Raw genomic sequence first — 394,656 nt, 5'->3', positions numbered from 1 at the left:
ACACTGCCGGGGCGACTGGTCGTTCACCGACGAACACACTGTGCTCGAAGACCGCGATCCGGCAATGCCGCTGCCGCGGTTGCTGGAAGTCAACGCCGAGGCCGTCACCGGCGCCCTCGGCACCGTCCTGCGTGCGACCTTCAGCTGGCCGGGGACGGCGGCGGACGAGGCCGAGATCGCCGCCACCGCACAGCGCTGGATCGACCTGCTGACCCTGATCGCCACCGATGAGCATGTCGGCGGACACACCCCGGCGGACTTCCCGTTGGTGACGCTGCGCCCCGAGGATGTCCGGCAGCTGGAAGCCGGGTATCCGGGCCTGTCCGATGTGCTGCCGCTCACAGCCACCCAGCAGGGCATCTATTTCCACTCCACCTTCGATCGCCGCCACGACCCCTACCTGGTGCAGCAGATCGTCGACATCACCGGGCCGCTGGACATCGCGCGATTCCAGCGCGCCATCGAGGTGGTCGCCGCCCGGCACCAGGCGCTGTCGTGCGCATTCACCACGATCGCCGACGGCACCCCGGTCGCGGTACAGACCAGCGGCATCGCACCGGACTTCGACGTCGTCGAGGAACCGGCCGACGACCGGATGGTCAACCGGCTGGCCGAACGCGACCGGCGGCGCCAGTTGGATCTGGCGCAACCGCCGCTGACCCGCTACACGCTGGTCCGCCGTGGCGCCGACCGGTACACCATGATCCAGACGGTCCATCACATCGTCGCCGACGGCTGGTCGGTGCCGCTGGTCCTGCGCGACTTGTTGACCGCCTACGACGGCGTCGACTTCGGCGGCCCTGCACCACAATTCAGCGCCTTCACCGGCTGGCTGTCCGACCGCGACGATGCCGCCGACCGCAGCGCCTGGCAATCGGTGCTGGCCGGGATCGAGGCCGACGACGATCGCCGCGGCCGACGGGACCGACGTGCGGGGCGACGGCTTCGGTACCCGGCAGCTGGAGCTCGGTCCCCGCACCGAGCTGTCGGCGGCGGCCGCACGGGCCTCGGTCACGGTCGGCACCCTGCTGCACTCCGCATGGGGCATCGTCCTCGGCCGGCTCACCGCCCGCCCGGACGTCGTGTTCGGCACCGTCGTGTCCGGGCGTCACGGCGACCTGCCCGGTATCGAGGAGATGGTGGGTCTGCTGGTCAATACCGTCCCCGTGCGGGTGCGCTGGTCGCCCTCGGATACCGCGGCGCAGGTGGCCGGGCGGCTGGCCGAGCGGGAATCCACCGTGCTCGATCACCATCATCTGCCGCTGACCGAGGCCCACCAGATCAGCGGGCTGCCCGCGCTGTTCGACACCCTCGTGGTGATCGAGAACCTGGGCTCGGCCGCGCTCTCGGGTGCCGAACTGTCCTTCGGTGCGGTCACCGTGGTCGAAGCCCCGCACTATCCGCTGACGCTGATGATCGCCGTGCACGACACCGTGACTCTCACCGTGACCAACGATCGCGCCCACGTCTCGGACGCATTCGCCGATTCCGTCGCCGCGGCGGTGCGCGACCTGCTGGCCACGGTCGTCGCCGATCCCGGCGTGCCGTGTGGTGCCGTGCCGCTGGGCAGCCCGCTGAGTCGTCCGGCGACCGCGCCGGCCGGCACGGTCACGGCGCTGCTGGCCGATGCGATCAGCCGAAATCCCGACCGGACGGCCCTCGTCTGCGGCGACCGGCGGGTCAGCTACACCGAGATCGACCACCGCGCAGCGGCATTCGCCCACCGGCTCACCGAAGCCGGTGTCGGCCGCGGTGATGTGGTGGCGCTGTCGATGGTGCGGGACGCCGATCTGGTGGCCGCCCTGTGGGCGGTCATCGGGTTGGGCGCCGCTTATCTGCCGGTGGATCCGACCTATCCGCAGGCGCGGGTGAGCTTCATGCTCGGCCATGCCCGCCCGCGCGCGGTGCTGGTCGATCAGATCGGCGCCGCCGCGGTGGCCGGTGCCATACCGGAGGGCTGCACCGTGATCGGTAGCGACACCGTCGACGGTGGCGGCCCGTGGCGGCCGGTGCCCGTCGGACCGCTCGACGCGGTGTCGGTGCTCTACACCTCAGGGTCCACCGGTGAACCCAAGGCGGTGGTGGGCAGCCATGGCGCGCTGGCCCATCGGGTGCGCTGGGCGCTCGCCGACTGGCCCGCCCAGGTGCGGCTCGCCAAGTCGTCGCTGTCGTTCATCGACGGCACCACCGAGCTGCTGGCCGGCCTCGCCGCCGGGACATGCACGATCCTGGCCGACGACACCGCCGCCCGCGACGGCCGGTTGATGGCCGAGCTGATCGCCGCCCACGATGTGGCCCAACTGGTGGCGGTGCCGTCGCTGGCCCATGCACTGGCCGGCGAGCATCGTGGCGAGCTGGCCTCGGTGCGTCGCTGGATTCTCAGTGGAGAGCCGCTGGAGTCCGGACATATCGCGGCCCTGCGCGCCGCCTGCCCGGCAGCCGCCATCGTCAACTCCTACGGCAGCTCGGAGGTCACCGGCGACGTCCTGGCCGGCGAACAGCACGGCGAGGCTGTCACGCTGGGTCACGTGGTTCCCGGCACCACCGTGCGGATCCTCGACCACACGTTGTCCGATGTCCCGGCCGGCGCGATCGGCGAGATCTACGTCAGCGGAGAACAACTGGCACGCGGGTATCTGCACCGCCCGGCCCAGACCGCAACCCGGTTCGTGGCCACGCCGGGGGGGGCGGGCGGATGTACCGCACCGGGGACCTCGGCGCACTGCGCCCTGACGGCACCGTCATGTTCGCCGGCCGCGTCGACGAGCAGATCAAGGTCAATGGCTACCGGGTCGAGCCCGGCGAGATCGAGTCGGTGCTGTTGAGCCACAACGACGTTGTTGGCGCCGCCGTCATCGCGACTGGATCCGCGTTGGCCGCGTTCGCTGTTGGTGACGCGGTCGACACCGCCGAGCTGCGGGCTTGGCTGGACAGTCGACTCCCCCCGTCACCTGGCTCCCGGCACGATCACGCGGATCGATCGGATCCCGTTGCTGCCCAATGGGAAGCGTGATGCGGCCGCGTTGCGATCGCTGGCCCATGGGCAGCTCCCCGAGTCCGTGGGTACGGTGGGTCCGGCCGACCCGGTACAGCACGCGATCGTCGAGGTGATGGCCGACGTCCTGGGCCGCGCCGCCGTGAGTGCCGACGCCGATTTCTTCGCCCTCGGCGGTGACAGCATCGGCGCGATCCGGCTCACCAGCCGGCTGGCGCGCCGCGGCTACCTGCTGACCACCGAGGACGTCTTTCGCCACCGCAGCGCCATGCATCTCGCCAGTGCGGCAACCCGACGGCCGACCCGGCACCGGCGCCGGTTGAGCGCTTCGTTACGGTCGCGCTGTCGGCGGACGCGATCGAGCGGCTGGGGCCGGATGTCGAGGACGTCTGGGCGATGTCCCCGCTGCAGCAGGGCTTGTACTACCAAAGCACCCTCGATGGTGCCGGGTCGACCTACATCGTGCAGAACACCTTCGACTTCGACCGGCACCTCGACGCCAACCGGTGCCGACACGCACTGCACGCGCTGCTGGCTCGCCACCCACAGCTGCGGGTGGGTTTCGGCACGATCGAGGACGGCGAGCGCACCACTGCGGTGCAGGTGGTCGCCGCCGGACTCCACCCGACATCGCGGTGGTCGACCTGTCCACCAGCGTCGACCCCGCCGGCGAGTCGGGCAGCATCGCCGACTCCGACCGCACCACCGCCTTCGACGTCGCCGTCCCGCCACTGCTGCGGATCACGCTGATGCGGCTGCCCGACGGACGCGACCGGATGCTGTTCACCTATCACTTCCTGCTTTTCGACGGCTGGTCACGCGAATTGGTGCTACGAGAGTTCTTCGCGCTGTACGCATCCGACGGGCAGCGCGGAATGATCGAGCCACACGGGGACGTCGTGGTCCGATTCCTGCAGTGGCGTGCCGCTCTCGGCGACACCGACGCGACGCAGGCCTGGCGCGAGTTGCTCGCCGGGGTGGAGGAACCCACCCTCGCCACCGGCGCGGCACCGGAGCACCCCGACGCCGGTGCCGGTACCGAACCCGGCCGGATCGTGACGACCGTGCCCGCCGAGTTGACCAGGCGGCTCACCGACACCGCGACCGCACTGGGGGTCACCCTCAATTCGGTCGTGACGGCCGCGTTGGCCATGGTCACCGGCTATCACGCCGGCAGCACCGACGTCGTCCTCGGGACGACGGTGGCCGGGCGTCCCGGCGAGCTGATCGGGATCGATGACACCATCGGGCTCTTCCTCAACACCGTCCCGGTCCGAATCGATCTGTCCCCCAAGCGATCAGCCTCATCCTGCATCCGAGCGATCGACCAACAGCGGACGACGATGATGCGCCACGACCATCTCGGTCTGGGCCATATCCAGCGGGCGGCCGGCGATTCGGCCACCGCACTGTTCGATTCACTCCTGGTATTGCAGAACTTCCTCGACGACGACACCTTTACCGACCTGGAAGCCGGCCACGGCATCACCGGCGTGCACTACCACGACACCACGCACTTCCCGTTGACCTGGGTACTCACCCCGGGCCACCAGCTCACCGTCAAGCTGGAGTACCGGGTGATCGACGACGCCAGGGCCCGCGCCATGGTGGAGCAGTTGCTCAGCGTGCTGGATCAGATCTCCGAACGGCCCGGACACGCTGTCGGTGCCGTCGAACTGGTGGGTACCGCCGACCGTACTGCGCTCGAACACGTCTGGTCGCAAACCAGCCACCCCCTCGACGACCGCACCATCGCCGACCTGTTGGCCCGCCGCGCCGAACAGACTCCCGACCTGACCGCCCTGGTGTTCGGATCCCGGCGCCTGTCGTTCGGCGAGTTGGACCGCCGCGTCGATCAGCTCGCCCGATTCCTGCGCCACCGTGGCGCCCGGCCCGAAGCGTTTGTCGCCCTGGCGCTTCCGCGATCCATCGAGATGGTGGTGGCACTGTTCGCGGTGCTGCGGTCCGGCGCCGCCTACCTGCCTCTGGAGCTCGACCTGCCCACCGAACGGCTACGCACCATCGTCGAGGACGCCACGCCGGTGCTGCTGCTGACCGCAGCGACCGACAGCGAAGTCGCCCACTGCGCACGCGAAGCCGGCGCACAGGTCATCACGATCGACGATCCAGCGATCGGCGCCACCGCTGATCACCGCCTCACCGAGTCGGAACTGGCCGGGTTCACCGGCGCGGGACGGCTCGACCATCCGGCCTATCTGGTGTACACCTCGGGCACCACCGGGCGGCCCAAGGGCGTGTTGACCGGCTATGCGGGACTGTCGAACATGTTCTTCAACCACCGCGAGGCGATCTTCGCCCCGACGGTGGCCCGGGCCGCCGCCGGCGGTGAACAGCTGCAGATCGCCCACACCGTGTCGTTCTCCTTCGACATGTCCTGGGAGGAGCTGTTCTGGCTTGTCGAGGGGCACACCGTCCACATCTGCGACGAGGAGCTGCGCCGCGACGCACCGGCGCTGGCCGCCTATTGCCGCCGCCACCACATCGACGTCATCAACGTCACCCCCACCTATTCCCACCATCTGATCGAGGCGGGCCTGCTCGCCACCGACGGTCACGTCCCGGCCCTGGTGCTGCTGGGCGGTGAGGCCGTCAGTGAGCAAGTGTGGTCGACCCTGCGCAATCACCCGGGCACCGCGGGCTACAACCTGTACGGTCCGACCGAATACACCATCAACACCCTGGGTGCGGGGACTTCCGACAGTGCGACTCCCACGGTGGGAGAACCGATCTGGAACACCCGCGGCTACCTCCTCGACAGCGCACTGCGACCGGTTCCTGACGGGGTGCCCGGCGAACTCTACGTCGCCGGCGTCGGCCTGGCCCGCGGCTATCACCGCCGGGCCGGCCTGACCGCCGCGGCCATGATCGCCGACCCGTTCGTGGCCGGCGGCCGGATGTATCGCACCGGTGACCTGATGCGCCGACGCCCCGACGGCCAACTCGACTATCTGGGGCGGGTCGACGACCAGGTCAAGATCCGGGGCTATCGCGTCGAGCCGGGCGAGATCGAGTCGGTGCTGCGCCACGCTCCCGGCGTGGCCCGGGGTGCGGTGGTGGTGCGCAGCACGACCACAACGCCACCGGTCAAACAGCTTGTGGCCTATGCGATTCCCACCGATGACCCGCACGACGTGACGGCGTTCATCGCCACCCTGCGCGATCATCTGGCGGCCCGGCTGCCCGCCTACATGGTGCCGACCCGCTATGGCATCGTCGGTGAGCTCCCGCTGACCATCAACGGCAAGCTCGACATCCACGCACTGCCCGAACCGGTGGCCGCCACCGGCGGTTCGGGCGCACCGCGCACCGCGGCGGAATCGACGCTGCTGCGGATCGTGACGACCGTGCTGGGCCTCGAGCAGGAGGTCGGGGTCGACGACGACTTCTTCACCCTCGGCGGCGACAGCATCTCCTCGATCGCGGTGTGCGGCCGCGCCCGTAAAGCCGGTCTGGCGATCACACCCCGCGACGTCTTCCGGCGGCGCACGGTCGCCGCCATCGCCGCCGCAGCCGGATCCAGCCGTCCGATGCCGCATACCGACTCCGGGATCGGCGATATCCGCGCTACTCCGATGCTCGCCGAAACAGAGTATGCGGCAACACCATTGAGCAACTTCTACCAGTCGATGGTGCTGGTCACCCCGGCCGCGATGACACTGCCACAGCTGGAGGCCATCCTGGGAGCGATCCTGCACACGCATGACATGTTGCGCGCCACGCTGGTGGGACGTGCCGGCGGCTGGACGCTGCGCGTGCCCGAGCACGGTCCCACCGTCAGCACTGTCCTGGCTGTCGAGACCGGCCTGCTGAGTGCGGACACCGTCGCGCAGGCGGCAGCATCAGCGGCCGACGACCTCGATCCCGAGTCCGGGGTCATGATCCGCGCGGTATGGCACCACAATCCCGGCGAAACCGGCCAGCTGCTGCTGGTCATCCACCACCTGGTGGTCGACGGGGTGTCCTGGCGCATCCTGACCGAGGACTTGGCCCGGGCATGGGCCGACGTCGCTGCCGGGCGCCCGCTCACGCTGGACGTGGTACCCACTTCGTTCCGCACCTGGGCGCAAGCCCTGGGCGAGAACAGCTTCGAGCCGGAGACCGACTACTGGAACGCGCTGCTGTCGACACCGGATCCGGTGCTGGGCACCGGATCCCCCGACCCGGTACTCGATACCGCCGGGACCGTCATCAGCACCAGCGTGTCGCTGCCCACCGCGGTCGGTTCCGCGCTGCTGTCCCGTGTTCCGGCCGCGTTCCACGGCAACGCCAACGATGTGCTGCTCGCCGGGCTCGTACTGGCGTTGGCGCACTGGCGCCGCCGGCAGGGAGTCAGCGCCGGCAGCGCCACCGTGCTCAATCTCGAGGGCCACGGCCGGGAGGCCGATCTGGTGGCCGGGCATCTCGACCTCTCGCGCACCGTCGGCTGGTTCACCGCCATCCATCCGGTCCGCATCGACCCCGGGGAGCTGTCCTGGGACGAGGTTCTCGATGCCGGGCCACGGCTGGCGGGCGCGGTCAAGGCGGTCAGGAGCAGCTGCGCCAGGTGCCCAGCCGCGGGCTGGGATATGGAGTGCTTCGGCATCTGGCGGATCCGTCGCCCATCATCGGCCCGGCCCCACAGATCCTGTTCAACTATCTCGGCCGGTTCACCGGCGGCGACGAGCAGCTCTGGCGGCCGGTCGCCGGGGTCGGGGCACTGCGTGAAGGTGTCGACCCCACCAACCCGGCTGTGGCACTGGAGATCAACGCGCTGGCCGAGGACGGGCCCGACGGCACCCTCCTGCACGCCACCCTGTCGTGGCCCGCCCGGCTGGCCGACGAATCCACCATGGCCGAGCTGGCACGGCTGTGGGCACAGGCCCTGGCGGCCCTGACCCGCTGCGCCGACCTGAGCGGTCACACGCCCTCGGACTTCCCGTTGATCCCGGTGACCCAGGACGACATCGACGCGTGGGCCCGCTCCGGGGTGGTGGAGGACGTGCTGCCACTGCTGCCGCTGCAACAGGGGATGTACTTCCATCACATCGTCGACGACACCGCCAGCTATGTGGTGCAGCAGGTCGCCCAGCTCAGCGGCCCCGTCGAACCCGACGTCCTGGCCGCCGCCGCAGGCGGTGCTGCGGCGCCACCAGGGGCTGCGGGCCAGCTTCCACGAATTGCATGACGGGCGGATCGCCCAGGTGGTGTGGGCGGATGTCCCGGTCCCGTTCGAAGCCGTGACGGCTCCCGGTGATCAGTGGGAAAGCATTGCAGCACAGGAGCTCTCCCGGACGTTCGACCTGGCCGAGCCACCGCTGGTGCGCTACACGCTGGTGTCGCAGTCGGCCACCGAACACCGGCTGATCCAGACACTGCACCACATCGTGGCCGACGGCTGGTCCTATCCGCTGATCTTCGGTGACATCGTCGCGCACTACAACGCCGCTACCGGAGCAGGTCCGGCGCCCGACCCGACCGGGGTGACCTTGCGCGACCATGTCGAGGCTCTGGCCGCCGGTGACCCCGCAGTTGCGCGCGCGACCTGGGCGCCAGTTCTGGCCGGCAGCACACCCACCCTGCTGTTCGACGACGTCGCCGCGGTCGGTGAGCACCGCAGCGTCGTGCGGCGGCTCTCCGCGGAGCACACCACCGCGCTCGCCGACTACGCGCGCACCCGCGCGGTGACGGTCAGTACCGTGCTGCACGCGGCATGGGGTGTGGTGCTGGGCAGGTTGACCCAACGCACCGATGCCGTCTTCGGATCCACCGTGTCGGGTCGCGGCGGCGCTCTGGCCGACACCGATTCGATCGTCGGACTGCTGATCAACACCATCCCGGTGACGATGTCCTGGGACGAGCAGACCCCGCTCGGCGAGGTCATCGAGGCTGTGCACCGCCAGCAGACCGAGGTACTCGATGCCACTCACATCGGCCTTCCGGAGCTGGCTCGGATGGCCGGGGCACGCGAACTGTTCGACACCCTGGTGGTCGTCGAGAACTTCCCGCCACACCGGAATACACCGCCTCAGCCCCAACGGCATTGACCTATCGCGGTTTCACCGGGACCGACGCGCCGCACTATCCGGTCGCCCTCGTCGCGTATCTGGGTGCGGAGCTGACGGTGGAGATCAAGTACGACACCGCCGTCGTGTCGCACACGCAAGCACTGCGGTTCGCCGACCGGGTGCACACCGTGCTGGAGGCAGTCACGCTGCGACCCGACGGTCCGGTCGGCGCCCTCGATCTGCGGACCGATGACGAGAAAGCGTGCTCGGCAGGGGCAGTGCGGCCCGGGCCTGCTCGCACCCTCGGTGCCGCGTTCGCCGACGTCGTCGCCTCCCACCCGGACGCCATCGCGGTGGTCTGCGGTGAGATCCGGCTCAGCTACGCCGAACTCGACCGGCGGGCCGCCGCGGTGGCCGCGGCACTGGCCGACCTCGGGTGGGGTGGAATCTCCGGTGATCGTCGCCCTACCGCGCTCGGTGGATCTCGTCGTCGCGATCCTCGCCGTGGTCAAGGCCGGCGGCACCTACGTGCCCGTCGATATCGATTCCCCGACCGCCCGGCTCGCCCACATCCTCGACGACGCCGCCGCGGTGTGTGTGCTGACCGATCGCGCCGAACGCATCCCGACCAGCGCCGCGGTGCTGGTGGTGCCGGAGGTGGCCTCCCGACGGATCGATGGCCCGCTGCCGGCGGCCGTTGCGCACCCCGACCACGCCGCCTATGTCATCTACACCTCCGGGTCGACCGGCCTGCCCAAGGGGGTTGCCGTCACGCATCGCAACGTCGCGGCGCTCTTTCACGCCGCCTCGGAGGTGTTCGAGGTCGGCAGCAGCGATGTGTGGACCATGTTCCACTCGGCGGCCTTCGACTTCTCGGTGTGGGAGATGTGGGGAGCCTTGCTCCACGGCGGCCGGCTGCTGATCGTCGAGCAGGAGGTGGCCCGCGATCCGGATTCGTTTGTCCGGCTGCTGGCCGACGAAGGCGTGACGGTGCTCAACCAAACACCGTCGGCGTTCTATCCGCTGATCGAGGCCGATCGGCGGCTGCGGCGCGAGCTGTCGCTGCGGTATGTGATCTTCGGCGGCGAGGCACTGGACACCAGCCGGTTGGCGCCGTGGTACGCCCGCCACACCGAGGATGCTCCCCGGCTGGTCAACATGTACGGCATCACCGAGACCTGTGTGCACGTCTCGCTGCGGCCGCTGACCGCAGCCGATGCGGACAAGGCGGCGAGCGTGATCGGCACCGCACTGCCGGGGTTGCGAATTCACCTGCTGGACAATCAGCTTCGCCCGGTCCCCACCGGTGTGGTGGGTGAGATCTACGTCTCGGGTGGCCAGATAGCCCGCGAGTACCTGGGCCAGCGCGGCCGCACCGCGGGCCGGTTCGTGGCCAACCCCTTCGACGCGCCGGGCGATCGGCTCTACCGCAGCGGGGACACCGCGATGTGGACCGAGGGGGGCGAGCTGGTGTATCTCGGCCGCACCGATGAGCAGGTCAAGGTGCGCGGCTTCCGGATCGAACTCGGCGAGGTCGAGTCGGCGCTGGCCGCCCACCCTGATGTGCACAATGCGGCGGCGACGGTGTGGAGCGACGAGACCGGGCACCGTCGCCTGGTCGGTTACCTGGTCGGGGCGGGTGACCTAGACACCGCCGCAGTACGAGCCGTTGTGGCACAACGCGTTCCGGAGTACATGGTGCCGTCGGCATTCGTCGTGCTCGATGCGTTGCCGCTGACGGTGAACGGCAAGCTCGACCGCGCGGCGTTGCCGGCACCGGTCCCCACCGAGACTGCTGACGCGGGCGAACCGGAACCCGCCATCGGGACGGCCACGCTGCTGTCCCGGCTGTGCGGCGAAATCCTCGGCAGCCCAGTGGCTCTCGACGACGACTTCTTCGCGATCGGCGGAGACAGCATTCTGGCGATCCAACTGGTCAACCGGGCCCGGCGGGCCGGGGTACGGATCAGTCCGCAGCAGGTGTTCACCGCCAGGACCCCGGCGGGTCTGGCGGCGCTGACCGGGCCGGGCACACCGGCCACCGGTACCGAGGACTCCGGGCCCGATCTCGGCGAGGTGATGCTCACCCCGATCGTGCACCGGTTGGCCGAACTCGGCGGCTCGATATCCCGGCTCAATCAGTGCGAGCTGCTGTGCGTCCCGGCCGGCGCCTCCGAAAAACGGTTGCAGATTGCTCTGGATGCGCTCGGCACCCGCCATGACGCGCTGCGACTTCGGCTGCACCGGCCGACGCCGATGCTGTGGTCACTCGAGGTGACCGAACACTGCACCCTCACCTTGTCCCGGGTCGACGCCGCCGGTCTCGATGACGACGCTCTGCGGCAGGTGATCGGCGCCGAATCGGATGCGGCGGCAGACCGGCTCGATCCCGATGAGGGCGTGGTGGCTCAGGCGGTGTGGTTCGACCGTGGCAGCGGGCAGTCGGGGCGGCTGCTGCTGATGCTGCACCACCTGGCGGTCGACGGGGTCTCCTGGTCGGTGCTCGTCGATGATCTGCGGTCCGCGTACGAGCAATCTCCACTGGCTCCGGTCGCTACCTCGATTCGTGCGCACGCCCGCCTGGTCAACGAAAATGCCCAGGGCTCCGCCCGATTGGCGGAGTTCCCCCATTGGAGCGAGGTCCTGGCGCCCGGCGCAGATCTGGACCCGACCACGCCGACCGTCGGACTGACGGTGGGTGCCACCCGCGACCACGAGGTCCGGTTGACGGCACAGCAGACGGCAGCGCTGCTGACCGACGTACCCGCACTGGCCAACGCCGATATCACCGAAACCCTGCTCACCGCGCTGTATCTGGCGGTGCGCCGCTGGCGCGCAGCGCACGGTGGCGAACCGCACGCACCGTTGCTGGTCGATCTGGAACGGCACGGCCGCGACCACTGGCCCGCCGAGGTCGACCTGTCCCGCACCGTCGGCTGGTTCACCACCATCACCCCGGTCCGGCTGCACAGCGAACACGACGAACCGATCAGTGCGCTCAAACAGGTCAAGGAATCGGTACGCACCGCACCCGACGGCGGCCACGGCTACGGCCAGCTGCGGTACTGCAATGCCCGTACTGCAGCGGCCCTGGGCCGGTTCGCAGCCCCGCAGGTGTTGTTCAACTATCTGGGCCGCCAGGCCCCGCACCGGCACCACTGCCTGGCAGGTGGCGCCCGAAGCCGACGCACTGCGCGGTGCACCCGACTCTGACCTGGGCACCCCGTACCTGTTGGAGGTCAACGCCTTCTGCGAGGAGGGCGCCGACGGTCCACGACTGCGCGTGATCCTCACCTATCCCGACACCGAACCCGGTGCCGCCAGCGCCGAGGAGCTGGGCGGGTATCTCGCCGAGGTTCTCGTCGACCTGGGCCGCACGGCCGACACCGCCCCTGCCCGCCCGGCGCTGACGCCCTCGGACCTCGCGCTGGTGACGCTGCGCCAGAGCGAGATCGACACGCTGCTGGCTGCCGCACCGGGGCCGGTCGACACCATCTGGCCGCTGTCGCCGCTGCAAGAGGGGGTGTACTTCCAGGCCCGCTACTCTCCCGCGGCGGTCTACATCGTGCAGAACGTGTTCGACGTCGCCGAGCCGATCGACGTCGCCGCTCTGCGCACTGCCTATTCGACGGTGATGCGCCGGCATCCGGTGTTGCGGTCCGGATTCCACGCCGGCGACCTCGCGTCGCCGGTGGCGGTGATCGCCGCCGATCCGGTCTGCGAGCCGGAGGTGATCGAACTGGTGGAGCAGGACCGCTCTCGGCTCGACGAGATCACCGCAGCGGAGCGGCTGCAGACCTTCGACCTGGCCCGGCCGCCACTGGCCCGGTTCACCGTGGTGCGCTCACCGGAAGCGGATCGGCTGATCTTCAGCTACCACTTCCTATTGCTCGACGGCTGGTCACGCGAGCAGTTGTTGCGCGACCTGTTCGCCGAGTACGCCGCGGCGCGCACCGGCCACCTCGCCGACGTGCCCGTCCCGACCGCCGATTTCACCGATTACCTGCGCTGGTTGCAGGGCCAAGACCGGCAGGCCTCGGCCCAGCGGTGGAGCCGGGCCCTGTCCGGGCTGGCCGCACCCACGCTGCTGGTGCCGTCGGCGGTCGGCAGCGAGCCAGTGCTGGCGCTGCGACTCGAGGTCACCCTGACCGAGGAGCAGACGACAGCGCTGACCGACACCGCGCGACATTGCGGGGTCACGCTCAACGCGGTCATCGGCTGCGCCCTGGCTATGGTGCTGGGCTACGAAACCGGAAGCGATGATGTGGTGTTCGGGTCGACGGTGGCCGGCCGTCCCACCGACATCGACGGGATGGACGCGGTGATCGGGCTGTTCCTCAACACCGTGCCGACCCGAGTCCGGCTGGAACCGGGACGCTCGCTGACAGCAGCACTGCGGGCGATCCAGAACGAGCGGCTCGACCTGATGGATCACGAGTACCTCGGGCTCGGTGAGATCCAGCGCGCGGCGGGCCTTCCCGGCGCCTTGTTCGACAGCCTCTACGTGCTGCAGAACTTCCTCGGCGACGACACCTTCACCGACATGGAGGCCGAGCACGGCATCGTCGGCCATGACTCGGTGGACGCGTCCCACTATCCGTTGACCTGGGTGGCCTCCCCCGGCCGCCGGTTGTGGATCAAACTCGAATACCGGCCCGACGTCGTCGAGCGCGATCGCGCCCAGCGACTGCTCGACCGCCTGCAGCAGGTTCTGGTCGCCATGCCCGACCACCGCGACCAGGCACTCTCGCGCCTGCCGCTGAGGCTGCCCCACGAGGCAGATGGTGCTGCTGCGCAGCATGTTTCGACAGTTCATCCACTGCCGCCGAGCACGGTGACCGACCTGCTGGCCGAGCATCGACAGGCGACCGGCGCGGCTCTGGTGTGCGGCACCGATCGGATCGGCTACCCGGAGCTCGACGACCGGATCACCCGGCTGGCCTGGTTCCTGCACAACCAGGGCATCGGACCCGAATCGATCGTGGCGCTGGCGATCCCCCGGTCGATCGATGCCGTGGTGGCGCTGTTCGCCGTCCTACGCGCCGGTGCGGCCTACCTGCCACTGGAGCTGGACTACCCCGACGAACGGCTCACCGTCATGCTCGCCGATGCGTGCCCCGCGCTGGTGCTGACGACACCAGCCATCGCCGACCGCATCCGTGCCCTGTCGCCTGACCTCACCACAATTGTGCTGGGCGACACTGATCTTCCGGCGGCACCCCCAGCGTGGACCGGAGTGCCGGTGCGGCTCGACGATCCCGCTTATCTCATCTACACCTCGGGTTCGACCGGCACACCCAAGGGTGTGCTCACTGCTCACCGCGGTCTGACCAACATGCACCTCAATCACCGCGAGGCGATCTTCGGCCCGGCGATCGCCACGGCCGGCAGGCGCCGGATGCGGATCGCGCACACCGTGTCGTTCGCCTTCGACATGTCCTGGGAGGAGCTGCTGTGGCTGATCGAGGGTCACGAGGTGCACATCTGCGACGAACACTTGCGCCGGGACGCGACCGCCCTGGTGGCGTACTGCCACGAGAATGCGATCGACGTCGTCAATGTGACACCCACCTATGCGGGGCTGCTCTTCGAGGAGGGCCTGCTCGACCCGGCCGGGCACCCGCCGGTACTGGTGCTGCTGGGCGGTGAGGCGGTGTCACCGGCGGTGTGGAACCGGTTGCGCGACAGCGACACCAGCTACGGCTACAACCTCTACGGGCCGACCGAGTACACCATCAACACCTTGGGCGCGGGCACCGACGACAGCGCCACCCCGACAGTCGGCCGGCCGATCTGGAACACCGAGGCGCACGTTCTGGATGCGTGGCTGCGGCCGGTCCCCGACGGTACGCCCGGCGAGTTGTACATCGCCGGAGCCGGTCTGAGCCGCGGCTATGTCGGCCAGCCGGGGCTCAGCGCGGCCCGGTTCGTCGCCAACCCGTTCGGCGCTGGCCGGATGTATCGCACCGGTGACGTGATGGTGCGCCGGCAAGACGGCAACCTCGACTTCCTCGGCCGCACCGACGATCAGGTGAAGATCCGCGGCTACCGCGTCGAACCCGGTGACGTGCAGGCGGCGCTGGCCGCCCATCCGCGGGTGCGGCACGCCGCGGTGATCGCCCGGCCCGATCCCGGTCTGACGGGTTCTGATCAATTGATCGGCTACATCGTCGCCGCCGACGACGACCCTAACGTGGTGGCCGACGTTCGGTCCGCCCTGCGAACGAGCCTGCCCGCCTACATGGTGCCCGCGGTGATCTCGGTGATCGACGCGTTGCCGTTGACCGACAACGGCAAGCTCGATCTTCGCGCTCTGCCGGATGTTTCGGTCACCGGCGGCGTCGCGTCCCGGCCGCCCCGCACGCCGGCGGAGGCCGCCCTGTGCGCCGTGTTCGGCGACATCCTGGGCATCGACGAGGTCGGCGCCGACGATGACTTCTTCGCCCTAGGCGGCCACTCATTGCTGAGTATCCGGTTGATCAACCGGGTGCGAACCGAGTTCGGGGTGACGATCTCGTTGCGCGACGTCTTCGACGCACCGACCGTCGCCGGACTGGCAGCCCTGATCACCGGCACCGGCGGGCACGCCCACCGACCTGAGCTGGCCGCCGGTGAGCGTCCCCGCCGAGTCCCCGCCTCCGCCGCCCAACAGCGTCTGCTGGTCCTCGACCGGCTGGCCACCACCGGCACGGCCTACAACTATCCCCTGGTGTTCCGGCTGCATGGCCGGCTCGATGTGACGGCGTTGCACGCGGCCGCCGGTGACGTCGTGGATCGGCATGAAGTTCTGCGGACGGTGTTCGAGTCCACCGAAAGTGGTTTCTATCAAAGGATTCTGCCACCGGGAACCCCGCCGCCACTGCAGGTGATCGACTGCCGGCCGGACGAATTCACTGCGCGGATCGCCACCGCGGTCGACTACCGGTTCGACCTGAGCAATGAGATCCCGCTGCGGCTCAGCGTGTTACGGGCCGCTGACGACGAGTACATCGTCGTGGTCCTGCTGCACCACATCTGCACCGACGAATGGTCGGATGGCCCGTTCCTCGACGACCTGAACCGTGCCTACCGAGGCCGGGTGGCGGGTGATCGTTCCGGCCTGCCGCCACTGCCCGTGCAGTACGCCGACTTCACCCTGTGGCAGCAGCGCGTGCTCGACCAGGTCGGCGAGCGGCAGGCGGAGTTCTGGAGGCGCACCCTGGCCGGTGCTCCCGACGAGATGACGCTACCCACCGACCGGGCCCGACCGGCCCGGCCCAGCGGCCGGGGCGGCACCGTCGAGGTGGAGCTTGCGGCTGAACTCGTGGCGGCCTTGCGGCAGCTGGCCGGCGCACGGCGGGTGAGCATGCTGATGCTGGCGCACACCGCGGTCGCCGTGCTGCTGCACCGTCTGGGCGCGGGCGAGGACATCGTGCTCGGCACACCGGTGGCCGGTCGTGACGAGGCGGCGCTGAGCGACCTGATCGGATTCTTCGTCAACACCGTGGTGTTGCGCACCGACGTGTCCGGCAATCCGGACTTCGACGACCTGCTGGCGCGGGTGCGCGACACCGACCTGGCCGCCTTCGCGCACCAGGAGCTGCCGTTCGACCAGGTGGTGGAGAACCTCAATCCGCCCCGCGTGCTGGGTCGCAACCCGTTGTTCACCGTCTTCCTGGGCTACCACCTGCGAGATGGCGAACCCACCGGGATGTTCGGCCTTCCCACCACGTGGCAGGAATCCGCGACGACGGCGGCGATGTTCGATCTGGGCTTCACGCTCGTCGAATATCACAGTGGCACAGCAACTCTGGTCACCGAATACAGCGCCGACCTGTTCGACGAGTCCTCGGTGCGCACGCTGGCGGACCGGCTAGTGCGGGTGATGGACCAGATGGTGGCCGATCCACACCGCCGGATCGGTTCGATCAACCTGCTCGACGAGGCCGAGCGGCACACCGTGGTCGACGTGGTCAACGACACCGACCACCCGAGTGCCCCGGCGACCCTGGCCTCGCTGGTGACCGGGCAGGCCGGGCTCACGCCGACGGCGGTCGCGGTGCGCTCGCAGGACGCCGAGCTGACCTACCGCGAGCTGGATGACTGGTCAGACCGGCTGACTGCGGGACTGGTCGCACGCGGTGCCGGCCCCGGCACAGTGGTGGCGGTGTCGTTGCCGAGGTCGGTGGAGTTGGTCGTCGCGCTGCTGGCGGTCGCCAAGTCGGGGGCTGCGTTCCTGCCGCTGGACACCGACTACCCGGCCGACCGGCTGGCCTACATGATCGACGATGCCGTACCCGCCGTGATCCTCGACGACATGGCCGAGATCCGCAGGCACCGGACCACCGAGGCGGCTGCGGAGCCGATCCAGGTTCCCGCCGGCACATGGGCGTACGTGCTCTACACCTCCGGATCAACGGGACGGCCGAAGGGTGTCGCCGTGCCGCATGCCGGCATTGTCAACCGGATCAGGTGGCTGCAGCACGCTTACCCGCTGGGGCCGCAGGACCGGATGCTGGTGAAGACCCCGATCAGCTTCGACACTTCGGTATGGGAGGTGTTCTGGCCACTGAGCGTGGGCGCGACGCTGGTCATGGCCCGCCCGGGCGGTCACCGCGATCCGCGCTATCTCGCCGACATGATTGTCGCGCAATCGGTCACGGCCGTGGACTTCGTTCCGTCCATGCTCGAACTGTTCCTCGACGAACCGGCCGCGGCCAGGTGCACCGCGCTGACCCGGGTGACGGTGGGTGGTGAGGCGCTCGGTGCCGATCTGGCCGCCCGCTACACCGCGATGTTCAGCGCTCCCTTGCACAATCTCTACGGCCCCACCGAGGCATCGGTGGACGTGCTGGGGTGGACATGCGACGGTTCGGCCCCGGCACTCGGGGTGCCGGGCTGGAATGTGCGGGCTTACGTGCTGGACGACTATCTGCATCCGGTGCCCGCCGGTGCGGCCGGTGAGCTGTATCTGGCCGGTGTGCAGCTGGCCGACGGCTACCTCAACCGCCACGCCCTGACGTCGTGCCGCTTCGTGGCCAATCCGTTTGGCGGCGGGCAGCGGATGTACCGGACCGGGGACCTGGTGCGTCGGCGCACCGACGGCCAGCTGGAGTATCTGGGCCGCACCGACGATCAGATCAAGTTGCGCGGTGTGCGCATCGAGCCCGGCGAGATCGAAGCGGTGCTGGGCACCCATCCCGCGGTGAGCTCGGCCCGGGTGGTCGCGCGCGGAGACCGGTTGGTGGCCTACTGCCTGGCCACCGGTGAGTTGCCGGCCGCCGCGCTTCGGGAACACCTCACCGCGGCACTGCCGGCGCACATGGTGCCCTCGGCGTTCGTCGCGGTGGAGTCCTTCCCGCTGACCCCGAGCGGCAAGCTCGATCGGCGGGCGCTGCCGGAACCCGAGTTCACCACCGCTGCCGGACTCCCGCCCACCACCGCGACCCAGCGGCGGCTCTGCGAGCTGTTCACCGCACTGCTGGCGGTTCCGGTCACCACGATCGACGCCGATTTCTTCACCCTCGGCGGGCATTCGCTGCTCCTGGTCCGGCTGGCGGCCATGATCCGCGCTGAGTTCGGTGCCGGGATCGCGGTCACCGACCTGATGACCGCGGCGACCGTGGCCGAGATCGCTGTCCTGCTCGACGCCCCGGACACAGTGAGCGCCAATGGCCTGGGGCATGTGCTGCCGCTACGGGCCTCGGGGACACAGCCGCCGCTGTTCTGTCTGCATCCGGCCGGTGGCTTGGCGTGGCAGTTCGCCGGACTCAAGGCGCACCTGCCGGCGTCGGTGCCGCTCTACGGCCTGCAGTCGCCGCTGTTCTCCGGACAGCCGCTGCCCGAGACCATCGGGGAGCTGGCCAGCGGTTACGCCGACACCGTCGCCGGTCTCGCACCGCAGGGTCCGATTCGGCTGCTGGGCTGGTCCTTCGGCGGCTCGATGGCGCTACTAGTGGCCGCCGAGTTGCGCCGTCGCGGGCGCGAGATCGGATTCGTCGGCATGCTCGACGCCCGCACCGACGACGCCGTCGTGGCCGACTTCGAGCCGGAGCAGGTGTTGGCGGGCTTGCTGCGGGAGATGGGCTTCCCGGTTGCCGCGGGTACCAGCATGACGGTGGCGCAGGCCGTCGCGCTGGTGCGGGACAGCGGAGATGCCATCGCCGTGCTCAACGATCGCCAGATCGCCCTGGTGCTCGAGAACTACGTCGCCGCGGAACGCCTGACCGCGGGCGCGGATTACGGTCACTATGACGGGGACGTCTTGTTCGTCGACGCCAGTGTGCTGGAGATGGGGCTGACCGGGGTGGCGTCCGAAGGCTGGCGCCGGCACGTGGGTGGCCGGCTGCGGACGGTCGAATTGCCCTGCCGCCATTCCGAATTGCTGGACCCGACCGCTGTGGACCGGTGGGGGCCGGTTGTGGCCGATGAACTTGCCCACTGAACAGAGCAGGCCCGCCGGAACGTCCCGGCGGGCCTGCTGCCTCGGGCCCCTCAGGCGTTGGACAGATCCGCGACCGGTCGCCCGTTGAGGGCATTGGCCAGCTGCGGGGTCAGAATGTTGAGCGCGTACAGCATCGCGTCCGGACCGCTGTAGGTCAGTGCACCACTGAGATTGGAGTCGAAGCCGGTGAAGAGGGTTCGACCGTCGCGGACTACCGCCAGCCGCGCAAAAGCCGGCGAGGCCATCATCTGCTCTTTGGTGGCGCCATTGACGAACAACACATCGCGGTCGAGCACGTCGAGACGCTCCTCGCTGACGTCGCCAGTGACATCCTGGGTGGCGAAGCCCAGCGCGGTGAACAATGCCCGGCGGGGATCCTTCTCGGGAAGCAGGTAGTGCCCGCCGTTCTCCGGACCGAAGTCGACAACCAGTGTCTTGCCGGCGAATTCGGGGTTGGCGGCGCGGGCCTGGTCCAGGCTGGAGCGCACCTTGTCGACGAGTGCCTTGGCCTGGGACTCCTTGCCGAGGGCCTTGCCGGTGGTGAGCAGCTGGACATCCCAGGGAGTTTCCTCGTCCGGGTAGTCGGCCGACTGGATCACGGTGGGGGCGATCGCCGACAATCGCTCGTAGGTGGGTTTGTCGATCGATTCGTAGATGGCCAGGATCAGGTCCGGCTTCTGCGCCGCGATGGCTTCGTAATCGATGGAGTCCGACCCCCACGTGGGAAGCCCTTTGCCGCTGGTGGCGGCCTTGACCCACGGGTAGTCGTTGTAGTGGTCGAAGAACGCCCGGGCGCTGACCGGTACCACGCCGAGCGGCAGGACGAAGTCCTGGTCGGTCCAGCCGACGGTGACCACCCGCTGGGGGTTGGCGGGGACCTTGGTCTCGCCGAACTTGTGGGCGATCGTGACCGCGCCGGCGGCCGTGCTGGTCTGGGCTCCGGTTTGGGTGTTGGTGGTGCTCGATCCGCAGCCGCTGAGCAGGCTGACGGTCACGGCGATGACCGCTGCGGCAGCAAGTCCTCCCCGGCGCCGCCATCGGTGATTGCGCTTCAAGGCGTTCCCTTCGTTGGAAGCAATAACCGCGCCAGATTACTTTAGGCTTACCTAATTTAGGGTCCTACGTTTCGAGATGCCGCAGGCGGCCTGCAATGCCCGCGTGGGTGTGTGATCCGCTGGGTGACAGCATTTTTGACGCCTCCGATGGCCTGCCGCCGGGCCGGGAGCGTAGCCCTTGTAGAACCTGATTATTAGGTTAGCCTTTCCTGGTAATGGGCGCGCCGGCTTATCCGACGCGTCATCGACGCTGGGGCGGAAGGGTGTGCATGCTGCGAACAATGCTGGGCGGGAAGATCCACCGGGCAACCGTGACTCAAGCCGACCTGCACTATGTCGGGTCGGTCACGATCGACTCGGAGTTGATGTCGCACGCCGGCATCCTCGACGGTGAACAGGTCCACATCGTCGATGTCACCAGCGGGGCACGGCTGGTGACCTACGCGATCTCGGGGGCCGCCGGTTCCGGGGTGATCGGGATCAACGGCGCGGCGGCGCACCTCATTTCGCCGGGGAACATCGTGATCATCATGTCGTTCCTCGGGCTCGACACCGCTGAACAGGACGTGCACAAGAGCCGGGTCGTGCACGTCGACTCCGGCAACCGCATCGTCGCGGTGGGATCCGACCCGGCCGAGCCGGTGCCGGGCGCGATCGACCAGATGGCGGGTGCGTGATGCCGACCTTCACCACTGACGCGGACAACGACGTACTCGACTTCGTCGGCGTGGGGTTCGGGCCGTCGAATCTCGCCCTGGCGATCGCCGTCGAAGAGTTCAGCGCGCAGTGCCCGGCCGGGGTCGCGATCAATGCCGAGTTCATCGAGGCCAAGCCGGAATTCGGCTGGCACACCGGCATGCTGATCCCCGGGGCAACGATGCAGATCTCGTTCCTCAAAGACCTTGTCACCCAACGCAACCCGCAGAGCGAGTTCAGCTTCCTGAGCTACCTGACCGAGCGCGGCCGGCTCTCGGAGTTCATCAACTACAAAACGTTCTTTCCCACCCGCCTGGAGTTCCACGACTACCTGTCGTGGGCGGCCGAGAAGGTGACGGCCACGGTGCGTTACGGCTCGCGGGTGGTCTCGGTACGGCCCGTCGGCGATTTCTTCGAGGTCGACATCATCGGGGCCCACGCCGGCCGGCTGCGCGCCCACAACGTGGTGATCGCGGGCGGGCTGAGCCCACAGCTACCGTCCGGCGTCCGCCGGTCGGCCCGTCAGATCCACAACCACGATTTCCTCAACGACCTGGCGCGGCTCCCCTCTCGGATGCACGACCGGTTCGTCGTGGTCGGCGCCGGGCAGAGCGCCGCCGAAGTCACGGCCTACCTGCACGACACGTTTCCCTGTGCCGAGGTCCACGCCGTGTTCGCCAAGTACGGCTACAGCCCCGCCGACGACAGCCCGTTCGCCAACCGGGTCTTCGACCCCGGCGCCGTAGACGACTTCTACGCCGCCGAGCCGCCGGTGCGCCGTCGGCTGCTCGACTACCACCGCAGCACCAACTACTCGGCCGTCGACCTTCCGCTCATCGAGGATCTCTACGCGCGCGAGTACGCCGAACGGGTGGACGGACACCGACGGCTGTTCATGCGCGGCGCCTCCAGCGTGGACGGTACCGAGGAGAGCCGGGATGGCGTGCGCGTGTCCATCCGGCATCACCCCAGTGCCGTCATCGACGAGATCGACTGCGACGCCGTGATCTACGCAACCGGTTTCCTACCCACACCGCTGCGCGACATCCTCGGGGACCTCTACGGCAGCCTGGTCTTGGAAGGCGGCGAACCAGCGGTCTCCCGCGATTACCGGCTGATCACCGCGACCGAACTGACCGGTGGTCTCTACATCCAGGGCAATACCGAACACACCCATGGGCTGACGTCGTCGCTACTGTCCAACATCGCCATTCGAAGCGGGGAGATCCTGCAGTCGATCGTGCAGCAGCGCAGTGCTGTTGCGCTGCAACGGCTGTGACCGCAGCGGCGTAGGTCAGACCGTGGCGCGCCAGGTGGTGGTTTCGTTCACCGACCGGCGCTCGGTGGGCGGCTGCGGGTCAGCACCCTCGGGGGCGATCCCGACCCGGATCAGTGCCTGCGGATGCGCAGCACCGTCGAAAACCTCGCAGGCCAAAGCCAATCGGTTGCCGATGTCATTGAGTGGCTCGGTCAGCGGGCAACTCGCCACACCCATGGCGGTCGCCGTCAGGGTCAGATGGCTGATCGCCTCACCGGCGCGCAGTCGCATATCGTCGCCGTCGCTGGTGGTACCCACCACCAGCAGCACCGCATCGTCGGACGGATCGTCGACCGCATCGGAGGTGTAGTGCAGCACCACGGTGCCGTCGGCACGCCGGGTCCAGCGTGACCGCGGTACGACCGCGAGTTCCACACCCAGCCGGGCGGCCCGGACGTAGAGCGTCTCCAGTGTGCCGGCCGGCACCCGCTCGGCCCGGTACCGCCGGCGGTCGGCTCGGCGTCGGGGTATGGCAGCGGCCAGTTCGAGCTGACCGTCGCGCGCCGGTTGCTCGGCGACGTCGACGACCGCCAGGTGGCTGTGGTCACCGCGGTCCGGGAACCGCTGTACCCGCGGCTGCCAGCCGGCAGCGGCCAGGGCGACGGCGCAGTGATCCAGCACGGCTCCGCACCCGAGCAGCACATCGCGCCGGTCCGACGGGGCGTCACCAGCCTGCCGGCTCCAGTCGGCGAACAGGTGCACCGCGTCGGCGCCCACCCGCCAGTGCCACGGTTGGAGATTGCGCAGCGAGGGAGCACGGGCGGCAACATCGAGCACCGTCGCCAATGTCGCCCTGTCGGGCAGAGCTATGGCCAACCGTCTCACCTCCTCGTCGCCGCATTCGATTATCACCAGCGCTCGACGCTTGCCAAGGCAGCGTGCGGGCGGCACCGCGGCCCCGACGCCTTCCGATCCGCCCTGACCAGCCGATTCGAGCCGGAATCGAAGTTCTTACGAATTGATGTCGCCGTCTGTGCAGCTCACGAGCCCGCACGAGTCATTGTGCGAACTCACCGTCCATACCCATCATCGCCTGGAAGCGTTTCTGCCACACTTTGCCCGGGCGAGAGGATCCGGATGAAGTTCGCACGGTCGAGCAGGTTGTCCAACCTGTCTTACGACATGGCCGGACCGATCGCCGAACACGCGGCCCGGCTGGAAGCCGAGGGCCAGCACGTCCTGCGGCTGGACACCGGAGACCCGCATCCCTTCGGCTTCTCGCCGCCGGCGGCGTTGCTGCGGGAGATCTCGCGCACCCTGGCCGACTCGGCCGGTTACGTCGGCCCGAGAGGGCTGGCCTCCGCGCGTGCCGCGGTGGCCAATTACTACCGCTCGAACGGCGTTGCGGGCGTCGACGTCGAGGACGTGTTCCTGGGCAACGGCGCCTCGGAACTGATCGTGATGGCGATGACCGCCCTGCTGGAGTACCGCGACGAGGTGTTGATCCCGGCGCCGGACTTCCCGGTGTGGACCGCCGCGGTCCGCCTCAACGGGGGCCGCGCAGTGCACTACCGCTGTGACGAGTCCTCGGACTGGTATCCCGATGTCGCCGATATCGCCGCGAAGGTGACCTCCCGCACCCGCGCGATCGTGCTGATCAACCCGAACAACCCGACCGGGGCGGTGTATCCACCCGACGTGCTGACCGGCATCCTCGAGATCGCGCGGGCCAACAACCTGGTGGTGTGCTCCGACGAGATCTACGACCGGATCGTGTTCGACGGCCTGACGCACACCATGACGGCGTCACTGGCTCCCGACCTGCTGTGCCTGACGTTCAACGGATTGTCGAAGGCATACAGCAGCGCGGGTTTTCGTGCCGGCTGGCTGGCAGTGTCGGGGCCCACCGATCATGCCACCAGCTACCTCGACGGGTTGAGCATGCTGGCCGGCTTGCGCCGGTGCGCGAATGTTCCTGCCCAGCAGGCGGTCCGGGTTGCCCTCGACGGCGACGGCGGTGATCTGCGGTTGCCGATTGAGCGGCTGCAGCACCAACGCGACCGGGCCTTCAGCACGCTCAACGGCATTCCCGGAGTGTCGTGCGTCAAGCCCCGCGGCGCGCTGTACGCGTTTGCGAAGATCGACCTGCAGCGGTATCCGATCCGCGACGACGAACAGTTCGTCTTGGACCTGTTGCTGCAGGAGAAGATTCATGTGGTGCCGGGCTCCGCACTGAGCTGGCCGCACCCCGACCATGTGCGGATCGCGACGCTGCCGGCCGCCGACGATCTGGCGGCGGCGATCGAACGCATCGGCCGGTTCCTGGCGACCCACCGCTAACGCCGGGCGATCACGTCCAGCAGGATCTCGCGGCTGGGGCGGGTGGCGATCCCGCGCGGCACGCTGCGGGGCGCACGGCGACCACCCTCACCCGCCGGCTGCCGCAGGTCCACTGTCGCCAGCAGGGTTCCGATCGCCACGGCCAGCTCGGTCTGGGCGAACGCCGCACCGATGCAGCGGCGGAAGCCACCGCCGAACGGCGCGTACCGGAACGGTGACGGCTTGCCGTCCAGGAAACGCCGCGGGTCGAACGCCCCCGGATCCTGCCACAGCTGGGGGCTGAAATGCACAGCGGGAAGAGCGATTCCGACGATGTCACCGGTGCCGCACGGGTGGCCGGCCACGGTGAGCGGTCCGGCGAGCCGGCGCAGCACGATCGGTACGGCGGGGTGCATCCGCAGCGTCTCCTGGATGACCGCATTGAGGTATGGCAGTGCGGCCAGGTCTGCGGGCGTGGCCGCGCCGGCGAGTTCATCGACCAGGCGGCGGCGCACGTCGTCGTCGCGGTGGATGTGGTGCAGTGCCCACGCCAGCGTGGTGGACGTGGTCTCGTGGCCGGCGGCGAGCATGGTCCGCAGCTGCGAGTGCAGCGCGTCGTCGCTGCGCCCGTCCCCCTGCTCGTTGCCCTGCTCGTCGCTGGCGGCGAGGATGAGATCCAGTATGTCGCCGTTGTTTTCGCCGCCGGCGCGCCGTTCGGCGATCTCGTCGGCCAGCAGCCGGTCGAGTTCGTCGCGCGCGCTGACCAGTCGCGCCCACGGGCCGCGCCCGCCGATGTCGCGGCGCAGCCACGGCACCAGCATCAGCGGTGCGCTGCCGGAATCGAGCAGCCTGCTGGTCACGGCCGCGAAGCGGTCCCGGCGGGCCGAGTCGGTGACGCCGAAGACCACCCGGATCACCACATCGAGCGTGATGGCTTGTGCCACCCGGGCGGCCGGGAACCGATCGCCGGGCCGCACACCGGCGACGGCCTGGTGGGTGGATTGCGCGATGAGGTCGACGTAGCGGCGCATCAACTCGCCCCGAAAGGGCGGGGTGAGCAGGGCGCGGGTCTGCCGGTGTGGCTCACCGGAGAGCAGGATCAGCGAGCGCTCCCCCACCACCGGCTCGATCGGGTTGGGCAGCGGTGCGCGGCACAGCGTCGTCGGTGCGGTGAGGATGTCGCGGACGCCGTCCTCGGTGGTGAAGAAGCGCACCGTGCCCAGCCCGGGGAACCGCACGGTGAACGGTGCGGTGTCGCCGGCGTGGCGGCGGAACATCCCGTCCGGGTCGACACCAGCCCACAGCGCCCGCCCGAGCGCGGCACCGATCATCAGCCGGCGCCGTCGGCGCCAGCCACCGCCACGGCTTCGACCACGCTCAGGGGTGAGGCCGTCGGAACCACTCGCGTCATCCGGAACCCGGCCCGGCTCAACAGGTTCCGGTACTCCTCGGCAGAGCGCTCCCGGGATCCGAGGTTGAGCAGCATCTCAAGATCCACCCAGTTCTGTGGGCCGTCCTTGCCGTTGTCGTGGGTCACCATCTCAACCAGCAGTACCGCAGCGCCGGGGCGGGCGGCGGCGCGGACGTTGCGCAGAATCTGCAGCGCCTTACCGTCTGGCCAGTCGTGGATGATGTTCTTGAGCAGGTAGGCGTCACCGCCGGCGGGCACGCTGTCGAAGAAGGATCCGCCGTGCACGCCGATCCGCTCGGCGATCGCCCTGTCGCGCATCACTTTCGGTGCGTCAGCCACGACTTGCGGCAGATCGTAGAGGATGCCGTGGGAGCGGGGCGCCGATGCCAGGACCGCTGCCAGCAGCGCACCCTGACCGCCACCGACGTCGACGATGGTGCGGTAGGGGCTGAAGTCGTAGCTGCCCACGACCACGGCGTGCGTCATCTGGGCCAGGGCCGTCATCGTCTGGTTGAACAGCTCGGCATGCTGGGGGATGTCATCGAGGTAGTCGAAGCCGTCCTTACCCCGCAACGCCGGCACGATCGATTGACCCGTGCGCACCGAGTCGGCCAGCAGGGTCCACCGTTCCCGCTGTTCCTGGGAGCCCTGGAACAGCGCGGCGCCCTTCAGCGAGATCGGCGCGTCGGTTCGCAGCGTGGCGGCCAGGGAATTCAGTGCGTAGCGGCCGTCGCGGCGGCGCCGGAAGATGCCCCGGCCGATCAGGGCACGTAACAGCCTGCCCAGAGCGTCGGCGTCGACGTGGAGGCGTGCGGCCAATTCGTCGAGGTGCAGCGGTCCGTCGGCCAGTGCGTCGGCGATGCCGAGCTGGGCGGCGGTGGTGATGGCCTGGGCCGGCCACCCCGAGACGATGAGCTCCATCATCGACATCGGCGCGGGAACCAGCCGTTGGTGCAGGCGCAACAGGTAGTGGCGGATCCACTCGATCACGCGGGCCAGTGGTGCGGGCGGCACGGGCTTCGGCATCGCTGTCCTCACTGTCCGCCGGCGGCGCTCGGGACGGCTTCCCGGACGCCGATCCGATTGTGCAGGCGCACCAAGGGTGTAGGGGCCCACCAGTTCAGCCGGCCCATCAGGTGCATGAACGCCGGGACCAGCAGGGTCCGCACCAGGGTGGCATCGGCGAGGATGGCCAGCGTCAAGCCGACGCCCAGCATGCGCAGGAAGGACACCTGGGCACCGGACAGCGCGGCGAAAGTGATCGCCATGATGAGCGCGGCCGCGGTGATCACCCGGGCCGTGCCGGCCAGACCCAACGCCAGGCTGGTGTCGTTGTCGGCGTGGTCGCGTCCGCTGGCCAGCCAGTATTCGCGGATGCGGGACACCAGGAACACCTCATAGTCCATTGACAGCCCGAAGGCGATGCAGAACAGCAGCACCGGAATGCTGATGGCCAGCGTTCCGGTGGCCGTGGTGCCCAGTGCTGCGAGATTGCCGTCCTGGAAGATCCAGACCAGTGCGCCGAAGGCCGCCGTCAGCGACAACACGTTGAGCAGCAACGCTTTCAGCGGCACCACCACGCTACCGGTCATCAGGAACAGCAGCACGACGGTGATACCGGCGATGATGCCCAGCACCCAGCCGAGCCGGGCCGCGATGGCGGCCGCGGTGTCCCGGTTGACCTGAGCGGTGCCGCCGAACAGCACGGCGCGACCGTCGGGTGTGGGGACGGCGTGCAGCCGGTCGAGTTGGGTGTCGGAGGCCTGCGAGTACAGCGGGGCGCGGCTGCTGACGGTCAGGAACGCGCTGCCGTTCGCGATCGCAGCGGGTGCCGACGGCGGTCCTGCCGCTCGCCCGGCCACGAAGGTACCGCCCGGACCGGAGACCGCCGATACCTCGGGCACGGTGGAGAGATCCGCTGCATACCGGTCGATCTGGTCGGCGTTCGCGCCGCCGGGCATTACCACCGTCAGGTTGGTTGCCAGGTCGGCCGCGAAGCGGGTGCGCAACTGGTCACCCACCACGTGCGCGGAACTGGAGGTGGGCAGCACCCGGTCATCGGGCACCCCCCATTTCACGCCGGTGAACGGTGCACCGAGCGCGACCAGGAGTGCGACCACCGCCAGCCCGACGGGAACCGCGTTGCGCATGGCGAACATCGCCACCCGATACCAGCGGGACTGCTCGACCGGGCGCGGGGCCGCGGGGTTGCGCCGCAACGACAATGAGTTCAGCCGGTCGCCCAGCACGACGATGGCCGCCGGGGTGACGACGACGGCGGCCAGTGCTGCGAACACCACCACGGCCACCCCGGCGTAGGCGAAGGACTTCAGCGCGTAGATCGGGAACAGCACCATGGCCGCCATGGACAGCGCCACCGTCATCGCGGAGAACAGCACGGTGCGGCCCGCGGCGATCATGGTGCGCGTCAGGGCTTCCGCAGGCCCGGCACCGGCCGCGCACTCATCGCGGTAGCGGCTCAGCAGCAGCAGTGTGTAGTCGATGGCCAGGGCCAGGCCCATCGCGACGGCGAGGTTGAGCGAGAAGATCGAGACGTCGGTGGCCATGCTGATCAGTCGCAACACGGCCATGGCGCCGAAGATGGCGACGGCGCCCACGGCGACCGGCAGCGCCGCAGCGACCAGACCGCCGAACACCCAGACCAGGATCAGGAAGCTCAGCGGTAGCGCCACGCCCTCCATGAGGGTGAGGTCTTTCTGGCTCTGCTGGGTGATCTGCAGTTTGAGTACCGACTCGCCGCCGGCCCGCACGCTCACCCCGTCGCGGTCGTGGACCACCTGGTTGATCAGGGCGTCGGCGTTCTTCGGTGCCCCGTTCTCACCCCCGGTGATGCCGGCGACGATCACCCCGATGCTGCCGTCGGTGCTGATCAGCGGAGCCGCCGCGGCCCGCGGCGCGGTCCACGGCGAGGTCACCGTGGCCACCACTGGTGAATTATGCAGCGCCGCAACGATACTGGTGCCCACCGCCGCGGCGGCCGGGCTATTCACGCCGGCGGGCGCCGCCACGGTGATGAGCAGCGGCATGTCGCCCTGCCCGAAGGTGCCGGCCAGCATCCGGCTTGCCTGCGACGATTGCGCACCCGGGTCGGTGAGGCCACCGGCGGACAGCCGGGTCGCGACGGGGATTCCGAACGCGGCGGCGCCGACCATGACGAGCAGCGCCGCCACGACCAGCCGCCATGGGGCGCGCAGGGACAGGCGGGCGAGCGCGGCTAGCAGGGTGTCCTCCCGGGCAACTGAGCCGACGGGAGGGTGCCGGTCAGCCACTGGTCGCGGGCGGCCAGTCGGCGCATCTTGCCGCTGGACGTGCGGGGCAGCGCGCCGGGTTCGACGAGTTCGACATGGCTGACGGCGATACCCGTGCGGGCCAGGACGCGCGCGGCGATGTCGGCGGCCAGATCGTCGGTGGCCTCGGGGGTGACTTCGGCGAGGATGGCCAGCGCCTCGGCGCCGGCGTCCTGGTAGCCGACGGCCACCGCGCAGCCGGTGCGCACCCCGGCCAGCCCGTCGAGCGCGGTTTCGAAGTCTTGCGGGGCGTGGTTGGCGCCGCGGATGACGATGGTGTCCTTGCTGCGGCCGGTGACGAACAGCTCTCCGCCGTCGAGGAATCCGAGGTCACCGCAATCGAGCCAGCCGTCGGACAGCGCCTGGGCGGTGAGCTCGGGACGGCCGAAATAGCCCGGCATCACGCTGGGGGCGCGCACCACGATGCGGCCCACCTGCCCCGGCGGCAGCGGCCGGGAGTCGGCGTCGCGGATCTCGACCTGCACCCCGGCCAGGGGGCGGCCCACACTGAGCACCCCGCCGCAGGTGCGCACGGGTGCGTGCGGCGGCCGGAACGTAACGGCCAGCGAGGCCTCGGCCAAGCCGTAGACCGGGGTCATGGCCGTGCTCTGAAATCCCCAGGCGGCGAACCGTTGCGAGAACTGTTGGGCCACCTCGGCGTTGACCAGCTCGGCACCGTTGAGGCACAGCGCCCAGGAAGTCAGGTCGACACCGTCAAGTTCGTCGTCGCGGATGCGCTTGCGGCACAGCCCGAAGGCGAAGTTAGGGGCGGCGGTGACGTTGCCGCGGTGCCGGGAGATGGCCCGCAGCCATGCCGACGGGATCGCCAGGAACAGCTCCGGCGGCAGTAGCACCAGGGTGCAGCGAAGGTAGAACGCGGACAACAGGTTTCCGATCAACCCCATGTCGTGGTAGAGCGGCAGCCAGGTGACGCCGATGACCTCATTGATCCCAGCTCCGGCAAAGTAGTCGGCGATCGCGGCGAGGTTGTGCAGCAGGTTCGCGTGGGTGAGGGCCACCGGTTTGGGGTCGTGGGTGGTGCCGGAGGAGAATTGGATCAGGGCGATGTCACCCGCGGCTGCGGTGCTGGCGGGCGCGGCGTCACCGTGGATGTCGTCGGCCAGCACGCAGCCCAGCCGGGGCGCGGCATCGGTGACCGCAGCATCGAGGGCGGGGCGAATCCGGGCGTCGGTGATCACCAGGACGGCCTGCACCGCCAGCAGCATCGCCGCGGTGCGCTGCCGATATTCGTCGAGCTTGGCCAGCCGCACCGGCGGGTACAGCGGCACCGGGATTCCACCGGCCACCATCACCGCGAAGAACGACGCGACGAAGTCTGGACCGGTGGGCAGCACCAGGGCCACCCGGTCGCCCGGCGCCACTCCGCGGTCCCGCAGACCGCCGGCGATCTGGTAAGCGCGGCTGCGGATCTGGCGCAGTGCGACGGGGTGATCGGATTCGTCGCGGCCGACGAAGATCAGGTTCTTGTCGCTGTCCGCGGCGGCGTCGAGCATCTCGGTGAGGGTGCCGAATGCCGGCACCGCCGCGGCGCTCACGTGCGGTCCTCGATACGGCGCAACACCAGCGCGGCGAGGTCGCCGATGGTGGCCAGCTCGTCACCGTCCTGGGCGTCGAGGTCGATGTCGTAGCGCGCCTCGATGCGGAACACCAGCGACAGGATGTGCGCGGAATCCATTCCGGCGTCACGCAATCCGGACTCCGGACCGAGGTCGACGTCGCCGGCCTCGGCACGCACCAAGTCGACGATCTCCCGGGTGACGGCGGCCAGGGTGGCGGGCTCTCCGTTCGGCAGGGTCATGTCGGGCGTCCGCCCCAGCGCACGGCGGCAGCGCCGGCGAAGTCTCCGGCGTGGGCGAATCCGGCCATCATGACGATGTCGCCGGGCGTGACCTGGCCGTCGCGGACGGCGGCGTCGAAGTTCACCGGGATGCCGACGGCGAACAGGTTGCCGCAGTCGTGGAAGGTGTCGCGGTGGTGGTCGGGGTCGATGCCCAGGGCCTCGTTCCAGTTGCGCAGCAGCAGCCGGTTGGGCTGATTGGTGACCAGCATGTCCAGGTCGGCGGGCTTGACGCCGATGCGATCGCACACCGCACGCACCACCTGGGGCACCTGCCGGTTGCCGCGGGCCAGCACCTTGATGATCTTGCCCTCGTTGAACCCGACATAGCCCTCCCCGGGCCCGGCAGCCCACCACCGCCGCGGCGGGTCGGTGGCCAGCGTCATGTCGGTGGCGTTCTCGCCGTAGTAACGACATTCGATGTCGAGCACCGGTGCGGTGTCCGAGCGGGTGACCAGCCCGACGGCCGCGCCGTCACCGGGCACCGAGGCCTGGGCCTTGGCGCGCACCTGCTCTTGTTCGAAGATGGTGCCGCCGGCGTTCTGCGCGACGGCGATCAGCGCCGTGCGGCCGGCGCCGCCGTCGAGGAGTTGGCGAGCGAGCTTGAGCATCAACACAAATGCCGCGCAGCCACCGTTGTGCACGTCGATGATCCACTCCGGGTTGATCCCCAGCCGGTGGGCGACTTCGCCGCCGGCACCGAGGATCGGCAGGTCGGGCAGTTGGGAATGGGTGAGCAGCACGTCGACCTCGTCGAGCACCTGCGGCCCGTGGCGCTGCACGAGCACCGCGACGGCACGCTCGATCATGTCGACGTTGGATTCGTCGGCGGCGGCGTGGTGGCGGAAGTCGGGCGGGCGGAACATCGGGTTGTCGCGGAGATCGTCGTCGCCACTGAACTGGGTGAACCACGCTGCGGGCAGCCGCTTTTCGGGCAGATAGGTGGCGATGTCGATCAGGCTGACGGTCATCGGCCGCGCATCCAGTCGGGGGTGACGGGCAGGCCGTTGCGGTGCCGGTATTCGGCTATGGCCTTGAGGTTCTTCAGCTCCAGCAGATGCCCGGCGCCGAACATCTCCCAGAAGTCACCGACCCACACCGGGCGCTGCGGCGGCGCGGTGTCGGGATAGGGGTTCTTGTCGTAGAACGGATGGTGGCAGTTGGTCCACAACACCACCGAACCCGGTTTGTTGAACACCACTTGGGCGTCGATGACCCGCATCAGGTAGACCATCCACAGGTGCTTGCCCTGGTCCCAGGCGCAGTGGTAGTCGACGGTGCGGGCCTCGTGGTTGGCCACGGTGCGGGTGTAGATCTCGGTCTCGTTGCCCAGCCGGTCGTAGGCCACCCACAGGCCGGGTTCGCCGGTTTCGGTGAAGCCGCGCAGGCTGTAGGTCCACTCCTCCAAGGACCTGGTGTCCGACAGGTAGTCGAACAGTTCGTCGGGTGGGCAGTCGACGTAGTCGTTGACCGTGCAGTACTCGCCGAACACCTCGTCGTGCGGGTAGACGGCGTGGATCATCTCCATCAGGATCGGGGTGGCCTTCTCCCGGGGCGAGGTCTCGATCCGCATCAGTCCGGGGAGAGGTTCGTCGATGTCCTCGAGGGCGGGTAGGGTCATGGATTGTCCTTCGGGTTGGCTGCCAGAAAGGCTGTGAAGGGCGGTATTTCGTCGGCCGAGCACTGCACGGCGATCACGGAGGGGCCGTCGGTCAGCAGTGCGGCGGTGACGGCGGCGCCGAGTTCGCCGACATCGGTGACGTCGGTGGCCGGCAAGGTGGGGAACATGGCGGCCAGCCCGGCACCCAGCCGGCTGGGGCCGAACCGGTTGAAGCTGTACTGCCCACCGTAGAACATCTGCTCGCGGGTGACGCACATGGCGTGGGCCTGGTTGTCGAAGAGGATGAACGTCACCGGCAGCCGGTGCTCGATGGCGGTGTGGATCTCCATGCCGTGCATGTAGAACGAGCCGTCGCCGGCGATGACGACGGTGCGGCGCCGCCGGGCGCACGCCATCCCGATACCGGCGCCGAAGCTGTAGCCCATACCGCCCATGCCGAGGGCCACCAGGAATCGGCCGTCCGGCCGGGCGGGCAGCCAGTGGATGGCGGCGGCCCCGATATTGCCGGCGTCGACGGCGATGTCGGTGCCCGGCGGCAGGGCGGCGTCGAGTGCGGACATGGCATCCCGGTAGCGCACACCGGGGCCGCGGTGGTGGGGGGTCTGCAGTTCGGTGGCAGTGCGCGGTGGCCGCGGCCTGCCGGTGAGGGCCGCGGCCAGCTGGGGCAGCGCGGTCTTGAGGTCGTCGGTGTGGACGTGGGTGGCGGGCAGGTAGGGCGGGGCGGCGCCGAGCGAGGCGATCGGCGTGCCGGCCAGGGTGGCGTCCAGTCCGCGGCGCGCCATCAACGGAAGCCGGCTGCCGATCAGCAGGCAGGCGGCGCTGTCGGCGAGCGCCGCGGAGACCGATGGGTGGCCCATCACCCCGGCCACCCCGAGAGCCGTCGTGGCGGTGTCCTTGGCGTCGGGTTCGGTGACGATGTCGGCGTTCAGTGCCGCCTGGAGTTCCGCGAGTTCGACGCGGGCGTCGTCGCGGGCGACCTGGTCGCCGGCGACGATGATGACCGGCCCGTCGATGCCGCGCAGCAGTTCGATGACGGCGCAGAGGTCGACGGGGTGTGGTCGCGAGGCGGGGTCGTGTTCCTCGGCCGGTGCGTCGATGCGGGCCTGCTGGATGTCCTTGGGCAGCAACAGGACTGCGGGGCCGCGCAGTCGGGTTGCGGCCTCCAGTGCTGCGGGAAGCGCGGTGACGATGTCGTCGGGGGTGGTGATCCGCCGGCAGGAGACCGATACCGCGGCGAACAGGGCGGTGGCGTCCAGGGTGCCGTTGGCGCCGCTGGTGTCCTGGAAGGGGCCCTGGCCGTCGTCGGCCGCGGGGGCCTGCCCGATGAGGGCGAGCACCGGGACGCGGCTGGCCAGCGACTCCCCCAGGCCCGGCACGGTGTTCAGAGCGCCGCCACCGGAGGTGGCGGCCACGACACCGACGCTGGGTCCGGTGCGGCTGTAGGCGTCGGCCATGGCGGCGGCGGAGAACTCGTGCTTGGCGACGATGGCGGTCAGCTGCGGGTCAGCATGGGCGGCGTCGTAGAGATCCTCGATATTGGCGCCGTCGACGCCGAACACGTGGTGAATGCCGCGGCGCGCGAGGTGGGCGACGATGTAGTCGACGACACGCAGGCGTCGGGCCTCCGCGTCGCTCTGATCAGGCCCGACCGGCATGACGCTCGAGCGCAGACGCTCCCGATCCGTGTCCACCCACAGCGCTCGCCATTCCCGCCTGCCTCGTTCCACCGACTCCGAGGAAGGCTAGATCAGCGGGCTCGGGTTGCGCTGGGGTTTGGGGATCTCACAGGACAGTTGACCCCCGAGTGGATGGTCGGTGCTCTGCGGTGGACAACCGGCCCGACATCGGCGACACTCTAAAGGTCGAAGAACCAACCTTTAAAGAGACCCACGGTGGCTCTCCCCCTGCGAGCTGAGGAGTACGCCATCTACCGCCAACAGCTATCCGGGGTCACCTACACGTTCGACGGCCTGGTCGACGTCATGGCCAAAGCCACGCCGCTGCGATCGGGCGACCAGCTGGCCGGGTGCGCGGCCGAGTCCGATGCGCAGCGCGCCGCCGCCGCCTGGGTGTTGGCCGACCTGCCGCTGCAAACCTTCCTCAACGAGACCGTCGTGCCGTACGAGTCCGACGAGGTCACCCGGCTGATCATCGACACCCATGACCGGCAGGCGTTCGCCCCCATCTCGCACCTGACGGTCGGTGGATTCCGAGACTGGCTGCTGGACAACGCTTCCCGGCCCGACGCCGCATCACGGATGGCGGCCATCAGCCCCGGCGTCACCCCGGAGATGGCCGCAGCGGTCAGCAAGATCATGCGCAACCAGGACCTGATCGCCGTGGCCTCGGCCATCGAGGTCAGTGCGGCATTCCGCACGACGATCGGTCAACGGGGCACGCTGGCCACCCGACTACAGCCGAATCACCCGACCGACGATCCGCGCGGGGTGGCCGCCGCCGTGCTCGACGGGCTGCTGCTGGGCTGCGGGGACGCCGTCATCGGGATCAACCCGGCCACCGACTCCCCGCACGCCACCGCTGATCTGTTGCAGCTGCTCGACTCGATCCGGACCCGGTTCGACATCCCGACCCAGTCCTGCGTCCTATCGCACATCACCACCACCATCGGATTGATCGAGGACGGCGCACCGGTCGATCTGGTGTTCCAGTCGATCGCGGGAACCGAGGGTGCCAATCGCGCCTTCGGTGTCGATATCGCGGTGCTGCGGGAGGGCAATGAGGCAGCGCGCTCGCTGCACCGCGGCACCGTCGGCGACAACGTGATGTACCTGGAGACCGGACAGGGGTCGGCGCTGAGCTCGGGTGCGCATCTGGGCACCGGCGGTAAGCCGGTTGATCAGCAGACGCTGGAGGTTCGCGCGTACGCGGTGGCGCGGGATCTGCAGCCACTGCTGGTCAACACCGTCGTCGGATTCATCGGGCCGGAATACCTCTACGACGGCCGGCAGATCATCCGGGCCGGTCTGGAAGACCACTTCTGCGGCAAGCTGCTGGGACTGCCGATGGGCGTGGACGTCTGCTACACCAATCACGCCGAGGCCGACCAGAACGACATGGACAACCTGCTGACGTTGTTGGCGGCGGCCGGAGTGGCCTTCGTGATCACCGTTCCCGGTGCCGACGACATCATGCTCGGCTACCAGAGTCTGGCCTTCCACGATGTGCTGCTGACCCGCCAGACGCTGGGGCTACGGACGGCCCCGGAGTTCGAGGCGTGGCTGCGCAGCATCGGCATGATCGACGAGACCGGCCGGCTCATCCCGTTCGACGTGACGCACTCCCCGCTGCGGGAGCTGACCTCGGCGCGGATCGCATGAGTGCCGACGAGCTGGCCCGCCGGGAATTCTGGGCCGGGCTGCGGGAAGTGACGCAGGCGCGAATCGGCTTGGGGCGGGCGGGAAATGCGCTGCCGACACGCGATGTGCTCGAGTTGTCCGCCGCGCATGCGGCGGCCCGCGATGCGGTGCACGTGCCCCTGGATGTTCCGCGGCTGGCCGCTGACGTCGGCGCACTCGGGATCGGCGCGCCGGCCGTGGTCACCAGCCAGGCCTCGACGCGGGGCGAGTACCTGCGCCGGCCCGATCTCGGCCGGTTGCCCGCCGATCTGTCGGCGGTTCCGGGCGCGCCGGCCGACATCGGTGTGGTGCTGGCCGACGGGCTGTCACCGACAGCGCTGATGCATCACGGGGCGTTGCTGCTGGAGGCGTTGATCGCCGAGTTGGGTTCTGCGTACACGCTGGCGGCGCCGGTGATCGCGACGCAGGCGCGGGTGGCGCTGGGCGACCACATCGCGATGCGGGGGCAGTACACGACGCTGCTGGTGATCATCGGAGAGCGACCCGGTTTGAGCGTCGCCGACAGTCTGGGCATCTACCTCACGCACCGGCCGCGTCCGGGCTGCAGCGACGCCGACCGCAACTGCATCTCCAACATCCATCCGCCCGACGGGCTGGGATACCGGGATGCCGCCCGGATTGCGGCGAGCCTGGTGGCCGGAGCGCGGGCACTGGGCCGCTCGGGTGTCGATCTGAAGGACACCTCGCGTGGTGGCGCGCTCGAAGCCGGGGCGGGCCCGGCGCCGGAAATCCGTTAGGTCCGCGCTCCTTGTCGGATCCGCACGCCACACTGAGGGGGTGAGGACCGAATTGATGGAGGAGTTCAGCGACTGGCTCGCCGAGTCGGGGGCCGGTGCCGACGTCGGTCAGGTTGAGGCGTTCCTCACGTTCCTGGCGGGTGCGCCACTGGAGAGCATCGACCAGGAAGTCGTGCAGGCTTTCCTGCTCGAGTGGTGCCCGCGGCATCTGAACTTACCGGCGGACCGGTCGTGGGAGATGTGCGAGTCGGTGGCCGACTTCGTCTTGTTCCTGGGCTGGACCGGCCGCTTGCGGGGCGGCACCAATCGGGCGCGCAGTGTGGCGAGGCTGGCGGTGGGCCTCGCCGACAGCATGTCCGCGAAGATGGCTGATCCCGGCAACTTCGGCATGTCAAAGTCGCTGTTCGCCAGTATCGAGGGTGCCGAGTCGATGTCCGAGCAGGAGCTGCTTGCTGCCGTGCAACGCCGCGTCGAGGAGCACAACGCCCTGCCCTTGGAAGAGCGCAAAGCCGCCACCGATCGTTTCTTCGCCGCTCCGCCGGAGCCGTTCGAACTTCCCTTCCTGCATGTCCCGCCGTCTGAATCCGAGGTGGCTGCGGCGGTCGCCGAAGCGGCACTACCGGCGAAAGTGGAAGCGCTCCGCGGGTACCTGGGTGCTGACGGAATACCCCTCACCGCCAAGAGCAACCTGAAACTGACGGACGGCCGAGCCCTTGTCGACCTTCTCGACACCGGCGATGAAATGGACCCCGTCCACCGTGACAAGGTATTCCGAACACGGTCGACGGCATCGCTGCGCCAGTTGATGTATCTGATCGCCGTGGCGAAAGAAGCCGGCGCGGTCCGCCTTGTCAGGAATCGTCTTGTTCCGGTGAAAGCATGGGCCCGACATAGTCCGATTACGAAGGCTACCAAGCTATTCCGCACGGTCCTCGAGTACGGAGTGCTCTCGATGATGAGTAGGCAGATCTCGTTCTTCGGCGAGGTCAATGGCCTGCTGGATGGCGGCGTGGTGCACTGGTTAGCCGGGCTCATCGCGCCGGGAGCGCGGGCACCCTTCGATGCCATAGTCGATCTGAATCAGCACGTGGTGCTCGAAGAGTTCGGCAGCGCCGACGACCAATTGCTCAATGTCTATGTGTCGGGTGACATGCCCGCCTCTGACGTGAGCCGAATCCTGAAGGTGCTGGCGATGACGGGCGCCATCGAATGGTCGGATCGAGTGTCGACTCACGACGAATGGGGCCTGGAAGTCTGGCGAGGTGGGTCAATCACCATGACCGCATTCGGCCGCCACGTCCTACCGGATTATCTGCCCGCGGCCGGGATGGTCCTGCGCACCGCACCTGACTTGTCCGAGGCAGACCTCACCGATCTGATCGACATGATGGATGCTCAACCGCAGGAACAACACTCGACGATGCTGGCATCCTGGCAGCCCGCACTATCGGTGGCCGAGCGGGCAGGCCTGATATCCGCCTACGTCGCCGAGGCCGAGACCGGCCGTCAGCGCTTGGTCGGGCTACGCCTGTTGGGGATGTTCGACGCGGAGCTGGCCGAACCCCACATACGGCAACTGCTCGACACCGACGCGGCCGGGCATGCTGCCATCTGGTTGCTGCAACACGGGCTGGCTGACGGCAACACCGTTGGCAGCTTCATCACCCCCGCCATCCTGGTGGATATCCTCGGCCAGCTGACCGACGAGCCGACGGTCTTGTGTGAACAGTTCCTCCGCAGCGACGATCCCGAGCACATGCTGGAATTCTTCTGGCGCCACCCAGCGCCCGAAGTGTCCGGAATCCTCGATGTTCTCGGCAGTCACCTCCCCGATCGGGCGCTGGCCAAGCACGCCCGCAAAGCGGCCATGAGGCACCGCAGCTGGATGGCTAACGGAGGCTTCGCCTGATCACATCCGCGGCTGGTCAACGTCACCGCCGAGGAACGCCGCGGGCGAGCGTAGGTCGCCATGTTCCGACGACATGCTCGGTTATTCGCTCTGCCATTCGGGATGCCTCAGGTTGGACAACGGGCGGTAGTGATCGGACGGCGCGGTCCAATGCAGCGGGAAGTTCACGACGAAGTTCGTCCACCCAGCCGACTGCTTGGTCGCCGGGCATCCCGAGCCGGCGTCCCACCGTGCGCCAATCCGAGGCTGTGACGTCCAGCATCTTCCAGTGGTCGCCGATTTTCATCGACGATTGAAGACGCTCTTGCTGCTCATAGGGTGCGGCTGAGGCGATGTCGTAGAGGGGCGAGACTTGGGCACGCGACCCGATGAGAACGAGTGAGTAGTTCTTCGCGTGGGCATCGGTTCCGCCGATGAGAACGTTGTAGGCCAGAGCCTTGAAAAAGCGCTCTGCGTTGATGTTTCGGTCCTCGATCGGCAGTCGGCTCAGCAAGTCTGCGATGTCCCCCACCCCGGGCCCGCCGTCGGATTGGTACTTCAGCCTGGGATGCACCGATAGCGCCTGGCAGATATCCTCCTGATGCACACGGCGCCATTCCGCCTCGCGCTGGATGCGGTCGTAGCGAGTCGACACCAAAACCTGGGTCTCCCCGATCAGCATCACCTCTGACTCAGCGGCGAGCAGTCCGACCTCGTTCGCCGCCCGCAGGCACAAGGCCTCGTTGATGTGGTGCTGTGCGTAGCCGATGAGGGCGGGCTTGAGGATGACGGTCGTCGGTGTGGAGTCACGGGGAATGCCGAACCGCCCGGATGACGGATCACGGAACAACGCAATTTTGGGTTGTGCCCCCGCGAGACTCCAGCGCCCCTCGAACCGTCCTGGATCCCAATCCGTTTGGTGGGCTGCCACATCGTCGACGAGGTCTTCTATATCGGTTTCGTTGAGCCACTCGATGTCCCCGGTACGCGATCGTGCGTCGGCCGCGTTGGCATCCGGCGGAAGAAGCTGGACCGCACCAGCAGCGTCCCGGCCGACATGCGCAAGCAGGCCGAAGGGATTGTTCGGCGAGACGTGATACTGACGTCCCCACCGCTGTCGAGCGCCTTCACTGTCCGGGAGCAAGCCTTCGAGATAGGCCCGAATTGGTCTGTCGCGATGCCGTTTTATCGCGACAGGTAACGACAAGGACAACGGGGTTGGCTCTGTTGTGGCGCTGTAGGCGTCGTCGTAGATGAAGCTCAGAGCTCCCCCATTGGACTGGGCCACCGTCCCGACCGGGGTACCGTCGAGGTAGATCCTCAACTCCCGCCCTGCCATTAGCCGTCTGCCCTCCCGAAGAGGGCGGTGAACGGATCGATTGGCCGGGTGGAATCAGACCCTTCGGAGTGGCCTGTTGGCCGGCCCTGGGGAGCGGTTGCCTCCAGGCTCACACCTAGGACGCTCAATGCATCAAGGACTCGTTGCGCTTCGAGGCGAGGGTGCCCCTTCTCTAGCCTGACGACCCAGTCGCGGCCCACTCTCAGCTTCTTGGCGAGTTCGGCTTGTGTCATGCCACGAGCTGTTCGGGACGACCGAACGAGCGCGCCGATATCGCTCATGGTCCTGACCTTCATGCCCACACCCCTGTCGCCGTTCGGCAACATTGCCAATTGTCGTCGTTCGACAACTTCTTGCAGTGTAGCCGTTCGGCAACCTCTTGAAAAGGGGTAGTTCCACTACCCTCCGCAGCTCACGCAGCGGGACGGCGACACTCCAACCGTGACTCAGAGGTCGTGGCGAGTGCTCGTCAGAAGCGATCGAAGATCGAGTTGACGATGTCGTCGCCGATGCCGATACCGGCGCCGGTCACCATCGCCTGGCCGAACCGACCACTGAGGAACCGCTGCAGCGCGCCGCCGGTCGCGGGCTGCTGATACTGGGCGTACTGCGGCTGGTACTGCGGTTGGTATTGCGGCTGTTGATATTGCGGCGGGGCGGCATAGCCGGCGGGCGCAGAGTACGCGGGTTCGGCCGGAGCCGGTGGTGGCGCGGATGTGACGTGGTCGTCGACCAGGCCGTGAATGGCTTGCAGCAGTTCGGTTGTGGTGGCCTGCTCGTCTCTGATCGCCAGCGCGATCTCCTTGAGATCCAGCCCCCACTCCCGCGCGTTCGGCTCACCCGCGGCAGCGGCCGCCGACAGCTTGTCGACCAGTGCGTGGATCAGCGACGCGGTCTGGTCGGCTTGTGATTGCAGAGCGGTGAACTGGCGGTCCACGGTCTCGGTGTTCATCGGCGGTGTCCTTTCATCGACTCCCTCCGAATTACTCCCGTTCGCTGGGCAGCAGCTGAGAAATGGCTGACAGAAACCAGTTTGGGAGATGCGCCACAGTGGCACACGGTTTGACTTGCGGCAGCGGCACGGCCATGATGGTCCGCGGTCAGCACCTTGCTAGGTGAGGCTCCTACGTGAACACAGGCCACTGATCTGACGACGTCGAGAGACGCCCAAGATCAGGACAGGTCTTCCCGGATTAAGGGATGACCCAAAGTGGCTCCCCGCGAGCGCGGGGTACGTCGCGTAGTGCCGAAGCCCTGACGAGAGGGGTGCTCCGCCGCCCGATGGTGGCCTTCTCCCCTCCCGTTGCGCTGTGGTGCTGCGCCAGCAGACGGGTGCCCCGACGGCGAAGGAGGTGACGGACAGATCAATGAGTCCCAGTGACAGTGCTTTTCCCACTCTGACGTTGCTGTCGTGTCAGCCTTCGCTGCGCGGCTCTACCTGACACCCAAAGGAGCGCACCATGATCCACGCCACGGACGTGATTCTGCGCATTGCCGTCGGCCTCGGCCTGGGCGCCGCGATCGGTCTAGAGCGCCAGTGGCGCTCCCGCAACGCCGGGCTGCGCACCGCCGCCCTGGTGAGCCTGGGCGCCACCCTGTTCGTCCTGATGGGCGGCTACTCATTTGTCGGCAACCACGACGCCGACCCCACTCGGGTCGCCGCCCAGGTGGCCTCCGGCGTCGGCTTCCTCGGTGCCGGCGTCATCATGAAGCAGGGCCCCACCATCTCCGGGCTCAACACGGCCGCCACGCTGTGGGCGTCCGCCGCCGTCGGCGCCCTCGCCGGTGGCGGAATGTTCCTGCCCGCGGTAGTTGGCGCCGGTGCGGTGATGGCCGCCAACATCGTTCTGCGCCCGATGGGTCGCGTCTTGGACCGCCATCGCGCACCCGGGGCTGAAAAGTCCTCTGCCGAATACCGATTCGAGGTCGGCTGTGCCCGCAGCGCCGAAGTGCACATCCGCAGCCTGGTCTTCGATGCGATCTCGCACCCGAGCCTGACAGTGCGATCCATCACCGCGATCGACCTGCCCGACGATCAGGGTGTCCGGATCGCCGCGACGGTGATCGCCGACGAGCGCGACGACCACCGCATCGAGGCCGCACTCGCCGACGTGATCAAGGCGCCGGAGGTGACCTCGGTGCGCTGGAGCGCCGACGACATGAGCACAGCAGACTAGTTCCTGATCGTCAGGCCACGCTGTTGGTGACTTCTTGGCTGACGTGTCGTGCCCACTGCTCGAGGGTCCGAGGAGTCGTCGGGCTGCAGGCGCAGCACACCGAAGCAGTTGACTCGCTGGATGACACGATCGAGAAGTGCTTGACGAGGACTGGGGCGAGCACCGCCCAGGTGAAGAGGTCATCACCGGGTCCAACGTCATCGTGTGCGGTCATGAAGGCCTACCGCCCATGGTTGTTACCGCTTGTGGATGTCGTGTCGTGGGGCCGCTCGACCAGACGTGCGAGCAGAGTCATCACAAGGCTGAGGACGACGACGACTGCGCAGAGGCAGAACGTGCCCCATGCCACCAGGCTGCTCACGCGGGTACTCGCGGCCGGCGGTCAGACTTTCCGAATCGCACCGTAGTTCGCGTGGCGATCGCTGGATCACCTGTGGCTGTGGCGATCTGGGCGCAGGTGGCGGTGATCGCATCCAGCGTCGCGGGCAATACGGCTGGGTGGGCCAGCGTGACGGTGAGGTCGACGGTTCTGGTACCGCGGTCGGTGAGAGTTCTTGCCCGCGCGGAGTCGACTCCGGGCTGTTCTTCGAGCTCTGCTGCTGCGGCGGCGGCGATGCTGTCCAGATCTATTCGGATCGTCCCGCAGTCCAGCTCACCGGCAACCTGGATGAGGGGATTCCTGCGAGTCGGCAAGTGCGAGAGCAGCCAAAGGAATCCGAATATCAGGAGGAGTCCGCCTACTGCGGCCAAGGACCACGGCCACCATGGCGTTGATGCGGCGGTCAGGGCGGGTGTGGTGTCGATGTGATCAGGCAGCCGGACTATTCGGTGCGCCGCCCAGATGACCGAGGCCGCCCCAGCGGCGGCCAGCGTGACTCCGGCGAGGAGTGTGGCTGTGCGGTCGAACAATTCAGTGCTTCTCATGTCGATGACCTTGTGCAGACTCGAATCTTGACTTTTGGTGGCGGGGACAGGATCTGTATTGCGCGGTTGACCTCGGCGAGAACCGTCGCCTTCTGGTCGCTATCGGGGGCGTCACCCGCGAGCACGATGTAGAGCTTCAACGTGCGGCGGGTCGCCTGCGCACGCAGGATCTCCACGCCGGGGATCGACGCCGCTGCATCCGTCGCCAGTCGCGCGGCATCATCTGGCTGGATCCACACCCCCACGGGTGCGGTGACGGCAATGGCGGTCTTGCGCCGCGGCCACACCGACCACAGCATCAGCCACGCTCCGACAGTCACCGCGACGCCCCCCGCCGGGATCATCCACCAGTGCGGCTGCAGGCCGTTGACTGCCGCAATCGCCCGGTGAATCCATGGGGCGCCGGCGGCGTATCCGAGTGTCACGCTGGCATCACGTACTGCGACGACGCCCAGCCCGATGGCGATAAGAGCCAACGCCACCGCAGCGTGGCGCGACTTCGCGGCGGCGCGGGGCTCCCGTGCGGCGGCAGGCAGGGTCACGTGGTCGATGCTCATTGAACTCTCCTCTGACCCACGGATGGTGTAAACGATTGCTGAACAGAGACATCCACACCGTCCACGTGCAAACCAGCCATGGCGGTCAGGGCGGCTGCGACATTGCGCTGCACTGCACGAGCGACCTGCGCAGCCGGGGCCGGCCAGGCGACTGTGATCTTGAGGTCTGCCCGAACACGGTCTCCGGTGACGGTGACTCGAGCCTGGGGCAGGGTGCGCCCCGCGAACGCGGATCTTCCCCCCGAGGGCGACAGCACGTGCGGTGTGTCGACTGCAGCGCGGATCGCGAGCCGCTGCGCCGCCTTCTCGTTCACTCGCAGCGTTCCCCGGTTGCCGGCCTCGGATGCGGTATCGGTGGTGGAAACACGCTGCGGATCAGGCGCTTCCGCGTTCGGCGCGCTCACCGGCACAGCCCGAGGTCTAGGGAATTCCACCTCAGTCACGCTTGCGCCCACGCAGTAGTGCCGCGATATCGAGTTCGCCGTCACGATGCGCTCCGAGCGCATAGCCGACCGCGCCCAGCAGTAACGCGATCACGAATCCCCACAGGCCGCCGGCGGCGGCGGCAAGGCCGAGAAGCAGACCGACGATGAGGCCCAGCGTCGACGAGGTCATAGCTCACACCCTCCAAAGGATCAAACAAGCACTGGCAGAGACGAGTTCACGCACGATGAGGCGCAGTTGGGTCGGCGGACCGGCCGCCGGGCACGAGGTCTTCGATCGTCACGTCGACGGGCAGATCGATGAGTGCCGCCACGGCACGCTGGATTTCGGCCGCGGTGCGACGCACGGGCGCGTCGAGCTCGCAGCTGACATGGACGTCGACGCGGTCATCCGCGATACGGACGCCAGGAATTCGGCGGCCGGGTAGATAGGTCGCCACCTCACCGAACCTGCCGGGGTGCAGCGCCGCGACTCCCTCGACAGCTGTTACCGCTGCCGCGATGCGCTCGCTGTCGTCCTCGGGGTGCGCGTCACTGGACACGGGTTGACGTTTCGGGGTCGGGGCTATCGCCGTCGATATGGACATCATGGACGGTGATGTTGACCTCGGTCACTTCAAGGCCGGTCATTCGCTCGATCGCGGCGATGACGTTGCGTCGTACACCCGCTGCCAGATCGGAGATGGCAACCCCGTACTCGGCAATGATGTCGATGTCCACCGCGGCTTGCTTTTCACCGATCTCCACCGCAATGCCCTGGCTCTGGTTCACGCTGGCTCCCGGGATCCGCTCCCGCAGCGCACCGACCACCCGAGACGCTCCGGCCCCCAAGTCGTGCACCCCACTCACCTCGCGGGTAGCAATGCCTGCGATCTTGGAAACGACGGCCGCGGCAATTGTTGTCTTTCCCTGCGAGGTGAGTAGCGGCGATCCCTGGTACGGGCGGATGTCTTTGCTCAATCCTGCGGCCACATCGCTCGGCGAAGTCTCGGTCGTCATCGATCACTCCTGTTCATCTGGTCTGAGCGGCAGCTGATCCTGCCTGAATAGGTAGTCGTTCGGCGGTGGCTCAACCGAATGCCGGATTCGTGTGATGCTCACCACATGACCGCTCCCGTTAGCCCTCACCCGGCGCAGGCCCCAGCTGCAGGTTTGCTGATCGGGCGAGCGACGATTGCTGGGGCGCCGCAAATCTGGGGGTTGTACATCCACGTGGTTAAGATAAGTTCTTCCGATACCGCTGGTATCAGCAAACCGTCGCGGTACGCAGCATCGGGTCGGGAAGGGTCGCGCTGTGCAGGTAAGGAGAGCAAGGGTCGCACCGCTCGGCCGCCCCCGCCGCCGCGGCGGGAACCGGGCTAGCGACTCGCCATCGGCCAGCGGGCCCCGGTGATGACCACGTCCTTCGACAGCGGCTGTTCCGACGAGGCGTTGGGCATTGCAGCCGCCGTCGGCGATCGGGAAGCGTTCGACGCGATCGTCATTCGCTATGGGCCGGCGCTATATCGCTATGCCAGGCGTATGCTCGCCAACGAGGCCGATGTACCCGACGTCGTGCAAGACACCTTCGTCGCAGCGTGGCGACAGATCGACAGTTTTCGCGGTGCCGCCACCTTGCGATCCTGGCTCTTCGCGATCTGCTATCGCCGAATCGCCGACACCCATCGCCTCAAACGAGCCCGGCCAGTGGAAGACTGGGTGCTAGAACCGCTGTCCAGAGCAGACCCGAGCGCAGACCCGTTTGTCTCGGCGTCGAACACCGCATTCCTGAACGCTCTTGAGGAGGCACTCGGTGAGCTACCGGTGCGCCAACGTGCGGTGTGGATGATGCGGGAGATCGACTCGATGACGTTCCCCGAAATCGGTGACGTGCTGCAGATCAGCCCGGACTCAGCGCGGGGCCACCATCTCCGCGCCACCAAGGCGCTGCGGGTCTTGCTAACGAGGTGGCAATGACCGAGCACGATCCATTCCTCCAGCGCGTCGCCGCCTATCTGCGCCAGGCACCCGAGCCCGGCTGGGACGCCATCAGCAGCCGGGTGCTCGCAGCTGTGCACGCCGCGACCCGCGTTGGGTTACCCATTCGGGTGTCACGCGACACGACCAGCGGCGTGGTCTTCATCAGTGACGACGCACTGCGCGCCCTGCTTGCCCGCGAACTGCGCAGAAGATTTCTGTGCCAACCCACCCGCATCACGTTCACGGTCGAAGAATCCACGCTGCGGGCCGTCGACATCGACGTCACCGGCAGCTACGGCACCCAGTTACGCGACCTCGGCGATGCCATCCGCCGAACAGTTGTCGACATCATCAGCCAGATCATCGACAGACTCGACGACAGCGGCGGCACCGCCTCCGGGCCCATCGACGTCACGATCACCGATGTGGTCGAGGGCGACCCACTGCACTAGGCCTGAGACTCGAAGCGTCAGGTGGATGGTTGCTGAGCTCGTTGGATCTGACGGTGCTCGATAGCGCACCGTACACATCGTGTTTGACCGTCTTCACCACGGTATGCCGTGCTGAACTGATCACCGACCTTGACGCCCTGGCGCTGAAAAATTGACCGAAAGATGTCTATTAAACTGACGGAATCTCGTAGGGCGGCGCACCGACTCCGCAGATCATGATCTGCCCAGACGGCACCTTCTCCACCAGTCGCACTGGCGCAGTGTGGCTTCCGATGGTCAGCTGAGCTTGAGCACCCGCCACCACGCCGTCGGGCGCGCCGTAGGCCAGACCCTGCCAGTGGTATTGCCCGTCGATCGGATTGAGGTGACCGGCCAGGCGTACCCGTATGGCGCAGCGCCGGCCGTCAACATCCAGTTCGGCGGCACCGTCGAAGACGCCACTTCCATCGATAGCGGCGGTCACAGGAAGTTGCACCGCTTCCACATGCGCCGGCTGATCGGGTTCATCAGGCCGATATCCTCCAGGAACGCAGCCAAAGGTGCGAAGCCGGCCCGGGTGGCGTCGTGGAAGTTCGGGTTGGCGCGGGCCTGCCGTCGAGCTTGCCTTCCGTCGAGTCCGGCGCGGCGGTAGACCGCCCGGTTGGTGAACAGGTAGCGGTAGAAGGGACCACCGGCGCCGTGCACCGTGGCGAGCAGAAACCGGTTCCGCCGCTTCATGTTCGGCACCTCGCGGCGGGCGCCATCGCGGGCGAACTGGATATGGCGCGCCTCCTCGGTCACATGGATGCGCATGATGCGCCGCACGATGGGTTGCACGTCCGGGTCATCGAGGATCTGGCGCTGCATGGCATCGAAGATCTCCTCGCCCACCAGCGCGGCGATCCACAAGACCTGCTTCTGGAACATCAGGGGCAACGTGTTGATGATCATCCGCTGAAAGCGTTTGGGCTGAAACGGAATTCCGTCGACAGCATCGATGGTGCGGCCGAACATGACCATGTGGCGGGTCTCGTCGCCGAGCTCGGTCAAGGAGTAGTGGGCGGTGGCCGAGGTGACATCGGCATGCATCAGGCCACGCAGCAGGGCCTGATTCAGGATGTTCTCGAACCACACACCGGCCGACAGCAGGTTGACGAACTCCTGACGCGACAGCTCGATCTGCTGCTCACGGGTCATCTGCGCCCACAACGGGGTGCCGTACAGCGACACCATCCGCGGCGGCAGGAAGAACGTGTCCGGCACGACGGGCGTCTCCCAGTCGATGTCGACGACCGGCGCGTAGGACTTCCTGGCCGAACCCTTGAGCAGCCGTTCGGAGAAATCCTCCCGACTGGGTGTCGCCGTCTTGGTGCCCGAAGCCGTGGCCATGAGATGCCTCCCGATAGTCGCGCGCGCCTGAGCGCCGTGAACCGAAGATACATTCTTCGTCTGTTTGTATCAATGCCTCAATGGGGGCCTTAGACTGCACCGATGAAGTACAGCGGCCTGCTCGCCAAAGCGGTGCAGCGTTTCGGGTCGCCGACCGCGGAGGGCAATGCCCAGCGGATCCTCGATGCGGCGCTCAAGCAGTTCGAGCTGTTCGGCATCCGCCGCTCCACGGTCGAGGACATCACGCGGCGCTCCGGGCTGGCCCGCGTCACGCTGTACCGGACCTTCGCGAACAAGGACGCGATTGTCGAGGCGGTGCTGCTGCGCGAACTCGAGCATTTCCTGTCCGAGTTGGCCGCCGAAGCCGGCGGCTACCCCACAGCCGAGGACAAGCTGGTCGAGGGCTTCGTGTTCACGCTGACGACGATGCGCGAGCATGCGCTACTGCAGCGGCTGCTCGCCACCGAGCCGGAAACCGTGCTGCCCTTCCTGACCATCGAAGGCGACGGTGTCATCCAGACGGCGTCGTCGTTCCTGGCCCATCAGCTGGCCGTAGCATTGCCCGACGACAAGCGCACACAGCTCGAGCTGCTCGAGGTCGCCGAGGTGACGGTGCGGGTGATCGTCTCATTCGTGCTGACGCCGTCGCAGAATGTCGCGCTCGGTGACGACGACGCCGCACGGTCGTTTGCCCGCCGCTATCTGGTGCCGCCGCTGCTGGGGTTGACGGGGTAAGCGCTCGTCGTCCGGGCCTCGGCAAGCCATGAGCATCCATTGGCTTGCCTACCGTTCCATCTCACGGACTGCCCGCCGGAATGAGTCAGTGCTTGCTTGCGGGTAGCCGGCAACCAGTACCGCCGCTGAGGAGAGCAGCCTTCTGCGATCCGAAACGGAGGGTGGTGCCCGTTTCGCTGGAGAACTGCACATCATGGTTGTTGGGCGCGTCCTTGAAGACCGTCACTGCCGTCGCTCCGAGCGCATTGGCAGCCTTTGCGGCGATGTCGTAGGCCTGCTTCCACTGCTCATCCGGGATGGGAACATCGGAGACGTAGTTGGCAAGCAGGATTTCCTGGCCGCCCGACTGCTCATACGGTGGGGGGCAGCCGCTACTACGGCTTTCGTCGTCACGCCACGCCCACGCGACAGTTGGGGCAATGGCTGAAATTTGTTGTCCCACAGTCGCTATTGCTGCTGTCAGCTGATTCTTCGTGTCCTCCAAGCTCGGCAGAGACTGGAGGCTGGCGGCGGCCTGGCTGGCGTGGGTGGGATCGGTGGGTCGGTAGGGGTTACTCACATGACATCCTGTTGCTCCCAGCATGATTGCCGCAACGCAACCAACAGCAGCGAGTCGCCGCTTCATAGGGGGTCGTTGCAGTGTCATGGACGATGGACTCATTTCTGCGGTATCGGGGTTGTACCGGCAATGACGGAAGCGATGTTGTAGCCGGTGGTGTAGAGCTGATTATGGGCGCTGTCCCAGCGTGGGTAGTCGCTATGTCCGCTAGCCGCGGACAGCGCCCGACCGTCGGGGGCCGTGACAGCACCAGTCTCAAGGTGGGTGAAGTTCGGGTTGGTGGCCGGGTTGGGTCCGAAATCGCCTGCGCCAGTGAGATCGGCAGCGGCCAGTCCTGTTCCCGCCAGGCCATTGAAGGGCGGAGGCAGGAAGGGCGCCACCTGATGCGCGATCTTCGGCCCGTCATAGACCATCTGGATGGGGTCGTCGGGAGTCTCCATCGTAAAGACGTGGCCGGGTTGCAGTCCCAGCTGTTGTGGAGTGGTGGCCTCGATGCCGGGTGAGCCGTAGAACAGAGCGTTGTCGACGCCGTGGCTGCCCGGTTCCTGCAGCGCGAGGCCGGTGGTCAGGGAGCCGTAGGAGTGCCCAATGGCTGTGAGGTCGAGCGGTCCGTGGTGAACAGCGGTGATGCCGTCGTAAAACCGGGAGAGATCCACAGCCCCGGCCTTGGCAACCGCGTCGTGGCTGACTTCGTATCCACCTTGCAGTGAGCCCGGGAGATCAGTTCCGCCAGGGACTTGCGGCGGGTCATAGCCGATCCAGGCAATCGCAGCTACTCCCTCATCGCCACGACCGGCCAGCCGGAGCTGCTGGATAGCTTCAGCACGGACGTGCATTGCGTCGTCGCTCATACCTTCGATCGCGCCATGAACGGTGGTGTTGAGGCCTGGCGTTGTCACGGATACATGCTCGGCGTTGTCCGGGTCGCCGACCGCGATCGCCGCTCTGGCTTGGCGACCATTCTGGGTGTCCAGGAGCATGAGATTGCGTTCGGGGTGATCCTTGACCGCGTTGTTCACGGCACGAAGGTCCGACAGGTACTTCGAGCCGTTCTTCGCGTCGGTGAACTGGCGCTGCCAAGCGGCGTATTGCTGGGCATCGCCGATGTTGCGGGGCAGGTTCTTACCCTCGGCCCAGTCGGGATGCTCGGCGCGCAGTGCGTCGAGTTGTGATTGAGCCGCTTCGGCATGCTTCAGCTGGTCGGCCAGGTTGAGCCGGTTGTAGTAGTCGCTGCCCGGATGGTCGTCGTCGCCGACCGGCATGTTCGGATTGTTGCCAATGTTGTGGTCTTGGCTGTAGAGGTAGTCCTTCTGCTCCTTGGACAGGCTTCGCCAGTAGTCGGCGAATTGTTTCGGATCGCCAGGCGGTGGTCGGTCCGGGATCTCGGGGTGCGGTCCCAGCGACGGGATGGGTGTCTTGCCGCCAGCCATGTTGATGGCGTTCGCCAGTGCGATATCGACCATGTTCGCTTCGGCCACGATCTTGTCCAAGCGCGGCTGCAGCTGCATTTCTTTGAGTTCGGCCTCCACGGGGTTGCGCACCTTCGGACCGGGCAGCACCGTGCCTGCAATCGGATCGATCTCCATGCCCAGGGATTCCGCATCAGCTTTGAGAGCTGCTAGTTCGGACTTGATGCGCTCGATCTCATCGGCGGCACTGCGCGCTGCGTTGGCGACGGCGAGGGCTTCATTGCCTTGTGCGTCGAGGTCCTTGCGCGTTTGCCCGATGGCGTGCTTGGCCGCTTCGGCCGCTTCACCGCCCCACGTCTCGAAGGCCGGCAGAGTGGCCAGGCCGTCTGCGGCATCATGCGCGGCCTGCGCACGGCTGGTGGCCGCATGGAACACCTCGCGCACATCGCCGGGATTCCAGCGCTCGATGTCTTGGACGGTCAGGGTCATAGACGCTCAAGGGTTGGTGTGGCTGGCGATCGCGTTCGCCGCCTGTGCCGGCTGTTCCAGCAATTGGCTGTGCCGCTGTTCCATCTCGACGAAGCCCTGGGCGCTGTTGTGGAGTCCTTGGGCATGGTCGCTCAGACGGGTCAGCACCGCACTCGTCGAGGCCAGCCACTGTTGGGAGAGCGCGGTTATGGCAAGCGCCGACGCCCCCTGCCAGCCGGCCTGGGCGGCATCGATCCGGCTGGCTGCTGCCGCGTGCTTCATCGCGACGTTCTCGCCGTGACCGGCCACCGCCGTGCCAGACGCCGCCAGCGACTCAATGTTGACTCGAAGCGACATGCCATCTCCCTCCAGACCTGCTGACTTATGGATACCAGCAAAGCGCATGGAGTCGCTAGTGACCTGCACGGAGGATGGGATGACGCCCTGCAGAGAGGCGGGGCTTCATCAGCTGGCCGGGCATGAAAGCGGCCCCGGAGAAGTCTCCAAGGGCCGTTCCACTTAGTAGCGGGGACAGTGTGGTGTTTCAGGACATCGGAATGGGGTGTCTCAAGACATCGGAATAGGTGATCGGCCAGTTTCGGCTGGTGTCGAAGGCTCGGTTGGTCATCACCGCGGTACTCGTCGAGGGCCGCTCGCAGTCGCAGGTCGCCCGCGATTACGGGGTATCGCAGGGCTGGATCTCCCGGCTGATCGCCCGCTACGCCGTTGAAGGCGAGGCCGCGTTCGAGCCGCACTCACGGCGGCCCCACTCCAGCCCCACCCGGTTACCGCAGGCCACCATTGACCTGATCATCGAGCTGCGGGCCACCCTGGCCGGCAAAGGCCTCGACAACGGTCCGCACACCATCGCCTGGCACCTGCAACACCACCACCAGCTACGCGTATCGACCGCCTCGATCAGCCGCCACCTCCACGCCGCCGGCCTAGTCGAACACAGCCCACGCAAACGACCCAAAACCTCCTACATCCGCTTCGCCGCCGAACAGCCCAACGAACGCTGGCAAGCCGACTTCACCCACTGGTGGCTGGCCGATCGCACCCACACCGAGATCTTGTGCTGGATCGATGACCACTCCCGCTACGCCCTATCGGTGACCGCGCACCGCAGCGTCACCGGAAACGTCGTCCTCACAGAGTTCCGCAAAGCCGTTGACCACCATGGCATTCCCTACTCGACACTGACCGACAACGGCATGGTGTTCACCACCCGCCTCGCCGGCGGCAAAGGCGGACGCAATCAATTCGAGGCCGAACTGCGGCGCCTGAACGTCCGCCAGATCAACTCCACGCCCAACCACCCCACCACCTGCGGGAAAGTCGAACGCTTCCACCAAACGCTGAAAAAAGCCCTCACAGGGCAACCACCAGCAACCAGCATCGACCAGCTACAAACCCAGATCGACGCCTTCATCGACGAGTACAACCACCACCGCCCGCACCGATCCCTGCCCCACCGGGCCACCCCCGCCACCATCTACAACAGCCGACCCAAAGCCGACCCAGCAAGCCGCATCGACACCCACAACCGCGTCCGCACCGACCGCATCCACCCATCCGGAGTCATCACCCTGCGCGTCAACGGCCGCCTGCACCACATCGGCATCGGCCGCCACCACTACCGAACCCGCGTCCTGATCCTGGCCCAGGACCACCACATCACCATCATCAACGCCGCCACCGGAGAACTACTGCGCGACTTCACCCTCGACCCCACCAGGGACTACCAACCCACCGGAGCACCCAAAGGCCCCAAACGGAAAAAGCCGCGAACCTAATGCAGGTTCACGGCTATTCCGATGTCCTGAGACATCACATAGTAGCGGGGACAGGATTCGAACCTGCGACCTCTGGGTTATGAGCTGTCGTCTCAATAGTTTGCTAGGTCCGTTAAGTCTCATTTATGCAGGTAAATGGCTATTGACAATTCGGACCGTTCCGGGGCGGCTCATTCATTTCGACTTGTTTCGGAGGGTTTTGTTCCCAAATTCGTTCCCAAATCGGAAGTCTTTGCGTTTGCGTGTTAGCTGGCGAGGCGTAGCCTAGCGGTCTACCGCGGGCAAACACAGATCGATTTTTGCTATGAGACTCTGTCGCCCTCGCGGGCGTACTCGCGGCTATCCGATGCTTGTCACGGACTCGCTGACGGGATCCCGATGAGCGAAGGTTGATTCCCAGCCCGACTTGGTGCCGGCAAGAAACATCCGCCACCGGGTAGGCCGGCGCATATCGACTTCCTAGCTCCAGTCCTCTAAGGCCGCAAGGTCGTCGTAACCTAGATCGCCCAAGGCCGTTACGACCATTTGACCTGGTATCCCTCGGTAGAAAGGGTGATCAGCACGCCCAGCGTCCAGTACTTCATGCGCGACTATGCCGACAAGTCGGCCATCCTGCGCGACGATCGGGCCTCCGCTGTTACCGGGCCGAGAAATTGCCGAATAAAGGAAGTACTCAAATTCGACTCCGTTGCCGTCACCATCAGGCCAGTTCGGATGGTCTTCAGGAACTGCCACTCTTGACCAGCTCGAGATCGATGGGTTGACCACTTGTCCCCGCTGCACTGTCACGTGCGCTTGGGCGGCCTGCGCAATGGGTGGGTAACCGAAGACGTACGTCTCATCTCGCCATTCTGGTCGCCGAAACACGACACCGTCGAGCGGTAGCAGACCCGTGGTTCCGGGTTCCGGTTCGACCGTGATGACGGCAACGTCGAGATGGGCGTGGCATTCCCAATCGACGATAGTAACTGCGGACTGATTTGGGAGGCCGGGCATGGGTGGGGAAATCGCCGAGGGCTGCACTACTCGCTCTACCCTCATATCACTCACTACATGAGAGTTCGTCAAGATATGACGTTCGTCAAGCAGGACACCAGTTCCGATGTGCACATCGTTATTGTTGTCGAAGCCGACGATCGGTAAGGTAATGGATCCATAACTCGGAATGATTAATTCAGGCCCGATAACCTCGGCCAACCAGAGCCAACCCTTTGCCTGCGATCGCGTCGCTAGAGTATTTGTGAAGAATCGACGACCAAACACGTCATTCCACGCCTCCTGGCCGTAATCCGTCAGCATTTCACAGGCGACCATGCGGTCGATAACTCGTTGGATTCGCGATCCTTGCGACAGTGCATGCCGGAAGCCACGGGGCTGCAGATAGTGCAGAAAATCCGACGTGCTAAACGGGAACATGGAGTCAGGCGGCTCAGGCTTTCCAAATTCTGCCAGCAGCTCGGTATGGTCATCCCGCGAAAAGAATCTGGCTGCCTCAAAAATAAGGAGCGTAAGCCATTCGATTGAGGCCGGCATACGCGAGTTAAGCCCGGGATCGGTCACGTCCGAATCGTAACCGTGGGGCAGGAAAACTGCAGCGGTATGCGCGCCGCTCTCAAATCTCTCGGGAGGCGGCTGCACACAATCGGCTTGAGGAACCGAGAAGCTTGGCTCTTGCCATCTAACTAAAAGACACGATCTCGGGCATCGGATGCCCGCCGCGACCGCATGGGGCCGTCGGACGGTGAGACAAAACTTAGCTAATTCGCGCCGAGTGCACCTTACTCGTGCATGACCGCCGGCACCTGCGGCAGCAGTTCGTTGGGATTTATCCCAACGGCGTCGCACAGTCCTCGAAAGTGACCTTCGTCTAGCTGGTTCATGAACTCGAAGACCGCTCTTATTGCAGTGGAAACCTCATCCGGGTTCACTGTCTTGTCTGTCGAGGGATCTTCGTCGTGGGAGTAACTATTTGCATAACGAGTGAGCCGCAACCGCAAGGCGTTAGAGTCACCACGATAACCGGCAGCGTCTAGTAATGCGGTCGAATTGCGCATTGCGCTGTTGAAGTCTCCGACCCACTCAGGCCGCTTAAAGGCCAAGAATGTCTCAAGCATTCGCCGCACGACGTTTGGAAACAGCAACTGAGCGTCTAGCCTATTCTCAAGAGAGTCGTCATTCGCGAGGTTGCACAGAGCCTGAGCGACGCAAATAAACGCATGGTGGTATGAAGAGCGGATCTTCTTACGAGACGACTCAGACGGGGGCCACGACGCTAGGGTTGGACGCCGCCTCGTGTGGCCATTGAAAGTAGAGTGGCGCGAGCGGATCTCATAGAACTGAGCGGGGTAGAGCTCTGTGAATTTTTGCCCTGTCGCCGGGTCTCTCCCTCCTCGCTGATGAAGTCGATCAATCTGAATGTCCCACTGCCGAAACAGTTCGAAGTCATGGGTGAGCAGTATCAGTTGCGCGATGTGGTCCTTTACAATCATTTCGGTCCAGATATACGTCGACACGCCCATGAAGATGTCGCTGTCTAGGCTGGAGACCGGGTCATCGATCACCACGATGGGTTTGCCGTTCGTCGCGTCAAACCGGGCTACCGATTCAAGAAAATGAACAAGAGTGATGGCGGTCCGCTCACCTACGCTGAGGCCAATCGCTGGCTGTCCGAAGCGCAATACCTTATAACGACCATCGGCCGCCTCGAATCTCAGCTCATTACGCCCGAGCAGCCGTGCCACCTCCTCGGTAAGCACCTTCGCACTTGGCATCGGGTCGCCCTCAACACGCTCGAGCGCTGCGATCTCTGCATAACACTCCCCCATCTCTGCGTCGAAAGCCGCTACCTCCGCGTTCTTCGAGGCTGCTATCTGCTCTTTCGCCCTTACGGTCGCCTCGGCTTGCTTCAAGTAATGCCGCTCGATGTCTAAGGCCGCCTGCTTGACGAACGTCTCGTGGCTCTCGACACGAATGTTGTGCTGGCGAAGCAGCGAAGCGAGAGCACTGCCCACGACGACTGGAGGCGCATCGACCGCGGAGTCGACCTGGCTAATAACGTTGTCCGCCTTGGCTTTTACGCGATCCCTCATTACGTCGATCCACTGCTGAAGCGCGGACAGCTCAACGCGGAGGTCATCCACTGCGTCGTCGAAACGGGGTCGGAGGTCCTCAATAAACAAGCCCTTGCTGGGGATGGCAGATGCCAAACGATCGATCCCGCGCGCGGCTTCGTCCAGTTCGCGCGCGATGGATTGGAGATCTCTCTGTAGTTCCTCGACCTCATCAGAAAAATGTCGGTCGATCTGCGCCTTTCGTTCATCGGTCAGCTTCGAGCCGCAAAATATGCAATCAGGGGCTTCCTCGTGCAGGCGTCGGCCGGCATCGACCCAAGGCGTTGCCTCAGGATGTTCTGCAAGTGTGTCTAGGACAATAGTGCTCGGTGTAGCAGACAATGCCGGACTCAGCCGCTCGACAAGGTCACTCGGCACAGCGACCGGAAGGCTGGGTTCTGCCAGTGCCTCTAGTCTGTCGGAGTTGATTATTCCGACCTTCTCGCGCATCTCCCCTTCTGTTAGCTCCCTCCAATCGCAGTGTGATGCAGCGAATTCGGTCTTGACTACGCGAGCGCTGAAGTTGCTTTTTGAGTTCCAACGTCCTCCAGCGCGTCCTGCCGCATCTACGACGTTCTTTGAGACTTGGCGATAGGTTTCCTCGACTTGCTGCTTCGCGCTGAGTTCCGCCCCAGCGGCGGAATCGCGTTCCGCGGTCTTAGTTGCGACCAACTGTCGCAACACCTCTAGGCGCTGTTCCGCGTCGACAGGGCGATGACCAACGGTCAAAACGGCGTCCATATCAGCGGCCGCAGGTGTAAACCGATGACTGCGCGAAACGTACCGCTCGCTGAAGACATGGATCCGGTCGAAGGCGGGATCCTCGCTGAAACTAGTGACGCGAGTTCCTGATGCGTCCTCCAGTGCGAGGGAGACCCGACTGAAGCCCATGCCGTCCGCGGCATAGCGCAACCCATCGAGGGCGCCTGCCAGCGAGGTTTTTCCCGTGCCGTTGCGGCCGAAGATAACGGTAATCCTGGCAAGCTCGGGCAGTGCGAGGTCCCAGCGGAAATCCTCAAATATCCCGCAGGCTTTTATACGTTCGAGCCGACGCAACATCACAGTCTCCTGTTCACGGACACAAGGTCAGCCGTAGGACGCACAACCAACGATACGAAGGTACGCCGTAGGTTCGATAATCTCAAGCGTAGTTTGCGCGGGTGACCCACCACCGAGCTGACCTGCCACCCGAGGAGACACGGGCGCATCTACGTGGACCGCCGAAGTACCACGACTAGGCTTCGTAGGGCTACGCGTAGGAAGGTCGAGGCGTGGATACACCCGAACGCCCTAAAGAGGCGGAGCTCATCGAACGACGTCGGCTAGAACAATCGCCGAGATTGTCCGTGACGAGGGCGGCGAAACTAGCGGGAATCAGCGAAGGTCGGTGGCGACAGATCGCAAAGGGTTATCAGCAGGCGACAAAAGACACCCGCATCCCAGTCATTGCTCCGCCCGACACGCTCGCGCGCATGGCAGATGTAGTCGGCTCCTCTCCGCAGGAGTTACGCGAAGCCGGCCGCGACGACGCCGCTGACGATCTTGAGAGACTCCAGTCGGACGATGTTCCTCCAGCGGATACTCGCGGCGGAATGGCTGGTGTACGTGCTGTAATGCGCCGCAGCCAAATCATGAGGAAACCCGAGAAGGACCGTTCCGACGAAGAGGTCGAGTGGTTGTCGGTCTACGACGCCGCCCATCCTCGGCGGCTCGACCCGAACATCGTCTCGGCCGGAGAGATTCGTCCGTCGGACGCCATTTTTGATGACTGGTTGGCGGCCCGAAATCGAATGCTCAATTTGGTGCTGGAATATGCGGCGACGCGCAGAATATCGTTCCAACTGGCTGAAAATGAGCTGTCTCAGGTGCAACAGATGGCCACCGATGTTCAACTCGGCACAGGACGGCCCTGGACTCCCCCTTGGAATCCGGGCCCCGAATTCGAACCTGGTGATGAGCCGTGGAGGGCTGAATGGTGGTCCACTTGGAGACACGTTCCCTCGAGTGAAGCCTTTCCGGGGACGTTAGGCGTGATCTCCGAATCTGGGGCAGGCCAATACGACGTTTCAGCAGTGAAGGCTTTTCGACAAGCGGTGGCAGCCGGTGAAGCTCCGTGGAGGGTTGGTCCGGAAGCTGGCCTCAACACCGTTGACATTGAGGCCGTCTGGCGACCGGCGCAAGCAATGGTATACGAGGGCGACCTCGAATTAACGACGTGGCTTCGGAATCGCGGAGCGAGCAAGCAGCTCTCAAAGTATCAGGACGAGGTCGCCGCGATCGGCGAGGATATTGCTAGCAGAGAAGGTGTGAAGCGTTTCGCGAAGCTGGCTCTGGGAACTGCGTTAATAAACGATCGACTTCATGCTGTGCATGTCCAAATGGAGCGCAATGCGTCTGGCGAAGCCGCTGAAGTACTCATTGAGGCCGAAGTGGCATTAGATCTCGCCAACATCAGTACAGAAAAATTTGGTCCGGGTCGGTCCGGCGGTGACAAGCCGCCGCCTGTCGGGCCCCGCAATAACCTGACGGACGTTCGTCCCTGGCGGCCGCACGGACCGCAGCGGGCAGGTTGAGTGGACATTAGAGCACTAAGACGAGGGGAATTGACTTGCCGCGACGCACTATGACGGTCACTGAACTGTGGGCACATCCGAGGGGGAATCGGAAGGAGCGCCAAAACCTTAGCCAGCTGCCAGATGGTGATCTATTGCACCTCTTTCGAGCCTTCGCAGCCGAGGTGACCCCGGCGCAGCTGCACAACTCCGCTAACGAGAGCTATGCGGCAGTTGTCGGGGACGAGCCGCTCGGACGCTCCCTCACACTCGCAGTAGAAGTTGGGCGATACGGCGAAGAAGGCCGCTTCATCGATACCACAACCCTGATGGAGAGAGGCAAATTCGAGAAGACGGACGCGATCCAAGTGGTCACACACGGCGTGTTGATCCTGCCGAAGGACGCCACGTCGGCGCTGCTCTTTCTTGAAAGAGCCAATAACCAGTGCGGCGTGATACGGCTCCTCGAGCTATTCAAGAAGCGGTTCGTACTGGCGTATCCCGATCTCCTACTGGAGGCTGACGCCGTCATCGAAGGAGAGGCATGGCTGGAGAGCGCCCAGTTGGTCCGGGTCAGCGCATACAGGCGTCACAAGGAGTCCGACAAGGCCGACAACTTCGTTGGAGCTCAGGCGCCAAAGTTTGCTGGCGACCTCACACATAGCCTGGTTCCCGGCATCGGAATGAAGTCGTTGCCCAGGTCACTCTTCGACGGTCTGCGTGGCGGTTCGATCAAAGTGGGAGAGTTGCTGGGCTTCGAAGAGGGCGAAAACGAGTCGGAGGCTGAAGTTACCCTTGAAGGCAACGGAAAACGGAAGACCTTCATCATCGGCCGCGAGCGGCGACCATCAGTGAGCTACCCACTGAGCGGGCACAACGAGGATGCATGGCCTGCCGAAAAGATCAGGAATCTTGTGTTTCGTCGGGAGTACGCGCCGGACCTTTTTGACCGTATCGGCATAGAGTGGACAGACGGGAACACTGTTGGACAGTGGACTGAAGAGCAGCTGGGGGCGAAGATGGTGATTCGCGGTGGCGAGCAAAGCTAGCGTCCGGCCGGTAGTTCGTGCCCACTTCGACACGCTGCGGGACGACCGTTCCGGTGAAATCCGGATGCTCGACCTGGTTCTTTTTGCGGGGGTACCCGTCGTTGCCGGGCTCGCGCTGGGCATTTTTGAGTTTCGGATGAAGGACACCGCGGCGGTTCTAGCCGGCCTCGCAGTATTCACTGCGCTCCTGTTCGGACTGGTGATCTTCGTGTTTCAGCTGAGAGTCCAGATCAAGGACGACGGACGTGATCGGGACCGCCCTCGACTTGCATCGCTCATTGATGAAACGTTCGCCAACGTCACTTACTCGGTTGTCATCGGCATTGTCACAACCGTAGTCGGCGTCGTCGCCGCCGCCATGGCAGATAAGGACGCTGGCGCCCCCATCTGGATCAGCGCTGTCCTTGCAGCGTTGGGCCTGCACCTTGTGCTAACTATTCTGATGTGTCTGAAGCGCGTTCACTCGGCGTATCAACAGCTCCGAGCCTGATGCGAACATCGAGGCACCCCTGATTTTGCCTCGTGTGCCTAACCTTCCATCGCGCACCAGCAAGATGAATTCGAAGGAGACGTCTTGGTCGGATGCGCTCCTGCCACGCTACGATCGGCCGTGCTCGCGATGAGCTTCGTATGAAGGCTGGGGTATGTCGAGGAGAAAGAGTAGCGGTAGGCCGAGGCGGCAGGAGGTCTACTCGATACAACAGGGCTATCTGCCAAGCGATCCGGTTCAGCCCTATCTCCCTCCGGTTCGTCCGTACTCAAGACATCTCTTTCCAGACCGTGTCGAAGACACAACCACGGGACTTTTACTCCCCCCGTACGAGGGCTGGCGGGGTGAGCTCACCTACAGAGTTGCGCTCGACCGCGGGCGATACGTCGACTGGGCCCTTATGTTGGATGTGTCGCAACATGATGCCGTCGAACAACTGCTGCTAACCGGCACGCGCGTGCAGCGTCGGCACGTCGAGCGCATCGATTGCTGCGACTCCGAAATCCATAGGCATCTCTTTTCGATCAACAGCGACCCGAACGATCATGATGGCGAGCGTGAGTCTCTGCGTGAGCTAACTGCGGATGATGCAGCTATTGTTGACAGCGAATTCGATGTGCATCTCGCCATGATGCTGCAAGACTGGCAGGAGCGAGTTAGGAGGTGGCTCGATGACTGATCCCCACACGACAGCCACCTTTATCTTCGCCAAACTGCAGCGTGATGCAAAATTTCGGAAGAAATACCCATGGCTGCATAACACCGTGGTGTGCGTCGAATGGGACTACATGGCTGAAGTAGTCAACGATCGTATGGCTCAACATTTTCCGGACGGGGGCTCGATCGCCTGTTACTACCCACGCGAGCATAGGATGGCCTTCGTTCAGGCGGTTCCCAAAGACACCCTCCGAGCCCGCCCGAATCAGGCGGCTGACGATACCTTGGACCTCAAAGCCCCGCAGACCACCGTTGGAATGGTCATTGATTGGATGGCTTCGCAGGATGGATCGTCCGCCGTCGAGGTTGGCGATATTTCGACGAAAGAACTTGAAGAGCAATTCTCCCGACTTTAAGTCGCAGTTTGTCCTTTCGGTCCGAGCCGCTAGTACTGTGCTCTACGTGCCTTCGGCTAATCGAAATTTGGTCCTACGCATGCTGATTGGTAGTTGCTGGGGTGAAGGCCTCGCCGAATTGGCGTTCAGCCAGTTAGGCTATGATTGAGCGGCTCGCGTGCAGCACAGCAGGAATGTCGCGCGGCGAGACTAGGGCCCCTGAGGTCGCTAACGGACGAGCTGAGCCGCCACGGAAAGCCGCACTAGGACTTAACACCGCTTCCACATCATTGCATCAGTGTGGGAAACCGCTCTTAGCGATTGCCGCTTTCAAGGGCTTTAACTCGAGCGTCGAGGCGGCCAATCTCACGGTAGAGCGCCTCAATGGTGTGTCCCATCGTGAAGACCAACGGAATCAATGCTTTCGCGTCGCCAGTCTTGGCAACAACCTGCATCTGCGGGCCGTTCATGTCGATTTGACCTAGGAGGCTCTCGACCATGATGTCCAGTGACTTTTCTTCATTCTCATCCATACAACCAGTATGCGAGTGATGTCCCCGAGAACAAGTGTGAAGAACCATGTGCATCCTATAGGCCAACTTCGCGGATGCGCTCGCGATGTTCCGTACCGCCCACGTCCCGCTCAAGTTGCGTCGTAACTCGCCCCGACATGCATTCCCACTCTGAGTGATCCGCTCTTCGCTTAGCGATGCGGCGCAGTCGATGGCCCCACAGTGCCCAAACACGCTCGTTCCCAGCTGCATTGACGCCTACGCCTTCGACGATGTCATGCGCAGTACGAGCCTGCCTTTCGTCGTTGCCGACGATCGAGCGGGCGAGGTCCACGGCACACCTCAACCCGGCCGACGGTTCGGTCCCGAGGTCCCGTCCGCCATCATCACGCAGCCTCCGCTGAGCGAGATAGGCGGTGTTGGCCTGCCGTCCTCGGCTCATGGCGACGTAGAACATTGCACGAGGAGTGTTTTCGCTCAGCACCGCGTGCGTGGTGTCCGTGGTGGCACCTTGTGCGGAGTGGACAGTGACGGCGTAGCCATAGGTGATGTGGTCGCGCAGGTAGTCGCCGGCGAAGGAGGCGCGGGCGCCGTCGCTGAGGCGGCGGGCGGCGATGCGCTGACTGTCAGGGTCGATGGCGTAGACGCGCCAGCGGTTTCCGTTGCGCACCGGGTCTGCGTGCTGGATCCTTTCGGTGGGGTGTAAGACGGTGATGGACGGGTCGTTGTGGCGGCTGATGATCAGGTCGCCGTCGGCGATTCGATGTCCCCGTGCAGCGGTCACTGCTGGCGTGTCTGGGTCGATGGTCTCGTTGTGGATGCGTTGGTTCAGGGCGTCGGCCATCTCCTTGGCATCGCAAACGAGCAAGCTGTCCTTGCCCGCTGCGCTGTCACGCCGGTAGGCCACCAGAGCCTCTGTGGCCATAGCGATTTCGTCTCCAGCGTGCAGGCGATTGTTCTTGCGGTACCACTCGATCGCGCGACGCACCGGCGCCGGTCCCCCATCACGCAACGCAAGCGAAGCGCTGCGCTCCTCTGGGTTCCGCATCCGCCACACTTCGGACAACTTCTGCGTCCAGGGCAGGTCGGTGCAGAGTTGGGCGAACATGCCGCCGCGGGCCTTGACCGGCGCCAGCTGGTGTTGATCGCCGACCAGGACCGTTTTGGCTCCCGCTGTCGTGGTGGCAGTGAGGAGGCGGCGTAGATCGTCGGTGCCCACCATGCCCGCCTCATCGACGATCACTAGATCGGTGTGGCTGAGGTTCAGGCTGTGGTTGTCGATGTCGCGGAGTGCTTTGGCGATGGTGTAACCGGTATCGCCGGCGCCTTCGCGGACCGCGACATCCACCGCATTACCCGTCGGCGCCAACACGATGACTCGGCCATCACGGCGGCGACGCGCCATCGCCGCCAGCGCCCGCATGGAGGTGGTCTTGCCCGCTCCGGCAGGGGCGCTCAGTGGTTGCACCAACCACGGCGAGACAGCGATGTTTTCCACCGCGCGTTGTTGATCCGGCGACAAACCGTCGAGGTCGCTGGGCAGACCCCACAGGATTGACCGCGGATCGTGTGCGTCGACGAGATCGAGCACCGCGGCTTCTTCGGCCAGGATCAGCTCGAGGGTGAACCGCTCATGTCCCTCTCTTTGATGCGCTTCGCGTGGCGCGGTCAGCCGTACGGCGATGTCGTCGACGGCTTCCTCGACGAGCTCGCGCGGCGAGCGTGCGGTATCGATGGGAAGTTGGGCGCCGATGACCTCCACGAGGTCAGCGCGTGTAAACCCAGCCTTCTCGATCGTGGCAGCGGCGTCGGCGATCCGGTGCCGGTCGAACCGCGGCCCGCTCGCCGCGAGCCGGTCACGACGGGCACTGCGGTGCGCCGCCGAATCGATGCCGACACCGCGCTTGTCGGTGCGCCATCCGGCCCGCAGCTCTGTCCAGCCGAGTTGTTCGGGCTTGCCTGGGCGGGTGGCTTTTTGAGCTGCCGCAAGCTGCGCTGCGGACGGCTCACCGCCTTCGTTCATCGCAAGGTTTCCGGCTGCCCACTCGCGTAATTGGGAGGACCGTTGCGACCACGCGCTGATGCTGTTCGGGTCGATGCCGGCGACTTCGGCCATGCCCGTTGACGGGTCAACGGGTAGCCATTCGTAACCCAGGGATCGGTGTAGTTCGCGGCGCAGCGTCGCCTGATAGATGACGCCCGCGGCCTTTGCTTCGTGATACAGCGACGTGCCGTCGATCGACACCAATCGACCGTCGTCGCGGGCTTGGCGGTTGGGCACGATGACGTGAGTATGCAGGTGCGGATCACCCGCCCGGGAGGTCTCGTGCTGGTAGGCGACCGCCACTAAACCAGGTAGCCGCACGAGGTCCTTCTCCCGCGTCGCCGGGTTGTGCACGCGGGTGTATCCGGCGTGGGTCGCAAGGTATTCCACCGCTTCGGCGATCGCGGTCGCGTGGGCGTCCGCGATCGCTTTATCGGTGACGTCGTCGGCTCGGATTGCGCGGATCAGCGACACCGACTTCGGCGCACAGAACGTCAGATCGAAGCCATGCACACTGTCGCTTCGGAACCCGCGACCCGACGCGCCGTTGGGCGATTCTCCGCCGACCAACCACCGCTCGACGACATCGGTTTCTGCCTCGCCGCCTACCCGTTCGAGGTCCGATAATCCGACCAGTTCCGCGGCGCGGCGGGCGTCGCCGGCGCACAGCCACACGGGGGCGCGGGTGTCGTGTTCGGTGTAGTACTCCCCCAATCCGCCGCTGGCTTTCTGGGCATCGGCTGCGGCGCGGACGGTGTCGTTGTAGTAGTTGATCGACCAGGCCGACAGCTTGGCAATCGTGAGCATGTCGATCACCGCCTGGGCCCGAGATCGCCCGGGGCTCAAAGCCGCCAGGTGGCGAACGCAACGTTCGCTACCGCCAATCTCGCACATCCCTGTGCAAATGTGCCATAGGAAAATCAGGTGAGTTTCTATGAGTTGCTCTGTCAGACAATCTGTTTGGAGACACAGCGGTATCAGACGGAATGTGTTGAGATGCTTGAGACTACAGGGACGTAGTGAACGTGTGGGCGAAGGCAGTCGTAGGGTGTGCGTGAGGTGGTGCCGCGGCGTCGAACGTCAGCGCGCCCGGATGCGCTACTCGCGCCGAACGGGTTGCAGAGAATTGACGAAAGCCGGTACGAGACCGTCGAGTCGACTAAGCGTTCCGCCGAAGGACGGCCAAGGGGAGCATGTAGGCGGCGCACACCGCGCCAGAGGTGACAACCGGCGACGCATCAGAGTGCGGAACCACGTACACCTGGACCCCTGAGGTCACAGGAGCCGACGAGCGGCCCAGACAGCGGTCAGCGACTTCGCCATGCTGACCTACAGCCAGGGACCGCTCCAGCACTTCGGTGGCATGTCGATGCTGACGCAGAATGCGTCGGCATACGCGCACTCGAACATCTTCCGCATCCGTGGCAATTGGCGATCGAGCGGATCCGCTATCGGTTTCGCAGTCGGTGGCCTGACGCCGACCGAAAAAGAACGACGCGATTTGACCCGAGTCGATCGAAAACCTCTTACATAGAGTTCCGTTGCGTCTCAGGCTAAATTCCGGCAATTCGTGAGTTGCGAATCGATTTCATTTGACCGTCGCATAGCGGTGCCGAGCGCATTTAGCTGTCAGTTATGCCGGTGACTGCGAGGTCCACTTCACGCCACGGAACGTGGCGCTCCTCAACTCGGCAGGACCAGCCTCGCGACCGTCAGCCGCGGCCCGTCACCAACTCGCGGACCATCCACAGCTGCCAAGGTTCCTTCTCAATCGATCGACACAGTGAGAGGTGGTGAATTACATTGGAAGATAACGTGTTCAACGATCTACCCCTGCTCCTCGCTGTACCGCACGCGGCGAAGCTTCTGGGAATCAGCCGTGCCGCGGCCTACCGGCTCGTCCACTCTGGCGAGTTGCCGGTCCGTCGGCTCGGCGGACGCATCTACGTGGTAACCGCAGGCCTGCGCGACTTGGGAGAGTGATGAAGGGCTCGGTATATCGGCGAGGCGCGAAGTGGTACTACAAGTTTCGGGTGCCGCAGCGCGATCCCTCGACCGGCCAGTTCCCGTGGGTGACCAAGGGCGGCTACGACACCGAGCGTGATGCGTGGGAGGCCTGCCGCGAGGCGATGCGCGATGCCGACCGCAACCGGATCGTGCGGCCGTCGCAACAGACAGTCGGCGAGTTCGTCACCGATTGGCTTACGGCGGTCCAGCCGGCGCTTGACGCCTCCACGTGGCGCAGTTGGAGCGACTATGCCCGGTGGTACGTGATCCCCCACATCGGCGGGGAACGTCTCCAGGCGCTCAATGAGCCGGTGCTGCTGAGGTTTTACGCGATGCTGTTGGCGAAGGGCCGGGTGAAACCGAACAACGATGCGGTGATGTACACGCATTGGGCGAAGCTGATCGCCAGCGGCAAGCCGCCGCCGACACCTCGCGAGCTGTCCACGGCGTGCGGCACCTCGATCCACGCCTCGCGTGACGCCGTCCGGCGCTATAAGGCGGGCCTGACTCCCCGGACCCTCACGCAGGGGCTGGCCCCCAAGACTGTCCGCAACATTCATTCGTTCTTGCACCGGGCACTCGCCGATGCCGTCGCCTGGAAGTACATCTCCGAGAACCCGGCGAGCAACGTCAAGCCGCCCCGTAACCCACGAACCCGCCGGCACGTGTGGAAACCCGAGGAGATCCGGACCTTCCTGGCCTCAGCACGCGAGGACCGCTTCGCGGCGCTGTTCCTCCTGGAGTTGACCACCGGGATACGGCGAGGCCAGATCTGCGGACTCAAATGGTCGGCGGTCGATCTCGATGCCGGAAAGGTGACCGTGCACGACAACCGGGTGGTCGTCGGTGGCCAGGTCGTCGATAAGGCCGGGGGCAAGACCCGCAACGCCGACCAGACCATCTCCATCGACAAGACCACGGTCGGTGCCCTGCGGCGCTGGCGTGCCCAACAGGACACCGAGCGGGAGTTCTTCGGCGACGCCTACCACCCGGGTGACTTCGTGTTCACCTACCCCGACGGCCGTCCTCCCCATCCGGATTCGATCCGCCAGCGCTTCGAACGTCTGACGGCCAGGGCTGGGTTGTCCCGCATCACGTTTCACGATCTGCGCCACACGTATGCCACGGGCGCGCTGCGGGCCGGGGTGAGCCCGAAGATCGTCAGCGAGCGCATCGGTCACGCGAACATCGGCTTCTTCCTGGAGACCTATGCCCACGTCCTCGACACCGACGACAGCGAAGCGGCCGAGCAAGCCGCCTCGTTCTTGCTCGGTGACAGCTGGACCGGCGGCGACGATGCTCCGGCGAATCTCCCGCCGCACGATATAACGTAGAGGTTATACTGGTGTCGAAGCGTTGGGACGTGATCCTGCTCGACGAGGTCGAACAGTGGTTCTTCTCGCTCGACAGGGACGCGATCGCGGCGGTCACCGGCGCCCTCGACCTGTTGGAGCTGGAGGGGCCGACATTGGGCCGGCCGATCGTTGACAAGGTGAACGGCTCGAGGTTTCACAGCATGAAGGGAGCTGCGCCCGGCCGGGACCAGCGTCCGCGTCCTGTTCATCTTCGACCCGGCCCGGCAGGCGATCCTGCTGCTGGGCGGCGATAAGGCAGGCGACTGGAAGCGCTGGTACGACAGGAACATTCCGATCGCGGACGCGCGCTTCGAGAGCTGGCTGGCGACCGAGCACGGAGGGTGATGACGATTGCGCGCAACTGGCGAGACATCCGCGCGGACGCGATCGCGCAGGGTGCACTCGATGCCGAGCGAGCCAGCGCTGCGCGTGAGGAGATGCGTGAGGCCGTCCAGGCGCACCGTCTGGCCGAGATCCGTAAGGCGCTGGGGCACTCCCGCCAAGCCGACGTCGCGGCTCTCATGGGCGTCTCTCAGGCCCGCGTTTCGAAGCTGGAGAGCGGCGACTTGTCGCACACCGAGCTGGGCACGCTTCAGGCGTACGTCGCCGCGCTGGGTGGGCAGCTGCGCATCGTCGCCGAGTTCGGTGATGACACTGTCGAATTGACCGCCTGACCACGAGTCAGCGACTCGCCTCAACGACCCACGAGGCGCTCAGGGCGCACGGTTCATTGACGACCGTCAACAGTGCAGGCTACAGCCACAACCGACGGCCACGCGGCCGTGGATAAGCCCGGTAGGCCTTCAATTTCGGAGCCGCGTTGCAATTACCGGTCCTCCAAGCCGCACGCGAATCGGTCGGCACTCCCTGGGTGAACGACGATCGATGCCCGGGGATGGTCGCGCTACCGCAGCGATCGCTTCGTACAGCTGAAAGACGTATGTGTGCCGTACTCATGCCGTATGATTTACAGATGCAACCCATCCGTTGTACTGTTGCAATACATCAAACGCACATCTAACATATGGTTGCGACCACAAGAGGCCGCGGCTCTCCGACTATCAGCAACGGGACACGCACGACACCCGAGCCGGGTGCCTTAACCCAACGTCGTGCATAGGAAGCGAGTTCATGGCCACCGAACGCAAGAAGCTCACGGTGAATCTCTCACCGGCGCTAGTCGAGGTGCTCAAAGAGATGGCAGAAGAAGATGGCACCACGATGACCGAGTCGCTTAAGCGAGCGATCGAACAACGTAAGTACTTCCTCGACAAGGTCAAGGAAGGCAACGAAGTCGGCCTCATCCCCGAGGACCCGAAGGCTCCGGTCCGGCTAGTCGAAGTCGGCGGGCGAGCCAGAAGCTCGACCTGAACTCAAGACCGGATCCATGACTGACGACCCCAAGGATCACGAAATGCCGCGCACGCCCGCCCTCGAACCTAGGGGCGGGCGTGCTTGGTCTGATGCCATCAGGCAACGCATTGGCTCGGCACGAGACAAGATCCCCAAGTTGCGCGGCAGTATCGAGCAAGAGCGTGAAATCGTCCGCGGCGAACTGGCCCGCAAGTTGGTTCGAACCTTGAACGTCACGCTCGTCGCCGTCGCGTTGCTCCTAGCCACGTCACGCTGGACCGGCCTCAATCTGCAGACCGCCAAGGAGTTTTTCGATCCGATCCTGTCGGCGGTGATCGCCCTCGTTAGTTCGGCGCTTGGGTTCTACTTCGGCTCGTCCGAGCGCGGTCGCTCCGACGCTGGCAACTCGGGGCAAGAGGAAGAGAAGTGAATGCGCGAACACCCTTGGTCCCAAGACGCGCTGAGCGACCTCATCCGGTGGTCGTTCGTGCTGGACCTCGCCGACAGGCGCGAACCCTCGCTGCTCGATGAGCTCGAATCCGCGGAACTCGCCTTATGGACTCAGGCATATCCGCTCGCCGAGCAGGTTCTAGAACGTACCGAGGAATGCTGCGACCACCATCTCTTGCGCACGGTCACGACCTCAGAGTTCATAGCCACCATCGCGCTCACTAGTGCGGCGGTGATGCACCAGAACGCCTGCCGAAAGCCCAAGGACCCGCGGCACACAGCTCCCCCGAGATTCTGTATCGACGAGATATCGCTCGTGCAGCGGCTGGTGTGCGTGCTGTGCAAGGCCCTCGACATCATCGTGAAAGCCTCGCTCTTGGAGCGCATCGCCGAGATCATGACAGCGCGCCGGGCGAGTCTGGACCAGACAGTCGACGCTCTCTCTGGAGCGATCAGTCACAAGATCGCGCTGCCGGTACTTGCGGCGCGACCGAAGCCGGCTATCACTCGAGGAATCCCCAACGTCATCATCAACGTGCCGAGCAGCTTGCTGCAGCCGGATGAGGCGGCGAGCGGGCTGAGCCGGGCGAGGCAGCTTGCAGACGTCGCCGAGACGCACGGCATGCGTGCGCACGTCACCGCACAATGGCCGAAGCCGATCGGTGCGTCCGACGGCCAGCGCACGACTCAAGTCATGGTGCCGATGCACTACGCCAGCGCCATCGTTACCGTTACCGAGAAGGGGTCGCTCGGGACATTGCAGTCAATCGCCTTCGCGGAAGAACATTCCATCCCCAGCCTGATCATCGACACGCCAGGGCACGAGTCCGTCGAATACCGAAACCCGGGCGGATGGACGCACCGCCAACGAGCAGAGTCCAGTTCTGCGGAAGATGACAGCCGCGCCGTCTCAGAATTTATCGAGACATTCGGCACTCAGATCTTTGGCCGCAACCGGTCGCTGACCATGATCGGCGACTTCGTCGTCCCGCAGACACGTCCGGAAGATTGGCTGGACGGCAGCGTGGAACCGACGGTCTTTGCTACGTCATGGGTACCGTTCGCGCGTGTTCGTGCGATTTTGAGCGATGACCTCGTATGGCATCAGACACCTCCGGCGATCCTCCGCGAGATCGCCTTCAAGCTGGGTCGACTGACGGCGCCGCAACCACAGGGCGAGGACGTGGCCCGGACCGGCGCCGACGACCCACGCCACCGTGACTGGCTCGAATTCTTTGTCACCTTCCTGGGATTCGCCGAAACGCGGGAACTCGATTACGACGAGATGGGCCGTCTCATGACGGCGCACTTTCGAGCCGAGAATCAGTCCCCTATCTCCGCGCGCGACGACTTGCCGTTACACACGAAGGATTGGCAATCGCTACTCAATGAGCTTCCCGACCACGATGAGTAAGGCGAAACCACACGAACCGTACGCGCCTCCAGTGGACCCGTGGCGGCACAGCATTCAGGGCCTGATCTCCGAGATCGAGCCGACGTTTTGCTCCCCGGGCGTGGTGGACCTGAACGCCTTAGCCCGCCGCCTCGGCGCGCGCGACATCCGCTACGGAGCTCAAAACCTCCACGGGTATACGCAATGGACCGAACGCGGGCCCTTCATCCAGCTGAGACTCATTCGGTCTGACGGACGAAGACGCTTCACGCTGGCCCACGAGTGCGGGCATCTACTGTTCGACCCCGCGCTCGCCGCAGACCGCGTAATTGAGCAGTACGAGGAGCCCCCAGCGGCATTCGACGCCGTCGAGCGCCTACGCGCCTACCGCGACTACGCGGGCCTGTCGTACCCCGGCCTTGAGCAAATCTGCGACTACTTCGCCGCAGAATTGCTACTTCCACTGTCCTCGGCGGCCGCACTTCGACCATCGATCGACTCCATCCAAGCACTGGAAGCCAAGTCAAAGGAACTGCGAGTTTCGCTGTCGCTTATGGTCACTCGGCTTAACGCGGTCCGTTCGGGGCTTCTGTTGCTGCGACTTGAACGAAGTCGCTCCGGCAAGTGGGTCATCCAGCAAAAGCATGGCTTCAGCCAACGCTTTGCGGGGCACCTATCGCTCTGCAAGCAGTCGGGCCACCGCCTCGACGAGCTCGGCAGCGGCTACCACGAGGTCGAAATCGGCCTACAAACCCTTGATGGCACCAGTCGGTTGCGCGCATCGGTGAAGCGGACCACCACGAGCGTCATCGCACTGTCAAGGGGTGCTGGGCCGGCGGCAGCGTTTGCGCCGGCGAAGCCGCTATGACACCGCTGCGGCAGCGCAGGTAAGAGGCCTCCTCGAGTGTCTGGCTAGCTACAGAGTCTCATAACAAGCTCAAGACACCCACGAGTCGACGACGCTCGCGCCCGGCCGGTCGCGCCAAGCACAGCCGGCGCGGCCACGGTAACCGACTCGATGGCCCGCGAGCGCATCCCCGGGGCAACTCACTGCGGTGGAAGACACCGACCCCTGAGCTCGGCGGTATGACTGACTAACTCGCCGCCTGAGCAAACAATCCGACGTCGGCGTCACGATGCGGGTTCAACGCCCGTTGACCACCCTCTGGGCAGCTCCGGCACCATAGTTAGACAGCCTTATGTTCCCAAAAGTGTTCCCAAATGGCATGAAAACGGCCCTCGGAGGGGTCTCCGAGGGCCGTTTTACCTAGTAGCGGGGACAGGATTCGAACCTGCGACCTCTGGGTTATGAGCCCAGCGAGCTACCGAGCTGCTCCACCCCGCGTCGGGTGAACACCACGTTACCCAATGCCATCGAACGCAACCAAATCGTATGGTCAGAGGCCTGTGAACTGCATAGTTTGAAACCCGGAGCGATTCCAGACAGTCTCGATACAGACATGACCACGACGCCCCGAACCCGCAACCTTGCCGCTGTGACCCTCCTCGTCACCGCCCTGGCCGCCACCGCCTGCGATCACCAGGTCGGCGTCCCCAGCGCCTCCTCGAGCGCTCCGGCCGTCCTGGCCCCCCCGACACCACCGACCACCACCTCCAAGGCCTCCAGCACGCCCGCCAAGGCCCCGCAACAGCCACTGGACTACACCCGCCTGCTGCTGGAAGGCCGGGACATCTCCTCAGCCACCGACACCTACACCGCCCAGCCGGCCACGCCGAACCCCGGCACCAAGACCGGTGCGGAGGTGCTGCTGGTCAACTCCGACCAGACCAAAGCGGTGAACATCCTGCTGGCCGCACTCCCCGATCCGGCGGCCGCCCCGTCCGCGCTGCAGGAAGCGCAGGCCAATCTGGCGACCGCGGTCACCGGCGGCCAACCCCAGCCCTTCCCGGTCGGCAGCGGCGGCACGGTGGTGTCGGGCACCTCACCGGATGGCACCAAGTCGGTGACCGTACTGCTGTTCACCGAGGGCGCCGCCCTGGCCCGCATCGAATTTGACGGTGTTCCAGGCCAACCCGCCGTGCGCGACTTCGTCACCAACGTCGGGCAGAAGCAGGACATCGCATTGCGCGTCGGCCTGGGCACCACCAACGGACCGGCCTAGCGGGCCCTACGGCCGCCGCTTGGGCACCGCAACGCGCATCAGGTCCTCGGCCACCACGGTGTCCCCGGAGAACTCGCGCGCGGCCTCCTCACGGTAGCGCTGCGCGGCATCGGGATAGCGCTGCGAAAAATGTGTGAGCACCAGCCGGCGCACCCCACACTCACGGGCCACCCGCGCGGCCTGCCGGGCAGTCAAGTGGCCGTATTCGGTTGCCAGGGCGCTGTCTTCGTCGAGGAACGTCGCCTCGATCACCAGCATGTCCACCCCGTCGGCCAGGGCATAGACGTTCTCACACAGCCGGGTGTCCATCACGAAGGCGAAGCGTTGCCCGCGCCGGACCTGGCTCACCTCGTCGGCCGCCACCACCCGCTCCCCGATCCGCAGCGCACCGGTCCGGTCCAGCTCCCCCACATCCGGGCCGTCAATGCCCAAGGCGGCCAACGACTCCGGTAGGAAGCGTCGACCGTCGGGCTCAGTCAGCCGGTAGCCGTACACCTCGATCGAGTGGTCCAGCGGCATCGCCTCCAGCACACCGAACCGGCCCGCCGCCACCTGCCCCGGGCCGGCAACGGGCTCCTCGCGGACGTCGACGGCGTCGTGGAACACCGAGGCGTGCCGCAGCCGGTCGAAGTACACCCGCCCCGAGTGCGGGTAGTGCGCCACCACCGGACGCTCACTGCGGTCCAGCGACAGCCGCTGCAGCACACCCGGCACCCCCAGGCAGTGGTCGCCGTGAAAGTGCGTGAGGCACAACCGCGTCACACTGCTGGGCGGCACCCCGGCCAGCAGCATCTGGCGCTGGGTGCCCTCCCCCGGATCGAACAGGAAGCCCTCGCCGTCCCACCGCAACAGGTAGCCGTTGTGGTTGCGGTACCGGGTCGGCACCTGGCTGGCGGTCCCGAGGACGACGAGTTCGCGCACCTGCCGCTACTTAGCGGCGTCGTAGGCGTTCATCGCGTCGTTGAGCTTCTGCAGCGCCGACCCGTAGTCGGCGAAGTTGCCGCCCTGCTGGGCATCGCGCACCGCCGTCAGCGCCGACTCGATATCGCGCAGCGCAGCCGACTTGGCCGGTGACAGCGCCGTCGGCGCACCCGGCTGACCGGGCACCGCCGCGATCGGCGTCGGCACCTCCGGTGCGGCACCCGGCAGCGGTGTACCCGCAGGCGTCTCAACCGGTTTCGCGCCCGGCGGTGGTGCACCCGGACCGGTGGCCGGGGCCGGGCCGGTGGCCGTGGCTCCCGCGCCGGCACCGAAGATGCCGTCGAGCGCGGTACTGACCGTCGGGCCGTAGCCGACCTTGTCGTTGTACATCATCGCCACCCGGATCAGGCGCGGATACGATGACGCGGCGTCACTGGCACCCGGCGAGGCATACACCGGCGCCACATACAGCAGACCACCCTGGCCCACCGGCAACGTCAGCAGGTTGCCCCACCGGATCCGGTTCTGGTTGTCGCGGCCGATCACGCCGAGGTCCTGGCTGACCGCGGTGTCGGTACTGATCGCGTTGAACGCCAGCTTGGGACCGTTGACCTGACCGGGGATGGTCAGCACCGTGATCTTGCCGTAGGTATCGGGATCCGAGCTGGCGCTGATGTAGGCCGCCAGGAAGTCTCGGCGGAACCGGTTCATCGCACTGGTCAGCTGGAACGACGCCGAATTGTCATTGCGGGCAAGGTCTTTGGCCACGATGTAGTACGGCGGCTGGTAGCTGCTGGCCGTCGGGTTCGGATCCAGCGGCACGTCCCAGAAGTCCGAGGTGGAGAAGAACGTCACCGGATCGTCGACGTGGTACTTGGCCAGCAGCATGCGCTGCACCTTGAACAGGTCCTCCGGGTAGCGCAGATGCGCCGCCAGGTCCGGGCTGATCTCACTCTTGGGCTTGACCGTGCCCGGGAAGACGCTCATCCACGCCTTGAGCACCGGATCCTTCTCGTCCTGTGCGTACAGCGTCACCGTGCCGTCGTACGCGTCGACGGTGGCCTTGACCGAGTTACGGATGTAGGACACCTGCTTGTCGGGCACCAACCGGTTCAACGCCACCTCGTTGGAATCCGCGGTCGCCGAGGACAGCGACGTCAGCTCCGAGTACGGGTAGTTGTCCAGGGTGGTGTAGCCGTCGACGATCCACACCATCCGCTTGTTGACGATCGCCGGGTACACCGTGGAATCGGTGGTCAGCCACGGCGCCACCGCCTCGACCCGCTCGGCCGGGTCACGGTTGAACAGGATCCGGCTGTTGGAACCGATCACGTTGGAGAACAAGAAGTTTCGCTCGGCGAACTTCGCGGCGAACACACTGCGCGCCAGCCAGTTACCCACCGGCACACCACCGGTGCCGCTGTAGGTGTAGTTCTTGGCCTCGTTGTTGGTCTCGTAGTCGTACTCGCGGTCGGTGCCGTTCTTGCCGACGATCGCGTAGTCGGCGGCGGTGTTGGCGATCACCGGGCCGAAGTAGATGCGCGGCTGATCCAGCGGGGCCGGCCCGGGTGAGATGACACTGCCGTTGGGCCCGACCACGCTGGCCAAGAACTCCGGGTAGCCGCCATTCTGGTTGGGGTCGTTGGCAATTCCGCGCACCGTGTTGGCCGGCGAGGCGATGAAGCCGTTGCCGTGGGTGTACACGGTGTGCTTGTTGATCCAGTCGCGCTGGTTGTCGATCAGCCGGTCGGGGTTGAGCTCACGGGCGGCGACCACGAAGTCGCGCAGGTTGCCGTCCGGGCCCGCGTAGCGGTCGATCGAGAGCTGATCCGGGAAGTAGTAGAAGTTCTTGCCCTGCTGGAACTGGGTGAACGCCGGGCTGATGATCGTCGGATCCAGGACCCGGATGTTCGACGTCGTCGCCCGGTCGGCAGCCACCTGCTGGGCCGTCGTCGGCGCCGTGCCGCTGTAGTCGCGATACGTCACGTCCTGACTGGTCAGCCCGTAGGCCTGCCGGGTGGCCGTGATGCTGCGGCTGATGTATTCGCTTTCCTTCTGCGCCGCATTGGGTTTGACGCTGATCTGCTCGACCACCATCGGCCAGCCCGCGCCCACGATCAGCGAGCTCAGCAGCAGCAGCACCAGGCCGATCGCCGGGATCCGCAGATCACGCAGGAACAGCGCGGAGAACACCGCCGCCGCGCAGATCAGCGCGATGGCCATCAGGATCAGCTTGGCCGGCAGAACCGCGTTGATGTCGGTGTAACCCGCACCGGTGAACGGCTTTCCGACCCGGGTGTGGCTGAGCAGCTCATAACGGTCGAACCAGTAGGCCACGGCCTTGAGCAGCACCAGCACACCGACCAGCGCCACCAACTGGATGCGGGCCGGACGGCTGAGCGCGCCGGTGCGACCGGCCAGCCGGATACCGCCGAAGACGTAGTGGCTGACCAGATTCGCCAGGAACGCCAGGAACACCGCGGCGAACAGGAACGACAGCACCAGCCGGTAGAACGGCAGATCGAAGGCGTAGAACCCGAGGTCCTTACCGAACTGCGGGTCGGTGATCCCGAAGTCGCCGCCGTGCAGGAACAGCTGGATGCGCGGCCAGTAGCTCTGCGCGACAACGCCGGACAGCACACCGACCACCGCGGGCACCCCGATGCCGAACAACTTGAGCCGGGCCATCACCGCCGTGCGGTAACGCGCCACCGGATCGTTGGGACCCGCGGTCGGCACGAACACCGGCCGGGTGCGGTAGGCCAGCGCCAGACCGGCGAACACGATGGCGCCGACCACCAGTCCGGCCACTAGGAACACCACCAGGCGGGTCACCAGGACCGTGGTGAACACCGAGCGGTACCCCAGCTCGCCGAACCACAACCAGTCCACGTAGGTGTCGATCAGACGGGGACCCACCAACAGCAGGACCACCACCGCCAGCGCGACCCCGATGAGGATCCGGCTACGTCGGGTCAGCTTCGGCATCCTGGCAGCCGGCCGCATACTCACCTGTCAGGCTCCTGTTTCGTCTCGGGCAGCGGGTCATGCGCTGTCGGGAGAAGTACGGCCCCAACTCTACGCATCGCCGCCGCGTCACCGGTTGACAGCGATTGTCAGCAGCTGGGCGGGCGCCCGCCGGAGGTCAGCGTGTGCAGTGCGTCGACCGCGGTGTTCAGGGTGTCGACCTTCACCAGCTCCATCGAGTCGTCACGCATCGACTTGGCCTCGTCGCAGTTCTCGGCGGGCACCAGGAACACCGTCGCCCCGGCCTCCTGGGCCGCGGTCATCTTGTGCGTGATGCCGCCGATCGGACCGACCTTGCCGTCCTCGCTGATGGTCCCGGTGCCGGCGATGAACTTCGAACCGTTGAGGTCGCCGGTGGTCAGCTTGTCGATCACCGCCAGGCTGAACATCAGCCCGGCCGACGGGCCGCCGATGTTGGCCAGGTTGAAGTCGATGGTGAACGGCGCCCACGGCGCATCGAGGACGGCCACCCCGAGGTAGCCGTAATCGCGGTCCTTGTTGGTGCCCAGGGTGATCTTGGCGCTGCCGGCCGGGGCGTTCTTGCGGCGGTAGTCGATGGTGATCTCCTGACCGGGCTTGGTGGCCTTGAGCACCGTGGTGAACGCCGCGACGTTGGCCACCTTGGTGCCGTCGACGGCATCGATGGCATCGCCGACCTGCAGCTTGCCGGCCGACGGGCCGGGGTCGTTGACCTTCTCCACCCGCACCGCCTCCGGGTACTTCAGGTAGCCCAGGGCGGCGTACTCGGCGCTGAACTCGGACTGCTTGAAGTCGGCGTTCTGCGACTTCTCGACGTCCTCGCGGGACTTGTCCGGCGGGAACACCAGATCCCGCGGCACCAGCTGCTCGCGGCCGGACACCCACAGCGTCAGCGCCTGCCCCAGCGTCAGACCGTCGCGCTGGGCCACCGTCGTCATGTTCAGATGCCCGGAGGTGGGATGCGTCGTGGTGCCCTCGATGTCGACGACCTGTTTGCCGTCGACCTCGCCGAGGGTGTTGAACGTCGGGCCCGGGCCCAGCGACACGAACGGCACCGTCACCACCGCCAGCAGCACCCCGAAGACCACGATCGGCACCAGCGCCGCCATCAGGGTCAGAATCCGCCTGTTCACGCCGCCAAGAGTAGTTCCGGCGGGCAGGAGTGAAGCGACCCGGGGAATAGACCCCGCGGGCAGGAGCGCAGCGACCCGGGGAAACCAGCCGGGCCTTTCTCTGACAGCGTGATCGCCGGTTCGCCACCAAACCCGCCAGGTGAGTACGGTTGAGCCATGGCTGACCTGCCCTTCGGCTTCTCCACCGGCGACGACCCCAACCGGGACAAGCCGAAGAAGGACCGTGACTCCGCCGGCAACGACCCGTTCGGGTTCGGCGGCGGCGAGTTCAACCCCGCCGACCTCGGCCAGATCTTCACCCGGCTCGGCCAGATGTTCAGCGGTGCGGGCACCGCAATGGCCGGCGGATCGTCCGGACCCGTCAACTACGACCTGGCCCGCCAGCTGGCGTCCAGCTCGATCGGGTTCGTCGCCCCCATCCAGGAGAGCACCGCCTCGGCGATCGCCGACGCCGTCCACCTGGCCGACACCTGGCTCGACGGTGCCACCGCGCTGCCCGCCGGCGCCACCCGCACCGTGGCCTGGACCCCCAGCGACTGGGTGGACAACACCCTGGACACCTGGAAGCGGCTGTGCGATCCGATGGCCGAGCAGATCTCCTCGGTGTGGGTTTCGGCCCTGCCCGAAGAAGCCAAGGCCATCGCCGGACCGCTGATGGCGATGATGACCCAGATGGGCGGCATGGCGTTCGGCTCGCAGCTGGGCCAGGCGCTGGGCAAGCTTTCCCGCGAGGTGCTGACCTCCACCGACATCGGCCTGCCGCTCGGGCCCAAGGGCGTCGCCGCCCTGCTGCCGCAGGCCATCGAGGAGCTCTCCGAAGGCCTCGAGCAGCCGCGCAGCGAGGTGATGACGTTCCTGGCCGCCCGCGAGGCGGCCCACCACCGCCTCTTCAGCCACGTGCCGTGGCTGTCCAGCCAGCTGCTGGCCGCCGTCGAGTCCTACGCCAAGGGCATGAAGATCGACATGAGCGGCATCGAGGAGCTGGCACAGGGCTTCAACCCGGCGTCGCTGACCGACCCCGCCGCCATGGAACAGCTGCTCAGCCAGGGCATGTTCGAACCCAAGGCCACCCCCGAGCAGACCGCCGCCCTGGAGCGGCTCGAGACGCTGCTGGCCCTGGTCGAGGGCTGGGTGCAGACCGTCGTCAGCGACGCCCTGGGCGATCGGATCCCGGGCACCGCGGCGCTCTCGGAGACGCTGCAGCGCCGGCGGGCCACCGGCGGGCCAGCCGAGCAGACCTTCGCCACCCTCGTCGGCCTGGAACTGCGGCCCCGCAAGATGCGCGAGGCCGCGCAGCTGTGGCAGCGCCTGACCCAGGCCGCCGGGGTCGACGCCCGCGACGCCGTGTGGAACCACCCCGACCTGCTGCCGAACTCCGAGGATCTCGACGAGCCGGCCGGTTTCATCGACCGGGTGATCGGCGGGGACACCAGCGGCCTGGACATCGATGCGGCGATCGCGGAGTTCCAGAAGCTCGACGAGCAGGCCGGGGACGCCGACAAGAAAGACGGCGACGACAGGCCTGTGGATAGCTGATCGCCCCGCCGCCCGCGGAGTGCGATCCTCGCTGCGTGGGCCGGCTCTATGCGCTCGACCCGGCAATGCCGGTGCTGCTGCGACCCGACGGCGCCGTGCAAGTGGGCTGGGATCCCCGCCGCGCCGTCCTGGTCCGCCCACCCGACGGGGTGAGTTCGGCCGATCTGGCCGCACTGCTGCGCGGCCTACAGATACCGCTGGACCTCGACGCGGTGCAGCAGCTGGCCGGCAGCCACGGCCTGCACGACCCCGCCGCCCTCGATGACCTGCTCGACGACCTGGTGAGAGCCGGGGTGGTGCGGCACCGTACCCGGCGCAGCGCTGCCCGCGCCCTGTCGATCCGGGTGCACGGCTGCGGGCCGCTGTCGGACGTGCTGGTCGAGGCACTGCGCTGTTCCGGGGCAAGGGTGGCGCACACCAGCCACGCCAACGCCGTCGTGTCGGCGGCCGGCGTGGATCTGGTGGTGCTGGCCGACTACCTGGTCGCTGACCCGCGGGTGGTGCGTGACCTGCACGTAATCGGGGTGCCGCATCTGCTGGTGCGGGTGCGCGACGGCGCCGGTCTGGTGGGCCCGCTGGTGATCCCCGGCGTCACCAGCTGTCTGGCCTGCGCAGACCTGCACCGCGCTGACCGCGACGCCGCCTGGCCGGCGGTGGCCGCCCAGCTTCGCGATGTGACCGGGACCGCCGACCACCCCACTGTGCTGGCCACCGCGGCCGTCGCCCTCGGCCAGCTGCAGCGGATCATCACCGCCGTGCGCGGCGCCGAACCCGCCGGAGAGCCGCCGAGCACGCTGAACACCACGCTAGAAGTCGACGTCCGCACCAACACCATTTCCGCTCGTCGCTGGTCACGGCATCCGCGCTGCCAATGCTGACATGGGTGGTTGCCAGCACAGCCATGTCAGGGATGATGGTCTGGTGGCAGACATCACCCGCGGCCGCGCCGCCCGCAACGCCAAGCTGGCCAGCATCCCGGTCGGCTTTGCGGGCAGGGCCGCACTGGGCTTCGGAAAACGGCTGACCGGCAAGTCCAAAGACGAGGTCAACGCCGAGCTGATGGAGAAGGCGGCCAACCAACTGTTCACCGTCCTCGGTGAGCTCAAGGGCGGCGCGATGAAGGTCGGCCAGGCGCTGTCGGTGATGGAGGCAGCGGTCCCCGAACAGTTCGGTGAGCCCTACCGCGACGCCCTGACCAAACTGCAGAAGGATGCCCCGCCGCTGCCGGCAGCCAAGGTGCACCGGGTGCTCGACGGCCAGCTCGGCACCAGGTGGCGCGAGCGGTTCAGCTCGTTCGACGACAAGCCGGTGGCCTCGGCCAGCATCGGCCAGGTACACCGCGCGGTATGGCACGACGGCCGCGACGTCGCCGTGAAGATCCAGTACCCCGGCGCCGACGAGGCGCTGCGCGCCGACCTCAAGACCATGCAGCGCATGGTCAGCGTGTTCAAGCAGCTCTCCCCCGGCGCCGACGTGCAAGGCGTGGTCGACGAACTGATCGAACGTACCGAGATGGAGCTGGACTACCGGCTCGAAGCCGAGAACCAGCGGGCGTTCGCCAAGGCCTACCAGGGCGACCCGCACTTCATCATCCCGCATGTGGTGGCCAGCGCACCCAAGGTGATGATCACCGAATGGGTCGAGGGCGTGCCGATGGCACAGATCATCCGCTCGGGCACCGTCGAGCAGCGAGACCTTTGCGGCACAAGACTTTTGGAGCTCACACTCGGAGCGCCAGCCCGGGTCGGGATGATGCACGGCGACGCCCACCCGGGTAATTTCATGCTGCTCGACGACGGCCGGATGGCGGTCATCGACTTCGGTGCGGTGGCGCCGCTGCCGGACGGAATCCCTGCCGAACTCGGCGAGATCATCCGGTTGGCGCGGGACCGCAACTATGACGAGCTGCTGCCGACCATGGAGAAGGTCGGCTTCATCCAGAAGGGTGAGCAGGTTTCGGCCAAGGAGATCGACGACATGCTGCGCCAGTACGTCGAGCCCATGGAGGTCGAGGTCTTCCACTACACCCGCAAGTGGCTGCAGAAGATGGCGGCGGCCAACATGTCGGTGTCGGCCGAACAGCTCAAAACCGCACGGGCCATGGACCTTCCGGCCAAGCTGGCGATTCCGCTGCGGGTCATCGCCTCGGTCACGGCCATCTCAGCCCAGCTCGACGCGCACATCCCGACCAAGGCCCTGACCGAGCAGCTGGTGCCCGGGTTCTGACCCGAACCCGCCTGCGCGGCGGGTCCGGGCCAGTCAACCGGCGGGCTAGGCCGCGATGACGTCCTTGCGGGGGCGTCCGCGCGGGCGCTTGCGCGCCACGATGGCGCCGCGCTCGATGATCTCGCCACCCCAAACACCCCACGGCTCACCGCGATCCAACGCGGCGGCAAGGCACTGCCGTCGAATCGGGCAGTCCCCACAGAGCACCTTGGCGCGCTCCAGGTCCACGGGGCTCTCAGCGAACCACAGGTCGGGATCCCCGACGTGGCACGGCAACACCGGCAGTAGTTCCTTCCGGACTGTCAGTGTCGACATGTCCGTTCACCTGCTTCCTGGTCGTCTCTACGTATCTCTTCGGTGGACCCGGGCCAGGTGGTGGAGGAAAAACTAAGGCCACGGATCCTTTGACTTCGGGTCCGTGGCCAGTGGCTGTGTCTGGGAGCTTTCCTAGATGAAGCTCCTGTCCACGGACGCGATGGTCGGGGCGGCGTTGGCGCGACGCTTACGCTGAGCGGCGGCCGCAGCGGCGTGGGCAGCCGTGATGGCGTGGAAGGTCCACGTGCGATGCGCCATGCCGGCTACGCCATACGAAGCGGTGGAAACATTCACGGTCGGACCCTCCTCTCTCATCACGTCGTCTGCCGGGCCGTTGATCGGCACACGCAGAGTGCGGTTTCGAGGGTACGCCCTGAGACGATTTCGCCACAAGCGATTTTCTGAGCTGCGGTTTTGCGATCTGGTCACCCGAACACCCGCGCCCGGCATGCAGCTGACAAACTAATGCCCATGGCACAGATAACCCTGCGTGGAAACCCGATCAACACCGTTGGTGAGCTGCCCGCCGTTGGCGCCAGCGCTCCCGAGTTCACCCTGGCCGGAACCGACCTCGGGGCCGTCGAGAGCGGACAGTACAGCGGCAAGACCGTGGTGCTCAACATCTTCCCGTCCGTCGACACCCCGGTGTGCGCGACCAGCGTGCGGACCTTCAACGAGCGCGCCGCCGCCAGTGGCGTCGCGGTGGTCAACGTGTCCAAGGACCTGCCGTTCGCGCTGAAGCGGTTCTGCGGCGCCGAGGGCATCGAGAATGTCGTCTCGGCTTCGGCGTTCCGCAGCAGCTTCGGTGAGGACTACGGCATCACCATCACCGACGGCCCGATGGCCGGCCTGCTCGGCCGCGCCGTGGTGGTCGTCGGCGCCGACGGCACCGTCACCTACACCGAGCTGGTGCCGGAGATCGGCCAAGAGCCGAACTACGACGCCGCGCTGGGCGCGCTCTAACCGAGGATCGCGAAATACACCGCACCAGGATGCCGATCACGCATCCTGGTGCGGTGAAACCGCACGCCGTTCTCGCCTGCCTGCTGCTGATCGCCATGACCGCCGGGTGCTCCGGCACGAGCAAGACCCCGTCAGCGACCTCAGCGCCACCATCGTCGACCGAGGCAAAGGGCACCGTGACTGAAGAGCAGGCGCGCGCCATCGCCAAAGAGGCCTACATCTACGGCTTCCCGATGGTGGACAGCAACCGGGTGCAGTACTCCTACTTCGTCGACTCGCACAGCCCGGAGTACAAGGGCGACTGGAACGTGGTGCACAGCATCGCGCGCGTCTTCACCCCGGCCGACACCGCGATCCAGACACCGAACTCCGACACCCCGTACTCGATGCTCGGCGCCGACCTGCGCACCGAGCCGCTGGTGCTGACCATCCCCCCGATCGAACAGGACCGGTACTTCTCGGTGCAGTTCGTCGACGGCTACACCTACAACTTCGCCTACGTGGGCAGCCGCACCACCGGCAACAGCGGCGGCAAGTATCTGTTGGCCGGTCCCGGCTGGAAGGGCGACAAGCCCGAGGGCATCAACGAGGTGATCCGCGCCGACACCGACATCGTGCTGGCGATCTACCGCACCCAGCTGTTCAACCCCGAGGACCTCGACAACGTCAAGAACATCCAGGCCGGCTACACCGCCCAGCCGCTGTCAGCATTCCTCAACCAGCCCGCCCCGGCAGCCGCGCCACCGATCGACTTCCCCGCGCCGCTGAGCCCCGACGAGCAGAAGACGTCACCAAAGTTCTTCAATCTGTTGAACTTTGCGCTGCGCTTCGCCCCGGTGCTGCCCTCGGAGAAGGACCTGCGCGACAAGTTCGCCACCATCGGCATCGGACCGGACGGCACATTCAACTACGACTCGCTGAGTCCGGAGCTACAGAAGGCCGTCACCGACGGGATGGCCGACGCGTGGGCCGAGCTGAACACCTTCAAGAAGGACAAGCTCGACACCGGGCAGGTGACCTCCGGTGACCTGTTCGGCACCAAGGAACAGCTCAACGGCAATTACCTGTACCGGATGGCCGGCGCGGTGCTGGGCATCTTCGGCAACTCCAAGGCCGAGGCCATGTATCCGGTGTACGCCACCGACTCCGACGGGCAGCCGCTGAGCGGGGCCAACAACTACACGCTGACGTTCCCGGCCGGCCAACTGCCGCCGGTCAACGCGTTCTGGTCGCTGACGATGTACAAGCAGCCGGAAAGCCTGCTGGTGGAAAACCCGATCAACCGGTACCTGATCAACTCCCCCATGCTGCCCAACCTGATCAAGAATCCCGACGGCAGTCTGACGCTGTATCTGCAGAACCAGTCGCCGGGCCCGGAGAAGGAAGCCAACTGGCTGCCCGCCCCGCCCGGACCGTTCTCGGCGATCCTGCGGCTGTACTGGCCCAAGCCGGACGCCCTCAACGGCAGCTGGCAGGCACCGAAACTGGTGAAGGCCTGACCTACCGGCGGGCGCGCACGAGCTCGAGCACATCAGACCCGAACTGCTCGAGCTTGCGCGCGCCGATGCCGGGAATCGCCACCAACGCCGCGTCGTCGGTGGGCATCGCCTCCGCGATGGCGATCAGCGTGTTGTCGGTGAACACCACGTAGGCAGGCACCTTCAGGTCCTTGGCGGTGCGGAGGCGCCAATCCTTGAGCTGGCTCAGCAGTTCGTCGTCGATGTCCACCGAGCAGGTTTCGCAGCGGCGCAACATGATTGCCGGCGGGCTGCTCAGCACGGCGTTGCACACCCGGCACCGCGGCGTGGCACCGCGCTGCCGGCGCGGCTTGTTGGGGGTGGGCTCGGCCTGGGTCTGCGGGGCGATGCCGTTGAGGAACCGTGACGGACGGCGCCCCTGCCGCCCGCCCGGCGACCGGGCCAGCGCCCAACTAAGCTCCAAATGCACACGCGCCCTGGTGACTCCGACGTAGAGCAGCCGGCGTTCTTCCTCGACGGCCTCACTGTCGGGGCCGTGGGCCAGGGCGTGACTGATCGGCAGGGTGCCGTCGGCCAGGCCCACGAGGTACACCGCGTCCCACTCCAGGCCCTTGGCGGCGTGCAGCGAGGCCAGCGTGACGCCCTGCACCGTGGGTGGATGACGGGCATCGGCCCGCAGCCGCAACTCCGACATCAGCGCGGGCAGGTCCAGGTGCGGGCGGGTGGCGACCTCCTCGTCGACCAGTTCGGCCAACGCCGCCAACGCTTCCCAGCGCTCCCGGGCCTTGGTGCCGGATGGGGGTTCGGCCGTCAGGCCCAGTGGTTCGAGTACGGCGCGGACGACGTCGGTCAGCTCCACACCCTCGATCACGCCCCGGTCCGCAGCTTTGGACAACGCCACCAGCGCCTGGCGGATCTCTTGCCGGCTGAAAAAGCCCTCACCACCGCGCACCTGGAACGGGATGCCCGCCGCCGTCAGCGCCTCCTCGTACACCTCGGACTGGGCGTTGATGCGATAGAGCACCGCGATTTCGGCTGCGGCAGTACCGGATTCGATGAGCCGCTTGATGGAGCGGGCCACCGCGGTAGCCTCGGCAACCTCGTCGGGGTGTTCGTGGAACGTCGGTGACGGTCCGGGGTCGCGCTGACCGACCAGGTGCAGCTTGCTGCCGGCCATCCGGCCACGGGCGGCGGCGATGACCCGGTTGGCCAGTGACACCACCTGCGGGGTGGAGCGGTAGTCGCGTTCCAGGCGCACCACGGTGGCCTCCGGGAAGCGGCGGGAGAAATCCAGCAGATAGCGCGGCGAGGCCCCGGTGAACGAATAGATGGTCTGGTTGGCGTCGCCGACCACCGTCAGGTCGTCGCGGGTGCCCAGCCACGCCGACAGCACTCGCTGCTGCAACGGCGTGACGTCCTGATATTCGTCGACGACGAAGCAGCGGTAGCGGTCGCGGAACTCCTCGGCGACCGCGGGATCGTTCTCGATCGCACCCGCGGTGTGCAGGAGCAGGTCGTCGAAGTCCAGCAGGGCGATGCCGTCACGGTTGGCCTTCAACTTCTCGTAGGCGGCGTAGACGGTGGCCACCTTCTGGGCGTCCAGCGGGATGTCGCGCCCGTTCTTGGCCACCTCGGCCGGGTAGCCCTCGGGACTGATGAGAGAAGCCTTGGCCCATTCGATCTCACCGGCGAGGTCGCGGACGTCGTCGGTGCTGACCTGAAGTCGGGCGCGGTTGGCGGCCTGGGCGACCACCGCGAACTTGGAATCCAGCAATTGCCAGCCGGTGTCCCCGACCACGCGCGGCCAGAAGTACTGCAGCTGACGACGCGCCGCGGCGTGGAAGGTCAGCGCCTGCACCGCGCCCACCGAGGCGCCGGAACCGCCTCCGGCATCCATCGCGCGCAGCCGGGCGCGCATCTCACCGGCCGCCCGGGAGGTGAACGTCACCGCCAACACCTGCCCGGCCGCGACGTGGCCGTTGGCCACCAAGTGGCCGATCCGATGAGTGATGGTGCGGGTCTTGCCGGTGCCGGCGCCCGCCAGCACACACAGCGGCCCGCGAGCGGCCAGCACGGCTTCGCGCTGCTCGTCATCCAGGCCGGCCAGAAGGTCTGTGGTCACCGGCATGGCGTCCATCTTGTCAGGGGGCGGCGACATTTCTCTCTGAGCGCCGCGCCGGTTGCGGGCATGATCGGCGCCTCGGCTAGGTTGATGCACTTATGAGTGCCAGCGATTCCCAGCTCACGATGTACACCACGGTGTGGTGCGGGTACTGCCGCCGCCTGAAGACGGCGCTGAAATCGGCAGGGATCTCCTACACCGAGGTCGACATCGAGGAAGATCCCGCCGCCGCCCAGTTCGTGATGTCGGTCAACAACGGCAACCAGACCGTGCCGACGGTGAAGTTCGCCGACGGCTCAGCTCTGACCAACCCGAGCCTCAAGCAGGTCCAGGCCAAGCTGTCCTAGCGCGTCAGGCGTACGCCCAGGACTCGATGATCTCGCGGGCGATCGAGATCGACCCGGGCAGCAGCAGCTTGGACTGCGAATCACTGCTCCAGTCACCCTGATCCAGTGCCTCGCGCACCTCGGCGCGGGTGAACCAGGCCGCCTCGGCGATCTCGCCGTCGTGGAAGGCGAACTCCTGCTCGGGATCACCGATCGCGTGAAAACCCACCATCAGCGAGCGCGGGAACGGCCACGGCTGGCTTCCCAGATACTGCGGATCGCGCACGCTCAAGCCGATCTCCTCGGCGACCTCGCGCACCACACAGGTCTCGAAGGATTCACCGGCCTCCACGAACCCGGCGATCAGCGAGAACAACCGCGGCGGCCACATCGTCTGGCGGGCCAGCACCGCGCGGTCGTGACCGTCGTGCACCAGCACGATGATGGCCGGGTCGATGCGCGGGAACTCCTCGTGCCCGGTAAGCATGTTCACCCGCGACCAGCCGCCCTTGGCCAGCTTGGTCGGGGTGCCGTCCACCGCGCTGAACCGGGCCTGGTCGTGCCAGTTCAGCAGCGCGGTGGCCGAGGCCACCAACTGCGCGCTGACATCGTCGAACACCTGCCCGGCGCGGCGCAGGTCGAGCACCTCGACCGGCACGTCGTCGGGGGCGTGCAGCACCGACCGCACCGCCCACACGTGGCGGCCGTCGGCGATCCGGCCCAGGAACACCGCGTCGGCCGGTGGGGTGTCACCGACCTCGCTGGCGGCGCCGAGCACCACGCTGCCGTCGGCGATCAGCACCTGATTGCGGTTGTCGACCCGCAGCAGCAGGGCGTCAGCCCAGCCGGCGATCGCCGCGTCGATGTCGGTGCGCAGCGCATCGGCACGGTCGGCACCGACGCGCGACAGCAGCGGGACATTGCGCAGAGTGAACGTCACGGTGTCACTCTCCGGCGCTGCGGACGTAGAGCAGCCGGTCGGTGCTTTCCAGGGCGTCGGCGTTGGGGTCGTCGACCCGCAGCAGCTTTCCCTCCCGGACCACACCCAGCACGATGTCGGGCAGGTGCCGCGGTGACCCGCCGACCTCCTTGGGTTCGACCTCCCGCTCGGCGATCGCGAATCCGGCATCCGGGGTCAGCAAGTCCTCGATGACCTCCACCACGCTGGGCGCGCTGGTGGCGATCCCGAGCAGCCGGCCTGCGGTCTCCGAGGACACCACCACCGAATCCGCGCCGGACTGGCGCAGCAGGTGCTGGTTCTCGGCTTCCCGTACCGAGGCGATGATCTTGGCCTTGGGCGCGAGTTCACGGGCGGTCAGGGTGACCAGCACCGCGGTCGGGTCACTGTTGGTGGCCACGATGATGGAGTGGGCATGCTGGGCCCCGGCCAACCGCAGTACATCGGATTTGTTGGCGTCACCACGCACGGTCACCAGGCCGGCCGCACTCGCCCGGTCCAGTGACGCCTGGTCGGTGTCGACGACGACGATGTCGGCCGGCGCGGCGCCGTCACCGACCATCGCGGCCACTGCCGTTCTGCCCTTCGTGCCGTAGCCGATGACGACGGTGTGGTTACGCACGCTGTTCCTCCAACGCTGGATCTTGAGAGCCTGCCGCGACGCCGTGGTCAGCGTTTCCACGGTGGTACCGACCAACACGATCAGGAACGCCACCCGAAGTGGCGTGATGACCAGGACGTTGACCAGACGGGCCGTCTCGGTATAGGGCGTGATGTCGCCGTAGCCGGTGGTCGACAGTGACACCGTGGCGTAATAGAAGCAGTCCAGGAACGTCAGCGGGCCCTCGCGGACATCGCGGTAACCGTCGCGGTCGAGGTAGACGATGAGGACGGCGGCGAACAGGGCGCCCATCGCATAGAGCAGTCGGCGGGCGATACGGCGTCCGGGGCTGACGAACTTCTCCGGGATACGCAGATAATCGACCAGCGCGCTATCCGGTTTGGCGGCCAGATTCTCGTCGATCGCCTCGAGCCTGCGCCGCAATCTACCTTTGGCCACGCGACCCCATCATCTTGCGCCCGGCTGCTACCACATGAGCATTATGTACCCATGCCGACGACGACACCGGACCCCGCACGCACCACAAGCCAGCTGCCCGCCTACCGCGCGGCGGCGATGCTGATCGCGATCGGCCTCGGCCACTTCGCCGCACCCAAGCCGTTCGACGGCATCGTGCCCGCCGAGCTGCCCGGGGATCCGCGCTTCTACACCTATGCCTCCGGGGTTGCCGAGGTGGGAATCGGCGCGATGTTGGCGATCCCGCGAACCCGTCGGGCCGGTGCGCTGGCCGCGATCGCGCTGTACCTGGCGGTGTTCCCGGCCAACATCAACATGGTGCGGCTGTGGTGGGACAAGCCGTGGCCGATGAAGATCGCCGCGCTGGCCCGGTTGCCGCTGCAGATTCCGATGATCACTCAGGCGATCGCGATCCGGCGCAACGCTCCGAAGTACTAGCGGGCGGGCGCGGCCAGCGTCTCGTCGAGCCAGTCGAAGATGCGGGCGTTGGCCAAGCGTGCCGCACCGACCTGGCAGTGCGCACCGGCGCCCTCGGCGTCGGTGAACTTCACCAGCGCCTTCGGGCAGGTGAGGTGATCGAACAGCAGCTGCGGCTGTCCTTCGAAGAAGATGTCACTAGCGGCCTCGCACACCAGAGTCGGGCAGGTGATCTGCTCGGCGATGCCGCCGGCGAGCGTGTAGTCGAGGAACGCCGCGAACAGCGCCCGGGGACTCTCGACGCCCAGGGCGTACTGGCCATGCGTTGCCGCCCAACGGATATTGGGATTGGCCGCCATCAGTTGCTCGATCACCGCGTCGGCCTCCGGGGCGGCCTCGGCCCGCAACATGGCCTCGGTCTCGGTCCGGTCACCGGGGATCCACCCGAGCGCGGTGAGGCCCATGTCGTAGACACCGTCAAATGCGATGCACGCGGCAAGGCGATGCTCATATGCGGCCGCGCGCGGCGCCAGCACTCCACCCATGGAGGCGCCGAACAAGACGACCCGCTCGGAGTCGACATCGGGACGGTTCAAAACCCAGTCGAGCACCGGTGTGACGACGTGGTCCCAATCCGGCCGGAAGACCAGGCCGTCGAAGTGCAGTGCCGCGGGCTGACCCGGGCCGTCGAAGGTGACGACGTTGTAGCCGCGCTCTTGCGCGGCCGCCGCACCCATCCAGTGCATCTCTTCGCAGGTGCCGTCGAAGCCGCTGTGCATGATGATCGTCGGGATCGGCCCACTGTCGGTGCGACCGACCGCGGGATAGAAGTAGCCGCGCAACACGGTGTTGTCGTAGGGAATCTCGATGGGTTCGACGGGCGGATCGAGCAGGGCGGCGCCCGCGATGAACGTCTCGCGAGCCCGGATGTATGCGTGGGCGATGCGCGGATCGCTCGGGTTGGCGTGTAGGTAGAAGTCCGCCGAACGGTAATAGTTGCTTGCGCGCATCAGACCGTCTCGCGCACTCACGAAATGCCCTGCCGCTAGCGCCTTTTCAGCCTCAGCGGTCACCCAGTCCGCGGTGGCCAGCCACTGGTCGTACCAGCTGTCGTAGTCGCCTGCGGTGATGGCTTGCGCCGTGGTGAGCACCTCACCGATGTCGGCGCCACCGTACGCGGTTGCTCCGAGCACCCGCAGGGTCTCGAACCAGAACGAGGTGTCATCGGCGAACATGACGGGCTCCATGAGGTCTCCTTAAATCAATTCCAGTTGCTTTAAGCGACGATACGGTGATGGCGCTACAAAAGCAAGAGTTAATGCTTTAAGGTTGTCGCGTGGCTGAGAACGTGGAGGTGCGCCGTCGCCCCGGCGGGCGAAGCGCCCGAGTAGTGGCGGCAGTTCACGAAGCGGTAGATGAACTGCTGGTCGAGTCAGGTCCCGGCGGTTTCACCGTCGCCGATGTAGCGCGACGTGCCGGTATCAATCCGACGAGCATCTACCGGCGCTGGGGCAGCCTGGAGGCGGTCATCCTCGACGTCGAGGCGGCCAGGCTCGCAGAGACCGCACCTATGCCCGACACCGGATCATTGCGGGGCGATCTGCTGGCCTACGCCCGAACGGCCGCCGCCGAGATCGGCAGGCCGGGCCGATTGGCGTTCCTGCAGGCGTTGATTGGCGCCGCGGACATGACGGCTGAGCAACGGCAGTCGTTTCTGATCCACCGGGCGATGCAATTTCAGGCGATGCTCGATCGCAGCCGTGACCGCGGTGAACCCCCGATGGAGTACACGGTCATCGTCGACTGCATCCTCGCACCGATCTACTTGCGCCACCTGCTCGGCCTGGGCGTCAGCGACTCCGACCTCGAGTTGTTCGTCGAACGGGCATTCACCGCGAAATAGCGCTAGGGGCAGGGCGAGGGAAAGAACAAGCCCCAGCACCACCCCGCCGGAATCGGCGGTGGCGGAAGGAAGCCCTGTCCCGGAGGCGGTCCGGGCGGGTTCGGCCCATCCCAGATGTTCTGGGCGACATTGCCCTGGCCGTGGTAGACGATGAAATACGAGTGGCAGACATTGTTGTCCCAGATCACGGGGTTCGTCCGCTTGTTTCCGGTCTCCACCGGCGGGTCGCCGGGGCACCACGAATAGGGTCCGCTCGGGTCGACGCTTGCCTGGGCGGTTCCCGCGGTAAGTCCCATGCCGATGACCGCAACGCCGGCAGACGTCAGCGCCGCTGCGATGATCCGCTTGCGCCCATGGGTGGTCTTCATGCTGTGCTCTTTCCCGAATGCGCCGCACCCTGCGGCATCGATGCGGTAAGTGCACAAGACCGCCGAAGCTACCGATCCCAAATTACTGTGCGTTCTCGGTGACCTTGACCGGTTCTCTCGGTGCGGCAGCGCCTTCCAAGAGCGCCACCAATTCCTCTGGGCCGGCGAGGTTTTCCGGCCTCACGGTGACGCCGTGACGCACATAGTGGAATGCTGCTCGGACGTCTGACTCCGGGCAGTTCTTGATCGCCGCCCATGCCAGCCGGTAGACCGCGAGCTGGACGGCGGCGTGCTTCCTGGCCTCGTCGTCGGCCGGTGGCTCGCCGGTCTTCCAGTCGACGACGGTCATCCCGCCGTCGGGATCGGCGAACACGGCGTCGATCCGTCCGCGCACCACGGTCTCGCCGATGGCCATCTCGAACGGCACCTCGACGTCGAGCGGGGTACGCAGCGCCCATGGTGACGCGGTGAACGTCTGCTGCAGGGCGGCCAGTTCGACGGTCTGGGTGGGTGTGTCGTCCACCGCACCGGGCAGGTCGTCGAGGTCGAACAGCCGCTCGGCACCGTAGAACCGCTGCACCCATTCGTGGAAGGCGGTGCCCAGCATCGCATGTGGATCCGGCCGCGACGGCAGCCGGCGGGTCAGCCGCCGGGCCGCGCCCACCGGATCGCGGTCGAGTTCGACCAGCGCGCTGACCGACAACTGCCCGGGCAGATCGGGGGCCGGCGGTGCGGCATTGCGAGCGCGTTCGGCCAGCAGTGCGTCGACATCGGCGGCCCAGCCTTCGGGGTCGTTGTCGTCGCCCGCGGGGAGCGCACCCGATAGTGCGGCGCTCACCAGGGCCGCGCCGCGCTCGACAGCGCCGCGGCTGTGACCGAGCGGATCGGCGGGCCATACCGCCTCACGGGTGATGCGCTGCAACGGGTTCGGCTCGCCGTCGGCGGGTGCCGGCGCCCAGTGCTCGACCTCCCCGCACGGTCGGCCGGCTGCCGCGGCGGCGTCGATGATCTCCTTGATCTCGACCAGGAAGTCCGAGGGACCACGCGGCTTGGATTCGGTGGCGCCCCAGTGGTGGCCGGACAGCAACAGGGTGTCCTCGGCGCGGGTGATCGCCACGTACAGCAGCCGGCGCTCCTCGTCGATGCGACGCTGCCCCAACTGATCTCGGTGCGCGATGATGCTGTCCGACAAGCCTTTACGATCGCTGACTGACGAGCTGTCCAGCACCGGCACCCCGTGCAGCCCCTCGTGGGCACGATCCCCGCGCAGCAGCGGCGGCAGGTCGGACGGGTCGGACAGCCAGGTGCGTTTCGACGCGGTCGACGGGAACACCCGCGCAGCCAGGTGCGGGACGGCGACCACCTGCCATTCCAGTCCCTTGGCGGCGTGCACCGTGAGGATCTGGACCCGGTCGGAGGCGACGCTGACCTCCGCCGGCGCCAGCCCGTTCTCGATGGTCATCGCGGCGTCGAGATAGGCCAGCAGCGCCTCGGCACCGACGCCGGGCCGCTGGGTGTAGTCGGCGACGACAGCGGCGAACCGGTCCAGGTGTTCGGCACCGGTCCAGCCCGCGGCGACCGGCCTGGCCGCACGCGCCTCGACCTCGACGCCCAGGGTGCGACGCACCTCGGCGACCAGGTCGGTGACCGGGTGACTCAACAGTGTTCGCAGCCGGGCCAATTCGTCGGCAAGTTCGGTGATCCGCCGATACCCGTCCTCGGAGTAGGCGCCCGCGGGGCCCGGGTCGGCCAGCGCGTCGGCCAGGCTTGCGGCATCGGCGTCGGGGGCCGCACCGGCGATGATCTGCTCCAGGCTGCCGGCCGCGCCGCGTTGCCCGTCGAGGGTGAGCGCACGACGCCACAGCGCGGCGATGTCGTGGGCGCCCAGGCGCCAGCGCGGCCCGGTCAGCACCTGCATCGCGGCCGCGCCGGCGGCCGGGTCCACGACCAGACGCAGCATCGCCACCATGTCGGAGACCTCCGGGATGGACAGCAATCCGGCCAGTCCGACCACCTCGACCGGGACACCGCGGGCGGTCAGCGCCTCGGCCATCGGTCCGGCATCGGCGTTGCGCCGCACCAGAACCGCGGCCGTCGGTGGTGGGTTGCCCTGCTTGTCTGCCTGCGCGTACCGCTGCGCGATGCGGTCGGCCACCCATTCGCGTTCGGTGGCGACATCGGTGAGCAGAGCGCAGGTGACCGTGCCCGGATCGGCACCCGGACGGGCCTGCAGTGGCCGCACCGCCACCGACCGGCGGCGAGCCTCCGCGGAGACCTCGTTGGCGACGTGCAGGGTGGTCGGCGGGTTGCGCCAGCTGGTGCGCAGCTCCAGCGTAGGTGCCGGGCTGCCGTCGGACAGCGGGAAGTCGGTGGTGAAGCGTGGCAGATTGGTGGCCGAGGCACCGCGCCAGCCGTAGATGGACTGGATCGGATCACCGACCGCCGTCAGTGCCAGAGCGTCGTCGGCTCCCCCACCGAACAACGCGGACAACGCAATCCGCTGGGCATGGCCGGTGTCCTGGTATTCGTCGAGCAGCACCACCCGGTAGCGCTCGCGCAGCTGGGCGCCGACCTGCGGGCAGCCGGCCGCCAGCCGGGCCGCCGCCGACATCTGGGAGCCGAAGTCCATCACCTTCTCGGCGCGCATGCGGCGGTGCACGGCGTCGATGAGCGGAACCAGGGCAGCGCGTTCGGTCTGGGTGGCCAGCATGCCGAGCAGGAACTGGCTGGGGCCGCGGTCACGCTGGTAGCGGCCGGCGGGCAGGGTGTGTACGAGGCGTTCCAGTTCGACGTGGGTGTCGCGGAGTTGCTCAGTATCGACCAGGTGCTCGGCCAGTTCACCGGCCAGCCGCAGCACCATCGTCGTGACCTTGGCCGGGTCCTTGTCGGTGTCCAGCGGTCCGGGATGGGAACACACCACGTCGTAGGCCAGCTGCCACATCTCGGTCTCGCTGAGCAGCCGGGCATCGGGTTCGACCGGCAGCAGCAGGCCGTACTCGCGCAGCAGCGTGCCGGCGAACGCGTGGTAGGTGCTGACGGTGGGTGCGCCGACGGCGGCCGGCGCCCCCAGGTGGCCGGCCAGCCGGGCCAGCCGAGAACGCACCCGGCGCAGCAGCTGACCGGCCGCCTTGCGGGTGAACGTCAGGCCCAGCACCTGGCCGGGCTCGGCGAAGCCGTTGGCCACCAACCAGACCACCCGCGCCGCCATCGTCTCGGTCTTGCCGGCACCAGCACCGGCGATCACCACCACTGGGCCCGGCGGCGCCGCGATGACCGCGGCCTGCTCGTCGGTGGGAGTCGGAACACCAAGGGCAGCAGCGAGTTCCGCCGGGCTGTAGATCATGACGGCTCCGTCCGGGGTGCAAGGTGCGCGGGACAGGACGGCCGCATCGGGCAGTGCGAGCAGCCGTCGTTGACCCGGGCGGTGAAGTGCGGTCCCGCGGTGGCGGCCGCCGCGTCGCGAACCGTCTGCCGCCATTGGGCGTGGCTGTCGTCGGTGAGCGCGGACTGATCCCGCTCGGTCGCCCCGCCGGCGCTGGGCTTGCCGATGTAGACCAGCCGGCCGCCACCGGGCTGATCGTCGTCGCCGAGTGCGCCCTCGGCGACCGCGAGTTGGTAGAAGCCCAACTGGGCGTGGCGCTGCGCATCGTCCTTGGTGACCGGGCTCTTGCCGGTCTTGACGTCGACGATCACCAGCCTGCCCTCCGGGTCGCGCTCCAGGCGGTCCACCCGGCCGCGCACCCGCACGCCGGGGCCGTCCTCACCCGGCTCGGCGACGACTCCGTCGACGTCCACCTCGGTGCCGACCTCGGTCAGTTCGTGCCGGCTGGCCGCCCGCCAGGCGACGAACGCCTCCAGCATGGCGCGGTGCCGGTCCAGTTCGTTGTCGGCATACCAGGACGAGTCGAACGGCACAGCGGACCAATGCTTTTCGAGTGCCTCGACAAGCTGGTCGACATCCTTGCCGGATTCGGCGATCAACGCGTGCACCAGGGAGCCGAGGGTGGAGCGCAGCTCGCGGCGGTCACCACCGCCGTGCCGCTCAGCCAGCCAGCGCAGCGGGCAGTCGGTGAGCGTCTGCAAGGTGGACGGGCTCAGCGTCACGGTGTGCTGCTCACCCGACCACAGCGGCTGCTCGCTGCTCACCGCCGTCATGCCGTACCACTGCGCCGGGTCGGCGCCGGGCACTCCTTCGGCGGCCAGTCTGGCCAATTGCCGTGCCGCATTGATCCTTTGCTGCTCGTCGACCGTGCCGTCCGCAGCGCACACCACGGCCCGCAGCCGGCCCACCACCGCCGCGGGCGACAGCACGGGCGGCGCGGACACCGGCGCAACCGCCGGTACCGCACCCTCTTCGGTGGACCATTGGGCGATCTCGTCGACGAACGGTGAGGGTAGCGCCGCGTCGTCCCCTTCCTCACTGTCGACCGCGGTGACAAGCAGTGCACGCCTGGCCCGGCCCATCGCGGCGATCAGCAGGCGGCGTTCCTCGGCCAGCAGCGGTGCCCGCACCGAGACGTCGTCACCCAACCCGTCGAGAACATCGAGCAACCGCTGGGTGCCCAGCACGCCGCCGCGCGGAGTGGTGTTGGGCCACAAGCCATCCTGCATGCCGGCGATGACTACCAGTTCCCAATCCCGGTCGAGCGCGGCGTGTGGGCTGAGCACCGCGACCGTCTCGGTCCGGGTAACCGAGTCGGCGGCCACCGGCGGCAGCTGCAGGGCAGCGACATGGTCGAGCAGCCCGCGCAACGAGGCACCCGTGGTACGCGAGACGTAGTCGTCGGAAAGATCGAACAAGGCCGTCACGGCGGCCAGGTTGCGATCCGCAGCTGCCCCTTCGGTGCCGCCGTGTTCGGCGGACGACAGCCAACGGCGCTGCAGGCCGCTGCGTTCCCACGCCTGCCACAGCGTGTAGCGCGGATCGCTGGTGGCGCGGTGGGCCCGGGCGGCGGCGGCCAGGACAGCGCGGACCCGGTTGACCGGGCGGGCCAGCGTGGCCGGCAGGTCCGGCACCCCGGCGGTGAGCGCCGCGACGAGAAGGCCGCCGAAGTCGCGGGCCGGGTCACCGGCACTGCGCCGCAAGGCTCGTCGCAGCTGGCGCAGCGACACCGGGTCGACCCGGCCGATGGGGCCCGTCACCAGAGCCAGCGCCTGCTCACCATCCAGACCGTTGCAGGTGGCGGCGAGCACGGTAAGCAACGCGCGGGCGGCCGGCTGCTCACCGATGGGGCCGGCGACCGACGGTGAGGTGACCGGGACACCGGCACCGGCCAGCGCGCGGGTCAACGCCGCAGCAGCCGATGCCGAACGCACGATGACCGCGAGCTGCGACCACGGCACCCCCTCGACGAGGTGCGCGCGGCGCAGCCGGTCGGCGATCAGAGCAGATTCGGCGTGCACGGAGGCGGCGACCCGCACCGTGACCGAGCCACCCTCCCCCGCCGAATCCAGTGCCCGCCATGTGCCGCTGCCCGGCAGGCCCGCGGCGATACCGCTGATAGCACGAGCCACCGCGGGCGCGCAGCGGTGGGAGCGATCCAGCTCCAGAACCGCGTTGCCGGTGGCCGTCAACAATTCCGGATCCGCCCCGCGGAAGCCGAACACCGCCTGGTTCGGGTCACCGGCGAGCAGCGTCAGCTCGGCTCCGGCGGCCAGCACCCGCACCAGCCGGGCGGCCTGCGGGTCGAGATGTTGGGCATCGTCGACGAGCAGCAGCCGGACCCGCGCGCGCTCCGCAGCGAGCAGCTCGGCGTCAGCAGCCAGTGCCTCCAGGGCGGCGCCGACGAGTTCGGCCGCCCCCAGCGCGGGAACGGTGGCCTGCGGTGCGGCCGTACCGACCGCCGCACGCAACAGCATCACCTGCTCGTACTGCTGGGCGAACCGGCCTGCGGCAGCCCATTCGGCGCGGCCCGAGAGCCGGCCGAGCCGCTGCAACTGCAAGGGGTCGACGCCTCTTTCGGCACAGCGGGCGAGCAGGTCACGCAGCTCGGTGGCGAACCCGGCGGTGCCGAGCGCGGGCCGCAGCTGCACCGGCCAGCGCGACACCGACGCATCACCATCGATGAGGTCACCGGCCAGCAGCTCGCGGATGATGCCGTCCTGCTCGGCGCCGGTGACCAGACGCGGCGGTGGGTCGCCCGCGCGGGCCGCAGCCTGGCGCAGTACCGAGAACGCGTAGCTGTGCAGCGAGCGCACCAAGGGCTCACGCACCACCGCCCGGCAGGGCTCGGCCGAGCGGGCCTTGAGCAGCCGGGCCGTCAGCGCGCTGCGGGCGGCGGCGGCCAGCCGGCCCGAACCCGTCAGCAGCAGAACCGATTCCGGGTCCGTCCCGGCCGAGATATGCCCCGCGGCGGCCGCCACCAGCAGGCCGCTCTTGCCGGTGCCGGGCCCACCGACGATCCGCACGGTGCCACGCAGCCCCGGCGCCAGCAGCGCGTCCGGATCGGTGAGGGCGGCCAGTGAACCGGGGTCCACGCGGTCGGCGGTGGTCATGCCCGGAATGACACCACGGGGGTACGACAAGTTCGGGCGAAGCCGTCCAATGGCAGCATGAACCCGTGAGCAACGACCTGAACCTGTACCGGTACGGCCCGTCCGGACCCGCCGCGGTGCTGGCCATCCACGGCCTGACCGGACACGGCAAACGCTGGCAGACCTTGAGCGAGCGCTACCTGACCGACGTCGCGGTGGCCGCTCCCGATCTGCTCGGTCACGGCCGCTCGCCGTGGTCGGCGCCGTGGACCATCGACGCGAACGTGGCCGCGCTGGCGTCGGTGATCGAGGATCAGGCCGACGGTCCGGTGCTGGTGGTCGGGCACTCGTTTGGCGGGGCGATCGCACTGAACCTCGCGGCGGCCTGCCCCGACCTGGTCTCCGGTCTGGTGCTGTTGGATCCGGCCGTAGGCCTCGACGGCCGCTGGATGGCCGAGATCGCGGACTCGATGCTGGCCTCCCCCGACTACACCGACCGTGCCGAGGCCCGCAACGAAAAGATCAGCGGCTCATGGGCTGACGTGCCCGTCGAGGAACTCGACGCCGAACTCGACGAGCATCTGATCGCGCTGCCCAACGGCCGCTACGGCTGGCGGATCAGCGTGCCGGCGATGATGTCGTACTGGAGTGAACTGGCCCGCGACATCGTCGCGCCGCATCCGGGCACTCGCACTACCCTGGTGCGCGCCACCCGCACCGAACCGCCGTACGTCAGCGACGAACTCGTCGACGGGCTCGCCGAACGGCTCGGCGCCGACTTCACCCTGGTCGACCTGGACTGCCAGCACATGGTGGCGCAGGCCAAACCGGCCGAGACCGCGACCATCATCCGGGGCCTGCTCGGAGCGGGTTAGCCATGGCCCCGGTGACCGACGAGCAGGTGGAACTGGTCCGGCACCTGGTGGCCTCGATCCCGCCCGGGCGAGTCGCCACCTACGGTGACATCGCTTCAGCGGCAGCACTTTCCAGCCCTCGTATCGTCGGCTGGATCATGCGCACCGATTCCTCGGACCTGCCCTGGCACCGGGTGATCAGCGCCTCCGGGCGCCCGGCGGCCCACCTGGCCACCAGACAATTGGAGCTGTTGCGCACCGAAGGGGTGCTCGCGGACGGCGGGCGGATCGACCTCGCCGCCACCCGTCACCGCTTCGGCTAGAGGATCAGCCGGATCAGTGCCGCGGTGCGGGCCAGACCCGGGAACGCCTCCGCCGTCGAGCGCGGATGCAGCGCATGCACGGCGAGACGGAACATCAACGCCCGCAACAACATCTGCGGCCACTCCGGCAGCGCATCCCAGCGCTCGATGAGGCCGTCGTCGGCCTCTCCCCACGCCAGCGCGTCGACCACCGCCACACCGGCCGCCCACGAGGCCGGCCGCCAGTACGGCGTGATGTCGGTGATGCCGGGTGCGGCCGACCCGGCGAACAGCACCGTGCCATAGAGATCGCCGTGTACCAACTGACTGGGACTCTTGGTCGGCTTGCGCAGGACGGCCAGCTGGTTGAGTAACTCCACCGAACGTTCCCCGTCGGCCGAGCCGGGTGCGACCGTCGCCCCCGGCGGCAGCGACTGCAACGGCCGCTCGTCCCAGGCCGCCCGGTCGGCGGCGATGAACACGTCGACGTCGCTCCACGGGGCCACCGGCGCCTGCGTCAGGAAGCGGGGACGTTCGAGCTTCGCGGTGGCCTCATGCAGCCGGATACCCGCCGACACCACTTCGTCGTGGCGCGGTTCGGGGGTTCCGGCGACGAAGGTGTCGGCCCGCCACCCGGCCACCACATAGCGGCCGTCGGTGGAACGCACCGGTCTGGCCAGCCGGACGCCGTCGACGAACAACGTCTCGCGCACCTTGGCCGACCAGGCGGCGCGGGCGTGGTCGGCGATGGTCGACAACACGACCTCGCCGCAGCGCCAGCCGCCCTCCCAGCCGGGACCCAGTGGCTCGGGATCGACGTACTTGAGACCGAAAGCCGCCAGGACATGGTCGGGCGGGCGTTCGTCGGTCACCTGAGTCAGGTTAGAGGGTCGTGACGCCGAGATGCCGTCAGTACATCACCATGTCGGGTTCGAGTTGCCTCGCCCACGCCACGATGCCGCCCTGAAGGTGCAGCGCATCGGAGAACCCGGCCTTCTTCAGCGCCGCGAGCGCCTCGGCCGATCGAACCCCGGTCTTGCAGTACAGCACCGGGATGCGGTCCTGCGGGATCCTGGCCAGCCCTTCACCGGACTCCAACGCCGACTTCGGGATCAGCTCGGCACCCCCGATGCGGTTGATCTCCCACTCCACCGGCTCGCGGACGTCGATCAGGGCGACCTTCTTGTCCGAGTCGAGCAGGTCGCGAAGCTCCTGCGGGGTGAGCGTCGAGTCGCGTGCGGCATCGGCCGCAGCGTCCGACAACACACCGCAGAACGCCTCGTAGTCGATGAGCTCGGTGATCTTCGGCGTCGCGGGATCCTTACGGATCTTGATCGTCCGATACGTCATGTCCAGCGCGTCGTACACCATCAGCCGGCCCAGCAGCGGATCGCCAATGCCGGTGATCAGCTTGATGGCCTCGGTGCCCATCACCGAGGCGATCGACGCGCACAGGATGCCCAGCACGCCGCCCTCGGCGCAGGACGGCACCATTCCTGGTGGCGGCGGCTCCGGGTAGAGGTCTCGGTAATTCAGGCCCAGACCGTTGGGAGCGTCCTCCCAGAACACCGACACCTGACCTTCGAAGCGGTAGATCGAACCCCACACGTAGGGCTTGTGGGCCAGCACCGCGGCGTCGTTGACCAGGTAGCGGGTGGCGAAGTTGTCGGTGCCGTCGATGATCAGGTCGTACTGCTCGAACAGCTCGACGGCGTTGTCCGGCTCCAGCCGGAGTTCATGCAGCGCAACGTTGACCAGCGGGTTGATCTCCAGGATGGAGTCGCGGGCGCTCTCGGCCTTGGACCGGCCGATATCCGATTGACCGTGGATGATCTGGCGCTGCAGGTTGGATTCGTCGACCACATCGAACTCGACCACGCCGATGGTGCCCACGCCTGCGGCGGCCAGGTAGAGCAGCGTAGGCGAGCCCAGGCCGCCCGCGCCGATCACCAGCACCTTGGCGTTCTTCAGTCGCTTCTGCCCGACGACACCCAGGTCCGGGATGATCAGGTGGCGGCTGTAGCGCGCGACTTCCTGACGGGTGAGCTCGGCGGCTGGCTCGACCAGCGGCGGCAGCGGTGAGGACACTCTGTAACTCCTCGCGTTGGACGTTTCCCGCCCATCTCAGCAGGTAGTCCCATCAACGGCAAACAGGGCCCAAAGCTTCCCCACGCGGCGCGCGCATACCTGCCGACCGTGCGCGTCGGTCCGGCGACACGCCGGCCCCAGCGTGCAGGCCGCGCACGCTCGCGCATCGTCGTCAGGCGATGTCTGATTGCCTGACTCCTCCTCGGGCTCGTTCCTCGCCCGCATCGTCGTCAGGCGATGTCTGATTGCCTGACTCCTCCTCGGGCTCGTTCCTCGCCCGCATCGTCGTCAGGCGATCGGATACGGCCAGGGGTTGAACCGGCACGTCTTGCCGTCGGCCTTGACGTACTCCGGGTCGAACTTCGAGGCGTCGTTGTCCGAGGTGGAGAACGTCTGCTGCATCATCACCGGTGCCAGCCCGCCGTTCTCGTCGCACGGTTCGTGGTGCTGGTAGCCGATGGCGTGGCCGACCTCGTGGTTGATCAGGTACTGCCGGTAGGAGCCGATATCGCCCTGGAACGGCACCGCACCGCGCACCCAGCGCGCCTCGTTGAGGAACACCCGCCGCTCGGCGTCCGGGCCGTAGGCCGGGTTGTAGCAGGACGACTCCAGCGGGATCTCGTAGCCACACCCCTCCCGGACCGTCATCGGCGAAGTCAGCGACACCCGGAAATCCGGCTTCACCTCAGGGGTGCTGGCGTCGACGCGCTGGAACGCGAACTGCGGATTGTGGATCCAGCTCTTGGGGTTGCCCAGCGTCTCGGTGACCATCCGGGCGAAGCCGTCGTCACCGCCGAACGACGCGGTGTCCACGCCGTCCTCCACCTCGATGGTGTAGGTGAATGTCTTGGCCGTGCCCTGGCCCACCTTGGGGGTGGTGCCCGGGACGATGTGCCAGGTCTTGGCGCCGGCCTCGGTGAATGCACCCCCCTCGGGCAGGATGCCGGTCGGCAGGTTGGCGTCGAACGCCGTCAGACCGCGCGGCGGGGCACCGATGATCGCCGTGCCGCTGGACCCGATGGTCGGCGGCCCCTGCACGGCGCCGTGGGTCTCGACGGCCGGCGCGGCGGTACCGGTAATGGTCTGATACAGCACGATCCCGGTGACCGCGATCAGCACCGGCAGCGCGTACGCCCGCCAGCCGTAGGTGGAGATGAACCGGCCCAGCCAGCTCTGCTTGCGCCACTGGCGGCGTTGGTCACGGTTGGACCGGGTGCGGCCGGAATCGCCGGCGAGCGGGTCACGTTGGGCGCGCAACGGCTCACGCCACTCGCTGCGCAGCACCGGTACACCCCCCTCACCGCGGTGCCCCGGGTCGTAGGTCACCGACCCAGGATGGCACAACGCAGTCGTCCGCCGACTTCCGGCGCGCCAGTGTCGCCACCCGAAGACGGCTACGGGCCAGTAACGACGCGCGAGTAGTAGTGTCGGTGCGACGAGCCGGCGGCCTCGAACAGCGCACGTTCGGTCGAACCACCAGATTGAGGACCCATGAGCGATCTCGCCAACACCGCCGAGCGGAAGACCGCCCGACCGGCCAATGGCGACCGTCCCGCCGGCAGCCCCGCGCGCCGCGGAAACCGGCTGCCACGCGACGAACGACGCGGCCAGCTGCTGACCGCGGCCAGCGAAGTGTTCGTCGACCGCGGTTACCACGCGGCCGGCATGGACGAGATCGCCGACCGCGCCGGAGTGAGCAAACCGGTTCTCTACCAACACTTTTCAAGCAAGCTCGAACTGTATCTGGCGGTCCTGCAGCAGCACGTGGACAATCTGGTGTCCGGGGTGCGCCAAGCGCTGCGCACCACCACCGACAACCGGCAGCGGCTGCGCGCCGCCGTTCAGGCTTTCTTCGACTTCATCGAGCACGACGGCCAGGGTTACCGGCTGATCTTCGAGAACGACTACGTCACCGAGCCGCAGGTGGCGGCCCAGGTGAAGGTGGCCACCGAGGCGTGCACCGACGCGGTGTTCGACCTGATCAGCCGCGACTCCGGCCTGGATCCGCACCGCGCGCGGATGATCGCGGTGGGCCTGGTGGCCATCAGCGTGGACTGCGCCCGCTACTGGCTGGACTCCGACCGGCCGATCAGCAAGGAGGACGCGGTCGACGGCACCGTGTACTTCGCCTGGGGCGGCCTGTCACACGTGCCGCTCACCCGCGGCTAAGCGCCCGCGGGCCCCGCGGCGATTCCGAAGCCGACCCGGCGCACGTCGGCGACACCGATCTCGACATAGGTGATCTTCGAGGCGTGCACGAGGATCCGACGTCCCTTGTCGTCGGACAGGCTCAGCACGTCCGGGCCCTTGCCCGACAGCGACGCCGTCACCAGGTCTTCGACCTCCGCCGGCGTCTGCGTGCTGCTGAAGACGAGCTCACGCGGGCTGTCCGAGACACCGATCTTGACCTCCACGCTGGACCCTTCCGTTCGTGTACGCGTTACCCCAGAAGGCTAATGGACGCCGGGCACCTCGGTCGCGGGCAGGCGTTCGCGGACAGCGAATAGGGCATCAAGCTGGGGTAACAGCATGGCAACGGCTGCGCGCGGCGTGTCCGAGCAGACGGTGTGCGTCCCTAGCCTTTGCGGTGATGAACGACACCAGCCGCCGCGCGACCGTGCCCCTATGGCACCGGGTGAGCATGACCGCCATCGGTGTGGTGGTCGCTGCCGTGGCGACGACGTTCGTGGTCAAGACCGGCGACGCCGCCAGCATCAGCTCCGCAGGCAACGAGACGGCAGCCAAACGCACCGTCGTGGCCACCTCGGGTCCGCGGACGCCCACCCCCGCTCCGGCACCGGTCACCGTCACCGTCGACGGGCTGCCACCGGAAACACCCGTCCTGGTCCCGCCGAGCACCCCGGCGGCGGCCGCGTTGGCCGCACCGATGGTCGATCCGCGCCAGGTGGTCTATACCGTGTCGGGCAATCAGCGCCCCAACGACCCGGTCACCGTGACCTACGCCGACGAGACCGGGGCACTGCGCACTGTCGAGAACGTGGCGCTGCCCTGGCAACTCACGGTGGTGCCGGTGGTTCCGGTCAACTACGTCACCGCCAGCAGCGGGGGAAGTCAGCTCAACTGCTGGATCACCGACGCGACCGGTGCGACCGTCGCCGCCCAGACCGATAACGCGATCTCGGCGACCTGCAACCGTTAGTCAGGCCAGGCCGAGCTGACGCATCCGGTCGTCATGCGTCTGCTGCAGCCGGGAGAAGAAATCGGCGACCTGTCCGAGCCCACCGGGCCCGGACAGCACCAGCTCGACCAGCTCGTCGTGGTCGGCCAGCACATACTGCGCCTGGGTGATGGCCTCCCCCAGGAGCCGGCGCGACCACAGCGCCAGCCTGCTGCGCTGACGCCCGCTGGCGGCGACCGCTTCACGGACCTCGCTGACCACGAACTGTGAGTGCCCGGTCTCGGAGAGCACCGCCCGCACCACACCAGCGACCTCGTCGGGCAGCACATCGGCGATCTCGAGGTAGAAATCGGCCGCCATCGCGTCACCCACGTAGGTCTTGACCAGCGCTTCCAGCCAGGTGCTCGGGGTGGTCAGGCGGTGGTAGTTCTCCAGCGCCGGGGCGTAGCGGGTCATGGCCGCCACCACGTCCACGCCGCGCGCGGCCAGCGCGTCGCGCAGCACCTCGTAGTGGCCCATCTCCGCGGCGGCCATGCTCGCCATGTTGATCCGGCCACGCAGGTTCGGGGCCATCCGGGCTTCCTCGGTGAGCCGGTAGAACGCCGCGACCTCGCCATATGCGAGCAGCGCGAACAGTTCGTCGATGGCGGGATGATCTGCCTGGACACGAGGCTCCGAGACGGGCTGCGAGGCATTCATGGCCGTCACTGTAGTCCCGGCCGGGACGCTGACCCTGACCGAAGTCGCCGACCAGCTATGATGTGGGGTGGACGACGGTAACGGACCGTAGTTCAGGAAATGTGCGTGCACGCAGTGGGCCCGCCTCCCTCAGCGCAGGGCCCGGCGAATCGGCATCGTCAAGATCGCCGAATCCATTCCGAATGTCAGAACTCGTGCGCGCGTGACAGCACATACGAGGAACGACAACGGAAGGCACAACGCCACACTTATGACCGCACTTTCACATCACCAGATCACCTTCGCCGAGCTGGGAGTTCGGGACGAAATCGTCCGCGCTCTGGCTGAAGACGGCAAGGAATTCGCTTTCGCCATCCAGGAACTGACCCTGCCGATGGCACTGGCCGGCGACGACCTCATCGGTCAGGCCCGCACCGGCATGGGCAAGACGCTGGCATTCGGCGTCCCGCTGCTCAACCGGATCACCGCCGAAGCCGAGACCCGCCCCCTGAACGGCACGCCGCGCGCGCTGGTGGTGGTTCCCACCCGCGAGCTGTGCCTGCAGGTGTTCGACGACCTCAAGGGCGCCTCGAAGTACCTCGAAGCCGCTGACGGCCGCAAGTTCAGCGTCGTCTCCATCTACGGCGGACGTCCCTACGAGCCGCAGATCGAGTCGCTGCAGAAGGGCGCCGACGTCATCGTGGGCACCCCGGGCCGGTTGCTCGACCTCGCCCAGCAGGGCCACCTGCAGCTCGGCGGGCTGTCGGTCCTGGTGCTCGACGAGGCCGACGAGATGCTCGACCTGGGCTTCCTGCCCGATATCGAACGCATCCTGAAGCTGACCCCGGACAACCGGCAGTCGATGCTGTTCTCGGCCACCATGCCGGACCCGATCATCACGCTGGCCCGGACCTTCATGAACCAGCCGACCCACATCCGGGCCGAGTCGCCGCAGTCGTCGGCCACCCACGACACCACCGAGCAGTTCGTCTACCGTGCCCACGCGCTGGACAAGGTGGAGATGGTCGCGCGCATCCTGCAGGCCGAGGGCCGCGGCGCGACGATGATCTTCACCCGCACCAAGCGCACCGCCCAGAAGGTCGCCGACGAACTGGCCGAGCGGGGTTTCAAGGTCGGCGCCGTGCACGGTGACCTGGGCCAGATCGCCCGCGAGAAGGCGCTCAAGGCCTTCCGCACCGGTGAGGTCGACGTGCTGGTCGCCACTGACGTGGCGGCCCGCGGTATCGACATCGACGACATCACCCACGTCATCAACTACCAGATCCCCGAGGACGAGCAGGCCTACGTGCACCGCATCGGCCGCACCGGCCGGGCCGGCAAGACCGGTATCGCGATCACACTGGTGGACTGGGACGAGCTCGAGCGCTGGTCGATGATCGACAAGGCGCTCAACCTTGACTGCCCCGACCCGGCCGAGACCTACTCCAGCTCCCCGCACCTGTACGAGGAGCTGGGAATTCCCACCGACGCCACCGGCAATGTCGGCGCCGCCCGCAAGCGTCCGGACCCCAAGGGCTCCAGCCGCATCAGCTCCACCGACTCCGAGCGGGAGCGGCCCAGCCGCACCCGGTCGCGGCGCCGCACCCGCGGCGGATCCGCGGCCACCGGACACGTCGAGAGCCCGGCGGACGGCCCGGCCGACGGTGCCGCCGACGAGCCTGCCGCCGCCGCTGGTGACGGAGCCGCCCGCAAGCGCCGGCGCCGTCGTCGTCCGCGCAACGCCGCAGCAGAGTCAGCGGCCACGCCGACCGCCGGCTGACCCGCCGCTATCGTCGGCTAGATGGTCAGACCCGAACGCCGCACCAAGGGTGATCTCGTCGCAGCGGCGGCGATCGCCCTTGTCGTGGCCGTCGTCGCCGCCTTCTTCTGGTGGAACAGTTCGGCGCGGGCGACGGTCAGCAGGCCGGCCTCCGGCCCGGCACCCAACCAGGTGCCGGCGCGCGTGGTTCCCGACAGCCTGCGCCAGCTGTGGACGGCGACCAGCCAGCGCACGCTGAGCCCGATCGTCGTCGGTGGAACCGTCGTCACCGGCGAGGGCCGCACCGTCACGGGCCACGACCCCAAGACCGGCGCCACCCGCTGGACGTTCGCCCGCGACACCGATCTGTGCGGGGTGTCCTACGTATACGACCTGGCCGTCGCGGTCTACCCCGATGTCCGCGGCTGCGGTCAGGTCAGCAGTATCAACGGCGGTACCGGCCGGCGCGGGCCCACCCGAACGGCCTACGCCGACAAGCAGATCGTGCTCAGCGCCAGCGGCAGCACCATCCTGGCCGCCGGGCCCACCCGGCTGGAGATGTGGCGCTCGGATCTGGTGCGGATGCTGTCCTACGGCGAGATCGACGCCCGGGTCAAGCCCGTCAACCAGGGCGTCGGCACCGGTTGCACCCTGATGTCTGCGGCCGCCAGCGACGAGGCGGTGGGTGTCCTGGAGGCGTGCCGGGACCAGAAGGATCTGCGCCTGACCCTGCTCAAGCCGGCCAAGGAAGAAGACGAGCCGGACACCAAGAACATCCCGCTGCCCGGGGTGGCCACCGATTCGGAGGCCCGTGTGCTCGCCGTCTCGGAAACCACCACGGCGGTGTACCTGCCCTCACCCAAACCCGAGATCGCCGTCTACGACGACACCGGCACCAAGGTGTCCTCGACTCTGATGAAGAACGCCCCGGTGCTGGCCAACCCGGCGCAGGCGGTGACCAAGGCCGGCGACATGTACACCTGGTGGACCGGTGACGGCGTGGAGGTCTTTGACGGCCAGCTGCGCTACCGCTACACGATCAGCGCCGCCGGACCGGTCAGCCCCGTCGGCCCCGCCGCGATGATGGGGGGGCGGCTGCTGATCCCGCTGACCACCGGCATTGGCGTGTACGACCCGTCCACCGGCGTCAACCAGCGGGTGATCCCGGTGAGTCACCCGGCAGGCAACGGCCCGGTGGTGCCCACCGTCACCGGCTCAGAGGTGATCGAGCAGCGCGGCGCCGCATTGACGGCGTTCGGGCCGCCGGCCTAGACCTCCGGGGAGTACGTCGGCAGCGCTTTGCCGGACTTCCAGTGCTTCAGCAGCGCGGTAGCCAGCTCGCGATAAGCGTTGCCGCCCTTGTTCTTTCGGCCCGCCAGCACCGATGACCCCGATGCGCTGGCCTCGGCGAAGCGAACCGTGCGCGGGATCGGCGGGGCCAGCACCGGCAAGTTGTAGCGGTCGGCCACGTCGAGCAGCACGTCACGGCTGTGCGTGGTGCGCGCGTCGTAGAGCGTCGGCAGCGCCCCCAGCAAAGTGAGGTCCGGGTTGGTGATCTGCTGGACATCGGAGACGGTACGCAGGAACTGACCGACCCCGCGGTGCGCGAGCGTCTCGCACTGCAACGGGACGATCACCTCACCGGCCGCCGTCAGGCCATTGAGGGTGAGCACGCCCAGCGACGGCGGGCAATCGATGATCACCACGTCGAACTGGTCGTCCAGTTTGGCCAGCGCACGTTTGAGGGCGTACTCGCGCCCGGCCCGCATCAGCAGCATGGCCTCCGCGCCAGCCAGGTCGATGTTGGCGGGCAGCAGGGTCATGCCCTCTGCGGTGGTGACGAGCGCGGCACCGGGTTCGACATCACCGAGCAGCACTTCATGCACCGACACCGGGAGCTTGTCGGGATCGGTTCCCAGCGAGAACGTCAGACATCCCTGCGGGTCCAGATCGACGAGCAAGACCCGCTTGCCTGCGTCGACGAGAGCCGCCCCCAGTGACGCGACCGTGGTTGTCTTGGCCACCCCACCCTTTTGATTGGCCACCGCCAGTACTCGGGTCACCCCACCATCCTGACAGGTTCGGGGCCAACGCGTCCCGGCTCCGACGCCATGCCAGGTCATCGGGCAGAATCAGTGGGCGTGAGCGTTGGAACGCATCGGTTGGTCCTGTTGCGGCACGGTGAAACCGAGTGGTCCAAGAGCGGCCAGCACACCAGTACCACCGATCTGGATCTCACCGACCATGGTCGCGAGCAGGCCACCCTGGCCGCTCTCACCCTCGAACACCTGGGCTTGGACAACCCGTTGGTGGTCAGCAGCCCCCGCAAGCGAGCGCTGGCCACCGCCGAACTGGCCGGGCTGACCGTCGACGAGGTGTCCCCGCTGCTCGCGGAGTGGAACTACGGCGACTACGAGGGCCTGACCACACACCAGATCCGCACGGAGACCCCGGGCTGGCTGCTGTGGACCTACGGCTGCCCGGGTGGGGAGAGCGTCGATCAGGTCAGCATGCGTGCCGACCAGGCGGTGTCCTACGCGCTGGAGCACATGGTCGACCGCGACGTCGTGTTCGTCGGCCACGGCCACTTCTCCCGGTCGGTGGTGACCCGCTGGGTGGAGCAGCCCCTGCGGGAGGGCGCTCGCTACGGCTTCGGCGCGGCCTCGGTGGCCGTCTGCGGTTTCGAGTACGGCCTGCGGCAACTCTCGGGTCTGGGAATGACCACTCACCGAGAGCCGGTCACCGGCGCGTGACGGCACACCCCAGCTTCGTGTTCAGCGGACCCGCGGGCACGATCGTGGCCGACGGGATCGCGGCGGGCTATGACAGCGCCGAGGCGGCGTCGGCAGCGCTGGCCGACGGCTCGGCCGAACTGGTGGTGGGTGCGCTGCCGTTCGACGTGCGGGGCGCGGCGGCGTTGCTGACACCGCAGTCCGTGTCGTTCGGCAATGCCCTGCCATCCTGGCCGCTCACGCCGCTTCCTCCGGTTCAGGTGGGCGACACGCTGCCGCCTCCGGACGAGCACCGGGCCAGGATCCGGACTGCACTGAAGTACCTCAGGGACCCCGAGAGTGGTTTGCAGAAAGTCGTTTTGGCGCGGGCTCTGCGCCTGCTCGCCGACGGCACCCTCGACGAGCGAACGATCCTGCGCAGGCTGGCCGACGTCGATCCCGAGGCCACGGTCTATCTGGCCGACCTCTCCCCCGCCGGCGGGGATTACGCGGGCACCGCGCTGGTGGGCGCCAGCCCCGAACTGCTGGTGGCGCGCTCCGGCGATCAGGTGACCTGCCAACCGTTCGCCGGATCGGCGGCCCGGTCCGCCGATGCCGAGGCCGACGCCACCAATGGTGCGGCGCTGGCGGACTCGGGCAAGAACCGCCGCGAACACCAACTCGTCGTCGACACCATGCGTAGCGCGCTGACGCCGTTGTGCACCGAGCTGGACGTGGCGCCCGAACCTCAACTCAGCCGCACCGCCGCCTTGTGGCACCTGGCCACCCCGATCCGTGGATCGCTGCGTGATCCCGCAACGACCGCAATCGATTTGGCCTTGGCGCTGCACCCCACACCCGCAGTCGGCGGAGTGCCCACCGCGGCGGCCGTCGACCTCATCGGTGACCTCGAGGGCGACCGCGGGTTCTACGCGGGCGCGGTCGGTTGGTGCGACGCCCGCGGCGACGGCAGGTGGGTGGTGGCCATCCGCGGTGCACAGTTGTCGGCCGACCGGCGCCAGGCGCTGGCGCTGGCCGGCGGCGGTATCGTCGCCGAATCAGACCCCGACGACGAAGTCGCCGAGACCACAACGAAATTCAGGACCATCCTGTCGGCACTGGGAGTACCGCTATGACCACACACATCCGCCGGGCCCGCCCTGGCGACGAGGGCGAGATCGTCGCGATGATCCGCGAACTGGCCGAGTTCGAGCGCGCCTCCCACGAGTGCACCGTGGTCGAATCCCAGATCGCCACAGCGCTTTTCGGCGACGATCCAATCGGCTTCTGCAATATCGCCGAGGTCGACGGCGAGGCGGCGGCGATCGCCCTGTGTTTCCGCAACTTCTCCACCTGGGACGGAGTGGCCGGCATCTATTTGGAAGACTTGTTCGTCCGGGACAAGTTCCGCCGCCGGGGGCTGGCCCGCACCATGATCGCCACGCTGGCCCGCGAGTGCGTCGACAACGGCTACAGCCGGCTCAGCTGGGCGGTGCTGGACTGGAACGTCAACGCCATCGCGCTCTACGACGCGGTCGGCGGGAAGCAAATGTCGGAGTGGATCACCTATCGGGTCTCCGGCAGCGAGCTGTCGGCGCTGGCCACCGAAGCCTCACCGGTCGTCGACAGCTCCTAGCCACTGCAGCGTCGCGGGGCTGAACAGCAGCACCAAGGTGACCAGGGCGACCAGTGCGATCGGGACCGCGTAGAGCCACTGGTGCGAGCCCACGCCGATGTACCAGGTCACCGGCAGGAGCAGCAGCTGAGCGAACACGGCGATCCCGCGGCCCCAGCGCCGCCCCGTCCACAGCGCCCATGCCCCGGCCAGCACACCGGCGCCGACCAGGGCGAACCACGCGGCGTTGCCGAAGCCGCTGACCACGTGCTGGTCGGCACCGGCCAAGCCGCGCACCAGGAACACCACGGCGCCGATCACGGCGAGCGCGCCTTCGAGAGCCACCAGTACGGCGGCTTGCCGCACAGTTGCGGGGGCGGGAACGGTCACGGGCCAGAGCCTACGTCAGCGCCGGAACACCACCCAGCGCATCGCGCAGTACATGAAGAAGCCCTCGCAGGCGCCGGCGCCGATCCGGGCGATCCGGTAGTCCACCCCGAGGGCAAGAAGCGCGCTGGACACCCCGAGGATGAACGCCAGGTAGTTGATCACTACGACCACCACGTAGACCGCGACCTGCGGACCCACCGGCGCATGTGACCGGAAGTTGAATGTGCGATTGAGCACGTAGCTGGCGGCGAAGGCGCAGCCGTACGCCGTCGACACCGCGACCCCGAACGGCAGCCGCAGGTGACCGTGCAGGACGGTCAACAGCATCAGGTCGAGTGCGAAGGTCGCGGTGTTGATGACGACGAAGCCCAGAAATGTCGCGGGCACAACCCTTTTCAACCCGAACGGCAGATGATCGGCGACCATGACGCAGGCCGCGTGAAACCAGTCGACGAACTTCGGCAGCCGGGCAGCGGGATCGACGACCACGGATGCGAGCATCCCACCGGCAGCTGACCCGTTGATGATGTGTAGGCAAACTCTCGCCAACCGGAGCACCGTGCGCCGATAGGCTGGTGCCTCGTGCGCGCCGTGCTGATCGTGAACCCGAACGCCACCTCGACCACGGCCGCCGGCCGCGATCTGCTGGCGCACGCCCTGGAGAGCCGGGTGGATCTGACCGTGGTGCACACCGATCACCGCGGACACGCCATCGAGATCGCCGAGGCGGCCCGCCATGACGGCACCGACCTGATCATCGTGCACGGCGGTGACGGCACGGTGAACGAGATCGTCAACGGCCTACTGGGCAAGCCGGGACCGCTTGCGGTGCAGCAGGTGCCGGCGGTGGCCGTGGTGCCCGGCGGATCGGCCAACGTGTTCGCCCGCGCCCTGGGCATCAGCTCCGACCCGATCGAAGCGACCAACCAGCTCATCGACCTGATCAGCGCACATCGCAACGGCGCGCCGTGGCGGCGGATCGGGCTGATGGACTGCGGGGAACGCTGGGCGGTTTTCACCGCGGGAATGGGAGTCGACGGCGACGTGGTGGCCGCGGTGGAGGCCCAGCGCGCCAAGGGCCGCAAGGTCACCGCGGGACGCTACATCCGGGTGGCGGTGCGGGAAGTGCTGTCCAGCGTGCGTAAGGAGGCCCGCCTGACGCTGCACCTTCCCGGCCGAGAGCCGGTCACCGGCGTGCACTTCGCGTTCATCTCCAACTCCAGCCCGTGGACGTACGCCAACGCTCGGCCGGTGTGGACCAACCCGGACACGACATTCGAGACCGGCCTCGGCGTCTTCGCCACGACCAGCATGAACGTCTGGAGAAACCTGCTATTGGTGCGGCGGATGCTGTCCAAGCGGCCCGACATCAAAGCCAAGCACCTGGTGCGCGACGACGACCTCGCGTGGGTGCGCGTCACCGCCGATGAGCCGGTTGCCTGTCAGATCGACGGAGATTTCCTGGGGCGGCGCTCAGAAATGACGTTCCGTGCCGTCCCAGAGGCTCTCAGCGTGGTGGCTCCATCGGCTAAGTAAGCCGGTGACCAGCGCGAATACGATGCCGCGGGCTGATTTAGAGCGCAAGTGAGTTGAGTCTAGTACAAACGTATGAGGGCGATGGGAACCCACCCCCACCCAGAGCTTGTAGTGAGATTGCACACGTGTTAACTGAGTCCTATTGACATCCGCCACGGCTGTGAAACGATCGGATGCAACAACGCAGAAACATTTGTGTGCACGCGTTAACAGCCGAAGAAAATCAGAGTGCGCTTTATCACGCACGCAGCTAAGGAGTAGGGACTAATGGATTGGCGGCATAAGGCGGTCTGTCGTGACGAGGATCCGGAACTGTTCTTCCCGGTCGGGAACAGCGGTCCGGCACTCGCACAGATCGCTGACGCGAAGCTTGTCTGCAACCGTTGTCCGGTCACGGCCGAGTGCCTGACCTGGGCTTTGGATTCCGGCCAGGATGCCGGCGTCTGGGGTGGCATGAGCGAGGACGAGCGCCGTGCGCTCAAGCGCCGCAACGCTCGTACCCGGGCCCGCAGCGGAGTCTGACGCGCCGCTTCGCAATACCTATAAGTCGCGACCCCGGCAAATGCCGGGGTCGCGACTTTTTATTTGAGTGTATTGCGCATCACACTTTGCTATTGCGGCACGCGCGCAGTTGATCGACGTCCTATCGGCACTCGCAGCACCACATCAGTTCCGCCGCCGGGAACATCGTGCATTCCCAGCGATCCGTCGAGCTCCGCGGAGACCAGCGTCCGCACGATCTGCAGCCCGAGGCGGTCGGACTTCTCCAGCGAGAAACCCTCCGGCAGCCCGCGTCCGTCATCGTGCACCACGACGTCGAGCCACCGCGCCGAACGCTCCGCCCGGATGGTCACACTGCCCTTCTTCGACGACGGGTCGAAGGCGTGCTCGATGGCGTTCTGCACCAGTTCGGTGATCACCATGACCAGCGCGGTGGCCCGGTCGGCGTCCAGGACACCCAGCGCCCCGTCCCGGTTGATCCGGATGGGCGCGTCCACCCGGGCCACGTCGTTCATGATCGGCAGGATGCGGTCGATCACCTCGTCGAGGTTGACCTCCTCGTCCACCGACATCGACAGGGCCTCGTGGACCTGCGCGATCGAGGCCACCCGGCGCACCGACTCCATCAGGGCCTCGCGGCCCTCCTCGTTGTTGGTGCGGCGCGCCTGCAGCCGCAGCAGGGCCGCGACGGTCTGCAGGTTGTTCTTCACCCGGTGGTGGATCTCGCGGATCGTGGCGTCCTTGGACAGCAGGGCGCGATCGCGGCGCTTGACCTCGGTGACGTCCCGGATGAGCATCGCTGCGCCCGCAGCGGCGCCGTGAACCACCAGTGGCAGCGTCCGTAGCAGCACCGCCGCACCGCCGGCGTCGACCTCCATGCGCATGCTCGAGCCGCCCGACAGCGAATCGCGGACGTGCTCGGCCAGTTCCTGCGCCTCGAACGGGTCGGACATCAGCGGGCGGGTGATGGCCATCAGGTTGTGGCCCTCCAGCTCCGCGGTCAGACCCATGCGGTGGTAGGCCGACAGCGCGTTGGGGCTGGCGTAGGCCACTACCCCGTCGACGTCGAGGCGGATGAAGCCGTCGCCCACCCGCGGACTCGACCGTGACATCGCCAGGTCACCGACGTTGGGGAAGGTCCCTTCGGACAGCATGTGCAGCAGGTTGCCTGCGCAATCCAGGTAGGCCTTTTCCAGCGGGGACGACGTCCGCCGTTCGGCCAGCGCGGTCTGGTGGGTCAGCACCGCCACCACCTGATCGGTGCAGCGCACCGGAACCGCCTCGACATTCAGGCCGGCTTCACGCAGCGACGGGTCGGAGCCGCCGCTGCCGATGTCACCGGAGGTGAACGCCTCGATCACGAACGGCAGGTCGGCGTCGGCCACCACGGTGCCCACCGCGTCCTTCAGCAACACCGTGGGGGCGGTGTTGGGCCGGCACTGCGCCACACACACCAGCGCGCCGTCGTCGCGGCGCACCCACATCAGATAGTCGGCGAAGGACAGGTCCGCCAGCAGTTGCCACTCGCCGACCACCGCATGCAGGTGATCCACGGCGCTGCCCGGCAGCACCGTGTGCTCGGCGAGCAGGTCACCGAGGGTCGACACGAGGGCTAGTCGATGACGGCGATGAGGTCACCGGCCTGGATGACGTCTCCCACCGACACGCTGACCTCGGTCACGGTGCCTGCCACCTCGGCGAGCACCGGAATCTCCATCTTCATCGATTCCAGGAGCACCAGGGTGTCGCCCGCTCCGATCTGGTCACCCTTGCTGACCACGACCTCGAGCACGCTGGCCACGATCTCGGCGCGAACATCCTCGGCCATCTCCACCCTCACTCTGCAAGCCACTGTCGTTGAAACGCTGTCCTATCGAACCACACGACCGGGTGGTCAGCGCTGTGATGGCGCCGTGAGACACTAGAGCCAACGATCAACCACTGGAGGTACACCATGGCCAAGCGTGGCCGTAAGAAGCGGGACCGCAAGCACAGCAAAGCCAACCACGGCAAGCGGCCCAACAGCTGACAAAAGTGCCCGGCAATCTGCCGGGCACTTTTCGTTTCAGGACTCTTCGCGGGTGATGATCGTGGTTCGCCGGATCTCCAGGCGGACCCGCTCGAACAGGTGCCGCGGTGCCTTCTCGCCGCTGCACTTGGTGGCGATCAACTGCTTGATCCGCTCCTCCACGCCGTAGTGCCGCAGGCAGGTCGGGCATTCCTCGAGATGATGCTGCAGGCGGGCACGGGTCTCGGCGGTGCACTCACCGTCGAGCAGCGTCCATACTTCGGCGATCACCGCGGCGCATTCCGGATGGTCGGGGTCGACCGGCCCGATCGGCGGGCGCCATTCCTCGCTCATGACGACACCTCCTCGGCGGCATCCCCACGGACGAACCCGCGGTCCTTGGCGACATCGGCGAGCAGCGTGCGCAGCTGGCGCCTACCGCGGTGCAGACGGGACATCACCGTCCCGATCGGGGTATCCATGATCTCGGCGATCTCCTTGTACGGAAAGCCTTCGACGTCGGCGTAATACACCGCCATCCGGAATTCCTCCGGCAACGCCTGCAGTGCTTCCTTGATCTCGGAGTCCGGTAGTGACTCCAACGCTTCCACCTCTGCCGAACGCAGACCCGTCGAGGTGTGCTCGGCGTTGGCCGCCAGCTGCCAGTCGGTGATCTCGTCGGTCGGATACTCCGCAGGCTGCCGCTGCTTCTTGCGGTAGGTGTTGATGTAGGTGTTGGTCATGATCCGGTACAGCCAGGCCTTGAGGTTGGTGCCCTCGCGGAACGACCGGAACGCGTTGAACGCCTTGACCATGGTTTCCTGCACCAGGTCCTCGGCATCCGCCGGGTTGCGGGTCATCCGCAGCGCGCCGCCGTAGAGCTGGTCCATCAACGGGATCGCGTCACGCTCGAAGCGCGCCAACAACTCCTCGTCGGGTTCACGCACAGCGGTATCGGCGGAGCCGGAACCGTCGGTGCCGTCGATGTCAGTCATTGCGATTGACGTGGTCCCTTCTGCCGCGGCGCCCCGTCGGGGCTCCGGCAGCGGTATCGGACGGATGAGATACGACAGTGTGAGCTCGTCGCGCACCAGGGTCATGGCAGCCGACACCGGCGTCTCACCTTCCAATCCTAGAACCGTGGCCAACATTTTTTCTCCCGCGGCCCACTTCGCCGCGGTCGGTCACCTTCCACAACGGGATTGGCGGCCCCGGTAATTCCCCGCCTACGCTGACCGGCGTGGCACGTGCGGCAACCCCGGCAATCGCGGCGCTGATCGCCGCCGGCGTTGACCATGAGGTGCTGCGCTACCACCATGACCCGCGCTCGGAGTCGTTCGGCGACGAGGCGGTGGCGGCGCTGGCCGACGAAGGCCTGCTCCCGGAGCAGATCTTCAAGACGCTGGTCATCGCGGGTCCGACGGGTCTGGCGGTGGCGGTCCTGCCCGTTCCGTGGAAGCTGTCGTTGAAGGCCGCGGCGGCGGCCTTGAGCCTGCCGAAGGCCACGATGGCCGAGCGTGCCGCGGCCGAACGGTCCACCGGCTACGTGCTGGGCGGCATCTCCCCGCTGGGGCAGCGCAAACCACTGCCGACAGTGATCGACAGCTCCGCGCTGACCTTCGACCGGGTCGCCTGCAGCGCCGGGAAACGAGGCTGGGACGTAGCGCTGGCACCGGAGAATCTGGTTCTCCTCACCCATGCCGTCACCGCCGATATTCGCGCCTAGGGTGAAGCCCATGACCTTCGCCGGCAAGACCATGTTCATCTCCGGAGCCAGCCGCGGGATCGGCTTGGCGATCGCCAAACGCGTCGCCGCCGACGGCGCCAACGTGGCCCTGGTGGCCAAGACCACCGAGCCGCACCCCAAGCTGCCGGGCACCATCTACACCGCGGCCAAGGAGATCGAGGAGGTCGGCGGCCAGGCTCTGCCGATCGTCGGCGACGTGCGCGACGGCGACTCGGTGGAGGCCGCCGTGGCCAAGGCGGTCGAACAGTTCGGGGGGATCGACATCTGCGTCAACAACGCCTCGGCGATCAACCTCGGCTCCATCGAGGAGGTTCCGCTCAAGCGGTTCGACCTGATGAACGGCATCCAGATCCGCGGTACCTACGCGGTGTCGCAGGCGTGCATCCCGCACATGAAGGGCCGGGAGAACCCGCACATCCTGACGCTCTCGCCGCCGATCCGGCTGGAGTCGCAGTGGCTCAAGCCGACGGCATACATGATCGCGAAGTTCGGAATGACGTTGTGTGCGTTGGGAATTGCCGAGGAGATGCGCGCCGCGGGGATCGCCTCGAACACGCTGTGGCCGCGCACCCTGGTCGCCACCGCCGCCGTGCAGAACCTGCTCGGTGGTGACGAGGCGATGGCCCGCTCCCGCAAGCCCGAGGTCTACTCCGATGCCGCCTACGCGGTGCTGAGCAAGCCCGCCCGCGAATTCACCGGCCACTCCCTGCTGTGCGAGGACGTGCTGCTGGACTCCGGCGTCACCGACCTGTCGGTGTACGACTGCATCCCCGGCTCCGAGTTGGGGCTCGACCTGTGGGTCGACACCCCCAACCCGCCGGGCTACCCGGGCGCGTAGTCGCCCTAGTTCTTGGGCCGCAGCCCGACGCGCCGCACACCACGGCCGGCCATGGCCCGCATGGCTGCCAATGCCAGCTTGCCCTGACGCCTCGACGACGAGTACCACATCAACTCGGACTTCTGGGTGGGCAGCTTGGGCGCCGTGATGGCCTGCTGGCGGCAGAACTTGATCAGGCCGTTGGCGCCGCCGGAGCGGTAGCCGATGCCGGATTCTTTCCAGCCGCCCATCGGCAGCGGCGGGCAGAACACGTTGGTCAGTGCGTCGTTGATGTTGACCGCGCCGCACTCCAGACGGCGGGCCAGCCGCTCCCCGCGCTCGATATCGCCGGTCCAGACGCTGGCCGACAACCCGTACACCGAGTCATTGGCCAACCGGACGGCTTCGTTCTCGTCGGCGACCTTGACCACCGGCAGGGTGGGTCCGAACGTCTCCTCGGCGATGCAGCTCATGGTCGGGGTGACGTCGGCGAGCACCGTCGGCTGGAAGAAGGTGCCCACACCGGTGGGCTTGCCGCCGGCCAGCACCCGGGCCCCGTCGGCGACCGCTTCCCGGACGTGCCGGTCGACGATGTCGCGCTGGGCGGGGGTGGCCATCGCCCCGGTGTCGTACTTCAACCCGGTGGACTCCTGGCCCTGCCGGATCGAGCGGACGTTGTCGGTCAGCTTGGCTACGAACTCGTCGTAGACCGGTGCCTCCACGTAGACCCGCTCCACCGAGATGCACACCTGACCGGAGTTGAACATCCCGCCCCAGGCGATGCCGTTGGCGGCCCGCTCGATATCCGCGTCGGCCAGCACGATCGCCGGATCCTTGCCACCGAGCTCAAGGCTGAACGGCTTGAGCTGCTGGGCGCAGGCGACCGCGACCTTGCGGCCGGTGGCCGTCGAGCCGGTGAAGTGGACGTAGTCGGCGTTCTCGATGACGGCGGCGCCGGTGTCGCCATAGCCGGTGGCCAGGCCGAGGATCGGCGGTGCACCGACCTCGTTCCAGCCGCGGACGAACTCGACGGCCGACAGCGGCGTCACCTCAGAGGGTTTGAGCAAGACGGCGGCGCCGGCGGCCAGCGCAGGCACCACATCCAGGGCCAGCATCGCCAGCGGGAAGTTCCACGGCTCGATGATGCCGACCAGCGGATAGGGCCGGTAGACCGTGGTGAGCTTCTTGACCTTGAAGAGCAGGCTGTGCGGCTTGGGGTGGCGGTCGGAGAGGAACTCCTCGGCATTGCCCGCCCAGTATTTGATGGAGTCGGCCAGCGCCACCGGCTCGAGTGAGGCGTCGCTGCGGGACTTGCCGGTCTCCGACATCAGCACCTCGACCAGGTGCTCGGAGTTGTCCAGGATCCAGTCCTGCCACTTGTTCATCCAGACCTTGCGGCCTCGGGGCCCGATCTCCTCCCACTCCGGCTGGAACAACCGCAGCTCGCGGGCCTTGGCCGCGACGGCCTCGGCACCCTCGATCGGGACGGTGCCGGCGACCCGGCCGTCGGCCGGGTTGTGAACGGTGATGGTGGCCTGGTCGGACTTGGGCTGGACCGCGGTCATGGCCGCTCCTCTCGGTGGGCGGAAGGTGCCTGTGAGACTAGCCGCCCCCGCCCGCCTAGAACAGTCCAACCGGTTGGTTGTCTGGCTCGGTGGGCTCGATGAGTTCCGGACCGTTGTTGCGCACATTGTTGACCAGCGTCGACACCTCCCGCACCGCGATCCCGCCGATATCGGGCGGGGCCGCCAACAGGTCAACCGCGGCAGGTGTGTCGGGATTCAGCCAGCGATCCCAGTCTCGTTCGTCGAGGACCAGCGGCATCCGGTCATGGATCTCGGCAAGCTGGCCGACGGCGTCGGTGGTGATGATCGTGCACGTGAGCAGCGGACTGCCGTCCTTGTCCGGCCGCCACACCGACCACAACCCCGCCATGAACAACGGCTCGCCGTCGGCTCGGTACATGAAGTACGGCGTCTTACGAGCCTTCTTCCCGGCCGGGGTGTCCGGATTCGGCTTCCACTCGTAGTAGCCGTCCATGGGCACCAGACAGCGCTTGCTCTTGGCCGATGCCCGAAAGGCGGGTGAGGTGGTCACCTTCTCAGCGCGGGCGTTGATCAACATCGGGCCCTTGGCCTCCGGTGTGCCGTCGGCGGTGGCCTTCACCCACGGCGGCACCAAGCCCCAGCGCATCAGGCGCACCCGGCGCGTGGGAGTGTCCTCGGGCTCGTCATGCCGGCTCACCACCGTCGCGATGGTGGCCGTGGGCGCGACGTTGTAGTTGGCTCCCCGGCTCTCCCCTGCCGCCGTGGCTTCGTCGATGGCCTGAATCTTCGCGGCCAGCAGGGCCGGGTCGGTGGTCACCGCGAATCGTCCGCACATGGCTCCATGGTTACCCACCGGTGCGACAAGGCAGGATGTAGCCCGTGAGCACCGAACTGTGGACGGCACCGAGCACACCGGATCCCGTGCATGCCACCGTCACGGTGCCGGGCTCCAAGTCACAGACCAACCGCACCCTGATCCTGGCCGCGCTGGCCGCCGCCCAGGGTCAGGGCAGCTCCACCATCAGCGGGGCGCTGCGCAGCCGCGATACCGATCTGATGATCGCCGCGTTGCAGACGCTGGGCCTGTCGGTCGACGGCGACGGCACCGAGCTGACGGTGGGCGCAACCCTGGACCCCGGCGCGCACGCGCGCATCGACTGCGGCCTGGCCGGCACGGTGCTGCGGTTCGTGCCGCCGCTGGCGGCGCTGAGCTCGGCGGCGGTCGAATTCGACGGTGACGACCAGGCCAGGGCCAGGCCAATCGCTCCCCTGCTCGACGGTCTGCGCGGCCTCGGCGTGGACATCGAGGGCACCGGGCTGCCGTTCCTGGTGCGCGGCCACGGCGGGGTGCGCGGCGGCACCGTGCACATCGACGCCTCGGCTTCTTCGCAGTTCGTCTCCGGGCTGCTGCTGTCGGGCGCCTCGTTCCGGATCGGCCTGACGCTGGTGCACACCGGCCCCTCGTTGCCCTCAGCACCGCATATCGCGATGACGGTGGCCATGCTGCGCGAGGCCGGCGTCGAGGTGGACGACACCCAGGCCAACCAGTGGCAGATCGCGCCCGGTGCGGTGGCGGCGCGACACTGGGATGTCGAGCCGGACCTGTCGAATTCGGTACCGTTCCTGGCCGCCGCGGTGGCCACCGGCGGCACGGTGCGCATCACCGGTTGGCCCCGCGCCAGTGTGCAGCCCGCCGACACCATTGTCTCGATCCTGAAATTGATGGGATCGGCTGTGCAGCAGACAGATTCATACCTCGAGGTACGCGGGGCGGACGGCGGCTACCCCGGCTTCGACGTGGACCTGAACGATGTCGGTGAACTCGCCCCGTCCGTGGCGGCACTGGCCGCACTGGCGCAGCCGGGGTCGGTGTCGCGGCTGACCGGCATCGCGCACCTGCGCGGCCACGAGACCGACCGGCTGGCCGCGCTGAGCACCGAGATCAACGGCCTCGGCGGGGACTGCGCCGAGACCGAGGATGGTCTGGTGATCACCGCCCGCCCCCTGCACGGCGGCATCTGGCGGTCCTATGCCGACCATCGGATGGCGACGGCCGGTGCCATCGTGGGACTGCGTTCCCCCGGTGTCGAGGTCGAGGACATCGCGACCACTGGCAAGACGCTGCCCGACTTCCCGCGGATGTGGGCCGAGATGCTGGGGCGCGATTGAGACGACACGAGTACGACGAGTCCGACGTCAAGATCAGGTCGGGCCGTGGCTCGCGTCCCCGCACCAAGACCCGCCCGGAACACGCCGACGCGGTCTCGGCCATGGTGGTGACCGTCGACCGAGGCCGTTGGGGCTGTGTTCTCGACGGCGACCCGGACCGCCCGGTCACCGCGATGCGGGCTCGCGAACTGGGCCGCACCCCGATCGTGGTCGGTGATCGAGTCGACGTCGTCGGCGACCTGTCCGGACGTGCCGACACCCTGGCCCGCATCGTGCGTCGTGCCGAACGGGCAACGGTGTTGCGCCGCACCGCCGATGACACCGATCCCACCGAACGGGTCGTGGTGGCCAACGCCGACCAGTTGCTGATCGTGGTGGCGCTGTCGGATCCGCCGCCGCGCACGGGACTGGTGGACCGGGCGCTGATCGCCGCCTACGTCGGTGGACTGCGACCGATCCTGTGCCTGACCAAGAGCGACCTGGCTCCGGCCGAACCGTTCGCCGACCAGTTCGCCGACCTGGACCTCACCGTGATCACCGCCGGCCGGGACGACCCACTCGACCTGGTGCTGCCCCTGCTGGCCGGCCAGCTGACCGTCCTGCTGGGCCATTCCGGGGTCGGCAAGTCCACCTTGGTGAATCGCCTTGTCCCGCAGGCAGATCGGGCCACCGGCGAGGTGTCGGGAGTCGGGAAGGGCAAGCACACGTCGACCCAGTCGGTGGCCCTGCCACTCCCCGGCGGCGGCTGGGTGGTCGACACCCCCGGGATCCGGTCGTTCGGCCTGGCCCACGTCGAACCCGATGACGTCCTGGCGGCGTTTTCCGATCTGGCTGATGCGATCGGCGACTGCCCACGCGGCTGCGGCCATCTGGGGCCGCCCGCGGACCCGGAATGCGCGCTGGACGGGCTGACCGGTCCGCAGGCCCGACGGGTCGCGGCGGCCCGACGGCTGCTGAACGCCCTGAGCGAAGCGGCCGCGTACTGACTAGCGTTGTTTGATATCGGCGACAGAGAGGCACACCGCAGTCATGACCGTAAGCTCCCAGGTTCCTCAGCTCACCCTCAACGACGGCACGACGATCCCCCAGTTCGGGTTCGGGGTGTTCCAGATCCCGCCCGACCAGACCGCGGCAGCCGTCCGCACGGCACTGGAGATCGGCTACCGCCACATCGACACCGCCGAGATGTACCAGAACGAGAAGGGGGTCGGGCAGGGCGTCCGCGACGCCGGGATCGACCGCTCCGAGGTGTACATCACCAGCAAGCTCAACAACAGCTTCCACAAGCCCGATGACGCGCGGCGCGCCTTCGACGCGACGATCTCCGCACTCGGTTTCGACTACGTCGACCTGTTCCTCATCCACTGGCCGCTGCCGACGCTCTACGACGGTGACTTCGTCTCGACATGGAAGACGTTGGAGGAGTTCAAGAAAGACGGCCGCGCTCGCAGCATCGGGGTGTCCAACTTCCAGATCCCCCACCTCGAGCAGCTGGCCCGCGACACCGAGACCGTGCCCGCGGTGAACCAGATCGAGGTGCACCCGTACTTCACCAACGACGCGGTGCGCGCCTACGGCATCGAGCACACCATCCTCACCGAGGCGTGGTCACCCATCGCCCAGGGCGCTGTCCTGGACGACCCGATCGTCGGGCAGATCGCGCAGAAGATCGGCAAGTCCCCGGCGCAGGTGGTGCTGCGCTGGCACATCGAGCGCGGTGACATCGTGTTCCCCAAGTCGGTCAGCACCGAGCGCATCCGGGAGAACATCGACATCTTCGACTTCGAGCTGAGCGACGACCAGATCGACGAGCTGACCGCACTGGACAAGGGTGAGGCCGGCCGTCGCGGGCCCAACCCGGACACCTTCGACTGGATTCCCAAGTAACCGTCGGTTGGGTGTGCACCGAGGGCGGCAGCCGGACCTACAGCCCGACCAGTCCGAGCAGATCGCGGAAGTCGGTGATGCGGTGGTCCGGACGGCAGCCGTGGTGTTCCTTGGTCCCCTGATCGGAGTCGTACATGACGGTGCGCAGGCCGGCCTCTTGGGCGCCGAAGATGTCGCGATGCATGTCATTGCCCACATAGAGCGTCTTGTCGGCCGGCACGCCCATACCGTCGAGGGCGAACTGGAACAGCCGCCGGTCGGGCTTGCGGAACCCGTGGTCACCGGAGACCACGATGGGGTGGAAGAACTCGGTGAGCCCCACCTTGTGCAATTCACCCCGCGCGTAGCTGCTCTGGCCGTCACTGACGACCGCCAGCGGGAAATGCTCGCGCAGCACCCGCAGCGTGGAGCGCACATGCGGGTAGAGCTTGAGCTTGCGCCGGCTGACACCGCGATAGATCTCGGCCAGGGTGAGCGGCAGTTCTGCGAGGCGCTGCGGCGGGAGCCGGCGGGTGTAGTCGCTGGCGAAATCCTCGACGATCGAGCGCCAGATGCCGGGCCCGTCGAACTCCGGATGAGCCTCGGGGCTGTTGCGCTGCTGAGCCTTGAGCCGATCGAAGTACAGCTCACTCAGGTGGTGGCGGCGTAGGTCGATGCCCTGGTAGGTCAGGTAGTGGCCGACCGCCCGGAAGGCGTCCTGGGAGTGGTCGTCGGTGCGGATCTCGATCAACGTGCCATTGACATCGAACGCGATAGCGGCGAGATCCATACCGCTACGGTGCCTGCAGCAGCAGCTTGGCCTTGCGCACCAGCCGCGCGCCGTATTCCGGCGAGATGTAGTCGTTGCGCGCGATCCGCAGCAGGTTGAGCGCCATGTAGTACGGCAGCCGAGCCGTGATGGAGGCGAACGCGCTGCCGCGGTCCGGGAAGTGGCAGCTGTACTCCCACAGGAAGTGCCCGAGGAACGGCTCGGCCCGCTTGCGCGAACCCGTCGCGAGCATGAACGCATGCTGCAGTTCGCCGGCCACCCGTCCGACGTCGAACATCCGGTCTCCGCGCTTCATCCGCTCCAAGTCGATCGCGGCGACGTCCAGGCCATGGCCGAAGAGGAAATTCGCCGGGGTGGCGTCGCCGTGCAGCCACACCTGGCGGTCCTGCCACATCGCCGGACGTTCCCGCCAGAGTCCTTGCAGCCACAGTAGTTCGTCGACATCCCACCCTCCGATGCGATGGTGACGTGCCAACCGGTCGACGATCTGGCCGAAGTAGGCGCAGTCGACGTCAAAGTCCACCGACTTTCCGTTGGCGGTCCGATTGTGCAGTGTGGCAAGGAAATACGCGAGAGCCTTGAGCCGCCAGTAGAGGTGCGCATGGTCGTTGTCCCGGATCGAGCGCTCGATCGCCTGGCTGAACTGCTCACCGGAGTAGAACTCCAGCGCGATCACGCCGTTGATATCGGGGGCCACCGCAAGCGGACGGATCACGTGGTGCGGTGAGCCGACCAGGTCGTAACCGCGCAGCCGCTGCAGACTGTCATACTCGCGAAAAGCCATGCCCGCGGCCTTGTCCCGATCCCAGCCATACCGCGGTCCGTAGAACTTGCAGATCACCCGGGCCCGAGTGTGCTTCTCCTCGTACCCATACACCTCGTTGCTGCCGCGCAGCCGGAACGCCCGGAACGCCGGCGACGACGTGTGGACGCCAAGATGTTCGCGGACGATTCCGCTCAAGAACCCGTGCAGCCGGTCGTCACGCTTGACGTAGCCGACATATGACCCGATAACGTCGCCTCCCGATGCCAGACAGCGAGAGGCTGAGTTCGCCCGTCAGTCACCAACTGTTCATCAGCGTAGTGGCGAACGGTCATCTTCGCGCGGCGAGCGACACCCGCACTAGGCGGACCGGGACCGCCGCCACTCGCGCACCGCGCTGATCGCGGTCTTCAGGCCACGCTTACGGCCGGTCTGCGGATCGACTCCGGCATACCCGGGCTCCAGTTCAGCGAACATGCGCTCGCTGCGGGTCTCCGGTGCGTCATCGGCGGTGTCGCGCAGAAACCGGTCCGGCAGTGACAGTTTCGCGATGGTGCGCCAGGACTTGCCGTACTGGACCAGGAACGGCCCGCTGGTGTAGGGCAGGTCGTACTTCTCGCACAGTTGACGTACCCGCACCGAGATCTCGGCGAGCCGGTTGCTCGGCAGGTCCGGGTACAGGTGGTGCTCGATCTGGTAGGACAGGTTGCCGCTCATGAAGTCCATCACCGGGCCGCCGTCGATGTTGGCGCTACCCAGCATCTGGCGCAGGTACCACTGGCCCTTGCTCTCGCCCACCATGTCGGTCTTGGTGAATTTCTCTGCGCCGTCAGGAAAGTGGCCGCAGAAGATGATGGCGTTGGCCCACACGTTGCGAATAACGTTGGCGATCGCGTTGGCGGTCGCCGTCGAGCGGAAAGTGGCCCGCGGGGACAGCGACGTGATGGCCGGGAATGCCACGTAGTCCTTGAACAACTGGGCGGCGGCCTTGACGCCGAATTCCCGCATCCGCACCAGGGTGGCGTCACGGTTGTCGCGGCCCTTGAAGATCTTGCCGAGCTCCAGGTGCTGCAGCCCCACACCCCACTCGAAACCGATGGCCAGCAGGGTGTTGAACAGCAGGTTGCCGTACAAGTTGAACGGCTTCCACTTCTGGTCACGGGTGACCCGGATGACGCCGTAGCCGATGTCATCGTCCATGCCCAAGATGTTGGTGTACTTGTGGTGCATGAAGTTGTGGGTGAAGCGCCAATGCTTGGACACCCCGTTCATGTCCCACTCCCAGGTCGAGGAGTGGATCTCGGGATCGTTCATCCAGTCCCACTGGCCGTGCATGACGTTGTGGCCGATCTCCATGTTCTCGATGATCTTGGCCACGCCCAGCGTCACCGTCCCCGCCCACCAGGCCGAGCGCTTCGCGCTCGCGGCGAGCATGAGCCGTCCCGCGATCTCCAGACCACGCTGAGCCGCGATCGTGCGGCGGATGTAGCGCGCGTCGCGCTCACCGAGGGAATCCTCGATGTCCTGACGGATGGTGTCGAGTTCAACGGCGAGGCTCTCGATGTCGGCTTCGGTCAGATGCGCGAAGACATCGACGTCGGTGATTGCCATGGTGGTGCCTCCCTTCAGCTTCCTACGCTACCGTAACCTACGTACCCGTAGGTTACTAGTCAGTAAACCTTATACGTCGACTGCACAGTCGCCCGAGGGCGAGGACACACAGGTCTGAATCCGGGTCCCGGGCTCGTGCTCGACACCAGTCCGCAGGTCGCGGACGTGCCCGTCGACCAGGCTCACCACACACGACTGGCAGATCCCCATCCGGCAGCCGAACGGCATCCGGACACCGATCTGCTCGCCGGCTTCCATCAGCGATGTCGCGGCGTCGACGGTCGCGGTCTTGCCGCTGCGTTCGAAGGTCACCGTGCCGCCCTGGCCGTGGCCGGCCGCACGGGAAGCCGCGAACCTCTCCAGATGCAGCCGGTCGGCCAGCCCCACCCCCGCCCAGAGCGCATGGGCGTCGTCGAGCATGCCCTCCGGGCCACACGCCCAGGTCTGACGTTCGCGCCAGTCCGGCACAAACTCGTCGAGGCGCTGCAGATCAAGCCGGCCCTCGGTGCGGGTGGTGCGCACGGTCAGTCGGTAGGCATCGTGCTCGCGCGCCAACCGGTCGAGCTCGGATGCGAACATGACGTCGGATTGCGTTGGGGCCGAATGGATATGCACGATGTCGCCGATCTGACCCCGGCGGTCCAGGGTGCGCAGCATGGACATCACCGGCGTGATCCCCGAGCCGCCGGTCAGGAACAACACCTGGGCGGGTGCGGGGTTCGGGAGCACGAAATTGCCCTGCGGGGCGGCCAACCGCACGATCGTGCCGGGCTGCACGCCACCGACGAGATGGCTGGACAAGAAACCCTCGGGCATCGCCTTGACGGTGATCGAGATCGTCCGGCTGGGACCGGCGGCCACCGGACTCGACGTCAGCGAGTAGGACCGCCACCGCCACCGGCCCTCGACCAGCAGGCCGATTCCGATGTACTGGCCCGGTTCGTAGTCGAAGGCGAATCCCCAGCCGGGCTTGATCACCAGCGTCGCCGAATCCTCGGTCTCCCGCCGGACATCGACCACGCGGCCCCGCATCTCACGGGCCGACCACAGCGGGTTGGCCAGCTGTAGGTAGTCGTCGGGTAGCAGCGGTGTAGTGATGCGTCCGACCAGCGCACGGACCGCGTCGAGCGCCGGCCGTTTGCCCGCTCCCGCGATCTGCGGTCGCACCGTGTCGGCCACGTGGGCTTTGAGTTTGACGTCGTTCTTGGCCATATCTGCTCCTGCCGTGTCTAACCTACGGTACCGTAACTTACGGTTCCGTATCCACGACTTCACAGCAGCTCGAGCAGGAACGGCAGCTCTTGGGTGGCGTACCAGGCCAAGTCGTGGTCCTGGGCGTCCCCGACAGTCAACTCGGCGTCCTCGTCACCGAGGTCGGCATCGTCGATGACGGCGATCGCCGCCGCCACGGCACCCTCGGCAGCGACATTGTCGACGTAGGCGGCCACCACCCGGTCCAGACCGACCCGGCCGTCGATGCGGACGACGGCGTCGTCGAGATCGGGGCGCGCCGTCACCGCGGCGTCCGGCGCATCGGCCACCAGCACTGCACGGCGCAGCGGCAGCCCGGAGCCGGCGTCGGATTCAGACGCCAGCAACCGCAACGAGGCCAGCGCCGCCTCGCCGAGAGCAACCTCGGCGAGCTCCTCGTCGTCGCCTTCTGCATAGGACTCGCGCAGCGTCGGTGTCACGGCGAACGCCGTGCCGGACAGCGGCTGCATGGACCCGTCGACGACCAACCGTTGGAGCATGGCCAAGGTGGCCGGGATGTACACCCGCATTGACGCAGATTAGCTGCCGCTCTCCGGGTCTCCCATGAGGGTGGACACGTAGTCGGGCACGTACGTCGACAACTCGCGTGGTGGCCGGTAGTAGCTGCCGCTGATCACCGGGCGCTGCGGCAGGTCCACCTTGGGCAGCTCGACCTCGGTGTAGTCGATGGTGGACAGCAGGTGGGCCATCATGTTCAGCCGCGCGTGCTTCTTGATGTCGGACTCCACCACGAACCACGGGCTGTTGGGAGTATCGGTATGGACCATCATCTGATCCTTGGCCCGCGAGTAGTCCTCCCAGCGGTAGACCGACTCGAGGTCCATCGGGGAAAGTTTCCATTGCCGCACAGGGTCATTGCGCCGTGACTGGAACCGGCGTAGCTGCTCGTCGTCGGATACCGAGAACCAGTATTTGCGAAGGATGATCCCGTCGTCGATGAGCATCTGCTCGAAGATCGGCGTCTGCCGAAGGAACAGCGAATGTTCTTGCGGCGTACAGAATCCCATCACCTTCTCCACGCCGGCGCGGTTGTACCAGGACCGGTCGAACAGGACGATCTCGCCCTTGGCGGGCAGGTGCTGGATATAGCGTTGGTAGTACCACTGGCCGCGCTCCCGTTCGGTGGGGGCGGGCAAGGCCTCGATCCGCACGATCCGGGGGCTGAGGTACTCGGTGATCCGCTTGATGGTGCCGCCCTTGCCTGCGGCGTCGCGGCCCTCGAAGATCACCACGATGCGCGCGCCGGTGTGCCGCACCCACTCCTGCAGTTTCACGAACTCGGTTTGCAGCCTGAACAACTCGGCTTCATAGGCCTCATTGGGAAGCTTGCGAGCCTTCTTCTTCTGTTTGCCCTTCGGTGCCGAACCGTTGGTCTCGACGTCACCCATCGCCGCATCGTAGTACGTTCACAGGCGATCGCGCTGACCTCGCGGAATTACTGGGCGGCTTCGAGAAGTTCCTCGAGCGATTCGGCCAGCAGGGCCGGGAACACGCCGACGTCGCTCATCGCCTCGCGGTCGGCGTTGATGCCGAAGTAGAGCATGCCGCAGTAGGACGTCACGCCGATGGCCAGCACCTGGTTGTGCAGCAGCGGCGGGACGGCGTAGGTCTCCAGCAGCTTCGTGCCCGCCAGGTACATCTGCGACTGCGGCCCCGGCACATTGGTGATCAGCAGGTTGAATTGCCGGGCGGAGAACTGGGTGGCCACCCGGGTGCCCATTGCGTGCAACGTCGGCGGCGCGAAGCCCGAGAGTGTGACGATGGTCCGGGCATCCACCAGGCTTGCCGCCGCCGAGTGCGATTCGGTGGCGTGCGCGATCTGCGACAGCCGCACCACCGGATTGCCTTCCCCCACTGGCAGATCCACCAGGAACGGGGCGACCTGGCTGATCGCCTGCCCGGGCCCGGAAGCCGCCAGGTCGGCTTCGGGGTAAACCGACGTCGGCGCCATCGCACGCACCGTGGACGTGGTGGTCACCGGCTCCCCCCGGGAGAGCAGCCAGTTCCGCAGCGCGCCGGCGACCACCGCGAGCACCACGTCGTTGACATCGCAGTCGTAGCGAGATCGCACCTTGCGGTAGTCGGCCAGTGATCCGCTGGCCACGGTGAAGCGGCGATTACGCGAGACCGTGGTGTTCAGCGGGCTCTCCGGTGCGGTGCCCCGCGCCACGGTGCGGGCCACCTCGGTCAGCCGGCGCGCCAGATCGGCCAGCTCGGCGCTGCTGGTGGCGACGTCGGTGATCGCGGTACGGGCCGCCTCGAGCTGCTGGCCGGGCCGGGCCAGCCAGTCCCCGACCGCGCCGAGCAGCAGTTGACGGCCGCTCGGTTCACGCCCCGGAATCCAGATGTCCTCACCGAACGTCGGCGGCCGCTGGGTGCGGTCGGCGATGACGTGTCCGATCTCCAGGGCTGTCAGGCCGTTGACCAGGGCCTGATGCGATTTGGTGTAGATGGCCAGCCGGTTCTTGGCCAGGCCTTCGATCAGGTACATCTCCCACAGTGGGCGGGAGCGGTCCAGGGGCCGGGAGCCCAGCCGGGCGATCAGCTCGTGGAGCTGGGCGTCGCTGCCCGGTGAGGGCAGCGCCGATCGGCGCACGTGATAGGTGATGTCGAAGTCGGGGTCGTCGACCCAGACCGGGCGGGCCAGTCCGAGGGTGACTTCACGGACCTTCTGCCGGTAGCGCGGAATCTGCGGGAGCCGACGTTCGATGGTCTCCAACAGGGTGTCGTAGCTCAGTCCGGCCCGCGGCTTGCGCACGATGGACAGCGAGCCGACGTACATCGGCGTCGCGGTGTTCTCCAGGTGGTAGAACGACGCATCCGATGCTGACAACCGAGTCACCATCGTTGCGCTATTCCCCTCGTCGACGACAACCACTCACCGGGTCCTACCCGCCGAGCAACCATTCCCGGGTCGCTCCGCTCCTGCCCGCCGAGCAGAATCCGTCTCGACACGGTAACCGCCGCCGGGCCCCGCCCGCACCCCAGGTGAATACGCGAGAACGGCGACTGTGCCATCATGGCCCGAACGGCCCGCTCCTCTCCAGCGGCCGGTCCCACATCGACCGATCACCGGAGAGTGCCATGCCCAGCGTCGTTCCCGTCGTCGACTACGAACCCCCCGCATCCGATGTCGGACTGGCTCCGGTCTGCTTGTCCCGCAACCGAACACCCGAATCGCCACCACGCCCGCAGCCCGCGCCGGACAACGCCGAGTTGCGGGCCGCCGCAATGTTCGCCGACGCAGCGCTGCGACGGGTCCTGGAGGTAATCGACCGGCGTCGTCCGCTCAGCCAACTACGCCCGCTGCTGGCCGGCGGACTGGTCGACTCACTGCTGCCTGCGGTGGTACGCCACGAACGGCGCTCCCCCGCCCGGCTACGCAGAGTGCGGGTTCAGCAGATCGGAGCCGACGGCACCGCCGCCGAGGTGTCGGCGACCTACACTCGCGACGAGCGGGTCCACGCGATCGCCGCCCGGGTGCAGCAAGTCCCGACACCGACCGGCCCACGCTGGCAGGTGGTCGCACTGCACATCGGCTGACGGGCTCAGCTGTGGATCGGCAGCGTCATCGACAAGCGGTAGCCGCCATCGCTGCAGCTACCGGCGGACAACCCGCCACCCAACAGCTCGGCACGCTCGCGCAGGCCGAGCAGTCCGTGTTGGGAACTGGGCAGTTGCTCGGGCGCCCGGGTGGGCTTGGTGTTGGTCAGCGACAGGTCCACCTGGCTCGGGTCGATGCGCAACGTCAGTGTCGCGCTGGCCCCTGGCGCATGCTTGGCGATGTTGGTCAGGCCTTCCTGCACCGCGCGATAGACAGCGCGCTGGACCGGCGCCGGGGGTGCGCTGCCGAGACGGTCGACGGTGTCGATCCTGGTCGGAACCCGCGATGACGCCACCAGGGCCGCGATGTCGTCGAGCCCCGGCTGAGGCGTGAGGTCCACCCCCGGCTCCCCCGAGGGCCGCAGCACCCCGACCATTTCCCGTAACTCGTCGAGGGTGCGCACGCTCAGCATCCGGATCGTGCGCGCTGCCTCTATGGAGGCTTGATCGGGAGCCGTGACCTGCAGCGCGCCGGCCTGCACGGCAATGAGACTCACCTGATGGGACACCACATCGTGCATCTCGCGGGCAAGTGCGGCCCGTTCGCCGGCCAGCGCCCGCTCGACCACCAACTCCTCCTCGTGCCGGCGAACCCGCTCCACCTCAGCCAGCTTCTCGGACAGCTCGGACCGCGCGGTGATCAACATCCCCAGCCAGATCGGCGCGGTGGAGAAGATGACGGCGTACACCAGGTTCAACAGGGTGTCGACACCTGAATAGGACTGATCCCACAACGCGGTGTAACAGACGAAGAACGCCGCGCAGCCCACGGCGATGCCGACCTTGGACGGGCGGCGCTCACCGATGGTGTAGAGCGCGATCATCGCCGCGATCACCGCGGAGTCGGTTGCGACCGCGGGCAGCGCGAGCGCCAGCGCGAGATAGGGCGCCCGGCGACGGATCACCAGGCTGGACACGGCAATGCCGGCCAACACCCAGTGCCGGACGGGCTCGTCGGGCAGGCAGGACCCCACGGCGTCGCCGATGGCCAGTGCGAACAGCCCCACTTCGGAGAGCACCCGCCGTGTCACGGGAGCCAGCGGGATCCTCAACACGGCTCGTCGAGCAGTCGTGCGCGCTGGGCGATGATGGCCGCCTCGACCCGGGACTTGACGCCCAGTTTGGACAGGATCGAACTGACTTGGTCCTTCACCGTTCCCACACTCGAATACAAAGACGACGCGATCTCACCATTGGACCGGCCCCGCGCCAGGAGTCGCAACACCTGCCCCTCTCGCTCGGAGAGTCCGCCGATGATCTGGACGGCGGCTTCGTCCGGTCGGTCACCGAGGTAGCCGGCGATCACCTTGGGGCTGATCTTGTCCGAAAGCACCAACCCGCCGGCGGCAAGACTGCGCACCAGATGCGGGAGTTGCTCCGGGTCGGTGTCCTTGAGCAGGAAACCCGACGCCCCCAGCCGCAAGGCGGTGGCGATGTACTCGTCGGCGTCGAAGGTGGTCAGCACCGCCACGGTCGGCGTCGACGGCAACTGTTGCAGCTCGGCGAGCACCCCGAGGCCGTCCTTGCCCGGCATCCGGATATCAAGCAGGACGACATCGGGCTGGTGCTCGGTGATGACCCGGACGGCATGGATCCCGTCGCAGGTGGCAGTCACCTCGATGTCGTCGATGGCGGACAGGATCAACTCGAATCCGGACCGGATCAGCGCCTCGTCATCGACGATGACGACTTTCAACACCCGACTTCTCCCGTCTACCTGCCCAACCTGCCAGGGTCACCTGTTCGAGCTTATTGTCCGGCACCCTCCCAGCGAGACCAGGCGGCCAACTCCAGTCACCTGGCCGTTGACTACCAGCCGATCGTCCGGGCCGCGCGCCGACTACCAGGCGAGTGACTGGCCGATCTGGCCGGTCGGTGGATGGGCGCGCGGTCGGCCGCCACCGATCATCGACAGATACGGGTGGGCAGCAGCCCCATGCCGAGCGACGCGGGAGACGAGTACACATGCTGGACTGGCCGTTGTTATCCGGCCCGCTTCCCCGGCTGCTGCAGATCGGGGCCATCGTGGCCGCCACCTGGCTCCTCGTGCGGATGCTGTCCGGCAGCGCACGCCCGCTGACCAAGACGTTGGCGGGCGCCACCTACCTGACCGTCGCGGCCGCCGTGACACTCGCCGGTGACGAGTTGGCGCGCAACGTGTGGCAGTTGTTCCCGGATCGCATTCCCGCGGCCGTCCTGCTGTGGGCCGGCGCGGGCGTCTTCACGCTGTGCCTGGCCGCCTCGCTTGCCGTATCCGCCGAACGCTGGCCGGTCCGATCGGGATTGGTCGTGACGACCGTCGTCGTGTTGGCCGCCTGCGCCAATCAGATCAACGCCGTATTCGGCGCCTACCCAACGGCCCGCGATGCACTGGGGATCGCCCGCCCCGACGACATGGCCCTGCCCACACTGCGAACGCTGGCTTTGACGGGTCCCACACCGGGCCCGCTGGAACGGAACTGGACTCCGCCGGCCAGCCTCCCCGCACGGGGAAAGCTGACGTCCGCCGAAATCCCGGGCACCACATCACATTTCGTCGCCCGAAAGGCCAAGATCTATCTGCCACCAGCCTACTTCGGCGACATCCCGCCACGGCTGCCCGTGCTGGTGCTGCTCACCGGACAGCCGGGGACACCACAGGACTGGATAGGCGCGGGCAAGCTGATGCACATCATGGACGACTTCGCTGCCGCGCATCGCGGACTGGCGCCGATCGTGGTGGTGCCAGACCCGACGGGTGGGCCGTTCAACGACCCGCTCTGCCTGAATTCCGCGCTGGGTAACGTCGACACCTACCTGTCGGTCGACGTCCCGGCCTGGATCAAATCCCACCTCAGCGTCGACCCGCGACCCGTGGCGTGGGCGGTCGCCGGCGCCTCCTACGGCGGCACCTGCGCCCTGCAGCTCGGTACCAACCACGCCGAGGTGTACCCCACCATCATCGATATCGCGGGATCAGCCGAACCGACGCTCGGTGATCGGCGCGCCACCGTGACCGCCGCCTTCGGCGGTGACGACGCAGCGTTCCGTCGGGTAAATCCGTTGGATCTGCTGAAGTTTCGTCGCTACCCTGACAGCGCGGCGGCCATCGTGGTCGGCGATGCCGACCACGACACCCGCCCCGACGCAGCTCGGGTCCACGACGCCACCGCGGCCGCAGGGATGCAGAGTCACCTCACCGAACTCCCGGGCGCCCATGACTGGCGCGTCTTCTCGGCGGGGCTGGCCGCGGAGCTTCCCTGGCTGGCACGACGTGTCAATCTCATCAGCTCGACGTAAGCCCCGGTGGGCCATCGCAGCGCTGATGCCCGCATCGAAAAGGAGTCCGTCCCCATGCCCGACACCCCTACCGCGGTGACCCGCCGCGGGTCGGGAGCCGCGCGCCTGCGGCTGCTCTGGTCGTTCGCATCCCCGCATCGCCGCGCGCTGGCCGGCGGTGCGGTGCTGGGCCTGATCGGCTCGGCGGCGGGTCTGGCCACCCCGATGATCACCAAGGCGGTGCTGGACAGCATGGGCGATCACGCCTCGCTCATCATTCCGGTCGCCGCCCTGGTCGCCCTTCTGGTTCTCAGCGCCTCGGTTCGCTGCTGGCAGCGGATCCTGCTCGGTTCGATCGGCGAACGAATCGTGCTCGACGCACGGGCCACGATGGTGGACCGCATGCTGCGCGCCACCGTCCAGGCGGTCACCAAACGCCCGGTCGGCGAACTGGTCACCCGGGTCACCTCGGACTCCGTTCTGCTGCACGAAGCGGCTTCCACCAGCGTGATCGGACTCATCAACGGAGTGATCATGCTGATCGGCACCCTGGTGCTGATGGCGGTGCTGGACCTGCCGTTACTGGCGGCGACCCTCGGCGCGATCGCGGTGGTGTCGGTGCTCTTCGGAGTCCTCATGCCCGGCGTCGCCGACGAGCGGCAGACCGCCCAACACCACCTGGGCCGAGTGGGCGGCGCGCTGGAAGCGACGTTGCGCGCCATCCGCACGGTCAAGGCCAGCCGCGCCGAACGCCGCCAAGCCGACCAGATCATCGAATCTGCCAGGGCCGCAAATGAACACAACATCCGCGCAGTGCGCCGAGAAGCGATCGCCGAGACGATCGCATGGGCGGGAGTTGATCTGTCCATCATCATGATCCTGACGGTGGGCGCATGGCGGGTGAGCAACGGGGCGATGGAGCTGTCCAGCCTGGTCGCCTTCCTGCTGTACGCCTTCGGGCTGATGGATCCGGTGACCGAACTGTCGACCAACATGACGACCCTGCAGACCGGGGTGGCCGCCGCCGGCCGCATCCGTGAGGTCGAGCAGCTCGAGGCGGAATCGGATGTGGTGTCGGACACCCGCACCTCGGGCGGGACGCCCGCCCAACCACCCGCTCTCGAACTCCGTTGTGTCACAGCTGGTTACGACGGACTCGCGCCGACCGTTCACGACCTGAACCTCACCGTTCCGGCGCACGGGCATGTCGCGATCGTCGGCCCGTCCGGGGCCGGAAAGACGACGGTGTTGTCTCTCATCATGCGATTCCTCGAGCCCGAACGCGGGGAACTGTTCTTCGGCGGCCAGCCCTACTCGGCGGCCAGCCATGACCAGATCCGGCGTCGACTGTCGTTCGTGGAGCAGGAGACGCCCATCCTGCCGGGCACCATTCGGGACAACCTGCTCTACAGTGCCGGAGCGGCCACCGAGCATCAGTTGCGCCGCGTGCTCGACGAGGTCCGCCTGGCCGACGACATCGCCGGGTTCGAACACGGATTGGACACCGACTTGAGCTCCTCGACGATCTCGACCGGACAGCGCCAACGCATCGCGCTGGCCCGGGCCATCATCGAGCCCTCCGAGGTGCTGGTACTCGACGAGGCCACCGCACACGTCGACGGCCTCAGCGAGGCGGCGATCCACGACTGCATTCGGCTGCGGGCACGCGTGCAGGCTGTCGTCACCGTCGCACATCGCCTGTCGACGGTGGTCGATGCCGACACGATCGTGGTGATGCAGGACGGCCGCATTCGGGCACAGGGCACACACACCGAGCTGCTGGCAACCGACGGCCTCTACCGCAATCTGGTCAGCGCCATGCACATCCCGAACCAGTAACGCCACCGCAGTTCAGCCACTCGGCGGCCAACTGCGGCCTGTCGGCGGATATCGGCCTCACGCGCGACCCATCAGGCTGGGTGGGTCCGTGGTTGGCCGCTATCCGTCGAGGTGGGTATGAAGATCCTGGGTTCTCTGTTGACACTCGTGGCATCGGTGGCCGCCGGACTGACCTGTGCCGCCGGTGTCTCCCATGCGGGCCTGGACAACCAGTACAGCATCGTCGACGGCAAGGGCCGGACGTTGACCATCGAACAGCTGGACACCTTCCTCAACGGTGTTGCGCCACTGGACCGAAACCGGTTGACCCGCGAGTGGTTCCACTCGGGCAAGGCCTCGTACACCGTGACCGGCGACGGCGCCGACCAATTCACCGGCACCATGCAGCTCGGGTACCAGGTCGGCTTCCCGTGGTCGCTGGGGGTTGGCATCAACTTCAAGTACACGACGCCCAATGTGCTGCTCGACAAGGCATCGATCGCGCCCCAGAACTTCAATCCGCTGGGGTCGGTGATCACGCCCAATCTGCTTCCGGGCGTATCGATCGCGGCCAACTTGGGCAACGGCCCCGGAATCCAGGAAGTCAACACCTTCACCGTTGACGTCCGGGGCGCCGAAGGCTCTGTCGCGGTATCGAATGCGCATGGCACCGTCACCGGCGCAGCCGGCGGCCTACTGCTGCGCCCGTTCGCCCGCCTGCTCTCCAAGGCCGGGGACAGCGTCACCACCTATGGCGAACCGTGGAACATGAACTGAACGCCCCGATGGGGCGTTCAGTTCATCCTTAGCCCCGTCGCAGGGTCTTGGAGTCCTTGGCACGTTGCCGAGCCGCTTCGCGGCGCTCCTTGCGGGTGCCGCCGGTCGCCGCAGCGTGCTTACCACCGCCGTTGCGCTTGATCTCCGCCGAGCCGTCCTCAGCCGGACCCGTGTAGGTGAGCTGACGTGAGTCCTCGTCGTCAATCCCTTTGGCGCGCAAGGCCGGTGCCGCGTGACGCCCGTCGGCCTCCGGCTCGGCGGCGCCCAGGTTGGCCAGCCCCTCGGGGACCTGGACCGGGGCCACTGACGGCGCCTGGGGCACGGCCTCGACCTGGACGTTGAACAGGAAGCCCACCGACTCCTCTTTGAGGCCCTCGAGCATGCCGACGAACATGTCGTAGCCCTCACGCTGGTATTCGACCAGCGGATCGCGCTGGGCCATCGCGCGCAGGCCGATGCCCTCCTTGAGGTAGTCCATCTCGTAGAGGTGCTCGCGCCACTTGCGGTCGATCACGTTGAGCAACACGTTGCGCTCGAGTTGGCGCATCGCGCCTTCTCCGGCGAGGGCCTCGATCTCGGCTTCGCGCGCGGCATAAGCCTTTTCGGCGTCCTCGATGAGGGCGTCGAGCAGCTCCTCACGGGTGAGCTCCCCCGGCTCGCCGATGGCGTCAGAGTCGATCAGGTCATGATGGTCGATGCCCACCGGGTAGAGCTGCTTGAGGGCGGCCCACAGCTGTTCGAGGTCCCAGTCCTCCGAGTAGCCCTCGGCGGTGGCGCCGTCGACGTAGGCGGTGACCACGTCGACGAGCATGTCGTGAGCCTGCTGCTGCAGGTTCTCGCCCTCCAGGATCCGGCGGCGCTCCTCGTAGATGACCTTGCGCTGCTGGTTCATCACCTCGTCGTACTTGAGGACGTTCTTGCGGATCTCGAAGTTCTGCTGCTCGACCTGGGTCTGTGCGCTCTTGATGGCGCGGGTGACCATCTTGGCCTCGATCGGCACGTCGTCGGGCAGGTTGAGCCGGGTCAGCAGCGACTCCAGCGTGGCGCCGTTGAAGCGCCGCATGAGCTCGTCGCCGAGCGACAGGTAGAACCGGGACTCACCGGGGTCACCCTGGCGGCCCGAGCGGCCGCGCAGCTGGTTGTCGATACGGCGGGACTCGTGCCGCTCGGTGCCCAGCACGTAGAGGCCACCGGCCTCGATAACGGACTCGGCTTCCTCGGCCGCCTCGGCCTTGACCTTGGGCAGCTCCTCGTGCCAAGCGGCCTCGTACTCGTCCGGGGTCTCGACCGGGTCCAGGCCGCGGTCACGCAGCCGCTTGTCGAGGAGGAAGTCGACGTTGCCGCCGAGCACGATGTCGGTACCGCGGCCGGCCATGTTGGTGGCCACCGTGATCGCGCCGCGACGGCCGGCTTCGGCGATGATCGCCGCTTCCTGCTCGTGGTACTTCGCGTTGAGGACGTTGTGCGGAACGCGCCGCTTCTGGAACTGGCGCGACAGGTACTCGGAGCGCTCGACGCTGGTGGTGCCGATCAGGACCGGCTGGCCCTTCTCGTAGCGCTCCACGACGTCGTCGACGACGGCGATGTACTTGGCTTCCTCGGTCTTGTAGATGAGGTCGGTCTGATCCTTGCGGACCATCGAGCGGTTGGTCGGGATCTGAACCACACCGAGCTTGTAGATCTCGTGCAGCTCGGCAGCCTCGGTCTCGGCCGTACCGGTCATCCCGGAGAGCTTGTCGTAGAGGCGGAAGTAGTTCTGCAGGGTGATCGTGGCCAGCGTCTGGTTCTCGGCCTTGATCTCGACGCGCTCCTTGGCCTCGATGGCCTGGTGCATGCCCTCGTTGTAGCGGCGGCCCATCAGCACGCGGCCGGTGAACTCGTCGACGATGAGGACCTCGCCGTTGCGGACGATGTAGTCCTTGTCGAGCTGGAAGAGCTCCTTGGCCTTCAGCGCATTGTTGAGGTAGCTGACCAGGGGCGAGTTGGCGGCCTCGTAGAGGTTGTCGATGCCGAGCTGGTCTTCGACGAACTCCACGCCCAGCTCGTGCACGCCGATGGTGCGCTTGCGGATGTCGACCTCGTAGTGGGTGTCCTTCTCCATGAGCGGGACGATCCGGGCGAACTCGGTGTACCAGTGCGAAGCGCCGTCGGCCGGGCCGGAGATGATCAGCGGGGTCCGGGCCTCGTCGATCAGGATGGAGTCGACCTCGTCGACGATGGCGTAGTTGTGGCCGCGCTGCACCAGGTCGTCGAGCGAGTGCGCCATGTTGTCGCGCAGGTAATCGAAGCCGAACTCGTTGTTGGTGCCGTAGGTGATGTCCGCGGCGTAGGCCGCGCGCCGCTCGTCGGGCGTCATCTGGGCCAGGATCACGCCCACGTCCAGGCCCAGGAAGCGGTGCACCCGGCCCATCCACTCGCTGTCGCGCTTGGCCAGGTAGTCGTTGACCGTGACGACGTGGACGCCCTCACCGGAGATCGCATTGAGGTAGGCGGGCAGCACACAGGTCAGGGTCTTGCCCTCACCGGTCTTCATCTCGGCGACGTTGCCGAAGTGCAGGGCTGCACCGCCCATGATCTGGACGTCGAAGTGCCGTTGGGACAACACCCGCCACGCGGCCTCACGGGCCACGGCGAAAGCCTCGGGCAGCAGCTCATCGAGGCTTTCGCCGCCGGCATAGCGCTTCTTGAACTCGTCGGTCTTGGACCGAAGCTCGGCGTCGGAGAGCTTCTCTACGTCGTCGGACAAGGTGTTGACATAGTCAGCCACCCCCTTGAGGCGCTTGACCATGCGACCTTCACCAAGGCGCAGTAACTTCGACAGCACAGTATGTTCCCTCGTGGATTGGAGGCGTGAGCGCCCTCCATCCTAGGTGAAGCGCTGTTGGGTCCCCGTCAGCCTGGACCGGGCGGCCTACGCGAGCCGGATCAACCCGTAGTCATAGGCGTGCCGACGGTAGACGACCGAAGGGCGGTCGCTCTCCTTGTCGTGGAACAAGAAGAAGTCGTGCCCGACGAGCTCCATCTCGTAGAGCGCGTCGTCGACGGTCATCGGCGTGGCCGGGTGGTCCTTGGTGCGCACGATGCGGCCGGGCTCGTGGTCGTCGACCGCGATCTCCTCGACGGCGGCGGCACTGTCGGCCTTCGGCGTGAACGCGGCGGACGCGTCGATGACGGCGGTGGCCTCGTGCAGCGAGACGGGGGTCTTGTCGCCGTAGTGCACCTTGCGCCGGTCCTTGCTACGGCGCAGCCGGTTCTCGAGCTTGTGGACGGCCGCCTCGAAGGCTCCGTAGAAGCTCTCGGCGCAGGCTTCGCCACGGACGACGGGGCCGCGTCCGCGCGCGGTGATCTCGACATGCTGACAGTTCTTGCGTTGGCGGCGGTTGCGCTCGTGCTCGAGCTCGACATCGAAGCGGTAGATGGAGCGATCGAACCGCTCGAGGCGGGCGAGCTTGGCGGCGACGTACACGCGGTAGTGGTCGGGAACCTCGACGTTGCGGCCCGTCACCTGGACGTCGGCGCGGGGTCCTGCTTCGGAGGTTTCGTCGGTGTCGGTCAGCTGATCTTCATTCACGGATTGGATTGACATGCTTCACAACTCGTTTCTGTTACGGGTTGCACGCAGCGAGCGTGCCCGGCCTGTCATCGATGACTGCGCCGGACAGGAGAATGACGAAATCTCGCCCGCCGGCGCCAGAGGTCGAAGAAATCACCTCCTACCGTTGCGGCGAAGTGGCGGGCCGACTGCTCGGCCGCCCCGTGATGTGTTCACGGTGTGTTGGCCCCGACGGTAGTCCGTGTTCACTGGGTGGTGCCACCTTTTGACGCACCTGTTTTCAGTTCTTAGGACCTTCGTTACAAGGACCAAGGACATTGGAAGGTCAGGCGTGCGCGAGGGTGAGCACAGCCGTCACGTGCGCCCCGGCGGCCTGCAGGGTGCGCACGGCTTCCCGGGCGGTCGCTCCCGTGGTGATGATGTCGTCGATCAGCACGACGGGTCCGGCGACAGGACGGGTGAGGCGGACGCGGCCGCGCAAGTTGTCTTCGCGCGCGGCGCTGCTGAGTCCGACCGAATCGCGGACGAGGGCCTTGGTCCGCAGGGCGCTCAGGACGGTGATGCCCGGGTGGTTGCGGGTGGCGACGTTGGCGATCTGGGCGACCGGGTCACCGCCGCGCCGGCGGGCCGCTGAGGCACGGGTGGGTGCGGGGACGACGGTGATCGGGGTGTCGAGAACGCCCCAGCCGATCAGGTGGTGAAGGCCGACGGCGACGGCGCGCGCCAGCGGCGCGGTCAGGTCACGGCGGCCGTGTTCCTTGAGCGCGACGATGGCTTGGCGGCGGGCGCCGGCATAGCGACCAAGGGCGAAGACGGGCACCTCGGGATCGACGCGCGGGGTGACCAGATGCGGCTCGTCGGGCTTGACCTGCAGGGCCGCGGCGCAGCCGTCACACCAGCTGGTCGACGGTGCGCCGCAACCGCCGCACTCCAGCGGCAGGACCAGGTCGAGCATGGTCGCCAGTGTGCCGCCGGGGTGCGACAGATCTGGTGCGACAGATTTACAGTCCGGCCGAGCGCCGCTCAACGTCGGCGGCAGCGCCGATCCACACGGCGTAGGCGGCGGAGGTGGCGATCTGGTCCACCATCTCGTCGTTGCCGCCGAGTTCGCGCACCTGGTCGCCGATCGCGTAACGAATCATGTCCACCGATGTCATCAACGGGCTCATGTTGACCTCCTCGTCGTCCCGTATACGGACACGGTAGGCCGAGAAATTTAGCTTAGCTAGGTGATTCGCTGCGAGGTTGAGAGAGGGTGTGACGGGGGTCACATTTGGGGAAGCGAAACCTGACAAGTGCCGCCGCTGCGTTGTCGATCAGCCTCCTGGCTGTTCGAATCGAACGCTAGTGCCGTCCCTCGCCACTCTCACTGGCAGGTTCCCGGCCAGAGCCTCGGAAATCTCACCGCGCACAACAAAAGCTTCTGAGTCATAGGGGAAATACCAAGCTTCGGGCGTCTCGACAACTAACTGATCGAGTATCACAAGCGAACCCAGCCCTTGCTCGGATGCCATTTCTTCGATTGCCGCCAGCGCTTTCAAATGCGCGTCACGAAAGTCAATTGCCGTCATCGATACCTCATAAAGTACAAGCTAGAAGCTCAGTGCTGACGTGTTCGGCGTTTGACCAGCAACGTGACCGCTTCCAAGAGCGCGCCAAACAGGGATTTTCTTCTTTCGCATCAGGGCTTACCGTTCAATCTCGCACCGGCCGAATCGGAAATATCGGCCTTCCCTGCGGATCAGTGAACGAGCACTTCAAGTCGGCTACAGAAGCACCCAAACAATAGGACATCATCACAAGCAAGAAGATGTCAGTGATGTCGTCCCCGCCAGCACGAATAACAGGCTTACCGGCGCCATCGACCAAAACCGATTCTCCTTGACCTGACGGTTTGACCGAGAAACCATCCGCGACATCTTCCGACTCGGTGGGAAATTCCACGCGCGGCAGTCGCTGTACTGTGCGAATATCAGCCCCGAAAGTAGCCCAGAAGTATTTTTCCACAACAGCCAAATCACTTGCGGAAAAGACAAGCCACTCTGGGTCATTGCGAGAAGCCTTGGTCACCGTGTACCACCCAGAATCCGCGACACTCTCCCGTATGTAATAGCGGTACTCACCACCAGCATTAGCAAAGCAGGCGGCACCATCCGATTCGAAGATGGAATAGCTCATACCTGCGTTCGACGCCCAATCAATCAACGCTCCAGAGATCTCAGGGACCATCATTCCAACACCTTGCCTTTGATCAGATCTTCGACGCTTACAGCCACACCTCTGCTGTTAAAAAAAACAAGTTGCATTCCACCACCATCGCGGCCGAATGCGGGCGCGATTTCTGACACTTCTACCGACCATCCATCTGGTAGTAACCCAGTCAATGTGTATTGATAATACGGCTTATCTAGTGAACCGATCGGTAAACCCCGAGCCTCAAAGGCCGCGGGAACACCGTTCTCCATAATTCCCAGGTATTCACCTCCCGGCCACCCAATCCGATCCAACTTCGATCCGAAGTGCTCAATAACCGCGCGAATCGAGCTGAAGCGCACGCGTGTATCGGCCGCTGCGCCCGTATTCGGTGGGTAGTTATCCCATACCTCGCCATTAGGTTGCAGCTCACGGTACCGCGCATCATATTGCTCTTTGGTCAGAGCGTGACCATTGGCATCATGGCCGTAGAGCTCGTCGGGATGTTCGAAGAGTCGCCACGTGTCGCGATTGACGTCGGTGATCGGTGCCGGATCAGGAGAGCTACCCGGATGTTCGAGTGGCTCGCCATAGTGAGGATTGTCAGGTCCATTGTCAACGGGCGTCCAATGTTCCCCAGCCTCGTGGGCCCGAAGCAGGTCGCGTCCACCGGCGGCATCACCACCCGTAGCGACATCGGGTCCAGGCCCATGACCGTCTGAACCGCTATTGCCATCGCGAGGGCCGTGGTTGGGCGGCTCTCCATGACCTCCCCCGTGGCCATGGTCTCCCCCACCGCCCCCGTGTTCTGCAGACCCCCCATGAGAACCTCCACCACCCACGCCAAGATGCGGACCATGCCCCGCTCCATCGGCTGCGCCCTCGGCCCCGTGCGCTCCCACCAACGCGGGAACCCGGTCACCAGGGGCGCCGCCCGCTGACGCCGTGGCGTCGGAGCTGTGACTGCTCGCGCCACCTAGCGAACCTTCGGCTGGAGAACCAGCCGGGGCTGGCTGGCCGGCCTCGGCGTGGCCCGAACCCGGCGCACCCGCCGGCGATGTGGCCCCCTCGGAAACTCCTGGCGCAGAATGGACTTCACCCTTCGGCGCAGAGTTACCGTCAGCAGCGTGCGTGACCGGAGAGGGCACCGGATCAGCCGATGTCGGCGCGGACGTCGGCCTCCCACCCGTTGGTCCTGGGCCGGAATCGCTCGGCACAGGGTCACGCGGTGCCAGCGGACCGCCGGGTTCTGGGGATTTCGGTAGCGGGCCGGGGCTGCCGGCGGGCGACTGGCCGCTGTCGAGAGTCGTCTTGTTCAGCTCGTCGAGTTTCGCGGTGACCCCGTCGGCACCTTGCTCAACTGCGTTCACATCACCTGCCGCGGGGCGCATCCCGGGTGAATCAATCTCAACCCGTTCAGTGGTAGGCAATTCGCCACGTGCAGCGGCTCTTTCTGCTGCCCGCGCAGCCGCACCCGCCTTGGCAGCTGATCCGCCGGGGACCCCTATCGTGGCGACGTCGAACCCCAATTTGCCAACGCCAAGGAAAGGACGGTCGCTGGTGACGATGTCGTCGAAATGCGTGAGGTCCTTGACGATGTCAATAGAACCGTGCGGGTCGGTGGCGAACGCTACAGGTGCGGTCATTGGATTGAGGGTCAGCGCCTGCCTACCCAAGCCTTCGATCGTCTCCCACGTGCCCTTCGGGTCACCGATGGGGTCGAAGCCCGTCGCCAGTCCGCCGACGGCATTAATGGCTTGCAGTCCAACGCCGGTCATGGTGTCAGTGAAGGCGTCGGTGATGTTGGCCGCGACCCGGCCAGCGTCCTCGCCGAGGTAGTTGACCATCTCCACCCGTAGCAGAATCTCTATGGCGCGCGAGTAGTTCGTGATCCCGTTGACCAATTGCGCCAACAGATCCTTGCGCGCCGCCGACTGCCTCTTGTGGTTGGCGACGACCGCCTTGATGTCGTTGGCAACCTCGCGGATCTTCTCTTCGGCGTCATCGGTGACCAGCTCGATAACGGTGCCGAGGATGCCCTTGTCGAAGATCGATCCCACCACTGAGGCGAGCTTGTTCAGCAGGTCACGAATTGCGTTCTGCGTTGCTTCGACGTCGGATGCGAAGCTGCTCAGCTGGTTCGCCAGCTGTTGGGCCTCGCCAGCCAAAGATGCCATCGCGGTGCCTATTTCGTGCACCGCGGTTTGCATCCGCTCTCTGGCGGGCATCTGCTGAGCGCCAATAGTGGCGGTGGCACCCGCATTCTGACCGGTCACCGCATTCAACGGCGCGGCAAAGGCGTTCCACGCAGCAGCGGCAGCTCTGAGCTCGCTCGGCTCACCGTTCGGCCACACATCCCCCACCAGGGCCTCGACCAGATACCACAATATCGGCGCAATTTGACCGGGTCCGTTGACATCTGGTGTGCGGCCGGGCGCCGCATACGCCGGCGGCTCGACTGGTAGCGGCAAAGGCGATGCCGCGCCGCTGATATCGGCCGCGGCTTCGGCACGCGAATAGATGGCCGCCGAGCCTTGGATCAGATAACCAACGTGCCGCAACGCGTTGACACCTTTGGCCACCGCCGAGACCAACGCCTTGGCAGAGTCCTGGTAGGCCAATCCGAAAGCGGCTCCCGCCGCATCCTGGCCCGTGTCAGCGTTGTACGCCGCGGTCAACGAACTCACCGCCGCCTCAACGCCAGCACTGAGTCCCGCGACCGACGAGCCCGCACCGGAGAGCGCCGCAGGATCCACCCGTAACGGCTCACCCATAATGCCGAATCCCCACGGGGATCATGTCAGCCCCAGATCTTCAGATTCGCCTCGACCGCGCCGGTGTAGGACGTGTGGGCATGTGAACCTGCCGAACGCAGCTGCGCCAGCGCGTGCCGCATCAGGTCGGCTCCCTCCTTCCACTGCTGATGCACAGCGGCATGCGACTCGCTGGCAACCCCCTCCCACTGCGTGTGCAGTTGCGCCACCACGACATCGCACTCCTCCAACATGGAGTCGACCACTCGTTGGTACTCGGCCATGCGCTCGATGAGGTCGGCGAGCCCGTCGAGATCGACGGCGAATGCCTCAGCCACGATGCACGCTCCCCAGCTGTGTCGCCGCGGCCTGCTCATGAGCGTCGAACGCCTGTCCTGCCTGGCCGAGCCGCTCAGCAATCGTCGCCAAAGCCTGCTGCACCTTGAGCGAGCCGTCGTGCCATTGCCGCCAGGCAGCACCGTACGACGTCCCCGCTGATCCTTCCCACGTGCCGAGCACCTGCTGGGCATCGGTGTCCAGGCTGCGCAGACCCGCCTGCAGATGCTGCGCCCCGGCGGTCAGGGCCTCACACACCCCACGCAGGGCCGCAGGGTCCACCTTCAAGACGCCATTATCCCCACTCATGGAGCAAACGCTAGCGCCTGGGCGTCGTTACCACAATTCACCCAGCTGATCTGCAGGAATGAACGATACCGCTACGCAACAGCAGCCACGACAGGGAACGTTCCGCCGTCGCGCGACAGTTGTACTCCGTCAGCCCGGCAACACCGGGACGGCACCGCCCACCATGAAAGGCCGGACATCCGACCAGGTTTGGCCGTTCTCGCCATTCGTTCCGGACAGTTGCAGCACACCGCGGGCATCGGAGACGTACACCGCCGCCGGATTCGCGGCCACCGCGGTCACCGGCATCGACACATTGCCGCTGGGCCCGTCGGAGTTCACCCCGTCGAGGTTCACATACGACACCGGATGAGCCGGGTCGGTGCGGGTGACCACCATGTCGTCACCGGTGCGCCAGGACAGCGACACCACCGACGCTCCCAGACCGAAGCCCAGTCGGCGCGGATAGGTCAGCGCGAACTCGCCGACCGGCGTCTGCTCCACGCCGGCGAGGATCACCTGTCCATTGATCACCATCGCGGCGCGGGTGCCGTCGCGGGACAGCTGCAACTCGGTGATGGCGCCGGGGAATCTAGAGGTCACCGCTGCGGAATCGACGGGGATGCGGGCGGGTTGACCGGAGGCCTCCTCCTGGATCACCCGCACCACACTGTTGCCGTCGACCACCACCCACACCGCGTCGTCCAGCGCCCACGACGGCCGGGTCAGCGACCGCGAGTCGGTCGCCTGGGCAGCAGCACCGCCATTGGGTCCGATCCACAACGACGACGCCATGTCCGGCGCGCCCGGTCGCAGCGCCACCACCGAGGCGATGGCACGCCCGGTGCGCGACAGCGACGCCGAGACCTGAGAGTTCATCGAGCCGAACGACCCCGGCACCGGGGTGGCGCGCTGACCGTCCAGCGACACCATCGACCCGCCGATCAACGCGTGCACACCCGCCGAGGCGCCGTCCACCACACCGGGGTCGGTGGCCGCCACATCAGTGGTGCTCCACCCGTCGGCGAACCGGTCGTCGAGTGCGGCCCCGTCAGCGTTGATGACATACGGCCCCTTGATATCCGAACGGGCCAGCGTCCAAATGATCTGTGCGGCAAGCAGTTGCCGACTGTGCGGGTCGGTGGTGGTCAGGTTCTCCAGTTCGATGCGTGCGCCGCCGTAGCCCTTGCCGATGCCGGTCTTCCCGCCGTCGGCCCGGCTTACCGGACCGATCATCTTCAGCGGCGCGCCCATCAAGTTGCGCACCGTCTTGGCCATCTCGGGCCGTGGGCCGCCGATGAGTTTGGTCACCAGTTCGGTGGCGAGCTGATCGGAGTCGGACACCGCGACGTAGCGCGGGTCGGGCACGACGGTCTTGCCGGTCGGATCGACGAAGTACAGCGTGTTGCGCTTGTAGGTAGCCTGGAACTGCTGCCAGTCCAGGAACACACCGTTGGGCAGCTTGTTGATGCGCCATCCGTCGGCAGTCTGGACCAGCTCGATGGGTCCGGGGTCGGGCAGTTGACCGTCAGCGGTCTCGAAAACCCCGATGTCGGACAGCGAGCCCAGGATGTCAGCCTTCATGGTCACCGAAACCCGGTCCACGGTGCGGGTTTCGATGAACACCACCTTGTCGATCAACAGAGCGCTGCCCTGGTCGTCCCACGCGCTGGAGGCCGACTCGGTGAGGAACTGCCGCGCGGCCAGATGCCGGTTGGCCGGGTCGGCGGTCGCCTTGAGGAATTCCCGCAACAGCTGGTCGGGGTCCATGCCCGGGGTGGGTTTGGGCAGGCTCTTGGGCTGGGGCCTTTCGACGGTCCCGATCGCTTGCGGCGCTGAGGAATTCGGGACGCCGGCACAACCACCGATCATCAGGGCGACCAGGCCGACCAGAACAGCGGTCAGCAACCGGCGTGTCACACGCTCTCCTGCGCGGGTTCGCGCTGCCGGAGTTGACGTTGCTCCTTGCGGCCCTCCAGGCGCGGCGTGGCAACGGGTTTCAGCGGCAGCGGGCTGGTGGTCACCTTGTGGCCACGCACCAGGGGCAGGGTCAGCCGGAAGCAGGCGCCCTTGCCGGGTTCACCCCACGCCTCCAGCCGGCCCTGGTGCAGCCGCGCGTCTTCGATGCTGATGGCCAGCCCCAACCCGGTTCCGCCGGAGCGACGCACCCGTGACGGGTCCGAGCGCCAGAACCGGCTGAACACCAGCTTCTCCTCGCCCGGGCGCAACCCGACACCGAAGTCCCGGACGGTGACGGCGACGGTGTCCTCGTCGGCGGCCATCCGGATCAGCACCGGCTTGCGTTCGGCATGGTCGATCGCGTTGGCGATCAGGTTGCGCAGGATGCGTTCGACGCGGCGGGGATCCACCTCGGCGATGACTTCCTGCTCGGGCAGTTCGACCTGAAGTTCGATACCGGCGTCATCGGCCAGATGCCCGACATTGCCCAGCGCTTTGTTGACCGTCGAGCGCAGGTCGACGGCCTCCACTGACAGCTCGGCGACACCGGCGTCGTGCCGGGAGATCTCCAGCAGATCGTTGAGCAGCGTCTCGAACCGGTCCAACTCGTTGACCATCAGCTCGATGGAGCGCCTCAGCGCCGGGTCGAGCTCCTCGGAGTGGTCATAGATCAGGTCGGCGGCCATCCGCACCGTAGTCAGCGGTGTGCGCAGTTCGTGGCTGACGTCGGAGGTGAAGCGGCGCTGCAGGTTACCGAACTCTTCGAGCTGAGTGATCTGACGCTGCAGGCTTTCGGCCATGTCGTTGAACGACACCCCGAGACGGGCCATATCGTCCTCGCCGCGCACCGGCATCCGCTCGGACAGGTGCCCTTCGGCGAACCGCTCGGCGATCCGGGACGCCGACCGCACCGGCAGCACCACCTGCCGCGAGATCAGCAGCGCGATCCCGGCCAGCAGCACCAGTAGCACCAGACCGCCGGTGGCCATGGTGCCGCGTACCAGGGTGATGGTGCTTTCCTCGCTGTTGAGCGGGAACACCAGGTAGAGCTCAAGATTCGGGACCCTGGCCGGCACCGGGGTACCGATCAGCAGCGCCGGCCCGGAGAACGATTCGGTCCGCACGGTCGAGTACTGGTAGCTCACCTGGCCGGCTTTGACGAAGTCTCGCAAGGACTTCGGGATCTGCTCGACGGGACCTGCCGCCGTCGCCGCCCGCGGCCCGTCACCGGGAACCATCAGCACCGCGTCGAACGTGCCCGCCAGCGCGGCACCCGAGGATTGGCCGGTCTTGGAGATCAGGGTGTTGCGGGCCAGCTGCAGGCTGCTGTCCAGGGAACGCGCCTCTTCACCGCTGACGATGCCACTGACGGTGTTGCGCGCCCGGTCGATCTCCTCGGTGGCGGCATGCACTTTCACGTCGAGCACCCGGTTGGTGATCTGACTGGTCAGCACGAAACCGAGAACCAGGATGACGGCCAGCGACAGACCCAACGTCAGCACGACGACACGCAACTGAAGCGACCGGCGCCAGATCTGCGCGATGGCCCGGCTCAGCGTGCTCGTGCCCCGAACCAGGGGGCCCGAACGCCCCCAGGGACCGCGAACACGAGCTCGAATCATGACGTCCTGACCGTCACGGCGGGCCGGCCTTGTATCCCACTCCTCGAACGGTCAGCACCACCTGCGGGTTCTCCGGGTCCTTCTCGACCTTGGCCCGCAACCGCTGGACATGCACGTTCACCAAACGGGTGTCCGCGGGGTGACGGTAGCCCCACACCTGTTCGAGCAGCACATCTCGAGTAAACACCTGGCGCGGTTTGCGTGCCAGCGCCACCAGCAGGTCGAACTCCAGCGGTGTCAGCGAAATCTGCTCACCGTTGCGGGTCACCTTGTGTGCGGGCACGTCGATGTCGATATCGGCGATCGACAGCATCTCGGCCGGCTCGTCCTCGTTGCGACGCAACCGTGCGCGCACCCGCGCCACCAGCTCCTTCGGCTTGAAGGGCTTCATCACGTAGTCGTCGGCGCCGGACTCCAAGCCCAGCACCACGTCGACCGTGTCGGTCTTGGCGGTGAGCATCACGATCGGCACACCGGAGTCCGCGCGCAGCACGCGGCACACGTCGATACCGTTCATGCCGGGCAGCATGAGGTCCAGCAACACCAGGTCGGGGCGCAGCTCGCGCACCGCCGTCAGCGCCTGCGAACCGTCGCCGATGACCGCGGTGTCGAAACCCTCACCCCGCAACACGATGGTGAGCATCTCGGCCAGCGACGGATCGTCGTCGACAACCAGAATCCTTTGCCTCATGGTGTCCATGGTGTCACCGAATCGCGACAAACCCCGGCTACCACACGGGCGCGTCACGACATTTAGCCTGCGTGCAACGACCGGGAGAGCTCAATCGGGTCGACGTCGGGGGCGATCACCGACCACGGACCGCCCCAGTTGGCGGCGGCCAACTCGGCGTAGACGGCCCCGGTGCGCTGCTGCAGCCCGTCGTCTCGCTCGTAGGCGTCCCGGGCGCGGTCGGATTCCTGCTCAGCGCGCTGCCGGGCGCGCTGGGCGGCGAGCTCCACGGAGGCGTCGAGCAGCAGCTGCCGGTCGGGCCGCGGCAGCGCGAACCGCCCGTATTCGAGGTCACCCACCCACGACACCACCTCTCCCGAGGCACCCTGGTGCAGCCGCGCAGCGCTGTAGGCGGCATTGGAGGCGACGTAACGGTCCAGGATGACGACGTCGTAGCGCGCGCCGAGATCCGCGACCAGATCCTTAGCGGCGGCCCGGTCCAGTGCGAACAGCACCGCCATGGCGTAGACGGATTCGGCGAGATCGCCATGCCGGCCGTGCAATGCCTCGCTGGCCAGATCGGCGTGGACCGAGTCGCCGTAGCGCGGGAACGCCAGCGTGGTCACCGACCTGCCGTCGGCTTCGAAGGCCTGTTGCAAGCCGCGGGTCAGCGTGCGCTTGCCGGCCCCGTCGAGGCCCTCGATGACGATCAGCACGCAGCGAGCCTAGATCAGAACTGTCCGCAGTTCGGTGTGGTCGGCTCGCCGTTGAACCGGTCGGCGATCCACTGCATCGCAGCCTCGCCGTCGACGAGCATCGGCAGGGCGTGGTTGACCACCATCTTGTTCAGGAACGGCGGTTCCTCGTTGGTGCGGAACTCGACGTCGGCCCCCTGCGCGCACCAGCCGCGCCCGAGCTGGTTGGCCGCCGTCCATGGCACCAACGGGTCGTAGCGGTTGCTGTTGATCAGCACCGGCGCGTTCGGCTTGAGCCGGCCGATCCGCTGCTCGTCGAACAGGCTCGAAAAGGGTTCGGAATTAACCAGTTCGGTGATGTCCCGGTTGAAGTAGGGCTGCAGGTGCCGAAACATGAACTTGGTCGCCGTCTCGGCGATGCATTGGTCGGCGACCTTGGCCAGCAGATCCTCACCCCGCGGGGTCAGGGTGGCCCGGATCTCGTCGGCATGCTCGGGGTAGGCGGCGATCACCGAGTTCAGCGCGTACCCGACCACGCCCACCAGCGCACTGCCGTCGGCGTAGGGGAACAGCTCCTTGAGGTCGGCGGGCGGGGCGCCGGCATAGCTACCCACGACATGTTCCTCGGGGGCGTAGGCCGAGGCCAGCTCGGCCGCCGAGGCCGCCGCACCGCCACCTTGCGAATAACCCCAGAAAGCCACTGGCCCATGAGGATTCAGTGACGTGTTCGCCAGTCGCATCGCCGCCCGCGCGCCGTCGAGCATGGCGTGGCCTTCGGAGAGCCGATTGACGTAGGTGTGCATCACGCCGATGGTGCCCAGGCCCTCGTAGTCGGTCATGAAGACGGCAAAGCCGCGGGCCACCATGGTCGCGACGAACATCTCCTCGTAGTTGAACGTGAAATCGAGGAACGGCGCCCAGTGGATGCCCTGGTTGAACTGTCGCGACGGTGCGCACTGATCGCCCTGCCCCTGGGTGCCCGGACCGTAGACGATCAGCGGCCGCGGCCCACGGCCCGGCCAGTCGTTGAAAGGCTCGAAGTAGGTGCCGGTGACCACGTCGGGGTGGCCCCGGCCGTCGGTACTGCGGTACATGACGCGGGTGCCGCTGGCCATGATCGCGCCGAGCTGTCCGGACGGCTCGAGCACCAGCCGCGACGGCTCGCTGCGCACCACGTCACCCGGCTGCAGCGCAGGGGGAATCGGGTTCGGCGGGGTGTAGAACTCGGTGTATTGGTCTTCGTTGTAGTTCGGGTCCCAATTGCGGTCGGCATGCGCGACCGGCGCGAACAATGTTGCGGCGCAGACAATTACAACGAGCAACCGCAATCTCATGTGGGGGAGATTACGACATGGAGGCGGCGCACAGATCGAGTTGTCCCATCTGGACCCCGATCCGTGCGCCGCTTCGATAGCGCCTAGTACCGGTAGTGCTCCGGCTTGTACGGGCCCTCGACATCGACGCCGATGTACTCGGCCTGGTCCTTGGTCAGCTTGGTCAGCGAACCACCGAGGGCTTCGACGTGGATGCGGGCCACCTTCTCGTCGAGGTGCTTGGGCAGCCGGTAGACCTCGTTGTCGTACTCGTCGTTCTTGGTCCACAGTTCGATCTGGGCGATCACCTGGTTGGAGAAGCTGTTGCTCATCACGAACGACGGGTGTCCGGTGGCATTGCCCAAGTTGAGCAGCCGACCTTCGGACAGCACGATGATCGACTTGCCGCTGTCGAACACCCACTCGTCGACCTGCGGCTTGATGTTGATCCGCTTGGCACCGGAGCGCTCCAGGGCGGCCATGTCGATCTCGTTGTCGAAGTGGCCGATGTTGCCCAGGATGGCCTTGTCCTTCATCGCCTTCATGTGATCGAGGGTGATGATGTCCTTGTTGCCGGTCGAGGTGATGACGATGTCGGCGTTGGCGATGGCCTCCTCGACCGTCACCACGTCGAAGCCCTCCATCAGGGCCTGCAGTGCGTTGATCGGATCGATCTCGGTGACCGCTACCCGGGCGCCCTGCCCCTTGAGGGACTCCGCGCAGCCCTTGCCGACGTCGCCGTAGCCGCAGATCAGCACGTTCTTACCGCCGATGAGGACGTCGGTGCCGCGGTTGATGCCGTCGATCAGCGAGTGCCGGGTGCCGTACTTGTTGTCGAACTTGCTCTTGGTCACCGAGTCGTTGACGTTGATCGCCGGGAAAGCGAGCTCACCCGCCGCGGCGAACTGGTAGAGGCGCAGCACACCGGTGGTGGTCTCCTCGGTGACGCCCTTGACCGACTCGGCGATCGTGGACCACTTGTTCTTATCCGTCTCGAACCGCTCGCGCAGCACGGTCAGGAAGACCTTCCACTCCGCGGAGTGGTCGTCCTCGATCGGCGGCACCACACCGGCCCGCTCGTACTCGGCACCGCGCAGCACCATCATGGTGGCGTCGCCGCCGTCGTCGAGGATCATGTTCGCGGGCTCACCCGGCCAGGTCAGCATCTGCTCGGCAGCCCACCAGTACTCCTCCAGCGTCTCGCCCTTCCAGGCGAACACCGGGGTGCCCTGCGGCTCCTCGGGGGTGCCGTACGGGCCGACGACGACGGCCGCGGCTGCGTGGTCCTGGGTGGAGAAGATGTTGCAGGAGGCCCAGCGGACCTCGGCACCGAGCGCGACCAGCGTCTCGATGAGCACGGCGGTCTGTACGGTCATGTGCAGCGAACCGGAGATGCGCGCACCCTTGAGCGGCAGCACGTCGGCGTATTCGCGGCGCAGCGACATCAGGCCGGGCATCTCGTGCTCAGCGAGCCGGATCTCCTTGCGGCCGAACTCGGCCAGGGACAGGTCGGCGACCTTGAAATCGATGCCGTTGCGGGTGTCGGCAGTCAGTTCAGACATGTAAGAGCCCTCTTCATTCGTCATTGCCGGTGTGCGCGCAGACGCGCGCTGGCGACATCCCCAGCCTGCGGGCTCGCGGGACAGGCGCGCAGTGGGCGCTCTGACAGCTAGGGAATATCGATAACACCGTAGCGTTCGGCGAACGGCGTCATCAAACGGGCTAGGTCGGCGGCGACGTCGTGGTTGGCTTCCGGCGGCATGGAGATGTAGCTCATCGCCAGCCGGACGATCGCCCGGGCCAGCACCCCGGCGTCTTCGTCGCTGGCCCCGACCCAGCTGTTGATGAACGCAGTGGTGAGCCGCTCGGATGCCCGGGTGATGATCGGGGCACTGTCGGTGGTGATCATCTGCAGCAGATCCGGCTTGGCCACACCGGTCAGCAGCGAGACCACCAGCGGATCGGCTGCCGACTCGGTGAAGAACATCCGGAAGCCCTCGGAGAACGCGGCGTTGACGTTGCCCACGTTCGAGGTGATCGCGTCGTCGATGGCATCGACCAGCCGGTCGGCCAACCGCAGGGCGTACCCCTGCGCCAGCCCCTGCCGGGAGCCGAACTCGTTGTAGATGGTCTGCCTGCTGATGCCGGCGGTGCGGGCGACATCGGACAGCGTGATCGCCGACCAGTCCTTGGTCAGCAGTTCCTCACGCATGGCGTCGAGCACCGAATCCCGCAAAAGCGCACGCGAGGCCTCGGGATAGGGAACCCGAGGCCTCGTCACACGCGCGAGCGTAGTCGACGCGAGGGTGCTCACCCCCGCGCGACTTCCACCATCTCGAAGTCGGACTTGGCCGCGCCGCAGTCCGGGCAGCTCCAGTCCTCGGGAATGTCGTCCCAGCGGGTGCCCGGCGCGATGCCGTCTTCCGGCCAGCCCTTGGCTTCGTCGTACTCGAATCCGCACTGCACACAGATGTACAGCTTGTACGCCTCGTCACTCACTGTTTTACCTCCATCGCCTCGAAGTCGACCTTCTCTCGAACGCCGCAGTCCGGACAGCACCACTCGTCGGGAACGTCGGCCCAGGCCGTGCCGGCCGGGAAACCTTCCCGGGCAGCACCTTTGGCCTCGTCGTACACGTAATCACATACCGGGCACTTGTAGGAACTCATGCCTGAGCCCCTGCGCCATACCGGGCGAGGATCTTCTCGCGGCGACGCGGATCGATGTTCACCTTGGTGATGTCGCCGTTGTAGTGCTCCAGCACACGGTGGTCCATCATCCTGCGCCACACCCAGGGCAGGTAGGTCACGCCGATCAGGGTGGCGTAGCCGGTGGGCAACTCGGGAGCGCCGTCCATGCTGCGCAGCGTCTGGTAACGCCGGGTGGGGTTGGCGTGGTGGTCGCTGTGCCGCTGCAGGTGGTAGAGGAAGAGGTTGGTCACCAGGTGGTCGGAGTTCCAGCTGTGCTCCGGGGTGCAGCGCTCGTAGCGGCCGTTCTCGTTCTTCTGGCGCAGCAGGCCGTAGTGCTCGAGGTAGTTGACCGACTCGAGCATCGAGAAGCCGAACACCGCCTGGATCACCAGGAACGGGATGAGCGCCGGGCCGAACACCGCGATGAGGACGCCGAACAGCACGACGGTCATCAACCATGCGTTCAGGACGTCATTGCCCAGCCAGGTCCGCGGGTCCCACGGGCTGCGGCCGAGCCGGCGGATGCGGGTGGCTTCGAGCTTGACCGCCGAGCGAGCACTCCCCCACACGCTGCGGGGCAGGAACTCCCAGAAGGTCTCACCGAAGCGCGACGACGCGGGGTCTTCCGGGGTGGCGACGCGGACGTGGTGGCCGCGGTTGTGCTCGATGTAGAAGTGGCCGTATGCGGTCTGGGCCAGCGTCACCTTGGACAGCCAGCGCTCCAGCGACTCCTTCTTGTGCCCCAGTTCGTGGGCGGTGTTGATGCCGGTGCCACCGAGCACGCCGACCGACAGCGCCAGACCGATCTTGGCGAACCAACTCAGGCCGCCGTCGTAGCCCAGCCAGCTGAGGTCCGACGCGGTGAACATGTAGGCGCCGAAGATCAGGCTGGCGTACTGGAACGGGATGAAGATGTAGGTGCAGTACCGGTAGTACTTGTCGTTCTCCAGGTACTCCATCACCTCGTCCGGCGGGTTTTGGCCGTCGCGGCCGAACTTCAGGTCCAGCGCCGGCAGCAGCAGGTAGATCAGGAACGGGCCGACCCAGAAGAACACCTGCGATGCGGCGGTCCAGCCGAGCTGGTTCATCCCCCAGACGACCGGCAGCACCACGAACAACGCGGTGGGTGCGACCAGGCCCATCAGCCACAGGTAGCGCTTCTTGTCACGCCACTGCGTGGGTTCGACCCGCGCGGACCCGGTATCGAGCTGAGACGTCACGTCTATACCTCCATGTGAGTGCCATCACCGTTGATGTGTTGACTATAGAGGCAACTTTGTCGGCTGTCTAGACAAACGACATTGTTTTGTAAACCACGGGGTCAGTGGGTGCTGGCGGCCTGCCGTTGCCCGAGCACCGAGTGCCGCCGCCCGTAGCCGAGGTAGATGACGATGCCGACCACCATCCAGATGCCGAACCGGATCCAGGTCAGACCAGTGAGGTTGAGCATCAACCACCCGCAGGCGAGGATCGACAGGATCGGCAGCACCGGCACGAACGGCACCGTGAAACCGCGATCGAGGTCAGGTCGGGTACGGCGCAGGATGATCACGCCGGCCGAGACGAGGACGAACGCGAACAGGGTGCCGACGTTCACCATCTCCTCGAGCTTGGAGATCGGGAAGACAGTGGCCGCGACGGCGATGAGCACGGCGACGATGACGGTGATGCGCACCGGAGTGCCACGGGAGCCGGTGTGGGCCAACCCGCGCGGCAACAGACCGTCGCGCGACATGGCGAACAGCACCCGGGACTGGCCGAGCACCAGCACCATCACGACCGTCGTGAGGCCGGCCAGCGCCCCCACCGAGATCACCTTGGCGGCCCAGTTGACCCCGTTGATCGCGAACGCGGTGGCGAGGTTGGCCTGCCCGTGGCCGCCCGAGGCGAGTTCGGTGTAGTTCACCATTCCCGACAGCACCACCGAGACCGCGACATAGAGCACGGTGACGATGGCCAGCGAGGCGAGAATCCCGCGGGCGACGTCCCGCTGCGGGTTCTTGGTCTCCTCGGCCGTGGTGGCCACCACGTCGAATCCGATGAAGGCGAAGAACACGATCGAGGCGCCGGCCAGCAGGCCGTACCAGCCGTAGTGGCTGCCATGGGCTCCGGTGAGCAGTGAGAACACCGATTGGTTGATGCCGCTGGCGTCACTGCCCTTGCCGTCCTCGGCGGGCGGGATGAACGGCGAGTAGTTGGCCGCCTTGATGTAGAAGGCGCCGACCACCACGACGAGCAGAACCACCGACACCTTGATCGCGGTCATCGCGGCGGAGAAGTTCGACGACAGTTTGGTCCCCATCGCCAGCAGGGTGGCCACCGCGGCGATGATCAGCAGGGCGCCCCAGTCGAAGTCGATGGGCCCGATTTCGACCACTCCGCCGGAGAACCCGAACACCGTGCCCAGATAGCTCGACCAGCCCTTGGCGACCACGGCCGCGCCGACCGCGAACTCGAGTACCAGATCCCAGCCGATGATCCAGGCGACGAACTCGCCGAACGTGGCGTAGGAGAACGTGTAGGCGCTACCGGCCACCGGCAGGGTCGAGGCGAATTCGGCATAGCACAGCGCGGCCAGCCCACAAGTGACCGCGGCGATGATGAATGACACCGAGATGGCTGGCCCGGTGATGTTGCCGAAAGTGGATGCGGTGACGGTGAAAATGCCCGCACCGACCACCACGGACACCCCGAAGATCGTCAGATCCCACCAGGTGAGGTCTTTACGCAACCGGGTGCCCGGCTCGTCGGTGTCGAGGATGGATTGCTCCACCGACTTGGTGCGCCAGTTCATCGACGTCTCCCTCCTGCCAGCCGGATTAGCCGGTGATGCAGCAGGGTACGTGGATCGGCATGAGCGGACCAGCCGATCCCGCGAAACGACAGCACGCGATCGTCATCGGGGCGAGCATCGCCGGGCTGTGCGCGGCGCGGGTGCTCGCCGAGTTCTTCGACCGCGTCACGGTCTACGACCGTGACGTGCTGCCCGACGGCCCGGACCACCGCGGCGCGGTGCCGCAGGACCGTCATGTGCACATCCTGATGGCACGGGGCGCCAGCGAGTTCGAGGCGCTGTATCCGGGATTGCTCGACGAGATGGTGGCGGCCGGGGTGTACAAGCTCGACAACCGCCCGGACAGCATCTATTTCGGCGCGGCCGGTCACCTGCTCGGCACCGCACACACGCTGCGGCGCGCGTTCACCGCCTACGTGCCCAGCCGCAAACAGCTGGAGTGGCAGATCCGCAGGCGCACCGCGGCTCTGCCCAATGTGGCGATCTCGCGACGTGACGTCAACGCACCCCGGTTCGACGGAGAACGCCAACGGGTCACCGGTGTGCTGCTGGCCGAGTCGGACGGCGGCGAGTCCTTCGAGCCCTGCGATCTGGTGGTCGACGCCAGCGGCCGTGGCACCCGAATGCCGGCCTGGCTCGACGCCTGGGGATTCGCCCGCCCGCCGGAACACACCGTGGATGTCGGAATAAGTTATGCGACAGTACAATTGCGCATCGCCGAGGATGCGATCGCCGAGAAGGTCGTGGTCGCGGGGGCCTCGCGTGCCCAACCAGCCGGGCTGGGCATGCTGTGCTACGAAGATCACACCTGGGGATTGACCACCTTCACGGTGGGAAACGTGCAACCTCCGCAGAATCTGGCTGAGATCCGCTCGCTTGCCACGATGCTGCTGCCCGAAACCCACGCCAACGCCATCGCGACCGCCGCGCCCGTGGGCGACGTGGCGTTCCACCGCTATCCCGCCAGCAGATGGCGCCGCTACGACAAGCTACGACGGTTTCCCGCCGGCATCATCCCGATCGGGGACGCCGTCGCCAGCTACAACCCGACCTATGGCCAGGGCATGACGATGAGCTCCATACAGGCCAGCCAACTCCGCACGGCATTGGCCTCGGGCACAGCGGAATTGGCCAGCGCAGTCAACCACGCCACCGCGCGGTCGACGTATCCGGTGTGGACCATGAACGCCATCGGCGATCTGATCCTGCATGGTGCCTGCGGCCCGATGCCGTGGTGGTATCGGCCCGTCGGTGAGCTCTTCGATCAATTCCTCGGCGCCGCCGAGGCGGATCCTGTTCTGGCCGAATGGTTTCTGCGCCGGTTCAGCCTGCTCGACAGCTTGTATATGGTTCCTTCACCGCGGATCGTGGGACGGGCCATGCGGCACAATATGGGACTGTGGTGGGCCCAGCGCCGGGTCAGCGCGTCGCCGCGCGATCGAGATCCGGTTCCAGGTAGATGACCGCCGCCGCGGGCACCGCGGCTCGCACCGCGGCCTCGGCGTTGTCGATGGCAGCTGCCACCGTCGCCAGATCCGTGTTGGGCGCCAAGGCGATCTTGGCGCCCACGAGCATCTCCTCGGGGCCGAGGTACTGCGTGCGCAGGTGAATGACGCGGTCGACGTGGGCGGTCTGCTCGAGCGCGGTCTGGATGGCGGCGCACTCCTGGGCGGTGGCACCCTCGCCGATCAGCAGGCTGTGCATCTCGACCATCAGGACCACGGCGATCACGCCGAGCAGTGCACCGATCAGCAGCGTGCCCACACCGTCCCAGATCGGGTTGCCGGTCAGGATCGTCAGACCCACGCCGGACAGCGCAAAGACCAGGCCGATCAGTGCACCGGTGTCCTCCAGGAGCACGACGGGCAGTTCGGGATTACGCGAGCGGCGGATGAATTGCCACCAGCTGCTCGCCCCCTTGAGCGGACGCGACTCCACCATCGCGGTACGAAAGCTGTAGCTCTCCAAGGCGATCGCCACCGCCAGGATGCCCACCGCCACCAGCGGCGAAGTCAACGGTTCGGGATGGGAGATCTTGTGATACCCCTCGTAGAGCGCGAAGACCGCTCCGAGCGAGAACAGCACCAGCGCAACGACGAACGAGTAGAAGTACCGGCTGCGGCCGTACCCGAACTGGTGCAGGCTGTCGGCCTGCTTACGGGCCTGGCGCTGACCGAACAGCAGCAGCCCCTGGTTGGAGGTATCGGCCACCGAGTGCACCGACTCGGCCAGCATCGAGGAGCTACCGGTGATCAGGAAGCCGACGAACTTGGCCACCGCGATACCGGCATTGGCGGCCAACGCGGCAAGGATTGCCCTGGTGCTGCCCTCGGTCGACATGGTGTCCTCCTTGTTCAGAGGCCAACCGTAGCCCTGAACAGTTTCGAGGGCTCACCCGCCTCCAGCCGGATCGGAGCGTCATCGGCGGCCACCCAGGCCGACGATCCCCGATGCAGGGTCACCACATCGGATTTGGCCCGCACCACCACGGTGCCTTCGGTGCACACCAGGATCTGTGGACCGTCGTGGCGTGACGGCGCGTCGATTTCGTGGCCCACCTGCGAGTCATCGAGCACCAGGATCGAGGTGGCGAACTCCGGCGCCGGAGTATCGTAGACCAATTCGATGCCGTCCCGATGGGTGGGCGGATGCAGCGTCGCGTCATCGGCCGGGGTGAAGTCGAGAACGCGCAACAGTTCTGGGACATCGACGTGCTTGGGGGTGAGCCCACCCCGAAGCACGTTGTCGGAATTGGCCATTACTTCCACACCGACACCCGAAAGATAGCTGTGCAGGTTGCCGGCCGAGAGGAAGATCGCCTCTCCGGGCGCCAGGCTGATCCGGTTGAGCAGCAGCGCCGCAAGTACACCGGCGTCGCCCGGGTACCGCTCACCGAGCTCCAGGCACGTCTTGGCCTCGGCAGCGAACTCCGTTGCGCCCGAGCGCACATAATTGACGGCACCTTCGAGCACGGCCGGGATGAGCACATCCAGATCGGGCTGCGGAGCGGTGATCCAGGTGGTGAACAGCGCCCGCAGCCCGTCGGCGTCGGATTGCCCACTGAGCAAGGCGATGTAGGGGTCCAGGTCGGCCACCCCGAGGGCGCGCAACAGTGCCACCGACCGCGCCGCGGGACGGAACCCGGCCAGGGCCTCGAATTCTGCGAGCGCAACCAGCAATTCGGGCTTGTGGCTGCGGTCGCGGTAGTTGCGGACCGGCGAGTTCAGCGCCACCCCCATGCGGTCTTCCCGGACATAGCCTTCGACCGCCTGCTCGGCGCTCGGGTGTGCCTGCAGCGACAGGGGCTCGTCGGCGGCCAGCACCTTGACCAGGAACGGCAACACGTCACCGAAGCGCGCCCGCACCGCCGAGCCCAACTGACCTTCGGGGTCTGAGCGCACAGCATCGAGCAGCGACCGCTCGCCATCCGGGGTCTCCAGGGACGCCGGATCACCCGGGTGCGCACCCAGCCACAGCTCAGCCTCGGGATGTGCTGTGGGAGAAGGCCTCCCGGTGAATTCGGCGATAGCCGTCCGCGAACCCCAAGCGTACGTGCGAATCGCTCCTCGTAGCAGTTCCACTGCCCCGCTATCCCCCTGCCAATCTCAGGTAGACCGCTGCCATCTCGAACCGGACAGCCAGCGTTGCCAGCTGTTGTTCGGCCCGCCCCGTCGGCACCTGAACGGAACCAGCTTCCCCGATGTCCTCGGCACCCACAACTTGGACATCGTCGATGCCGGCCACCCGCGCCTCCACCACCGCCCGCTCGGCGGCCAGCGTCAAGGCGAGAACCCGCATGCGACCCGGCAGCGGACCGTCAAGTTCCTCGTCGTGGAACAGCGCATCGACAGGGTCGGCGAAACTTCTTGCCGCACCGGCTCGAAGTGCCACGAGTGCGTCCGCCAGACCTGCCGCGGCCACCGCGGCGTGGCCGACGCGCAGCAGCACCGCGGCGGCATGCCGGGCCAGCGCCAGCGTGGCAGCGCAGTCACCGGCCAGCACCGCCTGACGGCCGGTGATCCGTTCGGCAAGCGACTTGGCCGGGTTGGTGAACACCTCGCGGCTCGCGCTGTTACGCAATGCTTCGGCATCGAGCTCGTCGGCAAGTCCCGACAGATCGATTTGCAGGGCCGGGTCGACAGCCGCAAACGTGGCCAGACCTGCCGCCAGATATCGGCACAACCCGAATTCGTCGGGCACCCACAGCCGCGGTGCCAGCACGGCAGCGCGCCCTGCGGTGGCCTCGCGCAGCGGCCCCTCGTACGGTGCGGCCACCACGACCCGGGCACCGCGGCGCGCGGCCGTGGCCGCCGCGGTCACCAGCACCGGATCACCGGGGTCGTCGCCGGCCACCACGACAACGTCCAACGCACCGATCCACGGCGGAGATTCGGCTGCCACCACGATGGGCTCGCCGGCCAACCCGCCCAGGCATGCGGCCAGCATCGTTCCCGCACTCTCAGCCGGACCGCGCCCGGCCACCCACACCACGGTTCGCGGTCGGTGGTCGGCGCTCACCGACTCCAGAGCCCCTTCATCGACGGCGGCCGCGGTGGCCCGCACCTGAGCACCCGCCATGGCCGCCGCCCGCAACAGTCCGTCGCGGTCAGCGTCCAGCAGGCCCTCGGTATCGTCGAAATCGACCGTGGCGTGGGGCGAACTCATGTGACCGACTCGCTGTGGGCCGATATCTGCTCGCCGACGCGCGCGACGATGCCGTCGACGTCCTCGGCGGTGCGCGCCTCGACGTTGAGCCGCAGCAGCGGTTCGGTGTTGGAGGTCCGCAGGTTGAACCAGGCTCCCTCACCCAGATCGACCGTCACACCGTCCAGGTGATCGAGTGAGATCACCTCTTCGCCAAAGGCTTTCAGCACGCTCTCGACGCATGCCGGCGCATCGTCGACGCGAAAGTTGATCTCTCCGGAGGCGGCGTAGCGCTGATAGTCGGCCATCAGATCCGACAGCGGACGATCCTGCTCTCCGAGCGCGGCCAGCACGTGCAGGGCCGCCAGCATGCCGGAGTCGGCGCCCCAGAAATCCCGAAAGTAATAGTGCGCGGAATGCTCACCGCCGAAGATCGCGCCGGTGTCGGCCATCAGTGCCTTGATATAGGAGTGGCCCACCCGCGAACGCACCGGCGTCCCGCCGAGCTCGATCACCAACTCGGGCACAACACGCGACGTGATCAGGTTGTGGATCACCGTGGCACCGATCTCCCGCGTCAGTTCCCGGCCGGCGACGAGCGCGGTCACCGCCGACGGCGACACCGGATTTCCCTTTTCGTCGACGACGAAACACCGGTCGGCATCGCCGTCGAAGGCCAGGCCGATATCGGCCTTCGTCTCGACCACGAACTTCTGCAGATCCACCAGGTTGGCGGGCTCCAGCGGATTGGCCTCGTGGTTGGGGAAGGAACCGTCGAGTTCGAAGTACAGCGGCAGCAGCGTCAGCGCCTCGATGGAGCCCAGTACCGCGGGTGCGGTGTGCCCGGCCATCCCGTTGCCGGCGTCGACGGCCACCCGCAGCGGGCGCAGTTCGGTCAGGTTCACCAGCGACCGCAGGAACCGGCCGTAGTCGGCCAGCACATCCTGGTCGTGAACCTGACCGGCGGGGCCGTCGTAGCCAGGCACCCCGGCGATCAGTTCCTCGCGGATGATCGACAGCCCGGTGTCGTCACCGACGGGCTTGGCCCCGGCCCGGCACAGTTTGATGCCGTTGTAGGCGGCCGGGTTGTGGCTGGCGGTGAACATCGCCCCCGGGCAGTCGAGGAACCCGGAGGCAAAGTAGAGCTGATCGGTGGAGGCCAAGCCGATCCGCACGACGTCGAGGCCCTGGCTGGTGACGCCGGCGGCGAACGCCGCGGCCAGCGCGGGCGAGCTCTCCCGCATGTCATAGCCGATGGCCACCCGCCCGGCCTGGCTGCCCTCGTTGCGCAGCAGGCGCGCGAATGCCGCGCCGACGTCGGCGACGAAGGCCTCGTCGATCTCTTCCCCAACCAGACCACGCACGTCATAGGCCTTGATGACACGACGTACCGCGGCGGCGGCCCTGGACATGGCGGATCTCCTGACTGAGGCAACTGTTGGCCGCCAGCCTATCTGTTCCCGGGCTCCGGTAGCGGCGTCCGCATCGCCGCAGCCGTGCGTCAGCCTTGGCTCACGCTCGGTTCATTCGCCGTTCAGTCGGAGGGATCGGGAAGTACCCGCAGGTGTCCGCGCCGACGACCGGAGGTGGTGGGGCGCGCCACCGCCGACGGCATCATCCCGGCACCGGGTGCAGTGGCATGCGCGGCACCGCTGGGATCGGAGAATCCGGGGATCGGCGGGCCGGCCGGCAACTCGCGACCCTCGCGGACGGCATCGGCCAGGGCGACCAGATCGTCGTCCTCCAGAAACTCCGGTAGCGGGGCGGCGTGGCGCACCAATTCCCACCCGCGTGGCGCGGTGATGCGGTTGGCGTGGCTCAGACACAGGTCCCACGAGTGCGGCTCGCGGTTGATCGCCAGCGGTCCGACGACAGCCGTGGAATCGGAGTAGACGAACGTCAATGTCGCGACCGCATAATGGGGGCACGCGGGCCTGCAGCAGCGACGGGGAACATTCACGCGTGTGAGGCTATCGCGCGACAATTGCCGGTAAGTGGCGGACACGCGCAGCGGCGGGGCCGTCGATTCCCAACCGTTACGATCGCTGGCGTGGCCGATTCCCGCAGTTCCCGCCGAGGTGGTGGTTCCGGGGGTTCCGCAAGCTCACGACGTGGGCGCGAGATGCGCGGCCCGTTGCTGCCGCCGACAGTTCCCGGCTGGCGCAGCCGCGCCGAACGCTTCGATATGGCAGTACTGGAAGCCTACGAGCCCATCGAGCGCCGCTGGCAACAGCGGCTCACTGCGCTGGACGTCGCCGTCGACGAGATCCCCCGGATCGCTCCGAAGGACCCCGACAGTGTGCAGTGGCCGCCCGAAGTGGTGGCTGACGGACCGATCGCGCTGGCGCGGTTGATCCCGGCCGGCGTCGACGTCCGGGGCAACCCGACGCGCGCGCGAATCGTATTGTTCCGCAAGCCGATCGAGCGACGAGCCAAAGACTCGATCGATCTCACTGATCTGTTGCATGACATCCTGGTGGCTCAAGTGGCCACCTATCTCGGGGTCGAACCCACCGTGATCGACCCGAGCCTGGAAGAGGATTAGCGCGTCAGATGATGCCGCGCTTGAGGCGACGACGCTCCCGTTCGGAGAGCCCGCCCCAGATGCCGAAGCGCTCGTCATGCGCGAGGGCATAGTCGAGGCACGCATCCTTCACCTCGCAGCCCAAGCAGATTCGCTTGGCCTCACGGGTGGAGCCGCCCTTCTCAGGAAAGAACGCCTCCGGGTCGGTTTGGGCGCACAGCGCCTTCTCCTGCCATTGTTCGTCGCCCGGCTCCATCGGAATCACATCGACGGGATCAGGCACCAAACTCAGGTGAGCGCGCGCCGTTACCCCCGTGTTCTCCGAGCCAGTAATGGTGTGCGGCGCCCCGAGCGCACCAATGAAGTGCTGATAGGACATTCCCGCCTCCTCACCTGGTTTCGTAGATCTGCTGTCGCCCACTATTCGAGTGTGGCCATCCCATTCGAACATTTGGTCGAATCTCGGTCTGCGACACCGAAAACGGCAGGTGGACCGCGAAATGACACTGATGTGATTAGACACGCCTCGGCCTGTGCGGTCAAGCGAAAGGACAGAAGTTGATACCACTTTCCTCGGACAATTCGGCGAGTCGATGCCCCGGCGTGTCACGGAGGTAACGCGATCGTGACCGAGTGCACGGCCCAACAGCCGACCGCCTAGTGTCGGTCGGTGTGAAGATCACCGTTCTGGTCGGCGGCGTGGGAGGCGCCCGATTCCTCCTCGGGGTGCAACGACTGCTCGGTTTGGGCCAATTCGCCGGCCAGTTATCCGCAGCCGCAAGCGATCTTGATCACCAGCTCACCGCGGTGGTCAACATCGGCGACGACGCGTGGATGCACGGTGTGCGGATCTGCCCAGATCTGGACACCTGCATGTACACCCTGGGCGGCGGGATCGACCCCGAACGGGGGTGGGGTCACCGCAACGAGACCTGGAACGCCAAAGAGGAACTCGCCGCCTATGGTGTGCAGCCGGATTGGTTCGGACTGGGCGACCGCGATCTGGCCACCCATTTGGTGCGCAGTCAGATGCTGCGGGCGGGATATCCACTGTCACAGGTGACCGAAGCGCTGTGCGACCGCTGGTCGCCGGGTGCCCGGCTCCTACCGGCCAGCGACGACCGTTGCGAAACACACGTGGTGATCGACGATCCGCAGACCGGTGACCGTGCGGCAATTCACTTCCAGGAGTGGTGGGTCCGCTACCGCGCCCAGGTCCCCACCCACAGTTTCGCGTTCGTCGGCGCTGAAACCGCCAAAGCCGGGCCAGGTGTCGCCGACGCGATCACCGAGGCCGACGTCGTCATGTTGGCGCCGTCGAACCCGGTCGTCAGTATCGGTGCGATCCTCAACATCCCGGGTATCCGCGCCGCGTTGCGCTCCACCGGAGCACCGGTGGTGGGCTACTCCCCCATCATCGCCGGAAAGCCATTGCGGGGCATGGCTGACGAATGCCTATCGGTGATCGGCGTCGAGACCTCCTCACAGGCCGTCGGGCGGCACTACGGTGCGCGCTCGGCAACCGGCATCCTGGACTACTGGTTGATCTCGGAGACGGATCACGCCGACATCCCGGGTGTGACGACGGCAGCCATTCCCCTGTTGATGTCGGATCCGGATGCGACGGCCGAGATGGTGCGCGCCGGACTGGAACTCGCGGGCGTGACGCCGTGAGCATCGGCTCGAGCCCGACGGCGCGGCCGAGCATCGAGCATGGCAGCGCGGCGCCGATCGAGATCCTGCCCGTCACCGGGCTTCCCGAATTCCGGCCAGGTGACGACCTCGTTGCGGCGGTGGCAGGCGCGGCGTCCTGGCTGCGCGACGGCGACATCCTGGTGGTCACCAGCAAGGTGGTCTCCAAGTGTGAGGGGCGCATCGTGTCCGCGCCCGCCGATCCCGAGGAACGGGACGCGCTGCGCCGCAGGCTGATCGACGACGAGGCGGTGCGGGTGCTGGCCCGCAAGGGCAAGACCCTGATCACCGAGAACCGCAACGGTCTGGTGCAAGCGGCCGCCGGGGTCGACGGGTCCAACATCGGGACAACGGAATTGGCGCTTCTCCCGGTGGACCCGGACGCAAGCGCGGCCGCCCTGCGCTCGGCACTGCGCGAGCAGTTGGGTGTCGACGTGGGCGTGCTGATCACCGACACCATGGGCCGGGCGTGGCGCAATGGGCAAACCGATGCCGCGATCGGTGCGGCCGGGCTGCCGGTGCTCTACGGCTATGCCGGTGCCGTCGATGCCCACGGAAACGAGTTGGTGGTGACCGAAGTCGCCGTCGCCGACGAGATCGCCGCAGCCGCAGACCTGGTGAAGGGCAAGCTCACCGCGGTGCCGATCGCGGTGGTGCGCGGACTCCGGCTGGCCGACGACGGGTCGACTGCGGCCCGGCTGCTGCGCGGCGGCGAGGACGACCTGTTCTGGCTCGGCACCGCCGAGTCGATCGAGCTGGGCCGCCGCCAAGCTCAGCTGCTACGCCGTTCGGTCCGCCGGTTCGCCGACGAGCCCGTCGACCCGGTGCTGATCGAGGAAGCGGTCGCCGAGGCCTTGACCGCGCCCGCGCCGCACCACACCCGCCCGGTCCGATTCGTCTGGGTGCAGGATCGCGGCAGGCGCATCACGCTGCTGGACAGGATGAAGGATGCCTGGCGCGCTGACCTGACCGGTGACGGCCGGCCCGCCGAGAGCGTCGAGAAGCGGGTCGCCCGTGGGCAGATCCTCTACGACGCACCGGAGGTCGTGATTCCGTTCCTGGTTCCCGAAGGCGCACACAGCTATCCGGATCCGGCGCGCAGCGCAGCCGAGCACACGATGTTCACCGTGGCGGTCGGGGCAGCTGTTCAGGGATTGCTGGTGGCGCTGGCTGTCCGCGGGGTGGGCAGCTGCTGGATCGGTTCGACGATTTTCGCACCTGATCTGGTGCGCGAGACGCTCGACCTGCCCGCGGACTGGGAGCCGTTGGGCGCCATCGCTATCGGACATCCCGCCGAACCGTCCGAACCGCGCGGGCCTGCCGCGGTGGACGATCTGCTGGTGCGGCGATGAGCGTCCGCGAGTCGACGATCGAGCTGTTGACCGCATGGCAGGCGCCCTCTGACGATCAGGACGCACTGCGTCAGGCGGTGCTGGCGTTCGTGCTGGCCCGCCCGGACGCCTGCCAACGCAGTTGTGTGCCTGGACATGTCACCGCATCGGCGTTGGTGGTCGCGGACTCCGGCAACCAGGTGCTGCTCACCCTGCATCCCCGCCTGGGGCGGTGGGTTCAGCTTGGCGGCCATTGCGAGGACGAGGATTCCGACATCATGGCTGCAGCGTTGCGGGAAGCCACCGAGGAGTCGGGCATCGACGGGCTGAGCATCGACGCCGACCTCGGCGCCATCCACGTCCATGCCCTGACGTGCTCGCTGGGTGTGCCGACCCGCCATCTCGATCTGCAGTTCATCGCCCGCGCGCCGGCGGATGCGCAGATCGCGATCAGCGACGAGTCATTGGATCTGCGTTGGTGGCCCGCCGATGACCTGCCGCCCGGCACCGACAGCGCGCTGAAGCGCCTGGTGAGCGTAGCCCTGACTTTTCCGCCGAGTGGCTACTTATGACACGCGTTCGCGGGAAAACCGTGGCATAAGTGGCCGCTCGATAGGGCAACCGGCCGCGGCCAGTGCGGCTAGAACGCGGTCGACGACCACAGCGGGGCCGTTGCGCAGCAGGTCGTAGCTCACGCGGATGATGCGCCACCCACACGCCTCCAGATCTGCCAGGCGATTGATGTCTTTCGACCGCTGAGCCGCGTCGGTCCAGTGCTGGGCGCCATCGAACTCCACCGCAACCCTCCAGTCCTGCCAGCCCATGTCGAGCCTCGCCACGAAGTGTCCGTAGTCGTCGTAGACGTTGATCTGCGTCGTCGGCGTGGGCAGCCCGGAACGAATCAACAGCAGCCGGGTCCGGGTCTCCGGTGGAGACTCCGACCCAGGGTCGACCAACCCGAGCACTTGCCGAAGCTGCGCAACGCCTCGAGCACCACGATGGCGGGTAGCCACCTCGTCAATAGCCGTGGGCCGCAGACCGGTGGCGTTGCACAACGCATCGAGGCGGATCACTGCCGTATCGACGCCTGGCCGGCGGCCGAGGTCGAACGCAGTCCGTGCCGGTGTTGTCACCGGAGTGTCACCGATCCGGAGAATCTCGTCGGCTCGGAGTTCGTCGCGATGGATGAGGACGCCTGTCACCGGTTTACCGTTCCGGCGAATGAGCTCGGCTGGGTGATGATCGTCAATCCAACGGCATCCCAACAACGCGGCCGCCGAGAGCCCGGCGACCGTCGCTGCACTACCCGACCAGAGGAACGCCGCCCGCGCCTTGATCACGGGAGTCACCGCTATGCCGCGCGGCAAGTAAACATCGCGATGGATTGCCCAGTAGTCACGGGCAAGCGATCGCCGGTTCAGCAGACCGGCGGCCAGTGCGGTCGACCCTCGGAACGGGATCTCGAGTTCTGCCACGACGGCACACTGTCATGGCAGAGCCCACTCGCGTTCCCGCCATCCACAACGCGCCGCGAATGGCCACTTGCGCTGCAGAATTAGCCCAAAAGCGTGACGCAAGTGGCCACTCGGCGCCGGAACTTAGATGTCCGACGAGTAGCGGATGCCGCAGTCCGGGATCAGCACGCCGGGCCACACCCGTGCCCCGCGCAGGAGCTCGCAGCGCGCACCGATGTCGGCACCGTCGCCGATGATGCCGTCGCGGATCAGCGCGCGCGGCCCGATCCGAGCACCGAAGCCGATGATCGAGCGTTCCACCACCGACCCGGCTTCGATCTTGGCGCCGTCGAAGATCACCGCGCCGTCCAGACGCACACCCGGCCCGATCTCGGCACCACGGCCCACCACCGTACCGCCGATCAACACCGCGCCCGGCGCCACCGAGGCACCGTCGTGCACCAGGCTCTCCCCGCGCCGCCCGCCCAGGGCCGGCGAGGGTGCAAGCCCGCGAACCAGATCCGCTGAGCCACGGACGAAGTCCTCCGGTGTCCCCATGTCACGCCAGTAACTGGAGTCGACGTAGCCGCATACCTTGACCCCGTCGGCCAGCAGCCCCGGGAACACCTCGCGCTCCACCGACACCTCACGCCCGCGAGGGATGCGGTCGATGATCTCGCGCTTGAAAATGTATGTGCCGGCATTGATTTGGTCGGTCGGCGGATCCTCGGTCTTCTCCAGGAAGGCCGTCACCCTGCCGTCGGTATCGGTGGGCACACAGCCGAATGCCCGCGGATCGCTGACCCGCACCAGGTGCAGGGTCAGATCGGCTTCCCGAGAATGGTGCGCGGTCAACATGTCGCGCAGATCCATCCCCGAGAGAACGTCGCCGTTGAACACCATCACCGTTTCGTTGCGCAGCTTGGGCACCACATTGGCGATGCCACCGCCGGTGCCCAGCGGGTGCTCCTCGGTGACGTATTCGATCTGCAGGCCCAGCTTGGAGCCGTCGCCGAATTCGTTCTCGAATGTCGCGGCCTTGTACGACGTGCCCAGGATGACGTGTTCGATCCCGGCCGCGGCGATCCGTGACAGCAGATGGGTCAGGAACGGCAGGCCCGCGGTGGGCAGCATCGGCTTGGCGGCCGACAGTGTCAGCGGCCGCAGCCGGGTGCCCTTGCCTCCGACGAGAACGACCGCATCGACATCGGCCGGACGGAGTCCGGCATCAGCCGCGGCCGAAGATATATCGCTCACCGAGCGTCCACCCCTTTCCCCCGGTCCCGTTTCGACTTGCGTACCGCTGCCCGTGAGCGCACCTTCAACGCGCCCTTCATCGTCCACCGAAGCGGTGCCCGCCACCATCCGAAATGGCGGTCGGAGAGATAAATGTAGGTGCTGTCGTGGTGAGCCCGCAGGTTACGAGCGGGATCACGTCCGGTGGAGTGTCCCTTGTCGTGCAGGATCTCCGCCGCCGGGACATAGATGTTGAGCCAGCCCGCCCGGCCGATCCGATCACCGAGGTCGACATCCTCCATGTACATGAAGTAGCGCTCGTCGAAGCCTCCGACCTGCTCGAACGCCGCGCGGCGGATCAGCAGACAGGAGCCCGAAAGCCAACCCACCGGCCGTTCACTGGGCTCGAGGTATTGCTGGCGGTAGGCCCTGGTCCAGGGATTGTTCTTCCAGGCGAATCCGACCACCGCATGCATACCGCCCCGGATCAGGCTGGGCAGATGGCGCGCCGACGGGTACACCGAGCCGTCCGGGTCCCGGATCAGCGGCCCGAGCGTTCCGGCCCGCGGCCAGCGCTCCGCGGCGTCCAGCAGCGCGTCGATGCTGCCCGGGCCCCACACCACGTCCGGGTTGGCCACGATGACGAACTCGTCATCGACGGGCACCGTCGCGACCGCGCGGTTGACCGCGCTGCCGTAGCCCAGGTTGCCGCCGGTCCGCAGCAGCGTGGTGCCCGGATAGCGCTCGACGGCTTCCTCGGGCGTGCCGTCCACCGATCCGTTGTCGGCCATCACCACGGTCACCGGCCGGTCGGTGGCCACGGTCAGCGACGACAGAAAGCGGTCCAGATGTGACCCCGGCGAGTACGTCACCGTCACGACAGTGAGCGGGCGGGTGGAGGTCACGGCGTAGAGGTTAGCGGTCAGTCGGCGAGTGGCTGGGCAAGCGTCTCGGCAAGAGCCTGACGCCACGGCCGCAGCGGGGTGAGGCCGGCCCGTACCGACGTCGCCATCGACAGCGCGGAGTAGCCAGGCCGGCGGGCACGCCGCGCCGACTCGCCCGGCCGCACCGGTCGGACGCGTCCCGGGTCGGCACCGAGTTCTTCGAAGACGGCGCGCGCCTGCTCGTAGCGGCTGACTGCTCCGTGATTGGCAGCATGCAGGATCGGTTCGCGAATACTGCCCTCACCAGCCTCGATGAGCGCGTTGGCCAGGTCCTTGACGTAGGTGGGCGAGCCGATCTGGTCGTCGGGCACATCGACGGTGTCACCGCCTGCGGCCTGCCGACGCAGGACGGCGACGAAGTCGTTGCCGGACCCGCCGGTGTACACCCAGGAGGTGCGCACGACGACGGCATCGGGCTGGGCCGCCAGCACCGCGAGTTCCCCGGCAAGCTTGCTGCGGCCGTACACGCTCAGTGGGTTCGTCGCGTCGCCGATGTCGTACGGGTGACGTTTCTCACCACCGAAGACGTAATCGGTGGAGACGTGCACCAGTCGGGCGCCCACCCGCGCGCAGGCGTGTGCGAGGTTCTCCGGACCGGTGACGTTCACGGCGTGCGCTCGCTGCGGGTCGGCCTCGGCGGCGTCGACGTTGGCCACCGCCGCGCAGTTGATCACCAGGTCATCGGGGGCCACACAACGCTGCGCGGCCTGTGGGTCGGTGATGTCCCAGTCGCGATGGGTCCACGCGGCTACCTCAAAGCCGCGGCGGGCGGCCTCACCTGCGAGAAATCCCCCGACCTGGCCGCCGGCACCGGTGATGACGATCCGCCTGCCCATGACTTCGAGTCTGGCACGCCGGTTTGGGCTACCGGGTATGCGCCCTTCTCGCCAGTAGCCTGGGCTGATGCCTGCTGACACCGATGCAGTGACGGGCGCCCGGCGGGTGGCTCGCACCGTGCTGGCGTTGATCGCGGTGATGGTGATGGTCGGCACCGGCGTCGCCTGGGGCAAGATCCGCTCGTTCGAGGACGGCATCTTCCACATCAGCACCGCCGCACTCGGCGGCGGCGGTGAGGATGACGGCGCGATCGACATCCTGCTGGTCGGCATGGACAGCCGCACCGATGCCCACGGCAACCCGCTGTCGGCCGACGAGTTGGCCACGCTGCATGCCGGTGACGACGTGTCCACCAACACCGACACGATCATCCTGGTGCGCATCCCGAACAACGGGAAGTCCGCGACGGCCATCTCGATCCCGCGCGACTCCTACGTCAAAGCGCCCGGGCTGGACAAGACCAAGATCAACGGCGTCTACGGCCAGGTCAAGCTCGAGAAGATGAAGGAGCTCGTCGAACAGCAAGGTGTCGACCCCTCCGAGGCCGAACCCAAGGCTGTCGAAGCGGGCCGTGAAGCACTGATCAAGACCGTAGCCGACCTCACCGGCGTCACCGTCGACCACTACGCCGAGATCGGCCTGCTGGGCTTCGCCCTGATCACCGACGCCCTGGGCGGCGTCGATGTGTGCCTCAAAGACGCTGTCTACGAGCCTCTTTCGGGCGCCGACTTTCCGGCCGGCTGGCAGAAGCTGAACGGCGCACAGGCGCTGAGCTTTGTCCGCCAACGCCACGAGCTCCCGCGCGGCGACCTGGACCGGGTGGTGCGCCAGCAAGTGGTGATGGCTTCGCTTGCCCACCAGGTCATTTCGAGTAAGACGCTGACCAGCCCGGCAACGCTGAACAAGCTGCAGGACGCGATCCAGCGGTCGGTGGTGATTTCCTCTGGCTGGGACATCATGGATTTCGTCAAGCAACTGCAGAACCTGGCAGGCGGCAACGTGGCGTTCGCCACCATCCCGGTGCTCGACGAGGCCGGTTGGAGCGACGACGGGATGCAGTCGGTGGTGCGGGTCGACCCGAGCCAAGTACAGCAGTGGGTGTCGGGCCTGCTGCACGACCAGGCCGAGGGCAAGACGGAGAAGGTGGCCTACTCGCCGGCGCAGACCACGGTCGAGGTGATCAACGACACCAATATCAACGGTCTGGCCGCGGCGGTGTCAGACGTGTTGACCACCAAGGGATTTACCGCGGGCAACGTCGGCAACAACGAGAAGGACCACGTGGTCAAGAGCCAGGTCCAGGCCGCCAAGGAAGACGATCTGGGCGCCCAGGCGGTCGCCAAGGAACTCGGTGGCCTGCCGGTCGCCGCCGACGAGTCGATCCCGGCGGGCACGGTGCGAGTGGTGTTGGCATCGGACTACAGTGGCCCCGGCTCTGGGCTGGACGGCACACTGCCGACGGCAGCGACGGTCGACCAGGCGGCCGGTCAGGCCGGTGACGCCACCCCTCCCCCGCCCTCGCCCATCATCACCGCGGGGTCCGACGACCCCAAGTGCGTCAACTGATGAATCTCGCTGACGCCGTACTGGATCCGCTGTTGCGTGCTGATCCGATGGGGCCACGGATCACTTACTACGACGACGCCACCGGCGAACGTATCGAACTGTCGACGGTGACACTGGCGAACTGGGCGGCCAAGACCGCCAACCTGTTACGCGACGAGCTCGGCGCCGGGGCGGGATCGCGGGTCGCCGTGCTGCTGCCGGCGCACTGGCAGACCGCGGCGGTGCTGCTGGGTATCTGGTGGATCGGCGCGGAGGTGGTGCTCGACGGCACCTCGGATGTCGCGCTGTGCACCCTTGAGCGCCTCGATGAGGCAGACGACGCCGTCGCCGGCGGCGAGGTGGCCGTGCTGTCGCTGGATCCGTTCGGCAAGCCGGTACCGGATCTGCCGATCGGGGTGACCGACTACGCCACCGCGGTGCGGGTGCACGGCGATCAGGTGGTCGGTGAGGCTAACCCGGGCGCAGCGCTCGACGGCCGTTCGGTCGACGAGATCGTGGCCCTGGCAACGGATTCCGCAGCTTCTTCCGGTCTGGGCGGCAGGGATCGGGTGATGTCGTCGCTGCCCTGGTCGACACCGCAGGAGATCGTCGACAACCTGCTGGCGGTGTTCCTCGCCGGAGCCTCGCTGGTTCAGGTGGCCAACCCCGACCCCGCAGCACTGGATCGGCGACGGGAAACCGAGAAGGTGACCCGGGACCGATGACCACCGGACCAAGCAACGCCGCGGTTCTGCAGGCCGAACGGCGCAGCCTGTACGCCTACATGTACACGATGCTCTTCCTGGCCGTCCTGGGCTTTGCGGTCTACGCCGTCACCCGGGTGTCGGCCACCCAACTCGACGGCGTCATCTCGCTGATCAACGCGGCAGCCGCCTTCATCGCCGCCCGGTTGGCCGTCACCGCATCCAAGCCGGCCGATGTCGACAGCCCCTACGGTCGCCTGGCCCTGGAAAACCTCTACGCACTGTTCCGGTCGTTGATGATCATGGGCGTCGTCATCGTCGGGGTGGTGACGAATTCGATCAAGGTGATCGACTACCTGATCACCCGGGAGGGATCGGAGCCCGAATTCGGGGTGGCCGCCGTCTACACCGCGGTGTGCGTGCTGATCTGCTTCGGCCTCAAGTGGAACCACGAGCGCAACAACCGCTCGGTCAACGGCGCGTCCTCCCTGCTAAAAGTGGAAGCCACCGCCGCGAAGATGGAGGCCTTCATCAGCGGCGGTATCTGCGCTTCGCTACTGCTGGTCGCCGTCCTGCCGGAGGGCACCTTCCTGACCTCAGCCACCTTCGACATCAAGGACATCGCCGACAGCATCATCGTGCTGATCCTCTGCGCCCTGCTGGTGGGTGATCCGATCCGGCAGATCCGTCTGGAATTCGGTCGCCTCTCGGGCCGGCGGGCCGACCCCGAGCTCGACGACGCGGTGCGCGCCGCGATCGCCGCCGTCTCCGAAGAACACGCCCACGAACTCAGCCACGAACTCACCCTCGTCGACTCGCTTGCGATCAGCCGGGGCAAGGCGACGGAGGTCGATCTGCGGGTGTCCTACACCGGCACCATGACCGTCGATGACCAGGACGCGCTGCGGGCGCGCACCTACGAAGAACTCACCAACCGGATCGGGCCGCTCCGACTGACCCTCGTCTTCAGTAAGTTCCCCATTCATGCAACGCCCACCGCTTGACCCGGCCGCCCTGCGCGCCAGCCTCGTGGGGTCCGACGGTCCCGTGCGCCACCTCGACGTGGTCACCGACACCGGCTCCACCAACGCCGATCTGCTAGCGCGCCACGCCGCCGGCGAAAACATCACCGGCGCAGTGCTGCTCGCCGAGCACCAGAACGCCGGACGCGGCCGCAACGGCCGCAGCTGGTCGGCGCCGCCGCGCTCGCAGATCGCCCTGTCGATCGGCGTCGACGCCGCAGCCGTACCGCCGGCGGGCTGGGGTTGGCTGCCCCTGCTCACCGGCGTCGCTCTGGTCGAGGCGGTCCGGAGCACCACCGGCATCGCGGCCGGCGTCAAGTGGCCCAACGACGTTCTGGTCGGCATCGGCAAGCTAGCCGGCGTCCTGGCCGAGGTCGCCGCACCCGACCCGGTGATCGTCGTCGGTCTCGGCCTCAACGTCACCCTCACCGCCGACGAGGCCCCCGACCCGCGGGCCACCTCACTGCAGATGCTCGGCGCCACCATGCTCGACCGCGAGCAGCTGGTGGGCACGATCCTGCGGGAGCTGAGCAGCCGCATCCACCGTTGGCAGCAGGCGCAGGGCCCGGACGACGGCCTGGTCGAGGACTACCGGCGCACCAGCAGCACGCTGGGCAGCCGGGTCCGGGCCATTCTGCCCGGCGACCGCGAGATCATCGGCACCGCAACACGGATCGACGAACTGGGCCGACTGCTCATCGACACCGGCACCGAGGTCGTGACGGTGTCGGCGGGCGACATCACCCACCTTCGCTCAGCGGACTGAGCTCAGCGCAGCAGCGCGCGTGACATCACCACGCGCTGAATCTGGTTGGTGCCCTCGTAGATCTGGGTGATCTTGGCGTCGCGCATCATCCGCTCGACCGGGAAGTCCACGGTGTAGCCGGCGCCACCGAACAACTGCACGGCGTCGGTGGTGACCTCCATGGCCACATCGGAGGCAAAGCACTTGGAGGCCGCGGAGATGAACCCGAGATTGCCCTCACCGCGTTCGGCACGCGCCGCGGCCGAGTACACCATCAGCCGGGCCGCCTCGACCTTCATCGCCATGTCGGCGAGCATGAACTGCACGCCCTGGAAGTCCGAGATCGACGAACCGAACTGCTTGCGGTCCTTGGTGTAGGCGATCGCGGCATCCAGCGCGCCCTGGGCGATACCCACGGCCTGCGCACCGATGGTCGGGCGGGTGTGGTCCAGGGTGGCCAGTGCCGTCTTGAAACCGGTGCCCGGCTCACCGATCATCCGGTCCCCGGGGATCCGGCAGTTCTCGAAGTACAGCTCGGTGGTCGGCGATCCCTTGATGCCGAGCTTGCGCTCCTTGGGGCCGATCGAGAAGCCTTCGTCGTCAATGTGGACCATGAACGACGAGATGCCGTTGGCGCCCTTGTCCGGGTCGGTGACCGCCATCACGGTGTACCACGTGGACTTGCCGCCGTTGGTGATCCAGGCCTTGGCGCCGTTGAGGATCCAGTCGTCACCGTCGGCCTTGGCGCGGGTCTTCATCGACGCCGCGTCGCTGCCGGCCTCGCGCTCGGACAGCCCGTAGGAGGCCATCGCGCCTTCGGCGATCTCCGGCAGTACCTTCTTCTTCAGCTCGTCGGACCCGCGCAGGATCAGACCCATCGTCCCCAGCTTGTTGACGGCGGGGATCAGCGATGCCGATGCGTCGACCCGGGCGACCTCCTCGATGACGATGCACGCCGCCACCGAGTCCGCACCCTGACCGCCGTACTCCTCCGGCACGTGGACGGCGTTGAAGCCCGAAGCGTTCAGCGCCTCCAGGGCCTCCTGGGGAAAGCGCGAGTTCTCGTCGACATCGGCGGCGTGCGGAGCGATCTCCTTTTCCGCCAGCGCGCGGATCGCGGCCCGCAGCTCGTCATGCTCCTCGGGCAACTTGAATACGTCGAAATCGGGGTTCCCAGCCATCACAGCCTCCTTGCTACTCGGCGGTAACTTTACCGCGAGCGTCACTCACCGAGTAATCGCTCCCGCAACGCACGATCCTTCGCCAGCACCTGGGCCTCGAGGTCGTCCTGAAAGGTCTGCATCTTCTTGAGCAACGTCACATCCGCGGCGGCCAGGATCCGCACCGCCAGCAGTCCAGCGTTGCGTGCGCCGCCGATCGACACCGTGGCCACCGGCACCCCGGCGGGCATCTGCACGATCGACAGCAGCGAGTCCATGCCGTCCAGTTTGGCCAGCGGCACCGGCACGCCGATCACGGGCAGCGGCGTGGCCGAGGCCACCATGCCCGGCAGGTGGGCGGCGCCACCGGCGCCGGCGATGATCACCTTGATGCCACGATCGGCCGCGCCGCGCGCGTAGTCCAACATCCGGCCGGGTGTGCGATGCGCCGAGACCACGCCCACCTCGAAGGGCACCTCGAACTCGGCCAATGCGATCGCGGCGGCCTCCATCACGGGCCAGTCGCTGTCGCTGCCCATGATCACGCCGACCACCGGCTGTTGGGTCATGCGTGTCCATCCCATCCGTCGGTCCATTGCGCGTGCGACAACCAGTGTGCCGCCCGTTCCGCCCGTTCCCGAACCCGGTCCAGGTCGGTGCCGACGACGTTCACGTGACCCACCTTGCGGCCCGGCCGGGCCGCCTTGCCGTAGAGGTGCACCTTGGCCTCCGGGATGCGCCCGAACAGGTGGTGCAGCCGCTCGTCGACACCCATCGATGGTTCCTCTTGTGCGCCAAGGATATTGGCCATGACTGTCACCGGCGCGATCGCCGTGGTGTCGCCGAGCGGGTAGTCCAGCACCGCCCGGATGTGCTGCTCGAACTGGCTGGTGACCGCGCCGTCCATGGTCCAGTGCCCGGAGTTGTGCGGGCGCATCGCCAGCTCGTTGACCAGCAGTGCCCTGTCGGTGGTCTCGAACAGTTCGACCGCCAGCACTCCGACCACGCCCAGTTCGGCGGCCAGCCGCAACCCGAGCTGCTCGGCTTCGGCGGCCACCTCGTCAGGCAGGCCAGGAGCCGGCGCCAGCACCGTCACGCAGATGCCGTCGCGCTGAACGGTTTCCACGATCGGCCATGCTGCGCCCTGCCCGAAGGGTGACCGGGCCACCAGCGCCGACAGTTCGCGGCGCATGGCGACCCGCTCCTCGAGCAGCACGGCCACCCCGTCGGCCAGGTAGCCCTCGACGGTCGCACGGGCATGCGCCAGGTCGCGGGTCAGCACCACACCGCGCCCGTCGTAGCCGCCGCGCACGGTCTTGACGACGATCGGGGCGCCGCCGATGTGTTCGCTGAAGGCGTCGACGTCCTCGATGCCCGAGACCGCGGTGAACCGCGGGATGGGCGCGCCGAGCGCCTCGAGCTTGCGCCGCATCACCAGCTTGTCTTGAGCGTGCACCAGCGCCTCGGGGGGCGGCGCGACCGTCACACCCTCGGCAACCAGCATCTCGAGCAGTTCGGTCGGAACGTGCTCGTGGTCGAAGGTGAGGGCTGAGGCCCCGGAAGCGGCCTTACGCAGGGCTTCGGGGTCGGTGTGGGCACCGATCACCACGTCGGGGGCCACCTGGGCGGCCGGGTCGTCGGGGCTGACCGCAAGTACCCGCAAACTCTGGCCGAGGGCGATCGCGGCCTGATGGGTCATCCGGGCCAGCTGTCCGCCACCCACCATGGCGACAATCGGCGGTCTGGAGTCGTTCGGCACGGCCATCATGGTGTCAGACCTGCGCGGCACCGGTGCTTTAGGCACACCTGGCCCGATTTCCGTAGACTCGTCCCTTGTGTCTTTCGCTGATGCCACCATCGCCCGGCTCCCCCGGCCGATGCGGCCCTTCGCCGAGCGGCATCACGAGCTCATCAAGTTCGCGATCGTCGGCGCCACGACGTTCGTCATCGATTCGGCGATCTTCTACACGCTGAAGCTGACGATCCTCGAGCCCAAGCCGGTGACCGCCAAGGTCATCGCCGGCATCGTCGCGGTGATCGCGTCCTACGTGCTCAACCGGGAGTGGAGCTTCCGCAACCGCGGCGGCCGCGAGCGCAGCCACGAGGCGCTGCTGTTCTTCGCGTTCAGCGGCGTGGGCGTCCTGCTGAGCATGGCCCCGCTGTGGTTCTCCAGCTATGTGCTGGAACTGCGGGTGCCGCATGTCTCGCTCACCGTCGAGAACATCGCCGACTTCATCTCGGCCTACATCATCGGCAACCTGCTGCAGATGGCGTTCCGGTTCTGGGCGTTCCGGCGCTGGGTCTTCCCCGACGAACTCGCCGGCGAATCGGACAAGGCACTGGAATCGCTGACCGCGGGCGGCTTGGCCGAAGTCCTGGAAGACGAGTACGAGACCGGAAACGTCACCCCGCTGCGGCGGCGGCGTCGTGGCGGGCTCGGTCAATCCGCGGGCGGGGCCAACCTGCGTGACGCGCGGCTGTCGGATTCCTCCGAGCCCAGGGTGTCGAAGACTTCGTGATACAGCAGTGAGTGCACCTGTTCTACGCGCGGAATGTCGTAGAACTCCAGGGGATCCTGCGACGCCGATTCGATGATCAGGGTGCCGGTGCGCAGCATCCGGTCCAGTAGTCCGTGCCGGAACTCCACGCTGTTCACCCGGGCCAGCGGAATGTCGATGCCGGTGCGCGTCAACAAGCCGTGCCGGAACATCACCCGTCGGTCGGTGATGACGAAATGTGTTGTCAGCCAAGTGAAAAAACGCCAGAGGGTCAACCAGCCGACCAGGATCGCCCAGATCGCCGCGATAACGATGTAGAGCACCTTCTTGGCAGTCGGGTCCCAGCCGGTCCGATTGACCAGAGCCGCCACGAACGCCGCCGCGGCGGTGGTGATCAACAGCACCAGCACGGGTGCGATCAGCCGCTTCCAGTGCGGGTGCCGATGCAGGACCACCTGCTCGTCGTCGGCCAGCACATTCTCGGGATATCCCATGGTCATCTCCTACGGCACAGCAGGTCGGATCGCAAGACTCCACGGCGACAGCAAGGCGCCCTTAGCGCCTCCTTAAGGTTGCAGATACCATCGTCACCCATGACGAGCGTTAAGGAACCGGCGGCCGAGCACACGATCGACATCCACACGACGGCCGGCAAGCTGGCCGACCTCCGCAAGCGCGCCGAAGAAGCGCTGCACCCGGTGGGTGAAGACGCCGTGGACCGGGTCCACGCCAAGGGCAAGCTCACCGCGCGCGAGCGCATCCTCGCCCTGCTCGACGAGGGCTCGTTCGTCGAGCTGGACGCGCTGGCCAAGCACCGCTCCACCAACTTCGGACTGGAGAGCAACCGCCCGCTCGGCGACGGCGTGGTGACCGGCTACGGCACCATCGACGGCCGCGAGGTCTGCATCTTCAGCCAGGACGCCACCGTGTTCGGCGGCAGCCTCGGCGAGGTCTACGGCGAGAAGATCGTCAAGATCCAGGAGCTGGCCATCAAGACCGGCCGCCCGCTGATCGGCATCAACGACGGCGCCGGCGCCCGCATCCAGGAGGGTGTGGTTTCCCTCGGCCTGTACAGCCGGATTTTCCGCAACAACATCCTGGCCTCCGGCGTGATCCCGCAGATCTCGCTGATCATGGGTGCGGCGGCCGGTGGCCACGTCTACTCCCCCGCGCTGACCGACTTCGTCATCATGGTCGACCAGACCAGCCAGATGTTCATCACCGGCCCCGACGTCATCAAGACCGTCACCGGTGAGGACGTCACCATGGAGGAACTGGGCGGCGCCCACACCCACATGGCCAAGTCCGGCACCGTGCACTACGTCGCCTCCGGCGAGCAGGATGCCCTGGACTACGTCCGCGACCTGCTCAGCTACCTGCCGCCCAACAACTACGCCGAGCCGCCGCGCTTCCCGGCGCCGCCGCATCCGGGCGCCATCGAGGAGAACCTCACCGACGAGGACCTGGATCTGGACACGCTGATCCCGGATTCCCCGAACCAGCCGTACGACATGCACGAGGTCATCTCGCGCATCCTCGACGACGACGAGTTCCTCGAGGTTCAGGCCGGTTACGCGGGCAACATCCTGGTCGGCTTCGGCCGGGTGGACGGCCGCACGGTCGGCATCGTGGCCAACCAGCCGACTCAGTTCGCCGGCTGCCTGGACATCAACGCCTCGGAGAAGGCGGCCCGGTTCATCCGGACCTGCGACTGCTTCAACATCCCGATCGTCCTGCTCGTCGACGTCCCGGGCTTCCTGCCCGGCACCGACCAGGAGTACAACGGCATCATCCGCCGCGGCGCCAAGCTGCTGTACGCCTACGGCGAGGCCACTGTCGCCAAGATCACGGTGATCACCCGCAAGTCCTACGGCGGCGCCTACTGCGTGATGGGCTCCAAGGACATGGGCGCCGACGTGGTGGTGGCCTGGCCCACCGCCCAGATTGCGGTGATGGGCGCCTCGGGTGCGGTCGGGTTCGTCTACCGCTCGCAGCTCAAGGAGGCCGCAGCCAAGGGCGACGATGTCGATGCGCTGCGCCTGGAGCTTCAGCAGACCTACGAGGACACCCTGGTCAACCCCTACGTCGCTGCCGAGCGTGGCTACGTCGATGCGGTGATCCCGCCGTCGCACACCCGCGGCTACATCTCGACCGCCCTGCGTCTGCTGGAGCGCAAGATCGCCCAGGTGCCGCCGAAGAAGCACGGCAACATCCCGCTCTGACCGCTGTGCCTCTGACGAAAGGGTCCGCGCTGTGAAGCACGAGGACATCACCGAGTTCAGCGACCCACGCGACATCACGCTGGACAATCCGGAGCCGGGCGTGCCCGAGATCCGCATCGACCGGGGTAACCCGACCGACGAGGAGATCGCCGCCCTGGTGACGGTGCTGGCCGGTGCCAGCGGCGGACGGCCCGATCCGGGACCCCAGGAGATCAACCTCTGGGGCCACCCGGTCGACAAGCTGCGCTACACCGTGACCAGCTGGCAGCGGGTGACGCTGCTCAGCCGGACCCACATGCGTCGCTAGCGCATGACCCGAGTCGTTCTCGGTTCGGCCTCGACAGGTCGCCTACGGGTGCTGCGGCACGCCGGGATCGATCCGCTGGTGGTGGTGTCGGGCGTCGACGAGGACGCCATCGTGGCGCGCCTGGGCCCGGGTGCCGACCCGGGCGATGTGGTCAATGCCCTGGCTCGAGCCAAGGCCGAGGCGGTCCGCGACAACCTCGACGATGATGTCGCCGCGGATTGTGTTGTCATCGGCTGTGATTCGATGCTCTACGTCGATGGCCAGCTGCGCGGCAAACCGGGAACGCCGGAAATCGCTGCGCAGCAATGGAATTCGATGGCAGGCCGGGAGGGGCACCTGTACACCGGGCACTGCGCCATCCGGGTGCTCGACGGCACGGCCACCCGCACCGAAACCCGCGCCGCGGTCACCACGGTGCGCTTCTCCACCCCTAATGCCGCCGATCTGGCCGCCTATATCGCCACCGGCGAACCACTGAAGGTCGCCGGGGCCTTCACCCTGGACGGACTCGGTGGCTGGTTCCTCGACGGCGTGGACGGCGACCCGTCCAACGTGGTGGGCCTGGGCCTGGCAATCACCCATGAGATGTTCACCACCCTCGGTCTGTCCATCGGCGAACTCTGGGGCGCCAATCCGGTGGGTTGATCGGCGGTAGGCTCGTCTCGTGCCGCTTCCCGCAGATCCCAGCCCCTCCCTCAAGGACTACGCCCACCCCGAGCGCTTGGTCACCGCCGACTGGTTGTCGGCTCACCTCGGGTCCAAGGGCCTGGCCATCGTGGAGTCCGACGAAGACGTGTTGCTCTACGACATCGGCCACATCCCCGGTGCGGTCAAGATCGACTGGCACACCGACCTCAACGATCCGAACGTGCGTGACTACATCGACGGTGAACAGTTCGCGGAACTGATGAACCGCAAGGGCATCTCGCGCGACGACACCGTGGTGATCTACGGCGACAAGAGCAACTGGTGGGCCGCCTACGCGCTGTGGGTGTTCACCCTCTTCGGCCATCAGGATGTGCGCCTGCTCAACGGCGGGCGCGATCTGTGGATCTCGGACGGCCGCGACACCACGCTGGACGTCCCGAGCAAGACCACCTCCGGCTATCCCGTCGTCGAGCGCAACGACGCCGCCATCCGCGCCTACAAGGACGATGTGCTGGCCGCCCTTGGCCAGTCGACCCTGATCGACGTGCGGTCCCCGCAGGAGTACACCGGTGAGCGCACCCATATGCCCGACTACCCGGAGGAAGGCGCGCTGCGCGGCGGTCACATCCCGACCGCGGTGTCGGTGCCGTGGGCCAAGGCTGCCGACGAGAGCGGGCGCTTCCGCACCCGCGCCGCGCTGGACGACGTGTACTCATTCGTCCAGCCGGGAGACGACATCATCGCCTACTGCCGGATCGGCGAGCGCTCCAGCCACACCTGGTTCGTGCTGACCTACCTGCTGGGCATCCCGGGCGTGCGCAACTACGACGGCTCCTGGACCGAGTGGGGCAACACGGTGCGGGTGCCGATCGTGGCCGGCGAAGAACCGGGTCCGGTACCGGGTTCGGTATGAGCATGCCGGCCGCCCTGGCCGAGGTGGTCTCCGACTTCGCCGACGTCCAGGGTCAGGACAAGCTGACGTTGCTGCTGGAGTTCGCCAACGATCTGCCGGCACTGCCCGCCGACCTCGAAGAGGCGGCCATGGAACCGGTACCGGAGTGCCAATCACCACTGTTCCTACATGTCGACGCGACCGACACCGAGCACGTGCGGTTGTTTTTCAGCGCGCCGGCCGAGGCGCCCACGACACGCGGGTTCGCCTCGATCCTGGCCGCCGGTCTGGACGGCCAACCGGCCGCCGACATCCTCGCCGTGCCGGACGATTTCTACTCCGAACTGGGCCTGGCGGCGCTCATCAGTCCGCTTCGGCTGCGCGGAATGTCGGCGATGCTGGCCAGGATCAAGCGGCGTCTGCGCGAAGCGGGCTGAACTTACTCGTTAGTAGGTCTTAACTTACTCATTAGTAGGGGTACCGGCTGGTCCCAGTCGATTAGGCGCCGCCTACACTGCCGTGCGAACCTATTTTTAAAGAACGTTCTTAAGATCACGTGAAGCAGGAGGCGCGGTGCCCACTCAGACGCCCAACCAGACCATCTCGAAGGTCCTCGTCGCCAACCGCGGTGAGATCGCCGTCCGTGTGATCCGGGCGGCCAGAGATGCCGGTCTGGCCAGTGTGGCCGTCTACGCCGAACCCGACGCCGACGCACCGCACGTGCGGCTCGCCGACGAGGCCTTCGCCCTGGGCGGGCAGACCTCGGCCGAGTCCTACCTCGACTTCGGCAAGATCCTCGACGCGGCCGCCAAGTCCGGCGCCAACGCGATCCACCCCGGCTACGGCTTCCTCTCGGAGAACGCCGACTTCGCCCAGGCCGTACTCGACGCCGGGCTGATCTGGATCGGCCCCAGCCCGCAGTCCATCCGCGACCTGGGTGACAAGGTCACCGCGCGCCACATCGCCGCGCGCGCCAAGGCTCCGCTGGTACCGGGCACGCCGGATCCGGTCAAGGACGCCGACGAGGTGGTGGCCTTCGCCAAGGAGTACGGCGTGCCGGTCGCCATCAAGGCGGCCTTCGGTGGCGGTGGTCGCGGCATGAAGGTGGCCCGCACCCTCGAAGAAATCCCTGAGCTGTTCGAGTCGGCCACCCGTGAGGCCATTGCCGCGTTCGGTCGCGGTGAGTGCTTCGTGGAGCGCTACCTCGACAAGCCCCGGCACGTCGAGGCGCAGGTGATCGCCGACCAGCACGGCAACGTCGTCGTCGCCGGAACCCGCGACTGCTCGCTGCAGCGCCGCTTCCAGAAGCTCGTCGAGGAGGCGCCCGCGCCGTTCTTGACCGAGGCGCAGCGCAAGGAGATCCACGAGTCCGCCAAGCGGATCTGCAAGGAAGCCGGCTACTACGGCGCCGGCACGGTGGAGTACCTGGTCGGCCAGGACGGCCTGATCTCGTTCCTCGAAGTCAACACCCGCCTGCAGGTGGAACACCCGGTCACCGAGGAGACCTCCGGCATCGATCTGGTGCTCCAGCAGTTCCGCATCGCCAACGGCGAGGCCCTGGAGATCACCGAGGATCCGGAACCGCGCGGCCACTCCTTCGAGTTCCGCATCAACGGTGAGGATGCCGGTCGCGGCTTCCTGCCCGCACCGGGCCCGGTCAACACCTTCAACCCGCCAACCGGTCCGGGCGTGCGGATGGACTCCGGTGTGGAGAGCGGTTCGGTGATCGGCGGTCAGTTCGACTCGATGCTGGCCAAGCTGATCGTCACCGGCGCCAACCGCGACCAGGCACTGGCCCGCGCCCGCCGCGCACTCGACGAGTTCACCGTCGAAGGCCTGGCCACCGTCATCCCGTTCCACCGCGCCGTGGTCAGCGATCCGGCGTTCATCGGTGATGAGAACGGCTTCACGGTGCACACCCGGTGGATCGAGACCGAGTGGAACAACACCATCGAGCCGTTCACCGGCGGTGGCCCTGTCGACGAGGAAGAGGCTCAGCCTCGCCAGAAGGTGGTCGTCGAGGTCGGCGGCCGTCGCGTCGAGGTGTCCCTGCCTGGCGACCTCGCGCTGGGCAGTGGTGGCGGTGCCGCCGAGTCCGGTGTGATCCGCAAGAAGCCGAAGGCCCGCAAGCGCGGTGCGCACGGCGCTGCGGCCGCATCCGGTGACGCCGTGACGGCGCCGATGCAGGGCACCGTCGTGAAGGTGGCTGTGGAAGAGGGCCAGGAGGTCGCCGCCGGTGACCTGGTCGTGGTGCTGGAAGCCATGAAGATGGAGAACCCGGTCACCGCCCACAAGGACGGCGTCATCACCGGATTGTCGGCCGAGGCCGGTGCTGCGATCACGCAGGGCACGGTTCTCTGCGAGATCAAGTAGGTCACTGCACCCGGACGTCTCGGGACGCGCCCGGCCGCCTCAAAGTAGCTGCGTTCGCAAACAGATACGCTGCTCGTCAGTGGGTCGGGCGGCGAAACGAGCGAATCATGTCAGTGGGGACCACCCCATCGGATGACTCGTCGGTGCGTGCTGCCGCCAGTACCGTTGTGGCACCGCGGCGATTCGCCGCGCTGATCCGCCAGGATCCGCTGAGCACGACCGTGACGGTTGGTATCGACGTGCTGTCGGCCACCGTGGCTGTGCTGCTCGTGGTGTTGTGGACGACGGCCGTGTCCGGTTCCCGGGTACCGACGTGGCTGATGGCGCTGTTCGTCCCCACCGTGATCGCCGTGATGGCAGTGCGCGGGATGTACCGCCGTCGGCTGAACCGGCGGTTCATCCACGAGATCGGTCCGGTGATCGCCTCGGTGGCCCTGGCAGCCATGGTTCTGCTCTGCGTCGGCATCGTCCTGGCCGGCCGGACCGAACATCCCGAGCATCTGGTGGCCAAGCTCTGGCTGTCAGCCACCGCCGCCATCCTGATCGGCCGCCTGATCCGGGCCACCGTCCAACGGCGCCTTCGGGCCGGCGGTCATCTGTTGTCGCCGACCCTGATCGTCGGCAACGGTATCGTCGCGCACCAGATCATCGAACGGCTGGCGGCCTTTCCCGAATACGGGTTGCTGCCGATCGGGCTGCTGGACACCGACTCGCCGTGGCACCCACTGCACGGCGAGTCGGTGCCCGGTGTTCCCCGCATCGGTTCACCGGACACCATCGAGGACGCGGTCCTGCAGACCGGTGCCGAAGCGATCGTCATCGCCTTCTCCCGTACCCAGGACGAACTGCTGGCCCGGGTCGTGCGGTTGGCGCATCGGACCGGCGCGCGGGTCTGGGTGGTACCGCGGATGTTCGATGTCATCGGCGAGCGCTCGACCATCGAGCACCTCGGCGGGCTGCCGCTGTTCTCGATGCCGCGGACCAATCCGCACGGGTGGCAGTTCACCGTCAAACACGCACTGGACCGGCTGTGCGGCGCACTGGGATTGCTGCTGATCTCGCCGGTGTTCCTGACCCTGGTGATGCTGGTCCGGCTCAGTTCTCCCGGCCCGATCCTGTTCCGGCAGCCCAGGGTTGGCCGCGACGGCCGAGTCTTCGACTGCCTGAAATTCCGCACCATGCGGCCGCCGTCGGCCGCCGACGCCGTCTTCGAGCTCAAGAGCGGGGCCGCGCCGGGCGGTGTGGAAGGCGTGGACCGCAGAACGACCATCGGCAAGGTATTGCGCTCGACGTCGCTGGACGAACTGCCCCAGCTGATCAACGTCTTCAAGGGCGAGATGAGCCTGGTTGGCCCGCGCCCCGAACGGCCGGAATTCGTCGAAGTCTTCGAGGCCCAGATCCGGCGCTACGGCGAGCGGCATCGGGTCAAGTCCGGCATGACCGGCTGGGCGCAGGTACACGGGCTGCGGGGGCAGACCTCGATTGCCGACCGGGCCGAATGGGACAACTTCTACATCGAGAACTGGTCGCTGGCCCTGGACGCCAAGATCCTTGCGCTGACCGTTCTGGCGGTGCTGCGCCGCAGCGAGTAGTCCCTCAGGCGAAGGGAACCGATCCGAGCACCGCGCCAGGACCGGTGACCAGACTGTCGTCGTCGACATGCGCCCCGAAGTAGGTGACGTCCGGATCGACGACGACGTCACGATGGACGCCCCGGCGGGCCAGCACGGTACGTGCCAGATCGGCGAAGCTCATCATGTCCGGTCCCCCGATCTCGACCACACCCGCCGGCGACCCCACGGCGGCCCGGGCGACATGCGCGGCGACCTCCCGGGCCGCGATCGGCTGGATGCGAGCCCGCGGCACCCGGACGACGTCGCCGTCGGTCATCGAGTCGACGATCATGTCGGCGAACTCGTGGAACTGGGTGGCCCGCACGATGGTGTAGGGCACGCCGGAGGACTCGATGAGCGTCTCCTGGGCGACCTTGGCCCGCAGATACCCACTGTCGGGCAGGCGGGTGTCGCCGACGATCGTCAGCGCGATGTAGTGCCCGATGCCCGCTGCCCTCGCCGCCTCGACCAGGGTGCGGGTGGCGGTGCTGAAGAACTCCATCACGGGTTCGTCGTCGAACGACGGCGAGTTGAGGACGTCGACCAGCACGTGGGCGCCGGCGAGCGCCTCGGCGACACCGCCACCGGTCAGTACGTCGACGCCGGTGGTGCGGGACGCGGGGACCACGGTGTGGCCTTCGGACGTCAGCAACTCGGACACCGCGGTGCCGATCTGACCGCTGGCACCACAGACGACGATCTTCATGGAGCATGATGTACCCCGTGGGCGAGGAAACCGAACGGGTGCGGATCGGCACGGCCGAACGCGAGGATGCGTTGCAACTGCTCGGCAAGCAGTTCTCCGAGGGACGGCTGACACCGGAAGAGTTCTCCGAACGCAGCGCGGCGGTCAGCGCCGCGCTCACCCGCGCCGACCTGCAACCGATCTTTGCCGACCTGCCCGTCACACCGGTCGCCGGCGCCGAGCACACCCGTGACTGGCGGGCCATCGCGATGGCGGTGATCCCATTGATCGCGCTCGGGTTCACCATGCTGGTGCCGCACGGCTGGCTGGCCTGGCTGGCGCTGCCGGTGGTCGGCATGCTTCTCTACGGTCGGCGTAGCTGAGGTGGAGCCCGTCGAAATCAACGCCGGCGCTTGGTATTTGCGCGCACTGCGCGCCGATGAGCGTATCGATGACCGGTTTGCGCTCGCCGATCTCGGTGAGTCGCGGGTCGACTACGTCGAGCAGAGCCTGGCCGCGTGGGCGTCCGACACCGGCTACTCGTGGGCGGTGTGCGAGCCGACCACCGGGGAGATGCTGGCCGAGGTGACCCTCGACCCGAGTACCGGCGCGGTGGCCAGTCGGGCGCGAGCCGGTCATGAGCAGGCCACCGCGGTGGCCACCGACGCGGTAGGCCGGTTCGCAGAGGCGTTCGGAATCTAGGGTTCGTCGATATCGACGCCGGTCGCCAGGTCTGCACAGTCGACGGCCACCACATCGGTGCGGGCAGCCAGGAACCGCCGAGCGCCCTCGTCGCCGTGCAGCGTCTCCAGCACGCCAGCCCAGTGCCGCCGTCCGATGACGACCGGATGCCCGGGTCTGCCGGCGTAGGTCGCCCGGGCGATCCCGGAATCCGATTCCCGCGCCGCGGCCAGCACCCGGTTCACCACCTCGGCACCGATATCGGGGGTGTCGACGGTGAGCACCACCGCGTAGCGGGCGTCGCCGGTCGCGCGCAGACCAGCCCGCAACGAGGCGCCCATCCCCCGCTGCCAGTCCGTGGCCACGACCGCTCGGGCCGGCGGCGGCACATCCACCACCGCCGCACCCAACACCACGATCACATCGCCGCAACCACCGCCAGACAGCGCCGCCACCGCTGAGGACAGCCACTTGCCCTGTGCGGCAAGCACTTTCGGCATCCCATAGCGGACACCGGCTCCGGCGGCAAGCAGCACACCGGCGGCCGACCCACCGTTCGACATGCGAACAGTGTCCTCCTGGCCGATCCTTGGGGGCATGTCCACCATGGTCACCCCTTCGTCAAAGCGTGTGCACCCGGTCGACGAGGTGCTGCCCATCCCCAAGCTGGCGACCTACGGGTTCCAGCACGTGGTGGCGTTCTATGCCGGCGCGGTACTGGTGCCGATCATCATCGCCGGCGCGGTTGGACTGTCCCAGCAGGAGCTGGTCAAGCTCATCACCGCTGACCTGTTCACCTGCGGAATCGCCTCCATCCTGCAGTCCGTCGGGGTGTGGAAGATCGGTGTGCGGCTGCCGCTGCTGCAGGGTGTGACGTTCGCCGGCGTCTCCCCCATCATCGCGATCGGACTGGCCCACGGCGGCGGTTCGGCGAGCATGCTCTACGTCTACGGTGCGGTGATCGTCGCAGGCGTGTTCACCTTCCTGATCGCACCCATCTTCATCAAGCTGCTCAAGTTCTTTCCGCCGGTCGTGACGGGAACGCTCATCACCATCATCGGGCTGTGTCTGGTGCCCGTGGGGGCCATGGACGCGGTGACCAATCCGCACACCCACGAGAAGGACCCGGCCAACATCCGGTGGTTCCTGTACGCGCTGGGCACGATCGTCGTGATCGTGGCGATCCAGCGGCTGTTCCGCGGTTTCCTGGCCACCATCGCGGTCCTGCTCGGCCTGGTGATCGGTTGCGCATTCGCCTATGGGCTGGGCGACATGAACTTCGACAAGGTCGGTGAGGCATCGGCGATCGGCTTCACCCAGCCGTTCCTGTTCGGCATGCCCAAGTTCGACTTCGTGGCCTGCCTGACGATGATCATCGTGCTGCTGATCACGGCGGTGGAGTCGACCGGCAGCACCATCGCCACCGGCGAGATCGTCGGCAAGCGGGTGACCGCGGCCGATATCGGCAACGTCCTGCGGGCCGACGGGGTGGCCACCACCATCGGCGGCATCTTCAACTCGTTTCCGTACACCGCGTTCTCGGAGAACGTGGGCCTGGTCCGGCTGACCGGGGTCAAGAGCCGGTGGGTGGTGGCCGCCGCGGGAGCGATCATGATCCTGCTGGGCTTCCTGCCCAAGGTGGCCGCCGTCGTCGCCTCGATCCCCAATCCGGTGCTCGGCGGCGCGGCGCTCACCCTGTTCGCAACGGTGGCCGTCGTCGGCATCCAGACGCTGGGCAAGGTGGACTTCACCGATCACCGCAATCTGATCATCGTCACCACCAGCCTGGCGCTGGCGCTGTGGGTGACCACCTATCCGGATATCGCCAAGGGCATGCCCGCCGGTATCAACCTGCTCTTCGGCAGCGGTATCAGCATCGGCGCCGTCAGCGCGATCCTGCTCAACATCGTGTTCTTCCACACCGGCAGCCGGGGCCCGCGGGTGGCCGGAGGCGGCACCATCACCCTCGACGAGGTCAACGCCATGACCGAGGAGCGGTTCACCGAGGTATTCGGCCATGTGGTGCAGGGGGTTCCCTGGGCGGTGCGGCGCGCCTTCGAGCAGCGGCCGTTCGCCGACACCCAGCAGTTGCGGGAGGCCTTCCAGGATGCGCTCCTGACCGGCTCCACCGAACAGCAGCAAGAACTGATCAACGCCTTCCCCGACCTCGGCGCCGAGGACGAGAGCGGGCGGGTGCTGGCCGTCGACCACATCGCGCTGAGCAGCCTGGGCGAAGCGGACCACAACGACCTGGTCGAGCTGGCCGGGGCCTACCGGGAACACTTCGGTTTCCCGCTGGTGATCTGTGCCCGGGAGACCAAGCCGTTCGAGAACGTGCTGCGCAACGGCTGGTCACGGATGGACAACTCGGCCAGCGCGGAGAAGGCGTTCGCGCTCATCGAGATCGCCAAGATCGCCAACTACCGGTTCGGTGAACTGGTCGCCGACGCCAACCCGATCGCGGCGGCCCGGTTCAACCGACTCAACGAGCTGACGTGAGAGTCCTGGGTCTGGACGGCTTCAACGCACTGTCCGACCGCCAGCGCATGCACGCGCTGTTCGAGGTGTGTTCGTCGCCGATCTGGGCGCGCCGGGTGCTGGCCGGCGGCCCATTCGGGGACGTCGACGCCGTGCTGGACCGGGCCGACCGGGTGCTGGCCGAACTCCCCGATGCCGAACTCGACGCCGCGCTCGACGGCCACCCCCGCATCGGCGATCGCCCGGACAACCCGTCCTCGCAACGCGAGCAGGCCGGTGTCACCGATGCCGACACTGCGGTGAAAGCCCAACTGGCCGAAAAGAATCGGGAGTACGAAGACAGGTTCGGCTACGTGTACCTGGTGTGCGCCAGCGGCCGCTCGGCCGACGACCTGCTCGCCATCCTCGTCGACCGGCTGGGCAACGACCCGGAGACCGAGCGGCGGGTGATGCGCAACGAGTTGGCCAAGATCAACCGGCTGCGGCTGCAACGGCTGCTGAGCGGGCCTCCCGTGGGGCAGGCTTGAGCACATGGCACAGCTGAGCACCCACGTCCTGGACGCCACCACCGGTAAACCCGCCACCGGGGTCACCGTCACCCTCGACGGTGACGCCGCGAGCGCGGCCACCGACGCCGACGGCCGGATCGCCGGTCTCGGCGGCGACGTGCCCCCCGGTGTGCACCGGCTGCACTTCGACACCGGTGCATACTTCGCCACCCAGGGTGTGGACACCTTCTACCCGGAGGTGGTCATCACCGTCGACATCACCGATGCAGCAGGCAAATACCATGTGCCGCTGCTGTTGTCGCCCTATTCCTATTCAACGTACCGAGGGAGCTGAGCGGGTGAAGGTCGTGATCATCGGCGCGGGCATGGGCGGTATGAGCGCGGCCATCGCGCTGCGCCGGATCGGGATCGATACCGAGGTCTACGAGCGGGTCACCGAGAACAAACCGGTCGGCGCGGCCATCTCGGTGTGGTCCAACGGGGTGAAGTGCCTCAACTATCTGGGCCTGGAACAGCAGACCGCAGCCCTGGGCGGCATGGTCGAGGAGATGAGCTACGTCGACGGCTTCACCGGCGAGACGATGTGCCTGTTCGGCATGCAGCCGCTGATCGACGAAGTGGGCCAGCGTCCCTACCCGATCGCGCGGGCCGAACTCCAGTCGATGCTGATGCAGGCCTACGGCATCGAGGACATCCACTTCGGCATGAAGATGGTCGAGGTGCGCGACGGCGTAGACGCCGCGACCGCCACCTTCGCCGACGGGACGACGGTGCAGGCGGACGTCATCATCGGTGCCGACGGCGCGAGTTCGATCACCCGCGAGTATGTCCTCGGCCATCCGGTGACGCGGCGCTACGCCGGATACGTCAACTACAACGGCCTGGTCCAGGTCGATGAACGGATCGGCCCGGCGACTCGGTGGACCACGTATGTCGGTGCGGGAAAACGTGTTTCGGTGATGCCGGTGGCCGGCAACCGGTTCTACTTCTTCTTCGATGTGCTCGAACCACAGGGCACCGACTACGACCGCGCTTCGGCTCGCGAGGTACTGCGCGAACATTTCGCCGGCTGGGCACCGGGGGTGCAGGCGCTGATCGACGGGCTCGACCCACTGACCACCAACCGGGTCGAGATCCTGGACCTGGACCCGTTCCACACCTGGGTGAAGGGCCGGGTGGCGGTCCTGGGCGACGCCGCCCACAACACCACACCGGACATCGGACAGGGCGGCTGTTCGGCCATGGAGGATGCCATCGCCCTGCAGTGGGCGCTGCGCGACCACCCCGATGACGTACACGCAGCACTGGCCGCCTACCAGGGATCGCGCACCGAGCGGGCTGCTGACCTGGTGTTACGGGCGCGCAAGCGGTGCGACCTGATGCACGCCAAGGATCCGCAGACCACCGAACAGTGGTATGCGGATCTGCGAAATGAGGACGGCAGCAACGTGATTCGCGGCATCGTCGGCAACATCTTGGGTGGCCCGCTGACACCGGCACCCTAGCCACTTACCAGAGGGTCAATTTCGGAAACGGGCAGAAGTGACGATGTGCCGCTTCGGCTGTCTTTCGCCGGGCATCCGGAGTAGGGTCGAGAACAGGTTGAGTTAACAGCCGCCCGGAAACAACGTCATTGACGTGTGGGAAGGCACCAACTCCCTACACCCACGGGTAACCACCTTGACGTGATCCACAGTACGAATCCTTCGACTGATGGAGTCACCATGCCTGTATTAGGAACAGATCGTCCGGAGCGTTCGGCTGCACAGCAGTCCGTTGATTGCCACGCCGCCCGCTTCACTACCCACTGGCCGGATCCGGCCGTCGGCATCGTCACCGTCTCCGGTGAGCTCGATGCGTCGAACTCGGTCGAGTTCGCCGCGTATGTCGAGCAGTCAGCCGCCGATGGCGTGCGCCTGGTCTTGGACCTGAGCACGCTGGAATTCTTTGGTACCGCCGGTTTTTCGGCCTTGCACACGATCAATGTGCGCTGTGCACACTCCGGCGCCCGGTGGGCGCTGGTCTCCGGCGAAGCAGTAGCCAGGCTGCTGCGGGTCTGCGATCGGGACAAGGTCCTGCCGGTCGCAGGCACCGTGCCGGAAGCCATCACGCTGCTCGACGGCGAGCCCCGCAGGCTACTGCAGCTCGTCCCGGAGCCGAGCTAGCGATTTAGCCAGTAACCGCGACACGTGCATCTGGGAGATCCCGACCCGCTCGGCGATCTGAGTTTGGGTCAGCGATTCGAAGAATCGCAGCAACAGCACGGTTCGCTCGCGTTCCGGAAGCGCTGCGAGTAGCGGCCGCAGCGCTTCCCGGTTCTCGATCTGATCGAGGCTGGTGTCCACATCCCCCAGGGTGTCGGCGATCGCGGGGGCATCGTCGTCACCGCCGCCGCCGCCGCTGTCGATCGACAGCGTGTTGTAGGAGCTACCCGCGACCAGGCCCTCGATGACCTCTTCCCGGTCCATCTCGAGTTCTTCGGCCAGCTCGCTGGCGGTCGGCGCCCGGCCCAATCGCTGGGACAGTTCGGATGTGGCCGCGCCCAGTCGCAGGTGCAATTCCTTGAGCCGCCGGGGCACCTTCACCGACCAGCTGTTGTCCCGGAAGTGCCGTCGAACTTCACCCATGATGGTCGGCACCGCGAAGGACACGAAGTCCGAACCGGTTTCGACGTCGAACCGGATCACGGCATTGACCAGACCGACGCGGGCTACCTGGACGAGGTCGTCGCGCGGCTCGCCACGACCATCGAATCGACGGGCGATGTGGTCGGCCAGCGGCAGGCACCGCTGGACAATCCGGTCACGCTGGCGCTGGAACTCCGGGGAGTCCGCCGGCAGCGTCGCCAGCTCCCGGAACATGTCCGGGACGTCGGCATACTCGGAATTCGTCCGGGGCGACGAACTATTGGCCGATCGGGGACTCACTTCGCGGAGCCTGCCCGCCTCGTGGTCAGAGTGATGCCGAAGATCTGCCCGTCGCCAGTGGGCTCGTGACCGTTGTGGAATGTCTGCACGTCGTCGGTCAGCGAGCTCAGCACGTGCCAGCTGAAGCTACCGGGGGTGACCACGTCGTAGGTGTCACACTCGGTGGAGGCCTCCACCACGACGACGTCGTCACGCGGATCGACCACGATCACCAGCGTGGCGTTGGGGGCGGCCGATCGGATGAGCCGCGTACAGGCCTCGTCGACAGCGAGCCGCAGATCGGCGACCGCGTCGAAATCGAGATCCTCGAAGGTTCCGACCGCACCGATCAATGTCCGCAGCACGGCGAGGTTCTCCACCCGCGCGCCGATCCTGAATTCGACAGCGCCTGCGCTTCGCTGATGCGCGCTGCCTTGGCTCTCGCCATCCGTCATCTGGCCTCCCGGCACGGTCGCCCCGACACTACTCCAGTACAGGGTTGGGCTATCCATGATCGTGTGGCGTTCCGGTCGGCCGGGTACTCGGTGCGAGTGTCGTCATCATGGTGGGCCTGTGATACCCGTCGTCACGAGTGCGTCAAACCTGGTGAGGCCACATTGTTACGCAGGACACCACGCGTCTGGTCAGCCAACGGGTAGCTGCGCTCGGCTGGTATGGCCACTGCCGACCTTCTCGTACACCCTGAGTGTGTCGGTGGCGATGCGGTCCCAGGAGTAGCGGGCACAGACCCGGTCGCGGCCGGCCAAGCCAAAGCTGCGGCGCAGAAACCCATCGCGCAGCAACATCGATACGGCTTCCGCGAGTTCCCTGTGCCGCCCGGGAGCGATCAGATGACCAGTGACGTCATGAACGATCGTGTCACGCATCCCGCCCACGGCGGACGCGACCACCGGCACACCACACGCCATGGCCTCCAACGGCGCCATGCCAGAGGGTTCATAACTCGGAGTGCAGGTGACGACGTCGGCGGACCGGAACAAGGCAGGCATATCGGCGTGGGCGACCGCACCGGTGAAGGTCACTCGATCACTCACGCCCATCCGATCTGCCAACGCCCGCAACCGGATCACTTCGTGGTCGGTATCGAGCTGCCGTGCCGGCGGGCCGCCGACGACGACGTACTCGGCATCAGGTATCAACGGCAGGGCGGCGATCATGGCGTCAAAACCTTTTCGGGGAGCCAACTTTCCCACCGAGAGAATTCGACGCACGTTGTCCTTCCGGTCGGCCGCCGGACCGGCAGTGGTGAATCTGTCGGGGTCTACGCCACACGGCACCACCGATATCCGTGATCGAGAACGCCCGAGCCGGATCAGTCGGAAAACCTCGTCGGTGGACGTCGCAGTCACCCAGGTGGACTGTTTGGCCACCAGCGGCTCCATCTTGAACCGTGCCTCCGGGGTGACATCCCGGGCCACGCCGGCACCGTCCTCGAGCGAAGCGAGGGTGTAGAACGTCTGCACAGTCGGGACATCCCTCTTGCGCGCCGCCAGGAGGGAGGCAAGCCCAGACATCCAGAAGTGGGCGTGGGCCACATCCGGCCGTCGTTGGGCCCATTGCGCGTCGAGATAGTCGGCGAAGTCGCTCAGGTACTCCAACGTCGAGTCCCTGCGCAGTGCGCGGGGCGGCCCGGCGGGCACGTGCACCACCGTGTAGCCCTGCGTGCCGCGAACACGGTCGGGCAGCTTCGGGTCGTCGCGTCGGGTGTAGACCGTGACCTCGTGGCCGCGCCGGGCCAGCGCCGCCGACAGTGCAGCGACGCGGACACTCTGACCGCCGACATCGACTCCCTCCGTGGCCGCCAGCGGACTGGCGTGAGCGGAGATCATCGCAATCCTCACCGCGTTTCCTCCTCCGTCTGAACGGGGCGTACCCGGGGGTTACCCGGTCAAACGTTGCGCCCGCAAGGCTCATCGCGACAGGCTGCGGCTGGCAGGACCTTCCAGCACGGCGCCGTCCGGGCTGAAGCGCGAACCGTGCAGCGGACAGTCCCATGACTTCTCGGCATCGTTCCAGGCCAGCACGCCGCCGAGGTGGGTGCACACCGGCGAGACGCACTGCTCGACACCGTCGACGATGCTGCGGGCCGCCATGTGCCAGGGCGGTCCACTGACCACCCCGGATCCGTCGGTGAGTTGACCGTCCCGCCGGGCGATCGGCGTCACCCAACCGGCCGCCAGGTGCCAACCGACCTCGAGGTTGGCCTTGATGGCAGTGGTGATGCCGGTGAGTTCGTGGGCGCTCCAGCTGTCGAAGGCCCGCCCCCAGCGGGCGGGTTCACCGCCCAGCAGACGCTTGGCCAGCAGCAGGCCGGCGGCCACGCCGTTGGTCATCCCCCACTTGGCGAACCCGGTGGCCACGAAGAAGTGGTCGCTGCCCGGCAATAGCGGGCCGACGTAGGGCAGTTCGTCGACGGCCACGTAGTCCTGGGCCGACCAGTAGTGGGTCGGCTCGGCACCCGGGAAATAGCGCGTGGTCCAACCGACGAGTTCGTCGTAGGAGGTTCGCGGGCTGTCCTTGCGACCCACGGTGTGTCCCGCCCCTCCGACGATCAGCCGTTCGCCGTCGGCGCCGGGCGCGTAGCGGACCGATCGACTGGGCTCGTCGGTGGACAACATCATCGGCCGCGGAATGGCACCGGGAACGTCGAAGGCGACGCAGTAGGACCTGCTGGGATGCAACCGGGCGAAGAAGGCGCCCCGATCCAGGATCGGGGTCCCGGTGGCCAGCACGCACGTGTCTGCCTCCGCGATCCGCTCGGCGTCGTCGCCGTCGCGCAGCGCCAGTCGCACCCGGCCACCCACCGTCGAGGCCGCGTAGACGCGATGACCGGTGATCAGCCGGCCGCCGCGGTCGTGCAGTTCGGCGATCAGGGCGTCGAGGAACGGCATCGGGTCGAACTGGATCTGGCCGGCCAGCCGCACCCCGCCGGCGAACGGGACCGGGACGTCCAGCCGGTCCACCCATTCCACACCCAGACCCGCCGCTCGCGCCGCCTCGAATTCGGCTCGGGCCGAGGGCAATCCGCGATCGGACTGAGCGTAGGTATAGGCGTCCTCGCGCTGTAGGTCAACCCCGCGCTCTGAGCAGTACTGCGCCAACCAGGCCTGCCCTTCGGCGTTGCCTTCCACGTACTGGCGGACCAGGTCCATCGAGTGCCGCTGGGAGATGCTCGACAACCGGGTGCCCTGCAGCAGGCTGACTTTGGCGGTGGTGTTGCCGGTCGTGACCGCACCGGGTGACCGGGCTTCGATGACCACCACCCGCTTGCCGCCACGCGCCAGCAGAACCGCCGTCACCAAGCCCGTGATCCCCGCCCCGACGACGGCCACCTCGGCATTGGGAACCTCGGCAGTCGTGGTTCGGTGATCCTGGGCGCGGTCGAGCCACAATGACGTCATGGCCACCGCGATACCCGCCCTGGTGTCAGTGAAACAGGTGCACAGTCACGGGTATGTTGGCGATCGATGAGCGATTCGATTCCCGACGAGGTGCCCGTGGCCGATGCCGTCGAACAGCGCCAGGATGTGGTCGAGCCCACACCCCCGGACATCTCCGAGCGGCCCCTGGAGAGCAACGAATCAGACTGGCATGAGCAACGCCTGGTCGTCGACGATCCTGACCAGGACGAACTCCGCTAGTCAGGGAGATGTTTGACCCCTGCATGCCGGTGGGTACAGGCCTTTGCGAGGTAATTGGTAATCCTCAGCAAAGGGGGTAGGGAGTGTCGAACATCGCCATGGCGAACGCGACGGGTGCCGACGACATCCGCTTGTTTCGCCCCAGCCGGTCCTGCGCCTATGAGGGATGGACCGTCGCCGAGCTCAAGAAGAGGGCGAAGCAACTCGGAATCTCGGGGTATTCCGGACTCAGCAAGGAAAAGCTGATCTCACTGATCCGCAGCTACTGATCCGAAGGAAGACATGTCTGACAACAACAACAGCGGACCTGCCGAAGCCATCAAGGGCGTCGTCGAAGACGTCAAAGGCAAGGCCAAGGAAGCCGTTGGCACGGTGACCGGACGCAATGACCTCATCAACGAGGGCAAAGCGCAGCAGGACAAGGCCGAAGCACAGCGCGACGCCGCGAAGAAGGAAGCTGAGGCCGAGGCCGCCCGCGCCGGGGCGAAGGCCGCCGAGCAGCGCCAGAAGGCCAACCAGTAAAGCTTTCTCCTGACCAAAGGCCCGGCTTCGGCCGGGCCTTTGGCGTATGTCAGCCCGGTATCCGGCTGTGCGCGGTGAGCAGCAGATGATCGTAGGCGGCCCGCGGCGGCAGCACTTCGTCGTAGTCCAGACCCAGAAAGTCGGTGGCGATCTGCTCGGCGAGTACCCGCAGCTTGACGTTGGTCTCCTGGGACCGCCACCTCAGCAGCTCGAACGCGGTGTCGGCGGTGATCCGATAGACCACCATGAGCATGCCTTTGGCCTGGTCGATGGCGCTTCGCGATTCGGCGATCTCGGCGACCGCCTCGTCGAGCAGGTCCTGCTTGTCCTGCTGCAAGCTCGGCGTGACGTCGACATAGAAACCGTGGGTTCCCACCACCGTGCCATCCTCATCGGTGAGCTGATCTCCGATCGCGACGATGTGGTGGACGTCGCCGCGGGTGTCGACGATGCGATAACGGGTGCTGAACGCGCCGGAGGTGCGCCGGATCTCCTCCAGCGTCGCGGCGACCTGGCCGTAGTCCTCGGGATGTTTGTGCGACAGCACCAGTTCGGTGGTCGGCTGCACCGTGCCGGGATCGTAGCCGTGCATCCGCTCCACCGCAGGGGACCACTCCCAGCGTTCGTCGGCGAAGTAGAAGCGGAACCAGCCGACCCGCTGCGGAGTCCCGCCGGCCAGGGCGTGTTCGACGCCCGCGTCAGTGGTGGGCCCATCGGACATGAACAACAAGATTATCCCCTCTGGCTGTGAGCCTTCCTGCGCTTGCGGGTGCGGGTGGGCGGCGCTGCGATTAGGTTCTTGACGTGGATCTCCCCACGGTCGAGGTCGTCGACACCCCCACACAGCGCGCCGACGTGTGGCCACTGGGCCCCGGTGACGCGGTGTTGGCCGGTGGCACCTGGCTGTTCTCCGAACCACAACCGCACCTGCGCAGGCTGGTCGACATCACCACCCTGGGCTGGGAGCCGATCTGCCTGAGCGACAACGGGATCGACATCGCCGCGACTTGCACAGTCGAGCAGATCGCCGCACTGTCGGAGCAGCTTCGATCGCGGCGCCCCCAATGGCCGTCAGCGCCGCTGTTCCGCGAGTGCGCGGGTGCACTGAAAGCCTCGTTCAAGGTGTGGAAGACCGCCACCGTCGGCGGCAACCTCTGCCTGTCCTTCCCGGCCGGCTCGATGATCTCGCTGTGCAGCGCGCTGGACGGTGACGTGCTGATCTGGCGCCCCGACGGCACCGAACACCGGATGCCGTTGGTGGACTTCATCACCGGTGCCGCGACCAATCGGCTGATACCCGGCGAGGTGCTGCGTTCGGTACACCTGCCCGCGGCGGCCCTGCGGGGGCGGACCGCCTACCGCAAGATCGCACCGTCAACCATCGGGCGATCCGGTGTCGTCGTGATCGGCCGGCGCGACAGTGCGACCGACGGGGACCGCTGTGTCGTGTCGGTGACCGGTGCGACGGTGCGACCCTACGTCTGGCGTTTCCCGGCCCCACCGTCCGAGGACGACCTGCGGGCGGCGCACGCCGGGATTCCCGACGATCAGTGGACCGACGACGCACACGGCGACCCGGACTGGCGCTGCGCCATGGCGCTGCTGTTGGGCCGCCAAGTCATGGCGGAGCTCGCATGATCAGGGTCAACGGAATCGAGCAGAACGACGAGCCCCGGCCGGGCCAGTGCCTGCGCACCTATCTGCGCGAGCATGGGCACTTCGACGTCAAGAAGGGTTGCGACGCCGGTGATTGCGGTGCCTGCTCGGTGTTGATCGACGGCGAGCCGGCCCACTCGTGCATCGTTCCGGCGTACCGCGCCCACGGCCGAGAGGTCACCACGGTCGCCGGGCTGGGCACACCGGAGGATCTTCACCCCGTCCAGCGCCGCTTCGTCGACGCCGGCGGCTTCCAGTGCGGGTTCTGCACTGCCGGGATGATCGTCACCGCCTCGGCACTGACCGAGCAGGCTGACCTGCCCGAGCAGCTCAAGGGAAACCTATGCCGCTGTACGGGTTACCGCTCGATCACCGACGCCCTGGCCGGCCGGACCAACACCGAGAAGCCGGCACAGGCCGCCGACGTCGGGCGCTCGGTGAGCCCGCCCGCCGCGGTGCGGGTCGTCACCGGAACCGAGCGCTACACCATGGACTTCGAACCCGATGAGCCACTGCTGCACCTGGCAGTGCTCGGCAGCCCGCTGCCGCACGCACGCATCGTATCGATCGACACCTCTGTTGCCCAGGCGATTCCGGGGGTGCGCCTGGTGCTGACCCACCGCGACAGCCCGCCGGTGGCGTTCTCCACCGCCCGGCACGAAGCCCGCGAGGACGACCCCGACGACACCCGCATCCTCGACGATACGGTGCGCTTCGTCGGTCAGCGGGTCGCGGCGGTGGTCGCCGACAGCCTGGCGATCGCCGAAAAAGCCTGTCGGGCAATAACCGTCGACTACGAGCCGCTTCCCGCGGTGTTCGACCCGGATCGAGCCCGCCAGGACGGTGCGCCGCTGCTGCACGGCGACAAGACGCCCGACTCCCGGATCGCCGATCCGAACCGCAACATCGTCGCCGAGGTCCACGGTGAGGTCGGTGACGTGGGCGCCGCACTCGAGGCCACCCGCGCCACGGGTGGCGCGGTGGTCACCGGGCGCTACACCACCGCCCGGGTGCAGCACACCCACCTGGAGACGCACGGCTGCACCGGATGGCGAGACGACCATGGCCGCTTGGTGATTCGTAGCTCCACGCAAGTACCGTTCCTGGTGCGCGACGAGCTGTGTCACCTCTTCGGGCTGCCACGGGAGGACGTCCAGGTCTTCACCGCCCGGGTTGGCGGTGGGTTCGGCGCCAAACAGGAGATGCTCACCGAGGACATCGTGGCTCTGGCGGTGCTGCGGTTGGGCCGCCCGGTGCGCTATGAGTTCAGCCGAAGCGACCAATTCACCATCGCCCCGTGCCGGCATCCCTACCGGGTGGATGTGACCGTCGCCGCCGGAGCGGACGGGGTGTTGACCGCACTGGCGGTCGACGTCCTGACCGACGCGGGCGCGTACGGCAATCACAGTGTGGGCGTGCTCTTTCACAGTTGCGGGGAGTCGTTGTCGGTGTACCGCTGCCCCAACAAGAAGGTCGACGCGCAGGCGGTGTACACCAATCACCTGCCGTCCGGCGCCTTCCGGGGCTACGGCCTTGGCCAGGTGATCTTCGCTATCGAGTGCGCCCTCGACGAGGTGGCGGCTCAGCTGGGTATCGACCCGTTCGACCTTCGCCGCCGCAACGTGGTCGTGCCCGGTGACGACTTCGTCGACTGGCATGTGGTCTCCGACGACCTCACCTTCGGCAGCTACGGCCTGGACCAGTGTCTGGACTTGGCTCAGGCGGCGCTACGGCGCGGCAACGGCGTCGAGCCTCCACCGGGGGCGGCGTGGCGGGTGGGTGAAGGTATGGCCGTCGCGATGATCGCCACCATCCCGCCCCGCGGACACCTGGCGGAAGCTTCGGTGACGGTCAATCACGAAGGCAGATATACGGTTTCGGTGGGCACCGCCGAATTCGGCAACGGCACGTCGACCGTTCACACCCAGGTGGCGGCGACCGCGCTGGCCACCACCTGCGACCGCGTCGACTTGCGCCAGTCCGATACCGATGCCACCGGCCACGACACTGGCGCCTTCGGCTCGGCCGGCACCGTGGTGGCGGGCAGCGCCGTGTTGCAGGCGTGCCGGCACCTGCAGCAGTCGATCGTGTCCGCCGCGGCCGAGCTCACCGGGGTACCGGAATCGGCCTGCACACTGGGTCCGCACGGTGTGCAGTGCGGGCCGCGGTTCGTCGGGTTCGCCGATCTGCTCGAACGCGGACCGCTGGCGGCGACCGGCCGCCACGACGGCTCACCGCGCTCGGTGGCGTTCAACGTGCACGCGTTTCGGGTGGCGGTCAACACCGAGACCGGGCAGGTCCGGATCCTGCAATCGATCCAGTCCGCCGACGCGGGTGTGGTGATCAACCCCGAACAGTGCCGCGGACAGGTCGAGGGCGGTGCCGCCCAAGCCATCGGCTCGGCGTTGTTCGAAGAGATGCGGGTGGGCCCGGACGGTGCGGTCACCACAGATGCGTTGCGCAACTACCACATTCCGCAACTGGCCGACGTGCCGGTCACGGAGGTGTACTTCGCCGACACCGTCGACGAGCTCGGACCGCTGGGCGCGAAGTCGATGAGTGAGTCGCCCTACAACCCGGTGGCACCGGCACTGGCCAATGCGATCGCCGACGCCTGCGGGGCCCGGCTTCGGAGCCTGCCGATGACACCGGCGCGGGTCTGGCGTGCGCTCAGCGGCCTGACAGCTCCCACACCGTCGCCGACATCCGGTCGGTCATCGTGGTGACCGCCACCTGGCCGCCATCGTCACCCTGACAGGCCATCGCCTGCACGATCGCGTTGTTGCGCAGCCGGGCTTCCCCGTAGCAGGTCCAGTCGAACGGGATCGCCAACTGCGACTTACTCCATCGCACGGTGTCAGAATTGATCTCGGGGACGGTGAACTTCCACGCCGCGTCCCCGCCGATGCTCAGTGCCCGTTGCCCGTCGCACGCTTTCGCACTCTGGGTGCCGACGCCGAATTGTGTTGCAGCAGAGCGCGCGTCGGGGTACACGGCAACAGCCTCGGCCACCACATGATCATGCTTGTCACCGTCGGTGAACAGCATCACGTGAAAGCCGGACCACTTGTCACCGAGGAAGGCCGCCATCCCGGCGGCATCCAGTGCCGAGCAGGCCGGGACGGCCGATGCACCGGGAATGGGCCTGGCCTGGTCCGCGTCGGTCTGCAGCTTCACGCCGACGATCTCCCGCAATTGCGTGGGACTGATCATCACCTGGTCGGTGTCGTCGGCACGCAGCGGCTGGATACCCTGCGCCGGGTCGGACACCGCGGTTCCGGCAACGGTGTGCGCGCATCCGGCGAGCAGCACCGCCGCCATTCCGACAAGCACCACCGGCAGCCGCATACCGGAAATGCTAGACCGCGGAGCTCAATACCTCCCGGACGGCGGCGACCGCACGGTCCAGTTCGGCCGTCGTCACCGTGAGCGCGGGACGGAAACGCACGGTGTCGGTGCCGCTGCCGAGCATGATCACGCCACGGTCCCACAACGCAGCCAGCAGTGCGTCGCGCTCGGCGGCGGTCGGCATGCTGAACGCGCACATCAGCCCCCGACCGCGCACGTCGCGCACGACGCCGGGCAGCTCCCGAGCCAACTCCTGCAGCGCCGCCAGCAGGTATGCCCCCATCTGGGCGGTGTGCGTCAGCAGACCGTCCGCCTCGATCACCTCCAGGATGCGCCGAGAGCGCACCATGTCGACCAGGTTGCCACCCCAGGTGGAATTGATCCGGGAGCTGACGGCGAAGACGTTGTCGGGCACCTCGTCGACGCGGCGGCCGGCCATGATGCCGCACACCTGGGTCTTCTTGCCGAACGCGACGACGTCCGGGGCGAAGCCCAGCTGCTGGTAGGCCCAGGCGGTGCCGGTGATCCCGCACCCGGTCTGCACCTCGTCGGCGATCATCAGCGCGTCGAACTCGTCGCAGAGCTCGCGCATGGCGGCGAAGAATTCCGGCCGGAAGTGCCGGTCGCCCCCCTCCCCCTGAATGGGTTCGGCGATGAAACAGGCGATGTCGTGGGGGTGGGCGTCGAACGCTGCCCGGGCCTGTCGCAGCGACTCCGCTTCGAGGGCGGCCATATCGGCTCCGGGCCGCAGGTAGGGCGCGTCGATCCGCGGCCAGTCGAACTTGGGGAAGCGGGCCACCTTGTTCGGGTCGGTGTTGGTCAGCGACAGCGTGTAACCGCTGCGGCCGTGGAAGGCGCCGCGCAGATGCAGCACCCGGGTGCCCAGCTCGGGATCGATACCGCGTGCCTCGTTGTGCCTGCTCTTCCAATCGAAAGCGACCTTGAGGGCGTTCTCCACGGCCAAGGCGCCGCCGTCGACGAAGAACAGGTGCGGCAGGGCCGGGTCGCCGAGTACGCGGGCGAACGTCTCGACGAACCGCGCCATCGGCACGGTGTAGACGTCGGAGTTGGACGGCTTGTTGACAGCGGCCTGCAGCAGCTCCGCCCGGAACTGCTCGTCGTCGGCGAGTGCCGGGTGGTTCATCCCCAGCGCCGAGGAGGCGAAGAAGGTGAACATGTCGAGGTAGCGCTTGCCGTCGCGGGCATCGACCAGATGCGCGCCCGCCGAGCGGTCCAGATCGAGCACCAGATCCAGGCCATCGGCCAAGATGCTCCGCGCCAGCACGGCGTGCACAGATACCGGCGATACCAGGTCATCACGCGATAAGAGTTCCGTCATTAGGCGATCCTATCGTAATTTTTACGGTAGAAATACCCGATCGCTGTAAAATGTGTTTAAAATGATCGTGCTTCGTGTGCGCACGTTCGCGGCGGTGCGGATCTGCTGCAGCAGCGTTTCCAGGTCCCGCGGTGACTGGACGCGCACGAACAAGACATAGCTCTCCTCGCCCGCCACCGAGTAGCACGCCTCGATTTCGGCGATGTGCTCCAGACGGGCGGGCGCATCATCAGGTTGAGAAGGATCGAGAGGGGTGATCGCGACGAACGCCGAGAGCATCTGCCCGAACGCTTCGGGGTCCACCCGTGCGCTGTACCCGGCCACCACGCCCCGCGCTTCCAGCCGCCGCACCCGGGATTGCACCGCCGACACCGACAGCCCTGTGGTGGCGGCCAGGTGTGCCAGCGTGGCCCTGCCGTCGGCGACGAGTTCGCGAACCAGCGTGCGGTCGATGTCGTCAAGGCCGTGCGCCGGCTCCGCGATGTCCGCCATGGCCGCACACTATCTGACCGGAGGTCTCCGATGAGCGCACCCGACCTCGACTGCTGGCAGTTGCGTGCCCGGTTCGCCGCCGCGCTGTCGGCGATGTACGGCGCCGAAGTGCCCGCCTACACCACGCTGGTGGAGGTCAGCGAAGCCGTCAACCGCGACTACGTCGCCGCCCACGCCGAGGCTGAACGCCTGGGCTCCCTGCAGCGGGTCACCGCCGAACGCCACGGCGCGATCCGGGTCGGCAGCCCCGCCGAATTGACCGCTGTCGCAGACCTGTTCGCGGCGTTCGGTATGTACCCGGTGGGCTTCTACGACCTGCGCGAGGCCGCTTCACCGGTTCCCGTGGTATCCACGGTTTTTCGCCCGGTGGATTCGAAAGAACTGAGCCGCAACCCGTTTCGGGTGTTCACCTCCATGCTGGCCACCCGAGATGCCCGGTTCTTCGACGAGGACCTCGCCGGGCGCGTCACGACGTTCCTGGATCGGCGCCAGCTGTTCGACCCGGCGCTGATCGCCCAGGCCCGCCAGATCGCGGCCGACGGTGGCTGCACAGGCGAGGCGGGTGAGGACTTCGTAGCCCGCGCCGTGGCGTCATTCGCGTTGTCCGGCGAGCCCGTCGACCGTGCCTGGTACGGCGAGCTTTCCGCCATCTCGGCGGTGGCTGCCGACATCGCCGGCGTGAGCACGACCCATATCAACCATCTGACACCGCGCGTGCTGGACATCGACGACCTCTACCGGCGGATGTCGCAACGGGGCATCGCGATGATCGACGCCATCCAGGGTCCGCCGCGGTGGACCGGGCCCGATGTGTTGTTGCGCCAGACGTCCTTTCGCGCCTTGGCCGAGCCACGGCTGTTCCGGGAGGCCGACGGCACGGTCGCCGAGGGGACCCTGCGGGTGCGCTTCGGCGAAGTCGAGGCGCGCGGTCTGGCCCTGACCCGCAAGGGCCGTGAGCGTTTCGACGCCGCGATGGCGGCTCCCGATCCGGCTGCGGTGTGGGGCGAGTACTTCCCGGACAACGATGCCGACATGGCTTCCCAGGGACTGGCCTACTACCGCCAGGGCGACCCGTCGTCGCCAGTGGTCTACGAAGACTTCCTGCCCGCCTCGGCGGCGGGTATTTTCCGGTCCAATCTCGACGCCGACACCGAAGCCGCGGCGGTGATCGACCGGTCCGGCTACACCCTGGACTGGATGGCCGAGGCAATCGGCCGGCAGGTCCACGACCCTTACGATCTCTACGACGCAACAGCCCAGGAGCCGCCCGCATGAGCACCACCACCGCCACCGCACTGCCCACCGTGACCGAGCTGGCCGACCGTGTCCGAGGCGCGTTCGACGCCATCGGCGCGCACGTCGCGCTGGCCGAACCGGGCGTTCACGGTCTGCAGGCGAGCACTCCGCTGACCGGTGACGTCCTGTTCACCGTCACCGAAGCCACCACCGATGATGCGGATGCCGCCATCGCCGAAGCGGCACAGGCATTTTCGACCTGGCGCACCACGCCCGGGCCGGTCCGCGGTCAGTTGGTCGCCCGGCTGGGCGAGCTGCTGCGCGAACACAAGGCCGATCTGGCCACGCTGGTGACCATCGAGGCCGGCAAGATCACGTCCGAGGCCCTCGGTGAGGTCCAGGAGATGATCGACATCTGCGACTTCGCCGTCGGGTTGTCCCGCCAGCTCTACGGCCGCACCATCGCCTCCGAGCGGCCCGGCCACCGGCTGATGGAGACCTGGCACCCGCTGGGTGTCATCGGCGTGATTACCGCGTTCAACTTCCCGGTGGCGGTATGGGCGTGGAACACCGCAGTCGCCCTGGTCTGCGGGGACACCGTGGTGTGGAAGCCCTCCGAGCTGACCCCGCTGACCGCGATCGCCTGCCAGGCGTTGATCGAACGGGCCGCAGCCGACGTCGGCGCGCCCAGTGCGGTGAGCCGGCTGGTGCAGGGCGGCCGCGAGGTGGGCGAACTGCTGGTCGACGACCCGCGGATCGCGCTGGTGTCGGCCACCGGGTCGGTGCGGATGGGCCGCCAGGTCGGGCCCCGGGTCGCGCAGCGGTTCGGACGGGTGTTGCTCGAACTCGGCGGCAACAACGCGGCTGTCGTCACCCCGTCTGCCGACCTCGATCTCGCCGTGCGTGGCATCGTGTTCTCCGCCGCGGGCACCGCGGGCCAGCGCTGCACCACCCTGCGCCGGCTGATCGTGCACTCGTCGATCGCTGACGCGCTGGTGCAGCGGATTGCGGCGGCCTACCGCAGCCTGCCCATCGGTGACCCGTCCGCCGACGGCACCCTGGTCGGGCCGCTGATCCACGAGACCGCCTACCGCGACATGGTCGGCGCTCTGGAGCAGGCCCGCGCCGACGGTGGCGAGGTCATCGGGGGCGAACGCCACCACATCGGCGGGGACAGCGGGCAGGATGCGTTCTACGTCTCGCCCGCGGTGGTGCGGATGCCCGCCCAGACCGAGATCGTGCACAACGAGACGTTCGCGCCGATCCTCTACGTGCTGACCTACGAGACTCTCGATGAAGCTATTGCGTTGAACAACGCTGTGCCACAGGGACTTTCATCGGCGATCTTCACCACTGACGTGCGGGAAGCTGAACGCTTCCTGGCCGCCGACGGCTCGGACTGCGGTATCGCCAATGTCAACATCGGCACCTCCGGTGCCGAGATCGGCGGGGCGTTCGGTGGCGAGAAGCAGACCGGCGGCGGCCGCGAATCCGGATCGGACTCCTGGAAGGCCTACATGCGCCGGGCCACCAACACCGTCAACTACTCCTCGGAGCTACCGCTGGCCCAGGGCGTGCACTTCGGCTGAGCCGGCACGGCGCTGCGGCTGAGCAGGTGCTGCTCGATCAGGTCAGCGCCCTTGGCCACTCCCCCGGTGGCGGCGAAGCCGGCGGCCACCCGGCGGGCTCCGTCGGCCATGGCCATCGCCTCGGACACCTTGGCGCGCAACCTCGCCGGGGTGAGCTTGGCGGCCGGAAGCCGGGTACCGCAGCGCGCCACCTCCACGCGCATCGCGACCTCCGGCTGATCCCTGCCGAACGGCACCACGCACACCGGCACACCACGGTCCAGCGCGCGCACCGTCGCCCCCATCCCACCGTGCGTCACCGCACACACCGCCCGATCGAGCAGCGGGCCGTGTGGAACGTACTGTCGGACGGTCGCATTGGCCGGGATCGCCAGATCCTCCGGCACACCGGCCGGAAACGTCGCCACCACATGCACGGGTTCGTCGGCCAGCGCCTGCAACGCCACCTCACCGAGGCGCGAATCGGCCTGCCGGATCGATGACGTGGTGACCAGCACGACGGGATCGGTGATCGCCGCCAGCCAGTCCGGCGCCGCGACATCGGTGTCGGATGCGCACGCGCCGATGAGGTGGACGCGATCGCCCCAGTCCGGGTGCGGATATTCGAACGGTTCCCCTCCGACGACGAGCATCAGCGGTGCCCGGCGCAGGAACTCGTCGACCGAGCGCACCGGCGGCGCCCCCACCCGGGTGCGCACCGCATTGAGCCGCGGCAGCATCGGGCGGTCCATCACCTGCCAGACCACCGCCCGCAGGATGCGGTCCCTGACCACACCCACCGGGCCGGGCCACGGACGCATCCCCGGACCCACCGGCGGTACGCCACGGGAGCGCAGGAACGGGGTGAACGGGCTGAACACCGCCCACGGGAGAGTGCCGGCGTCGGCTGCCGAGATGGCCCCCCAGCAGTTCGCGTCGAGAATCAGGGCGTCCGGCTTGACCTCGGCGACGGCGCAGGCCAGGTCGTCGACCTCGAGCTCGGCGCGGCGGCACAGCACGTCGATCGTCATCTTCAGCACGCCGAAGACGCTGCGCGCGGTCCAGTCCGGGCTGGTGATGGCCTCGATGCGCGGGTCGACCGGCGCGACATGCAGGCCCAACCGCTCGCCGGTCTGCACTCCGGCTGCCGAGGTCCGCAGATGGACGGTGTGGCCGCGGTCGGCGAGTTCGCGCAGTAGCGCGCTCGCGGGCAACAGGTGCCCCAGCGCCGGTGCGCCATACGCCAGAATCGTGGCCATAGACCTACCGCTTACCAGGTACTGCCGTCCTTCGCTCCCGGGGCACGTGACACGTTCCTGATTCGTCAGGACCTGTTGTACATGTGTCAGTATGAGCGGATGTCCAGCCAGCCCGCCCGACGCCGCCTGTCACCCGAGGACCGGCGCACCGAGCTGCTGACGCTGGGCGCCGAGGTATTCGGGCAACGCCCCTACGACGAGGTGCGCATCGACGAGATCGCCGAGCGAGCCGGGGTGTCGCGAGCCCTGATGTACCACTACTTCCCCGACAAGCGAGCCTTCTTCGCCGCCGTGGTGCGTGCTGAGAGTGAGCGGCTGTTCGAGGCCACCACCACCCCGGCCAGCGACGGTCAGAGCCTGTTCGACCGCCTTCGCGCCGGAGTCCTGGCCTACATGCGCTACGACACCGAGCACCCGCACGGCGCGTGGGCGGCCTACATCGGGATGGGCCGCGCCGATCCGGTGCTGCGCGGTATCGACGACATCGACAACGAACGCCAGACCCAACGCATCATGGCCGCGGTCATCGACGCCGCCGGAGAGCTGGACTCCAAGGTGGAACGGGACGTGCGGGTGATCGTCTTCGGCTGGCTCGCCTTCACCTTCGAGCTGTGCCGCCAGAGCATCCTGGACCCGTCGGTGGACGCCGACGGGTTGGCCGACCTGTGCGCTCACACCCTGCTCGACGCCATCGCCCGGATACCGGGCATTCCGGCCGCGCTCACCGAGGCGGCCCAGCGCCGCTAGCGAACGGTTCCGAAGAAGGTCCGGACGTCCTCGACGAACAGTTCCGGCTGCTCGAAAGCTGCGAAGTGCCCGCCGCGGGGCATGTCGGTCCAGTGCGTGATGGTGTAGCGCGACTCGCACCAGTGCCGCAGGCTCGGCGCGATCTCTTTCGGGAACGCGGCGACGCCGGTCGGAACGGGCACCGGGCCGCCACCGACCAGGTTCTTGAAGCTCTCCCAATACAGCCGCGCTGATGACGTGGCGGACGCGGTGGCCCAGTACAACATCACGTTGTCGAGCATCTCGTCGCGGGTCAGCACGTTCTCCGGGTGGCCGTCGCAGTCGGTCCAGGCCCAGAACTTCTCCACGATCCACGCCAACTGGCCTACCGGGGAGTCGGTCAGGCCGTAGCCCAGCGTCTGCGGCCGAGTCGACTGTTCCTCGGAATAGCCGGTGCCCCAGCGTAGATGGTCGGCCATCCGGGCCAGCGCGGCGGCTTCGGCAGGGGTGGGGTCCTGCCCGCCGGACGGGAATCCGAACGGCATGTTGACGTGAATCGCGATGCAGCCCTGGCCGTTTCGGCCCATCTGCGCGGTGATCGCCGAACCCCAGTCACCGCCCTGGGCGCCGTAGCGGTCATAGCCCAGACGTGCCATCAGAGTCGCCCAAGCCTGCGCGATCCTCTCCACCGACCAGCCGGTGCGGGACGGCTTGCCGGAGAAGCCGTACCCGGGCAACGAGGGACACACCACATGGAAGTCCTCGGCCAGCGGCTCGATCACCTTGTGGAACTCGACGATCGACCCCGGCCAGCCATGGGTGATGATCAGCGGCAGTGCATCGGGTTTCGTGCAGCGCTGATGAATGAAATGGATGTCCAGACCGTCGATCTCGGTCAGGAAGTGGTCGAACCGGTTGAGGGCCGCCTCCCGGGCCCGCCAGTCGTACTCCTGCGCCCAGTAGGTGGCCAAGTCGCGGGTGTAGTCCAGCGGAATGCCTTGGCTCCAGTCGTCGACGCACTCGGGTTCGGGCCAGCGGGTACGGGCGAGCCGGTCGCGCAGATCCGTCAGGACCTCGTCGGGGACCGCGATCCGGTAGGGACGGACGTCTGTCACCAGAAGCCGAACACCGGGAAGCCGTAGAACCCGTCCTCCGCGGGGAACTGCTGTGGTGTGGCATTGATCTCGGCGTTGCCCGGGGTGGCGCACTCGGTGGTCTGGCCACCGCTGATCGCGCTGCCTTCCAGATTCTCGCACTGCGGCAGGGTCGGCGGGGCGATGGTGGTGTCGGCGGAGGCGAGGGGGGCGGCGAGTACCGCGGCCGCGGCGCCGATCCCGGCGGCGGGAAGAAGCAAGAATCGACGAATCCGTGGCATGAGCGAATGGTACCGACTTCGCGTCGCTAAACTCAGCACAAGCCGAATATCGGGACTTAGGAGCCGCATGAAGTCTGCAACTCGTTCAATGGGCCGCGCCGCCGCAGTGATTCTGAGTGCCGGCGGTGTTCTACTCGGCGCCGCCGGAACAGCGGCTGCTGATCCCGCCCCCAACTGCACCGCAGCCGACGTCACCGCGGTGATGACCGGGGTGTCGGCATCGATGACGACGTACCTGTTCACTCATCCCGATGTCAACGACTTCCTCACCAGCCTGCAGGGTTTGAGCAAGGCCGACGCCAAGCAGCGGACCAAGGACTACCTCGCGGCGAACCCGCAGGTCCATGATGAGCTCGAGGCGATTCGCCAGCCCGGTAAGGATTTGCGAGAGCGGTGTGGCATTCCGATGAAGGCGGAGATCGCCAGCGTTCTCTAAGAGCTGGCCGGAAATTCAGCACTTGGCCAGCACAGCCAACTATTCTCAGCGCCCATGCGCTTGGTCGTCGATCTGAACAAGTGCCAGGGGTACGCGCAATGCGTGCCGTTGGCGCCCGAGGTGCTCGAACTCGTCGGTGAAGAGGCGCTGGCCTACGATCCGAACCCCGACGAATCACAACGGCAGCGGGTGTTGCGGGCGGCGGCATCCTGCCCCGTGCAGGCCATCATCGTCGAGGCCGACCCGCCCGCGGACCGGAACACGCTGTGAGCGCCCCCAAGGCCGGCGGCTACCAGCTCGACAAGGTCGTCGAACAGTTTCGCGCCGAGGGCCGCATCGTGATCGTCGGCGCCTCCCTTGCCGGCCTCCGAGCGGCAGAAGCATTGCGGGACAAGGGGTTCAACGGGTCACTGACGATTATCGGCGACGAACCGCACGAACCGTACGATCGCCCGCCGCTGTCCAAGCAGGTACTCAAGGGGTGGGTGCCGGCCGACCACACCAAGTTGCCCCGGCTGCGCCCGGTGGACGCCACCTGGAAGCTCGGAGTGGCCGCCGTGGGCCTGGACCGGATCAACCACGTGGTCAAGCTGGCCAACGGCGAGGACATCGGATACGACCGGTTGCTGATCGCCACCGGTACCCGGGCCCGGCCGTGGCCCAACCCGCAAGAGGGTGCACTGCAGGGTGTGTTCACCATGCGCACCGTCGAAGACGCGACCGGGTTGTCGGCCGCGCTCAAGGCGCGACCCAAGCGGGTGCTGATCGTGGGGTCCGGATTCGTCGGTTCCGAGATCGCCTCGGTGTGCCGGGACCTGGACCTGAACGTGACCGTCGCCGAGCGCGGTAAGGGCCCGCTGATGGGCGCCCTCGGCGGCGTCATCAGCGAGATCGCCGCGGGCATGATGCGCGACGCCGGAGTGGACCTGCGCACCGGCGTTGCGGTGCAGGGACTTTCGGGTGACAGCTCCGGACATGTCCGGCAGGCGCACCTCTCCGACGGCTCCGTACTGGACGTGGACGTCGTGGTGGCCTCACTCGGGTCGATCCGCAATGTCGAATGGCTCGACGGGGCCGGCCTGGCCGCCGGGCCGTGGGGCGTGGGGTGCGACGCGGGCTGCCGAGCCTTCGACATCAACGGTGTGGTGACCGACCACATCTTCGTCGCCGGCGATGTCGCGCGCGCCCCGCACGTCCTCTACGACTATGAGTTCATCGCCCAGGAGCATTGGGACAACGCCGTTTTCGGCGCCGAAGTGGCCGCCAACAACATGATCCACCTGGAGGTAGGCCGACGCCCGCACCTGCCGTTGCCGTCGTTCTGGTCAGGGCAGTTCGGGGTGAACATCAAAAGCGTCGGGGTGTGCTCGTTCGGTGACGAGATCGTGTTCACCCAGGGCTCGCCGTCGGAGCGCCGATTCGCCGCCGCCTACGGCAAGCGCGGGCGGATCGTCGGTGCAGTCACCTTCAACCACGGGAAGTGGCTGCCGTACTACGCCTCCCTGATCGAGAAGTCGGCGCCCTTCCCGCCCCCGCCCCCCGGCTACGACCGGCCGGCCGACGCCGAGGTGATGCCGGCCCGATTCCCCGATCCGCGTGAGCCCGCGGGCAACCCCGACGTGGTGCTCACCGGACACGACCCGACCGACCGTAGCGCCGAGTTCCGGCCGCGCGCATAAGGAGAACGCCGCCATGGATGCCGCAACCGCCTGGGCCGAGGCGATGAAATTCGAGAACCGGCCGAATCCCTACCCCTACTTCGAGGAATTGCGTAAGACGCCGGTGGCCAAGGTCTCCGAGCGAACCTACGTGGTCACCGGCTATCCGGAAGCCCTTGCGCTGTCGCACGATCCGCGGATCAGCTCGGATATCAGCCGTAGCCCGTCGGGACTGTTCGGCGAGAAGCAGACCCACCTGGAGCCCACCGAGGCAGCGCAGGCGCGGGATGCCAGCATGCTGGTCTCCGACCCGCCCGCACACGACACGATGCGGCGGCAGTTCATGCGGCATTTCGGCCCGCCGCACTCCCCCGACCTGATCCCGAGCATGGAGTCGATGGTCGCCGACCTCGCCAACGAACTGCTGGACACGGTGAAGGCCCGGGGCTCCACCCGGATGGATGTCGTCGAGGACTTCTCCTACCCGATCCCGGTGTCGGTGATCTTCCGGGTGCTGGGTGCGCCGATCGCCGACGAGCCGCAGTTCCACTCCTGGGTCACCGACTTCATGCAGGGCGCCGACGTCGGCCCGGAGGCGCACACCGAGGAAGGCCGGGCAGCCGCGGCCAAGGCTGCCACCAGCATGGTGGAGCTGGGCACCTACGTCCACGATCTGGTCGACCGGATCAGCCGTGAGCCGGGGCCCGGCCTGCTCTCGGCGGCGCTGCACGATGACGGTCCCGACGGCCCGGTGTCCAAGGAGGTCGCCGAGTCCAACGCGCTGCTGTTGCTGGTTGCCGGACATGACTCGACGGTGAACACGATCACCAACTGTGTGATGACGCTGCTGCGTAACCAAGGATCGTGGGATCTGGTCCGGGACAACCCTGACCTGATCCCGCGCACCATCGAAGAAGTGCAGCGGCTGCAAGGAGCGGTCCAGTTCTTCCCCAGCCGCTGGGCCACGGCAGACATCGAGATCGGCGGTACCCGGATCCCGGCCGGCTCGGCGGTCTTCCTGGTGTGGGCGGCCGCCAACCGCGATCCCCGCAAGTTCGCCCACCCCGACCGGTTCGACCCGCTGCGCGAGGGCAACGAGCACCTGGGTTTCGGCAGCGGTATCCACACCTGCTTCGGTGGTCCGCTGGCGAGGCTCGAGATCAACGTCGCCCTGGAGATCTTCCTGCGCCGGGTGCGCTCGCCCCGGCTGGTGGTGGATCCGCCGCCATATCGGCACAACCAGGTGTTCCGGGGGCCGCGGCATCTGTGGGTGGATTTCACCGCGATCGACTGAGCTCCTTGTCGGTACGGCCTGGCAGTCTGGTGGGGTGAATCCCCCGGCCCCGATGGCCCGGTTCAGCGCGCTGACCCGGAACTGGTTCGCGGGTACGTTCGTCGAGCCGACGGCTGCCCAGGCTCGAGCCTGGGCGGCGATCGCCGACGGCGACAACACTCTGGTCATCGCGCCCACCGGTTCCGGCAAGACGCTGGCCGCGTTCCTGTGGGCGATCGACCGGCTGGCGCATGAGGAGCCTTCGAAGGGCACCAGGGTGCTCTATGTCTCCCCGCTCAAGGCACTGGCCGTCGACGTCGAACGGAACCTGCGCACCCCGCTGACCGGGATCACCCGGATCGCCGAACGCGACGGGCTGCCCGTCCCGCAGATCAGTGTCGGCGTCCGCTCCGGTGACACTCCCCCGGCCCAGCGCCGCGAGCTGATCACCCGGCCGCCGGACATCCTGATCACCACACCGGAGTCGCTGTTCCTGATGCTGACGTCGGCGGCCCGCGAGACGCTGGCCGGGGTGCAGACGGTGATCGTCGACGAGGTGCACGCCGTCGCCGCGACCAAACGCGGAGCCCATCTGGCGGTGTCGCTGGAACGGCTGGACGCCATGCTGGAGAAACCCGCACAGCGGATCGGCCTGTCGGCGACGGTCCGGCCGGCCGAGGAGGTGGCGCGCTTTCTGTCAGGCGGACGCCCCACCACCATCGTCGCGCCGCCGGCGGCCAAAACCTTCGAGCTCACCGTCCAGGTGCCGGTACCGGATATGGCCAACCTGGAGAACAACACCATCTGGCCCGATGTCGAGGCGCGCATCGTCGACCTGATCGAGGCGCACAACTCCACCATCGTGTTCGCCAACTCGCGGCGCCTGGCCGAGCGGCTCACCTCCCGCATCAACGAGATCCACGCCGAACGCTGCGGTATCGAACTGGCCGCCCCGGCCAACCGGGAGGTTCCGGGCGGGCCACCCGCCCACATCATGGGCAGCGGGCAGACCTACGGCGCCGAGCCCCTGCTCGCCCGCGCCCACCACGGCTCGGTGTCCAAGGAGCAGCGCGCCCTCGTCGAGGAGGACCTCAAGACCGGGCGCTTGAAGGCCGTCGTGGCCACCTCGAGCCTGGAGCTCGGCATCGACATGGGCGCGGTGGATCTGGTGATCCAGGTGGAGGCTCCGCCCTCGGTGGCCAGCGGACTGCAGCGCATCGGCCGGGCCGGCCACCAGGTCGGCGAGATCTCCCGGGGCGTGCTGTTCCCCAAACACCGCACCGATCTCATCGGCTGCGCGGTGAGCGTGCAGCGGATGCTCGCGGGCCAGATCGAGACCATGCGGGTACCCACCAATCCGCTGGACATCCTGGCCCAGCACACCGTGGCGGCCTGCGCGTTGGAGCCGGTGAGCGCCGACGAGTGGTTCGACGTGGTGCGCCGCAGCGCTCCCTTCGCGACGTTGCCGCGCAGCGCCTTCGAAGCCACCCTGGACCTGTTGTCGGGTAAGTACCCGTCCACCGACTTCGCCGAACTGCGCCCGCGCCTGGTCTACGACCGCGACAACGGCATGCTCACCGCACGGCCTGGCGCGCAGCGGCTGGCCGTCACCTCGGGTGGAGCCATCCCGGACCGGGGCATGTTCACCGTCTACCTGGCCACCGATACCGAAAAGCCCTCGCGGGTAGGTGAACTCGATGAGGAGATGGTCTACGAATCACGCCCGGGCGATGTGATCTCGCTGGGGGCCACCAGTTGGCGCATCACCGAGATCACCCACGATCGGGTGCTGGTGATCCCGGCACCCGGCCAGCCCGCGCGGCTGCCGTTCTGGCGGGGCGACGACGCCGGCCGGCCGGCCGAGCTGGGCCAGGCCGTGGGCAGGTTCACCGGCGAGCTGGCCGGGCTGGATCGAGATGCGTTCGACAGCCGTTGTTCCGCTTTGGGTTTCGCCGACTATGCCACCGACAACCTGTGGCAGCTGCTCGACGATCAGCGCACTGCCACCAAGGTGGTACCCAGCGACACCACCCTGCTGGTGGAGCGTTTCCGCGACGAACTCGGTGACTGGCGGGTGATCCTGCACTCGCCGTACGGGCTCAAGGTGCACGGGCCCCTGGCACTGGCGGTCAGTCGGCGACTCCTGGAGCGTTACGGCATCGACGAGAAGCCGACGGCCTCCGACGACGGCATCGTGGTACGGCTGCCCGACACCGAGGACACCCCACCGGGGGCAGAGCTGTTCGTCTTCGAACCCGACGAGATCGAACCGCTGGTCACCACCGAGGTCGGCGGATCGGCGTTGTTCGCCTCCCGGTTCCGCGAATGCGCCGCCCGTGCCCTGCTGCTGCCGAAACGCAATCCCGGCAAGCGATCTCCGCTGTGGCATCAACGCCAGCGGGCCGCCCAGTTGCTCGATGTGGCGCGCAAGTACCCCGACTTTCCCATCGTGCTCGAAGCGGTGCGCGAGTGCCTGCAGGATGTCTACGACGTCCCGACACTGACCGATCTGATGGGCCGGATCGCCCAGCGCCGGGTCCGGCTGGTCGAGGTCGAGACACCGATGCCGTCGCCGTTCGCGGCCTCACTGCTGTTCGGCTACGTCGGCGCATTCATGTACGAGGGCGACAGTCCGCTGGCCGAGCGACGCGCGGCGGCCCTGTCGCTGGACAGCACGCTGCTGGCCGAGCTACTGGGCCGGGTCGAACTTCGTGAACTCCTGGACCCCGACGTCATCGCCGCGACATCGCGTCAGCTGCAGCACCTGTCCGAGGACCGCAAGGCGCGCGATGCCGAGGGAGTGGCCGATCTGCTTCGGCTGCTCGGCCCCCTGACCGAGGACGAGATCGCGCAGCGCTGCCAGACGGCTGACGTCGGGGGGTGGCTGGCCGGGCTGCACGCCGCCAAACGGGTTCTCCCCGTGTCGTTCGCCGGGCAAGCGTGGTGGATCGGCATCGAGGACATCGGCCGGTTACGCGACGCGGTGGGCGTCGCCGTTCCGGTTGGGGTGCCCACCAGTTTCACCGAGACGGTGCCCGATCCACTGGGTGAGCTGATGGGGCGGTTCGCCCGCACCCGCGGACCGTTCACCACCTCGGAGGCGGCCGCCCGGTTCGGCTTGGGCCTGCGGGTGGCAGCCGATGTACTGGGTCGGATGGCGTTGGACGGCAAGCTGATCCGGGGCGAGTTCGTCGCCTCCGACGATGCCGACCAATGGTGCGACGCGGAAGTTCTCCGCATCCTGCGGCGCCGGTCATTGGCGGCGCTGCGCGCGCAGGTCGAGCCGGTCAGCACCAGCGCGTACGCCCGGTTCCTCCCGGCCTGGCAGCAGGTCGGCCGCTCGGCCACCACCGGGGTGGACGGCCTGGCCGGGGTCATCGATCAGCTTGCCGGCGTACCGATTCTGGCGTCGGCCGTCGAACCGTTGATCTTCGCTCCCCGGGTTCGCGACTACCAGCCCGCCATGCTCGACGAACTGCTGGCCTCCGGCGAGATCACCTGGACCGGCATGGGGTCGATCTCCGGGAGCGACGGCTGGATCGCGTTCCATCATGCCGACACCGCTGCGCTGACCATGGCCGCTCCCGCCGAGATCGACTTCACCGACACCCATCGCGCCATCTTCGATGTCCTGGGCTCGCCGGGCGAGGCGCGTGGGGCGTTCTTCTTCCGCCAGCTGGTGCAGGGGTCGGAGGAGTCGTTCAAGGCCGCGCTGTGGGAATTGATCTGGGCCGGCTGGGTCACCGGCGACACGTTCGCTCCCGTGCGAGCCATCCTCTCCGGCGGTCGCAAGCCCGGTGGCAGGCGACCTACGGCGCCCGCCCACCGGCAGCGTCGCGCACCGCGACTGAGCCGGTATTCGGTGGCCAATCCGCAAAGCAGGCCGGCCGATCCGACGGTGGCAGGGCGATGGTCTGCGGTGCCGGCCCGTGAGCCGGATTCGACTCTGCGAGCGCACTTTTCCGCGGAGCTTCTGCTCAACCGCTACGGCGTGCTCACCAAGGGGGCGGTGGCCACCGAAGGGGTGCCGGGCGGATTCGCGATGCTCTACAAGGTGCTCAGCGGGTTCGAGGAGGCCGGCCGTTGCCAGCGGGGCTATTTCGTGGAGTCGCTCGGTGGGGCGCAGTTCGCGGTGGCCTCGACCGTCGACCGGCTGCGCACCTACCTCGACACGGTGGATCAGGAGCGCCCCGAGTATCACGCCGTCGTGCTCGCCGCCGCGGACCCGGCCAATCCGTACGGGGCGGCGCTGCCGTGGCCGCAGCGCGCGGACACCGATGCCAGCCACCGCCCCGGGCGCAAAGCAGGCGCGCTGGTGGTGCTCGTCGACGGCGACCTGGTGTGGTTCCTCGAACGCGGCGGGCGGTCGCTGCTGAACTTCAGCGCCGACGAGGAGGCCCAACGCGCCGCCGCCGGAGCCCTGGTCGACTTGGTGGGCAGCGGTCGGGTCGGCGGGGTGTTGGTCGAGAAGGTCGACGGCGTTCCAGTGCTCGAGCTCGTTGCGCATCCGGACCGGCGCGCCACCGCCGATGCATTGGTCGACGCCGGATTCGCCAGGACCCCGCGCGGGCTTCGACTGCGCTGAGTGTCAACAGCTTTCGAGCTCGCACAAGCGATGCCTGACCTGTCCGTACCCAAATGAGAAGACCGCCGAAAAGTCTCGAAACTTGTCGGGATCACTGGTATCATCGAACATGTGTTCGACGCCCTCGATGAATCGGCTCTGCTGGACACCATGCGGCAGGCCCACCACCGAGAGCGAGTAGCCATCGCGGCACGCATCCTTGCGGCGGGCCGACTGGCCCTCAGGCGCATCGAGGCAGCAGCTACGGACAATCGAGAACAGTGGTGCATCGACAACTGGGAACTGGTCGCCGCCGAGGTGGGTGCAGAGTTGGGGATCAGCCGCAATCGCGCTTCTTCTCAGATGCAGACCGGGCTGGACCTGATCGAACGGCTACCACAACTCGCGGTGCTCTTCGCCGCCGGTGAGGTGGAGCTTCACGTCGTGCGGGTCGCGTTGCACCGTACCGGGCTGATCACCGATGACGATGCTCTCGCCAGCATCGATCGTCGTATCGTGGCCAACGCGCCGAAGTGGAACACCCTGTCCCGGAACAAGATCAGCGACATCATCGACTGGTTCGTTCGAGATCTCGACCCCGACGGCGTGCGCAACGAGCGGCATGCCGATGACGATCGCCATGTCGACGTCGGCCCTGGCAAGGATGGCCTGTCCCAGCTGTGGGGCTCGGTGCGCACCCCCGACGCGGCGCTGTTCAGTCGCCGGCTGGACCAGTTGGCTGCCACGGTGTGTTCCGATGACCCGCGCACCATGCGGCAACGCCGGGCCGACGCGCTGGCCGCGCTGGCGTCGGGTGCGTCGACGATGCGCTGCGGCTGCGGCTCGAATGACTGCGCCGTCAAGCCGACCAGCTCTCCTGACACCGGCCACATCGTCATCCATCTCCTTGCCGAGGCGGCGACCGTCTCAGGGGAAGGGAACGCAGCCGGATTCCTGCCCGGTTTCGGCGCTGTTCCGGCCGACGTGGTGCAGTCGCTGGCCGCCCGGGCCCGGTTGCGGCCGGTGATCGGAGGCAGTGAGCTGCAGGCGGAGCCGGGTTATCGGCCGTCACAGGCGCTGGCAGATTTCGTCCGCTGCCGTGACCTGACGTGTAGGTTCCCGGGTTGTGATCGCCCGGCCGAGGTGGCCGACATCGATCACACCGTCCCATACCCGTTGGGCCCCACGCACCCGTCGAACCTGAAGCTGCTATGCCGCGCTCATCACCTTCTGAAGACCTTCTATGGCAGCCCCGGCGGCTGGGCTGATCGGCAAATGCCGGATGGAACAGTCATCTGGACATCCCCGAACGGCCGTACCTACACCACCAAACCCGCTGGGGCACTGTTCTTCCCACAACTGTCGGCGCCCACCGAGGAACTGACGCTGCCCACCGCCCCACCCGAGCAGCAACCCGGTCGAGAGCTGATGATGCCCACCCGCCGAAGAACGCGAGTGCAGGACCGTGCGGCGCGGGTCCAGTGGGAACGCAACCGCAACCAGGCACGTGCGGCTGCGGATCCGCCGCCCTTCTAAGCTCGAACGGTGCCCGAAGGCGACACTGTGTTCCGCACCGCAGCCATCCTGCGCGAAGCGCTGGTGGGCAAGACGCTGACTCGCTGCGATGTGCGGGTACCGCAGTACGCCACCGTGGACCTGACCGGGCAGACCGTCGACGAAGTGCTCTCCCGCGGCAAGCACCTCTTCATCCGGGTCGGCGCGGCCAGTATCCATTCGCACCTCAAGATGGACGGCAGCTGGCGCGTTGCGGCGCGCGGCACACCCGTCGGCCGGGCCTACAAGATCCGAATCATCCTGGAAACGAACGACATCCAGGCACTGGGCATCGACCTGGGCGTGCTCGACATACTCGACCGCGCACACGATGTGGACGTAGTGGCCCACCTGGGCCCCGACCTTCTCGGGCCGGACTGGGACGCCGCGCGTGCCGCCGCCAATCTGGTCGCCGACCCGGACCGGCCGATCGCGGCTGCCCTGCTGGACCAACGGGTGATGGCCGGTGTGGGCAACGTCTACTGCAACGAACTGTGCTTTGTCTTCGGCCGGCTACCCACCAGCGCCGTGAGCACCCTGACCGATCCGCGACGGGTGGTAACGAGAGCGCGGGACATGTTGTGGGTCAACCGCTCCCGCATCAATCGCACCACCACGGGCAACCGCCGCACGGGTGCGGAGCTGTGGGTCTACGGCCGCGGCGGAAAACCCTGCCGCCGGTGCGGGACGCCCATCGCCCGCGCCGATGGTGTCGACTCCGAGCGGATCACCTACTGGTGTCCGTCGTGCCAGCGCTGATCGGGTGACCGATCTCGGTCATCACCTTGGCCACCTCGTCCTCGAGGGTGTTGATGGTCGACCTGTCCATCCGCACCGCCGTCGTCTTCGTCGACCGGGACAGCGTCAGCTCGACGGGCACCCGGCCATTCGGGTACACCGCTGCGATCACCACACCGGTGCCGGCCTCCAGCGCCGCCCCGATCTCGTGGCGCAGTCCGGTCCGCAACTCGTGCTCGGCGAACGAGGCAACCACTGCGCCGGCCGCACCGCCGATCACCACACCCAGACCCACCGGCGGAAGGAACAGTCCCACCAGCAACCCCAGGCCGGCGCCGATGCCGGCACCGACGCGGCCGTGCCGGTTGCGCGCTTCGACGACGTGCGGCTGATCCTCGTCGTCCTTGGTGATCAGGGCGGCCGCGCGCAACTCCATGCCGTGCTTGATCCGCTTCTCCAGCTCCCGGAAATCAGCCCGGGCCCGGTCGAGATCGGCATAGGCCGCAACGAGGATCAGCTCGTGGTCGTCGTCCATCCATTCATCGTGACGTAGATCACGATGGTCGGGTAGGGGCCTAAAGCCACAGCCGCCAGGGCATTGCGGCCTTTCAGCCGAGCACCCACTGCGAGGTGGCCACCAGATCGCCCTGCTCCAGCGCTGCGGCGCGATGCTCGTGCACCTTCTGGTAGCCCGGATCACGCACCATGTCGACGAAGGCCTCCGGAGACGGGTACTCGACCACGAGGATGGCGTCCCACCACGGGCGGTCGCCGTCCCCGATGACGTTGTGCGGGTTGGTGCCCGCATAGCGGACGGTACCGCCCACCCGATCCAGGTGCGGCTGCACCTCGCGGGTATAGGTCAGGTAATTCTGCAGTCCGTCGCCTTCGTGGAAGCGGAGCAGGTTGATCATCACCACCGGCTTGTCGGCCGGCAGGTTCGCGAATGCCTTGAGGTTGACGGGGCGGTTGTCGACGGCGTTGGTCACAGTGAATCTCCTTGTTGTGGTGAGGTGTCGGACGTCGAGAGGGCGCCGATGCGTTGCCGCAGAAACGGCACCACCAGCTCGGCGACCTGGAGTGGCTGTTCGAGCCACGGCCAGTGCCCCACATCGGGCAGGACGTGGATCGCGGCCCGCGGGAAAGCCGCTGTCTGCCGGTACGCCTGCTCGACGGGGATGTAGCGGTCGGCGCCGCCATAGACCACCAAGGCGTCGTGATCGGCAGCGGACAGCCGCGCCGCCAAGCCCCCGGCCTCGTCAACCCGGGTGGAACGGTAGAGCCTGAGCACCGCGGCCTTCGTCTTCGCCGGCACCAGGTGCCGGGCCACGGTGTCCACCCAATCGGACGGCAGCCCGGGATTCTCCCGGCCGAGGGCAGCGCGCGCAGTACGCAGGCTGGTCCGTCGCATCACGAACTCGCCGAGCACGGGCGTGCGCCAGATCCGGGCCATCCGATGCCAGCGATAGCCCAGCAGCACACCGGTATTGAGCAGCGTCACGCTGCCGACCTGGTCCGGGTGGTCGGCAGCCCAGGTGAGGGCGAACGGGCCGCCGAAGTCGTGGGCGACCAGATGAACCCGGGTGATGCCGAGCTGCCGGACCACACCGTCGAGGAAGCGCGCATAACCCGCCAGCGTGTAGTCACCATCGGCCCGGGCATCGCAGGCACCGAAGCCAGGGAGATCGGGGGCGACGACGGGTGCGAACCCAGCGACGTGACGCAGCAACGGCATCCAGTCGGATCCGGAATCCGGATTGCCGTGGACGAAGAGCACCGCCTCACCCGTGCTCTGCGGGCCGCCCACCAACACCGAGGTGGTGAGGCCGTCGATCGTCATGCGATGGGTGTCGATCCGGCTCATGTAGGCCATGGTGCCGCACTCGCACCCCGGTGGCCTTGACAATCCGCGACGCAAATTTCACATTTGAGGACATGACGATCGTGCGCGGCACATCGCTGTCGAACTACCCGAAGCTGGTCAGCCAGCTGGGCGGCGATCCGGCGGCGCTGCTGGCAGCGGCCGGGATCGATCCGAATGCAGTCGGGCGGCACGACGTCTTCGTGCCGATGTCACGGGTCGCTGCCGTCATCGAATCGGCTGCGATCGAAACCGGCACGCTGGACTTCGGCCGCCGGCTGGCCACGCTCCAAGGCATCGACATCCTCGGCCCGGTCGGAGTAGCCGCCCGCACCGCCGCCTCCGTCAGCGATGCGCTGCGGGTCTTCGAGAACTTCCTGTCGGCCTACAGCCCGGTGATCAGCCTGCGCACCGTCACGCTGGCCGACCCGGACTGCACCTTCATCGAGTACCTGATGCCGGGCGTCGACCTGCTCGCGCATCCGCAGGGCAGTGAGCTGTCACTGGGCGTCACCCTGCGCGTCCTGCGATTCCTGCTCGGCGCGCAGTACACCCCGCTGTCGGTGCACATCCCGCACGAGCCGCTGTGCGACGCCGAGGAATACCGCCAGTACTTCAGTTGCCGACCACTCTTTGCCTGCAGGGCAATGGGTTTCACGGTCCGGACAGTCGACCTGGCCCGTCCACTGCAGCGGGACAAGCTCGCCCACGATGCGGTGGTCGACTATCTGACCAGCATCACCTCGGCCGAGCCACGGACCGTCGCCTCGGTACGCACCCTGGTCGGCCAGCTGCTGCCCAGCGGTCAGGTGACCCTGGAGCTGATCGCCGAGCAACTGAGCCTGCACCCCAAGGCATTGCAGCGCCGGCTGGCCGCCGACGGCACCACCTTCGCCGGAATCGTCGACGAGGTTCGCCGCACCCTGGCGCAGCGATACCTGCGAGACACCCGAATAACGTTGGCGCACTTGTCCCGTGAGCTCGGCTACGCCGAACAGAGCGTGCTCACCCGATCCTGCTACCGGTGGTTCGGCAGCGGGCCGGCCGCCTACCGAAAGCAACTACAGTCGAGCTGAGCTGACAAAACACCGGCGCTCTCCGGTGCGCGGATCATCGAACTCCAGCCGATGCGCCAGCAGTTTCAGCGGCGCCGAGAAGTCGTCGGCGGCCACCTCCCGCACGCTCGGGTACAGCGGGTCATTGTCGATCGGCAGGCCCAGCGAGGCCATGTGTACCCGCAGTTGATGGGTGCGCCCGGTCCGCGGCGCCAGCCGGTACAGCCCGTCGCCGAGCGCCTCGATAGCCGTCTCGGCATTGGGCTCACCCGGTTCCTCGTAGGCTTGTAATTGACCGCGATGCTTGACGATTCGACTTCGCACCACTGTCGGGAAGTCCACGTCGGCGGTCCCAGAGGAGCACGCCAGATAGGTTTTGCGAACCTCGCCGCGCGCGAACATCGTCTGGTAGGCGCCACGCACCTGCGGTCGCACGGTGAACAGCAGCACCCCGGCCGTCAACCGGTCCAGCCGGTGCGCCGGACTCAGCTCGGGAAGGTCGAGATCGCGACGCAATCGCACCAGTGCGGTCTGCGCGACATGACCGCCGCGTGGCATCGTGGCCAGGAAGTGCGGCTTGTCGACCACGAGGATGTCGTCGTCGCGGTAGAGCACCGGGATCTCGAAGGGCACCACGACTTCGTCGGGAAGCTCGCGGTAGTGATACACGTGCGCCCCGGCGGGCAGCGTCGTCGTCGCGTCGATCACCACACCGTCGGCGTCGACCACCTCACCGGCAAGGACCTTGGCCCTGGCGTCGGCACCGAACCGTCGCTCGAACTCGTCGGCGACGTTGCCGCCATGCAGCGCAAGCCGCGCCGGCCCCAGGCCGTCGCGCACGGGCAACGGGGCGGGGCGTCGGCTCACGTCAGCGGCACGGGCTCGAGAATCTCGGCGCGGGCCTCCGGAGCGGCCGCCCGCAGCGCATCGGCCGAGGCGTCGTCGGGCTGGCGTTGCGAGAGGACTTCGGCCTCCACCCGTGCCTGATACGTCGCGACCTCGCGGTCGACGTCCTGCACGCTCCAGCCCAGGATCGGCGCCACCACCTCGGCCACCTCGCGGGCACAGTCCACCCCGCGGTGCGGGTATTCGATCGAGATCCGCATCCGGCGGGCCAGGATGTCCTCCAGGTGCAACGCACCCTCGGCGGCCGCGGCGTAGGCCGCCTCCACCTTCAGATACACCGGGGCGTCGGTGATCGGTTCGAGCAACTCCGGCCGGTCGGCAGCCAGCTGCAGCACCTCGCCGATCAGCGAGCCGTAGCGATCCAGCAGATGACGCACCCGGTAGGGGTGCAGTCCGTAACGCGCGCCGACGCTCTGGGTCTGGTTGACCAGCGCAAAATAGCCGTCGGCACCCATCAGCGGCACCTTCTCGGTGATCGACGGCGCCACCCGGGTGGGAATGAACTCGGCGGCGGCGTCGACGGCATCCTCGGCCATCACCCGGTAGGTGGTGTACTTGCCGCCCGCGATCGCGACCAGACCCGGCGAGGGCACCGCGACAGCATGCTCGCGGGACAGCTTGGAGGTCTCTTCGCTCTCCCCGGCCAGCAGGGGCCGCAACCCGGCGTACACCCCGTCGATGTCGTCGTGGGTGAGTGGTGTGGCCAGTACGGCGTTGACGGTGTTCAGGATGTAGTCGATGTCGACCTTGGTGGCCGCCGGGTGGGCCAGATCGAGGTTCCAATCGGTGTCGGTGGTGCCGATGATCCAGTGCGTACCCCACGGGATGACGAACAGCACCGACTTCTCGGTGCGCAGGATGATCGCAACCTCACTGACGATGCGGTCCCGCGGCACCACGATGTGCACACCCTTGGACGCCCGCACCCGGAACCGGCCGCGCTCCTTGCTCAGAGCCTGGATCTCGTCGGTCCACACCCCGGTGGCGTTGATCACTACATGCCCGCGTACCTCGGTGACCGCGCCGTCCTCGGAATCACGAATCCGTACTCCCACCACGCGGTCGCCCTCGCGCAGCAGCGAGACAACCTGGGTGGAGGTGCGCACCACCGCGCCGTAGTGCGCGGCGGTACGAGCCACGGTCATGGTGTGGCGGGCGTCGTCGACCACGGTGTCGTAGTAGCGGATACCACCGACCAGCGAACTTCGCTTGAGCCCGGGCGCCAGCCGCAGCGCACCGGACTTGGTCAAATGCTTTTGCGCCGGAACGGATTTGGCGCCACCGAGCTGGTCGTAGAGGAAGATGCCGGCCGCGATGTAGGGCCGCTCCCAGCCGCGGTGGGTCAGCGGGAACAGGAACGGCAGCGGCTTGACCAGATGCGGCGCCAGCGTGGTCAGCGACAGCTCCCGCTCGTGCAGGGCCTCACGCACCAGGCCGAACTCCAGCTGCTCGAGATAGCGCAGGCCGCCGTGGAACATCTTGGAGCTCCGGCTCGAGGTACCCGAGGCGAAATCGCGGGCCTCGACCAGCGCCACCTTGAGGCCTCGCGTCGCGGCGTCCAGGGCACAACCGGCGCCGACGACTCCACCGCCGATGACGATGACGTCGAACTGCTCACTACCCAGCCGTTCCCAGGCCTGCGCGCGTTCCGACGGCCCGAGGGCGGTCTGGGCATTGCCCGGTCGAAGGATCGGGTCGCTCATGAACCCCAGGCTAGTCGAGATCGTCGTGGGCCATCAGCCGCCGCGCGGCCTCGACGATCGAACCGGACAGCGACGGGTACACCGACAGCGTCTGCGCCAGATCGGTCACCGAGATCCGGTTCTGCACCGCCAGCGCGATGGGCAGGATCAGTTCGGAGGCGATCGGCGCCACCACCACCCCGCCGATCACCACGCCGGTGGCGGGCCGGCAGAAGATCTTCACGAAGCCCTTGGTCAGCAGCGACATCTTCGCCCTGGCGTTGGTGTTCAACGGCAGCATGATCGTGCGGGCGGGCACCGAACCGTCGTCGATAGCCGACTGCGGCACCCCGACCGCGGCGATCTCGGGACGGGTGAAGGTGGCCGACGCGACGGTGCGCAGCCGGATAGGAGCCACCCCCTCGCCCAAGGCGTGGTACATCGCGATGCGGCCCTGCATGGCGGCGACCGAGGCGAGCGGCAGCAGGCCCGTGCAGTCGCCCGCGGCGTAAATCCCCGATGCCGAGGTCCGCGACACCCGGTCCACCGGAATGTAATTGCCCGGCCCGAGCTCGATGCCAACCCGTTCCAGCCCAAGCCCACCGGTGTTGGGCACCGAGCCGACCGTCATCAGGGCGTGGCTGCCGTCGACGGTGCGGCCGTCGGCCAGCGAGACCCGTACCCCGTCTGCCGTGCGGACCACCGAATCGGCGCGGGCGTTCTTCACCAGCGTCACGCCGCGCTCGGCGAAGGTCTCCTCGAGCACCGCGGCGGCGTCGCTGTCCTCGTGCGGGAGGATCTGGTCGCGGCTGGCCACCACCGTCACCGTCACCCCGAGCTCGGTGTAGGCGTTGCAGAACTCCGCGCCGGTGACGCCCGAGCCCACGATGACCAGATGCTCCGGCAGATCCGGCAGGTCGTAGAGCTGGCGCCAGGTCAGGATCCGCTCACCGTCGGGCACGGCGTTGGGCAGGACCCGGGGGCTGGCGCCGGTGGCGATCAGCACCACATCGGCCTTCAGCACCCCCACCTTGCCGTCGGGTGTGGTGACTTTCACACGGTGATGGGCCATTCCCGGCACGTCATCGATCAGTTCGCCGCGCCCGGCGACCACATTGACCTTCTCCCGTAGCAGCTGGAAGCCGATATCGGCGGACTGCGAGCGAGCCAGCGTCTTGACCCGGTTGTTGATCTGCGGCAGCGAGATCTTGGCGTCGTCGATGCCGATGTCGAAGCCCAGGCCGGAGGCTCTACGCAGCTCGGTGCGCACCCCGGTGGAGGCGATGAACGTCTTGGAGGGCACGCAGTCGAACAGCACGCAGGCGCCGCCGATACCGTCGGAATCCACGACGGTGACCTCGGCGACCTCCTTGCCGCGGCCCGCGGCCACCAGGGCGGCCTCGTAGCCGGCCGGTCCACCACCGATGATCACGATCCGCGTCGTCACGCGCTGAGCCTAATCCCCCGGGTCGCTGCGCTCCTGCCCGCCGGAGCCTAATCCCCCGGGTCGCTGCGCTCCTGCCCGCCGGAGCCTTTAGGCTTGCCCCGTGCCGCTCTACGCCGCCTACGGCTCCAATATGCATCCAGAGCAAATGCTGGAGCGAGCACCGCATTCCCCAATGGCGGGTACCGGCTGGCTGCACGGCTGGCGGCTCACCTTCGCCGGTGAGGACATCGGCTGGGAAGGCGCACTGGCCACCCTCGTCGAAGACCCCGACGCCAAGGTGTTCGTGGTGCTCTACGACATGACCCCGGCCGACGAGGAGACCCTGGATCGCTGGGAAGGCTCCGAGCTGGGCTTCCACAAGAAGATCCGCTGCCGGATCGACCGCGAATCCTCGGACACCACAACCGATCCCGTACTGGCTTGGCTATACGTGGTAGACGCCTGGGAGGGCGGGTTACCCTCAGCCCGCTACATCGGGGTGATGGCCGACGCCGCCGAGATCGCCGGCGCCCCGCCGGAGTACGTCCACGACCTGCGGACCCGCCCAGCCCGCAATATCGGCCCCGGCCACGGGGGCTGAGCGAACCCCTTCCCCAACAGCGTGCGTGTCTGTACACCGACGCGCCATCGCAGCGTGCACTTCACGCACACTCGCGCGCACGAAGGTGAGCCTGAATGCGGTTGACGAGTGCAGCTGGGTGGCGACGCACGTCATCGACAACTATCGGCACGGAGATCCAACCCAGGTCTTGCAGGGCGGCCAACTTCTCGCGGTCCCGCCGCAGTGCTTCGGATCCCAGATGCCACTCGGCGCTGTCGTACTCGGCAGCAACCCTGTGCTGCGGCCACGCGAAGTCGAGTCTGCGCAGTCGACCCCGCGCATCGACGAGCTCGTATTGCAGCACCGGAGTAGGCAAGCCACCCTCGATCATCACCAGTCGGGCCTCGCTTTCCATCGGCGACTCCGCTCGGCCGTCGGCAAGCGGCAGGAGGTCACGGACGTTGACGATGCCCCGTCGTCCCCGCTGCACCAGGACCGCTCGGGCCAACTCCGAGACATCGCAGCGCCCTGAGTGCAGGGCGGCATCCAGTGTGGCCAGCGCCCGCGGGCGGCTCAATCCGCACGCCACCTCGACAGCCGTCCACCCCGGTTCCGTGGTGGGCCGACCGGATACCTCGACCAGCGGAGCGCCGTCTCGGCGATGCACGACGAGACCGACGCCTGATCGCAGCTGGTGCCCAAGAGGATTGAGCACGTGCAGCTCGGCCCTTCGCTCGGTGTCGAATCCGTAGACCCGAGCAGCAGTGCCCAAGCACCTTGCCACCTTCTCGCCACACAGGAGATCGAGGCCGCTGAGCTTCACCTCGTCGTCCGGCACTCCGCGACTGTAAACACCTCGCCAAACTCGTTGTAATGCAGTGGATTCCAGCATCGCGTCGAGCTGACGGCGGCTCACGAGGGCAAGCAGCTGCCCACTGGTCGCTACGCCGTGTTGGCCCTCGAAAAGCGCTGCAAGCTCGTCATCCACGCCGACGATGCTGCAGGCATGCAGTCACCGCGGAAAGTCACCCCTGTGGATGGCGAGCGTGCGTCAAGTGTCCGGCAGGGCGGCGTGCCGTTGTACAGACACGCACGCTCGCGCCAGGAACCTCAGCGGGAGCGGGTGAACTCCCAAGCATCCGAGACGATCTCGTCGAGACTGGTGTGGCGTGGCTGCCAGCCGAGTTCGGCGATCGCCTTGGCACTCGAGGCGATCAGCACCGCCGGGTCACCGGCCCGACGCTCGACATCGCGCGCGGCGATCGGCTTGCCGACCACCCGCTCGCAGCAGGCGATGACCTCCCGCACCGAGAACCCCGTACCGTTGCCGAGGTTGTAGATCCGGTGCGAGCCGGGCTGCGCGGTCTGCAGCGCCAGCACGTGGGCATCGGCGAGGTCTCGCACGTGGATGTAGTCGCGGATGCACGTGCCGTCCGGCGTCGGCCAGTCGGTACCGAACACCAGGATCTCCTCGCGAGCACCGGTCGCGACCTGCAGCACCAGCGGGATGAGGTGCGTCTCGGTGGCATGCCGCTCGCCGAGCCCACCGTAGGCGCCCGCGACGTTGAAATACCGCAGGCTGGTGGCTGCCAGCCCGTGGGCAGCGGCATACGACGTGATCGCGTGGTCGATCGCCAGCTTGGTCGCGCCATAGGCGTTGGTCGGCCGGGTCGGTGCGTCCTCGGTGATCGGCACCGACTCCGGCTCGCCGTACGTGGCCGCCGTCGACGAGAACACCAGTCGCGGTGTCCCGGCCGCGCGCATCGCCTCCAGCAGCTGCAAGGTCTTGACGACATTGCCGAACCAGTACAGCTCCGGAGCCACCACCGATTCGCCCACCAGTGATTTGGCGGCGAAATGCAGGACACCGTCGAAGGATTCGTCGCCGAGCAGTCCCGGCGCGGCCTCGACCATGTCGGCTTCCACGAACTGTGCACCCGCCGGTACGGCGTCGGCGTTGCCGGTCGACAAGTCGTCGACCACCACCACCTCGTGGCCGGCTTCGAGCAGCACCGTGGCGCACACGCTGCCGACATATCCGGCGCCGCCGGTGACCAGAAGTTTCATCCCAACACCGCCGACTGTTCGATCACGTTCACCAGTACCCGCACACCCACCGCCAGCGCCCGCTCGTCGAGGTCGAACGTCGGCTGGTGCAGATCGAGCTGCGGCCCCTGCCCGCTCCACACCCCGAGGCGGGCCATCGCGCCGGGCACCTCTTCGAGGTACCAGGAGAAGTCCTCGCCGCCGCCGGACTGCCGGGTGTCGGCCAGCGCTTCGGGGTCGACGGCCTCGATGGCGTGGGTCATGATCTGCGTCGAGCGCTCCTCGTTGACCACCGGCGGCACCCCGCGGTGGTACTGCAGCGAATGTTCGATACCCAGGGGCGTCAGGAGTCCCGAAACGATCTCTCGGACAAGATCTTCCATTCCGGCCCAGGTTTCCCGACTGGCAGTCCGTACCGTGCCGGCCAGCGTGCCGCTCTGCGGGATGGCGTTGGCCGCCACTCCGGCGTTGGCGGCACCCCACACCATCACCGTGCTGTGCCGCGGGTCGATGCGACGCGACAACACACCGGGCAGTCCGGTGATCACCGTGCCCATGCCGTACACCAGATCCGAGGTCAGGTGCGGCCTGGAGGTGTGCCCACCCGGCGAGTGCAGGGTGATCTCCAGCGAGTCCGCCGCCGAGGTGATCGGCCCCGGGATGATCGCCACCCGGCCGACCTCCAGTCGCGGGTCGCAGTGCAGCGCGAAGATCCGCGACACCCCGGTGAGTGCCCCGGCCGCGATCGCGTCGATGGCGCCACCGGGCATCAGCTCCTCGGCCGGCTGGAACAGCAGCCGCACCCCGACCGGCAGCTCGGGCGCCGCGGCCAGCGCATTCGCCACACCGAGCAGGACCGCGGTGTGGCCGTCATGACCGCACGCGTGGGCCACGTTCGGCACCGTCGACGAGTACGGCGCGCCGGTGCGTTCAGCCATCGGCAAGGCGTCCATATCGGCCCGCAGCGCGATCCGCGGAGCGTGCTCGGGGCCGAAGTCACAGGTCAGGCCGGTGCCGCCCGGCAGCACCTTGGGGTTGAGTCCGGTGTCCACCAAGCGGTCGGCGACGAACTGGGTGGTGGCGAACTCCTGACGGCCCAGTTCGGGGTGACGGTGAATGTGGCGGCGCCACTGGACCAGATCGTCGAAGTGAGCGGCGAGCCAGGACTCGGCGCTGTCGGCGAGGCTCATGCGCGGCTCCGTCGATCCCGTAGTTCGAGCACCCGGTCTCGTTCGGCCGGCGTCTCTGCTAGCCGAACCACCGTGCGCGCCAACATGATTGCTGCCTCCGCGACGGTGCGGTCGGCACTGGGCCCAGCTGCGGCGGTCGCGAAGCCCGGCTGGTGGATCACCGCGCCGCCGGAATCGATACCGACCACCGGGTGGATGCCCGGGAGCAGCTGGGTGACGTTTCCCATATCGGTGGACCCCAGCGGAAGCGCAACTTCCAGTTCGGGTGTCACCGGTTGGCGGCCCAGGCGCACCATCTCGGCACGGAACACCTCGGACAGCCAGGCGTCGGGGGTGAGTTCGGCATAGGCGGGGGCGGCCTCGGCGATGGTGTATTCGCAGCCGGTGGCCACCGCGCCGGCGGCGAAACACCCGCGCATCTTGTCCTCCAACGCCAGTCGCGCGGCAGTGTCGGCGGCTCGCATCGTGTACTGCAGCCGGGCCCGGCCCGGAATGATGTTGGTGGCGGCGCCGCCTTCGGTGACGATGCCGTGGGTCATCTGACCGGGTGCCATCTGCTGACGCAGCAACCCGATGGCCACCTGCGCGACGGTCACCGCGTCGGCGGCGTTGATCCCCAGGTACGGCGCCACGGCGGCATGCGATTCGCGGCCGGTGTAGGTGACCGTCACCTCCGACAGCGACAGTGAACGGGCGGCAGCGATGTCGATCGGACCGGGATGGACCATCACCGCGGCCGCGACATCGTCGAACACCCCGGCGTCGATCAGCAACGCCTTACCGCCGCCGGACTCCTCGGCCGGGGTACCGATCAGCGCGACGGTCAACCCGAGATCGTCGGCGACCTCAGCCAACGCCAGCGCCGCACCCACCGCCGACGCTGCGATGATGTTGTGCCCACAGGCATGTCCGATCCCGGGCAGCGCGTCGTATTCGGCACAGATCCCGATGACCAGCGGGCCGCTGCCGAAGTCGGCGCGAAAGGCAGTGTCGAGGCCGCCGGCCGCCGCAGTCACCTCGAATCCACGCTCGGCCACCAGCGTTTGGGCCTTGGCACAACTGCGGTATTCGGCGAACGCAAGCTCCGGTTCGGCGTGGATGGAGTGCGACAGTTCGATCAGATCGCCACGACGTGCCCCGACGACGTCCTCGACGCGGGTCGACGCAGTCAGCGTAGGCATCCCCGCAGTATCTCATTGCGAGCTAGGCTCGCAGGCTGTGAGTCCTGACGCCGAGCACGCCGCATCGGTGATCGCCGAGCGCACCGGAGTGGCGCGCCACGACGTCGCCGTCATCCTGGGATCCGGCTGGGCTCCGGCAGCCGACGCGCTCGGCACCCCCGCCGCCGAAGTCCCGATGTCCGGGCTACCCGGCTTCATCCCGCCCTCGGCGCTCGGTCACCGCGGGCGGCTGCTGTCGATCCCGATCGGCTCGCACAACGTGCTGGTGTTCCTGGGCCGGATCCACCCCTACGAAGGCCACGACCTGAGCGACGTGGTGCATCCGGTCCGCACCGCACGCGCGGCCGGCGCCGACGTCGTGGTGCTGACCAACGCGGCCGGCGGGTTGCGGGAGGAGTATCAGGTGGGCCAGCCCGTGCTGATCAGCGACCACCTGAACCTGACGGCGCGCTCACCGTTGGTGGGTGCGCAGTTCGTGGACCTGGTCGACGCCTATTCGCCGCGGCTGCGAACGCTGGCCCGGGCCGTCGACCCGACCCTGGCCGAAGGGGTGTACGCCGGGCTCCCCGGCCCACATTACGAGACGCCGGCCGAGATCCGGATGCTGCGGACGCTGGGCGCCGACCTGGTCGGGATGTCCACGGTGCACGAGACCATCGCGGCGCGAGCGGTGGGCGCCGAAGTCCTGGGCTTGTCGCTGGTGACCAACCTGGCCGCCGGGATGACCGGCGAGCCCCTCAGTCACGCCGAGGTGCTGGCCGCCGGGCGGGAGTCGGCGAGCCGGATGGGATCGCTGCTGGCCTCGGTGCTGGCCCGGCTCTGAGTCCACCTGGCGTAGCCGCGGGCCATCATCGGTGCGGCGAACAGCATCAGCAGCACCCGCAGGACCTGCGCGGCGACGATGAAGGTGACGTTCGAACCGGTTTCCACCGCGGTGGCGAGCACCGCGTAGATGCCACCCGGACTGGTGGCCAGATAGCCGTCGAGCATGCTGACGCCGGTGAGCTTGGCCAATGCCACACCCAACCCGGCGGTGGCGACGTTGAGCAGGATGATCAGCCCCAGGGCAGTGGGCAGTAATCGTTCGATGGCCCGCAGCGACTCCCGGGTGAACGCCACCCCGGCCTGCCAGCCGATCAGCATGTAGGACACCTGCACCAGCACGTCAGGCACCGCAAGCCCGAACGAGACCCCGCCGAGTTCGATCGCGATGGTCAGCGCCATCGGGCCGAGCAGGCCGGCGCCGGGCAGCCGGATCAGCCGCGCCCCCATCGAACCTGCCAGCACCAGGGCGGCCAGCATCGGGATGCTCACATACCAAGGCGCGGAATGGATTTCGGTAGGTGCGACGGAACCCGCAGATCGTTGGGCATGGAAGACGAGCGTGACGACCAGCGGCATGGCGGCGGTGATGACGGCCACCCGCAGGTACTGCACGACGGCGACGATCCGGTCGTCACCGCCGAGTTCACGGGCAATGGCGACCAGACCCGACGCACCGCCGGCGACCAGCGCCAGGGATCCGGTGAGCGCGGTGACGTCACGCCGCAGCCCCAGTAGCACCCCCGCACCGATGCTGAGCAGCAACGTCACCACACTCAATGCGACGACGACCGGCCAGTGCGACCCGAGCGCACCGAGTGCGTCGGAGTGCACCATCGTGCCGATGTACACCCCGAGAATGCCCTGCGCGGCCAGGCCTGCCCGGCGCGGCACCGCTGTCGGGGCCAGGCGGGCGATCGCCAGGGCCACGCCGACCAGCAACGCGGCGAACAACGCCGCCGATGGGACGCCGAGCAGGTCCAGCGGCACGGTGACTCCGACAGTCCCGAGAACCAGCAAAACCCACGTCATATTGCTAAGTATAGACTTGCTTTCATTGTCTTACCAACTGGCCGTTTTGCGATACAGATCACCCAATACCAAGGTATAACTTGGAATATGAGTGACAGTGCGGCGACGCCGGCCACCGAGCTGCGCGAGGCCATGATGGCGCTGGCCCGTCAGTTGCGCCGGCACCGGCCCGACAACGGCCTGACACTGAGCCAGCTCGAAGTGCTCGGCGACGTCAATCGCGCCGGAACCACCACCCCGGCCGAGATGGCGGCACGACTGGGAGTGCGGGTGCAATCGCTGACCGACAGCATCAACGAAGTGGAATCGCGTGGGCTCATCTCGCGCCGGCCGGACGCCAACGACCGGCGTCGGCAGCTGATCGAACTCACCTCCGACGGGCTGGACCTCCTGCTCCGCGACCGCGCCCGGCGCGATGCGTGGCTCTTCGACGCGATGCGCGAGCACCTGACCGACCTCGAGTTCAACCTGCTGATGCTGACCGCACCGGTGCTGCGCAAGCTGGCCGACGCCGAACACGGTGCACAATCGACTCCGTGACGCCCGAGGAATGGATCGCCCACGATCCCGACCCCGTCACGGCCGCCGAACTGGCCGCCTGCGACGCCGAGGAGCTGGCTGCGCGATTCGCCCGGCCGCTGACGTTCGGTACTGCGGGTCTGCGCGGGCCGGTACGCGGCGGGCCGGACGCGATGAACGTTGCGATGGTGACCCGCGCCAGCTGGGCGGTGGGCACGGTATTACGGGATCGCTGCCTGGGCGGCTCGACGGTGGTGGTGGGCCGAGACGCCCGGCACGGCTCGGCGGCGTTCGCCGCGGCGACCGCTGAAGTTCTTGCCGGTCAAGGATTTTCGGTTCTCATGCTGCCGGGCGCCGTGCCGACACCGGTGGTGGCCTACGCTGTCCGGCGGCTGGGGGCCGCCGCGGGCGTGCAGATCACCGCCTCGCACAATCCCGCGGCCGACAACGGTTACAAGGTCTACTTCGACGGCGGTATGCAGATCATCTCGCCGACCGACCGTGATATCGAAGCCGCCATGGCCGCGGCACCGCCCGCCGACCAGATCCCCCGGGTGGCCGTCGCCGCCGCGGGCACCGAGCTGCTCGACGACTACGTGGCCCGCGCCGCCGGTGTGCGGCGCACGACAGGCTCGGTGCGGGTGGCATTGACCGCCATGCACGGTGTCGGTGGCGCGCTCGCTCTCCGCGCGCTGCGGCTGGCCGGATTCGACGACCTGCACACCGTCGACAGCCAATTCGCCCCCGACCCGGATTTCCCGACAGTGGCCTTCCCCAACCCCGAGGAACCCGGCGCCACCGACGCCCTGCTGGACCTGGCTGACCGCATCGGCGCCGATATCGCGATAGCCCTCGATCCCGACGCCGATCGCTGCGCCATCGGCGTTCCGACACCGTCAGGCTGGCGGATGCTCAGCGGTGACGAAACCGGTTGGCTGTTCGGCGATTACATCCTCGCCACCCTTGCGGCCGGCGAGGCTGCCCACAGTGTGGTGGCCAGTAGTGTGGTGTCGTCGCAGCTGCTGGCCGCGATCGCAGCCGACCACGGCGCCCGCCACGTACAGGCCCTCACCGGATTCAAGTGGCTGGCCCGTGCTGACGCGGCTGTGCCCGATGCCCATCTGGTCTACGCCTACGAAGAAGCCATCGGGCACTGCGTCGATCCCGCCGCCGTGCGCGACAAGGACGGCATCAGCGCCGCGGTGCTGGCCTGCGATCTGGTGGCAAGCCTTGCTGCACAGAATGTTTCGATACCTCAAGCGCTGGATGAGCTAGCCCTGCGCCACGGTGTGCACACCACCGGCGCACTGTCGCGTCGGGTCGAGGACCCGGCACAGGCCGCCGCGATCATGGCCCGATTACGTGCCGACCCGCCCACCGAACTGGCCGGCTTCCCCGTCACCGCCACGGATCTTCTGCAGGCTCGTGGTCAGCAGCGCACCGACGCGCTGATCCTGTCCGGCGGGGATGACCAGACCTCGGTGCGGGTGGTGATCCGCCCGTCGGGCACTGAGCCCAAGCTCAAGTGCTACACCGAAGTTCGCCGATCTGTCACCGCAGGCCTGGACGCGGCGCGCGGGCAGGCCGCCGCGATCGAGGATCAGCTGCTGGCGGCTGCCGGACGGTGGTGATCAGCGCGGACCGAACTGACGGTCACCGGCGTCGCCGAGTCCCGGCACGATATAGGCGACGTCGTTGAGCCCGTCGTCGACGGCGGCGGTGAACAGCCGGGCCTCCGGAGCGGCCTTCTCCAGTGCCGCAATACCGCCCGGCGCGCACACCACGCACACCACGGTGATGTCCACCGCGCCTCGACTGTGCAGCAAGCCGATCGTGTACGCCATCGAACCCCCGGTGGCCAGCATCGGGTCGAGCACCATCACCGGCTGGGTGCTCAGATCGTCGGGCAGCGATTCCAGGTAGGGCGTTGGTTGATGGGTGCTTTCGTCACGCGCGACGCCCACGAAGCCGACCTGTGCCTCGGGGATCAGCGCGTGCGCCTGGTCCACCATGCCCAGTCCGGCGCGCAGCACCGGAACCAGCAGCGGCGGTCGGGCCAGCCGACTGCCGATGGTGGTGGTCAGCGGCGTCTTGACGCTGATCTCCTCGCACTGGGCATCGCGGGTGGCCTCGTAGACCAGCATGTGGGTGAGATCGCGCAGCGCGGAGCGGAAGCCGGCGTTGTCGGTGCGTTCGTCGCGCAAGGTGCTCAAGCGCGCGGCGGCCAGCGGGTGGTTGACGACACTCACATCCATGCGCTGAGACTGTAGTGGCCTGCGCCCCAAGTGGCGGACCTTGCGCACGGCACGGCGTCGCGTGGTCGCCGTTAGGCGATCCAACCCAACGCCGCCTGCACCGGCACCGGCCAGGTGTCTGGTTCCAGACCGTGGGTGCGCAACAGCGCCAGGGCGATACGTTCCATCCCGAAGCCGACACACGCACTGTGGGCAACCTCGCCCTCGGCGGTGCGCAGACCGAAGGTCTCACCGAAGTGGTCACGATGGCAGTTGGCCGACACGATCGCGGTGCCGTCGTCGAGGTCCCCGTAAAGCCGAACCGTCAGTTCGGTTTTGAGGTTTTCTTCCCGCTGGTTGGCGGCCAGCATCTTGCCCACCCGCCCGAAGAACGGATCGTTGGCGGGTACCGCCACCGCATCCAGCGCCAGCTCGGCGAGCACCCCCATACCGTGGCCGATCCAGGAGTCGCGGTGATTCTCGGCCTGCTCGGCAGAGCCGACCATCACGAACTCGTGCATCCGGAAGGCCTGCATCCGCGCCGGATCGATGGCCGGCTCGTGGCGGAAGCAGTAGCCGTAGATGTCCATCAGCTGGCCGCCGTCCGGCAGGACCTTGGGCAGCGTCGAGTAACTGGGATGACACGCCGCGGACACCAGCATGGTGCCGGCGGAGTTGAGGTGGCCGTCCCACGGGCGGCCGGCGTCGCGGTCCTCCAGCAGCGCGCGATGGTCGCGGTTGTCGCCGGTGAAGGTGGACACCGCCCCGGTCAGGTTCGGGAAGGACGCGATGTAGTCGGTCTTCTCGAAGGCATCGCGGGAGAACACCGGCGGGAAGCGGAGCACCTTGGCCCGCTCGCCGTGGACGGAGTAGCCGGCTCGTCGCACCGCGACGTCGATCCCGTCGACGATGCGCTCGAAGGCTCCGCCGCGCCCGTACAGCCCCTCGATACCCATCGGAACCAGCAGACCCGCACCCACCAGCTCGGCGTTGAACTGCTGACGAGCCCGCTGCAACGGGTCGACCAGAACCTCACTGGTCGAGCTCACGACTCCCCCTCATTCACCCGCGGTGCATGAACGCCAGTTGGGCGTTGTTAGCGCGGATTCGGTCGTTGGACACCATCAGCTGCGGGCCGAACGAATCCCGCAGCAGCCGGCTCATCGAGGCTTCGTGGTCCTCACGGTAGCCATTGATGCCGATCAGCTGCAGGGCACCGACGACGACGTCGACGACTGCCGTGGAAGCGCCCAGCTTCAAGTTGTTCATGGCAATGGTAAAACCGACCGTTGGTTCGCTTTCACCGGAACGGAGGAACTCGTCGTAACGCTGCACTTCGCGCATCACCAACGATTCGAATCTCTGGTGCACACCGGTCAGATCAGCCAGCTTGGCGGCGATGACGTCGCGGTTGGAACCGCCCGGTCGAGCGCTCTTGCGCATCACCTGACGCGCCTTGCCCAGCGCCGCATCGGCGATGCCCAGCCACACCGAGGCCCACAAGGTGTGCGACGACGGCAGCATCGTATATTCGGAGATTGTCGAATAGTCAACGGGCACAATATTTTTCGATGATGTCCTGCTCTTGAGCAGAAATCCTGGACTACAGGTGCCGCGGAAGCCCAGGACATCCCAGGTGCTGGTTTTCTCCAGCGCGGTGTCGGCCAGCGGGCATACCAACAGCACCTGGTCGTTGGCCGGGCTGTCCGGGCCGCGGCGCGCGGTGGCACAGATGTAGTCCGCATACTCGGCATAGGAGATCACCGGAGCGTTCTTCTCCAGGGTGACCTCGTCACCGTCGACGAGCACGGCGCACGTCGAGGACCGCACGTCACCGCCGGTGGAGATCTCGGTGGTCGCCGACGCCAGCAGTGCCTCCTGGCCGGCGATGCTCGCAGTGAGCTCGGCGATCTCTCCGGTGCTGCCGTGATGCGCCAACGTCAAGGCCTGGGTGTGGTGCATGGCGAAGACCATCGCGGCCGAGCTGCAGGCGCCACCGATCGCGCGGGCGACGCTGGCTAACTCCGCAATGCGAACCGAGCCACCCCCGAGACTGGCCGGGAGCGAGCACGAGAGAAGGTTTGCCTCCTTCAGCGACTCCACAGCTTCCGACGGGAATCGAGCCTTACGATCGACATCGTCGGCCGCGGCTGCGGCCACCTTGATCACCGCAGATAGCTGAAGACGCGCAGCAGTGCCCGATCCTGGGTTGGGGAGGCGGTCGTTCATGAGGGCTCTCATGTTAGCTGAGACAACGTCGGCGAGAACTGCTAGGCGCCTAGGCTACCAGGCGGCTACGATGTTGCTGAGATTCGTGTGGCGAACACATCGGCGGCGATGAGTTAGGGAGAGGGCGCATGCAGGAACGGATCCGTGAGGTGCTCGCGGCACATGGTCGGATGCCGGTCGATCCACACGGGATCGACAGCGACGCCGATCTCTACAAGCTCGGACTGACCTCGCACGCGTCGGTGAATGTCATGCTCGCCCTCGAGGACGAATTCGACATCGAGTTCCCTGACGAGGCGCTGAAGAAGTCGACATTCGCCTCGGTGACGAATATCGCGCGCGTCGTCGGTGGCCTCGCCGAAACATCGGTGTGAACCTCACTGTCTCCGCAGAGCCTGAGACCCACCAGCCGCACGTCACCCATTCACCCGACCGGATCTGGCCGGAGACGAATTGCTATTTCGATCTGTGGATCGAACTGCTGCACGGGCTCGGGCTCGACCCGGTGCCGTCGTTCGCCAGTGCCCTGTCCGCCGATCACGACGGCTTGCACTGGTCATTCCTCAAGCCGCTGCCCGAAGACATCCGCCGTCTCTACGGTCTGGAGGTAGCCGAGGAGAACGTCTGGATGCCAGTACTGGAGACCGTGGAGTCCGGTCCAGAGCGCGGGGTGCTGCACACCGTCGAGGTGGACAGCTGGTGGCTGCCCGACACGGCGGGCACGGCGTACCGGGCCGAACACGTCAAGACCACCATCGTGCCCACCCGGGTCGACCGCGACCGCAAGCTGATGTGGTACCTGCACAATGCGGGCCTCTATGAACTGCGCGACGATGATTTCGACGGCGTCTTCGGCCTGACCGCCGGGACCGCGACCGCGCTGCTGCCCTATATCGAACAGATCCGCAGTTACCCGGATCGCCGGGAGCCCGACGCGTTGCGACGGATCACCGGCGAACACCTGTCTCGCCGCCCGGACGGGAACCCGGTGCAGCGGCTCGCCGACGGTCTTCGCCGGGCCGCGCAGTGGCTACCGCACGACGGGATGCCACGCTTTCACCGTTGGGCGTTCGCCACATTGCGCCAGTGCGGTGCCACCGCCGAATTGGCAGCCGATTTCGTCGTGCACGTCGATCAGCTCTACCCGGGTGCGGCAGCCGCCGAGGCCCCGTTCCGCAGTGTCGCGTCCGGCGCGAAGTCGGTGCAGTTCACGATGGCGCGACTGGCAACCGGCCGCACCGTCGACGTCGAGGCGAAGCTGGCTCACATGGCCGATCAGTGGAATACCGCCATGACCACACTCGCGGCCGCGGTGGGGTGACAATGCTGGACCGCTGGCAGGTCGTGCGCACCGAGTCGGGCGCATACCAAAAGCCCGAGGAGCTGGCCGAGTTATGGCCGTCAGCGCTGGAACTCGACCGTGCCGCGCCGGTTGCCACGCTGGCCGCGGTCGACGACGACCACGACTGGTGGCACCGCGCGATCGTGTCGGTCGACGAACCGGCGGTCGTGCAATTCGGCGGGCTGAGCTTTCCCGCGACGGTATTCGTCGACGGCACGGAAGCTGCCGAATGCGTGTCGATGTTCCTGCCGGTGCGGGTCCCGATCGAACCAGGCACCCACGAGATCACGGTGCACTTCGGAGCGCTCAACGCCTGGCTGGCCACTCGACGCCCGCGCGGGCGCTGGCGCTCCAGCCTGGTCGCTGCGCCCGGCCTGCGCTGGGCTCGGGCCACCCTGCTCGGCCGCGCCCCGGTGTACGGGAACCTGCCGGTACCGGTCGGCCTCTGGCGGCCGGTCACCGTCACCGCACAGCGCGCGCTGTTCGACATCACCGTCACCGCCGACCCGCACACCGGACGCGTCGAGGTCACCGGCAGCGGGCCGGACGCCGTCCTGGAATACGCGATCGAGGGGCCGTCCGGTGAACTCGTCGCCAGCGGGTGCGCCACCGTCGCCGACGGGGACTTCAGCATCGGGGTTGAGGTGCCCGACCCCCAACTGTGGTGGCCGCGCGGCTACGGCGACCAGCCGCTGTACCGGCTGAGGCTGTCGTCCGGCGGCGAACCGGTGGTGTGCCACCTCTTCGGGTTCCGGACCCTGACCGCCGTCGACCGCGATACCGGATTCAGATTGCGGGTCAACGGCATTGACGTGTTCTGCCGCGGCGCCACCTGGTTTCCGCCGGATCCGGTCGCGCTGACCGCCGATGAAGCGGTGATCCGCCGGCAGGTCGGCGCGCTCGCCGACGCCGGGGCCACTATGGTGCGCATCGTCGGCGGGCTGGTGCCCGAGCAACCCGAGTTCTGGCGGATCTGCGCCGAGTTAGGGGTGCTGGTCTGGCAGGACGCCATGCTGGCCACTTTCGACCCACCCGGTGAACTGACCGCGGTGATCGTCGACGAGGTCAACTCCGCGCTGCGCGCCGTGTCGGGCAATCCGGCGCTGGCAGTCCTCAGCGCTGGCAGTGAGACGCTGCAACGCCCGGAGATGCTCGGCCTGGACAAGGCCGGCCACGCGATGGAACTGCTCGACGTGGCGCTGCCCGCCGCCGCCGAACGCGCGGGCATCCCCTACGTCCGGTCCAGTCCCGCGCCGCCCGACGGGAGTGACGATCTGGCGATCCGGCCCGACACCGGTGTCGCGCACTGGTTCGGCGTGGGCGGGTATCTGCGGCCGGTGGCCGACGTCCGCTCCGCCGGTGTCCGGTTCGCCGCCGAGTGTCTGGCCTTCGCCAATCCGCCATCCCCCGCCGCCGTCGAGCGGCACTTCGGGTCGGCCGCCGTCGCCGGCCACGACCCGCGATGGAAGGCCGAAGTACCCCGGGACCGCGGCGCATCGTGGGATTTCGAAGACGTCCGGGACTTCTACGTCCGGGAGGTGTTCGGGGAGGACCCGGCCGCAGTACGGCGCATCGATCCGGAGCGCTATCTGGAACTCGGCCGGGCGGCCATCGCCGAGGCGATGTCGCGATGCTTCGGATTCTGGCGGCGCGCCGAATCGGGTTGCCGAGGTGCGCTGGTCCTGGCTGGCAAGGACGGCCGGCCCGGGGCAGGCTGGGGCTTGCTCGACGTCGACGGTGCACCCAAGGCCGCGCTCGTGGCGCTGCGCCGGGTGTGGGCGCCACAGGCGGTGGTGTTGTCCGACGAGGGACTCTCGGGCATCCGCATCGATATCTACAACGACTGTGCGACGCCTTTGTCCGGGCGATTGACGCTTGTCGCAACTGACAGCACGGGCCATCCGGTCCTGACCGCGGAGCGTCGCGTGACGGTGCCGGAGCACTCAGCGCTGACGTTCATGGACTCCCAGCTTTCCGGAGTGTTCCGTGATCTCTCCCATGCTTTTCACTTCGGTCCCGCGGGGGCCGACGCAGTCGACGTCGTCGTGGACATCGTCGACTCGGCGCCATTGCGTGATGCGCTGGTGGTGAATCCCCGACCATTTCAGGCCCACACCGGCTTGCACGCTCAGGCCAGACAGGTGGGGCAAGTCTGGGAGCTTGCAATCAGCGCTGCCGTCGCGCTGCGGTACGTATCAATCGATGCGCCAGGATGGCTGGCGTCGGACAACTATTTCCATCTCCCCGCTGGCCGGCCTTACCGTGTTCTGCTCGATAGCGACGGGGCGGCTCACACGCCGTCCGGCACGGTCGGCTCGCCGGACGCGCTTTTCCGTATCCCAATCGAGACGGTCTCGTGACGGATCGCATCCGGGTGGGCTGCGACCTCGTCGAATTGGACCAGGTCGCGGCGTCCATCGCGACCTTCGGTGACCGATATCTGCAACGCGTGTTCACCCCCGCCGAGTTGGACGAATGCGCCGGATCGGTTGCCCGGTTGGCTGCCAGGTTCGCCGCGAAGGAGGCCGTCATCAAGGCATTCGCTGCCCCCGAGGCCCACTTCAGCCTGCGTGACATCGAGATTTGCAGCACCGGATCCGCCCCCACCCTGCAGCTGTTCGGAGTCACCGCTGAACGGGCGCGCCAGCAGGGCTGGACCCGCACCGAGGTCTCACTTTCCCACGCCGACTGCCACGCGATGGCCGTGGTGGTCGTCACATGTGCCGACACAGCAAGTTAACGAAAAGATCAACCGCAAATACCCAGATGGTCACGGCGATCGCCGAATAGGCCTGCAACGTGGCCCAATTGGCCAAATCACCGGGGCTGGCGTCACGCTCCTACCAGCGCGATCGGCTATTCTTGAGCAAAAGGGCCGCAGTTCGCAGGCGGTCGAACAGATCACCTGATCTTCACGAACCTGGAGCGACCGGAAATGGCCTCGAAAGCCCGGCTAGCGCTGTCCCGATGGATAGCGCGGTTGTGGCCCCTCACAGTGGTGGGCATCGTCTGCGGTGCAACCCTGGGCGCATTCGCACTTCATTCCTCCTCAGCGACGCCCAGTGTCAGCGCCATGATCCGCATCGACCAACCGATCGACCCCAACCAGATCATGACCACCAATACACAGGCCTCCGAGTCCCAGCAGAGTTATATCTCGGGCGAGGTCGCGTACCTGTCGTCACCGGGGTTCCGCGCTGCGTTGCAGACCGAACTCGCCGAGCCCACCAAGACGACGTTCAGCGTCTCTCAGGACTCGTTGTCGTCGATCGTGACACTCTCATCGACCGCACCTTCGGTCCCGCAAGCTGAGCGTGTCATCAACACGGCACTCAAGCTCTATGGCGATCACGTCACACAGCAGAACCGCGAACGGGGCCAAGCAGCCGTCGACGCGCTCAGTGCTGCCATCGATTCGCTACGCGATCAGCTCAGGACGGCGGGCGAAGCGGCCGCCGCGCCGCCGGAATACGACGAGTCCGGCAACCCACTCCCACGACCAGTCGTCCCCGACATGACCGGCGTGCCGGACCGCATCAACGTCTTGGAGAATCAGCGCCTGTTCATCAGCGTTCAGATGTTGCGCTCACCGGGAGTCCAGGTGGTGCAACAGCCCACGGAAACACCCCCGACCGGAGTGCCCCGCTGGTGGTTGGGGGCAATCGGAGGTGGCCTCCTCGGCGGAATCGCCGCCCTGAGCTTCTCGATCATCTGGCGCAAGCGAACTGATGTCATCACTTCGATGGCTGCGTTCGAAGGCGAAGTGGCCAGCGTCGTGTGGCCCGTGGTCCGTCTTCACAAGCGCGGCGAGCGAGCCAAGGTGACAAAGGCCGAAGCGGGTAGCGCGCGGGCAGTCTACGCCCAGCTCCCCGCAGCCCGCGGGGCGTGCTTTCTGATCGTCGGAGCATCGGCCGATTCCGGCACCAGCGGGATGGCCCGGCTGCTGTCCTTTGCCGCCGCCGAGCACGGACTTGTGGAGACCGTTCGCCAGCGCCGCGCTGAGGAAGTTCTGGCTCGCCCGCTTTCGCCGCGCAACAGACACTCGCCCACTATCGTCATCGACGGCGGTTCGCTGACCAACTCATCTGCGCTTCCGCAAGCGGCCGCAACCGCCACACACATCATCGTGGTGGCGATGATCGGGTCGGATGCCTATCGTCAAGTGCGGATGGTGATTCAACTCGCCCGCGCACATGGCGTTCCGGTATTCGCGGTAGGCGCGCGGCGCGCACTGTTCGGCGGCGGCAGATCGCGGGAGTCGAAGCCGATCGCCATAACCGAACAACCCCAGCAACCGCCTCGACATGCCGAGATCCCTGCGGAGGAAGAGCATTCCGCGGATCTTGAGAGCGCATGAACTCGCCGGCGATCTCCCTGGTATGTACCACTATTGGTCGGCCGAACGCGCTACGTCGCCATCTCGATGCTCTTGCGCAAGTGGACCTGGCTGAAGAAGTCGAGTTCATCTTGGTCGACCAAAGCCCGGAGCAGGCCTGCGCCACATTGCTCAAGGAGCACGGCTTACCCGGCCCATGGCGCGTGACCACGAGCGGACGGGGAGCGTCGGTCGGCCGTAATGCAGGATTGGAACTTGCGACTGCTCCGATCATCGCCTTCCCGGATGACAACTGCTGGTATTCGCCCGACACTGTGCGGATGGTGTTGGCAGAGTTGGGCCAGCGCATCGAGCTGGCGGGAATCACTGGAAAGCAAATCGCCGCTGACGGCTCACCGTCCATGCTGCGTTGGCTCAATCGCGAAGTACCGGTCACCCGTACGAATTTCATGAGAACGTCGATCTGCAGCACCATGTTCCTGCGACGCTCCGCTCTGCCGTCCGACCGGCCGTTCGACGAAACCATCGGCACCGGGTCACCGGGAATCTATGGGGCCGGTGAGGAATCGGATCTCCTTCTTCGGATGCTGGCCAGCGGCAGCCGTGTGCTGTACCGCCCCGACATCGTGGTCTTCCAGGACGACGATCGGGTCAATCCGGGTGAAGAGTACGTCGCGAAAATGCTGCGATACGGGGCCGGAATCGGACATCTGTGGCGCAGACACCATCTGCCGATTCGTTTGTTCGGCTACTACGCGGCCCGGAAGGCCGTCGGCGCCGGCATCAGAACAGTTCGGGGGCAACCTATTCGAGCCCGTGCCGATAGAGCCTTCATCCGTGGACAGTGGGCCGGCTGGCGGGGTGTGGCACCGTGAACCGCCGAAACGAAGCCATGGCCGAGCTCAAACAGAGCTTCTCCTTGCGAGCGGTCGCCGCGGCAGTCGGGATGGTATGCACCTTCATGCTGACGGTGATCGTCGTGCGGACCCTCGACCACCGTGATGCCGCAAGCTTTTTCGCAATCCTTGCCGCCCTTTCGATCGGTCCGTTGATCGGGCGGCTCGGATTGGGTCAGAATGTCACTCGGCTGATACCGGCAGAGCAGAACAACGACAAGCGCCGCGTGATCGCGGGGACGCACCTGCGCGCCACTGCACTGTTGACCATCCCCTCGGCTCCGGTGGTTGCATTCTTCGCCACCGCAGGATTGGTCGGGCACGGTGATTTCCTTCTCGCATACCTACTGACATCTGCGGTCATCATCATCGAGTCGCTGCGGCTCATGCTCAGCGACATTTTCGCAGCGGTGGGCAACGTTCCAGCGTCCGTTGCCACCATGCACTACATCCGAAGCACGATGGTCCTGCCGGTGGTCGGCCTGTTGGCCTTCACCCTGACGCGGCCCACCCTGACCGTACTGCTGTCGGCCTACGTCGCCGTAGCGCTGTTGCAATTTCTCGTGGCGCTGTTCTACAGCCGAGATGTCGTGGCCTTGTCGAAATCCGCGGGATTCGATTCTGTACGCGCTGCCATTGGCAATGGGACAAAGCTGTTCATCCTGGAACTGTCGTGGTTTCTGATGATGACCGGCACCATATGGTTGGCAAACGTGGCGTTCTCCGCTGAAGCCGCTACTCACTATTCCGCGGCTGCAACCATAGCCGGTCAAGTCACGATCCTGGAAAGCCTTGCAGCACTTGCTATAACCCCGCCTGCGGCACGGCTATGGGCGGAAGGCAAGAAGGCGGATGTGGTGCGACTGCTCTCGAACGTCGCCACGGTGAACACACTTGTCACATCCGGCATGGTCGCAGCGTTGTTCGCCTTCGGCGGCTTGGCCCTCCAAGTCGCGTACGGCCCGGCAGTTCGAGATGCCAGCGTAATTCTGGCCGTCATGGCCGCAAGCGGCGTGGTTCAAGCCGCACTGAACGCCAACATCACCCTCCTGATCATCAGCGGCCACCTGTACGAAGTAGCCCGTACGGCGGTCATACTGTTGGCGTTCGCCCTCCCCTGCTCGATCACTGCGGCATACCTCGGCGGACCCCTGCCTCTCGCGATCTCGGCGTCTGCGAGTGTCGCGATGCTGTCGATCGCCGAATGGATGACTGCACGTAGGGTTCTCGATGAGGCTCCACACCCCCATCGCCATGTCATCACCGCCGTTCGTGAGCTACTACAACGGCCATCCCCGGCGGCGGCCCCATGAGCCGACACAGAGCATCGTCGTCATCGAACACTCCTCGGATATGGTTCCTTTCGCCTGTCGCGATATCGTTGGCGGTCGCTGCAGCCTCGATCCTGCCGACCGTACTCATCGGCGACGCAGAGTTCCGCTCGCTGTGGCGGACTCCCAAGGCCATTACTGCTGAGACACTGCTGATGTTCAGCTCGGGAGTGCTGGCCTTATGCTTTGGCGCACTGGTCAGTAGTGCGGTGCTGCACCAGCAACCGTCGGGGACTCGTTGGCCCGCATTCAGCTCCGAGGCCGTCGCCCTCCTGCGGCGGGCCAGCACCTTGCTGACGGCGCTCACCCTTGTGGGCTACACCGGATTTGTGTTTCTCATTCTGCGGTCTGGTCTTTCGGTGAGCCAGCTCACCGGTGACAACTATACGGACGGCCCCCCGGTGCGCGATCTCATCGGCTCCATTCCCGGTGTGACGACACTTACTCAGTGCGGAATGGCGGCTGTGGTGGTGTCGTCACTGCTGCTGTCACAGCAGTATTCGCGTGGCGAAGTTGTGAAGATGATGACCGTGATCGGCCTGTCGATCCCCCGTGCCTTCATCTACTCCGAGCGACTGGCGATCATGGAGGTCGTCGTTCCGGTGGTAGCGGTCTTCTGCGCCAGGCTCTCGTTGAGCTCGGGTTCGAAACGCCTTGCCGCGCAACTAGCGCCAGCCGTGGGGATTCCATTCGTGGCAACCATATTCGGCGTTTTCGAGTACTTCCGTTCATGGTCGTACTTCCGAACTCGCACCAACAACAGCTTCATCGAGTTCACCCTCGACCGTCTCGCCGGTTACTACACGACCGCTTTGAACAACGGGCACTTGATCCTGCACCACCTGAACGTGCCCGGCCGCTGGCCCTACGACACCATCGAGTGGTTCTGGAATGCTCCCGGCGTAGCAAGCCTGCAGCTGTACACCCGACTCACGGGGCTTCCGAAGCCGTACTCAGCACATGGCGAAACGTCGCCGGTGATGCGCATGCTGAACAACTACGCCAGCCCCGAGTTCAACAACCCGTGCGGTTACACCGGCCCTTTCATCGACTATGGCCTGGTCGGTGGGTTGATCTACTTTTTGGTGATCGGTGTGGTGGTCGGTTCGCTCTATCGGGGATTCTGCGGCGGCAGGCCATTCGGAATTCTGTTGTATCCCATCATGTTCACCGGTCTGCTGGAATTGCCGCGCTATATGTATTGGGCTCAGGGCCGGACCCTACCCACGTTGATCGCGTTGATTACCTTGAGTTGGATGCTCAACAGGATCGGCACCAAATCGCAGGCCGCCGCACCCCTTGCGCCGATGCTCAGTCCGTTGGGGTCCTAGGACCAATTGGACAGCGTGAAGGTGCCAGCCGGCGCGTTGGTGTAGAACTGCTCGACGTTGTTGCCGTCCAACACAAGATTGTTGAAGTTTATCCCCGCCACGGTGCCCTGATTGGCCACGAGTCCCACTACTCGCTCCGCCGACTCGGGCGTCCCGACCACCGAGATGTCATTCACATCCACATGTGTGACTGACTGCCCCGGATTACCGCTGAACACCAGAATGGCCCCGTTGACCACACCAGGATCGCGATTTGCGTCTGTCACCGTACCGTTGGTGACCGTGACGTCTTCCACCGATTGCGTGAAGTACGGACTGCCTTCGGCTGCGATATAGATGCCGGCGGCGGCCGTGTCGTTGACATGGACGTCTCTGATTCTGATGTGCTCGCCACCCACCACAGACACACCTCGTGCATGCGATCCGTTGACCACCGTTCCGGCGATGTCGACGTTGTGGCTCGGCGGCGCGTCACCATAGGAGACCACGGCGACACCGTCATCACCGGTATTGGCCGTAGTCACGTTGGTCACCGTGCCCTCCGAAGACCCGCCCGTGATGTGAATGCCGTCGGCCCGAGTGTTGGCCACCCTGATATTGCTCAACGCGAAGTTGTTTGCGCCCTTCAGAAATATGCCCGCGGCCGCCGACCCGTTCACTGTGACGTCATCGATCCGTACCCCACTGGCACCCAACACGGCGAGCTTCTGCTGGTTCAAGCCCTCCCAGCGCTTGCCCTCAGTCGCGGCTGTCAGAGTCAAGCCATGAATAGTCACGTTGTCGGCGAGTACCTGCACTGACGACGTCTCGTCCTCGCTGGCCTGCAGAGTCGCACCTCTGCCCTCGATGGTCACGCCCGGCACGGTCACCTTCAGCACTCCACGATGCCCGTAGACGCGTTGGTCAAGACTCAGCGTCTGCCCCGGCTGCAGAGCATCGAGGCGTTGCTGTAGAGCGGCGGTCTCATCAGCCACAGGGGCCGATTGGGCAGGCGCGACACTGCTTTGGCAGCCCACCAGCAGGACGCACGCAGCCGAGATCACCAGAAATATTCTGACCATGGTCATACCACCATGCTACGAATCGCTGCTAAAACCCTGTTCGCAGACGTAGTCCAGGTGTAGCGCGAAGCGTTGCGGCGACCGAGGTCGACCAGCTTGTCGGCCGCCGACGAGTCGCTTTCCAAGGTGTGTGCGTGCTGCAGCAACTCGGTGACGTTCTCGGGGTCGAAGTACAGCGCACCGTCGCCACCCACCTCTGGGATCGATGCCCGATTCGAAGCGATCACCGGGCAACCGAGCGCCTGCGCTTCCAGCACCGGCAGACCGAACCCCTCGTAGAACGACGGGAAGACCAGCGCTGCGGCGTTCTCGTAGAGCCAGCGCAGCTCACCGTCAGTAAGGCGTTGGGCCACCACCACGTTGTCACTGAGATCGGCACCGGCGCTGGAATACACGTGGGCGTCGCCCCCCGCACCGACCACGACCACATGCCGTCCGGATCCGGCAAGGGCGGCCGTGGGCTGCGGCACGTTCTTGTGCCGGGCCAGGGTGCCGACCAGCAGATAGGTCTGGGGATGCCAGGGCAGATCCGGCTGCCGGGCGCTCACCTGGGTCAGTGAGTCGGCGGCGCACCCCACCACCAGGAACCGCGATGGCTTGACCCGCAGCACCTGGGCCAGCTCGCTCTTGCTGAACTCCGAGACGGTCAGGACCCGGCGGGCCGTCCGGACCAGCAGCAGGTAGGCCACCAGGTAGAAAGCGACGAAGGTTCTTCGGTAGGTCTGCGGGAACCGGAACGGGTTGGCGTCGTGGAAGGTGACGATCTGGCGTCGCTTGGCCAGCGGCGCCATACCGCCGAAGCTCAGCAGCACCCGGCCCGCGGTGGCGACAGGCAGGTACAACTGTTCGAAAGCCAAGCCGGCGAGCGGGGCGCGCCGGACGGTGACGTTGGGAGCGAGCGCCCAATCGGGTACTCGTGCGCCTTTGGGTACATGCAGGACGAAGTCGATGCCGCGGTCCGCGACCACGTGGCGGGCCAGTTCCTCGGAGTAGCGCTGCACGCCGGTGAAGGGTTGCCCCAACCATTTGCCGTTGATGTGCACCGGGGGCATCGCACCATGCTAGCGAGCAACGAGATGTCCAGCCGGTCTAGGCTTGACCGGTGAGCAGCGCACCGACGATCGCGATCGTCCACGAGCGTCTGACCGAGTTTGCGGGATCCGAACAGGTCGTCGAACAAATCGCCGCCCAGTGGCCGACTGCACGTATCCACGTGCCGATCGCAGCCCCGGGTTCGGATCGGGGCGCGATGCGGGGTCGCGCGGTGGTCACTCCGGTCGACCGGGCGCACCGGCTCATCGGACGCCGGTCACATGCTGCACTATTGCCTTTGTTCATACCGGCCTTCAAGCGGATGGACTTCGGCGACGTCGACGCGGTGGTGATCAGTCACCACTGCGCTGCCGTATCCGCTGTACACGCCACCGACAGGCCGACGGTGGCCTACGTCCACTCCCCGGCCCGCTGGGCCTGGGATCCGGCAATGCGCGAGGGTGAAGCATCGGGATTCGCTGGTCGGGCTGCGCTCACGGGACTGGCCGCCTTGATCCGCCGTGCCGAGGCCGGTGGTGCGCCCTGGGTCACACAGATCGTGGCGAACTCGTCTGAGGTCGCAAACCGGATCCGTCGGTGGTGGGGTCGGGACTCCACGGTGATTCATCCGCCAGTCGACACCGACCTGTACACCGCCGACGACACGGTGGGGCGGGAGGACTTCTTCCTGCTGGCCGGCCGGCTGGTGCCCTACAAGCGGCCCGATCTGGCGATCGCGGCGGCCCGGACGGCGGGGGTTCCCCTGGTGGTGGCCGGTGACGGCCGCATGCTGGCCGAATGCCGGGCGGCGGCCGGACCGCAGACGAGATTTCTGGGGCGGGTCTCCGACGAGGAGATGCTGAGCCTGCAGCGGCGAGCCCGCGCCCTGCTCATGCCCGGCATCGAAGACTTCGGCATCGTGCCGGTCGAGGCGATGGCCTGCGGTACCCCGGTAATTGCGACCGGAGCCGGCGGCGCATTGGACTCAGTGGTACCTGGCCTCAGTGGCCAGTTGGTTACTGCGGGCAGCGATCGCCAGATCGTGGACGGCTTCGCCGCAGCACTGCGCGGCTTCGATGCCGATCAATTCGACGCCGGGCGGATTCGCAAGCATGCCGAGCAGTTCTCCCGCACCCGGTTCCGAGAGCAGATGCAAGCGGTGGTCGGCTCGGTGCTGTGAGCCCGACCCGATCTAGTCGGCGTCCCTTGTGATGAACGTCAGTACCGCGGCACGCAGCGGAATGTAGACCCCTTGGTGGAAGCCGGCATGGTCACCGTTGCTGGCGACGAGTGTGGGCGGCGCCGCTGACCGCTTGAGCCGGCGCAGCGCGACATCACCACGATTGGCACGGAACAGCTGCAAGTCGCGCGAGCACAGGATGACTGTCGTCGGCAGACCACGCCGGGCCAACGGCCCCAGGGTCAGAGAGGGCGCCTGTACCGCGCCGGTCAGTCCCAGCCCCGACCATGCCGTGGCAGGCAGGAAGCGCTGCAGAACGCGCCTGGTGCGTGCCCGCGGCGTCTGTTCCCAATCCTGACCGTCGTCGTCACCAGGCTGCACCGGCAGGCGCAGCGACTTCTTGACCCGCCTGGACCACTGCAGTTGGTTGGCCAAAACCACTGAATCAGAACCGGATTCCAATGCCGAGAGGGCGGCGAACCACGCCCCCGAACACATCCCCACCAGCTGGAGACGACGTGCGCCCTGGCGGGCCTGGCGGGTGACGGCCAGCGCGTCCTGAATGCCTTCCGGTGAGTAGATGCGAATTTCCTCACCGGCACGGGCGGTGCCGGATTCACCCACCATTCGGCGGTCCCAGCGCAATGCGTTACCGCCCGCGGCTGCGACGGCCCGGGACAACTCGACCCACTCACGGTTGGGTCCCTGATGGGGTGCCAGTCCGTGCGAGAAGAAGGCCACCGTCGGGCGCTGCACCGGCGTGTCTCCGTCGTCGGCCGGGAGCGTCCGGATCGCGAACAGCCCTTGTGGCGCGATCCGTTCGATCCGCTCGAAGACCGACCCGCCGTTCTCCCCCGGGATCCAGGCCGAGCTCGAGTACACGGGGCGCGCGGTCGTCAGGGCGGCCGGCAACTGGCGATCAAGCCAATCAACGATGAGATCGATTGCCTGCCAGGATGTTTGCGTGATCAACTGGGTCGGTTGCGCACAGTCTTCTAAACCGTCGATGGCAACCGACTCGGTGCACCCATCGCCGATGAGCGACGTCAGCTGTTGGTCAGCACTTCCCGTGCGGCCGACAATGAACCGATCGAGCGAGTCGGGAAATGGACTCAACTTCAAGGCGCTCAGTTCGGCGGCGGCAGGAGCGGAGAACCGCGCGCCGATGGTCGACACGACCCCTGGTGGAACGTCGTCTTCTCCCGCACTCATCTTGAAGAACGCCGTCTGCTCGCGCAGGTAGCGGCGTCCGGTGCTGACCGGATCCCAGTAGGCGACCCGGCTGACCGGGGCCCCGGATTCCAGTGCCTGATGCAGGATCAGGCATCCGGCGCGCACACCGACCGCAGACAGATCGTCGATGCCGGCGCTGCGCAGGTAATCGATCGCGTGGCCGATGCTGGCCTGCCAGTCCCCGACGGCAGTGTCCCGGAGCTGGCCGTAGGCCGAGTCACCGCAGCCGAGATAGTCGAAGCGCAGGGCGAGGATGCGCTTCTGCGCAAGCCGGTCCGCGAAGACACGGAGGCCACGCAGGTTGTCCGCGTGGTCCTTGCCCAAGGACCCGCAGATGATGACCCCGCCGCGCACCCGGCCGTCGCTCGGCGCGTGGACGAACCCGAACAAGGGTGACTCAGAAGGGCCGAAATAGGTTGGGGTCTCCGCGATGCCGGCAAGCGACTCCGCCTCCGCACGTTCCTCAGCTTCACCGAGCCGCACGTCGTCAAGCATCCCCATCCCCCCACATATCAGCATGTTCCGATCTCGCGATCGGGCATCGCGCCGAGTGCCTCATCCTGTCATTCACCCAGCTTCGCCTGCTCAACTGCCCTTCGCGATTGCAGCCGCTCGGTGATCGCGTCGGTGGCGCGCATAGCCAGTCCGATGATGGTCAACGTCGGGTTGGCGCTGCCCGAACTCGGGAAGACCGACGAACTCGCGATACTCACGTTCGGCATGGAATGCACACGAAGTGACGTGTCGACGACCGACGTGGACGGATCGGTTCCCATCCGGGTGGCCCCTGCCGGGTGGGCCAGTTCGACTGCGAGGTCCACGAGGCGCGCCTTCGGGTCGCCGACTTCGGGAATCCAGTCCAACGTCGCAGTGTCGGTCAGGTGGCGGTCCCAGAAGGCGCGCAACCTCTCGACGGTGAACCGCAGGGTGTCCTCGTTGACATCGGTTTTGGTGAGTTCACACCGCAGCTTCGGCTGGCCCAGGGAGTCGGTGGCGTCGGACAGCACCAATCGGTTGCCCCACTCGGGCAGCTGCTCGATCCACACTTTGACCTCGACCACGGCATCGGTGGGCCAGTACTTCTTCTTGCGCCCGTATCGCCACCACGCCGTGCGAACGAGGTCGGGGATACCCGGCAGGCTTCGACTCAGCCCGGCGGCCGTCGCGCCGACCCGACGCTGCTTGGCGGCGTCGACGGCGGAACGGATGCGCCCCAGCGCCGAGGTTTCCGGCAGGGTGACACCGAAATCGGCGTAGGCACTGGCGATTCGGCCCCGCTCTTGAACGTCCGGACGGAGTTCGAAGTGCAGGTGCCGGCTGCCGCCCAATGTCCAGCGATCGGCAAATGCATCGTTGGCGCGGCGATGATCCCGCGGTCGCACCGTGGCGACGTTGAGACCGAAGTGGTCGTTGAAGTAGCGCCCCAGCGCATCACCGGTACGCGAGATGGCCCCGCCAGAGTGCTGGTCCGCGACCAGCATCAGCCTGGTCGACTCGAGGGCGCCCGCGGTGATCAGAAACTCGTCTGCACTGACGCTCAGCGACTGGCCGTTGTGGTTGATCGCGACGACGGACTCAAGCCGATCGGTGACGGAATCGAAGCGGAACGTCGATACCGTCGCCCCGAGCCAGACGTCGATATTCGGCCAGGAGAGGATCTTGTCGCGGACGATGTGCGCGGTGTTCAGGTCGGCTGGAGCGGGTCGTTTCGGCCAGCGCTGCACGAAGTCTGGGTCATTGCGCGGCAGGAACCCGGCTGGGTCCAGGAGGGGTGCGACGTCTTCTTCGTAGGAGGCCGAGTCGACGCCCATCAGTGCTTCGATTTCGGCGGTGTAGCGGTCGAGTTCAGCGACGTCGAATGGCCAGGGCTGCTGATCTACCCAGGGCCGGTCGGTCGTATCGGTTCGCGAGATCGGCAGGAGTTTGCCGTCCCACAGGGACGACGTGCCGCCCAGACGGCGGGCACGCAGGTTTCCGAGATAGTTGCCGGACGGATTCTCGATCGCGTCCAGGGCCTCGGTCGCCGGGTCGGGATTCCCCTCGGTGCCGCTCTCGATGACCACCACCCGTACCAGTGGATCGCTCGCGAGCCGGACAGCGGCGATCAGCCCGGCGACCCCGGCACCCACCACGCAGACGGTGGCCGACACCGCCGTGTCAGGAGTGGCCGCATCGGCCAGGGTTCGAATCGTCATGGGGGTTATCCGGTTGCGAATTCTACGAGTTCGGCGAGCCGCGCGGTGTTGCTGGTCTGCACCACCACGGCCCCCTCAGGTCGGCGGCCAAGGGCGTCGGTGAGCAGGCGGCGAACAGAATCACCCGGCAGAACGCCGCCGGGCGCGGTCCGTGCGGCGTCGGCGAACAGGCTGTGGGTGATGTCAGGCACCCAACTGCGCCCCTGCCAGCCCGACTCGGAGGATTGAATCACGTCGATCGCCCCGCCGTAGCGGGCGATGACGGCATCGATGTTGCCGGCAAGACCCGAAACACCGACAGCTCGGATCGAGCCGGCGGCCTTCGCCTTCTGCAGTTCGGTGATCAGATCGTCGGAAATGGCGCTGTCGGACAACGGCTCATGGACGTGATAGATGTCGAGGTAGTCGGTGTTCAGTGCTCGCAGCGACGCCTGCAAGGCCCGGCGCATCACCTCGGGCGCATACGACCGCCGCGGGTAGGGCACCAGGTGAAGCTTGTTCAACAGCGATCGAACCTTGCGAGCCGGCATCGCGGCGGGCCCCATGGAGGCGATCAGGGGCGTAGGCAGCAACCCGAACTTCGATGTGATCGTCACCGACGACCGTTTCCCGGCGAGTGCCTTTCCGAGACTCTCCTCCGAAAGGCCGTCGCTATAGAACCGCGCGGTATCGAAGTGGGTGATCCCGAGATCGAGTGCTCGATGGACGAGTGCGTGACGCGTGGCCGCATCCAGCAAATGCGCGTGGGCGAATCCGAGCCCTAGACGCGAGATGATCAGGCCCGATCCCGGCAGTCGGATCGAGCCAGAACGCGAATTCGGCACGCCGGTCGTCATCAGCTCACCGTCAGCGAATCACTTGGTCGCATGATCTCGGATGAGCCGCCCGGGTAGCCACATCGGCAGCTTAACAGACATCACCTGGCCAGCAACTTCGCTACCCATAGCTATCCACACGCGGCAACGTTGCTCAGTCAATTTTTGCCAGCCTGCCAAAAACCGATGTCGACGTGCGACCGCGAGGCCTTGAGCGTTGGCATGGCCGAAGTGCCTTTTCTCGGCGCGAACGACAGCAATGCACCGCCCGCGCAGAACCCTTGACGTGTTCGCAAATTGCACATCCGTCAAGCCACCCAGACCATTGCTAGTCAGTTGGCAGCAAACAATAGGAAAATATTGGCTCAGCACCCCAGCAGCAGCGCCTTGCCCAAGGCGAAGTACTGGTAGGTGTAGGTCACGAACCACCGTTGCACCGAGTAGTCGTAGGACCGGGGCACGGGAGCCATGGTGACCGCCCCGCCGTAACACTGGCCGAAGATGTAGCGGGCGCGCACCATGTGGAAGTTCCAGGACACCACGATGACGTGGGACCAGTTGCGCTCCTTGGCAAGGCGGGCCGTGTACATCGCCTCACCACGCGTGGTGAAGGGGTCCGGCTTGAAACAGACAACCGTGATCGTGGCTGTCCCCGATGCGCAGGCCCGCCGAAAGTCGGCGCTGTCTTGCGGGTCGTTGTCGTAGGAGTTGGACAGCACCACCGTGTCGGCATATCCCTGGCGGGCGAGGTCCAGCCCGTACTGCAGGCGGCCGTCGTTCTCACCACCGAGGACGACGATCGCGTCGGCTCTGGTCAACGGGTCGACGTGCGGTCGGGTGAACAGGAAATAGCCTGCTACTCCCGGCACGACAGCCAGCACCACCACGAGGAAGGCGAGCATGCCACGCAGTCTGGCCACGGGGCCGAGGGTACCGGTCAGCGAGCGTCGTTAGGCTGTGCGGCATGTCTGCTGAGCTCCTTCCGGTCCGCTTGAGCGTGACCGCCGGTGACCTGTACACCCTGTGGGCCCCTCGCTGGCGCGACGGCGGCGACGAGTGGGAGGCGTTCCTGGGCAAGGACGACGACCTGTACGCCTTCGAGTCGGTGGCAGACCTGGTGGCTTTCGTGCGCACCAATACCGACAACGACCTCACCGACCACCCCTCGTGGGAGGCGCTGACCGAGGCCAACGCGCACAAACTGACGCCGACCGCGCAGCGGCAGGCCGACCTGATCGCAGTCGAGGAACTGCTGGCCGAGAAGCCCACCGAGGAGTCGGTGACAGCGCTGACCAACACGCTCGCGGTGGTCTCGTCGATCGGCTCGGTGTGTGAACTGCCCGCGGTGACCCGGTTCTTCAACGGCAACCCGAACCTGGGGCTGGTGTCGGGTGGCATCGAGCAGTTCACCGGCAAGGCCGGCCTGAAGCGCTGGAGCCTGATCGGCGACATCGTGGCGCGCGGGTGGGACGGTGTGCTGTCGGCGGTCGACGAGGTGCTTACCACCCCCGAGGTCGACGAACGGGCCGCCACGCGGGCCGCTGCCGAGCTCGAGGAGCCCTACGAGGAGGACGACGAGGAAGAGGCCACCGACTCGGCGATCGAGGACGAGGACGACGCCGACGAGGACTCCGAGCCTGAAGCCGATGCGGCACCCGCGCAGAACGTGGTGCTCGGCAGCGACGAGGACTTCTGGACCGAGGTCGGCATCGACCCGGTGCGCATCCTCACCGGCTCGGGAACGCTGTACACGTTGCGGTGCTACTTCGACGACCGGCCGATCTTCCTGGGCCGCAACGGGCGCATCAGTGTGTTCCCCTCCGAGCGCACGCTGGCCCGCTACCTGGCCGACGAGCACGACCACGATTTGTCGGATCTGAGCACCTATGACGACATCCGCACCGCGGCCACCGACGGCTCGCTGCGGGTGGAGGTCACCGAAGACAACATCTACGTGCTCACGGGCCTGGCCGACGACATCGCCGACGGTCCGGATGCGCTCGACCGCGATCAGGTCGACTTGGCGGTCGAATTGCTCAACGACATCGGCGACTACTCCGAAGAGGACACCGTCGACCGGCTGCTGGCCGACGACAAGCCGCTGGGCCGGTTGTTCAACCATGTGCTGGAACCCGCCGAACACCCGCGGCCCGGCCCGCCGTACGCGGCGGCCGTCAAGGACTGGGAAGAGATCGAGCGCTTCGTCGAGTCGCGCCTGCGCCGCGAGTAGCGGCTCGGGGTCAACGGCTCGGGTCGTGGCCGATCCGATCCGGCAGACACGGGATCTCGCCGGTCGGCTGCGGGAAGTCCTCCTCCGGCATCTCCTGGATGTCGCCGTGACCTTCGAGCAGGGCCACGCCTCCCCCACCAGTCGCACCAGCGGCGGCGGTAGCGGCCGCAGCAGCTGCCTTGGCGGCGGCCTTCTTCTCCTGGTACTTCACCCTGGGCGGCTTGGACGGCCACCAGTTTTTCTCGCCGACGAGCACGGCCATTGCCGGCACGGTGAGGGTGCGGACCACAAAGGTGTCCAGCAGTAGGCCGACGCCGATCACGAAGCCCATCTGCACGGCGGTGAGGATGCTGCTGAAGGTGAAGGCGAGCATCGAGGCGGCGAAGATCAGGCCCGCCGAGGTGATCACCCCGCCGGTGGCCCCGACCGTGCGGATCACCGCCGAGCGCACACCGAATTTCGCTTCGTCGCGGATGCGGGAGATCAGCAGCAGGTTGTAGTCGGCCCCGACTGCCACCAGAACCATGAACGCCATGCCCGGCACCCCCCAGGACAGGCCCTGCCCCAGGATGAACTGGAACAGGATGACGCCGATCCCCAGCGCCGCCCCATACGAGATCACCACGGAGGCAACGAGATACAGCGGCGCAACGAACGCACGCAGCACCACCACCAAGATGATGAACACGACGCACAGGGTCATGATCATGATGAAGCGGAAGTCCCAGTTGTAGTAGGCGCGCAGGTCGGCGTTGACCGCCGAGAGGCCCACCATCGAGATCTTCGCGTCGGCCAGCGTGGTGTTGGGGCGAGAATCGTCGGCGATCCGCAGGATGTCGTGGATCTGGTTCATGGCCTCGGCGCTGAACGGGTTGTAGGCCGTCTGCACCAGGTAGCGCGCCGAGTGACCGTCGTCGGAGATGAAGATCTTGGCGGCCTTCTTGAACTCGTCCTGCGACAGGATCTGCGGCGGGATGTAGAAGCCCGACATCGGCGGGTCGGCCGCCTCGCGCTTCATCGCCAGCAGGAAGGCCGAGGCCTGATCGAGCCCGTTGCCGAGGTTACGGGTCTGGTCGACGAGCAACTGGACGCCCACCGCCAGTTGACGACTGGAGTCGGCCAGCAGGTTGGCGCCGTCCACGGTCTCGTTGATCTTCTTCTCCACGCCGCCGGGCTCACCGACACCGAGGGCGCGTGCCGCGGCGGTGGCTCGCTGAATGTTCTTGCTCAGGCCGCTGACCAGATCGTCGAGCTTCTGATTGCCGTCGGTGGCCTGCAGTTGGCGGCCGATGTCGGCGATGGCGGCCAGCGCCTCGGAGTTGCTGGAGTCGACGATGCGCTGCAGATCCGAGCGGGAGGTGACGCAGGCCGGATCGGCATCGCACACCGGACTCTGGTTGAGCGCGTTGAGCATCGGCTGCGCCCACGAGGTGACATCGGTGATCTGGGTCATGTTCATCCCCAGGGCGTCGCCGAGCGACCGCATGTTCTTCATCAGCGCGGCGGTCTTGTCGATCTGGTCCAGTGTGGTTGCGCCGCCGACTTTTTGGGACATGGAATCCAGAGCGGAGGCCAGGCTGCGGACGCTGGCCAGCGAGCCGACCAGCTGGTTGCGGATCTGGTTGAGGACGTCGGCCATCTTGTCGGCGCCACCGCTGAGCATCGACAGTTTGTCGTCGTTGCTGGAGATCAGATTGGAGGCATCGCCGAGCTTGCTGCCGACCTCACCGGCCTGCCAGGTGGCCTTGGCCTGTTCGAGCATCTGCCCGGTGGGCCGGGTGATGCCGCGGACCATGTCGATGTTGGGCAGTTGCGAGATGCGCTGGGCCATCTGCTCCATGTCGGCCAGCGCCTTGGGGGTACGCAGATCGGTGTTGGGCGATTGGATGAACAGGAACTGTTGCAGGGTGCTGCTGATCGGGAAGTGCTTGTCCATCACTTCGTAGGCCCGGTTGCTCGCCGAGTCCGGCGGCAGGTTCTTGCGGTCGTCGTAGTTGAAGTTGGTCAGCAGCGCGCAGGCGGCCAGGGCGAGCAGGATGATGAGGCTCGTGGTGAGCAGCGCCCGCGGCTTGCGCACGATCATGACCGCCGAGCGCTTCCAGAACCGGCCGGTGATGTCGCGCTTGCGCGGTTTGATCCAGCCGCGGCGGCCGGCGATCGCGATGAATGCGGGCAGCAGCGTGATGGCGCCGAAGAAGCCGGTGGCGATGGTGACCGTCATCGCCGGACCGATCGTCGCGAAGACCGCGAGCTTGGTGAACGACATGCCCAGGAACGTCAGCGCGATGGTTCCGGCCGATCCCGCGATCACCTCACCGATGGAGTGCAGGGCGTCGACGAGCGCGTCGTCCGAGGAGACCCCGGTCTTGACGATCTCCTGATATCGGCTGAACAGGAAGACTGCGTAGTCGATGCCCGCGCCCATGATCATGCCGGTCATGATCATGATCGTCTGGGAGCCGATCGCCAGGCCGTGCTCACCGAGGATGGCCACCAATTGTTGAGCCACGACCAGCGATATGCCGATGGTCAGCAATGGCATGACCATGGCGACGAAACTGCGATAGACCAGGATGAGGATGCCGAAGACCATGATGACCGTGGCGCCTTCGATCATGTGCTGATCGTTGACGCCGATCTGGTTCATGTCTTCCATCGTCGCGGAGCCGCCGACCACGTTGACCTGCAGTGATGATCCGGCCGTCGCCTCCTTGACGGTCTTGAGTACCTCCCGGTAGGCCTCCTGGCCGGACGGCGTGCCCATGGTTCCGGACATGCTGACCGGCAGGTTCCAGGCTTTCTGGTCCTTGCTGGTCATCACCTCCCTCAGTTCGGGGGTGGCGATGAAGTCCTGAACGGAGGAAACCTTCGGGTTTTCCTTGAGCTTGGCGACCAGATTGCGGTAGGTGGCCTCCTCCTCGTGGCCCAGTCCCGCGTCGTTACTGAGGATGATCGCCGCGAAGTTGCTGGTGTCTGCCTCCTTGAAGGCCTCCTGCATCTGCTTGCCGGCGACCAGCACCGGCGCGGTCTTGGGCAGGAAGTCCGGCGAGTTGCGGGCCGCCACCGTGAACAGCGGGGTGACGAAGGTCAGCAGCACCACGGCAGCACTCACCCACGCAACGATCACCAGGACCGGGTGGCGGACGATGAACCGGCCCAGCATCTCGAAGATGTTGTGCGGGAACACGCGCTTAAGTGCGGCGCGCATGGGCATCAGACCAAATTACATGCAGTCGTAGCCAAGGCTGGCATCACTGCAGCTCAGAGTGTGTAACGAAAGGTGCTCAATCGGCCCGCTCGGCCGCGTTCGGAAACCCGCCAAGGGTTGGCCTGAGCCAGTCATGCCGACGCCCGCCACCGATACGTCATCAATTCGACCAACAGAATTTCCGCGCACTGGTTGTACCAGATGCAAATTTGCATTAGCGTAAGTTTTCCTGCCGGCTGAAGGTCACATCGCCTGCAGGACATTGATTGACGGTGCTGAGGGCTCACTTTCAACAACTCGGGGGAGAATTTTCATGACCGCTGTTTCGGCTGCTTCGTCCATGTCCCGGTCGCGTTCGGCCACCACGCGCGGCGCCCGGCGCCAGCTGCCGGTAGTGCGGTGGCTGCAAGCAGGCGCGGTGGCAGCCGGCATGGGCATCGCGCTGGCCGCGGCCCCTGCCGCGCTGGCCGATGACGGGGCTAACTCGGCCACAGCAGGGTCACAGACCGGCACCTCACACAGCGCGCACGGGTCCACCGCACGAACCGGCCGGTCGGGTCCCAGCAGCACCGGTGCCAGGAAGTCGGCCAGCGCTGTGCGCCAGCACCCGGCAGCGGTGACCGTGGTGCGCAGTGCAGCAGGTCAATCGTCTACCGCGCCGACGACCGGGGCAACTGACTCGACGGCCGGCCTGGCACCGGTGACCACGACGACCGGCCACTTCGCCACGCTGCCACAGCCAAGCGTCACCAGCGGCGGGCCGGGCACGCCAGGCACCCGCGTCGCCGTGTCCCAGCAGGCTCAGCCGTTCGGTGACCTGTCGGCGTTCCTCGGTCTGCCCGGCGCGCCGGCCACCTCGGCCCCCAGCCTCGGGGCATTGCCGATCCTGGTGAACCTCACGCTCGAAGATCTGGTCAGCGGCACGGGTCCTGCGGCGGTGACGAACCCGACCGCGGTCATCACCGGACTGTTCAACCAGATCATGCGCGCGAACCCGACCGCTACCGAACTGCAGAACTATCTCGGCGTGTTCAACCTGACCGGTGTCAATGGTGTGGTCGCCGGGCTCTACAGTTCGACCGCGTTTCGCCAGACCGAGGTGAGTAACTACTATCTCGAGCTACTCGGACGCGCGGCCACCGACCAGGAACTGGCTTGGGGCACAACACGATTGATGTGGGGCCTATCGGAGCCACAGTTCGCCGCCTCGCTCGCTTCCACCCAGGAGTTCTACGAAGACAGTGCCAAGAACGGCGGACCCCTGGGCCCCGTTCCGACCAGCACGAGTTACGTGGACCTGCTCTACCGAACCATGGCCGGTACGACACCGGACGCGACCACCCTGTCGACCTACGTCCAGCGACTCCAGGCCGGGCTGCCGATCGGTTTCGTGGCATCTGATTTCGTCACCAGCGACGCCTTCCGCCAGGCGAAGATCCAGGAGATCTACCAGGTGCTCGGCCAGACGGCCACCGAGCCGGAGATCGCTAAATACACCCAGAACTGGTTCTGGGACGGTGGTTTGGCGGGCATCGCCACCAGCCTGCTGACGACGTCGACCAACGTGGCGAACATCGAGAACGGCGCGGTCCCACTGCCTGACATGGCTGTCGTGGCTCAGCTGCAGCAGCTCCTGCAGGCCGCATACACCGCCAACCCGGACGGATTCGTCAAGCTCTACGGCACCATGGTGGGCAACTGCAGCGACACCAGCAGCCCCGCCTGCCTCAACCCCGCGCTCTACACGTTGCTGACCAGCGGCGGAGCCCAACGCGGCATCCCCAACAGCAGCCTGAAGCTGACGTCGATCACCGCGAACGTCGCCACGCTGATCCCCACCCAGAACGAGATCGACCTGCAGAAGTCGCTGAAATTCCCGCTGCAGGATCCCGCCAGCCTGCAGACGTACTTCACCGGCGGTGTCGTCCAGCCGTACGCGAATCCGATCGTGACGGCAGACAACGGCACCTACATCATCGACGGACATCACCGCTGGTCGTCGATCGTGCTGATCAACCCCTACACCCAGGTGACGGCACTGGACATGGGGTACGTTCCCACCCCGCAGGACGGCCTGAAGGAAGCGCAGATCGGGGTGGCGGCCGTCAAGGGTTATCTCGCCGTGGCCCCGGGCGGTGGCATCAACCTGTACACCACCGACGAGCAGACGTTCGACACCGCGGTCCGCGGCTACATCGAGACCGCCGCCGACGCCCACGACAACCCACCACCCCCGGACAAGCCATCGTGGACCGATCAGGTGCTCAACGTCTTCACCACCTACCTCGGGCTGGATGGCCAGACCACCGACCAGAAGTACACCAGCATCCAGAATTACCTGTGGGGCAACGTGCTTCGGATGCGCGAGCTGAACCAGTACATCCCCAACGCGACCAGCCGTGAGGTCATGCCGCAGACCGATCCGCTGCCGGTGACTTCCGGCGCGTGGGCCGGTGGCGCGTTGAGCTACACCTTCCCCACCATCTCGTATCTGGGCTAGCCGATGAGGACCGCGTAGCGGGGCTTGATCACCTCGTCGATGATGGCCAGGCGTTCGTCGAAGTGCAGGAAGGCCGACTTCATCGCGTTGATCGTGAACCGCTCCAGGTCCGCCCACCCGTAGCCGAAGGCCTCGACGAGGCGGAACATCTCCTGGCTCATGGTGGTGTCGCTCATCAGCCGGTTGTCGGTGTTGACGGTGACCCGGAAGCGAAGCCGGGCCAGCAGGTCGAAGGGGTGGTCGGCGATGCTGTCCACCGCTCCGGTCTGCACGTTGGAACTCGGGCACATCTCCAGGGGAATCCGCTTGTCGCGCAGGATCGCGGCCAACGGACCCAGCACCGCAGTGCCGTCCGGCCGGACGTCGATGTCATCGACGATGCGAACGCCGTGGCCCAGCCGATCGGCACCGCAGAAGGCCAGCGCCTCCTGGATGGACGGCAGTCCGAAGGCTTCACCGGCGTGAATAGTGAAGCGCGCATTGTTGGCTCGCATGTACTCGAAGGCGTCGAGGTGCCGGGTGGGCGGGTAGCCGGCCTCGGCACCGGCGATGTCGAAGCCCACCACTCCCTTGTCGCGGAACCGGATGGCCAGTTCGGCGATCTCCCGAGACCGCGCGGCATGGCGCATCGCGGTCACCAGACAGCGCACCACGATCGGATGGCCCTGCGCGGCGGCGGCCTTCTCACCGTCGGCGAACCCGGCCAGCACCGCATCGACGACGTCGTCGAGTGACAGTCCGCCGTCGATGTGCAGTTCCGGGGCGAACCGCACCTCGGCGTAGACCACGTTGTCGGCGGCCAGATCCTCCACGCACTCGAAGGCCACCCGGTGCAGCGCCTCCGGCGTCTGCATGACGGCGACGGTATGGGCGAACGGTTCGAGGTAGCGCACCAGCGACCCGCTGTGCGCCGCGGTGCGGAAGAAGGTGGCCAGGGCCGCCTCGTCGGTGGCGGGCAGATCGTCGTAGCCGACCTGGCGGGCGATGTCGAGAACGGTCGACGGCCGCAGCCCGCCGTCGAGGTGGTCGTGGAGCAGGGCCTTGGGGGCCTGCCCGATCATGTCCAGTGTCAGCGGTGTGGTCATCAGACAATCCGATCGATGATGAGAGGGCGGGCCGGCGGGCAGACGGGGCTGAGGCTCCAACCGCCGTCGAGTTCGGCCATCGCACCCGGGATCCGGTCTGGGGTGTCGGTGTAGAGCGTGAACAGCGGCTCACCGGCGGCGACGGGCTCACCCGGGCGACGGTGGATGCGGATGCCGGCACCGAACTGCACGCGTTCACCCTGGCTGGCCCGGCCTGCGCCGAGCCGCCACACTGCTAGCCCCACCGCCATGGCGTCGATATCCCCCATTGTGCCGCCAGCGGGTGCGGTCACGGTCTCGGAGTGGGCGCCGATCGGCAGCGACGCCTGCGGGTCACCACCCTGAGCCGACACCAAGGCCCGGAAGCGGTCCATTGCGGTGCCGTCCTGCAGGGTCTGCGCCGGGTCGCAGCCGTCGATACCGGCCAGGTCGAGCATCTCGGCAGCGAGCCGGACCGTCAGCTCCACCACGTCGGCCGGGCCACCGCCGGCCAGCACCTCCAGCGACTCGGCAACCTCCAGCGCATTGCCGACGGTGCGACCCAGCGGAAGGTTCATGTCGGTCAGCAGCGCACGGGTCGGCACCCCGTGGGCGCGGCCGAGTTCCACCATGGTGGCCGCGAGGTCGCGGGACTCGGCTTCGGTCTTCAAGAACGCGCCCCGACCGACCTTGACGTCGAGCACCAGGGAATCGGCGCCCTCGGCCAGCTTCTTGCTCATCACCGAACTGGCGATCAGCGGCAGCGACTCGGTGGTGGCGGTGACGTCGCGCAGGGCGTAGATCTTCCGGTCGGCCGGTGCCAGCTCACCGGCGGCAAAGATGGCTGCACCGATCTCGGACAGCTGTTGGCGTACTTGGGCATTGGAGAGCTCGGCGGTGAATCCGGGGATGGACTCCAGCTTGTCCAGGGTGCCGCCGGTGTGGCCAAGGCCACGACCGGCAGCCTGCGGGACGGCCGCCCCGCACGCCGCGATCACCGGAACCAGCGGGATGGTGATCTTGTCGCCGACACCACCGGTGGAGTGCTTGTCGACCGTCGGCAGCGGCTTGCCGTCGCGGCGCAGATCACCGAAGTCCAGCCGCACACCAGAGGCGATCATCGCCGATGTCCAGCGGGCGATCTCCGCCCGATCCATCCCGCGCAGGAAGATCGCCATCAGCAGCGCCGACATCTGCTCGTCGGCCACCCGCCCGTGGGTGTAGCCGTCGATCACCCAGTCGATCGCGGCATCGGAGAGCCGGCCGCCGTCGCGCTTGGTCCGGATGACCGTCGGAGCGTCGTAGCGACGCGACACTGGGCCGCGCGCATCGAATGTGAACTGGGTCACGACTTTTCCCGGCGGACACGCTCGAGATCAGCGGGCCCGAAGGCCTCGGGCAGAAGATCGCCAAGCGCCTTGGGACCGTCGGCATGGTCGACGAGCAATTGCGGGCCGCCATGCTCGGCAAGAAGCTGCCGGCACCGGCCGCAGGGCATCAGCGCGGTCCCGGTCGCGTCGACCACCGCGACGGCCACCAACCGCCCCCCACCCTCGGAAATCAGGGCACAGACCACCGCGCACTCGGCACAGAGACCTACGCCATATGAGACATTTTCCACATTGCAGCCCACAACGACCCGTCCATCGTCGACCAGCGCGGCCGCCCCGACGGGGAACTCGGAATAGGGTGCATAGGCATGCTTGCACACAGCAATTGCCTTATGCCGCAAGGCTTTCCAGTCGATATCTATCGTCACGTTCGCCTCGCCACCGCCGTTTCTGAATGCATTCCGAGCTGCTGGCCGCAGCCGGTCCCGGAGGACTTCAGTCATCACAACGTAATTCTTCGGACCCTATGAACAGAGTTACAGTCCAATAGTGACAGGCCCAGCGTTGGAGGCGTGATGAGTACCGCGTCGACCGTGCCTGCCCCTCGCGAGAACACCGCGCGGCGGCGGCGCACCCTCTACCGTGGCGACCCCGGAATGTGGTCGTGGGTGTTGCACCGGATCACCGGTGCCACCATTTTCTTCTTTCTCTTCGTTCACGTGCTGGATACCGCCCTAGTGCGGGTCAGTCCGCAGGCGTACAACGAGGTCGTCGAGACCTACAAGACGCCGATCATCGGTCTGATGGAGATCGGCCTGGTGGCCGCACTCCTCTACCACGCACTCAACGGCGTCCGGATCATCCTGGTCGACTTCTGGTGGAAGGGCCCCCGCTACCAGCGCCAGATGTTGTGGGCGGTCGCGGGTGTCTGGCTGCTGGTGATGGTGCCGTCGCTGGTGATCATCGGCATGCACATGGCGGAGCGGTTCCTGTGAGCGCGCCGGAGAACCGGCTCGGTCCGCCGGCACCCATCCTGGAGCGCAGCCACGATCGGCCCGCAAGCCTGGACAACCCGCGCGCCCCGCGCCGCCGCGGCGGCATGCCGAACTTCGAGAAGTACGCATGGCTGTTCATGCGCTTCTCCGGGGTGGTGCTGATCTTCCTGGCGCTCGGTCACCTGTTCATCGGGCTGATGTGGGACGGCGGGGTCTACCGCATCGACTTCAACTACGTCGCACAGCGCTGGGCGTCGCCCTTCTGGCAGACCTGGGACCTGCTGCTGTTGTGGCTAGCCCAGCTGCACGGCGGCAACGGGATGCGCACGATCATCTCCGACTACGCCCGCAAGGACTCCACCAGGTTCTGGCTGAACTCCCTGCTGGTCGTGTCGATGCTCATCGTTCTGGTGGTGGGCACCTACGTGCTGTTGACCTTCAATCCGAACATCTCCTAAGAAGCTCCCGGGAGCCACCATGATTGTCGAACACCGCTACGACGTCGTCATCGTCGGAGCTGGCGGCGCCGGAATGCGGGCGGCCGTCGAGGCCGGACCGCGGGCACGCACCGCCGTGTTGACCAAGCTCTACCCCACCCGCAGCCACACCGGCGCTGCCCAGGGCGGCATGTGTGCCGCACTGGCCAATGTCGAAGAGGACAACTGGGAGTGGCACACCTTCGACACCGTCAAGGGCGGCGACTACCTCGCCGACCAGGATGCGGTCGAGATCATGTGCAAAGAGGCCATCGACGCGGTCTATGACCTGGAGAAGATGGGGATGCCGTTCAACCGCACCCCGGAGGGCCGTATCGACCAGCGCCGGTTCGGCGGTCACACCCGCGACCACGGCAAGGCGCCCGTGCGCCGCGCCTGCTACGCCGCCGACCGCACCGGACACATGATCCTGCAGACGCTGTACCAAAACTGCGTCAAGCACGACGTGGAGTTCTTCAACGAGTTCTACGCGCTCGACATCGCGTTGACCCAGACCCCGAACGGCCCCGTCGCCACCGGTGTCATCGCCTACGAGCTGGCCACCGGTGACATCCACGTCTTCCATGCCAAGGCGATCGTGTTCGCCACCGGCGGTTCCGGCCGGATGTACAAGACCACCTCGAACGCCCACACGCTGACCGGTGACGGTCTGGGCATCATCTTCCGCAAGGGACTTCCCCTGGAGGACATGGAGTTCCACCAGTTCCACCCGACGGGATTGGCCGGTCTCGGCATTCTCATCTCCGAGGCCGTGCGCGGTGAGGGCGGCCGGCTGCTCAACGGCGAGGGTGAACGCTTCATGGAGCGCTATGCCCCGACCATCGTCGACCTGGCGCCGCGCGACATCGTTGCGCGGTCGATGGTTCTCGAGGTGCTCGAGGGTCGCGGCGCCGGACCGCACAAGGACTACGTCTACATCGACGTGCGGCACCTCGGCGAGGACGTGCTGGAGGCCAAACTCCCCGACATCACCGAATTCGCCCGCACCTACCTCGGTGTGGACCCGGTGACCGAGCTGGTTCCGGTCTACCCCACCTGCCACTACGTGATGGGCGGCATTCCGACCAACGTCAACGGTCAGGTGCTGCGCGACAACACCAACGTGGTTCCCGGCCTCTACGCGGCCGGTGAATGCGCGTGTGTGTCGGTGCACGGCGCCAACCGGTTGGGCACCAACTCGCTGCTGGACATCAACGTCTTCGGCCGTCGTGCCGGTATCGCGGCCGCCAATTACGCACTGGCCCACGATTTCGTCGATCTGCCCGACACCCCCGCCGACATGGTGGTCGGCTGGGTGGGCAACATCCTCTCCGAGCACGGCAACGAGCGGGTCGCCGACATCCGTACCGAGCTGCAGCAGTCGATGGACAACAACGCCGCGGTGTTCCGCACCGAGGAGACCCTCAAGCAGGCGCTCACCGACATCCATGCGCTCAAGGAGCGCTACGGCCGAATCACGGTGCACGACAAGGGCAAGCGCTACAACAGCGACCTGCTGGAAGCCATCGAACTCGGCTTCCTGCTGGAGCTGGCGGAGGTCACCGTGGTCGGCGCGCTCAACCGCAAGGAGTCCCGCGGCGGGCACGCCCGCGAGGACTACCCCAACCGTGACGACACCAACTACATGCGGCACACCATGGCCTACAAGGAAGGCTCGGAGCTGCTCAGCGATATCCGGCTGGACTACAAGCCCGTGGTGCAGACCCGTTACGAGCCGATGGAGCGGAAGTACTGAGATGACGATCGCACCGGATCTCAAAGAGCCTGCGCTGCCCCCGATCCCGGACGGCGCGGTGATGGTGACACTGAAGATCGCCCGTTTCAATCCTGAGGACCCGGACAGCGCCGGCTTCCAGAGCTTCCGGGTGCCGTGCCTGCCCAGCGACCGGCTGCTGAACCTGCTGATCTACGTGAAGAGCTACCTGGACGGGACGCTGACCTTCCGCCGGTCCTGCGCGCACGGGGTGTGCGGGTCGGACGCGATGAAGATCAACGGTGTCAACCGGTTGGCCTGCAAGGTGCTGATGCGCGACCTGCTGCCCAAGAACAACAAGCCGCTCACCATCACCATCGAGCCGATCCGCGGGCTTCCCGTGGAGAAGGACTTGGTGGTGAACATGGAGCCGTTCTTCGACGCCTACCGCGCGGTCAAGCCGTACCTGATCACGTCGGGCAATGCGCCGACCCGCGAGCGCATCCAGAGTCCGACCGATCGCGCCCGCTACGACGACACGACCAAGTGCATCCTTTGCGCCTGCTGCACCACGAGTTGCCCGGTGTTCTGGAACGAGGGTTCCTACGCCGGCCCGGCCGCGATCGTCAACGCACACCGGTTCATCTTCGACAGCCGCGACGAGGGTGCCGCCGAGCGACTGGAGATCCTCAACGACGTCGACGGTGTGTGGCGTTGCCGCACCACGTTCAACTGCACCGACGCCTGCCCGCGCGGTATCGAGGTCACCAAGGCGATCCAGGAGGTCAAGCGCGCGCTCATGTTCGCGCGCTGACGATGCGGCCCCCGGGCCGAGGAGGAAGCGCGCCATCGGACCCCGCGCGCTGACGATGCGGCCCCCGGGCCGAGGAGGAAGCGCGCCATCGGACCCCGCGCGCTGACGATGCGGCCCGCGCCGACCGTGCGGATTCATCCGCGACTCGCCGATGGCGGCGTATTGGTTCGCACACTCGACTCCACGCCCCACCGGGCGTAGGGCCCTCACTCCGAGGAGTGTGCGCCGCCCGCTTCGCCACCGGTCTTCGCTTCGGACTTCTCGGCCGACGGCGTGGTTGATGCGTCCGGCTTCGCAACACTGGGCTTCGTCGCGGCCGCCGTCGTCGCCGGCGCCGGTGCGGTGTCGGCCTTGTCCGTGGTGGATGTCTTGGTGTCGGATGCCGTATCGCTGCTGCCGAAGGTCGAGGTCGGCAGATTGGTATGACCGACCGCGGACCGTCCGCCATTCTCGGTAGCCGCCGGCTTCGTCACCGTCGTTGCGGTCGCGGAGTGCTCACTGTGCTCGACGGTGGAACTGACGGTGCCCGATTTCGGCTCAGCCACAGCAGCTTTCACCGTCGTCGACGTCACCTCAGGCGACTTGGGCTCGGATGCCTTGAGCGACGGGGCCACCGCCGTGGTCTCAGGTGCGGTGACCGGCGCGGTGGCCGCAGTGTGGACCGCTGCGCCCGCCCCCTTCGTCAGCGCATCGGAAATCGACGTGGTGATGTAGCCGGCGACGGCGGACAAGCCGGGTGAGCCGAAGCTGAATTTTCCGTCCGGCGTCTGGCCGGTGAATTAGAGGCTGGCCAGGATTCCGCCGCCGACCTTGACCGGACCGATCTTGACGGTCGGCACCAGTGACGCCACTTGGAGGATCGTCGACTGGGCCAGCGCGGTGGGCCCGTAATAGAAGACGGCCTTGGCGAGCTGGGCGATCGGCGACTTGTCGCCGAAGAGTTCGCTGGCGCCGACGTAGATCACCGAACCCACGGCGCTGCCGGTGGTCGCCTTTCCGGTCCCGTAGAACGCCCCGGTCTCGAAGAAGTAGTTGTCCAGATTGACCGAGCCGAACTGATCCAGCGCTTCGTCGATGACGTAGTAGGCGACGCCGGCCGCACGTGTCACGTAGACGGGACTGGTGCCGGTGGGGTTGATGTTCGGGAAATACTTGTCCGGCTTGCCGTTGGTGGGCCCGATGTAGCCGCCCCACCCGCTCCAGTAGGCGTCGACAATGCCCTTGACAGTGATGTCGGCGAGCGCTGCCAGCTGGACGTTCTCGGCACGAACGGCGACCGGCGCCGCCGAGGTGAGCGCACCGCCCACGCCGCTGGCGATCACCGCCGGCGTGGTGGTAACCACCGCCGCCGCGCTGACCAGCGCAACACCGGATACGAACAACGACCGACTCCGAGCCCGCATCGACGGCCCCTTTCCTTTGCCCTGGTGGCGGTGCCGTCGCCGGTGACGAGCTCCAGTCCGAAACCTGCGCAGTCAGCGTGACGCGTCGGCGACCGGGGCGGAATCCGCCGGCCGGCTAGCTTGGGCAGCCGACCGGCTGGAATCTGGTCCGCTAGCGATCAGGAGGCGGGCGGGTGGCGCAGCAGGGCCACGGTGTAGCTGTACAGCGTTGCGGTGCCGTCGATTTCGCGCCATTCGAGGTCGTCGGCCAGGGCGCCGGGAGCCAGGGTGCGCGGGTAGAAGACGTACCGGCCCGCCGACGGTGAGTACTGCACGAGGATGCGGTGCATGCCGGCCTGCCCGAGTTGGTGCTGGCATACTCCGGGTCGAACCACAGTAGGTTCTCATCGCCCACCGCGGCGGCCCAGCGCTGCCAGTCGCGACGGATCACCTCCCCGGCAGCGGTGGCCGCAACGGTGCCGACCCGCGCGGCGGTATCCGGGTGGATCAGGCTGTCAGCCGTCAAGTCCGTCCTTGCGGCGTAGCCGCCGTGTGAGCGCGGCACGGCTGAGCGGGTCGTCCTCCAGCCAGGTTGCGGCAACGTCGGCGCCACCGCCCAGGGTGGACAACACCCGCGCCCGCTCCGACCACAGGTACAGGTCGGTCTCCACCACGTATCCCATACCGCCGTGCAGCTGGTGGGCGTCCAGCGTCGCCCACTTGGCTGCGGTGGCCGCCTGCATACGGGCGACCGCTGTTTCGCGGAGGGCAACTCGTCCGCGGCTGATCGCGAAGACCGCGGACTGTGCCGCCAGTCGGGCAGCACTGAGCGCAATGTGCATATCGGCCACCAGGTGTTGGGCTGCCTGGAACGAGGCGATGGGGCGGCCGAACTGATGGCGCATGGTGGTGTATTCGACGGTCCGGTCGAGTACGGCCTCGCCCACGCCGACCAGATCGAGAGAGAGCAGTGCGATCGCGATGTTGGCGCAGCGACGGAGTTCCTCGCGATCCAGCGGTTCGCCGCCGTTGAGCACGTCGTCGGGGACCACATCGTCGAAGCGCACGCAGGACGCGTGGTGGCCGCCCATCAGTTGCAGCGGGCGCGACGTGATGCCGGGTCGGTCCAGCCCGCAGACGAAGCCGATAGGCTGACCGGACGAGTCCATCCCGGACACCACGATCAGGTCGGCGTCCTGGGCATCGGAGACGAAATCGGCTGTGCCGGTGAGCCGCCAGCCACCCTCGCGAAGTCGGTCGGCCCGAAGTGGCGCGGTGGTGTCGGCTGCGTCATAGGCGTTCCACAAGGCGGTGGTGGCCGTGGCGGCGCCGCTGGCGAGGTCGGCCAGCCAGCGCTTGCGAGATTGCTCGCCCCCGAGCAGGTGCACCGCCTGGGCGGCGAACACGGTGCTGTAGACCAGCGGCGGGCATAGCGCCCGGCCGGCCTCACGGGCGAAGACGCCGAGGTCGGCAATGGTGCCACCGGAGCCGCCATCTTCCTCGGGGATGCCCAGGCCCAGGATGCCGGCGGCGGCCAGCGCAGGAAGCGCATCGTCGCGGTGGGCGGCGAGCAGACCGCGCAGCATCGACGCAAGATCCCGCTCATCTTGTCCGGCAACGAGTTTCATGTCAGCGTCCGTAGGTGGGCATGCCGTGGCCGCGCTGGGCGATCACATCGCGCAGCACTTCGTTGGTGCCGCCGCCGAATCGCATCAACGGCGCGAACCGGTAGAGCTTCTCGAACCGGCCACCGGCCGGAGCCTCCGGGCTGCGATGTGCCAGCAGACCTTCGGCGCCCAGCAGATCCATTCCCAGATCGGCGATGCGTTGCCGGAGTTCGCTGCTGAAGACCTTCTCGGCACTGACCTGCACTGTCGGGATCACCCCGTCGGCCAGCATCGAGGATGCCTCGTAGCCCATCAGTCCGGCGACGTCGACGTCGGCTTCGGCCTGGGCCAGTCGGCTCCGCACCGTCGGATTGTCGATCGGCACCGAGCCGTCGCGACGCGGCATGCGGGCCAGCACCTGCAACTCGTCGAGCGCGCGGCGCAGGTCACCGGCGTTGGTCAGCGCGCCGCGTTCGAGGTCCAGGGCTCCGGTGATGTAGGACCAGCCGCGGTTCTCTTCACCGATGAGGTTGGTGACGGGCACCCGTACGTCGTCGAAGAACACCTCGTTGGTGCGGTAGCCGGACCAGGCGATCAGCGGACGGATGCGCACTCCGGGGCTGTCCACCGGCACCACGATCACCGAGATGCCGCGGTGGCGCGCGGCGTTCGGATCGGTACGCACGCACAGCCACTCGTGGGTGCAGCGCTGCGCACCGCTGTTCCAGATCTTGGAGCCGTTGATCACCCAGTGGTCGCCGTCGCGGACCGCCCTGGTGCGCAGCGACGCCAGGTCGGTGCCCGCGTCGGGCTCCGAATAGCCCAGAGCACAGGTCATTTCGCCGCGTGCGATGAGCGGCAGGAACTCTTTCTTGTTCTGTTCGGTGCCGTGCCGCATGATCATCGGCGCGATCGAGGTGACGGTGAGGTCCGGGCCCGGCACGCCCCAGTACTCGAACTCCGACGTCAGCAGGTGCAGGTGCACCGCCCCCAGGCCCAGACCGCCGTACTCCGCCGGCCAGTTCAGCCCGAACCACCCCTTGGCGCCGAGCTTCCGGCGGAACACATCGACCTCCCCGCCGGGGTGTTCGAGATTGTGTTCGGCGATCTCGGCCCGTAGCGCGTCAGTGACGTTGGCCCGCAGGAATTCACGGACCTCGGCCAACCAAGCCTCCTGGTCGGCGTCGAGGTCGAAATCCACAAGGCAAACGATAACGGATTAGTTAGTCCGTCAAGGCAATATCGAGGTGTCACATTCCCGGGCCGGTGGGCATCTCAAGGACATGACTACCAGAACACGACTCGAACCACTGTCCCCCGACAAGGCCTCGCCGATGATCCGGCTGATGTATCGCTGGGCCAAGCGGCGCTTCGGCGAGGTCCCCGAACCGCTGGCGATCTACGCCCATCACCCCAGGCTGGTGGTCGCCAACTCGGTTCACGAAGGTCTGCTGCAGGGCGGCTCGAAGGTGCTGCCCGTCAGCGTCCGCGAACTCGCGGTGTACTGGACTGCTCGCACCGTCGGCTGCTCCTGGTGCGTGGACTTCGGCGCGATGCTGATGCGGCTGGAGGGCCTCGACATGGACCGCCTCGAGCACATCGACGACTACGCGGCCTCCCCGCTGTACACCGACGACGAGCGTGCGGCGATCGCCTATGCCGATGCCATGACGACCGACCCGCACACCGTCACCGACGAGCAGGTGGCGGATCTGCGCCGCCGCTTCGGTGCGGCCGGACTGGTCGAACTGACCTACCAGATCGGGGTGGAGAACATGCGCGCCAGGATGAACGCCGCGCTGGGCATCACCGAGCAGGGATTCGGCAGCGGCGAGACGTGCCGGGTTCCGTGGACAGACGGCGGTTCCACCGCTTGATTCGTCAAGCAGGGCCCGTTTAGACCACTGATTTCGCGGTGATGTAACCACAAAGAAAACAATTCCGCACATTCCGCGCGCATCCGCCACTGAAACCGTAGTCTCATCTCGTTCTGACTAGGCGTTCAAGCAGGAGATGCCATGAGCAAAGGCGAGCTAGCGCTCGATCCCGGTGCGGCCGGGAATTCCAACGCAGTAGAAAGCAAGGGCCTCAAGGGCGGCGCGCTGGGGCTGGTGTCCAGCATCGTCGTCGGGATGGCCTCGACCGCACCGGCCTACTCGCTGGCCGCCAGCCTCGGGCTGATCGTCGCCAGCGGCGGCACGCTGCTGGCCGGCGTCAAGGCTCCCGCGATCGTGCTCATCGCGTTCATCCCGATGTACATGATCGCGGTCGCCTACCAGGAACTGAACAAGGCCGAGCCGGACTGCGGCACCACGTTCACCTGGGCCTCGCGGGCGTTCGGCCCGCTGATCGGCTGGATGGGCGGCTGGGGCATCATCGCCGCCGACGTGATCGTCATGGCGAACCTGGCCCAGATCGCCGGTGCCTACTCGTTCACCTTCGCCGGTGACCTGGGCTGGTCCTCGGCCGCCAACCTGGCCAACAGCACGCTGTGGTCCACGGTGGCCGGTGTCATCTGGATCGTTGTGATGACCTACATCTGTTATCGCGGTATCGAAGTCTCCGCGCGTCTGCAATACGCCCTGTTGGGCATCGAGCTCGTCGTCTTGATCGTGTTCTCGGTGGTGGCGCTGATCAAGGTCTACACCCACAAGGCCGAGGGCTACTCGCTGATGCCGTCGCTGTCCTGGTTCTGGCCCGGTGGCCTGGACTTCGGCAACGTCATCGCCCCCGCCATCCTGGCCGCCATCTTCATCTACTGGGGCTGGGACACCGCGGTGGCCTGCAACGAGGAGTCCGACGATCCTGGTACCACCCCGGGCCGGGCCGCGGTGATCTCTACCTTCCTGCTGCTGGCCACCTACGCCCTGGTCTCGGTTTCAGCTATCGCCTTCGCCGGCACCGGAACCGACGGCATCGGCCTTGGCAACTCGGAGAACTCATCCGACGTATTCGCTGCCATCGGGCCACCCCTGTTCGGTGACAGCATCCTCGGCAAGATCGGCCTGCTGCTGTTGTCGGCCTCCATCCTGACTTCTGCGTCGGCATCGACCCAGACGACCATCCTGCCGACGGCCCGCACGACGCTGTCGATGGGCGTCTACCGTGCCCTGCCGGAGTCATTCGCCAAGATCCATCGCACATACCTGACCCCGACGGTCGCCACCATCGCCATGGGCGCAGTGTCGATCCTGTTCTATGTGCTGTTCACCCTGATCAGCAGCAACCTGTTGACCGCCCTCATCGGCTCGGTGGGCCTGATGATCGCGTTCTACTACGGCCTGACCGGGTTCGCGTGCGCGTGGTTCTACCGCAAGGACCTCACCAAGACGACCCGCGATTTCATGATGCGCGGGGTGATCCCGCTCCTCGGCGGCGTGATCCTGCTCGCGGTCTTCGCCTACGGCCTCAAGAAGTACGCCGAGCCCGACTGGCTCACCGACGACAACGGCAACAACGTCACGATCTTCGGGTTCGGCGCGGTCGCCGTCGTCGGTGTGGGCGCGCTGGTCCTCGGCGTGATCCTGATGGTGGTCTGGTGGCTGATGTCACCGGACTTCTTCCTGGGCCGCACGCTGTCTCGACGGTCGAGCGCTGATCTGGTGCTCACCCCGGCCACCGCGGTAGAACCGATGTTCGGCCTGCCCGACTCCGGTGACATGCCGACGGTGATCGCACCGGACCTGTCGAACCTGCCGCCGGGTGAGACGGCCGTCAACCCCGAGACCGGCGAGGAGTTCACCAAGAGCTGACGGCTCGGCCCGCCGAGTGTCACCCGGGGTGACGCTCGGCGGGCCGCTGTCGGTCAGCGGCCGTGCCAGGCGACGTGGCCGACCACCGCCACCACGGCGGTCAGCGCGGCAGCCAGATACACCGGACAGCCGGGCCCGCCGAGCCGCACCAATAGAGCTCCGCAGAACGCCCCGGCGATGATGACGACGATGACCCACAACCGGCGGTGCGTCAGCCACAACCACCCGGGCCCGAACAGGGTCTCGCTCGCGTATGCGGTCAGCGTCGAGGTCACCACGACCGTGGTGATGTCGGCGACCGCCAGCATCCGCGCCGTGGCCGCCTGGGCACCCATCAGGATCGCCAGGACCGCAGCCAAACCGACGCTCAGCGTGGTCTCGCCGTCGAGCGCGACGACGGTCAACACCGACCCCACCGCGGCCATCGCCACCGCACTGGTGACGAACACGGCGGTGACCACCGGCTCCCAACCGCCACGACGCTGCTGCAACAACCGGCCGACGACAGCAGCCCCCACCACATAGGTGCCCAGCGCCACCAACGGTCCGGCGACCGGCAGGCCGTCCGCACCGGCCATGCCCATCCCGAGGATCACCACGTTGCCGGTCATGTTGCCGGTGAACACCCGGTCCAGCGCGAGATAGCCGACCGCGTCGAGCAATCCGGTGACGAAGGTCAGCGCGAGCATCAGCCACAGCTGAAGGTGCGCACGCACCAATCCACTCACGAGTGTGGTCGCGCGTGGTGCGCCACCACCGCCGAACCGTCCGACCGCGGATCCGACGCCGCGGTCACCGAGCCGGCGGGGTCGACGAAGACCACGTTGGCCTGACCCATCGCTTCGGTGCGCGCCGGCACCTCGGCCGGGTCGAAACCGGCCCGCCGTATCGACGCCTTCGCCGCCTGGGGAAGGTCGGCCTCGACCGTCACCGTGTCTGGACCGCCACCGCACTGGTTGCCGACGATGGCGCGGGGCGCCGCGACGGCGTCGACCGCACCGGCGCCGCCCAGCGCCCGCAGCAGGATCTGGGCCAGGATCTGCGGCTGCCCCTGACCACCCATGGTGGCGAGCACATGGGCGATCCGGCTCTGCCGCAGCGTCATCGCGGGCATGAGCGTGTGGGCGGGGCGTTTGCGCGGACCGATGAGGTTCGCCGACGACGGGTCCAGGCTGAACCCGCAGCCGCGGTTATGGAACAACACACCGGTGGCCGGGTCGATCAGTCCGGACCCGAACGCGTGGTAGACGCTCTGGATCAACGACACCGCATAGCCCTCACCATCGAGGGCGGCGATGCCCACCGTGTCGCCCCGCGCGGGACCCGGCGCAGGGGCAGCAGCCGGGGCTGGTCCGTCTGAGCGGCCCAGGTCGACATCGGCGAACCGGGGGTCGGCGAGTCTGCTGTCGCGAATCGCGTTGCCCTGGTGGAATGCTCGCACGAGGTGTCCGAGACCGTCACCGACCGGATCGTCGACGCGCTGCTCCTCCATCGCGGCGAGTGCGCTCAGCAGCAGGAAGCCCTGGCTGTTCGGCGGGCTGGTCAGTACGGTGAGCCCGTCGAGATCCATCCTCAGAGGGTCCTGGACCTGCGGCTGGAAGTCCGCGAAATCCGTTGTGTCCAGGACAGATCCGTGGGATTGCAGATGACTCACCAGCGGTCCGGCCAAGACACCCGAATAGAACGCATCGGGCCCCTCGGCTTGCAGGGTCGCCAGCGTATCGGCCAGCGCCGGCTGCACCAGCACATCACCGACACCCAACGGCACCCCGTGCGGCCGGAACACCCGATCGAAATCGTCGGTGCCGAACAGGTCGGCGTTCTCGGGGTCGACGAGGTGGGTGGCCAATGACGGCGCCACCGCGACGCCGTCGCCGGCCAGCGTCTGCGCGGCACTGAGCGTCGCACTCCAGGAGGTACGGGAACCGAAGCCGCGCATCACTTCCCAGCCGCGCACTCCCCCGGGAACGGTGACCGGGTCGGCACCACGGGCCGGCAGGCTGCCGCCGTGGCGGGCACGCAGCACTTCGGCGTCCACCGCGGCGCCCGCCCACCCCGATGCGTTGACGCAACGAACCACGCCGTCCGGCGTCCGGATCAGGGCGAAGAGGTCACCACCCAGGGCGACGTTGTGCGGGTAGACCACAGCCAGCACCGCGGCCGCGGCGATGGCGGCGTCGATGGCGGTGCCGCCATCGCGCAGCACGGCGACTCCGGCATCGGTGGCCAGGACATGCGGGGTAGCCAGCGCTGCTAATGCTGGTTGCCCGCCACGATCGGCAGACACGGGAAACTTCACTCCTTCAGCGGATGGTGGAAAGAAAGGCCTTGGTGCGCTCATGCCGCGGGGCGGTGAACAGTCGCGACGGTGGCGCATCCTCGATGATCCGGCCGGCGTCCATCACGACGATACGGTCGGCGGCATCTCGGGCGAAGCGCATCTCATGGGTGACGACCACCATGGTCATGTGTTCGTCGGCCAGCTCGCGCATCACGGCCAGAACCTCCCCCACCATCTCGACGTCGAGAGCACTGGTCGGCTCGTCGAACAACATCACCTTGGGCCGCATCGCCAGGGCGCGGGCGATCGCGACCCGTTGCTGCTGTCCGCCCGAGAGCTGGCTGGGACGGGCATTGGCCTTGTCGGCCAGCCCAACTCGGCTCAACAGCGCCATCGCCGAGTCGCGGGCCTCATCCTTGGCCACTCCGAGCACGCGAACCGGCCCGTTCCAGACGTTCTCGGCGGCAGTCATATGCGGGAACAGGTTGAAGTGCTGGAACACGAAGCCGATCTCACGGCGTCGCCGCGCCAACTCGCCGGCGCTGACCCGCTCGGCGCTGTGCGCGTCGCGATAACCGATCGGCATGCCACCGATCAGAATGTTGCCGCTGTCGATGGTCTCCAACCGATTCAACGACCGGAGCAGGGTGGTCTTACCCGCCCCGGAGGGGCCGATCAGCACGACGACCTCACCGCGCAGGACATCCAGCGACACGTCGTCGAGCACCTTGCGGCCCCCGAGGGTCCGCGAGACGTTCTGCACCGAGACGATCGGAAAGCTCTCCACACCTTGACTATTCACGAAGTGCTCACAGCTGATCATCGATCCTCTCACGCCTGGGACGGCACGGACACGGGGCTGCGACGAGCCCCCAGGAGGCGCTGGGTGATACGCACCCGCTGGTGGATGCCGAGCTGGCGGGCCAACCTGTTCTCGATCTCGGCCTGGATGACCGTCCAGATGGTGGTCAACGCCAGGTAGTACAGCGCCGCAACGATGAAGATCTCGAAGGTGTGGAAGGTCGCCGAGCTGATCGACTGCGTCACCAGGAACATCTCGCTGACACCGATCACCGACAGGACCGAGGTGGTCTTCATCATGCCGTTGAACGAGTTCCCCATCGGCGGCACCATGACGCGCAGCGACTGCGGCACGATGATCCACCGCATCACCTTGGCCGGCTTCATACCCAGCGACTCGGCCGCCTCGAACTGACCTTTGGGCACCGAATCAAGGCCTGCACGAATGATTTCGGCGATATAGGCACTCTCGTTGATGGTCAGCCCGACGATCGCCGCCTGGATGGCCGCCTTGATCGACAGACCGAAGAACGAGACGTCACGGAATTGGTAGAGGCCGACGGCCGCCAGGCCGGTGTAGATGATCACCAGCTGCACCAGTAGGGGTGTCCCGCGCACCGCCCAGATGTACAGGCTTGCACACCAGCGCAAGACGGCGAAGCGGGATCGCCGCAGCAGCGCGATGCCCAGGCCGACGACGGTGGCCAGCGCCATCGCCACCACAGAGATGACGATGGTGAGGATCAGACCGTCGACGAAGGTAGTGCTGGGCGTGAACAACGACTTCCAGAAGAACTGCCAATCGAAATGCATACCGACGGACCTCCGGTCACTTCCGGATGTCGAGGTCGGTCTGGCCCCAGGTGTGCAGGATCTTGGCGTAGGTGCCGTTGGCCTCGAGCTCGCCGAGCGCCGCAGCGATCGCAGTGTGCAACGCGGAGTCGTCCTTGCGCGTCGCGGCGCCGATCTTGATGGTGCCGAAGGGTTTTCCGGCCATCTGGATCTGCGCCCCGGTCTTGGTGGCGAAGTATCCGAGGGTTTCCGCGGTGTCGAGGTAGGCGTCGACTTGACCGTTCTGCACCTGCTGCAGCGCGACGTCGGCGTGGCTGTTGCGGGTGATATCGATCTCCGGCTTGCCCGAGGCGGTGCAGGCGCCGGACTGTTCGACGGTCCGCTCTTCGGCGGTGGTGGCGATCGCGACGATGACCTTCTTGCCGCACAGGCTGTCATCCATGCCGGTGATGGCGGCGGGGTGATCTTTGGACACCGCGATACCGGTGCCGGAGTACAGGTAGGGCACGAAGTCGACGACCTTCTCCCGCTCCGGCTTGATGTAGAGCGCCGCCATGATGACGTCGCACTGCTTGGCCTGCAGTGTGGGGATCAGAGCGGGGAATGCCGATTGGACGAAGTCTGCTTTGAGCCCCAGTTGGGCGGCGATCGCCTTGGCCAGGTCGACCTCGCTACCGACCAGCGCGCCGGTCTCGTCGAGGTAGACACTCGGCGGGGTGCCGTCGTTGGGCGCGCAGACCTTGAGTGTGCCGGCCTGCAGGATCGCCGGCGGGGCGACTTTGGCCGGGCCGGTGGGCGCGGCGGTGTCCGTGGACTGCGACGAACAGCCCGTCAGCGTCACAGCCAGGGCCGCCGTGCACACCGCAAGACGGGTCAGGGCCCGGGTAGGCAGGGTTGCAGGCATGGAGCCTCCAGAATCGGTGGGACATAGGGCTCGACCAGCCGTTGTCGAGGCCCGCCAGCTGCGGGTCTATCGAACGATAGGGGACTATCGACTGATAGGCAACAGCTAGCGCGAGACTGTCCGCTATCCCGTTCCATTCGAGAGTTCGGCGAGCCGAGCAGTGGTCGTGGCCTGCAATGTCCCCAGCGCATCCTGGTCGGTCAGCAAGGCACGCAACACGAAGTCCGCCGCCTCCAGCGGGCGCCGGCCGCGGACCTGCCCGCCGGGCCCGCCCTGCTCACGCAGCGTCTCGAACAGCACACCGTTCATCGCGCGCTGCACGAATCCGGGTTCGAAAGCCACGAATTCCCCTGCCGCACAACCCTCGCGGACCACCCGCTCGACGAGCTCATGGAAGAGCTCGATCCCGGCGCGCTCGTCGGCGAATTCTTCGAGGCTCAGGACCGCGTCCTGGTACAGACCGCGCGAGTCGAACGGCTGGTCGAGCGCCTGGCGCACATCGCAGGCGATGCTCAGGTGCAGTTTCTCCGCCCAGGTCGACTCCTCGGCCAGGTAGCCGCGGAGCCGCGCGACCGACGGCCCGAGGTCCAGCTCGACCAGCGTCCGGTAGATCGCCTGCTTGGCCTCGAAGTGGTGGAACAACGACGGCTGGCGGATCTTGACGGCGTCGGCGATGTCGCGCGTGGAGGTACCGAAGAATCCGCGCCGGGCGAAGAGACTGGCCGAGCACAGCAGGATGCGGCCTCTGGTCGAGGTCCAATCAACCTCGACGGGTTGCCAATCCGGCCCGTACTTCACCGTCGGATTGTGTCACCACCACCTGTCAGGGGTGAAACGACCCGCCTAACGCAGCGTGAAGATGGTTCGGTGCCAACCCTTTTCGGCAACGCCGGTGATGTCGCTCATCACGTGCTTGATGGTGAGGTACTCCTCGAAGGAGTAGTCACTCATATCCTTGCCGAACCCCGAAGCGCCGACACCGCCGTGCGGCATCTCGCTGATGATCGGGATGTGGTCGTTGATCCACACGCAGCCGGCGTTGATCTCCCGCGACGCGCGCTGGGCGCGGTAGACGTCGCGCGTCCACGCCGATGCGGCCAGCCCGTACTCGGTGTCGTTGGCCTGCCGCAGCGCGTCGTCATCGCCGTCGTGCGGCCGGGCCACCAGAACCGGACCGAAGATCTCGTTGCGGTAGACCTCGCTGCTTTCGGTCACGTCGGCGATCAGCGTGGGCAGATAGAAGGAGCCAGGTAGTTCCGGTATCTGGCCGCCGGTGACGACCCGGCCGCCCTCCTTGGGGGCGTCGGCGACCATGGTGGCCACCCGGTCGCGGTGCATCGCCGAGATCAGCGGCCCCAGATCGGTGTCAGGATCCTGCGGGTCGCCGACGACCATCTTGCCCATCAGCTCCGCCACACCCGCCACGAAATCGTCGTAGAGGTTGCGCGCGACGATCGCCCGGGTGGCCGCCGTGCAGTCCTGGCCGGAGTTGATCAGTGCGCCGGCCACCGCACCGTGGATCGCGGCGTCGAGGTCGGCGTCCTCGAACACCACGAACGGCGCCTTGCCGCCGAGCTCGAGCTGGGTGCGGTGGCCGTGGACGGCGGCCGCGGCCATCACCCGCCGGCCCACGGCGGTGGATCCGGTGAAGGTGACGACGTCGACGTCGGAGTGTCCGGCCAATGCCGTACCGACGTCGATGCCCGAGCCGGTCACGACGTTGAAGACGCCGTCGGGCAGGCCGGCCTCGGTGGCCAGCCGTGCCAGTGTCAGCGTGGTCAGCGGGGTGATTTCAGCGGGTTTGATCACCACCGAGCACCCCGCGGCCAGCGCCGGAATCACCTTCCAGACCGCCATCTGCAGCGGGTAATTCCACGGCGTGATCGTGGCGACCACGCCGACCGCCTCGCGGCGGATGGACGAGGTGTGGTCCCCGGAGTACTCCGCGCTGGCCTTGCCCTCGAGGTGGCGGGCGGCGCCGGCGAAGAAGGAGATGTTGTCGATGCTGCCCGGGACGTCGAACTCGGTGGCCAGCCGAACCGGCTTGCCGGTTTGGGACACCTCTTCGGCGGCGATCTCATCGGCATGCGCTTGGGCGAGCTCGGCCAGCTTGGCCAAGACCGAGGAGCGCTCCGCCGGGGTAGCGTTCTTCCAGCCGGGCAGGGCGGCCCGAGCAGAGGCGACCGCGGCGTCGACGTCGGTGGCGGTCGCCAGGGCCAACTCGGCGACCGTGGAGCCGTTGGCCGGGTTGATCACCTGGTGGGTGGTTCCGCTGGTCACGACCGGGGCGCCATCGATCCAGCTACTGGGCACAATTCTGGTCTTGTCAGAGGTCAGTGCAGTCACACGGCAACGGTAACCGACCATGCGAGGCCGTGCTACGCATTCCCACACTCAAGGTGGGTGCTGACGACCAATTTCATCGATCCCGTTGCTTAAAACAACGGATTCCGTGCACAATCATGGGCATGCGTGACTCGGGTGTACCGACCAACCGGTTTCCCGTCCGCACCGTCGGGGCGGGTGCGGCAGCGTCGGCCCAGCTCGACGAGATGTCCAAGGCCATCGTCGAAAAGCTGCAGCAGGACGGGCGACGATCCTATGCCGGTATCGGCAAGGCCGTCGGTTTGTCCGAAGCGGCGGTGCGCCAGCGCGTGCAGCGCTTGATCGACTCCGGGGTGATGCAGATCGTCGCCGTGACCGATCCGATGCAACTCGGATTCGCCCGGCAGGCGATGATCGGGATCCGCTGCACCGGTGACACCACCAAAGTCGCCGACAAGCTGGCCCAGATCGAGGCCGTGGACTACGTCGTGCTCACCGCGGGCACCTTCGACGCGATCGTCGAAGTGGTGTGTGAGGACGACGCCGAGCTACTCGAGTTGCTCAACAAAGAAATCCGCGCGGTACCCGGCGTGACCTCTACCGAGACGCTGGTCTACCTGAAACTGGTTAAACAACAATACAATTGGGGTACCCGATGACAGTACTGAGCGAAGACGTGACGGCGGAATTGTCCGCCAAGGCGGACCGACATTTGTGGGGTCACTTCGCCCGGCATGGCCATGGCATCACACCGCCGATCATCACCCGCGGCGAAGGCTGCTACATCTACGACAGCCACGGCAAGAAGTACTTCGACGGCCTGTCCGGGTTGTTCGTGGTGCAGGCCGGTCACGGCCGCAAGGAGCTGGCCGAAGCCGCTGCCAAGCAGGCCGAGACCCTGGAGTTCTTCCCGCTGTGGTCCTATGCCACGCCGCCGGCGATCGAACTGGCCGACCGGCTGGCCAATTACGCCCCCGGTGATCTGAACCGGGTGTTCTTCACCACCGGTGGCGGCGAGGCCGTCGAGAGCGCCTGGAAGCTGGCCAAGCAGTACTTCAAGCTGACCGGCAAGCCAGGCAAGTACAAGGTGATCTCGCGGGCCATCGCCTACCACGGCACCCCGCAGGGCGCGCTGGCCATCACCGGCCTGCCGGACTTCAAGAAGCCGTTCGAGCCGTTGACCCCCGGCGGATTCCGGGTGCCCAACACCAACTTCTACCGCGCGCCCGCGCCGTTCGACACCGACATCAAGGCCTGGGGCCAGTACTGCGCCGACCGGATCGCCGAGGCCATCGAGTTCGAGGGCCCCGAGACCGTCGCCGCCGTCTTCCTCGAGCCGGTGCAGAACGCTGGTGGCTGCTTCCCGCCGCCGCCCGGATACTTCGACCGGGTCCGCGAGATCTGCGACGAATACGACGTGCTGCTGGTGTCCGACGAGGTCATCTGTGCCTTCGGCCGGATCGGCTCGATGTTCGCCTGTGAGGACATCGGCTACCAGCCGGACATGATCACCTGCGCCAAGGGTATGACCTCGGGCTACTCCCCGATCGGCGCGATGATCGCCAGCGACAAGCTGTTCGAGCCGTTCAACGACGGCAAGACCACCTTCGGGCACGGCTACACCTTCGGCGGGCACCCGGTGTCGTCGGCGGTGGCGCTGGCCAACCTCGACATCTTCGAACGCGAGGGCATCAACGACCACGTCAAGACCAACGCTCCGGTGTTGCGCGCCACCCTCGAGCAGCTCAAGGAGCTGCCGATCGTCGGCGATGTCCGCGGTGAGGGCTTCTTCTACGGCATCGAGCTGGTGAAGGACAAGGACACCAAGGAGACGTTCAACGACGACGAGAGCGAGCGCCTGCTGCGCGGCTTCCTGTCGGCGGCTCTGTTCGAGGCCGGGCTGTACTGCCGCGCCGACGATCGTGGCGACCCAGTCGTGCAGCTGGCGCCGCCGCTGATCTCCGGTCCCAAGGAGTTCAACGAGATCTACGACATCCTGCACCGCGTGCTCGGCGAGGCCAGCCGGCTGCTGTGAGCGCCGCCGGCAAGCCCGCGATCGATCCGGTTCGGTGGCAGCCGCCACCGGTGCAGCCGCTGCCCGAGTTCGGGCCGGCCGACCTGACGATCGTCGGGCTGCCGGGTGATCAACCAGAAGACATCGTCGTCGACGCGGACGGCGCGCTGTGGACCGGTCTGGTCGACGGTCGCGTCGTGCGCATCGACCCCGATGGCGGCACCACCACGATCGCAACGACGGCGGGCCGGCCGCTGGGCATGACGGTGGCCCGCGACGGGCGGCTGTTGATCTGCACCAGCCCGGGCGGTCTGGTGGCCATGCACCGCGGCACCGGTGACATCGAGGTGCTGTGTGATTCGGTAGCCGGCAGGCGGCTGCAGTTCTGTTCCAATGTCGTCGAATTGCCGGACGGCTCAATCTATTTCACCGAGTCGACGGCGAAGTTCAGCTTCGAGCACTTCAAGGGCGCGATCTTCGAGTCGCGCGGCGACGGCGGCCTGTACCGGCTCGACCCGGACGGCACGGTCAGCACCGTGCTCGAGCATCTGTACTTCGCCAACGGTCTGACGCCGACGGTGGACTTCTCGGCTCTGGTGTTCGCCGAGACGCAGGCCAGGCGACTGTCGAAGTACTGGCTGAGCGGACCGCGGGCCGGCACCGTCACGCCGTTGGCGGTGAACTTGCCCGGGATGCCCGACAACCTCTCGACGGGTGCCGACGGCCGGATCTGGTGTGCCATGGTGTCGGCGCGTAACGCGGCGGCCGACTTCCTCTCCCCTCGCTCCCCGCGACTGCGCACGTGGTTGTGGAAGCTGCCGGACTCACTACAGCCGCAGATCACCCCGACGGTGTGGGCGGTGGCCTTCGATCCCGACACCGGCGCAGCGGTCTCCGGGGTGCACATGACGCATCCGGACTTCGGCCTCGTCACCGGATTGGTGGAACGCGAGGGGCGATTGTGGCTGGCCACCATCGGTCATCCGGCCGTCGCGCACTGCGCGCTGCCGAGCTAACAATTGCATCAATAACCACAACAGTCACAGCGCGGCTTCCCGGTTTCGGGCCTGGTTTCCCCTACCCTTCGAGGCGATGTCGACCTCGAGAACCTTGCTGCGCAGTGCTTCCGCGCTGGTCGCGGCCGTCTGCGTCCTGGGAACGCCCGCGATCGCGTGGGCCGAGCCGAACGCGGCACCGGATCCCAACACCTGCCCGTACAAGGTGACGACCCCACCTGCTGTCGACTCCTCCGAGGTCCCCCAGGCCGGAGACCCGCCGCTGCCGCTGCCGGTGCCGGCCAAGCCGGTCGGCGGTGACGCCCTGGCCAGCTGCGGGGTGATCGTCGCGCCGAACACCCCGCCGGTGCCCGACGATGTCTCGGCCGAGTCCTGGCTGGTGGCTGATCTGGATACCGGCGAGATCATCGCCGCCCGCGACCCGCATGCGCGGCACCGTCCGGCTTCGATCATCAAGGTGCTCGCGGCGATGCAGGCGATCAACGAGCTGCCGCTGAACAAGATGGTCGAGGGCACCCAGGACGACGCCAACGCCGAGGGCACCCGGGTGGGTGTCGACGTCGGCGGGCACTACACCGTCAACGACCTGCTGCACGGTCTGCTGATGCACTCCGGCAACGACGCCGCGCACGCGCTGGCCGCCCAGCTGGGCGGGATGGACACCACGGTGCAGAAGATCAACGTGCTGGCCCGCAAGCTCGGTGGCGCCGATACCCGCGCGGCCACGCCGTCCGGTCTGGATGGACCGGGTATGAGCACCTCTGCCTATGACATCGGGTTGTTCTACCGATATGCCTGGCAGAACCCGACTTTCGCCAACATCGTCGCCACCCAGGACTACAACTTCCCCGGGCATCCGGCCAAGCCGGGCGAGGACGGCGACCATCCGGCCTACCAGCTGGAGAACGACAACAAGCTGCTGACCAACTACCCGGGAGCGCTGGGCGGCAAGACCGGCTACACCGATGACGCCGGGCAGACCTTTGTCGGTGCCGCTCAGCGCGACGGCCGCCGGCTGGTGGCGGTGCTGCTGCGCGGCACCCGTCAGCCGATCGCGCCGTGGGAGCAGGCCGCGCATCTGCTGGACTACGGGTTCGCCACTCCGCGCGGAACCACGGTCGGCAACCTGATCGATCCGGATCCGTCGCTCAAGCCGCCGAAGCCCGACGATGATGCCGTCAAAGCGACTGCCGCACCGCTGCTTCCGGCCGCCGATGCCATGCCGGTGCGGATCGGCGTGGCGGTGGTCGGCACGGTCATCGTGTTCCTGCTGATCATGGGTGCCCGCTCGGTCAATCGCCGGCCGGTGCGCGGGCGGTAGATCGGCGGGGCGTTTCTCGGGTGGCACCATCAGTGCCCGCCTCTGAGCGACTGTGGCAGTCAACTTGGGATGGCATGTCAACGTCCGCCTACGCGACTGACACGATCGCAATATCCGCAGTCTCCGCGGGGACCAAGAGTCGCTGAGAGGCGGGCAACAGTGTCATGCCCCGGAATTCTGCCGGCCCTAGCGCCCACCCCGCCATAGCCGCGAAAGCCCAAGCGCGCCTAGTGCACCCACGCCCAGCGCGCCGAGCCACTGCCGCGTCGAGAGCCCCTCGTCGGGTCCTACCCGCACGTTGATCACCGCCGGCGCCGGAGCGGGCACCTTGGCCTCACGCACGTTGTCCGCCGACGTCGCCGCCCACGCCGTCGCGAACAGGACCAGCCGCGCGGTGATGTAGGCGAACACCATCAGACCCAGCACCGGGCCGAACGTCGCCCCGGCCGGGCCGTGCACCACCGAGCGCAGGTAGATCGAGGCCACCTGCTTGAAGATCTCGAAGCCCACCGCCACCAGCAGACCCGCCCGCACACTGGACCGGAAGCTGACCGACTCCCGCGGCATCCGCGCGATCATCCAGGTGAACAGCATCCAGGCGACCAGGAATGACATCAGGATCGACGCGATCCGCAGACCGGTATTGAGGCCGGGAACGTCATGGATGCCAAACCAATCCAGCACTTTGGCCATCACCCCGGGATCCCCCAGGGCGGTCAGGCCGACGGTGGCGATCATGACGACGAAGACCGACACCAATGCCACCAGGTCCGACAGCTTGGTGCGGACGAAGTTCAGCGGCTCACCCCGGTGCTCGCCCCACATCTGGCTCAGCGCTTCCCGGAGGTTCGAGATCCACCCCAGCCCGGCCCAGGCCGCCGTCGCCAGGCCGATCACACCCACCGAGGTGCGCGAGGCGATCGCCGAATCCATCAGGGTGATCAGTTGCTCACCGAGCTGACCGGAAACCGTTGACTTGATCCGGCTTTCGATATCGGTGAGCAGTTGCGGGCGGCTGGCCAGGACGAAGCCGGCGGCGGCGAAGCCCACCATCAGCAGCGGGAACAGCGCGAAGATCGTGTAGTAGGTGATGCCCGCGGCGTAGAAGTCGCCCTTGGTCTTGTCGTAGCGCTGCTGGGCCCGCATCACGTGGTCGAACCATGGGTAGCGCGCCCGCAACCGGTCGAGAATGCCCGGTTTGGCCGGATCCGCCATGCCAGCCTCCTGCGGGTATCACGAACTTGTCGGCAAAAACCCTATCTTTTCGTATACCCGTCCGATGGTCCTGGCAGACACCTCACAGGCCCGCTGCGCACCCGCAGCCAGGATGGCCTGCAGTTCGGCGGGATCGGACAGCAGCTCGTTCACCCGCTGCTGGATCGGCGTGACGTATTCGACGACGGCCTCGGCGGTGTCCTTCTTCAGATCGCCGTACCCGCGGCCCTCGTACCCGGCCACCAGGGTGTCGACGTCGACTCCGGTGACCGCGGACTGGATCGACAGCAGATTGGACACGCCGGGCTTGGCCGCCACGTCGTAGCGGATCTCGCGGTCGCTGTCGGTGACCGCCGAGCGGATCTTCTTGGCCGACACCTTCGGGTCGTCGAGCAGCGCGATGAGCCCGGCGTCCGTGGCCGCCGACTTGCTCATCTTGGCAGTCGGGTCCTGTAGGTCGTAGATCTTGGCGGTGACCTTGGGGATCATCGGGTCCGGGATCACGAAGGTGTCCGGGAAACGGGCGTTGAACCGCTGGGCCACATCGCGGGCCAGCTCGAGGTGCTGGCGCTGATCCTCACCGACCGGCACCAGGTCGGTGTCGTAGAGCAGCACGTCGGCGGCCATCAGGACCGGGTAGGTGAACAACCCGACCGTGGTGGCGTCGGCCCCCTGCTTCTGGGACTTGTCCTTGAACTGGGTCATCCGGGAGGCCTGGCCGAAACCGGTGAAGCAGCCCAGCACCCACGCCAGCTCGGTGTGGGCGGGCACGTGGCTCTGCACGAAGATCGTCGCCCGCGCCGGGTCGATGCCCAGCGCCAGGTACTGAGCGGCGGTCACCAGAGTGCGATGGCGCAGCGTCGCGGGGTCCTGCGGCACGGTGATCGCGTGCAGGTCCACCACGCAGAAGTAGGCGTCGAAGTCGTCCTGCAGATCCACCCACTGCTTGATGGCACCAAGGGCATTACCCAGGTGCAGGGAGTCGGAGGTCGGCTGGACACCGGAGAAGACGACACGACGCGGTGAGGTGCTCATGATGGTTCAATCCTGTCACGAGCGGTTTCAGGGCTAGCATCCTGCTCGTGCGCGCACTGGCAGTGGTTCTCTCGGCGTTGGTTGTCATCCTGGCGGGCTGCGGCGGCGGCAGCAGCGGTCCCGACAAGCGACCGGCGTCGACCGCGGTGGTGATCGTCTCCGGCGGGGACGCGACAAGTCCGTACACCGCCCCTGACCAGGCGTGCGCGACCGGACTGGCGGCCGGCAACACCGACACCGCCCTGCGCGAGTATCTGCTCAAGCAGGGCTACGCGGTCTACACCTCCCCGGCCATGGCCGGCCGCGGGCAGGTCGTCGACCAGACCGGCTTCGGCCCGTTCGGCGTGTGCCCGGTGACGCTGCCGGAGAACATGACCGTGAACTCCCAGGGCAGTATCGACACCGCCGGCGAGCACCTGGCCAGGTTCCTGAACTGGTTGCACACCGACAAGGGTGTCAACGAAGTCGACCTGGTAGCGCATTCGATGGGCGGGCTGTACTCGCGGGCGGCGATCCGGGTGTTGACCTCGACGAGCTCGCCGGTGAAGGTGCGCTCACTGACCACACTGGGCACGCCCTGGCAGGGCTCCTACCTGTCGGACTACGCCAACGGCCTGACCCCGCTGAGCGACTGCCAGGGCGACAAGGTCTGCGAGAACGCCATGAAGGCCATGGCCGACGAGGTCAAACGGCTGATGTCCGGTTCCGGACGCGAAGTCAACCAGGCCTACCTGATGGGCAAGGACGGCTGGAACGAATTCCAATCCGGTGTGCTGGACAAGATCCCGGTGGTGCTGATCGCCGGGAAGCGGTTCAACCCCGACAAGACCACCGGCACCGTGAATCCGACGGTCTGGCCCAATGACGGCCTGGTCGCATTGCAGAGTGCGCTTGCCAAGGACATCAGCGATCCGGTGCTCCCGCACCGCCGCTGCTACACCTTCGACGACACCCACAGCATCTTCGTCTCCAACCTGGTCGGCCTGGACTGGAAGACGGCGCTGACCTGGGATCCGCAGGTGCTCGACACCGTGCACAAGGCGATCGAAGGCGCCCCCAAGGAGCTGGAGACCCCCAACCGCGAAGGCTGCCCGAGCTGATGCGCCGGCTGCTGGCGGGGGCGGCCTGCCTGCTCCTGCTGGCCGGATGCGGCGGCAAAGCCAGCACCACCGCAGCCCGCCCGGACGGCTCGCGCGCCGTGGTCGTGGTATCCGGCCTGGCCAGCAACAGCCCGTTCACCACGCCGGAGAGTGCCTGCGCCACCGGCCTTTCCGCAGGCAGCGCCGACACCGCCATCCGCGAGCACCTGCTGACCGCGGGCCGTACCGTCTACACCGCACCCGCCCACGCCGGCCCCGGACAGGTGCTCAACCAGACCGGCTTCGGCGCCTTCGGATCCTGCCCCGCTCCCCTACCCGACACCATGACCATCGACAGCACCGGCAGCATCGATCTGGCCGGCGAGCACCTGGCCCGCTTCATCGAACACCTGCACAGCACCAAGAGCGTCAACGAGATCGATCTCGTCGGCCATTCGATGGGTGGGCTCTATGCCCGCTCGGCGATCCGGGCCCTGACCGCCACCGGCTCACCGGTGCAGGTCCGCTCACTCATCACCATCGGAACACCCTGGCAGGGTTCGTATCTGGCGGACTTCGCAGACGGGGCGGTGCCGTTGAGCGCCTGCGGCGGCGATCAGTTCTGCCAGGACCAGATGCGTGGCTACGACAGGGATATCGCGAAGGCGTACCCGTCGGGTTCCGCACACGAGCTTGCCGCCGGTTATCTGAACGGCTGGAACACCTTTCAGGCCGGTGTCCTCGACGACATCCCCGTCACACTGATCGGCGGGACACGCTTCGACCGTCCCGGCGATGCGCGGGTGTGGCCCAATGACGGGATCGTCGCGTTGCGCAGCGCGCTGGCGGCCGACATCGACGATTCCGTATTGCCACACCGGACCTGCCACCGTGTCGACGACACCCACAGCGACTACGTGTCGATGGTCAGCAACCTCCCGAAAGAGACTGCCCTGCCGTGGGATCCGCGGGTTCTCGACCAGGTGGACGCCGCGATCGAGAATGCGGGGCTGGGCAGATCGACGCGGGAGGGCTGTCCGGCCTAGCCGAACTCGACGGTCACCGGCGCGTGGTCGGACCACCGCAGCGCGTAGGCGGCCGGCTTCTCCACCCGTCCCGTCACTGTGCGGGCGGCCAGGCTTTCACTGGCCAGGTGGTAGTCGATGCGCCAACCCGCGTCGTTGTCGAAGGCCTTGCCACGCCAGGACCACCAGCTGTACGGGCCGGCCACATCGGGGTGCAGCGTGCGCATCACGTCGACCCAGCCCGACTCCATGACCTCGGTGAGCCACTGCCGCTCGCTGGGCAGGAAGCCCGCCTTCTTCACATTGGCCTTCCAGGCCTTGATGTCGTTCTCGGTGTGGGCGATGTTCCAGTCCCCGCAGATCACCGCGTCACGCCCGTCGGCGGTCAGCTCGCTCATCCGCTTGGCCATGGCGGACATGAACCGTTCCTTCTCCAACTGGCGTTCGGTCTCCGCCTCCCCGGTGTGCACATACACGCTGCCGACTGTCACATCGGCGATGTCGACCTCGAGATAGCGGCCGTGCAACTCGAATTCGGTTGCAGGCAGCCCGATCCGGACCGCAGAGAACGGCGTGCGAGACAGCACGGCGACGCCGCTGCGGCCCTTGAGGTGCGGTTCGGCCGAGGCCAGGTGCCAGCCGTCGGCAATGGCCGGCGCCAGGGCCTGCGCCAGCTGGTCGTCATCGGCCCGAGTCTCCTGCAGGCACACGACGTCGGCGCTGGTGTTGGTCAGCCAGTCCAGCAGGCCGAGGTTCTCCGGTGAACGCTCGCGCACCGCGGCGCGCACCCCGTTGACGTTGATGGTCGTCACGATCACGGGTGAAAACCTACCTTGCGGTACCGGCGGTATCACCTTACGGTCGGGGTATGGCACCACGCGAGCCGATCCATCTGGGGGCAGGCCAGCCCATCCTGCTGCTCCACCCGTTCATGATGTCGTCGTACGTCTGGAAGGACGTGGCGCCCAAGCTGGCCGGCACCGGCCGGTTCGAGGTGTTCGCGCCGTCGATGGCGGGCCACAACGGCGGTCCGGCCAGCCGGTCGTGGTTCCTGGACACCGCCACGCTGGCCGACCACGTCGAGGCCCAACTCGACGAACTCGGGTGGGACAGCGCCCACATCGTCGGCAACTCACTGGGCGGCTGGGTGGCCTTCGAACTCGAACGCCGCGGCCGTGCCCGCACCCTGACCGCGATCGCCCCGGCCGGCGGCTGGCACCGCTGGTCGCCGGTCAAATACGAGATCGTCGCCAAGTTCGTCGCCGGCGCCCCGGTCTGGCTGACGGCCCTGCTGCTGCGGGAGCGGGCCCTGAGGCTACCGCTGGCCAAACAGGCTGCCAGCGTCCCGATCAGCGCCACCCCGGCGGGCCTGACCGACGCCGAACTGAACGAGATCATCGACGACGTCACCCACTGCCGGGCCTACTACCAGCTGCTGATCAAGGCGCTGCTGATGCCGGGGCTGATGGAACTCACCGAGACCACGATCCCGACCAACCTGGTGATCTGCGAGCGCGACCGGGTGCTGCCGCACCCGCGGTTCACCAAGCACTTCCTCAAGCACATCCCCGCCATCGACGAAGTGACCACGCTGAACGGGGTCGGTCACATCCCGATGTTCGAGGCACCCGAGCGCATCGCCGACCTCATCATCACCTGGGTCGACGCGCACACGCCGCCGGTTGCCGTGGCCGAGGACCGCGGCGCCTGAGTCAGCCCTGGGCGGCTTCCAGCGCGGCGTTGAACGTCTTGCTCGGCCGCATCACCGCAGCGGTCTTCGCCGGATCCGGGTAGTAGTAGCCACCGATGTCGGCGTGGCCGCCCTGGACCTCGGCCAGTTCGGCGACGATGGCGTCTTCCTTCTCCGCCAGCTCCTTGGCCAGCGGGGCGAAGTGTGCGGCGAGTTCGGCGTCCTCGGTCTGCGCCGCCAGCTCCGCGGCCCAGTACAGCGCGAGGTAGAACTGGCTGCCCCGGTTGTCCAGCTCGCCGGTCTTGCGCGACGGACTCTTGTTCTCGTCCAACAGCTTTCCGACGGCGGTGTCCAGAGTGGTGGCGAGCACCTTGGCCTTGGCGTTGTCGGTCTTGTTGCCGAGGTCTTCCAGGCTGGCGCCGATCGCGAGGAACTCACCCAGCGAGTCCCACCGCAGGTGGTTCTCCTCCACCAGCTGGCTGACGTGCTTGGGCGCCGAGCCACCGGCACCGGTCTCGTACATGCCGCCACCGGCCATCAGCGGCACGATCGACAGCATCTTGGCACTGGTGCCCAGCTCCAGGATCGGGAAGAGGTCGGTCAGGTAGTCGCGCAGGATGTTGCCGGTCGCCGAGATGGTGTCCTTGCCGCGGATCAACCGCTCCAGGGTGTAGCGCATGGCCCATACCTGCGGCAGGATCGTGATCTCCAGGCCTTCGGTGTCGTGATCGGCCAGGTAGGTCTTGACCTTCTTGCGCAGCTCGTTCTCGTGCGGACGCTCGTCGTCGAGCCAGAACACCACCGGCATCCCGGACAGCCGGGCGCGGGTGACGGCCAGCTTGACCCAGTCCCGGATCGGGGCGTCCTTGACGATCGGCATCCGCCAGATGTCGCCCGCCTCGACGTTCTGCGACAGCAGCACCTCGCCGGTCTCGTTGTCGACGATGTCGGCGACGCCGGCCTCGGGGACCTCGAAGGTCTTGTCGTGGCTGCCGTACTCCTCGGCCTTCTGCGCCATCAGCCCGACATTGGGCACGGTGCCCATGGTGGTCGGGTCGAACTGACCGTTGGTCTTACAGAAGTTGATGACTTCCTGGTACATCCGAGAGAAGGTCGACTCCGGATTGACGGCCTTGGTGTCCTTGGTGCGGCCGTCGGCGCCGTACATCTTTCCGCCGAGCCGGATCATCGCCGGCATCGAGGCGTCGACGATGACGTCGGAGGGCGAGTGGAAGTTCGAGATGCCCTTGGCCGAGTCGACCATCGCCAGCTCCGGCCGGTGCTCGTGGCACTTGTGCAGGTCTTCGATGATCTCCTCGCGCTGCGAGGCCGGCAGCACCTCGATCTTGTCGTAGAGATCGGACAGGCCGTTGTTGACGTTGACGCCCAGCTCGTCGAACAGTGCCTGATGCTTGGCGAAGGCGTCCTTGTAGAAGACCTTGACCGCATGACCGAACACGATCGGGTGGCTGACCTTCATCATGGTGGCCTTGACGTGCAGGGAGAACATCACGCCGGTCTTGTAGGCGTCCTCGATCTGCTCCTCGTAGAAGTCGATCAGCGCCTTCTTGCTCATGAACATGCTGTCGATGACGTCGCCCTCGTCGAGCTTCACCTCGGGCTTGAGCACGACGGTCTTGCCAGAATCAGTCTTGAGCTCCATCCGCACACTGCGGGCCTTGTCCAGCGTCATCGACTTCTCGCCGTGGTAGAAGTCGCCGTGCTTCATCGTGGCCACGTGGGTGCGGGACGCCTGTGACCACTGCCCCATGCTGTGCGGGTGCTTACGGGCGTACTCCTTGACCGCTTTGGGGGCGCGGCGATCCGAGTTGCCTTCGCGCAGTACCGGATTCACCGCACTACCGAGCACCTTGGCGTAACGGGTCTTGATGGTGCGCTCGTCGTCGGTCTTGGGGTCGTCCGGGTAGTCGGGGACGTTGTAACCCTTGGCCTTGAGCTCCTTGATCGCGGCCACCAGCTGAGGCACCGAGGCGCTGATGTTGGGCAGCTTGATGATGTTGGCCGACGGGTCTGCGGTCAGCGCGCCGAGTTCGGCGAGGTTGTCCGGGACCCGCTGCTCCTCGGTGAGGTAGTCGCCGAACTCGGCCAGGATGCGGGCGGCCACCGAGATGTCGCTGGACTTGACGTTGATCCCGGCTGCTTCCACGAAGGTGCGCAGCACCGGAAGGAAGGCGTAGGTCGCCAAGAGCGGCGCCTCGTCGGTGAGCGTGTAGATGATGGTCGGCTGCTCGTCGCTCATGTGCTGTTCTCCAGGCGTGGTCATCAGTGTCATCGGTGTCAGGGTCGTTAGCGGCTATCAGTATCGCGTCGCATCCGACGCTACGGGAGGGAGGTCGGCACATGAGCGGAGAGGTCTGCATCACATTGCCCCTCTCCAGGCCTGCGGTAACCCGCTGGCCAGGTGTCCGACCGGTGCGATAATCTGGTCCACGGTCATGAGTGCCAGCGTCAAGCCCCGGCTCGCTGGCCGGCAACCCTCCAACCGCGGTGGGGTGCCCCGGGTGATTGACCAGGTTGAGCAGCCCTCACCGGCTGCACGGCAAGCGCGGGTCCGCACAGAGACGGGCCCCGGATACAGATAGGGGCTGTTCTGTCGTGAGCACACCTGACACCGACCCGAGCGCGAAATGGTCGTTCGAGACCAAGCAGATCCACGCCGGGCAGACCCCGGATGCGGTGACGCACGCCCGGGCCCTCCCGATCTACCAGACCACGTCGTACGCGTTCGACAGCACCGACCACGCGGCGGCGCTGTTCGGGCTGGCCGAGCCGGGCAACATCTACACCCGGCTGATGAACCCCACCACCGACGTCGTCGAGCAGCGCATCGCCGCTCTTGAGGGTGGAGTCGCGGCGCTGTTCCTGGCCTCCGGCCAGGCGGCCGAGACATTCGCGATCCTCAACCTCGCTGCGGCCGGTGACCACATCGTGTCCTCGCCGCGGCTCTACGGCGGCACCTATAACCTGCTGCACTACACGTTGCCCAAGCTAGGCATCGAGACCACGTTCGTCGACGACCCCGACGACCTGGATTCGTGGCGTGCGGCGGTCCGGCCCAACACCAAGGCGTTCTTCGCCGAGACCATCTCCAACCCGAAGATCGACATCCTCGACATCCCCGGGGTAGCCCAGGTGGCCCACGACAACGGCGTGCCGTTGATCGTGGACAACACCATCGCAACGCCGTACCTGATCCAGCCGATCGCCCACGGCGCCGACATCGTCGTGCACTCGGCCACCAAGTATCTGGGCGGACACGGCACCGCGATCGCCGGCGTCATCGTCGACAGCGGCAACTTCGACTGGACCAGCGGGCGCTTCCCCGGCTTCACCAGCCCGGACCCGAGCTACCACGGTGTGGTGTTCGCCGACCTGGGGGCGCCGGCGTACGCGCTCAAGGCCCGTGTTCAGTTGCTGCGCGACCTGGGCTCGGCGGCCTCGCCGTTCAACGCCTTCCTGATCGCCCAGGGCCTGGAGACGCTGAGCCTGCGCATCGAGCGCCACGTGGCCAACGCCCAGAAGGTCGCCGAGTTCCTGGAGAGCCACCCGGCCGTGGAGTCGGTGAACTATGCCGGGCTGCCCAGCTCACCGTGGCATGAGCGGGCAAAGACGCTGGCGCCCAAGGGAACCGGAGCGGTGTTGTCGTTCGAGCTGGCCGGCGGCGTCGAGGCGGGCAAAGCCTTTGTCAACGCCCTGACGCTGCACAGCCACGTCGCCAACATCGGTGACGTCCGCTCGCTGGTGATCCACCCGGCCTCGACCACCCACCAGCAGTTGTCGGCGCAGGAGCAGCTGGCCACTGGCGTCACTCCCGGCCTGGTGCGGCTGGCGGTGGGGCTGGAAGGGATCGACGACATTCTGGCCGACCTCGAGCGCGGTTTCGCTGCCGCGTCGTCACTGTCTGCGGACGCCTCCGACCCGCGGGCCGTGGCGGCCTTTTGAGGGAGCCCGACGTGACCATCTCGGATGAGCGAACCGTGACACTGCCCGCCGAGGGCGAGATCAGCATCGTCGACATCGGCCCGCTGACCCTGGAAAGCGGCGAGGTGATCGACGATGTCTCGATCGCGGTCCAGCGCTGGGGCGACCTCTCCCCCAACCGGGACAACGTCGTGGTGGCGCTGCACGCGCTGACCGGCGATTCCCATCTCACCGGCCCCGCCGGGCCGGGTCACCCGACGCCAGGCTGGTGGGACGGCGTGGCCGGGCCGGGCGCCCCGATCGACACCAACCGCTGGTGTGCGATCGCGACCAACGTGCTGGGTGGCTGCCGCGGTTCGACCGGGCCGAGCTCGCTGGCTCGGGACGGCAAGCCGTGGGGGTCTCGTTTCCCGGTGATCACCGTGCGTGATCAAGTGGCCGCCGATGTCGCCGCGCTGGCCGCACTGGGAATCACCGAGGTCGCCGCTGTCGTCGGCGGCTCGATGGGCGGCGCGCGGGCGCTGGAATGGCTGATCGGTTACCCCGAACGGGTGCGCGCCGGCTTGGTGCTCGCCGTCGGAGCCCGAGCCACGGCCGACCAGATCGGCACGCAGAGCACCCAGATCGCAGCCATCACCTCCGACCCCGACTGGCAGGGCGGGGACTACCACGGCACAGACCGCTCCCCGCGGTCCGGTTTGCAGCTGGCCCGCCGATTCGCCCATCTGACCTACCGCGGCGAGGTGGAACTGGACACCCGGTTCGGCAACGACGCGCAGGGCGGCGAAGATCCGCTGACCGGTGGCCGCTACGCGGTGCAGAGCTACCTGGAGTACCAGGGCGCCAAGCTGGTCGAGAGGTTCGACGCCGGCAGCTACGTGGCGCTCAGTGACGCGCTGTCCACCCACGACGTCGGACGGGGCCGAGGCGGCGTCACCGCCGCACTGAAGTCGTGCCCGGTGCCCGTCGTCGTCGGCGGGATCACCTCCGATCGCCTGTATCCGCTGCGGCTACAACAGGAGCTGGCCGACCTGCTGCCCGGCTGCGACGGGCTCAATGTGGTCGAGTCGATCTACGGTCACGACGGCTTCCTGGTCGAGACCGAAGCGGTCGGTGAATTGGTCCGCCGGACACTGGACATCGCCGACGGGTCCGGGGGACGCCGGCGGTGACCGAGTCACGGCGCCAACGTTCACTGTCATTCGGGTCCGAGGCCGCCGCGTACGAACGGGGCCGTCCGTCGTACCCACCGGAGGCCATCGACTGGTTGCTGCCACCGGACGCGCATGACGTCCTGGACCTCGGGGCCGGCACCGGCAAGCTGACCACCCGGCTCGTCGAGCGCGGCCTGCACGTGATCGCCGTCGACCCGATCGCCGAGATGCTCGAGCTGCTCAGCTCGGCACTCCCCGATACCCCGGCACTGCTGGGCACGGCCGAGCAGATTCCGTTGCCGGACAACAGCGTTGACGCGGTGTTGGTGGCACAGGCCTGGCACTGGTTCGATCGCGAGCAGGCGGCGGCCGAGGTGGCGCGGGTGCTACGGCCGGGCGGTCGGCTGGGTCTGGTCTGGAATGTGCGCGACGAACGCTCGGGCTGGGTCAAGAACCTGGGCCGCATCATCGGCCACGAGGACGCCCAGTTTCACCAGACCACCCGGTTGCCTGCGCCCTTCACCGACGTCGAGCACCACCAGGTGGAGTGGACGAGTTACCTGACGCCACAGGCGCTGATCGACCTGGTGGCCTCGCGCAGCTACTGCATCACCTCTCCGGCGGAGGTGCGCACCCGTACCCTGGATCAGGTGCGCACCCTGTTGGCGACTCATCCAGCTTTGGTGAGTGCCACCGGTCTGGCGCTGCCCTACATCACGGTGTGTATCCGAGCCACCCTGGCCGGGTAGCCGTGTTGTCGGCGGAGCAATGGCTGGAAGTCCTGGGCGCTGCAGGAGTACCAGCTTTCCGTTGCCGACACACCGACGATGGTCTCGATATCACCTGTCGCACACCAGCCTTCATGGCAATCATGCAGCGATTGAGCCGCGAGATCGATGAGAAGGCCTTACTCGACAGGCTGGCGGACCGGTGGTCAGTACGAGCTGAGGGCGGCCCCTTCACCATCAGTGCATCCCGGGCTCCGGTCTGGCAGTGCGTCCTCCAGGCCGTCGACGCGCACGGAGATCACCTGGCGATCCTGCGACTGCCCGACGAGTGGCAAGCGCCGGACGATGCTTTCTTCACCATGGTGGAGAACCTGCCCGATGTCGTCACCCGGTTCGACCGCGACTACCGCTGCCAATATGCCAATCCACCGATGGCCACCCTCACCGCAGTCCCCCGTGCGACCCGCCATGGCAAGACCCACGGTGAAGTCGGCACCTCGGAGGAACTCGGCACCGCGTTCCAGAGGGCCTATCAACAGGTGTTCGACACCGCAGAACCGGTCGAACTCGAATTCAGCTACAACGGGACGACTGGTCTGCGCCATTATCTGGGTCGCGCGACACCCGAGTTCGATCACGAGGGCCGGGTACGTACCGTGCTGTCGGTGGTTCGTGACATCAGCGAGGTCAAGAAGCTCGAACAACAGCTCGACTTACTCTCGCGCACGGATCCGCTGACGGCGCTGCTGAATCGGCGCAGTTTCACCGCCCGCCTCGGCGCCGAGTTGGAGCGCGTGCAGCGCGGCGAGGGCCTCCTTAGCCTGCTGATGCTGGATCTCAACAACTTCAAGGACATCAACGACCGGTTCGGCCACCTCGCCGGTGATCGGGTGCTGAAAGCGATGGCCAGGATCCTCACCGAGGAGACGGGCTCGGCACATGCCTGCGCTCGGCTCGGCGGTGATGAATTCTGTGTCGCCCTGATCGACACAGACGCTGCGGCGGCCCGAGACGTCGCCGCGCGGATCGGCCAACGCGTCAACAGCATCACTCACGCTGACGGCCAGCCGATCGGGGTGAGCGTCAGCGTCGGGGTAGCCGAAGCCGACGCGCGCGACGCCACCGCTGTGGATCTACTGAGCCGCGTCGACATCTTGATGTACGAGGTGAAGTCGGGGGGCATCGGCCCACGGGCAAGTTAGAGTCGTGCAGGTGAGGGCTGCAAACCAATGGCTCGACTGGCTCAGCGTCGCCAAGGTTCCAGCGTTTCTCTGCCGTCACGACGGCGATCGGGTGGTTCTCGTGGCCGCGACGCCGGAGTTCACCGACGCACTCATGCCGGGCGACGAGGCACTGACAGAAATTGACCTGCTGGCACAGGTGGCCTCTGAGTGGCCTCGACGAGACGCTGGCCCGGTGGTCATGCACATCGCCGGCGCGCCGAATCTGCACTGCGTCCTTCAGCCGCTCGGCCACCCGTCCGGAGAATGTCTCGGGATCTTGCACGCGACCGAGGATCACCAGCGCCACAACGACTCCTTCTACGCGATCGTGCAGCAATTGCCCGATATCGTTGCCCGCTTTGACCGCGATCACCGGCACCTGTTCGTCAACCGCGCCATGCAGAGAATCGTCGGGATAGACCCCCAAGCGTTCTTCGGCAAGACAAATGCTGAACTTGGCATGCCAGATCACCTCGTCGAAGTGTGGAAGTCGTTGCACAGCAGGGTCTTCGAGACAGGCGAGCCAGCCGAGCTGGAGTTCGAGTTCGAGACGGAGCAGGGTCCAAAGCACTTCCTCTGTCGAGTTGTGCCTGAATATGCCGCAGACGGAACGATTCCGACGATTCTGAGCACGTCCCACGACATCACCCAGCTCAAATCGCTCCAGCGCCAACTCGCGCTATTGGCCAGCACAGACCCGCTGACGTCGCTGTTGAACAGACGCGGATTCACCGAGGCACTGGAGGCCGAAGCCGCTCGGGCCCGCAGCAGCCACGTCCAGCTGAGCTTGCTGCTGATCGACGTCAACGATTTCAAGGTCGTCAACGACACCTTCGGCCATCTCGCTGGCGACGACCTGTTGGTCACCATCGGTGAGGTGCTGCGCCGGGAAGTCCGGGACAGCGACTTTGTCGGCCGGCTCGGCGGCGACGAATTCTGCGTCGGCATCGTCGATTCCGACGGCGCTCGGGCCCGCGACACCGCTGACCGAATTCGCCAGCGCATCAGCACCCTCGGCGCCCAGGGGTTGAGTCCCTGTGATGTCAGCGTCAGCATCGGGCTGGCGACCTACGCCGACACCGACCGAAACGTGGCAGACCTCGTTGCCCGAGTCGACCAGGCGATGTATCGGGAAAAGGCCCGCCGCACAGATGCTCGGTGAGAACTCAGGCTGCGGCGCCGAACCAGCGGCCAAGAGCAGCACGCAGAGCCCGCGCGCCGCTCGGCGCGAATTCCTCTGCAGCCCAAGCGACATAGCCGTCCGGCCGGACCAGTATGCCCACCGGTCCGTCGACCAATGGTGCGGTGACGATGGTGACCCGATCGGCCCATCCCTGCGCCGAAGCCGCGACCGCTCCCCCACTTGCGTCGATCAGAACGGGACGCGCATCGTGCAACAGATCCGCCACCCGCCGGCCGTCGTCGAGCGTCAGATCCGGCACCAGGTAGCCGGAGAGCGGATGGTCGTCACCGACGTCGTAGCGGACGTCCGACCCGGCTAGCAGGCGGCCCACGTGCTCGCTGACGCCGGGTAGGGCGAGCAGCTCTTCGAAAAGCATTCGCAATTGGGCGACTTCGGAGCCTGGGGCCATCAGCGCGCTCTGGGCCATGGAGTGCATTATGACGCGCTGACCCACCGGGTGGCGTTCGGTCTCGTAGCTGTCGAGCAGACCCGCAGGCGCCCATCCGTTGACCTCGGCAGCCAGTTTCCAGCCGAGGTTGACCGCATCCTGCAGACCGAGGTTCAATCCCGGACCGCCCATCGCCGAATGCACGTGGGCAGCGTCGCCGAGCAGCAGGACGCGCCCGGCCCGGTAATGGTCCGCCTGCCTGGTGTTCTGGCCGTCGATACGTCGCTTGGCATGCGGGCCCGGGCCGCTCGGCTCCTGCAGGGGTACGTCGACACCCAGGATCCGTTGCAGGCTGGCCCGCAGTTCCGCGATCGTCAGCGGGCCCTGCTCGTCGGCGCGGCCGTCCTCCCGAGTGCCGACCAGCAGCACGCCCGGCTGGAAGCTACCGGCGAGCACCATCCCGTTGTCGAACCTGTTGTGCCCGAACGGGATATGTCCCACTCCTGGGATATTCAACCCGCCATCGGGCGCGCGGAACTCATCGGGCACCTCCACCTGGGCCAACCGCCCGACGGTCTCCGACGTGGTTCCGGGAAAGCCGATGCCCACACTCTTGCGGACCATACTGCGACCACCGTCCGCGCCGACGAGATAGCCGGCGGTCATCCGGTAAACACCGTCGGCGGTCGCGATACTCAGGGCTACGCCATCGTCGCCGGGCTGCAGCTCGGCGAGTTCGTGACCCCAGCGCAGATCCACGCCAAGCTCACGGGCACGCTTCTCCAACAGTCGCACCAGCTGGGGCTGCGGCATCATCATGGCGTACATCGGACTGGCGGCGGGGTCCGGATAGCTCAACTGCATCCCCGAGAACATCCAGCCGGGTAACGGCTGCGGCCGGTCCTGGCCGGTGAACCCGGAGTACAGACCGCGCATGTCGAGCATCCGAACCACCTGCCCGACAAGGCCATTGGCCTTGGGTTCGGGAGAGGCCCCGGGCAGGGCATCGAGGACCACCGGCATGATCCCGGCCAGGGCCAGTTCACAGGCCAGCATCAGGCCGTTGGGACCTGCTCCGGCGATGACGACCTCGCGCTTCTCGGTCATGACGACCTCCGCTTCGGTTCGGGCAAACCAGCTGTGACATCGGCAAATCCACGGCGCATCAGACCGACGATCGGGACAGGCGGATCGGCGGCGATATAGGTGTCCATGGCGGCTTCGGCGACGGCGCGGATGCTGGCGGCCACCAGTCGGGGATAGATATCGCGCTCCGGGTCGGTGCCGGTGCGTTCGGCGATTGCCGCGATCCATTCGGTCATCAGGTTGTTGGCCAATGCATTACGCACCTCGATCGCCATGTTGAGCTCGACGAGCCGGTCCAGCTGCTGGCGGGTCGGCGCGAAGTCCTCCCCCATCTCGGTCAGCAGCGGCTCGAGTACCGATTCGGTGATCGCCGTCCACAGCGGATCACCGGCAGGCCATTCGCGAAAGGTGTTCAGGCTGCGCCGCATTCGCTCCAGCTGTCGGTAGGCGATGGCCTCGTACTTGCCTGCGAAGTAGTTGTTGAAGGTGCGCAGCGATACCCCGGCCCGCTCCGCGATGGCCTCCCGGGTGACGTTGTCGATTCCGCGCTCGAAAGCCAGATGCAGCGCAGCGTCACTGAGAGACCTGCGGGTGTCGGCCTTTTTGCGCTCGCGCAAGCCCTGCGGTGCGGTCATGACACCACCGTACCGAGAAGTTGCACACCGGGCAAGATTGCCCGCTAGGCAAGTTTTGTGGGCGGGTTAGGACGTGCCCAACGGGTCGATGGTCGACGCCACATAGATCATGATCACGCTCAACGTGGTCATGGTGGCGAAGTCCAAACTGCGCGACCGCACCGCCAGGAGGCCGGCGCGGTCCTCGGAGAGCACCAGTCGCAGTGCGGCCGCCACCCCGACCGCAATCCCGATCAACAGCGACCCGCGGCGCCAGAAGCCCGCCGCCACCAGCACGAATGCCAGCAGGAACACCGCGAACACGCTCAGGATCGGCCACTGCGAGCGCACGACGCGGCGGGTGAACGCCACCGCCTCGTCACGAGTCGGCAATCGGCGCTTGGCCCGAGTCGTCACTGGGCCCCTTCGGCAGCCTCGACGACGTTGGTCAACAGGAAGGCCCGGGTCAGTGGGCCCACCCCGCCCGGGTTCGGTGAGATGTGTCCGGCGACGTCCCACACGTCGGGGTGGACGTCGCCGGTGAGCTTGCCGTCGACCCGGCTCACCCCGACATCGACCACCGCCGCACCGGGCCGCACCATGTCGGCGGTCAGCATGTGCGGCACACCGACCGCGGCCACGATGATGTCGGCCTGCCGGGTCAGTGCCGGCAGATCACGAGTTCCGGTGTGGCACAACGTCACGGTGGCGTTCTCGGTGCGGCGGGTCAGCAGCAGGCCCAGCGGGCGGCCCACGGTGACACCGCGGCCGATCACCACCACGTGCGCGCCGGCGATCGGCACGTCGTAACGGCGCAGCAGGTGCACGATGCCACGCGGAGTGCACGGCAGCGGGGCGTCCTTGCCCAGCACCAGCCGGCCCAGGCTGATCGGGTGCAGACCGTCGGCGTCCTTGGCCGGGTCGATGCGTTCCAGCGCAGCGTTCTCATCGAGGTGGCGCGGCAGCGGCAATTGCACGATGTAGCCGGTGCAGTCCGGGTTGGCATTGAGTTCGTCGAGGGTGTCCTCGAGCTGGGCCTGACTGACGTCGGCGGGCAAATCACGCCGGATCGAGGTGATGCCGACCTTGGCGCAGTCGGCATGCTTGCCGCGCACGTAGGCGTGCGAGCCCGGGTCGTCACCGACCAGGACGGTGCCCAGTCCCGGGGTGCGCCCGGCGGCGGTCAGCGCCGCCACCCGTTCGGTCAGATCGACGAAGATCTCGTCGCGGGTGAGCTTGCCGTCCAAGGTGATAGCGACCACGGACCACATTGTTCCATTGAGCGAGTAGGCAGCGTTGACAGCACCACTGCGCCCGTGTTGAGCTGCGGTGATGGACAGTGCGCCAGATGTGTTCAGCCCGGCGGTGCTCGGCCCTGTCACGCTGCGCAACCGCATCCTCAAGTCGGCCACGTTCGAGGCCCGCACGCCCGACGACGTCGTCTCCGACGATCTGATCTCTTTCCACCGGGCCATCGCCGCCGGTGGTGTCGGCATGACGACGGTGGCCTACACCGCGGTGAGCCAGGGTGGCCGGACCAACGGCGGGCAGATCTGGATGCGCCCGCAGGCCGTGCCCGGCCTGCGCCGGCTCGCCGACGCCGTGCACGCCGAGGGCGCCGCCATCAGCGCACAGATCGGCCACGCCGGGCCGGTGGCCAACGCGCGCTCCAACAAGGCGCCCGCCCTGGCGCCGGTGCGCTTCTTCAACCCGCTGTCGATGAAGTTCGCCAAGCACGCCAGCCGTGACGACATCGCCGAGGTGATCGCCGCGCACGCCGCGGCCGCGCGGTACGCGATCGACTCCGGCTTCGACGCGGTCGAGATCCACCTCGGTCACAACTATCTGGCCAGCTCGTTCCTCTCGCCGATGATCAACCGCCGGTCCGACGAGTACGGCGGCTCGCTGGAGAACCGCGCCAGGGTGGCCCGCTCGATCGTGATGGCCGTGCGCCGCGAGGTCGAGCGGCTGGGTCCGGCGCCGATCGCGGTGACCGCCAAGCTGAACATGGCCGACGGGGTGCGCGGCGGCATCCGGATCGAGGAATCGCTGCAGACCGCGAAGTGGCTGCAGGACGACGGCGGTCTGGACGCCATCGAGCTGACCGCAGGCAGCTCACTGCTCAACCCGATGTACCTGTTCCGCGGCGACGCCCCGGTCAAGGAGTTCGCCGCCGCCCAGAAGTGGCCGCTGAACTGGGGCATGCGGATGACCGGCACGAAATTCATGCGGGAGTACCCCTACGAGGACACCTACCTGCTGCGTGACGCACTGCTGTTCCGCAAGGAACTCACCCTGCCGCTGATCTTGCTCGGCGGGATCACCAACCGCGAGGCCATGGACCGGGCGATGGCCGACGGCTTCGAGTTTGTCGCGATGGGCCGCGCTCTGCTGGCCGAACCGGACCTGCTCAACCGGATCAAGGCCGATGGCGACGCGCACACCGTGAAGTCGCTGTGTACCCACTGCAACAAGTGCATGCCGACCATCTACTCGCGGACCATCTGCGTCGAAACGGGCGCTCCCGCCTGACGGGCGGGAAGCCGCGCTACCGATACAGTTGGTGGCGATGAGTCGACCAGCCGCACCCGCGCTGACCGTTCAGTACGACGGGTCGGAGCGCACTTTCGCCGCAGGGCACGACGTCGTGGTTGGCCGCGACCTCCGTGCCGACGTCCGGATCGCCCACCCGCTGATCTCCCGTGCCCACCTTGTGCTGCGGTTCGACAACGGGCGCTGGCTGGCGATCGACAACGGCTCGCTCAACGGGATGTTCGTCAACGGCCGGCGCATCCCGTCGGTCGAGATCGCCGACGGGATGAGCGTCAACGTCGGCAACCCGGACGGACCGGCGATCCGCTTCGGGGTCGGCAGGCACCAGGGGTCGGTGGGCCGCCCGCCGCAGACATCGTCGGTGCGGCTGTCCGCTCCGCCGTCGGCGCCGTCGTCGTGGCCGGCCAACCCCACTCAGGGTCCGTCGACCGCCAATGCCTGGCCGCCACCGCAGTCGCGCCCCACACCGACCTACCAGCAGCCGCCGTCGTACCCGACCAGCGGGCAGCCAATGCAGCCGGCGTATCCGTCCCGGCCGCCCACCGCGTCGGCTCCTGTGGCGCCGCCGGCCGCGGCACCGACGCAGATGCGCCCGGCCGCCGGCAAGCCGGCCGGATCGTCGAACATCGCGACCTCGATGCTCAAGATCCTGCGCCCCGGGGCACCCGGTGATGTGCCGCCGGGCGGCGTCAAGATCGGCCGGGCGACCGACAACGACATCGTCATCCCCGACGTGCTGGCCTCGCGCCATCACGCCACGCTGATCCCGACCCCGGGCGGGACGGAGATCGTCGACAACCGCAGCATCAACGGCACGTTCGTCAACGGCACCCGCGTCGACACCGCGCTGCTGAACGAGGGCGACACCGTCACGATCGGCAACATCGACCTGGTGTTCGCCGGCGGCACCCTGGTGCGCCGCACCGAGACCGAGGCCGCCACCGCCACCGGCGGCCTCGACGTACGCGGCGTGACGTGGACGATCGAGAACAACAAGACGCTGCTCGACAACATCTCGCTCACCGCGCGCCCCGGCACACTGACCGCGGTGATCGGCCCCTCGGGCGCTGGTAAATCCACGTTCGCGCGATTGGTCGCCGGCTACACCCATCCGACAAGTGGCACAGTCACTTTCGAGGGTCATAACATCCACGCCGAGTACGCCTCGCTGCGCTCCCGGATCGGGATGGTGCCACAGGACGATGTGGTGCACGGCCAGCTGACGGTCAACCAGGCACTGATGTACGCCGCCGAACTGCGGCTGCCCCCGGACACCACCAAGGAGGACCGCCAGCAGGTGGTGGCGCAGGTGCTGGCCGAGCTGGAGATGACCAAGCACGCCGAGACCCGGGTGGACAAGCTGTCCGGTGGCCAGCGCAAGCGCGCCTCGGTCGCACTGGAACTGCTGACCGGCCCGTCGCTGCTGATCCTCGACGAACCCACCTCGGGTCTCGACCCCGCGCTGGACCGCCAGGTCATGACGATGCTGCGCCAGTTGGCCGACGCCGGTCGTGTGGTGCTGGTGGTCACCCACTCGCTGACCTACCTCGACGTGTGCGACCAGGTGCTGCTGCTCGCGCCGGGCGGCAAGACCGCGTTCTGCGGGACGCCCAGCCAGATCGGCCCGGCGATGGGCACCACCAACTGGGCCGACATCTTCAGCAGCGTGGCGGGCGATCCGGACGCGGCCTACCAGCGCTACCTGCAGCAGACCGGGCCGACTCCCCCGCCACCACCGGCGGAGCGGCCCTCCGACATCGGCGAGCCGACGCACACCAGCCTGCTGCGCCAGTTCTCGACGATCGCGCGGCGGCAGTTGCGGCTGATCATCTCCGACCGGGGCTACTTCGCATTCCTGGCGGTGCTGCCGTTCATCATGGGCGTGCTGTCGCTGTCGGTGCCCGGCACCGTCGGCTTCGGGGTGCCCAATCCGATGGGCGATGCGCCCAACGAACCCGGTCAGATCCTGGTGCTGCTCAACGTCGGTGCGATTTTCATGGGCACCGCGCTGACGGTGCGCGATCTGATCGGTGAACGCGCCATCTTCCGCCGGGAACAAGCCGTGGGTCTCTCGACGACGGCGTACCTGCTGGCGAAAGTGTGCATCTATGCGGTGTTCGCGATCGTGCAGTCCACGATCGTCACGGCCATCACCATCGCCGGCAAGGGATCGCCGACCCAGGGCTCGCTGACGTTCCTCAACCCGACGCTGGAGCTGTTCGTGGTGATGGGCGCGACGACGGTGACCGCCGCGATGGTGGGCCTGGCGCTGTCGGCGATGGCCAAGTCCAACGAGCAGATCATGCCGCTGCTGGTGGTCGCGGTGATGAGCCAATTGGTGTTCTCCGGCGGCATGATTCCGGTGACCGGCCGACTGGTGCTCGACCAGCTGTCCTGGTTCACACCAGCCCGCTGGGGCTTCGCGGCGTCGGCCTCGACCGTCGACCTGATCAAGCTGGTGCCCGGACCGCTGACCCCGAAGGACCGGCACTGGGAGCACACCGCGGGTGCCTGGTGGTTCGACATGGCGATGCTGGGCGCACTATGCGTGGGCTATCTGACGTTCGTGCGGTGGAAGATCCGGCTGAAGTCCGCCTAGCCGTTGGTTGAGTCAGACGTGGCGCAGAGAAAGTGCGAGTGGACCTCTGCCTGGGTTCTGAATCAACGCACCCGCAAGCTGGCCGTTGACTCCTGTTCATCGAATGTCTCTAGTCTGCCGCGCATGACGATGAAGACGGCGATTGCCGCCGCAGCTGTGGGACTCGCGATGGTGCTCGCCCCGGTGGCCACCGCCGCCCCGACCGATCCCAACACCGACACCTTCGGCGGGTGGAATCACCTGGTCGACGACGGCGGCGCGGTGATCACGGTGTGGAAGATCAGCGATCTCAAGCCCAGCACCGACACCATCCCCGGCTACCCGCTGGCCGGCAGGCTGTGGGAGGCCACCGCCGCGGTGCGCGCAGCCAAGGGCACCGTGACGCCGATCATCCCCGACTTCAACGCCCGCTCGGCCAATGGCACCAACTACCCGGTGCTGTGGCAGGCAGCCACCCCGGCCGGCATCAGCGGCGCCACGCTGCCCCAGGGCGCGAAGTCGACCGGCAAGCTGTACTTCGACGTGACCGGCCCCGCCCCGACTCAAGTCGTCTACAACAACGGCGTCGCCGACCTGCTGTTCTGGAAGTAGCCGATTCTCACTCGCCGGTGACGTCGAGGCCGTGAGCGACCGCGAACGCCAACGCCTGCGGCACATCGATCTTCGCACCGCGGCAGGCCGCGGTGGTCCACAGTGAGGCGTCAACGCGGGCGCTGCGCAGATCGGCCTGCTCCAGTCGAAGCCCGTTGGTCCGGGCCCCGGTGAGGTCCGCCCCGCGCAGCACCGCCTTACGCAGGTCGGCCTGGACCAAACTGGCCTCGCGCAGCCGGCTGCCCGACAGGTCCACCCCACGCAGGTCCGCGCCGCCGAGCACGGCCAGCGTGAAGTCCACCTCGTCGAACACCGCGGGACGCAGCCGACAGTCCTCGAAGGAGGAACCCAGCATGCTGCAGTTTCGGAATGTGCTGTGCCACAGGGTGGTCCGCAGAAACCGGCAGTTGCGGAATGCCGAACCCAAATGCGTCGACTCAGCCAGATTGGCTCCGCCGAACTCACATTCGGTGAACACCACACGTTCGGTCTGCAGACCCGAGAGGTCCTCATCACGGAAGTCGTGGCCGACGAACTCCTGGTCGACCCAGTGCGGCATCGTTGCGCCTAGCTGGAGCTCAGGCTGGCCAGGGCGTACTCGCTCACCGCGATCAGCGCGTCGGTGGCCGATTTACGATCCCTGGCGTCCACGCTGATCACCGGCGTGCTGGCCGGCAGTGTCAGAGCTTTGCGAATCTCGTCGGTGGGATATCTTGGTGCACCGTCGAATTCGTTGACTGCGATGAGGAATGGCAGCTTGCGGTGCTCGAAGAAGTCGACCGCCGGGAAGCTGTCCTGCAGCCGGCGGACGTCGACCAGGATGATGGCCCCGATGGCGCCGTGCACCAGGTCGTCCCACATGAACCAGAATCGGCGCTGCCCCGGCGTACCGAACAGGTAGAGCACCAGGTCGCTGTCGAGGGTGATCCGGCCGAAATCCATCGCCACCGTCGTCGTCGACTTCTCCGGTGTCGCTTCCAACACGTCGACGGCGGCGGAGGCGTCGGTCACCATGGCTTCGGTGCGCAGCGGCATGATCTCCGAGACCGCACCGACGAACGTGGTCTTTCCGGCACCGAACCCACCCGCGATGACGATCTTCGTCGAGGCGGAGCTGCGCCCCTCAGAGGGCTCGTAGGCCACGCAGGGTCCTCCCTATGAGTTCACGGCGCTCGTCTACCGAAGAGCGGTCGGTCAATGTCGTGTGTACCCGAAGATATCCCGACGTGACCAAGTCACCGACGAGGACCCGCGCGACACCGAGCGGCAATCCCAACGTGGCCGAGATCTCGGCGACCGACGGGCGCTCGGTGCACAGGTGACAGATCCGGCCGCGAACGTCACCGGCTGGCCAATGGGGCATCGCCGCCGAGCGCAACGCCTCGATGGGAGCCTCCAACGGCAGTTCGACGGTGGTATCGGTGCGGCCGGACGTCAACGCGTACGGGCGAACGATGTTCGCCTCATCCTCGGGTGACGGCCGCTGGTCCATCGTGGGTCACGAGGGCTGCGGGGCTCGACGCGACGAGGAGACGACGTTGCCCACCCGCTCGACCAAAACTGCCATCTCGTAGCCGATTTGGCCGATATCACAGTTCGGTGCGGCCAATGTGGCCAGCTGTGAGCCGTCGCCGACCCGCATCACCAGCAGGTAACCGCCGGCCATCTCGACCACCGACTGCAGCACCTGGCCACCTTCGAACAGCTGCGCGGCACCGGCGGCCAGGCTGGCCAGGCCGGATGTGACGGCGGCCAGCTGCTCGGCCCGTTCCCGGGGCAGTTGCTCGCTGGCGGCGATCAACAGACCGTCCACCGAGACCAATACGGCGTGCGACACCCCTGGTACTTCGCGGGCGAAGTTGGACACCAGCCAGTCCAGCGAGTTGTTCTGCGCGCGTGGCGGATAGGTCATTCCTGCTCTCGTCCGTTCTCGGTACCAGTCTGGGAGTTGGCTCGGGCGGCCCGTACACCGCCGAAGTGGTTGCTGAACGACGCGCGGACGGCGTCGGGATCGCGACGGGGAAGCTCCGGCGCGGCGGGCGGGCGGTTGACCGGCACCGGAACGGGTTCGGCCGCTCCGGGAACCAGCCGCGCCCCGGGCTCGCGTACCGGCAGACCGTGCTCGGTGTGCGCCCGCACCGGCACGTTGCCCACCTCGCCCGCGGTGGCCCAGCCGTTGTCCCACACCGACTTCCAGTCCTGGGGTACCGCCACTGTCTTCGGGTCGACCAGGAACTCCGAGAGCATCTTCTGATAGATGAAGTCGGTATCGGTGTCCTCGGCCTCCGGGGCGGCCAGGTCGGCGGCCAGCACATCGAGGCCGGCGATGTCGACAGGCGCCTCCTCGAGATCCTTGCCCGCGCGTTCGCGCGAGGTGAAGAACGCGGACGTGTTGGTGGGCTGGTCATGTTCGGGGACAGGGGCTTCGTCGGTGCCCTCGGCATCGGCGAACCACCGCGACGGCTCGGGCTCGGGCTCGGGTTCCGGCGGCGGTGCGGGCGCCGCGGTGATCCCGCTGGAGCCGGGCGAACGCTGCGGCAGACCGGACGGCCCGACGGCGGGCTGCTCGTTGAGCGAGGGAGCGGCGAAACGCGCGGCCTGAGCATCGTCGTCCTGGGTCTGCGACGCCGCTCCCGGCCCGAACGGCCGGGCGTCGGGCCCGATCGGCGACGAGTGCTCGAGCAGTTCGGGCGGCAGGTACAGCTCGGCGGTGGTACCCGAGGACGGCTGGCCGGCGACGGTGTTGCGCAGCCGGACCACCATGCCGTGCATGTGGGCCAGGCGGCCGACCACGAAAAGCCCCATATGGCGGGTGTTGTCGGGGCTCACCTCACCGCCGGCATGCAGTCGCATGTTGGCGATCCGCAGGTCGGCGTCGGTCATGCCGATTCCGTCGTCGTGCACCTCGATGAGCACGCCGGCGTTGCTGGTGTGCACCGCGGTGACCCGCACCGGGGAGATCGGTGGCGAGTAGCGCAGGGCATTGTCGATCAGCTCGGCAAGCATGTGCACCGCGTCGCCGGAGACGCGGCCCACCAGTGCGGAATCCGGCACCGAGCCGATCTCCACCCGCTTGTAGTCCTCGACCTCGGAGACGGCGCCGTTGAGCGCGCTGGCCAACGGCAGCGAGGTGCGCTGGTCGCGGGACACCTGGGCGCCGGCGAGCACCAGCAGGTTGGCCCCGATGCGGCGCATCCGGGTGGCGAGGTGGTCGAGCCGGAACAGGCTCTCCAGCCGTTCGGGATCCTTCTCGTTGCGCTCGAGCCGGTCGATCAGCGCCAGCTGCTGGTCGACCAGGGACCGGTTGCGCCGCGACATCGTCTCGAACATGTCGTTGACCAGGATGCGCAGCCGGGCCTCGTCGCCGGCCAACAGCAGGGCCTGGGTGTGCAATTCGTCGACGGCGTGGGCGACCTGGCCGATCTCCTCGGTGGTGTACACCGGCAGTGGCTCGGGCTCGCGTTCGTCACCCGCGCGGACTCGGGCGATCTCCTGCTCGAGATCGGTGTGAGCAACCTTCAGGGCGCCGTCGCGCAGTGTGCGCAGCGGGCGGATCAACGACCGCGCCACCAGGTACACGACGACGAGGGCGATCACGAACGCCGCCAGGATCAGCAGACCGTCGCGGATCGCGGTGCTACGCCGGTCATCGGCGAGCGCCCGGACCGAGGTGACGACCTGCCCGGTGGTGCTGCTGATCACCTCGCCGGCAATCTTGGCGGTGGCCTGCAGGGACTGGCGCAGATCGAGGTTGCCGACCAGCACCGCGTCGGGATTGGACATGACGTTCATCCGGCGCACCATCTCGCCCTGCAGCACTTTGACGTCGGGTGATCCGACGCCGAGTACCTGGCTCATGTCGAACAGGGTCGACGGTTCGGTGCCGGCCAGTGTGATCATCGAGTTGCGCAGCTCGGCCTCAGGCAGATCACCGCCCTGCTCGACGAGGAGCTGCTGCATGAACATCTGCCCGCGGGCGCCGACGGCCCGGCTCAGGCCCTGGGTCTGCGCCCGCAGTTTCTCGTCGTCGAGGCGAACCGAGCCGTTGATGGCATCCTCGGCGGTCAGCAGGATCGGCGCGTAGGTGGTGATGCGCTCGCGCAAGCCGATGGTATTGGAGGACACCGCGCCGAGGAGCTTCTGGCCACCGGACAGGATGTTGGTGACGCCGGTCCGCACGTCGGTGGCCACATCGGTGTCGTTGAGCTTCTTCTGCAGCGCGGCCCTGGCGTTGTCGAAGGAGTTGCTGGCCGTCGCCGTGTCACCACCCGAGGAGTAGGCCAGCAGCGCCCCCTCCAGGGCGGCCAGGTAGTTCTCGATCGACGGGATCAGCTGGACGCGGTCGGCGGCCACCTGGAGCTCGCGCGCCTCGGTCAGCCCGGAATACACCCGGGCCCCGCCGAAGGCCAGTGCCAATGCCAGGGGAACGGCGACGATCGCAAACACCTTGGCGCGCACCGGCCAGTTGCGCAGCGACCACCGCGACGGCCGCTTGACCGGGGTGGCCGGTGACTGATCAGGAGACGACGGCACCTGTCCCACCCCGTCCGGGGTGGTGAACATGGTCATCGCACGACGGCCGGGCTGACGACCGCCGCACAACTATTGAGTGTTCTCGGCTGCTTCATTCGGACTTTCCTGGTCATCGCTTACCCGTGGCATGCCAACGAGACAGCGAATTACGCCTGGCAATTCGTCGAGTATGACAGCGTTGGCCCAGCTTCTCCATAGTCGTTACTGAACAGAGAGGTTGTATCCAAGCGGCGGCGACGCTATTCGGGGTGGCGAGCAAATTGCGCTGCGGCACAACTGAGATCATCGTCGGATGTTCCGGGTGATGTTTTACCAGCCGCGTATCGCACCGAATACCGGCAACGCGATCCGGATGGTCGCGGCCACCGGATGCGAACTGCATCTGGTGGAACCGCTCGGTTTCGATCTGTCCGAGCCGAAGCTGCGCCGGGCCGGGTTGGACTACCACGATCTGGCGTCGGTAACCGTGCACCCCGGACTGGAGGCGGCGTGGTCGGCCGTCGGCGAGGCCCGGGTGTTCGCCTTCAGCGCCCACGCCAGCCGGTCGTTCACCGACATCGCCTACCGACCCGGCGATGTGCTGCTGTTCGGGCCGGAGCCGACCGGGCTCGACGAGGCGACGCTGGCCGATCCGCATATCAGCGCGCAGGTGCGGATCCCGATGCTGGCGGGCCGGCGGTCATTGAATCTGTCGAACGCGGCGGCCGTGGCCGCCTATGAGGCGTGGCGGCAGCACGGCTTCCGCGGAGGCGTGTAAGCGCAGCGACCCGGGAAGTTGACCCGGCGGGCAGGAGCGCAGCGACCCGGGAACTAGAACAGCGCTTACCAGGTGTCCCAGTGGGTCAACTGCTCGGCGGGCAGCCGCTTGGCCGGTTTGAAGTCGGTGCCCTTGGTGTAGGCGATCGGGAACAGCCCACCCTGGGTGTAGTGCTCATAGGGAATTCCGAGCAGGTCGGCGGTCTTCTTCTCGCCCTCCCCGATCAGGTGCAGCGTGGTCCATGCGGTGCCCAGACCGCGTGAGCGCAGCGCCAGCATGAAGCTCCACACCGCGGGCAGCAGCGAACCCCAGAACGAGGCCTGCATGCCGGCGTCGGCACCCTCGGGGCGGCCTTCCAGGCATGGGATCAAGAAAACCGGCGCCTTCTCGAGGTTCTCGTTGAGGTACGCCGCCGAACTGCGGACCGCACCCTGCTGCTCGTCGCGGATATCGCCGCGGACCGGGCTGGGCAGATCCAGATAGGGGGTGGCGGTGGCCCGGTAGATGTCGGCGATCGCCGTCTTCTTGGCGGGATCTTCGACGAAGACCCATTGCCAGCCCTGCGTGTTGGATCCGGTGGGCGCCTGCAACGCCAGATCCAGACACTCGATGAGGACCTCGCGGGGCACCGGCTTGTCGAAGTCGAGCCGCTTGCGCACCGATCGGGTGGAGGTCAGGAGTTCATCGGCGGTCAGGTCAAGGGTCATCTCTGGAGACTACATTCGGGTGCATGGCACTTGAGCTGAGTCACGAGGTTTCCGATCGACTGACCTCCGACCACTACGGCTGGCTGACCACGGTAGCCAAATCGGGCCAGCCGGTGCCCAGGCTGGTCTGGTTCTACTTCGACGGCACCGACGTGATCGTCTACAGCGAGCCGACGGCAGCCAAGGTGCGCCATATCCGGGCTCACCCGCTTGTCAGCCTGAATCTGGACTCCGACGGCAATGGTGGGGGCATCGTCGTGGTGGGCGGTACCGCCGTGGTGGATTCCGAGGACGCCGATCCCCGCGATGACGAACCGTACTGGGCGAAATACCGGGAAGCCGCCGACCAATTCGGGCTGACCGAGGCGATGGGCGGCTACAACCTGCGGCTCAGGATCAGCGTCGACAAGGTGTGGACCACCCCGACGGCCTAGCGCTCATCCTCGGCGAGCGTGCGCGAAATGCCACCCCAGCCGGCGTGTCGGTGTACAGACACGCACCCTCGCGCCGGCGGCTTTCACCGGAAGTCCCTCGACCGCGAGCTCACCGTCATGCTGATACGGCCCATCCGCTCGGCGATCACCGTCACCGCCCCGGTGGCGTTCTGCACCTGACCACGAATCAGCAGGGCCGACGCGGTCTGGGCGAGCTTGCGGTGCCGGCTCCACACTCCGGGTGTGCACAGCACGTTGACCATGCCGGTCTCGTCCTCGATGTTCATGAACGTCACCCCTTGGGCGGTGGCCGGGCGCTGCCGGTGGGTCACCGCCCCGGCGATCAGCACCCGGCTGCCGTCGGGGATGCCGAGCAGCCGGTCAGCGGTGATGACGCCCAGTGCGTCGAGGTCCTCGCGCAGGAACTGAGTGGGGTAACTGTCCGGAGAGACCCCGGTGGCCCAGACATCGGCGGCGGCCAGTTCCACCTCCGTCATCCCGGGAAGCGCCGGCACGTGCGACGAGGTCCCTACCCCGGGCAGCCGGTCTGGCCGCTGGGTGGCCGCCGCGCCGGCCGCCCACAGTGCTTCACGCCGGGTGATCGCAAAGCAGCCCAGCGCCCCCGCGGTGGCCAGCGCCTCGGCCTGCGGCACCGAAAGCGTCACGCGCCCAGTCATATCCAGCAGCGACGCATACGGGCCATTAGCCTGCCGTTCGTCGACGATGCGCTGGGCCAGGTCATCACCAATATGACGCACCGCCCCCAGTCCCAGCCGTACCTCCAACCCCTGGTTCTCCAGCGTGGCGTACGCCAGGCTGGCGTTGACGCACGGGCCGTGCACGGTGACACCGTGGCGACGGGCGTCGGCGACCAGTGACTGCGGGGAGTAGAAGCCCATCGGCTGCGCGCGCAGCAACGCCGCGCAGAACGCGGCCGGATGGTAGAGCTTGAACCAGGACGAGTAGTACACCAGCGAGGCGAAGCTGAGCGAATGACTTTCCGGGAAGCCGAAATTGGCGAACGCCTCCAGCTTCTCGTAGATCCGGTCGGCCACTTCCCCGGTAATGCCGTGCCGCTGCGCCATCCCGGCGTAGAACCGGTCCCGTAGCCGGCGCATCTTCTCGGTGGACCGTTTGGAGCCCATGGCTCTGCGCAACTGGTCGGCCTCGGCAGCCGAAAAGCCCGCACAGTCCACCGCCAGTTGCATCAGCTGCTCTTGGAACAGTGGTACCCCCAACGTCTTTCGCAGCGCCGGTTCCATCGCCGGATGGTCGTAGACCACCGGTTCCAGACCGTTGCGCCGCTTGATGTACGGGTGCACCGAGCCGCCCTGGATCGGGCCGGGGCGGATCAGCGCGACCTCGACCACCAGGTCGTAGAACACCCGGGGCTTCAACCGCGGCAGGGTTGCCATCTGAGCACGGGACTCCACCTGGAAAACCCCGACAGAATCGGCCTTCTGCAGCATCTGGTAGACGCGCGCATCCGACAGGTCCAGGCGGGCCAGGTCGACCTCGATTCCCTTGTGTTCGGCGACCAAGTCGATGCAGTAGTGCAGCGCCGAGAGCATACCCAGACCCAGCAGGTCGAACTTCACCAAACCGATTGCCGCGCAGTCGTCTTTGTCCCACTGAAGCACACTGCGATTCTCCATCCGCGCCCATTCCACCGGGCATACGTCGGCGATCGGCCGGTCGCAGATCACCATGCCACCGGAGTGGATGCCCATGTGCCGGGGCAAGTTCTTGATCTGCAGCGCCAGATCGATCACCGGTTCGGGGATGTCCTCGACATCGGGCGAGTCGGCCAGCCCGTTCCACCGGCTGATCTGCTTACTCCAGGCATCCTGCTGACCTTGCGAGAACCCGAGTGCCCGGGCCATGTCCCGCACGGCACTGCGGCCGCGGTAGGTGATCACGTTGGCCACCTGGGCGGCGTAGTCGCGGCCGTAGCGCTCGTAGACGTACTGGATTGCCTTCTCGCGCAGGTCCGATTCGATGTCGATGTCGATATCGGGTGGGCCGTCGCGGGCCGGGGACAGGAACCGTTCGAAGAGCAGGCCGTTGGCCACCGGGTCGACGGCGGTGACGCCGAGGGAGTAACAGACCGCGGAGTTGGCCGCCGATCCACGGCCCTGGCACAGGATGTTGTTGCGCCGGCAGAACTGGGTGATGTCGTGCACCACCAGGAAATAGCCGGGGAACTTCAACTGCGCGATGACGGCGAGTTCCCGCTCGATCTGCGCGTACGCCTCGGGCGCGGCCGATCGCGGACCGTAGCGTCGGGCGGCGCCGAGCATGGTGAGCTCACGCAGCCAGCTGTCCTCGGTTTCGCCGGACGGCACGTCGAACGGTGGCAGCTGCGGGGCGATCAGCGCCAGCTCGAACGCACACTGCTCGCCGAGATCGGCTGCAGCGGTGACAACTTCGGGATACTCGAAGAACAGCCGGGCCATCTCGTCACCGGCGCGCAGGTGCGCTCCGCCCAGCGGGGCCAGCCAGCCGGCCGCCTCGTCGAGCGACTGGCGGGCCCGGATCGCGCCCATCGCCATGGCCAGCCTGCCGCGGCTCGGTTCGGCGACGTGTGCGGCGGTGGTGGCGACCACCGACAGGCCGAACCGGGGCGCCAGCGCCGCCAGCGCCGCGTTGCGTTCGTCGTCGAGCGGGTCGCCGTGATGGGTGAGCTCGACACTGACCCGCTGCGCACCGAACCGGTCGACCAGGTCGGCGAGGGCCCGCTCGGCCGCCTCGGGACCACCCGTCGAGAATGCTTGTCGGACATGGCCTTTGCGGCATCCGGTCAGGATGTGCCAGTGTCCGCCGGAGGCTTCGGCCAATGCGTCGTAGTCGTAGCGCGGCCTGCCCTTCTCTCCACCGGCCAGATGCGCGCGGGCGATCTCCCGCGACAGCCGGCGGTACCCCTCGGGTCCACGGGCCAGCACCAGCAGATGCGGACCGGGCGGATCGGGATCCTCGGTGCGGGGGGTGTTACTCAATGACAGTTCGGCGCCGAAGACGGTGCGCATGTCGAGTTCCTTGGCGGCCTCGGCGAAGCGCACCACCCCGTAGAGGCCGTCATGGTCGGTGAGCGCGATGGCCCGCAGATCCAGCCGCACCGCCTCTTCGACGAGTTCTTCCGGGGTACTGGCCCCGTCCAGAAAGCTGTAGGCCGAATGTGTATGCAGTTCGGCATAGGGAACGCGGGAGCGCAGCGGGGGTTCGACGGCCGGTTCGTAGGGTTGGCGCTTGCGAGACCAGGCCGGGCTGTCCCCGCCGTCGGCGTGTGGCTCCCCCAGCGACATCCCACTGCGGCGCGGCTTGCTGTTGAGCACCCGCTCCATCTCGCCCCAGCTGGGCGGGCCGTTGTGCCACCCCACGCACGCCAGCTTAATCGAACATATGTTCTAAGGCCAGGCTCGGGGAATTCCCCCATCGACTTCCCACTTCAACCTATAGCCGACCAGGGGGCTTGCGGCAAGGCCCGGGTCGTCCCGCACACTCGCCTGACACAACCGTGGAAATGAGGGGTATGACGTCGCAGGCACACGATCGTGAACTGGAGTCCGAGCAGGATTACCTGACGGACCTCTACGACCGACTGGACGGCAAGCGCAGACGGGTTAGGGCCCAGTACCGCGCCGCACTCGGCGGCCCGATCGACGTTCAGGACGGCGGGACGCTGGTGGCCCGCGACGCCGAGGTGCGGGCGCTGGCCCGGTTGGCCGCCCGGCTGGACGTCGCCGACCACGGATTGTGCTTCGGGCGGCTGGACGCGGTGAACGGTGAGCGGCTCTACGTCGGCCGGATCGGGATCTTCGACGAGGACAACGATCACGAGACACTGCTGCTGGACTGGCGCGCCCCGGCCGCCCGCGCCTTCTACATCGCCACCGCCGCCAGCCCCGAGGGCATGCGCCGGCGGCGCCAGTTCCACTCCCTGGGACGCCGGCTGCTCGATTTCACCGACGAAGTCTTCGGCAGGCCCGACCCTGATGCGGGTGACGACAGTCCGTTGAGCAGCGACGCCGCACTGCTGTACGCGGTCAACGCGCCCCGCGGTGAGGGCATGCGCGACATCGTAGCGACCATCCAGTCCGAACAGGACGAGATCATCCGCCTCGAGCACCCGGGGGTGCTGGTGATCGAGGGCGGACCCGGCACCGGCAAGACGGTGGTGGCACTGCATCGCGTTGCGTACCTGCTCTACACCCAGCGGGAGCGGATCGAACGGCACGGGGTGCTGGTCGTCGGCCCCAACCACGCGTTCATGAACCACATCAGCCGGGTGCTGCCCTCCCTCGGCGAATCCGAGGTGGTGTTCATGACGGTCGGCGATCTCCTGCCCGGTCTGCACGTCACCGCCGAGGACGCCCCAGATGTCGCTCGCATCAAGGGTTCTCGCGCGATGCTGGACGTCCTCGCGGCGGCGATCGCCGACCGCCAACGCGTGCCCGAGCAACCATTGGAGATCCCACTGGGTGATGTGACGATGCAGATCGCCGCTGACACCGCCGGGTGGGCGATCGACGAGGCCCGCGCAAGCGGACTGCCCCACAACGCCGCTCGTGCGGTGTTCCGCGACATCGTCACCTACGTCCTGACCGAGCGCGGGGTCGCCCGGATCGGCCGCGGCTGGCTGACCCGCGAGAACAAGGACGCCTGGGAGAAGGTCAGGGCGGACCTGCTCGCCGACCTCGAAGACAATGAGCGGTTCCTGTCGGCCCTCGATCAACTCTGGCCGGTCCTCGAGCCGCACGAGCTGTTGGCCGAGCTGTACAGCTCGCCCGAGCGGTTGCGCGCCGCCGGTGCCGACCCGGCGTTGCATCGGGAAGTCGGCGACGCCTGGACAACCTCGGATGTGCCGTTGCTCGACGAATTGGTCGATCTGCTGGGCCGTGACAAGGCGGCCGACGACGCCGCCGCACAGGCACTCCGGGAAGAAACCGACTACGCCAGAGGCGTTTTGGAGAACATGGTCGCCCACGAGGATCTCATGGACGACGAAGACCACCTGCTGGCGCAGGATCTGATCGACGCCGAGGGCCTCGCCGAACGCTTCACCGAGCGCGACTACCGCGATCTTGCCGAACGCGCCGCCGCCGACCGGGATTGGACCTACCGGCATGTGGTGGTCGACGAAGCCCAGGAGCTCTCGGAGATGGACTGGCGGGTGCTGATGCGGCGCTGCCCGAGCCGGTCGTTCACCGTCGTCGGCGACCTCGCCCAACGACGGTCCATGGCGGGCGCGACATCATGGGCGCAGATGCTGGAACCCTATGTACCCGACCGCTGGATCTACCGGTCGCTGTCGGTGAACTACCGCACGCCCGCCGAGATCATGGCGGTGGCGGCCGCGGTGCTCGCCGAGTTCGCCCCCGATGTCCGCCCACCGGAGTCGGTGCGTGCGTGCGGCGTTGCCCCCTGGTCCCGGCAGGTGAGCGAACAGGAGATGGCTTCTGCCATTGACGAATTCGTCGCGGCCGAGGCCGACCGCGAGGGCACCAGCGTCGTGATCGGACCACCGGGCGTGCCGGGTGCGGTCGCGCCGTCGGAGACCAAGGGCCTGGAGTTCGACGCGGTGCTGGTGGTGGAGCCCGACCTCATCCTGGCCGACGGGCCGCGCGGCGCCGCCGAACTCTACGTCGCGCTCACCCGTGCCACCCAGCGCCTGGGTGTCCTACATCAGCGTCCGCTGCCCCCATCGCTGTCCGGGCTTGCCCCGCGATGATTTTTGGCGAGCACGGCGGTCAATACCGAGGTGGTCAACACTTCTGACACCCGACAGTGAGGAGCCGCTATGTCCGCCCTGCCACCCGTGGTCGACCAACAGACCTGGCGCGCCGCGCTCGATGACCTGCGCGCCCGGGAGAAGGCCGCGACCCGTGAACTCGACGCCATCGCCGCCCAACGGCGCAGGCTGCCGATGGTGGAACTGCCCGACTACACCCTGATCGGGCCGGACGGACCGATCAGGCTGGCCGAGGTATTCGACGGCCACTCCCAGTTGATCGTCTACCACCACATGTGGAGCGACGGCGCGCAATGGCAGTGCCCGGGCTGCACGGGGTTCACCTCACAGTTCACCCGACTGGAGTTCCTGGCCAACTACGACGCCCGCTTCGTGATCGTCACCAACGGGCCGATCGAGGAAGCCATGGCCTACAAGGCGAGGGTCGGCAACCAGATGGACTGGTACTCCTCGGCCCAGAGTTCGTTCGGCACCGACGTCGACGCCGGCCCCGGTGGCGGTTTCGCGGTGAACGTCTTCTTACGTGACAGTGCGGATCGGGTGTACCGGACATGGCACACCAATGGCCGTGGCACCGAACAGCTCAGCCACTCTTTCGGTCTCATCGACGTACTTCCCTGGGGCCGCCAGGAAGAATGGCAGGACTCCCCCGATGGCTGGCCGCAACGCCCCACATATTCCGGTTGGGCCGACTCGCCCGACATCGCGCGGGCGTACGGCCAAGGACCTACGCTTTCCCCGTGAGCGAGACACCGGACACGCCAGAGCCCCAACTACATCCGGCTGAGCCGCATCACGGCGCGATCGGCAGCAAGCTGAACTGGCTGCGGGCCGGCGTGCTCGGTGCCAACGACGGGATCGTGTCGGTGGCCGGCATCGTCGTCGGCGTCGCGGCCGCCACCACCGACCGCGATCCGATCTTCACCGCGGGCATCGCCGGCCTGGCTGCCGGCGCGCTGTCGATGGCCCTGGGCGAGTACGTGTCCGTGAGCACCCAGCGCGACACCGAGAAGGCGCTGCTGCAGAAGGAGCGCCGGGAGCTGGACACTCAGCCCGCCGCCGAACTCGATGAACTGGCCGCACTCTACGAAGCCAAAGGCCTCACACCGGCCACCGCCCGCACGGTGGCCGAGGAACTCACCGACCACGACGCGTTCGCCGCGCACATCGACATCGAACTCGGCATCGACCCCGAGGAGCTGACCAATCCGTGGCAGGCCGCGATCTCGTCGGCCATTGCGTTCACCGTCGGGGCGATCCTGCCGATGCTGGCCATCCTGCTGCCGCCGCCGTCGACTCGGATTCCGATCACCTTCGCCGCGGTGCTCATCGCGCTGGCAGTCACCGGCTGGCTCAGCGCCCGCCTCGGCGGCGCCGACGCCGGCCGCGCGATCCAACGGGTGGTGATCGGCGGCGCACTGGCCATGGCGATCACCTTCGGGATCGGCCACCTGGTCGGCGGCGCGGTCGGCTAGCGGTACTGCCGGCGCCGCGCTCAGTCGAGGTACTCGGCGGCTCCGTCGTCGAGGACCACTCGGCTGTTGGAGCCGTCCGGCCCAGCGGCCTCGGTGCGGTAAACGGCCTTGCCCGCCTCGGTGCGCCAGATAGACGTCGTCAGCGTTTCCCCGGGGAACACCGGGGAGGAGAACCGTGCGGCGACCGCCGTCAGCTTCGAGGAGTCGTTGCCGGCAAGTTCGCCCAGCAGGGCACGTCCGGCGAAGCCGTAGGTGCACAGCCCGTGCAGGATCGGCGTCGGGAAGCCGGCCAGCTCGCGGGCGAACCAGGGATCGCTGTGCAGCGGGTTGCGGTCACCGGAAAGCCGGTAGATCAGGGCCTGGTCGACCCGGGTTGGCATCACGACCCGGACGTCGGGGTCGCGGTCGGGGAACTCCGGGGCGGGCGGGCGCTGACCGGGCTCACCCCCGAACCCGCCGGCCCCGCGGATCACCGCGGTCGCCGTCGTCTCGACGACGACTTCACCGGTGACCGGGTCAGATCCGATGTCCCGCAACATGACGATGCCGTTCTTGCCTTCACCCTTGTCCTGGACGTCGATCACCTCACCGACCACCGACAACGAGCCAGCAGGTGGCAGCGGCTTGTGCAGCCGGATCTCCTGCGAACCGTGCAGCAACTTGCCGAAGTCGAAGGTTCCCACCTTGCCCACCGCGGAAAAGCCGGGGCAGCAGATCACGGCGAAGGTAGGCAGCACCTGTTGGGGGATGTCGTGACTGTTCTCGGTCGTGTAGGCCAGATCGTCGACACCGGCGCCCACGCCGACGGCGTAGAGCAGGGTGTCGCGTTCGGTCCACTCGAAGATTTGAGGTTCGGTCACTGCTCCGATTGCCGTGGGGTCAAGGGCCATAGCGCCACTCCTGGGTTGGTGATGGACTCAGTCTTCGTACTACCGAGAAATGGTCGCACTACCGAAAATCTCACACACCGGGGCCTCAGACAGGGCAGGCTGTTGGCATGCAACGCTCGGGTGTGCGAACTCTTGTCGCGGTTCTTGCCGCACTGCTGGCGGCTGTTCTCGTCGCGGGCTGCGGCTCGTCAGGTCCCAAGGAACGCACGATCACACTGACATTCATCCGGCATGGGGAGTCCCAGGCCAATAAGGACGGGATCATCGACACCTTGGTGCCCGGCCCGTCGCTGACACCGGCCGGCCAGCAGCAGGCGATTGCGGTGGCCAACCGGCTCAAGGGCAATGACTACGACGGCATCTACGCCTCAGAGATGGTCCGGACCCAACAGACCGCCGACCCGATGTCCAAGGCGTTGGGCAAACCGGTCAACGTGTTGCCCGGGCTCAACGAGATCTCCGCGGGCTGGTTCAACGGCGACAACATGGACAAGGCGGCCGCGACCTACCTGGTGGCGCCGATGGACTGGATGCGCGGCTTCACCAACTTCTCCATTCCGGGATCGGTGAGCGGCACGGAGTTCAACGGTAAGTTCACCTCGGCGGTGCAGCGCATCTACGACAGCGGTGACACCAAGCCGGTCGCGTTCTCCAGCGCCGCCTCGATCATGTTGTGGACGCTGCTGAACGTGCGCAACGCCAAGGACAGCCTGGCCACCGACCACCCGCTGCCCAACACCGGCCGAGTGGTGATCACCGGTAACCCCTACATCGGGTGGACGCTGGTCGATTGGGACGGCATCACCGACTTCTAGGATTTCGGCGTTCTAGGATTCGGCGTGGCCAGATTCAGCATGCCGTTGCGGGTGCGCTACGTGGAGTGTGACATGCAGGGCCGGGTGTTCAACGGTCACTACCTGACCTGGATCGACATGGCCCACACCGAGGCGCTGCGCGGTGTGGTCGGAGGTATCCAGGTTCTGGTGGATCGCGGTATCGACGTGGTGGTCGCCGCCGCCGAGCTGCAGTTCCGATTGCCCGCCGGGTTCGACGAGGAGCTGGTGGTCGAGGTCGCCCTCGATCAGCCGGGTCGCACCTCGCTGCGCAGCACCTACGCGATCCGGCGCGGAACCGATGTGGTGGCCGAGGCGACGATGATCCACGTCTGCGTCGACGCGACGACGTTCGAGAAGCGGGAGTGGCCGGACTGGTTCCGCGACGAGGTGGCCGCGGCCGGCTGACGGTAACGTTACCGCCGTGACGACGGCCCGGAACACGACAGCACGGCTGCCTGTGTTCGCCGATGTGGACACCGGTGTCGATGATGCGATGGCACTGGTCTACCTGCTCGCCAGTCCCGATGCCGACCTGGTCGGTATCGCCTCCACCGGTGGCAACGTCGATGTCGACCAGGTCTGCCGCAACAACCTCGGGCTGCTCGAACTGTGCCGGGCCGGTGACATTCCGGTCTCGCGGGGAGCCGGCGAGCCACTGGCGGACACCATGCGCACCGCAGAGGACACGCACGGACCCGGGGGCCTCGGGTACGCCGAACTCCCCACGCACAGCCGTGAACTCACGTCGTATGACTCCGCCGAAGCCTGGGTGCGGGCCGCGCACGGCCGCCCCGGTGAGCTGATCGGTCTGGTGACCGGCCCGCTGACCAATCTGGCACTGGCCGTTCGTGCCGAACCACACCTGCCGTCGCTGCTGCGGCGGTTGGTGATCATGGGCGGTTCGTTCGACTACCGCGGTAACACCACGCCGGTGGCGGAGTGGAACATCAGCGTCGACCCGGAGGCCGCTGCCGAGGTGTTCGCCGCGTGGGGGCGGGCTGTGGAGTCGAATGCGATTGAACCGCATCAACTTCCGATCGTATGCGGCCTGAACCTCACCGAGAACATCGCACTGACCCCGGCGATTCTGAGCCGGCTGGCCGGAGCGGCGGAGTCGGCGTCGGTGACGATGAGCGTGCTCGACTCGAGGGGCACCCGGTCGGTGGCCGACAACCCACTGATCCGCGCGCTCGAAGATGCGATGCGCTTCTACTTCGAGTTCCACTTCGACCAGGGCGAGGGCTTTCTGGCTCACCTGCACGACCCGCTGGCAGCGGCGGTGGCACTGGACCCTGGCATCATCGGGACCCGGGCCGCGACCGTCGACGTGGAACTGACCGGCACGCTGACGCGGGCGATGACGATCGCCGACTGGAGCCGGCATTGGGGCCGGGAACCCAACGCGCACATCGGTGTCGAGGTGGACCCGGCGGCGTTCTTCGACCTCTACATCGAACGGGTGGGACCCTTCGCCCGGGCGCTGGGTCATTCGTAAACCCCTTCCAGGTACCACCGGCGCTGCCGGTAACACAGCAGCAGCGCGGTGCCCGGCTCCTCCCCCACCAGCACCTGGGCCCGCGCCGTCCGACCGGCGCGGGACGGCTCTGCTTGATCCCACCACCGTTCGTCCACCGGCCACGGCCCGGCCCACCACCTCAACTCGCCCGGGTACTGGCCGTCCAGGTGTGCCGGTTCGGCGGTGAACATCCCCCGCGCAGTGACCTTGACCGGATTACCCTGGGCATCAAGCAGTTCCACCGGATCATCGAGGAGCACCGTGGGAGCCGGGTCGGGCAGCCGGCCGGGCCACGGCCGGTTCGGGTCGGCTCTGGGCACCTGTTCGTCACCGAGCGGAGTCAGGGTGATCCGCTCGGCGGGGCCGCGGCCGCCGGACAGCATCGGCAGCTGGACAGCCTCCTGACCCAGCAGGCCCTGCACCCGGACCAGCGCGCGGCGGGCCCGCAACCGGTCCTCCTCCCCCACCCCGCCCCAGAGCGGAAGCTGAAGCGCCTCGGCGGACACGACTTCCACCGGCTGCAGCCGCAGCAGCGTCACCGGGGCGTTGGGGCGGTCCTGCGCGCGGCGCTGATTGAGCCAGCCGTCGAGCTGCCAGCGCACCCGGTCGGCGGTGGCATCCTCGGTCAGCGGTTCGGCACACCGCCACACCCGGGTCAGTTCCCCGCCTTTGGCGGTGACAGCGTGAATGGCCAGCCGGGTACACCCGACACCGGCCGACTCCAGGCTGCGATGCAGCGCGGCGGCCAGCGCGCGCCCGGCGAAGGCGGCGGCGTCCACCCGGTCGATGGGCGGGTCGCAGGTGAGCACGGCATCGAGTTCGGCAGGCACCGCACGGCCCGACGGCCCGCGCACCGGCTCCCCGCGGGCCAGTCGATGAGCAGCCACTGCGTCGGCATCGAATCGGGAGGCCACATCGCTACGGGAGAATTCGGCGAACTGACCGAACGTACGAATGCCCATGCGCCACAACAAGTCCGCGAGCTCATCACGGCCGGGACCGGACAGGCTCGGTTCAGCGGCGAGCTGCCGGATGGACAACGTCGAGAGGAACGCCGCATCCTGGCCGGGCTCGATCACCCGGCCGGCTTTGGCCGCGAAGACCGCAGTGCCCAACTGGTCGGCAATACCGACCTGGCATTCGGCACCGGCTGCGGCAACGGCGTCGACCAGACGCTCGGCGGCATCCTGCTCGGAGCCGAAGTAGCGGGCCGCACCCCGCACGGCCAGCACCAGCAGGCCGGGCCGCAACACCTCAGCACGGGGCACCACCTCGTCGACCGCGGCCGTCACACCCTCGAAGAAACGTGCGTCGCGGGCCGGGTCGGCGGCCACCACATACAACTGCGGGCAGCGCGCCTGCGATTCGCGCCGCCGCAATCCGCGACGCACCCCGGCTGCGCGGGCCGCCGATGAACACGCAATCACCCGGTTGGCCAGGGTGACGGCCACCGGCGCGGTGGCCTCCAGGCCCACGGCCACCGCAGCGGCCACCGCCGGCCAGTCCATGCACCAGATCGCCAGAACCCGGGCGGTCACATCAGCCCGTCCTCGACCGGACCGACCGACCACCGGCCCGCACGGACAATCGCACCCGGCTGATCCGCCCGCACCCCGCCACCGGCACACCGCTGCGCCCAGCGGTCACCTCATAGCCGCGCACCCGGGCGTCCAGCCGGATCGAGGCACCCTGCCAGTCCCCCCGGGTGACCACCAGGGCGCAACCCCTCTGGCGGGCCCGGGCCACCACGGCCCGTGCGCGGGTTGCGCTCACCGTCGCGCCGGCCAGGCCAAGCACCACCAGGTCCATCCCGTCCATCAGCACCGCGGCCACCTCGACCGGATCGGTACCCGGATCGGGGACCACCGCGATCCGGCTCAGATCCGCCCCCATCTCCGCAGCGGCGAGCAGACCGAAATCCGGCACCCCGACCACGGCCACATGGCCGCCGCCGGCGCTCACCGCGGCGGCCATGCTCACCGGTAGCGACCGGGCCCCGGAGACCACCGCCACCGCCCCACGCGGCAACCCGCCAGGGAGCAGGCCAGCCAGCGATTCAGGGATCGGCAGCAAACTTTCCGACGTCGGGATGACCTGATCGTCGGGTTCGGCGCCCCGTCGGCTGACGCCCACTTTCCCGGACACCGCCGCCATCTGTTTGCGGAGCTGTTGTAGCTGCTCAGCACGCTTATACGGGTCTTTCTCCCGGGCAAGCGCCGCCGTCATCGCCCACCTCCAGCTGGGATCGGTGTTCACTATGCTCGAAAGTATGTTCGATAGTGCGAGTAAACACCCACCCACCGACAGCGTCAAGCGATCCACCGACCCCTGACGGCGGCGCGGCCTCCGGTGCTGGCACCATGCAATCAGCGGGCAGCCCAACGTCGAGCCCCGCAGGGGAAGGGGATCAGATGAACACCGAACAGGCCGACAAGATCGCACACGGCAGCGGCTTCGTCGCAGCGCTGGACCAGAGTGGCGGCAGCACCCCCAAGGCACTCAAGCTCTACGGCATCCCCGAGGACGCCTACTCCGGGGACGAGGAGATGTTCGACCTCGTGCACCAGATGCGCACCCGGATCATCACCAGCCCCAGCTTCGACGGCGACCGCATCCTGGCCGCGATCCTGTTCGAGATGACCATGGACCGCGATATCGAGGGACGACCCACCGCCGACTATCTGTGGAACGTCAAGAAGGTGGTGCCGATCCTCAAGGTCGACAAAGGACTGGCCGCCGAGGAGAACGGCGCACAGCTGATGAAGCCCATCGGCGGTCTGGACGATCTGCTGGCCCGCGCCGTGGACAACGGCATCTTCGGCACCAAGATGCGCTCGGTCATCACACGTCCCGGCGCCGGTCTGGACGCCGTCGTCGACCAGCAGTTCGAGGTCGCCGGCCAGATCCTGGCCGCCGGTCTGGTGCCGATCATCGAACCCGAGGTCGACATCCACTCCCCCGCCAAGGCCGCCGCCGAGGACCAGCTCACGACCGCGATCCTCGATCACCTCGGTGGCCTCGGGGACGATCAGCAGGTGATGCTCAAGCTCACGCTGCCTGACACCGACGACCGCTACCGCGATCTGGTCGACCATCCGAAGGTGATGCGGGTGCTCGCACTCTCCGGTGGCTACACCCGCGCCGAGGCTTGTGAGCGGCTCTCCCGCAACCACGGCGTGATCGCCAGCTTCTCGCGCGCACTCACCGAGGGTCTGACCGCCCAGCAGAGCGACGACGAATTCGACAGGATCCTGGACGCGGCCATCACCGAAATCGCCGCTGCCTCAAGGACTTAACGAGCTACTCCCACTCGATGGTGCCCGGCGGCTTGCTGGTGACGTCGAGGACCACCCGGTTCACCTCGGGCACCTCGTTGGTGATGCGAGTGGAGATGCGCTCGAGGACCTCGTAGGGCACCCGGGTCCAGTCCGCGGTCATCGCATCCTCGCTGGACACCGGCCGCAGCACGATCGGGTGGCCGTAGGTGCGTCCGTCACCCTGCACTCCCACCGACCGGACGTCGGCCAGCAGCACCACCGGGCACTGCCAGATCTGGGCGTCCAGGCCCGCCGAGGTCAGTTCCTCGCGCGCGATCAGATCCGCGCGTCGCAGCGTATCGAGCCGCGGCGCCGTGACTTCGCCGACGATCCGGATGCCCAGACCCGGCCCCGGGAAGGGTTGGCGCGCAACGATGTCCTCAGGCAGACCGAGTTCGCGGCCGACGGCCCGCACCTCGTCCTTGAACAGCAGCCGCAACGGTTCGACGAGCTTGAACTTCAGGTCGGCGGGCAGGCCGCCGACGTTGTGGTGGCTCTTGATGTTCGCCGTGCCCGCACCGCCGCCGGATTCCACCACATCGGGGTACAGCGTGCCCTGCACCAGAAAATCCACCGGGTGACCGTCCGAGTCGCCCTCGGCCAGCAGGTCGCGCACCGCGCCCTCGAAAGCACGGATGAACTCGCGACCGATGATCTTGCGCTTGCCTTCTGGATCGTGCACACCCGAAAGCGCTTGCAGGAAGCGGTCTTCAGCGTCCACCGTGACCAGCCGCGCTCCGGTGGCGGCGACGAAATCGCGCTGCACCTGGGCGCGCTCCCCCGCGCGCAGCAGACCGTGGTCGACGAACACACAGGTCAGACGGTCGCCGATGGCCCGCTGCACCAGCGCGGCGGCCACCGCGGAGTCCACCCCGCCGGACAGCCCGCAGATGGCCTTCCCGTCACCGATCTGTTCGCGGACCTGCTCGATGAGCGTCTCGGCGATATTGGCCGGCGTCCAGGCAGCTCCGATGCCGGCGAAGTCGTGCAGGAACCGGCTGAGCACCTGCTGACCATGCGGGCTGTGCATGACCTCGGGGTGGTATTGCACACCGGCCAACCGGCGGGCACGGTTCTCGAAGGCGGCCACCGGCGCACCGGCGCTCACCCCGACGACCTCGAACCCCTCGGGCGCCGACGTCACCGCGTCGCCATGGCTCATCCACACCGGCTGCTTACCGGGAAGGCCCAAATGCAGTTCTCCGCCAAGAACTTCCATCTCGGTGCGGCCGTACTCACTGCTGCCGGTATGGGCGACGGTGCCGCCGAGCGCCTGCGCCATGGCTTGGAAGCCGTAGCAGATGCCGAACACCGGCACATCAAGGTCGAACAGCGCCGGGTCCAGTTGTGGAGCACCCTCGGCATACACGCTGGCCGGCCCGCCGGAGAGCACGACGGCCTGCGGGTTTCTGGCCTTGATCTCCTCGACGGTCGCGGTGTGCGGGATGACCTCGGAGAACACCCGGGCCTCGCGCACGCGGCGGGCGATCAACTGGGCGTACTGGGCACCGAAGTCGACCACCAGGACAGGACGAGGGGATGTGGCGTGCTCAGCTGTCACCCGCTCAGTCTAGTGGTGCGGTCCCCGAGCGCTCAGCCCGCCGAGTTGACCGGCGTGATCGGCAGGTGACGCAGGCCGCCCGGGGCGTCGACCGGGACCACCGGATTCTTCGGGGCGATCGGCTCCAGCCGCCGGTAGGCCTGTCCCTGGACGGGCCGTAGATCGTCCTCGCCGTGGTTGGGCCACAACGAGGTGGCGCGCTCGGCCTGGGCGGTGATGGACAGTGACGGGTTGACGCCGAGGTTGGCCGAGATGGCCGCGCCGTCCATGATGTGCAGCGTCGGATAGCCGTAGACCCGCTGGTAGGGGTCGATCACGCCATGCTCGGCGCTGTCGCCGATCGCGGCGCCGCCGAGGAAGTGCGCAGTGAGCGGGATGTTGAACAGCTCGCCCCAGGTGCCGCCGGCCACGCCGTCGATCTTCTCGGCGATGCGCCGGGTGACCTCGTTGCCGACCGGGATCCACGTCGGGTTCGGCTCGCCGTGCCCCTGCTTGCTGGTGATCCGGCGCAGGCCGAGCACCCCGCGCTTGGTGTAGGTGGTGATGGAGTTGTCCAGGTGCTGCATCACCAGCGAGATCATGGTGCGCTCGCTCCAGCGTCGCGGCGAGAGCATCCGCAGCATGGCGCGCGGGTCTTCACCGGCGTTGAGGAACAGCTGCTTCCAACGCGGCACGTCGGTGCCCTGCGGCCCTGGGCCGTCGGTCATCAGCGTCTGCAACAGGCCCATGGCGTTGGAGCCCTTGCCGTAGCGGCAGGGCTCGACGTGGGTGTCCGGGCTCGGGTGGATCGACGACGTGATGGCCACGCCGTGGGTGAGGTCCAGGTCGGGGCGGGCCTCCAGCCGCCCGGCGCCGACGATGGACTCCGAGTTGGTGCGGGTCAGGACGCCGAGTTTGTCCGACAGCTTCGGCAGCTTGCCGCCGTCGCGCATCTTGAACAGCAGGTTCTGGGTGCCCCAGGTACCGGCTGCCAGGATCAGCTGCCCGGCGGTGAACGTGCGGGCGTGCTTGCGGGCCCACCGGCCGGTACGCACGGTGTGGATCTCCCAGATGCCGTCGGCCCGCTGCTCGAACCCGGTGACGGTGGTCATCGGAAAGACTTGCGCCCCAGCTTTTTCGGCGAGTCCCAGGTAGTTCTTGACCAGGGTGTTCTTGGCGCCGTGTCGGCACCCGGTCATGCACTCGCCGCACTCGATGCAGCCGGTGCGGGCCGGGCCGACACCACCGAAGTACGGGTCGGGCACCGTCTTGCCCGGGGTCTTCTCCCCGTTCGGGCCAAAGAACACCCCGACCGGGGTGGGCGTGAAAGTATCGCCGACGCCCATGTCGTCGGCCACTTCCTTCATGATGCGGTCGGCGTCGGTGAAGGTCGGGTTCTTGACCACGCCGAGCATCCGCTGGGCCTGGTCGTAGTGCGGCATGAGTTCGGCGCGCCAGTCGGTGATGGTCTTCCACTGCGGATCGTTGAAGAACGGGTCCGGCGGGATGTAGAGGGTGTTGGCGTAGTTCAGCGATCCACCGCCGACACCGGCTCCGGCCAGGATCATCACGTTGCGCAGCAGGTGGATGCGCTGGATGCCGTAGCAGCCCAGCCGGGGTGCCCACAGGAACTCACGGAGCCGCCAGGACGTCTTGGCGAACTCGTGGTCAGCGAACCGCCGGCCCGCTTCCAGCACGCCGACCTGGTAGCCCTTCTCGGTCAGCCGCAGCGCACTGACGCTGCCGCCGAAGCCCGAACCGATGATGAGAACGTCGAAATCCGGTTCCATCGGTCCAGTATGAACTTACTGACGGGTAACAAGCTAGAGAGGGACGCCTAACGTCCCGCCTTCGTCACTTCGGTCGAGCGTTCAGCCCCGGTCGCCGGCCAGCTCGGCAAGCACCTCTTCGGTGTGCTCACCCGGCGCGGGAGCATGGCGGCGCACCACGAAGGGTTCGCCGTCGACGATCGCGGCCGAACCGACGTAGGAGATCGGGCCGGCCACCGGGTGCTCACCCTCTACGAAGACATTGCGGCCAGCGATATGCGGATCAGCGGCGACCTCCTCGATGCTCTGATGGGCTGCACCGAGTGCGAAGCCGTGCTCGGCGGCCAGAGCCAACCACTCGTCCAACGTCTTGGTGGCAATCACTTCGGCAACCAGGTGGCGTTCGACGTCGTCGCCCCAGTCGACCGAGCCGTTGGACGTGTCCGCCTGCCGCCCGACCAGGTCCTCGCGCCCCGCCGCCGCCGCCCATTTGTCCCAGAACCGTTGCTCGATACAGCCGAACAGCGCAATCCTGCCGTCGGCGGTTTCATAGAACTGGTATCGCGACCCCTTCATCTCACCATCGGATCTGGTGGCCATTCCAGATCGGTCGGTGATGCGATGATCGTTGCGCTGCAACGCCAATGCGATCCACGCCGTCATCGCGGTTGCGTCTGACCCAGCGACGTCGATGTAGGCGCCCAAGCCGGTCTGCCTGGCCCGATACAGCGCCGCCACAGCATGGAGCGCGGCGTGCAGAGCACCAACACTGGTGGCCTCCCCGCCCATATTGGCACCGTCCTGTTCGAAGGATCCCCTCTCGAGCAGGCCGTCTTCACCGCGCCGCACCGCGTGGGCACCCACCAACGCATTCATCAGCATCCCGTGGGTCGGAATGTTCGCGTAAGGGCCGACGGCTCCAAAACCGGTGTGCTGCACATAGACCAGGCTCGGCTTGCGGGCCCGCATCGCGTCCGGTCCCACTCCCAACTTCTCGCATACACCGGGACGGTTCCCGTCCACGAAGATGTCGGCGGTGTCGATCAGTCGCCAAAACGTCTCCCGGTCGGAGTCATCGCTGAGATTCAGCAACACCGAGCGCTTGTTTCGGTTGACCTGAGCGTGCGGAACACTGACGCCCGGGACGATCTGTCCGAGAAAGTAGCGCAGGTAGTCACCGACGGGTGGCGACTCGACCTTGATGACGTCGGCGCCAAGATCGCCGAGCAGCATGCCCACGGTGTCACCGTTGAGCAAGACCGCAGATTCGACAACCCGCACACCATCAAGCAAGTTGGGCACTGAATCCCTTTCGCTGGTACTACCGATCCCATTCCCGCAGAACAGTTGCCGCTTCGGCCTTTTCGAGGCCAGGAGCGGTCGGCGCGCCGGGGTCGCTGCGGGAAAACCGGGGCGCAGGCATCGGCTGCAGATTCGCGGCCTGCCCGAACAATGTCTGGCGCGCGACGAGATGCGCTTCGGTTTCTGCCTCACCGAAGCTCAACACCGGAGTCACGCACGCGTCGGTGCCGTCGAAGACGTTGGCCCAGTGATCACGATCCTTGGCAGCAAAGGCCTCAGCGAACGTGGCCCGCAGCTCCCCCCAGCGCGCTACGTCATTCTGGGCGGGCAGACCCGCCGAGTCCAGGCCCAGACCAGCCACCAGTTGAGCGTAGAACTGCGGCTCGATCGCGCCGACCGCAACATGCTTGCCATCGGCCGTCTCATAGGTGTCGTAATACGGCGCTCCACCGTCGAGCAGGTTCACGCCCCGGGCGTCATTCCACACACCCAGGCTTCGCATGCTCCACATCATCTGCGCCAGCACCGACGACCCGTCGACCATGGCGGCGTCGACCACCTGTCCCCTGCCCGAAGTCTGACGTTCCCACAATGCCGCGAAGATCCCGACCAGCAGGAACATTGACCCGCCACCGAAGTCGCCCACGAGATTCAAGGGCGGCACCGGCTTTTCCCCCGCGCGACCGATGGCATGCAGGATGCCGTTGACGGAGATGTAGTTGATATCGTGCCCGGCCTGCTGGGCACGGGGACCGTCCTGTCCCCACCCCGTCATCCGGGCGTAGACCAGTCGCTCGTTGACCTTGGCGCAGTCTTCGGGGCCCAATCCGAGTCGCTCGGTGACGCCCGGTCGATACCCCTCGATCAGAACGTCGGCTCTGGCAACGAGTTGCAGCACCACCTCGCGGCCCTCGTCGCTCTTCAGATCGACGACGACGATGCGCCGACTGCGTAGCGTGAGGTCATTCGCGGGCATCGGCTCTCCACCCGGACGCTCGACGCGCACAACGTCGGCACCGAGGTCGCCGAGGACCATCGCGGCATGCGGCCCGGGACCGATCCCAGCCAGTTCGACCACGCGCAGTCCGGTCAACGGGCCGGTCATGAGTCCGCCCGCCGCGACCGGATCACCATCTTCTTCTGTAGCACAGAATTAGCATAATAGTCTGCCTAATCAAAAGGGTCACACTTCGTGGAGGGCACCCGAAACAGGATTTCCACCGCATCGGCCCGCATCCAGTCCCGATCTATTGCGGTAGATTATTAGCCGTGATAGCGCCGCCCCCGCCCCTTCGGATCGAGCCCCGCTGGACCGATCTGGATCCAGTTGGCCACGTCAACAACAACGTGTTCCTGGTCTATGCAGAAGAGGCCCGGGCACGTTTTCTGCACGCCGCGCTCCCGGAGGCGTCGAAGCACATCGTGGTCGTGCACAACTCCATCGACTACCACAGCTCCGTTCTGGTGACCGACGTCCTGGCGGTGACCTCGCGAGTGGAATCGATTGGTCGAACGTCGTTCACCACGCTGAACACCATCGCGACCGACACCGGGCGCGAGTGCGCGACGGTGCGCACGGTGCAGGTCGTGCTCGATCCGGCCGAGCAGCGCTCCCGCCCATGGACCGAAGCCGAACGAGCAACGCTGGAGGGCCTGACCGCCGATCCGGCGGTTCGCTAACCATCGACCCGAACCGAGGCCGGCAAGCTCTACACGCAATCGTTCGTCGAGAAGTGCAGCGCCGCAACAACCCTAGGCAGTCACCTGCTGCCCCACTGATCAGTCGCTGGCGGGAAGCGGCTTCGCTTCCTTGAGTTCCAGCAGCGTCGTGCCCACGCTGAGCGAACCCTTTCCAGCCTTGGTGACCAGCAGCTCGGCGCCGTCGGTATGCACGTAGCGCTTGCCCATCAGCGCGCCGGCCGCAAACGCATCGTCCAGGACGACGTCGCCACTCTTCTGCGAGCCGATCGGAACCGCCGGGGCGCCACCGATTCGGAGGTCGTCGAGCGCCTCGGTGCTGCGCACCACAATGACCTGGGTATCGCACACCTGGCTCTGCAGGCGACTGCCGTTCTTGATCACACTGGCTCCTTTACAGATTCGTTGAGCTCGCGCACGAGGTCACGCCGCAGCACCTTGCCGGTGGCGTTGGCGGGCAGCTCCTCTCGGAACACGACGCGATCGGGGGTCCGCGATCCTCGCAGCTGGGAGCGGACGAACTCGCGCACGGCCTCGACGTCAGGCGTCGACCCGGCCGCGGGAACCACGACGGCGACGATGATCTGCCCCCATGAGGGATCCTCGACACCGACCACGGCGCACTCGTGGACATCCGGGTGCTCGACAAGCACATCCTCGATCTCCGCAGGCGCGATGTTCTCGCCACCGCGGATGATGGTGTCGTCGGATCGACCGCCGATGAAGAGATAGCCATCCGCGTCGAGGTATGCGACGTCCTTCGTCGGGAACCAGCCCTCGTCGTCGAGGACCGAGCCGATCCCGGTGTACCGGCCGGAAACCTGCTCACCGCGGACAAACAGCTCACCAGTCTCGTTCGGACCGAGGACCGTGCCGTCCTCGCCGCGGATCTGAACCTCGATCGTGGGCACCGGACGACCCACCGAGCCCAACCGCCGCACCACATCTGGGTGTTCGGAAGAAAACGCCACCCGGTGGTCATCTGGCGTCAGCACCGCGATCGTCGAACTGGTCTCGGTCAGCCCGTAGGCGTTGACGAAGCCGACATCGGGCAGCAGCCTCAGCGCCTTACGTACCAGGGGCAATGCGACTTTCGAGCCACCATAGGCCAGTGAACGCAACGTCGGAAGCGTACTGGACGCCGCTTCAAGCTCCGTGACGATGCGATCGAGCATCGTGGGGACAACGGTCGCAGACGTGACGCTCTCGCCGTCGACCAGGCGCACCCATTCACCGGCGTCGAATGCGGTCAGGTAGACCATCCTGCGCCCGGCGTACAGATTCGACAACGCCGCCGACACCCCGGCGATGTGGTACGGCGGAACACAGATCAGTGAGGCGTCACCAGGCTCGGCGGAGTCGAAGTCGACCGTCCCCATGATGTAGCTGGTCAAGTTATTGTGTGACAGCTCAACAGCTTTCGGTGCTGACGTAGTACCGGAGGTGAACAAAACCACCGCCACGGCGTCAGGATCCGGCCCAGCCGCGTCGGCCAGCGGATCACCGGTTCGGGCGGCGTTGAGAAACTCAGCCGAAGTGATGACCTGCCGACCGCAGTCCCCGACCGCGTCGCGGTATTCATCGTCGACAACCACCAAGGGTTCCGGCAGCCTACCGATCAACGTCCGCAGGTTCTCTGCGGAGAGCCGGTAATTGAGGGGGGTGAACGGAACCGCCGCACGAGCCGAGGCGAACAGCAACAGGGGCAACATCGCGCCGCCGGTGCCGACGTACGCGACGTGCTCGGCACCGGATACCGCCACCACGCCTGCACCGCCGTCGGCCAGCGCGCTGAGCTCGGCCACCGACAGCCGCAGCTCTCCTGACACGATTGCGGTGAGGTCAGGGTCGGCCAAGCTGCCACCCTGCGCCATGTCCAACAACAGAGCGATGCTCATAGGGCGCTCAGAACCAACGGGGTAGACACAAGGCACCTCATCCACGCATGCACTGATCGTCAACTGGCGCATCGAATAGGCCGAAACGCCATGGGCGGCGAACGCCCCTCCGGCCGTCAGCCGGACGCCATTTCGTTAAACCGTTATACCATCTCGATAGCTGTGCATCGGGCCCCGAGAGGCCATAATCGACCAAACCAGTCGAACTCACGTTTTCACCACTGCTGTGGCGAGGCGACCGGAATTAGCTTCCGACCGTGAGGCCGACCTTCTGGAACTCCTTGAGATCGCAATACCCGGCCTTGGCCATCGAGCGACGCAACCCGCCGACGAGGTTCAGCGAGCCGAACGGGTCATCGGACGGCCCGTTGAGCACCCGGTCCAGCGACGGCCGCTCCCCGACTGCCACCTGCAGCAGCGCGCCGCGCGGCAGCGACGGATGCGCAGCGGCCGACGGCCAGAACCAGCCGTCACCGAGCGCCTCAGCCGACGCCGACAGCGGGGTTCCCAGCACCACCGCGTCGGCGCCGCAGGCGATGGCCTTGGCCAGGTCGCCGGAGGTATGAATGTCGCCGTCGGCCAGTACGTGCACGTAGCGACCACCGGTCTCGTCGAGGTACTCGCGGCGGGCCGCGGCCGCGTCGGCGATCGCGGTCGCCATCGGAACGCTGATACCCAGCACCTCGTCGCTGGTGGTGGCCCCGGAGGTGGACCCGTAGCCGACGATCACCCCGGCTGCTCCGGTTCTCATCAGGTGCAGCGCGGTGCGGTGATCCAGCACCCCACCGGCGACCACCGGCACGTCGAGCTCGGAGATGAACGTCTTGAGGTTCAGCGGCTCACCGTCGTTCGCCACCCGTTCGGCGGAGATGATGGTGCCCTGGATGACCAGCAGATCGATACCGGCGGCCACCAGCGTCGGGGTGAGTAACTGAGCGTTCTGGGGGCTCACCCGTACCGCCGTGGTCACCCCGGCCTCCCGGATGCGGGCCACCGCCGCACCGAGCAGCTCGGGATCCAGGGGCGCTGCGTGCAATTGCTGCAACATCCGGATCGAGGTCGAGGGCTCGGGCTCCTTGGCGGCCGCCTCGATCACCTCGGCGATCTTGGCTTCCACGTCGGCGTGCCGGCCGATCAAACCTTCACCGTTGAGCACCCCGAGACCACCAAGACGGCCCAGTTCGATGGCGAACTCCGGGGACACCAGCGCGTCGGTCGGGTGGGCGACGACGGGGATCTCGAACCGGTAGGCGTCGAGTTGCCAGGCCGTGGACACGTCCTGCGACGAGCGAGTACGACGGGACGGCACGATGTTGATGTCGTCGAGTTCGTACGTGCGGCGGGCGGTCCTGCCCATGCCGATTTCCACCATGTCACGCATTCGAGGAACCCCTAGCGGGCGTAGTAGTTGGGAGCTTCGACAGTCATCGTGATGTCGTGCGGATGGCTCTCCTTGAGGCCCGCCGCGGTGATGCGGACGAACTGCGCGCGCTGCAGCCCCTCGATGGACGCCGCACCGGTGTAGCCCATGGCGGCGCGCAGGCCGCCGGTGAGCTGATGGATGACGGTGGCCAGCGGGCCACGGAACGGCACCCGGCCCTCGATGCCCTCGGGCACCAGCTTGTCCTCGGACAGCACGTCGTCCTGGAAGTAGCGGTCCTTGGAGTACGACTTGGCCGCACCCCGGCCCTGCATGGCACCCAGTGACCCCATGCCGCGGTAGCTCTTGAACTGCTTTCCGTTCACAAAGATCAATTCGCCGGGCGCCTCGGCGGTGCCGGCCAGCAGTGAGCCGAGCATGGCGGTGGAGGCACCCGCGGCCAATGCCTTGGCGATGTCACCGGAGTACTGCAGGCCACCGTCGGCGATCACCGGGATACCGTGCGGTGCACAGGCCGCGGTGGCTTCCAGGATCGCCGTGATCTGAGGTGCACCGACGCCCGCGACGACGCGGGTGGTGCAGATGGAACCGGGGCCCACACCGACCTTGACGGCGTCGGCGCCGGCCTCGACCAGAGCGGCCGCCGCACCGCGGGTGGCCACGTTGCCGCCGATGACCTCGACCCGGTCACCGACCTCGGCCTTGACCTTGCCGACCATCTCCAGCACGAGCCGGTTGTGCGCGTGTGCGGTGTCGACCACCAGCACGTCGACGCCGGCGTCGGCCAGCGCCATGGCGCGGTCCCAGGCGTCGTCACCGACACCGACGGCCGCACCGACCAGCAGCCGGCCGTCGCTGTCCTTGGTGGCCAGCGGGTGCTGCTCGGTTTTGACGAAGTCCTTGACGGTGATCAGCCCGGTCAGCCGGCCGTGGCCGTCGACGATCGGAAGCTTCTCGATCTTGTTGCGGCGCAACAGGCCCAGTGCCGCGTCGGCACTCACGCCTTCTTGGGCGGTGATCAGGGGTGACTTGGTCATGACTTCCGCCACCGGCTTGCTCATATCGACTTCGAAGCGCATGTCGCGGTTGGTGATGATGCCGACCAGCGACCCCTGGGCATCGACGACCGGCAGACCCGAGATGCGGAAGCGGGCGCACATGGCGTCGACCTCAGCCAGCGTGTTGTCCGGCGAACAGGTGACCGGGTCGGTGACCATCCCGGCCTCGGAGCGCTTGACCATCTCGACCTGACCAGCCTGTTCAGCGATCGACAGGTTGCGGTGCAGCACGCCCATGCCGCCCTGGCGGGCCATCGCGATGGCCATCCGGGCCTCGGTCACGGTGTCCATGGCCGAGCTGACCAGCGGCACCTTCAGCCGGATCTTCTTGGTGAGCTGGCTGGACGTGTCGGCGTTGGCGGGCACGACGTCGGAGGCCGCCGGCAACAGCAGCACGTCATCGAACGTCAGGCCCAGCATCGCGACCTTGTTCGGATCGTCACCGCCGGTGAAGACCGGGTCATCGACCAGGCCTGACAGACGCGCGGCGAGACCGTCGATGCGGCCGGTGCTGCCTTCGGCAATGGACATCGGTGGGGCCCCCATCAGCTGGCGGAATGAGAGCACCATCCTATCGGCTTGGGGTGGTGTTCCCTGGCGCGATACCCGCCGTGCTGACTAGTGTGGAGGCGTGCGCGACCACCTTCCACCAGGCCTGCCGCCAGATCCGTTCGCCGACGACCCGTGCGATCCCTCGGCGGCGCTCGATGCACTGGAGCCCGGCCAGCCCCTGGACCCCCAGGAACGTGCTGCGGTGGAAGCTGATCTGGCCGACCTGGCGGTGTATGAGGCCCTGCTCGCCCACAAGGGCATCCGCGGACTGGTGGTCTGCTGCGACGAATGCCAGCAGGACCACTACCACGACTGGGACATGTTGCGCGCCAACCTACTTCAGCTTCTCGTCGACGGCACCGTCCGCCCGCACGAGCCGGCCTACGATCCCGAACCGGACGCGTACGTCACGTGGGACTACTGCCGGGGCTACGCCGACGCGTCCCTGAACGAGGCGACCTCGGACTACGACGGCTTCCGCTGAGTCCAGCGGAGTCTGATCTGCCGGTGCCGGTTAACCGGCGCCGCTACCCCGCGGGCAGCGGCAGTGGCACCACAGTGGTGGTAATCACGATTTGCGGTTGGCTCTTGGGAGCCTGAACCGCCGTCGAGGGCACCGTCGCGATCGCACTGGGTGTCGACGCCGCAGGCGGTGCCGACACTGTCGAGGCGGCCGTGGTCGCCGACTGCTCGACCAGTACCGATGTCGTGGTGGCGGCGGTCGAAGCCGGCGACTGCGCGGCCGCAGCCGCTCCGGTTGTCGTGGTCGTCGTGGTGGTCGGCGCGGCCTTCGTCGTGGTCGTCGCGGTGGTGCTCGTCGGCGTGGTCCCAGCGCTGGTCGCCGGTGCGCTGGTCGTCGCCGACGTGGTCGGCGATGACGAAGTGGTCGATGACGCGGACGTGGTCGGTGCCGACGAACTGGTCGACGGTGCCGTCGTCGTGGGGACGGCCGTCGTGGTCGGAGCTGTCGTCGTAGACGTGGTCGTGGGAGCGACCGTGGTCGACGTGCTCTGCGGCGCGGGCGACGTGGTCTCGGTGCTCGACGACGTCTCCGACGGGCCCGGACCACCGACCGCGCTGGGCTCGCCCGGCGTGGTCGAGATGGTGATGGGCGGCAGACCCGGCACGCTGGTCGGTGGCACTCCCGGCCCTTCCGATGGCGTCACGACCGCGGGCACCAGCTCGGTTGCCGAGGGCGGCACGGTGAAGGTGATACCCGGCGGAACGGTGGCCGCCGGATCCTTCTGCACGACCTTGGCTGCCAACTCGTTCCACTGCTCGAGAACCTGCTGCTTCTGCGGCGCATCTGCGACCCCGGCCACCTGGTTGTTGACCTCGACCAATTTGGCCTGGGCGGCCGGCCAGTCGCCCTGCTCGACCAGCTGCTGAACCTGTTTGAGCTGCTCTGCGGCGGAGGCGAGGGCGACCTGGTCCTCGCGGACATTCTTGGGCTCGCCGAACAGCATGGTGTGCAGCCCATACAGCGCATCACCAGGACCGGCGCCGTAGACGACAGCACCAAAGCCGCCGATCGCCAGCACCCCGGCCGCCGCCGCGCCCACGATGCTCAAGCCGCGCCAGCTGCGCCCCGGGCCGGAGCCGCGCTGGTTGCGCTTCTCGACGATGCCGGCGTTGAGCGCGGTCACGGCGTCCCGCTCGGTGATCAGACCAGTCGCAGGCGGCCAGCGCGTCTCATCGCGCCATTCGCCCAACAGCGACGCCAGCATGGCGTCGGCCCGGTCCTGGGCAGCCGGCTGGTAGCCGTTGGCCAGGGCATCGATGAACTGGTCGCTGCGCACGATGGCATCCAGCGACGGATCGTCGTTGCGGGAGTTACGACCGAAATCAGGCATAGTCGCCACCGCCTGCCGCGGTGATCTCGGACTTCAGCTTGGCCAGCGCCCGGTGCTGGGCGACCCGCACCGCACCGGGGGTGCTGCCGACGGCGTCGGCGGTCTCCTCGGCGGACAGTCCCACCACGATGCGCAGGATCAGGATCTCGCGCTGTTTGTCGGGCAGGATCTGCAGGAGCCTGTTCATCCGCTCCGAGGTATCGGCCTGGACCGCCATTTGCTCGGGACCCGCTTCCAGCGAGTACCGCTCCGGCACCACATCGGTGGGGTCGGACCGGTTACGGGCCGCGGCGCGGTGAGCGTCGGCGACCTTGTGGGCAGCGATGCCGTACACGAAGGCCAGGAAGGGGCGACCCTGATCCTGGTAGCGCGGCAGCGCCTGAATGGCGGCCAAGCAAACCTCCTGTGCGACGTCATCGGCTGAGAGGCCCACTCGCTCCGTGGTCCCCAGACGAGCCCGGATGTACCGGACCACGATGGGGCGAATGGTCTCTACCACTTCCCGGAGCGCATCCCGGCTACCGGCCACAGCCTCAGCAACGGCGGCGTCGAGACGATCTCCTGGAATTGTCATCGACGGCGATATCTCCAACGTTACGAAGCGGGCTCTACCTGGCAGCCATTGAGCTAGACAATATCGGCCCAGCCTGGCGATCGGGCGTTAGCCGGGGCTCCACAGACCGCCGCGCCGCGTGATGACGGCGGCACATTCGTCCCGGATCACCGAGACGTGCTGTGACGTAAGCGTTGTACTTCCGATATCGAAAAGCAGACACGCCAGCGCCCATCGCAACGGGATCAGGCCATGGGTCAGCGTGTCGGCCAGCGCTGCATCGGCGACCGTTCGGGAGCGCTCCGGCAACCCGGCACTGCACAGCGCTGCCGCGAGAACGACGTCGCTCTTGATGCGATGGCGGACCAGCGCGGGCCCGGTTGACTCGGCGAGTTCAACACCGCGCTCAGCGTGCCGCAGCGCGGTGTCCCCCTGCCCACCCGCCATCGCCAGTTCCGCGCGCACCCACTCCAGCCGGATCGCGAGCCGCGGCGGCGGCGCATCGGTGTTGGCGAGCTCCGCGGCGGCGCGGTCCAGAACGGCATGGGAGAGAGCAAGCCGGCCCACGCCGAGGGCGTCGGCGGCCAGCCCGATCAGAGCGTCGATGCGGGCCTCCTGTGCGCGCGGGCTGTCGCCGGCCACGGCGGCCAGTGCGAGCGCGCGCCCGTCCCAGCCGCGGGCAAGGCGGTGGCCGCCGAGTTGGCGAAGGAAGGAGGCGTGGGTGCTGAGCGCCAGCGCGGCCAGCGGTCCGGTCGCCGTGGTGCGCAGCACCGCGTCGAGGTCGGCGCGTGCACTGCTGTAGCGGCCCTGCCCGCCGGCGGCGACGGCACGCAACCACAGATCCTCCGGGGATTGTGCGGTGGGAAGCGGCCAGCGTTCCGGATCGCAGCCGAACGCCGCGGCCGTTAACGTGGTGGAAGTCATCTCGGGCCGACGGTATCAATCCGAACCAACAAAGACGTCAGTTAACAGTTTGTGGTCCCCGTGTTACGCGCATGTCAACTACCTATAGATTGCTAGGAAATCGCGCGCAGCCCATCCTGGGTAAATCACGGAAGTGTCACAACGACCCTGCGCGAGTTAGCACTTCAGCCGGTGACGGTGGGTCGCAATGATGAACGTGATGTAAATTCTCAAGCTGCGGTTATGTGATTGAGCACATCGCGCGACTATTGACTCCGTTTGCAAGCCACCCCTAATTTTGTGGGCACGAGTAGTCATCGGCGACAGGCTCAGATCGGTTCCACAACTCACGCGTTCGAAAGATGCGCGGGGAGAGGGGTTTTCCAATGCCACAGCCGCAGCAGCTACCCGGCCCGAACGCCGACATCTGGGATTGGCAGATGCAAGGCCTTTGCCGGGGAGTCGATTCATCGATGTTCTTCCACCCCGACGGTGAGCGCGGCCGGGCCCGTGCGCAGCGCGAGATGCGCGCCAAGGAGATGTGCCGCCGCTGCCCCGTGATCGCCCACTGCCGCTCACATGCACTGGCCGTTGGTGAGCCCTACGGTATCTGGGGCGGCCTGAGCGAGTCGGAGCGCGAGCTGTTGCTCAAGCGCGGTATCCGCCGCACCGCCTAATCACAGCAAACAACACAAGAGGCCCATCCCAGACGGGATGGGCCTCTTGTCGTCAGACCGGAAGCGTTGTCTCCGTTTCCTTTTCGGCGAACGCCCAGAGTCTGCGGGCATCGTCGTAGCTGCAGGCACCGGCGGAGCGCCCGGCCAACGTCGGGCCGCCCTTGAGGCCGAGCCTGCTGTCGATACCGACGTAGCTGCCGGGCGGGATCGGCTCGGCAATGCAGTAGAGCGTTGTCGCAGCGCCGGCGTCGATGTCGTTGCCCAGCCGGTTTGCGGCCGACTGCACGACGGTGTGGAAGGCCGCCATCACCTTCTTGTCGGACACATTCGACAGGTTGGACGCCACCCAACCCGGGTGCGTCAGGTGACTGATGACGGGTGAGCCCGCCACCCGCAGCCGCCGGTCGAGTTCGAGCCCCCACAGCATCACGGCAAGCTTCGAGCGCGCGTACGCAGGGAACGAGGACCACTTGTGCGTGCGCAGATGCGGGTCGTCGAACGCGAACGTCCCCTGCTTGTGGCCGTCGGATCCGACGTTGATGATCTGCTTGCGCACCCGCTCGAAGAGCAGATTGGTCAGCGCGAACGGGCCGAGGAAGTTGGTGCCGAGCATCGTCTCGAACCCGTCAACGGTCTCGCTGCGGGTGGTGGTGACCACCCCGGCGTTGTTGATGAGGATGTCGACGTCCCCGTCGAACAGGCCAGGGAACGCCCGCACCGAGGCCTGATCGGCCAGGTCGAGTTTGACGACCTCGGTCTGCCCGCCGATCTCGGCGGCGCGCTGGGCCCCCAACTCGAGGTTGCGTACCGCCAGGATGACGTGCGCACCGGCCCGAACCAGGGCGCGTGCCGTGGCCAGTCCGACACCGTTGGTTGCACCCGTCACGATGATGCGCATGCCGCTGAGGTCACCGAGGCGGTGTACCGACCATTCCGAAGTCACGCGGCGAGAATAACGGTCAGCGCCCCCACGTGGGTGGGCGCTTCTCAATGAAGGCCTGCACACCTTCCAGCGCGCACGGATCCATCATGTTGGCAGCCATCGTCGCGCCGGCGTCGTCATAGGCGGCGGAGATACCGGTCTCGATCTGCCGGTAGAACAACGCCTTTCCCACCGCGAGGGCGGCGCGGGGCTTGGCCACGATGTGTGAGAGCAGCGCGTCGACCTCGTCGTCGAGGGAGTCCGGATCGGCCACCCGGTTGACCAAGCCCAATTCCCGGGCGTGCTCAGCATCGACGAAGTCACCGGTGACCAACATCTCGAAGGCGGCCTTGCGAGGGATGTTGCGGGACAAGGCAACTCCGGGAGTCGAGCAGAACAGTCCGACGTTGATGCCGCTGACGGCGAACCGCGCATCACGGCTGGCAACAGCCAGGTCGCACATCGCGACCAGCTGACAGCCGGCTGCGGTGGCGATGCCGTGCACGCGCGCGATCACCGGCACGGACAGCCGTTGAATTGCGAGCATGACGGCGGTGCAATGCGCGAAGAGCTGCTGGTAATAGTCCAGCGACGGCTCGGCGCGCATTTCTTTGAGGTCGTGGCCGGCGCAGAAGGCTTTACCCGCGCCGGCCACAACGACGGCGCGCACCGACTCGTCGGCGACGAGCGTATCTAGCGCCTCGGTGAGCGCGGCGAGCATCGCCTCCGACAGCGCGTTGAACGACTGCGGCCGATTCAGGGTCAGGGTGACCACGCCTCGATCGTCGCGGTGGTGGCGAACGAGAGGGTCGTCAGTCATCTAGCAAATCTAGCGCGAGCGCACTGCAGTCTCGGTGGAACTGACGGCAGGACTGACGCGGGCGTTAGAATTCTCCCGATCGGTCCCGAGAAGGAGCATTGGCCATGGCACGTTCGGTAGCGGTTGGCCTGGCTGCGTGCGCGGTGAGCGCGGCGATGGTCGTCGGCCTTGGCGTCGGCGTTGCCGGGGCCGCCCCCGGCAGCGGCCGTCATCCCCGGCCAGTGCCCAGCAAGACCGCACCCGGCAAGGTCGATCCCAACGCGGACACCGACGAGGCACAGCTGAGCCATCTGCACCATCTGACCAAGGACCAGAACGGCCGCAAACAGCTCTGGGACTATCTGCGGAACACGCTGTAAGCGCGTTTGGCGCCGGTTACGCCGGGGCCGTCTGCAGGGAACCCATGAAGTAGGTCTCGCGACCGGTCGGATACCCGCCGCCGTCGGTGGCGATGTGGACGTGGTCGTAGTGGTTGGCCGTCTCGTTGCCGTAGTCGGCGGTCCAGCTCGGCGCACCGATTCCCGGGTAGAAGCCCTGCCGCCAGATGACGTGCAGCACGCCCCATCGTTTGGCATTGGCCAGGGCGTAGCCGGCGATCTGGTTGCCCAACGCGATGCCCTCTTGGGAGTGATAGTTCGGGATCATGACGTCCACGGCCAGACCATTGGGATGCCACTTCAACGGATCCTGGCGGTAGCCGTACATGGTCTTGATCTCGAGGAACATCACGCTGATCGCGCGGGCCACCCAGATGGTGTGGATCTGCATGCCATGTTCGTCGACATCGCCGGGCGGCAAGGCGAACTGAAAGTTCGCAGCATCGGCGACGGGCGCGCTGGCGGCAAGCAATTCGGCCTCGGCGGGGCTGGCCATGGTCGACGGCGCGGCCGCCGTCGACGTCGGCGATGCGGCCGGGGCGGGGGGCGGTGCACTCTCGTGGCCCTGGGCGTAGAACATCGCGGCGGACACGACGACGGACAGCCCGGCCGCCAGCCAGCGGCCCGCGTTGCCACCCAAGACCTTCGCCACGGCGAGCAGCTTACTGCCGTGGCGTGCGCGTTCGAGCGTCGTTCAGCGAGTCAGCACTCGGCACTGCCCCGATGCGCACCCGCCAATCGTTCTGGTCACACCCGAGATCCCGAGTACTAAGAGGACTAGGCCGATTGCGTTGAGTAAAGCGCCGCTATGCACGAGACGTGCGGGTTAGCTCTCCGCGAGGGGGCTAACCGGCGCTTCGGCCAAAGCGCCGCCGGTCTCGTATTGCCGGATCGTCTGGCGAATGTGATCGGCGGCAACCGTATAGATGTCGACCACCGACTCGATGTCCCGGCGGGTGCCGTCTTTGCCTGCCTCAAACGTGGTGACGAACTTCTTCGTCTTGCTGTTGAGATGTAGCCGGATGATCGGCTTGCGGTTGTTGTTGTCCAGCAGAATCGCGAAGTACACCTTGCCGTCGCGGTGGTAGACGCGCTCCGGCGCAACCTCGGAGCACGCAATAGCGCGAACGATGTTGAAGCCCTCGATCTCTTCTTCGGTCGTCACCACAGCCAGGTCTACGCCAACCCCGTTCTGCACAGTGGTATCGCCGACCCCCACGCCAGCGTCTGCATTGCCGGTCGACAGAGAAGGCTGTGCCTCGACCGGCGCAGCGGCCGACACATTGTCCGAAGCGTCATCACCGAGGGCTGTCTTGAGACGTGTATTCACCTGGTCGCCGATGTACTGGTTGAGCGCCTTGGTGACGAGAGGACGGAACTGGTCGATGATCCGCTGAGTGGTTCGGCCTTCGTAGAGCCGCGAGACGAAGAATCGGATCCACTCGTCGGAAGGCTCTTTGACTTCAGCGGCGATGATTCGCCGGATGCCGCTGACAAACTTCAGCGCCTCAGCGGCGCTCACGACAGACTCGAGATCGAACGACTCCTTCGAGAGCTTTTGCAGCTCCGGGAGCAATGTCCGGTCGATGTCGAGCAGATCGAAAACGAGGAACGGCTTCTCGTCCATGCGGTTGGGCATGTCCGCATCGGTAAACACCTGGTACTCCTGACCGTTGGTCAGGATGGCGATACGGGCCTCAGTCACCGCGAAGTAGCGGAACAACTGGGACGCATAGCGCAGATCGAGCACGTCGCCGATCTTCTTGCACTCCATAAGAATCTGGACCTTGCCGTCTTTCATGATGGCGTAGTCGACCTTCTCGCCGCGCTTCACACCAACATCAGCCGTGAACTCCGGCACGACCTCGGACGGGTCGAACACGTCGTAACCCAACACGTTCGAGATGAACGGCATGATGAATGCCGTCTTCGTAGCTTCCTCGGTCTCAATGACCGACCGTGTGTCGCGAATCTTCTTCGCGAGACTGACTACCCCATCTGAAAACGACATTGGCCCTCCATCCCTTGACCGGCCGTCAGCACTCGCAGGCGTAGCCGTCGCTGTCGCGGTCCTGACTCGGGGTGTAGAGCGGGCTGTCGGAGGTGATGTCGCAGTAGCCGGCCGCCTTGGCTTGCGTGCAGTTCTTGAACGGCCTAGTGGGGTCGGCATTGGCCGGCGCAGCGACACCGATCGCCATGGCGCCGATCGCGAACGCAACAACTAGCCCGACAACTCGATTCACAACAGCTCCTCGTCATACACAGGACCGACTGGACAATATGACGATATTGGATTCTGGGAGTTTTCAGACCAGAAGCCGGAAATTGACGGCGCCGAGTGTGCATCGCCATACGCGCTGCGCGGCGAGTCGCGGATGAAACCGCACACTGGCTGAAGGAGCGAGGCGGGGGTGGCCGCGGTTCGCGGGTGGCTGACAGATCAGCCCGCTACGACAGCCTTGGCATCCCTTGCCGAGTACGGTTCGACCAAGGTCACATCGAACGGCGACATCGCCTGACCTGACGCAGTGCCACACGGGCAATACTGCGCGACTCCGCCGTGCCCATGACAGTTCTCGTCAGCCCCGGGCGTCAGGCTATGACTGTAAAGCCCGTCGTTACACAGCGCGGTTGCGTTCTGGGAGTTGGTATCTGGCCTTTCGACGCAGACCTGGTGATAGCTGGACCAATAGTAGCCGGATTGGCATTTGGCGGCCGCCGCGTATGGCGGTACGGCCAAGCCGAAGATCCCGGCGCTGCCGATGACGACCGAGACGGTGAAGATGCGCAGCACGTGTTGCCCCTGTCATTGCCAATGTTGTATGACAATACGGCCATATTGCTGGCTTCCGCAAAGATCTTCAACGCCCATCTGACGCGGAGCTAGCAACGATGATGCGACAGATCTGCGAGGCGAGCGTGCATCGCCATACGCGCTGCGCCAAGCGGCGAGTCGCGGACGAACCGCACACTCGCGGCTCGCGGAAGGCCAGGGGCGAGGAGGGTCTAGAGACGAGTGTGGGGCTTATGTACGCAGATCGAGCAGATCGCGTACATAAGCCCCACAGTCGAGGCTGCGCTACTTAGTGCGCGTGGCCGTGGTGGCCGTGACCGGCGTGTTCGTCGGCCTCAACCGGCTTCTCCACCACAGCGGTCTCGGTGGTGAGCACCATGCGGGCCACCGACGCGGCGTTGAGCACCGCGGAGCGGGTCACCTTCACCGGGTCGATCACACCGTCGGCGATCAGGTCGCCGTAGCTCAGCGTCGCGGCGTTGAAGCCGTGTCCGGCAGGCAGTTCGGACACCTTGCTGACCACGACGGCCCCGTCGAGACCGGCGTTGGTGGCGATCCAGAACAGCGGGGCCGACAGCGCCGAGGCGAACACCTCGACACCAAGTGCCTCGTCACCGGACACCGAGGCGCGCAGCGTGTCCAGCGCCTTGCCAGCCTGAACCAGAGCACTGCCACCACCGGCGACGATGCCCTCTTCGACTGCGGCCTTGGCCGCCGACACCGCGTCCTCGACCCGGTGCTTGCGCTCCTTGAGCGCGGTCTCGGTGGCCGCACCGACCTTGATCACCGCAACGCCGCCGGCCAGCTTGGCCAGCCGCTCCTGCAGCTTCTCGCGATCCCAGTCGGACTCCGAGGCCTCGATCTCGCTCTTGAGCTGCTTGACCCGGTTCTCGATGGCCTCGGCCGTGCCGCCACCGTCGACGATCACGGTGTCGTCCTTGCTGACGACCACGCGCCGTGCCGAACCCAACACCTCCAGACCGGCCTCACGCAGCAGCAGACCCACGTCGGGGTTGACCACCTGGCCGCCGGTGACGATCGCCAGGTCCTCCAGGAACGCCTTGCGGCGATCACCGAAGAACGGCGCCTTGACCGCAACGGCCTTGAGCGTCTTGCGGATGGCGTTGACCACCAGGGTGCTCAGCGCCTCGCCCTCGACGTCCTCGGCAACGATCAGCAGCGGCTTTCCGGCCTGGGCCACCTTCTCCAGCAGCGGTAGCAGGTCGGGCAGCGAGCTGATCTTGTCGCGGTGCAGCAGCACCAGCGCGTCCTCCAGGACGGCTTCCTGCGAATCGAAGTCGGTGACGAAGTAGGCCGAGATGAAGCCCTTGTCGAATCCGACGCCGTCGGTGACCTCGAGCTCGGTGTGCAGGGTCGAGGACTCCTCGACGCTGACCACACCGTCGAGGCCGACCTTGGTCATGGCCTCGCCGACGAGTTCGCCGACTTCCTCGTCACGCGAGGAGACGGTGGCGATCTGAGCGATGCCGGTCTTGCCGGCCACCGGAGTGGCCGCGGCCAGCAGCGACTCCGAGACCGCGTCGGCCGCGCGGCCGATACCCGACCCGAGTGCGATGGGGTTGGCGCCCGCCGCGACGTTGCGCAGGCCGTGCTTGATGATGGCCTGCGCCAGCACGGTCGCGGTGGTGGTGCCGTCACCGGCCACGTCGTTGGTCTTGGTGGCCACCGACTTGACCAGCTGGGCGCCCAGGTTCTCGAACGGGTCCTCCAGCTCGATCTCGCGGGCGATGGTGACACCGTCGTTGGTGACGGTCGGTCCGCCGAAGGCCTTGGCCAGAACCACGTGCCGGCCACGCGGGCCCAGGGTCACCTTCACCGCGTCGGCGAGCTTGTCCACGCCGACTTCCATTGCCCGGCGGGCGGTTTCGTTGAACTCAATTTGCTTGCTCATAAGTCCTGCCTTCGTTTCAGCGCGTTCCGCCCCGGAAACCACCAGCGACGAACGCGGGGTCTCCGGGGCGGTACACGGCTGCTACTTGTTGACGACCGCCAGCACGTCGCGGGCCGACAGGATCAAGTACTCCTCGCCGTTGTACTTGATCTCGGTGCCGCCGTACTTGCTGTAGATGACGGTGTCGCCCTCGGCGACATCCAGCGGAATACGCTTCTCGCCATCCTCGTCCCAGCGGCCGGGGCCGACGGCGACGACGGTGCCTTCCTGCGGCTTCTCCTTGGCGGTGTCCGGGATGACCAGACCCGATGCGGTGGTCGTCTCGGCCTCATTGGCCTGTACGAGGATCTTGTCCTCGAGTGGCTTGATGTTCACGGCCACGATGGAGTCCTCCACTGTTAGGGGTGCGGGCCCGGGGCTTTTCCCCGGACCTGTCGGTTTAACCAGGTGTTCGGCATACGTCCAAGCCTTCGCGTCGTCGTCGCGGGTGCCGGCGCAGGGGGTTGGCCGCGTGCCACCTAGCACTCTATACATGCGAGTGCTAGCACTCAAGGGTGACCCTTTGCAGATTCGCCGACGGCTTAGCCGCCCGCGCTCGCTGACCGTTGGCGGGCCACCCGGATATCCCCGGAGAAGGCGATGACCAGCACATTGAACAGGTCATAGTGCATCACCGATCGAACGCGTGCGGGTCGATCAGCAGATGGTCCGACACGTCCCCGACCATCTCGACGTCGGCCTTGCGTTCGGTGAAGTACCAGCCGTTGCCGTCACGGGCGAAGCGGTCGTAGTAGCGGCCAGCCACGATCGGCTGGAACCGCACCGTGTCGGTGGCCTGCATTACCAGGAATGTCGAGCGCGACGTGGCGGTGTCACCGTCGAGGTCTACGATGGCGTTGAGGACGAGGTGGCGGGTCTTGGGTGTACCCGTGTCGGCGAACCGGCGGGTGGTCATCCCGAACAGCCCGGCGATGTTGTCGGCCCCCGACACACTCGGGGTGTTGGGCCCACCGAAGCTGGCCCGGGCCAGCAGAGTGCCGACGCCGTCGAAGTCGCCGGAGTCGATCAGTTCGGCGTAGCGGTAGAGCAGTTCGGTGATCTCGAGCTTGTCGGCCGCGCTCATCCCACCTGCCCCGCGATCACCGGCAGACCCGGGTCACTGCGAGCGTCGAGGGCAGACGGCGATGCGCCCGCGGCAATCAGATGGGCGGCGAAGGAGGCGATCATGGCCCCATTGTCGGTACACAACCGCGGCCTCGGGATGCGTAATGTCAAACCGGCTGCAGCACAACGCTCTTCGGCGAGCTCACGCAGCCGGGAGTTGGCCGCCACGCCGCCGGCGATCAACAGCGCGGACACCCCGAGCTCGGTCGCGGCGCGCACGGCCTTGGCGGTGAGCACGTCGGCGACAGCCTCCTGGAAGCCCGCGGCCACGTCGGCGGCGTCGTAATCGGGATGGCTCTCCACGTAGCGCGCGACTGCGGTCTTGAGGCCGGAGAAGCTGAACGCGAAACGCTCGTCGCGGGGGCCGGTCATGCCCCGGGGGAAGACAATCGCCTCCCGGTTCCCGGTGCGGGCCAGGTCGTCGAGCACCTTGCCGCCCGGATAGCCCAGGCCCAGCAGTCGGGCCACCTTGTCGTAGGCCTCGCCTGCCGCGTCGTCGACGGTGCTGCCGAGCTCGATGATCGGCTCACCGAGCGAGCGCACATGCAGCAGGTGAGTGTGCCCACCAGAGACCAGCAGGCCCACGCTCTCGGGCAACGGCCCGTGGTCGTAGACGTCGGCGGCCAGGTGCCCGCCGAGGTGGTTGACGGCGTAGAAGGGCACACCCCAGGCCGCCGCATAGGCCTTGGCGGCGGCCACGCCCACCAACAGCGCGCCGGCCAGGCCGGGGCCGATGGTGGCCGCGACGATGTCGGGCTTGTCGATCGCGGCGGCGGCCAGCGCCCGGCGCATGGTGGGCCCCAGAGCTTCCAGATGCGCGCGCGAGGCGATCTCGGGCACCACCCCGCCATAGCGGGCGTGCTCGTCGACACTGGAGGCCACCTCGTCGGCCAACAGGGTCACGGCGCCATCGCCGTCCAGGTGTGCGATGCCGACTCCTGTTTCGTCACAAGAGCTTTCGATGGCCAGGATGATTGTCATGCTGGGTCCCGTCGCATGGTGAAGGCATCGGCTCCGCTGGCCTGGTAATAGCGCTTGCGGACACCCATCTTCTCGAAGCCGAGGCTCTCGTACAGGGTGATCGCCGGTACGTTGTCGGTGCGGACCTCCAGGTACACCACCGAGCCGGGATCGATACCGTCGAGCAGGTCGTTCATCATCCGCCGGCCGATGCCCTTGCCCTGGTATGCGGGATCGACTCCGATGGTGTGGATCTCATATTCGAAGGGCGGGGTGCGGCCCAGCCGGGAGATCCCGGCATAGCCGACGAGCTTGTCCTCCGCCCTGGCCGCGACATAGCGGTTGTGCCGGGCGCCCAGTTCCCGGACGAACGAGAACTCCGGCCACGGGTCGTCACCCTCGAAAAGCTGCATCTCCAGTTCCGCACACCGGGCGGCATCGGTGGGCTGAAGCGGACCGTAGACGACGTTCACCGCAGTACGCCTCTCTCGGCGAGCGTCTTGGCGTCCGGCCGACGCAGATACAGCGGCACCAATGGCGCCGGCTCGGCAGACCAGTCAGCCACGGCCGCAACAAGTCCCACCGGGGTGGGGTGGTCCGCCTCCAGAGTGGGCAGCTCGAACAGCCCGACGTGCTCGGGTGAACCGGCCACGGCCTGCACCCCGCCGACCGGCACGTCGGCCGCAGCATCGACGGCAGGGCCGTCGACGCGCTGACCGTCGCGATAGCGCGCCCAGTACACCTCCCGGCGGCGGGCGTCGGTGACCACCAGCACCTCGCCGGTGGTCAGCACACCGATCGCGTCCAGGCTGCATACGCCGTACACCGGCACCCCGAGGGCGTGTCCGTAGGCGGCCGCGGTGGCCATCCCGACCCGCAACCCGGTGAACGGGCCCGGCCCGCATCCGACGACGACGCCGTCGAGGTCGGCCATGGTCAGGCCGGCCTCGGCGACGGCGGATACCGCATTCGGGGTGAGCATCTCGGCATGTGCCCTGGCGTCGACGGTGATCCGGCGGGCCAGCAGCGTGGCCTGCCCGCTGTCATCGCGGGCCACGACCGCGGCGGTGACGGCCGGGGTGGCGGTGTCCAGGGTCAGCAGGATGCGGGTCATCGACGGTTCCATTGCCATGTCGCGGTGCGGGTCTCACTGTCGGGACGGCGTTGCAGGGTGATGTCCAGGTGGTTGTCGGAGAGCCGCTCGGCCAGGCCCTCGCCCCACTCGACCACGACGACCGCGTCCTCGAGATCGGTGTCCAGGTCCAGTGAGTCCAGCTCGGCCAGCAGATCGGCGCGGTCGTCGTCGAGAAGGCGGTAGATATCGACGTGGATCATCGCCGGGTGCTCGTGGCGCCGGGCATTGTGCACGCGGGCCAGGACGAACGTCGGCGAGGTGACGGGGCCGTCGACGTCCATGCCGATCGCGATTCCCTTGGCCAGAGCGGTCTTTCCCGCCCCGAGCGGCCCGGAGAGCACCACCACGTCGCCGGCGCGCAATTGCTCACCCAGCCGTACTCCCAGTGAGATGGTGTCCTCGGGGGTCGGCAGTTCGGCGGTGCCGCTGTCCATCCGGGTGTCAGCCACGGGCGCGATCCTTCATCCGGCGGGCGAATGCGACCAGCTTGGACGGCGTGGCGCGTTCGACGAGGCGAACCAGCGCATCGTTGATGATGTCGGGATCTTCGAGCTGAACCAGGTGACCCGCTCCTGGCACGATCACCAGTTCGGTGTCGGGCAGCACCGCGGCCATCTCTTCGGAGTGCTTGACCGGGGTCAGCACGTCGTGATCGCCGCAGGCAATCATCGTCGGGATGCGCGCCAGCACCGGCAGCGCCGCGCTCTCGTCGTGCACCTCGAGTGCGTGCAGGAACTCCACCAGCGTGGCAATCGGTGTGTCGTGAATCATGCTCTCGGAGAACGCGACAACACTCGGGCTCATCGAGTCGTCGCCGAACGACGCGGTGCGCAGGATCGGGCGCAGTACCGAGCGGGCTGCCCCACGGGTGCGGTGCACCAGACCCGGGACATACCGGGCGGCGAAGCGCACCGCCTCCAGGGCGGGGTTCTGCAATATCTCACCGATGGGCGACCGCGACAGCCCCTCGGCGGCCGAGGAGATCAGCGCCGCACCCACCACGCGGGACCCATAGCGCTGGGGGAACTGGCGGGCGTGCGAGAGCACCGTCATACCGCCCATCGAGTGGCCGACCAGAACTACAGGCCCGCGCGGAACCATCACCTGCAGAATGGTTTCCAGGTCCTGGCCCAGCTGGGTGACGGTGTAGGTGTCGACCGGCGCGGCGGCGGACTGGCCATGGCCGCGCTGGTCGTAGAAGACCATCCGCACCTGGTCGCCCCACCGCTGCGCCAGCGCGGCACGCTGGAAATGGAACGAGCCCATCCGCAGGCAAAAACCGTGGGCGAAGACGACCGTCAGGGGTGCCGTGATGGGGCCGACTTCGCGGACGACGAGCGGGATCCCGTCGGACGTGGTGACCACACAACCGCGGTCGGCATCAAGGAGGGCGAAATCCTCACCGGCATAAGCATCCTGGATGAACTTGCGATGCCGGAACGCGCGCGCTGCCGAGACCCCGGCGGCGGTGCCGACTGCGCTGAGCCCGGCCACCCCGGCCATCAGTCCGGCCTTGCGGCCGGTACCGAGCCCGGGGGTGTCGGCCTTGCGGGCCAACCGTTCGGCCGTTTTCTCCGCACGACGGGCCAAGCGCTCGTCGATACCCTTGGCGCGCTGGGGCTTCGCCGTCCCGTTGCCGTCAGCGGCCACCGGCGTCGACCTCCCGGTAGGTGCGCACTACCCGCCCACGAGGGCTGGTGACCACCTCGTAGTGGATGGTGCCCAGAAGATCCGCCCAGTCCTGCGCTGTGGGTTCGCCGGACGTTCCGGAACCGAACAGGATCGCCTCGTCCCCTTCGGCGACGTCGGGGGTGCCGGGTCCGAGGTTCACCACCAGCTGATCCATGCAGATCCGCCCCACGTTGCGGCGCAACCGGCCGTTGATCAGAGCGTCGATGCGGCCGCTCAGGGTGCGGTAGACGCCGTCGGCGTAGCCGATCGGCAGCAGGGCCAACGTGGTGTCCTGGTCGGCGATCCAGGTGTGCCCGTAGGACACCCCTTCGCCAGCCTTGACCGACTTGACCATCGACACCGTGCATTTCAGCGTCATCGCCGGGCGCAGGCCCAGATCACCGAGTTCGGGGATCGGACTCAGACCGTAGACGGCGATCCCCGGCCGGACCATGTCGAAGCCCAGATCGGGCCGGGTCATCGCCGACGGCGAGTTCGACAGATGGGCCACCTCGAAGTCCACGCCGCGCCGCCGACCCTCGGCAATCATCTCGGAAAACCGTTGTGCCTGAATGTCGTTGAGCGGATCGTTGGGCGCGTCTCCGCTAACCAGATGAGACATGATCCCGCGCACCCGCACCGCGTCGTCCGCGGCGGCCCGTTGCAGCGCGCTCAGCACGGCCGGGTAGTCGGCGAGGCTGACGCCGTTGCGGTTGAGCCCGGTGTCGACCTTGACGGTGACCTCGGCGGCGCGGCCGGTCCGCTCTGCCGCGGTCAGCACCTCGGCGACCTGCCGGGGCGACGACACCGCAATCTGGACCCCGGCACTCAGGGCCGGGGCGAAATCCGTGCCGGGCGGATGTAGCCAGGCCAGCACCGGGGCGGTGATCCCGGCCGCCCGCAGGGTCAGTGCCTCCTCGATCGTGGCGACCCCGAGTTCGGCGGCACCGGCGGCCACCGCTGCGCGGGCCACCTGCGGGGCCCCGTGCCCGTAGGCGTCGGCCTTGACGACCGCCATGACCTCGGCAGATCCCGCATGCTCGCGCAGAACCCGCACGTTATGGGCGATCGCCCCCAGGTCGACGAGCGCCTCGGCGCCGGGCCGGGAGACCGCAGAAGGCGTCGACGGGGTCAACGAAGTCGTGTGCATAGGCTCCTCACTTGCCGACAATTGTCCCAGAACCGGGCCGATGACCGCCCATCCGGGCGCTGACCTCACGGTTCGGCCCGGTTCGGGCGGTAGAGTCGGCGCTGTGCGGGTGCTGTCGATGGAGGACGCGGTACTGGGGAAACGCCCCGATCTCGGCAGCGTTTCCGACCAGCCCGCCCACGCCCGTATCGCGGTGTGGCTGGAGAAGCTGATCGTCTCCGGCCGGTTGTCCCCGGGCGACAAGCTGCCCGCCGAAGTGGACATCGCCGCGGCCCTCGGGGTGAGCCGGATGACGCTGCGCCAGGCGCTCGCGGCGATCGAATCCAAGGGCCTGATCCGGCGCAGCCGCGGCCGGTTCGGCGGGAACTTCGTCGAGACGCCCCGGCTGGAGTTCGACCACACCGGCCTGCCCGGATTCACCGAGCAGCTGCGCCGGCTGGACATGTCGGCCGGTGCGCAGGTGGTCAGTGCCAGCACCCGAACGCCGAGCGCAGCGGTCCGCGAGGCGCTGGCACTCAAGCGTGGCGCCCGGGTGCACGAAATCATCCGGATGCGCTCGGCCAACGGCACGCCGGTGCTCCTGGAGGCGACCTATCTGCCGGCGGCGCGGTTCCCCGGCCTGCTGGCCGCGGACCTCACCGGGTCGGTCTACGCGATCATGGCTGAGCTGTTCGACACGCAGTTGTTCTCGGCCGACGAGCACATCGAGGCCGCCCCGGCCAGCGAGTCCTCGGCTGAACTGCTGGCGGTGCCGCCCGGTCATCCGCTGCTGTTGGTGACGCGCACGGCCTACGACCGCAGCGGGACGCCACTGGAGTTCTCCCACGACTACTTCCGCTCCGACCGCACCCGGATCCGGGTCAGGTCGGTGGCGGACCGGGCACCGGAAGGCCGGGTCGAGCCGTCACCCGCGTCGTAGTTCGGCGTTGCGTAACTGCGGCCGCACATGGTCGATCAGCTCCGCCGAGAGCCGCGGCACCACAGCCGGGGCCGCCGCGTGCAGTTCCGGGCTGGGATCGGAAGCGACTGCCACACACTGCATGCCCGCCGCGAGCGCGCCGCGGACACCCGGCACGGAATCCTCGAAGACGAGCACATCGGAGGGCGGACATCCCAGGAGCCGGGCCCCGGTCAGGAAACCTTCCGGGTCGGGCTTTCCTCGTGCGACGTCCTCCTCGGCGACCACGATCTCGATCAATTCCCCCACCGGGCTGCTGCCGAGCACCGCGTGGACGTCGTCCCGCTGGGCGCCGGTCACGATGGCCAGTGGCACCCGATGGTCTGCTAGTGCCTGCACCAGTCGCACGGTGTCGGACTGGATCGGATTGTCGTCGGCCACCAGCTCCCGGTAGCGCACCTTGCGCTGCGCCAGCAAGTCGTCGACGTCATGACCGTGCGACTCGGTGATCTGCAGCGCCTTCTCGACGATCTCGCGATCGCTGTGGCCGAGCAGGTGTCGGTTGTAGTCGGCCTGGGTCAGGTGCCGGTCAAGGTGCTCGTCGAACAATTCGGCAAAGATGCGGAACAGGATCGGCTCGTCATCGGAAAGGGTGCCGTTGAAGTCGAAGATCACTGCGGGACAAGCGGTCCGAGACCAGTGCTCGATCAACGTCTCGGCGGGGAGGTCTTCCGAAGCTGAGGACACGGGTCAATAGTCTAGTCTTTATCGCCCGGCGAGGGCGCCGTCGGCTCCGATCAGCGAATGTCCTGCACATCCAATGGCAATAGTCTAGTCTTTTAAAGCATGCCGTTCCTCTCCGACTCGGAACTGGATGCGCTGCTGGAGCAGCTGCCGGTCCTGGCCGGCCAACCGCGTCAACTCGAGGAACTATCCGGCGGGCTGACAAACCGCAACGTCAAGATCACCACCCCGGCCGGGGCCTACGTCGCACGGTGCAGCGTCAACACCAAGAACCTGCTGGGCATCGACCGCGACAACGAGTACTACAACAGCACCGCCGCCGCGCAGGCCGGTGTGGGCGCCCCGGTCATCGACTACCGGCCCGACCTCGGCATCCTGCTGGTCGGCTTCCTCGACGGCGTCACCCTGACCAACGCCGACATGCAACGCCCTGGGGTGCTGCAGCGGGTCGCGGCCGGCGTCAAGGGCCTGCACTCCGGACCCCGCTTCCGGGACGACTTCAACATGTTCGAGCGCCAGCCAGCGTACCTGAAAGTAGTGCAGGACAACGGCTTCCGGCTTCCGTCGGACTACTACGAGTTCGCCGCGGCGTTCACCGACATCCAGCGGGTGCTGGAGACCACCGACAACACCACCGTGCCGTGCAACAACGACCTGCTGGCGGGCAACTTCGTCGACAACGGCCAGCGGGTGTGGCTGATCGACTACGAGTACTCGGGCAACAACGACCCGTGTTTCGAGCTGGGCAACATCTGGGCCGAATGCGGGCTGTCCACCGACCAACTCGACGAACTGGTCACCCTCTACTACGGCCGTCCGCTACGCCACAAGACCGCCCGAGCCCGCCTGCAAGGCATTGTCGGCAAGTACGGCTGGACCCTGTGGGGATGTATCCAGAATGCCTCGAGCACACTGGAATTCGACTTCTGGGATTGGGCGATGGAACGTTATGACTCCGCCGTCGCCGAATTCCGCGGGCCGGACTTCACCCGGCTTCTGCACGATGCGCAAGCCGCTGACTAAGTAAGGAAAACATGTCGACCCAACAGCTGCCCGACCGCGCCCAGATCGTCATCATCGGCGGCGGTGTGATCGGCACGAGCGTGGCCTATCACCTGACCAAACTCGGCCGCGCCGACGTGGTGCTGCTCGAGCAGGGTCAGTTGTCCTGCGGCACCACGTGGCACGCCGCGGGTCTGGTCGGCCAGTTGCGCGCCTCCGAAAGCGGCACCCGGCTGGTGCAGTACTCCACGCAGCTCTACGCCGAGCTGGAGGCCGAGACGGGACTGACCGCCGGCTACAAGCAGTGCGGCGGGGTGACGGTGGCACGCACCGAGGACCGCATGACACAGCTGCGCCGCACCGCCGCCAACGCCGCAGCGTACAACTTGGACTGCGAATTGCTCAGTCCTGCAGAGGCTTACGAGCGATACCCGGTGATGCGGATCGACGACCTGGTGGGTGCCATCTGGTTACCCGCCGACGGCAAGGCCAACCCCACCGACCTGACGATGGCGCTGGCCAAGGGGGCGCGGCAGCGTGGGGCCAAGGTGCTCGAGCACATCCGCGTGCTCGATGTGCTCACCGACGGTGCGCGGGTGACCGGCGTGCGCACCAACGCCGGCGACATCGAAGCCGAGATCGTGGTCAACTGCGCCGGCCAGTGGGCGAAGGCCATCGGCGCCATGGCGGGGGTGAACGTGCCGCTGTATTCCGCCGAGCACTTCTACGTGGTCACCGAAACCATCGCCGGCGTGCACCCCGACCTGCCGATCCTGCGCGACCCCGACGGCTACACCTACTTCAAGGAAGAGGTCGGCGGGCTGGTGATCGGCGGGTTCGAGCCGGAAGCCAAGCCCTGGGTGGCCCCGGACCAGATCCCCTACCCGTTCGAATTCCAGCTCCTCGAGGAGGATTGGGAGCACTTCGAGATCCTCATGGAGAACGCGCTGCTGCGAATTCCGGATCTCGAACACACCGGGCTCAAGAAGCTCTACAACGGGCCCGAGAGCTTCACCCCGGACAACCAGTTCATCCTGGGCGAGGCGCCCGAGTGCGCGAACTTCTTCGTGGGCGCCGGCTTCAACTCGGTGGGCATCGCGTCGGCCGGCGGCGCCGGGCGGGCGCTGGCGGAATGGATCGTCAACGGTGCGCCGACCACCGACCTCACCGGGGTCGACATCCGCCGCTTCGCCCCGTTCAACGGCAACGTCAGCTGGCTGCACGACCGGGTGGCCGAGGTGCTGGGGGTGCATTACGAGATTCCTTGGCCCAACCGGGAACTGACCACGGCCCGCCCGTTCCGGCGCTCGCCGGTGCATCACCTGCTGGTGGCGGCCAATGCCAACTTCGGCAGCCGGATGGGCTGGGAGCGGGCCAACTTCTTCGCCCCCGCCGGCGAGGAGCCGGTGATCGACTACTCGTGGGGCAAGCAGAACTGGCTGCCGTGGTCGGCGGCCGAGCAGCTCACCACCCGCAGTGCGGTCACCGTGTTCGATCAGACCTCGTTCTCCAAGTACCTGCTGACCGGCCCCGGCGCCGAGCAGGCATTGCAGTGGCTGTGCACCGCCGATATGGCCGTGCCGGTGGGTAAGTCGGTCTACACCGGCATGCTCAACGCGCGCGGCACCTACGAGTCCGACGTCACCGTGACCCGCACCGGTGCCACCGAGTTCCTGATCGTCAGCAGCGCGGCGACCACCGAGCGCGACAAGGACCACATCCGCAAGAACCTGCCGCCGGGCGCGCAGGCCGAACTGGTGGACCTCACCTCCTCGATGGCGGTGTTCGGGGTGATGGGTCCGCGCTCGCGCGAGCTGCTGTCCAGCCTCACCGACGCCGATCTGTCCGACGACGCGTTTCCGTTCGCCACCAGCCAGCTGATCTCGCTGGGCTATGCGACCGTGCGGGCCACCCGGATCACCTATGTCGGCGAACTGGGTTGGGAACTCTACGTTCCCGCCGAGTTCGCGGTCGGCGTGTACGAGAACCTGCTGGCCGCCGGCGAGCAATTCGGCATCGGCCGCGGTGGCTATTACGCCATCGAATCGCTACGCCTAGAGAAGGGCTACCGTGCGTTCGGGCGCGAATTGACGCCGAACGAGACCCCGGTCGACGCCGGCCTGCTGTTCGCCTGCAAGCTCAAGACCGACATCGACTTCCTCGGCCGCGACGCGGTGGAGAAGGCCAGAGCCGACGGGCCGCGCAAGCGGCTGGTGAGCTTCGCGGTCGGCTCCCCCGAGCCGATGCTGTGGGGCGGTGAGCTGATCCTGCGCGACGGCGCGGTAGCCGGCCAGGTGACCTCTGCGGCGTGGGGGGCGACCACCGGCGCCTGCGTCGGGCTGGCCTATGTGCGGGCCGGCGACGACACCGTCGTCACCCCGGACTGGATCCGCAGCGGCAGCTACACCGTCAACGTCGGCGGTGAGGTCTACCCGATCACCGTGTCACTCAAGGCGATCTACGACCCGGCCAACGAGCGGGTGCGTTAGCGACATTCCCAGGTAGATGTGAGATCGTGCCGGAGTGTCTGTGCAGGTAGTCCGGTGACCGCCGGCGACGCAGAGGGCGAGGTCCGCACCGCTCTCGAACAGCGCTACCGGCGACTGGCCGGGTCGAAGAAACTACGGCCGGCAACCGCCGTGCTGGGCAGGTTCCGCGACATCGACGGCTCCACCCTGGGGATCCTGGTGTCCGTCCAGCTGTTCACCACGATGATCCCGTTGATGATCCTGGGCTTCAGCTACGTCGAGAACTTCGCCCAGAGCGCCAGCGCCGGCACCATCTGGATCCGCGAGATCGGGCTGGCCCACCCGACCAGTGACCTGGTGCGCGGTGCGTTCGGCAGCACCGCGGGCCTGCGCTCCAGCTGGACCGTGCTGGGCGTCGCCGGCTTCCTGATCTGGGGCATCCCGATGGCGGTAACCGTCGCCCGGATCTTCGCCAAAGCCTGGCGGCGTGAGGAATTCGGCCTCCCCCAGCGCGTGCTGCGCGGAGCGGCGTGGTTCGCGCTCTATCTGCTGATGATCGTCTGCCGGGAGCGAATCACCTTCGGTGCCCACCACACCAGCGAGGTCCGGCTGGGCCTGTTCATCCTGGCGCTGATTCCGGTGTGGCTGTTCTGGTCACTGACCCCTGCCCTGCTGGTCCGCAACGGCGGCCGCGGCCTGATCTACATGGCACTGGCCGGCCTTGCCGGTGTGGTGATCGACGGGGTGATCATCCCGATGTCGTGTCGGCTGTTCTTCCCGATGCTGCTCGACGGCTGGGTCGAATTCGGGCCGATCGGTGTCGCGATGGCCCTGCTGACGTGGTGCGGCGTCATCGGCACCGGGTGGGTGGCCACCGCCTGCGTGGGGGCGGTGCTGTGGGAGCGCAACGCCCCGTCCCACACGGTGGTCGAGTGCCAGACCGAGGACGTCCGCACGGCGGCTTAGCCCAGGCCGCCTAATGCGCGAAGTGCTGCTGGTCGAAGTGGCCGTCGGGCTTGATGGCATCCAGGTGGCCCAGGACGGCGTTGAGGTCCTCCCACAGCGAGCGGGCCAGGTCGGCGGAGAATCCCTCCCGGACCACCACCCGCAGCACCGAAACATCCTCGGCCCCTTGGGGCATGGTGTAGGCCGGTACCTGCCAGCCATAGGACCGCAGCGCCGCCGAGACGTCGAACTCGGTGTACCCGAAGTCGCCGGACAACGTGAACGCCACCACCGGGATCGCCGACCCGTCGGAGATGACCTCGAAGTGCTGGCAGTTGGCGAGCTGGTCGGACAGCCAGCGCGCAGTCCCGGACAGGCATTGCATCACGTGGGTGTAGCCGGCCCGGCCCAGCCGTAGGAAGTTGTAGTACTGCCCCACCACCTGGTTGCCCGGCCGGGAGAAGTTGAGGGTGAACGTCGGCATGTCCCCGCCGAGGTAGTTGACCCGGAACACCAGATCCTCGGGCAGGTGATCGGCGTTGCGCCACACCACGAATCCGACGCCCGGGTAGGTCAGGCCATATTTGTGGCCGCTGACGTTGATCGACACCACCCGCGGAAGGCGGAAGTCCCACTTGAGGTCGGGGTGCAGGAACGGCACGACGAACCCGCCGCTGGCGGCATCGACATGCACCGGGATGTCGAGGTTGGTGTCCTTGGCCAGGGTGTCCAGGGCAGCGCAGATCTCGGCGATCGGTTCCAGCTCGCCGGTGTAGGTGGTGCCCAGGATGGCGACCACACCGATGGTGTCCTCGTCGACATACTCGAGCACCTGCTCGGGGGTGATGACGTAGCAGTCCTCGGTCATGGGGATGTAGCGCGGCTCGACCTCGAAGTAGCGGCAGAACTTCTCCCACACCACCTGGACGTTGGCGCCCATCACCAGGTTGGGGGTGCGCGTCTTCCAGCCTTCGCCGACGCGCTCCTTCCACTTCCACTTCAGTGCCAGCCCGCCGAGCATCACCGCTTCCGACGAGCCGATGGTCGACGCCCCGACGGCACTCGACGCGTCGTCATCCCGCAGATTCTCGGCGTGGAACAGATCGGCAACCATCGACACACACCGTGATTCGATGGCGGCGGTGGCCGGATACTCGTCCTTGTCGATCATGTTCTTGTCGAACGTCTCGGCCATCAGCTTCTCGGCTTCCGGATCCATCCACGTCGTCACGAACGTGGCCAGGTTGAGCCGGGAGCTGCCGTCGAGCATCAACTCGTCGTGGATGAAGCGGTATGCCGCAGCGGGTTCCATCGCCTCGTCGGGCAGCCGCAGCGACGGGATCGGGTCGGTCGACAGCCGGCCCGTGTACGCCGGGGCGATCGACGGGGAGCGGTACTTGACGTGCGGCATGCTTCCTTCTCTCTACAGTGCGGCGACGGCGGAACGGATGTGGGCCAGAATGCGTGACGCGGAGGTCGGCACCGCTGCGGGACCGGGGTCGGCGGCCGAGGCGTTGGCCGCGCGGGCATGCACGAACGCGGCCATGGCGGCGGCGCGCGCCGGTGCTACCCCGGCCGCCAGCAGCGCGCCGATCACCCCGGAGAGCACGTCACCGGAGCCGGCGGTAGCCGCCCAGGATCCGCCGGCCGGGTTGAGGTACACCGGTGTGCCAGCCTCAGCGACCACCGTGACGTTGCCCTTGAGCAGGACGGTGGCACCGAACGCATCGGCGAGGCGACGGGTGGCGGCGATGCGGTCCTCCCCGGGCGGGGCTCCGGCCAAGCGGGCGAACTCCCCCGCGTGCGGGGTCAAAACCGTCGGCGCCTCCCGGTCCGACACCAGGTGCGGGTGAGCGGCCAGAATCGTCAGCGCGTCGGCATCGACGATCACCGGCAGGTCGGTGTTGAGCGCGAATGTCAATGCGGCGACGGCATTGTCGTCGGTCCCCAGACCCGGGCCAACCACCCAGGCCTGTACCCGTCCGGCCGCTGCGGCACTGGGCGCGGCAACGACTTCGGGCCAGTGCGCCAGCACTTCGGCGGCGGCTGATCCCGCGTACCGCTTCATCCCCGAGGTGGCCGCCACGGCCGCGCCGGTGCACAGGATCGCCGCGCCCGGATATGTCGAGGATCCGGCCAGGATGCCGGTGACGCCCTGGGTGTACTTGTCGTCGTGCTGGTGCGGCACCGGCCAGTCGGCTTTGACGTCGGCGGCATCCAGTGCCAGCACATCGGTGGACGGTAGCTCGAGTCCGATGTCCACGAGTTCGACGCGACCGCAATCGGCAAGGGCGTGCACCGGCTTGAGGCCGCCGAAGGTGACCGTCAGCGCGGCACGAACAGCCGGTCCGGTGATGGCGCCGGTATGGACGTCGACCCCGCTGGGAATGTCGACCGCCACGACGGGGATGCCCGCCGCGTCGACCGCGTCGAAGACGGCGGCTGCCGACGGCCGAAGCGGGCCCTTGCCGGAGATGCCGACGACACCGTCGATCACCAGGTCGGTGTCCGCCGCCACCTCGGCCACCACCCGGCCGCCCGCCCCGCGGAAGGCCGCCAGCGCCGTGGCATGGGTGTGGTCGGGATTGAGCAGCACCGCCGACGCGGCCGCACCACGCCGCCGCAGGAACGTTGCCGCCCACAGCGCGTCGCCACCGTTATCACCGGAGCCCACAACGGCGCAGACCCGCCGGCCGGCTATCCCCCCGGCCCGGCTCACCAATTCCCGCGCAATCGCCGTCGCCAAGCCGTAGGCGGCCCGCCGCATCAGGACCCCATCCGGCAGGCTGGCCAGCAGAGGTGCCTCAGCGGCGCGGATCGCCTCGGCGGAGTAGTAGTGCCGCATCGGAACCCAGGTTACGTGGCAGTACGGCCATACCTGCCCAAGTCGCTACTACTCGACGGTGACGGACTTGGCCAGGTTGCGTGGCTTGTCCACGTCGTAACCACGCGCCCGGGCCACCGCCGCAGCGAAGACCTGCAGCGGAACCGTGGACAGCAAGGGCTGGAAAAGCGTTGACACCGCCGGGATTTCGAAGATGTGGTCGGCGTAGGGACGGACGGTGTCGTCGCCCTCCTCCGCGATGACGACCGTGACCGCGCCGCGGGCCTGGATCTCCCGGATATTGCTCAGCAGCTTGGCGTGCAGGGTCGCGGCGTTCTTCGGTGACGGCATGACCACGATCACCGGGAGGTTTTCCTCGATGAGCGCGATCGGTCCGTGCTTGAGCTCACCGGCGGCGAAGCCCTCAGCGTGCATGTAGGCGAGTTCCTTGAGCTTGAGCGCGCCTTCGAGGGCGACGGGGTAGCCGACGTGGCGCCCCAGGAACAGCACCGTCGGCGACTGCGCGAACGCCTGACCGAGCTTAGTGACGGGCTCGACGTGCTCGATCACCCGGGCGACCTGGTCGGGCATCGACTCCAGTTCGCGGTACTCCCGCTCGACCTCGTCGGGGTACTTGGTGCCGCGCGCCTGCGCAAGCGCCAAGCCGACGAGGTAATTGGCGGCGATCTGGGCCAGGAAGGTCTTGGTGGCCGCCACACCGATCTCGGGTCCGGCCCGGGTATAGAGGACGGCGTCCGCCTCGCGCGGAATCTGGCTGCCGTTGGTGTTGCAGATGGCCAGCACCTTGGCCTTCTGGGTCTTGGCGTGCCGGACGGCCTCGAGGGTGTCGGCGGTCTCGCCGGACTGCGAGATCGCGATCACCAGCGTCCCGCGGTCCAGCACCGGATCGCGGTAGCGGAACTCGCTGGCCAGCTCGACCTCCACCGGCAGCCGGGTCCAGTGCTCGATGGCGTACTTGGCCAGCAGCCCGGAGTGGAATGCCGTGCCGCACGCGACGATGAAGACCTTGTCGACCTCGCGGAGTTCCTGATCGGACAGCCGCTGTTCGTCGAGCACGATGCGGCCGTCGACGAAGTGACCGAGCAACGTGTCGGCGACCGCCGTGGGTTGCTCGGCGATCTCCTTGAGCATGAAGTAGTCGTAACCGCCCTTCTCGGCGGCCGACAGGTCCCAGTCGATATGGAACACGCGAGCGTTGGCGGCGTCGTCATTGCCGTGGAAGTCGGTGATCCGGTAACCGTCCGCGGTGATCACGACGGCCTGGTCCTGGCCGAGTTCGACGGCATCGCGGGTGTATTCGATGAAGGCCGCGACGTCGGACCCGAGGAACATCTCGTCCTGGCCGATACCGACCACCAGCGGGGTGGACCGGCGGGCGGCGATGATGGTGCCGGGATCGTCGGCGTTGGCGAAGACCAGCGTGAAATGGCCTTCCAGCCGGCGCAGCACCGACAGCGTCGAGGCGACGAAGTCGCCGGCGGTGGGGCCATGGTGGTAGGCCCGCGACACCAGGTGGACGGCCACCTCGGAGTCGGTGTCGCTGGCGAACTCGACTCCCTGGCTCTCCAGCTCGGCACGCAGCACCGCGAAGTTCTCGATGATCCCGTTGTGGACAACGGCGAACTTGCCGGCGGCGTCGCGGTGCGGGTGGGCATTGCGGTCGGTGGGCCGGCCGTGGGTTGCCCACCGGGTGTGGCCCAGTCCGGCCGTTCCGGTCAGCGCGGCGGCATCGGTTTCGGCCAACGCCTCCTCGAGGTTGGCCAGCCGCCCGGCGCGGCGCCGCACGGTCAGGCCGCCATGCCCGCCGAGCAGGGCGAGGCCGGACGAGTCGTAACCCCGGTACTCCATGCGGCGCAGCGCGTCGACCACGACGTCGCAGGCAGGACGATGCCCGACGTAGGCCACGATTCCGCACATGGGTTCAAGGGTAGTGCAGCGCGGGTGCCCGGGCGGTGGGCTACGGTCTTGGGGTGGCCCGGACACGCAAGCTCTTCGCGGCGCTGACGCGCCGTGGTCCGCATCAGGTTTTGCGCGGTGACCTGGCATTTGCCGGCCTTCCGGGCATCGTCTACACCCCGGCGTCGGGCTTCAATCTGCCCGGTGTGGCCTTCGGCCACGATTGGCTCACACCGGTGGACCATTACGTCAAGACGCTGGAGCACCTTGCCTCGTGGGGCATCGTCGCGGCAGCGCCCAACACCGAGCGGGGTCCGGCTCCGTCGGTGCTGAACTTGGCCTTCGACCTCGGCACCACGCTCGACATCATCACCGGCGTGCGCCTGGGCCCGGGCCAGATCAGCGTGCATCCGGGCAAGCTGGGCCTGGCCGGCCACGGTTTCGGTGGCTCGGCGGCGGTCTTCGCCGCTGCGGGGCTGGCCGGAGCAGGGAAATCGGCCCCCAAGGCGGCGGCCGCACTGTTCCCGTCGGTGACCAAACCGCCCGCGGCCCAGCCTGCCGCCACCTTGACGGTGCCGGGCCTGGTACTCAGCGCACCCGACGACCCGGAATCGCTGCGCACCGATGCCCTGGACCTGGCCCAGGCGTGGCCCGGAGCGGTCCTGCATGTGGTCAGCAAGGGAAAGTCCGCGGGGCTGGCCGAGAAGCGCCGGCTCTCCCGGGTGCTGGGGCTACCGGGGTCGGATCGCGCGACCCAGAAAGCGGCGCGGGCCCTGCTGACCGGCTTCCTGCTGTACCGGCTCACCGGGGACAAGACGTACCGCGAGTTCGCCGACCCCGAGGCGGTGCTGCCCAAGGCCGGCAAGCCCGACCCCGAGGCTGAGCCGATGACACCCGAAGGCCGCATCGTCGCGCTGTTGAAGTAGCGCGAGTGGCCAGTTGTGGCAGGCATCCGGCGGGCGGATTTCCGTGGCGTAGGTGGCCACTCGCCGTGACCCACTGATGCCCCAACCAACCAGTTGGGATATAACTCGGTGATGCGCACCGGTGTTTTTCTCGACTATTCGGGCGGCTTCCGCGAGGCCGTCGAGCACATCGTCGTCTTGGAGAAGGCGGGCGTGGACATCGCGCTGGTCGCCGAGGCGTACTCCTATGACGCGATCAGCCAGCTCGGCTACCTGGCCGCCAAGACCTCGACGATCGAGCTGGGCTCGGGCGTGGTTCCGATCTACACCCGCACTCCCTCACTGCTGGCGATGACGGCGGCAGGCCTGGACTACGTCTCCGACGGCCGCTTCCGGCTGGGCATCGGCACCTCCGGCCCGCAGGTGGTCGAGGGTTTCCACGGCGTGCCGTTCGACGCCCCGCTGGGGCGCACCCGCGAGGTGGTCGAGATCTGCCGCCAGGTCTGGCGCCGCGAACGTGTCCAGCACCAGGGCAAGAACTACCAGATCCCGCTGCCCGCCGACCGGGGCACCGGACTGGGCAAGGCGCTCCAGCTGATCAATCACCCCGTGCGGGAGAACATCCCGATCCACATCGCCGCGCTTGGGCCCAAGAATGTGGAACTGTCCGCCGAGATCGCCGAAGGCTGGCAGCCGGTGTTCTTCCTGCCGGAGAAAGCCGACGACGTCTGGGGCGATGCGCTGCGCGCTGGAAATGCCAAGCGGGACAGCTCTCTTGGCGACCTCGATGTGATGGTCGGGGTGTCGCTTGCCGTGGGTGACAACGTCGAGGACCGGCTGAACTGGGCCAAACCGCATCTGGCGCTCTACATCGGCGGGATGGGCGCGCGCGGCCAGAACTTCTATCACAAACTGGCCACCCGCTATGGATACGGCGAAGTCGCCGATCACATTCAGGACCTCTACCTGGCGGGGCGCAAGGCCGAGGCGATTGCCGCGGTGCCCGACGACCTCGTGCGGCAGGTGTCGCTGATCGGGCCGCGCGGCTACGTCAAGGAGCGGATCGCGGCGTTCGCCGAGGCAGGTGTGACCACCCTGCTGGCCACACCGGTGACCGCCGACAGCGCCGAATACATCACGTACGTCGAGGAATTGCAGCAGCTGCTGCCGTAACCGGCGGTGTGCTGACCGACCGTTGTTGATCGGCCGGACGCAGCAGCCGGCGCTGCGAGGCCGGTACCGCCGGACGCTGCGGGGCGCTCACTGGCCGACCTGCGGGAGCTCGTCGGCGGCGATCTCGCAGGGCGTGGGCTTGTCAGCCGGCGGGGCTTGCGGGTCCGGCGTCGGTGACACCTCGACCGGCGGTTCGGGTTGCTCGGCTACCGGGTCGCCGGTCGCCGGGTCAGGCGTCTGGGTGTCTTCGGTGTCTTCGGTTTCCCGGTCTCCTGTTGGGGTGTCTTCGGGTGCATCCTCGGTGCCGGTATCGTCCCGCTCAGCATCGTCGCGCTGATCGGAAGTCTCGCCTGGCGAATCATCCTGCAGTGCAGGATCTTCAGGGCTGTCGTCGGCCGGATCTTCGAGGTCGCTCGCGGCTTCCGGAAGCCGAGGGGCGGCGGCAGTGTCCGTACCATCCGGCAGCAGATTGCCCAGCGCGTCACCCAGCCCGCCGAGCCCGGACAGCGCGGGCAGTCCCGCGGCCGGGACGGCTCCCCCCAGCCCGGCCGGATCCATCGTCGCGGCCGGCGGCAGGGATTGCGGAACGGCCGGTTGCGCAGTGGGCATCGCATCCTGCGCTGCCGGTACTGGTGGGGCAAGCGGGACCTCGACAGCCGGCGACGGGGGCGGCGCGGGCGGTGGTGCCACCTCGGCCGGCGCGGCAGCGGGTGTGGCCACGGATGCCGCCGGGCCGGCCAGCGGTGGGCCTGAGCGGACAAACACCGGGCCCAGCCGGCCGGGAACAGCGAAATGCTCCGTCCCGCAGGCTGTCACGCGACCAATGGCGTCGAGGTATGCCGACTGTGTGTGTGCTGTCACGGCGCGCATGGCGGTCACCCACTCGGTGCGGATATCGGTGTCGACGTAGGGGGTGATCTGGTGGACGACGATCTCGGCGGCCTGGTCCCGGCCCGCCGCCCCGGTGGTGAGGACCTGCGCCGCAGCCAACCACGCCGGGCGCTCCCCCGCCCGTCGATCGTCGATGCCCGTAGCTGCCCGAACCTTGTCGTCGACGAGGCCGAGCACGGTGTCACGCAACACCGCGCAGGCGTCTGCGGCAGCACGCAGTGCGTCAAGCACAGCCTCACCGGCCTGGCAGTGGCTGTCGATGAAAGATGCAGCGGCTAAGTGTGATTCGCCCTGCCACGCCGATTCCATCGACCGCAGGCCGACGCGCTCGAGACGCAAGGCCTGGTTCGCGGCGTCGGCCATGGTGCGCAGTGCCACGCAGTCGGCGTCCAGCGCGTCGAGGTCGAGGCCGTCTTCGGTGCCGTACCACTCCAGGACCTGCGCGGGGTGAGCGGTGAGGTCGGGATGGGCGTAACCCACCGCGTGGCACGCCGTCACATAGGTCTGGGTATCCGCGACGGCGGGCCGGCCGCGATCCAGCTGTCCCGCGACATCGTAGCTCATCCCAGCACCGCCGCGGCGCGATCCTCGGCCTCGCTGTAATACCCTGCGCCCGAACGTAATCCGGTGGCGATCTCGTCGGCGGCACGCGCCCATTCCTGCACGCCGACGTACAGCTGTGTCAGCGCATTGTGCAGGCTTTCGCCGCTGACACCGTGCGCGCGGCCGGCCACCGACCCATTGAATACCAGCACCATCCGGCGCGCAGCGGTGTCGAGGATGTCAGCCGCGGCGGCGAACTGCTGCCCGGCGTCGCACAGCGCCGCAGCATCCACCCGTGTGTTACCCATACGGTATTGGACGCCGGGCGACGTCCGGCGGTTCCACCCCCGGCGAAATCAGCCCTCGGCGCTGACCGATTCGGCGACCCGGATGGCCAGCTGACGTGCGGTGTCCTCGTCGGCCGCTTCGACCATGACCCGGACCATCTGTTCGGTTCCGGAAGGCCGCAACAGGATTCGGCCGGTGTCACCGAGTTCGGCCTCGGCGGCGCGCACGGCGTCCTGCACCGCGGGCGCCTCGGCCACGGTGGCCTTATCGGCCACCTCGACGTTGATCAGGACCTGGGGCAGGGTCTGCATCGGCTCGGCCAGCGCAGCCAGCGAGGCACGGGTCTGCGCCATTCGAGACATCAACCGCAGGCCGGTGACGATCCCGTCGCCGGTGGTGGCCATGGCGGGCATCACGATATGACCGGACTGCTCGCCGCCCAGGGAGTACTCCCCGGCCCGCAACTCCTCCAGTACGTAGCGGTCGCCGACACCGGTGGTGCGCACGGTGATACCGGCCTCGCGCATGGCCAGATGGAGTCCGAGGTTGCTCATGACGGTGGCCACCAGGGTGTTGGAAGCCAGTTCACCGGCTTCCTGCATGGCCAGCGCCAGAATCACCATGATCGCGTCTCCGTCGATCACCTGGCCGCCGGCGTCTACCGCCAGACAGCGGTCGGCGTCGCCGTCGTGGGCGAGCCCGAGGTCGGCGCGGTGGGCGATCACGGCGGCCTGCAATTGTTCGAGGTGCGTCGAGCCGCAGCCCTCGTTGATGTTGAGACCGTTGGGTTCGGCGTGGATCGCGATGACCCGGGCACCAGCGGCCTGATAGGCGCGCGGTGCAGCGGCCGAAGCGGCGCCATTGGCGCAGTCGACCACGACGGTCAGGCCGTCGAGCCGGACCGGAGCCGCGGCACGGACATGCTGCAGGTAGCGCTCGAGGGCGTCGGCCGCGTCCAGTGTCCTGCCGATACCGGCCCCGACGGGACGCAAGCCGGGGCCCTGGGCGACCAGTTCCTCGATGCGGTCCTCGGTGGCGTCATCGAGCTTATGACCGCCAGGACCGAAGATCTTGATGCCGTTGTCCGGCATCGCGTTGTGCGAGGCCGAGATCATCACCCCGAAGTCGGCCTCGTAGGCGCCGGTCAGATAGGCGACGGCGGGAGTGGGCAGGACACCGACCCGCAGCGCGTCGACACCCTCACTGGTGACCCCGGCGATCACGGCGGCCTCGAGCATCTCGCCACTGGCCCGCGGATCGCGGCCGATGACGGCCAGCGGACGCCCGGAGCGGGCGGTCACGGCCAGTCGCCGCGCGGCCGCCGCCCCGAGTGCCAGCGCCAGCTCAGCGGTCAGTTCCCGGTTGGCGACGCCTCGGACCCCATCGGTCCCGAACAGTCGACCCATGCGGACAAACTTCTCATAAGTAGCGCCTCAATCCACAACCGACGAGGTTATCCGCCATCTCGCCGCTAAACCGACACTCGGCCGAGACACGGCGCTGCCCGCACCCCCTAGGAGTGGGATGCGGGCAGCGTGCGGTTCTGGGCCGGTTCTATCGGCCCTCGGCCGCCGACGGCGGGGCCGGCGTGGTGCTGGTACCCGGCGCCGTGCTCGGCGCGACCGGGCGGTTCTGACCCGGAGCGGTCTCCGAGTTGCCCGGGGAGTTCTGGGTGAAGGTGTAGCTCAGCCCGCCAGCGGCGCTGTCGCAGGCCGGAAGGGTCTGCACCTGGTTGGTGTCGAGCTCGGGCAGCCGCGCCGAGAGGTCTGCACCCGGGCAGACGGCAGTGGCCAGAGCCTGCGCACCAGCCAGCGACACCTCCTGCAGGACCCCCAGCTGCTGGCCGTCGACGCTCAGCGTCACGTTGACCTTGCCGTCGCCCACTACCGACTGGGCCTGCGGCGGTGCTGCATGCGCGAGGCTGAGGCCGCCCGCAACGAGCAGCGATCCACCGAGGAGTGTGCCAGCGGCCGTCTTCGTGATCGTGTTCATGTTCGCTCCATTTCTCCTGTTTCAGGCAGGGATCCACGAGCTGCGCGAGGTTCACCACACAGCCGGAGAAGGAGGACATAGACCCCCGTAAAAGGTCCGTCTCCCACCTCGGGTAGCCGACCACGGTGTCGGCTCCCTCTGGCGTTGCCGCCGCGGTGGCGACTCAAACCAAAACTTAATGATTGCCGCCACTCATGCCACTGACGTGCACCGATAGACAGTGAGGCAGCACACAAAAAAACTCGCCGGGTGTATCCGAAGGGACACACCCGGCGAGCTCGCGTCGAAACGCGCGGCAGATCAGCGCTTGCTGTACTGCGGCGCCTTACGGGCCTTCTTGAGGCCGTACTTCTTGCGCTCGATGGCACGCGGGTCACGCGTGAGGAAGCCCGCCTTCTTCAGCGCCGGACGATCCTCGGGCTGCACCAGGATCAGCGCACGGGCGATCGCGAGGCGAAGCGCACCGGCCTGCCCCGAGGGGCCGCCGCCGTCGAGGTGGGCGTAGATGTCGAAGCTGTCGACCCGGTCGACGGTCACCAGCGGAGCCTTGATCAGCTGCTGATGCACCTTGTTGGGGAAGTAGTCCTCCAGGGTGCGGCCATCGAGGTGGAACTTGCCGGTGCCGGGCACCAGGCGAACCCGCACCACAGCCTCCTTGCGGCGGCCGACGGTTTGGATCGGGCGGTCGATGATCACCGGCTCGCGCGGGGTGCTCTCGACCTCAGCTTCGGTGACCTCGGTGGCTTCCGGGGTCTCGACGACCTCGGTGACCTCGACGTCGGTCGTCACGTCTGTCGTTTCGCTCACTGGTCCACCTGCTTGATCTCGTAAGGAATCGGCTGCTGGGCCGCATGCGGATGCTCCGGCCCGGCGTACACCTTGAGCTTCTTCTGGATCTGGCGGCTCAGCTTGTTGTGCGGGAGCATGCCGACGATGGCCTTCTCGACCACGCGGTCGGCGTGCTTCTGCATCTCGTCACCGAGCGTGCGGGACCGCAGACCACCGGGGTAACCCGAGTGGCGGTAGGCCATCTTGCTCTGGAGCTTGTCACCGCTGACAGCGATCTTGTCTGCGTTGATGACGATGACGAAGTCGCCACCGTCGACATTGGGCGTGAATGTCGGCTTGTGCTTGCCGCGCAGCAGATTGGCTGCTGCAACGGCGAGCCGGCCGAGCACCACGTCGGTGGCGTCGATGACGTACCACGAACGCGTGGTGTCACCCGCCTTCGGCGTGTACGTAGGCACAGCGCTACTACCTCTCGTTAGGGGTTCGCACCCCGGTGTTAGGTCCCGGTCTGACCCGGGTGCCGGTCGGACGCGACGGTCGGGGTGAACGTCTCGGCGACCAACACTGACCCGAGACCCCGGCTGACGCCGCGGAGAACCGCGGCGTACCGAACGCCAACGTGGCAGCTTACCTGCGGCGATAGACGCAGGTCAAAACGCGCCCGACCGGTCATAGGCGATATTGGCCATTGCATGCACATACTCCGTGCCGCCACGGTCGGCCATCACCGCACTCACCGTCGCCATCCGCCGGCCGAGCCGTTGGGTGCTGGTGGACATCGTCAGCGAGCGGCCATCGACAGGAGGCGAGCGAAAGTAGTAAACGCTGAGGTCAGCGATCATGTAGGTGTCGCCAGGGGCGGTATGGGCCTGGCCGGCCAACGAGCAGGCCTGCCCGATCAACGCGGCGATCACCCCGCCCTGGATGGCGCCCAGTGGGTTGGCCATCCAGGGTTGCGGCTCGACGGCGACGATGGGCTCCTCGTCGGCCGTCACCGTCACCGCGAGCAGCTCGGACAGTGGCCCCCGCGCGATGTCACCGCGCGCGAGCGCGGTGAGGATCCGGCGGCCATCCCACCGCGGAGGGATGTCGGAGACGGTGTTGTCGACGTCGGGCGGCGGCGGAGGCATCGCGGAACTCGTGGAGAAGGCCGCGGGATCGAGTTCGCGCAAGGCCGCAGTGGTGCGCCCCACCCGCACGGTGCGTCCCACTCCGGAGCAGATCACGTCACGCGCTTGGTTGGTCACGGTCACCGTCGGAACCCCGTAATCCTCGTCGCGGTAGGCCATGACCCCCGTCGCGCACAGCAGGTCGCCCACCCGGGCCGGGACACCTGCACACAGGGTGAGGAAGGACTGCACCGTGCCCACCGGCTCGGCGAACGTGCGCCAGTAGGCACCGCTGGTGGCCGACTCGGCAAGCACCCCATACGCCGGCATTTCGATGACTCCGCGGTGGTCGACCAGACCCGAGGTGATGCCCTGATCCAGTGCGATACCGCCCTCACTCACGCGAGCGGACGTGATCGAGAAGATTTCCTGCGGCCTGCTAGCTGTGCTCATCAACTGGCATCCTGGCAGATGACGGAAGGGAACGCCGATGTCCGATCCGACTCACCCGTACCGGGACGCCGCCCTGTCCACGGAGCAGCGGGTCGAGGATCTGCTGGCCCGGCTGTCCTTGACCGACAAGGTGGGTCTGCTGTTTCACACGATGGCGGTACCGGTCGACGTCGACGAGGTGGTGGACCTCTTCGGGCGGCGAACCCTGCGCTCACTGCTCGACCGAGGTGTGAACCATTTCAACATCCTGGGATCACTAGCCGACGGCCGTGCATTTGCTCAGTGGCACAACAGTGTTCAACGCGCCGCCCTCGACCGCCCGCTCGGCATCCCGGTCACGTTCTCGACCGACCCACGTCATCATTTCGGCGACAACCCGTTGACCCAGATGATGGCAGGCCCGTTCTCGCAGTGGCCGGAGACGCTCGGACTGGCGGCGATCGCCGCCGCGGACCGGGTGCGAGAGTTCGCCGATATCGTCCGCCAGGAGTATGTCGCAGCCGGGATCAGGGTGGCCCTGCATCCTCAGCTGGATCTGGCGACCGAGCCGCGCTGGGCCCGGATCAACACCACCTTCGGCGAGGACGCGGACCTGTCCTGCCGGCTCGGTGTGGCGTATGTCCTTGGGCTGCAGGGGGATTGCCTGGGCGCCGGGTCGGTCGCTGCGATGATCAAGCACTTCCCCGGCGGCGGACCGCAGAAGGACGGCAACGACCCGCACTTCGCGTGGGGGCGTGAGCAGATCTACCCCGGCGGCAACGCCGACTACCATCTGCGACCGTTTCGCGCCGCACTCGACGCCGGCGCCGCGGAGGTGATGCCGTATTACGGCATGCCGGTCGGGACTACCTGGGACGAGGTGGGATTCGGGTTCAACAAGTCGGTGATCACCGGCATCCTGCGCGACGAGCTCGGCTTCGACGGAATCGTCTGCACCGACTGGGGCTTGATCACCGATCATCCCGAACTCGGCGACCTCGGCGTGGCGCGAGCCTGGGGGGTGGAGCATCTGAGCCCGCCCGAGCGCGTGGTCCGGGTCCTGCAGGCAGGTGTCGATCAGTTCGGCGGGGAGGACTGCACCGAGGTGCTGCTCTCGGCGGTCCGGGCCGGCCGGATCAGCGAGTCGCGGATCGATGAGTCGGCGCGCCGGGTGCTGCGGGTGAAGTTCGAGCTCGGCCTGTTCGACCATCCGTTCGTCGATGAGGATTCGGCCGCTGTCACTCTGGGGCGCAGTGATTTTCGTGAGGCGGGGCTGCGCGCGCAGCGCGACTCGGTGACCTTGCTGACCAACTCGGCCGTGCTGCCGTTGACGCGCGGGGCGAAGGTGTTCGCACCGGAGTTTTCGTCACTGCAGGGCTACGGCGAGAAGGTGGACTGTGCTGCGCACGCCGATGTGGCGGTGCTGCGACTGAAGGCTCCGTTCGAGCCACGCCAGGAAGGGATGGCGGCGTTGTTCCACCACGGCTCGCTGGAATTCGGCGCCGACGAGGTGCGCCGTGTTCTCGAAGTGTGCGAGCAGGTTCCCACCGTGCTCGACATCTACCTCGACCGGCCGGCGGTGCTCACCCCGGTGGTGGACGCTGCCGCCGCGATCGTGGTGAACTTCGGGGTGAGCGAGCCTGCCCTGCTCGACGTGCTGTTCGGCCAGGCCGCCCCCCTGGGCTCGCTGCCGTTCGACCTGCCCCGCTCGGATGCCGCGGTGGCGGCCAGCCGCACCGACGTCGCCTTCGATACCGCAGATCCGCTGTTCGGATTCGGGCACGGCATGCGCTATCGGCGTTGACTGAGGAGCCACGCACACCGCTTCTCGCACGTTGTGTGCGTGGCTTCTCAATCAATGCGGGAACAACTGGGAATCAGCGATAGTCGATGACGATGCGGCCGTCGATCTGGCCGCGTTCCATCCGACCGAACACCTCGTTGATGTCCTCCAGCCGGGCGGACTCCACCGTCGGGTGGATCAGGCCGCGGGCATAGAAGTCCAGCGCCTCGGCCATATCCTGGCGGGTTCCGACGATGGAGCCGCGAATGGTCAAGCCTTTCAACACGATATCGAAGATGGGCGCCGGGAAGTCACCGGGCGGAAGGCCGTTGAACACGATGGTGCCGCCACGGCGGGTCAGCCCGATCGCCTGCCCGAACGCCTGCGGATGCACCGCGGTGACGAGCACACCGTGCACCCCACCGGTGGCCTTCTGCACCTCGGCGACAACGTCGGAGGTCTTGGCGTTGACGGCCACCTCCGCGCCGAGGCGTTCGGCCAGAGCGAGTTTGGCGTCGTCGATGTCCACGGCAACCACCCGCAGACCCATCGCGCGGGCGTACTGCACCGCGATGTGGCCCAGCCCGCCGATGCCGGAGATCGCCACCCACTGGCCGGGCCGGGTATCGGTGACCTTGAGGCCCTTGTACACCGTTACGCCTGCGCACAGAATGGGCGCGACCTCCAACGGATCGATATTGTCGGGGATGCGTGCGGCGTAGGCGGAGTCGACCAGCATGTAGCTGCCGAAGCTGCCGTTGACGCTGTAGCCGCCGTTGCGCTGGCTTTCGCACAGCGTCTCCCAGCCGGTACGGCAGTACTCGCAGCGTCCGCACGCCGACCACAACCAGGCGTTGCCGACCTTGTCACCCACTTCGAGGTCGGTGACGCCGGGTCCGAGGGCGACCACGGTGCCGTATCCCTCATGGCCGGGGATGAACGGCGGCGTCGGCTTGACCGGCCAATCTCCGTGTGCGGCGTGCAGATCGGTGTGGCACACGCCGGAGGTCTCCAGCTTGACCAGCACCTCCCCGGGCCCCGGGGACGGGATTTCCACCTCACCGACGGCCAGCGGTGCGCCGAATGCGGTGACGACGGCGGCCTGCATGGTGTCGGTGGTCTCTGATGCGACGAACGAGTCGACGGTCTGGGTCATTGTTTCATTCCAATCCTGAAAGCAGCTGTGGTGAAGAGTCTTTGGACCTTGCCGAGCAGGGCCTTTAGCGGCAACCTCACACCGGGACGGTCGAGCCGACACCCAGCGCGCGCCCGAAGCCCTCGGGGATCAGGACGTCCTCGCGGACCAGCTCCCGCACGCTGCCCCGGCCCAGTCCCAGCAGCGCGGAGTCGATACCCCCACGAATGATGTCCAGGACGTTCTCGACGCCGGCCTGCCCGTTGGCGGCCAGGCCCCACAGGTAGGCCCGGCCGATGAGGACCACGTCGGCTCCCAGCGCCAGGGCCTTGACGACATCGCTGCCGCGCCGGATGCCGCCGTCGAGTGCGATCTCGATCGAGTCACCCACCGCATCGGCGATCGCCGGCAGTGCGCGCACCGATGCCGGTGTGCTGTCCAGGTTGTTGCCGCCGTGATTGCTCACCGAGATCGCCGTCACGCCGGCGTCGACCGCCCGGCGCGCGTCGTCGACCCGCATCACCCCTTTGAGCAGGAATGGGCCGTCCCACTGTGACCGCAGCCAGGCAACGTCCTCCCACGTGGGCGGCGGTGTCATCAACCACTGACCGTAGGCGCCGAAGAAGGTCGGCGGGGCCTCGCCGGGCTGGCTCATGTTCGGGGCCTCCAGGCTCGGCGGCCGCAATGTCTTGGCCCAACGACTCAGCCATCGGGGTTTCACGACCGCCGAGGGCGCGTACTTGAGCACGGCCCGAAGGTTCATCTGTTCGGGGATCTGCGGGCTGCCCCAGTCCCGGCCGTGCGAGAACGACCAGTCCAGCGTCAGAATCAGGCCGACCGCCCCGGCCGCTCTGGCCCTGTCCAACCGCAGCAGGATGTCGTCTCGCGAACCGCACCAATAGACCTGGAAGAAGGTCTTGGGATTGGCCGCCACCACCTCGTCGACCGACTTGCTCGCGAACGAGGACAGCCCCATCGCGGTGCCCCGCGCCGCTGCCGCCCGGGCCACTGCGACCTCACCCTCGGGGTCGACGCCCTGGACACCGGTCGGCGAAATCACCACCGGCAGTGCGAGTTCCTGTCCCATGAAGCTCGTCGAGAGATCGCGGTTCGCCACGCCGGCGGCGATGTGGGGGGCGAATCCCAGTTCGGTGAATGCGGCGATGTTGTCCTCGACCGTGACACCGGCCTCCGAGCCGGCCACCAACGCCATGTACACCGGCTTGGGCAGCCGCTTGCGGGCCAGCGCCTGGGCGGCGGCCACCGTCTCGAACCATTCGTCGGCCATCGTGGCTCCTCTTGTTCTCCGCTCTCGCGGCCGGGTGCTGGGACAGGGCGCCTGGATAGGGCGCCTCCAGATCACCACGAGGCGCTGACCTGCACCACTGGCCGCACAGCCACCGTCACCCTGTCCACATGGGTAGGTCCCACCGGCCTCTACGTTCAGCCCGGGTCGGGGGTTGGGCCTGACCCGTTCCGGCCGGCGGCGCAACGTGGCAGGTTCGCCACCGACACACCCCGGGCTACCAGGCCCCCAACGGAGAGGAACGACCAATGCAGGTCGAAGAACTTCTCAAGCCCTTCCCCATCAAGGAGTTCCATCCCTTCCCCCGGGCCATGATGGGCCCTGGGGCGCACGAGATGATCGGTCCGGAGGCGATCAAGCTGGGCTTCAAGAAGACCTTGATCATGACCAGCGGTCTGCGTGGCACCGACATCGTGCACAAGATCGCTGAGTCGATGAAATACCACGGCCTGGAAGTGGTCATCTATGACCAGGTCGAGTCCAATCCCAAGGACTACAACGTCATGGATGCCGTGGCGCTCTACCAGCAGAACAAGTGCGATTCGTTCCTGTCCATCGGCGGCGGGTCCTCGCACGATGCCTGTAAGGGCGCGCGGATCAGCGTTGCCCACGACGGGCGCAACGTCAACGAGTTCGAGGGTTTCAACAAGAGCGAGAACCCCAAGAATCCCCCACATATCGCCGTATCCACTACGGCCGGAACGGGATCCGAGACCTCGTGGGCCTACGTCATCACCGACACGACCACCGATCCGGACAACCCGCACAAGTACGTGGCCTTCGACGACGCCAGTGTGGCGACGCTGGCCATCGACGACCCGGTGCTGTACTACGAATGCCCGATCGACTACACCGCCCAGTGCGGCTTCGACGTGCTGGCCCACGCCAGCGAGCCCTACGTCTCGCGGCTCAATTTCGCGCCCTCGCTGGGCAATGCGCTCTACGCGATCAAGCTCACCGCCGAGAACCTGCGCACCGCGGTGTGGAATCCGCAGGAGCTGTCCGGCCGTGAAGGCATGATGTACGCGCAATACATTGCGGCGCAGGCCTTCAACTCCGGCGGCCTGGGAATCATCCACTCGATCTCACACGCCGTCAGCGCGTTCTACGACACCCATCACGGGCTGAACAACGCGATCGCGCTGCCGCGGGTATGGGCGTTCAACATGCCCGTCGCCTACAAGCGATTCGCCGAGATCGCCCAGGTGATGGGGGTCGACACCCACGGCATGACCGATGTGCAGGCCGCCGACGCCGCACTGGCCGCCGCCATCCGGTTGCTGCGCGACGTGGGCATCCCGGAGCGTTTCGTCGATGTCACCAAGGACTCCTACTCGAAGAACCGGCTCGGCAGCGGGCCCACCAAGTACTACGAGAACTCCCCGGTGATCGCCGGCGACGCCACGGATGTCGACCGCATCACCAACCATGTGCTCGGCGACGCCTGCACCCCGGGCAATGCCAAGGAGTGCACGTTCGAGACCGTCCGGCCGGTCGTCGAACACTGCATGGTGGGCGACCTCGACGACCTGATCAGCTGAACGTCACAGCGAACAAAGGAGTTTCACGTGATGAACGCAGTCCCCGGCGGAACTGGTCCAGCAGGCCATGACGCCCGCACCCAGCCCACCGGGGCTGCGGAATTCGCTGATGTGGCCGATGTCGCCGACCGCTTCGCCGCGGCCGGCTATCTGGCCGACTCACGTCTGGCCACCACCGTCTTCCTGCAGAGCCGGCTCGGCAAGCCGGTGCTGCTGGAGGGCCCGGCCGGGGTGGGCAAGACCCAGCTTGCGGCCACCCTGGCCGAGGTGACCGGCCGGCGGCTACTCCGTCTGCAGTGCTATGAGGGCCAGGACGAGACCAAAGCCCTCTACGAGTGGGACTACGGCAAGCAGCTGCTCTACACCCAACTGCTGCGGGACAAGATCGGCGACGTGATCGCCGACGCGGCGACCATCTCCGAGGCGGTCGCCCGGATCGGCGATGAGGACAGCGTCTTCTTCTCCGAGACGTTCCTGGCGCCCAGGCCGCTGTTGGAGGCCGTCCGCTCCCCCGAGCCCGTCGTCCTGCTCATCGACGAGATCGACCGCGCCGACGAGGCTTTGGAGGCGGTGCTCCTGGAACTGCTGGCGGAGTTCCAGGTCTCGGTACCCGAGCTCGGCACCTTCCGGGCGGTGCACCAGCCCTACGTCATCCTGACGTCCAACACCACCCGAGACCTCTCCGCCGCCCTCAAACGGCGTTGCCTGCATCTGTTCCTGGACTATCCCGACCCCGAGCGTGAACTGGCCATCGTGGCGTCCAAGGACACCGGGCTACCGGAGTCGCTGGCCCGCCAATTGGTCGACATCGTCCGCCAGCTTCGCGATCTCGACCTGCGCAAGTCGCCGAGCATCTCCGAGACCGTGGACTGGGCAAGGACATTGGCTGTGCTCGGCGCCGAGGAGCTCACTGCGGCAGTGCTATCCGACACCGCCAACGTGGTGCTGAAGTATCAACGCGATCTCGAGCGAGCCATGGAGGTGCTGCCGAGCTTCATCGACCCGAACGCGGTGGTGCCCCACGAGCTGCACTCCCACGGCCACGGTCACTCCCACTCGCACGGGCATCCGCACTCGCACGATCATGGCCACCACGATCACTCGCATGCCGATGACCACGATGTCGACGGCCGTGCCGCCAGGGCAGCGATGGACCGTCCCGGTCGCCATGACAAGGCGTACTACGGCGGGACCACCCCGGCCGGCCCGGTGACCGAACCGCCACGTCGCCCCAGCGTGGGCGCCGGCCAGGGCGGCCGCGCGTTCTCCGCCGCACTCGGCCGCAACCGGCGATCAGCTCCGGAGCGCCCTGCCGGACAACGAGACTGAATCCCAGGATCACAGTGCACAGCGCCCTCCACCGATTCGTCCGGCTGTGCCGGCTGTCAGGCCTGCGCATCTCGGTCAGCGAGACACTCGACGCCATGCAGGTTGCCGCCCTGCCCGGCCTACTCGCCGACCGCGATCTCCTGCATGACGGGCTGGCCGTCGCGATGGTCAAAGACCGCCGGGATCTGCCCACTTTCGACCGGATCTTCGACGCCTTCTTCCGGCTCCGGCCGGTGCTGGACAACGGCGACGCAGGCCACGGGCACACCCACGACGACCTCGACGACACCGGGGGAACCGACCAGGTGACCCTCGGTGACGAGCCGTCCCGTACCCCCGAGCAGGGGCATTCCCACGGCAAACCCGCCGACATCCGCGAGTTCTTCGACTCCGAGGACCTGGCCCAGCAGTACAACCTGCACCAGGAAGCCAACAAGATCGACCTGGCGGCGCTGACCGACGAGATCGTGCTGTCCACCGAGCAGGGCACCGTTCTCGGGGAGGCCGCCCGCGTCGAGTTGGCGATCTCCCGACTGCACGGCGGCGCCCAACCCGGCGAGCTGCTCACCGGGGACCGGCCCGCCATCGACGCAATGCTCTCGATCGCCGACGAGCTGGCGCTGCTGGACTGGCTGGCCGACGAGATGGGTACCGACGACGACCTGGACCCCGCCGAGCTGGCGCGGCTGCGCCGCCGGATGGGTGCGCTGCTGGACGGCCTTCCCGAACGGTTACGCCAGCACCTGCAGACGCTGCTGGCGATCCAGGACCGCAAGATCGAGTCGCCCGGCCACACGACACCGGATGTGCACACCCCGTTCGGCGAGGAGCAGCGCGCCGACCTGGAAGAGTCGTTGCGCCGATTGGCCCGCACCCTGCACGGGGCGCCGCACGCGCGCCGCCGGGTCAGCGCCCGCGGCCGGGTGGACGCCAGCCGCACCATGCGCTCCAGCATGGCCTTCGACGGAGTCCCGTTCCGCCCGGTCACCATCTCCCGTCCCCATGATCGGCCGAAACTGGTTGTCCTTGTCGATGTTTCACTGTCGGTGCGAGCAACGTCCCGGTTCACCCTGCAGGTCGTCCACGGTTTGCAGTCGCTGGTGTCCCAGGTGCGCAGCTGGGCGTTCGTCGCCGATGTCGTCGAGACCACCGACGTCTTCGCCGAGCAGCACGCCGAGGCGGCGCTGAGCGCCCTGGTGACGGGACTGCCCGCCGGAGGTCTGCTCGACGTCGACGCGGATTCCGACTACGGGGCGGTGTTCGGCACGTTCCTCGAGGAGTACGGCACCGCGCTCAATCGCCGCACCACCCTGTTGGTTCTCGGCGACGGGCGCGGCAACGGCCACGACCCCAATGTGACCGCTTTCCGCGAGATGACCCGGCGAGTGCGCGAGACGATCTGGCTGACCCCCGAACCGTCGTACTCCTGGGTGTTGGGACGGTGCGACCTGCCGCTGTACGCCGAACACTGCTCCCGGGTCCAGGTTGTTCGCGACCTGTCCGGCCTGTCACGATTGGACGCCACCGGATGACGACCACCATAGCGCCGACCAACCACGTCGACGCCCTGCTTCCGGCGAACGGGTTCCGCTACGAGAACCAGGACATCGTGGTGACGCGCCGCACCCCGCGAGAACTTCTCGGCGCAGAACGCCGGATCGGGCGTACCCGACATTTCACCCTCGGGCGCCACGACGGGCGGCTGGTGCTGGTGCACGATCTGGACCCCGCCGAGGTAGACAACAGCATCTGCCAGCTGCTGGTCGACGAATTGTTCACCCCGGGATGGGTGGCCGGCGCAGACACCTTCGAGCGATTGTTCACCGGGTTGGTGCTGACCAGTCACGGCGATCCGCTGACATGCTGGGAATTGTTCTACCGCAACACGTTACGGAGCCTGGACCGACTCGATGGCGAGGGCCGGGACATACCGGTGTTCGGCCACATCTACCGCTACGCCGAGCAGCTCATCGCGACGATCGCGGCAGGCTCGCTGCTCGACGTCGGCACCTGCTTCGGCTTCCTGCCCTTGCGAGTGCAGGCCGGCTCGGCCGGCCCGGTGCACACCGTGATCGCCTGCGACGTGCTGGCCGGCGCCGCCCGTCTGCTCGACCAGGTCTCCCGGCGGCTGGACCGTCCCGTCCGGACACTGACCTGCGACGCAGCGCGCATCACCATGGACGACGAGTCAACCGACGTCGTCACGGTGCTGCACCTGCTCGAGCATGTCGACAGCGCGCACGGTCTGCGGATCATCGACGAGGCGGTGCGCGTTGCCCGGCGCCGGGTCGTGATCGCCGTTCCGCTCGAGGACGAACCGGAACCGACATACGGTCACGTCCGCCAGATCAGTCTCGCCGATCTGCGCTCGCTGGCGCGTCAGTGGCCGGGGTGGAGCGGAACGGTCACCGAATTCCACGGTGGGTGGCTGATTCTGGACCGCGTCTCGCCGGTGGGACGCTAGATCAGGCCGATCTTGCTGGCGGCATATACCGCTTCGGCGCGGCGGGTCACCTCGAGTTTGCGCATGATGTTGCCGACGTGGAACTTGACGGTGGTCTCGGAGATGTACAGCCGCTTGCCGATCGCCCTGTTCGACATCCCTTCGGCGATCATCCGCATCACTTCCAGTTCCCGGTCGGTGAGGCGTTGCCCCTCGGTCACACCGACCGCATTGAAACTGCGGACCATGGCCGCGGCACTACGGGCGTCGAAGGCGCTGCCGCCGCAGCGCACCGCCCGAATGGCTCGCACCAGCTCGGTGGTATCGACGTCCTTGACGACGTATCCCTTGGCGCCGCTATGGATAGCGTCGACGACGAGCTGGTCGTCGAGCATGGTGGTGAAGACCAACACAGCGACGTCGGGGTGCTCGCGCGACACCTGCGCACAGACTTCGAGGCCTTCACTGTCGGCGCCCGGCGACAACTTCAGGTCCAGTACCACGATGTGCGCCGGGGTCTGGGTCAGCACCGTGAGCGCCTCGGCCGGGGAAGACGCTTCGGCCACCACCCTGATGTCGGATTCCCGTTCCAGCACAGCACGCAGACCTTGCCGAACGATCGCATGGTCGTCGACCAGAACCACGTCGATCATGGCGTTTTCCCCGCCGGGCTGCGGCGTCACCGCCGGATGTGCTGCCATACCGATTCCTCCGTTCGGATCGGAACCTCCACCAGGGTGCGCAGGCCCCCCAGCCTCGACCGGCGCAGCCGAAAGACGCCGCCCAATTCCTGTGCCCTGCTATCCATATTGACCAGACCCCGATGACTGCCGTCGACATCACCGGCCGACGCCACCGACAACTGGGTCCGCAGGGCGGCGGGATTACCGGTACCGTCGTCGTCGATCGTCAGACGGATCTCGTCCTGCTGGTAGGACAACCGCACCACGGCGCGGGTCGCACCGCTGTGGGAGGAGACGTTGAACAAGGCTTCGCCGACCAGCGTCGCCAATGACTGATCGCCACCGGCCGGCAGTGCGACCGGCGAGCCCTCCAGGCGGAGTTCGACGAGAAGACCTGGCCGGGAATGCAATTGGCAGGCCCGCTCGAGCAGACGCGGCAGTTGTGGCGCCTGGCGCTCGGGGACCCGGTTGAGCGCGTAGATCGCCGACCGCAGCTGCCCGACGGCATGCTGGGTCAGATCGCGGGCACCGCGCAGGCGTTCGGCGACATCGGTGAGTTCGTCGCTGCGGGAGGCCAGTTCGGTGCTGGCCACGTCGACGATCATGCCCGCCGACAGAACGTACTGGGTGACACTGTCGTGCAGTTCGCGGGCGATGCGGTGCCGCTCGGCATCGAGTGCCTCGCGTTGTTGGGCGGCATTGAGCAGCTCCTGGGCGCTGCGCAACTCTTCGTTTCGGATCGCCAGGTCATGGGCGTGCCGGCTCGCCTCGGCGGTGAGCTGATCGGCCCGGGTTCGCAAGGCCCGGCTGGAGTGGTAGAGCGACGCGCTGTGCAGTGCGACGGCAGCCTGGTTGACCAGAATGCGCAGCACCGACACGTCCAGCGGTTCGGTCAGCTCGGGGTCGGACGCCAGTCCGGCGATGCCTCCGACCGGTAGGCCGTCGATGGTCATCGGCACCACGACCAGACCGGCCTCGTCCACATACGGTTCCTCGGGTGTGCGGCTGCGCAAGACGTGCAACCACTCCCGGGCCTGGGGCTCGAACTCGTCCTCGACATCGGAGAGCTGACCGCAAGCGTCCACGCCCAGGAACCGCGGCCGGGCCTGCGGCAGCGCATCGTCGGCCACCGCCAGCACCACCCAGTGCGCCTGCAGGTGCGCTGCTGCGGCCTGAACAACAGCGGTGAGCAACGCCCGCGGCCCCTCGGCGGTACGCACGACGGCGACCGAGATCTGATCCAGCGAGCGCAGCGTGCTCTCCAAACGCTCGGAACTGCGCCGGTATTCGCGGTAGTACGAGCTCTTGCTCGACCGCATACCGGTCAGCGACGCCAGGTCGGGTCCCCGCAGCGCCGGGCCCTGCGCCACCTGGACGTCGGTCACAGCGCGGCCCGGAACAACGCCTCGACTTGGCCGAGATCGGTGTCGCGCGGGTTGGTCGTCATGCACGCGTCACCAAGGGTGGTCAGCGACAACCGCGGGATGTCGGCTTCGGTGACGCCCAGCTCACGCAGCCCGCGCGGCACCCCGACCCGGTCGCCGAGATCACGCGTCCACTCCGCCAGGCACATGGCCGCCTCATAGTCCGATGCGCCCAGCACCGGGAGCCCGAGCGCCGCCGCGATGGTCGCGAACCGGCTCGCGTCCTGTTCGGCGTTGTAGCGGATGACGTGCGGCAGCAGCACGCCGTTGCAGACCCCGTGCGGGGCATCCAGCAGACCGCCGACCTGATGGCTCATCGCATGGGTCGCACCCAGAATCGCGTTGGTGAAGGCCAGTCCGGCTTCGAGGCTGGCCTGGGCCATCGAGCGGCGGGCGTCGAGATCGGTCGGCTCGTCGAGGGTGCGTTCCAGCTGGGTACCGATGAGCCGAACCGCATTGAGCGCATGCGAATCGGTCAACACGTTGTGGGCCCGCGAGACGAACGCCTCGATGCCATGGGTGAGCGCGTCCAATCCGGTCGCGGCATTCAGCCACTCCGGCATGGTGGTCAGCAGTCGCGGGTCGGTGATCGAGATGTCCGGCACCAGCGCGCGGCCGATGATCGTCACCTTCATCGCCCGCTCGGAGTCGGTCACAATGCAGAACTGGCTGACGTCGGCGCCGGTTCCCGAGGTGGCGGGCACCATGATGAGCGGCGGAATCGGCCGGTCGGCCCGGTCCACCCCCGCGTAATCCAGTATCTGGCCGCCGTTGCCGGACAGGATCGCGATGCCCTTGGCCGCGTCGATACACGATCCGCCGCCGATGGCGATGATGACGTCACCGCCGTGCGCGGTGTATTCGGCGTAGCCGCAGGTGATTTCGTGGTCCTTCGGGTTGGGGGTCAGACCCGTCCACACCCGGGCCCGCAGGCCGACCTGCCCGAGGTGTCCGATCAGTTCGTCGACCCAGCCCGCGTCGGCGATTCCGGAGTCGCTGACCACGAAGGGCCGCCGGGCACCGAGGCGGCGGGCACAGTGCCCCACCTCGGCCAGACTGCCGTGTCCGAAGACGATCTCGGGGGCGTGGAACTTCACCACAGCGCCGGGTGCGCAATGGTGACTCGACAGGTCAGCGGGTCGGTCGAGAAGATCGGTTGCAGCTGCGGTCATCGAAGAGACCTCTTTTCTCGGGATACCATGCGCCCCGTAGGGATCGTTGGACATAACTGCGGTCTGGGTGCAGAGAGGATTCGTCGAGGTTGTCCAAGAGAGCTGGTCTGCCCGCCGGGCGCCGCGTCTTGCTCGATGACCGGATTCGGTTGTGGGGCAACGCTTCCGTCGTTCTCGGCGGTTCGCCGTGGGGCGTCACGCGGATCGCTCCGGCCGGCCGGGCGTTCGTCCGGCGGCTGCGCGACGCCGGCCGGGCGGGTGCGGTGCCCGCCGCCGGCGTGGAACACTCGCTGGCCGATCTGCTCGTGGCACGCGGCATCGCCCATCCCCTGGTCGCCGGCGCCACCGCCGCTGCCGGGGAGGTGGACGTCATCGTGCCCGCCTACGAACGTCCGGAACTGCTCGACATCTGCCTCGCCTCGCTGTCGGCCGCGACGCCCGCGCGGATCCTGGTCGTCGACGACGCCTCGATCGATCCGGCCGTCTCCGAGGTGGCCCGTCTGCGGGGCGCCGTCGTCGTGCGGCACCCGGTCAATCGTGGCCCCGCCGCGGCCCGCAACTCCGGCCTGAACGCCAGCACGTCGCCGATCGTGGCGTTCGTCGACGCGGACTGCGCCAGCACCGAAGGATGGCTGGAGCCTCTGGTCGTCCACTTCGACGACCCACGGGTCGGTGCTGTGGCCCCGCGGATCATCGCCCGATCGGCTTCCCGCGGATTGCTCGCCCGCTATGAGCAGGCCCGCTCGGCCCTGGACATGGGCCCACGACCCGAACTGGTGGCCCATGGGGCGCCACTCGGATTCCTGCCGTCGGCGGCCCTGGTGGTGCGGCGATCGGCGTTGGGCGACAAGGCTTTCGACGAAGAGATGCGGGTCGGCGAGGATGTCGACTTGATCTGGCGACTGGTCGACCAGGGCTGGCTGGTGCGCTACGAGCCCGCATCCATCGTCACCCATCAGACTCGCCCGAGCGCGCGCGGCTGGCTGCGGCAGGTATTCGGTTACGGAACTTCGGCTGCCGCGTTGGAGAGCCGGCACCCCGGACGGCTGGCCCCTGCCCGACTGTCGGGCTGGAACCTGGCCATCGTGGCATTGCT

At 67.2% G+C, this 394,656-nt stretch carries 365 protein-coding genes, 1 tRNA gene, 7 pseudogenes and 2 riboswitches (1 of these 375 only partly in view); of the genes and pseudogenes, 165 read left to right on the top strand and 208 right to left on the bottom strand.

The window, feature by feature from the left end; translation table 11 throughout:
• Positions 1 to 64: 64 nt before the first annotated feature.
• From G6N35_RS27690 to G6N35_RS27465, 10 genes and pseudogenes are all read left to right on the top strand, one after another.
• Positions 65 to 829: pseudogene (locus tag G6N35_RS27690) on the top strand (condensation domain-containing protein); the annotation flags it as partial.
• A 100-nt stretch (positions 830 to 929) separates the two neighbouring features.
• Complete coding sequence (locus tag G6N35_RS27500; RefSeq protein WP_281357062.1) at positions 930 to 2,825, top strand: AMP-binding protein; 1,896 nt, start codon at positions 930 to 932, stop codon at positions 2,823 to 2,825.
• Positions 2,744 to 3,013 (top strand): AMP-binding enzyme, encoded by a 270-nt coding sequence (locus tag G6N35_RS27495; RefSeq protein WP_246224525.1) that lies wholly within the window; start codon positions 2,744 to 2,746, stop codon positions 3,011 to 3,013. Before G6N35_RS27500 ends, G6N35_RS27495 begins: the two co-directional genes overlap by 82 nt.
• 97 nt (positions 3,014 to 3,110) lie before the next feature.
• Positions 3,111 to 3,215: pseudogene (locus G6N35_RS27490) on the top strand (phosphopantetheine-binding protein); the annotation flags it as partial.
• A 176-nt stretch (positions 3,216 to 3,391) separates the two neighbouring features.
• Positions 3,392 to 3,745 (top strand): condensation domain-containing protein, encoded by a 354-nt coding sequence (locus G6N35_RS27685; RefSeq protein ID WP_281357061.1) that lies wholly within the window; start codon positions 3,392 to 3,394, stop codon positions 3,743 to 3,745.
• Positions 3,631 to 7,419, top strand: a pseudogene (locus G6N35_RS27485) (non-ribosomal peptide synthetase); the annotation flags it as partial. The gene G6N35_RS27685 and the pseudogene G6N35_RS27485, both read left to right, overlap by 115 nt.
• Before the next feature lie 140 nt (positions 7,420 to 7,559).
• Positions 7,560 to 8,180 carry a hypothetical protein gene (locus G6N35_RS27480; protein WP_246224524.1) on the top strand — a complete coding sequence of 207 codons (621 nt, stop codon included), beginning with the start codon at positions 7,560 to 7,562 and terminating at the stop codon, positions 8,178 to 8,180.
• The gene (locus tag G6N35_RS27475; RefSeq protein WP_246224523.1) at positions 8,131 to 9,039 is read left to right on the top strand and encodes a condensation domain-containing protein; all 909 of its coding nucleotides are present in this window, start codon (positions 8,131 to 8,133) and stop codon (positions 9,037 to 9,039) included. The genes G6N35_RS27480 and G6N35_RS27475 overlap by 50 nt, the downstream gene beginning before the upstream one ends.
• A gap of 324 nt (positions 9,040 to 9,363) precedes the next feature.
• Positions 9,364 to 12,213 carry a non-ribosomal peptide synthetase gene (locus G6N35_RS27470; protein ID WP_246224522.1) on the top strand — a complete coding sequence of 950 codons (2,850 nt, stop codon included), beginning with the start codon at positions 9,364 to 9,366 and terminating at the stop codon, positions 12,211 to 12,213.
• Entirely contained in the window at positions 12,170 to 19,423 is a 7,254-nt protein-coding gene (locus G6N35_RS27465) for a non-ribosomal peptide synthetase (RefSeq protein ID WP_246224521.1), read from the top strand. Before G6N35_RS27470 ends, G6N35_RS27465 begins: the two co-directional genes overlap by 44 nt.
• A 50-nt stretch (positions 19,424 to 19,473) precedes the next feature.
• Here the strand turns inward: G6N35_RS27465 and G6N35_RS26845 are convergent, their stop codons facing one another.
• Entirely contained in the window at positions 19,474 to 20,418 is a 945-nt protein-coding gene (locus G6N35_RS26845; RefSeq protein WP_163807366.1) for an ABC transporter substrate-binding protein, read from the bottom strand.
• A gap of 329 nt (positions 20,419 to 20,747) precedes the next feature.
• On the opposite strand from G6N35_RS26845, the gene panD reads away from it, so the two are divergent.
• Both panD and G6N35_RS26835 read left to right on the top strand, forming a co-directional pair.
• Positions 20,748 to 21,155 carry an aspartate 1-decarboxylase gene (gene panD, locus G6N35_RS26840; protein WP_163807365.1) on the top strand — a complete coding sequence of 136 codons (408 nt, stop codon included), beginning with the start codon at positions 20,748 to 20,750 and terminating at the stop codon, positions 21,153 to 21,155.
• Positions 21,155 to 22,453 carry a lysine N(6)-hydroxylase/L-ornithine N(5)-oxygenase family protein gene (locus G6N35_RS26835; protein ID WP_163807364.1) on the top strand — a complete coding sequence of 433 codons (1,299 nt, stop codon included), beginning with the start codon at positions 21,155 to 21,157 and terminating at the stop codon, positions 22,451 to 22,453. Before panD ends, G6N35_RS26835 begins: the two co-directional genes overlap by 1 nt.
• 15 nt (positions 22,454 to 22,468) lie before the next feature.
• On the opposite strand, the gene G6N35_RS26830 is transcribed toward G6N35_RS26835, so the two are convergent.
• Positions 22,469 to 23,317 carry a nitroreductase gene (locus G6N35_RS26830; protein WP_163807363.1) on the bottom strand — a complete coding sequence of 283 codons (849 nt, stop codon included), beginning with the start codon at positions 23,315 to 23,317 and terminating at the stop codon, positions 22,469 to 22,471.
• A 252-nt stretch (positions 23,318 to 23,569) separates the two neighbouring features.
• On the opposite strand from G6N35_RS26830, the gene G6N35_RS26825 reads away from it, so the two are divergent.
• Positions 23,570 to 24,772 (top strand): pyridoxal phosphate-dependent aminotransferase, encoded by a 1,203-nt coding sequence (locus G6N35_RS26825; RefSeq protein ID WP_163807362.1) that lies wholly within the window; start codon positions 23,570 to 23,572, stop codon positions 24,770 to 24,772.
• Here G6N35_RS26825 and G6N35_RS26820 read toward each other — a convergent pair.
• From G6N35_RS26820 to G6N35_RS26785, 8 genes are read right to left on the bottom strand one after another with little or no spacing between them, the layout of a single operon-like run.
• Positions 24,769 to 26,082 carry a cytochrome P450 gene (locus tag G6N35_RS26820; protein WP_170313154.1) on the bottom strand — a complete coding sequence of 438 codons (1,314 nt, stop codon included), beginning with the start codon at positions 26,080 to 26,082 and terminating at the stop codon, positions 24,769 to 24,771. The two genes, G6N35_RS26825 and G6N35_RS26820, sit on opposite strands and share 4 nt — an antisense overlap.
• Complete coding sequence (locus G6N35_RS26815; RefSeq protein ID WP_163807361.1) at positions 26,082 to 27,188, bottom strand: methyltransferase; 1,107 nt, start codon at positions 27,186 to 27,188, stop codon at positions 26,082 to 26,084. Before G6N35_RS26815 ends, G6N35_RS26820 begins: the two co-directional genes overlap by 1 nt.
• Before the next feature lie 8 nt (positions 27,189 to 27,196).
• Positions 27,197 to 29,404, bottom strand: coding sequence for an MMPL family transporter (locus G6N35_RS26810; RefSeq protein ID WP_163807968.1), 2,208 nt, complete (start codon positions 29,402 to 29,404; stop codon positions 27,197 to 27,199).
• Positions 29,398 to 31,026 carry an AMP-binding protein gene (locus G6N35_RS26805; protein WP_246224519.1) on the bottom strand — a complete coding sequence of 543 codons (1,629 nt, stop codon included), beginning with the start codon at positions 31,024 to 31,026 and terminating at the stop codon, positions 29,398 to 29,400. The genes G6N35_RS26810 and G6N35_RS26805 overlap by 7 nt, the downstream gene beginning before the upstream one ends.
• Entirely contained in the window at positions 31,023 to 31,289 is a 267-nt protein-coding gene (locus tag G6N35_RS26800; protein ID WP_163807360.1) for an acyl carrier protein, read from the bottom strand. The genes G6N35_RS26805 and G6N35_RS26800 overlap by 4 nt, the downstream gene beginning before the upstream one ends.
• A complete protein-coding gene (locus G6N35_RS26795; protein ID WP_163807359.1) occupies positions 31,286 to 32,299 on the bottom strand; it encodes a 3-oxoacyl-ACP synthase III family protein in 1,014 nt (337 codons plus the stop codon). Before G6N35_RS26795 ends, G6N35_RS26800 begins: the two co-directional genes overlap by 4 nt.
• Positions 32,296 to 32,949 (bottom strand): DUF8713 domain-containing protein, encoded by a 654-nt coding sequence (locus G6N35_RS26790; protein ID WP_163807358.1) that lies wholly within the window; start codon positions 32,947 to 32,949, stop codon positions 32,296 to 32,298. The genes G6N35_RS26795 and G6N35_RS26790 overlap by 4 nt, the downstream gene beginning before the upstream one ends.
• Positions 32,946 to 34,604, bottom strand: coding sequence for a thiamine pyrophosphate-binding protein (locus G6N35_RS26785; protein ID WP_163807967.1), 1,659 nt, complete (start codon positions 34,602 to 34,604; stop codon positions 32,946 to 32,948). The genes G6N35_RS26790 and G6N35_RS26785 overlap by 4 nt, the downstream gene beginning before the upstream one ends.
• A gap of 270 nt (positions 34,605 to 34,874) precedes the next feature.
• Here G6N35_RS26785 and G6N35_RS26780 point away from each other — a divergent pair, with 270 nt between their 5' ends.
• The 3 genes from G6N35_RS26780 to G6N35_RS26770 all read left to right on the top strand — a co-directional run bounded on the left by G6N35_RS26780 (position 34,875) and on the right by G6N35_RS26770 (position 38,972).
• Entirely contained in the window at positions 34,875 to 36,287 is a 1,413-nt protein-coding gene (locus G6N35_RS26780) for an ethanolamine ammonia-lyase subunit EutB (protein ID WP_163807966.1), read from the top strand.
• Positions 36,284 to 37,063 (top strand): ethanolamine ammonia-lyase subunit EutC, encoded by a 780-nt coding sequence (gene eutC, locus G6N35_RS26775; RefSeq protein ID WP_163807357.1) that lies wholly within the window; start codon positions 36,284 to 36,286, stop codon positions 37,061 to 37,063. Before G6N35_RS26780 ends, eutC begins: the two co-directional genes overlap by 4 nt.
• Before the next feature lie 334 nt (positions 37,064 to 37,397).
• Complete coding sequence (locus tag G6N35_RS26770) at positions 37,398 to 38,972, top strand: hypothetical protein (RefSeq protein ID WP_163807356.1); 1,575 nt, start codon at positions 37,398 to 37,400, stop codon at positions 38,970 to 38,972.
• Between the two features lie 22 nt (positions 38,973 to 38,994).
• On the opposite strand, the gene G6N35_RS26765 is transcribed toward G6N35_RS26770, so the two are convergent.
• From G6N35_RS26765 to G6N35_RS26755, 3 genes are all read right to left on the bottom strand, one after another.
• A complete protein-coding gene (locus G6N35_RS26765; RefSeq protein ID WP_281357060.1) occupies positions 38,995 to 40,290 on the bottom strand; it encodes a type II toxin-antitoxin system HipA family toxin in 1,296 nt (431 codons plus the stop codon).
• A complete protein-coding gene (locus G6N35_RS27800) occupies positions 40,290 to 40,571 on the bottom strand; it encodes a helix-turn-helix domain-containing protein (RefSeq protein WP_163807354.1) in 282 nt (93 codons plus the stop codon). Before G6N35_RS27800 ends, G6N35_RS26765 begins: the two co-directional genes overlap by 1 nt.
• A 188-nt stretch (positions 40,572 to 40,759) precedes the next feature.
• The gene (locus G6N35_RS26755) at positions 40,760 to 41,242 is read right to left on the bottom strand and encodes a hypothetical protein (protein WP_163807353.1); all 483 of its coding nucleotides are present in this window, start codon (positions 41,240 to 41,242) and stop codon (positions 40,760 to 40,762) included.
• Positions 41,243 to 41,390: 148 nt separating this feature from the next.
• Positions 41,391 to 41,563: riboswitch (M-box (ykoK) riboswitch) on the top strand.
• Positions 41,564 to 41,750: 187 nt separating this feature from the next.
• Between G6N35_RS26755 and G6N35_RS26750 the strand changes: the two genes are divergently transcribed.
• Complete coding sequence (locus G6N35_RS26750) at positions 41,751 to 42,467, top strand: MgtC/SapB family protein (protein ID WP_163807352.1); 717 nt, start codon at positions 41,751 to 41,753, stop codon at positions 42,465 to 42,467.
• A gap of 357 nt (positions 42,468 to 42,824) precedes the next feature.
• Here G6N35_RS26750 and G6N35_RS26745 read toward each other — a convergent pair whose 3' ends face one another.
• Genes G6N35_RS26745 through G6N35_RS26720 form a run of 6 tightly spaced genes read right to left on the bottom strand, consistent with a single transcriptional unit; the run spans position 42,825 to position 45,390 of the window.
• On the bottom strand, positions 42,825 to 43,391 hold the full coding sequence (locus G6N35_RS26745) for an Asp23/Gls24 family envelope stress response protein (RefSeq protein WP_163807351.1): 567 nt from the start codon (positions 43,389 to 43,391) through the stop codon (positions 42,825 to 42,827).
• On the bottom strand, positions 43,388 to 43,948 hold the full coding sequence (locus G6N35_RS26740; RefSeq protein ID WP_163807350.1) for a DUF6286 domain-containing protein: 561 nt from the start codon (positions 43,946 to 43,948) through the stop codon (positions 43,388 to 43,390). The genes G6N35_RS26745 and G6N35_RS26740 overlap by 4 nt, the downstream gene beginning before the upstream one ends.
• Entirely contained in the window at positions 43,945 to 44,352 is a 408-nt protein-coding gene (locus G6N35_RS26735; RefSeq protein ID WP_220098530.1) for an Asp23/Gls24 family envelope stress response protein, read from the bottom strand. The genes G6N35_RS26740 and G6N35_RS26735 overlap by 4 nt, the downstream gene beginning before the upstream one ends.
• Positions 44,353 to 44,383: 31 nt before the next feature.
• Positions 44,384 to 44,563 carry a DUF2273 domain-containing protein gene (locus tag G6N35_RS26730; protein WP_163807348.1) on the bottom strand — a complete coding sequence of 60 codons (180 nt, stop codon included), beginning with the start codon at positions 44,561 to 44,563 and terminating at the stop codon, positions 44,384 to 44,386.
• Between the two features lie 46 nt (positions 44,564 to 44,609).
• On the bottom strand, positions 44,610 to 44,978 hold the full coding sequence (locus tag G6N35_RS26725; RefSeq protein ID WP_179967499.1) for an Asp23/Gls24 family envelope stress response protein: 369 nt from the start codon (positions 44,976 to 44,978) through the stop codon (positions 44,610 to 44,612).
• Positions 44,923 to 45,390 (bottom strand): Asp23/Gls24 family envelope stress response protein, encoded by a 468-nt coding sequence (locus G6N35_RS26720; protein WP_163807347.1) that lies wholly within the window; start codon positions 45,388 to 45,390, stop codon positions 44,923 to 44,925. The genes G6N35_RS26725 and G6N35_RS26720 overlap by 56 nt, the downstream gene beginning before the upstream one ends.
• A gap of 393 nt (positions 45,391 to 45,783) precedes the next feature.
• On the opposite strand from G6N35_RS26720, the gene G6N35_RS26715 reads away from it, so the two are divergent.
• Positions 45,784 to 46,347 (top strand): RNA polymerase sigma factor, encoded by a 564-nt coding sequence (locus tag G6N35_RS26715; protein WP_163807346.1) that lies wholly within the window; start codon positions 45,784 to 45,786, stop codon positions 46,345 to 46,347.
• Entirely contained in the window at positions 46,344 to 46,802 is a 459-nt protein-coding gene (locus G6N35_RS26710; protein ID WP_163807345.1) for a hypothetical protein, read from the top strand. Before G6N35_RS26715 ends, G6N35_RS26710 begins: the two co-directional genes overlap by 4 nt.
• Before the next feature lie 169 nt (positions 46,803 to 46,971).
• Here G6N35_RS26710 and G6N35_RS26705 read toward each other — a convergent pair whose 3' ends face one another.
• Together G6N35_RS26705 and G6N35_RS26700 are read right to left on the bottom strand one after the other, a co-directional pair.
• Entirely contained in the window at positions 46,972 to 47,265 is a 294-nt protein-coding gene (locus tag G6N35_RS26705) for a DUF4873 domain-containing protein (RefSeq protein WP_163807964.1), read from the bottom strand.
• Positions 47,262 to 48,170 (bottom strand): AurF N-oxygenase family protein, encoded by a 909-nt coding sequence (locus G6N35_RS26700; protein ID WP_163807344.1) that lies wholly within the window; start codon positions 48,168 to 48,170, stop codon positions 47,262 to 47,264. The genes G6N35_RS26705 and G6N35_RS26700 overlap by 4 nt, the downstream gene beginning before the upstream one ends.
• A gap of 102 nt (positions 48,171 to 48,272) precedes the next feature.
• Here G6N35_RS26700 and G6N35_RS26695 point away from each other — a divergent pair, with 102 nt between their 5' ends.
• A complete protein-coding gene (locus G6N35_RS26695) occupies positions 48,273 to 48,905 on the top strand; it encodes a TetR/AcrR family transcriptional regulator (RefSeq protein WP_163807343.1) in 633 nt (210 codons plus the stop codon).
• Positions 48,906 to 48,990: 85 nt separating this feature from the next.
• Here G6N35_RS26695 and G6N35_RS26690 read toward each other — a convergent pair whose 3' ends face one another.
• From G6N35_RS26690 to G6N35_RS26680, 3 genes and pseudogenes are all read right to left on the bottom strand, one after another.
• Positions 48,991 to 49,464, bottom strand: coding sequence for an LppA family lipoprotein (locus G6N35_RS26690; protein ID WP_163807342.1), 474 nt, complete (start codon positions 49,462 to 49,464; stop codon positions 48,991 to 48,993).
• Between the two features lie 419 nt (positions 49,465 to 49,883).
• Positions 49,884 to 50,444, bottom strand: a pseudogene (locus G6N35_RS27795) (alpha/beta hydrolase); the annotation flags it as partial.
• A gap of 924 nt (positions 50,445 to 51,368) precedes the next feature.
• On the bottom strand, positions 51,369 to 51,698 hold the full coding sequence (locus tag G6N35_RS26680; RefSeq protein WP_163807340.1) for a WXG100 family type VII secretion target: 330 nt from the start codon (positions 51,696 to 51,698) through the stop codon (positions 51,369 to 51,371).
• A gap of 248 nt (positions 51,699 to 51,946) precedes the next feature.
• Between G6N35_RS26680 and G6N35_RS26675 the strand changes: the two genes are divergently transcribed.
• Complete coding sequence (locus G6N35_RS26675) at positions 51,947 to 53,137, top strand: IS481 family transposase (protein ID WP_163807339.1); 1,191 nt, start codon at positions 51,947 to 51,949, stop codon at positions 53,135 to 53,137.
• Positions 53,138 to 53,596: 459 nt separating this feature from the next.
• Here G6N35_RS26675 and G6N35_RS26670 read toward each other — a convergent pair whose 3' ends face one another.
• Entirely contained in the window at positions 53,597 to 54,697 is a 1,101-nt protein-coding gene (locus tag G6N35_RS26670) for a S1 family peptidase (protein ID WP_163807338.1), read from the bottom strand.
• Between the two features lie 218 nt (positions 54,698 to 54,915).
• Entirely contained in the window at positions 54,916 to 57,306 is a 2,391-nt protein-coding gene (locus G6N35_RS26665; protein ID WP_163807337.1) for an AAA family ATPase, read from the bottom strand.
• A 212-nt stretch (positions 57,307 to 57,518) separates the two neighbouring features.
• Between G6N35_RS26665 and G6N35_RS26660 the strand changes: the two genes are divergently transcribed.
• The 5 genes from G6N35_RS26660 (at position 57,519) to G6N35_RS26640 (ending at position 61,411) form a co-directional block, all read left to right on the top strand.
• Positions 57,519 to 58,820, top strand: coding sequence for a hypothetical protein (locus G6N35_RS26660; protein ID WP_163807336.1), 1,302 nt, complete (start codon positions 57,519 to 57,521; stop codon positions 58,818 to 58,820).
• A gap of 164 nt (positions 58,821 to 58,984) precedes the next feature.
• Positions 58,985 to 59,848: a hypothetical protein gene (locus G6N35_RS26655; RefSeq protein ID WP_163807335.1), complete on the top strand. Its 864-nt coding sequence runs from the start codon at positions 58,985 to 58,987 to the stop codon at positions 59,846 to 59,848.
• Entirely contained in the window at positions 59,832 to 60,338 is a 507-nt protein-coding gene (locus tag G6N35_RS26650) for a hypothetical protein (protein ID WP_163807334.1), read from the top strand. Before G6N35_RS26655 ends, G6N35_RS26650 begins: the two co-directional genes overlap by 17 nt.
• Before the next feature lie 400 nt (positions 60,339 to 60,738).
• Positions 60,739 to 61,017, top strand: coding sequence for a hypothetical protein (locus G6N35_RS26645; RefSeq protein ID WP_163807333.1), 279 nt, complete (start codon positions 60,739 to 60,741; stop codon positions 61,015 to 61,017).
• Positions 61,010 to 61,411 carry a hypothetical protein gene (locus G6N35_RS26640; protein WP_163807332.1) on the top strand — a complete coding sequence of 134 codons (402 nt, stop codon included), beginning with the start codon at positions 61,010 to 61,012 and terminating at the stop codon, positions 61,409 to 61,411. The genes G6N35_RS26645 and G6N35_RS26640 overlap by 8 nt, the downstream gene beginning before the upstream one ends.
• A 293-nt stretch (positions 61,412 to 61,704) precedes the next feature.
• On the opposite strand, the gene G6N35_RS26635 is transcribed toward G6N35_RS26640, so the two are convergent.
• Together G6N35_RS26635 and mobF are read right to left on the bottom strand one after the other, a co-directional pair.
• On the bottom strand, positions 61,705 to 61,923 hold the full coding sequence (locus tag G6N35_RS26635; protein WP_163807331.1) for a hypothetical protein: 219 nt from the start codon (positions 61,921 to 61,923) through the stop codon (positions 61,705 to 61,707).
• Between the two features lie 55 nt (positions 61,924 to 61,978).
• Complete coding sequence (gene mobF, locus G6N35_RS26630) at positions 61,979 to 64,753, bottom strand: MobF family relaxase (protein WP_163807963.1); 2,775 nt, start codon at positions 64,751 to 64,753, stop codon at positions 61,979 to 61,981.
• 1,008 nt (positions 64,754 to 65,761) lie between these two features.
• On the opposite strand from mobF, the gene G6N35_RS26625 reads away from it, so the two are divergent.
• The 8 genes and pseudogenes from G6N35_RS26625 to G6N35_RS26590 all read left to right on the top strand — a co-directional run bounded on the left by G6N35_RS26625 (position 65,762) and on the right by G6N35_RS26590 (position 71,372).
• The gene (locus G6N35_RS26625; RefSeq protein WP_246224714.1) at positions 65,762 to 65,929 is read left to right on the top strand and encodes a helix-turn-helix domain-containing protein; all 168 of its coding nucleotides are present in this window, start codon (positions 65,762 to 65,764) and stop codon (positions 65,927 to 65,929) included.
• Positions 65,929 to 67,287, top strand: coding sequence for a site-specific integrase (locus G6N35_RS26620; RefSeq protein ID WP_246224518.1), 1,359 nt, complete (start codon positions 65,929 to 65,931; stop codon positions 67,285 to 67,287). The genes G6N35_RS26625 and G6N35_RS26620 overlap by 1 nt, the downstream gene beginning before the upstream one ends.
• A gap of 29 nt (positions 67,288 to 67,316) precedes the next feature.
• Positions 67,317 to 67,653: pseudogene (locus tag G6N35_RS26615) on the top strand (type II toxin-antitoxin system RelE/ParE family toxin).
• Positions 67,653 to 67,982, top strand: a complete 330-nt coding sequence (locus G6N35_RS26610) for a type II toxin-antitoxin system RelB family anti-toxin (RefSeq protein WP_163807330.1) — start codon at positions 67,653 to 67,655, stop codon at positions 67,980 to 67,982. Before G6N35_RS26615 ends, G6N35_RS26610 begins: the two are co-directional and overlap by 1 nt.
• 457 nt (positions 67,983 to 68,439) lie before the next feature.
• Positions 68,440 to 68,679, top strand: coding sequence for a ribbon-helix-helix protein, CopG family (locus G6N35_RS26605; RefSeq protein ID WP_163807329.1), 240 nt, complete (start codon positions 68,440 to 68,442; stop codon positions 68,677 to 68,679).
• A gap of 16 nt (positions 68,680 to 68,695) precedes the next feature.
• Entirely contained in the window at positions 68,696 to 69,091 is a 396-nt protein-coding gene (locus G6N35_RS26600) for a hypothetical protein (protein ID WP_163807328.1), read from the top strand.
• Positions 69,092 to 70,525: a hypothetical protein gene (locus G6N35_RS26595; protein ID WP_163807327.1), complete on the top strand. Its 1,434-nt coding sequence runs from the start codon at positions 69,092 to 69,094 to the stop codon at positions 70,523 to 70,525.
• Positions 70,500 to 71,372: an ImmA/IrrE family metallo-endopeptidase gene (locus G6N35_RS26590; protein ID WP_220098529.1), complete on the top strand. Its 873-nt coding sequence runs from the start codon at positions 70,500 to 70,502 to the stop codon at positions 71,370 to 71,372. The genes G6N35_RS26595 and G6N35_RS26590 overlap by 26 nt, the downstream gene beginning before the upstream one ends.
• 403 nt (positions 71,373 to 71,775) lie before the next feature.
• On the opposite strand, the gene G6N35_RS26585 is transcribed toward G6N35_RS26590, so the two are convergent.
• Positions 71,776 to 71,849 (bottom strand) — tRNA-Met (locus G6N35_RS26585).
• Positions 71,850 to 72,000: 151 nt separating this feature from the next.
• On the opposite strand from G6N35_RS26585, the gene G6N35_RS26580 reads away from it, so the two are divergent.
• A complete protein-coding gene (locus G6N35_RS26580) occupies positions 72,001 to 72,627 on the top strand; it encodes a hypothetical protein (RefSeq protein ID WP_163807325.1) in 627 nt (208 codons plus the stop codon).
• A 6-nt stretch (positions 72,628 to 72,633) separates the two neighbouring features.
• On the opposite strand, the gene G6N35_RS26575 is transcribed toward G6N35_RS26580, so the two are convergent.
• From G6N35_RS26575 to G6N35_RS26565, 3 genes are all read right to left on the bottom strand, one after another.
• Entirely contained in the window at positions 72,634 to 73,548 is a 915-nt protein-coding gene (locus G6N35_RS26575) for a ribonuclease Z (RefSeq protein ID WP_163807324.1), read from the bottom strand.
• A gap of 6 nt (positions 73,549 to 73,554) precedes the next feature.
• On the bottom strand, positions 73,555 to 76,560 hold the full coding sequence (locus G6N35_RS26570) for a UPF0182 family protein (RefSeq protein WP_163807323.1): 3,006 nt from the start codon (positions 76,558 to 76,560) through the stop codon (positions 73,555 to 73,557).
• Positions 76,561 to 76,664: 104 nt separating this feature from the next.
• On the bottom strand, positions 76,665 to 77,687 hold the full coding sequence (locus G6N35_RS26565) for a YlbL family protein (RefSeq protein WP_163807322.1): 1,023 nt from the start codon (positions 77,685 to 77,687) through the stop codon (positions 76,665 to 76,667).
• 156 nt (positions 77,688 to 77,843) lie between these two features.
• Here G6N35_RS26565 and G6N35_RS26560 point away from each other — a divergent pair, with 156 nt between their 5' ends.
• The 3 genes from G6N35_RS26560 (at position 77,844) to G6N35_RS26550 (ending at position 81,449) form a co-directional block, all read left to right on the top strand.
• Entirely contained in the window at positions 77,844 to 79,223 is a 1,380-nt protein-coding gene (locus G6N35_RS26560; RefSeq protein ID WP_163807321.1) for a zinc-dependent metalloprotease, read from the top strand.
• 65 nt (positions 79,224 to 79,288) lie between these two features.
• The gene (locus G6N35_RS26555; RefSeq protein ID WP_163807960.1) at positions 79,289 to 80,101 is read left to right on the top strand and encodes a TOMM precursor leader peptide-binding protein; all 813 of its coding nucleotides are present in this window, start codon (positions 79,289 to 79,291) and stop codon (positions 80,099 to 80,101) included.
• A gap of 1 nt (position 80,102) precedes the next feature.
• Positions 80,103 to 81,449 carry a macrolide-binding ATPase MABP-1 gene (locus tag G6N35_RS26550; protein WP_163807320.1) on the top strand — a complete coding sequence of 449 codons (1,347 nt, stop codon included), beginning with the start codon at positions 80,103 to 80,105 and terminating at the stop codon, positions 81,447 to 81,449.
• 45 nt (positions 81,450 to 81,494) lie between these two features.
• On the opposite strand, the gene G6N35_RS26545 is transcribed toward G6N35_RS26550, so the two are convergent.
• Together G6N35_RS26545 and G6N35_RS27680 are read right to left on the bottom strand one after the other, a co-directional pair.
• Positions 81,495 to 81,764, bottom strand: a complete 270-nt coding sequence (locus G6N35_RS26545; RefSeq protein ID WP_163807319.1) for a WhiB family transcriptional regulator — start codon at positions 81,762 to 81,764, stop codon at positions 81,495 to 81,497.
• A gap of 132 nt (positions 81,765 to 81,896) precedes the next feature.
• Positions 81,897 to 82,022 (bottom strand): hypothetical protein, encoded by a 126-nt coding sequence (locus tag G6N35_RS27680; RefSeq protein ID WP_281357059.1) that lies wholly within the window; start codon positions 82,020 to 82,022, stop codon positions 81,897 to 81,899.
• Between the two features lie 213 nt (positions 82,023 to 82,235).
• On the opposite strand from G6N35_RS27680, the gene tpx reads away from it, so the two are divergent.
• Together tpx and G6N35_RS26535 are read left to right on the top strand one after the other, a co-directional pair.
• A complete protein-coding gene (tpx, locus tag G6N35_RS26540) occupies positions 82,236 to 82,727 on the top strand; it encodes a thiol peroxidase (RefSeq protein WP_163807318.1) in 492 nt (163 codons plus the stop codon).
• A 95-nt stretch (positions 82,728 to 82,822) separates the two neighbouring features.
• Positions 82,823 to 84,226: a DUF1254 domain-containing protein gene (locus G6N35_RS26535; RefSeq protein WP_163807959.1), complete on the top strand. Its 1,404-nt coding sequence runs from the start codon at positions 82,823 to 82,825 to the stop codon at positions 84,224 to 84,226.
• A gap of 1 nt (position 84,227) precedes the next feature.
• Here the strand turns inward: G6N35_RS26535 and G6N35_RS26530 are convergent, their stop codons facing one another.
• Complete coding sequence (locus G6N35_RS26530) at positions 84,228 to 86,342, bottom strand: ATP-dependent DNA helicase UvrD2 (protein ID WP_163807958.1); 2,115 nt, start codon at positions 86,340 to 86,342, stop codon at positions 84,228 to 84,230.
• An 83-nt stretch (positions 86,343 to 86,425) separates the two neighbouring features.
• Between G6N35_RS26530 and G6N35_RS26525 the strand changes: the two genes are divergently transcribed.
• Positions 86,426 to 86,674: a mycoredoxin gene (locus tag G6N35_RS26525; protein WP_163807317.1), complete on the top strand. Its 249-nt coding sequence runs from the start codon at positions 86,426 to 86,428 to the stop codon at positions 86,672 to 86,674.
• Between the two features lie 4 nt (positions 86,675 to 86,678).
• Here G6N35_RS26525 and nudC read toward each other — a convergent pair whose 3' ends face one another.
• The gene (gene nudC, locus G6N35_RS26520) at positions 86,679 to 87,593 is read right to left on the bottom strand and encodes an NAD(+) diphosphatase (protein ID WP_163807316.1); all 915 of its coding nucleotides are present in this window, start codon (positions 87,591 to 87,593) and stop codon (positions 86,679 to 86,681) included.
• Positions 87,594 to 87,597: 4 nt separating this feature from the next.
• Positions 87,598 to 88,671: a potassium channel family protein gene (locus tag G6N35_RS26515; protein WP_163807315.1), complete on the bottom strand. Its 1,074-nt coding sequence runs from the start codon at positions 88,669 to 88,671 to the stop codon at positions 87,598 to 87,600.
• 51 nt (positions 88,672 to 88,722) lie between these two features.
• Here G6N35_RS26515 and G6N35_RS26510 point away from each other — a divergent pair, with 51 nt between their 5' ends.
• A complete protein-coding gene (locus G6N35_RS26510) occupies positions 88,723 to 89,127 on the top strand; it encodes a DoxX family protein (RefSeq protein WP_163807314.1) in 405 nt (134 codons plus the stop codon).
• On the opposite strand, the gene G6N35_RS26505 is transcribed toward G6N35_RS26510, so the two are convergent.
• A complete protein-coding gene (locus tag G6N35_RS26505; protein WP_163807313.1) occupies positions 89,124 to 90,353 on the bottom strand; it encodes an alpha/beta hydrolase family protein in 1,230 nt (409 codons plus the stop codon). The two genes, G6N35_RS26510 and G6N35_RS26505, sit on opposite strands and share 4 nt — an antisense overlap.
• Before the next feature lie 89 nt (positions 90,354 to 90,442).
• Between G6N35_RS26505 and G6N35_RS26500 the strand changes: the two genes are divergently transcribed.
• Positions 90,443 to 91,009 (top strand): TetR/AcrR family transcriptional regulator, encoded by a 567-nt coding sequence (locus G6N35_RS26500; RefSeq protein WP_197748445.1) that lies wholly within the window; start codon positions 90,443 to 90,445, stop codon positions 91,007 to 91,009.
• A 2-nt stretch (positions 91,010 to 91,011) separates the two neighbouring features.
• Here G6N35_RS26500 and G6N35_RS26495 read toward each other — a convergent pair whose 3' ends face one another.
• From G6N35_RS26495 to G6N35_RS26485, 3 genes are all read right to left on the bottom strand, one after another.
• Positions 91,012 to 91,377 carry a hypothetical protein gene (locus G6N35_RS26495; protein WP_163807312.1) on the bottom strand — a complete coding sequence of 122 codons (366 nt, stop codon included), beginning with the start codon at positions 91,375 to 91,377 and terminating at the stop codon, positions 91,012 to 91,014.
• 82 nt (positions 91,378 to 91,459) lie between these two features.
• Complete coding sequence (locus G6N35_RS26490) at positions 91,460 to 94,783, bottom strand: ATP-dependent helicase (protein ID WP_407664647.1); 3,324 nt, start codon at positions 94,781 to 94,783, stop codon at positions 91,460 to 91,462.
• Positions 94,717 to 97,872, bottom strand: coding sequence for an ATP-dependent DNA helicase (locus G6N35_RS26485; RefSeq protein WP_163807310.1), 3,156 nt, complete (start codon positions 97,870 to 97,872; stop codon positions 94,717 to 94,719). The genes G6N35_RS26490 and G6N35_RS26485 overlap by 67 nt, the downstream gene beginning before the upstream one ends.
• Before the next feature lie 65 nt (positions 97,873 to 97,937).
• Here G6N35_RS26485 and G6N35_RS26480 point away from each other — a divergent pair, with 65 nt between their 5' ends.
• Positions 97,938 to 98,726 carry an alpha/beta fold hydrolase gene (locus G6N35_RS26480; RefSeq protein WP_163807309.1) on the top strand — a complete coding sequence of 263 codons (789 nt, stop codon included), beginning with the start codon at positions 97,938 to 97,940 and terminating at the stop codon, positions 98,724 to 98,726.
• A 2-nt stretch (positions 98,727 to 98,728) separates the two neighbouring features.
• The gene (locus tag G6N35_RS26475) at positions 98,729 to 99,028 is read left to right on the top strand and encodes an MGMT family protein (protein WP_163807308.1); all 300 of its coding nucleotides are present in this window, start codon (positions 98,729 to 98,731) and stop codon (positions 99,026 to 99,028) included.
• Here G6N35_RS26475 and G6N35_RS26470 read toward each other — a convergent pair.
• The 3 genes from G6N35_RS26470 to G6N35_RS26460 form a co-directional block, all read right to left on the bottom strand.
• Positions 99,025 to 99,879 (bottom strand): TIGR02569 family protein, encoded by an 855-nt coding sequence (locus tag G6N35_RS26470; protein ID WP_163807307.1) that lies wholly within the window; start codon positions 99,877 to 99,879, stop codon positions 99,025 to 99,027. The genes G6N35_RS26475 and G6N35_RS26470 overlap by 4 nt on opposite strands.
• Before the next feature lie 37 nt (positions 99,880 to 99,916).
• Positions 99,917 to 101,083, bottom strand: coding sequence for an adenylyltransferase/sulfurtransferase MoeZ (gene moeZ / locus G6N35_RS26465; RefSeq protein WP_179967498.1), 1,167 nt, complete (start codon positions 101,081 to 101,083; stop codon positions 99,917 to 99,919).
• Positions 101,084 to 101,383: 300 nt separating this feature from the next.
• Positions 101,384 to 102,421, bottom strand: coding sequence for a DUF3152 domain-containing protein (locus G6N35_RS26460; RefSeq protein WP_163807305.1), 1,038 nt, complete (start codon positions 102,419 to 102,421; stop codon positions 101,384 to 101,386).
• A 165-nt stretch (positions 102,422 to 102,586) separates the two neighbouring features.
• Here G6N35_RS26460 and G6N35_RS26455 point away from each other — a divergent pair, with 165 nt between their 5' ends.
• A complete protein-coding gene (locus G6N35_RS26455; RefSeq protein WP_163807304.1) occupies positions 102,587 to 103,264 on the top strand; it encodes an HTH-type transcriptional activator FasR in 678 nt (225 codons plus the stop codon).
• On the opposite strand, the gene G6N35_RS26450 is transcribed toward G6N35_RS26455, so the two are convergent.
• Entirely contained in the window at positions 103,261 to 103,509 is a 249-nt protein-coding gene (locus tag G6N35_RS26450) for a DUF3107 domain-containing protein (protein WP_163807303.1), read from the bottom strand. The two genes, G6N35_RS26455 and G6N35_RS26450, sit on opposite strands and share 4 nt — an antisense overlap.
• Before the next feature lie 176 nt (positions 103,510 to 103,685).
• Here G6N35_RS26450 and G6N35_RS26445 point away from each other — a divergent pair, with 176 nt between their 5' ends.
• Complete coding sequence (locus tag G6N35_RS26445) at positions 103,686 to 104,255, top strand: MmpS family transport accessory protein (protein WP_163807302.1); 570 nt, start codon at positions 103,686 to 103,688, stop codon at positions 104,253 to 104,255.
• Here G6N35_RS26445 and G6N35_RS26440 read toward each other — a convergent pair whose 3' ends face one another.
• Positions 104,256 to 104,933, bottom strand: a complete 678-nt coding sequence (locus G6N35_RS26440; RefSeq protein ID WP_163807301.1) for a ferritin-like fold-containing protein — start codon at positions 104,931 to 104,933, stop codon at positions 104,256 to 104,258.
• 250 nt (positions 104,934 to 105,183) lie between these two features.
• On the opposite strand from G6N35_RS26440, the gene G6N35_RS26435 reads away from it, so the two are divergent.
• Together G6N35_RS26435 and G6N35_RS26430 are read left to right on the top strand one after the other, a co-directional pair.
• Positions 105,184 to 106,692: a DEAD/DEAH box helicase gene (locus tag G6N35_RS26435; protein WP_163807300.1), complete on the top strand. Its 1,509-nt coding sequence runs from the start codon at positions 105,184 to 105,186 to the stop codon at positions 106,690 to 106,692.
• A 21-nt stretch (positions 106,693 to 106,713) separates the two neighbouring features.
• Positions 106,714 to 107,943, top strand: coding sequence for an Rv3212 family protein (locus G6N35_RS26430; RefSeq protein ID WP_163807299.1), 1,230 nt, complete (start codon positions 106,714 to 106,716; stop codon positions 107,941 to 107,943).
• On the opposite strand, the gene G6N35_RS26425 is transcribed toward G6N35_RS26430, so the two are convergent.
• Complete coding sequence (locus tag G6N35_RS26425) at positions 107,940 to 108,734, bottom strand: ParA family protein (protein WP_163807298.1); 795 nt, start codon at positions 108,732 to 108,734, stop codon at positions 107,940 to 107,942. The genes G6N35_RS26430 and G6N35_RS26425 overlap by 4 nt on opposite strands.
• Before the next feature lie 78 nt (positions 108,735 to 108,812).
• On the opposite strand from G6N35_RS26425, the gene G6N35_RS26420 reads away from it, so the two are divergent.
• The 3 genes from G6N35_RS26420 to G6N35_RS26410 are packed head-to-tail and all read left to right on the top strand — an operon-like array spanning position 108,813 to position 111,018.
• A complete protein-coding gene (locus G6N35_RS26420; RefSeq protein ID WP_163807297.1) occupies positions 108,813 to 109,424 on the top strand; it encodes an acid phosphatase in 612 nt (203 codons plus the stop codon).
• On the top strand, positions 109,421 to 110,518 hold the full coding sequence (locus G6N35_RS26415; protein ID WP_163807296.1) for an isochorismate synthase: 1,098 nt from the start codon (positions 109,421 to 109,423) through the stop codon (positions 110,516 to 110,518). Before G6N35_RS26420 ends, G6N35_RS26415 begins: the two co-directional genes overlap by 4 nt.
• The gene (locus tag G6N35_RS26410) at positions 110,515 to 111,018 is read left to right on the top strand and encodes a GNAT family N-acetyltransferase (RefSeq protein ID WP_163807295.1); all 504 of its coding nucleotides are present in this window, start codon (positions 110,515 to 110,517) and stop codon (positions 111,016 to 111,018) included. The genes G6N35_RS26415 and G6N35_RS26410 overlap by 4 nt, the downstream gene beginning before the upstream one ends.
• On the opposite strand, the gene G6N35_RS26405 is transcribed toward G6N35_RS26410, so the two are convergent.
• Both G6N35_RS26405 and G6N35_RS26400 read right to left on the bottom strand, forming a co-directional pair.
• Positions 110,995 to 111,387, bottom strand: a complete 393-nt coding sequence (locus tag G6N35_RS26405; protein ID WP_163807294.1) for a hypothetical protein — start codon at positions 111,385 to 111,387, stop codon at positions 110,995 to 110,997. The genes G6N35_RS26410 and G6N35_RS26405 overlap by 24 nt on opposite strands.
• A gap of 15 nt (positions 111,388 to 111,402) precedes the next feature.
• Positions 111,403 to 111,888, bottom strand: coding sequence for a GtrA family protein (locus G6N35_RS26400; RefSeq protein WP_179967429.1), 486 nt, complete (start codon positions 111,886 to 111,888; stop codon positions 111,403 to 111,405).
• 81 nt (positions 111,889 to 111,969) lie between these two features.
• Between G6N35_RS26400 and G6N35_RS26395 the strand changes: the two genes are divergently transcribed.
• Together G6N35_RS26395 and G6N35_RS26390 are read left to right on the top strand one after the other, a co-directional pair.
• Positions 111,970 to 112,923, top strand: a complete 954-nt coding sequence (locus G6N35_RS26395) for a diacylglycerol/lipid kinase family protein (RefSeq protein WP_163807293.1) — start codon at positions 111,970 to 111,972, stop codon at positions 112,921 to 112,923.
• Positions 112,924 to 113,190: 267 nt separating this feature from the next.
• Positions 113,191 to 113,445 (top strand): WhiB family transcriptional regulator, encoded by a 255-nt coding sequence (locus tag G6N35_RS26390; protein ID WP_163807292.1) that lies wholly within the window; start codon positions 113,191 to 113,193, stop codon positions 113,443 to 113,445.
• An 89-nt stretch (positions 113,446 to 113,534) separates the two neighbouring features.
• On the opposite strand, the gene G6N35_RS26385 is transcribed toward G6N35_RS26390, so the two are convergent.
• Complete coding sequence (locus tag G6N35_RS26385; protein WP_163807291.1) at positions 113,535 to 115,031, bottom strand: two-component system sensor histidine kinase PdtaS; 1,497 nt, start codon at positions 115,029 to 115,031, stop codon at positions 113,535 to 113,537.
• 5 nt (positions 115,032 to 115,036) lie between these two features.
• Positions 115,037 to 115,252 (bottom strand): biotin/lipoyl-binding carrier protein, encoded by a 216-nt coding sequence (locus G6N35_RS26380; protein ID WP_163807290.1) that lies wholly within the window; start codon positions 115,250 to 115,252, stop codon positions 115,037 to 115,039.
• 126 nt (positions 115,253 to 115,378) lie between these two features.
• Here G6N35_RS26380 and G6N35_RS27790 point away from each other — a divergent pair, with 126 nt between their 5' ends.
• Entirely contained in the window at positions 115,379 to 115,453 is a 75-nt protein-coding gene (locus G6N35_RS27790; RefSeq protein ID WP_085976515.1) for a 50S ribosomal protein bL37, read from the top strand.
• Between the two features lie 36 nt (positions 115,454 to 115,489).
• Here G6N35_RS27790 and rsrA read toward each other — a convergent pair whose 3' ends face one another.
• Both rsrA and G6N35_RS26370 read right to left on the bottom strand, forming a co-directional pair.
• On the bottom strand, positions 115,490 to 115,786 hold the full coding sequence (gene rsrA, locus G6N35_RS26375; protein WP_163807289.1) for a mycothiol system anti-sigma-R factor: 297 nt from the start codon (positions 115,784 to 115,786) through the stop codon (positions 115,490 to 115,492).
• Positions 115,783 to 116,532, bottom strand: a complete 750-nt coding sequence (locus G6N35_RS26370; protein WP_163807955.1) for a sigma-70 family RNA polymerase sigma factor — start codon at positions 116,530 to 116,532, stop codon at positions 115,783 to 115,785. The genes rsrA and G6N35_RS26370 overlap by 4 nt, the downstream gene beginning before the upstream one ends.
• Before the next feature lie 140 nt (positions 116,533 to 116,672).
• On the opposite strand from G6N35_RS26370, the gene G6N35_RS26365 reads away from it, so the two are divergent.
• Positions 116,673 to 117,158 (top strand): YbaK/EbsC family protein, encoded by a 486-nt coding sequence (locus G6N35_RS26365; protein ID WP_163807288.1) that lies wholly within the window; start codon positions 116,673 to 116,675, stop codon positions 117,156 to 117,158.
• Positions 117,159 to 117,168: 10 nt separating this feature from the next.
• Complete coding sequence (locus G6N35_RS26360) at positions 117,169 to 118,017, top strand: SDR family oxidoreductase (RefSeq protein WP_163807287.1); 849 nt, start codon at positions 117,169 to 117,171, stop codon at positions 118,015 to 118,017.
• 5 nt (positions 118,018 to 118,022) lie between these two features.
• Here the strand turns inward: G6N35_RS26360 and G6N35_RS26355 are convergent, their stop codons facing one another.
• Positions 118,023 to 119,561 carry an aldehyde dehydrogenase family protein gene (locus tag G6N35_RS26355; protein WP_163807286.1) on the bottom strand — a complete coding sequence of 513 codons (1,539 nt, stop codon included), beginning with the start codon at positions 119,559 to 119,561 and terminating at the stop codon, positions 118,023 to 118,025.
• A gap of 55 nt (positions 119,562 to 119,616) precedes the next feature.
• Entirely contained in the window at positions 119,617 to 120,378 is a 762-nt protein-coding gene (locus G6N35_RS26350; RefSeq protein WP_163807285.1) for an SOS response-associated peptidase, read from the bottom strand.
• A 44-nt stretch (positions 120,379 to 120,422) separates the two neighbouring features.
• Here G6N35_RS26350 and aroA point away from each other — a divergent pair, with 44 nt between their 5' ends.
• The 3 genes from aroA to G6N35_RS26335 are packed head-to-tail and all read left to right on the top strand — an operon-like array spanning position 120,423 to position 123,599.
• Positions 120,423 to 121,712, top strand: a complete 1,290-nt coding sequence (aroA, locus tag G6N35_RS26345; RefSeq protein ID WP_163807284.1) for a 3-phosphoshikimate 1-carboxyvinyltransferase — start codon at positions 120,423 to 120,425, stop codon at positions 121,710 to 121,712.
• On the top strand, positions 121,709 to 122,698 hold the full coding sequence (rsgA, locus tag G6N35_RS26340) for a ribosome small subunit-dependent GTPase A (protein WP_163807283.1): 990 nt from the start codon (positions 121,709 to 121,711) through the stop codon (positions 122,696 to 122,698). The genes aroA and rsgA overlap by 4 nt, the downstream gene beginning before the upstream one ends.
• 43 nt (positions 122,699 to 122,741) lie before the next feature.
• The gene (locus G6N35_RS26335; protein ID WP_163807282.1) at positions 122,742 to 123,599 is read left to right on the top strand and encodes an aldo/keto reductase; all 858 of its coding nucleotides are present in this window, start codon (positions 122,742 to 122,744) and stop codon (positions 123,597 to 123,599) included.
• 37 nt (positions 123,600 to 123,636) lie between these two features.
• Here the strand turns inward: G6N35_RS26335 and G6N35_RS26330 are convergent, their stop codons facing one another.
• The 7 genes from G6N35_RS26330 to G6N35_RS26300 all read right to left on the bottom strand — a co-directional run bounded on the left by G6N35_RS26330 (position 123,637) and on the right by G6N35_RS26300 (position 130,859).
• Positions 123,637 to 124,368 (bottom strand): HAD family hydrolase, encoded by a 732-nt coding sequence (locus G6N35_RS26330; protein WP_163807281.1) that lies wholly within the window; start codon positions 124,366 to 124,368, stop codon positions 123,637 to 123,639.
• A gap of 4 nt (positions 124,369 to 124,372) precedes the next feature.
• A complete protein-coding gene (locus G6N35_RS26325) occupies positions 124,373 to 125,329 on the bottom strand; it encodes a phosphotransferase family protein (RefSeq protein WP_163807280.1) in 957 nt (318 codons plus the stop codon).
• Positions 125,330 to 125,491: 162 nt separating this feature from the next.
• Positions 125,492 to 126,742 carry a fatty acid desaturase family protein gene (locus G6N35_RS26320; protein ID WP_163807279.1) on the bottom strand — a complete coding sequence of 417 codons (1,251 nt, stop codon included), beginning with the start codon at positions 126,740 to 126,742 and terminating at the stop codon, positions 125,492 to 125,494.
• A gap of 69 nt (positions 126,743 to 126,811) precedes the next feature.
• Complete coding sequence (locus tag G6N35_RS26315; RefSeq protein WP_163807278.1) at positions 126,812 to 127,954, bottom strand: ferredoxin reductase; 1,143 nt, start codon at positions 127,952 to 127,954, stop codon at positions 126,812 to 126,814.
• Positions 127,955 to 128,013: 59 nt separating this feature from the next.
• On the bottom strand, positions 128,014 to 128,523 hold the full coding sequence (locus G6N35_RS26310; protein WP_163807277.1) for a DUF6912 family protein: 510 nt from the start codon (positions 128,521 to 128,523) through the stop codon (positions 128,014 to 128,016).
• A 9-nt stretch (positions 128,524 to 128,532) separates the two neighbouring features.
• On the bottom strand, positions 128,533 to 129,402 hold the full coding sequence (gene ppk2, locus G6N35_RS26305) for a polyphosphate kinase 2 (RefSeq protein ID WP_163807276.1): 870 nt from the start codon (positions 129,400 to 129,402) through the stop codon (positions 128,533 to 128,535).
• A gap of 47 nt (positions 129,403 to 129,449) precedes the next feature.
• Positions 129,450 to 130,859: a WS/DGAT/MGAT family O-acyltransferase gene (locus G6N35_RS26300; RefSeq protein WP_163807275.1), complete on the bottom strand. Its 1,410-nt coding sequence runs from the start codon at positions 130,857 to 130,859 to the stop codon at positions 129,450 to 129,452.
• 239 nt (positions 130,860 to 131,098) lie between these two features.
• On the opposite strand from G6N35_RS26300, the gene G6N35_RS26295 reads away from it, so the two are divergent.
• Positions 131,099 to 131,557 carry an Rv3235 family protein gene (locus tag G6N35_RS26295; protein ID WP_163807274.1) on the top strand — a complete coding sequence of 153 codons (459 nt, stop codon included), beginning with the start codon at positions 131,099 to 131,101 and terminating at the stop codon, positions 131,555 to 131,557.
• Positions 131,558 to 131,562: 5 nt separating this feature from the next.
• On the opposite strand, the gene G6N35_RS26290 is transcribed toward G6N35_RS26295, so the two are convergent.
• Positions 131,563 to 132,648 carry a sensor histidine kinase gene (locus G6N35_RS26290; protein ID WP_163807273.1) on the bottom strand — a complete coding sequence of 362 codons (1,086 nt, stop codon included), beginning with the start codon at positions 132,646 to 132,648 and terminating at the stop codon, positions 131,563 to 131,565.
• A gap of 17 nt (positions 132,649 to 132,665) precedes the next feature.
• On the bottom strand, positions 132,666 to 133,316 hold the full coding sequence (locus G6N35_RS26285) for a response regulator (protein WP_163807272.1): 651 nt from the start codon (positions 133,314 to 133,316) through the stop codon (positions 132,666 to 132,668).
• A gap of 266 nt (positions 133,317 to 133,582) precedes the next feature.
• On the opposite strand from G6N35_RS26285, the gene G6N35_RS26280 reads away from it, so the two are divergent.
• The 3 genes from G6N35_RS26280 to G6N35_RS26270 all read left to right on the top strand — a co-directional run bounded on the left by G6N35_RS26280 (position 133,583) and on the right by G6N35_RS26270 (position 137,470).
• Positions 133,583 to 134,896 carry an alpha/beta hydrolase gene (locus G6N35_RS26280; protein WP_163807271.1) on the top strand — a complete coding sequence of 438 codons (1,314 nt, stop codon included), beginning with the start codon at positions 133,583 to 133,585 and terminating at the stop codon, positions 134,894 to 134,896.
• 54 nt (positions 134,897 to 134,950) lie between these two features.
• Positions 134,951 to 136,714 (top strand): ABC transporter ATP-binding protein, encoded by a 1,764-nt coding sequence (locus G6N35_RS26275; RefSeq protein ID WP_163807270.1) that lies wholly within the window; start codon positions 134,951 to 134,953, stop codon positions 136,712 to 136,714.
• Between the two features lie 117 nt (positions 136,715 to 136,831).
• Positions 136,832 to 137,470, top strand: coding sequence for a porin MspA (locus G6N35_RS26270; protein WP_163807269.1), 639 nt, complete (start codon positions 136,832 to 136,834; stop codon positions 137,468 to 137,470).
• Positions 137,471 to 137,498: 28 nt separating this feature from the next.
• Here G6N35_RS26270 and secA read toward each other — a convergent pair whose 3' ends face one another.
• From secA to G6N35_RS26175, 20 genes are all read right to left on the bottom strand, one after another.
• Positions 137,499 to 140,294 carry a preprotein translocase subunit SecA gene (secA, locus tag G6N35_RS26265; protein WP_163807268.1) on the bottom strand — a complete coding sequence of 932 codons (2,796 nt, stop codon included), beginning with the start codon at positions 140,292 to 140,294 and terminating at the stop codon, positions 137,499 to 137,501.
• 87 nt (positions 140,295 to 140,381) lie between these two features.
• Entirely contained in the window at positions 140,382 to 141,056 is a 675-nt protein-coding gene (hpf, locus tag G6N35_RS26260; protein ID WP_163807267.1) for a ribosome hibernation-promoting factor, HPF/YfiA family, read from the bottom strand.
• A 292-nt stretch (positions 141,057 to 141,348) separates the two neighbouring features.
• The gene (locus G6N35_RS26255; RefSeq protein ID WP_163807266.1) at positions 141,349 to 141,978 is read right to left on the bottom strand and encodes a ComF family protein; all 630 of its coding nucleotides are present in this window, start codon (positions 141,976 to 141,978) and stop codon (positions 141,349 to 141,351) included.
• Positions 141,979 to 142,024: 46 nt separating this feature from the next.
• Complete coding sequence (locus G6N35_RS27000) at positions 142,025 to 142,192, bottom strand: hypothetical protein (RefSeq protein ID WP_170313151.1); 168 nt, start codon at positions 142,190 to 142,192, stop codon at positions 142,025 to 142,027.
• A gap of 147 nt (positions 142,193 to 142,339) precedes the next feature.
• Positions 142,340 to 142,594, bottom strand: a complete 255-nt coding sequence (locus tag G6N35_RS26250; protein ID WP_163807265.1) for a YrhB domain-containing protein — start codon at positions 142,592 to 142,594, stop codon at positions 142,340 to 142,342.
• A 124-nt stretch (positions 142,595 to 142,718) separates the two neighbouring features.
• Positions 142,719 to 143,255, bottom strand: coding sequence for an Imm61 family immunity protein (locus G6N35_RS26245; RefSeq protein WP_163807264.1), 537 nt, complete (start codon positions 143,253 to 143,255; stop codon positions 142,719 to 142,721).
• Complete coding sequence (locus tag G6N35_RS26240) at positions 143,252 to 145,990, bottom strand: glycohydrolase toxin TNT-related protein (protein ID WP_163807263.1); 2,739 nt, start codon at positions 145,988 to 145,990, stop codon at positions 143,252 to 143,254. Before G6N35_RS26240 ends, G6N35_RS26245 begins: the two co-directional genes overlap by 4 nt.
• A 26-nt stretch (positions 145,991 to 146,016) precedes the next feature.
• Entirely contained in the window at positions 146,017 to 146,307 is a 291-nt protein-coding gene (locus G6N35_RS26235; protein WP_163807262.1) for a WXG100 family type VII secretion target, read from the bottom strand.
• Positions 146,300 to 146,614, bottom strand: coding sequence for a WXG100 family type VII secretion target (locus tag G6N35_RS26230; protein ID WP_163807261.1), 315 nt, complete (start codon positions 146,612 to 146,614; stop codon positions 146,300 to 146,302). Before G6N35_RS26230 ends, G6N35_RS26235 begins: the two co-directional genes overlap by 8 nt.
• A 129-nt stretch (positions 146,615 to 146,743) precedes the next feature.
• A complete protein-coding gene (lpqB, locus tag G6N35_RS26225) occupies positions 146,744 to 148,513 on the bottom strand; it encodes an MtrAB system accessory lipoprotein LpqB (RefSeq protein ID WP_163807260.1) in 1,770 nt (589 codons plus the stop codon).
• Positions 148,510 to 150,174, bottom strand: coding sequence for an MtrAB system histidine kinase MtrB (gene mtrB / locus G6N35_RS26220; protein WP_163807259.1), 1,665 nt, complete (start codon positions 150,172 to 150,174; stop codon positions 148,510 to 148,512). The genes lpqB and mtrB overlap by 4 nt, the downstream gene beginning before the upstream one ends.
• Positions 150,175 to 150,187: 13 nt before the next feature.
• The gene (gene mtrA / locus G6N35_RS26215; RefSeq protein WP_099020354.1) at positions 150,188 to 150,874 is read right to left on the bottom strand and encodes a two-component system response regulator MtrA; all 687 of its coding nucleotides are present in this window, start codon (positions 150,872 to 150,874) and stop codon (positions 150,188 to 150,190) included.
• 53 nt (positions 150,875 to 150,927) lie between these two features.
• Positions 150,928 to 151,560, bottom strand: coding sequence for a dTMP kinase (locus G6N35_RS26210; RefSeq protein ID WP_163807258.1), 633 nt, complete (start codon positions 151,558 to 151,560; stop codon positions 150,928 to 150,930).
• A 14-nt stretch (positions 151,561 to 151,574) separates the two neighbouring features.
• The gene (locus tag G6N35_RS26205; RefSeq protein ID WP_163807257.1) at positions 151,575 to 152,873 is read right to left on the bottom strand and encodes a lipase family protein; all 1,299 of its coding nucleotides are present in this window, start codon (positions 152,871 to 152,873) and stop codon (positions 151,575 to 151,577) included.
• An 83-nt stretch (positions 152,874 to 152,956) separates the two neighbouring features.
• Positions 152,957 to 154,414: an adenosylhomocysteinase gene (ahcY, locus tag G6N35_RS26200; RefSeq protein ID WP_163807256.1), complete on the bottom strand. Its 1,458-nt coding sequence runs from the start codon at positions 154,412 to 154,414 to the stop codon at positions 152,957 to 152,959.
• Between the two features lie 107 nt (positions 154,415 to 154,521).
• Positions 154,522 to 155,064, bottom strand: coding sequence for a TetR family transcriptional regulator (locus G6N35_RS26195; protein WP_163807954.1), 543 nt, complete (start codon positions 155,062 to 155,064; stop codon positions 154,522 to 154,524).
• 98 nt (positions 155,065 to 155,162) lie between these two features.
• Positions 155,163 to 155,351: a rubredoxin gene (locus tag G6N35_RS26190; RefSeq protein WP_163807255.1), complete on the bottom strand. Its 189-nt coding sequence runs from the start codon at positions 155,349 to 155,351 to the stop codon at positions 155,163 to 155,165.
• The gene (locus G6N35_RS26185; RefSeq protein ID WP_163807254.1) at positions 155,348 to 155,521 is read right to left on the bottom strand and encodes a rubredoxin; all 174 of its coding nucleotides are present in this window, start codon (positions 155,519 to 155,521) and stop codon (positions 155,348 to 155,350) included. Before G6N35_RS26185 ends, G6N35_RS26190 begins: the two co-directional genes overlap by 4 nt.
• Complete coding sequence (locus G6N35_RS26180; RefSeq protein ID WP_246224712.1) at positions 155,518 to 156,684, bottom strand: alkane 1-monooxygenase; 1,167 nt, start codon at positions 156,682 to 156,684, stop codon at positions 155,518 to 155,520. Before G6N35_RS26180 ends, G6N35_RS26185 begins: the two co-directional genes overlap by 4 nt.
• 179 nt (positions 156,685 to 156,863) lie before the next feature.
• Complete coding sequence (locus tag G6N35_RS26175; RefSeq protein ID WP_163807253.1) at positions 156,864 to 158,336, bottom strand: amino acid permease; 1,473 nt, start codon at positions 158,334 to 158,336, stop codon at positions 156,864 to 156,866.
• A 59-nt stretch (positions 158,337 to 158,395) separates the two neighbouring features.
• On the opposite strand from G6N35_RS26175, the gene G6N35_RS26170 reads away from it, so the two are divergent.
• Positions 158,396 to 159,799 (top strand): FAD-dependent oxidoreductase, encoded by a 1,404-nt coding sequence (locus tag G6N35_RS26170; protein WP_163807252.1) that lies wholly within the window; start codon positions 158,396 to 158,398, stop codon positions 159,797 to 159,799.
• Here the strand turns inward: G6N35_RS26170 and G6N35_RS26165 are convergent.
• The 5 genes from G6N35_RS26165 to G6N35_RS26145 form a co-directional block, all read right to left on the bottom strand.
• Positions 159,756 to 160,676, bottom strand: coding sequence for a cation diffusion facilitator family transporter (locus G6N35_RS26165; protein WP_163807251.1), 921 nt, complete (start codon positions 160,674 to 160,676; stop codon positions 159,756 to 159,758). The genes G6N35_RS26170 and G6N35_RS26165 overlap by 44 nt on opposite strands.
• 14 nt (positions 160,677 to 160,690) lie before the next feature.
• Positions 160,691 to 161,917, bottom strand: coding sequence for a mannose-6-phosphate isomerase, class I (gene manA, locus G6N35_RS26160; RefSeq protein ID WP_163807250.1), 1,227 nt, complete (start codon positions 161,915 to 161,917; stop codon positions 160,691 to 160,693).
• 7 nt (positions 161,918 to 161,924) lie between these two features.
• Positions 161,925 to 163,001, bottom strand: coding sequence for a TobH protein (locus tag G6N35_RS26155; protein ID WP_163807249.1), 1,077 nt, complete (start codon positions 162,999 to 163,001; stop codon positions 161,925 to 161,927).
• Complete coding sequence (locus G6N35_RS26150; protein ID WP_163807248.1) at positions 162,998 to 164,392, bottom strand: phosphomannomutase/phosphoglucomutase; 1,395 nt, start codon at positions 164,390 to 164,392, stop codon at positions 162,998 to 163,000. The genes G6N35_RS26155 and G6N35_RS26150 overlap by 4 nt, the downstream gene beginning before the upstream one ends.
• A gap of 122 nt (positions 164,393 to 164,514) precedes the next feature.
• The gene (locus G6N35_RS26145) at positions 164,515 to 164,940 is read right to left on the bottom strand and encodes a DUF3499 domain-containing protein (RefSeq protein ID WP_197748444.1); all 426 of its coding nucleotides are present in this window, start codon (positions 164,938 to 164,940) and stop codon (positions 164,515 to 164,517) included.
• Between the two features lie 162 nt (positions 164,941 to 165,102).
• On the opposite strand from G6N35_RS26145, the gene G6N35_RS26140 reads away from it, so the two are divergent.
• The gene (locus G6N35_RS26140) at positions 165,103 to 165,525 is read left to right on the top strand and encodes a metallopeptidase family protein (RefSeq protein WP_163807246.1); all 423 of its coding nucleotides are present in this window, start codon (positions 165,103 to 165,105) and stop codon (positions 165,523 to 165,525) included.
• Positions 165,526 to 165,529: 4 nt separating this feature from the next.
• On the opposite strand, the gene G6N35_RS26135 is transcribed toward G6N35_RS26140, so the two are convergent.
• Entirely contained in the window at positions 165,530 to 165,883 is a 354-nt protein-coding gene (locus tag G6N35_RS26135) for a WhiB family transcriptional regulator (protein ID WP_163807245.1), read from the bottom strand.
• 293 nt (positions 165,884 to 166,176) lie between these two features.
• Between G6N35_RS26135 and cofD the strand changes: the two genes are divergently transcribed.
• The 3 genes from cofD to G6N35_RS26120 are packed head-to-tail and all read left to right on the top strand — an operon-like array spanning position 166,177 to position 169,099.
• Positions 166,177 to 167,178 carry a 2-phospho-L-lactate transferase gene (gene cofD / locus G6N35_RS26130; RefSeq protein WP_163807244.1) on the top strand — a complete coding sequence of 334 codons (1,002 nt, stop codon included), beginning with the start codon at positions 166,177 to 166,179 and terminating at the stop codon, positions 167,176 to 167,178.
• Between the two features lie 2 nt (positions 167,179 to 167,180).
• Positions 167,181 to 168,548, top strand: a complete 1,368-nt coding sequence (locus G6N35_RS26125; RefSeq protein WP_163807952.1) for a coenzyme F420-0:L-glutamate ligase — start codon at positions 167,181 to 167,183, stop codon at positions 168,546 to 168,548.
• Positions 168,545 to 169,099 carry an NUDIX hydrolase gene (locus G6N35_RS26120; RefSeq protein WP_163807243.1) on the top strand — a complete coding sequence of 185 codons (555 nt, stop codon included), beginning with the start codon at positions 168,545 to 168,547 and terminating at the stop codon, positions 169,097 to 169,099. The genes G6N35_RS26125 and G6N35_RS26120 overlap by 4 nt, the downstream gene beginning before the upstream one ends.
• Here the strand turns inward: G6N35_RS26120 and G6N35_RS26115 are convergent.
• From G6N35_RS26115 to rfbD, 4 genes are all read right to left on the bottom strand, one after another.
• Positions 169,094 to 170,002, bottom strand: a complete 909-nt coding sequence (locus G6N35_RS26115; protein ID WP_163807242.1) for an endonuclease domain-containing protein — start codon at positions 170,000 to 170,002, stop codon at positions 169,094 to 169,096. The two genes, G6N35_RS26120 and G6N35_RS26115, sit on opposite strands and share 6 nt — an antisense overlap.
• Positions 170,003 to 170,125: 123 nt before the next feature.
• Complete coding sequence (gene manB, locus G6N35_RS26110; protein WP_163807951.1) at positions 170,126 to 171,229, bottom strand: mannose-1-phosphate guanylyltransferase ManB; 1,104 nt, start codon at positions 171,227 to 171,229, stop codon at positions 170,126 to 170,128.
• Between the two features lie 5 nt (positions 171,230 to 171,234).
• Positions 171,235 to 172,122: a glycosyltransferase family 2 protein gene (locus G6N35_RS26105; RefSeq protein ID WP_179967427.1), complete on the bottom strand. Its 888-nt coding sequence runs from the start codon at positions 172,120 to 172,122 to the stop codon at positions 171,235 to 171,237.
• Positions 172,123 to 172,139: 17 nt separating this feature from the next.
• Positions 172,140 to 172,997, bottom strand: a complete 858-nt coding sequence (gene rfbD / locus G6N35_RS26100; protein WP_163807241.1) for a dTDP-4-dehydrorhamnose reductase — start codon at positions 172,995 to 172,997, stop codon at positions 172,140 to 172,142.
• A 139-nt stretch (positions 172,998 to 173,136) separates the two neighbouring features.
• On the opposite strand from rfbD, the gene G6N35_RS26095 reads away from it, so the two are divergent.
• From G6N35_RS26095 to G6N35_RS26080, 4 genes are read left to right on the top strand one after another with little or no spacing between them, the layout of a single operon-like run.
• Positions 173,137 to 174,564 carry an LCP family protein gene (locus G6N35_RS26095; protein ID WP_246224711.1) on the top strand — a complete coding sequence of 476 codons (1,428 nt, stop codon included), beginning with the start codon at positions 173,137 to 173,139 and terminating at the stop codon, positions 174,562 to 174,564.
• The gene (locus G6N35_RS26090; protein ID WP_407664590.1) at positions 174,564 to 175,268 is read left to right on the top strand and encodes a TIGR03089 family protein; all 705 of its coding nucleotides are present in this window, start codon (positions 174,564 to 174,566) and stop codon (positions 175,266 to 175,268) included. Before G6N35_RS26095 ends, G6N35_RS26090 begins: the two co-directional genes overlap by 1 nt.
• Complete coding sequence (locus G6N35_RS26085) at positions 175,265 to 176,251, top strand: cation transporter (protein WP_163807238.1); 987 nt, start codon at positions 175,265 to 175,267, stop codon at positions 176,249 to 176,251. The genes G6N35_RS26090 and G6N35_RS26085 overlap by 4 nt, the downstream gene beginning before the upstream one ends.
• Positions 176,232 to 177,035 (top strand): biotin--[acetyl-CoA-carboxylase] ligase, encoded by an 804-nt coding sequence (locus tag G6N35_RS26080; protein ID WP_163807237.1) that lies wholly within the window; start codon positions 176,232 to 176,234, stop codon positions 177,033 to 177,035. Before G6N35_RS26085 ends, G6N35_RS26080 begins: the two co-directional genes overlap by 20 nt.
• Before the next feature lie 2 nt (positions 177,036 to 177,037).
• Here G6N35_RS26080 and G6N35_RS26075 read toward each other — a convergent pair whose 3' ends face one another.
• Genes G6N35_RS26075 through G6N35_RS26065 form a run of 3 tightly spaced genes read right to left on the bottom strand, consistent with a single transcriptional unit; the run spans position 177,038 to position 179,942 of the window.
• Positions 177,038 to 178,195 (bottom strand): acyl-CoA dehydrogenase, encoded by a 1,158-nt coding sequence (locus tag G6N35_RS26075; protein ID WP_163807236.1) that lies wholly within the window; start codon positions 178,193 to 178,195, stop codon positions 177,038 to 177,040.
• A 41-nt stretch (positions 178,196 to 178,236) separates the two neighbouring features.
• Positions 178,237 to 178,743 carry a 5-(carboxyamino)imidazole ribonucleotide mutase gene (gene purE / locus G6N35_RS26070; RefSeq protein ID WP_163807235.1) on the bottom strand — a complete coding sequence of 169 codons (507 nt, stop codon included), beginning with the start codon at positions 178,741 to 178,743 and terminating at the stop codon, positions 178,237 to 178,239.
• Complete coding sequence (locus G6N35_RS26065) at positions 178,740 to 179,942, bottom strand: 5-(carboxyamino)imidazole ribonucleotide synthase (protein ID WP_163807234.1); 1,203 nt, start codon at positions 179,940 to 179,942, stop codon at positions 178,740 to 178,742. The genes purE and G6N35_RS26065 overlap by 4 nt, the downstream gene beginning before the upstream one ends.
• A gap of 67 nt (positions 179,943 to 180,009) precedes the next feature.
• Between G6N35_RS26065 and G6N35_RS26060 the strand changes: the two genes are divergently transcribed.
• Positions 180,010 to 180,693 (top strand): GtrA family protein, encoded by a 684-nt coding sequence (locus tag G6N35_RS26060; RefSeq protein ID WP_179967426.1) that lies wholly within the window; start codon positions 180,010 to 180,012, stop codon positions 180,691 to 180,693.
• On the opposite strand, the gene G6N35_RS26055 is transcribed toward G6N35_RS26060, so the two are convergent.
• Positions 180,615 to 181,166, bottom strand: a complete 552-nt coding sequence (locus tag G6N35_RS26055) for a PH domain-containing protein (protein ID WP_163807232.1) — start codon at positions 181,164 to 181,166, stop codon at positions 180,615 to 180,617. The genes G6N35_RS26060 and G6N35_RS26055 overlap by 79 nt on opposite strands.
• Positions 181,167 to 181,265: 99 nt before the next feature.
• Between G6N35_RS26055 and G6N35_RS26050 the strand changes: the two genes are divergently transcribed.
• The 7 genes from G6N35_RS26050 (at position 181,266) to G6N35_RS26020 (ending at position 188,706) form a co-directional block, all read left to right on the top strand.
• Positions 181,266 to 182,894 (top strand): acyl-CoA carboxylase subunit beta, encoded by a 1,629-nt coding sequence (locus tag G6N35_RS26050; RefSeq protein WP_163807231.1) that lies wholly within the window; start codon positions 181,266 to 181,268, stop codon positions 182,892 to 182,894.
• 31 nt (positions 182,895 to 182,925) lie between these two features.
• Positions 182,926 to 183,201: an acyl-CoA carboxylase subunit epsilon gene (locus G6N35_RS26045; RefSeq protein ID WP_163807230.1), complete on the top strand. Its 276-nt coding sequence runs from the start codon at positions 182,926 to 182,928 to the stop codon at positions 183,199 to 183,201.
• Between the two features lie 3 nt (positions 183,202 to 183,204).
• A complete protein-coding gene (locus G6N35_RS26040; RefSeq protein WP_163807229.1) occupies positions 183,205 to 183,846 on the top strand; it encodes a Maf family protein in 642 nt (213 codons plus the stop codon).
• A gap of 19 nt (positions 183,847 to 183,865) precedes the next feature.
• Complete coding sequence (locus tag G6N35_RS26035; RefSeq protein WP_163807228.1) at positions 183,866 to 184,762, top strand: sulfurtransferase; 897 nt, start codon at positions 183,866 to 183,868, stop codon at positions 184,760 to 184,762.
• The gene (locus G6N35_RS26030; RefSeq protein ID WP_179967425.1) at positions 184,759 to 185,178 is read left to right on the top strand and encodes a SufE family protein; all 420 of its coding nucleotides are present in this window, start codon (positions 184,759 to 184,761) and stop codon (positions 185,176 to 185,178) included. Before G6N35_RS26035 ends, G6N35_RS26030 begins: the two co-directional genes overlap by 4 nt.
• A gap of 136 nt (positions 185,179 to 185,314) precedes the next feature.
• Positions 185,315 to 187,114 (top strand): acetyl/propionyl/methylcrotonyl-CoA carboxylase subunit alpha, encoded by a 1,800-nt coding sequence (locus G6N35_RS26025; protein WP_163807227.1) that lies wholly within the window; start codon positions 185,315 to 185,317, stop codon positions 187,112 to 187,114.
• A 107-nt stretch (positions 187,115 to 187,221) separates the two neighbouring features.
• Positions 187,222 to 188,706, top strand: a complete 1,485-nt coding sequence (locus G6N35_RS26020; protein ID WP_163807226.1) for a sugar transferase — start codon at positions 187,222 to 187,224, stop codon at positions 188,704 to 188,706.
• A 4-nt stretch (positions 188,707 to 188,710) separates the two neighbouring features.
• On the opposite strand, the gene G6N35_RS26015 is transcribed toward G6N35_RS26020, so the two are convergent.
• Positions 188,711 to 189,433, bottom strand: a complete 723-nt coding sequence (locus G6N35_RS26015; RefSeq protein WP_163807225.1) for an SDR family oxidoreductase — start codon at positions 189,431 to 189,433, stop codon at positions 188,711 to 188,713.
• A gap of 17 nt (positions 189,434 to 189,450) precedes the next feature.
• Between G6N35_RS26015 and G6N35_RS26010 the strand changes: the two genes are divergently transcribed.
• On the top strand, positions 189,451 to 189,795 hold the full coding sequence (locus G6N35_RS26010; RefSeq protein ID WP_246224516.1) for a DUF1707 SHOCT-like domain-containing protein: 345 nt from the start codon (positions 189,451 to 189,453) through the stop codon (positions 189,793 to 189,795).
• A 1-nt stretch (position 189,796) separates the two neighbouring features.
• The gene (locus tag G6N35_RS26005) at positions 189,797 to 190,114 is read left to right on the top strand and encodes a hypothetical protein (RefSeq protein WP_163807224.1); all 318 of its coding nucleotides are present in this window, start codon (positions 189,797 to 189,799) and stop codon (positions 190,112 to 190,114) included.
• On the opposite strand, the gene G6N35_RS26000 is transcribed toward G6N35_RS26005, so the two are convergent.
• Positions 190,111 to 190,656: a nucleotidyltransferase family protein gene (locus G6N35_RS26000; protein WP_163807223.1), complete on the bottom strand. Its 546-nt coding sequence runs from the start codon at positions 190,654 to 190,656 to the stop codon at positions 190,111 to 190,113. The two genes, G6N35_RS26005 and G6N35_RS26000, sit on opposite strands and share 4 nt — an antisense overlap.
• 34 nt (positions 190,657 to 190,690) lie before the next feature.
• Here G6N35_RS26000 and G6N35_RS25995 point away from each other — a divergent pair, with 34 nt between their 5' ends.
• The 5 genes from G6N35_RS25995 to G6N35_RS25975 all read left to right on the top strand — a co-directional run bounded on the left by G6N35_RS25995 (position 190,691) and on the right by G6N35_RS25975 (position 195,245).
• The gene (locus G6N35_RS25995) at positions 190,691 to 192,592 is read left to right on the top strand and encodes a PbuX/PucJ/PucK family nucleobase permease (protein ID WP_407664589.1); all 1,902 of its coding nucleotides are present in this window, start codon (positions 190,691 to 190,693) and stop codon (positions 192,590 to 192,592) included.
• Positions 192,589 to 193,098, top strand: a complete 510-nt coding sequence (gene uraD, locus G6N35_RS25990) for a 2-oxo-4-hydroxy-4-carboxy-5-ureidoimidazoline decarboxylase (RefSeq protein WP_163807222.1) — start codon at positions 192,589 to 192,591, stop codon at positions 193,096 to 193,098. Before G6N35_RS25995 ends, uraD begins: the two co-directional genes overlap by 4 nt.
• 4 nt (positions 193,099 to 193,102) lie before the next feature.
• The gene (gene uraH, locus G6N35_RS25985) at positions 193,103 to 193,414 is read left to right on the top strand and encodes a hydroxyisourate hydrolase (RefSeq protein ID WP_163807221.1); all 312 of its coding nucleotides are present in this window, start codon (positions 193,103 to 193,105) and stop codon (positions 193,412 to 193,414) included.
• A 4-nt stretch (positions 193,415 to 193,418) separates the two neighbouring features.
• Positions 193,419 to 194,585, top strand: a complete 1,167-nt coding sequence (hpxO, locus tag G6N35_RS25980) for an FAD-dependent urate hydroxylase HpxO (protein WP_163807220.1) — start codon at positions 193,419 to 193,421, stop codon at positions 194,583 to 194,585.
• A gap of 180 nt (positions 194,586 to 194,765) precedes the next feature.
• Positions 194,766 to 195,245, top strand: coding sequence for an STAS domain-containing protein (locus G6N35_RS25975; RefSeq protein ID WP_246224515.1), 480 nt, complete (start codon positions 194,766 to 194,768; stop codon positions 195,243 to 195,245).
• On the opposite strand, the gene G6N35_RS25970 is transcribed toward G6N35_RS25975, so the two are convergent.
• From G6N35_RS25970 to G6N35_RS25955, 4 genes are all read right to left on the bottom strand, one after another.
• Complete coding sequence (locus tag G6N35_RS25970; protein ID WP_407664646.1) at positions 195,216 to 195,941, bottom strand: RNA polymerase sigma factor SigF; 726 nt, start codon at positions 195,939 to 195,941, stop codon at positions 195,216 to 195,218. The two genes, G6N35_RS25975 and G6N35_RS25970, sit on opposite strands and share 30 nt — an antisense overlap.
• Positions 195,942 to 196,003: 62 nt before the next feature.
• Complete coding sequence (locus G6N35_RS25965) at positions 196,004 to 196,441, bottom strand: anti-sigma factor (protein ID WP_163807218.1); 438 nt, start codon at positions 196,439 to 196,441, stop codon at positions 196,004 to 196,006.
• A 189-nt stretch (positions 196,442 to 196,630) separates the two neighbouring features.
• Positions 196,631 to 197,848, bottom strand: a complete 1,218-nt coding sequence (locus G6N35_RS25960) for a glycosyltransferase (protein ID WP_163807217.1) — start codon at positions 197,846 to 197,848, stop codon at positions 196,631 to 196,633.
• Positions 197,849 to 197,917: 69 nt separating this feature from the next.
• Positions 197,918 to 199,408 carry an FAD-dependent oxidoreductase gene (locus G6N35_RS25955; RefSeq protein WP_163807216.1) on the bottom strand — a complete coding sequence of 497 codons (1,491 nt, stop codon included), beginning with the start codon at positions 199,406 to 199,408 and terminating at the stop codon, positions 197,918 to 197,920.
• A gap of 66 nt (positions 199,409 to 199,474) precedes the next feature.
• Here G6N35_RS25955 and G6N35_RS26995 point away from each other — a divergent pair, with 66 nt between their 5' ends.
• The 3 genes from G6N35_RS26995 (at position 199,475) to mbp1 (ending at position 200,170) form a co-directional block, all read left to right on the top strand.
• Positions 199,475 to 199,648 carry a hypothetical protein gene (locus G6N35_RS26995; protein WP_170313150.1) on the top strand — a complete coding sequence of 58 codons (174 nt, stop codon included), beginning with the start codon at positions 199,475 to 199,477 and terminating at the stop codon, positions 199,646 to 199,648.
• 98 nt (positions 199,649 to 199,746) lie between these two features.
• A complete protein-coding gene (locus G6N35_RS25950; RefSeq protein WP_163807215.1) occupies positions 199,747 to 199,917 on the top strand; it encodes a Rho termination factor N-terminal domain-containing protein in 171 nt (56 codons plus the stop codon).
• Positions 199,918 to 199,930: 13 nt separating this feature from the next.
• The gene (mbp1, locus tag G6N35_RS25945) at positions 199,931 to 200,170 is read left to right on the top strand and encodes a microaggregate-binding protein 1 (RefSeq protein WP_163807214.1); all 240 of its coding nucleotides are present in this window, start codon (positions 199,931 to 199,933) and stop codon (positions 200,168 to 200,170) included.
• A 49-nt stretch (positions 200,171 to 200,219) separates the two neighbouring features.
• Here the strand turns inward: mbp1 and G6N35_RS25940 are convergent, their stop codons facing one another.
• Complete coding sequence (locus G6N35_RS25940; protein ID WP_163807213.1) at positions 200,220 to 200,891, bottom strand: PAS and ANTAR domain-containing protein; 672 nt, start codon at positions 200,889 to 200,891, stop codon at positions 200,220 to 200,222.
• Positions 200,892 to 200,974: 83 nt separating this feature from the next.
• On the opposite strand from G6N35_RS25940, the gene G6N35_RS25935 reads away from it, so the two are divergent.
• Both G6N35_RS25935 and G6N35_RS25930 read left to right on the top strand, forming a co-directional pair.
• Positions 200,975 to 201,808, top strand: coding sequence for an FAD binding domain-containing protein (locus G6N35_RS25935; protein WP_163807212.1), 834 nt, complete (start codon positions 200,975 to 200,977; stop codon positions 201,806 to 201,808).
• Positions 201,805 to 204,552, top strand: coding sequence for a molybdopterin-dependent oxidoreductase (locus G6N35_RS25930; protein ID WP_163807211.1), 2,748 nt, complete (start codon positions 201,805 to 201,807; stop codon positions 204,550 to 204,552). Before G6N35_RS25935 ends, G6N35_RS25930 begins: the two co-directional genes overlap by 4 nt.
• On the opposite strand, the gene G6N35_RS25925 is transcribed toward G6N35_RS25930, so the two are convergent.
• Genes G6N35_RS25925 through G6N35_RS25915 form a run of 3 tightly spaced genes read right to left on the bottom strand, consistent with a single transcriptional unit; the run spans position 204,497 to position 207,005 of the window.
• Positions 204,497 to 205,174 carry a sensor domain-containing protein gene (locus tag G6N35_RS25925; RefSeq protein WP_163807210.1) on the bottom strand — a complete coding sequence of 226 codons (678 nt, stop codon included), beginning with the start codon at positions 205,172 to 205,174 and terminating at the stop codon, positions 204,497 to 204,499. The genes G6N35_RS25930 and G6N35_RS25925 overlap by 56 nt on opposite strands.
• A 10-nt stretch (positions 205,175 to 205,184) precedes the next feature.
• Positions 205,185 to 206,513, bottom strand: coding sequence for an L-lysine 6-transaminase (gene lat / locus G6N35_RS25920; RefSeq protein WP_163807209.1), 1,329 nt, complete (start codon positions 206,511 to 206,513; stop codon positions 205,185 to 205,187).
• A gap of 21 nt (positions 206,514 to 206,534) precedes the next feature.
• Entirely contained in the window at positions 206,535 to 207,005 is a 471-nt protein-coding gene (locus G6N35_RS25915; RefSeq protein ID WP_163807208.1) for an Lrp/AsnC family transcriptional regulator, read from the bottom strand.
• A gap of 30 nt (positions 207,006 to 207,035) precedes the next feature.
• On the opposite strand from G6N35_RS25915, the gene hglS reads away from it, so the two are divergent.
• Both hglS and amaB read left to right on the top strand, forming a co-directional pair.
• Positions 207,036 to 208,280 (top strand): 2-oxoadipate dioxygenase/decarboxylase, encoded by a 1,245-nt coding sequence (gene hglS, locus G6N35_RS25910; RefSeq protein WP_163807207.1) that lies wholly within the window; start codon positions 207,036 to 207,038, stop codon positions 208,278 to 208,280.
• Complete coding sequence (gene amaB / locus G6N35_RS25905; RefSeq protein WP_163807206.1) at positions 208,277 to 209,830, top strand: L-piperidine-6-carboxylate dehydrogenase; 1,554 nt, start codon at positions 208,277 to 208,279, stop codon at positions 209,828 to 209,830. Before hglS ends, amaB begins: the two co-directional genes overlap by 4 nt.
• Here the strand turns inward: amaB and G6N35_RS25900 are convergent.
• The gene (locus G6N35_RS25900; RefSeq protein WP_163807205.1) at positions 209,785 to 211,068 is read right to left on the bottom strand and encodes a glycosyltransferase; all 1,284 of its coding nucleotides are present in this window, start codon (positions 211,066 to 211,068) and stop codon (positions 209,785 to 209,787) included. The two genes, amaB and G6N35_RS25900, sit on opposite strands and share 46 nt — an antisense overlap.
• 99 nt (positions 211,069 to 211,167) lie before the next feature.
• Between G6N35_RS25900 and G6N35_RS25895 the strand changes: the two genes are divergently transcribed.
• Entirely contained in the window at positions 211,168 to 211,815 is a 648-nt protein-coding gene (locus G6N35_RS25895; RefSeq protein ID WP_179967424.1) for a TetR/AcrR family transcriptional regulator, read from the top strand.
• On the opposite strand, the gene G6N35_RS25890 is transcribed toward G6N35_RS25895, so the two are convergent.
• Together G6N35_RS25890 and G6N35_RS25885 are read right to left on the bottom strand one after the other, a co-directional pair.
• Entirely contained in the window at positions 211,812 to 212,909 is a 1,098-nt protein-coding gene (locus tag G6N35_RS25890) for an epoxide hydrolase family protein (RefSeq protein ID WP_163807203.1), read from the bottom strand. The genes G6N35_RS25895 and G6N35_RS25890 overlap by 4 nt on opposite strands.
• Positions 212,906 to 213,169: a hypothetical protein gene (locus G6N35_RS25885; RefSeq protein ID WP_163807202.1), complete on the bottom strand. Its 264-nt coding sequence runs from the start codon at positions 213,167 to 213,169 to the stop codon at positions 212,906 to 212,908. The genes G6N35_RS25890 and G6N35_RS25885 overlap by 4 nt, the downstream gene beginning before the upstream one ends.
• A 67-nt stretch (positions 213,170 to 213,236) precedes the next feature.
• On the opposite strand from G6N35_RS25885, the gene G6N35_RS25880 reads away from it, so the two are divergent.
• The 7 genes from G6N35_RS25880 (at position 213,237) to nei2 (ending at position 223,413) form a co-directional block, all read left to right on the top strand.
• The gene (locus tag G6N35_RS25880; RefSeq protein ID WP_163807201.1) at positions 213,237 to 213,605 is read left to right on the top strand and encodes a heme-binding protein; all 369 of its coding nucleotides are present in this window, start codon (positions 213,237 to 213,239) and stop codon (positions 213,603 to 213,605) included.
• A 54-nt stretch (positions 213,606 to 213,659) separates the two neighbouring features.
• On the top strand, positions 213,660 to 213,875 hold the full coding sequence (locus G6N35_RS25875; RefSeq protein ID WP_163807200.1) for a ferredoxin: 216 nt from the start codon (positions 213,660 to 213,662) through the stop codon (positions 213,873 to 213,875).
• 65 nt (positions 213,876 to 213,940) lie between these two features.
• Complete coding sequence (locus G6N35_RS25870; protein WP_407664645.1) at positions 213,941 to 215,284, top strand: NAD(P)/FAD-dependent oxidoreductase; 1,344 nt, start codon at positions 213,941 to 213,943, stop codon at positions 215,282 to 215,284.
• Between the two features lie 13 nt (positions 215,285 to 215,297).
• Positions 215,298 to 216,557, top strand: a complete 1,260-nt coding sequence (locus G6N35_RS25865) for a cytochrome P450 (protein ID WP_163807198.1) — start codon at positions 215,298 to 215,300, stop codon at positions 216,555 to 216,557.
• A gap of 52 nt (positions 216,558 to 216,609) precedes the next feature.
• Entirely contained in the window at positions 216,610 to 221,121 is a 4,512-nt protein-coding gene (locus G6N35_RS25860) for an ATP-dependent helicase (RefSeq protein ID WP_163807945.1), read from the top strand.
• A 111-nt stretch (positions 221,122 to 221,232) separates the two neighbouring features.
• Entirely contained in the window at positions 221,233 to 222,636 is a 1,404-nt protein-coding gene (locus G6N35_RS25855; protein WP_163807197.1) for an HNH endonuclease signature motif containing protein, read from the top strand.
• Between the two features lie 9 nt (positions 222,637 to 222,645).
• Positions 222,646 to 223,413: an endonuclease VIII Nei2 gene (gene nei2 / locus G6N35_RS25850; protein ID WP_163807196.1), complete on the top strand. Its 768-nt coding sequence runs from the start codon at positions 222,646 to 222,648 to the stop codon at positions 223,411 to 223,413.
• Here nei2 and G6N35_RS25845 read toward each other — a convergent pair.
• From G6N35_RS25845 to G6N35_RS25835, 3 genes are all read right to left on the bottom strand, one after another.
• Positions 223,382 to 223,927, bottom strand: coding sequence for a DUF1269 domain-containing protein (locus G6N35_RS25845; protein WP_163807195.1), 546 nt, complete (start codon positions 223,925 to 223,927; stop codon positions 223,382 to 223,384). The genes nei2 and G6N35_RS25845 overlap by 32 nt on opposite strands.
• A 73-nt stretch (positions 223,928 to 224,000) precedes the next feature.
• Positions 224,001 to 224,381, bottom strand: a complete 381-nt coding sequence (locus G6N35_RS25840; protein ID WP_246224514.1) for a DUF1330 domain-containing protein — start codon at positions 224,379 to 224,381, stop codon at positions 224,001 to 224,003.
• Entirely contained in the window at positions 224,378 to 225,256 is an 879-nt protein-coding gene (locus G6N35_RS25835) for an alpha/beta fold hydrolase (RefSeq protein WP_246224513.1), read from the bottom strand. The genes G6N35_RS25840 and G6N35_RS25835 overlap by 4 nt, the downstream gene beginning before the upstream one ends.
• Positions 225,257 to 225,327: 71 nt before the next feature.
• On the opposite strand from G6N35_RS25835, the gene G6N35_RS25830 reads away from it, so the two are divergent.
• A complete protein-coding gene (locus tag G6N35_RS25830) occupies positions 225,328 to 226,329 on the top strand; it encodes an AraC family transcriptional regulator (protein WP_163807193.1) in 1,002 nt (333 codons plus the stop codon).
• Here the strand turns inward: G6N35_RS25830 and G6N35_RS25825 are convergent.
• Genes G6N35_RS25825 through G6N35_RS25815 form a run of 3 tightly spaced genes read right to left on the bottom strand, consistent with a single transcriptional unit; the run spans position 226,315 to position 230,343 of the window.
• A complete protein-coding gene (locus G6N35_RS25825) occupies positions 226,315 to 227,175 on the bottom strand; it encodes a pseudouridine synthase (protein ID WP_163807192.1) in 861 nt (286 codons plus the stop codon). The genes G6N35_RS25830 and G6N35_RS25825 overlap by 15 nt on opposite strands.
• The gene (gene glpD / locus G6N35_RS25820; RefSeq protein WP_163807191.1) at positions 227,172 to 228,917 is read right to left on the bottom strand and encodes a glycerol-3-phosphate dehydrogenase; all 1,746 of its coding nucleotides are present in this window, start codon (positions 228,915 to 228,917) and stop codon (positions 227,172 to 227,174) included. The genes G6N35_RS25825 and glpD overlap by 4 nt, the downstream gene beginning before the upstream one ends.
• A gap of 10 nt (positions 228,918 to 228,927) precedes the next feature.
• The gene (locus G6N35_RS25815) at positions 228,928 to 230,343 is read right to left on the bottom strand and encodes an NAD(P)H-quinone dehydrogenase (protein WP_163807190.1); all 1,416 of its coding nucleotides are present in this window, start codon (positions 230,341 to 230,343) and stop codon (positions 228,928 to 228,930) included.
• A 100-nt stretch (positions 230,344 to 230,443) separates the two neighbouring features.
• Here G6N35_RS25815 and G6N35_RS25810 point away from each other — a divergent pair, with 100 nt between their 5' ends.
• Entirely contained in the window at positions 230,444 to 230,923 is a 480-nt protein-coding gene (locus G6N35_RS25810; protein WP_163807189.1) for a gamma-glutamylcyclotransferase family protein, read from the top strand.
• A gap of 61 nt (positions 230,924 to 230,984) precedes the next feature.
• On the opposite strand, the gene G6N35_RS25805 is transcribed toward G6N35_RS25810, so the two are convergent.
• From G6N35_RS25805 to G6N35_RS25790, 4 genes are all read right to left on the bottom strand, one after another.
• Positions 230,985 to 231,872 carry a type IV toxin-antitoxin system AbiEi family antitoxin domain-containing protein gene (locus G6N35_RS25805; RefSeq protein ID WP_163807188.1) on the bottom strand — a complete coding sequence of 296 codons (888 nt, stop codon included), beginning with the start codon at positions 231,870 to 231,872 and terminating at the stop codon, positions 230,985 to 230,987.
• A gap of 122 nt (positions 231,873 to 231,994) precedes the next feature.
• Entirely contained in the window at positions 231,995 to 232,951 is a 957-nt protein-coding gene (gene galE, locus G6N35_RS25800; RefSeq protein ID WP_163807187.1) for a UDP-glucose 4-epimerase GalE, read from the bottom strand.
• Positions 232,948 to 234,120, bottom strand: coding sequence for an amidohydrolase (locus tag G6N35_RS25795; protein ID WP_163807186.1), 1,173 nt, complete (start codon positions 234,118 to 234,120; stop codon positions 232,948 to 232,950). The genes galE and G6N35_RS25795 overlap by 4 nt, the downstream gene beginning before the upstream one ends.
• On the bottom strand, positions 234,117 to 235,301 hold the full coding sequence (locus G6N35_RS25790; RefSeq protein WP_163807185.1) for a M20 family metallopeptidase: 1,185 nt from the start codon (positions 235,299 to 235,301) through the stop codon (positions 234,117 to 234,119). The genes G6N35_RS25795 and G6N35_RS25790 overlap by 4 nt, the downstream gene beginning before the upstream one ends.
• 37 nt (positions 235,302 to 235,338) lie before the next feature.
• Between G6N35_RS25790 and G6N35_RS25785 the strand changes: the two genes are divergently transcribed.
• Positions 235,339 to 236,124 carry a purine-nucleoside phosphorylase gene (locus G6N35_RS25785; RefSeq protein ID WP_246224512.1) on the top strand — a complete coding sequence of 262 codons (786 nt, stop codon included), beginning with the start codon at positions 235,339 to 235,341 and terminating at the stop codon, positions 236,122 to 236,124.
• Here the strand turns inward: G6N35_RS25785 and G6N35_RS25780 are convergent.
• Positions 236,043 to 237,155, bottom strand: a complete 1,113-nt coding sequence (locus G6N35_RS25780; RefSeq protein ID WP_163807183.1) for an AbrB family protein — start codon at positions 237,153 to 237,155, stop codon at positions 236,043 to 236,045. The genes G6N35_RS25785 and G6N35_RS25780 overlap by 82 nt on opposite strands.
• Before the next feature lie 87 nt (positions 237,156 to 237,242).
• Between G6N35_RS25780 and G6N35_RS25775 the strand changes: the two genes are divergently transcribed.
• Both G6N35_RS25775 and G6N35_RS25770 read left to right on the top strand, forming a co-directional pair.
• A complete protein-coding gene (locus G6N35_RS25775) occupies positions 237,243 to 237,695 on the top strand; it encodes a MarR family winged helix-turn-helix transcriptional regulator (protein ID WP_163807182.1) in 453 nt (150 codons plus the stop codon).
• Positions 237,692 to 239,305: a phospho-sugar mutase gene (locus G6N35_RS25770; RefSeq protein ID WP_163807181.1), complete on the top strand. Its 1,614-nt coding sequence runs from the start codon at positions 237,692 to 237,694 to the stop codon at positions 239,303 to 239,305. The genes G6N35_RS25775 and G6N35_RS25770 overlap by 4 nt, the downstream gene beginning before the upstream one ends.
• On the opposite strand, the gene upp is transcribed toward G6N35_RS25770, so the two are convergent.
• The 3 genes from upp to G6N35_RS25755 form a co-directional block, all read right to left on the bottom strand.
• Entirely contained in the window at positions 239,306 to 239,929 is a 624-nt protein-coding gene (upp, locus tag G6N35_RS25765; protein WP_163807180.1) for a uracil phosphoribosyltransferase, read from the bottom strand. It lies immediately after the preceding gene.
• A gap of 71 nt (positions 239,930 to 240,000) precedes the next feature.
• Positions 240,001 to 240,957, bottom strand: coding sequence for an amino acid--[acyl-carrier-protein] ligase (locus G6N35_RS25760; protein WP_163807179.1), 957 nt, complete (start codon positions 240,955 to 240,957; stop codon positions 240,001 to 240,003).
• A gap of 13 nt (positions 240,958 to 240,970) precedes the next feature.
• Positions 240,971 to 242,137, bottom strand: coding sequence for an acyl-CoA dehydrogenase family protein (locus G6N35_RS25755; protein ID WP_179967423.1), 1,167 nt, complete (start codon positions 242,135 to 242,137; stop codon positions 240,971 to 240,973).
• Between the two features lie 128 nt (positions 242,138 to 242,265).
• On the opposite strand from G6N35_RS25755, the gene G6N35_RS25750 reads away from it, so the two are divergent.
• From G6N35_RS25750 to G6N35_RS25715, 8 genes are all read left to right on the top strand, one after another.
• A complete protein-coding gene (locus G6N35_RS25750; RefSeq protein WP_163807177.1) occupies positions 242,266 to 242,511 on the top strand; it encodes an acyl carrier protein in 246 nt (81 codons plus the stop codon).
• On the top strand, positions 242,508 to 243,458 hold the full coding sequence (locus G6N35_RS25745) for a DUF1839 family protein (protein WP_246224511.1): 951 nt from the start codon (positions 242,508 to 242,510) through the stop codon (positions 243,456 to 243,458). The genes G6N35_RS25750 and G6N35_RS25745 overlap by 4 nt, the downstream gene beginning before the upstream one ends.
• A 2-nt stretch (positions 243,459 to 243,460) precedes the next feature.
• Positions 243,461 to 245,839, top strand: a complete 2,379-nt coding sequence (locus tag G6N35_RS25740) for a glycoside hydrolase family 2 protein (RefSeq protein ID WP_407664644.1) — start codon at positions 243,461 to 243,463, stop codon at positions 245,837 to 245,839.
• A complete protein-coding gene (gene acpS / locus G6N35_RS25735; protein ID WP_179967422.1) occupies positions 245,836 to 246,219 on the top strand; it encodes a holo-ACP synthase in 384 nt (127 codons plus the stop codon). The genes G6N35_RS25740 and acpS overlap by 4 nt, the downstream gene beginning before the upstream one ends.
• Positions 246,220 to 246,552: 333 nt before the next feature.
• On the top strand, positions 246,553 to 247,836 hold the full coding sequence (locus tag G6N35_RS25730) for a Rossmann-fold NAD(P)-binding domain-containing protein (RefSeq protein WP_220098528.1): 1,284 nt from the start codon (positions 246,553 to 246,555) through the stop codon (positions 247,834 to 247,836).
• A complete protein-coding gene (locus tag G6N35_RS25725) occupies positions 247,833 to 248,690 on the top strand; it encodes a glycosyltransferase family 2 protein (protein ID WP_163807174.1) in 858 nt (285 codons plus the stop codon). The genes G6N35_RS25730 and G6N35_RS25725 overlap by 4 nt, the downstream gene beginning before the upstream one ends.
• On the top strand, positions 248,687 to 250,024 hold the full coding sequence (locus G6N35_RS25720) for a lipopolysaccharide biosynthesis protein (RefSeq protein WP_163807173.1): 1,338 nt from the start codon (positions 248,687 to 248,689) through the stop codon (positions 250,022 to 250,024). The genes G6N35_RS25725 and G6N35_RS25720 overlap by 4 nt, the downstream gene beginning before the upstream one ends.
• 68 nt (positions 250,025 to 250,092) lie before the next feature.
• Positions 250,093 to 251,373, top strand: coding sequence for an O-antigen polymerase (locus tag G6N35_RS25715; protein ID WP_163807172.1), 1,281 nt, complete (start codon positions 250,093 to 250,095; stop codon positions 251,371 to 251,373).
• On the opposite strand, the gene G6N35_RS25710 is transcribed toward G6N35_RS25715, so the two are convergent.
• Complete coding sequence (locus tag G6N35_RS25710) at positions 251,370 to 252,440, bottom strand: right-handed parallel beta-helix repeat-containing protein (RefSeq protein ID WP_163807171.1); 1,071 nt, start codon at positions 252,438 to 252,440, stop codon at positions 251,370 to 251,372. The two genes, G6N35_RS25715 and G6N35_RS25710, sit on opposite strands and share 4 nt — an antisense overlap.
• Entirely contained in the window at positions 252,437 to 253,486 is a 1,050-nt protein-coding gene (locus G6N35_RS25705) for a glycosyltransferase family 4 protein (RefSeq protein ID WP_163807170.1), read from the bottom strand. Before G6N35_RS25705 ends, G6N35_RS25710 begins: the two co-directional genes overlap by 4 nt.
• A 50-nt stretch (positions 253,487 to 253,536) precedes the next feature.
• Here G6N35_RS25705 and G6N35_RS25700 point away from each other — a divergent pair, with 50 nt between their 5' ends.
• Positions 253,537 to 254,646 (top strand): glycosyltransferase, encoded by a 1,110-nt coding sequence (locus G6N35_RS25700; protein ID WP_163807169.1) that lies wholly within the window; start codon positions 253,537 to 253,539, stop codon positions 254,644 to 254,646.
• Positions 254,647 to 254,658: 12 nt separating this feature from the next.
• Here the strand turns inward: G6N35_RS25700 and G6N35_RS25695 are convergent, their stop codons facing one another.
• From G6N35_RS25695 to G6N35_RS25680, 4 genes are all read right to left on the bottom strand, one after another.
• Positions 254,659 to 256,374 (bottom strand): alpha/beta hydrolase family protein, encoded by a 1,716-nt coding sequence (locus G6N35_RS25695; RefSeq protein WP_220098527.1) that lies wholly within the window; start codon positions 256,372 to 256,374, stop codon positions 254,659 to 254,661.
• Positions 256,375 to 256,442: 68 nt separating this feature from the next.
• Positions 256,443 to 258,074, bottom strand: a complete 1,632-nt coding sequence (locus G6N35_RS25690) for a GMC oxidoreductase (RefSeq protein ID WP_163807167.1) — start codon at positions 258,072 to 258,074, stop codon at positions 256,443 to 256,445.
• Between the two features lie 5 nt (positions 258,075 to 258,079).
• The gene (locus G6N35_RS25685; RefSeq protein ID WP_163807166.1) at positions 258,080 to 258,910 is read right to left on the bottom strand and encodes an aldo/keto reductase; all 831 of its coding nucleotides are present in this window, start codon (positions 258,908 to 258,910) and stop codon (positions 258,080 to 258,082) included.
• Between the two features lie 344 nt (positions 258,911 to 259,254).
• Positions 259,255 to 259,809, bottom strand: a complete 555-nt coding sequence (locus tag G6N35_RS25680; RefSeq protein WP_322790632.1) for a YdcF family protein — start codon at positions 259,807 to 259,809, stop codon at positions 259,255 to 259,257.
• Between the two features lie 44 nt (positions 259,810 to 259,853).
• Between G6N35_RS25680 and satS the strand changes: the two genes are divergently transcribed.
• The gene (satS, locus tag G6N35_RS25675; protein ID WP_163807165.1) at positions 259,854 to 261,119 is read left to right on the top strand and encodes a protein export chaperone SatS; all 1,266 of its coding nucleotides are present in this window, start codon (positions 259,854 to 259,856) and stop codon (positions 261,117 to 261,119) included.
• A 10-nt stretch (positions 261,120 to 261,129) separates the two neighbouring features.
• Here the strand turns inward: satS and G6N35_RS25670 are convergent, their stop codons facing one another.
• Positions 261,130 to 264,327: an MMPL/RND family transporter gene (locus tag G6N35_RS25670; RefSeq protein WP_322790631.1), complete on the bottom strand. Its 3,198-nt coding sequence runs from the start codon at positions 264,325 to 264,327 to the stop codon at positions 261,130 to 261,132.
• Between the two features lie 313 nt (positions 264,328 to 264,640).
• On the opposite strand from G6N35_RS25670, the gene G6N35_RS25665 reads away from it, so the two are divergent.
• Positions 264,641 to 266,827, top strand: a complete 2,187-nt coding sequence (locus G6N35_RS25665; RefSeq protein WP_163807163.1) for a hypothetical protein — start codon at positions 264,641 to 264,643, stop codon at positions 266,825 to 266,827.
• Here the strand turns inward: G6N35_RS25665 and G6N35_RS25660 are convergent.
• From G6N35_RS25660 to G6N35_RS25650, 3 genes are read right to left on the bottom strand one after another with little or no spacing between them, the layout of a single operon-like run.
• Positions 266,824 to 267,912: an adenosine deaminase gene (locus G6N35_RS25660; protein ID WP_163807162.1), complete on the bottom strand. Its 1,089-nt coding sequence runs from the start codon at positions 267,910 to 267,912 to the stop codon at positions 266,824 to 266,826. The two genes, G6N35_RS25665 and G6N35_RS25660, sit on opposite strands and share 4 nt — an antisense overlap.
• Positions 267,912 to 269,240: a thymidine phosphorylase gene (locus G6N35_RS25655; RefSeq protein WP_163807161.1), complete on the bottom strand. Its 1,329-nt coding sequence runs from the start codon at positions 269,238 to 269,240 to the stop codon at positions 267,912 to 267,914. Before G6N35_RS25655 ends, G6N35_RS25660 begins: the two co-directional genes overlap by 1 nt.
• The gene (locus G6N35_RS25650) at positions 269,237 to 269,650 is read right to left on the bottom strand and encodes a cytidine deaminase (protein ID WP_163807940.1); all 414 of its coding nucleotides are present in this window, start codon (positions 269,648 to 269,650) and stop codon (positions 269,237 to 269,239) included. Before G6N35_RS25650 ends, G6N35_RS25655 begins: the two co-directional genes overlap by 4 nt.
• Positions 269,651 to 269,797: 147 nt before the next feature.
• Here G6N35_RS25650 and sdhC point away from each other — a divergent pair, with 147 nt between their 5' ends.
• The 4 genes from sdhC to G6N35_RS25630 are packed head-to-tail and all read left to right on the top strand — an operon-like array spanning position 269,798 to position 273,221.
• Positions 269,798 to 270,217: a succinate dehydrogenase, cytochrome b556 subunit gene (gene sdhC, locus G6N35_RS25645; RefSeq protein ID WP_163807160.1), complete on the top strand. Its 420-nt coding sequence runs from the start codon at positions 269,798 to 269,800 to the stop codon at positions 270,215 to 270,217.
• Complete coding sequence (locus G6N35_RS25640) at positions 270,214 to 270,675, top strand: succinate dehydrogenase hydrophobic membrane anchor subunit (RefSeq protein ID WP_163807159.1); 462 nt, start codon at positions 270,214 to 270,216, stop codon at positions 270,673 to 270,675. The genes sdhC and G6N35_RS25640 overlap by 4 nt, the downstream gene beginning before the upstream one ends.
• Before the next feature lie 19 nt (positions 270,676 to 270,694).
• Positions 270,695 to 272,449 (top strand): succinate dehydrogenase flavoprotein subunit, encoded by a 1,755-nt coding sequence (sdhA, locus tag G6N35_RS25635; RefSeq protein WP_163807158.1) that lies wholly within the window; start codon positions 270,695 to 270,697, stop codon positions 272,447 to 272,449.
• 1 nt (position 272,450) lies between these two features.
• On the top strand, positions 272,451 to 273,221 hold the full coding sequence (locus tag G6N35_RS25630; RefSeq protein WP_163807157.1) for a succinate dehydrogenase iron-sulfur subunit: 771 nt from the start codon (positions 272,451 to 272,453) through the stop codon (positions 273,219 to 273,221).
• Positions 273,222 to 273,427: 206 nt separating this feature from the next.
• Here the strand turns inward: G6N35_RS25630 and G6N35_RS25625 are convergent, their stop codons facing one another.
• The 6 genes and pseudogenes from G6N35_RS25625 to G6N35_RS25600 all read right to left on the bottom strand — a co-directional run bounded on the left by G6N35_RS25625 (position 273,428) and on the right by G6N35_RS25600 (position 277,411).
• A complete protein-coding gene (locus G6N35_RS25625; RefSeq protein WP_163807156.1) occupies positions 273,428 to 273,952 on the bottom strand; it encodes a hypothetical protein in 525 nt (174 codons plus the stop codon).
• Positions 273,953 to 274,000: 48 nt separating this feature from the next.
• Complete coding sequence (locus G6N35_RS25620; protein ID WP_163807155.1) at positions 274,001 to 274,624, bottom strand: hypothetical protein; 624 nt, start codon at positions 274,622 to 274,624, stop codon at positions 274,001 to 274,003.
• 185 nt (positions 274,625 to 274,809) lie between these two features.
• Positions 274,810 to 274,953: pseudogene (locus tag G6N35_RS25615) on the bottom strand (Zn-ribbon domain-containing OB-fold protein); the annotation flags it as partial.
• Positions 274,954 to 274,958: 5 nt separating this feature from the next.
• A pseudogene (locus G6N35_RS27460) lies at positions 274,959 to 275,129 on the bottom strand (acyl dehydratase); the annotation flags it as partial.
• Positions 275,119 to 276,231: an acyl-CoA dehydrogenase family protein gene (locus G6N35_RS25605; protein ID WP_163807154.1), complete on the bottom strand. Its 1,113-nt coding sequence runs from the start codon at positions 276,229 to 276,231 to the stop codon at positions 275,119 to 275,121. The gene G6N35_RS25605 and the pseudogene G6N35_RS27460, both read right to left, overlap by 11 nt.
• A 1-nt stretch (position 276,232) precedes the next feature.
• Positions 276,233 to 277,411 (bottom strand): acyl-CoA dehydrogenase family protein, encoded by a 1,179-nt coding sequence (locus tag G6N35_RS25600; protein WP_163807153.1) that lies wholly within the window; start codon positions 277,409 to 277,411, stop codon positions 276,233 to 276,235.
• A gap of 82 nt (positions 277,412 to 277,493) precedes the next feature.
• Between G6N35_RS25600 and G6N35_RS25595 the strand changes: the two genes are divergently transcribed.
• Positions 277,494 to 278,087, top strand: a complete 594-nt coding sequence (locus G6N35_RS25595; RefSeq protein WP_163807152.1) for a carboxymuconolactone decarboxylase family protein — start codon at positions 277,494 to 277,496, stop codon at positions 278,085 to 278,087.
• Between the two features lie 141 nt (positions 278,088 to 278,228).
• Positions 278,229 to 279,962, top strand: a complete 1,734-nt coding sequence (locus G6N35_RS25590) for an APC family permease (protein WP_163807151.1) — start codon at positions 278,229 to 278,231, stop codon at positions 279,960 to 279,962.
• Between the two features lie 53 nt (positions 279,963 to 280,015).
• Here G6N35_RS25590 and G6N35_RS25585 read toward each other — a convergent pair whose 3' ends face one another.
• From G6N35_RS25585 to G6N35_RS25555, 7 genes are all read right to left on the bottom strand, one after another.
• A complete protein-coding gene (locus tag G6N35_RS25585) occupies positions 280,016 to 280,678 on the bottom strand; it encodes a YoaK family protein (RefSeq protein WP_246224510.1) in 663 nt (220 codons plus the stop codon).
• An 8-nt stretch (positions 280,679 to 280,686) separates the two neighbouring features.
• A complete protein-coding gene (locus tag G6N35_RS25580) occupies positions 280,687 to 282,249 on the bottom strand; it encodes a gamma-glutamyltransferase family protein (protein WP_246224509.1) in 1,563 nt (520 codons plus the stop codon).
• A gap of 16 nt (positions 282,250 to 282,265) precedes the next feature.
• Positions 282,266 to 283,066 (bottom strand): amino acid ABC transporter ATP-binding protein, encoded by an 801-nt coding sequence (locus G6N35_RS25575; RefSeq protein ID WP_163807149.1) that lies wholly within the window; start codon positions 283,064 to 283,066, stop codon positions 282,266 to 282,268.
• An 8-nt stretch (positions 283,067 to 283,074) separates the two neighbouring features.
• Complete coding sequence (locus G6N35_RS25570; protein ID WP_163807148.1) at positions 283,075 to 283,857, bottom strand: amino acid ABC transporter permease; 783 nt, start codon at positions 283,855 to 283,857, stop codon at positions 283,075 to 283,077.
• Between the two features lie 16 nt (positions 283,858 to 283,873).
• A complete protein-coding gene (locus G6N35_RS25565) occupies positions 283,874 to 284,740 on the bottom strand; it encodes an ABC transporter substrate-binding protein (protein WP_163807147.1) in 867 nt (288 codons plus the stop codon).
• Positions 284,741 to 284,863: 123 nt separating this feature from the next.
• Positions 284,864 to 285,538 (bottom strand): TetR/AcrR family transcriptional regulator, encoded by a 675-nt coding sequence (locus G6N35_RS25560; RefSeq protein ID WP_163807146.1) that lies wholly within the window; start codon positions 285,536 to 285,538, stop codon positions 284,864 to 284,866.
• 45 nt (positions 285,539 to 285,583) lie between these two features.
• Positions 285,584 to 287,086, bottom strand: coding sequence for a gamma-aminobutyraldehyde dehydrogenase (locus G6N35_RS25555; RefSeq protein WP_407664587.1), 1,503 nt, complete (start codon positions 287,084 to 287,086; stop codon positions 285,584 to 285,586).
• A 206-nt stretch (positions 287,087 to 287,292) separates the two neighbouring features.
• Here G6N35_RS25555 and G6N35_RS25550 point away from each other — a divergent pair, with 206 nt between their 5' ends.
• The 4 genes from G6N35_RS25550 (at position 287,293) to G6N35_RS25535 (ending at position 291,416) form a co-directional block, all read left to right on the top strand.
• Positions 287,293 to 287,724 carry an Lrp/AsnC family transcriptional regulator gene (locus G6N35_RS25550; RefSeq protein ID WP_246224709.1) on the top strand — a complete coding sequence of 144 codons (432 nt, stop codon included), beginning with the start codon at positions 287,293 to 287,295 and terminating at the stop codon, positions 287,722 to 287,724.
• Entirely contained in the window at positions 287,721 to 289,100 is a 1,380-nt protein-coding gene (locus G6N35_RS25545) for an aspartate aminotransferase family protein (RefSeq protein ID WP_163807144.1), read from the top strand. The genes G6N35_RS25550 and G6N35_RS25545 overlap by 4 nt, the downstream gene beginning before the upstream one ends.
• Positions 289,097 to 290,095 carry an SMP-30/gluconolactonase/LRE family protein gene (locus tag G6N35_RS25540; RefSeq protein ID WP_163807143.1) on the top strand — a complete coding sequence of 333 codons (999 nt, stop codon included), beginning with the start codon at positions 289,097 to 289,099 and terminating at the stop codon, positions 290,093 to 290,095. The genes G6N35_RS25545 and G6N35_RS25540 overlap by 4 nt, the downstream gene beginning before the upstream one ends.
• A 76-nt stretch (positions 290,096 to 290,171) precedes the next feature.
• The gene (locus G6N35_RS25535) at positions 290,172 to 291,416 is read left to right on the top strand and encodes a D-alanyl-D-alanine carboxypeptidase family protein (RefSeq protein ID WP_163807142.1); all 1,245 of its coding nucleotides are present in this window, start codon (positions 290,172 to 290,174) and stop codon (positions 291,414 to 291,416) included.
• Between the two features lie 186 nt (positions 291,417 to 291,602).
• On the opposite strand, the gene yhjD is transcribed toward G6N35_RS25535, so the two are convergent.
• Both yhjD and trpS read right to left on the bottom strand, forming a co-directional pair.
• Positions 291,603 to 292,631 (bottom strand): inner membrane protein YhjD, encoded by a 1,029-nt coding sequence (yhjD, locus tag G6N35_RS25530; protein ID WP_163807141.1) that lies wholly within the window; start codon positions 292,629 to 292,631, stop codon positions 291,603 to 291,605.
• Positions 292,632 to 292,649: 18 nt separating this feature from the next.
• Positions 292,650 to 293,666 carry a tryptophan--tRNA ligase gene (trpS, locus tag G6N35_RS25525; protein ID WP_163807140.1) on the bottom strand — a complete coding sequence of 339 codons (1,017 nt, stop codon included), beginning with the start codon at positions 293,664 to 293,666 and terminating at the stop codon, positions 292,650 to 292,652.
• A 47-nt stretch (positions 293,667 to 293,713) separates the two neighbouring features.
• On the opposite strand from trpS, the gene G6N35_RS25520 reads away from it, so the two are divergent.
• On the top strand, positions 293,714 to 294,766 hold the full coding sequence (locus tag G6N35_RS25520; protein ID WP_163807139.1) for an alpha/beta hydrolase: 1,053 nt from the start codon (positions 293,714 to 293,716) through the stop codon (positions 294,764 to 294,766).
• Positions 294,766 to 295,791, top strand: coding sequence for an alpha/beta hydrolase (locus tag G6N35_RS25515; protein WP_163807138.1), 1,026 nt, complete (start codon positions 294,766 to 294,768; stop codon positions 295,789 to 295,791). Before G6N35_RS25520 ends, G6N35_RS25515 begins: the two co-directional genes overlap by 1 nt.
• On the opposite strand, the gene G6N35_RS25510 is transcribed toward G6N35_RS25515, so the two are convergent.
• Complete coding sequence (locus G6N35_RS25510; protein ID WP_163807137.1) at positions 295,788 to 296,588, bottom strand: exodeoxyribonuclease III; 801 nt, start codon at positions 296,586 to 296,588, stop codon at positions 295,788 to 295,790. The genes G6N35_RS25515 and G6N35_RS25510 overlap by 4 nt on opposite strands.
• Positions 296,589 to 296,638: 50 nt before the next feature.
• On the opposite strand from G6N35_RS25510, the gene G6N35_RS25505 reads away from it, so the two are divergent.
• Complete coding sequence (locus G6N35_RS25505; protein WP_163807136.1) at positions 296,639 to 297,481, top strand: epoxide hydrolase EphH; 843 nt, start codon at positions 296,639 to 296,641, stop codon at positions 297,479 to 297,481.
• 1 nt (position 297,482) lies between these two features.
• Here G6N35_RS25505 and G6N35_RS25500 read toward each other — a convergent pair whose 3' ends face one another.
• Entirely contained in the window at positions 297,483 to 299,720 is a 2,238-nt protein-coding gene (locus G6N35_RS25500) for an NADP-dependent isocitrate dehydrogenase (protein ID WP_163807937.1), read from the bottom strand.
• Between the two features lie 192 nt (positions 299,721 to 299,912).
• Positions 299,913 to 300,033, top strand: a riboswitch (SAM riboswitch).
• A gap of 43 nt (positions 300,034 to 300,076) precedes the next feature.
• On the opposite strand from G6N35_RS25500, the gene G6N35_RS25495 reads away from it, so the two are divergent.
• The 5 genes from G6N35_RS25495 (at position 300,077) to G6N35_RS25475 (ending at position 305,669) form a co-directional block, all read left to right on the top strand.
• Positions 300,077 to 301,423, top strand: coding sequence for a bifunctional o-acetylhomoserine/o-acetylserine sulfhydrylase (locus G6N35_RS25495; protein ID WP_163807135.1), 1,347 nt, complete (start codon positions 300,077 to 300,079; stop codon positions 301,421 to 301,423).
• A gap of 11 nt (positions 301,424 to 301,434) precedes the next feature.
• Positions 301,435 to 302,574, top strand: coding sequence for a homoserine O-acetyltransferase MetX (gene metX / locus G6N35_RS25490; protein WP_163807134.1), 1,140 nt, complete (start codon positions 301,435 to 301,437; stop codon positions 302,572 to 302,574).
• On the top strand, positions 302,571 to 303,305 hold the full coding sequence (locus tag G6N35_RS25485) for a class I SAM-dependent methyltransferase (protein ID WP_163807133.1): 735 nt from the start codon (positions 302,571 to 302,573) through the stop codon (positions 303,303 to 303,305). The genes metX and G6N35_RS25485 overlap by 4 nt, the downstream gene beginning before the upstream one ends.
• A 113-nt stretch (positions 303,306 to 303,418) precedes the next feature.
• Positions 303,419 to 304,486 carry a sensor domain-containing diguanylate cyclase gene (locus tag G6N35_RS25480; protein WP_163807132.1) on the top strand — a complete coding sequence of 356 codons (1,068 nt, stop codon included), beginning with the start codon at positions 303,419 to 303,421 and terminating at the stop codon, positions 304,484 to 304,486.
• A 10-nt stretch (positions 304,487 to 304,496) separates the two neighbouring features.
• Positions 304,497 to 305,669, top strand: coding sequence for a sensor domain-containing diguanylate cyclase (locus G6N35_RS25475; RefSeq protein ID WP_163807131.1), 1,173 nt, complete (start codon positions 304,497 to 304,499; stop codon positions 305,667 to 305,669).
• Positions 305,670 to 305,673: 4 nt separating this feature from the next.
• Here G6N35_RS25475 and G6N35_RS25470 read toward each other — a convergent pair whose 3' ends face one another.
• The 4 genes from G6N35_RS25470 to G6N35_RS25455 all read right to left on the bottom strand — a co-directional run bounded on the left by G6N35_RS25470 (position 305,674) and on the right by G6N35_RS25455 (position 309,040).
• The gene (locus G6N35_RS25470) at positions 305,674 to 307,185 is read right to left on the bottom strand and encodes an FAD-dependent monooxygenase (protein ID WP_163807130.1); all 1,512 of its coding nucleotides are present in this window, start codon (positions 307,183 to 307,185) and stop codon (positions 305,674 to 305,676) included.
• On the bottom strand, positions 307,182 to 307,799 hold the full coding sequence (locus G6N35_RS25465) for a TetR/AcrR family transcriptional regulator (protein WP_163807129.1): 618 nt from the start codon (positions 307,797 to 307,799) through the stop codon (positions 307,182 to 307,184). Before G6N35_RS25465 ends, G6N35_RS25470 begins: the two co-directional genes overlap by 4 nt.
• A 66-nt stretch (positions 307,800 to 307,865) precedes the next feature.
• Complete coding sequence (locus G6N35_RS25460) at positions 307,866 to 308,195, bottom strand: DUF3017 domain-containing protein (protein ID WP_163807128.1); 330 nt, start codon at positions 308,193 to 308,195, stop codon at positions 307,866 to 307,868.
• Positions 308,192 to 309,040, bottom strand: a complete 849-nt coding sequence (locus tag G6N35_RS25455) for a bifunctional methylenetetrahydrofolate dehydrogenase/methenyltetrahydrofolate cyclohydrolase (protein ID WP_163807127.1) — start codon at positions 309,038 to 309,040, stop codon at positions 308,192 to 308,194. Before G6N35_RS25455 ends, G6N35_RS25460 begins: the two co-directional genes overlap by 4 nt.
• A 70-nt stretch (positions 309,041 to 309,110) precedes the next feature.
• Here G6N35_RS25455 and G6N35_RS25450 point away from each other — a divergent pair, with 70 nt between their 5' ends.
• The 3 genes from G6N35_RS25450 to G6N35_RS25440 all read left to right on the top strand — a co-directional run bounded on the left by G6N35_RS25450 (position 309,111) and on the right by G6N35_RS25440 (position 313,521).
• Entirely contained in the window at positions 309,111 to 310,310 is a 1,200-nt protein-coding gene (locus tag G6N35_RS25450) for an NADH:flavin oxidoreductase (protein WP_163807126.1), read from the top strand.
• A gap of 31 nt (positions 310,311 to 310,341) precedes the next feature.
• Positions 310,342 to 312,930 carry an FHA domain-containing protein gene (locus G6N35_RS25445; RefSeq protein ID WP_163807125.1) on the top strand — a complete coding sequence of 863 codons (2,589 nt, stop codon included), beginning with the start codon at positions 310,342 to 310,344 and terminating at the stop codon, positions 312,928 to 312,930.
• Positions 312,931 to 313,053: 123 nt separating this feature from the next.
• Positions 313,054 to 313,521: an MPT63 family protein gene (locus G6N35_RS25440; RefSeq protein ID WP_407664586.1), complete on the top strand. Its 468-nt coding sequence runs from the start codon at positions 313,054 to 313,056 to the stop codon at positions 313,519 to 313,521.
• Between the two features lie 7 nt (positions 313,522 to 313,528).
• Here G6N35_RS25440 and G6N35_RS25435 read toward each other — a convergent pair whose 3' ends face one another.
• From G6N35_RS25435 to G6N35_RS25415, 5 genes are read right to left on the bottom strand one after another with little or no spacing between them, the layout of a single operon-like run.
• Positions 313,529 to 314,080, bottom strand: a complete 552-nt coding sequence (locus tag G6N35_RS25435) for a pentapeptide repeat-containing protein (protein WP_163807124.1) — start codon at positions 314,078 to 314,080, stop codon at positions 313,529 to 313,531.
• An 8-nt stretch (positions 314,081 to 314,088) separates the two neighbouring features.
• Positions 314,089 to 314,664 carry a GTP-binding protein gene (locus G6N35_RS25430; RefSeq protein WP_163807123.1) on the bottom strand — a complete coding sequence of 192 codons (576 nt, stop codon included), beginning with the start codon at positions 314,662 to 314,664 and terminating at the stop codon, positions 314,089 to 314,091.
• Positions 314,645 to 315,013 (bottom strand): DUF742 domain-containing protein, encoded by a 369-nt coding sequence (locus G6N35_RS25425; protein ID WP_163807122.1) that lies wholly within the window; start codon positions 315,011 to 315,013, stop codon positions 314,645 to 314,647. The genes G6N35_RS25430 and G6N35_RS25425 overlap by 20 nt, the downstream gene beginning before the upstream one ends.
• A gap of 6 nt (positions 315,014 to 315,019) precedes the next feature.
• Positions 315,020 to 315,433: a roadblock/LC7 domain-containing protein gene (locus tag G6N35_RS25420; RefSeq protein WP_059016084.1), complete on the bottom strand. Its 414-nt coding sequence runs from the start codon at positions 315,431 to 315,433 to the stop codon at positions 315,020 to 315,022.
• Positions 315,430 to 318,090 carry a sensor histidine kinase gene (locus G6N35_RS25415; RefSeq protein WP_246224508.1) on the bottom strand — a complete coding sequence of 887 codons (2,661 nt, stop codon included), beginning with the start codon at positions 318,088 to 318,090 and terminating at the stop codon, positions 315,430 to 315,432. Before G6N35_RS25415 ends, G6N35_RS25420 begins: the two co-directional genes overlap by 4 nt.
• Positions 318,091 to 318,346: 256 nt before the next feature.
• Here G6N35_RS25415 and G6N35_RS25410 point away from each other — a divergent pair, with 256 nt between their 5' ends.
• Positions 318,347 to 318,811 carry a tRNA (cytidine(34)-2'-O)-methyltransferase gene (locus tag G6N35_RS25410; RefSeq protein WP_163807121.1) on the top strand — a complete coding sequence of 155 codons (465 nt, stop codon included), beginning with the start codon at positions 318,347 to 318,349 and terminating at the stop codon, positions 318,809 to 318,811.
• A gap of 65 nt (positions 318,812 to 318,876) precedes the next feature.
• Here the strand turns inward: G6N35_RS25410 and G6N35_RS25405 are convergent, their stop codons facing one another.
• Complete coding sequence (locus G6N35_RS25405) at positions 318,877 to 319,518, bottom strand: nitroreductase family protein (protein ID WP_163807120.1); 642 nt, start codon at positions 319,516 to 319,518, stop codon at positions 318,877 to 318,879.
• Between the two features lie 23 nt (positions 319,519 to 319,541).
• Here G6N35_RS25405 and G6N35_RS25400 point away from each other — a divergent pair, with 23 nt between their 5' ends.
• Positions 319,542 to 319,952 carry a TIGR03667 family PPOX class F420-dependent oxidoreductase gene (locus tag G6N35_RS25400; RefSeq protein WP_163807119.1) on the top strand — a complete coding sequence of 137 codons (411 nt, stop codon included), beginning with the start codon at positions 319,542 to 319,544 and terminating at the stop codon, positions 319,950 to 319,952.
• 83 nt (positions 319,953 to 320,035) lie between these two features.
• Here the strand turns inward: G6N35_RS25400 and G6N35_RS25395 are convergent, their stop codons facing one another.
• Complete coding sequence (locus G6N35_RS25395; protein WP_163807118.1) at positions 320,036 to 323,329, bottom strand: error-prone DNA polymerase; 3,294 nt, start codon at positions 323,327 to 323,329, stop codon at positions 320,036 to 320,038.
• A gap of 152 nt (positions 323,330 to 323,481) precedes the next feature.
• Between G6N35_RS25395 and helR the strand changes: the two genes are divergently transcribed.
• From helR to G6N35_RS25380, 3 genes are all read left to right on the top strand, one after another.
• Positions 323,482 to 325,680 carry an RNA polymerase recycling motor ATPase HelR gene (gene helR / locus G6N35_RS25390; protein ID WP_179967421.1) on the top strand — a complete coding sequence of 733 codons (2,199 nt, stop codon included), beginning with the start codon at positions 323,482 to 323,484 and terminating at the stop codon, positions 325,678 to 325,680.
• A 69-nt stretch (positions 325,681 to 325,749) separates the two neighbouring features.
• A complete protein-coding gene (locus G6N35_RS25385) occupies positions 325,750 to 326,445 on the top strand; it encodes a DUF899 domain-containing protein (protein WP_163807117.1) in 696 nt (231 codons plus the stop codon).
• Entirely contained in the window at positions 326,442 to 327,176 is a 735-nt protein-coding gene (locus G6N35_RS25380) for a VIT1/CCC1 transporter family protein (protein ID WP_246224507.1), read from the top strand. Before G6N35_RS25385 ends, G6N35_RS25380 begins: the two co-directional genes overlap by 4 nt.
• Before the next feature lie 20 nt (positions 327,177 to 327,196).
• On the opposite strand, the gene G6N35_RS25375 is transcribed toward G6N35_RS25380, so the two are convergent.
• Positions 327,197 to 328,066 (bottom strand): MaoC family dehydratase, encoded by an 870-nt coding sequence (locus G6N35_RS25375; RefSeq protein WP_163807115.1) that lies wholly within the window; start codon positions 328,064 to 328,066, stop codon positions 327,197 to 327,199.
• 107 nt (positions 328,067 to 328,173) lie between these two features.
• On the opposite strand from G6N35_RS25375, the gene G6N35_RS25370 reads away from it, so the two are divergent.
• From G6N35_RS25370 to G6N35_RS25360, 3 genes are read left to right on the top strand one after another with little or no spacing between them, the layout of a single operon-like run.
• Entirely contained in the window at positions 328,174 to 328,881 is a 708-nt protein-coding gene (locus G6N35_RS25370; RefSeq protein ID WP_163807114.1) for a histidine phosphatase family protein, read from the top strand.
• Between the two features lie 24 nt (positions 328,882 to 328,905).
• Positions 328,906 to 329,307 carry an acyl-CoA thioesterase gene (locus G6N35_RS25365; RefSeq protein ID WP_197748443.1) on the top strand — a complete coding sequence of 134 codons (402 nt, stop codon included), beginning with the start codon at positions 328,906 to 328,908 and terminating at the stop codon, positions 329,305 to 329,307.
• Between the two features lie 46 nt (positions 329,308 to 329,353).
• Complete coding sequence (locus G6N35_RS25360; RefSeq protein WP_163807932.1) at positions 329,354 to 330,397, top strand: nucleoside hydrolase; 1,044 nt, start codon at positions 329,354 to 329,356, stop codon at positions 330,395 to 330,397.
• Here G6N35_RS25360 and G6N35_RS25355 read toward each other — a convergent pair.
• Positions 330,388 to 331,926, bottom strand: coding sequence for a DNA polymerase Y family protein (locus G6N35_RS25355; protein WP_163807931.1), 1,539 nt, complete (start codon positions 331,924 to 331,926; stop codon positions 330,388 to 330,390). The genes G6N35_RS25360 and G6N35_RS25355 overlap by 10 nt on opposite strands.
• A gap of 31 nt (positions 331,927 to 331,957) precedes the next feature.
• On the bottom strand, positions 331,958 to 332,644 hold the full coding sequence (locus G6N35_RS25350) for a DnaE2-dependent mutagenesis accessory factor ImuA' (RefSeq protein WP_163807113.1): 687 nt from the start codon (positions 332,642 to 332,644) through the stop codon (positions 331,958 to 331,960).
• Between the two features lie 185 nt (positions 332,645 to 332,829).
• Between G6N35_RS25350 and G6N35_RS25345 the strand changes: the two genes are divergently transcribed.
• Positions 332,830 to 333,714: a fructose bisphosphate aldolase gene (locus G6N35_RS25345; protein ID WP_163807112.1), complete on the top strand. Its 885-nt coding sequence runs from the start codon at positions 332,830 to 332,832 to the stop codon at positions 333,712 to 333,714.
• A 4-nt stretch (positions 333,715 to 333,718) separates the two neighbouring features.
• Here the strand turns inward: G6N35_RS25345 and guaA are convergent, their stop codons facing one another.
• The 4 genes from guaA to G6N35_RS25325 form a co-directional block, all read right to left on the bottom strand.
• Positions 333,719 to 335,296 (bottom strand): glutamine-hydrolyzing GMP synthase, encoded by a 1,578-nt coding sequence (guaA, locus tag G6N35_RS25340; protein WP_163807111.1) that lies wholly within the window; start codon positions 335,294 to 335,296, stop codon positions 333,719 to 333,721.
• A gap of 32 nt (positions 335,297 to 335,328) precedes the next feature.
• The gene (locus G6N35_RS25335; protein ID WP_163807110.1) at positions 335,329 to 337,065 is read right to left on the bottom strand and encodes a GMC oxidoreductase; all 1,737 of its coding nucleotides are present in this window, start codon (positions 337,063 to 337,065) and stop codon (positions 335,329 to 335,331) included.
• 81 nt (positions 337,066 to 337,146) lie between these two features.
• On the bottom strand, positions 337,147 to 338,346 hold the full coding sequence (locus tag G6N35_RS25330) for a CaiB/BaiF CoA transferase family protein (protein WP_163807109.1): 1,200 nt from the start codon (positions 338,344 to 338,346) through the stop codon (positions 337,147 to 337,149).
• Positions 338,347 to 338,365: 19 nt separating this feature from the next.
• Positions 338,366 to 339,451, bottom strand: coding sequence for a CaiB/BaiF CoA transferase family protein (locus tag G6N35_RS25325; RefSeq protein ID WP_163807108.1), 1,086 nt, complete (start codon positions 339,449 to 339,451; stop codon positions 338,366 to 338,368).
• Between the two features lie 164 nt (positions 339,452 to 339,615).
• Between G6N35_RS25325 and G6N35_RS25320 the strand changes: the two genes are divergently transcribed.
• Positions 339,616 to 340,026 carry an acyl-CoA thioesterase gene (locus tag G6N35_RS25320; RefSeq protein WP_179967420.1) on the top strand — a complete coding sequence of 137 codons (411 nt, stop codon included), beginning with the start codon at positions 339,616 to 339,618 and terminating at the stop codon, positions 340,024 to 340,026.
• A gap of 99 nt (positions 340,027 to 340,125) precedes the next feature.
• Here G6N35_RS25320 and G6N35_RS25315 read toward each other — a convergent pair whose 3' ends face one another.
• From G6N35_RS25315 to guaB, 4 genes are all read right to left on the bottom strand, one after another.
• Complete coding sequence (locus G6N35_RS25315) at positions 340,126 to 340,428, bottom strand: hypothetical protein (protein WP_163807107.1); 303 nt, start codon at positions 340,426 to 340,428, stop codon at positions 340,126 to 340,128.
• A complete protein-coding gene (locus G6N35_RS25310; RefSeq protein WP_163807106.1) occupies positions 340,425 to 341,942 on the bottom strand; it encodes a class I adenylate-forming enzyme family protein in 1,518 nt (505 codons plus the stop codon). Before G6N35_RS25310 ends, G6N35_RS25315 begins: the two co-directional genes overlap by 4 nt.
• A gap of 244 nt (positions 341,943 to 342,186) precedes the next feature.
• Positions 342,187 to 343,314 carry a GuaB3 family IMP dehydrogenase-related protein gene (locus G6N35_RS25305; RefSeq protein WP_179967493.1) on the bottom strand — a complete coding sequence of 376 codons (1,128 nt, stop codon included), beginning with the start codon at positions 343,312 to 343,314 and terminating at the stop codon, positions 342,187 to 342,189.
• 20 nt (positions 343,315 to 343,334) lie between these two features.
• Positions 343,335 to 344,912 carry an IMP dehydrogenase gene (guaB, locus tag G6N35_RS25300; RefSeq protein ID WP_163807929.1) on the bottom strand — a complete coding sequence of 526 codons (1,578 nt, stop codon included), beginning with the start codon at positions 344,910 to 344,912 and terminating at the stop codon, positions 343,335 to 343,337.
• Between the two features lie 100 nt (positions 344,913 to 345,012).
• Here guaB and G6N35_RS25295 point away from each other — a divergent pair, with 100 nt between their 5' ends.
• On the top strand, positions 345,013 to 345,417 hold the full coding sequence (locus tag G6N35_RS25295; RefSeq protein WP_135425269.1) for a DUF5319 domain-containing protein: 405 nt from the start codon (positions 345,013 to 345,015) through the stop codon (positions 345,415 to 345,417).
• Positions 345,418 to 345,460: 43 nt separating this feature from the next.
• Here G6N35_RS25295 and G6N35_RS25290 read toward each other — a convergent pair whose 3' ends face one another.
• The 3 genes from G6N35_RS25290 to G6N35_RS25280 all read right to left on the bottom strand — a co-directional run bounded on the left by G6N35_RS25290 (position 345,461) and on the right by G6N35_RS25280 (position 348,263).
• Positions 345,461 to 346,786: an anti-sigma-D factor RsdA gene (locus G6N35_RS25290; RefSeq protein WP_163807104.1), complete on the bottom strand. Its 1,326-nt coding sequence runs from the start codon at positions 346,784 to 346,786 to the stop codon at positions 345,461 to 345,463.
• Positions 346,779 to 347,360, bottom strand: a complete 582-nt coding sequence (locus G6N35_RS25285; protein ID WP_197748442.1) for a sigma-70 family RNA polymerase sigma factor — start codon at positions 347,358 to 347,360, stop codon at positions 346,779 to 346,781. The genes G6N35_RS25290 and G6N35_RS25285 overlap by 8 nt, the downstream gene beginning before the upstream one ends.
• A gap of 87 nt (positions 347,361 to 347,447) precedes the next feature.
• Complete coding sequence (locus G6N35_RS25280; RefSeq protein WP_163807103.1) at positions 347,448 to 348,263, bottom strand: serine/threonine-protein kinase; 816 nt, start codon at positions 348,261 to 348,263, stop codon at positions 347,448 to 347,450.
• A gap of 365 nt (positions 348,264 to 348,628) precedes the next feature.
• Here G6N35_RS25280 and G6N35_RS25275 point away from each other — a divergent pair, with 365 nt between their 5' ends.
• Complete coding sequence (locus G6N35_RS25275) at positions 348,629 to 348,919, top strand: WhiB family transcriptional regulator (protein ID WP_163807102.1); 291 nt, start codon at positions 348,629 to 348,631, stop codon at positions 348,917 to 348,919.
• Positions 348,920 to 348,971: 52 nt separating this feature from the next.
• Here G6N35_RS25275 and G6N35_RS25270 read toward each other — a convergent pair whose 3' ends face one another.
• Positions 348,972 to 349,817 (bottom strand): SDR family NAD(P)-dependent oxidoreductase, encoded by an 846-nt coding sequence (locus G6N35_RS25270; protein ID WP_407664643.1) that lies wholly within the window; start codon positions 349,815 to 349,817, stop codon positions 348,972 to 348,974.
• Positions 349,818 to 349,878: 61 nt separating this feature from the next.
• Positions 349,879 to 350,661 carry an enoyl-CoA hydratase gene (locus tag G6N35_RS25265; protein ID WP_163807100.1) on the bottom strand — a complete coding sequence of 261 codons (783 nt, stop codon included), beginning with the start codon at positions 350,659 to 350,661 and terminating at the stop codon, positions 349,879 to 349,881.
• A gap of 104 nt (positions 350,662 to 350,765) precedes the next feature.
• Between G6N35_RS25265 and G6N35_RS25260 the strand changes: the two genes are divergently transcribed.
• Complete coding sequence (locus tag G6N35_RS25260) at positions 350,766 to 351,020, top strand: hypothetical protein (RefSeq protein WP_163807099.1); 255 nt, start codon at positions 350,766 to 350,768, stop codon at positions 351,018 to 351,020.
• 16 nt (positions 351,021 to 351,036) lie between these two features.
• Here the strand turns inward: G6N35_RS25260 and G6N35_RS25255 are convergent, their stop codons facing one another.
• The 13 genes from G6N35_RS25255 to alr all read right to left on the bottom strand — a co-directional run bounded on the left by G6N35_RS25255 (position 351,037) and on the right by alr (position 361,824).
• A complete protein-coding gene (locus G6N35_RS25255; RefSeq protein WP_163807927.1) occupies positions 351,037 to 351,699 on the bottom strand; it encodes a VldE C-terminal domain-containing protein in 663 nt (220 codons plus the stop codon).
• A 165-nt stretch (positions 351,700 to 351,864) separates the two neighbouring features.
• Positions 351,865 to 353,049, bottom strand: a complete 1,185-nt coding sequence (locus tag G6N35_RS25250; RefSeq protein ID WP_163807098.1) for a type I restriction endonuclease — start codon at positions 353,047 to 353,049, stop codon at positions 351,865 to 351,867.
• Positions 353,050 to 353,074: 25 nt separating this feature from the next.
• The gene (locus G6N35_RS25245; protein ID WP_246224506.1) at positions 353,075 to 353,281 is read right to left on the bottom strand and encodes an excalibur calcium-binding domain-containing protein; all 207 of its coding nucleotides are present in this window, start codon (positions 353,279 to 353,281) and stop codon (positions 353,075 to 353,077) included.
• Between the two features lie 197 nt (positions 353,282 to 353,478).
• Positions 353,479 to 353,832, bottom strand: coding sequence for a DUF3761 domain-containing protein (locus tag G6N35_RS25240; RefSeq protein ID WP_163807097.1), 354 nt, complete (start codon positions 353,830 to 353,832; stop codon positions 353,479 to 353,481).
• A 289-nt stretch (positions 353,833 to 354,121) separates the two neighbouring features.
• A complete protein-coding gene (gene groL, locus G6N35_RS25235) occupies positions 354,122 to 355,744 on the bottom strand; it encodes a chaperonin GroEL (protein WP_163807096.1) in 1,623 nt (540 codons plus the stop codon).
• An 81-nt stretch (positions 355,745 to 355,825) separates the two neighbouring features.
• Positions 355,826 to 356,128, bottom strand: a complete 303-nt coding sequence (gene groES / locus G6N35_RS25230) for a co-chaperone GroES (RefSeq protein WP_036346100.1) — start codon at positions 356,126 to 356,128, stop codon at positions 355,826 to 355,828.
• Between the two features lie 286 nt (positions 356,129 to 356,414).
• A complete protein-coding gene (locus G6N35_RS25225) occupies positions 356,415 to 356,867 on the bottom strand; it encodes a nuclear transport factor 2 family protein (RefSeq protein ID WP_163807095.1) in 453 nt (150 codons plus the stop codon).
• The gene (gene tsaD / locus G6N35_RS25220) at positions 356,864 to 357,889 is read right to left on the bottom strand and encodes a tRNA (adenosine(37)-N6)-threonylcarbamoyltransferase complex transferase subunit TsaD (RefSeq protein ID WP_163807094.1); all 1,026 of its coding nucleotides are present in this window, start codon (positions 357,887 to 357,889) and stop codon (positions 356,864 to 356,866) included. The genes G6N35_RS25225 and tsaD overlap by 4 nt, the downstream gene beginning before the upstream one ends.
• The gene (gene rimI, locus G6N35_RS25215; RefSeq protein ID WP_163807093.1) at positions 357,886 to 358,341 is read right to left on the bottom strand and encodes a ribosomal protein S18-alanine N-acetyltransferase; all 456 of its coding nucleotides are present in this window, start codon (positions 358,339 to 358,341) and stop codon (positions 357,886 to 357,888) included. The genes tsaD and rimI overlap by 4 nt, the downstream gene beginning before the upstream one ends.
• Entirely contained in the window at positions 358,338 to 358,982 is a 645-nt protein-coding gene (gene tsaB / locus G6N35_RS25210; protein WP_163807092.1) for a tRNA (adenosine(37)-N6)-threonylcarbamoyltransferase complex dimerization subunit type 1 TsaB, read from the bottom strand. The genes rimI and tsaB overlap by 4 nt, the downstream gene beginning before the upstream one ends.
• Entirely contained in the window at positions 358,979 to 359,437 is a 459-nt protein-coding gene (gene tsaE, locus G6N35_RS25205; protein ID WP_163807925.1) for a tRNA (adenosine(37)-N6)-threonylcarbamoyltransferase complex ATPase subunit type 1 TsaE, read from the bottom strand. Before tsaE ends, tsaB begins: the two co-directional genes overlap by 4 nt.
• A gap of 7 nt (positions 359,438 to 359,444) precedes the next feature.
• On the bottom strand, positions 359,445 to 360,506 hold the full coding sequence (locus G6N35_RS25200) for an alpha/beta fold hydrolase (RefSeq protein WP_163807924.1): 1,062 nt from the start codon (positions 360,504 to 360,506) through the stop codon (positions 359,445 to 359,447).
• Between the two features lie 136 nt (positions 360,507 to 360,642).
• A complete protein-coding gene (gene alr, locus G6N35_RS25195) occupies positions 360,643 to 361,824 on the bottom strand; it encodes an alanine racemase (protein WP_163807091.1) in 1,182 nt (393 codons plus the stop codon).
• Between the two features lie 40 nt (positions 361,825 to 361,864).
• On the opposite strand from alr, the gene G6N35_RS25190 reads away from it, so the two are divergent.
• Complete coding sequence (locus G6N35_RS25190) at positions 361,865 to 362,743, top strand: GntR family transcriptional regulator (RefSeq protein ID WP_246224505.1); 879 nt, start codon at positions 361,865 to 361,867, stop codon at positions 362,741 to 362,743.
• On the opposite strand, the gene G6N35_RS25185 is transcribed toward G6N35_RS25190, so the two are convergent.
• Positions 362,729 to 363,469 (bottom strand): HAD family hydrolase, encoded by a 741-nt coding sequence (locus G6N35_RS25185; RefSeq protein WP_163807089.1) that lies wholly within the window; start codon positions 363,467 to 363,469, stop codon positions 362,729 to 362,731. The genes G6N35_RS25190 and G6N35_RS25185 overlap by 15 nt on opposite strands.
• Positions 363,470 to 363,568: 99 nt before the next feature.
• On the opposite strand from G6N35_RS25185, the gene G6N35_RS25180 reads away from it, so the two are divergent.
• Genes G6N35_RS25180 through G6N35_RS25170 form a run of 3 tightly spaced genes read left to right on the top strand, consistent with a single transcriptional unit; the run spans position 363,569 to position 367,902 of the window.
• Positions 363,569 to 364,489, top strand: a complete 921-nt coding sequence (locus G6N35_RS25180; protein WP_163807088.1) for a choline/ethanolamine kinase family protein — start codon at positions 363,569 to 363,571, stop codon at positions 364,487 to 364,489.
• Positions 364,490 to 364,500: 11 nt separating this feature from the next.
• Positions 364,501 to 366,957, top strand: a complete 2,457-nt coding sequence (locus G6N35_RS25175; protein WP_163807087.1) for a GcvT family protein — start codon at positions 364,501 to 364,503, stop codon at positions 366,955 to 366,957.
• Positions 366,958 to 367,011: 54 nt separating this feature from the next.
• Complete coding sequence (locus tag G6N35_RS25170; RefSeq protein ID WP_163807086.1) at positions 367,012 to 367,902, top strand: hypothetical protein; 891 nt, start codon at positions 367,012 to 367,014, stop codon at positions 367,900 to 367,902.
• Between the two features lie 10 nt (positions 367,903 to 367,912).
• On the opposite strand, the gene G6N35_RS25165 is transcribed toward G6N35_RS25170, so the two are convergent.
• The 3 genes from G6N35_RS25165 to glmS are packed head-to-tail and all read right to left on the bottom strand — an operon-like array spanning position 367,913 to position 372,643.
• Complete coding sequence (locus tag G6N35_RS25165; protein WP_163807085.1) at positions 367,913 to 369,292, bottom strand: glutamate decarboxylase; 1,380 nt, start codon at positions 369,290 to 369,292, stop codon at positions 367,913 to 367,915.
• A gap of 12 nt (positions 369,293 to 369,304) precedes the next feature.
• Positions 369,305 to 370,726, bottom strand: coding sequence for an NAD(P)H-hydrate dehydratase (locus G6N35_RS25160; RefSeq protein WP_163807084.1), 1,422 nt, complete (start codon positions 370,724 to 370,726; stop codon positions 369,305 to 369,307).
• 48 nt (positions 370,727 to 370,774) lie between these two features.
• Complete coding sequence (gene glmS / locus G6N35_RS25155) at positions 370,775 to 372,643, bottom strand: glutamine--fructose-6-phosphate transaminase (isomerizing) (RefSeq protein ID WP_163807083.1); 1,869 nt, start codon at positions 372,641 to 372,643, stop codon at positions 370,775 to 370,777.
• A 53-nt stretch (positions 372,644 to 372,696) separates the two neighbouring features.
• Between glmS and G6N35_RS25150 the strand changes: the two genes are divergently transcribed.
• Positions 372,697 to 373,548, top strand: coding sequence for a dienelactone hydrolase family protein (locus G6N35_RS25150; protein WP_163807082.1), 852 nt, complete (start codon positions 372,697 to 372,699; stop codon positions 373,546 to 373,548).
• Positions 373,549 to 373,656: 108 nt separating this feature from the next.
• A complete protein-coding gene (locus G6N35_RS25145) occupies positions 373,657 to 374,700 on the top strand; it encodes an LLM class F420-dependent oxidoreductase (RefSeq protein ID WP_281357051.1) in 1,044 nt (347 codons plus the stop codon).
• Positions 374,701 to 374,787: 87 nt separating this feature from the next.
• Here G6N35_RS25145 and G6N35_RS25140 read toward each other — a convergent pair whose 3' ends face one another.
• The 7 genes from G6N35_RS25140 to G6N35_RS25110 form a co-directional block, all read right to left on the bottom strand.
• The gene (locus tag G6N35_RS25140) at positions 374,788 to 376,155 is read right to left on the bottom strand and encodes a hypothetical protein (protein WP_163807080.1); all 1,368 of its coding nucleotides are present in this window, start codon (positions 376,153 to 376,155) and stop codon (positions 374,788 to 374,790) included.
• A complete protein-coding gene (locus G6N35_RS25135) occupies positions 376,152 to 376,442 on the bottom strand; it encodes a type VII secretion target (RefSeq protein ID WP_163807079.1) in 291 nt (96 codons plus the stop codon). The genes G6N35_RS25140 and G6N35_RS25135 overlap by 4 nt, the downstream gene beginning before the upstream one ends.
• Positions 376,443 to 376,490: 48 nt before the next feature.
• Positions 376,491 to 377,828, bottom strand: a complete 1,338-nt coding sequence (glmM, locus tag G6N35_RS25130; RefSeq protein ID WP_163807078.1) for a phosphoglucosamine mutase — start codon at positions 377,826 to 377,828, stop codon at positions 376,491 to 376,493.
• 148 nt (positions 377,829 to 377,976) lie between these two features.
• The gene (locus G6N35_RS25125) at positions 377,977 to 378,414 is read right to left on the bottom strand and encodes a hypothetical protein (RefSeq protein WP_163807077.1); all 438 of its coding nucleotides are present in this window, start codon (positions 378,412 to 378,414) and stop codon (positions 377,977 to 377,979) included.
• 300 nt (positions 378,415 to 378,714) lie between these two features.
• A complete protein-coding gene (rpsI, locus tag G6N35_RS25120) occupies positions 378,715 to 379,203 on the bottom strand; it encodes a 30S ribosomal protein S9 (protein WP_163807923.1) in 489 nt (162 codons plus the stop codon).
• 14 nt (positions 379,204 to 379,217) lie between these two features.
• Positions 379,218 to 379,661 carry a 50S ribosomal protein L13 gene (gene rplM / locus G6N35_RS25115; protein WP_163807076.1) on the bottom strand — a complete coding sequence of 148 codons (444 nt, stop codon included), beginning with the start codon at positions 379,659 to 379,661 and terminating at the stop codon, positions 379,218 to 379,220.
• A gap of 192 nt (positions 379,662 to 379,853) precedes the next feature.
• Positions 379,854 to 380,765: a PaaI family thioesterase gene (locus G6N35_RS25110; protein WP_163807075.1), complete on the bottom strand. Its 912-nt coding sequence runs from the start codon at positions 380,763 to 380,765 to the stop codon at positions 379,854 to 379,856.
• 37 nt (positions 380,766 to 380,802) lie between these two features.
• Here G6N35_RS25110 and G6N35_RS25105 point away from each other — a divergent pair, with 37 nt between their 5' ends.
• Positions 380,803 to 382,548 (top strand): glycoside hydrolase family 3 protein, encoded by a 1,746-nt coding sequence (locus G6N35_RS25105; RefSeq protein ID WP_163807074.1) that lies wholly within the window; start codon positions 380,803 to 380,805, stop codon positions 382,546 to 382,548.
• A 73-nt stretch (positions 382,549 to 382,621) separates the two neighbouring features.
• On the opposite strand, the gene adhP is transcribed toward G6N35_RS25105, so the two are convergent.
• Together adhP and mftD are read right to left on the bottom strand one after the other, a co-directional pair.
• The gene (gene adhP, locus G6N35_RS25100; RefSeq protein ID WP_163807073.1) at positions 382,622 to 383,683 is read right to left on the bottom strand and encodes an alcohol dehydrogenase AdhP; all 1,062 of its coding nucleotides are present in this window, start codon (positions 383,681 to 383,683) and stop codon (positions 382,622 to 382,624) included.
• A gap of 76 nt (positions 383,684 to 383,759) precedes the next feature.
• Positions 383,760 to 384,950 (bottom strand): pre-mycofactocin synthase MftD, encoded by a 1,191-nt coding sequence (gene mftD / locus G6N35_RS25095; protein WP_163807072.1) that lies wholly within the window; start codon positions 384,948 to 384,950, stop codon positions 383,760 to 383,762.
• 266 nt (positions 384,951 to 385,216) lie between these two features.
• On the opposite strand from mftD, the gene mdo reads away from it, so the two are divergent.
• Genes mdo through mftM form a run of 4 tightly spaced genes read left to right on the top strand, consistent with a single transcriptional unit; the run spans position 385,217 to position 390,302 of the window.
• Positions 385,217 to 386,509 carry an NDMA-dependent methanol dehydrogenase gene (gene mdo, locus G6N35_RS25090; protein WP_163807071.1) on the top strand — a complete coding sequence of 431 codons (1,293 nt, stop codon included), beginning with the start codon at positions 385,217 to 385,219 and terminating at the stop codon, positions 386,507 to 386,509.
• A gap of 30 nt (positions 386,510 to 386,539) precedes the next feature.
• Positions 386,540 to 387,838, top strand: coding sequence for an AAA family ATPase (locus G6N35_RS25085; protein WP_163807922.1), 1,299 nt, complete (start codon positions 386,540 to 386,542; stop codon positions 387,836 to 387,838).
• 14 nt (positions 387,839 to 387,852) lie between these two features.
• The gene (locus tag G6N35_RS25080; protein ID WP_163807070.1) at positions 387,853 to 389,370 is read left to right on the top strand and encodes a VWA domain-containing protein; all 1,518 of its coding nucleotides are present in this window, start codon (positions 387,853 to 387,855) and stop codon (positions 389,368 to 389,370) included.
• Positions 389,367 to 390,302: a mycofactocin oligosaccharide methyltransferase MftM gene (mftM, locus tag G6N35_RS25075; protein ID WP_163807069.1), complete on the top strand. Its 936-nt coding sequence runs from the start codon at positions 389,367 to 389,369 to the stop codon at positions 390,300 to 390,302. The genes G6N35_RS25080 and mftM overlap by 4 nt, the downstream gene beginning before the upstream one ends.
• On the opposite strand, the gene G6N35_RS25070 is transcribed toward mftM, so the two are convergent.
• Genes G6N35_RS25070 through G6N35_RS25060 form a run of 3 tightly spaced genes read right to left on the bottom strand, consistent with a single transcriptional unit; the run spans position 390,299 to position 393,560 of the window.
• Entirely contained in the window at positions 390,299 to 390,982 is a 684-nt protein-coding gene (locus tag G6N35_RS25070; protein WP_281357048.1) for a MadR family response regulator transcription factor, read from the bottom strand. The two genes, mftM and G6N35_RS25070, sit on opposite strands and share 4 nt — an antisense overlap.
• Positions 390,961 to 392,349 (bottom strand): MadS family sensor histidine kinase, encoded by a 1,389-nt coding sequence (locus G6N35_RS25065; RefSeq protein WP_246224504.1) that lies wholly within the window; start codon positions 392,347 to 392,349, stop codon positions 390,961 to 390,963. The genes G6N35_RS25070 and G6N35_RS25065 overlap by 22 nt, the downstream gene beginning before the upstream one ends.
• Positions 392,346 to 393,560: an iron-containing alcohol dehydrogenase gene (locus G6N35_RS25060; protein ID WP_163807068.1), complete on the bottom strand. Its 1,215-nt coding sequence runs from the start codon at positions 393,558 to 393,560 to the stop codon at positions 392,346 to 392,348. Before G6N35_RS25060 ends, G6N35_RS25065 begins: the two co-directional genes overlap by 4 nt.
• Before the next feature lie 89 nt (positions 393,561 to 393,649).
• On the opposite strand from G6N35_RS25060, the gene mftF reads away from it, so the two are divergent.
• Positions 393,650 to 394,656, top strand: the 5' portion of a protein-coding gene (mftF, locus tag G6N35_RS25055) for a mycofactocin biosynthesis glycosyltransferase MftF (protein ID WP_163807067.1). The gene runs 472 nt beyond the window's last position; 1,007 of the gene's 1,479 nt are visible here — the first part of the coding sequence; it begins with the start codon at positions 393,650 to 393,652; the stop codon falls past the right edge of the window.

Source organism: Mycolicibacterium anyangense (assembly GCF_010731855.1).
Classification (GTDB): Bacteria; Actinomycetota; Actinomycetes; order Mycobacteriales; family Mycobacteriaceae; genus Mycobacterium; species Mycobacterium anyangense.
The sequence above is the reverse complement of the archived record's forward strand: the minus strand, read 5'-3'. Positions and strand labels throughout refer to the sequence as shown.

What these genes read in the sequence shown, in the direction of transcription:
- G6N35_RS27495 (WP_246224525.1), top strand. Translation starts at nt 2,744, where the DNA reads ATGTTCGCCGGCCGCGTCGACGAGCAGATCAAGGTCAATGGCTACCGG.
- G6N35_RS27685 (WP_281357061.1), top strand. Translation starts at nt 3,392, where the DNA reads ATGTCCCCGCTGCAGCAGGGCTTGTACTACCAAAGCACCCTCGATGGT.
- panD (WP_163807365.1), top strand. Translation starts at nt 20,748, where the DNA reads ATGCTGCGAACAATGCTGGGCGGGAAGATCCACCGGGCAACCGTGACT.
- G6N35_RS26835 (WP_163807364.1), top strand. Translation starts at nt 21,155, where the DNA reads ATGCCGACCTTCACCACTGACGCGGACAACGACGTACTCGACTTCGTC.
- G6N35_RS26825 (WP_163807362.1), top strand. Translation starts at nt 23,570, where the DNA reads ATGAAGTTCGCACGGTCGAGCAGGTTGTCCAACCTGTCTTACGACATG.
- G6N35_RS26820 (WP_170313154.1), bottom strand. Translation starts at nt 26,082, where the DNA reads ATGATCGGTGCCGCGCTCGGGCGGGCGCTGTGGGCTGGTGTCGACCCG.
- G6N35_RS26815 (WP_163807361.1), bottom strand. Translation starts at nt 27,188, where the DNA reads ATGCCGAAGCCCGTGCCGCCCGCACCACTGGCCCGCGTGATCGAGTGG.
- G6N35_RS26800 (WP_163807360.1), bottom strand. Translation starts at nt 31,289, where the DNA reads ATGACCCTGCCGAACGGAGAGCCCGCCACCCTGGCCGCCGTCACCCGG.
- G6N35_RS26795 (WP_163807359.1), bottom strand. Translation starts at nt 32,299, where the DNA reads ATGACCGTCAGCCTGATCGACATCGCCACCTATCTGCCCGAAAAGCGG.
- G6N35_RS26790 (WP_163807358.1), bottom strand. Translation starts at nt 32,949, where the DNA reads ATGACCCTACCCGCCCTCGAGGACATCGACGAACCTCTCCCCGGACTG.
- G6N35_RS26785 (WP_163807967.1), bottom strand. Translation starts at nt 34,604, where the DNA reads ATGCCGGTCGGGCCTGATCAGAGCGACGCGGAGGCCCGACGCCTGCGT.
- eutC (WP_163807357.1), top strand. Translation starts at nt 36,284, where the DNA reads ATGAGTGCCGACGAGCTGGCCCGCCGGGAATTCTGGGCCGGGCTGCGG.
- G6N35_RS26765 (WP_281357060.1), bottom strand. Translation starts at nt 40,290, where the DNA reads ATGGCAGGGCGGGAGTTGAGGATCTACCTCGACGGTACCCCGGTCGGG.
- G6N35_RS27800 (WP_163807354.1), bottom strand. Translation starts at nt 40,571, where the DNA reads ATGAGCGATATCGGCGCGCTCGTTCGGTCGTCCCGAACAGCTCGTGGC.
- G6N35_RS26755 (WP_163807353.1), bottom strand. Translation starts at nt 41,242, where the DNA reads ATGAACACCGAGACCGTGGACCGCCAGTTCACCGCTCTGCAATCACAA.
- G6N35_RS26750 (WP_163807352.1), top strand. Translation starts at nt 41,751, where the DNA reads ATGATCCACGCCACGGACGTGATTCTGCGCATTGCCGTCGGCCTCGGC.
- G6N35_RS26745 (WP_163807351.1), bottom strand. Translation starts at nt 43,391, where the DNA reads ATGAGAAGCACTGAATTGTTCGACCGCACAGCCACACTCCTCGCCGGA.
- G6N35_RS26740 (WP_163807350.1), bottom strand. Translation starts at nt 43,948, where the DNA reads ATGAGCATCGACCACGTGACCCTGCCTGCCGCCGCACGGGAGCCCCGC.
- G6N35_RS26730 (WP_163807348.1), bottom strand. Translation starts at nt 44,563, where the DNA reads ATGACCTCGTCGACGCTGGGCCTCATCGTCGGTCTGCTTCTCGGCCTT.
- G6N35_RS26725 (WP_179967499.1), bottom strand. Translation starts at nt 44,978, where the DNA reads ATGTCCATATCGACGGCGATAGCCCCGACCCCGAAACGTCAACCCGTG.
- G6N35_RS26720 (WP_163807347.1), bottom strand. Translation starts at nt 45,390, where the DNA reads ATGACGACCGAGACTTCGCCGAGCGATGTGGCCGCAGGATTGAGCAAA.
- G6N35_RS26715 (WP_163807346.1), top strand. Translation starts at nt 45,784, where the DNA reads ATGACCACGTCCTTCGACAGCGGCTGTTCCGACGAGGCGTTGGGCATT.
- G6N35_RS26710 (WP_163807345.1), top strand. Translation starts at nt 46,344, where the DNA reads ATGACCGAGCACGATCCATTCCTCCAGCGCGTCGCCGCCTATCTGCGC.
- G6N35_RS26700 (WP_163807344.1), bottom strand. Translation starts at nt 48,170, where the DNA reads ATGGCCACGGCTTCGGGCACCAAGACGGCGACACCCAGTCGGGAGGAT.
- G6N35_RS26695 (WP_163807343.1), top strand. Translation starts at nt 48,273, where the DNA reads ATGAAGTACAGCGGCCTGCTCGCCAAAGCGGTGCAGCGTTTCGGGTCG.
- G6N35_RS26680 (WP_163807340.1), bottom strand. Translation starts at nt 51,698, where the DNA reads ATGTCGCTTCGAGTCAACATTGAGTCGCTGGCGGCGTCTGGCACGGCG.
- G6N35_RS26665 (WP_163807337.1), bottom strand. Translation starts at nt 57,306, where the DNA reads ATGTTGCGTCGGCTCGAACGTATAAAAGCCTGCGGGATATTTGAGGAT.
- G6N35_RS26645 (WP_163807333.1), top strand. Translation starts at nt 60,739, where the DNA reads ATGTTGGATGTGTCGCAACATGATGCCGTCGAACAACTGCTGCTAACC.
- G6N35_RS26640 (WP_163807332.1), top strand. Translation starts at nt 61,010, where the DNA reads ATGACTGATCCCCACACGACAGCCACCTTTATCTTCGCCAAACTGCAG.
- G6N35_RS26635 (WP_163807331.1), bottom strand. Translation starts at nt 61,923, where the DNA reads ATGGATGAGAATGAAGAAAAGTCACTGGACATCATGGTCGAGAGCCTC.
- mobF (WP_163807963.1), bottom strand. Translation starts at nt 64,753, where the DNA reads ATGCTCACGATTGCCAAGCTGTCGGCCTGGTCGATCAACTACTACAAC.
- G6N35_RS26620 (WP_246224518.1), top strand. Translation starts at nt 65,929, where the DNA reads ATGAAGGGCTCGGTATATCGGCGAGGCGCGAAGTGGTACTACAAGTTT.
- G6N35_RS26610 (WP_163807330.1), top strand. Translation starts at nt 67,653, where the DNA reads ATGACGATTGCGCGCAACTGGCGAGACATCCGCGCGGACGCGATCGCG.
- G6N35_RS26605 (WP_163807329.1), top strand. Translation starts at nt 68,440, where the DNA reads ATGGCCACCGAACGCAAGAAGCTCACGGTGAATCTCTCACCGGCGCTA.
- G6N35_RS26600 (WP_163807328.1), top strand. Translation starts at nt 68,696, where the DNA reads ATGACTGACGACCCCAAGGATCACGAAATGCCGCGCACGCCCGCCCTC.
- G6N35_RS26595 (WP_163807327.1), top strand. Translation starts at nt 69,092, where the DNA reads ATGCGCGAACACCCTTGGTCCCAAGACGCGCTGAGCGACCTCATCCGG.
- G6N35_RS26590 (WP_220098529.1), top strand. Translation starts at nt 70,500, where the DNA reads ATGAGCTTCCCGACCACGATGAGTAAGGCGAAACCACACGAACCGTAC.
- G6N35_RS26560 (WP_163807321.1), top strand. Translation starts at nt 77,844, where the DNA reads ATGGCTGACCTGCCCTTCGGCTTCTCCACCGGCGACGACCCCAACCGG.
- G6N35_RS26555 (WP_163807960.1), top strand. Translation starts at nt 79,289, where the DNA reads ATGCCGGTGCTGCTGCGACCCGACGGCGCCGTGCAAGTGGGCTGGGAT.
- G6N35_RS26550 (WP_163807320.1), top strand. Translation starts at nt 80,103, where the DNA reads ATGGGTGGTTGCCAGCACAGCCATGTCAGGGATGATGGTCTGGTGGCA.
- G6N35_RS26545 (WP_163807319.1), bottom strand. Translation starts at nt 81,764, where the DNA reads ATGTCGACACTGACAGTCCGGAAGGAACTACTGCCGGTGTTGCCGTGC.
- G6N35_RS27680 (WP_281357059.1), bottom strand. Translation starts at nt 82,022, where the DNA reads ATGGCGCATCGCACGTGGACCTTCCACGCCATCACGGCTGCCCACGCC.
- tpx (WP_163807318.1), top strand. Translation starts at nt 82,236, where the DNA reads ATGGCACAGATAACCCTGCGTGGAAACCCGATCAACACCGTTGGTGAG.
- G6N35_RS26535 (WP_163807959.1), top strand. Translation starts at nt 82,823, where the DNA reads ATGACCGCCGGGTGCTCCGGCACGAGCAAGACCCCGTCAGCGACCTCA.
- G6N35_RS26530 (WP_163807958.1), bottom strand. Translation starts at nt 86,342, where the DNA reads ATGGACGCCATGCCGGTGACCACAGACCTTCTGGCCGGCCTGGATGAC.
- G6N35_RS26525 (WP_163807317.1), top strand. Translation starts at nt 86,426, where the DNA reads ATGAGTGCCAGCGATTCCCAGCTCACGATGTACACCACGGTGTGGTGC.
- G6N35_RS26510 (WP_163807314.1), top strand. Translation starts at nt 88,723, where the DNA reads ATGCCGACGACGACACCGGACCCCGCACGCACCACAAGCCAGCTGCCC.
- G6N35_RS26505 (WP_163807313.1), bottom strand. Translation starts at nt 90,353, where the DNA reads ATGGAGCCCGTCATGTTCGCCGATGACACCTCGTTCTGGTTCGAGACC.
- G6N35_RS26495 (WP_163807312.1), bottom strand. Translation starts at nt 91,377, where the DNA reads ATGAAGACCACCCATGGGCGCAAGCGGATCATCGCAGCGGCGCTGACG.
- G6N35_RS26485 (WP_163807310.1), bottom strand. Translation starts at nt 97,872, where the DNA reads ATGACCACCGCCGACCGCGTGGACCCCGGTTCACTGGCCGCCCTCACC.
- G6N35_RS26475 (WP_163807308.1), top strand. Translation starts at nt 98,729, where the DNA reads ATGGCCCCGGTGACCGACGAGCAGGTGGAACTGGTCCGGCACCTGGTG.
- G6N35_RS26455 (WP_163807304.1), top strand. Translation starts at nt 102,587, where the DNA reads ATGAGCGATCTCGCCAACACCGCCGAGCGGAAGACCGCCCGACCGGCC.
- G6N35_RS26445 (WP_163807302.1), top strand. Translation starts at nt 103,686, where the DNA reads ATGAACGACACCAGCCGCCGCGCGACCGTGCCCCTATGGCACCGGGTG.
- G6N35_RS26440 (WP_163807301.1), bottom strand. Translation starts at nt 104,933, where the DNA reads ATGAATGCCTCGCAGCCCGTCTCGGAGCCTCGTGTCCAGGCAGATCAT.
- G6N35_RS26435 (WP_163807300.1), top strand. Translation starts at nt 105,184, where the DNA reads ATGACCGCACTTTCACATCACCAGATCACCTTCGCCGAGCTGGGAGTT.
- G6N35_RS26430 (WP_163807299.1), top strand. Translation starts at nt 106,714, where the DNA reads ATGGTCAGACCCGAACGCCGCACCAAGGGTGATCTCGTCGCAGCGGCG.
- G6N35_RS26410 (WP_163807295.1), top strand. Translation starts at nt 110,515, where the DNA reads ATGACCACACACATCCGCCGGGCCCGCCCTGGCGACGAGGGCGAGATC.
- G6N35_RS26400 (WP_179967429.1), bottom strand. Translation starts at nt 111,888, where the DNA reads ATGCTCGCATCCGTGGTCGTCGATCCCGCTGCCCGGCTGCCGAAGTTC.
- G6N35_RS26390 (WP_163807292.1), top strand. Translation starts at nt 113,191, where the DNA reads ATGGATTGGCGGCATAAGGCGGTCTGTCGTGACGAGGATCCGGAACTG.
- G6N35_RS26380 (WP_163807290.1), bottom strand. Translation starts at nt 115,252, where the DNA reads ATGGCCGAGGATGTTCGCGCCGAGATCGTGGCCAGCGTGCTCGAGGTC.
- rsrA (WP_163807289.1), bottom strand. Translation starts at nt 115,786, where the DNA reads ATGAGCGAGGAATGGCGCCCGCCGATCGGGCCGGTCGACCCCGACCAT.
- G6N35_RS26370 (WP_163807955.1), bottom strand. Translation starts at nt 116,532, where the DNA reads ATGACCCTGGTGCGCGACGAGCTCACACTGTCGTATCTCATCCGTCCG.
- G6N35_RS26360 (WP_163807287.1), top strand. Translation starts at nt 117,169, where the DNA reads ATGACCTTCGCCGGCAAGACCATGTTCATCTCCGGAGCCAGCCGCGGG.
- G6N35_RS26355 (WP_163807286.1), bottom strand. Translation starts at nt 119,561, where the DNA reads ATGACCGCGGTCCAGCCCAAGTCCGACCAGGCCACCATCACCGTTCAC.
- G6N35_RS26350 (WP_163807285.1), bottom strand. Translation starts at nt 120,378, where the DNA reads ATGTGCGGACGATTCGCGGTGACCACCGACCCGGCCCTGCTGGCCGCG.
- G6N35_RS26335 (WP_163807282.1), top strand. Translation starts at nt 122,742, where the DNA reads ATGACCGTAAGCTCCCAGGTTCCTCAGCTCACCCTCAACGACGGCACG.
- G6N35_RS26330 (WP_163807281.1), bottom strand. Translation starts at nt 124,368, where the DNA reads ATGGATCTCGCCGCTATCGCGTTCGATGTCAATGGCACGTTGATCGAG.
- G6N35_RS26320 (WP_163807279.1), bottom strand. Translation starts at nt 126,742, where the DNA reads ATGGCAATCACCGACGTCGATGTCTTCGCGCATCTGACCGAAGCCGAC.
- G6N35_RS26315 (WP_163807278.1), bottom strand. Translation starts at nt 127,954, where the DNA reads ATGGCCAAGAACGACGTCAAACTCAAAGCCCACGTGGCCGACACGGTG.
- G6N35_RS26310 (WP_163807277.1), bottom strand. Translation starts at nt 128,523, where the DNA reads ATGCGGGTGTACATCCCGGCCACCTTGGCCATGCTCCAACGGTTGGTC.
- ppk2 (WP_163807276.1), bottom strand. Translation starts at nt 129,402, where the DNA reads ATGGGTGACGTCGAGACCAACGGTTCGGCACCGAAGGGCAAACAGAAG.
- G6N35_RS26300 (WP_163807275.1), bottom strand. Translation starts at nt 130,859, where the DNA reads ATGGTGACTCGGTTGTCAGCATCGGATGCGTCGTTCTACCACCTGGAG.
- G6N35_RS26295 (WP_163807274.1), top strand. Translation starts at nt 131,099, where the DNA reads ATGCCCAGCGTCGTTCCCGTCGTCGACTACGAACCCCCCGCATCCGAT.
- G6N35_RS26280 (WP_163807271.1), top strand. Translation starts at nt 133,583, where the DNA reads ATGCTGGACTGGCCGTTGTTATCCGGCCCGCTTCCCCGGCTGCTGCAG.
- G6N35_RS26275 (WP_163807270.1), top strand. Translation starts at nt 134,951, where the DNA reads ATGCCCGACACCCCTACCGCGGTGACCCGCCGCGGGTCGGGAGCCGCG.
- G6N35_RS26270 (WP_163807269.1), top strand. Translation starts at nt 136,832, where the DNA reads ATGAAGATCCTGGGTTCTCTGTTGACACTCGTGGCATCGGTGGCCGCC.
- hpf (WP_163807267.1), bottom strand. Translation starts at nt 141,056, where the DNA reads ATGTCAATCCAATCCGTGAATGAAGATCAGCTGACCGACACCGACGAA.
- G6N35_RS26255 (WP_163807266.1), bottom strand. Translation starts at nt 141,978, where the DNA reads ATGCTCGACCTGGTCCTGCCGCTGGAGTGCGGCGGTTGCGGCGCACCG.
- G6N35_RS27000 (WP_170313151.1), bottom strand. Translation starts at nt 142,192, where the DNA reads ATGAGCCCGTTGATGACATCGGTGGACATGATTCGTTACGCGATCGGC.
- G6N35_RS26250 (WP_163807265.1), bottom strand. Translation starts at nt 142,594, where the DNA reads ATGACGGCAATTGACTTTCGTGACGCGCATTTGAAAGCGCTGGCGGCA.
- G6N35_RS26245 (WP_163807264.1), bottom strand. Translation starts at nt 143,255, where the DNA reads ATGATGGTCCCTGAGATCTCTGGAGCGTTGATTGATTGGGCGTCGAAC.
- G6N35_RS26240 (WP_163807263.1), bottom strand. Translation starts at nt 145,990, where the DNA reads ATGGGTGAGCCGTTACGGGTGGATCCTGCGGCGCTCTCCGGTGCGGGC.
- G6N35_RS26230 (WP_163807261.1), bottom strand. Translation starts at nt 146,614, where the DNA reads ATGAGTGGGGATAATGGCGTCTTGAAGGTGGACCCTGCGGCCCTGCGT.
- mtrB (WP_163807259.1), bottom strand. Translation starts at nt 150,174, where the DNA reads ATGATTCGAGCTCGTGTTCGCGGTCCCTGGGGGCGTTCGGGCCCCCTG.
- mtrA (WP_099020354.1), bottom strand. Translation starts at nt 150,874, where the DNA reads ATGGACACCATGAGGCAAAGGATTCTGGTTGTCGACGACGATCCGTCG.
- G6N35_RS26205 (WP_163807257.1), bottom strand. Translation starts at nt 152,873, where the DNA reads ATGAGATTGCGGTTGCTCGTTGTAATTGTCTGCGCCGCAACATTGTTC.
- ahcY (WP_163807256.1), bottom strand. Translation starts at nt 154,414, where the DNA reads ATGTCTGAACTGACTGCCGACACCCGCAACGGCATCGATTTCAAGGTC.
- G6N35_RS26195 (WP_163807954.1), bottom strand. Translation starts at nt 155,064, where the DNA reads ATGCGTGAGGAACTGCTGACCAAGGACTGGTCGGCGATCACGCTGTCC.
- G6N35_RS26185 (WP_163807254.1), bottom strand. Translation starts at nt 155,521, where the DNA reads ATGAGTTCCTACAAGTGCCCGGTATGTGATTACGTGTACGACGAGGCC.
- G6N35_RS26180 (WP_246224712.1), bottom strand. Translation starts at nt 156,684, where the DNA reads ATGGGCCTGGTCGCACCCACCGCGTTGTTCGTGGTGCTGCCGGTCGTC.
- G6N35_RS26175 (WP_163807253.1), bottom strand. Translation starts at nt 158,336, where the DNA reads ATGAACTGGCGCACCAAGTCGGTGGAGCAATCCATCCTCGACACCGAC.
- G6N35_RS26170 (WP_163807252.1), top strand. Translation starts at nt 158,396, where the DNA reads ATGAGCGGACCAGCCGATCCCGCGAAACGACAGCACGCGATCGTCATC.
- G6N35_RS26165 (WP_163807251.1), bottom strand. Translation starts at nt 160,676, where the DNA reads ATGTCGACCGAGGGCAGCACCAGGGCAATCCTTGCCGCGTTGGCCGCC.
- G6N35_RS26155 (WP_163807249.1), bottom strand. Translation starts at nt 163,001, where the DNA reads ATGAGTTCGCCCCACGCCACGGTCGATTTCGACGATACCGAGGGCCTG.
- G6N35_RS26150 (WP_163807248.1), bottom strand. Translation starts at nt 164,392, where the DNA reads ATGTCCAGGGCCGCCGCCGCGGTACGTCGTGTCATCAAGGCCTATGAC.
- G6N35_RS26140 (WP_163807246.1), top strand. Translation starts at nt 165,103, where the DNA reads ATGCGCGGCCCGTTGCTGCCGCCGACAGTTCCCGGCTGGCGCAGCCGC.
- G6N35_RS26135 (WP_163807245.1), bottom strand. Translation starts at nt 165,883, where the DNA reads ATGTCCTATCAGCACTTCATTGGTGCGCTCGGGGCGCCGCACACCATT.
- G6N35_RS26120 (WP_163807243.1), top strand. Translation starts at nt 168,545, where the DNA reads ATGAGCGTCCGCGAGTCGACGATCGAGCTGTTGACCGCATGGCAGGCG.
- rfbD (WP_163807241.1), bottom strand. Translation starts at nt 172,997, where the DNA reads ATGGGCAGGCGGATCGTCATCACCGGTGCCGGCGGCCAGGTCGGGGGA.
- G6N35_RS26095 (WP_246224711.1), top strand. Translation starts at nt 173,137, where the DNA reads ATGGTGATGGTCGGCACCGGCGTCGCCTGGGGCAAGATCCGCTCGTTC.
- G6N35_RS26090 (WP_407664590.1), top strand. Translation starts at nt 174,564, where the DNA reads ATGAATCTCGCTGACGCCGTACTGGATCCGCTGTTGCGTGCTGATCCG.
- G6N35_RS26085 (WP_163807238.1), top strand. Translation starts at nt 175,265, where the DNA reads ATGACCACCGGACCAAGCAACGCCGCGGTTCTGCAGGCCGAACGGCGC.
- G6N35_RS26080 (WP_163807237.1), top strand. Translation starts at nt 176,232, where the DNA reads ATGCAACGCCCACCGCTTGACCCGGCCGCCCTGCGCGCCAGCCTCGTG.
- G6N35_RS26075 (WP_163807236.1), bottom strand. Translation starts at nt 178,195, where the DNA reads ATGGCTGGGAACCCCGATTTCGACGTATTCAAGTTGCCCGAGGAGCAT.
- purE (WP_163807235.1), bottom strand. Translation starts at nt 178,743, where the DNA reads ATGACCCAACAGCCGGTGGTCGGCGTGATCATGGGCAGCGACAGCGAC.
- G6N35_RS26065 (WP_163807234.1), bottom strand. Translation starts at nt 179,942, where the DNA reads ATGATGGCCGTGCCGAACGACTCCAGACCGCCGATTGTCGCCATGGTG.
- G6N35_RS26055 (WP_163807232.1), bottom strand. Translation starts at nt 181,166, where the DNA reads ATGGGATATCCCGAGAATGTGCTGGCCGACGACGAGCAGGTGGTCCTG.
- G6N35_RS26050 (WP_163807231.1), top strand. Translation starts at nt 181,266, where the DNA reads ATGACGAGCGTTAAGGAACCGGCGGCCGAGCACACGATCGACATCCAC.
- G6N35_RS26040 (WP_163807229.1), top strand. Translation starts at nt 183,205, where the DNA reads ATGACCCGAGTCGTTCTCGGTTCGGCCTCGACAGGTCGCCTACGGGTG.
- G6N35_RS26030 (WP_179967425.1), top strand. Translation starts at nt 184,759, where the DNA reads ATGAGCATGCCGGCCGCCCTGGCCGAGGTGGTCTCCGACTTCGCCGAC.
- G6N35_RS26020 (WP_163807226.1), top strand. Translation starts at nt 187,222, where the DNA reads ATGTCAGTGGGGACCACCCCATCGGATGACTCGTCGGTGCGTGCTGCC.
- G6N35_RS26015 (WP_163807225.1), bottom strand. Translation starts at nt 189,433, where the DNA reads ATGAAGATCGTCGTCTGTGGTGCCAGCGGTCAGATCGGCACCGCGGTG.
- G6N35_RS26000 (WP_163807223.1), bottom strand. Translation starts at nt 190,656, where the DNA reads ATGTCGAACGGTGGGTCGGCCGCCGGTGTGCTGCTTGCCGCCGGAGCC.
- G6N35_RS25995 (WP_407664589.1), top strand. Translation starts at nt 190,691, where the DNA reads ATGTCCACCATGGTCACCCCTTCGTCAAAGCGTGTGCACCCGGTCGAC.
- uraH (WP_163807221.1), top strand. Translation starts at nt 193,103, where the DNA reads ATGGCACAGCTGAGCACCCACGTCCTGGACGCCACCACCGGTAAACCC.
- G6N35_RS25970 (WP_407664646.1), bottom strand. Translation starts at nt 195,941, where the DNA reads ATGTTCCGGGAGCTGGCGACGCTGCCGGCGGACTCCCCGGAGTTCCAG.
- G6N35_RS25965 (WP_163807218.1), bottom strand. Translation starts at nt 196,441, where the DNA reads ATGACGGATGGCGAGAGCCAAGGCAGCGCGCATCAGCGAAGCGCAGGC.
- G6N35_RS25955 (WP_163807216.1), bottom strand. Translation starts at nt 199,408, where the DNA reads ATGACGTCATTGTGGCTCGACCGCGCCCAGGATCACCGAACCACGACT.
- G6N35_RS26995 (WP_170313150.1), top strand. Translation starts at nt 199,475, where the DNA reads ATGAGCGATTCGATTCCCGACGAGGTGCCCGTGGCCGATGCCGTCGAA.
- G6N35_RS25950 (WP_163807215.1), top strand. Translation starts at nt 199,747, where the DNA reads ATGGCGAACGCGACGGGTGCCGACGACATCCGCTTGTTTCGCCCCAGC.
- mbp1 (WP_163807214.1), top strand. Translation starts at nt 199,931, where the DNA reads ATGTCTGACAACAACAACAGCGGACCTGCCGAAGCCATCAAGGGCGTC.
- G6N35_RS25940 (WP_163807213.1), bottom strand. Translation starts at nt 200,891, where the DNA reads ATGTCCGATGGGCCCACCACTGACGCGGGCGTCGAACACGCCCTGGCC.
- G6N35_RS25930 (WP_163807211.1), top strand. Translation starts at nt 201,805, where the DNA reads ATGATCAGGGTCAACGGAATCGAGCAGAACGACGAGCCCCGGCCGGGC.
- G6N35_RS25925 (WP_163807210.1), bottom strand. Translation starts at nt 205,174, where the DNA reads ATGCGGCTGCCGGTGGTGCTTGTCGGAATGGCGGCGGTGCTGCTCGCC.
- lat (WP_163807209.1), bottom strand. Translation starts at nt 206,513, where the DNA reads ATGACGGAACTCTTATCGCGTGATGACCTGGTATCGCCGGTATCTGTG.
- G6N35_RS25915 (WP_163807208.1), bottom strand. Translation starts at nt 207,005, where the DNA reads ATGGCGGACATCGCGGAGCCGGCGCACGGCCTTGACGACATCGACCGC.
- hglS (WP_163807207.1), top strand. Translation starts at nt 207,036, where the DNA reads ATGAGCGCACCCGACCTCGACTGCTGGCAGTTGCGTGCCCGGTTCGCC.
- amaB (WP_163807206.1), top strand. Translation starts at nt 208,277, where the DNA reads ATGAGCACCACCACCGCCACCGCACTGCCCACCGTGACCGAGCTGGCC.
- G6N35_RS25900 (WP_163807205.1), bottom strand. Translation starts at nt 211,068, where the DNA reads ATGGCCACGATTCTGGCGTATGGCGCACCGGCGCTGGGGCACCTGTTG.
- G6N35_RS25895 (WP_179967424.1), top strand. Translation starts at nt 211,168, where the DNA reads ATGTCCAGCCAGCCCGCCCGACGCCGCCTGTCACCCGAGGACCGGCGC.
- G6N35_RS25885 (WP_163807202.1), bottom strand. Translation starts at nt 213,169, where the DNA reads ATGCCACGGATTCGTCGATTCTTGCTTCTTCCCGCCGCCGGGATCGGC.
- G6N35_RS25880 (WP_163807201.1), top strand. Translation starts at nt 213,237, where the DNA reads ATGAAGTCTGCAACTCGTTCAATGGGCCGCGCCGCCGCAGTGATTCTG.
- G6N35_RS25875 (WP_163807200.1), top strand. Translation starts at nt 213,660, where the DNA reads ATGCGCTTGGTCGTCGATCTGAACAAGTGCCAGGGGTACGCGCAATGC.
- G6N35_RS25865 (WP_163807198.1), top strand. Translation starts at nt 215,298, where the DNA reads ATGGATGCCGCAACCGCCTGGGCCGAGGCGATGAAATTCGAGAACCGG.
- G6N35_RS25860 (WP_163807945.1), top strand. Translation starts at nt 216,610, where the DNA reads ATGGCCCGGTTCAGCGCGCTGACCCGGAACTGGTTCGCGGGTACGTTC.
- G6N35_RS25845 (WP_163807195.1), bottom strand. Translation starts at nt 223,927, where the DNA reads ATGGACGACGACCACGAGCTGATCCTCGTTGCGGCCTATGCCGATCTC.
- G6N35_RS25835 (WP_246224513.1), bottom strand. Translation starts at nt 225,256, where the DNA reads ATGAGCCGGATCGACACCCATCGCATGACGATCGACGGCCTCACCACC.
- G6N35_RS25830 (WP_163807193.1), top strand. Translation starts at nt 225,328, where the DNA reads ATGACGATCGTGCGCGGCACATCGCTGTCGAACTACCCGAAGCTGGTC.
- glpD (WP_163807191.1), bottom strand. Translation starts at nt 228,917, where the DNA reads ATGAGCGACCCGATCCTTCGACCGGGCAATGCCCAGACCGCCCTCGGG.
- galE (WP_163807187.1), bottom strand. Translation starts at nt 232,951, where the DNA reads ATGAAACTTCTGGTCACCGGCGGCGCCGGATATGTCGGCAGCGTGTGC.
- G6N35_RS25795 (WP_163807186.1), bottom strand. Translation starts at nt 234,120, where the DNA reads ATGAGCCTCGCCGACAGCGCCGAGTCCTGGCTCGCCGCTCACTTCGAC.
- G6N35_RS25790 (WP_163807185.1), bottom strand. Translation starts at nt 235,301, where the DNA reads ATGCCTACGCTGACTGCGTCGACCCGCGTCGAGGACGTCGTCGGGGCA.
- G6N35_RS25780 (WP_163807183.1), bottom strand. Translation starts at nt 237,155, where the DNA reads ATGACGTGGGTTTTGCTGGTTCTCGGGACTGTCGGAGTCACCGTGCCG.
- G6N35_RS25775 (WP_163807182.1), top strand. Translation starts at nt 237,243, where the DNA reads ATGAGTGACAGTGCGGCGACGCCGGCCACCGAGCTGCGCGAGGCCATG.
- upp (WP_163807180.1), bottom strand. Translation starts at nt 239,929, where the DNA reads ATGGATGTGAGTGTCGTCAACCACCCGCTGGCCGCCGCGCGCTTGAGC.
- G6N35_RS25755 (WP_179967423.1), bottom strand. Translation starts at nt 242,137, where the DNA reads ATGAACGACCGCCTCCCCAACCCAGGATCGGGCACTGCTGCGCGTCTT.
- G6N35_RS25750 (WP_163807177.1), top strand. Translation starts at nt 242,266, where the DNA reads ATGCAGGAACGGATCCGTGAGGTGCTCGCGGCACATGGTCGGATGCCG.
- G6N35_RS25740 (WP_407664644.1), top strand. Translation starts at nt 243,461, where the DNA reads ATGCTGGACCGCTGGCAGGTCGTGCGCACCGAGTCGGGCGCATACCAA.
- G6N35_RS25730 (WP_220098528.1), top strand. Translation starts at nt 246,553, where the DNA reads ATGATCCGCATCGACCAACCGATCGACCCCAACCAGATCATGACCACC.
- G6N35_RS25725 (WP_163807174.1), top strand. Translation starts at nt 247,833, where the DNA reads ATGAACTCGCCGGCGATCTCCCTGGTATGTACCACTATTGGTCGGCCG.
- G6N35_RS25710 (WP_163807171.1), bottom strand. Translation starts at nt 252,440, where the DNA reads ATGACCATGGTCAGAATATTTCTGGTGATCTCGGCTGCGTGCGTCCTG.
- G6N35_RS25705 (WP_163807170.1), bottom strand. Translation starts at nt 253,486, where the DNA reads ATGCCCCCGGTGCACATCAACGGCAAATGGTTGGGGCAACCCTTCACC.
- G6N35_RS25695 (WP_220098527.1), bottom strand. Translation starts at nt 256,374, where the DNA reads ATGCTTGACGACGTGCGGCTCGGTGAAGCTGAGGAACGTGCGGAGGCG.
- G6N35_RS25690 (WP_163807167.1), bottom strand. Translation starts at nt 258,074, where the DNA reads ATGACGATTCGAACCCTGGCCGATGCGGCCACTCCTGACACGGCGGTG.
- G6N35_RS25685 (WP_163807166.1), bottom strand. Translation starts at nt 258,910, where the DNA reads ATGACGACCGGCGTGCCGAATTCGCGTTCTGGCTCGATCCGACTGCCG.
- satS (WP_163807165.1), top strand. Translation starts at nt 259,854, where the DNA reads ATGTCTGCTGAGCTCCTTCCGGTCCGCTTGAGCGTGACCGCCGGTGAC.
- G6N35_RS25670 (WP_322790631.1), bottom strand. Translation starts at nt 264,327, where the DNA reads ATGCGCGCCGCACTTAAGCGCGTGTTCCCGCACAACATCTTCGAGATG.
- G6N35_RS25665 (WP_163807163.1), top strand. Translation starts at nt 264,641, where the DNA reads ATGACCGCTGTTTCGGCTGCTTCGTCCATGTCCCGGTCGCGTTCGGCC.
- G6N35_RS25660 (WP_163807162.1), bottom strand. Translation starts at nt 267,912, where the DNA reads ATGACCACACCGCTGACACTGGACATGATCGGGCAGGCCCCCAAGGCC.
- sdhC (WP_163807160.1), top strand. Translation starts at nt 269,798, where the DNA reads ATGAGTACCGCGTCGACCGTGCCTGCCCCTCGCGAGAACACCGCGCGG.
- sdhA (WP_163807158.1), top strand. Translation starts at nt 270,695, where the DNA reads ATGATTGTCGAACACCGCTACGACGTCGTCATCGTCGGAGCTGGCGGC.
- G6N35_RS25630 (WP_163807157.1), top strand. Translation starts at nt 272,451, where the DNA reads ATGACGATCGCACCGGATCTCAAAGAGCCTGCGCTGCCCCCGATCCCG.
- G6N35_RS25620 (WP_163807155.1), bottom strand. Translation starts at nt 274,624, where the DNA reads ATGCGGGCTCGGAGTCGGTCGTTGTTCGTATCCGGTGTTGCGCTGGTC.
- G6N35_RS25605 (WP_163807154.1), bottom strand. Translation starts at nt 276,231, where the DNA reads ATGAAACTCGTTGCCGGACAAGATGAGCGGGATCTTGCGTCGATGCTG.
- G6N35_RS25595 (WP_163807152.1), top strand. Translation starts at nt 277,494, where the DNA reads ATGACTACCAGAACACGACTCGAACCACTGTCCCCCGACAAGGCCTCG.
- G6N35_RS25590 (WP_163807151.1), top strand. Translation starts at nt 278,229, where the DNA reads ATGAGCAAAGGCGAGCTAGCGCTCGATCCCGGTGCGGCCGGGAATTCC.
- G6N35_RS25575 (WP_163807149.1), bottom strand. Translation starts at nt 283,066, where the DNA reads ATGATCAGCTGTGAGCACTTCGTGAATAGTCAAGGTGTGGAGAGCTTT.
- G6N35_RS25570 (WP_163807148.1), bottom strand. Translation starts at nt 283,857, where the DNA reads ATGCATTTCGATTGGCAGTTCTTCTGGAAGTCGTTGTTCACGCCCAGC.
- G6N35_RS25565 (WP_163807147.1), bottom strand. Translation starts at nt 284,740, where the DNA reads ATGCCTGCAACCCTGCCTACCCGGGCCCTGACCCGTCTTGCGGTGTGC.
- G6N35_RS25550 (WP_246224709.1), top strand. Translation starts at nt 287,293, where the DNA reads ATGTCCAAGGCCATCGTCGAAAAGCTGCAGCAGGACGGGCGACGATCC.
- G6N35_RS25545 (WP_163807144.1), top strand. Translation starts at nt 287,721, where the DNA reads ATGACAGTACTGAGCGAAGACGTGACGGCGGAATTGTCCGCCAAGGCG.
- G6N35_RS25535 (WP_163807142.1), top strand. Translation starts at nt 290,172, where the DNA reads ATGTCGACCTCGAGAACCTTGCTGCGCAGTGCTTCCGCGCTGGTCGCG.
- yhjD (WP_163807141.1), bottom strand. Translation starts at nt 292,631, where the DNA reads ATGGCGGATCCGGCCAAACCGGGCATTCTCGACCGGTTGCGGGCGCGC.
- trpS (WP_163807140.1), bottom strand. Translation starts at nt 293,666, where the DNA reads ATGAGCACCTCACCGCGTCGTGTCGTCTTCTCCGGTGTCCAGCCGACC.
- G6N35_RS25515 (WP_163807138.1), top strand. Translation starts at nt 294,766, where the DNA reads ATGCGCCGGCTGCTGGCGGGGGCGGCCTGCCTGCTCCTGCTGGCCGGA.
- G6N35_RS25505 (WP_163807136.1), top strand. Translation starts at nt 296,639, where the DNA reads ATGGCACCACGCGAGCCGATCCATCTGGGGGCAGGCCAGCCCATCCTG.
- G6N35_RS25500 (WP_163807937.1), bottom strand. Translation starts at nt 299,720, where the DNA reads ATGAGCGACGAGCAGCCGACCATCATCTACACGCTCACCGACGAGGCG.
- G6N35_RS25480 (WP_163807132.1), top strand. Translation starts at nt 303,419, where the DNA reads ATGGCAATCATGCAGCGATTGAGCCGCGAGATCGATGAGAAGGCCTTA.
- G6N35_RS25470 (WP_163807130.1), bottom strand. Translation starts at nt 307,185, where the DNA reads ATGACCGAGAAGCGCGAGGTCGTCATCGCCGGAGCAGGTCCCAACGGC.
- G6N35_RS25465 (WP_163807129.1), bottom strand. Translation starts at nt 307,799, where the DNA reads ATGACCGCACCGCAGGGCTTGCGCGAGCGCAAAAAGGCCGACACCCGC.
- G6N35_RS25450 (WP_163807126.1), top strand. Translation starts at nt 309,111, where the DNA reads ATGGACAGTGCGCCAGATGTGTTCAGCCCGGCGGTGCTCGGCCCTGTC.
- G6N35_RS25440 (WP_407664586.1), top strand. Translation starts at nt 313,054, where the DNA reads ATGACGATGAAGACGGCGATTGCCGCCGCAGCTGTGGGACTCGCGATG.
- G6N35_RS25435 (WP_163807124.1), bottom strand. Translation starts at nt 314,080, where the DNA reads ATGCCGCACTGGGTCGACCAGGAGTTCGTCGGCCACGACTTCCGTGAT.
- G6N35_RS25425 (WP_163807122.1), bottom strand. Translation starts at nt 315,013, where the DNA reads ATGGACCAGCGGCCGTCACCCGAGGATGAGGCGAACATCGTTCGCCCG.
- G6N35_RS25420 (WP_059016084.1), bottom strand. Translation starts at nt 315,433, where the DNA reads ATGACCTATCCGCCACGCGCGCAGAACAACTCGCTGGACTGGCTGGTG.
- G6N35_RS25415 (WP_246224508.1), bottom strand. Translation starts at nt 318,090, where the DNA reads ATGACCATGTTCACCACCCCGGACGGGGTGGGACAGGTGCCGTCGTCT.
- G6N35_RS25410 (WP_163807121.1), top strand. Translation starts at nt 318,347, where the DNA reads ATGTTCCGGGTGATGTTTTACCAGCCGCGTATCGCACCGAATACCGGC.
- G6N35_RS25405 (WP_163807120.1), bottom strand. Translation starts at nt 319,518, where the DNA reads ATGACCCTTGACCTGACCGCCGATGAACTCCTGACCTCCACCCGATCG.
- G6N35_RS25400 (WP_163807119.1), top strand. Translation starts at nt 319,542, where the DNA reads ATGGCACTTGAGCTGAGTCACGAGGTTTCCGATCGACTGACCTCCGAC.
- helR (WP_179967421.1), top strand. Translation starts at nt 323,482, where the DNA reads ATGACGTCGCAGGCACACGATCGTGAACTGGAGTCCGAGCAGGATTAC.
- G6N35_RS25385 (WP_163807117.1), top strand. Translation starts at nt 325,750, where the DNA reads ATGTCCGCCCTGCCACCCGTGGTCGACCAACAGACCTGGCGCGCCGCG.
- G6N35_RS25375 (WP_163807115.1), bottom strand. Translation starts at nt 328,066, where the DNA reads ATGGCCCTTGACCCCACGGCAATCGGAGCAGTGACCGAACCTCAAATC.
- G6N35_RS25370 (WP_163807114.1), top strand. Translation starts at nt 328,174, where the DNA reads ATGCAACGCTCGGGTGTGCGAACTCTTGTCGCGGTTCTTGCCGCACTG.
- G6N35_RS25355 (WP_163807931.1), bottom strand. Translation starts at nt 331,926, where the DNA reads ATGGACTGGCCGGCGGTGGCCGCTGCGGTGGCCGTGGGCCTGGAGGCC.
- G6N35_RS25350 (WP_163807113.1), bottom strand. Translation starts at nt 332,644, where the DNA reads ATGACGGCGGCGCTTGCCCGGGAGAAAGACCCGTATAAGCGTGCTGAG.
- G6N35_RS25345 (WP_163807112.1), top strand. Translation starts at nt 332,830, where the DNA reads ATGAACACCGAACAGGCCGACAAGATCGCACACGGCAGCGGCTTCGTC.
- G6N35_RS25335 (WP_163807110.1), bottom strand. Translation starts at nt 337,065, where the DNA reads ATGGAACCGGATTTCGACGTTCTCATCATCGGTTCGGGCTTCGGCGGC.
- G6N35_RS25325 (WP_163807108.1), bottom strand. Translation starts at nt 339,451, where the DNA reads ATGACCGGCCCGTTGACCGGACTGCGCGTGGTCGAACTGGCTGGGATC.
- G6N35_RS25310 (WP_163807106.1), bottom strand. Translation starts at nt 341,942, where the DNA reads ATGAGCATCGCTCTGTTGTTGGACATGGCGCAGGGTGGCAGCTTGGCC.
- G6N35_RS25305 (WP_179967493.1), bottom strand. Translation starts at nt 343,314, where the DNA reads ATGGTGGAAATCGGCATGGGCAGGACCGCCCGCCGCACGTACGAACTC.
- guaB (WP_163807929.1), bottom strand. Translation starts at nt 344,912, where the DNA reads ATGTCCATTGCCGAAGGCAGCACCGGCCGCATCGACGGTCTCGCCGCG.
- G6N35_RS25290 (WP_163807104.1), bottom strand. Translation starts at nt 346,786, where the DNA reads ATGCCTGATTTCGGTCGTAACTCCCGCAACGACGATCCGTCGCTGGAT.
- G6N35_RS25285 (WP_197748442.1), bottom strand. Translation starts at nt 347,360, where the DNA reads ATGACAATTCCAGGAGATCGTCTCGACGCCGCCGTTGCTGAGGCTGTG.
- G6N35_RS25280 (WP_163807103.1), bottom strand. Translation starts at nt 348,263, where the DNA reads ATGACTTCCACCACGTTAACGGCCGCGGCGTTCGGCTGCGATCCGGAA.
- G6N35_RS25275 (WP_163807102.1), top strand. Translation starts at nt 348,629, where the DNA reads ATGCCACAGCCGCAGCAGCTACCCGGCCCGAACGCCGACATCTGGGAT.
- G6N35_RS25270 (WP_407664643.1), bottom strand. Translation starts at nt 349,817, where the DNA reads ATGCGCATCATCGTGACGGGTGCAACCAACGGTGTCGGACTGGCCACG.
- G6N35_RS25265 (WP_163807100.1), bottom strand. Translation starts at nt 350,661, where the DNA reads ATGACTGACGACCCTCTCGTTCGCCACCACCGCGACGATCGAGGCGTG.
- G6N35_RS25260 (WP_163807099.1), top strand. Translation starts at nt 350,766, where the DNA reads ATGGCACGTTCGGTAGCGGTTGGCCTGGCTGCGTGCGCGGTGAGCGCG.
- G6N35_RS25250 (WP_163807098.1), bottom strand. Translation starts at nt 353,049, where the DNA reads ATGTCGTTTTCAGATGGGGTAGTCAGTCTCGCGAAGAAGATTCGCGAC.
- groL (WP_163807096.1), bottom strand. Translation starts at nt 355,744, where the DNA reads ATGAGCAAGCAAATTGAGTTCAACGAAACCGCCCGCCGGGCAATGGAA.
- G6N35_RS25225 (WP_163807095.1), bottom strand. Translation starts at nt 356,867, where the DNA reads ATGAGCGCGGCCGACAAGCTCGAGATCACCGAACTGCTCTACCGCTAC.
- tsaD (WP_163807094.1), bottom strand. Translation starts at nt 357,889, where the DNA reads ATGACAATCATCCTGGCCATCGAAAGCTCTTGTGACGAAACAGGAGTC.
- tsaB (WP_163807092.1), bottom strand. Translation starts at nt 358,982, where the DNA reads ATGACCCGCATCCTGCTGACCCTGGACACCGCCACCCCGGCCGTCACC.
- tsaE (WP_163807925.1), bottom strand. Translation starts at nt 359,437, where the DNA reads ATGGACAGCGGCACCGCCGAACTGCCGACCCCCGAGGACACCATCTCA.
- G6N35_RS25200 (WP_163807924.1), bottom strand. Translation starts at nt 360,506, where the DNA reads ATGGCCGGGGTGGCCGGGCTCAGCGCAGTCGGCACCGCCGCCGGGGTC.
- alr (WP_163807091.1), bottom strand. Translation starts at nt 361,824, where the DNA reads ATGCACACGACTTCGTTGACCCCGTCGACGCCTTCTGCGGTCTCCCGG.
- G6N35_RS25190 (WP_246224505.1), top strand. Translation starts at nt 361,865, where the DNA reads ATGACCGCCCATCCGGGCGCTGACCTCACGGTTCGGCCCGGTTCGGGC.
- G6N35_RS25180 (WP_163807088.1), top strand. Translation starts at nt 363,569, where the DNA reads ATGCCGTTCCTCTCCGACTCGGAACTGGATGCGCTGCTGGAGCAGCTG.
- G6N35_RS25175 (WP_163807087.1), top strand. Translation starts at nt 364,501, where the DNA reads ATGTCGACCCAACAGCTGCCCGACCGCGCCCAGATCGTCATCATCGGC.
- G6N35_RS25165 (WP_163807085.1), bottom strand. Translation starts at nt 369,292, where the DNA reads ATGCCGCACGTCAAGTACCGCTCCCCGTCGATCGCCCCGGCGTACACG.
- G6N35_RS25160 (WP_163807084.1), bottom strand. Translation starts at nt 370,726, where the DNA reads ATGCGGCACTACTACTCCGCCGAGGCGATCCGCGCCGCTGAGGCACCT.
- glmS (WP_163807083.1), bottom strand. Translation starts at nt 372,643, where the DNA reads ATGTGCGGAATCGTGGCCTACGTCGGGCATCGTCCTGCCTGCGACGTC.
- G6N35_RS25140 (WP_163807080.1), bottom strand. Translation starts at nt 376,155, where the DNA reads ATGAGCTACGATGTCGCGGGACAGCTGGATCGCGGCCGGCCCGCCGTC.
- G6N35_RS25135 (WP_163807079.1), bottom strand. Translation starts at nt 376,442, where the DNA reads ATGGGTAACACACGGGTGGATGCTGCGGCGCTGTGCGACGCCGGGCAG.
- glmM (WP_163807078.1), bottom strand. Translation starts at nt 377,828, where the DNA reads ATGGGTCGACTGTTCGGGACCGATGGGGTCCGAGGCGTCGCCAACCGG.
- G6N35_RS25125 (WP_163807077.1), bottom strand. Translation starts at nt 378,414, where the DNA reads ATGAACACGATCACGAAGACGGCCGCTGGCACACTCCTCGGTGGATCG.
- G6N35_RS25110 (WP_163807075.1), bottom strand. Translation starts at nt 380,765, where the DNA reads ATGAGCACAGCTAGCAGGCCGCAGGAAATCTTCTCGATCACGTCCGCT.
- G6N35_RS25105 (WP_163807074.1), top strand. Translation starts at nt 380,803, where the DNA reads ATGTCCGATCCGACTCACCCGTACCGGGACGCCGCCCTGTCCACGGAG.
- adhP (WP_163807073.1), bottom strand. Translation starts at nt 383,683, where the DNA reads ATGACCCAGACCGTCGACTCGTTCGTCGCATCAGAGACCACCGACACC.
- mftD (WP_163807072.1), bottom strand. Translation starts at nt 384,950, where the DNA reads ATGGCCGACGAATGGTTCGAGACGGTGGCCGCCGCCCAGGCGCTGGCC.
- mdo (WP_163807071.1), top strand. Translation starts at nt 385,217, where the DNA reads ATGCAGGTCGAAGAACTTCTCAAGCCCTTCCCCATCAAGGAGTTCCAT.
- G6N35_RS25085 (WP_163807922.1), top strand. Translation starts at nt 386,540, where the DNA reads ATGAACGCAGTCCCCGGCGGAACTGGTCCAGCAGGCCATGACGCCCGC.
- mftM (WP_163807069.1), top strand. Translation starts at nt 389,367, where the DNA reads ATGACGACCACCATAGCGCCGACCAACCACGTCGACGCCCTGCTTCCG.
- G6N35_RS25070 (WP_281357048.1), bottom strand. Translation starts at nt 390,982, where the DNA reads ATGGCAGCACATCCGGCGGTGACGCCGCAGCCCGGCGGGGAAAACGCC.
- G6N35_RS25060 (WP_163807068.1), bottom strand. Translation starts at nt 393,560, where the DNA reads ATGACCGCAGCTGCAACCGATCTTCTCGACCGACCCGCTGACCTGTCG.